We start from the raw sequence: 325,212 nt of genomic DNA, 5'->3' as shown, positions 1-325,212 counted from the left end.
CAAAATCGGTGGAGCTGCATGACAAAGTCATCGGGCATTATCTGAACATAAAACACTATCAATAAGTTGGAGTCATTACCCAAAATTGCCATCTCCTGCTCAATGGGTCACAGTTAATAGGTTGCGTACTGTTGATAGCTATACCCATGTTTGGTGGCTTGCTAAGACTGATTATCCGAAAGCAGACAATAAAAAAGTCTTACGGCCTTATAGTAAAAGTATGCGAAAACTATTAGAGCGCCAAACTTACAATGCTGGAATGCGGCCATCTGAACACAAAATTAGTGAAAAAGGTTTCCTAAAGGATCATGGTGGAAGTATATCCCACAATTTTTTTGAACTTGAGCCTATAGATGAATATCGAGATGTTCGATTGCCGCATAATGTAATGTCTTTTTCAAATGTATCATCTAATGATTTTTTTATTAGAAAATGCAAAGAAATGGGTATTAAACCTCATCCGGCACGAATGAATAAAGGTATAGTTAATTTCTTTATCGATTTTCTAACAGATGAAAATGATCTTATATTTGATCCTTTCGGTGGTAGTAATACAACAGGATTTTGTGCAGAATTAAAAAAAAGAAGATGGTTAGCAATAGAAGCGGATGAGAAATACGCAGAACAATCAAAAGTCAGATTTGAAGACCCTGAATTGAAAAAGGAAATAATATGAATTTAAATGCGGCTTTATCAACAGATTTATTAAAAGAAGGTAGAAATAAGGAACAGTTTGTTGGTCGACCGTTCTATTTATCTTATGATATTGCTAGGCTGTTAGTTTGTGATGCCTGGAAAGCACAGGTTAAAGGGATACCAGCCGGTTGTTTTCTACTTGCATTTTACGATGGTGAAGACGGTGTTGAAGAGGCTGTATTGCTTAGAGCACTTTCTCAGACAAAACTCCCTACTGATAATGATGTAATATCATCAATGATAGAGTATTACAAGGATAACTTAGATATATCAGGGCGAGCTGGTAGTTTGAAAGGCGGGAAGTTAGATGAATTTACACGTTACGAATTTAGTTTTTCAGGTTTAGAATGTAGGGTTCTTGGAGTATTTTATAGAACACAGAAAGGGAATATAGAATTTGGTGCTGACCTTGAGAACTTTTATGCAGCTAATAATTACACTGTATACAAAGCCAATAGAGATGTTCTTGAATTTATAGTAAATCAACGAGATGATGGCGGTTTAGTTGGTCAGGACTCTGAATTTAAAATTGGTAGTGTAAGATATTCATCTAGCCGTAGACATCAATCTCAAGAGGAAAGTGTTAATGTATGGGTAAATCCTAAAGATTTTTTAGGAAAAAGGTCTGCTATGTTTGGGATGACCCGTACTGGTAAGTCGAATACTGTAAAGAAAGTGATAGAAGCAACAGAGGAAATTTCAAGAAAAGCTTTAATACTATTGGATTCTGCTTCTCCTGAAACATCTGAGTTTACATCTTCTGGAAGTCCAACGTTTCCAGTAGGGCAGATTATATTTGATGTGAATGGTGAATATGCAAATGCAAATAGACAGGATTCTGGAACGGCTATATATGATCTATGGCTTTGTTGAATAAATCGAACTTTTGCTGAGTTGAAGGATCAGATCACGCATCTTCCCGACAACGCAGACCGTTCCGTGGCAAAGCAAAAGTTCAAAATCACCAACTGGCCCACCTACAATAAAGCCCTCATCAACCGTGGCTCCATAACTTTCTGGCTGGATGATGAAGCTATTCAGGCCTGGTATGAGTCAGCAACACCTTCTTCACGAGGAAGGCCCCAGCGCTATTCTGATCTCGCCATCACCACCGTTCTGGTGATTAAACGCGTATTCCGGCTGACCCTGCGGGCTGCGCAGGGTTTTATTGATTCCATTTTTGCCCTGATGAACGTTCCGTTGCGCTGCCCGGATTACACCAGTGTCAGTAAGCGGGCAAAGTCGGTTAATGTCAGTTTCAAAACGTTCACCCGAGGTGAAATCGCGCATCTGGTGATTGATTCCACCGGGCTGAAGGTCTTTGGTGAAGGCGAATGGAAAGTCAAAAAACACGGCAAAGAACGCCGTCGTATATGGCGAAAGTTGCATCTCGCCGTTGACAGTAAAACACATGAAATCATCTGCGCTGACCTGTCGCTGAACAATGTGACGGACTCAGAAGCCTTCCCGGGTCTTATCCGGCAGACTCACAGAAAAATCAGGGCAGCATCGGCAGACGGCGCTTACGACACCCGGCTCTGTCACGATGAACTGCGGCGTAAGAAAATCAGCGCCCTTATCCCGCCCCGAAAAGGTGCGGGTTACTGGCCCGGTGAATATGCAGACCGTAACCGTGCAGTGGCTAATCAGCGAATGACCGGGAGTAATGCGCGGTGGAAATGGACAACAGATTACAACCGTCGCTCGATAGCGGAAACGGCGATGTACCGGGTAAAACAGCTGTTCGGGGGTTCACTGACGCTGCGTGACTACGATGGTCAGGTTGCGGAGGCTATGGCCCTGGTACGAGCGCTGAACAAAATGACGAAAGCAGGTATGCCTGAAAGCGTGCGTATTGCCTGAAAACACAACCCGCTACGGGGGAGACTTACCCGAAATCTGATTTATTCAACAAAGCCATGATCTATATAAAGAAAAAGTTTATAGATATAGTGTATTAGATAAAGATGATTTTAAAGTGATGAAAGTTAATTTCTTTAAAGACATTGAAAGTGGTTTTAGTCTTATATCTAGTTACTTTCAAGAGCAGTCTTTAGGGGGCGACTATGTTAACAACTTTATTGCTGTTAGTTTTGAAAAACCTGAAAGCACAAATCTGAATGGTTCAGAATGGACAAGATATAATAGATTAGTTGCTGCCTATAAATGTTGTTTGTACAGAGCTGGTTTCAAAGCGCCAAATGGTGAAAAAATTAGATTTACTGGAGCGGCAGAAATTAATGGTGAAATCCTAGAGGGTAGAGTTTTGGATCCTAAACAAGGATTAACCCTTGAAGAGGCTTGTACATGGTTTGAAAGAGTATGGGAACGGTATGATGAGCTGAAGTTTTTCAAAGATTATATAAATAAGAAAGGATATGAATGGGCAAATGATGATTTAAAATCAATGATGGTATTTTTAACGACTTACAAATTACCGGGTAAAAAAAATCAAGTAAGTGGTTATAAGAAGATTCGTGTAAAACAATTGCATAATTTACACACTACGAGTATGGATGAATCGTTTGAAATAGAAATTCCTCGTCTGCTACAACAAGGGAAAATTGTTATTGTTGACTTGTCACAGGGGGAACCGGTAGTTCAGCGATTATTCTCTGAGAAAATTTGTCGTTCCACATTTAACATCTCTATGGATCGCTTTATCAATAACCTTCCAAATAATTTTATCCAATTTTATTTTGAAGAGGCACATAACTTATTTCCTAAAAAAGATGATAAAGATCTTAGTCAGATATATAACAGAATTGCTAAAGAAGGAGCTAAGCTACATTTAGGGATGATATATGCTACTCAAGAGGTTAGTTCTATTAGCTCGAATATATTAAAGAATACACAAAACTGGTTTATTGCACATCTAAATAATATTGATGAAACAAAAGAGCTTGAGAAATATTATGATTTTAAAGATTTTACACATTCATTAGTTAATTTTTCTGCAACCAATGATAAAGGTTTTGTTAGGATGAAAACTTATACAAATCCTTTTATTGTTCCAGTTCAAATTGATCGTTTTTTAGCAAATAAGGGTATGTGATGAGCTATAATGCAAAAGGCAACCGCCCATTTGAGTGGGCTAGTAAATCACAGCATACTCATGTGATCAATGATCCTTCTGTTCAAAATTTGATGAAAAGATGTAAATTCCCCTCTACCAATGAAGAGTCGAAAAATGATGTCCTTGAGCATTCTATTGAAATAAATACAGGTGCATCTAGAGACGTAACGACCATCATAGCTGTTGATGGCGGTTATACTGAGGTTACTGTAAGGAAAAATTATCCGAGCTCGAAGGTTGCATTTTTTCAATTTGGTGGATTGGAATTTAGTTTGGATGACTTAAAACAGTTGGGAGATTATCCCTTTATCCATCCAGAAAAAATGGAAAAATTTAAAAAACTAGCAAGATTTAAACTTGCCATCCCTACAAAGGCAACCTCTTTAGATTCTCTTTCAATGGTTGATTCTGTCAGAATACCTATAATTGAGTTTTTTAATGAGAGTAGGGACGGTAAAAAATATATAGATACACTTAAGTGGTTGGTATTTCATGAGTTTAAAAGGAAAAGCATTGACTGTGATTCATCTCTTCATCAAATAACATTTGGGAGTTTGCCTAAACGGAATGGTGAGATATTTAAAGATGTTGTTGTCAATAAATCTGATATAGATGGTCAAGGGTATTTTGTTTATGGTGGGGAGATATTCAATCTTATTGATATTTTAAGATTTCATGAGGTTGTAGATGAGGAGTTAGGGGCTAGTGGTATTTTAGGATACTTGACGAATGTGATTGAGCATATAATTATTGTTCATTGTATAAAAGAAATTGTAACTCGGAAGCCTTCATTTTTAAAACGATTTCTTTTCATTAAAGATGGTCCTTTGGGTTTTTTTGGACAAACGGCAAAGTTGCATAAAGATATGAGGGAGTTATGTAATTTATATATTGATGAGCATTCGCTAAAATTAGTCGGCTTAGAAAAATCAGGTTCTTTTGTTGAACACGCAGAGCAAATCTCTTCTGGAGATAGCGCTTGTTTGCTAAAAGGTCAAGCGCTGCCACTTTTTAATAATTATATTTATAAACATATACTTCCTGGCCCTTCCACTGAAGAGGAATTAGATAAGGTTCCTCCATATGCCTCAACTTCCTATTACAGTGGGAAATTGATTTATCGTAGCAAATCGGATAGGGTTTGGGTTTTAACTATACCTATTAAAACCAGTGAAGAAATAAAAAAGTTAAATAGAGCTTCATTTTCTAATTTAGATGAAATTCTTAATGTTGTTGAGCATCTGAAGTGTGACATGTATGAGAATGCTATTGTCCCTATCGCGTTAGTTAATCAGCTAGTATCTCTTGCAAATCACCCATCTTCTAATATGTTAGAAAAATTTGCTATTCAATCAATGAATGAATAAGTGCACAAAACCTTAGGAATGAAGGTGAATTAATGTTCACCTTCATTCTCTGTTAAAATAACTAAGTGCATATGATTTTTTCTATAGATTATAGGTATATTTATTATAACTATTGTTTATTCAGAATAATCCCCCCCCCAGCCTTCCCCCCACTATCCTGAGCCACCTTAACCCCACCCGCCAGCGCTCCATTCACAGCCACGCCAACCCTCACTCCAGCCCACGTCATCGCCCCCAGCCAGAACGTCGGCAGAACCAGAAACATCGACCCCATCACCAAATTAATGATCACGTCATCCTGCGTATTCTGGATCCCGGCCAGATTCCAGCTACTGTGGGTATCACTGTTGTAGAGCACATCCAGCAGCCAGCTATCGAGCCACCGCGCCAGTTCCCACCAGAAGGTAAGGAAGAACAGCGCAAACTGCACAAACGTCAGTGTCATCACTACTTTCACATCCCATGCCGAACAGAGTGTTACCAGCGGAATACAGATCACCAGCGCCATTTGCAGTAGCGCCTGTACCATCGGTAGCGCCTGACGTACGCTGTCAAACGCCGGGAACGCCGCAATGCTGCCGAGGATATTTCCGGCGCTGGATGCCAGCCGGGTGGCGGCATTGGCTATGGTGCCATCGACATTGCCACCATAGCCGGGGTAAACGCGCCCGTTCTGCGATACCTGCATATTTCGCTCACTGACCAGCGAGCGCAACACGGCCTCTTCATATACTGCCTGCGACTGGCCGATCTTTTTAAACGCTGTCCAGATATCCGGAGCCGGGAGTTGCAGTAGCCGCGCTTTCAGCCCAACAGTATCGTCGGCCCACCACTGTTTACAGGTGGGATAGCCGCCCGCGCCGGTATCGGCCAGCCCGGCATTGCGTGATGTGCTGTACGGCCACGCACTGTGCGGTGAAAGGGCATGGTCGGTATCGTAGTAACCAGTCGTGTTGAGAAAGTACGATGATCCCAGCCAGGCAGTATCATCACTGGTGTCATCCTCCAGCTCTCCGGCACGAAATTTCAGACGGGCGCGGGAAGGGGCATAACACTCCTCGACGAAATCCCGAAGTTCCTGAGCCAGCGCTGGATCCTTGATTCGGGTGTGCTGCACCTCAAAACGGATCTGACGCAGATCCGGCTGGCAGGGCAGGGTGGCAACCGTTGTGCTGGTGATGCCTTTGCTGATCACATGAATAAAGTACCACCAGACCGGGACGGCGGCGGTTTTACCGCCGAGCGAGTTTATAATCGGTTGATAGCCGGTATCGGCGGGTTGTGGCACCGACATGCCGCACTGCTTTGAGCGCGTGGTGTCATATTTGATGGTATCGAGGTCGATGTTCAACATTGGCACGCAGGTGAACATAATCACCAGCAACGAGGTGTACATCAGGTGCTCGGTCCATACCAGAGCAAGCGCGGCTTTATTGCCCTCATCCGCCCCCTGACTTCTGGCCTGTAACCACAGTGCCAGCAGCTTAATCAGCAGCGGCAGGGCGAATAATCCGGTGGCGCTAATCGCATTCCACAACCCGTTATTGACCACCCAGCCGAGCAGCGTCAGAAAGTATTCCAGATAGCTGTTGGTCGTCACCGGAATACCTCCGGCGCGATCTCATTGAGCGCAATCAGCACGATAAACCACAGGGTGATGCGACGAATTGTCGGGCGATAAGGTGGAAATCGGTCATACAGACGCCAGCCTGTACAAAAGATCACGCCGTACAGCGTTATGCGCCAGAGCAGCAGGTCGCTGTGGTTAATCTGCGGTGTATTATCAGTAACCAGATAAAACATCACAGCCATAAAGACTAGGAGCAGGGTGCTGGAGAGCATCAGCCGCTTCATTGCGTATCCCCGCCAGTGGGTTTGCTGAGATCGTCCACCCGTTTGTCGGTGTCGTCTTCTACGCCGACAGCCTGGCCTTTGGTCTTCGTTCGCGTTGTCTGGCGTTCAAGGATGGTGAGCGCGGCGTTATCTGCGAGCGACTGGCGCATATCCAGTTCCAGCTTAAGCTGAGACAGTTCCTGGTCGAGCTGGACGGTGGTCTGGGTCAGCGCGGTCTGGGCCTCTTTCTCACCGGAAACATTAGGTTCGCGCATCCCCGCCACCAGCGTGCGCCGGGCCATCAGCGCCTGTTCCATCACGCGGGAGAGCGCCAGTTCGCCGGAGAGCCGCTGGATAAGCACCGCTGCATCGGGATCGTCGCGCAGCGCCTCAATCACGCCGCGCGTCAGATGTAGTTCGCCGCCGCTGGCCTGCGCCAGTGTGTCATCATTAACGGGCTGGCTGCGGTTCACCATATCGATAATCAGCGGCTGGATCTTATCCTTTTCTTCCTGAATAAGCGGCGTCAGCCCGACGCCGGATTGTGCGCCGCTTTGCTGGTCAGTGCCGCCGGATTGATCGTTATCCGGGGCGACGTTAATAGTCTGTTCGCCAACTACCCGCGTCAGCCATTGTGCGGCGTCATCGGGCTTGCTCCAGACCTGACATAACTCACCCTGGCAGTCACTGCCAGAGACGGAACCGGTGCTGGTCGCGCTACGATTATTGAGGATGTTGTAGCCTGCAACCGTCGTATCGCGTATCAGTTTGATGGGCGGCTGGCCTTTACCGCCGCGATGTTCGCCACCAACCCAGCGTTTGCCTTTCTCTGCCGCTTCTTCGGCTGCTCTCTGGTCAGCACGAACGGCGTCTTTTTCGCTGGCCGCAATTCCCTGATAGTTCTCCGCCTGGGCGCTCTGCGTCCATGCCGGACCGAGCGCATAATCGGTCATCTTGCCTGCCATATTCTGGCAGCTTAACAGTGACTTATCGAAGTCGAGGCGTCCCTGAAGCACACCGTTGGTCAGCAGATCGTAGAGCTGGGGATTGGCTCGCTGGATCACCATTGCGGGCAGGCTGGCGACCGCGCTGGTTGCGCTTTCGATGACTTCTCCCATCAGTTGCTGGAAGCCGTCCGTCACGCCGTTGAGCTGATTACGGACTGTGGTGTCGATATCGAAATTGCCGCACATCATATCGCTGTTCCAGCTTACACCTGCCGTTAGCGGGAAGGTGTTACGCCGGGTTGGCGGTGGAGAGATGGCCGCACCGCCGCCGATGCGGTAATACATCCAGTCGCTGATCGCCCCCTGTTGTTTGTATTGATATTTGTCGTCTGCCGGAGCGAGAAAGGCGACGAACAGAAGACAGTAAGCTGAGCGCATAGTTAACCTCCGCTGCTGCCAAGAAAGGTTTGCCCACGACGCGGGCAGCATTTATAGGGGCGCCACAGCGTCCAGACATATGCACCGTCTTCTGCCAGTTTATCGGCGTAAGAGTCGGTGGTAGACCCATCCGGGAAAATGGCGCAGGAGGCAGACTTTTTGGGAGCCAGCATCTGCCACTGATGGTTACTGCTGTCGCCTTCCATAACAGGATCTGGCGGCCAGTATCCGTCGTGTGAAGAGGCAGTCAGCGGAATATAAACATGCGGCTGACCACTGCGCGTTACCAGATCGGCAACGCGTTGGGCGATGACCGCCCCGGCCTTATAGTCATGCGTCTGGCTGAGCGCCCCGGCTCGTGGGTAGACATTGCCCCACATATCACCGTCTTTGCTGACTTCGCGCAGCCCTGGCGTTAACGCCTCTGGGTAGAACATTTCCGGTACACCGCTGCGCCAGGCGAGCGCATCCAGCGTGCTGAGAAAATAAGGGAGAAAAGGTTGTGACGACGGGGCGCAGACGTAGCCAAACTGGGCAAAGAAGTTTGCCAGCGCATCACCGGCAGGGAAGCCAATCGCATCAGCATTTTTAAAGCGGACTTTGCTGTGCTGGCCGACAGTGCGGGGATTTGTATCGCCACCGGCTTCGGCGATACCGGGCAGCGGCGAACTGAGCGGCGACATCTCAGCCCACGGGTTTTGCCCGGTCACGCTGTAGGCCGATACCACCAGGTCCGGTCGGAAATGGCGTACCTTTACCGACGTGCGTACCGAGCAGCCAAACGGTGAACAAAAAAGCCAGTAGCAGACACCGATCACCTGATATTTTACGCACGTCGGCGACAGGGCTGAGGCAGCGATTTCCGGTGTAGTGATGGCTTTACCTGCGCACGGCATCATTATCAGTAAGCAAAGTAATGTCCGGTGGAGATTCATGGCGATGTTCCTGAGCCGATATCATCAGTTCAGGCTTTACCACAGGGTGGAAAAAATGGCGTGGGGGAACTCTGTATTGCCAACAGAACATTTTTTTGTAAATGCTTACAATCTAATGGGGGAAAGTGATTTCTGTTAATCACCCGCAGACAACGATTTCTGATAATGTCGGCCAAAGGAGAGGGAGACCAATGTCAGATATCAATCCACGCAATGCGTTACCCCAGGATCGGGAATCACTCTACAATCTCGTCTGGCGCGAACCTGCGGAGCGCATAGCCGCGCAATATGGCATTAGTACAACGTTACTGGCAAAACGATGTACAGAAATGCGGATACCCAGGCCGCTTGCCGGTTACTGGAAAGCGCTGGCGAAAGGGGCTGCACCTGCGGTGCCAGCATTGCCTGATTTGAAGAAGGGCAAGGTAGAAAAAGCTTCAGGCAAAGCCAGTTTGGCCGTTCAGCCCCTCACAAAAGTACCATCTAAAGTAGCCATGCCAGCACCGCGAAAGCGAGCAAGGACGGCGGGTAGTGGCTATGCACTGATTGATGATCTCAAAACTTACCTTCCCGTCTCTTCCGTCACAAAAGACGGCTACTACAAACCAACGAAAAAGAAGCTACTCGATCTGAATGTTTCAGAAACGGGGTTCAACAGTGCTATCGATTTTCTTAGTCGGTTCTTTGCTGCATTGGGAAAGCAAGGGTATTGGGTACGATTGGCTGAAAGCGCTGAGGGACTTCATTGTCAGGGCATCGATATCAAAGAAGATCTAAAAGAGGGAGGTTGCGCTACGACAGTTTATGGCGCCCTTTTTCAGCAAGTATTATTTGCATTGAAGATATGTTGTTCGGCTTTAGCCTAGCTGAAATGACGGAATATGTTCCAGCAAAAGAGATTAATGGTCAATACATTCGCGATGAAGCCAGGCATCCGCTGGATGCGAGGAAAGCATGAACAGCCGTTTCGCTATGTCATTAAACATAATTTACCTACAGGACGATTTCTGCTACAGCTTTATTCGCCATACTCATCAACAAAATGGCAGACTGAGTTTCGGCAGACAAAACAGTGTGGGCTTGTAAGCCAGATCCCGAAGATCATTTCTGCGATGTATGATGTTGTTCCGCTGATTAAGAAGCAGCAGGAAGAGGCCAGAGTTAAGGCTGAAGCACGGCGGATCCAGTGGGGGCTGGATGAGAAGAGATATCTGGAAAAGGAGCGGATCAGAAGGGAAAAAGAGGCATATAACGTCAGTCTGGCCGAATTGAAAGCTATTATGGTGCAGTGGGCGGAAGATAAGCGTATAGAGCAGTTTTTTTGTGAGGCGGAGCTGGATGTGGCAATGTTGGATGGGCAAAAGAAGGCACTGGTAATGGAGCGTTTGCAACTGGCCCGTCAACTCTTATCAGTAGATACGGCAGTTGAGCGATTACTAAAGTGGGAAACGCCGCAGGAACAGTTTAACAAGGGATAGTTTTAGAGGGTGCTACTTTTTTGGGAAATATATTTTTACTTGAGTGAGAAGCGGATGTTATATCCGCTTCTAGGAACTCGAGTTATTGCGCACAAAGGACATTATTTGTATTATTTATGATCGCATCTTTCAATTTATTTATGCTAATCAATGATTCTATCTGGCGCATAACTTATAATCGGTCCCATAAACATAACTAATCTATTCATAAAATGATATGTTGCCAAAGCGTATTCATGCGTCCTGTAGTCGACAAGACTCATTTTTTTACCTTTATATTTTTCAAAGCCAGGGTATTTACTAAGTTCATCATCAACTATATAAAGATGTTTTATTTTATTGTTAACAACTCTAATTTCATTAATTATGGCATATGATGGAAGGGATTCTAAATCAATCCCATTTTTGGTAGATAATCTTTTCAGCTCATGCCATTTAAAAGGCATTTCTTTCTCCTCGCCTCCCATGATTATTATGGCTCGCTTAACAAACTGTTCAATTGTTGCCCACAAATGAATTATCAAACCTTCATCAGCAATTTTCTTTGCTGTTAATAGTTCGCAAACATAGTTGAAATTGATGAAGCCCATTCGAGCACAATCAACTTTAGTTTCATCATGCTCGTCATAAATAATGCTAAACATTCCACCATGCTGTTCATCGTAATTTTTAAATAACGGGGCAATTTTCTCTGCATTTATATTGTATTGATGCAGTGCATATCTATTGAGCATGATTACATCATCAACTCTTTTATTAAAGCTGTTTAAAAGGGAGTTTCTTTTTTTCTTTTTTATTTTCTCTATTTTACTTTGACAATTTTCTGGTCCAGGAAAGTCACAAAAATCATCCACTTTTATTTTAATTTCGGGGTCGGGGTTTTTTATATGAACATCTACGTATTCATTTAAGGTGGGAACAAACTCAGCTATAGTTATTTCCATGTTAATAATCTCCATTCTAATTTCGGTCTAAGAAGCAGAATCCACTTCTTGCTCGGGGCTTTTCTGCATCACTGTATCACATAAATTCAAATGAATTAAGCATAATCTAGCCCAGTAAATGCCACCTGCATAGCAGGTGGCATTAATTGCGTCTCGTGGAGGAGAACTAAATTGGTAAATATTTTTTCTTTAGTTATAGTGATTATTCACACTCATCCCCACAACGTAAGGCTACCTATTCAATTGCTGTTTTCCGTTCTACGACAAGCGGAGAGTGCTTATCTTTGTGAGTTTTCCCGAAGCTAAACATCATAACGCAGGAGAATAAAGTAGCAATTAAGATGAATATGTATAGGATGATTTTTAACCATTTATCCGAAGATAAATGAAGAGAAAATAAAGAGTTATAAGTAGAAAATGCTGTTAATAAAAGCCAGACGAACACTATAAAAAACTGACCCATTGATTAATTTTAGAAACAGATACACTCATGGGGCCCGTTATAAATTTCTCGGCGAGATTTTCGTAACCTGGTCTCTCAAGTAAAGTTTTGTATAGAGGGTCAGTTACTTTATCCTCTAACAAGTCTAAGTGGTTCTCCCAATTTTCTTGCCAATATTTACTCCCTCTGCTTGAAAGAAACCATGCAAAAGTAAAAATAAAACCAATACACGAGACCACAAATGATAAAAAGAACTTACTTGGTATATGTTCTGATGACAGAATAGAGAAGTATCCAGTAAAGGCAACAACTATTAATGCCCAGAAGTAAGTTGCCCTTTTCCAGTAAAGCTCGACCTCAAATTTTCTAATATCTGAAACTTGATTAAATGTAGCCTTTAGTTTTTTTGATTTTCCATTTTCAGCTTCGAATTTTAAATTATATCCATCATGATTCATGATATAAAATCTCTTTGTTGTAAAAATTAATTTTCAACTAACTTAAATGTGTATTAAAATGGCTATAATTAGCAAAAAGCTACTGCCACTGATTGAGCCGAAGTTTAAAGTAATCTATTGTAAACTCCTATATAGCATGCTATCAGTTAATTAGGTAATACCTTTAAATATGACCTTTTTGTCGTTTGAAAAATAACCCAATATAGTTATCATTAGCCATGTATTTTTCATATGAATGATCAAGGCTATCTCTTGACGATCTTATTTTTGTTATTAAGTCTAATAATTTATTTATATGTCTAGTATCTAATGAATAATTTTCATCCAAAGTGGCTTTGCTTATATCAAATTCGATATCTCCTTCTATGGACTCGACCCCAAATACAGCAGAAACAAAAGAATCAATTTCATCATCAAATTTATCGCAAGTTGCTTCTAACAATGATGAGGCATTTGTAATTTCTTCAAGGAAGACTTCTTTTTTCCCAATGGAACCCCATCCGTACCCATCTAGCTTCCTTAAAGAAGTTTAACACTTTTCTCTTGCTTTTTTATGTTTAAGTAACTACCTCTAATCGCCAGTGAACGATTGAAAATGGTTTTTATTTTTCTGGTGTTGATCTTTTTATCGTTCAATAATTCATTTAATAAACGTTCTATTGAGTTATATCTATAAATGAATCTAACAGCCTTTTTTAGGTTAGGTAATAATTCATCCTTTATTTCAAATGCTAATTTGTATGCGTCATTATTAGTTAAGTTTAATAAGTAATTTCGACCGACACGATAAGCCATAAATGCAGTGACGGCCATCACTATATTCGCTCCAGCAGAAATCCAATCAGTAGCGTTGCTCATTTAGGAAAACCTTTAATTTATCGATTTTGAAGATATTACCCTATGTTAATTAACACCTGCAACGATCTACATGGCCTATTAATGCGCGAGGATCATTTTCATGTCCGTTGTCTAGCACAGGCCTGCCAGTCAGATTGAATTGCAATTTGGATAAAGCGATACTCGATTCAAGTGGCTCACTCAGCCACTGACAAAGCACCTTTCTGCCACCCTCACCGCCGCCTCCAGCTCACTACACCCAAACTCCCGCATAATCCGCATGCGCTCTGCCTTCTCATGCTTCTCCGTCATCCCCAGAGCCAGCCACAGGGCAGGGGAAACCACGCGGAACAGTGCCTCAACACGCGGCGAAAGCACCACGCCTTCGGTATATTTCCCCGGCGCTTTGGTCGCACTTAGCAGGAGCTGTCGCTGTTCCGGCGTCAGGAATTTAAAGCGGCTAACCTGCTCCACCTCCTTGGGTGGCATCACCAGTAGCTCCCACCACTCGATCATATTGAGCAGTTTCTTCGCATCATCCGGGAAGTCGCTCAGGTTCTGCGTTGCCAGCCAAAGCCAGATCCCCAACTTGCGCCACATCTTCAAACCCTTCGTCAGAAACCGCGCCAGTAGCGGGTTGACGGTGATGATATGCGCTTCGTCGGTAATATTAACGATGGGACGAGCCAGATGCTGGTCACGTTCGCCGAAGTTGTTGATATGGTTAATCAGCGAGATATAGGCAATCGCCAGTTGCGCTTCGTAACCTTCGCGGGCAAACATCGCCAGATCCACCAGAGTGATATCCGCTTCCGGCCAGGCCTCGCCTTCACGGTTAAACAGTTCACCCTCAAACCCGGAGCAGAATATATTCATCGCTTCGCCCATCTCCCACAGCCGGTTACGGCGGGATTCCGGTAGTGCTACATCCTGTGCCAGCGTGAACAGGGCGTCGCGGAGATCCTGTGTCAGCGTCTGTCTCTGCTCGCGAGCGGTGAGCCGGGCCGCGTGCAGAATCGCTTCGCGAATTAATGCCCGGTCAGAGCGAGTCAGGCGGGCGTCTTCTTTCAGTTAGCCGCCAGTGCTCATCAGGCGGGCCGTGATCTCCATCTCGCCCAGCAGATCGCGTTGTTCGTTATCGGCATCTTCGGGATCGTCATCATCTGGTTCTGCTGAAGGCACATCGCTTTCCGCCAGCTTCCAGGCATCAGCAAATAGCGGCAGCGTGATGCCGGAGCCGGGTTTCAGGCTGATTTTATTCACCGTCAGGCCATGCTCACGGGCGTAATCGGCCATCAGCCCGAACGAGTTGCCCGCCTCGACGATAAAAAGGCGCGGGCGATGCAGCGCCATCAGTTGCGCGATTTTGGCGTTCAGGGTGGCGGATTTGCCTGCGCCAGTTGGGCCGAGCAATAACAGGTGCCTGTTCTGGGCGCGGTCCTCGCGGTTGAGCGGATCCCAGCACAACATCCCGCCTCCCCGGTTAAAGTAGCTGACGCCCGGATGCCCGGTGCCGCTCTCGCGGCCAAATAGCGGCAGCAGGTTGGCGAGGTGCTGCACAAAGCTGAAGCGGGTGTAGAGCTGGCGCTTGTCCCGCGCTGGGTCGAAACACATCGGCAGCCAGCGCAGCCACGAACTGAGCGGGGCGAGTTCGTCATTTTCCTGTACCGGGACCATACCCGCATTCAGCAGCAGACTGTTCAGGCTGCGCACGCGTCGGGTCAGTTCGCCGTTATCCGGGGCGGAAAGATAAAACGCCAGCGCGCTGCGGTAGAGTTTGTGGCCGTCCTTCAGCCAGTGGCGCACCTCCTGACAGTCTTTTTTGGTGTACTCCGATTCGACGTTCTCGCCGATGGCGCGGTCGCTGAGGCGACTTAAATGTTCCTCCAGCCGGTCCTGCGGCCAGACGACGATGGTCAGCGCCATAATCACCCCTTCCGGCAGCAGATCGAACAGCGCGTTAATGCCGTCGCCGCGTGCAGACTCTCCGGTCATATGGCCGACGGTGGGCGTTTTGCGCAGCTATGCGGGCGCTGGTCAAACAGCCATGAGCTCATCTCGCCGAGCAGTTCGTCCTGCACCAGTTGTGGTACCACGGCTTCCGGCTCGCCGTTGAAGGTGGCGAGGGCGGTGCTGAACAGGTCGGTAAATTCGGGCTGGCGCTCCAGCGGTATCAGCTTTGCCCACACCTGTTCCGCTGCGCTGCGTAGCGCCAGCAGGCGATCGATAATCTTTCGGGTCAGGCCGCCGTATAGCGCGTTGGGGATGCAGGGCAGCAGCCAGTCTACGGTCTGTAGCATCCGGCTGATTTGCGACGGGCTGACGGGATAGCCGTCGCGGGTGAGTTGCTCCGCCAGCGCCAGCTGCGTCGAGCATTCAATGCCTGCCTCCTGGTAAAGATCGCGCAGGTGCAGGATCCTTTCCGCGCGTTCGATAAACATCAATCCGTTATGCAGGTCGCTTTCGGCCAGATGGCCGATCAGGCACTGGACTTTGCCTTACTGCGGTGACAGCGTTTCCGGCCACGGTCTGAACGGCCAGCAGACGCGGTGGTAACGCTCATGCTGCGTCTCCTGCCACAGTTCATTGAGGATCGCGAGGCGCGTATTCCCGCCGCTGGCGAGCATATATTTTTCATCGCCGGGGCGACGTGTCAACACTGGCGGGTTATCCAGCCCGCGGGCGAGAATTGACGCTTTCAGTACGTCATAGCCGGGGTTGCGGGTGACGCGGGGATTGAGGGAGAACGGCTGGATTTGCTCCAGACTGACCTGGACCATCTCCTGTTCTCCGATATTGCTGGCACCGTGAAGCCAGCGGTTGAGTAGGTGTGAAGCGCACATTATCTTCCTCCGGCATTCAGACATCGCGGGTAAGCCGGATGCGTTGGTGGATCCACGCGTCCACCTCGCTTTCCAGCCAGGCGACGTGGCGGCTGTTGAGTCGGATGGATGGCGGAAACTGTTGCAGCTGTATTTGCCGATAAATCCACGATTTACCGAAGCCGATTTTGTCTTCCACCTGGCGTAAGCGTAAAAATCTGTCGCTATTCATAACCATTCCTCCTGTGTCCAGATTCGTTCACATCAGCACGATGGGCGTGGTTATCAAAGCAGCAGCGTCCCTGCCAGGCAGTAAAAATCCTTATCCGGGGTAGTGAGAGTTGTTAGTTGAAAGGATTAGTTGATCGCGTTATGGCGGTGCGCCGCGCTGGAGGGCGGTTTTCAACGTCTCGGGGCTCAGCGGCAGGTGCATACCATCCTCACGCGCCCAGCATTCGAAAATGTTCAGCAGTTTGTAGGGATGCTCCAGCATTTCATCGTCCAGTTGCGGGTTGTGCTTGCAGGCCAGCCACAGCAAACGGGAAAGCGCGGAGGTGATCCGCTCCTTTGATTCTGGCTGATGACGGGTCAGGAAGGCCTCGAGATGAGTGCGGCGGATGACGAACAGAGCGTCAGGAGGCAGCGTGTCCTGCAGGTAGCAGACGGACAGATTGAGCCGGGATTTAAGGTCATTGCGACCATTGCCATACAGCTGGCCAATCAGCAGATGTAGCTCTTCCTGGAGGTTGTTCTGCGTGGCGAGCAGTTCCAGTAAAAGCTCCCGCAACGATTTGCGGCAACAGAGCTGGTAGTAGCTGTCGTTCTCATCGCAGACCACGATGCCAATCTGGTTGCAGCAATGGGTATCTTTGGGGCAAGGGCGATTCAATGTTTTCGCCAGTTGCTGGTGGAGCAGCAGGCGCTCAAGGCCGATTAACGGCAAATTCCACAGATGGCTGGTGGTCAGTTGCAGAGTCGGGTCGCGTCTGCATGGCGGAAAGTTCGCCATCACTTTGCGGTTGCCGGGTTTGTTGCACTGCGAAGGTGGAAAGGGGGGCTTGCTGAATCGGCAGGCAAAGCGGCAAGGGGGATTGAGTGGTCTCAGAAGTACGGGAGAAGGGAAGTAGACCGGGAGCGACAGATCGCCATGCAGGGCATGGCGGATTAGGTCGGCGGGCAGCAACGTGATGTTGTGCTGCCGGATGACTTCTGCGGCCTCGTCCAGCGTCAGCCACTCCTGGCGGATTTTATGTGGGGGCATGGAATATTTCTTTTTGTGTTGTAGGTTGCGTGTCGTGCTTGTTGATGGTGAAAACCGGTGTGAGATGTTTTTGCTAAAACAACTAACCTGATCAGTTTAGTTAACGATCTTTTCAGACATAATCCGGTGATTATTTACGCTGGAAAAACAGGATGTAACATTGAATAGTTCGGAAGACGATTTGCTTGAAGTAGCGTGGTATTTGTCGAAGTACGGTAAATCTCAACCACCCGTGGGACTGAGTGTTCAGAAATGGAAAGAGGCTTATGACTTGTTTTATCCCCGTTTCGGGGCGGGCAAAACCGCCAATGAGTTTCGCAATAGTCTGAAAAATAGTCGTGACCGTTTTGATTCCTGGCTTAGTGATGTGCGTGTCGGCTGGCTTGACGAGCAGGGCGCTCCTGCTGTGCTTTCTCATTCAGCGCAGCGTGTGCATCAGCGATTGAGTGTGCTTTCAGACAGTGCGATTGAGCAGCGCGTTCTTTCGTTGATATCTTCTGATGGAGATGAACAGGCGCAACGTGACTGTCTTATTATTCAGCAAGATAAAAGTATTGAAGATACCGTACGCGAGCAGCTGATTGCGGCACGGCTGGGGCAGGGTACCTTTCGGAAAAATTGTCTCATGTTGTATCCGGCATGCCCTGTTACGGGAACGACTTTTGCGCCGTTACTGCGTGCCAGCCATATAAAACCGTGGGCTGCCTGCGAGAATGGGAATGAACGCCTTGATCCGTTTAATGGAATTATACTGGCCGCACATATTGATATTCTTTTCGATCAGGGATGGATTTCGTTTGAGAACGATGGGCGCTTATTAATTAGTAATGAGCTGGATATTAGCGTTAAAGAGCAGTGTTTGTTGCCGGAGAAAATAAAGGCGTTTTCTGTTGAATCGTATTGTTATCTGGAGTGGCATCGGGAGAATTTATTGAGATAGTTAAGCTATAAACTATCTTCGACAGCGCTATTTTCTGAACTTACAGGTTCCAATATTGCATTGAACGCTGTCCAGTAGGGCTCACGGGCTTCTGGAGCATGCTGTGCAACCGGTAATCCTCTGCTGCTTCGGTTATAAAGCTTTTATGTGCCATGCAGCAGGATATGGTTGCCTCCTGAACTCCGTATAACCCGAGTATTTGTATCGAAGCGTGAACAAAACATTGCAGCCAGCCTTTCAACGTGGACAATAGTTATCCATACGGTGATTTTATATTCGATAAATCAATGGATTTCATTGAGTCATAGGACTGGTAATGGATGAAAATGCTTTAGGGTTTGCCTCATACTGGCGCAACTCGCTTGCAGATGCTGAGTCAGGAAAGGGCAGTTTTGAACGCAAAGACGCCAAAAATTTCACTCACTGGCATGAGATAGCGGCGGGACGTCTTGACGAAGCGATCGTCGGTAAATTTTTTGAGGGAGAAAAAGACGACGTCGAAACAGTCGATATCATCTTGCGGCCAAAGGTTTATTTCCGGTTACTGCAGCATGGTAAGGACCGTTCCGCTGGTGCGCCTGATATTGTTACCCCGATTGTGACGTCAGCCCTGTTGAGCCGTGAAGGTTTTTTATATCCGACTCCAGCGACTTCCATTCCCAGAGACCTGCTTGAACCTTTGCCAAAAGGGGCATTTTCGATTGGTGAGATTGAGCAGTATGACAAATACAAAACGACACATACGTCATTCTCTATCAACGTTGATTACAGCGTTGATAAGACTGCCGAAACAGATGAAGAACGAGAAGCACGATATGCAGCCTGGCAGCAGGATTGGCGTCAATATCTGGATGATTCAGAGAGGCTACTGAAGAACGTTGTCGGCGACTGGATTAAAAATCCCGAGCAATATGAACTCGCTGAGCACGGTTATATTGTTAAAACGGCGCAATCTGGCGGCGCCAGTTTCCATATCCTTTCGCTTTATGATCACCTGCTTATTTGCAAAAAGGATGTGCCGCTCTTCAATCGCTTCGCCTCGCGAGAGGTTCATGCTGCAGAGTCATTACTTCCTCCGGAAGCAAAATTCAGCGACAGACTTGGACACTCCGGGGATAAGTTTCCGCTGGCAAAGGCTCAGCGCGATGCCTTAAGCCATTTTCTTGATGCAAGACATGGCGATATCCTTGCCGTCAATGGTCCACCGGGAACCGGAAAAACCACGTTGGTGCTTTCTATCATCGCCACGCAGTGGGCCCGAGCGGCTCTCGAAAAAGCGGAACCTCCGGTTATTATCGCGACTTCAACGAATAACCAGGCTGTAACGAACATTATCGAGGCGTTCGGGAAAGATTTTTCCCAGGGCACTGGTGCAATGGCCGGACGATGGTTGCCAGAGCTGAAAAGCTTCGGCGCTTATTTTCCCTCAAGCACTCGTAAAGCCGAGGCAGCCAAAAAATATCAAACTGAAGATTTCTTCAACCAGGTTGAGTCAAAAGAGTATGTAGAGGATGCACTGCTGTTTTATCTCGAGAAAGCTAAAGCAGCCTTCCCTGAAAAAGATTGTTCATCCCCTGAAAAGGTAATTGAACTCCTGCATGGTCAGTTGGCAGCAAAATCCGAACAACTGGTAAGGCTGAACGCAACATGGCAAACGTTAAGCCTGGTTCGGGCGGCGCGAGAGCTTATTGCTAACGACATTGAGCAATATCTCGATAATTTAAATAAATTACTTTCCGGGCAAGAACAAAAAGTCACTCTACTGAAGAGTGCTAAAGCGGAATGGAAAAAATATCGGGCCAGTGAATCACTGATCTATTCATTATTTTCATGGCTACCAGCGGTTCGCAGTAAGCGGCAGTACCAAATACAACTGTTTCTCGAAGATAAATTAGGTGCGCTGATTGCGGGAAATCAGTGGTCTGATCCTGAAACCATCGAACGTAATATAGATGGACTGCTCAACTCCGCTGAGCGCGAGCAAACAACCTACCGGCAGCAGATTGACTCCACCCATGAAATTGTTCTTAAAGAACAGCAGGTAGCTCAGGAATGGCAGAGGCTGGCACTTGATTTAGGGCATGAGGGCGACGAGGAACTGAGCTTCTCACAGGTCGATGAACTGGCTGATACGCAGATTCGCTTCCCTGCATTCTTACTGACGACTCACTACTGGGAAGGCCGTTGGCTGATGGATATGGCCAGCATTGATGACCTGCAGAAAGAAAAGGGCAAGAAAGGTGCTAAAGGGGTAGCCGCCCGATGGCAACGCCGAATGAAACTTACCCCATGTGTGGTCATGACCTGCTATATGCTGCCCGGCAATATGCAGATAAGTGAACACAAAGGACAACGTAAATTCGAGAAAAGCTATTTATATGACTTCGCTGATTTACTCATTGTCGATGAAGCCGGGCAGGTGCTTCCTGAAGTGGCCGCTGCCTCGTTTGCCTTAGCCAAAAAGGCATTAGTGATTGGTGATACGGAACAGATCCCGCCAATATGGAGTATTGCTCCCGCTATTGATATAGGTAACATGCTGGCGGAAAAAATTCTTTCTGGGAGTACGCAAGAAGAGATTACTGAGAAATATACGGCAATCGCAGAGCTTGGCAAAAGTGCCGCATCTGGCAGCGTTATGAAAATAGCGCAGTGTGCTTCGCGCTATCAATATGATCCCGAACTGGCTCGCGGGATGTACTTATATGAACACCGCCGGTGTTTCGATAATATTATTGGATACTGTAATACGCTCTGCTATCACGGTAAGTTGTTGCCTAAAAGAGGGCTTGAAGAGAGCAATTTAATGCCCGCAATGGGTTATCTCCATATTGATGGTAAAGGAGAGTTGGCAAGTAGCGGAAGTCGATATAATTTGCCTGAGGCTGAAACGATAGCTGCCTGGCTTACAGAGAACCAGCAAGATATTGAAACGCATTACGGCAAAGCGCTTCATGAAATTGTCGGTATCGTGACGCCTTTTAGCGCGCAGGTATCCACCATCAAACAGGCGCTGGGTAAACAAGGTATCAGTACAGGCGCGAATGAAAAGTCGCTCACAGTGGGCACCGTGCACTCTCTTCAAGGAGCGGAAAGAGCGATTGTGATATTCTCGCCAGTCTATTCAAAGCATGAAGACGGCGGGTTTATTGATAGCGATAACAGCATGCTGAACGTTGCTGTCTCCCGTGCGAAGGACAGTTTCCTGGTCTTCGGCGATATGGACCTGTTTGAGATTCAGCCAGCTTCATCTCCGCGGGAATTACTGGCAAAATATCTCTTTGAGTCAGAGAAGAATGCGCTCACTTTTGATTATAAAGAGCGTAAGGATTTAAAAACTTCCGAGACCAAAATTTACACACTCCATGGTGTGGAGCAGCATGATAATTTCCTGAATCAGACGTTTGAAAATACCGGTAAACACATCACGATAGTTTCTCCATGGCTGACCTGGCAAAAACTGGAGCAAACCGGTTTTCTTGATTCTATGATTGCGGCGTGTTCACGTGGTATTAACGTCACGATTGTCACTGACAGAAGCTACAACACTGAACATAATGATTTTGAGAAGCGAAAAGAGAAGCAGCAGAACCTCAAAGCGGCGCTGGAGAAACTGAACGCCCTTGGTATTGCGACAAAACTGGTCAATCGTGTTCATAGTAAAATTGTTATTGGTGATGATGGTTTGCTGTGCGTGGGATCATTCAACTGGTTTAGTGCGACACGTGAAGCGCGATATGAACGATACGATACATCGATGGTTTATTGCGGTGATAACCTGAAGGGCGAGATTGAGGCAATTTATAATAGCCTTGAGAGGCGTCAGGTTTAGAGCGGCGATTATATAAGCCATCTTATCGCTATTTCTTTAGGATAAGATGGCTAAATTACCGGTTGTGATACAGGAACCATATGATTTAGCGAAGAATTATGTATGCCGATACTGTAAGATTCACTGCGCAGCTTGTATGTACGCCCCCCACAACAATTGGCAACACTATTGGCTAGCTCTCATAATTTGTACGCTCCGTTGAATCCATATACTGATCAAATATCCAGAATAAATCGTTTCATCTGGGTCAAATGAGTGATATATTTTCACCCATAAACCCCGAGGAGGCGTTATGTCTGAATTCGATTTATTTGCGCAGGAACTGCTCGAAAAAGCAGAAGCTGAAGAAAAACAACAACAAGAGCGCGACAGGAAGCTGATTGATCGGGTACTTGAAATTTACGACCAGAAGTATGTCGCAGAACTGCTAAGAAAAATAGGTAAAAATGAGTGGAGCCGCGAAACGCTTAACCGCTGGGTAAATGGCAAGTGTGAGCCAAAATCGCTCACCATGGCTGAAGAAGTGCTGTTACGGAAAATGCTGCCGGAGCAACCTGCTCATCATCCTGACTATGACTTCCGCTTTATTGACCTGTTTGCTGGTATTGGTGGTATCCGTAAAGGATTCGAGGCCATCGGCGGGCAATGCGTTTTTACCAGCGAATGGAATAAAGAAGCGGTACGTACCTACAAAGCAAACTGGTACAACGATGAAGACGCACACACATTCAATCTGGATATCCGCGAAGTCACGCTAAGCGGAGAAGAAGGCATCTCAGAAGAGAAAGCCTACGCCCATATCGATCAACACATCCCGGATCATGACGTCCTGCTGGCCGGTTTTCCCTGCCAGCCATTCAGTCTGGCGGGTGTAAGTAAGAAAAACTCTCTCGGACGCGCACATGGATTCGAATGTGAAGCGCAGGGCACTCTTTTTTTCGATGTTGCCCGCATAATCAAGGCTAAGCAACCAACCATTTTTGTGCTGGAAAACGTGAAAAACCTTAAGAGCCATGACAAAGGCAAAACGTTTAAAGTCATTATGGATACCCTTGATGAATTAGGCTATGAAGTCGCTGATGCCAATATCACAGGGAAAGATGATCCTAAAATTATTGATGGTAAAAATTTCCTGCCACAACATCGTGAGCGTATTGTTCTGGTCGGATTCCGCCGTGACCTTAATATCCATCAGGGATTCACTTTAAAGAATATTCATAAATTCTACCCTGAGAAAAGACCAACATTTGGTCAGCTTCTGGACCCTGCGGTTGACAGTAAATATATCCTGAGCCCTAAGTTATGGGAATATCTCTATAACTATGCTAAAAAGCATGCCGCCAAAGGTAATGGGTTCGGTTTTGGTCTGGTTGATCCGAATAATGAAAATAGCGTCGCGAGAACATTATCCGCTCGTTACCATAAAGATGGATCTGAAATTCTCATCGACAGAGGATGGGATAAAGAACTCGGCGAAATCGATTTCTCTAATCCAGAGAATCAGGAACAAAGGCCAAGAAGACTGACGCCCCATGAATGCGCAAGATTAATGGGATTTGAGCAACCCGGAGGCAAGCCATTCCGAATCCCCGTTTCCGATACTCAGGCCTATCGACAGTTTGGGAACTCAGTGGTCGTTCCCGTTTTTGAAGCCGTGGCAAAACTGCTTCAGCCTTATATTATGAAAGCCGCTGCAAGCAAGGCGACCAAAAAATAATATAAACAGATCCCCCGGAATTTATCCGGGGGGAAACAGAATCAAATTATTTAATCGACATACAATGATTTAGTTTCATCGATAAATGTTTCTAACGAAATAAGATATTCCCGGATAGCTTTCGGGTACTTATCATGAAGGCTACTGGGTACAACCAACCTGACCCTTTCCTGCTGCATCTCCTGAAATTGAGCAACAGAAACACCTTCCTGAAGGGTAAAGAGATAAATATCCTGAATCCTGTCTGCCTCATTTAATATCTGCCGCCAGCGATCTTTACAGGTCGTTTTTACCGCTAGCATACGCAGCTTCTGCTCTGGAAAAGCTTCATCGTGATAAGCTTGCGCAGAGGGGAATAAAAAATCTGGCTTCTTATTTCCTTCTGTAACGGCCTGAGTCTCAAAAGTTTTCAGTCCATGCTCATTAAAAAGCTGTTCAAGATGCAGCTCAAGTGATTTTCCGGCTCGTGATTTTCGTCTGTTGCTCACGGAATTCGCCAGTGCAATAAATTCATTTACGGAACCAAACCCAGACTGAACTATACCCAGTACATGCATTTCCTCCACCAGTAGGAAAATTTCGTACTCAACACGACGACGTTCAATCAGTTGCTTATCCGGGCCTATGACATTTGGGGAATAGTGAGCTGCTGCATACTGGATAATCTCCTTACCTGAAGGGAAATTTGTTCTCCACTCTTCCGGAAGACGATACCCACTGGAAACTGGTTCTTTTAAAGCCAGACCACCCAGAATCTCATTTGCGGGACCATAGACCAACGATCCAGGAACAATTTCTCCGAGCGATGACTCAACGATATCTTCTTCTTCTGCGTTATGACACACCCAAATATCAACAAATTGGCTATCAGATCCCTGATGGTGATCAAACGCCAATAACGCCAGCGCCCCCGTATTCTCCGGGTCTTGCAGAGGATTCTTTCCTCCCCCCCATCGGGTGATACGCTTTTCATTTCGGGTCTTACCAAAGAAACGACCATTGTAATAAATGGCCCTGGCCTCGCTGTCCGGGCAGTTGTGTGAGGAGGTATGCGCATTCAGCATCACGGACGGGTTAAGATCCCTTGTATGATTAATTGAAGGGAAAAGATGTTCAACAATGCCAGAAGGTATGTAAATGCCAACCTGATGTCCGCCCGTCGCGCCGGTATCGTTGGCTGACAAGCGCTTGATGAACATATAGGTGTCACTGGTTGACTTATCTAACAGCCATGAATGTAGCCCCGACATCATCACTTCCTCGCTGTAAAAATATCGCTGATTTATAGAGAGTTATCCTGCCACAGCTCTGCCTTTGTGAATACTCACGATGCCGTTTTATGTGATGTCGTTATTTTCCTTGTTCTCCCAGATTCAGCTCAGTTCCCGAGATACCTTATAAACCGTTTTCTGGTCGTTTTCTGACATCTCTGTTAAGAGACTTGCACGTGCCAGGGTACGCAAATAATTACGCGCAGTGTTATCCGATACGCCCAGCGCCTCCGCTACGCCTGCTGCGGAATATTTCTTACCAGGCTCAGCCAGAATAATATTAAGTAGTGTGACTTGCCGTCCGCTCAGCCGCGATAAGCTCCCTGATTTATACAAAAAATGATCAATTCGGGCAGCGCGGGCAACCAGATCGTCTACATGCTGTAAGAGCCTTGTCATAGCACGATGGATAATACTGGCCTGATATTCAAGATAGTGCGTCAGATCCATACCATCGGTTTCAGTGTACTGGTAACTGTGGGCATATTTGGCCGGGGCGGCATGCAGTAGCTGGCTGATAGAGACATATTTAAATACGTCGTACTCTGATTTGAGCATGTACCAGTAAAAAAGCCCACGGCTTGTACGCCCGTTACCGTCTCTGAAAGGGTGCTCGTGAACGAGCATGAAGTGAAGAACACAGGCTTTTGCCAAGGGGTGAACGTAGGATTCTGTGTCGTTTACGAAGTCACACACCATTTGCAGACGTGCCTGCAGGTCGGTGGCCGCTGGCGGTTGATGAACAATGTTACCGTCATAATCTGCAATCACTACATCATCGGTATCGCGGAATTCTCCAGGACTGTATTTTTCGTCATTAATTCCACCCATGCCAATGGCATGGAAACGGCGGATTAAATCTGGTGTTAATGGCTCCTGGATAAGTTCCGGAATTTCGGCCATCAACCGCGCATTACCCGCGATCATGTGTTCATCTTCGGTACGGGGGGCTCTGCCACTTTCTAGCATGTCCCGCGCGACAAGCGTAGTTGTGTTAGCGCCTTCCAGTTGCGATGAAGTGATTGGCTCTTCCATACTTAGTGCTGTTAACTCTTTACCTGCCTCCCTGAGTCTGGTGGTAAGTTCTTTGAGCACCAGCCTTGTGGCGTGCTTGTCCACCAGTTCACAGACTGACATGATGTTAGGTGTAAGGACAAAGCCAGCCTGATTGCCTGCTTCGTTGCGATAATGGATCCGTTGCATGGCTGAGTCACGAGAACAGCCTGTCGATAATCCTGCCTCCATTCATCATCTTCGACATCTGTATGTGCATAGTCTCGTCTGGTCCAATCGTTCCTTTATCAAAACTTTTATGATGGGCCACATTGTTTGCGTGTCTGTTGGATAGCGAATCCTACCTCGTCAGCAGAGAGTCATGTTCTTCATCAAAACCACTGGCAACGTTGTGTTCGACGGTCTCTTTTTATTCTCAAACTACGTGAACTTTGCTGCTTATCTACTCTCCCCAAATCCATGCCAAAAAATGTGAACCTCATCCCTGAAGCAAATCGTAATCTCTGAAATCGATCCGTATCGTAAACTTTACTTTACACTTTTGGTGATGTTAGTCACAAAATTAAGCGCGGAGGGTGATCGCAATCTCACAATAGCCTGGTATACAAAATCGACAATGTGAGCGGAAAAGAGGCTGGAAAGTTAAGTTTTCACTGCTTTCTCTCTTTTACCGCGTCTGGAGGGAAACTGCAATTCAAAAGATAAAAAATAACTTGTTGAAATTGAGTCAGTAAAAAAATGGTATGTGATTTAAATCACGCGTATTTACAGATTTTATGATTTACGCCAATGGCGAATATTGACGGAGCTATTTTCTTCATGAATTAAATCTTGCATAGTGCCATCACATTATTTCTCCCCCTGAATCAGGAGGCGGATAGTTATATTCCATCAATCTTTATTGATGGACCAGGTATGCTTTACTTCACATTAATACGAACATGACCACTGTTAACTGGAGAAACAAAATGAATTATCCGGCAGAACCCTTCCGTATTAAAAGCGTTGAAACTGTATCTATGATCTCGCGTGATGAGCGCATCCAAAAAATGCAGGAAGCGGGCTACAATACCTTCCTGTTGAACTCGAAAGATATCTATATCGACCTGCTGACGGACAGTGGTACGAACGCCATGAGTGATAAGCAGTGGGCCGGGATGATGATTGGTGATGAGGCCTACGCAGGCAGTGAAAACTTTTATCATCTGGAAAGAACGGTTCAGGAGCTGTTTGGCTTTAAACATATTGTTCCTACTCACCAGGGGCGCGGGGCGGAAAACCTGTTATCGCAGCTGGCGATTAAACCGGGGCAATATGTTGCAGGGAATATGTATTTCACCACCACGCGTTATCATCAGGAAAAAAATGGCGCCACCTTTGTGGATATCGTCCGTGATGAGGCGCACGATGCCGGTCTGAATATCGCCTTTAAAGGCGATATCGATCTTAAAAAGCTGCAAAAACTGATTGACGAAAAGGGCGCCGAAAATATTGCCTATATCTGTCTGGCGGTGACGGTGAACCTTGCGGGCGGTCAGCCGGTCTCGATGGCGAATATGCGTGCCGTCAGGGAGTTGACGCAGGCGCATGACATTAAAGTCTTCTACGATGCAACCCGCTGCGTAGAGAACGCCTATTTTATCAAAGAGCAGGAAAAAGGCTTTGAGAACAAGAGCATCAAAGAGATCGTCCATGAGATGTTCAGCTACGCCGATGGGTGTACCATGAGCGGGAAAAAAGACTGCCTGGTGAATATCGGCGGGTTCCTGTGCATGAACGATGATGAGATGTTCTCGGCGGCTAAAGAGCTGGTGGTGGTATATGAAGGGATGCCATCCTACGGCGGTCTGGCCGGGCGCGACATGGAAGCAATGGCCATTGGTCTGCGTGAATCCATGCAGTTTGAGTACATTGAGCACCGTGTGAAGCAGGTTCGTTATCTGGGCGATAAGCTGAAGGCGGCAGGTGTGCCGATTGTTGAACCGGTAGGCGGCCATGCGGTATTCCTCGATGCTCGTCGCTTCTGCGAACACCTGACCCAGGACCAGTTCCCGGCGCAGAGTCTGGCGGCAAGCATCTATATGGAAACGGGCGTGCGCAGCATGGAGCGTGGCATCATCTCCGCAGGGCGTAATAAAGAGACGGGCGATCACCACCGGCCAAAACTGGAAACGGTACGCCTGACTATTCCACGCCGCGTTTATACTTATGCGCATATGGATGTGGTGGCCGATGGCATTATTAAACTCTATAAGCATAAAGAGGATATTCGCGGGCTGAAGTTTATTTATGAGCCTAAGCAGTTGCGCTTCTTTACTGCACGTTTTGATTATATTTAATGGTATTGATAGCCCCATTTTTAAATGGGGCTTTTTGTTTTTTATTATCCGAAGATGTACAAATGACAGCCGTAATTATAATTAATAGTCAACAGGAACATTTATCATGGATATTAATGCCATTGAACGACAGAGTTCCCCCGGACTTATTAGCGGGACGATGCTTGTCATCGCAACGGTAGTCGGCGGGGGAATGTTCTCCCTGCCTATTGCGATGGCGGGAGTCTGGTTTCCCGGCGCCTCTGTTATTCTAATCGTTATTGCCATCATGATGTTATTAACCGGCCTGATGCTGGTGGAAGTGAACCTTCACTATGGTGCCGGAGCCAGTTTTAACACCTTTACTCAGGATCTATTAGGGCGAAAGTGGAATATCGTGGTTGGCATCGCCTTTGGTTTTGTACTCTATATTTTAACCTATGCGTATATCTCCGGGTCATCGGCGGTGATGGCGCAGACGGTGTTTAAATATAGCGGTTTTCGTTTCCCGGCAAACATCTCCGTTATTGTCGTCAGTATGCTGGTTGGCGTAATCGCCTGGTATAGCTCGCTGCTGGTCGGGCGGATCACCACCATTCTGATCGTCGGTAAGTTTGTGGCGTTCTTTGCCACGTTCTCCGGGCTAATCGGCCATATTGAGGTGGCGAAACTGGTCGATAGCGTCGCCATCGCACTGCCGAATACGCAATATCTGCCCTATATTCTGATGACGCTGCCGTTCTGCATTATCTCCTTTGGTTTTCACGGCAATGTGCCGAGTCTGGTGAAACTGTATGGCACCCACGGCGTATCCCATATTACGCGCTCCATCGTGATTGGCACCCTGTTTGCCGTGCTGCTCTATATCTTCTGGCTGGCGGTGACGATGGGCAATATCAGCCGCGCCGAGTTTTCGCCGATCATTGCCAAAGGCGGCAATATTGATGTGTTTGTGGAAGCCATCAGTGGGCTGTTTACCAGTCGCTATATGGATTTAATCCTGACCTTTTTCGGTAACTTTGCCGTTGCCAGTTCGCTGCTGGCCGCTACGCTGGGTCTGTTTGATTATATTGCCGATCTGTTCCACTTCCCGGATAACGGCATCGGCAGACTGAAAACCGCGCTGGTGACCTATTTCCCGCCCGCTGCCGTCTGTTTCTTTTTCCCGAATGGTTTTGTCCACGCGATTGGCTATGCGGGACTGGCGTTTACCATCTGGAGCGTGATCCTGCCGCCATTTCTGGTGAAAGCGTCCCGTAAGCGTTTTGCCACGGCGCGTTATACCGCCCCCTGTAACAATACGGTGCTGAATCTGGTGATTGTCGGCGGAGGGATTGTGTATCTGACGGTGGTGCTGGATGTGTTTGGTTTACTGCCGACGTTCCGTTAGCGGGAGGCGCTATGTTTCTGACATTACTCAGGTTACAGCATCCGCTGGTTTATCGTTACGCCTGGCTGAGGGTGTGGGTGGTGGTGTTAAGAAAATGCGGACTGCGCAAGAATAAAACTCACAAAAGCAATCAGGCCTGTCGCTGACAGGCCTGCCTGGATTTACACCCGGAAGTAGCGTGGTGGAATCAACGTTGAGAATGCGTCGATCTTCTTCACCATCTTTTTCCAGAACAACATAACAACAATCCTCTGTTTAAAATGCAGGCGCTATTTTAGTCAGCGCAGGCATTGCGTAAAAGATCGCCGCGTCGTTCTTATCGTGTGCGCGGTGTAAAGCTTTTTGTTCACTCTGCAAAATGTGGAGGAGTAACACGATCGGCAACCCTGCCGCCGGGTTGACAAGCGTTAAAATAGTACGGGCAATCCCAGCCCGCGTTTCACTTCCCGTAGCGTTGTCTGTGTGACCTCATGCGCCCGTTCACTGCCTTGTTGCAGTATCTGCATCAGCATGCCTTTATCCTGAATATAGGTTGCCCGCCGCTCGCGCATTGGGGCAATCAACTCCTGCAAACAGGTTTCCAGTTCGTTTTTACAGGTGCGATCGCCAAGCCCCCCCTGCTGATAATGCGCTTTCATCGCCGCGACTTTCGTTTTGTCCGGGTGAAAGGCATCCAGCCAGGTGAACACGACATTTCCTTCGATCTGACCCGGATCGCTGACGTTAAGGTGGTGAGGATCGGTGTACATGGCGCTAACCGCTTTGTGGATCGCATCTTCACTGGCGGAGAGTTGCAGGGTATTGCCGAGAGATTTTGACATTTTAGCGCCGCCATCAATGCTGGGCAGACGGCCGGTGTCGCTCAGAATCGCCTGACAGTGGCGTAGTAGCGGGGCAGGCAACAGGCTGTTCATCTTGTGTACGATTTCGTTAGTCTGCTCGATCATCGGCAACTGATCGTCTCCTACAGGCACATATTCCGCTTTAAACGCGGTGATATCCGCCGCCTGGCTGATGGGGTAGACCATAAATCCGACCGGTAACGAGCGGGTAAAGCCTTTCTGCGCAATTTCATTTTTCACCGTCGGATTACGCTCTACGCGGGCGACAGTGACGACATTCATATACAGCATGGTCAGTTCCGCCAGTGCAGGTAAGGCGGATTGCAGGCAGAGCGTGGTGAGTTCAGGGTCGATCCCGGCGGCCAGATAATCCGCCAGCACTTCCGGGATGTTGTCGCGGATCTTTTGCGGGTTCGTACCGTTATCGGTCAGCCCTTGCAGGTCGGCAATCAGCACAAATTGTTGATGGGTATGCTGCAAAGCAACGCGCTGGCGCAGTGAGCCAACGTAGTGCCCGAGGTGCAGGGCGCCCGTAGGGCGATCGCCGGTCAGAATGGTGGGTTTTGTGTTCATCAAAGACTCCTTTACGTGAAAAAACCGAAAGACGTCTCTGGAACGCAATAGCCGCCTTTCGGCGGCTATTAATACGGGGATAAAACAGAACCGTGCCGCCTTTAGTCAGGCAGCCACCAGCGGTTATGGCGTTGGGGAATCGCAGTCTGTTTATTCATAAAAATGACCGTATCACGGTTAAGCGCAGGGGTAAACCTGCTATGTCAGGGTTGTTAATGGGCAACCTGTTCACTCTGCTTGCCATCAGCGCTCTTCAGCATTCTCTTTTTTGCGTAAACTGCCGCTGCTTAACAAGTTGAATCATGCTGATGACGGCGCCGAAAAATAAGGCCGCAGCGCCGCAAAGCGTTGCACTGGCGATCGCCTCAGTGCCGCTGCCTAACAGGCTGGTTAACAGTGGGCCGACGATCTGACCGATGCCGTAGGTGAGCGTGACAAGACCCAACAGATTGATATTCCCCGGCACGCTCAGTTGCCGCGCCAGCGGCATCACCAGCGAAGTTGTCCCCATGAACGTCGCGCCAAAACCAATGCTGCTGATAATAAGAAGCGGCAGTGCGTCGCTGGCGAGCGTGAGTATGACGCAGACCCCCTGAATCAGCAGATTCGCCGTCAGGCATTGTAATACGCCCCAGCGCTTTGCCGCCCACAGCCAGCCAAAACAACCGGGAACGATCGCCAGTCCCACCAGCGACCAGAGATGGGCGGTGAGTAGCGGCGAGCCCGCGTTTTTCGCCATCAGCGGCAGATAGGTGGCGACGATGATGTAGCCAAATCCGGCGAAGCCATACAGCAGCGCCAGTTGCCACCAGCGCATCAGCGGATTATGCGTCGGCGCCGGAGGAGCGGGCGGCAACGCGTGGGCGCGGGCAGGGATGAGGAACGCCAGGAGCAGCAGTAACACGGTGGAGATAACGGCTGCGCCCGACCACAGCGCATGGGAAGAAAGCGTATAGCGTAAACCGGCGATAACATACTCGTTGCCCAGCAAGATACCGGCGCCAACGCCGGAGAAAAGCGACGCAATCACAAACGGGTGACGGGTATGTTGCAGGACGATCATCGAGCCAAAAATCATCATTCCGGCGCTGGCGACCCCGGCCAGAAAACGGATCAGCATCACGATGGCAGGTTGCGTAAATATCGCCATCGCAAGGATTAATCCTCCGGTTGCTACCGCCGATGTCAACAGCATTGGCCGTAAGCGAGAGGGGAGGTGAAAGGCGCCGAAGGAGAACAACAGGCTGCCCGCCAGATACCCCGCGTAGTTGGCGCTGGCAATCCAGGAAAGCGCTGCGAAGGTAAACTGACCTTCAGACAGCAGAACCGGTAGCATCGGGGTATACAGAAAACGTCCGATCCCCATTCCCAGCGTTAGTACCATTAAGCCGAAGAGTGCCGTACTGATGGCATGACGGTTTGAATCGGCATTGCCCTGAACCATACTTGCTCTCACTTAGCGCGTTAATTTGTGTTTGTTATATTACATGTGTAAATGATAATAAAAAGTAAAAAATAGAGGGCGTGTGAGAGCCCGGCAAGATATACGCGTTGGGAAATTCAGCAGGCGTCGATCGTTTTTACGCAGTGCCAGCCATCATCCACACAGCGATAGATGGATTCGGTATGACCGGGGATAATCCACCGCGTTTCTTCGCCGGGGGGGCAGCGCAGGTAAATACATAACCCGCAGCCGCCGCGTAGCTGGCGTGGAATATCCGCCACCCGAAAGGTCATTCCCGCAGCCTGAAGCGCTTTGCGGGTCTGAATGACGCCCACCGTCGAATGAAATAAAAACAGATATTCCGTCATCCGCGTTTTCTCTGGCGTTGACCAATCAGCGCCGCACCAATGGCCCCGGCAAACTGCGCGTCAGGATGGGTGTAAACCGGCATCGCAACGTGGCTTTCCAGCATACGCGCGAATGCCGCACAGTGGCTGACGCCGCCGGTAAACAGCAAAGGTCCCCCGGCAGACAGTCGGCCGATAAAATTGGCGCTACGTCTGGCCATCGCGTTGATCACACCGGAAAGAATGGCTTCTGGCGCAACGCCCGCAGAGCGCAGGCTGATCACTTCAGACTCGGCAAAAACCGTGCACATGCTGGTGATGGCATGAGGCTCAACGCCGTCGGTGATCGTATCCAGTTGATCCACGCTGGCGCCGAGGGTGCGCGAAATCACCTCCAGAAAACGCCCGGTTCCGGCGGCACATTTATCATTCATCAGAAAGTCGGTGAGATTACCGTCGTTATCCAGCTGAATAACCTTGCTGTCCTGGCCGCCAATGTCGATGACCGTGCGGGTTTCAGGAGCCAGGAAGCGCGCCCCCAGTCCGTGGCAGGAGATTTCCGTCACCTGTTTATCGGCAAAATCAACCAACTGGCGTCCGTAGCCGGTTAGCGTCAGAAACGGGCGCGTGTCCAGCCCTGCGCTTAGCGTTTCCCACGCCTCGTGGATAGCATCGGCGGGGCGAAACGGCGTGGGGCAGAGGAAACGGCGTGTGATAACGCCCTCCGCCAGCAAAACGCCTTTTGTCGCCGTGGAGCCGGAATCAATGCCAATCGAATACGTCACGGGCGCTCCTTACAGCATTTCGATAAAGGCCGCGACGCGGGTGCTGAGTTGCCCGATATCCGAAGTGGAGTAGTCCGTTTCGATGGCGATATAAGGGATGTTGTGCTGCTGGCGTACGTGGCGCTTAATCGCCATAGACTCAACGGCATAGGTATGACAGGCCTGCAAAATCACATCCACGACGCCGTCCGCCTGATACTCCTCTACCATCTGGCTGAGCAACGTCAGCCGCTGGTCGTTGGGCGAAATGCAGGAACAGCCAATTGCGAGGTATTTGTCGGTCAGCGCGTCATAGACATCGCCCGTCTCTTCAACGCACTGTTCGGTGGCTTTTGCCCCCGTGCAGTTTTCAAATCCGACGACCCAACCGCCGTTCTCTTCAATGGCGCGTACCACTTTTTCTGCCGCGCCGCCAATCGGGCAGCCGGTGATCAGAATGCGCGGGCGGGCGTCCAGCCGCTTGCCGTCCTGCCATTCCTGGCGCACGCGGTCAGCCATGCCGTTGAGCTCGTCGATAAGCGTTTCTTTATCAAAACGAAACGTCGCGCCGTACACCACTTTCAGGATATCGCTGCCGCTAAGAGCAGGAGGATTAAGCTGGCCGACGTGGTAGAAATTGGCCAGCGCGCGGCGTTCGCGGTTTTTCAATACGATCGCATCGCGCAGGGCGGCTTCGCTGATGGGGCGGCCAAAACGCGTTTCCACAGCCTGTTGCAGACGCAGGATCTCTGCTTTCCATAACGCACGGGAGGCGGCGTCATTGGCGCTGTTGGGCAGTTGCATGACGTGTACGGCCTTAAATTCGGCCATGTATTCGTACATTTTCTTTTTGCCGTCGCAGGTGGTTTCACCCACCACCAGATCGGAAAAATAAAAGTAGGGGCATTTGTCCGTTTTGCCGAAGCCGTAGCTGCTTTTGATCAGAGGACACAGGTTGCGCGGCAGATCCTTTTCGGCTTCTTCGATGGTTTCGTCCGACGTTGAACACAGGGAAACGACAACCGCACCCGCCGCCATCGGGATCTCCTGCGGCATAAACGTGCAGTAGGTGCCGACCAGTGGAACCCCCTGTTCTTTAAGATCCATGACGGTGAGAAAGCCTTTCTGACGGGCGTCGGAGAACTGGTTAAAAATGGCGGGTAGATCGGTGATAAGCGACATGGTTTTCCTTCCCCGTAACACGGGAGACAATGAAAAGACCACGCATTATAACCCTGTAAAAACCAGGTGTTTATTGATCTGCTTAAAAGTTGGGTAACGTCAGCAGGGACGGTATTTGCGACAGCAGATACAACACCAGCCCGATGGAGCCGCCGACCAGCGTGCCGTTGACGCGGATAAACTGCAAATCTTTGCCGATGTTCAGCTCTATCTGGCGTGACATATCGCGGGCATCCCAGCTCTTTACCGTGTCGCTGATGTGGCGCGTCAGAAACGCGGCGAACTCCGGCGCGACCCGGTGCGCAGCCTGTTCCAGATGGCCGTTGAGCGAAGCGCGAAGGGCATCATCCGCCACCAGCGTTTCGCCGAACCATTGCCCGGCATGGGCGATCCGCTGCTTCACGCGGGAACCCTCTGCGTTAATATCTGCCTTCAGCCACTGGCGTAAATCAGCCCAGAGTTCACCAAGATAATGGTTAAACGCCTCATCTTCTTTCAGGTACGCTTTGATGCTTTCCGCCCGGGAGGCCATCTCTGGATCGTTTTTGAGTTTGTCGATCAGCTTAAAAGTGGCGCGATCGAAGGCATGGCGGATCTGGTGCGCCTGGTCGTGGCTGATATCATCCAGCAACGAATTCACCGCATCGGAAACCAGTTCTGCGCTGTGTTCCCCCAGCCATTCGGTCGGTAAAATTTTTGCTTTTAGCGGATGTTCCGTCTCCAGCCAGCGCACGATTTGCTGCGCGATAAACGCGCGTGAGCTGTCGCGCTGAAGCAGGGCGATCAACTGCGCGATCAGGGTGTCCAGCAGTACCTGATGACGATCGTTTTTGGTCATACTCTCCAGCATTAACGCGCTGGTGCCAGAGAAGTCCACTTTATCGATCGCTTTGTGTACCGCCCGCTTGAGCAGGCGCTGAATACGGGCGTCGTCCGTCAGTTCGAGAAAACCGCTCATGATTTGCAGCAAATGCATCCCAACCCGCCGGGCGTTATCCGGCTGACTGAACCAGTTGCCGATCAGCAAGGCCGGTTCATGACGGCGAATGAGCGCGACCAGCGACTGGGTATCAAGAAATTTCTCCTGCACGAACTGGCCAAGATTTTCGCCGATTCGATCCTTATTACGCGGGATAATGGCGGTATGCTGCGCGATAAACGGGATCGGCACCCTACGAAACAGCGCCACGACGGCGAACCAGTCTGCCAGTGCGCCCACCATTGCCGCTTCCGCAATGGCTTTAATGCCGAGTACCCAAAAATTTGGCGGCAGGAAAAGCGTCGTGATGAACGTGGCGGCGGCAATCAGCAGCAGCGAGAGCGCCAGTCGTTTGGCGCGTTTGAGTTCAGCAATTTTATTCATAGCGTTAAGGATAGAGCCAGACGGGGGGATCGTGCAAAAGTTCATCCCGGGCTACCTGCGGTGAAGGCCTTCTGGCGTAGCGCCATCAGGCATGAGTTTATTTCTCAGTTGCCAGTTCTGTTACCTCATACTGACGCACGCGCTGTAATAGCCCTTTCAATGTGAACACCGCCGCAATTCCTGCCACCACCGCCAACAGATGAAACGGAATCTTGCCGCCGTTAAACCACAGCCCGCGTCCGACTTCGATAGCGACGGCCATGACTGTCAGGATGACGATATTCAGCGACGCTGAGACGGTGCCTTTAGGCAGAGTGTTGGAAAACAGCGTAAAGCGGAACAACGTCGAGAAAATCATCCCGATGCCAAAAGCGTACAGACTGGTGCCCAGCACTGACCACAGCCAGACATGAGGCCACAACAGATTTCCTGCGATCAGGATGGCCAGACCGACAAGCTGTATCGGCGGTGCGCGCCAGATAAAACGCGGATCGCCAGGATCTTTCACAACCCGAGCGACCATCATATTGGCGATGATTACCGCGCCAAACACCGGCACCTGCGCCCAGGCGAACTGCGCGGTAGTCATGCCGCCCGCGTCGATTAAGATTACTGGCGAGACCGCCACCCAACTCATTAGCGGGATGTAGCTCAGCGAAAGCGTTGCGGCGCCGAAGAGGAAAATCCGGTTGTGAAAGACATGGCGAAAATCGCGGAGGACGGCGGGAATGCTAAACGGCGCCGCGCCGCGTTGTACCGTCTCTGGCATCGCCAGCGCCAGGCCGCACAGGGCGATCAGCCCCATCAGTGCAATAATGCCGAACAGGGCTTTCCAGTGAACAAAGTGCATTAGCGCAGCGCCTGAGAGCGGGCCGATAACCGGCGCAACCAGAACTATTGAGGTGATGATCGCCATCAGTTTTATGGCTTTGGTCTGGCCGAAGGCTTCCTGCACGGTAACGTAACCGACCGTGGCGATAAAACAGATGCTGGTGCCCTGAATGAAACGCGCGACCAGAAACTGCGTCATCGACGTTGTAAGGAGCGTGGCGGCGCAGGCAACGGTGAAAATAAGCGCGCCCGTAATCAGCACCGGTCGGCGGCCAATCCGGTCGGAAAGCGGGCCGAGCAACCACTGCAATGCCATCCCTCCGGCCAGATAGAGACTGACGGATGCCGGAGCCAGGCTGACATCGGCATTGAAATCATGCACGACATGGATGATGCCCGGCTGAATCAAATCCGTCGACAGATAGGCGGCAAAGTCGTACAGAATCAGCGCCATCGGGAAAAATAGCGTTGTCGCGCGCCGGGAGAAGAATTGACGTATCCGTTGCATATAAATCGCACTCCATGTCGGAGAAAACCCTGAACGGGTACAGTGAAACATTTCTGCGTGGCGTATTCAGAAAAAATGTACGCCTTGCAGAAAGGTGAATTTATCGTTGATAGCGCCTCGCAGCAACGCATAATACCGAATGTCGTTGGCATCCTGACAAGGTAAGGTGACGCCGGGTTGTTTAACACGCGATGGATTGCCATGAAAAAAGGAACGACATCCACTCCGCATGATGCGGTTTTCAAAACGTTTTTATGTCACCCCAACACCGCACGTGATTTTCTTGAAATCCATCTTCCTCTTGCGCTGCTTGAGCTTTGTGACTTGAGCACGCTGAAGCTGGAGTCCGGGAGCTTTATCGAGGAGGATTTGCGCGCTTATTATTCTGATGTGCTCTGGTCGCTGAAAACGACAGGGGGAGATGGCTATATTTATGTTGTGATTGAGCATCAGAGTTCACCGGATGCGCATATGGCGTTTCGTTTGATGCGTTATGCGATTGCCGCGATGCAACATCACCTGGATGCCGGGCATAAACGACTCCCTCTGGTGGTGCCGATGTTGTTTTATCACGGTATCGACAGCCCCTATCCCTATTCCTTATGCTGGCTGGATGAGTTTGCCGACCCGGAACTGGCGAGGCGGCTTTATGCTGCGGCCTTTCCGCTGGTGGATATCACCGTGACGCCGGATAGTGAGATCATGCAACATCGGCGTATTGCCTTGCTGGAGTTGATACAAAAACATATCCGCCAGCGTGACCTGATGGGGCTGGTGGAGCAACTGGCCTCACTTTTGGTGATGGGATACACTACCGACAGCCAGCTTAAAGTGCTGTTTAATTATATGATGCAGTGCGGCGATGCATCTCGTTTTAGCCAGTTTATTCACGAGGTGGCCGAACGTTCCCCCCAACACAAGGAGAGTCTGATGACGATAGCTGAACGATTACATGAAGCGGGTCGCCAGGAGGGTATGCAGCAAGGCTTACAGCAAGGCTTACAGCAAGGCCAACGGGCTGAGGCGCAGCGTATCGCGCGTACAATGCTGGAAGACGGCATCGATCGCGATACGGTTTTACGTATCACCGGACTTGCTGTTGAAGAGGTTATCGCACTGAACCACTAAACACATATTCGCCAGCGCATCACAGGCCCGGTAAACGCCGTTCTGCCGGGCGGGCTTATTCCATCGCCACTTTCACCGCCTCTCCAAGTTTTTGCATCACTTCACGATGTTTCTCGTTCGGCGGTAACGCACAGTTGATGCGCACGCAGTTGCGATACTTCCCGGAGGCGGAAAACAGTGACCCCGGCGCGACCTGGATTTTCAGGCGGCATAGCTGTCTGGCGACGCAGACCATATCGATATGCTCCGGCAGCTCGACCCATAGCATAAAGCCGCCTTTTGGTCGGGTGACGCAGATCCCGCAGGGAAAATATTCGCGTACCCAGCAGGTATAGATCTCCATGTTGCGCTGGTAGATCTGGCGCATTCGCCGGACATGACGGTGATAGTGGCCCTCGCGGACGAAGGTGGCCGCCGCCAGCTGCGTGGCGGGAACGTTGGTGCCGATGACGGCGTATTTCATATGCAGCAGACGATCGTGGTAACGACCCGGAGCGACCCAGCCTACGCGCAGGCCCGGCGCGACGGATTTGGTAAACGAACTGCACAATAGCACCCGACCATCGATATCCCAGGAGTGGATGGTGTGGGGGCGAGGGTAATCCGTCGCCAGCTCGCCATACACGTCATCTTCAAAAATCACAATATCGTGGCGCTGCGCGAGGCTGAGCACTGCCCGTTTGCGTGCGTCCGGCATAATAAACCCGAGGGGATTATTGCAGTTTGGTACGAGGATAACCCCTTTAATCGGCCATTGATCCAGCGCCAGTTCCAGCGCTTCAATACTGATACCGGTATCCGGGTCGGTCGGGATTTCAATGACTTTTATTCCTAAGCCGCGCAGGAGCTGCATGGTGCCGTAATAGGCGGGGGATTCGACGGCGACAATATCACCCGCCTGGCAGACGGTCAGCAGCGCCAGCGACAAACCGCTCTGGCTACCGTTGGTGATAACGATATCATCAGCGCTGACGACCGAACCGCTGTCAAGCATCAGGCGGGCGATCTGTTCCCGCAGTTCGCGGTATCCGGCCAGTTCATCGTAGCCCAGCACCGCCCCCAGGTTATGTTGCGCCACGCGGCTTAGTTCGCGCCAGAGCGGTTTCAGGCTGGGTTGGTGGATATCGGGGACGCCGCTGCTGAAAGGAATAATTGATTTGTCGTTGTGCCCTTCCAGCATGTCCAGCACCTGATCCCACTGGGTGATCTCTACCGGTCGCTGTACCGGGCGTGACATCAGCGGCACCGGCGGTTGCGCCTTGCGTGGGGCGACAAAGTAGCCGGAGCGCGGCTGTGGAGTGATGAGCTGCAACGTCTCCAGCGTCTGATATGCCTGCTGTACGGTACTGATGCTCACCCCATGCTCCTGACTCAGGCTACGCACCGAGGGCAATTTTTCCCCGTGGCGATACAGCCCTTGCTCAATACGCTCGGCCAGCAGATTAGCCAGATGTTGGTAACGCGTCATGCTGTATCCCTCACTCTTGCCATACAGATGGAAAAACCAGTACAGAACGGTGGTCGAAATCGCGTTCAGATACCGTTTTAGCCAATCTGTATGGCAAAGAAAAGTATTTTTTGAATCTGTATTGTGGTGGTGAAGATCCGGGAAGATAAAGCCTCTGACCAGGTGGGGAGGTGGAGTATGGAATTTCACGAGAATCGCGCAAAACAGCCGTTTATTGGTTTTGTTCAGGTCTGGCGAGCAATAAAAAGATGGCGACTGCGGGCGCAGACGCAGCGTGTATTGCAACGCATGAACGATGAACAGTTAAAGGATGTGGGGCTGCGACGGGATCAGATTGAGTGATCCCCCGTAACACCACAGAGGCTGGGCTGTATTCAGTCCGGCCTTTTTTACATTCACGTAATTTATCAATTTATGCTTCCTTATTAGCTGTTTCTTGATACTTATCCTGATAAGTATTATTTTCCCATCTGCTAAGAGGGGAAAGAGAGATGACTGAAGATGAGCTGTTTGCCCGCCGTCCGATGGGGATGCGCATGGCAATGGTGGTACGCCAGTGGCGTGCAATTATTGATGCTGCCATCACCGATACCGGCCTGACGCAGTCAAGCTGGACGGTGCTGATGCAACTGCATCAGTTGGGTGATAACGTCTCGGTCAGCGAACTGGCGGAGGTGCAGGGCATTGAGCTGCCGCCGCTGATGCGCACCCTCACGCAACTGGAAAAACAGGGCTATCTGGTGCGTTCAACATCGCCATATGACAAACGCATCCGCCTGCTGACGCTGACAGCGCAAGGCCGTTCAAGGCTGGAGGAACTGAACCGGGTGATTGAGACCTATCAGCAACGCGTCACCCGTACTATCCCGGAAGCGGAACTTGCCGCCTTCAGCGCCACATTAAATCAAATCGCCTGCAATCTGCGGTTAATCCGCGAAGAAGATAATTAACTCTAAAAAACTATGATGACCCCAGAACAAAAATTTGCCCGTTGGGTAAGGGTGAGTATTGCCGCTTTCCTTGCGATATTCGCCTGGTTTATTGTTGCCGATATCTGGATCCCGCTGACGCCGGATTCCACCGTGATGCGCGTGGTGACGCCGGTCTCCTCGCGCGTCTCCGGCTATGTCTCGCACGTCTACGTACGCAACAATAGCCAGGTGAAAAAGGGCGACCTGTTGTATGAACTGGACCCAACGCCGTTTATCAATAAAGTTGAGGCCGCACAGATTGCCTTTGAGCAGGCGAAGCTGAGCAACCAACAGCTGGATGCGCAGATCGCCTCTGCGCGCGCCAACCTGCGCACCGCGCAATACACCGCCCGCAACGATAAGCTCACGCTTGATCGCTATCAGCGGCTGAGTGCGATGCAGAATGTTTCGCAGTCGGATCTGGATAAAGTGCGCACCACCTGGCAGACCAGCGAGCAGTCGGTGGCGGCGCTGAATGCCAGTATCCAGAACCTGCTGATCCAGCGCGGTGAACGCGACGACAGTCGCAATGTGACGCTGCAAAAATACCGCAATGCGCTGGAGGAGGCGCAACTGAACCTGGGCTGGACGAAGGTGCGGGCGGAAACCGACGGGACGGTGAGCAATCTCCAGCTCAACCCTGGGCTTTACGCCACCGCCGCTACGCCTTTGATGGCGCTGGTCAGTAACCAGACCGATATTGTGGCCGATTTTCGTGAGAAAAGCCTGCGTCACACCCGCGTAAATACCGATGCCGCAGTGGTGTTTGACGCCATGCCGGGCAAAGTGTTTCCTGCGCATGTGACCAGCAGCGACGCCGGGATTCTGGCCGGGCAGGAAGCGGTTAACGGACAGCTGTCGCAGCCGGAACAGTCAACGCGCTGGGTGCGCGATGCCCAGCGTATGCGCATTCACGTTGCGTTGGATACCCCGCTGGAGAAACCCCTGCCGACCGGCGCTCGTGCTACGGTGCAGTTGTATAACAGTGAGGGGATGTTTGCCCGCACCTTTGCAGGGGCGCAGATCCACCTGGTAAGCTGGCTTCACTATGTCTATTAACGCCCTGGCCCACGTCTTTACGCCGCACGGGAATATTGTCTACACCGCCAATGATTTTCGCCAGACCGTGCGTATTTCCGTTGCCGGGACGATAGCGCTGAGTATCTCGACCTTTTACAACGTGCAGTACGGCGTGTTTTTTGTGGTTTATCCGCTGATGCTGTTGTCGCTGGTGCCGGTGTTTAACCGCCATGTGGCTCGTCAGTTTGTATTCAGCGCGGCGGTGAACTGCGTTGAAATGGTGTTGATTGTCGGCTATCTCTCACAGTGGCCGGTAATTATGACGCTGGTGGTGTTTGGCCTGTACGTGATGCGCTTTCGTTTTATGAGCAAGGGGCCGCTGTTTTTGCTCGGTTCGATGGGCGTGGTGTGCCAGAGCACGATGCTCAACTTTATGAGTTACCCTGGCACCAACTGGCACACGCTGATGTTCTCCAATATGGAGGCCTGCGTGATGGCGGTAGCCCTGAGCGCGCTGCTGCACTATCTGATCCCGGATGTCGAACCGCGTCAGCTGCCGCCGCGTATTGAGAAGGATGATGCCCGTATTCGCCATGAGTCGCTGCTTTCCGGCACCGTGGCGACGATGATCTTTGTGATTTTCCAGATCTGCGATTTGAGCGATTCGTTGTCGGCGCTGATGGCGGGAATTTTGATTTTGTTTCCGATGCACTATCGTGGCGCGGTGATCAGCTCGATCTGGCGCGTCGTCGGCGTGGTGCTGGCCTGCCTGTATATTCTGCTGGTGCAACTGCTTATTTATGACTTCAGCAACCATATGCTGCTGATGATGCCGCTGATCGGTCTCGGGCTAGGCTTCAGCGCTCGTCTGCATGTGATGGAAAAGGTTGGCGCGGGCGTCGGTTTTGCCAGTATCACCACCATCGGCATTATGTTCGGCCAGAACCTGCACCCGGACAGCGATCTGGTGTTCAGCGATCTGTACCGCATCACTTCAGTCACCGTCGCGCTGGTAGCGACGCTGACGATGGTGTTTCTGGTCCACCGCATCCTCAACTGCTTTGCAGCGACGCGGTTTGTGATTACTGAGTGAGTGGGGGGAGGGGGAGTGAGTGCCGGATGGCGGCTGCGCCTTATCCGGCCTACGTAGTTGATTTGTAGGCCCGGTAAGCGCAGCGCCACCGGGCAATCCAGAATGAGGGTTACTTCTTCAGCCCCGCAAACGCGGCTCTGATCTCGTCTTCCGGCAGTTGAATGCCGATAAACACCAGCGTGCTGTGCGGCTGTTCGTCGCCCCACGGGCGGTCCCAGTCGGCGCTGTACAGGCGCTGGACGCCCTGGAACAGCAGGCGGTTCGGTTCGCCTTCAATCCATAGCATTCCTTTGTAGCGCAACAGTTTCTCGGCGGACTCCAGCAGCAGGTTTTCCATTACGCGGGAAACGTCGCTGATGTCTACCGGATAATCCAGCTCCACCACAATTGATGAGATATCGTTTTGTTTGTCGGCGATAAAGTGGAAGCGCGGTGTGGCGCTGACCACGTTCTCCTCCAGCATAAAGCCGTTGGTGTCGAACAACAGGGAGAGGTCGATATCGCCGTGCGTGACGGTGTAAACCGGGGCGCGGGCGTTGATGCGCGCTAAGCGTTCGCGCAGTTTTTCGCTAACTCCCGCCACGTCGGTTTTGGTCAGCAGGATGCGGTCGGCATAACCGACCTGCGACTGGGCGATGGTGAACTGGTTCATCTGCTCGTCGGCGTGTACCGCATCGACCAGCGAAATCACGCCGTCCAGCAGGTAGCGCTGGCAAATCACGTCATGGGAGAAAAAGGTCTGAATAATCGGGCCGGGGTCGGCCATGCCGGTGCACTCAATCACCAGACGGTCGAAATGGATATTGCCCTGGTCGAGGTTGTCGAGCAGGTCTAACAGCGCGTCTTCCAGTTCACTGGAGCGGGTGCAGCAAATGCAGCCGTTGGTCAGGGTTTTGATCTGGGTGGCGCGATCGCCAATCAGCTGATCGTCAACGGAAACTTCGCCGAATTCGTTTTCGATAACGGCAATCTTGTAGCCGTGTTTTTCGTTAAGAATGTGGCGCAGCAGGGTGGTTTTACCCGCGCCGAGAAAACCGGTGAGTAGGGTAACTGCAATCGGGGTCATCAGTGCCTCCATTAACAGCAGCGCATGCCGCCTTTTCCGTCGCCGCCGTAACGTGCCTGCTGGCGCTCGCGGAAGAATTCTTCATAGCTCATGTACGGCTTGTCTGGATGATTGGTTTGCATATGCTCGACATAGTTGTCGTAGTCTGGAATGCCAATCAACATCTTCGCCGCCTGGCCGAGATATTTTTTTGCCTGACCTAAGTTACCAAACATTTTCTCATCCAGATATGAATAAAGCCCAGCGAACCGGGCGTTGGTTTTGCCGGATGGCGGCTTGCGCCTTATCCGGCCTACGTTAACTGCATTTTGTAGGCCGGGTAAGCGTAGCGCCACCCGGCATCCGATTAATGGTGTGAAGAGGTCTTCACGCCGCCTTCCGGCACCGGTACATACGGCGTCTCTTTATCGGTACGACCGTTGATGGTGCGGGCTTTCTGCCAGGTACGGAACCCATAGAAGATGATGCTGTACACCACTACCAGGAACAGAATACTCAGGCCTGCGTTGGTGTAGTTGTTCACGACGATGTGGTTCATATTGGCAATTTGCTGCGCGGTCAGTTCGCTGCCGTTGGCAATCTTCTCTTTGTACTGGTTAGCCATGTAGAAGAAACCTTCCATCTGCGGGTTGGTGCTGAACAGTTTCAGACCCAGCGCCCAGGTGGTGCAGATCAGCAGCCATACTGCCGGGATAACGGTAACCCAGATGTATTTGGTGCGCTGCATTTTAACCAGTACCACGGTGCCCAGAACCAGCGCCACGGCGGCCAGCATCTGGTTGGAGATACCGAACAGTGGCCACAGGCTCTTAACGCCGCCCAGCGGATCAACCACGCCCTGATACAGCAGGTAGCCCCACAGACCGACGCAACCCGCAGTACCGATGACGCCAGCAACCAGAGAGTCGGTTTTCTTCAGGAACGGGACGAAGTTACCCAGCAGATCCTGCAACATAAAGCGGCCGGAGCGGGTGCCTGCATCCAGCGCGGTCAGGATGAACAGCGCTTCGAACAGAATACCGAAGTGATACCAGAAGCCCATATCAGCCATCGGCAACACTTTGTGGAATACGTGAGCGATACCGACCGCCAGCGTCGGTGCGCCACCTGCGCGGTTCAGTACCGACGGTTCGCCGATGTCTTTCGCGGTTTGCAGGATCTGCTCAGGCGAAATTACAAAGCCCCAGGAGCTGACGGTTGCCGCCGCGTGTGCGGTGACGTCTTTCAGCTGCGCCATAATCAGCGGCGCGTTCTCGCCACCCATTTCGTGCAGGTTCGGCATGGTGATACCGAGGCCCGCTGGCGGGGTGTTCATCGCGAAGTAGAGACCCGGTTCGATGATAGACGCCGCAACCAGCGCCATGATCGCCACGAAAGACTCCATCAGCATTGCGCCATAGCCGATGAAACGCGCGTCGGTTTCACAAGCCAGCAGTTTCGGCGTCGTACCGGAAGAGATCAGCGCGTGGAAGCCAGATACCGCGCCACAGGCGATGGTGATGAACAGGAACGGGAACAGCGCGCCTTTCCACAGCGGGCCGGTACCGTCGATGTATTGGGTCATCGCCGGCATTTTCAGCTCTGGGTTGAGGATCAGAATCCCCAGCGCCAGACCGACGATAACGCCGATTTTCAGGAAGGTTGCCAGATAGTCGCGCGGGGCGAGGATCAGCCATACCGGCAGCAGTGCGGAAATAAACGCGTAACCGATCAGCGCGAAGGTAATGGTGGTGTCTTTAAAGGTCAGCGCCGGGCCCCAGTACGGGTCGTGCGCAATTACGCCGCCGAAGTAAATAGAGGCAACCAGCAGCACGATGCCAATAACGGAGACTTCACCCACACGTCCCGGACGCAGGAAGCGCATGTAGATCCCCATAAACAGCGCGATAGGTACGGTTGAGCAAACGGTGAAGACGCCCCACGGGCTTTCGGCCAGCGCTTTTACCACGATCAGCGCCAGTACCGCGAGGATGATGATCATGATTAAGAAGCAGCCGAACAGGGCGATGGTGCCCGGCACCGGGCCCATCTCTTCTTTGATCATCTCACCGAGAGACGCGCCGTTACGGCGGGAAGAGATAAACAGCACCATGAAGTCCTGTACCGCACCGGCCAGCACTACGCCCGCCAGCAGCCACAGCGTACCCGGCAGGTAGCCCATTTGCGCGGCCAGAACCGGGCCGACCAGCGGGCCGGCGCCAGCGATAGCGGCAAAGTGGTGACCAAACAGTACGTAGCGGTTTGTCGGGACGTAGTTCAGGCCGTCGTTATTAATGACCGCAGGCGTAGCACGCGTTGGGTCGAGTTTCATCACCTTCTGGGCGATGTACAGGCTGTAGTAGCGATAAGCCACCAGATAAACAGAGACGGAAGCGACCACGATCCACAGGGCGCTGACGTGCTCACCTCTGCGTAAGGCGACGACCGAGAGGCAGAATGCACCGATGATTCCAAGAATCACCCAGGGTATGTGCTTGAATATCTTTTTCGTATCCATAGTAAAACCTGGTTTTTAAGATTAATAATTGGCCGAAGCCGTTGGGTTTGAGTCTGTGTTTGAGGAGGTAAATTGACTGCTATGCTGAGGTGATCCTGCCAGAGATACGCGCGCGTAAAGTAAGGTAAATAAGTGAGTGGTTATATGTGGGCTTAAGCGGTCAGGAGTGTCAGTGAGTGGTTTTTCCGACGGCGGGATGCGGCCATTTATGTGATTGAGATCACTAATTAAAATCCAGCATTTCTTTTTCGTCGATCGTGAACGGCGAATCATTCGTGCTGATATCGTCCCAACCAGTACGAATTCGGTAAAGTTTTCCCTTTCCAGGCCGAAAATTCTGGTATCTGTCTAGCGGAAAGAGAAAACATGTTAAAACGAATCAAGATTGTGACCAGCTTGCTGCTGGTCCTGGCAATATTTGGCCTTTTACAACTCACCTCAGGCGGTTTGTTCTTTAACTCATTGAAGAATGACAAAGAGAACTTCACCGTTCTGCAAACCATTCGTCAGCAACAGTCCACGCTGAACGCCAGCTGGGTTGCGCTGCTGCAAACGCGAAACACCCTGAACCGGGCGGGTATCCGTTACATGATGGATCAGAACAATATTGGCAGCGGTGCGACCGTTACCGATCTGATGCAAATTGCGACGACCTCTCTGAAACTGGCGGAAAAACACTGGGCTGAGTACGAAGCGTTGCCTCGCGATCCGCGCCAGAGTGAAACGGCGGCAGTGGAGATCAAGCGTAACTACGATATCTACCATAATGCGCTGGCGGAGCTGATCCAGCTGTTGGGCGCAGGTAAGATCAACGACTTCTTCGATCAGCCCACTCAGGGTTATCAAGACGGTTTTGAGAAGCAGTATGTTAACTACATGCAGCAGAACGATCGTCTGTATGACATTGCGGTAGAAGATAATAACCGTTCATACAGCCAGGCGATGTGGGTACTGGCGAGCGTGTTAATCGTTGTGCTGCTGGTGATTGTCGCCGTCTGGTTCGGTATTAAGCTCTCCCTGATCGCGCCGATGAACCGTCTGATCGAAAGTATTCGTCATATTGCGAACGGCGATCTGGTGAAGCGCATTGATGTGGAAGGCTCTAACGAAATGGGACAACTGGCGCAGAGCCTGCGTCATATGCAGGGCGAGCTGGTTCGTACCGTCGGTGATGTGCGTAACGGCGCGAATGCGATTTACAGCGGCGCCAGCGAAATCGCGATGGGCAACAACGATCTCTCTTCCCGTACTGAACAGCAGGCCGCCTCTCTGGAAGAGACCGCCGCCAGCATGGAAGAGCTGACCGCCACGGTGAAACAGAACGCCGAGAACGCGCGACAGGCCAGCCATCTGGCATTGAGCGCGTCTGAAACCGCGCAGAAAGGCGGTAAAGTGGTGGATAACGTCGTGCAAACGATGCGTGATATTGCTTCCAGTTCGCAGAAAATTGCCGACATCATCAGTGTGATCGACGGTATTGCTTTCCAGACCAACATCCTGGCACTGAACGCGGCGGTAGAAGCGGCGCGTGCGGGTGAACAGGGTCGTGGTTTTGCCGTGGTAGCGGGTGAAGTTCGCAACCTGGCGCAACGCAGTGCGCAGGCGGCGCGTGAGATCAAGAGCCTGATTGAAGACTCCGTCAGCCGTGTGGATGTGGGCTCAACGCTGGTCGAAAGCGCCGGTGAAACGATGGATGAAATCGTGAACGCGGTGACGCGTGTGACCGATATCATGGGGGAAATCGCCTCGGCATCTGATGAGCAAAGCCGTGGTATCGACCAGGTTGGCCTGGCGGTAGCGGAGATGGATCGCGTTACCCAGCAGAACGCCTCGCTGGTGGAAGAGTCTGCCGCCGCCGCTGCCGCGCTGGAAGAGCAGGCCAGCCGCTTGACGCAGGCCGTTGCCGTATTCCGCATTCAGCAGGAACAGCAGCGTGCGCGTGATGCCGCAGCGGTGAAACCGGCTTCTGCGTCTGTACTGCCGCGTAAAGCAGCCGTCGCGGATAGCGGCGATAACTGGGAAACCTTCTAAGCCGTCATGCCGGATGGCGCTGGCGCTTATCCGGTCTACGGGCAGGGAGCTGCTGTGTTGCCGGATGGCGCTGGCGCTTATCCGGCCTACGGGTAGGGAGTTGCTGTGTTGCCGGATGAATCCGGCCTACGGTATGGATGCGGTGCTATGTAGGCCCGATAAGGCGACAGCCGCCATCGGGCGCTTCAGACCAGCCTCAGGCGCATGGCGCAGCGTGATTCATACGCCAGACCGTGCGCCGCTTCTTCCTCTCGCTTTTGACGTAACCCTGGCGACAGGTTCTCATCATCCAGCACCACAAATCCCATTCGCGCATAGAGCGGCGCATTCCACGCCACGTCCCGAAAGGTGGTAAGCGTCAGCGCATCAAAAGCGCCGCTGCGCGCCTGCTCCGCGACGTACGCAATCAGTTGACGGCCAATGCCTTTTCCCTGCCAGTCACGCAGCAGAGACACCTCGGCGATAAACAGCGATGAATCCAGCGCTTCGGCCAGTAAAAAACCGACAGGACGCTCATCGGCCAGCGCCAGCCAGCTCAATCCTTTTGCGGCGTGTTCCCGGTGTTGTTCAACTGAAATAACAGGGCCGTCGGCTATCCATGCCAGCGCAGGCACGTCCCGAAAGCGTTGACCCGCAGAGCGTTCAATGGCGGGCATGACGGTGATATCAGCCAGCGTGGTAGGGCGAAAAGTCATCTTCATGCGCGGGAGTATAGCGTGGATTGCGCAGACCCGATAAACGTTGTGTTATCGGGCCTGTACTAAATTTAGCCTTCGGCATTCACCACTTTAATCTCAACCATCCCAATACCGAGCTTACGCGGGGAGTGGCCGAGAATATTGCCTTCATTGGTCGATACCGGGTCGGGCGGCACAATCACCAGCGTACTGGCATTTGACGGGTTATCAAAATGCAGCGTTGTTGTGGTGACTTCGTTCTCTAACACCAGCGTCTGTTCTTCCTTGCCTACGCGAACAGGAATAGGGCGATTAGCATTCGCGCCAAAGGCTTTGGCGGTGATCACCAGATCGAATTTCTTCGGTAACGGCGTGTTGTATTCAATCTTCACTTCATCACCCAGTTGCGCATTAGACCAGCGCCCCCACGATTCCGGTCGTGAAATACCGCTGAACTGCTTCACCTCTTCCGGTGCGCCAGCCACGTTAAAGATAAAACTGTCGGCTTTATAACGAATGTCGTTATCGACGATCTTCAACGTATCAACGTTGCCTTTGTAACGCTCCATATCGATAACCGTATCTTTAAACGCCGTTTTGCCTTTCCACTGTGCTTTATCGACGTGCTGGACGCTTTGTTGCCCGCCCAGTTGCCCTTGTGAAACGCACCAGTCGGTGGAGAGCGCCAGCTCCGGCGCCCACAGCTGCGCCATTTTGTAGCAGCGATCGACCCAGACGAAGTTATCGCGTGGGGCAAAATTAGCCAGCTGGAAACGCAGCGGGGCGGAGTATTCACTTTCCGGCAGTGGTTCGACGCGCTTATCCGACACTCGCAACAGCAGCGGCAGGCGGAAGTGGCTCCCTGAGAAAGCGATCATGTCTTTATCCCGATCGACGGTAAAATCCTTCATCTCTTTCGGGAAGTTCCACAGGCGAATAATGTCCGGCTTCATCGCCAGGATCTTCTCTTTGCTGTTCAGGAAGACTTCCGACAGCGACTGACCGGAGAGGCTGCTGCGCCCCAGGCCGATAAAGTTATCCCCGCCCAGAATATCCAGCACGGTCGCGCCGTTATCCATCGTGTTGCGTTTCACCGCCAGCGTATCCTGCTGAGGCTGGTCGCCGCGCAGCACGAAAAACAGGTTGTTGCGATCCTGTTTGTTCAGGTACTTCCACGCGGTGTTGTTCATCGCCAGATGGTCGGAGGAAACCACGATGACGGTATTTTTAAACCACGGCGATGCTTTGATTTTATTGATAAATTCGGCAATGTTCTCCTGGCTGCAACTGACGGCGCTAAAGGACTGGTTCGGCTTACCGTCGAAGTCGTAACGCTTGCGGTTACAGGTGCGTGAGATAAACCCGTCCGGGTGGTGAGTATCCACCGTCAGCGTAAACAGCGAGAAACGCTGGCCGGAGCGAGAGAGTTCTTCAAACTTTTTCCATGCCTCGTCGAGCACCGTATCGTCGTAAAAGCCCCAGTCGTTACGATAGCTCGGGTCTGCCACCACGGTTTTTAACTCTTCCGCACCATACAGGTGGTCGAAACCGTGGGATTTGAGGAACACGTCTTTTCCGGCGAAACGCAGATTTGCGCCCTGCACAAAATAGTTCTGATAGCCGGAGTTTTTCAGGATATCGCCCAGGCAGATATTCTGCGGGAAGAAGCTGGATACGGAAGCCGACGCGTTGCCTTCAAACGGCGCAAACAGCGGGATGCCGCACTGCGAGGCGACCATTCCGGCGATGGTGTAATCTGTGCCCGGCAATTGCATGGTGTGGCTGAAATCCAGCCCTTCGTTTTTCAGCGCGCCGAGTTCCGGCGTGAGATCCGGGAAGGCATCGTTATCAAAATAGGTGCGCTCCAGGCTTTCACCGTAGATATAGACCAGGTTGAGCTGCGGATTCGGGATCGTTTTCGACGGCTCTTTGTAATAAGCCGGGAAGTCCGGGTCGCCATCGCGCGACTGGGATTTGACCAGTTCGGAGATCTGGCGAAATGCCGGGCTGGCATCCACCGATCCCAGCGCCAGTAAGAGCGCCAACAGGCTGTAGCCGAAATGGTGAGGATGGTGGCGACGCCTGCGCAGAACCCAGCCTAACGCGCCAAATACGGCGGCCAGCGCAAGTACGATACCGGCGCCGGGCAGAATATATTTGCTGACGCCGGCACCCGTCAGGCTGTTGGTCAGCGTGTAGAGAACCGCATCGTTAATGCCGTCACCGGTAAAGTAATCACTGGCATAGAGCGTAATATTTAAGACAACAAAAAGCCCAAGTACCGCTAAAATGGCGGCAAACCACCAGGTGTTGCGACCCGCTTTCCACGCATAAATCAGCACGGACGCGAGAAACAGGGCGATGGAAAGTAACTCAGACAACTGATGATCCTCAATAAATCTGCATTCGGCAGGCGGCGTAATCTCTTTTCAGGACATACAATGTAATGGCGATGTCATATTGCTGCAATTATGGTGACATTAAAATGTGCAGTGATTAAGAATTGGTTTAGAACCTGGCTTTTTTGATCGTCGTCACTTCCCGTGATGCGGGGAAGGCGAGACAGAGAGAAGTAGAAAGAGAGAGGTCAGGCCGCGCTCAACGCTAAACGGTTGAAACGCGGCATGTTGGCGCATCAGGAAATGAAGTTCATCCCCTGTTTTAACACCAGGTCGCAGGCTTTGGTTTTCACTTTTTCCGCCAGCGGCGTGCTGCCAATGTTATCCAGGCTAAGCTGTTCGCCGTTTTGGGTATTCAGCAGACCCTGAATGCCATCCAGATAATTGGTGTCCTGCTTCTGTTCGGTGGCGCCGAGACCCAGTTTATCCAGCACCTGGTTTTTAACGTTTTCCGCATCGGTAACGGAAGTCAGTTTCTGTTTCGCGCAATACTGCAAAATACCTGCCGCGTTGTTCATGTTATCAGCGCTTAATGCCTGATTGCCGCCATTCAGCAGGCTGGTCAGGGAAGACAGCGACATGCCGCCCTGCTGTGAAGAGCTGCTTTGTTTGCTCAGTTCGCTGGCGGCGCTGGAGAGAGAATCCTGCCAGGACGCGGCGAAGGCGCTGGTGGCGATAAACGCGCTGGCGGCAACCGCGCAGCACAGAAGACGTTTTGTGGTTTTCATCGTTATGACTCGTGTGTGTGTACCTTTCGTCGCAGTATAGCGCTTGCCTGGGTCGGAATGGTCTTAATACTCTTTGCCGGTGACGCGGCTACGGTAGCTTTCCCAGTTGAAGATCACCCACAGACTGTTTCCCAGACGCATACGATCCATTACGCGCTCGCCAAGGAGTTTGGTCATCTCATCCATATTGCTGTTGGTTAACATTCCGGTAGGGCGTTTGGATGATGAGCGGCGATCGACGATCTGGTTGATGATCACTTTTTCATAGCGGGATTCGGTCTGCATGCCGATCTCGTCGATCACCAGCAGATCCACATTGCTGAGATCGTTGAGCAACTGCTCTTCGCTGGTTTCGCGATTGCTAAAGGTGCCTTTCATCGCGGACATAATATCGGCGACGGTAATGATCAAAACCGATTTTCCGCGCAGCAGCAGTTCATTGCAGATTGCCGCCGCGAGATGGTTTTTCCCGGTGCCGGGTTTGCCCGAAAAGATAAAGCTGGCGATGTTGCCGTCGAACTCTTCGACGTACTGCCGCGCTTTGCTCAGCGCGTTCATCTGCCCGTCGTTCTCAACACGATAGTTATCAAACGAGCAGTTTTGATGCAGCGGACGGATGCCGGAACGGTTGAACGTGCGCTGCATTTTCATCGCCCGGTTTTCACGCGCCAGCGCTGCCGCACGCATTTCGCCTTGCTCTTTCTGCCATGCCAGCAGTTCTTCGCCCGTTTTGAATGCAGGCTCAACATTTGCTGGCATCATTTTTTGCAGACGTTTCATCAGGTCGCCAACGTTTTTCATCGTTACCCTCGAAAACCAGGTGGAATATGGTCGTCAGGTTCGCTGACGTTGTTCACATCACGTTTCGGCATACCGCCGTTACTGGCCCGGCTGATTTGCACGCTGCGCGCCAGCTTTTGCTGCCACTGGATGTGGTGAAAAATCTTACCTTCCGCTTGCCAGTAAGCCACAAACGAGGCCAGCTCTTCGGCGGTGACGGGTTCCCTTAGCGCGACGCCCCACAGCGCAGCCTGCCGCTGGAAGTCAGCATCCGGCTGCCAGTCTGCGTACATGGCGAATTTCCCCAGCGGAACGGCCACAGGCGCGGCCTGGGAGTCTTCGTAGAGTTGAGCATCCAGTGTGACATCGCTTCCCGGGCGCGATAACTTTTCCTCCAGTGCCAGCAGTTCCGCCAGACGTGCCGGCGTCACGGCATAAAACGCGGGCGCGTTATTGGCGAAGACCGCCACCGCGCCGCTTGCCGATTTTGCCAGCACCGCGTTGTGATCGTGTAATAAGGCGTCAATACCGATGACGTCCGGGGTCAAAATTCTGGAAGACATAATGTTTCTCAACAGGGAACCACAACCGAGAAGGAATACTGTTTTTATAGTAACACACAGACGGGAGATATCGGCAGGGTGAGGGAAAGCGGCCTCACCCTGCCTGAGCGCAGGGAGAAAAGCATTACACCCGTGGGCGTTTGCGATACAGCCACAGACCGGGAACGGAAAGCCCGATGGAAAGCGCGCCGACAATAGAGGAGGCTTTCAGGAAATTGGTCAGCAATGTGATCATCAACGGTTCGCTGTAGCCAAAGTGGCTGATTTTAACGGCGGATATCATTGCCGTATAGGCGGATATCCCCGGAAACATCGGGATGACTGCCGCGACGGTAAAGACTTTGGGGTGCGCCAGATACCAGCGCGACCACTGAATGCCGATGCTCCCTACCAGCAGCGAGGCCATAAATGTCGACCATTCGATATTAAACCCGGTGGTCATCATCACCATGCGTGAGCCGTGGCCCAGCGCGCCGAGCAACGCACACCAGGGGAGCGCCCGGTGCGGCACGTTGAACACCATCGCAAAGCCCACTGCCGGGATTGCGGAGAGAATCATGTCCTGCATCAGCGCCAGAAGAAAATCGATTACACCCATCCGCGTAGCCCCCACAGCGTCATCGACATCACCACGCCGACGCACGTCGCCAGCGTTAACAGACTGGCAATCGCCCAGCGCGCCAGACCGGTATTAATGTGGCCCTTAAACATATCCGCGACGGAATTAATCAGCGGAAACCCCGGCACCAGCAGTAAGACGCTGGCGGCCATGGCGATGGTCGGAGTATGGCTGAAAGTGGGCAAGCGAAGCAAAAGGCCGGAAATGGTGGTGGCGACAAAAGCGGTGATGCAAAAGTTGATTTGTGGGTGTAAATGCCGATGCGCCAGTATCTGGCGAATATACATCGCCACCATGCTGGCGAAAAAGGTGATCACCGCGCCATCCCATCCGCCGTTATTCAGTTTGCAGAAGCAGGCGCAGGAAAGCCCGACCATCAGCGACACCAGCCACCGCGGGTAGCGCAACGGTCTGAGCTGGCTAAAGCGCTTCTCTACGCCTTTTATATCCAGCAAATTATGTTCGGCCAGGATGACAATATGCTGCACCTCCGTGACAACGTGCATATTAATGCCGCGATCCTGGTTCTTACGTGTCGATGTCAGACACTGCCCATCTTTAATGGTGGTGAGAACGATAGCGTTGGAGGAGATGGCGCTTTCCACGCTGTCCATCCCTAACGCCAATCCCAGGCGGGTGGAGAGTTCATCAACCAGCGCGCTCTCCGCGCCGTGTTGCAGTAAAAAAAGCCCGCATTGAATACATAACCGTGTAACCGTTCGCTGTAACGACTGCTCTGTTTGCATGACTCGCCCTGACTGAAAAGACGCGTTGCGTACCATCTGAATGACGAAAGTCTTCTTTGTATCATGAAGCCCGACCCTTTTGGCTCTGGCTAAGATCAATTTTGTGATGAATAAAGAGGCAGGATGCCAGACAATCAGTCGCTGAATGTCATAATTGCAGTATATTGAATGCCTTACGTCGGACGTGAATGACAGGGAATGACGTATCGTCTGTAACCTCTGAAATTAATGAGACGATATTCTTTTCTTGTGCTTCCTGAAAGCATAACTATCTGATGCGAAACATAGAGTGAGTTTATTAAATTCCCCTTGCATATGTTAGAAATGCTAATGATCTAATTTAGTTAATTTAATTGTACCGCAATTATTTTTAGCGGTAATTATGCAATAATAGTTTGGTGATTTTATACTATGCGGATCATTGTATAGAGTCGTTATTGCTATAACATTTCAAATAAAAGCCAAGGATAAACAATTCACTTCGTCTATTACCACGTCTGTTTTTCTCATTAATTATATTATTTATTAATGAGTGAACAGGAGGGGAGACCTGTGGATATGGAGGAGATATGTTGCCAGGATGCCGCAAAAACATAATTATTATCAGTAAAATACCTGTTATACAGACGGGGTTAAAAGAGGTGGTGCAGGGCCATTTCCCTGCTTATGAACTGATGTACTGCCGTTCCGTAGAAGAACTGACATTAATGCAGCTGCGCCGCTCCGATGTAGTGATTACGGATTTAACGGGAGAATGTAAACATCCCCGCGCTGTCTGCGAGCAATTTTACGCTTTATTATCTCAATACCATGATATTCACTGGATATTTCTTGTTTCCCGTGCGTTTTACTCACAGGCGATTGAGCTTCTGATGAGCCCCTTCAGTACGTTGCTGTCTGACGTTGAACCGGTTGAGAATCTGGTAAACGTGATTGAAGCAGGCAATGCCCATACGGACAGGATCAGTAAGACGCTGCTATCTCCCGCTCTGCCAGACGTCTCGAGTTTTGGCCATCGTCCGGTTGTTCTTACGCTGTCGGAACGGAAAGTGTTACGGCTTCTGGGTAAGGGTTGGGGGATTAATCAGATAGCGATGTTGCTTAAGAAGAGTAATAAAACGATTAGCGCGCAGAAAAACAGTGCGATGCGGCGTCTGTCAATACACAGCAATGCTGAGATGTATGCCTGGATAAACAGTTCTCAGGGAGCAAGAGAATTGAATTTACCTTCAGTTTATGGAGATGCTACTGAATGGAAAACCGAATTGCCAAGGGAAATGTCGCACTCATAGAGAAGTGCGTAATGAGCAGTATTGGAATGAAAAGTTTATTTGACGCGTTTCCTGATTGCCAATATAAACTTCATATTTTTCCAACTCAATCTGCTTTCCAGAAAGCGATGTTAAGTACTCCCTTTTCCGTCGTTATTTTTTCACTTTCTGCAATGCGGGAAGATCGCCGGATGGGGCTGGCTTATCTGGCGGAACTGGCTGTGAATTTTCCTCGTGTGCGCCGACTGGTCATCGCGGATGATGATGCGGAAGCCCGGTTAATTGATTCGCTGTCGCCTTCGCCGTTAGATGGGGTCTTAAGTAAAGCGTCGTCACTGGCCAGTTTGCAGGAAAAGCTCTTTTTATTATTGAACAGTAAGCGAGAGGTGACGGAACATACTCTGAACCTCTGGTATCTCAATCAGAGCCGAATGATAAGCCCCACTGAGCGTGAAATTCTGCGTTTTATGTCGAATGGTTATTCGATGCCACAGATAGCCGTCCAGCTGGAACGCAATATCAAGACGATTCGCGCCCATAAATTTAATGTGATGTCTAAACTGGGCGTCAGTTCAGATGCCGGATTGCTTGATGCGGCGGATATCCTGCTGTCTCTGCGCGCCGAAAAGCCAGGTCGCTTATCCGCGTAATTCTGTAGTCGCTCTGTATTTACAGGTTGCTTGTGCCGGGTTTATCGCCCGGGCACAAATAGCATCACTGGCACACATCAATCCAGGTTGCTGAAGTGAGTTCTGCCATTCTGTCGGGGGAGATTCGGACTGCGCTGTGCGTTGCCCCTGCTGCTGGTAAGACTTCAGCATAATGTTTTAATGAGACGTCGCAATAGACGGGCAGAGGCGTTTCCAGCCCGAAAGGGCAGACACCGCCGACCGGGTGCCCTGTGGCGATCACGACTTCATCGCTGCTGAGCATTCGCGCTTTCGCGCCAAACGTGCTCTTGAGTTTCTTATTGTCCAGGCGGGCATCGCCTTTGGCGACAACCAGAATAATGTCGTCTTTCACCTTAAGCGAAAGCGTTTTTGCTATCTGTCCTGGCGCGACATTGTGCGCTTTCGCTGCCAGTTCCACCGTCGCCGTACTCTGATTTAATTCGATGATTTCAATATCCGGGGCACGTTCGGCCAGAAACTGCCGTACCGATTGCAGACTCATTCTTTTCTCCTGACGCTGTATTAGCAGTCCTGTTTTTCAGAAAACCGCGTGGCGTAATTTGTCATAAGGAAAGCGGCACTGTAAATAATTTATGTAATAAACCAGCAGCATGAACGATTTTTCGATCGTCTTCACATTCACGGAAACCGGTTACAGTAACCGGTTGCAGTCCGGCGGGCGGGGATTAATACTGAACCTGTCACTTCCTCTGTATCACATAATAAGAGCCATTTATGAAACTTCATTCTCTCTGCTGTATCGCTGGTGTTCTCCCCGGCGCGGTCGCGAAAAGTAGTAATGGACCCTTACACGGCGGTGCTGCTGCCAGCACGTCTATGTTGTTTTGACTGACAGGAGAACGCTATGTCTACCAACCATGCTGTGTTTAATGTGATTTTTCGGTTTGTCGAAAACTACGTGAGTCCCGTTGCCGGACGTATTTCCTCACAACGTCATGTTATGGCTATTCGTGATGGCTTCATTTCGGCAATGCCGTTTATGATTGTCGGCTCCTTCCTGCTGGTTTTCGCCTATCCTCCTTTCTCACCGGACACCACCTGGGGATTTGCCCGTGGCTGGCTGGCGCTGGCGAAACAGTTTGAAAGCCAGATTTTGACGCCGTTTGATATGACGATGGGGATCATGTCCATCTATATCTGTGCGGCCATTGCCTATAACCTGGGCAAACACTATGTTAAATCGCATCAGTTAGATCCGTTTATGTGCGCTATGCTCTCGATCATGGCCTTCTTGCTGGTTGCCGCGCCGAAAACAAACGGCACTATGCCGGTTGACAGCCTGGGCGGAACGGGGATTTTTACCGCGATTCTGGTGGCGATTTACTGTGTTGAAATGATGCGCTTCCTGAAGGCGCATAACATTGGCATTCGCCTGCCCGACCAGGTGCCGCCGATGATCAAGAACTCCTTTGATCTGCTGATCCCGGTGCTGGTGGTGGTTCTGACCTTGTATCCGCTGAGCCTTGCGATCCAGTCGCAGTTCGATATGCTGATCCCACAGGCGATCATGGCGATCTTTAAACCGCTGGTTTCCGCTGCGGATTCGTTGCCCGCTATTTTGCTGGCGGTGCTGATTGGGCATCTGCTGTGGTTTGCGGGGATTCACGGAGCGGCGATTGTCTCCGGGATGCTGCAAATGTTCTGGCTGACCAATCTCGGTATGAACCAGACCGCGCTGGCGCAGGGGGCGTCGTTGCCGCACATTTTCATGGAAGCCTTCTGGACTTTCTTCATCGTCATTGGCGGTTCTGGCGCTACGATGGGGCTGGTGATTTGTTATTTACGCAGCCGTTCCGTACATTTGCGCTCTATTGGCCGCTTAAGCGTCGTGCCGAGTATCTTTAATATCAACGAACCGGTTATTTTCGGGACGCCGATTGTGATGAACCCGGTGTTCTTTATCCCGTTCCTGCTGGCGCCAATGGTGAACGCCGTGCTGGCGTGGGCGGCGATGAAGCTGGATCTGATTGGGCGGGTGATTTCCGTGGTGCCGTGGACTGCGCCTGCACCGGTTGGCGCTGCGTGGGCACTGGGCTGGGACTATCGTGCGGCGATCCTGGTGGTCATACTGGCGCTGGTGTCCGCCATCATATACTTCCCGTTCTTTAAGGTTTATGAGAAGCAGCTTCTGGCGCAAGAGGCAGAAGAAGCCGGGCGTGCAGAAGAGGAGAGCCAGCAGATGGCCTGACGTGTTGAACAAGGCGCAGCGGCGCCTTGTTTATTTCAGCGTACAGTCACCGCATTGCTGAACGTCTGGCAACCGGTAGCGTTGACAGCAGGTTCGGCGCACCAGCAGACCTTCGCGAGGGACGACGGTACGCCACAGCGGGTTATCCTGGCCACTGGAAAGTTGCTTTTCGAAGAAACAGCTCTGGCGCAGCGTTACCAACAATGCTTCGCCAAATAGCGGTTTCATTTCGGTCAGATACCAGTTGATCAGATACCCGGTGTTACTCCAGATAAGCTTACCGTTAATATCGCCGGTTGATTCCAGTGCCTGAACGACCGGCATCAGCGCAGAGACGATCAGCGTTTCCATTCTCTGTTGAGGAGAATGCGCGGTTGCCCGCTCGTCCTGATGCACATCAACCCAAAAACAGGCTGCGCGTCCGGTTTCGTGGAACTCAACGTGCATGTGCTCGGGCGAAACGTCAATGGCCCTTTCCTGGGTGAGCAGGGCAAGCATCAGAGGCGGTACCATCAGACCGATATACCATTGCGCCCAAAGCGAAATGAGCGGCTTATTTTCGCGTGGTTGCGTCGGTTGATGACGATAAATATGGTCGGAATAGATAGCCAGCAGGGAGCGCATCGTACCCGGTCGAGCCCACTGCGCCAGCGTCATGGCGCCCGTTGGGTGCGGTTCGTCCAGCCGAATAAAATCAAGCAGATGTTCGCGCGTCCGGGTTATCGTTTCACGCACGGCTTCAGCCAGCGAGGGCATCTCAGGCTGGAGATGGGCTCGCCAGGTGACATCTTCAATGATCGGTGCGGAACGGTAAGGCATAGCGCTGTATATAAGGATAGTAATCTAAATGATAATGATTGCTAATCCTAATGATAGCGATAGTCGATGGCAAGCGCTTTGTCGTGACGCTGTGCGCGGTAGCACGATGATATCGCCCTGTGTCAGACCGTACGCAGTTCGTCACTCGCAAGAATGTTGTTGCGCCCCAGGTTTTTGGCCTCATACAGCGCTTTATCCGCTTTGACGATTGCAGCCTCCATGTCCTGACCCAGTAGCGGCGCAATGCCAACGCTGATGGTGACATTGGTCGCCACGCTGACATTAAACATATGTGGGATTTTGAGATCGTAGACCTTCTGGCGAATACGTTCGGCGGTCGTGCGCGCCTCCTGTGGATCGGTCGCGGTCAGCAGGACCATAAACTCTTCGCCGCCAAAACGGGTGACAATATCCCGGGAACGGACAGCGTCACGAATCGCGGCTGAAACGCGAATGAGAGCCTGGTCGCCCATCATGTGCCCATAGTGATCGTTATAAGCTTTGAAGTGATCGATATCCAGCAGCAATACGTAGTGTTCTTCGTGCGTTTCCAGAGCAAGGAGCGTATTCAGCTTATTTTGCAGGCCGCGGCGATTATACAGGCCAGTCAAAGGATCGAGCATACTCAGCCCGTTCAGCGTTTCTCTCTCTTCCAGCAGTTTGTACATCAGTTGTTGAGCGAAATCGTCATAGCGTTTTTGAATAACATGCTGGATGGCAATGCCCGCCATCGGGAGCGCCATGAGATAAATAATCCGTATGCCGTGTTCGCTGCCATTAAGCCACAGGCAGGCCAGAACGGAAGGCAATGAATGGAACGTAAACGCAATGATATTATTAGCAAAGGCGATGGAGCCAATAAATAACACGCAGAGAAGGGCGATGAGTAGAAAAGTATAATCGCTATGGTTCATAGCATTATATTTCAGTGTGATATGCCAGGCCCACAATATGCCTGATATAACAGAAATAAAGGGGATATTAATCTTTTTATGCGTATATTTTCCGTGCCATATCAGAAGTAACGTACTTGCAACAAAGAGCAGTATTGCCGGGACTGAGACAGCCCTGACCTCATAAAGAGGAAAGACAAGCGTAAACAGCCCGGACACCGCATTGAGAAACAGAAAAAGGCGTAAAGAGAATTGATATTTTTTGGTGCGTAGTGCGCGCCAGGATTGAGCTGTCATATCTGAATGTCGTTATTTATCTATGAATTACGCTGGTTGGGGCCAAAATGAAAAATAACGTGCGGGAAAAAGCCCGCATAAATAAACGTTTTTATTGTTTGTAAGTTAACCACCGCCCAATCTATCACCTTGCTGAATTCATGTCATCAATTGTTAAAACAATCTCATACAAGGAAGTGTGACGAACTGCTGACAAATGATAAATTTTATCATATGCTATTGGTTATCATTATCGGTATCAGAGGTAAAGCCATGTTGCAGCGTACACTGGGCAGTGGATGGGGGATATTGTTGCCGGGTATTTTCATTACCGGACTGGCGTTTGCCGGCCTCTCCATTGACGCATGGAAGGTACTGATTGTATTAGGATTACTGCTGACTTCGTTGATGCTGTATCACAAACGCTTACGGCATTTCGTCCTGCTGCCGTCATGTGTCGCGCTGATCAGCGGCATGGTGCTGGTTATGATGAATTTGAATCAGGGATGAACAAACAAGACGTAAAACAGAGAAGGGAAATAAGATAATTGGTGCGAGGGGGGGGACTTGAACCCCCACGTCCGTAAGGACACTAACACCTGAAGCTAGCGCGTCTACCAATTCCGCCACCTTCGCACAGTCATCTTACTTTTTTGATATCGCCTCGTTGGTGCGAGGGGGGGGACTTGAACCCCCACGTCCGTAAGAACACTAACACCTGAAGCTAGCGCGTCTACCAATTCCGCCACCTTCGCCCAGTGCGAGCAATATCAACGTGGTTTTGGTGCGAGGGGGGGGACTTGAACCCCCACGTCCGTAAGGACACTAACACCTGAAGCTAGCGCGTCTACCAATTCCGCCACCTTCGCATACCATCGATTCTTAAAAAGAATCGCTACCACGGAGGCGCATTCTAGTGGTTTTCAGCTTTTCGTCAATAGTTAATTACGCAGGATGGATTGATTGCTGCAAAAATGGGCGCTAACCGCAGGCCGGATAAGCGAAGTGCCATCTGGCATCCGCAAACCATGCCGGATGGCGGTGCAGGCACCTTATCCGGCCTACGATGACCACTCTATTTCTTCGCCTGGCGCGTCATCACCGTGCGGTAAACTTTAAAGCGCCCGGTTTGCGCAATCACTTCGTGGAAGCCAAACGTTTCATCCAGCACTTTCGGGTAGGGCAGGAAGGCGTTAGCCACGATACGTAACTCACCGCCGCTGTTGAGGTGGCGAACCGCGCCGCGAATCAGCGTCTGCGCGGCATCCAGGCTGGTTTGTATTCCATCGTGGAACGGCGGGTTAGAGATGATCATATCAAAACGCCCTTTTACGTCAGAAAAGACGTTACTGGCGAACACCTCACCCTCAACGCCGTTTGCCGCAAGCGTTGCGCGACTGGCCTCAACGGCAGGCGCGGAAACATCACACAGGGTTAAACGCACTTTTGGCGAGTGGCTGGCTAAGGCCGCAGAGAGCACGCCTGCGCCGCAACCGACATCCAGCACTTTGCCTTTGGTATGTGGCGTCAGCGTGGAAAGCAGCAACTGGCTGCCGACATCCAGACCGTCGCGGCTGAAAACGCCGGGCAGCGTTTTGATGGTCAGATCGTTAATGCGGTACTCGCCCCAGTATTTTTCCGCATCAAAGACAGGCTGTTTTTCCAGACGGCCATGATACAGCCCGCAGCGGCGCGCGCTGTCGATTTTGTTCAGCGGCGCGTAGTCGGCCAGCATTTGCTCTGCGCTGCGAACGCCGCTACGGTTTTCGCCCACCACGAAGATGTCGGTGCCGAGCGGCAGCAGCGACAGGATATTCATCAACTGGAACTGGGCTTCAGGTTTATTTTTCGGCCAGTAGTAGATCAGCGTGTCGCAGTCCGCGACGTCGTCAGCGTGGGCGACCAGGCTAAAGCGCGCCTTCTCGCCCATCAGCTGGCTTAACAACTGCCAGTGGTGGAATTGTTGCGTATGCACGCGGCTGGCGGCGCTTTCGAAGCGGGCTGGCAGGTCATCCTGCAAATCTCCGGCAAACAGAATACGGCTTTGTTCGAAATCATCACTGTGGCGCAGCAAGACTTCACTTGCCGGGGTAAAAGCAGACATGAAAGGTTCCTCTATTGTTCCTGGCGGCGATTATAGTTGTTTGTTGGCGCAGTTTCGACGAATTTGCTATATTTGCGCCCCTGACAGACAGGAGCGTTTCGCTATGACATCCCGACGAGACTGGCAATTACAGCAACTGGGCATTACCCAGTGGTCGCTGCGTCGCCCTGGCGCGCTACAGGGGGAAATCGCGATTTCCCTTCCTGCGCACGTTCGTCTGGTGGTCGTGGCGGAAGAATTACCGGCGCTGACCGAACCCTTGATGAGCGATATTTTGCGCGCATTGACCGTCAGTCCCGACCAGGTATTACCGTTGACGCCTGACCGCGTCGCCATGCTGCCGGAAGGCAGCCGGTGCAACAGCTGGCGGCTGGGTACTGAAGAGCCTTTGCTGCTGGAAGGCGCTCAGGTGACAAGTCCTGCGTTTAATGAATTACGGGCAAACCCAACGGCACGCGCCGCACTATGGCAACAAATTTGCGCATATGAACACGATTTCTTCCCTCAATCCGACTGATTTACCTGCTGCGTTTCTGATTGAAAAACGCGCCCATGCGTTTCCGTGGAGTGAAAAAACCTTTGCCAGCAATCAGGGCGAACGTTACCTCAACTATCAACTGACGGTCGGCGGAAAGATGGCGGCGTTCGCGATTACGCAGGTGGTGCTGGATGAGGCGACGCTGTTCAATATTGCGGTCGATCCAGATTTTCAGCGTCGGGGGCTGGGGCGAGAACTGCTGGAACATCTGATTGATGAACTGGAAAAACGCGGCGTCCTGACGTTATGGCTGGAGGTGCGCGCCTCAAATGCCGCCGCCATCGCACTCTATGAAAGTTTAGGTTTTAATGAGGCAACGGTGCGCCGTAATTACTACCCGACGGCTGACGGGCGTGAGGACGCGATAATCATGGCATTGCCAATCAGTATGTAAGACAAGGTGGAATGATGAAGTGGGACTGGATTTTCTTTGATGCCGACGAAACGCTATTTACATTTGACTCGTTTACCGGCTTACAGCGGATGTTTCTCGACTATAGCGTCACCTTTACCGCTGAAGATTTTCAGGACTACCAGGCCGTCAATAAACCGCTGTGGGTGGATTATCAGAACGGCGCTATCACTTCGCTTCAGCTTCAGCGCCAGCGCTTTGTCGGCTGGGGCGAGCAGCTGAACGTCCCGCCTGAAGAGTTAAATGATGCGTTTATGAATGCTATGGCGGAGATTTGCGCACCGCTGCCGGGCGCAGTTTCGCTGGTTAACGCCCTGCACGGTAAGGTGAAGATGGGCATCATCACCAACGGATTCACCTCATTGCAGCAAATTCGCCTTGAACGAACAGGGCTTCGCGATCGTTTTGATCTGCTGGTTATTTCTGAAGAAGTGGGCGTGGCGAAGCCCGATCCGCGCATCTTTGATTACGCGCTGGAGCAGGCGGGCAGCCCTGACCGCTCTCGCGTGTTAATGGTCGGCGATACCGCAGAGTCTGATATTCTCGGCGGCATTAACGCCGGGCTTTCCACCTGCTGGCTGAATGCGCACCATCGCGAGCAGCCTGCGGGCATTGAACCGACCTGGACCGTGGCGTCATTAAGCGAACTGGAGCAACTCCTGTGTAAACACTGATTGCCTCCCCCCCGTTGATGGGTAAAATAGCCGCAATTTTTCGTATTCAACATGCGTGGTCAGACGCCGCGCTTACTCAAGAAGATTGAACTATGACGTTGTCTCCTTATTTGCAAGAGGTGGCTAAGCGCCGCACTTTTGCCATTATTTCTCACCCGGATGCCGGTAAAACCACTATCACTGAGAAGGTATTGCTGTTCGGACAGGCTATCCAGACTGCCGGGACGGTAAAAGGCCGTGGCTCCAGCCAGCATGCAAAATCTGACTGGATGGAAATGGAAAAGCAGCGTGGTATTTCTATTACCACGTCGGTAATGCAGTTCCCGTATCATGATTGCCTGGTCAACCTGCTGGACACCCCCGGGCACGAAGACTTCTCGGAAGATACCTACCGCACGCTGACGGCGGTGGACTGCTGTCTGATGGTGATTGACGCGGCAAAAGGTGTCGAAGATCGTACCCGTAAGCTGATGGAAGTAACCCGCCTGCGCGATACGCCGATCCTCACCTTTATGAACAAACTCGACCGTGACATCCGCGACCCGATGGAGCTGCTGGATGAAGTTGAGAACGAGCTGAAAATCGGCTGTGCGCCGATCACCTGGCCGATTGGCTGCGGTAAGTTGTTCAAAGGCGTCTATCACCTTTATAAAGACGAAACTTACCTGTACCAGACCGGTAAAGGCCACACTATCCAGGAAGTGCGCATTGTAAAAGGTCTGGATAACCCGGAACTTGACGCTGCCGTAGGGGAAGACCTGGCGCAGCAGCTGCGCGACGAGCTGGAACTGGTGCAGGGCGCGTCCAACGAGTTCGACCATGAGCTGTTCCTGGCAGGTGAAATCACCCCGGTCTTCTTTGGTACAGCGCTGGGTAACTTCGGCGTTGACCATATGCTGGATGGCCTGGTGGAGTGGGCGCCTGCGCCGATGCCGCGCCAGACCGATACCCGTACGGTAGAAGCGAAAGAAGAGAAGTTCACCGGTTTCGTGTTTAAGATTCAGGCCAATATGGACCCAAAACACCGCGACCGCGTGGCGTTTATGCGAGTGGTCTCCGGTAAGTACGAGAAAGGCATGAAAATGCGCCAGGTACGTATCGGCAAAGACGTGGTGATTTCTGATGCGCTGACCTTTATGGCGGGCGACCGTTCTCACGTGGAAGAGGCGTATCCGGGCGATATTCTGGGCCTGCACAACCACGGCACCATTCAGATTGGCGACACCTTCACTCAGGGCGAAATGATGAAGTTCACCGGTATTCCGAACTTCGCGCCGGAGCTGTTCCGTCGTATCCGCCTGAAAGATCCGCTGAAGCAAAAACAGCTGCTGAAAGGGCTGGTTCAGCTGTCTGAAGAAGGCGCGGTACAGGTGTTCCGTCCGATCGCCAACAACGATCTGATCGTGGGCGCCGTCGGTGTGTTGCAGTTCGACGTGGTGGTTGCCCGTCTGAAGAGCGAATACAACGTTGAGGCTATCTATGAGTCCGTCAACGTCGCCACCGCACGCTGGGTTGAATGTACTGACGCGAAGAAATTTGAAGAGTTCAAGCGTAAGAACGAAGTACAACTGGCGCTGGATGGCGGTGATAACCTCACCTATATCGCACCGACAATGGTTAACCTGAACCTGACGCAGGAACGCTATCCTGACGTTCAGTTCCGCAAAACGCGCGAGCACTAATTGTCCCTCCAGGGTGCGTCATCCGGCGCGCCCTGTTACTTTCCCTGCCTTTTTAACCGCTTGCGGAATGTTCTTAAATCCCTCAGTTTTTCTTATGGTTGCTTGTTTTTTAAGCGTATCAGCAAGCGATTTTGCGATTGTGATCTATATTTAACAAAGTGATGACATAAATGACGACTTTTAACACTGTTCAATGCGTGAATACTGGTTGTTAAGGCCGTCATTTATCTTGTCTGCGATATTAATAACTGAATAAAGATGGGATTAGCGCCGCGATTCTGCATAAGTATGTTGATTGTGACGGCTGCCATCCATACAGGAATGAATCGATGACGACGACAAGACTGAAGATTTCTAAAACTCTCCTGGCCGTAATGTTGACCTCCGCTGTCGCGACCGGTTCTGCATTTGCGGAAACCTCTACGCTGGATAAGGCACAGTCCAGCGCAGAAAGCGCGGGACAGAAAGTCGATAGCTCTATGAATAAAGTCGGTAACTTCATGGATGACAGCGCCATCACCGCAAAAGTGAAAGCGGCGTTGGTGGATCATGAAAGTATTAAGAGCACCGATATCTCGGTCAAAACCGATAACAAAGTGGTGACATTAAGCGGCTTTGTTGAAAGCCAGGCTCAGGCTGAAGAAGCCGTGAAAGTGGCGGAAGGCGTTGAGGGTGTGACCTCCGTCAGCGACAAACTGCATGTTCGCGACAGCAAGTCCGGCACGATGAAAGGCTATGCCGGGGATACGGCCACTACCAGCGAGATCAAAGCGAAACTGTTGGCGGATGACATCGTGCCTTCCCGCAAAGTGAAAGTCGAAACCACCGACGGCGTGGTGCAGCTCTCAGGAACCGTAGATTCTCAGGCGCAAATCGACCGTGCTGAAAGTATCGCAAAAGCGGTTGATGGTGTGAAAAGCGTCAAAAATGACCTGAAAACTCAGTAATTCGTCTTAATTCGCCCTCCCGACGTTTGTCGGGAGGCGCAATGTACACCACACTAAAAATATCGCGAATGAGCAACCTGAACGCTCATATCAAGCGGTCGACATTAACTATGGTAAAGGAGAAGCTTATGTTTCGTTGGGGCATTATATTTCTGGTTATCGCGTTAATTGCCGCCGCTCTGGGTTTTGGTGGACTGGCAGGCACCGCGGCTAGCGCAGCGAAAATTGTCTTCGTCGTCGGGATTGTCCTGTTCCTGATCAGCCTGTTTATGGGCCGTAAACGACCCTAGCACGTCACCCGTAATACCCATGATTCATGCTAAGCCAGTCCATCGGACTGGCTTTTACGGTTTTAGCTATCGCGAATTTGCGTTACTTTGTCATTCTATAAAATAAAACACAGGAAGGCAGAGGTGGGGCAGCGAATACCCGTGACGCTCGGCAATATTGCGCCATTATCATTAAACGCGTTCCGACCAGGCCGAATGGCTCTGGTGTGCGAGGGCGGAGGGCAGCGGGGAATCTTTACCGCTGGCGTGCTGGATGAGTTTATGCGCGCGAAGTTCAACCCATTCGACCTCTACCTCGGCACCTCTGCCGGGGCGCAAAACCTTTCCGCCTATCTCTGTAACCAGCCCGGCTATGGGCGCAAAGTTATTATGCGTTACACCACGAAGCGGGAGTTCTTCGATCCGGTGCGTTTTGTTCGCGGGGGGAACCTGATCGATCTCGACTGGCTGGTGGACGCGACATCCGGGCAGATGCCGCTGGCGATGGACACCGCCGCGCGTCTGTTTGATAGCGGAAAATTCTTCTATATGTGCGCCTGTCGTGGGGATGACTACACGGCGAACTATTTCTCGCCGACGAAGCAAAACTGGCTCGATATTATTCGTGCGACCAGCGCGATTCCGGGGTTCTACCGTACAGGCGTGGCGCTGGATGGCATCAATTATCTGGACGGCGGGATCAGCGATGCGATCCCGGTACAGGAGGCGGCAAAGCGTGGCGCGAAAACGATCGTGGTGATCCGCACGGTGCCTTCGCAAATGTACTATACGCCGCAGTGGTTTAAGCGCATGGAGCGCTGGCTGGGGGAGAGCAGTTTGCAGCCGTTGGTGAATCTGGTACAGCACCACGAAACCAGCTATAGCGCCATTCAGCGTTTTATTGAGAAGCCGCCGGGTAAGCTGCGTATCATTGAAATCTACCCGCCGAAACCGCTGCAAAGCATGGCGTTGGGCAGCCGTCTTCCTGCGCTGCGCGAAGATTACAAAATTGGACGCCTGTGCGGGCGCTATTTTCTGGCGACGGTGGGGAAACTGCTGACGGAGAAACCGCCGCTCTCCCGCCACACGCCGAAGATTGTCATTCCTGGCCCGGTGGTGGTGCCTCCGGCGGCGGTGGCCAACGATATGCACGTAGCAACGGTCAGCGGCGCGGCGCAGGCCAACGACACTACCTTCAATAATGAGGATCTGGCGTGAGTTGCCGATTTATCGACACGCATTGTCATTTTGATTTTCCGCCTTTCACCGGCGATGAAGCGGCCAGCATTCAGCGTGCCGCTGACGCGGGGGTCGGCAAAATCATTGTTCCGGCGACGGCTGCGGCCTGTTTTTCACGCGTGCTGGCGCTGGCGGAACGCTTCCCGCCGCTGTTCGCGGCGCTGGGGCTGCACCCTGTGTTTATTGAGCAGCACGCAGATGACAGTCTGGATCGCCTGCAACAGGCGCTGGATCAACGCCCGCAGAAAGTCGTGGCGGTAGGGGAGATCGGGCTGGATCTTTACCGCGATAATCCTCAGTTCGATGAGCAAGAGCGACTCCTGGAGGCGCAGCTTAAACTGGCGAAACGCTACGATCTGCCGGTGATCCTTCACTCGCGTCGCACCCATGACAAGCTGGCGATGCATCTCAAACGCCACGCCCTGGCGCGAACCGGGGTGGTACACGGTTTTTCCGGCAGTCTGCAACAGGCGGAACGCTTTGTTCAGTTAGGCTACAAAATTGGCGTTGGCGGCACGATTACTTATCCGCGCGCCAGTAAAACGCGTGATGTGATGGCGCAACTGCCGCTGGACGCATTGCTGCTGGAGACCGACGCGCCGGATATGCCGCTAAATGGTTTTCAGGGGCAGCCAAACCGCCCGGAGCAGGCGGCACGGGTATTCAGCGAGCTGTGCGCGCTACGCGATGAACCCTCTGAGGTGATAGCCGAAACGCTGTATCGCAATACGACGGCGTTATTTCGTCTCTGATTGCCGGATGCGACGCAAAAGCGTCTTATCCGGCCTACGGGCCGACATCATTTGTGGGCCGGATAAGGCGGCCAACGGGTCGACATCATTTGTAGGCCGGATAAGGCGCAGCCGCCATCCGGCGATTCATAAATATAAAGCTGGGAAAATCAGGTTATGCACCCCGTGCGCCCATAATGCGTTTGCCAGTTGTTGCACGTCGTCAGGCGTTGCGCCCGGCCACGCTTTTGCTTCGCCATACACCCCATGTGCATGGAAAGCGTTTAACCGGACGGGAATATCGCCCAGACGGGAGACAAACGCGGCCAGCGGCGCTATCTGTTGCAGGTAATCCACCTGACCAGGAATCACCAGCAGCCGTAGCTCGGCCAGCTTGCCATGCTCCGCCAATATCCTGATGCTGTGCTTGATCTGCGCGTTATCCCGCCCGGTAAGACGCTGATGGCAGGCGCTATCCCAGGCTTTTAGATCGAGCATCGCGCCATCACAAACGGGCAGCAGTTTCTGCCAGCCGGTTTCGCTCAACAGGCCATTGCTGTCGACCAGACACGTCAGCGTACACAGTTGCGGATCGGCCTTGATCGCGGCAAACAGCGCGCAAATAAACGGTAACTGGGTGGTGGCTTCGCCCCCGCTGACGGTGATGCCTTCAATAAATGGCGATGCCTTACGGATATGGCCCAGCACTTCATCGACGCTCATCGTCTGCGCCATCGGCGTGGCCTGCTGCGGGCACATCCGTAAACAGGTATCGCACTGCTCGCAGACGTCAGCCTGCCACACCACTTTCCCCGCGCTGAAGCCCAGCGCCTGATGAGGGCACTGGGGAACGCACTCACCGCAGTCGTTGCAGCGCCCGATCGTCCACGGATTATGGCAATTCTTACAGCGCAGATTGCACCCTTGTAAGAACAGGGCCAGACGACTGCCGGGGCCGTCCACGCAGGAGAACGGTATGATTTTACTGACTAAACACTTCATCCTTCGAACTGCCTCTTTGTTGGCTGCACTTATTCACCCCAGTCACGTACTACGTGTACGCTCCTGGGGATTCATTCGCTTGCCGCCTCGATGCCTCTCGAATGATTTTGCGTTAGGAAGCGCATCTGCTGTTCATGACTTATTACGCGTGCTTGTCGTTCCAGAATGCGCGTATTGCGCGCGGCTTCTTCCCCCAGCCAGGTGGTGTTTGTTCGCGATCCTTCGGCGCGATATTTTTCCAGATCCGACAGGCGCACCATATACCCGGTAACGCGCACCAGATCGTTGCCGCTGACGTTGGCGGTAAACTCACGCATGCCGGCCTTGAACGCGCCCAGACAAAGCTGCACCAGCGCCTGAGGATTCCGCTTGATGGTTTCGTCCAGCGTCAGGATGTCGCTGATCCCGGCATGGTAGTGCGCATGATGGGGGGCGACGGTTTGCAGGTGGGTAATGGGGTCAGGTTCATCGCCGTACGGTAAACGCGCGCCCGGCGTCGTACCGATATCGGAGCTGATGCCTGACTGGGCATGCAGCATCGCCCGCTGTTTCCAGCCATGCTTAACGGGCGTGTTTGCGACGAAATCGGCCAACTGCTCGCTGATGCGATAGCCCAGCGCATTGGCCGCGTCGTCTTTCCCGTAGCGCGCGTTCATCCCCGCGTTTTCACACAGCAGGTTTACCGCTTCGGCCAGGCCATACATCCCAAACATCGGTACAAAACGTCCGGGATCAAGCAACCCTTCCTGCACCAGGAAGCTATTCTCAAAGAAATGTGATTGTTCATAGAGGAAGTCACATCGGGCATCAATGATGGCGATTTGCTGCTGGCAGTAGTGCGGTAGCGTGCGCGTAAAGAAGTCATCGACAGAGGTGCTGCGCTCTGCAACGGCTTTCAGATTGATCCTGACCAGCGTGCTGCCGCCGCCCGCAAGCGGCAGAGAGTTGTAACAACTGACGACGCCATATTGACCTTTTGTGAAAATTTTATCATTTACCGGGCCATTAGAAATATGCGGTTTGCTGCATTCACAAATGTTTTTAGCGACATCAAGCAGTAAATCATCCGGTGTGATATCGGGATCGTAGATAAACGTCAGGTTAGGTGAAACCTGCTTTAACTCAGCGTCGGCACGTAAAATAGCGCGGGTGACAGGCGTGTCGGCCGGGCCAATATTGGCATGCATAAAGGCGTCCGGCAGCGTTCTGTCGAGATAGCGCCAGAAACGTTTTATTCGAATATCGATCTCGTCTTGTGTTAGAATTTTAACATACGGCTGCAACAGCGCATCCAGTTGCCCCAGATAGACCGGCATCGATGTTACGGAAGGAACGTGATGGTAGAGGATGGTCAGCAAAGATAGTGCGTCATCCAGATCTTTTGCGCCTTCCAGCTCCAGCCACTGTGAGCCATTAGCCAGAAAACGGGCGTAATCGGGCAAAACATAACGAGGTTTGAACGGGGCATGACCTTCGAACATATCGCAGATAACCCCGTCGTCCAGCGCCTGGCGAGCCTCTGCGGGCAAGGCCGGATAAGGCAAAGCGTTCTCAGCTTCCAGCGCCAGAAAATGACGTTTTTGTTCGGGGCTGAGCACCGGACTGGTCACAATTTGCTGGCAACGATGTTGCAGCGCGGTTTCGCATGAAGTGGGCATCTTCGTTTCCTTTTTGTGCCGAAGGTTAAGCGCCATTGTAGGAAGTTGCGTGATGATGGCTTTTGATCAGGATGCGCCTGTTGCCCACTCGCGAGGCCGGGAAAGGTCATTTATTTGAAGTAGATCTCGTTACAGTAATGCAAATTTGTACGTAGTTTTCATTAACTGTGATGTATATCGAAGTGTAATGGCGAGCGGATGTTAGAATACTAACAAACTCGCAAGGTGAAATTTTATACCGGCGATGAGCCAGGAGAATGTAATGACTGATTTAACCGCAAGCAGCCTGCGTGCGCTGAAACTGATGGACCTGACCACCCTGAATGACGACGACACCAATGAAAAAGTGATCGCGCTGTGTCATCAGGCGAAAACCCCGGTTGGGAATACTGCCGCTATCTGTATCTACCCGCGTTTTATTCCGATTGCGCGTAAAACTCTGAAAGAGCAGGGCACGCCGGATATCCGCATTGCGACCGTCACCAACTTCCCGCACGGTAATGACGACATTGACATCGCGCTGGCAGAAACCCGCGCAGCCATCGCGTACGGCGCGGACGAAGTTGACGTGGTATTCCCGTACCGCGCGCTGATTGCCGGTAACGAGCAGGTGGGCTTCGATCTGGTGAAAGCCTGTAAAGACGCCTGTGCGGCGGCAAACGTGCTGCTGAAAGTGATCATTGAAACCGGTGAGCTGAAAGAAGAAGCGTTAATCCGTAAAGCGTCTGAAATTTCCATCAAAGCCGGTGCGGATTTTATCAAAACCTCTACCGGTAAGGTTCCGGTTAACGCAACGCCGGAAAGCGCACGCATCATGATGGAAGTGATCCGCGATATGGGTGTTTCCAAAACCGTTGGTTTCAAACCGGCTGGCGGCGTGCGTACCGCTGAAGATGCACAGCAGTTCCTGGCCATTGCTGACGAACTGTTTGGCGCTGACTGGGCGGATTCCCGTCACTACCGTTTCGGCGCATCCAGCCTGCTGGCAAGCCTGCTGAAAGCGCTGGGTCACGGGGACGGCAAGAGCGCAAGCAGCTACTAAGCCTTATATTGCCGGAGTTGTAGTGACGTAGGCCGGATAAGGCGCAGCCGCCATCCGGCATCAATACGACTGCCGGGTGGCGCGTTGCTTACCCGGCCTACAATGGCCTTCTACTCTTTTCCCCTGGGGGTTACCGTGTTTCTCGCACAAGAAATTATTCGTAAAAAACGTGATGGTCATCCGTTAAGCGACGAAGAGATCCGCTTCTTTATCAATGGTATTCGTGATAACACCATCTCTGAGGGGCAGATTGCCGCTCTGGCGATGACCATTTTCTTCCACGATATGTCGATGCCTGAGCGTGTGTCGCTGACCATGGCGATGCGAGATTCAGGAACCGTTCTGGACTGGAAGAGTCTCAACCTTAACGGCCCCATCGTTGACAAACACTCCACCGGCGGCGTGGGTGATGTGACTTCGCTGATGCTTGGCCCTATGGTGGCGGCCTGCGGCGGCTACATTCCGATGATCTCCGGGCGCGGCCTCGGTCATACCGGCGGTACGCTCGACAAACTGGAAGCAATCCCGGGATTTGATATTTTCCCGGACGACAACCGTTTCCGCGAAATCATTAAAGACGTGGGTGTGGCGATTATTGGGCAGACCAGTTCGCTCGCACCGGCGGATAAACGTTTTTACGCCACCCGCGACATTACCGCGACGGTGGACTCCATCCCGTTGATCACCGCTTCAATCCTCGCGAAAAAACTGGCGGAAGGGCTGGATGCGCTGGTGATGGACGTGAAAGTAGGCAGCGGCGCCTTTATGCCAACCTATGAACTTTCTGCGGCGCTGGCTGAAGCCATCGTTGGCGTTTCCAACGGTGCAGGCGTGCGCACAACTGCGCTGCTCACCGACATGAACCAGGTGCTGGCCTCCAGCGCCGGTAACGCCGTCGAAGTGCGCGAAGCGGTGCAGTTCCTGACAGGTGAATACCGCAACCCGCGTCTGTTCGACGTCACGATGGCGCTGTGCGTGGAGATGCTGATCTCCGGCAAGCTGGCGAAAGATGACGCTGATGCGCGAGTGAAACTACAGGCGGTGCTGGATAACGGCAAAGCGGCGGAAATCTTTGGTCGCATGGTAGCGGCACAGAAAGGGCCGAGCGATTTCGTGGAAAACTACGCGAAATACCTGCCGACGGCGATGCTCAGCAAAGCTGTCTATGCCGATACTGAAGGTTTTGTATCCGCGATGGACACTCGCGCGTTGGGCATGGCGGTGGTCTCAATGGGCGGCGGTCGTCGCCAGGCGTCGGACACCATTGATTACAGCGTCGGCTTTACCGACATGGCGCGTCTGGGCGACAGCGTTGACGGGCAGCGTCCGTTGGCTGTTATCCACGCCAAAGACGAAGCCAGCTGGCAGGAAGCGGCGAAAGCCGTCAAAGCGGCAATCAGCCTTGACGACAAAGCGCCTGAAATTACATCGACAGTCTATCGTCGTATTACCGAATAGCTGTATACTGATCTGATCGCTTTTTTGCAGCGCAAGATGTATGGAGAACAAGATGAAACGTGCATTTATTATGGTGCTGGACTCCTTTGGTATTGGTGCAACTGAAGATGCGGATCGCTTTGGCGACGTAGGTTCAGATACCCTGGGCCATATTGCAGAAGCCTGCGCCAGGGGCGAGGCCGACAATGGCCGTAAAGGCCCACTGAATTTGCCTAACCTGACCCGCCTGGGTCTGGTGAAAGCGCATGAAGGTTCTACCGGTAAAATTGCTGCGGGTATGGACGGCAATGCGGAAGTGATTGGCGCGTACGCGTGGGCGCACGAGCTCTCTTCCGGTAAAGATACCCCGTCTGGCCACTGGGAAATCGCGGGTGTTCCGGTTCTGTTTGACTGGGGCTACTTCAGCGACCACGAAAACAGCTTCCCGCAGGAACTGCTGGATAAGCTGGTAAAACGTGCCAACCTGCCGGGTTATCTCGGTAACTGTCACTCTTCCGGTACGGTCATTCTGGATCAATTGGGCGAAGAGCATATGAAAACCGGTAAACCGATTTTCTATACCTCCGCTGACTCCGTATTCCAGATCGCCTGCCATGAAGAGACCTTTGGGCTGGATAAACTGTACGAGCTGTGCGAAATCGCCCGTGAAGAGCTGACCGAAGGCGGCTACAACATTGGCCGCGTTATCGCGCGTCCGTTTATCGGCGATAAGGCCGGTAACTTCCAGCGTACCGGCAACCGTCACGATCTGGCCGTTGAACCGCCAGCGCCGACCATCTTGCAGAAACTGGTCGACGAGAAAAAAGGGCATGTGGTTTCCGTCGGTAAGATTGCGGATATCTACGCCAACTGCGGCATCACCAAAAAAGTGAAAGCCACCGGCCTGGACGCGCTGTTCGACGCCACCCTTAAAGAGATGAAAGAAGCGGGCGACGAGACGATCGTCTTTACCAACTTTGTTGATTTCGACTCATCCTGGGGGCATCGCCGCGACGTAGCGGGCTATGCTGCGGGTCTGGAGCTGTTTGACCGTCGTCTGCCGGAACTGATGGAACTGGTCGGTGAAGATGACATTCTGATCCTGACCGCCGACCACGGTTGCGACCCGACCTGGACCGGTACGGACCATACTCGCGAGCACATTCCGGTGCTGATTTATGGCCCGAAAGTGAAAGCGGGCTCGCTCGGTCACCGTGAAACCTTCGCGGATATCGGTCAGACGCTGGCAACGTACTTCGGTACGTCGCCGATGGACTACGGCAAAAACATGCTGTGATGCAATTGCCCGGTGGCGCAAGCTTACCGGGCCTACGGTTTTGTAGGCCTGATAAGGCGTAGCCGCCATCAGGCAATAACAACGAGATAAGGATAAAAGATGGCAACTCCACATATTAACGCAGAAATGGGTGATTTCGCTGACGTCGTTTTGATGCCGGGCGACCCGCTGCGTGCGAAGCACATTGCTGAAACTTTCCTTGAAGACGTGCGTGAAGTGAACAACGTTCGCGGCATGTTAGGTTTCACCGGGACGTACAAAGGCCGTAAGATCTCAGTCATGGGTCACGGTATGGGTATCCCGTCCTGCTCCATCTATACCAAAGAGCTGATCACCGATTTCGGCGTGAAGAAAATCATTCGTGTCGGTTCCTGCGGTGCGGTACGCAACGATGTGAAACTGCGCGATGTGGTGATTGGTATGGGTGCCTGCACCGATTCCAAAGTTAACCGTATCCGCTTCAAGGATCATGATTTTGCGGCGATCGCTGACTTTGACATGGTGCGCAACGCGGTAGACGCGGCGAAAGCGCTGGGAGTTGACGCACGCGTGGGCAACCTGTTCTCCGCCGATCTGTTCTATTCTCCTGACGGCGAAATGTTCGACGTGATGGAAAAATACGGCATCCTGGGCGTGGAAATGGAAGCGGCGGGTATCTACGGCGTAGCGGCTGAGTTTGGTGCGAAAGCGCTGACCATCTGCACCGTGTCTGACCATATCCGTACTCACGAGCAGACCACTGCTGCTGAACGTCAGACGACCTTCAACGACATGATCAAAATCGCGCTGGAATCTGTTCTGCTGGGCGATAAAGAGTAAAAAAAGAAGGGGCAGTTTGCCCCTTTTTCCTGCCTGTTTATTTACCGCCCTTTGGCGATTAATGCGTTAGCAATTCCCAGCTTAAATTACTCTCCATCTCAGTATTGTCGCTGACGTTACGGAACTGCTTTTCGTTCAGCACTGGCGTTAGCGTTAACGTAAAGTTCAACTGCTGCCCGCGCGCGGCTTCATTGTTCTCGATAGCGATAATGGCTTCATTATTGTGCAGCAGCTGTGTATCGGCATGGCCGTCTGCGGGAATGAACTCATTGCGATCGGTTGTTTTCCCGATCATATAGCTGCGGCCATCCAGTATCATTTGGCTGGCTTTCAACGCCAGCCCCCCGCCGTTACCGAAAAGAAATCGCCCTTGTGGGCCCGCGGCGCCATGTACAAATAGCGCCATCACCTGTGGTTGCGGGCAATAGATGCTGACATTGATATCGCGCGAGGGCATTTTAAACCAGTTTTGCTGTGAGCCGACGTTGTCATTTCGCTGCATCGGGGGAAAGGCTACGGTAGCGCGAGAGAGTGATACCTGGCAGTTCTCGTCTGCCCATGCCATGCGTGATCCCAGCGCTGCTAACGTACATAATGCAATGATCCACTTTCCGTATGACTTCATTGGCAAATACCCTCCGCCGTTTCGTAAAACGCCTCTTTATTCTGCACATTGCTTAATGTGTAAGTGATTTTGCAGATACGGTTCATATTGTCATCAACGCTATAGAGCGTTGGCGTTTCGTCAATATTGCTAATAAAGACGCGGCCGCTGTCCACTGCGCTGACCAGGTAGTTTCCTTTTTCATCAACAACAGACGTGCCTTTAGGAAGCCAGGATCCATCCTGCTGTTTTATCTTCAGCATGACGCGACGGGTGTTTAGCACGTTAAAATCCAGGTCGCTGACGGTGGCATGAGCGGGCACCAGTAGCTTTGTTCCATTAGCCAGATCCATATTTTTGGGCAGCGTATTTGCATTCACCTCAATACGTGACTTACGCCACTCCGTCAGTCCAGGCACCACGGCCTGCCCCCAGAAATCTGTCCAGACCGGGCCTTGCGGTGTTGCGATTTCGATGCCGCTTTCCGGTTCGCTCAGGTGGGCAATACCAAAGGTATCTTTAATGGTATAGGGGGAGAAGGTTACCCCCTGGCGATGCAGGGCAATGCCGCCCGACAGCATTGCGCTGTAGGTACGCTGATCGTCATTGTTGGTTGTTGCGCCAACGCTCATCTGCGTGTAGTGCAGGTTGCTGTTGATGTTGCCGTTGAGGGTGTTGAGATCGTTTCCGATATCGCGATCCGCCGAAACGGAATAGCTGGTATTGTCGCTGAGAGGGCCACTGCTGCGTAAGCCATATGTCGTTCGGTCGCCCTGATTACGCATATATGCGTTAATCGACTGCGACTGGAAAGGAATGTTGAGGTTGATGTAAAACACATCATCGTCATAGTTGTCATCGTTGATGTCGTCATTATCGTTATCGTTGCTAACAGAGTGCTGCCAGTTCACGTTTATTGACGCGTATTTAAATGTTTTTCCCCATGAAAGACTCACGTAACTGGAGTCTTCATAATCATCCGTGGCCTGATTATAGCTATAGGCTAACGAGAAGGTTCCTGCTGTTCTGCCGCTCCAGTTCACATTGGCGCTATAGCTGCTTTGATAGCTTGCGCTGTCGTCGTCCATCGCCTCGGACAACTCACGATAGTCGTCAGAATAACGTGCGGTGCTGACCCCAACAGAGACATGGCCGGGAAGCGTCAGCTGGTTTTGAATTTCCGCCTTTATACCGCTGCGCGTATCACCGAAGGATTCGCGGCTGCCCAGCAGACTGGCAAATACTTGCCATTTCTCGTTTGAACTCCACTCCAGCATTGCACCGCTTGCCTGATAATCCTCGGCAAGAACCCCTGCCGCCAGTAAACTTGTTTGTGGGGTAAGGCGCCAGCCGTCTGAAATGTTATATACCCAGGGGTCGCTGTAATCGCTGTCGACGTTGCGCACCTGGCCTACTGACATCATAAGCCCTTGTGGTCGCGGAAGGCCGTTCAGGTTGATTGAGGAGGCAGGTACGATGAAACTGGTTGTGACGTTGTCGGTTTCGACGATGCTGACCTGAAGATCGGCGTTATTTAACAGGATAGGGACATTGTCCAGCCTGAATGCCCCCGCGTTTACCAGCGTGGAATAAACAAGCTGCCCCGCCTGGCGGACTTCTACTCGCGCCTGGTTCGTGCGGGCAATCCCCGTCACGGTGACGCCTGAATTATCAGAGGTCATGCTGGACTCGGGGAGTAACTGAATGCCGCTGAGGGATGTTCCAGAAAACAGCGCCGATCTGGAGCTGATCTGCCCAACCTGGACACGCATCTGTTGCGCTTCAAAAACGTGTTCGCCATAAGTGAATAAATTTTTAGCGCTGCGATCGCCGTCAGAGTCCAGCAGAAAATAGCGGCTGCGCAATGCCCAGTTGGCCAGATTGGCGCCCGCTTCGAGATCGCCCTGCGTGTAGTTATGGCTGTCGCCGCCGTTGTATTCATTTCGCGTGGAAAACAGGCTGTAGTTGAGCAGCCCGGCGCTGCCGCCGTGGCTATAGTTTTTCTCCCGGGACGCGCTATTTTCCAGTGCGTCGGGCGGGACAGTTAACTCCAGCATCTCCTTACCGGGAAGGGACTTTATGACGGCGGAGGGATAATCTTTTTGCAGGTCATGACAGTGTTCTTGCAGGGAGATCCCCAGAGGACGTAGCCCGATCGCTGTCAGAAAATCGTCATCTACGCAGAGTTGCCCTTGTTCGTCAAATTTGGCGCCCAGCGAACCTTTTTCTGACCCGTTTACGTTGATTAGAACGCTATGTACACCGGGCAAAAAACGCGGCTCTTCTGCGAAGTAATTTGCGATATTTTTACTGATGCCGCGCGTATTGAGTATATCGGTACTGAACGTTACCTCACGGGCTAACGCCGTTGAGGTTAATAACGTACATGAATATAACGCGATCTGAATATGGCGAGACAGCAGGTTGATTCCTTTCATATACACTTACTTTGTCCCCGTTTTTTATTGATTATGGTGTTAACGGCGCAGTGAAATTGGGTATGTCGATGCCGTAGCGGCTGGCCGGGAAGAAGCGTACAGATTGATCGGAAATGATGGATTTCTTGACGGTTACATCCAGAACTTCTCCGGGTAAAATATAGGTTTTTGCGATTTCCCCGGCCGTTTGCGAAGGTAAAAAAATCACCTGTTGCGCCAGGCGCACCACATAGGCGGAAGGGTTGCTGACTTTAATATGCTGCCCGGAGCCGGACCATTTCAGCAGTTTCCACGCATCGGTGACGACCGGTAAATTTTTGGGGCGAATTAATACCGGCAGATCCTGACGCAGATTGAAGTTAACTTTCATTGCGCCTTTAGACACGCCTGATGGTGGGATGCCTTCAAAGGTGACGCGTTTATAGTGCTCTTTGGTTAGCGGGGCGCTGCTTTCCATAATAAAGCGGACCTGCTGTTCCTGACCGGGTTCCACGCGTACGACGGGCTGGGTGACGTTGACGGTGATGCCACTGTCATCTTTTACATCTTCTATTGTGGTGTACAGCAACATCGGAACCGTATCGCTGTTTTTGACATTTATCGTTCCGCCATTATGGCTTTCTTCAATAACCAGTAGCGTGGAGGCGGGAACCATTCCTGCCGCATAAGCCTGAGATAAAGGTAAACAGAGAAGCGTGGCGGCAAATATATACGCTTTAACGGTACAAGATTTGTCAGACATTATTGTAATTCCTTCTATTGGAAAAACTCCCCACCCATCCATGTAGGGAGTTGTTGTACAGATATGATTAATAACGATGTGATTAGATATATCTCAGGGTAATGGTGGCGGAACCTGAAATATCGGTATCATCGCTAATGGCCAGTTTGGTGGTATTATCTACAGCCAGAGAAACCTTAAGCGGATAAGTTGCATTGCTATAGGCTGCTGGTTCCAGCGTGCCTTTGGCGCCGACGGTGATGATATCCTGCGTCCCTTCCTGGTTCCGAAAAGAAGTTGCCGTTGTCGCCTTAGCCCACGAACCCATACTTGCGGCGGCGCCTATAATATAGTCAACGTCAAAGGTGTCTTCGCCATTGACGGCTTGCGCGCTTGCTGCCTTGGCAGAATCGATGGATACGGCATAGGCGCCAATGTTGACATTGCCTGCTGTTTTACCTACGCCGAATGAGACTCCTTTACCTTTAATGATGCCGGTTATCCAGATCTCTGCGTTGCTATCCGCTTTGTTATCGGTCAGCGTCCAGCCTACTTTTGTGGCGCTGGGGCACTCGATGACCAGATCGGTGTCTTTCGTGGCGATATCGTTGACGGCCGTTGAGCTAAGGTCGCTGATCAGATGCGAGCCGAAATCAAGTGCGTTGCCGCCGTTGACAGTCGCGGTACAGCCACCGACCAGCAGTTTCCCCGTTACGCGCAGTTCAGTAGTGGAGCCATCGGCCGCCCATGCGTTAGACATGGTCAGTGCCGCGATTGCGGTGGCAAGAAGTGCTTTTTTCATTTGTTGATCCTTAACTTGAATTGTGTGATGGTACGAAAAGGCATGTTACTTGCCTTCTGAATACGTTTTATATCAACCAGATAGCTATGGAATATGGTTGGGATAGAGTTATATTCCAGAAGTAATATATTATCTGGACACAGCAGACAGTGGTTTTAGTTTTATTTAAAACTGATTTCTGGTGATCTTTGTTATTTTTTGTTTTAGAGTTGCTGCTATTTTGTATGCGGTTGGAATATGGCGAGAGTGTATGTTTATATATTCATGCGGTGAATATTATTGATAAATAATATGCCAGCCTGAGCGTTAATCGGCAGGCTTTTAATGTATTGCTGATGGTTATTGAGAAAATAACGTGCCGCCCTTGTTAAGGGGAAACGGGCACGTCCTGGAGAGGGTTAACGCACCGCCCGCGCAATCCACGCCGACAATTCCCGTAGCTCTTTTTCCTGCTCTGGAAAATCGACTAACAGCGCATCACACTCCTGTTGCAGCATATCCGCACGGTACAGACACCCCTGTAAACGGCCCGCCAGCGCTTCCAGCGGCGCAGGATTAAGGCTGTCGGTAAAAACCTGAGTGCGCGTGATGTGCCCTTTTTCAACGTCGAAGTGCAGTTCAACGCCGCCCCAGATAAAACGTTCGTCCAGAAGATGCGTAAAAGCTGGCGCCTGGCCGAAGTTCCATTCCCAACTGCTCTGGCGAGCGAACGTTTCGGCAAAATTGGGCAGATCCGGCGTTTTATCTGGAGAGATTATTTCGGCTTCCACGCGTTCGCCGTAGTGGCTGAAGAACGCCTCGGTAATGGCGTCGCAGATGTGTTCATGGGTAATGCCAGGCAGCAGTTCGACCAGATTGGCGACGCGCCCGCGTACGGAGGCGATCCCTTTGGCCTGTAATTTTTTCTTATCAGGATTGAGGTAGTTCGCCAGACGGCTGAGATCGGCATTCAACAGCAATGTGCCGTGGTGGAAGCCGCGATCTTTGGTTTCCCGATAGGCGGAGCCGGAAACCTTGCGGTCGCCTTCCGGCGTTTTCACCACCAGATCGTTACGACCGGAAGCCTCTGCGGTAACGCCCAGCGCGTTCAGCGCATTGAGCACTATCGCGGTGGAGATCGTTTTGTCGTACTCCGGCTTCCCGGCCATAAATGTAAAACAGGTATTGCCGAGATCGTGGAACACCGCGCCGCCGCCGCTGCTGCGACGCGCCAGCCGGACATTGTCTTCTTCCATGCGCCGGGTGTTGCACTCTTTCCACGGGTTTTGCGCCCGCCCGATGACGACCGTATCAGCGTTGCGCCACAGGAACAAAACGCGCTGTGTCGCGGGCATCTGGCGAAAAATACACTCTTCAACCGCCAGGTTGAACCAGGGATCGTAAGAGTCAGAGATAAGCAGACGTAATGTCGTCATGGCAGCATTCCTTTTCGTGGTCTCAACTATATTAACGACAAAGCGGCGGCTATCCTATGGTTCTTTCTTCTCGCTCTCTTCCTCTTCCGGTACGGATTTGCTGGCGGTGAGCAGGAAAGGCGATTGCTGCCAGCGCGTGCGTTTGCCCTGTAGCAAGGTGCGCGTGAGCACCACGCCAATTGCCAGTGACAGGAGCAGCATCAGGCGTAAAATGTTGGTGGTGTTATCGACCTGTTTCGCTTCGGTCGCCAGCGTATGCGTATCCAGCGTCAGGCGCAGATAGCCCAGCGGGCCATTTTTACCCTGAATAGGTTCGACAATCTGCTGATTAAAATAGCCGCCCGCTTTTTTACCGTCCAGCGCCAGCCTATCGCGCACATTGACGCTTTCGCCTGCGCGCGTAATGAGATCGCCTTGCTCGTCGTAGACACCGGCATCCAGAATGCGGCTCTCTTCCGTTAGCTGGCGGAGTACGACGGCGATCCGCTTCTCATCCGGCGTTTCGGTGCGCATCAGCGGCGCGATATTTAAGGTCACCTGGCGCGCCAGCGTGCGGGCCAGTTCTTCGAGCTGCGGATTGCGCTGCCGTTGATGGTTTTGACTGAACCAGGACGCCCCCTGCATCAGCCCGACGAGCAGTGCGAGACAGAACAATACAATCACTGCACGATGAAGCCGGAATTTCAGTTTTGCGCGAGCCATATTCCACCTGCTGAAAATTTGAGGCTTAATGTTGCCAGAAGCGATGGTTACAGGGTAGCCTCATGCGTTATTTTCCCCAGGATGATTCCCGACCCGAACGATTTTACAGGAGCTTTAATGCCTAACATTACCTGGTGCGATCTGCCTGAAGATGTTTCTTTGTGGCCTGGTTTACCCCTTTCATTAAGTGGTGACGAGGTGATGCCACTGGATTACCACGCAGGCCGTAGCGGCTGGCTGCTGTACGGTCGCGGGTTGGATAAGCAGCGCTTAACGCAGTACCAGAGCAAGCTGGGCGCGGCGATGGTGATCGTGGCGGCCTGGTGCGTCGAAGATTATCAGGTGATTCGTCTGGCGGGTTCCTTAACGCCGCGCGCGACGAAGCTGGCGCACGGTGCCGGGCTGGACGTCGCGCCGCTGGGCAAAATTCCGCATCTGCGTACGCCAGGCCTGCTGGTTATGGATATGGATTCGACGGCGATTCAGATTGAATGCATCGATGAAATCGCGAAGCTGGCCGGGACGGGCGAAATGGTTGCGGAAGTCACGGAACGCGCGATGCGCGGCGAACTGGATTTTACCGCCAGTTTACGCAGCCGTGTGGCGACGCTGAAAGGCGCGGATGCCGATATTCTGCGCCAGGTGCGCGAGAATTTGCCGTTGATGCCGGGTCTGACGCAACTGGTGCTGAAGCTGGAAACGCTCGGCTGGAAAGTGGCGATCGCCTCCGGCGGGTTTACCTTTTTTGCGGAATACCTGCGTGAAAAGCTGCGTTTAACCACGGTGGTGGCGAACGAGCTGGAGATCATCGACGGGAAATTTACCGGCAATGTCATTGGCGATATCGTCGATGCCCAGTACAAAGCTAACACGCTGACCCGCCTGGCGCAGGAGTATGAAATTCCCGTGGCGCAGACGGTGGCGATTGGCGATGGCGCTAACGATCTGCCGATGATTAAAGCGGCCGGGCTGGGGATTGCGTACCACGCCAAACCGAAAGTGAATGAAAAGACGGAAATCACGATTCGTCACGCTGACCTGATGGGGGTGTTCTGCATTCTCTCCGGCAGTATGAATCAAAAATGATTGAATTGCCCGATGGCGCAGGGCCTACGGGAAAGTGACTGTAGGCCGGATAAGCGCCAGCGCCATCCGGCAACTGCATGAAATAAAGAGGTAAACCGTGGCAAAAGCTCCAAAACGCGCCTTTGTTTGTAATGAATGCGGGGCCGATTATCCGCGCTGGCAGGGGCAATGCAGCGCCTGTCATGCCTGGAACACCATCACCGAGGTGCGTCTTGCCGCGTCGCCAACGGTGGCGCGTAATGAGCGACTCAGCGGCTATGCCGGTAACGCAGGTGTGGCAAAGGTGCAGAAATTGTCTGACATCAGCCTTGAGGAACTGCCGCGTTTTTCCACCGGGTTTAAAGAGTTCGACCGTGTGCTGGGCGGCGGTGTCGTGCCCGGCAGCGCCATCCTGATTGGCGGCAACCCCGGTGCGGGAAAATCCACGCTGCTGCTGCAAACGCTTTGCAAACTGGCCGAGCAGATGAAAACCCTGTACGTCACGGGCGAAGAATCCCTGCAACAGGTAGCGATGCGCGCGCATCGGCTGGGATTGCCGACGGCTAACATGAATATGCTGTCAGAAACCAGTATTGAACAGATCTGCCTGATTGCGGAAGAAGAACAACCGAAGCTGATGGTGATCGACTCCATCCAGGTGATGCATATGGCGGATATCCAGTCCTCGCCGGGCAGCGTGGCCCAGGTGCGTGAGACGGCCGCTTATCTGACGCGCTTTGCCAAAACGCGCGGCGTGGCTATCGTGATGGTTGGTCATGTGACTAAAGACGGCTCGCTGGCTGGCCCGAAGGTGCTGGAGCACTGCATTGACTGCTCGGTGCTATTGGATGGCGACGCTGACTCCCGCTTTCGCACGCTGCGTAGCCATAAAAACCGTTTTGGCGCGGTAAACGAGCTGGGCGTTTTTGCGATGACGGAGCAGGGGCTGCGTGAAGTCAGCAACCCGTCCGCAATTTTCTTAAGCCGTGGCGATGAGGTGACTTCCGGCAGTTCGGTCATGGTGGTGTGGGAAGGGACGCGCCCGCTGCTGGTAGAGATTCAGGCGCTGGTCGATCACTCGATGATGGCGAATCCGCGTCGCGTGGCGGTCGGTCTGGAACAAAACCGTCTGGCGATCCTGCTGGCGGTGCTGCACCGTCATGGCGGATTGCAGATGGCCGATCAGGATGTATTCGTCAATGTCGTGGGCGGCGTGAAGGTCACGGAGACCAGCGCGGATCTCGCGCTATTGCTGGCGATGGTCTCCAGCCTGCGCGACAGGCCGCTGCCGCAGGATCTGGTGGTGTTTGGCGAAGTGGGGTTGGCAGGGGAAATTCGCCCGGTGCCCAGCGGTCAGGAACGTATTTCTGAAGCGGCTAAACACGGTTTCCGCCGCGCTATCGTACCGGCTGCCAACGTGCCGAAAAAGCCGCCGGAAGGGATGCAGGTTTTTGGCGTTAAAAAGCTTGCGGATGCGTTAAGTGTGTTTGACGACTTATAATCATCTGTATGCACTGATGTTGTATAATTTGCCGGATAGCGACGCAGTGCGTCTTATCCGGCCTACGGATTGATGTTGTAGGCCTGATAAGCGAAGCGCCATCAGGCATTGTTACGCGTTTTTTAGCAGGAGGCTCTTGTGTCATCGTTCGACTATCTCAAAACCGCGATCAAGCAAAAGGGGTGTACCCTGCAACAGGTGGCGGATGCCAGCGGCATGACCAAAGGGTATTTGAGCCAACTTCTGAACGCGAAGATTAAAAGCCCCAGCGCGCAAAAGCTGGAGGCGCTGCATCGTTTTTTGGGGCTGGAGTTTCCCCGGCAGCGGAAAAACATCGGCGTGGTGTTTGGCAAGTTCTACCCCCTGCATACCGGGCATATCTATTTGATTCAGCGCGCCTGTAGCCAGGTGGATGAACTGCATATCATTATGGGTTATGACGATACCCGCGACCGCGAACTGTTTGAAGACAGCGCCATGTCGCAACAGCCTACCGTGTCGGATCGTCTGCGTTGGCTACTACAGACCTTTAAATATCAGAAGAATATTCGTATTCATGCCTTCAATGAGGAAGGGATGGAGCCGTACCCGCACGGCTGGGATGTGTGGAGCAACGGCATCAAAGCCTTTATGGAAGAGAAGGGGATTCAGCCCAACTGGATCTACACGTCCGAGGAAGCCGATGCGCCGCAGTATCTCGAACACCTGGCTATTGAAACGGTGCTGGTCGATCCGAAACGAACCTTTATGAGTATCAGCGGGGCGCAGATCCGTGAAAACCCGTTCCGCTACTGGGAATACATTCCGACGGAAGTGAAGCCCTTTTTCGTGCGCACCGTGGCGATATTAGGCGGGGAGTCGAGCGGGAAATCCACGCTGGTGAACAAGCTCGCCAATATTTTTAATACCACCAGCGCGTGGGAGTACGGGCGCGACTATGTCTTCTCGCATCTGGGCGGTGACGAGATGGCGTTACAGTATTCCGATTACGATAAGATCGCACTGGGCCATGCGCAATATATTGATTTTGCGGTGAAATACGCCAATAAAGTGGCCTTTATCGATACCGATTTCGTTACCACGCAGGCCTTTTGTAAAAAATACGAAGGGCGCGAGCATCCGTTTGTACAGGCGTTGATCGATGAATACCGCTTTGATCTGGTGATCCTGCTGGAGAACAATACGCCCTGGGTCGCGGATGGGTTACGGAGTCTGGGCAGTTCGGTGGATCGTAAAGAGTTCCAGAATCTGCTGGTGGATATGCTGCGGGAGAACAACATCAATTTCGTCCACGTAGAAGAGGCCGATTACGATGGTCGATTTTTGCGCTGCGTGGAGTTAGTGAAAGAGATGATGGGCGAGCAGGGTTAAGCCTGAAGCGCCGGATGGCGGCCTACAAGGTGTAGGCCGGATAAGTCTGTAGGCCGGATAAGTCTGTAGGCCGGATAAGCGTAGCGCCATCCGGCATCTGATACATTACTTAGCGATACGTTTGTACTTGATACGCTTCGGCTCCAGCGCGTCGGCGCCCAGCGTGCGTTTCTTGTACTCTTCGTACTCGGTAAAGTTACCTTCGAAGAACTCCACCTTGCCTTCATCCTGGTAATCCAGAATGTGCGTGGCGATACGGTCGAGGAACCAACGGTCGTGCGAGATAACCATTGCACAGCCTGGGAACTCCAGCAGGGCGTTTTCCAGCGCGCGCAGGGTTTCAATATCCAGGTCGTTGGTCGGTTCATCGAGCAGCAGCATATTGCCGCCAACCTGCAACAGCTTCGCCAGATGCAGACGACCGCGCTCACCGCCGGACAGTTCGCCCACGCGTTTACCCTGATCGACGCCTTTGAAGTTAAAGCGGCCCACATAGGCGCGACTTGGCATTTCGGTGTTGCCGATCTTCATGATATCCAGCCCGCCGGAAACTTCTTCCCACACGGTTTTGCTGTTATCCATCGCGTCACGGAACTGGTCAACGGAAGCCAGTTTTACGGTTTCCCCCAGCGTGATGGTGCCGCTATCCGGCTGTTCCTGACCGGACATCATGCGGAACAGGGTGGATTTACCCGCGCCGTTCGGACCAATGATGCCGACAATCGCGCCTTTTGGTACTGAGAAGCTGAGATCGTCGATCAGCAGGCGATCGCCGTAGGATTTACGCAGGTTGCTGACTTCAACGACCTTGTCGCCCAGACGTGGTCCAGGTGGAATAAACAGTTCGTTGGTTTCGTTACGTTTCTGGTATTCGGTGCTGTTCAGCTCTTCAAAGCGCGCCAGACGGGCTTTGCCTTTAGACTGACGGCCTTTAGCACCCTGACGCACCCACTCCAGCTCTTTCTCAATGGATTTACGGCGGGCCGCTTCCTGAGAGGCTTCCTGCGCCAGACGCTGATCTTTCTGTTCCAGCCAGGAGGAGTAGTTGCCTTCCCACGGAATCCCTTCGCCACGGTCAAGTTCAAGGATCCAGCCCGCCACGTTGTCGAGGAAGTAACGGTCGTGGGTAATCGCCACAACGGTGCCTTCGAAGTCGTGCAGGAAGCGTTCCAGCCACGCGACGGATTCCGCATCCAGGTGGTTGGTCGGTTCGTCGAGCAGCAGCATGTCCGGTTTTTCCAGCAGCAGACGGCACAGCGCGACGCGGCGGCGCTCACCACCGGAAAGATTCGCGATTTTGGCATCCCAGTCCGGCAGACGCAGGGCGTCAGCGGCGCGCTCCAGCTGTACGTTCAGGTTGTGGCCGTCATGCGCCTGGATGATCTCTTCCAGCTTGCCCTGTTCGGCGGCCAGCTTGTCAAAGTCCGCATCTGGATCGGCGTACAGCGCGTACACTTCATCCAGACGTTTCAGGGCGCCGACCACTTCGGCCACCGCCTCTTCGATCGATTCGCGAACGGTGTGTTCAGGGGTGAGCTGAGGTTCCTGCGGCAGGTAGCCAATTTTGATGCCTGGCTGTGGGCGAGCTTCGCCCTCAATATCTGTATCGATGCCAGCCATAATGCGCAGCAGGGTAGACTTACCGGCGCCGTTCAGACCCAGTACGCCGATTTTCGCCCCAGGGAAGAAGCTCAGCGAGATGTTTTTCAAAATATGACGTTTCGGCGGAACCACTTTGCCGACACGATGCATGGTATAAACGAATTGAGCCACGTTGGACTTCGCCTCTATAGGTTTATCGTGATGAAGAATAATTTTCAAAGGCGAAGTGTAGCCTTTTTCCCGGGCTAATCCCAGCCAGCAACTCTCACTCGCAATAAAAGTAAAAAAGTGTCCGTAACGTGGCGCATTTAGCAATGTCTGGTTAGCATAAATTCATTACGCGGCATGATGCTGCATTGATGTATTACGACAAGAGGAAGAGCTTGTGGACAAAGCCAAACCATTTACCTGGCGTCTTATCGCCGCCAGCGTATGCCTGCTGACGGTAAGTCAGGCGGCGCGAGCGGATTCTCTGGATGAGCAGCGCAATCGCTATGCGCAAATCAAACAGGCCTGGGATAACCGACAGATGGATGTCGTTGAGCAGATGATGCCTGGCCTGAAGAATTACCCGCTGTATCCCTATCTTGAGTATCGCCAGATCACCGATGATCTGATGAACCAGCCTGCGGTCACCGTCACCCAGTTTGTGCGCGCCAACCCTACGCTTCCTCCTGCGCGTACGCTGCAATCGCGTTTCGTTAATGAGCTGGCGCGTCGCGAAGACTGGCGTGGACTGCTAGCATTCAGCCCCGAGAAGCCGGGCACCACCGAAGCGCAATGTAATTACTACTACGCGAAATGGAATACCGGGCAGACGGAAGAGGCCTGGCAGGGGGCGAAAGCACTTTGGCTGACCGGGAAAAGCCAGCCGAACGCCTGTGACAAACTGTTCAGCGTCTGGCGCGCTTCCGGCACCCAGGACCCGCTGGCCTGGCTGGAGCGCATCCGCCTGGCGATGAAAGCAGGCAACACGGGGCTGGTAACGGTGCTGGCCGGGCAGATGCCTGCGCAGTACCAGACCATTGCTTCGGCGATCATCGCGCTGGCGAACGATCCCAATAGCGTGATGACTTTTGCGCGTACGACCGGCGCGACCGATTTTACCCGTCAGATGGCGGCAGTGGCCTTTGCCAGCGTGGCGCGTCAGGACGCAGAGAATGCGCGTTTGATGATCCCGTCACTGGTGCAGGCCCAGCAGCTTAATGAGGAGCAAACTCAGGAACTGCGCGATATCGTCGCCTGGCGGCTGATGGGGAACGATGTGACCGATGCGCAGGCGAAGTGGCGCGATGATGCGATTATGCGCTCGCAATCCACCACGCTGGTGGAACGCCGCGTGCGGATGGCGCTGGGCACCGGCGATCGGCGTGGGCTGAATACCTGGCTTGCCCGACTGCCGATGGAAGCGAAGGAGAAGGATGAATGGCGCTACTGGCAGGCGGATTTGTTGCTTGAACGCGGGCGTGAGGCAGAGGCAAAAGAGATCCTCCATGCGCTGATGCAACAGCGTGGTTTCTACCCGATGGTCGCCGCACAAAAGCTGGGTGAAGCGTATGTGCTGAAGATCGACAAAGCGCCGACGACAGTGGACGCTTCGCTTACGCAGGGCGCGGAAATGGCGCGAGTACGCGAACTGATGTACTGGAACCTGGATAATACGGCGCGCAGCGAGTGGGCGAATCTGGTCTCCAGCAGGACGAAGTCGGAGCAGGCGCAGCTGGCGCGTTATGCTTTCAATAACCACTGGTGGGATCTGAGCGTACAGGCGACGATCGCAGGGAAACTGTGGGATCATCTGGAAGAGCGTTTCCCGCTGGCGTACAAGGATCTTTTCGCCCGTTACACTGGCGGCAAAGCGATCTCGCAAAGTTACGCTATGGCGATTGCGCGTCAGGAGAGCGCCTGGAATCCGAAAGTGAAATCCCCGGTAGGGGCCAGCGGTCTGATGCAAGTTATGCCGGGCACGGCGACGCATACGGTGAAAATGTTCTCGATACCGGGCTACAGCAGCCCTAGCCAGCTGCTTGACCCGGAGACGAACATCAACATTGGCACCAGTTACCTGCAATACGTTTATCAACAGTTTGGTAATAACCGTATTTTCTCTTCAGCGGCTTACAATGCCGGGCCGGGGCGCGTTCGTACCTGGCTTGGCAACAGCGCAGGGCGCATCGACGCCGTCGCGTTTGTTGAAAGTATTCCGTTCTCAGAAACGCGGGGCTACGTGAAGAACGTGCTGGCTTATGATGCCTACTATCGCTACTTCATGGGCGATAAACCAACGTTGATGAATGACGCAGAATGGCAGCGCCGTTACTGATCGCATCGGTTATGTTATGCTATCGTACTCGTTAAAGAGTACAATCGGGGGAGGCAGATACGTTTCCCCCTGCAACGATGGCGACATTCTATGACTCAGCAATCACCCTATTCAGCAGCGATGGCAGAACAGCGTCACCAGGAGTGGTTACGCTTTGTTGAGCTGCTCAAGCACGCTTGTGCGGAAGACCTGCATCTTCCCTTACTCAATTTGATGCTGACGCCGGATGAGCGTGAGGCGCTGGGAACGCGCGTGCGTATCATTGAAGAGTTGTTACGTGGTGAAATGAGCCAGCGCGAGCTTAAAAATGAGCTGGGGGCGGGCATCGCCACCATTACGCGCGGTTCCAACAGCCTGAAATCCGCACCGGTAGAGTTACGCCAGTGGCTGGAGCAGGTGTTGCTCAAGAGCGAAAGGTAATTTCGCCTGATGGCGCTACGCTTATCAGGCCTACAGGAATGGTGAACGTAGGCCGGATAAGGCGAAGCCGCCATCCGGCGTGGATCGCGAGCCCTACCGATACACCGCATTATGAAACGGACTGAGCGCCAGAATCACCGCCTGGTGATAAACGCTGGAGCGGGTCAGTTTTCCGGCGGTAAACACCCCGATAGCCCCCTCTTTACGGCCAATCTCATCAATACCGGTATACTGCGACATCACCGGGTCGAGCGCTTCGCCCTGACGAACTTTTTCAAGGATAACCGCAGGAAGCGGCAGCGTTGCCGATCGCGCCTCGCCTCGCTGGGCGGCATTCTCTATCACCACCCAACTGAACGTACTGTTATCATCAATCCCCGCTTCGATAGCCACCCAAAAATCGGCCTGAGGACGCAGACAGCGCGCATTTTCTACCCGATTCCGTGCGCCAGCGCGCGTTTCCTGACTTCCAAAAGGTTGTTCCGGCACGCCGCTCTCGACGGAGACGGACTCAATATGGCAGGATCCTTCACCGAAAATCTCGTTAAATGCTTGCAGAATTGCCTGAATTTTAGCGGGATTGGTGGTTGCTGAGACAACATGGTGCATAATCAGAATTACTCAGAAATGAATGTCATCGCAGTATAACGGATAAAAAGCATGTTACAGGTATACCTTGTTCGCCACGGTGAAACGCAGTGGAACGCCGAGCGACGTATTCAAGGCCAGTCTGACAGTCCGCTGACCGCTAAAGGTGAGCAACAAGCTATGCAAGTGGGAGAACGCGCCAGAACGCTCGGCATCACCCATATCGTCAGTAGCGATCTCGGTCGCACCCGCCGCACGGCTGAAATCATCGCCCAGGCATGCGGTTGCGATATCACTTTCGACGCCCGTCTGCGTGAGCTGGACATGGGCGTGCTGGAAAAACGACACATCGACACCCTCACCGAAGAAGAAGAGAACTGGCGTCGCCAGTTAGTGAACGGTACGGTTGACGGGCGCATTCCTGATGGCGAATCCATGCAGGAACTGAGCGATCGCGTCAATGCCGCTCTCGCGTCCTGTCTGGAACTGCCGCAGGGCAGCCGCCCGCTGCTGGTCAGTCACGGTATCGCGCTGGGTTGCTTGGTTAGCACCATTCTGGGATTACCGGCCTGGGCGGAGCGTCGGTTACGTCTGCGTAACTGCTCTATTTCCCGCGTCGATTATCAGGAAAGTTTGTGGCTGGCGCCTGGTTGGGTTGTTGAAACGGCAGGGGACGTCTCGCATCTTGATGCCCCTGCGTTAGATGAGCTACAGCGTTAACGGCGAACGGGGATCAGGAATTCGCAACGCAGGTTAATAGGGCGACCGCCTGTTTTGGCATCTTCTGCCGGGTAGTATCGCTCTATATCCTGCCCTTTACGGCGGGTCAGGTTCAGCATCGGCATACAGGTGCCGTATACCGTCAGGATAAACTCCTGTACCCCGGTTCCTAAACCTTCGTAGGTGAACATCACATATTCGCCGCCCTGTAGGGTAACAGGCTGCGCTGACGGCACATACCCGTTGGCATGTTCTTGCGGTAGCGCGGTGGTGTAGAACACCTCCTGTTCGTCATCTTTCTCCAGGCTGGGGCGCGTTTCGTTAAGGCCGTAGAGCAGCGGAGGAATCGTTGGCGCCTGGCTGAGAAAGTCTTGCCAGAACTGTACGCGCATTTCGTGTCGAAAATCGGAGATTTGCTCCAGCGAACAGGAATAGCTCTGGGTGGTGCCGAGCAGTTGCGTATCTTCCAGGGTGACAAACTGATGCTCAGGCATGGCGAACTCACCCAGACGCATCGGCGGACGAATGCCAAAGGCGCTCCATTCTGGAGAACGGCGATATAACGCCGGCGTCTGAGAGAACTGCTTTTTAAACGCGCGGGTAAAGGTTTGCTGAGAATCGAAGCGGTACTGCAACGCGATATCCAGAATCGGACGTGCCGTCAGGCGCAGGGCCACGGCGGATTTAGATAAGCGGCGAGCGCGGATGTAAGCGCCAATAGCATGGCCCGTCACGTCCTTAAACATTCTTTGCAGGTGCCACTTGGAATAACCTGCTTTTGCCGCCACATTGTCAAGCGACAGAGGCTGATCCAGATGGCCTTCCAGCCAGGTTAAGAGGTCGCGAATAATGCCAGCCTGATCCATAAAATATCCTCATCCTTTCCACAACGAGCACCTGACATCAGGTAAGTGGATAATAGCATTTTTTGCTGTTTTAGCATTCGGTGTTTTTTTTGCTCATCTGTGCTTTTTTGGGGCACACTAAAGCATGATTATTCTAATCCTGTGATCTGTAAACAGTTTATCCAGACGTGTCGAATAATTGCGCAGTGTAACTTTTATGAATGGTAACAATATGAAATACAAGAGCTTAATACTTTCCTCAATTCTGTTGATGCTGGGGCAGTTTGCGCATGCAGAACAGGTAGGTTCCGTCGATACCGTATTTAAAATGTTTGGGCCTGACCATAAAATCGTCGTCGAAGCGTTTGACGATCCCGACGTCAAAAATGTGACGTGCTATGTAAGTCGGGCGAAAACGGGGGGGATTAAAGGCGGCCTGGGACTGGCCGAAGATACCTCCGACGCGGCGATCTCCTGTCAGCAGGTAGGGCCGATTGAGCTGAGCGATAAAATTAAGAACGGGAAAGCGCAAGGGGATGTCGTTTTCCAGAAACGCACGTCGCTGGTGTTTAAAAAATTACAGGTCGTGCGTTTTTATGATGCCAAACGCAATACGCTGGCGTATCTGGCCTATTCTGACAAGGTCGTTGAAGGGTCGCCAAAAAATGCCATAAGCGCGGTGCCCGTTATGCCGTGGCGGTAACGTTCCTGACGCGTCATCTGGAAGTGATTCCCGTTATGGTCGGATAAGTCATTGACAGACAATAAAAAACGGCGCGTTTTGCGCCGTTTTTGCTGCCGATGGTAACCGATTAGTCCTGTAGATCACCGCAGAAACGGTAACCTTCACCGTGAATGGTCGCGATGATTTCCGGGGTATCCGGCGTGGATTCGAAATGCTTACGAATACGACGGATAGTCACGTCAACAGTACGGTCATGCGGCTTCAGCTCGCGACCGGTCATTTTCTTCAGCAGTTCTGCACGAGACTGGATCTTGCCCGGGTTCTCGCAGAAGTGAAGCATGGCGCGGAATTCGCTGCGTGGCAGTTTGTACTGCTCACCATCTGGGCCGATCAAAGAACGGCTGTTGATGTCGAGTTCCCAACCGTTGAACTTGTAGCTTTCGACGCTACGGCGCTCTTCACTGACCGTACCCAGATTCATAGTACGGGACAGCAGGTTGCGCGCACGGATAGTCAGTTCGCGTGGGTTAAACGGCTTGGTGATGTAATCGTCTGCGCCGATTTCGAGGCCGAGGATTTTATCGACTTCGTTATCGCGGCCAGTCAGGAACATCAACGCAACGTTAGCCTGTTCGCGCAGTTCACGCGCTAACAGAAGACCGTTTTTCCCTGGCAGGTTGATATCCATGATCACCAGGTTGATGTCATATTCAGAGAGGATCTGATGCATTTCCGCGCCATCTGTCGCTTCGAATACATCATAGCCTTCCGCTTCGAAAATACTTTTCAACGTGTTGCGTGTTACCAACTCGTCTTCAACGATAAGAATGTGCGGGGTCTGCATGTTTGCTACCTAAATTGCCAACTAAATCGAAACAGGAAGTACAAAAGTCCCTGACCTGCCTGATGCATGTCGCAAATTAACATGATCGGCGTAACATGACTAAAGTACGTAATTGCGTTCTTGATGCACTTTCCATCAACGTCAACAACATCATTAGCTTGGTCGTGGGTACTTTCCCTTTGGACCCGACAGTGTCAAAAACGGCTGTCATCCTAACCATTTTAACAGCAACATAACAGGCTAAGACGTACCGGACACCCAATAAAACTACGCTTCGTTGACATATATCAAGTTCAATTGTAGCACGTTAACAGTTTGATGAAATCATCGTATCCAAATGCTAGCGTTCATCACAAATTTGCAATAATCCAACTAGTTGCGCATGCCAACTAATAAATGTAATGAATCCAATAGGTGTGATTCATTCTAAATTAAATTATCCTAAATAAACAGAAGGATATGTAGTATTTCTTAACATAAAACGCAATAGTAAAGATAAGAAATAGTTTAGTGCCTTTTACTGAATGTGAAATGGTTTTTCAACGATTTTCGTTAAAAAAATGTAAATTCGTGCTGCGTAATATGTTGACATTGGTCACATTATTGCCAGCGGCTGGTCAAAAAGAGAATCGAAATGCGTGTAACAATTATTCTGGTCGCGCCGGCCAGAGCGGAAAATATTGGCGCGGCGGCACGGGCAATGAAGACGATGGGTTTTGGCGATATGCGTATTGTCGACAGCCAGGCGCACCTGGAGCCGGCGACCCGTTGGGTTGCACATGGTTCCGCTGATGTTATTGATAATATTAGTGTTTATCCAACGCTGGCGGAAGCGCTGCACGATGTTGATTTCACTGTCGCCACCACGGCCCGCAGTCGCGCGAAGTTCCACTACTACGCAACGCCCGCAGAACTGCTGCCGCTGTTGCAGGAAAAATCGCAGTGGATGAACCATGCGGCGCTGGTTTTTGGCCGGGAAGATTCGGGCCTGACGAACGAAGAACTGGCGCTGGCGGACGTTTTAACCGGCGTGCCAATGGTTGCTGATTATCCTTCACTCAATTTAGGGCAGGCGGTAATGGTGTATTGCTATCAATTAGCAGGCTTAATGCAACAATCGGCGAAACAAACAGAGGTGACTGACGCGCCTCAATTGCAGGCGTTACGCACACGCGTTTCGCAGTTACTGGCGACGCTGGATGTTGCTGATGACATCAAACTGGCGGACTGGCTGCAACAACGACTGGGGCTGTCAGGGCAGCGCGACACGGCCATGCTGCACCGTTTATTGCATGATATTGAGAAAAATATAACAAAATAAAATCTTGTTAAATTGCTTGATGTGAGATTTTAAATCTGGTTTCAAGAGGTTGCTTCATTCCGTATTGGTTGAAAATAAATGCGCAAGCAGCAGCTCGTGAACATGTTGCGGAATGTGATCAAATTAAAAATTTATTGACTTAGGTCACGAGATACTTTAACCCTTTAAAGATACAAGACAGACAGATAATAATTACAGAGTACACAACATCCATGAATCGCATCAGCACCACCATTACCACAACCATCACCATTACCACAGGTAACGGTGCGGGCTGACGCGTACAGGAAACACAGAAAAAAGCCCGCACCTGAACAGTGCGGGCTTTTTTTTCGACCAAAGGTAACGAGGTAACAACCATGCGAGTGTTGAAGTTCGGCGGTACATCAGTGGCAAATGCAGAGCGCTTTCTGCGTGTTGCCGATATTCTGGAAAGCAATGCCAGGCAGGGGCAGGTAGCGACTGTTCTCTCTGCCCCCGCCAAAATTACTAACCATCTGGTGGCGATGATTGAAAAGACCATCAGCGGTCAGGATGCTTTACCGAATATCAGCGATGCCGAACGTATTTTTTCCGAACTTCTTACGGGTCTTGCAGCCGCTCAGCCGGGGTTCCCGCTGGCGCAGTTGAAAGTTTTCGTTGAGCAAGAATTTGCGCAAATCAAACATATCCTGCACGGAATCAGCCTGCTGGGCCAGTGCCCGGATAGCATCAATGCTGCGCTGATCTGCCGTGGCGAGAAGATGTCGATCGCGATCATGGCTGGCCTGCTGGAAGCGCGCGGTCATGGCGTGACGGTTATCGATCCGGTCGAAAAATTGTTGGCGGTCGGGCATTACCTCGAATCGACCGTTGATATCGCCGAATCTACGCGCCGTATCGCGGCGGGCCGCATTCCGGCTGACCACATGGTGCTGATGGCAGGTTTCACCGCCGGTAACGAAAAAGGCGAGCTGGTCGTGCTGGGCCGCAACGGTTCTGATTACTCCGCTGCGGTGTTGGCTGCCTGCTTACGCGCCGACTGTTGTGAGATCTGGACTGACGTCGACGGTGTGTATACCTGTGACCCGCGCCAGGTGCCGGACGCCAGGTTGCTGAAGTCGATGTCCTATCAGGAGGCGATGGAGCTTTCTTACTTCGGCGCCAAAGTCCTTCATCCTCGCACCATCACCCCCATTGCTCAGTTCCAAATCCCATGCCTGATTAAAAACACCGGAAACCCGCAAGCCCCTGGTACGCTGATCGGCGCTAGCGTCGATGAAGACGAACTGCCGGTGAAAGGGATCTCGAACCTGAACAATATGGCGATGTTCAGCGTTTCCGGCCCTGGAATGAAAGGGATGATCGGGATGGCGGCGCGCGTCTTCGCGGCAATGTCCCGCGCGGGGATCTCCGTGGTGCTGATCACGCAATCCTCTTCTGAATACAGCATCAGTTTCTGCGTACCGCAGGGCGACTGCGCGCGGGCCCAGCGTGCAATGCAGGATGAGTTCTACCTGGAACTGAAAGAAGGGTTGCTGGAACCGCTGGCAGTGACTGAACGTCTGGCGATCATCTCGGTGGTTGGCGACGGTATGCGCACGCTGCGCGGCATCTCGGCGAAGTTCTTTGCGGCGCTGGCGCGCGCGAATATCAATATTGTCGCGATTGCGCAGGGCTCGTCCGAACGATCGATTTCGGTGGTCGTGAATAACGATGATGTCACAACGGGCGTGCGCGTTACTCACCAGATGCTGTTCAATACCGATCAGGTGATTGAAGTGTTCGTTATCGGCGTTGGCGGCGTTGGCGGCGCGTTACTTGAGCAGCTTAAACGCCAGCAGTCCTGGCTGAAAAACAAGCATATCGACCTGCGTGTTTGCGGCGTGGCGAATTCGAAAGCGCTGTTGACCAATGTGCATGGCCTGAACCTGGATAACTGGCAGGCGGAACTGGCGGAAGCGAAAGAACCGTTTAATTTAGGGCGCTTAATTCGCCTGGTGAAAGAGTATCACCTGCTTAACCCGGTCATTGTTGACTGTACCTCCAGCCAGGCGGTGGCGGATCAATACGCCGACTTCCTGCGTGAAGGCTTCCATGTGGTAACGCCGAACAAAAAAGCCAACACGTCGTCGATGGATTACTACCATCAACTGCGTTTTGCCGCGGCGAAATCCCGACGTAAGTTCCTGTACGACACCAACGTAGGCGCGGGCTTACCGGTTATCGAGAACCTGCAAAACCTGCTGAACGCAGGTGACGAACTGCAACACTTCTCCGGCATCCTGTCTGGATCGCTCTCTTTTATTTTCGGCAAGCTGGATGAAGGCATGAGCCTTTCGGCTGCGACCACGATGGCGCGCGAGTTGGGCTATACCGAACCCGATCCGCGTGACGATCTTTCCGGGATGGATGTGGCGCGCAAATTGCTGATCCTCGCTCGTGAAACGGGACGTGAGCTGGAACTGTCCGATATCGTGATTGAGCCGGTGCTGCCGGAAGGTTTCGACGATTCCGGCGATGTCGCCACGTTTATGACCAATCTGCCGCAGCTTGACGACGCGTTTGCCGCCCGCGTGGCGAAAGCCCGTGATGAAGGCAAAGTATTGCGCTATGTTGGCAACATTGAAGACGACGGCGTGTGTCGCGTGAAGATCGCCGAGGTTGACGGCAACGATCCGCTGTTTAAAGTGAAAAACGGGGAGAACGCGCTGGCGTTTTACAGTCACTATTATCAACCGCTGCCGCTGGTTCTGCGCGGTTACGGTGCGGGGAACGATGTGACGGCGGCGGGTGTTTTTGCCGATCTGCTGCGCACCCTTTCATGGAAGTTAGGAGTCTAAAATGGTGAAAGTCTATGCTCCGGCTTCCAGTGCCAATATGAGCGTCGGATTTGATGTGCTTGGGGCGGCCGTCACGCCGGTTGATGGCTCACTGCTGGGCGATGTGGTCTCGGTGGATGCGGCAGAAAGCTTCACGCTGAATAATTTAGGGCGTTTTGCCGACAAGCTGCCGTCAGCGCCGCGTGAAAATATCGTTTATCAGTGCTGGGAGCGTTTTTGCCAGGAGTTGGGTAAACAGATTCCGGTGGCGATGACGCTGGAAAAGAACATGCCGATTGGCTCCGGGTTAGGGTCCAGCGCCTGTTCCGTGGTCGCCGCGCTGGTGGCGATGAATGAGTTCTGTGGCAAACCGCTGAACGACACGCGTCTGCTGGCGATCATGGGGGAACTGGAAGGGCGTATCTCTGGCAGCATTCATTACGATAACGTCGCGCCGTGCTTTCTCGGCGGCATGCAGTTGATGATCGAAGAAAACGGCATTATCAGCCAGCAGGTGCCAGGATTTGATGAGTGGCTGTGGGTACTGGCCTATCCGGGGATTAAAGTTTCGACGGCTGAAGCGCGGGCGATTTTACCCGCGCAGTATCGCCGTCAGGACTGTATCGCCCACGGGCGGCATCTGGCCGGGTTTATTCATGCCTGCTATTCCCGTCAGCCGCAGCTTGCTGCGAAGCTGATGAAGGATGTGATTGCCGAACCGTACCGCGCTCGTCTGCTGCCGGGCTTCAGCCAGGCGCGTCAGGCGGTGGCGGAAATTGGCGCGCTGGCCAGCGGTATTTCCGGGTCCGGGCCGACGCTTTTCGCGCTCTGTGATAAGCCGGATACGGCGCAGCGCGTAGCAGACTGGCTGGGTAAAAATTACCTGCAAAATCAGGAAGGCTTTGTTCATATTTGTCAGCTGGATACGGCGGGCGCACGAGTACTGGGATAAACAATGAAACTCTACAATCTGAAAGATCATAATGAGCAGGTCAGCTTTGCGCAGGCCGTTACGCAGGGGCTTGGCAAGAATCAGGGGCTCTTTTTCCCGCACGACCTGCCGGAATTTAGCCTGACTGAAGTTGATGAGATGCTGAATCAGGACTTTGTGAGTCGTAGCGCAAAGATCCTTTCCGCGTTCATCGGGGATGAGATCCCGCAGGAAATCTTAGAAGAGCGCGTTCGCAAGGCATTCGCTTTTCCGGCGCCGGTGCGTCAGGTGGAAGGCGACGTCGGGTGCCTGGAGTTGTTCCACGGCCCGACGCTGGCCTTTAAGGATTTTGGCGGTCGCTTTATGGCGCAAATGCTGACGCACATCAGCGGCGACAAACCGGTGACTATCCTGACGGCAACCTCTGGCGATACCGGCGCGGCAGTTGCTCACGCATTCTACGGTCTGAAAAATGTACGCGTCGTGATCCTCTACCCACGCGGCAAGATCAGCCCGTTGCAGGAAAAACTGTTCTGTACGCTGGGCGGCAACATCGAAACGGTTGCGATTGACGGAGATTTCGATGCCTGCCAGGCGCTGGTAAAACAGGCGTTTGATGATGAAGAACTGAAGGCGGCGCTGGGGCTGAATTCGGCGAACTCCATCAACATCAGCCGTCTGCTGGCGCAGATTTGCTATTACTTTGAAGCGGTCGCTCAACTGCCGCAGGACGCGCGTAATCAGTTAGTGATCTCCGTGCCCAGCGGTAACTTTGGCGACCTGACGGCGGGGCTGCTGGCGAAGTCGCTCGGCCTGCCGGTGAAACGCTTTATCGCCGCCACTAACGTCAACGATACGGTGCCGCGCTTCCTGAAAGAGGGGCAGTGGTCGCCGAAAGCGACGCAGGCTACCTTGTCGAACGCGATGGATGTCAGCCAGCCCAATAACTGGCCGCGCGTGGAAGAGCTGTTCCGCCGTAAAATCTGGCGTCTGACGGAGCTGGGCTACGCTGCGGTTGACGATGAGACGACGCAGGAGACCATGCGCGAACTGAAAGCGGCAGGTTATACCTCTGAACCGCACGCTGCCGTGGCGTACCGCGCGCTGCGCGATCAGTTGCACCCGGGGGAGTACGGCTTGTTCCTCGGGACCGCGCATCCGGCGAAATTCAAAGAGAGTGTGGAAGCGATTCTTGGTGAAACATTGGATCTGCCAAAAGAGCTGGCGGATCGTGCCGACCTGCCGCTGCTCTCGCATAATCTGCCTGCCGATTTTGCCGAATTGCGTAAGCTGATGATGACACGCGGCTAACGGTTGTGCCCGGTGGCGCTTCGGGGCTATTGTAGCTATTGTAGGCCGGATAAGGCGTTAGCCGCCATCCGGCTTTTTTATGGAGAAAATAAGGAGAAATTTAGCAGGTAAAAAGGAGTAATTCTCAATAAATGCGGTAACTTAGAGATTAGGATTGCAGAGAATAACAACCCGCGTTCTCATCAAGTAATCTCCTTTCATCGACCCAAATCGGGCAATGGTAAAAAGGAGTACCTCATGAACAAGTTGAAACCCGTGCTTCTTGCACTTTCCATGATGCTGGTGGCTCCCCTCGCAGCACAGGCTGCCGAAATTACTCTCGTACCGGCAGTTAAACTTCAGATTGGCGATCGCGATAACCACGGTAATTACTGGGATGGCGGTCACTGGCGCGACCACGGCTGGTGGCAGAAGCATTATGAGTGGCGAGAAAACCGCTGGCAGCCGCATGGACCACGTCCGCAACCGCATCATAATAAGCATGACGAGCATCGTCATGATGATCGCCGCGACGACCACCGCCATTAAGCACGCAAGCCTGATAAGCGTAGCGCTATCAGGCAGTTATGCGGTTTTAGCGCCGGATAGCGACAAAAGGCGTCTTATCCGGCCTGCGCTTCAGGGCATCAGTTTTGCTCGTGGCGTTTAAACACCAGTTCGCCTTTTCCTGACGCTTGCTCATCATAGAAATAGCCTTCGCTGTTAAATGCGGTGAGCTGTTCCGGCTTCGTCAGCCGGTTTTCAATGATGTAACGGCTCATCAGGCCGCGCGCTTTTTTGGCGTAGAAGCTGATAACTTTGAATTTGCCGTTTTTCTCATCAAGGAACACAGGCTTGATAATCTCCGCATTCAGCTGCTTCGGCTTCACGGATTTATAATATTCATCCGAGGCCAGGTTGATGACGATTTTATCGCCTTGCGCAGCCAGCGCTTCGTTCAGCTTATCGGTAATCACATCGCCCCAGAACTGATAAAGGTCTTTCCCTTTGGCGTTCTCAAGGCGAATGCCCATCTCCAGACGGTAAGGCTGCATCAGATCCAGCGGACGCAGGACGCCGTACAACCCGGAAAGCATACGCAAATGCTGCTGCGCGAAATCAAAATCGGCTTCGCTGAACGTTTCCGCCTGTAGTCCGGTATAGACGTCGCCTTTAAACGCCAGAATCGCCTGGCGGGCGTTTTCAGGGGAAAAGTCAGGCTGCCAGTCATGAAAACGGGTGGCATTCAGATCGGCCAGTTTGTCGCTAATGCCCATCAGCTTGCCAATCTGCGGCGCCGAGAGCTTGCGCGCCTCGCGGATCAACTGCTGGGAGTAATCCAGCAGTTCAGGCCGCGTATAGCGCGTCGTGGCCAGCGGGCTTTGGTAATCGAGCGTTTTTGCAGGTGAAATCAGAATCAGCATATCCAGTCCTTGCAGGAAATTTACTGCGACTTTAGCAAAAAAACCGACCGATTTGATCGATGGTTGTGATTGCCGCGCTAGTGACGCGGCAACTCATCCCATGTATCCGGCGCCAGTTGCTGCTCAATTTCAGGGTAGCGGAATGGGTCGAACACGGGTTGTACGCCGAGCTTACGCTGTCGCAGATAGTCGCTGGCGATCGTATGCACCACCGGCGAGAGCAGCAGAATCGCCGTCAGGTTGGTGATGGCCATACAGGCCATAATAATGTCGGCCAACTGCCAGACGAGCGGAAAGCTGAGTAACGTGCCCGCCACGACCATCCCGACGGTGACAATACGCAGCGCCCAGCGCATTCGCAGACTGTCCAGACGCAGAAAAATCAGGTTATTTTCGGCGTAAACGTAGTTGGCGACAATTGAGCTGAAGGCGAACAACACCACAATAAACGCGACAAGGCTTGCGCCCCATTCGCCGGTCAGTGAAATCATTGCCTGTTGCACCAGCTGGATGCCTTCCGTTGGCATATGCGAGGCGCCATTGCCTGCCAGCAGAATAATCATCGCGCTGGCGGTGCAGATAATAATGGTATCGGTAAAGACGCCGATCATCTGCACAATTCCCTGCGCGGCAGGGTGCGGTGGCCAGGATGAGGCGGCGGCCGCAATGTTAGGCGCAGAACCCATTCCCGCTTCGTTGGAGAACATGCCGCGCTGGAAACCGCTGGTAATCGCCTGGCTGAGCGTATATCCGGCCGCCCCGGCAGTGGCTTCCTGCCAGCCGAATGCGCTTTTCACAATCGACGCGATAATCTCGGGCAGCTGTTCGATGTGCCAGAGGCAAATCACTAAACCGGTGAGCGTCCACAGAAGGGCCATCGCAGGGACGAGCCATTGCATGAGTTTTGCGACATCTTTAATGCCGCGAACGATGACAAAAAAGGCCGCCAGCGCCAGCACGATACCGGAGATAATGGGCGGTATGTCAAAGGCAAAAGCGAGCGCCCGCGAGACGGAGTTCGCCTGTACGCTATTAAAAATCAGACCATACGCAATGAGTAAGAAAATCGCGAAGAGAACGCCCATCCAGCGCATACCCAGGCCGCGCGCCATATACCATGCCGGGCCGCCGCGATACTGTCCTGTGCTGTCGCGCTCTTTGTAGAGCTGGGCCAGAGAGCATTCGGCAAACGAGGTCGCCATGCCGATAAGCGCAGATACCCACATCCAGAATACGGCGCCGGGCCCGCCTGCGGCGATAGCCAACGCAACGCCTGCCAGGTTGCCGCTGCCAATACGCGCGGCAAGGCTGGTACACAGCGCCTGAAATGATGTAAGCCCGCCCGGCTGGGGATGTATGCTGTTTTTAAGACTTTTGCCAAACTGGCGGATATAGCGAAACTGAACGAATCCGGTACGGTAAGTAAACCAAAACCCTGCGCCAAGCAGGAGGTAGATCATTACCGATCCCCAGAGTATTTCATTAATAAAGGCGAAGAAATCAGGCATTAACATCCCTCTTGTTGATGCCGGTACGCTTTTGGGTTCCAGTGTAAGCGTTACCAATTCACGAACAGTATAGACCCTGTCAGGCTATTGAATGGGGGGAGTCTACCATACTATATGGCAATATCCTTTAATTGCGCGCAGCCCTGTCGAGGGGCCGAAAAGAGGCAAACAAAGAGGGGAGTGGGATAACCGCATTGTCTGCGGTTGCGCTGTGAGTGCGTCGTGTTATCATCAAGGCAGACCGGTTACATCCCCCTAACAAGCTGTTTAAAGAGAAACACTATCATGACGGACAAATTGACCTCCCTTCGTCAGTTCACCACCGTGGTGGCCGACACCGGAGACATCGCGGCAATGAAGCTGTACCAGCCGCAGGATGCCACAACCAACCCTTCTCTCATTCTTAACGCAGCACAGATCCCGGAATACCGTAAGCTGATTGACGATGCCGTTGCCTGGGCGAAACAGCAGAGCAGCGATCGCGCGCAGCAGATTGTTGACGCGGCCGACAAGCTGGCGGTGAACATTGGTCTGGAGATCCTGAAACTGGTTCCGGGCCGTATCTCCACCGAAGTTGACGCTCGTCTGTCCTACGACACCGACGCGTCTATCGCCAAAGCAAAACGCATCATCAAGCTCTACAACGACGCGGGCATCAGCAACGATCGCATCCTAATCAAACTGGCGTCTACCTGGCAGGGGATTCGTGCTGCTGAACAGCTGGAAAAGGAAGGTATCAACTGTAACCTGACTCTGCTGTTCTCCTTCGCGCAGGCGCGTGCTTGTGCGGAAGCGGGCGTATACCTGATCTCTCCGTTCGTGGGTCGTATTCTTGACTGGTACAAAGCCAATACCGACAAGAAAGAGTACGCTCCGGCAGAAGATCCGGGCGTGGTTTCCGTTACGGAAATCTACGAATACTACAAACAGCACGGTTATGAGACAGTGGTGATGGGTGCGAGCTTCCGCAACGTCGGTGAAATTCTGGAGCTGGCGGGTTGCGATCGTCTGACCATCGCTCCGGCGCTGCTGAAAGAGCTGGCGGAAAGCGAAGGCGCTATCGAACGTAAACTGTCCTTCTCTGGCGAAGTGAAAGCGCGTCCAGAACGCATCACCGAGTCTGAGTTCCTGTGGCAGCACAACCAGGACCCGATGGCGGTAGACAAGCTGGCGGACGGTATCCGTAAGTTTGCTATTGACCAGGAAAAACTGGAAAAAATGATCGGCGATCTGCTGTAATCATTCGGCGTGACCAGACAGGTTTCTGGTCACGCTACCTCTTCTGAAACCTGTCTGTCCTTCCCTTTGCAGTGTATCATTCTGTTTAACGAGACTGTTTAGACGGAATAATCATGAACACCTTACGTATTGGTTTAGTTTCCATTTCTGACCGCGCGTCCAGCGGCGTATACCAGGATAAAGGCATTCCTGCTCTTGAAGAGTGGCTGGCCTCCGCGCTGACCACCCCTTTTGACGTGCAAACCCGACTTATCCCGGATGAGCAGGCGATCATTGAGCAAACGCTGTGTGAGCTGGTGGATGAAATGAGCTGTCACCTGGTACTGACGACGGGAGGTACGGGGCCAGCGCGTCGTGATGTCACGCCTGACGCGACTCTGGCCGTCGCCGACAGAGAAATGCCCGGCTTTGGAGAGCAGATGCGCCAGATCAGCCTGCACTTTGTTCCTACGGCGATCCTTTCCCGCCAGGTTGGCGTGATCCGTAAGCAGGCGCTGATCCTGAACTTACCGGGGCAGCCAAAATCCATCAAAGAGACCCTGGAAGGGGTGAAAGATGCCGAGGGTAAGGTTGTCGTACCGGGAATTTTCGCAAGTGTACCGTATTGTGTACAGTTGCTTGAAGGGCCTTATGTGGAAACCGCAGCGGAAGTGGTAGCATCTTTCCGCCCGAAAAATGCCAGACGCGACATAAATGCCTGAAGTTGGCCTTTCTGTGACATAAATTACGCAGGTGGTGGAGTATTGAATTGTTTACGATATAGTAATTTTTGATTTACACGTATCGATAAGCGCCCTCAATAACTCCACTGACTCATGGTTTGCTATGTCACAACACACACGACCTCTGAATCGCCAGGATTATAAGACTCTTTCACTTGCCGCTCTCGGCGGCGCGCTCGAGTTTTACGACTTCATCATCTTTGTTTTCTTCGCAGCGGTTGTGGGCGAACTATTTTTCCCCGCCGATATTCCTGAGTGGCTTCGTCAGGTTCAGACGTTTGGGATCTTCGCCGCCGGTTATCTGGCGCGCCCGCTGGGCGGCATTATCATGGCGCACTTTGGCGATCTGGTAGGGCGCAAGAAGATGTTCACCCTGAGTATTCTATTGATGGCTGTTCCAACGCTGGCGATTGGCCTGCTGCCGACTTACGCCTCAATGGGCATCCTTGCGCCGTTGTTATTGCTGCTGATGCGTATTTTGCAAGGCGCAGCGATTGGCGGCGAAGTGCCGGGAGCGTGGGTGTTTGTGGCTGAACATGTGCCGGAGCGCCGTATCGGCATCGCCTGCGGCACGCTGACTGCGGGACTGACGGTCGGTATCCTGCTTGGCTCTGTCGTGGCGACGCTGGTGAATACCAGTATGACCCAGCAGGCGGTGCATGATTATGGCTGGCGTATTCCCTTCCTGCTCGGCGGCGTATTTGGTCTGATTGCGATGTATTTACGTCGTTGGTTGCAGGAAACGCCCATCTTCCTTGAAATGCAGCAGCGCAAAACGCTCGCGCAGGAATTGCCCGTCAAAGCGGTAGTGGTGAAACATAAAAAAGCGGTGGCGATTTCGATGCTGCTGACCTGGTTGTTATCGGCCGGCATTGTCGTCGTGATTTTGATGTCGCCGGTCTGGTTGCAAAAGCAGTACGGGTTTGCGCCCGCGTTAACTTTACAGGCAAATAGCGTGGCGACCATTATGCTGTGCGTGGGATGCCTGCTGGCAGGGTTCATTGTCGATCGGGTTGGCGCCAGCAAGACCTTTATTGTAGGCAGTTTTCTGCTGGCCTGCTCAAGCTGGATCTTCTATCACCTGTCTGGCGCGCATCCCGAGCAGTTGTTTTTATTATACGGGCTGGTGGGGCTGTGTGTTGGTGTTGTTGGCGCGGTGCCGTACGTAATGGTGCGAGCCTTCCCGGCGGAAGTGCGTTTCACCGGCATCTCTTTTTCTTACAACGTCTCGTATGCCATTTTTGGCGGCCTGACGCCAATTGCGGTCACCATGTTGATGGGCGTGTCGCCAATGGCGCCGGCCTGGTATGTGCTGGCGTTGTCACTGGTGGGGCTGGGGTTGGGCGTCTGGTTGCGACAGGATATTTATTATCGCGATGCGGATGTGCAGGCAGAATTACAACAGCTGTAAAAATTATCCCCCCGGTCGGGGGGATAACGGAAGATTAGTGCGCTTCACCGATTGGCAGGATGGTGCGGCCAAACTGTTCGTTCAGCACTTCGCCCATCGCCAGGTAAATGGCGCTGGCGCCACACACTAAGCCAATCCAACCCGCAACGTGGATCACCGCTTCGTTACCCGCGATGTTGCCGAAGGCCAACAGGGCGAACAGTACGGTCAGGCTCAGGAAGACAAACTGTAGCGCGCGAGCGGCTTTCAGCGTGCCAAAGAACATGAACAGTGTGAACACGCCCCACAGCCCCAGGTAGGCGCCCAGGAACTGCGCGTTCGGCGCTTCTGTCAGACCCATTTTCGGCATTAACAGGATCGCGACCAGCGTCAGCCAGAAAGAACCGTAAGAGGTAAATGCGGTTAAGCCGAAGGTGTTGCCTTTTTTATATTCCAGCAGGCCAGCAAAAATTTGCGCGATACCGCCGTAGAAAATGCCCATCGCCAGAATAATGCCGTCTAAAGCGAAGAAACCCGCGTTGTGCAGGTTAAGCAGAATGGTGGTCATGCCGAAGCCCATCAGGCCCAGCGGAGCCGGGTTAGCCAACTTAGTGTTGCCCATAATTCCTCAAAATCATCATTAATTGAATGGTGAAATAGTTTCCCCGAACAACCGATACCGTATTCGGGGCGCGGCATGATAATCAGGGGAATAGAGGCTGTCTATGATCTAATAGGGGGAAAATGAAATATTTCCCCTTGTGATGACGATCACGGAAGAAAAAGGCTTAACCGTCGCGCCAGCAGAGGTGTTTTCCATATGCCCGGTGAAGAAAATTATCATTTTTCGCAAAAAAAATTTTTCATGCCCCCCTTGATGACGTGGGTTACGACCCCATCTTGTAGTCAACCGCAGTGAGTGAGTCTGAAAAAAAACGATTCAGGGTAGTTGAAACCGCACGTTTCGCCCTTATTACAGATTCACAACCACATGATGACCGAATTTTTAGTGGAGACGTTTAGATGGGTAAAATTATTGGTATCGACTTGGGTACTACCAACTCTTGTGTAGCGATTATGGATGGCACAACTGCACGTGTGCTGGAGAACGCCGAGGGCGATCGCACCACGCCTTCTATCATTGCTTATACCCAGGATGGTGAAACTCTGGTTGGTCAGCCGGCTAAACGTCAGGCAGTGACAAACCCGCAAAACACCCTGTTTGCGATTAAACGCCTGATTGGCCGCCGCTTCCAGGACGAAGAAGTTCAGCGTGACGTTTCCATCATGCCGTACAAAATCATCGGCGCCGATAACGGCGACGCATGGCTTGATGTGAAAGGTCAGAAAATGGCACCGCCGCAGATCTCTGCTGAAGTGCTGAAAAAAATGAAGAAAACCGCAGAAGATTACCTGGGCGAACCGGTAACTGAAGCTGTTATCACCGTACCTGCTTACTTCAACGATGCTCAGCGTCAGGCAACGAAAGATGCCGGTCGTATCGCAGGTCTGGAAGTAAAACGTATCATCAACGAACCGACCGCCGCCGCGCTGGCTTATGGTCTGGATAAAGAAGTCGGCAACCGTACTATCGCGGTTTACGACCTCGGTGGTGGTACTTTCGATATCTCTATTATCGAAATCGACGAAGTTGACGGCGAAAAAACCTTCGAAGTTCTGGCAACCAACGGTGATACCCACCTGGGTGGTGAAGACTTCGACAGCCGTATGATCAACTACCTGGTTGAAGAATTTAAGAAAGATCAGGGCATTGACCTGCGTAACGACCCGCTGGCGATGCAGCGTCTGAAAGAAGCGGCAGAAAAAGCGAAAATCGAGCTTTCTTCCGCACAGCAGACCGACGTGAACCTGCCGTACATCACCGCAGATGCCACCGGTCCGAAACACATGAACATCAAAGTGACTCGCGCGAAACTGGAAAGCCTGGTCGAAGACCTGGTGAACCGTTCCATCGAGCCGCTGAAAGTCGCGTTGCAGGATGCTGGCCTGTCCGTATCTGATATCAACGACGTTATCCTCGTTGGTGGTCAGACGCGTATGCCGATGGTGCAGAAAAAAGTGGCGGAGTTCTTTGGTAAAGAACCACGTAAAGACGTTAACCCGGACGAAGCTGTTGCTATCGGCGCAGCGGTGCAGGGCGGCGTACTGACCGGTGATGTGAAAGACGTTCTGCTGCTGGACGTTACCCCGCTGTCTCTGGGTATCGAAACCATGGGCGGCGTAATGACGGCGCTGATCAGCAAAAACACCACTATCCCGACCAAGCACAGCCAGGTGTTCTCTACCGCTGAAGACAACCAGTCTGCGGTAACCATCCATGTGTTGCAGGGTGAGCGTAAACGCGCGTCTGATAACAAATCTCTGGGTCAGTTCAACCTGGATGGCATCAACCCGGCGCCGCGCGGTATGCCGCAGATCGAAGTCACCTTTGATATCGATGCTGACGGTATCCTGCACGTTTCCGCGAAAGACAAAAACAGCGGTAAAGAGCAGAAGATCACCATCAAGGCTTCTTCTGGTCTGAACGAGGACGAAATTCAGAAAATGGTTCGCGATGCTGAAGCGAACGCAGAATCTGACCGTAAGTTCGAAGAGCTGGTTCAGACGCGCAACCAGGGCGACCATCTGCTGCACAGCACGCGTAAGCAGGTTGAAGAAGCGGGCGATCAGTTGCCAGCAGACGACAAAACGGCTATCGAGTCTGCACTGAGCGCGCTGGAAACGGCGCTGAAAGGCGAAGACAAAGCGGCTATCGAAGCGAAAATGCAGGAACTGGCGCAGGCTTCCCAGAAACTGATGGAAATCGCTCAGCAGCAGCATGCACAGCAGCAGGCTGGCGGCGCTGACGCTTCTGCAAACAACGCGAAAGATGACGATGTTGTCGACGCTGAGTTTGAAGAAGTGAAAGACAAAAAATAATCGCCCTTTGAACGGGTAAAATACTGGCACGGGCGAAGAGGGTTCCTCTCCGCCCGTGCATGCATGTTAGGGGCAGATAAAAACAAGATGGCTAAGCAAGACTATTACGAGATTTTAGGCGTTTCCAAAACAGCGGAAGAGCGTGAAATCAAAAAGGCGTACAAGCGCCTGGCCATGAAATATCACCCGGACCGTAACCAGGGTGATAAAGAGGCCGAGGCCAAGTTCAAAGAGATCAAGGAAGCCTACGAAGTTCTGACCGATGCACAAAAACGTGCGGCATACGATCAGTACGGGCACGCCGCGTTTGAACAGGGCGGTGGTGGATTTGGCGGCGGCTTCGGCGGCGGCGCTGACTTCAGCGATATCTTTGGTGACGTTTTCGGCGATATCTTTGGCGGCGGACGTGGTCGTCAGCGCGCAGCGCGTGGTGCTGATTTACGTTACAACATGGATCTCACCCTGGAAGAAGCCGTACGTGGCGTGACCAAAGAGATCCGTATTCCGACGCTGGAAGAGTGCGACGTTTGCCACGGCAGCGGTGCGAAAGCAGGTACTCAGCCGCAGACCTGTCCAACCTGTCATGGTTCCGGCCAGGTGCAGATGCGTCAGGGTTTCTTCGCCGTGCAGCAAACCTGCCCGCACTGTCAGGGGCGCGGTACGCTGATTAAAGATCCGTGCAACAAATGCCACGGTCATGGTCGCGTAGAGAAAACCAAAACCCTGTCGGTTAAAATCCCGGCGGGTGTGGACACAGGCGATCGTATTCGTCTCTCCGGCGAAGGTGAAGCGGGCGAGCATGGCGCGCCAGCGGGCGATCTGTACGTTCAGGTGCAGGTGAAGCAGCACCCGATCTTCGAGCGTGAAGGCAACAACCTGTATTGCGAAGTGCCGATTAACTTTGCAATGGCGGCGCTGGGTGGCGAGATTGAAGTCCCGACGCTGGATGGCCGTGTGAAGTTGAAAGTGCCGCACGAAACGCAAACCGGCAAGCTGTTCCGCATGCGCGGAAGAGGCGTGAAATCCGTACGCGGCGGCGCGCAGGGCGATCTGCTGTGCCGTGTTGTGGTCGAAACGCCGGTAGGTCTGAACGAGAAGCAGAAGCAGTTGCTGAAAGATCTGCAAGAAAGCTTCGGCGGCCCGACAGGTGAGAAAAACAGTCCGCGTTCGAAGAGTTTCTTCGACGGCGTGAAGAAGTTTTTCGATGATTTGACGCGTTAATCACCGCTGTTACATTGCATAAAAAGCCCGGGATTGCACAATCCCGGGCTTTTTTGTTTGTCGGCGACGATGATTTTATTTCGTAAAAACCGAACATTTCACCATAAATAATCTAATTTTAACGATAGATCATGCGAGGTAAGATAGACGCCACGAGGTTTGATTATATTGAGAGAATAAAAAGTGAAACACCTGCATCGTTTTTTTAGCAGTGATGCCTCCGGGGGCATCATTCTCATTATCGCCGCTGTGCTGGCTATGCTGATGGCGAACAGCGGATTCACCAGCGGATGGTATCACGCCTTTCTGGAGACGCCCGTTCAGCTGCGGGTTGGGGCGCTTGAGATCAACAAAAATATGCTGCTGTGGATCAACGACGCGCTAATGGCGGTATTTTTCCTGCTGATTGGTCTGGAGGTCAAGCGCGAGCTTATGCAGGGCTCGCTTGCCAGTTTACGTCAGGCGGCGTTTCCGGTGATTGCCGCCGTTGGCGGTATGATTGTTCCGGCGCTGCTCTATCTGGCTTTTAACTATTCCGACCCGATTACGCGCGAAGGCTGGGCGATCCCGGCGGCAACGGATATTGCTTTTGCGCTGGGCGTATTGGCCTTGCTGGGCAGCAGGGTGCCGCTGGCGTTGAAGATATTCCTGATGGCGCTGGCTATTATTGACGACCTGGGCGCGATTGTGATCATTGCGCTGTTCTACACCAGCGATCTTTCGATGGTCTCGCTGGGGGTGGCGGCATTTGCGATTGTGCTTCTGGCCGTGCTGAACCTGTGTGATGTCAGACGAACAGGGGTTTATATCCTGGTCGGCGTGGTGCTGTGGACTGCCGTATTGAAATCTGGCGTTCATGCCACTCTTGCCGGGGTGATCGTCGGCTTCTTCATCCCATTGAAGGAGAAGCATGGTCGTTCTCCGGCGAAGCGTCTGGAACATGTGCTGCACCCGTGGGTGGCGTATCTGATTCTGCCGCTGTTCGCCTTCGCCAATGCGGGTGTCTCGCTACAGGGGGTGACGCTTGACGGGCTGACCTCAATACTCCCGCTGGGAATCATTGCCGGGTTGCTGATCGGTAAACCGCTGGGGATTAGCCTGTTTTGCTGGCTGGCGCTGCGTCTCAAACTGGCGAAGTTGCCGGAAGGAACACGTTTTCAGCAAATAATGGCGGTCGGTATTCTGTGCGGGATCGGTTTTACGATGTCGATTTTCATCGCCAGTCTGGCGTTTGGTAGTGTAGATCCGGCACTGATTAACTGGGCGAAGCTGGGGATTTTGATTGGTTCTCTGCTTTCGGCAGTGATCGGCTATAGCTGGTTACGTACACGTTTAAGCCCGGTGGTCTGAGCGGGGACAGAGGGTTGGGGGGGCTGATGTGGCCCCCCTTGCGACACAGATCAGGGAGAGGAGTGAGCATGTCTCATATTAACTACAACCACCTTTATTATTTTTGGCATGTGTATAAAGAAGGTTCCGTTGTCGGGGCGGCAGAAGCGCTTTACCTGACGCCGCAAACCATCACCGGTCAGATCAAAGCCCTTGAGGAGCGCTTGCAGGGAAAATTATTCAAGCGTAAAGGGCGTGGGCTGGAGCCCAGTGAATTAGGGGAACTGGTGTTTCGCTATGCGGACAAAATGTTTACCTTAAGCCAGGAAATGCTGGATATCGTTAACTACCGCAAAGAGTCTAATCTGCTGTTTGATGTCGGCGTGGCGGATGCGTTGTCAAAACGTCTGGTCAGCAATGTGCTGGACGCGGCCGTGGTTGACGACGAACAAATTCATTTGCGCTGTTTTGAATCCACCCATGAGATGCTGCTTGAGCAGCTTAGCCAGCATAAGCTGGATATGATTATCTCGGATTGCCCAATCGACTCTACTCAGCAGGAAGGGCTGTTTTCGGTGAAGATAGGTGAATGCAGCGTGAGCTTCTGGTGTACGAAACCGCTGCCTGCAAAACCCTTCCCGGCGTGTCTGGAAGAGCGTCGGCTGCTGATCCCAGGCCGTCGCTCTATGCTCGGTCGCAAATTATTAAACTGGTTTAATTCGCAGGGCTTAAACGTCGAAATCCTCGGCGAGTTTGATGATGCGGCGCTGATGAAAGCGTTTGGCGCTACCCACAATGCGATTTTCGTCGCGCCGACGCTCTATGCGCATGACTTTTACGCCGATGAGTCGATCGTTGAGATTGGCCGTGTGGAAAACGTCATGGAAGAGTACCACGCCATTTTTGCCGAGAGGATGATTCATCAGCACCCGGCCGTACAGCGTATTTGTCACGCGGATTACTCGGCGCTATTTAGCCACAAAGGGTAAGTGCTACAGGCCGGATAAGGCGTTTGCCCGCCATCCGGCAGACATAAAAAAACCCGCTTGCGCGGGCTTTTTTACAAAGCTGATAACAAGCGGGCGATTAAGCCAGTTTGTTGATCTGTGCAGTCAGGTTTGCTTTATGACGTGCCGCTTTGTTTTTGTGGATCAGACCTTTAGCAGCCTGACGGTCCACGATCGGTTGCATTTCGTTAAATGCTTTCAGTGCAGCAGCTTTGTCGCCAGCTTCGATAGCTGCGTATACTTTCTTGATGAAAGTACGCATCATAGAGCGACGGCTTGCGTTGTGCTTACGAGCCTTTTCAGACTGAACGGCGCGCTTCTTAGCTGATTTGATATTAGCCAAGGTCCAACTCCCAAATGTGTTCTATATGGACAATTCAAAGGCCGAGGAATATGCCCTTTTAGCCTTCTTTTGTCAATGGATTTGTGCAAATAAGCGCCGTTAATATGGCGGCACTCGTTACGTAGTGATGGCGCAGGATTCTACCAGCTTGCGGGTCGTGAATACAGCTTTTCCACGATAAAAATTACATTGAATGGGCAGTTTCTTGTTCTGATTTGCCCCATAACAATGAAAACAATCTTCTTTATGTTTCACAGGGGCAATCGTCGGTTAACCTTGACCGCTGTACAAGGTATACTCTGACGATTTTCACTGTTTTGAGCCAGACATGAAGCTGATACGCGGCATACATAATCTCAGTCAGGCCCCGCATGGGTGTGTGCTGACTATTGGTAATTTCGACGGTGTGCATCGTGGCCATCGTGCATTGCTGCAGGGCTTGCGGGAAGAAGGGCGCAAGCGGGGTTTACCAGTGATGGTAATGATTTTCGAACCGCAGCCGCTGGAACTCTTCGCTACGGAAAAGGCCCCTGCGCGCCTGACCCGCCTGCGGGAAAAACTGCGTTACCTGGCGGAATGCGGCGTGGACTACGTGCTGTGCGTACGCTTCGATCGCCGCTTTGCCGCCCTGACCGCACAAAACTTTATCAGCGATCTGCTGGTGAAGCGTCTCGGCGTGCGGTTCCTCGCTGTCGGTGATGATTTCCGTTTTGGCGCTGGTCGCGAAGGCGATTTCTTGTTATTACAGAAAGCCGGAGCGGAGTACGGTTTTGACATCACCAACACGCAGACCTTTTGCGAAGGTGGCGTACGAATCAGCAGTACGGCCGTGCGTCAGGCGCTGGCGGAGGACAACCTGCCGCTGGCTGAAAGTTTGCTGGGGCATCCGTTTACCATCTCCGGGCGTGTCGTCCACGGCGATGAGTTAGGGCGCACCATTGGTTTCCCGACGGCGAATTTACCGCTGCGTCGTCAGGTCTCCCCGGTAAAAGGGGTTTATGCGGTGGAAGTGATGGGGCTGGGTGATAAACCCATGCCTGGCGTTGCCAATATCGGCACGCGTCCGACAGTGGCAGGCGTACGCCAACAGTTAGAAGTGCATCTGCTGGACGTTGTAATGGACCTCTATGGTCGCCATATAGATGTAATACTGCGTAAAAAAATACGCAACGAACAGCGATTCGCATCGCTGGATGAACTAAAAGCGCAGATTGCGCGTGATGAGTTAACTGCCCGCGATTTTTTTGGGCTATCAAAACCGGCTTAATGCCTATACGAGTTTTAAATACGGAACCGAGAATCTGATGAGTGACTATAAATCAACCCTGAATTTGCCGGAAACAGGGTTCCCGATGCGCGGCGATCTCGCCAAGCGTGAACCGGGAATGCTGGCGCGTTGGACCGATGATGACCTGTACGGCATCATTCGTGCGGCCAAAAAAGGCAAAAAAACCTTCATTCTGCATGATGGCCCTCCTTATGCGAATGGCAGCATTCATATTGGTCACTCGGTTAACAAGATTCTGAAAGACATTATCGTGAAGTCCAAAGGACTCGCGGGATTTGACTCGCCTTACGTTCCGGGCTGGGACTGCCACGGTCTGCCGATCGAGCTGAAAGTCGAGCAGGAATACGGTAAGCCGGGCGAAAAATTCACGGCTGCGGAATTCCGTGCGAAGTGTCGCGAATACGCCGCCACCCAGGTTGACGGCCAGCGTAAAGACTTCATCCGTCTGGGCGTGCTGGGCGACTGGTCGCATCCGTATTTGACGATGGACTTCAAAACTGAAGCCAACATCATTCGTGCGCTGGGTAAAATCATCGGCAACGGCCATCTGCATAAAGGCGCGAAGCCGGTGCACTGGTGCGTGGACTGCCGTTCCGCGCTGGCGGAAGCGGAAGTGGAATATTATGACAAAACGTCTCCGTCTATCGACGTGGCGTTCCACGCCGCTGACCAGGATGCGGTGAAAGCGACGTTTGGCGTTTCCAGCGTCAACGGCCCGATCTCGCTGGTTATCTGGACCACCACCCCGTGGACGCTGCCTGCGAACCGCGCGATCTCTCTGGCGCCGGATTTTGATTACGCGCTGGTACAAATTGACGGCCAGGCGCTGATTCTGGCGAAAGACCTGGTGGAAAGCGTGATGCAGCGCCTTGGCGCGGCTGACTATACCATCCTCGGCACCGTAAAAGGCGCGGAGCTGGAGCTGTTGCGCTTTACCCATCCGTTTATGGACTTCGACGTTCCGGCGATCCTCGGCGATCACGTCACGCTGGATGCCGGTACGGGGGCGGTGCATACCGCGCCTGGTCATGGCCCGGACGACTATGTCATCGGTCAAAAATACGGTCTGGAAACCGCTAACCCGGTCGGACCGGACGGCGCTTACCTGCCAGGCACGTATCCGACGCTCGATGGCGTGAACGTTTTCAAAGCGAACGACATCGTCGTTGCGCTGCTGCGTGAAAAAGGCGCGCTGCTGCACGTTGAGAAGCTGCAACACAGCTATCCGTGCTGCTGGCGTCACAAAACGCCGATCATCTTCCGTGCGACGCCGCAGTGGTTCGTCAGCATGGATCAGAAAGGCCTGCGCGAGCAGTCGCTGAAAGAAATCAAAGGCGTACAGTGGATCCCGGACTGGGGTCAGGCACGTATTGAATCAATGGTTGCGAACCGTCCTGACTGGTGTATTTCCCGTCAGCGTACCTGGGGCGTGCCGATGTCTCTGTTTGTTCACAAAGACACCGAAGAACTGCACCCGCGCGCCATCGAACTGATGGAAGAAGTGGCGAAGCGCGTTGAAGTGGACGGCATTCAGGCATGGTGGGACCTCGATCCGAAAGAGATCCTCGGCGACGACGCTGACCAGTACGTGAAAGTGCCGGATACGCTGGACGTCTGGTTTGACTCCGGTTCGACACACGCTTCTGTGGTCGATGTGCGTCCTGAGTTTGCCGGTCATGCGGCGGATATGTATCTGGAAGGTTCCGATCAGCATCGCGGCTGGTTCATGTCCTCCCTGATGATCTCCACTGCGATGAAGGGCAAAGCGCCGTACCGTCAGGTACTGACCCACGGCTTCACCGTGGATGGTCAGGGCCGCAAAATGTCCAAATCCATCGGTAACACCGTTTCTCCGCAGGATGTGATGAACAAACTGGGTGCGGATATTCTGCGTCTGTGGGTGGCGTCTACCGACTACACCGGCGAAATGGCCGTTTCCGACGAGATCCTGAAACGCGCTGCCGACAGCTATCGTCGTATCCGTAACACCGCGCGCTTCCTGCTGGCGAACCTGAACGGGTTTGATCCGGTAAAAGATATGGTGAAACCGGAAGAGATGGTGGTGCTGGATCGCTGGGCGGTGGGCTGCGCGAAAGCGGCGCAGGACGATATCCTGAAAGCCTACGAAGCCTATGATTTCCACGAAGTGGTACAGCGTCTGATGCGCTTCTGCTCCGTTGAGATGGGCTCGTTCTACCTCGACATCATCAAAGACCGCCAGTACACCGCGAAAGCCGACAGCGTGGCGCGTCGTAGTTGCCAGAGCGCGCTGTACCATATCGCAGAAGCGCTGGTGCGCTGGATGGCGCCGATCATGTCCTTCACCGCAGATGAAATCTGGGGTTATCTGCCAGGCGATCGTGAGAAGTACGTCTTTACCGGTGAGTGGTATGAAGGTCTGTTTGGCCTGGCCGCGACTGAGCCGATGAACGATAGTTTCTGGGACGAGCTGCTGAAAGTGCGTGGCGAAGTGAACAAGATTATCGAGCAGGCGCGTGCGGATAAGAAAGTCGGTGGTTCTCTCGAAGCGGCTGTCACCCTGTACGCTGAACCGGAACTGGCGGCGAAGCTGACTGCACTGGGCGATGAATTACGATTTGTCCTGTTGACCTCTGGCGCGAAAGTCGCTGACTATGCGGAGGCTTCTGCTGATGCGCAGCAGAGCGAACTGCTCAAAGGGCTGAAAGTCGCGTTGAGTAAAGCCGAAGGTGAGAAGTGCCCACGCTGCTGGCACTACACCACGGATGTCGGCAAGGTAGCGGAACACGCAGAGATCTGCGGCCGCTGTGTCAGCAACATCGCCGGTGATGGCGAAAAACGTAAGTTTGCCTGATGAGTAAGCCTCTTTGTTCAACAGGACTGCGCTGGCTGTGGCTGGTGGTGGTCGTGCTGATTATCGATTTAGGCAGCAAGTACCTGATCCTCCAGAACTTTGCTCTGGGGGATACGGTGTCGCTGTTCCCGTCGCTTAATCTGCACTACGCGCGTAACTATGGTGCGGCGTTTAGCTTCTTAGCCGACAGCGGCGGCTGGCAGCGCTGGTTCTTTGCCGGTATCGCCATCGGTATTTGCGTTATCCTGATGGTGATGATGTATCGCTCGAAGGCGACGCAAAAGCTGAACAACATTGCTTATGCGTTAATCATTGGCGGTGCGCTGGGCAACCTGTTCGACCGTCTGTGGCACGGCTTCGTTGTCGATATGATCGACTTCTATGTTGGCGACTGGCATTTCGCCACCTTTAACCTGGCCGATAGCGCGATTTGTATCGGTGCGGCGTTGATTGTGCTGGAGGGTTTCCTGCCGAAAAAGCAGGCGTAATAAAATGCCGGATGGCGGCGTAAGCGCCTTATCCGGCCTACAAAATAGCGCGATTCTTGTAGGCCCGGTAAGCGTAGCGCCACCGGGCAAACAGGTAGCCCAAAACAAGCCTCTCGTAGGCCCGGTAAGCGTAAGCGCCACCGGGCAAACAGGTGACCCAAAACAAGTGAGCAAACCTGCATGTCTAAATCAGTACAGAGTAACAGTGCGGTGCTGGTGCACTTCACCTTAAAGCTTGACGATGGCTCTACCGCTGAGTCAACGCATAACAATGGTAAGCCAGCGCTATTCCGCCTGGGTGACGGCTCCCTGTCTGAAGGGCTGGAGCAGCATCTTCTGGGACTGAAAGACGGCGACAAAACCACGTTTTCTCTGGAGCCGGATGCCGCGTTTGGCGTACCGAGCCCGGACCTGGTTCAATACTTCTCTCGCCGCGAGTTTATGGACGCGGGCGAGCCTGAAGTGGGGGCAATTATGCTCTTTACCGCAATGGACGGCAGTGAGATGCCTGGCGTGATCCGCGAAATTAACGGTGACTCGATTACCGTCGATTTCAACCATCCTCTGGCCGGGCATACCGTTCATTTTGATATTGAAGTGCTGGAAATCGATCCGGCACTGGAGGCGTAAAATGCAGATCCTGTTGGCCAACCCGCGCGGCTTTTGCGCAGGTGTAGACCGCGCTATCAGCATTGTAGAAAACGCGCTGGCTATTTACGGCGCGCCAATTTATGTCCGTCACGAAGTGGTGCACAACCGCTACGTGGTGGATAGCCTGCGTGAGCGCGGGGCGATTTTCATCGAGCAGATCAGTGAAGTACCGGACGGCGCGATCCTGATTTTCTCCGCACACGGGGTTTCCCAGGCGGTACGTAACGAGGCGAAAAGCCGCGATCTCACCGTTTTTGACGCCACCTGTCCGCTGGTAACAAAAGTGCATATGGAAGTGGCGCGCGCCAGCCGTCGCGGCGAAGAGTCAATCCTGATCGGCCACGCCGGGCACCCGGAAGTGGAAGGGACGATGGGGCAGTACAGCAACCCGGAAGGGGGCATGTATCTGGTCGAGTCGCCGGACGACGTTCTGTCGCTTGATGTCAAAAACGAAGGCAAACTCTCCTTTATGACCCAGACGACGCTCTCCGTCGATGACACGTCTGATGTGATTGACGCGCTGCGTCAACGCTTCCCGAAAATTGTCGGGCCGCGTAAAGATGACATTTGCTACGCCACGACGAACCGTCAGGAAGCGGTGCGCGCGCTGGCGGAACAGGCTGATGTCGTGCTGGTGGTTGGTTCGAAAAACTCCTCCAACTCCAACCGTCTGGCTGAACTGGCGCAGCGTATGGGGAAAGCGGCGTTTCTGATCGACGATGCCACCGACATCCAGGAAGCCTGGGTGAAAGAGGCGAAGTGCGTTGGCGTGACCGCTGGCGCTTCCGCACCGGATATTCTGGTGCAGAATGTGATCGCTCGCCTGCAAGAGCTTGGCGGCGGCGAAGCCATTCCGCTGGAAGGCCGCGAAGAGAACATTGTTTTCGAAGTGCCGAAAGAACTGCGTGTGGATGTTCGTGAAGTAGAGTAATTACGCTTTGACGCCGGTCTGCTATCCGACCGGCATCTTTTATGCCATTACGTTTCGCTCAGGCGATACATCCTGCGCGGATGTCCTGGCTTGCCATACAGCATTTCGACGCGAAGAAACCCCGTCTCGACACCGTGTTCAACATAGCGGCGTGCCGTGGTTTTACTTAACCCCGTTCCGGCAACCACGTCGTCAACGGAGAAGCTGCGCGTGCTGTTTTCTGTAAAAAGCTTCTGCACCAGCGCCAGCGTGATTTCTTCAATCCCCTTACTGCCATTCTCCTGACGGTAATTTTTCGCCTGTAACAGGTAGAGTGAATCGACGTTTTGCTGATCGACAATTTTCCATACCCGCTGCTGTTCGGCAAACTGGACAAAACGTTCCAGCGACTGGCTGAGCCGTTTCCATGAGATTGGCTTCAGGATATAGTCAAACGCGCCGTTGCGAATCGCCAGGCTACAGGTATCCATATCACTGGCGGCAGTAATAAAGATCACTGAGCAATTCGTGTTCATGACTAACGGATCGCTGATGAGCGTAATACCCTTACCATCCGGTAGATAGTTGTCCAGCAGCAGTAGCTGAGGCCGCAGCTGGTTGAGTTTTTGCCGGGCATCGGCAAGCGTGGAGGCAATGCCTGCCAGTCGGAGTCTCGGATGTTTGTCGATCAGTTCAGCGTGCAGCTGCGCCAGTTCGTTCTCGTCCTCAACGATCAGGACATCGATAAGTTCAGGTTGCATAATCGGTACCTTCCAGTTCCTGTACGGGACTGCGGGAAATTCCCGTAGCGGGAATAAACAACGTAAATATGGCGCCGCGCGGCGAATTATCAGCGACTTCTATCACCCCTCCCGCCTGAGTGACATAACTTTCAATCAGATACAATCCAATGCCATGATCGCCCCGGGTTTTCGTGGTGACGCCACGTTCGAAAATATGCTCGCGAATCTCCGGTTTGATACCGACTCCCTGATCGGCCACTTCGATAATCAACTCATGCTCGTTGAGTCTGATCAGCACGTCCACTGGCGCATGCGGTAATGGCGATCGCTGCGTTGCTTCGATCGCGTTATCGAGTAAATTGCCCAGGATCGAAATCAGTTCTGATTCTGCAAGTGGCGGAAAAGGCCCATCCATCCGGCAACTGGGATCGAAATTCAGTTCCACCCCTTTTTCACCCGCTCTTGCCGCCTTACCTAACAGCAGGCCGCACAACGTCGGTGAACTGAAGCGCGATGAGATAAAGTCCAGCAGCTCCTGGGCATGTTCCGACTGGGCCTGAATATAATCAATGGCTTCATTGTAACGGCCCATATGCAGTAAACCAGAAAGGGTCGTCATGCAATTGAGCTGCTCGTGGCGCATGATGCGCAGATTATCTACGTAACGTTTTACCTGGCTTAGCTGAGCGCTCAAACTGTCTATTTCATTGCGATCGCGGAAGGTTATCACCCATCCCTGAAGTGAGTTCTCCAGCATGATGCGCACCCGGCTGGCGATAACCGTCAATTCATTGAAACGGCAGATTTCATCATGAGTGTCATTCTTCAGCATCACCTCTTTAAGGAAGAAGGGGGATGGCGTAATCACTTCGGTAATGTGTTGCCCGCGTATCGCCTGTGCAGGCTGGCCTAAACCCAGCAGCTCGCGGGCAGCCTGATTGATCACCTCAATGTGCAAATTATTATCAATGGCGATTACCCCTTCATAAATCGATTCCATCATCGCTTTTTGCTGACGAACCAGCAGGCCTATCTCTCGCGGCTCCAGTGAAAAAATCTGTTTTTTAATACTGCGGGTGAAGAACCAGGAAAAAACAAAAAGGGATATCAGCAGCAGGATGGCGGCAACCAGGATACTGACGGCTTTATTCACCGTAATGGTGTTGAGGTAACTGGTGAGGTATCCAACGGAGACGATACCAATAACCTCGCCCTGATCGTCAACAATGGGCGCTTTACTGCGCAGGGAGATGCCCAGGCCGCCACGGCGAATTGTCGTGGTGCTCTTTCCGTGAAGCACTTCAGTGTTATCGTCGCCAACCAGCTTTTTTCCTACTCTGTCGGCATAAACCGAATGAAACAGATGGATGCCTTCTTTATCTCCGATAACAATAAAACTGGCGTCGCTATGCGCGGCTATTTTTTGCATAAATTGATGAATCGCCGTGGTATCTCTTTCCACGACTTCTTTTCGCAAATTCGGAATAAGCGCAATTTCTTCCGCCTGTATTTTCGCCCTGGCTCCCATCTCCTGATAAAGCTGTTTTTCTACGTGCATATAATAGTATCCACCCAGTAAGGCAAATAATATGGAGAAAAAAGCAATCAGCGATATAAACAGTTTGATCTGAAATGAAACTTTCATAATGTTCAGGCATCGTCATCAGGGATACGTCACTGTATCATCTTTTGGCCTGAATGAAGCGATTTTGCCAGAAACCTGTGATCTTTTGCACAGCAGAATATATTGCAGTAGGCAGCGCGCAGGCGCAACGGTGTTGCCAAACGTTGCTTTAAATACGCGCTGAAAAGAAACCATAAAAACCACGGCGTTAAATAAGAGATAAATCACATAAAATAATAGAAACCATTAAAACTATAGAGACCATTAAAACTTCTTTTTGAATTCGTCAGCACTCACACAAAGTAAATATTGAAGCCCATAAACTAACCCTGAAAAATAACCGAGGGCTTAATAATGAGCACGACTGATGATTCTTTCTCTGTTACTCATGAACCGTTAAACATTCAGCGTTTGTCACTTAAAGAACGCTGGTGGCACATTATGGATACATGGAAAATCGGTATTATTCCATTACCGATGTTTTTGTTGGCCGGCGCATTAATCGCGATTGATTGCCTGGGCGGGAAGCTGCCGAGCGATATTGTCGTGATGGTTGCCACGCTGGCTTTTTTTGGCTTTGCCTGCGGAGAGTTTGGAAAGCGTTTGCCCATCGTCGGCAAACTGGGAGCCGCCGCAATTTGCGCGACCTTTATTCCTTCCGCGTTAGTTTACTATGGCCTGCTTCCGGATGTGGTGGTGGAGTCGACGACCAAATTCTATAAATCTACCAACATCCTGTATCTCTATATCTGCTGCATTATCGTCGGCAGTATTATGAGTATGAATCGCACCGTGCTGATTCAGGGTTTCCTGCGTATTTTCTTCCCAATGTTATGCGGTGAAATCGTCGGCATGGTTGTTGGTATGGGCGTCGGCCTGGCGCTTGGCCTCGAACCCTTTCAGATTTTCTTCTTTATTATTTTACCCATCATGGCCGGCGGCGTTGGCGAAGGCGCTATTCCGCTTTCAATCGGCTATGCGACCCTGTTACACATGGATCAAGGGGTGGCGCTCGGTCGTATCTTACCGATGGTGATGCTGGGCAGTCTGACCGCCATTATCATCTCCGGCTGCCTGAACCAACTGGGCAAGCGCTTCCCGCATCTGACCGGCGAAGGTCAATTGATGCCAAACCGTGCGAATGCCGATGAACAATCGCCGTCACTGGCGGAAGGCGTCTCTGGCAAAACGGATGTGACCACGATTGCCGCAGGCGCGCTGCTGGCGATACTGCTCTATATGCTGGGTATGTTAGGGCACAAGCTGATTGGCTTGCCCGCACCGGTTGGCATGTTGTTTGTGGCTGTGCTGGTCAAGTTAGTTAACGGCGTATCGCCCCGCGTTCTTGAAGGTTCGCAGGTGGTGTACAAATTCTTCCAGACTTCGGTGACTTACCCCATTCTGTTCGCGGTTGGCGTCGCCATTACGCCGTGGGAGGAGCTGGTGAACGCCTTCACCCTGACCAATCTTCTGGTCATTATCAGTACCGTTGCTGCGCTGGTCGCGACAGGATTCTTCGTTGGTAAAAAAATCGGTATGCATCCTATTGATGTCGCCATTGTCTCCTGCTGCCAGAGTGGGCAAGGCGGTACGGGCGACGTAGCGATTTTAACCGCAGGCAACCGCATGAGCCTGATGCCGTTCGCACAAATTGCGACGCGTATCGGCGGGGCGATAAATGTTTCCATTTCGCTGCTGGTGCTGGGTAACTTTCTTATTTAATTGAAGTATGCAGGATTGATAATTATGAAACTCGCAAGCTTTCTTTATCAGGGCACTCGCAGCTATGGCATCGTTACTGCCGGAGGCATTATTGATTTGGGGAACCGCATCGGCGACCAGTATCGGGACCTGAAGGCGCTATTGCAGGGGGATGGTCTGGAGCAGGCGCGGCGCTTCGCGCAGGCGCCGGTCGATCTAAAAATGGATGCAATCACCTTTTTACCGGTAATAGAGCGACCGGAAAAAATACTCTGTGTCGGCATGAACTACGCCGAAAAGCGCCAGGAGTTCGATCAGCATGACCCCGCGCCGACGCTGTTTGTTCGTTTTGCGGATTCGCAAACCGGGCACAACATGCCGGTACTCAAGCCACGTCATTCGCATGAGTTTGATTACGAGGGGGAGCTGGCGGTGATCATCGGTAACGGTGGCGAGAATATCTCCCGCGACCATGCGCTTGACCATGTCGCCGGATACAGCTGCTATATGGATGGCTCCGCACGCGACTGGCAGCACAGCTGGTTTACTGCGGGGAAAAACTGGCGGCAGACCGGCGCTTTTGGCCCGTGGATGGTTACTGCCGATGAAATTCCCGACCCGCATCAGCTGGCGATCCGCACCTGGCTCAACGGCCGCATGGTACAGGAAGATAACACCAGCAGTATGATCCATAAAGTTGCTGAATTAATTGAGTATATAAGCACTTTCACCCGTCTTAATTCCGGGGACGTCATCATTACGGGCTCGCCGGGCGGCGTAGGGAAAAAGAGGAATCCGCCGTTATTCATGCAGGAAGGCGATCGTATTGAGGTGGAGATTGAGCACATTGGCCATCTGAGTAATGTCATTATGGAAGCCCCGCTACAGGCCTTTGCGGCGGCGCATTAATACGATGAGCCAACACGTTTTGGCGTATGGGATTAATGACAAATTTTGTTTCGTCTCCTTTTGTCGGTCGGTCGCTTGCCAACCGGCAAAAGGTTTGCCAATAATCGGATGCCAACCCTGGAGCTTGTCATCTTTTTATGGAGGAAACATGCGCCTGCCCATTATTCTGGATACCGATCCGGGTATAGACGATGCCGCCGCCATCGCCGCCGCCCTGTTTGCCCCGCAGCTTGACCTGCAACTGATGACCACCGTCGCGGGGAATGTCTCCGTAGAGAAAACCACCCGCAACGCGCTGCAACTGCTGCATTTCTGGAACGTGGATATCCCGCTGGCGCAGGGGGCCGCCACGCCGCTGCTGCGCCCGTTGCGCGATGCTGCTTACGTCCACGGCGAGTCGGGCATGGAAGGCTATGACTTTGTCGCCCATGATTGCCAGCCATTGGCAAAACCGGCCTTTATCGCCATTCGGGATGCCCTGATGAGCGCCCCGGAACCCGTCACGCTGGTCGCGATCGGCCCGTTGACCAATATTGCGCTGCTGCTGATTCACTACCCGGAATGCGCTTTTAACATTCGTCGTCTGGTGATCATGGGCGGCTCTGCGGGGCGGGGGAACTTTACGCCGAATGCCGAATTCAATATTGCCGTCGACCCGGAAGCCGCTTCCCGCGTTTTTCAGAGTGGGGTAGAGATTGTGATGTGCGGGCTGGACGTGACCAACCAGGCCCTGCTGGCGCCGGATTATCTGGCAAAACTGCCCGAACTTAACCGGACGGGAAAAATGCTGCATGCATTGTTTAGCCACTACCGCAGCGGCAGCATGAACACCGGGCTGCGTATGCACGATCTCTGCGCCATCGCCTGGCTGGTTCGCCCGGATCTGTTCACCGTTAAACCCTGTTTTGTCGCGGTAGAGACGCAGGGGGAATACACCGCAGGCACAACGGTTGTTGATATTGAAGGCCGGCTGGGTAAAAGCCCTAACGTACAGGTGGCGCTGGAGATAGATGTGGCTGGCTTCCAGCAGTGGGTCGCCGACGTGCTGGCGCTGGCGCCCTAGGATTTTAGTTGTTGGCTAAGGTAATCAATCATGGCCCGTATTTTGAGCGGCATATGCTTGTTTCCAGCCCACAAAAGCCATAGCTCGCCGGAGTAGTTGCTGATAAACGTCCACTCCGGCAACACCTGCATGATTTCGCCGTCTTGTAACGCTTCTCTGGCCGTGAATGCAGGGAGACTGCCAATTCCCAGATGGCGCTTTACTGCGTCCAGTCTTACACCCGTATGATTAGCCGCATAGCGCCCCGTTGTTTGAACGACTTCTGTCTTGCCTTGTTTACGAAATTTCCAGCGTGAGTCCGTTGGCGTCTCTCCGAGGCTAATGCAACTGTGCTGACGTAAATCTTCCGGGTGCGTCGGTGTCCCCTGCTTTTGCAGATACTCTGGCGTGGCGCAGAGGATGTGGGTGATTGGCATTAACGGCTTGCCATGCAACCCGGGCGAGGGGGTATTGGTGATTTGCAGCGCCAGATCGACACCATCATCAATGAGATCCATATAGCGGTCTTCGAGCCTCAGGCAAACATCAACCAGGGGAAAACGTTCAAGAAATTGCGGGATCAGTGGATGAATAACGAAGCGTCCGACGGCTTTGGGTACGCTGAGCGTAATCTTTCCCTGAGGAACGTGTTGTACGCTTCCCCCGGAATCAATGGCCTGTCGCGCTGCTTCCAGCATCATTTTTGCATGTTCATACACCATCTTTCCTGTTTCACTTAATGCCAGCTTACGTGTTGAACGATGCAACAACTGGCTGCCCGTTTCGCGTTCAAGGCGTGAAACGCTGCGGCTCATGGCTGATGGGGTCACACCTGCTGCGCGCGCTGCGGCAGAAAAGCTACCGTGATCAACAATCAACACAAAAGTGGCCAGATCGGGAAGGAGTGTCAAATTCATTTGTGTTTCTCAGGCAAAGATTCATTGCCGGGCAGGCGGATTATCTGCTCCGGGATAAATAATATACTGCCCTTCACGACAGGAGGACATATGACAGAACGTCTTTATTACAACACCGATGATACAGAAGGCATGGCATGTGTGACGGGGTGCTCTCCACAAATGGATGGCCTGTATGCCGTTACGCTCGATAAAACATTATTCCACCCTCAGGGAGGTGGACAACCCGCAGACAAAGGCTGGATTGCGGATATTCCAGTTTGCGGAATCATGTTACGTGATAATCAAATTATACATATTCTGCCGCAACCCGTTGCAGCGGGAGTGGTGCAGCTAAAAGTCGATGTACAGACACGTTTGCTCAACTCTCGTCTGCATTCAGCAGGCCATCTTATCGGGTGTGCGGGAGAAACATGGGGTTGGTCGCCAGTGAAAGCGCACCACTGGCCGGGTGAGGGGCGCATTACCTTTTCAGCAGGTGAACATGCTCGTCTTCCTGATGCTGAAAATCTGCTGGCGTGTATTGAGCAGTGGCAGGCGAAGGATTATGCCCGTCGAATTGAGTTTGACGGTGAGCGACGTAAAGTGGGGTTTGGTGAACTTCCGATGTACTTCTGTGGAGGAACACATGTCACTTCGCTCGGCCAACTTGGTCGTATAACGATCGGTGGGATCAAAATGAAGAAAGGGCAGCTCATCATTAACTATTCCATTGAATAGCGTCCATTTGCTCTTGATCGCAGGCAGAGTTGCCTGCGGTGTCCCGCTTTTCCCGCATATAGCTTTTACTGATATCTCTCCCTGTTTATCATTAAATTCTAATTATCGACGTTTTTGGCTAGCGGCGCGGCGTGGCGCTGGTTAATCTGAAAACGATTTACGCAAAATTAACAAAAGAGAATAGCTATGCATGATGCACAAATCCGCGTTGCCATCGCGGGAGCCGGGGGACGCATGGGACGTCAGCTGATTCAGGCCGCCCTGGGGATGGACGGCGTTCAACTCGGCGCGGCGCTGGAGCGGGAAGGTTCTTCATTACTGGGCAGCGATGCCGGTGAATTAGCAGGCGCAGGGAAAACGGGCGTCACCGTGCAAAGTAGCCTGGAAGCGGTAAAAGATGATTTTGACATCTTTATCGATTTCACTCGCCCGGAAGGGACGCTGGCGCACCTGGCGTTTTGCCGTCAGCACGGTAAAGGCATCGTCATTGGCACGACGGGATTTGATGACGCAGGCAAGCAGGCCATTCGCGATGCCGCGCAGGATATCGGCATTGTGTTCGCCGCCAACTTTAGCGTCGGTGTTAACGTCATGCTGAAGCTACTTGAGAAAGCGGCGAAAGTGATGGGCGACTATACCGATATTGAAATTATCGAAGCGCACCATCGCCATAAAGTGGATGCGCCGTCAGGCACCGCGCTGGCGATGGGGGAAGCGATCGCCCACGCGCTGGACAAAGATCTGAAAGCGTGTGCGGTATACAGTCGTGAAGGTTATACCGGCGAACGCGTGCCGGGCACCATCGGTTTTGCGACGGTTCGTGCTGGCGACATTGTGGGTGAACATACCGCGATGTTTGCTGATATTGGTGAACGTATTGAAATCACGCATAAGGCCTCCAGCCGTATGACGTTTGCGAATGGCGCGGTCAGATCGGCTATCTGGCTAAAATCAAAGCCAAATGGTCTTTTTGATATGCGAGATGTGCTGGATTTAAACAATTTATAGCTAGTTTTTACCCTTCGTGATGTGGTTATGGTAATCATAATTTGTTGATTACATAGGGCAATAATTTATTGCCCTATTATTTTTAACTTTATCTTTCTGTTTTTTATTTAAACTCGTGAATTAATCTGTTTTCTTCTGTTTATTTGTTGCTTTTATGTAAATTTTGACCAAATGGTCCACTTTTTTCTTCTCACTGGTTTCATAATGCATTCTTTCAGCCACGCAAGCGTTTTCCAGGACAAGTTAGCTGATCTTTTTGCCTGTTAAATCAGAACATCCTTCCCTGAGTCGTAAAACAATACAAAAAATACCGCCTTTAAGTTGACTTTTACCCGCCTTATCTTCAGAATGCCGCCGTTTGCCAGAAATCCACGGGTAAGCAGATTTGCATTGATTCAGGTTATACAAATGAATTAATATGCAAATAAAGTGAGTGAATATTCTCTGGAGGGTGTTTTGATTAAGTCAGCGCTATTGGTTCTGGAAGACGGAACCCAGTTTCACGGTCGGGCCATAGGGGCAACAGGTTCGGCGGTTGGGGAAGTCGTTTTCAATACTTCAATGACCGGTTATCAAGAAATCCTCACTGATCCTTCCTATTCCCGCCAAATTGTCACTCTTACTTATCCTCATATCGGTAATGTCGGCACCAATGAAGCCGATGAAGAATCCTCTCAGGTTCATGCGCAAGGTCTGGTCATTCGCGATCTGCCGCTGATTGCCAGCAACTTCCGCAATACTGAAGACCTCTCTTCTTACCTGAAACGCCATAACATCGTGGCGATTGCCGATATTGATACCCGTAAGCTGACGCGCCTGCTACGTGAGAAGGGCGCACAGAACGGCTGCATTATCGCGGGTGATAACCCGGATGCGGCACTGGCGCTGGAGAAAGCGAAAGCCTTCCCGGGCCTCAACGGAATGGATCTGGCGAAAGAAGTGACCACCGCTGAATCCTATAGCTGGACGCAGGGAAGCTGGACGCTTGCAGACGACCTGCCGGAAGCCAAATCAGAAACTGACCTGCCGTTCCACGTTGTGGCTTACGACTACGGCGCGAAACGCAACATCCTGCGTATGCTGGTAGACAGAGGCTGCCGCCTGACGGTGGTTCCGGCGAAGACCTCCGCCGAAGAGGTGCTGAAGATGAACCCGGACGGTATCTTCCTCTCTAACGGCCCTGGCGATCCGGCGCCATGCGACTACGCTATCGAGGCGATTCAGGCATTCCTCGAAACCGATATTCCGGTTTTCGGCATCTGCCTCGGCCATCAGCTGCTGGCGCTGGCGAGCGGCGCGAAAACCATCAAGATGAAGTTCGGCCACCACGGCGGTAACCATCCGGTAAAAGATATCGATAACAATACCGTGATGATTACGGCGCAGAACCACGGTTTTGCGGTGGATGAGGCTTCTATGCCTGCAAATCTGCGAGTGACGCACAAATCGCTGTTCGACGGCACTCTGCAAGGGATTCATCGTACCGATAAACCGGCGTTCAGCTTCCAGGGGCACCCTGAGGCGAGCCCTGGCCCGCATGATGCCGCGCCATTGTTCGACCACTTTATCGAGTTAATTGAGCAGTACCGTCAGTCCGCGAAATAATCAGGAGTAAACAGAGCCATGCCAAAACGTACAGACATAAAAAGTATCCTGATTCTGGGGGCGGGCCCGATTGTTATCGGCCAGGCGTGTGAGTTTGACTACTCTGGCGCCCAGGCGTGTAAAGCGCTGCGCGAAGAAGGTTATCGCGTCATCCTGGTGAACTCTAACCCCGCGACCATCATGACCGACCCGGAAATGGCCGATGCGACCTACATCGAGCCGATTCACTGGGAAGTCGTGCGTAAAATTATTGAGAAAGAGCGCCCGGATGCGGTGCTGCCGACGATGGGCGGCCAGACGGCGCTGAACTGCGCGCTGGAGCTGGAGCGTCAGGGCGTGCTGGCTGAGTTCGGCGTGACCATGATTGGCGCCACTGCCGATGCGATTGATAAAGCCGAAGACCGCCGCCGTTTCGATGTGGCGATGAAGAAAATCGGCCTCGACACTGCCCGCTCCGGTATTGCGCATACGATGGAAGAGGCGCTGGCGGTTGCCGCTGACGTCGGTTATCCGTGCATTATCCGTCCATCCTTTACGATGGGCGGCACCGGCGGCGGTATTGCCTACAACCGCGAAGAGTTCGAAGAAATTTGCGCGCGCGGTCTGGATCTCTCCCCAACCAACGAACTGCTGATAGATGAGTCGCTGATTGGCTGGAAAGAGTACGAAATGGAAGTGGTGCGTGATAAGAACGATAACTGCATTATCGTCTGCTCCATTGAGAACTTTGACGCGATGGGCATTCACACCGGTGACTCCATCACGGTGGCTCCGGCGCAAACGCTGACGGACAAAGAGTACCAAATCATGCGTAACGCCTCGATGGCGGTACTGCGTGAAATCGGCGTGGAAACCGGCGGTTCCAACGTTCAGTTTGCGGTGAACCCGAAAAACGGTCGTCTGATTGTCATCGAAATGAACCCGCGCGTCTCCCGCTCCTCGGCGCTGGCGTCAAAAGCCACCGGCTTCCCGATTGCCAAAGTGGCGGCGAAACTGGCGGTGGGTTACACCCTCGACGAACTGATGAACGACATCACCGGCGGCCGTACTCCGGCATCGTTCGAACCGTCCATCGACTACGTTGTCACCAAAATTCCTCGCTTCAACTTTGAAAAATTCGCGGGCAGCAACGACCGTCTCACCACCCAGATGAAATCCGTCGGCGAAGTGATGGCGATTGGCCGCACTCAGCAGGAATCCTTACAGAAAGCGCTGCGCGGTCTGGAAGTGGGCGCCGCCGGTTTTGACCCGAAAGTGAGCCTGGATGACCCGGAAGCGCTGACCAAAATTCGTCGCGAGCTGAAAGATGCGGGCGCCGAGCGTATCTGGTACATCGCTGATGCGTTCCGCGCGGGGCTGTCTGTCGATGGCGTCTTTAACCTGACCAACATCGACCGCTGGTTCCTGGTGCAGATTGAAGAACTGGTTCGTCTGGAAGAAAAAGTGGCAGAGCTTGGCATCACCGGCCTCGACGCTGACTTCCTGCGGATGCTGAAGCGCAAAGGCTTCGCCGATGCGCGTCTGGCTAAACTGGCGGGCGTGCGCGAAGCGGAAGTGCGCAAATTGCGCGACCAGTTCAACCTGCACCCGGTTTACAAGCGCGTGGACACCTGTGCGGCGGAATTTGCTACCGACACCGCCTACATGTACTCCACTTATGAAGATGAGTGCGAAGCGAATCCGAACCAGGATCGCGACAAAATCATGGTGCTCGGCGGCGGCCCGAACCGTATCGGCCAGGGGATTGAATTTGACTACTGCTGCGTACACGCCTCGCTGGCGCTGCGCGAAGACGGTTACGAGACCATTATGGTCAACTGTAACCCGGAAACGGTCTCCACCGACTACGACACCTCCGACCGCCTGTACTTCGAGCCGGTCACGCTGGAAGATGTGCTGGAAATCGTGCGCGTCGAGAAACCGAAAGGCGTCATCGTACAGTACGGCGGCCAGACTCCGCTGAAACTGGCGCGCGCGCTGGAAGCGGCAGGTGTGCCAGTTATCGGCACCAGCCCGGATGCGATTGACCGCGCGGAAGACCGTGAGCGCTTCCAGCAGGCGGTTGACCGTCTGAAACTGAAACAGCCTGCTAACGCCACCGTGACGGCGATTGAACAGGCCGTTGAGAAGGCAAAAGAGATTGGCTATCCGCTGGTGGTTCGCCCGTCCTACGTGCTGGGCGGCCGCGCGATGGAAATCGTTTACGACGAAGCTGACCTGCGTCGTTACTTCCAGACCGCAGTCAGCGTCTCTAACGATGCGCCGGTACTGCTGGACCGCTTCCTTGATGACGCGGTGGAAGTGGATGTGGATGCTATCTGCGACGGCGAAATGGTGCTGATTGGCGGCATCATGGAACACATCGAACAGGCGGGCGTGCACTCCGGTGACTCCGCATGTTCTCTGCCGGCCTACACGTTAAGCAAAGAGATTCAGGACGTGATGCGCCAGCAGGTGCAGAAGCTGGCCTTTGAGTTGCAGGTGCGTGGTCTGATGAACGTGCAGTTCGCGGTGAAAGACAACGAAGTCTACCTGATTGAAGTGAACCCGCGTGCGGCGCGTACCGTACCGTTCGTCTCCAAAGCGACCGGCTTACCGCTGGCGAAAGTGGCGGCGCGCGTGATGGCGGGCAAATCGCTGACCGAGCAGGGCGTGACGAAAGAAATCATCCCGCCGTACTACTCGGTGAAAGAAGTGGTGCTGCCGTTCAACAAATTCCCGGGCGTTGACCCGCTGTTAGGGCCAGAAATGCGCTCTACCGGGGAAGTGATGGGCGTCGGCCGCACCTTCGCTGAAGCGTTCGCCAAAGCGCAGCTTGGCAGCAGCTCGACGATGAAGAAATCGGGCCGTGCGCTGCTCTCCGTTCGTGAAGGCGACAAAGAACGCGTGGTGGACCTGGCGGCGAAGCTGCTGAAACAGGGCTTCGAACTGGATGCGACTCACGGTACGGCGATTGTGCTGGGTGAGGCGGGTATCAACCCGCGTCTGGTCAACAAGGTGCATGAAGGTCGTCCGCACATTCAGGACCGTATCAAGAATGGCGAATACACCTACATCATCAACACCACCGCAGGTCGTCAGGCGATTGAGGACTCTAAACTGATTCGCCGCAGCGCGTTGCAGTATAAAGTGCATTACGACACGACCCTGAACGGCGGCTTCGCCACGACGATGGCGCTGAACGCCGATGCGACTGAAAAGGTGATCTCCGTACAGGAAATGCACGCGCAAATTACGAAGTAAGCGGCTGACGCATTTATCTGGTGATATAAAAAGGTTCCTGCAAAGGAACCTTTTTTTACGCCATAAGGTCATTCCTGGTCACATACGCTTCCTGGATGTGGTTTTCAATGTAACAAGCACGATTTCGCTCACACTAATCAACAATTAAGTCGCATACTATCCCCTTATATCCACAATTTATTTATGGTTAATGGCGTTATTTATATTCAGGCCATAACGAACCGTAGCAAGATTTTTAATTTGTAAAATGGTGTGCTTATGAGTGAAAAATATGTTGAGAAACCACTTTATTTGTTAATTGCTGATTGGGTAATGGCAGAAAACCGGTGGGTGAGCGCCAAAGAGATCGCGAAGCAATTTAATATGGATTATTGCAAAGCGATTAATACGGTTTCGTATATTCTTTCTGAAGTGGGGGAAATAGAGTGCGAGACCAGGACGATCCCTAATCAGCTGGAAGGGCGAGGATGCCAGTGCCAACGCCTGGTGCGTATTAAGCGTATTGACGCGCAGCTCTATGCGCGTTTGGGTCATAGCGCGCAGGAGAAGATGGTAAAAGCGGAGAGAACCCCGCGAATGCCGGTTCCGCCCGCGGAGCTAAACCGCGAGCAGAAATGGCAGATGATGCTATCAAAAAGTATGCGTCGGTAATGTCGGCGTAAATGCCTTATCCGGCCTGCAACGGTGTGTTGACTCGTAGGCCGGATAAGCGCCAGCGCCATCCGGCACAAAGCGCTACGCCGATTTTGGCTTCACCTCCGTCGTGCCTTTCAGGCGCGGCCGGTTCTTTTCGACCTGGGTTAAGGGTTGCGTTTCACATAGCGATGCCCGACAGCGTACCGCGAGATCCTGATATTCCTGCGTGTTGAGCCGTTTCCAGTGCAGCTCTTCATCCGTGACATCACGTTTGACGCGTGCAGGCGCGCCAACCAGCAGCTGCCTGGGCGCGCCGACAAAACCTGCTTTTACAAAACTCATGGCGGCAACGATACTCTCTTCGCCGATGATTGCGCCATCCATGATTACGCTGTTCATGCCCACTAACGCATCACGACCAATCACGCAGCCGTGAAGGATTGCGCCGTGCCCGATATGCCCGTTTTCATGCACGATGGTGTCGGTATCGCAATAACCGTGCATGATGCAGCCATCCTGAAGGTTAGCACCCGCCTCAAGAATCAGACGCCCATAGTCGCCGCGCAGCGATGCAAGCGGGCCGATGTAGACGCCGGCGCCGACGATGACATCGCCAATCAACACGGCGCTGGGATGCACGTACGCCTCTGGATGTACTACCGGAATCAGGCCTTCAAAGGCGTAATAGCTCATGGTTATTCCTCCGTGATTGCTGTCGCCATCCGGCAGTACGGCGCTAGCGGCCTTTCCAGACCGGATCGCGTTTTTCGGCAAACGCCTGCGGGCCTTCGATCGCATCTTCAGAGTGCAGTACCGACGGGTAGTGCTTCAATGCGCCGCTGCGAATGTAGCGATAGCCTTCTTCCACCAGCATTTCGCTGGTTGCGCGGTAGATCTCTTTGAGGGCGGCGATCGCCAACGGCGCGCTGTTCACCAGCTGTTGCGCCAGTTCACGGGCGCTGTCCATTAACGCTTGCTGGCTGACAACCCGGTTCACAATTCCCCAGCGCAAGGCTTCTTCTGCGCCCATTCGTCTGCCGGTCATCAGCATTTCGTTGACGACAGCAGGCGGCAACAGCTTAGGCAGGCGCAGCACGCCGCCGCTGTCAGGCACAATGCCGAGCTTTGCTTCAGGCAGCGCGAAACTGGCGTTATCGGCGCAGACGATAAAATCCGCCGCCAGCGCCAGTTCGAACCCGCCGCCGAAGGCATAGCCGTTAACGGCGGCAATCACCGGTTTATCCAGGTCAAAGATCTCGGTTAAACCGGCAAACCCGCCGGGGCCAAAATCGGCGTCCGGGGCTTCGCCTTCGGCTGCCGCTTTTAAATCCCAGCCTGCGGAGAAGAATTTTTCGCCGCCACCGGTGATGATCGCCACACGTAATTCGGGATCGTCACGGAAATTGAGAAAAACTTCGCCCATCTCAAAACTGGTTTTTGCGTCTATTGCATTCGCTTTCGGGCGATCCAGCGTAATTTCCAGAATCGGGCCGTGACGGGTCAAATGTAATGATTCACTCATATCTTCACTCCATTATTTAAAATCGGACGGGTAAGAATGCTTATTTCAGGTTCTTTTTAATTATTTTTCCTGAACAGTTTCGGGGCAGATCATTTCTTATCTCAAGAAAAGAGGGGACTTTGAATTTCGCCATATTCTGTTCACAGAAAGCGAAAAACTCCTCTTCCGTTAATGTTTCACCTTCATTAAGCACCACAAAGGCTTTAATGGCTTCATCGCGGATCGAATCGTGAATACCAATAACGACGATGTCCTGAATTTTGGGATGAGCCGAAATAATGTTTTCCAGTTCGACGCAGGAGACATTTTCGCCGCCGCGTTTAATCATGTTGCAACGCCTGTCAACGAAATAGAAAAATCCCTCCTCATCCCGATAGCCGGAATCACCGGTATGCAGCCAGCCGTTGGCTTCCAGCGCTTTGGCGGTGGCTTCCGGCCTGGCGTAATACTCTTTAAAGAGGGTTTTTCCCGGCACGCCTTTAATACAGATTTCACCGATTTCTCCGGCGGGCAGCGAGCGGTTCTGCTCATCGCGGATGTCCGCCTCATAGCAAAATCCAGGGCGACCAATAGATGGCCAGCGCCGTTTATCGCCGGGACGATCGCCAATAATGCCGACAATGGTTTCCGTCATCCCGTAAGAGGTCAGCAGCCGGACGCCGAAACGTGCAATAAAAGCGTCTTTTTCCTGCACGGAAAGGTTGAGATAGAACATCACTTCGCGCAGACAATGCTGCCTCTCTTCCGGGGAGGCGGGCTGCACCATCAGCGTCCTGATCATCATCGGAATACATTCCGTGACGGTGGCGCGATACTTTCGTACCTGTCCCCAGAACGCGCGGGCGCTGTATTTTTCGATCAGCACAAAGGTGCTGCCTGCGGAGAATGCCGCCATTGCCGCAGTACACTGACAGTCAATATGAAAGGCGGGCATCACCGTCAGATAGACGTCATCTTCACGCAGCGCACACTGCCAGGAGGAGTAGTAACCCGCAAAACGCAGGTTGTAATGGGTAATGACCACGCCTTTGGGCCGCGAGGTGGTGCCAGAAGTAAACAGAATCTCCGCCGTGTCGTCAGTGGATAACGGCGGCGCATAGCACAATGTGGCAGGCTGCTGGTCTTTCAGTTGAGAAAAATGGCTAACGTTATCTTCAACGGGCGCATTTTCGCCAATCAGACAGATATGATTGAGCAGGGTATCGTCCTCAAGCAGTATCTGGCGATACATCGGATAAAATTCAGCGCTGGTGACGATGAGCTGCGCGCGGCTGTTTTGTAAAATCCAGGCGCTCTCTTCGCGCAGGAGCCTGGCATTGATCGGCACCATGATGGCGCCAATTTTGGCCAGACCAAACCAGCAGAAAAAGAACTCCGGGCAGTTATCCAGATGCAGCGCGACGTTATCGCCTTTCTGAATGCCTGAGGCGAGGAAAAGGTTCGCCGTGCGGTTGATCTCCTCATTCAGCGACGCGTAGCTGAATTGCCGGACAACGCCTTCGCTGGATTCAAAAATAAGCGCCGTTTTATTTCCGTATACCTCGGCCAGGTCGTCCCACATCTGACGTAAGTTTTGTCCGCCAACGATATCCATTGCACTGTTATCCGTTCGAAAATAGGCATGCGCGCTAACCGGATAAACCGGTTAGCGCTTTGCGTTTAATCCTCAACTTTGGCCAGACCCTTGCTGACCAGTTCCTGTATATCTGCTTCGTTGTAACCGATGTTTTTTAGAATGGCGGCGGTGTCCATGCCATGCGACGGCATGCCACGCCAGATTTTCCCTGGGTTGTTTTTGAATTTCGGCATGATGTTTGGCCCTTTACAGGTACGGCCATCCATCGTGTGCCACTCGGTAATGGATTCGCGGGCGACGTACTGCGGGTTGTTTTCCAGTTCTGGAATGGTCAGCACTTTCGCGCAGGCGATATTCAGCTCGGCGAAACGCGCCTGCACATCGGCGATGGAACGGGTCGCCAGCCACGCATCCAGTTTTTCCTCGACTAACGGCCCGTAAGGGCACTCAACGCGATGGATAAGCTGGGTGCCTTCCGGCACTTCTGGCGTACCCAGAATGTGCGCCAGGCCGATATCCTTAAAGCACTCGTTGATCTGCGTAATGCCGACCAGCTCCATCACGATGTAACCGTCTGCGCATTTATACAGCCCGCATCCGGCGTAGTAGGGGTCTTTGCCTTTGGTCATGCGCGGGCAAATTTCGCCGCCGTTGAAGTAATCCATCATGAAGTACTGGCCCATGCGCAGCATCACTTCATACATCGCCACATCAATGCTTTCGCCTTTGCCGGTTTCACGCACTCTGTGCAAAGCCGCCAGCGCGGCGGTGGTGGCGGTCATCCCGGAAAAATAGTCCGCCGTATACGGGAATGCGGGCATGGGTTGATCGACATCGCCGTTCTGAATCAGGTAGCCGCTAAAGGCCTGGGCGATGGTGTTGTAAGCCGGGAGGTTGGTGTACTCCTCCGTGCCGTACTGGCCGAAACCGGAAAGGTGGGCGATCACCAGTTTGGGGTTGTGTTCCCACAGCACGTCATCGGTAATTCCGCGACGGGCAAACGCCGGGCCTTTGCTGGCTTCGATGAAGATGTCAGTGGTTTCCATGAGTTTCAGAAACGCTTCCCGACCTTCATCTTTGAAGATGTTAAGGGAGAGGGCATGCAAGTTTCGGCGTGAAAGCTGCGGATAGTTCGGCTGGACGCGAATGGTATCGGCCCAGGCGACGTTTTCAATCCAGATCACTTCCGCGCCCCACTCTGCGAACATTTGTCCGGCGAACGGCCCGGCGATTTCAATCCCGGAGAACACGACCCGCAATCCGGCGAGCGGCCCGAAAGTGGGCATCGGTAAACGGTTCATAAATAAATTCCTGCATTTTTTGTAGGCCCGGTAAGCGCAGTGCCACCGGGTAAATTGCCGGATGGCGGCATAAACGCCTTATCCGGCCTACGATGGTTTGTAGGCCCGGTAAGCGCAGCGCCACCGGGCAAATTGCCGGATGGTTTGTAGGCCCGCCACCGGGCAATGTTTAACGGTATTGCTTCAGCACGGCGCGGCCGAGCGTCAGGATCTGCATTTCGTCAGAGCCGCCGGAGACGCGGTCAACGCGCAGGTCACGCCAGAAACGCGTAATGCGGTGGTTGCCCGCAATCCCGACGCCGCCCAATACCTGCATGGCGCTGTCTACCACGTCAAACGCGGCATTGGCGCAGAAGTATTTACACATCGCGGCATCGCCCGAGGTGATGGTGCCGTTATCCGCTTTCCATGCGGCTTCCAGCAGCATGTTTTTCATGGAGTTTAATTTGATCGCCATATGCGCGAACTTCTCCTGAATCAGCTGGAAGCGGCCGATCGTCTCGCCAAACTGCACGCGCTGATTGGCGTAACGCGCGGCGTCTTCGAACGCGCACATTGCCGTACCGTAGTTGGTTAAAGCCACCAGGAAACGTTCGTGGTCGAACTCTTCTTTTACGCGGTTAAAGCCATTACCTTCCCGGCCGAACATGTCTTTTTCGTCCAGCTCAACATCGTCAAAATTGATTTCACAGCAGCTGTCCATGCGCAGGCCGAGCTTCTCAAGTTTGTTAACCTTGATGCCGGGTTTGCTCATATCGACAAACCATTCGGTATAAATCGGTTTGTCCGGGGAGGCGCCGTCCCGTGCCATCACCACGATGTAGGGGGTGTAGGCGCTACTGGTGATGAAACACTTGCTGCCGTTAAGATAAACCTTACCATTTTTACGGGTATAGGTGGTTTTTAAACTGCCAACATCCGATCCCGCTCCCGGTTCGGTGATCGCCGAGTTCCACATCTGCTTGCCGGTTCCCTGGAACGCCATGATTTTATCAATTTGCTCCTGGGTCCCTTCACGCAGGAAAGTGTTAAAACCTCCCGGCAATTGGTACAACACGTAAGTTGGCGCGCCCAGACGCCCCAGTTCCATCCATACGGCGGCAACGGTGACGAAACCGGCTTCCAGCCCGCCGTGTTCTTCCGGGATCAACAGGCTGTCGATGCCCATATCCGCCAGCGCTTTCACAAAACGTTCCGGGTAGACGCTGTCGCGATCGCACTCGGCAAAGTAGGCTTCCCAGTTCTCACTGGCCATCAGTTCACGAATACCGGCGACAAACAGTTCCTGCTCGTCATTCAAATTAAAATCCATCTTCCAGCCTCATTTGTAAGGAGTTTATTGAGTTTATTTATCTTTCCAGTGCACTTTGGCGTCTTTGATAAAGGAGAGCGTTACCATGATGTTGACGAAGAACAGCGGGCATCCTCCGGCAATAATCGCGGTTTGAATGGGTTTTAACCCGCCGAGCGCTAACAGGACGATGCCGATAACGCCAACCAGCACCGACCAGCCGATACGTACCAGCAGCGGCGGCTCTTCACCGTCGCGCACTTCGCGGCAGGTGGACATGGCCAGCGTGTAGGAGCAGGCGTTAATCAGCGTGACGGTGGCGATAAAGCAGAGGATGAAGAATCCCCACATCGTAGCCGTGCTGAATGGCAGTGCGGCCCAGGTTTCGATGATGGCGCGCGCCACGCCGTGCTGTTCGATAAGTTGTGGAATATTGAGGATATTTTTATCCATCAGCAGCAGGGTGTTGCTGCCAAGAACGGTCCACAGAATCCAGGTGGAGGCGGTCAGGCCGAGCACCATCCCAAAGCACAGTTCGCGCACGGTACGGCCGCGGGAAATACGCGCGAGGAAGATACTCATCTGGATGGCGTAAATGACCCACCATGCCCAGTAGAAAACGGTCCAGCCCTGCGGGAAGCCGCCTTTGCCGATCGCATCGGTGTAGAACAACATGCGTGGCAGATACATCAACAGCATACCGACGGAATCGGTGAAGTAGTTCATGATGAAACTGGCGCCGCTGACGATAAACACCCAGCCGAGCATCAGGAAGCTGAGATAGCTACGCACGTCACTGGCGATTTTCACCCCTTTTTGCAGGCCGCAGGCCACGCAAATGGCGTTCAGAACGATCCAGCAGGTAATGATGATGGCGTCCAGTTCCAGCGTATGAGGGATGCCGAACAGATACTGCATACACTCTGTCACCAGCGGCGTCGCCAGACCGAGGCTGGTGCCCATCGCGAAGATCAGCGCCACCAGATAGAAGTTATCGACAATAGTACCGAATAACCCTTTCGCGTGTTTCTCGCCCACTAAAGGTACCAGCGTCGAGCTGGGACGAATCACGTCCATTTTGCGAACAAAAAAGAAGTAGGCGAACGCGACGGAGAGGAAGCTGTAAGTCGCCCACGGTAACGGCCCCCAGTGAAACAGGCTGTAGGCGAGGCCGATCTCTTTGGCGCCGTTGGAGCCAGGTGCCAGAGCAAAGGGCGGCGTCGAGATGTAATAATAAATTTCGATTGAGCCCCAGAACAGCACGGCGGCGGAAGTGCAGGAGGCGAACATCATGAAAATCCAGCTGGCGGTGCTGAATTCCGGCGGTTCATCACCTAATCTTTTTTTAGCGTAAGGGCCGAAGACCAGCCAGAACCAGCCAAAAAGCATCACCACCATGTACCATTCAAATGCCCAACCCCAGATATTTGTGACATAACTGAAGACGGCATTAATAACAATATTCGCAGCGTCGAGATCTCTGACGGTTAGCCAACAAAGTATCCCTACAATTATTAACGGCGGGAAAAAAACCTTAGGTTCAATCCCGGACTTTCTCTTTTCATTTTTCATGAGTCAATTCCAGTGTCAAAACGAAATTTATGTTACGTTCCCGTTTGTTATATTTTGTTTATTTTTCTTAGTAATAATCTGATGACAGTTAGACCTCAGAGTCGCTTTGGCGAGTAACTCATAATGGGTATTCATTTTGCGGTAATCCGTTATGTTGATCACACTTTTTTGTCTGGTGTTTTTGACCCTTATTTTCAAATAAAATCAATTTAAAACAATTGGATGTGATGTATTTTGGTCGAATTGCGCGCATCTCTCATTCAATATTGGTGATCCATCAAACAATATTGAAAATTTTTATGTTCTACGGGTGCTGTTCAATATTAGTGAGGTGCTTAACAATATTGAAAGTTGTAAATATCAGCGTGTGACATTTTCAATATTGGTGATTAAAGTTTTATTTCCGAATTAAAGAGCGTGATATCTGTATTTAACACCGCCGATATGGATGACGTTTCCTTCATGATTTCTGGAGATGCAATGAAGATAATTACTTGTTACAAGTGCGTGCCTGATGAACAGGATATTGCGATCAATAATGCCGATGGTTCATTAGATATCAGCAAAGCGGATGCCAAAATCAGTCAGTACGATCTGAATGCGATTGAAGCTGCCTGCCAGTTAAAGCAGCAGGCAAGCGATGCCCAGGTGATTGCCATGAGTGTAGGCGGCAAGGCGCTGACCAACGCCAAAGGGCGTAAAGATGTGCTTTCCCGTGGGCCAGATGAACTGGTCGTGGTGATAGACGACCAGTTTGAACAGGCTTTGCCGCAACGCACCGCCGCAGCGCTTGCCGCCGCCGCGCAAAAATCGGGCTTTGATCTGATCGTTTGCGGCGACGGTTCCTCCGACCTTTATGCCCAGCAGGTCAGCCTGCTGGTGGGTGAAACGCTGAACATTCCGGCCATCAACGGCGTGAGCAAAATCCTCTCCCTGACGGAAAGTGCGCTTACCGTTGAGCGTGAACTGGAAGATGAAATTGAAACCCTGAGTATTCCCCTGCCTGCGGTGGTGGCGGTCTCCACAGACATTAACGCTCCGCAGATCCCGTCGATGAAAGCGATTCTGGGCGCGGCAAAAAAACCGGTGCAGGTCTGGTCTGCGGCGGATATTGGTTTCAGTGCGCCAGACGCGTACTCCGTCCAGAAGGTCGCCGCACCGAAACAACGCGAGCGTCAGCGCATCGTTATTGAAGGCGATGGTGAAGAACAGATCGCCGCGTTCGCCGAACATCTGCGCAAAATCATTTAATTACCGGGGGATATTATGAACACGTTTTCTCATGTCTGGGTATTCAGCGATACCCCTTCTCGTCTGCCGGAACTGATGAGCGGCGCACTGGCTTCAGGCGAGCAGATTCATGCGTTTGTGCAGCACGACGCCGAGGGCGAGACGGCACGCCAGCTGGGGGCGAATCACATCTGGCATTTACGCGGTAAACCGGACGACCGCATGGTGGAAGATTACGCCGGGGTGATGGCGCAGACGATTCGCCAGCAGGGGGATTCGGGTCTGGTGCTGCTGCCTAATACCCGCCGTGGCAAACTGCTGGCGGCAAAGCTGGGATTTCGTCTCGCGGCGGCCGTCTCTAACGACGCCAGTGCGGTAACGCAGCAGGAGGGCCATGCGACCGTCCGGCATATGGTCTACGGCGGGCTGGCGATTGGCGAAGAGACCATCACATCACCGTATGCGGTGATCACCGTCGGCAGCGGCACGTTCGAGGCGCAACAGGCGGACGCGTCCCGCCACGGCGAGTCGCATGACGTGCAGTGGCAGTCGCCAGATGTCGTCGTAACGCGCACCGCAACGCAGGCGCGCCAGAGCAACACGGTCGATCTTGATAAAGCGCGACTGGTGGTTAGCGTCGGGCGCGGCATCGGCAGCAAAGAGAATATCTCGCTGGCCCAGGCGCTGTGTCAGGCCATTGGCGCGGAACTGGCGTGTTCTCGTCCGGTGGCGGAAAACGAAAAATGGATGGAGCACGAGCGTTATGTCGGCATCTCCAACCTGATGCTTAAACCAGAGCTTTACCTCGCAGTGGGCATTTCCGGGCAGATCCAGCACATGGTGGGCGCGAACGGTTCACAAACCATCTGCGCCATCAACAAAGATAAAAATGCGCCGATATTTCAATACGCTGATTACGGCATTGTCGGCGATGTGATGAAGATTCTGCCTGCGCTTACGAGCGCTTTAGCACGCTGATCCACTCGGGCAGGGCTTGTGGGTATCGGCCCTGCCGCTGACAGGTAAATCTGGAGTTCTTATGTCCGAAGATATCTTTGATGCCATCATCGTGGGGGCCGGGCTGGCGGGTTCCGTCGCGGCGCTGGTGCTCGCCCGCGAAGGGGCGCAGGTGCTGGTTATTGAGCGCGGCAATTCCGCTGGCGCGAAGAATGTCACCGGCGGGCGCATCTACGCGCACAGTCTGGAGCGCATTATCCCCGGTTTTGCTGAACATGCCCCGGTTGAACGCGTGATCACCCATGAGAAACTCGCTTTTATGACCGAAAAAGGGGCGATGGCGGTGGATTACGTCAATGGCGAGGATGCCGCGCCTTCGCAGGTCTCTTATTCCGTATTGCGCAGTAAATTTGACGCCTGGCTGATGGAACAGGCTGAAGAGGCGGGCGCGCAGCTGATAACCGGCATCCGCGTGGATAATCTTGTTCAGCGCGACGGCAAAGTGGTGGGCGTTGAGGCGGATGGCGACGTTATTGAAGCGAAAACGGTCATTCTCGCTGATGGCGTGAACTCGCTGTTGGCGGAAAAGCTGGGAATGGCGAAACGTGTAGATGCCGCCCATGTCGCGGTAGGCGTAAAAGAGTTAATTGAGTTGCCTGAATCGGTCATTGTGGATCGCTTCGGATTACAGGGAAATGAAGGCGCGGCCTGTCTGTTTGCCGGTTCTCCGACCGACGGTCTGATGGGCGGCGGCTTCCTCTATACCAATAAAACGACCCTCTCTTTGGGGCTGGTTTGCGGTCTGCATCATCTGAAAGAGGCGAAAAAGTCGGTTCCACAAATGCTGGAAGATTTTAAACAGCATCCGGCGGTGGCGCCGCTGATTGCGGGCGGAAAACTGCTGGAGTACGCCGCGCACGTCGTCCCGGAAGCGGGAATGAATATGCAGCCGGAGCTGGTGGGCGACGGCGTGCTGATTGCCGGTGACGCCGCCGGTATGTGTATGAACCTCGGTTTTACGATTCGCGGTATGGATCTGGCCGTCGCGGCAGGGGAAGCGGCGGCGAAGACCGTACTTTCGGCCATGCAGAGCAACGATTTCAGCCGACAGGGGCTGGCGGAATATCAACAGCATCTCGACAACGGGCCGATGCGGGATATGCGTATGTACCAGCGCTTACCGGCGTTTCTGGACAACCCGCGTATGTTCACGCGCTACCCTGAAATGGCGGTGGGCATTGCCCGCGATCTGTTTACCGTCGATGGCAGCGCGCCCGTCCCTGTGCGTAAAAAAATCCTGCGCCACGCGAAGAAAGTGGGCTTCATCAACCTGATGAAGGATGGCATCAAAGGAGTGACCGTATTATGACTTCTCCCGTCAATGTGGACGTCAAACTGGGCGTCAATAAATTCAATGTGGATGAAGACAATCCGCACATCATCCTGAAAACCGAACCGGATAAGCAGGCGCTGGAGGTGCTGATCAAGGCGTGTCCGGCCGGGTTGTATAAAAAGCAGGACGACGGCAGCGTGCGTTTTGATTACGCCGGGTGCCTGGAGTGCGGCACCTGTCGAATTCTCGGGTTGGGGACGGCGCTGGAGAAATGGGAATACCCGCGCGGCACCTTTGGCGTGGAATTTCGCTACGGCTGAGGTTGATGCCGGATGGCGTCGCTGACGCGTCTTATCCGGCCTACAAAATACGTGATTCGTAGGCCTGATAAGCGTCGTGCCATCAGGCATCAAGTGAAAACAAAACAGGACGCGGCTATGCAGCAGCCCAGGAACTTTGACGACATTAAATTCTCCTCTATTCACCGCAGAATTATGCTGTGGGGAAGCGGCGGGCCGTTCCTGGACGGTTACGTACTGGTCATGATTGGCGTGGCGCTGGAGCAGCTCACGCCTGCGCTGAAGCTGGATGCGCAGTGGCTGGGATTGCTGGGGGCAGGCACGCTGGCCGGGCTGTTTGTCGGTACGTCGCTGTTCGGCTATATCTCAGACAAAGTGGGGCGACGTAAAATGTTCCTCATCGATATCATCGCCATTGGGGTGATATCGGTAGCGACGATGTTTGTCTCATCGCCGATGGAGTTGCTCGTTATGCGCGTGCTGATTGGGGTGGTGATTGGCGCGGATTATCCTATCGCCACCTCGATGATTACCGAGTTTTCCAACACCCGCCAGCGCGCCTTCTCGATCAGTTTTATTGCCGCGATGTGGTACGTCGGCGCCACCTGCGCCGATCTGGTTGGCTACTGGTTGTACGATGTGGCGGGCGGATGGCGCTGGATGCTGGGGAGTGCGGCAATTCCCTGCATTATGATCCTGATCGGGCGCTTCGATCTTCCCGAATCACCGCGCTGGCTGTTGCGTAAGGGGCGGGTGAAAGAGTGCGAGGAGATGATGATTAAACTGTTTGGCGAGCCGGTGGCGTTCGATGAAGAACCGCCCCAGGAGACGCGCTTCTTACAGCTGTTTAATCGCCGTCACTTCCCGTTTGTTTTGTTTGTCGCCGCCATCTGGACCTGCCAGGTCATCCCGATGTTCGCCATCTATACCTTTGGCCCGCAGATTGTCGGCCTGCTGGGGCTGGGCGTCGGGAAAAGCGCGGCGCTGGGCAATGTGGTGATCAGTTTGTTCTTTATGCTGGGCTGTATTCCGCCGATGTACTGGCTGAACAGCATAGGGCGACGGCCATTGCTGATCGGCAGCTTTGTTATGATGACGCTGGCGCTGGCTGTGCTGGGGCTGATCCCAGAAATGGGGATCTGGTTGGTGGTTGCGGCCTTTGCGGTGTACGCCTTTTTCTCCGGCGGCCCGGGGAACCTTCAGTGGCTCTACCCGAATGAGCTGTTCCCGACGGATATTCGCGCGTCTGCCGTGGGCGTCATTATGTCCCTGAGTCGAATTGGCACCATCCTTTCAACGTGGGCGTTGCCGATCTTCATCACCAGATATGGGATCAGCTACGTCATGCTGATGGGGGCGGGAATTTCACTTATCGGTCTGCTTATTTCCATCGCCTTTGCGCCGGAGACGCGTGGACTGACGCTTGCCCAGACGAGCAGTATGACGATTCGCAACAAGCCTCTGTGCTAGGGGATATCTTCAGAGTGTTCTGTATTTTCTTTTAAGGTCAGTCAGTTAGTCTATAGTTAATGGGTATACCACTGAAAATGACTGAAAAGCAGGGAGAACACCATGCAAAAACAACTTCTTATTGCGTCTCTTTTTGCCGCTGCGACGGTATTTACCGTAGCGGGCTGTTCATCAAACCAGGCCATAAAAACCACCGACGGCAAAACGATCGTCACCGATGGTAAACCACAGGTCGATGATGATACCGGACTGGTGTCCTACAAAAACGCAGAAACCGGTAAAACGGAACAGATCAACCGCGATCAGGTGAAGAACATGAGCGAGCTGGATAATTAATTCAGTTTTATCCATTTAGCTGCTCAATAATATTCACTATTAGCCTGTTAAATTACTGACTACACTCTGTGGTAAAACAGAGATGTAAAATAACAGGCTACTTCATGATCCTCATTATTTATGCCCATCCGTATCCGCAGCACTCGCATGCGAATAAACGGATGCTGGAACAGGCAAGGACGCTGGATGGCGTCGAAATTCGCTCGCTCTATCAACTTTACCCTGACTTCAATATTGATGTTGCCGCCGAGCAGCAGGCGCTGGCGCGCGCGCGTCTTATCATCTGGCAGCATCCAATGCAGTGGTACAGCGTTCCCCCTTTACTCAAACTCTGGATGGACAAAGTCCTCGCGCATGGCTGGGCCTACGGGCATGGCGGCATGGCGCTCCGGGGCAAAGATCTGATGTGGGCCGTGACGACCGGCGGAGGCGAAAGCCACTTCGCTATTGGCGCCTATCCGGGCTTTGACGTGCTCTCGCAGCCGTTACAGGCTACCGCGCTCTATTGTGGGCTCAACTGGCTACCGCCTTTTGCGATGCACTGTACGTTTGTCTGTGATGACGAAACGCTCCAGGCGCAGGCGCGCCACTACAAGCAACGTTTGCTGGCGTGGCAGGAGGCAAATCATGGATAGCCATACGCTGATACAGGCGCTGATTTACCTGGGGTCGGCCGCGCTGATTGTGCCGATTGCCGTCCGGCTGGGCTTAGGGTCGGTGCTGGGCTACCTCATTGCCGGGTGTATTATCGGCCCGTGGGGGCTGCGTCTGGTGACGGACGCTGAAGCTATTCTTCATTTCGCCGAAATTGGCGTGGTGCTGATGCTGTTTGTGATTGGGCTGGAGCTGGACCCGCAGCGTTTGTGGAAATTGCGTGCGTCGGTTTTTGGCGGCGGCGCGTTGCAGATGGTGGTATGCGGTGGGTTGATTGGCCTGTTCTGTATGTTCCTCGGTCTGCGCTGGCAGGTGGCGGAGCTGATCGGCATGACGCTGGCGCTCTCTTCCACGGCGATTGCGATGCAGGCGATGGATGAGCGTAACCTGACCGTCTCGCAAATGGGCCGTAGCACATTCGCCGTGCTGCTGTTTCAGGATATTGCCGCTATTCCGCTGGTGGCGATGATCCCCTTGCTGGCCGCCAGCAGCGCCTCAACGACGCTGGGCGTCTTTGCGCTGTCTGCGTTAAAAGTGGCAGGGGCGCTGGCGCTGGTGGTGCTGTTAGGGCGCTATGTCACGCGTCCGGCGTTGCGTTTTGTCGCGCGTTCCGGTTTGCGTGAAGTGTTCAGCGCCGTGGCCCTGTTTCTGGTCTTTGGCTTCGGCTTGCTGCTGGAAGAAGTGGGGCTGTCGATGGCGATGGGGGCGTTTCTGGCGGGCGTGTTGCTGGCAAGCTCGGAATACCGGCATGCGCTGGAAAGCGACATAGAGCCATTTAAAGGGCTGCTGCTGGGGCTGTTCTTTATCGGCGTCGGCATGTCTATCGACTTCGGCACGCTGATCGATAATCCGTTACGCATTCTTATCCTGCTGGTCGGTTTCCTGGTCATTAAAACGGTAATGCTGTGGCTGGTCGCCAGGCCGCTACGGGTGCCGAATAAGCAACGTCTCTGGTTTGCCGTATTATTAGGACAGGGGAGTGAGTTTGCCTTTGTGGTATTCGGCGCGGCGCAAATGGCCAATGTACTCGACCCGGAATGGGCGAAGGCGCTGACGCTCACCGTTGCGCTCTCAATGGCGGCGACGCCCATTTTTCTGGTGCTCCTGGGCCGTCTGGAAAAATCCGCAACCGGCGAAGCGCGTGAAGCGGATGAGATCGATGCGGAGCAACCGCGTGTGATCATCGCTGGATTTGGCCGTTTTGGGCAGATTACGGGGCGTTTGCTGCTGTCGAGCGGGGTCAAAATGGTGGTTCTCGACCATGACCCGGATCATATTGAAACGCTGCGCAAATTTGGCATGAAGGTCTTTTACGGGGACGCGACGCGCATGGATCTGCTGGAGTCCGCCGGTGCGGCGAAAGCGGAAGTGCTGATCAACGCGATTGACGATCCGCAAACCAGTTTACAACTGACAGAAATGGTAAAAGCCCATTTCCCCGACCTGCAAATTATTGCCCGCGCCCGCGATGTCGATCACTACATCCGTCTGCGACAGGCCGGTGTTGAGATGCCGGAGCGTGAAACGTTTGAAGGCGCGTTAAAAACAGGGCGTCAGGCGCTGGAGAAATTAGGGCTGGGACGCTACGAGGCGCGCGAGCGTGCCGATCTGTTCCGTCGTTTTAATACGCAGATGGTGGAAGAGATGGCGAAAGGGGAAAACGATCCAACGTCCCGCGCGGCTGTCTATAAACGCACCAGCGCTATGTTGAGCGAGATTATTACTGAAGACCGTGAACATTTATCGTTAATTCAACGCCACGGCTGGCAAGGCACGGATGAAGGTAAACATACGGGTGATGCAGATGATGAGCCGGAAGTGAAACCGTCAACGTAGGCCGGATAAGGCGTTTACGCCGCCATCCGGCAATTTGCCCGGTGGCGCTGCGCTTACCGGGCCTACAAACCATCGTAGGCCGGATAAGGCATTTATGCCGCCATCCGGCATTGGGCCTGATGGCGGCCTGCGAGCTGACACCGCTTTAAATAAGTCGGGTTGCCAGCAGAACGGAAAATTTTCGTGCTATTCCTCTTTTCGTTAGTCGACGAAAGATTGCTCTTTCCGTATAGTGGCGACAATTTTTTGTATCCAGGAAATATTCAATGATCAGTCTGATTGCGGCGTTAGCGGTAGATCGCGTTATCGGCATGGAAAACGCCATGCCGTGGAACCTGCCTGCCGATCTCGCCTGGTTTAAACGTAACACCTTAAACAAGCCTGTGGTTATGGGGCGCCATACCTGGGAATCCATCGGGCGACCGCTGCCGGGGCGTAAAAACATCGTCATCAGCAGCCAGCCTGGCACTGACGATCGCGTGCAGTGGGTGAAATCGGTCGATGAAGCGATTGCCGCCTGCGGCGATGCGCCAGAGATTATGGTGATTGGCGGCGGACGCGTGTACGAACAGTTCTTGCCGAAAGCGCAGAAACTGTATCTGACGCATATTGATGCCGAAGTGGAAGGGGACACCCATTTCCCGGACTACGAACCGGATGACTGGGAATCGGTCTTCAGCGAGTTCCACGACGCCGATGAGCAGAATTCTCACAGCTACTGCTTCGAGATTCTGGAACGTCGTTAATCCGGCATGTTGTAACGCGGATTTGTAGGCCTGATAAGCGAAGCGCCATCAGGCAATAATGTGGCGTGAATGCCGGATAGCGGCGTAAACGCCTTATCCGGCCTACAAAATAACGCTCAGGCGTTTACCGCCTCTCCTTTGCCTGAATCAAGATGACGATTCGACGGCTGCACGAAGTAGCGCTTATCTTCCCAACGCAGGCAGGTTAAATCCCCGCCCCAGCAGCAGCCGGTATCCAGACCATAAATGCCTTCCGGCGTCCCTTTACCTTCCAGCGACGCCCAGTGACCAAAGACAATGCTGTATGCTTCGCTAACCGGCCCCGGAATGGCGAACCAGGGTTTCAGCGGCGCAGGGGCGTTTTCCGGCGACTCTTTGCTGTACATATCCAGTTGGCCGTTCGGGAAACAGTAACGCATACGGGTGAAGGCATTCGTGATAAAACGCAGCCGCGCCAGACCCGTTAGCTCCGGCGTCCAGTTGTTCGGCATATCGCCGTACATCGCGTCGAGGAAGAAGGGATAGGAGTCGCTCGACAGCACGGCTTCAACATCGCGCGCGCAGTCTTTCGCTGTCTGTAAATCCCACTGCGGCGTAATGCCCGCATGCGCCATCACCAGCTTCTTCTCTTCGTCGACCTGCAACAGCGGTTGACGGCGCAGCCAGTTGAGCAGTTCGTCGGCGTCTGGTGCTTCCAGCAGCGGAGTCAGCCTGTCTTTCGGCTTATTGCGGCTAATGCCCGCAAAGACGGCCAACAGATGTAAATCGTGATTGCCAAGCACCAGACGCACGCAGTCGCCCAGTGATTTCACGTAGCGGAGCACTTCCAGAGAACCAGGGCCGCGAGCGACCAGATCGCCGGTAAGCCACAGGGTATCTGAACCGGGGGTAAATTCCACCTGGTGTAACAATGCGATCAGTTCGTCGTAGCAACCGTGAACGTCGCCAATGAGGTATGTTGCCATTGCTTTAGTTTTAATGAATAAGTGTTGGAACGGCGAGTCGGAACACGGGAATATCGATAGTAAAGGCGACGCCTTTTTCATCGATCATTTCGTAGTGACCCTGCATGGTGCCCAGCGGCGTTTCAATAACGGCGCCGCTGGTGTACTGGTACTCTTCTCCGGGCGCGATGTGCGGCTGCACGCCAACCACACCTTCGCCCTGTACTTCGGTTTCGCGGCCATGACCATTGGTTATCAGCCAATAACGCCCCAACAACTGCACTGGCGCTCGCCCCAAATTGCGGATGGTTACCGTGTATGCGAATACGTAACGTTCATCATCAGGTGAAGATTGTGCTTCAATGTAGACGCTCTGAACCTGAATACACACTCGGGGCGAATTGATCATGCTTAACTCTCCTTCGAAGGCGCGTTTTCTGACAGATAGTTCGCCATCTGGCAATATTGCGCGACAGAGATATTTTCCGCTCGCAATGCCGGGTCAATGCCCAGTTCCGTCAGCACCTCGACGCTGAACAGATTGCCGAGGCTGTTGCGAATCGTTTTACGACGCTGGTTAAACGCCTCGGTGGTGATGCGGCTCAACACGCGTATGTCTTTCACCGGATACGGCATCGTCGCGTGAGGCACCAGACGCACAACGGCGGAATCGACTTTAGGCGGCGGCGTGAAGGCGGATGGTGGCACTTCCAGCACCGGGATCACCTGGCAATAATATTGCGCCATGACGCTTAATCGACCATACGCCTTACTGTTCGGCCCTGCAACCAGACGATTGACCACTTCTTTTTGCAACATAAAGTGCATGTCGGCAATGGCATCAGTATAGCTAAAGAGGTGGAACATCAACGGGGTGGAGATGTTGTAGGGCAAGTTGCCGAATACGCGCAGCGGCTGACCTATCTTCTCAGACAGCTCGCCAAAGTTCATGGTCATGGCATCTTGCTGATAAATCGTCAGTTTCGGCCCCAAAAACGGGTGCGTTTGCAGGCGCGCGGCCAGATCGCGGTCAAGTTCGATCACCGTGAGCTGGTCCAGACGTTCGCCGACAGGCTCCGTCAGCGCCGCCAGACCGGGGCCGATTTCGACCATTGCCTGACCCTTTTGCGGGTTAATGGCGGAAACAATACTGTCGATCACAAACTGATCGTTGAGAAAGTTTTGCCCGAAGCGTTTACGGGCTAAGTGGCCCTGATGGACTCGATTATTCATTGGGTATTAACAATCATTTTGATGGCGAGATTAAGCGCCGTAATAAAACTGCCGACATCCGCTTGCCCCCGACCCGCCAGTTCAAGCGCGGTGCCGTGGTCTACGGATGTTCGAATAAAAGGCAGGCCCAGCGTGATATTCACGCCGCGACCAAATCCCTGGTATTTTAGCACGGGGAGACCCTGATCGTGGTACATCGCCAGCACGGCATCGGCATGATCGAGATATTTAGGCTGGAAAAGCGTGTCGGCGGGCAAAGGGCCGCTTAAGCGCATCCCCTGAGCGCGCAGATCATCCAGTACCGGAACGATCGTGTCGATCTCTTCGGTTCCCATATGGCCGCCTTCACCCGCATGCGGATTTAGCCCGCACACCAGAATATGCGGATCGGCAAGGCCGAATTTCGTGCGTAAATCATGATGCAGAATGCCGATCACCTCATGCAGCAAAGCGGGGGTAATGGCGTCGGCAACCGCTCTTAACGGCAGGTGCGTTGTCGCCAGCGCGACCCGCAGTTCCTCGGTGGCCAGCATCATCACCACTTTCTTCGCCTGCGAACGCGCTTCAAAAAACTCCGTGTGTCCGGTAAACGGTACGCCAGCGTCATTGATGACGCCTTTGTGAACCGGCCCGGTGATCAGCGCCGCAAATTCCCCTTGCAGACAACCGTCGCAGGCGCGCGCCAGCGTATCCACCACATACTGCCCATTCTCAACGCTGAGTTGACCTGGGGTGACAGGAGCGCGAAGCGCTGTCGGCAACAGGGTCAGCGTGCCGGCGGATTGCGGTTTTGCAGGGTGATTTGGCAAGTAGGGAAGAAGCGAGAGGGGCAAACCGAGCAACGCGGCCCGATCGGTTAACAGACGGGCATCTGCACAGACGACGAGTTCGACCGGCCACTCACGCTGTGCGAGCTGAACGACTAAGTCAGGACCAATCCCGGCGGGTTCGCCGGGAGTGATAACAACGCGTTGAACAGTAGCCATTAATTGCTCAGGATTTTAACGTAAGCGCTGGCGCGTTGTTCCTGCATCCAGGTTGCCGCTTCTTCCGAGAACTTACGGTTCATCAGCATACGGTAAGCTCTGTCTTTCTGCGCCGCGTCGGTTTTATCAACGTTACGCGTATCCAGCAGTTCGATCAGGTGCCAGCCAAAGGAAGAGTGCACCGGGGCGCTCATCTGGCCTTTGTTGAGGCGGGTCAGCGCGTCGCGGAAGGCAGGATCGAAAATATCCGCTGCCGCCCAGCCCAGATCGCCGCCCTGGTTGGCAGAACCAGGGTCCTGTGAAAACTCTTTCGCTGCGGCGGCAAAGGTCGTTTTGCCGCTCTTAATGTCTGCTGCGATCTCTTCCAGTTTCAGGCGCGCCTGTTGATCGGTCATGATCGGCGAGGGTTTCAGCAGAATATGGCGGGCATGAACTTCAGTGACGGAGATGCTCTGGCTCTGGCCGCGCAGATCGTTCACTTTCAGAATGTGGAAGCCAACGCCGGAACGAATCGGGCCAACGATGTCGCCTTTTTTCGCTGTGCTCAGTGCCTGCGCGAAAATGCCCGGCAGCTCCTGAATACGTCCCCAGCCCATCTGGCCGCCTTTCAGCGCCTGCTGGTCGGCGGAGTAGGTGATCGCCAGTTTGCCGAAATCACTGCCGTTACGCGCTTCATCAACAATCGAACGCGCCTGGGCTTCCGCTTCGCTTACCTGATCCGACGTCGGGTTTTCCGGCAGCGGGATCAGAATGTGGCTCAGGTTCAGCTCTGTGCTGGCATCGTTCTGGTTACCGACCTGTTGGGCCAGCGCATCCACTTCCTGCGGCAGGATGGTGACGCGACGACGCACTTCGTTGTTACGCACTTCGGAGATGATCATCTCTTTGCGGATCTGGCTGCGGTAGGTTGAGTAGCTCAGACCATCGTAAGCCAGACGGCTGCGCATCTGGTCCAGCGTCATGTTGTTCTGTTTAGCGATATTGGCAATAGCCTGATCCAGCTGTTCATCAGAGATTTTCACCCCCATCTTCTGACCCATCTGGAGAACGATTTGATCCATGATCAAACGTTCCAGGATCTGATGACGTAGCGTGGCATCATCAGGAAGCTGCTGACCAGCCTGACCCGCATTAAGTTTTACTGATTGCATTAAGCCATCAACGTCGCTTTCCAGCACGACGCCGTTATTGACGACGGCTGCGACTTTATCGACCACCTGCGGGGCAGCGAAACTGGTATTCGCGATCATGGCGATACCGAGAAGCAGCGTTTTCCAGTTCTTCATACTTTTTCCATTTCAATTAACCGCAATGCGGATTACGTGGTAAATCAATCAAATCACAGAGAGCTTTGATACGGCAAAATGTTCGAACGCAACATCTCTTTGGTGCCGAGACCGTAGTTGGAGCTCAGACCACGCAATTCAATGTTAAAGCCGATCACGTTGTCATAAACAGCGTGTTCTTTATCGTTATCCCAACCGTTCAGCTTACGCTCATAACCGAAGCGAATCGCATAGCAGCAGGAGTTGTACTGCACGCCGAGCATCTGGTCGGCAGGCTTATTCACATTGGTATCAAAGTAGTAAGCGCCTACGATAGACCAACGATCGGCAATCGGCCAACTGGCAACGCCCCCGACCTGGGAAATCCCGTTTTTATACTGCTCCGCAGTGGAATAAGACGGCAGCGTAGCCTGAATATATTCCGCGCTGGCATAACGGTAGTTCAACTGTAAGAGACGATTTTCATCGCGACGGTATTCGATCGTACTGCTGCTGGTCGCGACGCTGTCCAGACGCGTGTCGTACTGAATGCCGCTACGCAGTCCCCAGCGGTCGGAGATACGCCAGTAGGTGTCGCCCGCCCAAACCAGTGAGCCCGTTTTGTCGTCATTCTCCCAGGTTATGTTGTCATCGCCGGTGCGAGACTCCGTGAAATAGTAGATTTGACCCACGGAAACATTAAAACGTTCAATTGCGGCATCATCATAAATACGCGATGTGACGCCGGTCGTGACCTGGTTTGCGGAGGCGATACGGTCCAGACCGCCATATGTGCGGTCGCGGAACAGGCCGCTGTAGTCGGACTGCAATAATGAGGAGTCGTAGTTATTGATGCTGCTCTGGTTACGATAGGGAACGTACAGATACTGCGCGCGCGGCTCCAGCGTCTGGGTGTAACCCGGCGCCAACGTCGTCATATCGCGTTCAAACACCATCCTGCCGTCGACTTTGAACTGCGGCATTACGCGGTTAACCGACTCATCGAGTTTATTGACGTTTCGCGAATTGTTGTTGTACGAGTCCAGATTGGTTTGCTGGTAGTGCGTCGCCAGCAGCTTCGCTTCAGTATTGATGCTGCCCCACTGATTCGATAACGGCAGATTGATGGTTGGCTCCAGGTGAACGCGAGTCGCTTCCGGCATGTTGTCTCGGGTGTTCACAAACTTCACGGCCTGGCCGTAAATACGCGTATCGAATGGGCCAACGTCATTCTGGTAGAAGTTAACGTCTAACTGCGGCTCAGCGGAGTAACTGCTGGTATTCTGATCGCTGAATACCTGGAACTGTTTGGTTGACACCGTGGCATCAAAGTTCTGCACGGCATAGCCGACGCTGAATTTCTGCGTGGCGTAACCGTCGGTACTGGAACCGTACTTATTGTCAAAGTCATTGAAGTAGCTGGAGTCGCTGACCTTGGTATAGTCGACATTAAAGCGCCATACCTGATCCATCACGCCGCCATGACGCCAGTAGAACAACCAGCGACGGGAGTTGCTGTCGTTCGGATGCTCATCGTCGTAAACGCGATCGGAATTCAGATAGTCGAACTCCATTAAACCCGCGCCCGCCTGGCTGAGGTAGCGGAACTCATTCTCCCACATGACACCGCCACGACGGTGCATATAATGCGGCGTAATGGTGGCGTCCATATTGGGCGCGATGTTCCAGTAATACGGCAGGTAGAACTCAAAATAGTTCTTGGTGGTGTACTTCGCGTTCGGGATCAGGAAACCGGAGCGGCGTTTGTCACCGACCGGCAGCTGTAAATAAGGGCTGTAAAAGACGGGAACCGGACCCAGTTTAAAACGGGCGTTCCAGATTTCCGCTACCTGCTCTTCACGATCGTGAATCACTTCGCTGCCCACAACGCTCCAGGTATCGGAGCCTGGCAGACAGGAGGTAAAGCTGCCATTTTCCAGAATGGTATAGCGGTTTTCGCCACGCTGCTTCATCAGGTCCGCTTTCCCGCGCCCCTGACGGCCGACCATCTGGTAGTCGCCTTCCCACACGTTTGTGTCTTTGGTGTTCAGGTTCGCCCAGCCTTTCGGCCCCTTCAGAATAACCTGATTGTCGTCATAATGGACGTTGCCGAGCGCATCGACGGTACGCACCGGTTCCGGCTGGCCTGGCGCCTCTTTTTGATGGAGTTGCACCTCATCAGCTTGCAGGCGACTGTTACCCTGGTTGATATCGACATTACCGGTGAATACCGCGTCGTCCGGGTAGTTCCCTTTCGCGTGATCGGCGTTGATCGTCACGGGTAATTCGTTCGTCTCGCCTTTCACCAGAGGACGGTCGTAGCTTGGCACACCCAACATGCACTGCGAGGCAAGGTCGGCGGCCAGTCCCTGCTGACTATAAAGGGCGCTGGCGATCATGGTGGCCAGGAAAGTGGGAATACGTTTTTTCATACGTTGTATTTATTGTTCCATCATCAGTAGCGTTGCGCGTGACAAACGGTCAGAGACTAACGTACTCATCTTCACTACGCTAGTGTTAATCCTGTCCCTTTTCTACCCGTCGTCTTTCAGGTTGCGCTTTCGTGGACGTTATTCGCATGCCCCCGGCGACTTGCCTGGATAAGCGTCTGGCGGCTGTGCGGCGGTCTTGCTGCAACGTGAAATCCAATGGGTATGTGTCTGTGGTGTTAGGCACGGCATTGAATGACAGGTATGATAATGCAAATTATAGGCGATGTCCCACAATTGACCGCAGCCTTCATTCCAGGAAAAGCACTCTATATTGTGGGACATAGCCTCACTGTCAGCGTAAAGATTTGGGGAGTCTATGCAGTACTGGGGAAAGATTGTAGGTGTCGCAGTGGCGCTGATGATGGGAGGCGGCTTCTGGGGCGTGGTATTAGGTCTGCTGATAGGCCACATGTTCGACAAAGCCCGCAGCCGCAAAATGGCATGGTTCGCCAATCAGCGTGAACGGCAGGCACTGTTTTTCGCCACCACTTTTGAGGTCATGGGGCATTTAACCAAATCGAAAGGGCGCGTGACGGAAGCGGATATTCATATTGCCAGCCAGTTGATGGACCGGATGAATTTACACGGCGAATCACGTACCGCCGCCCAACACGCGTTTCGCGTGGGAAAATCGGATAATTACCCGTTACGTGAAAAAATGCGCCAGTTTCGCAGCGTCTGCTTTGGGCGGTTTGATCTGATACGGATGTTTCTGGAAATTCAGATTCAGGCGGCGTTTGCGGATGGAACGCTCCACCCGAACGAGCGGGAAGTGCTGTACGTTATCGCCGAGGAGCTGGGGATTTCCCGCGCTCAGTTCGATCAGTTCTTACGCATGATGCAGGGCGGGGCGCAGTTTGGCGGCGGTTATCAGCAACAGCAGGCCGGCGGCGGCTGGCAGCAGGCGCAGCGTGGCCCTACGCTGGAAGATGCCTGCAACGTGCTGGGGGTTAAGCCGACAGATGATGCGACAACCATTAAACGCGCGTACCGCAGACTGATGAGCGAGCACCACCCGGACAAACTGGTTGCGAAAGGGTTGCCGCCGGAGATGATGGAGATGGCGAAGCAAAAAGCGCAGGAAATTCAGAAAGCGTATGAAATGATTAAAGAGCAGAAAGGTTTTAAATAATGGTTTTGCCGGATGGCGACGTAAAGCGTCTTATCCGGCCTACGTTGAGAACGGTAGGCCGGGCAAGCGAAGCGCCCCCGGCACAAATGGGCACAGAATTTAAAAATCTACCGGGGCTTTAAAGGTCATACTGTTGCCATACGCGGGATGGGTGATGGTTAGCGTTTCGGCATGCAGCAACAGACGCGGTGCCATCGCCAGCGCTTCTGGCGACGCGTAGAAGCGATCGCCGAGAATGGGGTGTCCCAACGCCAGCATATGCACACGCAGCTGATGAGAACGCCCGGTAATCGGTTTAAGCACCACCCGTGCGGTGTTATCCGCAGCGAAGTCCACCACCTCATACCCGGTTTGCGCAGGCTTACCCGTCTCATAACACACTTTCTGTTTCGGCCTGTTCGGCCAGTCGCAGATCAGCGGTAAATCAACCAGCCCTTCGGCAGGGGCTGGATGCCCCCACACGCGCGCAACGTACTGTTTTTTCGGTTCACGCTCGCGGAACTGGCGTTTCAGCTCCCGTTCCGCCGCTTTGGTCAGCGCCACTACAATCACGCCGCTGGTCGCCATATCCAGACGATGCACCGACTCCGCCTGCGGATAATCGCGTTGAATACGCGTCATCACGCTATCTTTGTGCTCCTCAAGGCGGCCCGGCACGGACAACAAGCCGCTGGGCTTGTTGACCACCATAATGTGCTCATCCTGATACAGGATAATCAGCCAGGGCTCCTGCGGCGGATTGTAGTTTTCCATCCCCATTTTTTGCTCCGTTACTGATGCGTGACGACGATAAGACGCAAGGCATCCAGACGCCAGTTGGCCTGATCCAGGCTTTCCATTACCTGCTGACGGTTGCTGTCGATCGCCGCAAGTTCATCATCACGGATGTTCGGGTTAACGGCGCGCAGCGCTTCCAGACGCGACAGTTCGGCAGACAGTTTTTCATCCGCTTCGCTACGCGCGGCGTCGATCAGCGCCCGGGCCGATTTCTCCGCCTGCGCTTCGCCCAGTTGCAGAATCGCGTGTACGTCCTGTTGAACCGCGTTGACCAGCTTGCTGCCGGTATGACGGTTAACGGCGCTCAGCTGGCGGTTGAAGGTTTCAAACTCCACCTGCGCGGCCAGGTTATTGCCGTTTTTATCCAGCAGCATGCGCACCGGCGTCGGCGGCAGGAAACGGTTAAGCTGTAAATGTTTCGGCGCCTGCGCTTCAACGACATACACCAGTTCCACCAGCAGCGTTCCCACCGGCAACGCTTTGTTTTTCAACAGTGAAATCGTGCTGCTGCCGGTATCGCCAGACAGAATCAGATCCAGGCCGTTGCGAATCAGCGGATGTTCCCAGGTAACAAACTGCGCATCTTCACGCGACAGCGCCACATCACGCTCGAACGTAATGGTGCAGCCATCTTCCGGCAGGCCAGGGAAGTCCGGCACCAGCATATGATCGGAAGGCGTCAGCACAATCAGGTTTTCACCACGGTCATCCTGGTTAATCCCGACGATATCAAACAGGTTCATGGCGAAGGCGATCAGGCTGGTGTCGTCATCCTGTTCTTCAATGCTCTCTGCCAGTGCCTGCGCTTTCTCGCCGCCGTTAGAGTGGATCTCCAGCAGACGGTCGCGCCCTTGCTCCAGCTGCGCCTTCAGCGCTTCGTGCTGCTCGCGGCAGGTTTTGATCAGCGCGTCAAAACCGTCGGTGTTTTCAGGCGTCGCCAGGTAAGCGATCAGATCGTGATACACCGTATCGTAGATGGCGCGACCGGTTGGGCAGGTGTGCTCAAAGGCATCCAGCCCTTCGTGATACCAGCGAACCAGCACGGACTGCGCGGTTTTTTCCAGATACGGAACGTGGATCTGAATATCGTGCGCCTGACCGATACGATCCAGACGGCCAATACGCTGCTCCAGCAAATCCGGGTTAAACGGCAGGTCAAACATCACCAGGTTGCTGGCGAACTGGAAGTTACGGCCTTCAGAACCGATTTCCGAGCACAGCAGAACCTGCGCGCCGCTGTCTTCTTCGCTAAACCACGCGGCGGCGCGGTCACGTTCAATAATGGACATGCCTTCATGGAATACGGCGGCGCGGATGCCTTCGCGCTCGCGCAGCACCTGCTCCAGTTGCAGCGCGGTGGCGGCTTTCGCGCAGATCACCAGCACTTTCTGCGAGCGGTGGCTGGTCAGATGCCCCATCAGCCACTCCACGCGCGGGTCGAAGTTCCACCAGGTGCCGCTATCCCCTTCGAATTCCTGATAAATCTGCTCCGGGTAGAGCATATCGCGCGCTCTGTCCTCCGCGCTTTTACGCGCGCCCATAATGCCGGAGACTTTAATCGCCGTCTGATATTGCGTTGGCAGCGGCAGCTTGATGGTGTGCAGCTCGCGTTTCGGGAAGCCTTTGACGCCGTTACGGGTGTTGCGGAACAGTACGCGGCTGGTGCCGTGTCTGTCCATCAGCATGGAGACCAGTTCCTGGCGGGCATTCTGCGCGCCATCGCGGTCGCTGTTCGCCGTTTGCAGCAGCGGTTCGATGTCCTGCTCGCCAATCAGGTCGCCGAGCATGTTCAGCTCTTCGTTGCTCAGCTTGTTGCCTGCCAGCAGCATGGCGACGGCGTCGGCGACCGGGCGGTAATTTTTTTGCTCTTCGACAAATTGTTCGAAGTCGTGGAAACGGCTCGGGTCGAGCAGACGCAGGCGGGCGAAGTGGCTTTCCATGCCCAGCTGTTCCGGCGTTGCGGTCAGCAGCAGGACGCCAGGCACGCGTTCCGCCAGTTGTTCAATCGCCATATATTCGCGGCTTGGCGCGTCTTCGCTCCACACCAGGTGGTGAGCTTCATCGACGACCAGCAGGTCCCATTGTGCGTCGCACAGATGTTCCAGACGCTGTTTGTTGCGACGCGCGAAGTCCAGCGAGCAGATAACCAGTTGCTCGGTTTCAAACGGGTTGTAGGCATCGTGCTGGGCTTCGGTGTAACGCTCGTCGTCGAACAGCGCGAAGCGCAGGTTGAAGCGGCGCAGCATTTCAACCAGCCACTGATGCTGCAAAGTTTCCGGGACGATGATCAGCACGCGTTCCGCCGCGCCAGACAGCAGCTGTTGGTGCAGGATCATCCCGGCTTCGATGGTTTTTCCTAAGCCCACTTCATCCGCCAGCAGGACGCGCGGCGCGTGGCGGCGACCGACATCATGGGCAATGTTGAGCTGGTGGGGAATCAGGCTGGTTCGCTGACCGCGCAGGCCGCTCCACGGCATGCGGTACTGCTCGCTCTGAAATTTACGTGCGCGGTAGCGCAGAGCGAATCGGTCCATCCGGTCGATTTGCCCGGCGAACAGGCGATCCTGCGGTTTACTGAAAACCAGTTTGCTGTCGAGCAGGACTTCACGCAGCGTGACGGCGGTTTCTTCGGTATCAAGGCGGGTGCCAGTATAGGCAAGCAGACCGTTTTCTTCTTTTACTTCATCGATTTGTAGCTGCCAGCCTTCATGGCTTGTAATCGTATCACCAGGGTTAAACATCACGCGGGTCACGGGGGAGTCACTGCGCGCATACAGACGGTTTTCACCTGTCGCCGGGAAAAGTAAGGTGACAGTTCGCGCATCCATCGCGACGACGGTTCCAAGTCCCAGTTCGCTTTCTGTATCGCTGATCCAGCGTTGACCAAGTGTAAAAGGCATATATGTTCGGCTCTATATCTTTAATTGCAGGCAATAATCACCCGCTACCAAAATAGAATGGCAGCAGTGTTAATTGGGTCCAGGAATGGAAAGGGCGCTATGGTAATGGATGGCGGCGCATTCGTCACGCGTCAAAATAACCCCAGTTGTCCTGTGAGTAGTGTAGCAAAATTATCATCGATGAAGGGAAGTATTCCCTCTGCGACCGGCTGTAGCTGGCGGGTTAAATAGTGCTCGTAATCCAGCGGTGAATGCCGGTAATCCAGCGGCTCAGGGCCGTTAGTCGTCCACACGTATTTGATCGTACCGCGGTTCTGATACTGCGCCGGGCGCCCCAGCTTGATGTTTTGTTCATCGGCGAGCCGGGCGGCGCGAACGTGCGGCGGAACGTTACGCTGATATTCGCTCAACGGGCGGCGCAGTCGCTTGCGGTAAACCAGCTGTTCATCCAGCTTGCCCGTCATCAGGTTATCGATGGTTTCCCGGACATACTCCTGATAGGGCTCCTGGCGGAAGATACGCAGGTAAAGCTCCTGCTGGAATCGTTGCGCCAGCGGCGTCCAGTCGGTGCGCACGGTCTCCAGCCCTTTAAATACCATTCGCTGCTTCTCGCCTTCCTGAATCAGCCCGGCATAGCGCTTTTTGCTGCCGGTGTCCGCCCCGCGAATGGTCGGCATCAGAAAGCGGCGGAAGTGGGTTTCAAACTCTAATTCCAGCGCGCTGGTCAGCTTTTGCTGTTGCAGGGATTGCGTCCACCAGTCATTCACATGACGCACCAGCTCGCGGCCAATCCTTGCCGCCTCGTCTTCAGAATGCGCGCCTTTCAGCCAGACGAAAGTGGAATCCGTATCGCCGTAGATCACGTCATAGCCCTGCGCCTCGATCAGCGCTTTGGTCTGACGCATGATCGCGTGGCCGCGCATGGTGATCGACGAGGCCAGTCGGGGATCGAAAAAGCGGCAGGCCGTCGTCCCGAGCACGCCGTAAAACGCATTCATGATGATCTTCAGCGCCTGGGACAACGGTTTATTGCCGTGGCGCTTGGCCTCATCGCGCCCGTGCCAGATCTGCGTGACGATCTCCGGGAGACAGTGCGTTTCTCGCGAGAACCAGGCGTCAAGAAAGCCTTCGGTGCTGTGTGTCGGGTCCGGTTGCGCCATTCCTTCCACCAGCCCAACCGGGTCGATCAGGAACGTGCGAATGATCGACGGGTACAGGCTCTTATAATCCAGCACCAGTACGGAGTCATACAGGCCAGGGCGCGAGTCCATCACGTAACCGCCAGGACTGGCATGCGGCGGGACTTCACCGAGATTCGGCGCAACGTAACCGGCGCGATGCATACGGGGAAAATAGAGATGACCGAAGGCGGCGACAGAACCGCCGTGGCGGTCAGCGGGCAGACCGTTAACGGTGGCGCGCTCCAGTAAAAACGGCATGATCTCCGTCTTATGAAAAATCTGCGTCACCAGCTCGCAGTCCTTGAGGTTATACGTGGCGAGCGCGGGCTTATCTTCGGCGAAACGGCGGTCAATTTCGTCCATTCTGTCCCAGGGATTATCGATCGATTTCCCTTCGCCAAGCAGCTCCTGGGCCACGGTTTCCAGTGAAAATGATGAGAAATTCCAGAACGCGGATTTGAGCGCTTCAATGCCGTCAATAATCAACCGCCCTTTGGCCTGGGCGAAAAACACGCCGTTTTTGAAACCGTGCTCGCGCCATTCCAGCTCGGTGTTGTCGCGCCCCAGACGTAAAGGGATACGATAGCGCTCGGCATGTTTTTGCAGGACGCGTAAATCAAACTGCACCACGTTCCAGCCGATGATCACATCGGGATCGTGCCGGGCAAACCAGTCGTTGAGTTTTTCCAGCAGCAGCGGGCGGCTCGCCGCATACTCAAGCTGGAAATCCAGCGCCGAGGCATCGCCATTCGCCGGGCCGAGCATAAAAACGACGCGTTGCCCGCAGCCTTGCAGGCCAATGCAGTACAGCTCGCCGTGTCGGGTGGTTTCAATATCCAGCGATACCCATTTCAGCGGGGGACGGTAGTCTGGGTGCGGTTTCAGGCGGGCATTGACGATCGCGCCGTCTTTTGTGTCGCCCTCCAGCCAAACGGGAGCGGTGATAAACCGCTCCATCAGGTAACGTTCCGGTGGGCGCACATCGGCTTCATAGACCGTTACACCCTGTTCTTTCAGCTGTTTTTCCAGACGCATCAGTTGTCGGTGCGAGCGGCAGTACAACCCCGAGACGGGCTGGCGATGAAAATCCTGCAAATTGAGCGGCGTCAGGCGATAGCCGTTTTCTGTGCGCAGCAGCGAGGTGACGCGGGCGGCCTGATGCGTAGGGATAAACGCGACCGACTCCTGCGGCGCGAGCGTGACCTGCAAAGGACCGGTGTCCGTTGCCAGCCAGAATGAGACCTCTGTTCCTTGCGGGGTATCCCGCCAGTGCCGGGTTAAAATAAAACCTGCCTGCGCCACGCTGCGTACTCATTAAAAAACCAGGCATGATTATAGCCTGGTTCGGAACGTTTTGCTGTGGTTTTATACAGGTATGGTTGCGCCGTCGGGCTATCCATTACTGCCCGTAATAGGCCTTCGCCCCGTGTTTGCGCAGGTAGTGCTTATCCAGCAACGTTTGCTGCATATCCGGCAACTGTGGCGCAAGCTGGCGGCAGAAGATGCCCATACAGGCGACCTCCTCCAGCACAATGGCGTTATGCACCGCGTCTTCGGCGTTTTTGCCCCAGGTGAACGGACCGTGTGAATGCACCAGCACGCCCGGCATCTGCGCGGCATCGATACCCTGTTTTTCAAAGGTTTCGACGATGACGTTGCCCGTTTCCCATTCATATTCGCCGTTGATCTCCGCATCGGTCATTTTGCGCGTGCAGGGGATCGTGCCGTAAAAATAGTCCGCATGGGTCGTCCCCGTCGCCGGAATGGATTGCCCGGCCTGCGCCCAGATGGTCGCGTGGCGCGAATGGGTATGGACGATGCCGCCAATCGACGGGAAAGACTGATACAACAGACGGTGGGTCGGCGTATCGGAGGAGGGCTTTTTCGTTCCTTCCACCACTTCACCCGTGGCAATGCTGACCACCACCATATCCTCTGCGCTCATCACGCTGTAGTCGACGCCGGAAGGTTTAATGATGAAGACGCCGCGCTCGCGATCGACGGCGCTGACGTTCCCCCAGGTGAGAGTCACCAGATTGTGTTTTGGCAGCGCCAGATTGGCTTCCAGTACCTGACGTTTGAGGTCTTCTAACATAGCTGTCTCCACGCTGGATGGCGCTGCGCTTATCCTGCCTACGAGGTTGGTGCGACCTGTAGGCCGGATAAGGCATTTACGCCGCCATCCGGCAACTGTTAACGTTTGAAACCGTAATAAACTTCGTTCCAGCGCAGCGCGTCTTTAAAGGCGGGCAGGCGGGTATCGTTATCGATGACGGTGATTTCGATATCGTGCATCTCTGCGAACTGGCGCATATCGTTCAGATCCAGCGCATGGCTGAAGACGGTGTGGTGCGCGCCACCGGCGAGAATCCACGCTTCGGATGCGGTGGTCAGATCCGGCTGGGCTTTCCACAGCGCGTTGGCGACCGGCAGCTTCGGCAGGTCATGCGGCGTTTTTACGGTGTCGATGCAGTTGACCAGCAGACGATAGCGATCGCCGAGGTCGATCAGGCTGGCGACGATCGCCGGGCCGGTTTGGGTGTTGAAGATCAGACGTGCGGGCGCGTCTTTACCCCCGATGCCGAGGTGCTGCACGTCGAGGATCGGTTTTTCTTCCACCGCGATAGACGGGCATACTTCCAGCATGTGCGAGCCGAGCACCAGATCGTTGCCCTTCTCAAAGTGGTAGGTGTAATCCTCCATAAATGAGGTGCCGCCCGGCAAACCGCCAGACATCACTTTCATGATGCGAAGCAGCGCGGCGGTTTTCCAGTCGCCTTCGCCAGCGAAACCGTAGCCCTGTTGCATCAGGCGCTGTACGGCCAGCCCTGGAAGCTGCTTCAGGCCGTGCAAATCTTCAAACGTCGTGGTGAACGCGTGGAAGCCGCCCTGTTCCAGAAAGCGCTTCATGCCCAGTTCAATACGCGCGGCTTCCAGCACGTTCTGCCGCTTGTCGCCGTGAATTTGCGTCGCGGGCGTCAGGGTATAGCGGCTTTCGTATTCATCCACCAGCGCGTTAATGTCGCCGTCGCTAACCGCATTCACGACCTGCACCAGGTCGCCCACCGCCCAGGTATTCACCGAGAAGCCGAACTTGATCTGCGCCGCCACTTTATCGCCGTCGGTCACGGCCACTTCACGCATGTTGTCGCCAAAGCGGCACACTTTCAGGTGGCGGGTGTCCTGTCTGGAGACCGCCTGACGCATCCATGAGCCGATACGCGCGTGCGCGTGTTTATCCTGCCAGTGACCGGTCACTACCGCGTGCTGCTGACGCATACGCGCGCCGATAAAACCAAACTCGCGTCCGCCGTGCGCGGTCTGATTCAGGTTCATAAAGTCCATGTCGATGCTGTCCCACGGCAGGGCGGCATTGAACTGGGTGTGGAACTGCAACAGCGGCTTGTTGAGAATACTCAGCCCGTTAATCCACATTTTCGCGGGCGAGAAGGTGTGCAGCCAGACCACCAGGCCCGCACAGCGATCGTCATAATTGGCGTCACGACAAATCGCGGTGATCTCGTCAGGCGACGTCCCCAGCGGTTTCAGCACCAGTTTGCAGGGCAGTTTCGCTTCGGTATTCAGCGCCTTTACCACATGTTCGGCATGCTGAGTAACCTGGCGCAGCGTTTCAGAGCCATACAAATGCTGGCTGCCAATCACAAACCACACTTCATAGTTGTCAAAAATCGTCATTGTCGTGTCCTTAATGGGTCAGGGTTGCCTGGCTGACCGGGGTTTTTGGCGCCGGGGCGGCAGTCGGAAGATAGTGTTGTTCGGCGCTGGCCGCCCACTGCCGGTAGCGCTGATAAAGCTGTTCGAAGCGTTGAGCCTGTTCCGGGCGCGGTTGCAGGGTGTTCTCTACGGCGCTGGCCATTTTTTGTTGTGCGGCAGGGATATCGACATGCGCTTTTGCGGCGACGGCGGCAAAAATGGCGGCGCCTAACGCGCAGCACTGGTCTGAGGCGACAATCTGTAGCGGGCGGTTGAGCACGTCGCAGCAGGCCTGCATGATCACCTGATTCTTACGGGCGATGCCGCCCAGCGCCATCACGTTGTTGACGGCAATGCCCTGTTCGGTAAAGCATTCCTGAATGGCGCGTGCGCCGAAGGCAGTGGCGGCGATCAGGCCGCCAAACAGCGCTGGCGCATCGGTGGCGAGATTCAGATCGCTAATCACCCCTTTCAGACGCTGATTAGCGTTCGGCGTGCGGCGACCGTTAAACCAGTCGAGCACTACGGGCAGATGATCCAGCGATGGATTCTTCGCCCACGCCTCGGTCAGCGTCGGGAGTAGCTGCTTTTGGCTGATGGCGATTTGGTCTTTCAGTTCAGGATGCTGCGCCGCAAGCTGCTCCAGCGGCCAGCCGAGAATGCGGCCAAACCAGGCATAGATATCGCCGAATGCCGACTGTCCCGCTTCCAGGCCAATAAAATCAGGCACGACGCTGCCGTCTACCTGGCCGCAAATGCCTTTCACCGCGCGGTCGCCGACGCTCTGCTTGTCGGCAATCAGAATGTCGCAGGTCGATGTGCCGATCACTTTCACCAGCGCATTCGGCTGCGCGCCCGCGCCAACCGCGCCCATATGGCAGTCAAACGCGCCGCCAGAGATGACCACGCTTTCCGGCAGACCGAGGCGTTGCGCCCACTCCGCGCACAGCGTGCCAACTGGCAGATCGGCAGTGAAGGTGTCGGTAAACAGCGGCCAGGCGAGGTGGCGGTTGATGATGGGATCGAGGTCATCAAAGAAACTGGCGGGCGGCAAACCGCCCCAGCTCTCATGCCACAGCGATTTATGCCCGGCGCTACAGCGACCACGGCGAATATCCTGCGGGCGCGTGGTGCCGGAGAGCAGGGCAGGCACCCAGTCGCACAGCTCAATCCAGGAGGCGGCGGCCTGCGCGACGGCGCTGTCCTGACGCGTAACGTGCAGAATTTTCGCCCAGAACCATTCGCTGGAGTAAATGCCGCCGATGTAGCGGGAATAATCGGTTTTGCCCGGCGTATGGCACAGGCGGGTGATGGCTTCCGCTTCTTCGACCGAGGTGTGATCTTTCCACAGGACGAACATCGCATTCGGGTTTTCGGCGAACTCAGGACGCAGCGCCAGTACGTGGCCGTCGGCATCAATGGGGGCAGGGGTGGAGCCGGTGCTGTCGACGCCGATGCCGACCACCTCGCCACGCTGTGACGCGCTCAGGGTCGCGAGGACGTTTTTCAACGCGGCTTCCATTGACTCTATGTAGTCGCGTGGATGATGGCGGAACTGGTTGTTCGGGGCGTCGCAATAGCGCCCTTCCTGCCAGCGGGGATACCACTCTACGCAGGTGGCGATCTCTTCCCCGGTGGCGCAATCCACCGCCAGAGCACGAACTGAATCACTGCCAAAATCGAGGCCAATTGCAATCGCCATCGTCTTACTCCATCGAAAAAAACAGGTATGGAGAAACAGTAGATAGCGGGGATAAAAACCGTCAGGCAGGATCCGCTAATCTTATGGATTAAAATGCTATGGCATTGCAAAGTGTGACGCCGTGCAAATATTCAATGTGGACATTTCTGTCGTAGTTATAGACACTTTTGTTACCCGTTTTTATCGCCTTCGCAATCGGCCTTTGTTACAAATCTCTTTTCGCAAGCGGGGTTGATGGTCCGTAACCGCAATGACGGCGGGGCGCAGAGGGGAAGGTGAAGATGTCTCACTCAATATGGACAATTGGTTTCTTCTCAGAACGCCGGGAGTATTGAATTTATGGCTGAAACGCAAAATGATCCCCTGCTGCCGGGTTATTCGTTTAATGCGCATCTGGTTGCCGGGCTGACGCCCATTGAGGCGAACGGCTATCTGGATTTTTTTATCGACCGCCCGCTGGGGATGAAGGGATATATCCTTAATCTTACGATTCGCGGGGAAGGGGTGATCAATAACCACGGCAAACAGTTTGTCTGCCGTCCGGGGGATATTTTGCTGTTTCCGCCTGGCGAGGTACACCACTACGGTCGCCATCCCAACGCGAGCGAATGGTATCACCAGTGGGTGTACTTCCGACCGCGCGCCTACTGGCAGGAGTGGCTCACCTGGCCGACGATTTTTGCGCAGACCGGTTTTTTCCGCCCTGACGAAGCGCACCAGCCGCGCTTTAATGAGCTTTTTGGTCAAATCATCAATGCCGGGCAGGGAGAAGGGCGCTACTCTGAACTGCTGGCGATTAACCTGCTGGAGCAGCTTCTGCTGCGACGTATGGAGGCGATCAATGAATCGTTGCATCCGCCGATGGACAGCCGGGTGCGCGACGCCTGTCAGTACATCAGCGATCATCTGGCGGACAGCCAGTTTGATATTGCCAGCGTGGCGCAGCATGTCTGCCTGTCGCCGTCCCGCCTGTCGCACCTGTTCCGCCAACAGTTAGGCATTAGCGTACTGAGCTGGCGCGAGGATCAGCGCATCAGCCAGGCGAAGCTGCTGCTCAGCACGACGCGGATGCCGATAGCCACCGTCGGGCGCAATGTCGGGTTTGACGATCAGCTTTATTTCTCTCGCGTCTTTAAAAAATGTACCGGGGCCAGCCCGAGCGAGTTCCGCGCTGGTTGTGAATAAAAAGTGAATGATGTGTCTGCAAAGATGTCATAACGCGTAATCTATTCAGACAATTGGCGACTTGACGAAGCGGGTGAGGGTTAGCAGAATCGCTGCTTCGTAAATCTGACGGACACATTATGCAAGCATTGCTGGAACACTTTATTCTCCAATCCGCTCTGTACTCGCTAATTGCGGTGGCGCTGGTGGCCTTTCTGGAGTCGCTGGCGTTGGTCGGTCTGATTCTGCCCGGTACGGTGATGATGGCGGGGCTGGGGGCGCTTATCGGCAGCGGTGAGCTGAATTTCTGGCATGCGTGGCTGGCGGGCATTATCGGTTGCCTGCTGGGGGACTGGATCTCCTTCTGGTTGGGCTGGCGCTTCAAAAAGCCGCTGCACCGCTGGTCTTTTATGAAAAAGAACAAAGCGCTGCTGGATAAAACCGAACACGCGCTGCATCAACACAGCATGTTCACCATTCTGGTCGGGCGTTTTGTCGGCCCGACGCGGCCGCTGGTGCCGATGGTGGCGGGTATGCTGGATCTGCCCGTCGCGAAATTTATCGTGCCGAATATTATTGGCTGCGTGCTGTGGCCGCCGTTCTATTTCTTGCCGGGGATTCTGGCGGGCGCTGCGATCGACATTCCGGCCGATATGCAGAGTGGTTATTTCAAATGGCTGTTGTTGGCAACGGCGCTGCTGCTGTGGCTGGCGGCCTGGCTGTGCTGGCGGTTATGGCGTAGCGGTAAGGCCGCCGCCGATCGCTTAACGCCGTTTTTACCGCGAGGCCGCCTGTTATGGCTGGCGCCGGTGATGCTCGGCGCGGGCATTGTCGCGCTGGTGATGCTGCTTCGTCATCCGCTGATGCCGGTGTATATCGATATTCTGCGTAAAGTCGTGGGTTACTGAGGAATCTTTTGCCGGATGGCGCTGACGCTTATCCGGCTTACAACAGATGCCTGTCCGTAGGCCCGGTAAGCGTAGCGCCACCGGGCACCCCATTACGCTTTAATGCCCAGCAATGCCGAGGCGCTGGCCTGACCGCTTAATAACTCATCCGTTTTGCCCTGCCATGCGATACGCCCGTCGGCCACGACAATCGAGCGTGACGCAATGCGCGCGGCATCCTCCACGCTATGCGACACCATCAGCAGGGTTAATTGCTGGTCGCGGCAGACGTCGCCGACCAGCGTCAGCATCTCCTGACGCAGGGCGGGATCGAGAGCGGAAAACGGCTCGTCGAGCAGCAATACCGGCTGTTCGCGCACCAGGCAGCGCGCAAGCGCCACGCGTTGACGTTGCCCGCCGGAAAGCTCGCCCGGCAGGCGCTCCAGCAGATTTTCGATCCCCATCTGGCGTGCAATATGATGCAGCTTCTCCCGCTGAGCTGCGTTCAGCTTTAGCCCAGGGTTTAACCCCAGCCCGATGTTCTGCCGCACGTTGAGGTGGCTGAACAGATTATTTTCCTGAAACAGCATGGAAACGGGACGGCGGGAGGGCGGTGTCGTGGTGTGATCCTGACCTTCAATCATTATTGTGCCGCTGGCCGGTGTCAGAAACCCGGCGATTAAATTCAGCAACGTACTTTTCCCGGCGCCGCTTGGCCCGAGAACCGCCACCTGTTCACCGCGCGCCACCGACAGTGTGAAGCGCATGGGCAAATGGTGATAAAGCCAGGTGATATCAGTCAGTTTTAACATTTCGCCCCGGTAATTTTTCGATAACGGTAAACAGCATAAAGCAGAGCATCAGCAGTAATAATGCGGTAACCGCGCCGTCCTGGCTGCGATAGGAGCCAATTTGCTGATACAGATAAAACGGCAGCGTGCGGAAATCGTCGTTGCCAAACAGCGCCACCACGCCAAAATCTCCGATGGAGAGCACGCAGGCAAAGGCCAGCGCCTGCGCCAGAGGGCGTTTCAGGGCGCGCAGTTCCACCACCTTCAGTCGCGACCATCCCTCAATGCCCAATGACTGACACAGCATACTGTAACGTGCGGTCACGTCTCGCATGGGGTTTTCCAGCACTTTTAGCGCATAGGGAATCGCCATTAGCGCGTTGGTGAAAATCACAATACCGTCAGCCGACTCCGGTAGCCCAACGCTGTTGTTGAGCAGTAAAAAGAAGCCGGTCGCCAGCACGATGCCGGGCATAGCAAGGATCAACATCCCGCTCAGTTCCAGCGCCTGACCTGCCAGTACCTGCTGGCGGGCGCGCAGTTCGCGGCTGCTCCATAAAAGCATCATCGTCAGGATGATGCACAACACTCCCGCCGCCAGCGCAATGCGCAGAGAGGTCCACAGCGCCCGCCACAAAATGGGTTGCGCCAGCACGTCCAGCAGGCTGCGATTGACGCCATCAATAATAACCGCCAGCAGCGGCGGGAGAAGCAACAGCAGCGCCAGGGCGATCAGCAGGCTGTCCGTCAGGCGGCTGTGGAGCCGATCGTCAGGGTCGCGCCAGCCTTGCACCAGCGTGACGCCGGGGGCAATGGCTTTACTCAGCCGCTGACTCAGCAGCACCAGCGCCAGACAACATATCATCTGGATCAGCGCCAGCATGGCCGCACGGGCAGGATCGTAGTCGTAGCTCAGCGCCTGATAGATGGCCAGCTCGATAGTGGTAGCCTGCGGGCCGCCGCCAAGTGACAACACGGTGGCGAAACTGGCGAAACAGAGCATAAAAATCAGCGCCGCCACCGGCGGGATTTGACGACGCAGCCACGGCCATTCAACAAAGCGGAAGAAGTGCCAGCCGCGCATACCTAGCTGCGCGGCGAGCTGTCGCTGTTCGCCGGGAATGTTTTCCAGCGCCTGAAGCAGCAGGCGGCTTGCCATCGGCAGGTTAAAAAAGACGTGCGCCAGTAAAATCCCCTGCAAGCCGTAGGGCGAGAAATGCCACTCCAGCCCCAGCGTATGCCACAGCGAGGCCAGCCAGCCCTGACGACCGTAGACGCTGAGGATACCGAAAACGGCGACCAGCACCGGTAAAATCAGCGTCATGGCGCACAGGCGCAATAACGCCAGACGTCCGGGAAAACGGCGACGATAGAGCGCTCTGGCGAGGAAAATCGCCGGGATGACGGAGAGCAGCGCCGACAGGAACGCCTGCCAGAACGAGAAACGCACGACGTGCCACAGGTAGCTGTCCTGCCATAGCGACGACCATTCACCCTGCGGCGCGTTAAGCCATAGCGCCAGAAATGCCGCCAGAGCCACTGCCACCATCAGCGCGGCGGCAGAAAGCCCGGGTATCAGCCAGCCGGGAATTAGCGGCTGACGGCGCGTTGCCATTCGCTAATCCATGCCTGACGCTGGGATGCCACTTCCGCAGGCGTAAATTCCAGCGTGGTGGATGGCTTCGTCAGTTGTTCAAATCCTGCGGGCAGGGCGACGTCAGCGACCGGATACATCCAGTTGCCGGTAGGAATGGCGTTCTGGAATGCCGGTGAAACCATAAACTTGAGGAATTTTTCTGCCAGTTCCGGCTGTTTGCTGGCGGCAGTGCGCGCAGCCACTTCCACTTGCAGGTAATGACCTTCGCTGAAGCTGGCGGCGGCGTAGTTATCTTTCTTCTCTTCGATGATGTGATACGCCGGAGAGGTGGTGTAGCTCAGCACCAGATCGCTTTCGCCTTTCAGGAACAGGCCGTAGGATTCGCTCCAGCCTTTGGTGACGGTGACCGTTTTGGCCGCCAGTTTTTGCCAGGCTTCCGGCGCGTTATCGCCGTAGACTTTCTGCATCCACAGCAGCAGACCCAGCCCTGGTGTACTGGTGCGCGGGTCCTGATAAATCACGCGCCATTTCCGATCGCTCTCCACCAGTTCCTTCAGGCTTTTCGGCGGGTTTTTCAGTTTGTTTTTGTCATAGATGAAGGCGAAGTAGCCATAATCAAACGGCACGAATGTGTCGTTATGCCAGCCGCCTGGCACGTTAACCGCATCAGGCGCAATGCCGCTTTTCGCGAACAGGCGGGTTTGCGTGGCGGCTTCCAGCAGGTTGTTGTCCAGGCCAAGCACCACGTCGGCTTTGCTGTTTTTCCCTTCCATTCGCAGGCGGTTAAGCAACGACACGCCATCTTCCAGCGCCACCAGCTTCAGTTCGCAATCACAGTCAGCTTCAAAGGCTTTTTTGATTGTCGGGCCAGGCCCCCAGTCGGCAGCGAAGGAGTCATAGGTATAGACGGTCAGAACAGGTTTGGCGAAGGCAGGCGCTGCGCACAGGAGTAGCAAGGGAAGACATTTTTTTAACACTTTGCACCTCATAAAGTGGGTGGCAAAGGACTTGAGAAGCAGTCTCAAATCCCTTCGCCGGCGTTATCCGGATCAGGTTCGACGGGTATTTTCTCAGCCCATACACTTCACGAATGGTTTTGCGTATGTTTATCAGCACCCCGTTGAGGACGGCGTTAGTGTAGTGATTTTGTTGCTAAGCGGCAATCATGGGTCGGGTGGCGCAAACCATGCCGATTTAAAGTCAAACCAGCCAAGGGTGTTCATACGTAGCCCGCGCATACTGCGCTGCCCCTGGATAATCAGCCAGTGGTGGATCAGCGGGACGATCGCTTTACTGGCGAGCAATTGCTGGCACCACACTGCCAGGTTCATCTCGCCGTTTCGCCACTGCGCGGCGTCGCCCTCCCAGTCCAGCGGGATGCAATGCTGCAACAGCGGGACTTCGCACAGGTGCGCAAACAGGGAAAAATCGAGCGGTAGCGTAAAGTTGGCGCTGTTGAGCCAGATGTCGCTTGTGACCTCCCCCGCATGCCATTGATCGTAGTCGATCTCATGGATATCCAGATGTACCTGATGTTCAGCCAGCAGCTGGCTCATGATCTGCGCGATCACCCGATGTTCAATGTGGTCGTGGTAGTAGGTCAGCGTGATCGTCTCCAGCCCGGCGGGTTTTTCGCCGTGTCCCGGGCGGGCATGGTGCCAGCGGGGCAGTAATCCGTAAGCCGGGAACCAGTGGCGCTGGTATTGCTCGTCGGCATAGAAGAGTAAATTGCTGGGGGAGAGCACGCGGCTTATCCACTCTCTGACTTCCTGATTCGCGCCGCGATTCGTCCGGGCGTCGAACAGCATATAGTAGCAGCCCTCTTCCAGTCGGCTTTCGATGGCTTTTTCATCTTCGGTCGGCCCTTTTAACGTCAGACCGCCGTTCGGCTCGTCGCCAATGTCCGGCAATACCCAGACGTTCACTTCATCAATCAGCGCCCGATAGCCGAAGAAATCATCAAAGGCGTGGATTTTTAACTGGTTGCGCGTATTACGCATTACCGCGTAAGGGCCGGTGCCGATCGGATGGCTGGAGAAGTTATTCAGCGTTTCCCACTCCCGCGGCAGGATCATCGCCGGAACCTGACCCAGCAGCCACGGCAGCCAGCGATCCGGCTGCGACAGGTGAATATCCAGCGTCCAGGCGGTGGGGGAGACTATCTCGGTAATGTGCGAGTAGAGCGGCAGGGCGTTGATGCGCGTCAGTGAGGTTATGACATCCTCCATCTCCAGCTCGCGTCCGTGATGGAAGTGAATCCCCGGACGAAGAAAAAAACGCCACTGCAAAGGGGAAATCTGTTGCCAGTGGTGGGCAATATCGGCTTCCAGTTCCCCATTTTCCTCATTTACGCGCGTCAGTGCGCTGAAAATTTGCCGGGCGATATGGGTTTCTGAACGACGCAATGCGGTGCCAGGCAGCAGGTTGTGCATTGGACGATAGTAGAGCACGCGCAGAATATGCCGCCCCTGGCGAAAGCTGCGCCCCAGGTGGGACACCAGCATTTGCCGCACGGCGGTTTTGTCGCCGACCAGCTGTACCAGCTGGTCGATGCGATCTTGCTCCAGCAGGTCTTCCGCCCGCTGCTGCTGTAGCGCCAGCCCGGTATAGAGGAAGGTCAGACGGGAGCGTTTCCCGCGTCCGACCTCCGCCTCCCACGTCAACCAGCCACGTTCCTGCATGGTATTCAGCAGCGTACGCATATGGCGGCGGGAGCAGCTCAGCAGGTCCGCCAGCTCGTTGAGCGTGGTGTCTTGCGTTTTGCCGTCGCAGCATTGCCACAGACGGATGAACTGTTGTTGCAGACGACCTGAAGACATAAAAGGGGAACTCCTGCGCAAAACTCAGCAATTTTACTATCCCCATATTAGGTCAATAATGGATTCCGATGAAGCAATATGGAGAGGTCTTCGATGCGCCAGTTTTATTTGAAGTACTTTACCGCGACAGAAGGGTTGTCCTGGTTGGCTTGTCCGAGCGCGCCGCAGCGCTTAAAGATGCTTGAAGAACTGATGCAGTGGGAGGTGACTGCCTGACCTCGGATTTCCGAATTGCAGACATCATGTGTGACTGAGTATTGGTGTTTATCGCCGCGCCAGCAGATAATTCCTGCTGGCTTTTTTCGTTTCGGCTGCGTTTAGCCATAAAAAGGGAAAGTATGCTCTGGTTAATGACGATGGGACGGCGCCTCAACGGTGTTTATGCCGCTTTTATGCTGGTTGCCTTTATGATGGGCGTGGCGGGAGCGTTGCAGGCACCGACGCTGAGCCTGTTTTTGAGTCGTGAAGTTGGTGCGCAGCCGTTCTGGGTCGGCCTTTTTTACACGGTCAACGCGATTGCCGGGATTCTGGTCAGCCTTGCATTAGCAAAACGCTCGGACAGTAAAGGCGATCGCCGTAAGCTGATTATGTTCTGCTGCCTGATGGCGATTGGTAATGCGCTACTGTTCGCCTTCAATCGCCATTATCTCACCCTGATCACCTGCGGCGTGTTATTCGCGTCGCTGGCCAATACCGCCATGCCGCAGCTATTTGCGTTGGCGCGGGAATATGCCGATAACTCCGCGCGTGAAGTGGTGATGTTCAGCTCGGTAATGCGTGCGCAGCTTTCACTGGCATGGGTGATTGGCCCGCCGCTGGCTTTTATGCTGGCGCTGAACTATGGCTTCACGGCGATGTTTTCCATTGCCGCCGGCATATTCGCCATCAGCCTGGCGTTGATTGCTTTTATTCTGCCCTCGGTGGCGCGCGTTGAGCAGCCTGCCGATGTTCCGGTCACGGAAGCGGGCGGCTGGCAGGATAAAAACGTCCGTATGCTGTTTATCGCCTCCACGCTGATGTGGACCTGCAACACTATGTACATCATTGATATGCCGCTATGGATAAGCCTTGAGCTGGGTTTACCGGATAAACTGGCCGGAATATTGATGGGAACCGCAGCAGGTCTGGAGATCCCGGCGATGATTCTGGCTGGCTACTCGGTGAAGCGCTTCGGTAAGCGGCGGATGATGGTTATCGCCGTGGCTGCGGGGGTACTGTTTTATCTCGGCCTGATTTTCTTTCACAGCCAGACGGCGTTGCTTATCCTGCAACTGTTTAACGCGGTGTTTATCGGCATTGTGGCGGGGATTGGCATGCTGTGGTTTCAGGATTTAATGCCTGGCCGCGCCGGTTCAGCCACCACGCTGTTTACCAACAGTATCTCCACGGGAGTGATTCTGGCCGGGGTGATTCAGGGCGCGGTCGCGCAAAGCTACGGGCATTTCGCTGTTTACTGGGTGATAGCGGCGATTTCGCTGGTGGCGCTGGTGATGACCGGGCGGGTGAAGGATGTGTAAAAAATGCCGGATGACGGCTTCGCCTTATCCGGCCTACACAGAGTGGCGGGCCGGATAAACGAAGTGCTATCCGGCAGGTATGCTGAGAATCAGCGCATAAACGACGGTTGTTTCTCTTCGTATGCCGCAATTGCGCTTTCGTGTTGCAGCGTCAGGCCGATGCTGTCCAGACCGTTCAACATGCAGTGGCGGCGGAAGTCGTCGATTTTAAAGCTGTAGGTCTTATCGCCCGCTTTTACTACCTGCGCTTCCAGATCCACTTCAAATTTAATCCCCGGATTGGCTTTTACCAGGGCGAACAGTTCATCGACCTCTTCATCGCTCAGTTTCACCGGCAGCAGCTGGTTGTTAAAGCTGTTGCCATAGAAGATATCCGCGAAGTTCGGCGCGATGACCACTTTAAAGCCGTAATCGGTCAGCGCCCACGGCGCGTGCTCGCGCGATGAACCGCAGCCGAAGTTTTCCCGCGCCAGCAGAATCGACGCGCCTTTATATTCCGGGAAGTTCAGCACGAACTCCGGGTTCGGCTGCTGACCCTTTTCATCCAGAAAACGCCAGTCATTGAACAGATGCGCGCCAAAACCGGTGCGGGTGACTTTCTGTAAAAACTGTTTCGGTATAATCGCGTCGGTATCGACGTTAGCAGCATCCAGCGGGACGACCAGGCCGGTGTGTTGGGTAAATTTCTCTGCCATGGTGTGCTCCTTATTTGATGCTGCGAATATCGGCGAAATGACCGGTGACGGCGGCAGCGGCAGCCATCGCCGGGCTAACCAGATGCGTACGTCCGCCGCGCCCCTGACGACCTTCAAAGTTACGGTTGCTGGTGGAGGCGCAGCGCTCGCCCGGATTCAGACGGTCGTTGTTCATCGCCAGGCACATGGAACAGCCTGGTAAGCGCCATTCAAAACCGGCTTCGATAAAGATCTTATCCAGACCTTCCGCCTCTGCCTGCGCTTTTACCGGGCCGGAGCCGGGAACCACCAGAGCCTGAACGCCCGGTGCAACTTTACGCCCTTTGGCGATTTCCGCCGCCGCGCGTAAATCTTCAATACGTGAGTTGGTGCAGGAACCGATAAACACTTTGTCGATCGCCACGTCGGTTAACGGAATGCCCGGTTTCAGCCCCATATAGGCCAGCGCTTTTTCGGCGCTTGCGCGCTCGACAGGATCGGCAAACGAGGCCGGATCGGGGATATTGTCGTTGACGGAGATAACCTGACCCGGGTTGGTTCCCCAGGTAACCTGCGGCGCAATGTCTTCCGCTTGCAGGGTCACGACGGTATCGAACGTTGCGCCGTCGTCGGTTTTCAGGGTTTTCCAGTATGCGACGGCATCGTCAAAATCGCTGCCTTTCGGGGCGTGCAGACGCCCTTTTACGTAGTTGAAGGTGGTGTCATCCGGCGCGACCAGACCGGCTTTGGCGCCCATCTCGATCGCCATGTTGCACAGGGTCATACGACCTTCCATGCTCAGATTGCGAATTGCTTCGCCGCAGAACTCGACCACATGGCCCGTACCGCCCGCGCTGCCGGTTTTACCGATAATCGCCAACACGATATCTTTCGCCGTAATGCCCGGCGCAGCCGTGCCTTTCACCTCAATCTTCATGGTTTTTGCGCGGCCCTGTTTCAGGGTCTGCGTCGCCAGAACGTGTTCAACTTCGGAGGTGCCGATGCCAAACGCCAGCGCGCCGAATGCGCCGTGCGTGGCGGTATGGGAATCGCCGCAAACAATGGTCATCCCCGGTAAGGTCACGCCCTGTTCCGGCCCCATTACGTGGACGATCCCCTGATACGGGTGGTTCAGGTCATACAGCTCCACGCCGAACGCTTTGCAGTTTTTGATCAACTCCTGCATCTGAATCCGCGCCATCTCGCCAGAGGCGTTGATGTCTTTGGTTTGCGTAGAGACGTTATGATCCATCGTCGCGAAGGTTTTACCGGGCTGGCGAACCGGGCGGCCGTGGGCGCGCAGGCCGTCAAACGCCTGCGGAGAGGTCACTTCATGCACCAGATGCCTGTCGATGTACAGCAGCGGGGTTTCGTTCTGCGCCTCATAAACCACATGCGCATCGAACAATTTTTCATACAACGTTTTAGCCATGATTACACCCCTTCGGCGACATAACGGGCAATGATGTCGCCCATCTCATCAGTACTGACAGCGGCAGCGCCACGGGCTAAATCACCGGTGCGAATACCTTCTTCTAATGCGCGGTTAATGGCGCTTTCAATGGCGGTTGCCGCATCGTCAGCATCCAGGCTGTAACGCAGCAGCAACGCCAGCGACAGGATCTGCGCGATCGGGTTGGCGATGTTTTTCCCGGCGATATCCGGCGCAGAACCGCCCGCCGGTTCATACAGGCCGAAACCCTGTTCGTTCAGGCTGGCGGAAGGCAACATCCCCATTGAGCCGGTGATCATCGCGCATTCGTCAGACAGAATGTCGCCAAACAGGTTGGAGCACAGCAGCACGTCAAACTGAGAGGGATCTTTAATCAACTGCATCGTGGCATTGTCGATGTACATGTGCGCCAGTTCGACATCCGGGTACGCTTTGGCGACCTCATTGACGATCTCGCGCCACAGAATAGACGTTTGCAGGACGTTGGCTTTGTCAATCGACGTAACTTTACGGCGACGTTTACGCGCCGATTCGAAGGCGATGCGCGCAATACGTTCGATTTCAAAACGGTGATACACCTCGGTATCGAAGGCTTTTTCATGTTGCCCGCTGCCTTCGCGGCCTTTCGGCTGACCAAAATAGATCCCGCCGGTTAATTCACGCACGCACAGGATGTCGAAACCGTTGGCCGCGATGTCGGCGCGCAGCGGGCAGAAGGCTTCCAGCCCCTGGTACAGCTTTGCCGGACGCAGGTTGCTGAACAATTTGAAGTGTTTACGCAGCGGCAGCAGTGCGCCGCGTTCCGGTTGGCTGTCCGGCGGCAGATTTTCCCATTTCGGGCCGCCGACGGAGCCAAACAGAATGGCATCCGCCTGTTCACAGCCTTCAACGGTCGCTTTCGGCAGCGGTTGACCGTGGTTGTCGATAGCGGCGCCGCCGACATCGTAATGGCTGGTGGTAATGCGCATGGCAAAACGACTGCGAACGGCTTCCAGGACTTTCAGGGCTTGCGCCATCACTTCCGGGCCAATACCGTCACCCGGCAAAACAGCAATATGGTAATTCTTCGACATCACACGGTTTCCTTATTGTTCTCTTTATTCTGAGCTTTGCGTTGCAATTCTTTTTCGACTTCGGCGGCACGCCAGATGTTGTTCAGGACATGCACCATCGCTTTCGCGGAGGATTCGACGATATCGGTCGCCAGACCGACCCCGTGGAAGCGACGGCCGTTATAGTTGGCGACGATATCCACCTGGCCCAGCGCATCTTTGCCGTGGCCTTTCGCCGACAGGCTGTATTTCACCAGTTCAATGTTGTAATCGGTGATGCGGTTGATGGCCTGGTAAATGGCATCGACCGGGCCGTTGCCGTTCGCGGCTTCCGCTTTGATGTCGTCGCCGCAGGCCAGTTTGACGGAGGCCGTGGCGATATCGTTAGAGCCGGACTGCACGCTGAAATAGTCCAGACGGAAATGCTCTGGCTCTTCCTGTTGTTTATTGATGAAGGCCAGCGCCTCCAGGTCGTAATCGAATACCTGACCTTTTTTATCCGCCAGCTTCAGGAAAGCGTCGTACAGGTTGTCCAGATTGTATTCACTCTCTTTATAGCCCATCTCGTCCATACGGTGTTTTACGGCCGCACGCCCGGAGCGAGAGGTCAGGTTCAACTGGATCTGGTTCAGGCCGATAGACTCTGGCGTCATGATTTCGTAGTTTTCACGGTTTTTCAGCACGCCGTCCTGGTGAATGCCGGAGGAGTGGGCGAACGCGCCGCTGCCGACAATCGCTTTGTTCGCCGGGATCGGCATGTTGCAGATCTGACTGACCAACTGGCTGGTGCGCCAGATCTCCTGGTGATTGATACGGGTATGCACATTCAGAATGTCCTGGCGTACCTTGATCGCCATGATGACTTCTTCCAGCGAGCAGTTACCGGCACGTTCGCCGATACCGTTCATGGCGCCTTCAACCTGACGCGCGCCCGCGTGGACAGCCGCCAGCGCGTTGCCGACGCCCAGACCTAAATCATCATGGGTATGTACGGAGATGATGGCCTTGTCGATATTCGGTACGCGCTCATACAGCCCGGAAATAATACCGCCGAACTCGAAGGGCATGGTGTAGCCCACGGTATCGGGAATGTTGATTGTTTTCGCGCCCGCATTGATCGCCGCTTCCACGACGCGAGCGAGATCGTCAATCGGGGTACGGCCTGCGTCTTCACATGAGAACTCCACGTCATCAGTGTAATTACGCGCACGCTTAACCATATAGATAGCACGCTCAATCACTTCATCCAGCGTGCTGCGCAGCTTGGTGGCGATATGCATCGGCGAGGTGGCGATAAAGGTATGGATGCGGAAAGCGTCCGCGACCTTCAGTGATTCTGCCGCGACGTCGATGTCTTTTTCCACGCAGCGGGCTAACGCACAAACGCGGCTGTTTTTGACCTGGCGGGCGATAGTCTGTACCGACTCAAAATCGCCAGGTGAAGAGACGGGAAAACCCACTTCCATCACATCGACGCCCATACGTTCAAGGGCCAGGGCAATTTGCAGCTTTTCTTTCACACTCAGGCTAGCCTGTAACGCCTGTTCACCGTCGCGTAAAGTGGTATCGAAAATAATGACTTGCTGGCTCATGGTTTAGGTCCTTGTCTCTTTAGGGCGCCTTGCTTCGAGCATAAAAAAACCCGCGCAACGGCGCGGGTTTTTAATCTTACTGATGCTGACTTAATGCTGAATGTCGCTCACCAGTCTACCGCGCAACGAAGATGCGTTTAGTAGTAGTAGACCGTTAAAGCGAGCGATACGAATCATTAAATCAACTCCAGATGAATGCGATATGCTTTTAGTGGTACTGGATACGCTGCGCGATGTCAACCCTGTTGCAGATAAACCCTCCCATGCAGAGGGGATCTTGCGTTCTGTACTTTAGCTAATTGTGCTGAAGTTTCAGGCGAATGCAAAATAAATCGGCAGAGGGTGCGTACATACTTTTCACTGTTTGACATATTTGAGCATGTTTATTTGCAACTACAGCAAGCTGAAAGGGGGGTAAAGGTATTGCAAAGGTCGTACTTATCTTTTTGATTTTATTTATTTTTATATCTTTCGTGAATAAATTAATGAATCCGTTGCACACGTTATTGATAAATTATTGTTAAGAGTAAAAGCACAACTAATATAAACAATTAATTAAAACTTAATTTATTATTCACCAAAAGCATGATTGTGTATTCGCCACGCTTATGTTTATATTGCTTTTGTAATTTAAACATTATGAATCATCGTGCTGTGGCCTCTGCCGTATTGTACTGGCATGGGCTTTCGCCTTTTCCTGAACGATGCCTTTATGTTTTCCTAATTTTTATGTTTTCTCTTTTTCTTATTTTATATGCATGATAAATCATATTTCCTGAGATTATTTCTGCATTTCGTCAAGAAAAAGGGAGTTTAGTGTGACAGTGGAGTTAACTATGCCAGAGATAGAAATAGATAAACCGCATCCGATAGAAATGGTTAAGCCTCAGCTTCGTATGGTTGATCTGAATTTACTGACCGTCTTTGACGCCGTGATGCAAGAGCAGAATATCACGCGGGCGGCCCACTCCCTGGGGATGTCGCAGCCTGCCGTCAGTAATGCGGTGGCGCGTCTGAAAGTCATGTTTAATGACGAGCTGTTTGTCCGGTACGGACGCGGTATCCAGCCAACGGCGCGCGCTTATCAGCTATTTGGTTCTGTTCGCCAGGCGTTACAGTTGGTGCAAAATGAGTTGCCCGGTTCAGGTTTTGAACCCGCCAGCAGCGAGCGTGTATTCCATCTTTGCGTGTGCAGCCCGCTGGATAATATTCTGACGTCGCTTATTTATAATCGCGTTGAAAAGATTGCGCCGAATATTCATGTCGTTTTTAAATCATCGTTAAATCAAAATACGGAACATCAGCTGCGTTATCAGGAAACGGAATTTGTTATTGGGTATGAAGAGTTTCGCCGTCCTGAGTTTACCAGCGTATCGTTATTTAAAGATGAAATGGTGCTGGTCGCCAGCAGAAAACATCCGCGTATCAGCGGTCCGTTGCTGGAGAGCGATGTTTATAATGAACAACATGCGGTCGTTTCACTCGATCGCTATGCCTCATTTAGCCAGCCGTGGTATGACACGCCAGACAGACAAAGCTGCATTGCTTATCAGGGAATGGCGTTGATCAGCGTGCTTAATGTTGTCTCTCAAACGCAACTGGTGGCAGTTGCGCCGCGTTGGTTAGCCGATGAATTTGCTGAGTCATTAGCGTTACAGATATTACCGTTGCCTTTAAAACTGAATAGCCGAACCTGTTATCTTTCCTGGCATGATGCCGCGGGTCGGGATAAGGGTCATCAATGGATGGAAGAGTTATTGGTTTCTGTCTGTCAAAAGTGAATACGGGCGGAATAAATCAGAGTGAAATATCTGGTTTATTCTGCTTTTTCGTCTGTGTGTGAAATTTTATACTGAATTGTGCATCCAGGCGCTTTACGCATATCGCAAAAAATGGCGATATTGCTGTAAGTCCCCATTTTTAAGCGATTATTTATCATCACATCTGCTTATCCTGGTGTAATTCGCCGTTTCTTCTGCGCTTTCATCTCATTTATTCTTATTTATCTTCGAACGACGACATCAGCCTGAATTGCCTGCGTCATGGTGAGCAGTTAATGTGTTAGCAAAAGGTAAATCATCATAATAGTGGAGCAAGCCATGGAGATGTTGTCTGGAGCCGAGATGGTCGTCCGATCGCTCATCGATCAGGGCGTGAAGCAGGTATTCGGTTATCCCGGGGGCGCGGTCCTCGATATTTATGATGCGCTGCACACGGTCGGTGGTATCGATCATGTGCTTGTCCGTCATGAACAAGCGGCTGTGCATATGGCGGATGGTCTGGCGCGGGCAACAGGTGAAGTCGGGGTCGTTCTGGTCACTTCCGGGCCAGGCGCTACGAATGCGATTACCGGTATTGCCACGGCCTATATGGACTCCATTCCTCTGGTCATCCTTTCCGGGCAAGTGGCGACGTCGTTGATTGGCTATGACGCCTTTCAGGAATGCGACATGGTGGGGATATCACGTCCGGTGGTGAAACACAGCTTCCTCGTTAAACAGACGGAAGACATCCCGCAGGTGCTGAAAAAAGCGTTCTGGCTGGCGGCAAGCGGGCGTCCTGGACCCGTGGTCGTGGACCTCCCGAAAGATATTTTGAATCCGGCGAAAAAGTTGCCTTACGTCTGGCCGGAGTCGGTCAGTATGCGCTCTTATAACCCGACCACGACAGGGCATAAAGGGCAGATTAAGCGCGCGCTGCAAACGCTGGCGGCGGCAAAAAAACCGGTGGTCTACGTCGGCGGCGGTGCAGTGAATGCGGGTTGTCATGAACAACTGCGGCAAACCATTGAAGCGCTCAACCTGCCGGTCGTCTCGTCGCTGATGGGGCTGGGCGCATTCCCGGCCACGCATCGTCAGTCGTTAGGGATGCTGGGGATGCACGGCACCTATGAAGCCAATATGACCATGCATCATTCCGATGTGATTTTTGCCGTCGGGGTGCGTTTTGACGATCGCACGACCAATAATCTGGCGAAATACTGCCCGAATGCGACCGTGCTGCATATCGATATCGATCCGACCTCTATCTCTAAAACCGTGACGGCGGATATTCCCATTGTGGGCGATGCGCGCCTGGTTCTGGAGCAAATGCTGGAATTACTGCCGCAGGAAGTCGCGCAGCAGCCGCTGGATGATATTCGCGACTGGTGGCAACACATTGAACGCTGGCGCGCCCGTCAGTGCCTGAAATATGACACCCAAAGCGAGAGCATTAAACCGCAGGCGGTGATCGAGGCTATCTGGCGTCTGACGAAAGGCGATGCGTATGTCACTTCTGATGTCGGCCAGCACCAGATGTTCGCCGCGCTCTACTACCCCTTTGATAAGCCGCGTCGCTGGATTAACTCCGGCGGTCTCGGCACGATGGGCTTTGGCCTGCCAGCGGCTCTGGGCGTGAAGATGGCGCTGCCGGATGAAACGGTAGTGTGCGTCACGGGAGATGGCAGCATTCAGATGAACATCCAGGAGCTGTCGACGGCGCTGCAATATGAACTGCCGGTGCTGGTGCTCAACCTTAACAACCGCTATCTCGGCATGGTCAAACAATGGCAGGACATGATCTACTCCGGGCGCCACTCCCAGTCTTACATGCAGTCGCTGCCCGATTTTGTACGCCTTGCCGAGGCTTATGGGCATATCGGTATCCAGATTAATCATCCAGATGAACTGGAGAGCAAGCTGGGCGAAGCGCTGGAACATGTGCGTAACCATCGTCTGGTGTTTGTCGATGTCACTGTCGATGGCAGTGAGCATGTCTACCCGATGCAGATTCGTGGGGGCGGGATGGATGAAATGTGGTTAAGCAAAACGGAGAGGACCTGATTATGCGCCGGATATTATCAGTATTGCTGGAAAACGAGTCGGGTGCATTGTCGCGTGTGATTGGCCTCTTCGCCCAGCGTGGATACAACATTGAAAGCCTTACCGTCGCGCCGACCGACGATCCGACGCTATCGCGTATGACCATCCAGACGGTTGGCGATGAGAAAGTTCTGGAGCAAATTGAAAAGCAACTGCACAAGCTGGTGGATGTTCTGCGCGTAAGCGAACTTGGGCAGGGCGCGCACGTTGAGCGAGAAATCATGCTGGTGAAGATTCAGGCCAGCGGATACGGAAGGGAAGAGGTGAAGCGCAACACGGAGATTTTCCGTGGGCAGATTATTGATGTCACGCCTTCTATTTATACCGTCCAGCTGGCAGGCACCAGCGATAAGCTGGACGCGTTTCTGGCGACGCTGCGTGAAGTGGCGAAAATTGTTGAAGTTGCCCGTTCCGGCGTCGTCGGGCTTTCGCGCGGCGACAAGATCATGCGTTAATCATTGTTTTGTCTTTCAATTGTAGGCCTGATAAGCGAAGCGCCATCAGGCATTATACCCAGCCGGATGGCGCTAATGCTTATCCGGCCTACAGGTGACGTCTCAACCTCCGCCGACGCTACCCGTTGGCTTTTTTTTGCGAAATCAGTGGTAACCCGGAATAAAAGCGGTTGCCGCAGTCACTATTCTGCGCTTAGATGTTAAGAAATTTAACCCATGCCGTCACAATGGTTATGGTTTGTACATTTTACGCAAGGGGCAATTGTGAAACTGGATGAAATCGCTCGGCTGGCCGGTGTATCGCGAACGACTGCAAGCTACGTTATTAACGGAAAAGCAAAGCAATACCGCGTGAGCGACAAGACCGTCGAGAAAGTCATGGCGGTGGTGCGTGAGCATAATTACCACCCGAATGCTGTGGCCGCCGGGCTGCGTGCTGGACGCACACGTTCTATCGGACTGGTCATTCCCGATCTGGAGAACACGAGTTATACCCGTATCGCAAACTACCTGGAGCGCCAGGCGCGCCAGCGCGGTTATCAACTGCTGATTGCCTGCTCAGAAGATCAGCCGGATAACGAAATGCGGTGCATCGAACATCTTCTACAACGCCAGGTGGATGCGATCATTGTATCGACCTCGTTACCGCCGGAGCATCCGTTCTACCAGCGCTGGGCCAATGGTTCATTCCCCATCGTGGCGCTGGATCGCGCGCTGGATCGCGAACATTTCACCAGCGTTGTCGGGGCGGATCAGGATGATGCGGAAATGCTGGCGGCAGAGTTACGTAAATTCCCGGCGGAAACGGTGCTTTACCTGGGCGCGTTGCCGGAGCTGTCCGTCAGTTTCCTGCGCGAGCAGGGGTTCCGTACCGCATGGAAAGACGATCCGCGCGAAGTACACTATCTGTATGCCAACAGCTACGAGCGGGAAGCGGCGGCGCAGCTGTTCGAAAAATGGCTGGAAACTCACCCGATGCCACAGGCGCTGTTTACCACATCGTTTGCGCTCTTGCAGGGCGTGATGGATGTAACGTTACGTCGTGACGGGAAGCTGCCTTCCAACCTGGCGATCGCCACCTTTGGCGATAATGAACTGCTCGACTTCTTGCAGTGTCCGGTTCTGGCGGTCGCACAGCGTCATCGTGATGTTGCTGAACGCGTCCTGGAGATCGTCCTGGCCAGCCTGGATGAGCCGCGTAAACCGAAGCCAGGTTTAACGCGAATCAAACGTAATTTGTACCGCCGCGGTATTCTTAGCCGCAGTTAGTCCATTTCTGTATGCCGGATAAGGCGGTTATGCCGCCATCCGGCAAATCGCCCGGCGCGTTGTCGCTGACCGGGCAAATATTCACCTGCCAACAATACTCACACCATAATTAAGATTATTCCTTAGAATTATCCGACTTATCTTTCAAATATGCTGATTTTAAACCTGTCGATACCGACTTCAGGTTTATTGAGACGTCGTATTGAACCCGTTTTGTATTATTTTGTTACATGCGGGCGACGAATTGCCGAATTAACAAACACTTTTTTTCGATGTGGCCTCTACGTCGCGGCTGGCTTGTCGGTGCGGGGCGTAGAGAGCGATAAACAGGTACTGTTATCTCGCTGCATATTGTCCTAAAATGCCGCTCGCGTCGCAAACTGACACTTTATATTTTTATCAGATGATATTGAGTCGTTTTAAACGGTGATGAGTTTTTGGATCTTTTTTCTTACAAATATTCATGACGTTAATTTGCTTCGCTCGTTGGACGGAATTTAATCAACGCTGATATTAGCCGTATACATTGGGTTTTTTACTCCGGTAAGCGTCCTGACTTGCTTGACAAGCTTTTCCTCCGCTCCGTAAACTCCTTTAAGTGGGAATTTGTGGGGCAAAGTGGTAATAAGGGGTGAGGCTGGCATGTTCCGGGGAGCAACGTTAGTCAATCTCGACAGTAAGGGGCGCTTATCTGTGCCCACCCGTTACCGGGATCAACTGATCGAGAACGCTACCGGTCAAATGGTTTGTACCATTGACATCCATCACCCGTGCCTGCTGCTTTACCCCCTGCCTGAATGGGAAATTATCGAGCAAAAATTATCGCGTCTGTCGAGCATGAACCCGGTTGAGCGCCGCGTGCAGCGTTTACTGTTGGGGCATGCCAGCGAATGTCAGATGGATAGCGCGGGTCGCTTATTGATCGCGCCGATTCTGCGGCAACATGCCGGGCTGACGAAAGAAGTGATGCTGGTTGGACAGTTCAATAAGTTTGAACTGTGGGATGAAACGACCTGGTATCAACAGGTCAAGGAAGATATCGACGCTGAGCAGTCAGTAACCGAAACCTTGTCGGAACGACTGCAGGACTTGTCTCTATAATGATGATGGAAAATTTTAAACACACTACGGTGCTGTTGGACGAGGCCGTAAACGGTCTGAACATTCGCCCTGACGGCATCTACATTGATGGGACATTTGGTCGCGGCGGCCACTCACGTCTGATCCTCTCCCGGCTTGGCGAAGAGGGACGTTTGCTGGCGATCGATCGCGATCCGCAGGCTATTGCCGAAGCCCAGGCCATCAATGATCCTCGCTTCTCCATCATTCATGGACCTTTCTCTGCGCTTGCTGATTATGTAAGTGAGCGCGAACTTATCGGCAAGATCGACGGGATTCTCCTTGATCTTGGCGTCTCTTCACCGCAACTCGATGATGCCGAACGTGGTTTTTCTTTTATGCGCGATGGCCCGCTGGATATGCGTATGGACCCAACGCGCGGTCAGTCTGCCGCAGAATGGCTGCAAACCGCAGAAGAAGTCGATATTGCCTGGGTGCTGAAAACCTTTGGCGAAGAGCGTTTTGCGAAACGTATTGCCCGCGCCATTGTGGAGCGCAACCGCGAACAGCCCATGACCCGCACCAAAGAACTGGCGGAAGTGGTCGCAGCGGCGACGCCGGTGAAGGACAAATTCAAACATCCCGCGACCCGTACCTTCCAGGCGGTGCGCATTTGGGTGAACAGTGAACTGGAGGAGATAGAGCAGGCGCTAAAAAGCTCGCTCAGCGTGCTGGCCCCGGGTGGGCGGCTTTCCATTATCAGTTTCCACTCGCTGGAAGACCGTATTGTGAAGCGCTTTATGCGTGAGCAAAGCCGCGGTCCACAGGTTCCAGCAGGGTTGCCGATGACGGAAGAGCAGCTCAAAAAACTGGGCGGTCGTGAGCTAAGAGCATTAGGCAAGTTGATGCCGGGCGAAGAAGAAGTGGCGGAAAATCCACGCGCCCGTAGTTCAGTTCTGCGTATTGCAGAGAGGACGAACGCATGATCAGCAGAGTGACAGAAGCCCTGAGCAAAGTGAAGGGATCGACGGGAATCACCAATCGCCATGCTTTGCCTGGCGTGATCGGTGACGATCTTTTGCGATTTGGGAAGCTGCCACTCTGCCTGTTCATTTGCATCATTTTAACGGCGGTCACCGTCGTGACAACGGCGCACCATACGCGCCTGTTAACCGCACAGCGCGAGCAACTGGTGCTGGAGCGTGATGCGCTGGATATCGAATGGCGCAACCTGATTCTTGAAGAAAACGCGCTCGGCGATCATAGCCGGGTAGAACGGATCGCAACGGAAAAGTTGCAGATGCAGCATGTCGATCCCTCACAAGAAAATATCGTAGTGCAAAAATAAGGATAAACGCGACGCATGAAAGCAGCGGCAAAGACGCTCAAACCAAAACGCCAGGAAGAACAAGCCAACTTTGTCAGTTGGCGTTTTGCGTTGCTGTGCGGCTGTATTCTGCTGGCGCTGGGTTTCCTGCTGGGGCGCGTGGCCTGGCTGCAAATTATTGCGCCTGACATGTTAGTGCGTCAGGGCGACATGCGCTCTTTGCGTGTACAGGAAGTCTCCACCTCTCGCGGCATGATCACCGACCGCTCTGGTCGCCCACTGGCGGTGAGCGTGCCGGTAAAAGCCATCTGGGCGGACCCGAAAGAGCTGCATGATGCAGGCGGGATCACGCTGGACAACCGCTGGAAAGCGCTGGCAGACGCGCTGAAAATGCCGCTCGACCAACTGGCGGCTCGTGTTAATGCGAACCCGAAAGGCCGCTTTATTTATCTGGCGCGTCAGGTTAACCCGGATCTCGGCGACTACATCAAAAAACTGAAGCTGCCAGGCATTCATCTGCGCGAAGAGTCCCGCCGTTACTATCCTTCCGGGGAAGTGACCGCTCACCTTATCGGTTTTACCAACGTTGACAGCCAGGGGATCGAAGGGGTTGAGAAGAGTTTTGATAAATGGCTGACCGGCCAGCCTGGTGAACGTATTGTACGTAAAGACCGCTATGGCCGGGTTATTGAAGATATCTCTTCTACCGACAGCCAGGCCGCGCACAATCTGGCGCTGAGCATTGATGAGCGTCTGCAAGCGTTGGTCTATCGCGAACTGAACAACGCCGTGGCCTTCAACAAAGCGGAGTCAGGCAGCGCCGTGCTGGTGGATGTCAATACTGGCGAAGTGCTGGCAATGGCGAACAGCCCGTCCTACAACCCGAATAACCTGACCGGTACGCCGAAAGACGCTATGCGTAACCGCACCATCACGGACGTGTTTGAACCCGGTTCAACCGTCAAACCGATGGTGGTGATGACCGCGTTACAGCGCGGGGTCGTGCGTGAAAACACCGTGCTGAACACGGTGCCATATCGAATTAATGGTCACGAAATCAAAGACGTGGCGCGTTACAGCGAATTGACCCTGACCGGGGTTTTACAGAAGTCGAGTAACGTCGGCGTTTCTAAGCTGGCGTTAGCGATGCCGTCCTCAGCGTTAGTAGATACTTACTCACGTTTTGGGCTAGGAAAGGCGACCAATTTGGGGTTGGTCGGAGAACGCAGTGGCTTATATCCTCAAAAACAACGGTGGTCTGACATAGAGAGGGCCACCTTCTCTTTCGGCTATGGGCTAATGGTAACCCCGTTACAGTTAGCGCGAGTCTACGCAACGATTGGCAGCTACGGCGTCTATCGTCCGCTGTCGATTACCAAAGTTGATCCTCCTGTACCGGGCGAGCGCGTCTTCCCGGAAGCGACCGTTCGTACCGTCGTCCACATGATGGAAAGCGTGGCGCTGCCGGGCGGCGGCGGCGTGAAGGCGGCGATCAAAGGTTATCGCATCGCCATTAAAACCGGTACGGCGAAAAAAGTGGGGCCGGATGGCCGCTACATCAACAAATACATTGCTTATACCGCAGGCGTTGCGCCTGCGAGTCAGCCGCGCTTCGCGCTGGTGGTTGTTATCAACGATCCGCAGGCGGGTAAATACTACGGCGGCGCCGTTTCCGCGCCGGTATTCGGTGCCATTATGGGCGGCGTACTGCGCACCATGAACATCGAACCGGATGCGCTGGCAACGGGCGAAAAAAGTGAATTTGTAATTAACCAAGGCGAGGGAACAGGTGGCAGATCGTAATTTGCGCGACCTTCTCGCTCCGTGGGTGCCTGGCGCACCGGAGCGAGCACTGCGGGAGATGACACTCGACAGCCGTGTGGCTGCATCGGGCGATCTCTTTGTGGCAGTGGTGGGTCATCAGGCGGACGGGCGTCGATATATCCCGCAGGCGATAGCGCAAGGTGTGGCTGCCATTATTGCAGAGGCCAAAGATGAGGCGACCGACGGGGAAATCCGTGAAATGCACGGTGTGCCGGTTATCTATCTGAGCCAGCTCAACGAGCGTTTATCTGCACTGGCGGGCCGCTTCTACCACGAGCCATCTGAACATATGCGTCTGGTCGGCGTGACCGGAACGAACGGAAAAACCACCACCACGCAACTGCTGGCGCAGTGGAGCCAACTGCTTGGCGAAACCAGCGCGGTAATGGGAACGGTGGGTAATGGTCTGTTGGGCAAAGTGATCCCGACGGAGAACACAACCGGTTCCGCCGTTGACGTACAGCATGTGCTGGCCGGTCTGGTTGAGCAGGGCGCAACATTCGGTGCAATGGAAGTCTCTTCCCACGGTCTGGTGCAGCACCGGGTCGCCGCGCTGAAATTTGCCGCCTCTGTTTTCACGAATTTAAGCCGCGATCACCTTGATTATCACGGTGACATGGAACATTACGAAGCGGCGAAATGGATGCTCTATTCAACGCACCATTACGGCGAGGCTATCGTCAATGCCGATGATGAAGTCGGACGCCGATGGCTGGTGAGGTTGCCGGATGCCGTTGCGGTCTCGATGGAGGATCATATCAACCCGAACTGCCACGGACGTTGGCTGAAAGCGGTTGAGGTGAAGTACCACGATAGCGGCGCGACGATCCGTTTCGACTCCAGTTGGGGCGAAGGCGAGGTTGAAAGCCGTCTGATGGGTGCGTTTAACGTCAGCAACCTGCTGCTGGCGCTGGCAACGTTGCTGGCGCTTGGCTACCCCCTGGCGGATCTGCTGAAAACCGCCCCCCGACTGCAACCGGTTTGCGGGCGGATGGAGGTGTTCAGCGCACCGGGCAAAACTACGGTGGTGGTCGATTACGCCCACACGCCGGATGCGCTGGAAAAAGCGTTGCAGGCTGCGCGGTTGCACTGTACTGGTCAACTGTGGTGCGTCTTTGGCTGCGGTGGCGATCGCGATAAAGGTAAACGTCCGCTGATGGGGGCGATTGCCGAAGAGTTCGCGGACGTGGTGGTCGTGACGGACGATAACCCACGCACCGAAGAGCCGCGCGCGATCATCAACGACATTCTGACGGGTATGCTGGATGCCGGGCACGCGAAAGTGATGGAAGGCCGCGCAGAGGCGGTGACCTGCGCCATTATGCAGGCGAAAGAAAACGACGTGGTTCTGGTCGCGGGTAAAGGGCATGAGGATTACCAGATTGTCGGTACTCAACGCCTTGATTACTCCGACCGCGTGACGGCTGCGCGTCTGCTGGGGGTGATCGCATGATTAGCGTAACGCTCAGCCAACTGGCCGGTATTCTGCACGGCGAATTACAGGGCGCCGACCTGACGATTGACGCGGTCACGACTGATACGCGTAAGGTGACGCCGGGCTGCCTGTTTGTGGCGCTGAAAGGCGAGCGTTTCGACGCCCACGATTTTGCGGATAACGCGAAAGCGGGCGGCGCCGGTGCGCTGCTGGTGAGTCGCCCGCTGGATTGCGATCTGCCGCAGCTGATTGTCAAAGATACGCGGCTGGCCTTCGGCGAACTGGCCGCATGGGTTCGGGCGCAGGTTCCCGCCCGCGTAGTGGCGTTAACCGGCTCCTCCGGCAAAACATCCGTTAAAGAGATGACCGCCGCCATTCTGAGTCAGTGTGGCAACACCTTATACACCGCGGGCAACCTGAATAACGATATCGGCGTACCGATGACGTTGCTGCGGTTAAACAACGATTATGACTATGCCGTCATTGAGTTAGGCGCCAATCACCAGGGCGAAATTGCCTGGACCGTCGGCCTGACGCGTCCTGAAGCGGCACTGGTTAATAATCTGGCGGCAGCGCACCTGGAAGGATTCGGTTCGCTGGCGGGCGTGGCGAAAGCGAAAGGCGAAATCTATACCGGCTTGCCGGTGAATGGGATCGCCATTATGAACGCCGATAACAACGACTGGCTGAACTGGCAGGGCATTATTGGCGATCGCAAAGTGTGGCGTTTTTCACCGAATGCCGCCAACAGCGATTTTACCGCGACCAATATCCATGTGACCTCGCACGGTACGGAATTCACGCTGCAAACGCCGACGGGCGACATTGACGTCCTGCTGCCGCTGCCTGGTCGTCACAATATTGCGAACGCGCTGGCGGCGACTGCGCTGTCGATGGCGGTAGGGGCGACCCTTGACGCCATTAAAACCGGTCTGGCGAACCTGAAAGCCGTGCCGGGGCGCCTGTTCCCCATCCAGTTGAATGACAACCAGCTGTTACTTGATGACTCCTATAACGCCAACGTCGGTTCGATGACCGCCGCTGTGCAGGTGCTGTCTGAAATGCCGGGCTACCGGGTGCTGGTGGTCGGCGATATGGCGGAGCTGGGCGCGGAAAGCGAAGCATGCCATGTTCAGGTCGGTGAAGCGGCAAAAGCGGCGGGTATCGACAGCGTGCTGAGTACAGGAAAACTGAGTCAGGCGATCGGCAATGCCAGCGGCGTTGGCGAACATTTTGCGGATAAATCGGCTCTGGTCGCGCGTCTTAACACGCTGATTGCGGAGCATCAGATTATTACCATTTTAGTGAAGGGTTCACGTAGTGCCGCCATGGAAGAGGTAGTACGCGCATTACAGGAGAATGGAACATGTTAGTTTGGCTGGCCGAACATTTGGTCAAATATTATTCCGGCTTTAACGTCTTTTCCTATCTGACGTTTCGCGCCATCGTCAGCCTGCTGACCGCGCTGTTCATCTCCTTGTGGATGGGCCCGCGTATGATTGCCCGCTTACAAAAATTGTCTTTTGGCCAGGTCGTGCGTAATGACGGCCCGGAATCGCACTTTAGCAAGCGCGGTACGCCAACAATGGGCGGCATTATGATTCTGACGGCGATTGTGGTCTCCGTCCTGCTGTGGGCTTACCCGTCTAACCCGTACGTCTGGTGCGTGCTGGTGGTGCTGGTGGGCTACGGCATTATTGGTTTTGTCGATGATTACCGCAAAGTGGTGCGTAAAGACACCAAAGGGCTGATCGCTCGCTGGAAATATTTCTGGATGTCGGTGATTGCGCTGGGCGTGGCGTTCGCGCTGTATCTGGCGGGGAAAGACACGCCGGCCACCGAACTGGTGGTGCCGTTCTTTAAAGACGTGATGCCGCAACTGGGTCTGTTCTACGTGCTGCTGGCGTACTTCGTGATCGTCGGAACGGGCAACGCGGTTAACCTGACCGATGGCCTGGACGGCCTGGCGATTATGCCGACCGTATTCGTCGCCGCCGGTTTTGCGCTGGTGGCGTGGGCAACCGGCAACATGAACTTCGCCAACTACCTGCATATTCCGTACTTACGCCATGCCGGTGAACTGGTGATTGTCTGTACGGCGATTGTCGGCGCGGGCTTAGGCTTCCTGTGGTTTAACACCTATCCGGCGCAGGTCTTTATGGGAGACGTCGGGTCGCTGGCGCTGGGCGGCGCGCTGGGCATCATCGCGGTGCTGCTGCGTCAGGAGTTTTTGCTGGTGATTATGGGCGGCGTGTTTGTGGTGGAAACCCTGTCAGTCATTTTGCAGGTCGGTTCCTTTAAATTGCGCGGGCAGCGCATCTTCCGCATGGCGCCGATTCATCATCACTATGAACTGAAAGGCTGGCCGGAGCCGCGCGTTATCGTGCGCTTCTGGATTATTTCGCTGATGCTGGTCCTGATTGGCCTGGCAACGCTGAAGGTACGTTAATCATGGCTGATTACCAGGGTAAAAAAGTCGTCATTATTGGTCTGGGATTGACCGGACTTTCCTGCGTGGACTTTTTCCTGGCGCGCGGCGTAACGCCGCGCGTAATGGATACCCGTGCGACGCCGCCGGGTCTGGACAAATTACCGGAAGCGGTAGAGCGTCACGTCGGCAGCCTGAATGATGACTGGCTACTGGCGGCGGATCTGATCGTCGCCAGCCCTGGTATTGCTCTGGCGCACCCTTCACTGAGCGCTGCCGCCGATGCGGGTATTGAGATTGTCGGTGATATCGAACTGTTCTGTCGCGAAGCGCAGGCGCCGATCGTGGCGATCACCGGATCGAACGGTAAAAGCACCGTGACCACGCTGGTAGGCGAGATGGCGAAAGCGGCGGGCGTGAACGTGGGCGTTGGCGGTAACATCGGTCTGCCTGCGTTGATGCTGCTGGACGCCGCTCGCGAGCTGTACGTACTGGAGCTTTCCAGCTTCCAGCTGGAAACGACATCCAGCCTACAGGCCGTTGCCGCAACCATCCTGAACGTTACCGAAGACCATATGGACCGATATCCGTTTGGTCTGCAACAGTATCGCGCGGCAAAACTGCGCGTGTATGAGAATGCGAAAGTTTGCGTGGTGAATGCCGATGACGCGCTGACCATGCCGGTACGCGGCGCGGATGCGCGTTGCGTCAGTTTTGGCGTCAACATGGGGGATTATCACCTCAATCGCCAGCAGGGCGAGACCTGGCTGCGGGTGAAGGGTGAAAAAGTGTTGAACGTGAAAGAGATGAAGCTTTCCGGCCAGCACAACTACACCAATGCGCTGGCGGCGCTGGCGCTGGCCGATGCGGCGGGTTTACCGCGCGCCAGCAGCCTGAAAGCGTTGACGACCTTTACCGGTCTGGCGCATCGCTTCCAGCTGGCGCTGGAGCATAACGGCGTGCGCTGGATTAACGACTCCAAAGCCACCAACGTAGGCAGCACGGAAGCGGCGCTGAATGGCCTGCACGTAGACGGTACGCTGCACCTGCTGCTCGGCGGCGATGGTAAATCGGCGGATTTCTCTTCGCTCACCCGTTACCTGGGCGGCGATCGCGTTCGCCTGTACTGCTTTGGTCGTGATGGCGCGCAGCTGGCGGCGCTGCGCCCGGAAATCGCAGAACAAACTGAGACGATGGAAGAGGCGATGCGTCTGCTGGCGCCGCGTTTGCAACCGGGCGATATGGTCCTGCTGTCTCCGGCCTGCGCCAGCCTCGATCAGTTTAAGAATTTTGAGCAACGGGGCGATGTCTTTACCCGTCTGGCGAAGGAGTTAGGTTGATGCGTTTATCTCTCCCTCGCCTGAGAATGCCGCGCCTGCCGGGATTTGGAATCCTGGTATGGGTCTTTACGGCGCTTAAAGGCTGGGTGATGGCGTCGCGCGATAAAGACGACGATAGCCTGATCATGTACGACCGCACGTTGCTCTGGCTGACATTTGGCCTGGCGGCGATCGGTTTCATCATGGTGACGTCGGCGTCAATGCCTGTCGGACAACGTCTGGCGAACGATCCTTTCCTGTTTGCCAAGCGTGACGCGCTGTACATACTCCTGGCGTTTTGCCTGGCGATGATCACGCTGCGTTTACCGATGGAGTTCTGGCAAAAGTACAGCACCACGATGCTGATCGCGTCGATCATCATGTTGTTGATCGTGCTGGTGGTGGGTAGCTCAGTTAACGGGGCATCGCGTTGGATTGCGCTGGGGCCGCTGCGTATTCAGCCTGCGGAATTTACCAAACTGTCGCTGTTCTGCTACCTCGCCAACTATCTGGTGCGCAAAGTTGATGAAGTGCGTAATAACCTGCGCGGCTTCTTAAAACCGATGGGCGTGATTCTGGTGCTGGCGATTTTGCTGCTGGCGCAGCCCGATCTCGGGACGGTGGTGGTGCTGTTCGTTACCACGCTGGCGATGCTGTTTCTCGCCGGGGCGAAGTTATGGCAGTTCATTGCCATCATCGGCATGGGGATATCGGCAGTGATCCTGCTGATCCTCGCCGAACCGTATCGTATTCGCCGTGTGACCTCTTTCTGGAACCCCTGGGAAGATCCGTTTGGCAGCGGCTACCAGCTGACGCAATCCCTGATGGCATTTGGCCGTGGTGAGATGTGGGGGCAGGGACTGGGGAACTCGGTACAAAAACTGGAGTATCTGCCGGAAGCGCATACTGACTTCATCTTCGCCATTATTGGGGAAGAACTGGGTTATATCGGTGTGGTACTGGCGCTTTTAATGGTATTCTTCGTCGCTTTTCGCGCGATGTCGATTGGCCGTAAGGCGCTGGAGATTGATCACCGTTTTTCAGGATTCCTGGCCTGCTCGATTGGAATCTGGTTCAGCTTCCAGGCGCTGGTCAACGTCGGCGCGGCGGCAGGCATGCTGCCAACGAAGGGTCTGACGCTGCCGCTGATCAGTTATGGTGGTTCCAGTTTGCTGATCATGTCGACGGCCATCATGTTTTTGTTACGTATTGATTATGAAACGCGTCTGGAAAAAGCGCAGGCGTTTACACGAGGTTCACGATGAGTGGTCAACCGAAGCGGTTAATGGTGATGGCGGGCGGTACTGGCGGACATGTGTTCCCAGGACTGGCCGTCGCGCACCATTTAATGGACCAGGGCTGGCAAGTACGCTGGCTCGGAACCGCCGATCGTATGGAAGCGGATTTAGTGCCGAAGCATGGCATTGAGATTGATTTCATTCGCATTTCCGGTTTGCGCGGAAAAGGCGTGAAAGCGCTGCTGGCGGCACCGCTGCGTATTTTTAACGCCTGGCGCCAGGCGCGGGCGATCATGAAGCAGTTTAAGCCTGATGTGGTGCTCGGCATGGGCGGCTATGTCTCTGGCCCCGGCGGTCTGGCGGCGTGGTCGCTGGGTATTCCGGTTGTGCTGCATGAGCAAAACGGCATTGCAGGGTTGACCAATAAGTGGCTGGCGAAAATCGCCACGACGGTGATGCAGGCTTTTCCCGGCGCGTTTCCGAAAGCGGACGTGGTCGGAAACCCGGTACGTACTGACGTACTGGCGCTCCCCTTGCCGCAAGAACGCCTGGCCGGACGTGAAGGGCCGATTCGCGTGCTGGTGGTGGGCGGCTCTCAGGGGGCGCGGGTATTGAACCAGACGCTGCCGCAGGTTGCGGCAAAACTGGGCGATACGGTCACTATCTGGCATCAAAGCGGTAAAGGCGCGCAGCAGACCGTAGAGCAGGCTTATGCCGGGGCGGGGCAACCGCAGCATAAGGTGACGGAATTTATTGATGACATGGCCGCAGCCTATGCGTGGGCGGATGTTGTCGTTTGCCGCTCTGGCGCGTTAACGGTGAGTGAAATCGCCGCCGCCGGTTTGCCCGCGCTGTTTGTGCCGTTTCAGCATAAAGACCGGCAGCAGTACTGGAATGCCCTGCCGCTGGAGAAAGCGGGGGCCGCCAAAATTTTTGAGCAGCCGCAGTTTACTGTGGATGCCGTCGCCAGCACCCTGGCCGGGTGGTCGCGAGAAACGTTATTAACCATGGCAGAACGTGCCCGCGCTGCATCTATTCCAGATGCCACCGAGCGTGTTGCAAATGAAGTGAGCCGGGCTGCCCGGGCGTAATTGTGGCGGTGCCTTTTGCACCGCATGAATTGAGAAGTGAATGGCGTAAAGAATGAATACACAACAACTGGCAAAACTGCGTTCTATCGTGCCCGAAATGCGTCGCGTTCGGCACATCCACTTTGTCGGCATCGGTGGTGCCGGTATGGGCGGTATTGCCGAAGTTCTGGCCAATGAAGGGTATCAGATCAGTGGTTCTGATTTAGCGCCGAATCCGGTTACGCAGCAACTGGCGAACCTCGGCGCCACCATTTTCTTTAATCATCGCCCGGAAAACGTGCGCGATGCGAGCGTGGTGGTGGTTTCCAGCGCGATCTCTGCGGATAACCCGGAGATTGTCGCGGCGCATGAAGCGCGTATTCCGGTGATCCGCCGCGCGGAGATGCTGGCGGAGTTAATGCGTTTTCGTCACGGCATCGCCATTGCCGGGACGCACGGTAAAACAACGACCACCGCGATGGTCTCCAGCATTTACGCGGAAGCGGGGCTGGACCCGACCTTCGTCAACGGTGGGCTGGTGAAAGCGGCGGGCGTGCATGCGCGTTTAGGCCACAGCCGTTATCTGATTGCGGAAGCGGATGAGAGCGATGCGTCGTTCCTGCATCTGCAACCGATGGTGGCGATTGTCACCAATATTGAAGCCGACCATATGGATACTTACCAGGGCGACTTCGAAAATTTGAAGCAGACCTTTATTAATTTCCTGCACAATTTGCCGTTTTATGGTCGTGCAGTGATGTGTGTTGACGATCCGGTGATCCGCGAGCTGCTGCCGCGCGTGGGCCGTCAGACCACAACGTATGGTTTTAGCGACGACGCTGACGTGCGTGTGGAAGAGTACCAGCAGGTTGGGCCGCAGGGGCATTTTACGCTGCTGCGTCAGGATAAACCTGCAATGCAGGTGACGCTGAATGCGCCGGGCCGCCACAATGCGCTGAACGCGGCGGCTGCCGTGGCGGTGGCGACCGAAGAGGGGATTGACGACGAGGCGATTCTGCGCGCGCTGGAAAGCTTCCAGGGTACCGGGCGTCGCTTCGATTTCCTCGGCGAATTCCCGCTTGAGCCGGTAAACGGTAAAGCAGGGACGGCGATGCTGGTCGATGATTACGGCCATCATCCAACGGAAGTCGACGCCACCATTAAAGCCGCGCGTGCAGGCTGGCCGGATAAAAATCTGGTGATGGTTTTCCAGCCGCACCGCTTCACGCGTACGCGCGATCTGTACGACGATTTCGCCAACGTGCTGACGCAGGTTGACGCGCTGTTAATGCTGGATGTTTACGCCGCAGGCGAAGCGCCAATTCCGGGAGCGGACAGCCGTTCGCTGTGCCGTACGATTCGCGGTCGCGGTAAAATTGACCCGATTCTGGTCTCCGATCCGGCGCAGGTTGCGCAAATGCTGGCGCCGGTATTAACCGGTAATGATTTGATTTTGGTGCAAGGCGCGGGAAATATCGGCAAAATTGCGCGCACCTTAGCTGAAATTAAACTGAAGCCGCAAACCCAGGAGGAGGAGCAACATGGCTGATAAAATCGCGGTCCTGTTGGGTGGAACCTCCGCCGAACGTGATGTTTCGCTGAATTCCGGCGCGGCAGTGCTGGCCGGGTTACGCGAAGGCGGCGTGGATGCGCATCCGATCGATCCGAAAGAGGTTGATGTCACCCTGCTGAAATCAATGGGTTTTCAGAAGGTGTTTATTGCGTTGCATGGTCGCGGCGGCGAAGATGGCACGCTGCAAGGGATGCTGGATCTGATTGGCCTGCCCTATACCGGCAGCGGGGTGATGGCTTCAGCAATCTCAATGGATAAACTGCGCAGCAAATTGTTGTGGCAGGGCGCCGGATTACCGGTTGCGCTGTGGGTGGCATTGACGCGCGCTGAGTTTGAAAAAGGGCTTAGCGACGACGCACTAACGCGAATTTCTGCGCTGGGTTTGCCGCTGATTGTGAAGCCGAGCCGTGAAGGTTCCAGCGTCGGCATGTCGAAAGTGGTAGAAGAAAATGCTTTGCAGGCAGCATTAGCATTGGCTTTTCAGCATGATGAAGAAGTACTGATTGAGAAATGGCTCAGTGGCCCGGAATTTACGGTTGCGATACTCGGTGAAGAAATTTTACCGTCAATTCGTATCCAACCCGCCGGAACCTTCTATGATTATGAGGCGAAGTATCTCTCTGATGAGACACAATATTTCTGCCCGGCAGGTCTGGAAGAGGAACAAGAGGCTATTTTGCAGACATTGGTCCTGAAAGCGTGGACCGCGTTGGGTTGCAAAGGATGGGGCCGCATCGACGTCATGCTGGACAGCGATGGCCAGTTTTATCTGCTGGAAGCGAATACCTCGCCGGGTATGACCAGCCACAGTCTGGTGCCGATGGCGGCGCGTCAGGCGGGCATGAGCTTCTCGCAGTTGGTGGTACGAATTCTGGAGTTGGCGGACTGATATGTCGCAGGCTGCGCTGAACACGCGAAACAGTGATGAAGAGGTGTCTTCTTCACGGCGCAATAATGGAACGCGTCTTGCAGGAATACTGTTCCTGCTGACGGTGCTCTGCACCGTGTTTGTCAGCGGCTGGGTTGTGTTGGGCTGGATGGAAGACGCGCAGCGTTTGCCGTTGTCGAAACTGGTGTTGACCGGCGAACGGCATTACACGCGCAATGATGACATCCGCCAGTCGATTCTGGCGTTGGGCGCGCCGGGTACGTTTATGACTCAGGATGTGAACATTATCCAGAGCCAGATAGAGCGTTTACCGTGGATTAAACAGGCCAGCGTCAGAAAGCAATGGCCTGATGAATTGAAGATTCATCTGGTTGAATATGTGCCGATTGCGCGTTGGAATGATCAGCATATGGTTGATGCCGAAGGCAATACCTTCAGCGTACCGGCAGAGCGAACCAGTAAACAGGTATTACCCATGTTGTATGGCCCGGAAGGCAGCGCGAGTGAAGTGTTGCAGGGGTATCGCGATATGGGGCAGGTGCTGGCTAAGGACAGATTCACCCTGAAGGAAGCGGCAATGACCGCGCGTCGTTCCTGGCAGTTGACGCTGAATAACGATATTAAGCTCAACCTCGGCAGGGGCGATACGATGAAACGTTTGGCTCGCTTTGTAGAACTTTATCCGGTTTTACAGCAGCAGGCGCAAACCGATGGCAAACGGATAAGCTACGTTGATTTGCGTTATGACTCGGGGGCGGCAGTAGGGTGGGCACCCTTACCTCCAGAGGAATCTAATCAGCAACAGAATCAGGCACAGGCAGAACAACAATGATCAAGGCGACGGACAGAAAACTGGTAGTAGGACTGGAGATTGGCACCGCGAAGGTTGCCGCTTTAGTAGGGGAAGTTCTGCCCGACGGTATGGTCAATATCATTGGCGTGGGCAGTTGCCCGTCGCGAGGTATGGATAAAGGCGGGGTGAACGACCTCGAGTCAGTGGTGAAGTGCGTACAGCGCGCCATTGACCAGGCGGAGCTGATGGCGGATTGCCAGATCTCCTCGGTGTATCTGGCGCTTTCTGGCAAGCACATTAGCTGTCAGAATGAAATTGGTATGGTGCCGATCTCCGAAGAAGAAGTGACGCAGGAAGATGTGGAAAACGTCGTGCATACCGCGAAGTCGGTGCGCGTGCGTGATGAGCATCGTGTACTGCATGTCATTCCGCAGGAATATGCGATCGATTACCAGGAAGGCATTAAGAATCCGGTTGGCCTTTCCGGCGTGCGTATGCAGGCAAAAGTGCACTTGATCACATGCCACAACGACATGGCAAAAAACATCGTTAAAGCGGTGGAACGTTGTGGCTTGAAAGTTGACCAACTCATATTTGCCGGGTTAGCGGCCAGTTACTCCGTTTTAACGGAAGATGAACGTGAACTGGGCGTCTGCGTGGTTGATATCGGTGGTGGTACAATGGATATCGCCGTTTATACTGGCGGGGCGTTGCGCCATACCAAGGTAATCCCTTACGCAGGGAATGTCGTGACCAGCGATATCGCGTATGCCTTCGGTACGCCGCCGAGCGATGCTGAAGCCATCAAAGTGCGTCACGGCTGCGCGCTGGGCTCTATCGTCGGCAAAGACGAAAGCGTTGAAGTGCCGAGCGTGGGCGGTCGTCCGCCGCGTAGTCTGCAACGTCAGACGCTTGCGGAGGTGATTGAGCCGCGTTACACCGAGCTGCTCAACCTGGTCAACGAAGAGATTTTGCAATTACAGGAACAGCTTCGCCAGCAGGGTGTGAAACATCATCTGGCGGCGGGGATTGTATTAACCGGCGGCGCGGCGCAAATTGAAGGTCTTGCTGCCTGTGCTCAGCGCGTGTTCCATACGCAAGTGCGTATTGGCGCGCCGCTGAATATTACCGGACTGACGGATTATGCCCAGGAGCCGTACTACTCAACGGCGGTGGGGCTGCTTCACTACGGGAAAGAGTCCCACTTAAGTGGCGAAGCGGAAGTGGAAAAACGTGTTACGGCATCAGTTGGCTCGTGGATCAAGCGACTTAATAGCTGGCTGCGAAAAGAGTTTTAATTTTTATGAGACCGGCGACTATTAACGGTCTCAGGCGACAGGCACAAAACGGAGAGAAACTATGTTTGAACCTATGGAACTGACCAACGACGCGGTGATTAAAGTCATCGGCGTCGGTGGCGGCGGCGGTAATGCCGTTGAACACATGGTGCGCGAGCGCATCGAAGGTGTTGAATTCTTCGCGGTGAATACCGACGCTCAGGCGTTGCGTAAGACTGCGGTTGGGCAGACCATTCAGATTGGTAGCGGCATCACCAAAGGTCTGGGCGCGGGTGCAAACCCGGAAGTCGGTCGCAATGCGGCGGACGAAGATCGTGAAGCACTGCGTGCAGCGCTTGACGGCGCAGACATGGTGTTTATCGCAGCAGGCATGGGCGGCGGTACCGGTACCGGTGCAGCGCCAGTGGTTGCGGAAGTGGCAAAAGATTTAGGTATCCTGACCGTTGCCGTGGTGACGAAGCCTTTCAACTTCGAAGGCAAGAAGCGCATGGCATTTGCGGAGCAGGGTATTACTGAGCTGTCCAAACATGTGGACTCGCTGATCACCATCCCGAACGACAAACTGCTGAAAGTGCTGGGGCGCGGTATCTCCCTGCTGGATGCGTTTGGCGCGGCGAACGACGTGCTGAAAGGCGCGGTTCAGGGTATCGCTGAGCTGATTACCCGCCCGGGTCTGATGAACGTCGACTTTGCAGACGTGCGCACCGTGATGTCCGAAATGGGCTACGCGATGATGGGCTCTGGCGTGGCAAGCGGTGAAGACCGTGCGGAAGAAGCGGCAGAAATGGCGATCTCTTCTCCGCTGCTGGAAGATATCGATCTGTCTGGCGCGCGCGGCGTGCTGGTTAACATCACTGCGGGCTTCGACCTGCGTCTGGATGAGTTCGAAACCGTTGGTAACACCATCCGTGCTTTTGCGTCGGATAACGCGACCGTGGTTATCGGTACTTCTCTGGACCCGGATATGAACGACGAACTGCGCGTCACCGTTGTGGCAACCGGTATTGGTATGGACAAGCGTCCTGAAATCACCCTGGTGACCAACAAACAGGTACAGCAGCCGGTGATGGATCGTTACCAGCAGCACGGCATGGCGCCGCTGACGCAAGAGCAGAAGCCGGTCGCAAAAGTGGTGAACGACAATACGCCGCAAACGGCAAAAGAACCGGATTATCTGGATATCCCTGCGTTCCTGCGTAAGCAAGCCGATTAAGAATTGGCTGGAATTTGGGATTCACGGCTCTTTGTGCTAAACTGGCCCACCGAATGTATAGTACACTTCGGTTGGATAGGTAATTTGGCGAGATTATACGATGATCAAACAAAGGACACTTAAACGTATCGTTCAGGCGACAGGTGTCGGTTTACATACCGGCAAGAAAGTCACCCTGACCTTACGCCCTGCGCCGGCCAACACCGGGGTCATCTATCGTCGCACCGACTTGAATCCACCGGTAGATTTCCCGGCCGATGCCAAATCTGTGCGTGATACCATGCTCTGTACGTGTCTGGTCAACGAGCATGATGTACGGATTTCAACCGTAGAGCACCTTAACGCTGCTCTGGCGGGGCTGGGTATCGATAATATCGTTATCGAAGTCGATGCGCCGGAAATCCCGATCATGGATGGCAGTGCTGCTCCGTTTGTCTACCTGCTGCTTGATGCGGGTATTGATGAGCTGAACTGCGCCAAAAAATTTGTACGCATCAAAGAGACGGTTCGCGTCGAAGATGGCGATAAGTGGGCTGAATTTAAGCCGTACAATGGTTTTACGTTGGATTTCACCATCGACTTTAACCATCCGGCGATTGATTCCAGCAGCCAGCGCTATGCGATGAACTTCTCTGCGGATGCATTCATGCGCCAGATCAGCCGTGCGCGTACCTTCGGTTTCATGCGTGATATCGAATATTTGCAGTCCCGTGGCCTGTGCCTGGGCGGCAGCTTCGATTGTGCCATCGTTGTTGACGATTATCGCGTACTGAACGAAGACGGCCTGCGTTTTGAAGACGAATTTGTTCGTCACAAAATGCTCGACGCGATCGGTGACTTGTTCATGTGCGGTCACAACATTATTGGTGCGTTTACCGCGTATAAGTCCGGTCACGCATTGAATAACAAACTGTTGCAGGCTGTCCTGGCGAAACAGGAAGCCTGGGAATATGTGACCTTCCAGGACGACGCAGAACTGCCGTTGGCTTTCAAAGCGCCTTCGACTGTACTGGCATAATAGCTATACACAAAATCTTCAAGTTGCATCAAGATGGCAACTGAGCAAATTCCCAGGAACGTACGACCAGTACGTGACTGGGGTGAGAGAAGGCAGCCAACAAAGAGGCAGCTTGAAGGATGAAGTGTATACCTGTCGCATAAATTCGACTGGTTAATCTGGCACCCTCTCCGGCCAGGTAAGCCAGTCGTTTTTTTATCTCTTCCGTCCGGCGTTTGCCTTCGCCTTTTTCTCTGCCGCTGAACCGAAATACAGTGCGTTCGCTGCTTTCTTAAGCATTTTTATCCTCAGCGCCATGTCATTACTGCTGTAGAGCGTACGCTTTAATGGTAAGATTTGTGCGCAAAAAACGTTTTGAATTCGTAAGCCCACATGCCGGGCATATCAGGGTGGCAATGACGTGAGTGGAATACTGACGCGCTGGCGACAGTTAGGTAGACGGTACTTCTGGCCGCATCTCTTATTGGGGATGGTCGCGGCTAGCTTTGGTCTGCCCGCTCTCAGTAACGCAGCCGAGCCTAATACGCCGGCGAAAGCGACCGCCAGTAATCACGATCAATCCGCTAAGGTTAACTTCAGCCAGCTCGCGCTGCTGGAGGCGAGTAACCGCCGCCCGAATTTTACCGTCGACTACTGGCATCAGCATGCGATTCGCACGGTTATCCGCCATCTCTCTTTTGCCATGGCGCCGCAAACGCTGCCGGTTGCTGAAGAGTCTTCGCCACTTCAGGCGCACCATATTGCGTTACTGAACACGCTCAGCGCGATGCTGACGCAGGAAGGCACACCGCCAACGATTGTACGTCGCGTCGCCCGTGCGCACTTTACGCCTCAGGCCTCATTTAGCGTTCCCGCCTGGATAAGTCAGGCGCAGGGAATCCGCGCTGGCCCTCAACGCCTCAGCTAAAAACAAAAAACCTTCAATTAATTATAGAGACTCCGCATCGCGGGGCGTTTGAGATTTTATTATGCTAATCAAATTGTTAACCAAAGTATTCGGTAGTCGTAACGATCGTACCTTGCGTCGTATGCGTAAAGCGGTCGGCATCATCAATGCCATGGAACCGGAGATGGAAAAACTCTCTGATGACGAACTGAAAGGGAAAACGGCAGAGTTTCGCGCGCGTCTGGAGAAAGGCGAAAGCGTTGAAAGCCTGATCCCGGAAGCGTTCGCTGTGGTTCGTGAAGCGAGTAAGCGCGTATTCGGCATGCGTCACTTTGACGTCCAGTTGCTGGGCGGTATGGTGCTGAACGATCGCTGTATCGCGGAAATGCGTACCGGTGAAGGTAAAACCCTGACCGCAACGCTGCCTGCTTACCTGAACGCATTAAGCGGTAAGGGCGTACACGTCGTCACAGTGAACGACTATCTGGCGCAACGTGATGCTGAAAACAACCGCCCGCTGTTTGAATTCCTCGGGATGAGCGTCGGTATTAACCTGCCGGGCATGCCTGCCCCAGCAAAACGTGAAGCTTACGCCGCCGACATCACTTACGGCACCAACAACGAATACGGCTTTGACTACCTGCGCGATAACATGGCGTTCAGCCCGGAAGAGCGCGTACAGCGTAAGCTGCACTATGCGCTGGTGGATGAGGTCGACTCCATCCTGATCGATGAAGCGCGTACGCCGCTGATCATTTCCGGCCCGGCTGAAGACAGCTCGGAAATGTACAAGAAAGTAAACAAGATCATCCCGCACCTGATTCGCCAGGAGAAAGAAGACTCTGATACCTTCCAGGGCGAAGGCCACTTCTCCGTTGATGAGAAAGCGCGTCAGGTCAACCTGACGGAACGCGGTCTGGTGCTGATCGAAGAACTGCTGGTGAAAGAAGGCATTATGGATGAAGGCGAGTCCCTGTACTCTCCGGGCAACATCATGCTGATGCATCACGTAACCGCCGCGCTGCGCGCGCACGCGCTGTTTACCCGCGACGTGGATTACATCGTTAAAGATGGCGAAGTGATCATCGTTGACGAACACACCGGTCGTACCATGCAGGGTCGCCGCTGGTCCGACGGTCTGCACCAGGCTGTGGAAGCGAAAGAAGGCGTGGAAATCCAGAACGAGAACCAGACGCTGGCATCCATCACCTTCCAGAACTACTTCCGTCTGTATGAGAAACTGGCCGGTATGACCGGTACAGCGGATACCGAAGCGTTCGAATTCAGCTCCATCTATAAGCTGGATACCGTTGTGGTTCCGACCAACCGTCCGATGATCCGTAAGGATATGCCGGATCTGGTCTACATGACCGAAGCGGAAAAAATTCAGGCGATCATTGAAGACATCAAAGAGCGTACCGCGAACGGCCAGCCGGTGCTGGTGGGTACGATCTCGATCGAGAAGTCTGAAGTGGTCTCTAATGAGCTGACCAAAGCGGGCATCAAGCATAACGTTCTGAACGCCAAATTCCACGCCAACGAAGCGGCGATTGTCGCACAGGCGGGCTACCCGGCTGCGGTCACTATCGCCACCAACATGGCCGGTCGTGGTACGGACATCGTGCTGGGCGGTAGCTGGCAGGCTGAAGTGGCGGAGCTGGAAAACCCAACGCCAGAGCAGATCGCGCAGATCAAAGCGGACTGGCAGGTTCGTCATGAAGCGGTGCTGGCGTCTGGCGGTCTGCACATCATCGGCACTGAGCGTCACGAATCTCGCCGTATCGACAACCAGTTGCGTGGTCGTTCCGGTCGTCAGGGCGATGCGGGCTCTTCCCGTTTCTACCTGTCAATGGAAGATGCGCTGATGCGTATTTTTGCCTCTGACCGTGTGTCGGGCATGATGCGTAAACTGGGTATGAAACCAGGTGAAGCCATTGAGCACCCGTGGGTGACTAAAGCGATTGCCAATGCGCAGCGTAAAGTTGAAAGCCGCAACTTCGATATTCGTAAGCAGCTGCTGGAATACGACGATGTCGCGAACGATCAGCGTCGCGCCATTTACACCCAGCGTAACGAACTGCTGGATGTCAGCGATGTCAGCGAAACCATCAACAGCATTCGTGAAGACGTCTTTAAAGTGACGATCGATGCGTACATTCCGCCGCAGTCGCTGGAAGAGATGTGGGATATTCCGGGTTTGCAGGAACGTCTGAAAAACGACTTCGATCTGGATATGCCAATTGCCGAGTGGCTGGATAAAGAGCCGGAGCTGCATGAAGAGACGCTGCGTGAGCGTATTCTGGCGCACTCAATCGAAGTGTATCAGCGTAAAGAAGAAGTGGTTGGCGCAGAGATGATGCGTCACTTCGAAAAAGGCGTCATGCTGCAAACTCTCGATTCACTGTGGAAAGAGCACCTGGCGGCGATGGATTACCTGCGTCAGGGTATCCACCTGCGTGGCTATGCGCAGAAAGATCCGAAGCAGGAATACAAACGCGAGTCCTTCTCCATGTTTGCAGCAATGCTGGAATCGCTGAAGTATGAAGTGGTCAGTACGCTGAGCAAAGTTCAGGTTCGTATGCCTGAAGAAGTGGAAGCGATGGAACAACAGCGCCGCGAAGAAGCCGAGCGTTTAGCGCAGATGCAGCAGCTCAGTCATCAGGATGACGACAGCGCAGCGGCCGCCGCTCTGGCAGCGCAAACGGGCGATCGTAAAGTGGGTCGTAACGATCCTTGCCCTTGCGGTTCCGGTAAAAAATACAAACAGTGCCACGGCCGTCTGAGCTAAGGTCTGAATAAAGACAATGAGGCGCAGGTGACTGCGCCTTTTTTATGGATGTAACTGTATGAAAAAACTGCAAATCGCTGTCGGGATTATTCGCAACCCGAACCACGAAATTTTTATTACCCAACGTGCGGTCGATGCTCATATGGCCAACAAACTGGAGTTTCCCGGCGGGAAAATCGAAGCGGGCGAAACGCCGGAGCAGGCGCTGATCCGGGAGTTGCAGGAAGAAGTGGGGATCACCCCGCGTGAAGCGACGCTATTTGAAAAGCTGGAATATCAGTTCCCGGACAGGCACATCACACTGTGGTTCTGGTTAGTTGATCACTGGGAAGGGGAACCGTGGGGAAAAGAGGGGCAACCGGGGCGGTGGATTGCGCAAAATGCTCTGAATGCGGAAGATTTCCCGCCCGCGAATGCGCCAGTAATTGAAAAGCTGATTGCTGGCTAATGGTGTTTGTAGGCCGGATAAGGCAACGCCGCCATCCGGCAAATTATGGCGGGGGCGCTACGCTTGCCCGCCCTACGTTTTAGTTGAATTACTTCTGCTCTTCACTCCAGTCGTCGCTTTCTGACAAGTCGCCAGAGCTTGGAATACGCTTCTCTTCAGCGGCCCACTCGCCGAGATCGATCAACTGGCAGCGTTTAGAACAAAATGGACGGAACGGACTCACTTCGCCCCAGACAACGGTTTTCCCGCAGGTTGGGCAGCTAACGGTGATAGTTTCTGACATCTTTACTCCTTAACAACATGCCAGTTCGAAATCGAGGCGCTCAGGCACCAGGCCATTTTCGCTATCCAGCGGCATAAAGCGAATCGCAAAGCGGCTCTTATGCCCGGAAATTTGCGGATAGAGCTGTGAATCAAGCGCCAGTTGCAAACGCAGCAGGTCGGCATCATCGCCATTGTCCTGATAAAAACCATTCAGACTGGTTTGCTTACGGAACGGCGAGGAATTACGAATCAAATCCAGGATCAGCGTTAATGCCTGATTGAGCGGATTCAGGCTGGCGATCCAGGTTTCAACCTGCGCATCACGCTGTTCCTGCGGCAAATGCAGCCAGATATGCAGGGTCGGCAAATCAAAACTACAACAACCGCCAGGAATACTCAGGCGCTGACGAACCAGAGCAATCAGGCGATCTTCACGTAACTGCTGCCCGATACGCGGAGCAGAAATCAGAATGCTGCCCGCCGTCTTCAATTGCTGGCGCAGAGCCTCAATTCGACTCTGGTCAACCCCCGGCACTTCAACCCAGGCCTGAAGTTTGCGCTGCTGACGCTCAAGCTCTTTTAGCAACTCGGTCCGCACTTCACCACGTTCGAACACATCCAGCAAATCCCCGATGTTACGGAAAAAATGCAGAGCGTCCGCATGATCTGCAAGGGGCAAATTGACGGAGAGTTGCTGAATCAGAAACTCAATGCGCAACCATGTACGCATCTTCTCATTGAGAGGGTGTTCAAAAAGGACCTGGGTGTGCATTACGGTTTTTCCTGTGAGACAAACTGCGACGCAAGCTGTAAATAGCGCGCGTGCAGGCGGGCGACATCCGACGCGATAGCGTCCGGTGCGCCATTATTATCAATAACATCATCTGCCACGGCAAGGCGTGCTTCACGCGTTGCCTGGGCAGCCAGAATTTGTTCAGCATGTTCACGCGTCACATCATCGCGCTGCATGGTTCGCAAGAGCTGCGTCTCGGGCGTCACGTCGACCACCAGAACGCGATTGGCTTGTTTATACAGCGCATTTTCGACGAGCAGGGGCACAACCCATAGCACGTAAGGGGACGTTGCCTGCTGAAACTGACGCCGGGTTTCCTGCTGAATTAACGGATGGAGCAGGGCATTCAGCCAGGATTTCTCTTCAGGACTGGCAAAGATACGTTCGCGCAACATCCGGCGTTGTAGCGAACCGTCTGGCGCGATAAGTGCAGAACCAAAATGTTCAGCGATCGCCATAAGGGCGGGTTGACCGGGTTCAACCACCTGACGCGCAATAATATCGGCGTCGATAACGTTTATTCCGAGGTCAGCGAATGCATTCGCAACGGTGCTTTTACCACTGCCAATGCCGCCGGTTAAGGCTACTGTATACCTCATAAGTCCAGATCCTGGGATTTAGGTTTGATAATCAAATGGTTAAAAGTTGAGCGCGCGAAGGCGATATTACTGTAGGCATTATCTACTATTCGCCAGGTAAATTTATGGGATTGTAGCGTAAAAAAAGAGAATTTCGCAGTCTTGCGCAAGCCTGATTAGTGCGTATGATAACGTCACTGGAGTTGTGAGTTTCGCTTTTTTGCCATTAACCCCAGGAATCCGCACATGCGTATCGAAGAAGATCTGAAATTAGGTTTCAAAGACGTTCTTATCCGCCCTAAACGCTCTACCCTCAAAAGTCGTTCTGATGTTGAACTGGAACGTCAATTCACCTTTAAACATTCAGGTCAGACCTGGTCCGGCGTGCCGATTATCGCGGCAAATATGGACACCGTCGGGACTTTCGAGATGGCAAGCGCTCTGGCATCGTTCGACATTCTGACTGCCGTACATAAGCACTATTCCGTTGAGGACTGGAACGCCTTCACCAGTACCGCCTCTGAGGATGTTCTCAGGCATGTGATGGTTTCAACAGGCACCTCCGATGCTGATTTCGAAAAAACCAAACAGATTCTGGCGCAGAGCCCGGCACTGAACTTTGTTTGTATTGATGTGGCAAATGGTTACTCCGAACACTTCGTGCAGTTTGTTTCAAAGGCGCGTGAAGCATGGCCGAGAAAAACCATTTGTGCCGGTAACGTGGTGACCGGTGAAATGTGTGAAGAGTTGGTTCTCTCCGGCGCGGATATTGTAAAAGTCGGGATTGGTCCTGGCTCCGTATGTACCACGCGTGTGAAAACCGGCGTGGGCTATCCGCAGCTTTCTGCGGTGATTGAATGCGCCGATGCCGCGCATGGTCTGGGCGGTATGATTGTCAGCGATGGCGGATGCACCATGCCTGGCGATGTCGCAAAAGCGTTCGGCGGCGGCGCGGATTTCGTGATGCTGGGCGGTATGCTGGCAGGCCATGAAGAAAGCGGCGGTAAAATTGTTGAAGAGAATGGCGAGAAATTTATGCTGTTCTATGGCATGAGTTCTGAATCCGCTATGACCCGTCACGTTGGCGGCGTTGCGCAATATCGTGCAGCAGAAGGGAAAACCGTTAAGCTGCCGCTGCGTGGCCCGGTGGAATACACCGCGCGTGATATCCTCGGCGGTCTGCGTTCAGCCTGTACCTACGTTGGCGCCTCCCGTCTGAAAGAGCTGACGAAACGCACGACGTTTATTCGGGTACAGGAACAAGAAAACCGTATTTTCAATAGCCTGTAATCCCCTGCGCTGGCGCAGCACAATGCGCCAGCATTATCCCATACCGCTCATCGCATCCCCCAGATGGAAAACGGGCAAATACATTGCCACGACCAACGTACCAATAATGACCCCTGTGATAACAAGCAAGGCGGGTTCCAGTAGCGCCGCCAGGTTATCCGCCAGCGATAGCGTATTCTCACCGTGGTGCCGGGCAAGGTTATGCAACATTGCATCCAGCGCGCCGGAAGTTTCACCAGTCATGACCAACTGTATGCACAATGGGCTGAACTCACCGGCATTTTTAAGCGCCTGCCAGACCGGTTTTCCGGCATGAATATCGCGATGAACCTGAGCTAAACGCTGAGACCAGTAAGGGCAATTCAGGGTTTCTGCGACACTTTCCAGCCCTTGTGAAAAGGGAATTCCGGCGCGTTGCGTTAATGCCAGGATGGTGAAAATCTGCGTGAGTTTTTGGCCTCTGACCAGGCGTGCAATAACGGGACAGCGCAGCAGAAGACGCTGGCGTTGAATCTGCCAGTACGGTTTTTTTATTATTAAACCGTAGATTACCCCCGTTGCGATACCGGGCAGCGCTATCAGCCAGCCCCATTGGGCACTCCACTGCGCCAGTGTGATGATGCCCTGCGTCAGTGCCGGTAACGGCGTATTGAATGTCCGGTAGATAGCGGCAAACTCTGGCAGGACAAAGTGCAGCATGGCGAAAACAACCATCACGGCCATCGTCAGAATTATGATGGGATAACGCAGCGCTTTTTTGACTTTGTCAGCAAGCTGTTTTTGGGCATTTTGCTGACGCGCCAGCTCAAAGCAGCATTCATCGAGTTTTCCGGTAAGTTCCCCGGTACGGATCATCGCCTGATAGAGTGGAGGAAAGACCTGCGGCCATTGCGCCAGCGCGGAAGAAAGCGGGGCGCCTTGCTCCAGGTTATGGGCCAGCGTTTGCAGCAGCGCCTGCCATTGTCTACTGGGATGCTGCCCGGCAAGCAACGTCAGTCCTTCGGAAAGCGTAAGCCCCGCTTTGAGAAGCGTCGCCAGTTGGTGGATGATCTCCGCGCTTTGCTCTGCGCGCCAGTGTGCCGCTTTAACGCTCAAGCGTTTTGCGCGTATCGGCATGATGTGCTGATGTTCCAGAGCAACGAGCAGTGCGGCACGATCGTCAGCCCATAAGGCCCCTTCTTCCGAATGGCCCGTGGCGTTAATCCCTTGCCAGCGCCAAAGCTGTTTAGCTGACATGAGGTAGCCCCAGAACGCGCAGGAGTTCTTCAAAGGTCGTCAATCCTTGTTCAACCGCATGACAGCCGTTCTCAAAAAGCGTACTCATCCCTTCCTGTCGGGCGCAGGACTCCAGCGCCTCAACGGTTGCATTGTTGATAAGCAACTGTCGCAATGCGGGCGTAACAGGCAAAACCTCGAAGAGCGCGGTACGCCCATAAAATCCGTGGTAGCAACGTTCGCAACCGGGCGCTTGCCAGCGGGGAAGCGTGGTAGGCCATAGCGCGGCGGGAAGCGAGACAGGCTCTGCGGCAAGATGGCGGCAGTACGGACATAATTTTCTGACCAGTCGCTGGGCGACGACCAGCGTCAGGGCGGATGAGATCATCCAACGCGCGACGCCCATCTGCTGTAAACGTATCAGTGTTTCACTGGTGGAGTTAGTATGCAGCGTAGACAGCACCAGGTGGCCGGTTTGCGCGGCTTTAATCGCAATTTCTGCCGTTTCGCCATCACGGATTTCGCCCACCATTATAATGTCGGGGTCCTGACGCAGCAGCGCGCGTAATACGCTCTGAAAGGTAAGTCCGGCGCGCGGATGAATTTGTGTCTGATTAAGGCCCTCGACAGGGATTTCGACCGGGTCTTCTACGCTACAGAGATTCACATCCTGGGTGTTGCGCGCCTGTAGCGCTCTGTAGAGTGTTATGGTTTTTCCACTGCCGGTAGGGCCAGTCACCAGAACCAGCCCCTGCGGTTGCCGTAGCGCCTGCATGAACAGGGCGAGTTGCGTATCAGGCATGCCTAACGCGTTGAGATCAAGCGCCTGCTCGACCTGGTGAAGTAACCGCAGCACCACTTTCTCACCGTCCCGGCAGGGGAGGACCGCGACACGAAATGAAACCGCATTGCCCGCAAGCGTCACGGTAAATTGCCCGTCTTGCGGGAGTCGATGTTCGGCAATATCCAGATTGCCCAGTACCTTTAACCTTGCCGTCAGTGCCGCGCCGGTGACAGATGACACGCCGGGCAAGGCATGAAGTACGCCATCCACGCGCAGCCTGATTCGGTAGTGGTTTTCCGCAGGTTCAATGTGGATGTCGGAAGCGCGTTTTGCCAGCGCGGATTCCAGCGTCTGCTGCAAAAGTTCCGCCGCCGTGCGGCTATCGTCGGCGATGACGGCCGGGAGCATTTTCCGCGGCTTATGCATATGGCCTTCCATCTGCTGACGAGTCCAGCAGACAATGTCGATCCGCTTTGTTGTGGCAAAGTGCAGGGCGTCCAGCAGTTCATGGGACGGTGAATCTATGACCGCGACGTGAACCACCTCGTTATCGGCATCGAGCAATATTCCCTGATGACGCAGGCACAGCGCCGTAAGTTGCGTGATGTTCATTGCTTTCTCCTTAGCTGGCGTCAAAGCGGAAAACATCTTCACAGGCCTGTTGCAGCGCGCTGTCGCTCTGGATGTTGCAACTGCGCGTCCAGCCGGTGATGCCGTTGGCGTTATCCCAGTTGGGCGTCATGGTGATGCTCAGACCGTTGAGGCTCTCCTGCCCGGTGAGCATTACCACGCCTTTTTCTATGCTCATGCCAGAGATGTAGCGGGTGGTGGTCGGAGAGGGGATGCCGTTGCTGCTGGCGTCGCAGGTTGCAATGCCGCCGTGTTCCAGCGCGCAGAGTTCGACGGCGGTACGGTAGGGAACGAATGTCTGCAACATATCCGTCAGTGCGGCTTTGCGCAGGTAGTTCTGGTAGGCCGGAATGCCGATGGCGCTCAGGATGGCGATAATGCCGATCACCACCATCAGTTCGATAAGCGTAAATCCGCGTTGTTTGTCCATTGTCTGCTCCTTGAGTTAACAGGCGCTACTTTGGCAAACGCAGGATATGATCCGCGAGTGGTAAAAATCGAAACGGGAAAGGGGATTCAGAAGATTGTTAGCGGGTTGCATAGCAAGGCAGCAGGTTTGCGAGGCCGCCCGAAAAAATGTGCCGGATGGCGGCGTAAACGCCTTATCCGGCCTACGGATTTACATCATTTGTAGGCCCGATAAGCAAAGCGCCATCGGGCATGACAATTCGGCGTTAGCGAAAACGCATGGAGAGATCGAGCGCTCTCACATGTTTGGTCAACGCGCCAACGGAGATAAAATCCACGCCGGTTTCGGCAAATTCGCGCAGGGTTTCATCAGTGACATTGCCGGAAACTTCCAGCCGCGCCTGTCCGTTGGTGCGTTTCACCGCTTCACGCATCTGATCCGTTTCGAAGTTATCCAGCATGATGATGTCTGCGCCCGCTTTCAGCGCGTCGTCCAGCTCATCCAGATTCTCAACTTCAACTTCAACCGGCACATCAGGATGCAGCCAGAAGGCTTTCTCGACCGCCTGGCGCACTGAGCCGGAAGCGATGATGTGGTTCTCTTTAATCAGAAAGGCGTCGGAAAGCCCCAGACGGTGATTCGCGCCGCCGCCGCACAATACGGCGTATTTTAATGCGGTTCGCAGACCCGGCAGGGTTTTGCGGGTGTCCAGCAGTTGCGTTTTTGTCCCCGCCAGTAAATCAACGTATTTACGGACTTCGCTTGCGACGCCGGAAAGCGTCTGAACAAAGTTCAACGCGGTGCGCTCGCCGGTCAGCAGGATGCGAGACGGGCCGTCCAGTTCAAACAGCGGCTGGTTGGTTTTAATGCTGTCGCCGTCCTGTACGCGCCAGGTGATGCTGACATCATCGCCGGCCAGTTGAATAAAGACCTCTTCTACCCAACGTTTTCCGCAGAATACGCCATCTTCACGGGTAATCACCGTGGCGTGAGAACGGGTGTTCTCCGGTAAAAGCTGCGCGGTAATATCGTTATTTGCGTCAACTTCTCCGCCTAAATCTTCACGCAGCGCCTGGGCGACAGCGGTGGGGATATCCAGATTTATGCGTTCCAACAGCGCGTCACGTCGGTAGTCGGGGTTGTAGCGGCGAGGCGGCATGATAAAACTCCAAATTGGTAACGAATCATAAGGTAGAAACATGCTACTCTGAACCGGATAACTGCACCATATAAAAGGAGGTTCTGTATGCTGTTAGACAAGGGCTGGCTGGCGGAGGCGCGACGCGTCCCCTCTCCCCATTTTGACTGCCGCCCGGATGACGAAACCCCTTCTTTGCTGGTGGTGCACAATATCAGCCTGCCGCCAGGCGAGTTTGGCGGTCCGTGGATTGATGCGCTATTCACCGGAACACTCGATCCCGCTGCCCATCCTTTTTTTGCCGAGATTGCCCATTTGCGCGTTTCGGCACATTGTCTGATTCGCCGCGATGGCGAAATTGTGCAGTATGTCCCTTTCGATAAACGTGCCTGGCATGCGGGCGTGTCGAACTATCAGGGGCGTGAGCGCTGTAATGATTTTTCCATTGGTATAGAGCTGGAGGGAACGGACACGCTGGCTTATACCGATGCGCAGTATCAGCAACTGGCCGCCGTGACGCGCACGCTGATTGCGCTTTACCCGGCGATAGCCGACAACATGACCGGACACTGCAATATTGCGCCTGAGCGTAAAACCGATCCCGGTCCGTCTTTCGACTGGGCGAAGTTTCGCGCGCTGGTCACCGCCTCGTCACACAAGGAGATGACATGACGCTGTTTACGACATTACTGGTGCTGATTGTTGAGCGCCTGTTCAAGCTGGGTGAGCACTGGCATCTCGACCACCGACTGGAGGTCCTGTTCCGCCGGACGACGCATTTTTCGATGGTGCGTACGTTGGGGATGACGATTGTTGCGATGGCGGTGACGTTCCTGCTGCTGCGTGCGCTGGAAGGTTTACTGTTTAACGCTCCCACGCTGGTGGTCTGGATACTGATTGGTGTGTTGTGTATTGGTGCAGGGAAGGTTCGTCTGCATTATCACGCGTACCTGAACGCAGCTTCCCGTAATGATGCCCATGCCCGTGAAGCGATGGCTAACGAACTGACGCTGATCCACGGCGTGCCGCCAGACTGCAATGAACGGGAGTTTTTGCGCGAGCTGCAAAATGCGCTGCTCTGGATAAATTTCCGCTTCTATCTGGCGCCGCTGTTCTGGTTTATTGTCGGCGGCCCGTGGGGGCCGGTGACGCTGGTCGGCTATGCGTTTCTGCGCGCCTGGCAGTCCTGGCTGGCGCGTTATCAAACGCCGCATCAACGTTTGCAGTCCGGCATTGACGCGATTCTTCATGTTCTGGACTGGATTCCGGTGCGTCTGGCTGGCGTGGTTTATGCGCTGCTGGGGCATGGCGAGAAGGCGCTGCCCGCCTGGTTTGTTTCGCTGGCGGATCTGCGCACGTCTCAGTACCAGGTGTTGACGCGTCTGGCGCAGTTCTCACTGGCCCGCGAGCCGCACACGGATAAGGTCGAAACGCCGAAAGCCGCTGTCTCAATGGCGAAGAAAACGTCTCTGGTGGTGGTGGTGGCGATCGCACTTCTGACCATTTACGGAGCGCTGGTGTAATGTCGTTTTGCCGGATGGCGCTGCGCTTATCCGGCCTACGTTTGCACGGACTGTAGGCCCGGTAAGCGCAGCGCCGCCGGGCAACGTGCTCAGACGGTATCCGCAGGCGGGATGCCAAAATCTGGCATTCCGTTTTCGTCCCAGCGAATCAGCTTCAGGCGGGTATGACGGTTCGGATCGTACAGCGGATCGCCTTCAATCTCCGTATAATTTCGTGCATGGTAGACCAGTACATCATCGCCTTCCGGCGTTTGGGTAAAGCTGTTGTGCCCTGGCCCATACTGGCGGTTTTCATTGCTGGTGGTAAAGACCGGACGCGGTGATTTGTGCCAGTTTGCCGGATTTTGCGGATCGGCATGCATATCAATCCACAGCAGACCCATACAGTAGTTTTCGTCGGTGGCGCTGGCGGAATAGCTGATAAACAGCTTATCGCCGTGCGTGATAACCGCAGGCCCTTCATTGACGCGAAAACCCCGACACTCCCAGTCATATTCCGGCTTGCTGAGCATCACCGGCGCGCCTTTGATCGTCCACGGATTTTCCAGCCCGGCAAGATAGATATTGGAATTTCCGGCGATATCCGGCGCTTTCTGCGCCCACAAATACCACTGTTTTCCCTGATGGCTAAAAGTCGTGGCATCCAGCGCGAAGGTATCAAATGGTGTTTTGATCTGACCTTTTTCTTCCCAGACGCCGCTGAGCGGGTCGGCATCTGTACACTCCAGGACAAACATGCGGTGCTGGAACATTCCCAGTTTGTCGAGCGCCTGGGTATGCGCGGCGGCGAAATAGATGTACCACTTGCCGTCGATGCGGTGAATCTCTGGCGCCCAGATAAGCTCGCACATCGGGCCGCTTTCAGGTTTACGCCAGACGACGACAGGGGAGGCGGTGCGTAAGTTTTCCAGCGAGTTCGCCCGACGGATCTCCAGCCGGTCATACTCCGGCACCGAGGCGATAAAGTAATAATGGTTGCCGTCGCGAAGAATAAACGGATCGGCGCGTTGTTCAATAAACGGGTTGGGCCAGTTTTGCATCAGGCTTTCCTTACTGTTTCAGCGACGTTAAATTGCGGGTCATCGTTGAGCTCGCGGTAGCTGGCGCGGCGTTTTTCCAGGTCCTTCTGAATCTGTTTCATCAGTTCGCGATCCACTTTTAGCAGGCGAACCACGCCGGCGGTGATCAGATAGCCGACGCCGGGGATCACCGTGAAGAGCAGAACAATACCGCCGATTGCCGTGTCGCTCTGCGCTTTGGCGCCAGCGTCGTAGCCATACCAGGATAACAGGAAACCGACCATTGCTCCGGCAATCGCCAGGCCCAGTTTCAGGAAGAACAGGTTGCCGGAAAAGCTGATGCCGGTGATGCGCTTGCCGGTTTTCCATTCGCCGTAGTCATCGACGTCTGCCATCAGCGACCAGTGCAACGGGGAAGGGATCTGATGCAGGATGTTAAGCAGGAAGTAGAGCACCACGATAAGCGTAGTGGCTTTTGGATCGAAGAAGTAAAAGGCGCAGGAGAACAGCGCCAGCGCGATATTGGTCCAGAAGAAGACCTTCAGTTTGCACCAGCGGTCGGTCAGCACTTTCGCCAGCATACTGCCGATCATCATTCCCACCACGCCGAGGCTAATGAAAAGGGTAGCGAAGTGAGTGCTTTGTCCCATTACCCAGGTCACGTAATACATGGTTGCCGCCATGCGGATAAACCCCGGACAGACGTTGCACAATGTCAGCAGCAGGATGCGCACCCATTGATCGTTTTTCCATACGTCTTTGAAATCGTTCTTCATGTCATCATGGGTAGGAACGGCGGGACGAATGCGTTCACGAACGGTGGCAAAGCAGAACAGGAACATGCACATGCCGATAATCGCCAGTACGGTCATCGCCATCTGGTAGCCTTTGGCTTTATTATCGCCGCCAAACCACTCCACCATCGGCAGCAGCGTTAATGACAACAGCAGAGTGGCAATCCCGACCAGCACAAAGCGGTATGACTGGCAGGCCACGCGCTCTTGCGGATCGTTGGTGATGACGCCGCCTAATGAGCAGTAGGGAATATTGATGGCGGTGTAGGTAATCGACAGCAGGAAATAGGTGACAAACGCATAGATAACCTTGCTGTTATATGTCCATTCCGGGGTGGTGAACATCAGGATGCTGAACAGCGCATAAGGGAAGGCAATCCACAGTAGCCAGGGACGAAATCGCCCGTATTTGCTTTGGGTACGATCGGCGATTGCGCCCATAATCGGGTCGGTAACGGCATCAATCACGCGAACGGAGAGGAGTAATACGCCGACCAGAGCGGGAGCCAGCCCAAAAATATCTGTATAAAAATAGTTAACAAACAGCATTATGGCGCCAAAGATGATGTTGCATCCGGCGTCCCCCATGCCATAGCCGATTTTTTCTTTTATCGACAGCTTACCCTTTTCCATTGAAACGTCTCCCATCAGATGATGTAGAGAATTATTCTGCGCAAGCGAAGTAATTGCGTTGCAGGATAACGCCGCTGATATGGATAAAATGGCTATACAGAGGAAAATGTGAGGCAGGTTGCAACCCTCACTCTTGCGAGTGAGGGCTGTGGGATTAATGCGCTTTAACGGTTTTTGCGGTTTTCTGTTTACACAGATAGCCAACGCCCAGAATGACAATCCACACTGGAATCAGGTAGACCGAGATGGCCATGCCTGGCGTCATCAGCATAATGACCAGCACCGCCGCCATAAACAGCAGGCAGACCCAGTTACCCAGCGGGTAGAACAGCGCCGGGAAGCGAGTTTTCACTCCCTGCTGCTGTTTGGCGCGACGGAACTTTATGTGCGCGAGGCTGATCATTGCCCAGTTGATCACCAGAGCAGAGACCACCAGCGCCATCAGCAAGCCGAATGCCGAGTCCGGCGCCATATAGTTAATCAGCACGCAGAGCGCGGTAACCAGTGCGGAAACCAGAATGGTGTTCACCGGTACGCCGCGTTTATCCACGCTTAAAAACACTTTCGGCGCGTTGCCCTGCTGAGCCAGGCCGAACAGCATACGGCTGTTGCAGTATACGCAGCTGTTATAGACGGACAGCGCCGCAGTCAGTACCACGATATTCAGCGCGTTGGCTACGAGGGTATCGCCCAGTTCGTGGAAGATCAGAACGAACGGGCTGGTATCCGCTGTTACGCGCGTCCACGGCAGCAGAGAAAGCAGCACCGCCAGCGAACCAATATAGAAAATCAAAATACGGTAGATAACCTGGTTCGTCGCTTTCGGAATGCTTTGCTCCGGGTTGTCCGCTTCCGCCGCCGTGATCCCGACCAGCTCCAGTCCGCCGAAGGAGAACATGATAATCGCCATCATCATGACCAGCCCGGTGAAACCATGCGGCAGGAAGCCACCTTGTTCCCACAGGTTACGCACGGTTGCCTGCGGGCCGCCGTTGCCGCTAAACAGCAGCCAACCGCCGAAGAGGATCATCGCCACCACTGCGATAACTTTAATGATGGCAAACCAGAACTCCATCTCACCAAACACTTTCACGTTGGTCAGGTTGATGGCGTTGATGAGCACAAAGAAGGCCGCAGCGGAGACCCAGGTGGGGATTTCAGGCCACCAGAACTGAATGTATTTCCCGACCGCCGTCAGTTCCGCCATCGCAACCAGCACATACAGCACCCAATAGTTCCAGCCGGAAGCGAAGCCTGCAAACCCACCCCAGTATTTATAGGCAAAGTGGCTGAACGAACCGGCAACCGGCTCTTCAACCACCATTTCACCTAACTGACGCATGATCAGAAAAGCGATAAAGCCCGCGATGGCATAACCCAGAATAATCCCTGGCCCTGCTGACTGGATAACGGATGCGCTGCCCAGAAACAGCCCGGTACCGATTGCGCCCCCCAGGGCGATTAGCTGGATATGGCGGTTTTTAAGACCGCGCTTTAGCTGCTCGCCATGCTGTTGACCTTCCATCATGAAACCTCGTGTGTGGTTATTTTTGAACTACGCAGTGACGCGTGTGTAAGTTTGCAATTCCATTTGTTGTATTAATATGTTTACGCTGATGAAATCTTAATTGTTACCGAAAGTCTTTCGTCGGCTAAAGAATAATGGTATGCGGGCGTTAATGCACCTGCTTTATGAAGGGACGATGACGAGTTGAATAAAAAGAAACCATTTGTAAATACCACCTCTCCCACCTCAAATTTTAGCTGATAGATATTTATTCATTATTTGTGAATATAAAACCATTAAATAAGCGGTTGAATCGGTTCAGATAAAATTTTTCCTCGTTTCAATTACGTTAAATCTACTCCCAGGGGAGTAAATTTAACATTTGTGCATAGTTACATCTTTGAAACGTTATTTCTGTAATCTTGTTAAAATGTGCGTGGTTTACTGATTTCAATCAAAACCTGTATGGACAGAAGGTGAATACTTTGTTACTTTAGCGTCACGAACGTGAAATTGGTAAGACCAATTGACTCCGGGCAAATGGCTTAAGACAGGAAATCATGGCCTACAGCAAAATCCGCCAACCAAAACTATCCGATGTGATTGAGCAGCAGCTGGAGTTTTTAATTCTTGAGGGGACTTTGCGCCCCGGCGAAAAACTCCCACCGGAACGTGAACTGGCTAAACAGTTCGACGTCTCCCGCCCCTCTTTACGCGAGGCGATCCAACGTCTCGAAGCGAAGGGTTTGCTGCTTCGTCGCCAGGGCGGCGGAACTTTTGTGCAGAGCAGTCTGTGGCAGAGCTTTAGCGACCCACTGGTAGAACTGCTCTCCGATCATCCTGAATCCCAATTTGACCTGCTTGAGACGCGCCATGCGCTGGAAGGCATTGCCGCTTATTACGCGGCATTGCGTAGCACGGATGAAGACAAAACCCGCATTCGTGAACTCCATCATGCCATCGAGCTTGCTCAACAGTCCGGCGATCTGGATGCCGAATCCGACGCGGTTCTCCAGTATCAAATCGCTGTCACCGAAGCGGCGCACAATGTGGTGCTGCTCCATCTGCTAAGGTGTATGGAGCCGATGCTGGCGCAAAACGTTCGTCAGAACTTTGAATTGCTGTATGCGCGCCGGGAGATGCTTCCGCTGGTGAGCAGTCATCGCACCCGTATTTTTGAAGCGATCATCGCCGGTAACCCGATCGATGCGCGTGAAGCGTCGCATCGTCACCTGGCGTTTATCGAAGAGATTCTCCTGGACAGAAGCCGTGAAGAAAGCCGTCGTGAACGCGCCTTACGCCGTCTGGAGCAACGAAAGAATTAGTGATTTTTCTGGCAGAACGTTAACCAGAAGATGTTGTAAATCAAGCGCAAATTATAGCGCGCGGCAACTAAACGCAGAACCTGTCTTATTGCGCTTTCTGGCGAAAGCTCAATGGGACAGGTTCCAGACAAATCAACGTATTAGATAGATAAGGAATACCCCCATGTCAGAACGTTTCCCAAATGACGTGGATCCGATCGAAACTCGCGACTGGCTACAGGCGATCGAATCGGTCATCCGTGAAGAAGGTGTTGAGCGTGCTCAGTATCTGATTGACCAGCTTCTTTCTGAAGCCCGCAAAGGCGGCGTGAAAGTAGCGGCAGGTGCAGGGGCTAGCAACTATGTAAACACTATTGCCGTTGAAGATGAACCGGAATACCCGGGCAATCTGGAACTGGAGCGTCGTATCCGTTCAGCTATCCGCTGGAACGCCATCATGACCGTACTGCGTGCGTCTAAAAAAGACCTCGAACTGGGTGGCCACATGGCTTCCTTCCAGTCTTCCGCAACCGTTTATGATGTTTGCTTCAACCACTTCTTCCGCGCACGCAATGAGCAGGATGGCGGCGACCTGGTATACTTCCAGGGCCACATCTCCCCGGGCGTGTATGCACGCGCATTCCTGGAAGGCCGTCTGACTGAAGAGCAGATGGACAACTTCCGTCAGGAAGTTCATGGCAAAGGCCTCTCTTCCTACCCGCACCCGAAACTGATGCCGGAATTCTGGCAGTTCCCGACCGTATCTATGGGTCTGGGCCCAATCGGTGCGATCTACCAGGCTAAATTCCTGAAATATCTGGAACACCGTGGTCTGAAAGACACGTCCAAACAGACCGTTTACGCTTTCCTGGGCGACGGCGAGATGGACGAGCCGGAATCCAAAGGGGCTATCACCATCGCCACCCGTGAGAAACTGGACAACCTGGTCTTCATCATCAACTGTAACCTGCAACGTCTGGACGGCCCGGTAACCGGTAACGGCAAGATCGTTAACGAACTGGAAGGCATCTTTGACGGCGCTGGCTGGAACGTGATCAAAGTGATGTGGGGCGGTCGTTGGGATGAGCTGCTGCGTAAAGACACCAGCGGTAAACTGATCCAGCTGATGAACGAAACCGTTGACGGTGACTACCAGACCTTCAAATCCAAAGATGGCGCTTACGTACGTGAGCACTTCTTCGGTAAATATCCAGAAACCGCAGCCCTGGTTGCTGACTGGACTGATGAGCAGATCTGGGCACTGAACCGTGGTGGTCACGATCCGAAGAAAGTCTACGCTGCACTGAAAAAAGCGCAGGAAACCAAAGGCAAAGCAACAGTAATCCTGGCCCATACCATCAAAGGTTATGGCATGGGTGACACTGCCGAAGGTAAAAACATCGCGCACCAGGTTAAGAAAATGAACATGGACGGCGTTCGTTACGTCCGCGATCGTTTCAACGTGCCGGTATCCGATGCTGACATCGAAAAACTGCCGTACATTACCTTCCCGGAAGGTTCTGAAGAGCACACTTATCTGCACGCACAGCGTCAGAAGCTGCACGGCTACCTGCCGAGCCGCCAGCCGAACTTCACTGAGAAGCTGGAACTGCCGACCCTGGAAGACTTCGGCGCGCTGCTGGAAGAGCAGAACAAAGAGATCTCCACCACTATCGCTTTCGTTCGTGCCCTGAACGTGATGCTGAAGAACAAGTCGATCAAAGATCGTCTGGTTCCGATCATCGCTGACGAAGCGCGTACTTTCGGTATGGAAGGTCTGTTCCGTCAGATCGGTATTTACAGCCCGAACGGCCAGCAGTACACCCCGCAGGACCGTGAGCAGGTTGCTTACTACAAAGAAGACGAGAAAGGTCAGATTTTGCAGGAAGGCATCAACGAGCTGGGCGCAGGTTCTTCCTGGCTGGCCGCTGCGACCTCTTACAGCACCAACAACCTGCCGATGATCCCGTTCTACATCTACTACTCCATGTTCGGGTTCCAGCGTATCGGCGACCTGTGCTGGGCAGCAGGTGACCAACAGGCGCGCGGCTTCCTGATCGGTGGTACTTCCGGTCGTACGACGCTGAACGGCGAAGGTTTGCAGCACGAAGATGGCCACAGCCACATTCAGTCTCTGACTATCCCGAACTGTATCTCTTACGATCCGTCTTACGCGTACGAAGTTGCGGTCATCATGCACGATGGTCTGGAGCGTATGTACGGTGAGAAACAAGAGAACGTTTACTACTACATCACCACGCTGAACGAAAACTACCACATGCCAGCCATGCCGGAAGGTGCTGAGGAAGGTATCCGTAAAGGTATCTACAAACTCGAAACCCTCGAAGGTAAGAAAGGTAAAGTTCAGCTGCTGGGCTCCGGTTCTATCCTGCGTCACGTTCGCGAAGCAGCAGAGATCCTGGCGAAAGACTACGGCGTAGGTTCTGACGTTTACAGCGTCACCTCCTTCACTGAACTGGCGCGTGATGGCCAGGATTGTGAGCGCTGGAACATGCTGCACCCGCTGGAAACTCCACGCGTTCCGTACATTGCTCAGGTAATGAACGACGCGCCGGCAGTGGCATCGACTGACTATATGAAACTGTTCGCCGAGCAGGTTCGTACTTATGTACCGGCTGATGATTACCGCGTACTGGGTACTGACGGTTTCGGCCGCTCTGACAGCCGTGAGAACCTGCGTCACCACTTCGAAGTGGATGCATCTTATGTGGTTGTTGCGGCTCTGGGCGAGCTGGCTAAACGTGGCGAAATCGATAAGAAAGTGGTAGCGGAAGCCATCACCAAATTCAACATCGATGCAGATAAAGTTAACCCGCGTCTGGCGTAAGAGGTAAAAGAATAATGGCTATCGAAATCAACGTACCGGACATTGGGGCTGATGAAGTTGAAATCACCGAAATCCTGGTCAAAGTGGGCGACAAAGTTGAAGCTGAACAGTCGCTGATCACCGTAGAAGGCGACAAGGCCTCTATGGAAGTTCCATCGCCGCAGGCGGGCGTCGTTAAAGAGATTAAAGTCTCTGTTGGCGACAAAACCGCGACGGGCGCACTTATCATGATTTTCGATTCCGCCGACGGTGCAGCTGACGCTGCGCCTGCTCCGGCAGAAGAGAAGAAAGAAGCCGCTCCGGCAGCCGCTCCTGCTGCTGCGAAAGACGTACACGTACCGGATATCGGCGGCGACGAAGTTGAAGTCACCGAGATCCTGGTGAAAGTGGGCGACACCGTTGCGGCTGAGCAGTCGCTGATCACCGTAGAAGGCGACAAAGCCTCTATGGAAGTGCCGGCGCCGTTCGCGGGTACGGTTAAAGAGATCAAAGTCAACGCTGGCGATAAAGTGTCTACCGGCTCTCTGATCATGGTCTTCGAAGTGGCGGGCGCTGCGCCTGCTGCTGCGCCTGCTCAGGCGGCAGCACCAGCAGCGGCGGCTCCGGCAGCAGCAGCTGGCGCGAAAGACGTTAACGTACCGGACATCGGCGGCGACGAAGTTGAAGTCACCGAAGTGATGGTTAAAGTCGGCGATAAAGTTGAAGCCGAACAGTCGCTGATCACCGTAGAAGGCGACAAAGCCTCTATGGAAGTGCCGGCGCCGTTCGCGGGCGTGGTTAAAGAGCTGAAAGTTAACGTTGGCGACAAAGTGTCTACCGGCTCTCTGATTATGGTCTTCGAAGTGGAAGGCGCTACCCCTGCCGCGGCTCCGGCTGCTGCTGCTCCGGCACCTGCCGCTGCACCTGCTCAGGCCGCTAAACCGGCCGCTGCGCCTGCGGCAAAAGCGGAAGGCAAATCTGAGTTTGCTGAAAACGACGCTTACGTTCACGCGACCCCGCTGATTCGCCGCCTGGCGCGCGAGTTCGGCGTTAACCTGGCGAAAGTGAAGGGCACTGGCCGTAAAGGTCGTATCCTGCGCGAAGACGTTCAGGCTTACGTGAAAGACGCTATCAAGCGCGCTGAATCCGCGCCAGCGGGCGCAACCGGCGGTTCTCTGCCAGGTCTGCTGCCGTGGCCGAAAGTGGACTTCAGCAAGTTTGGTGAAGTGGAAGAAGTTGAACTGGGCCGCATCCAGAAAATCTCTGGTGCTAACCTGAGCCGTAACTGGGTGATGATCCCGCACGTTACGCACTTCGACAAAACGGATATCACCGATCTGGAAGCGTTCCGTAAGCAGCAGAATGCGGAAGCTGAAAAACGTAAGCTGGACGTGAAATTCACGCCAGTGGTCTTCATCATGAAAGCCGTTGCCGCTGCTCTGGAACAGATGCCGCGCTTCAACAGCTCTCTGTCTGAAGACGGTCAGCGCCTGACGTTGAAGAAGTACATCAACATTGGTGTCGCGGTCGACACGCCGAACGGTCTGGTTGTTCCGGTGTTCAAAGATGTGAACAAGAAGAGCATTACTGAGCTGTCCCGTGAACTGACGACCATCTCTAAGAAAGCGCGTGATGGTAAGCTGACCGCTGGCGAAATGCAGGGCGGTTGCTTCACTATCTCCAGCATCGGCGGCCTGGGCACCACCCACTTCGCGCCGATTGTGAACGCGCCGGAAGTGGCTATCCTCGGCGTTTCTAAGTCCGCAATGGAACCGGTGTGGAATGGTAAAGAGTTTATTCCGCGTCTGATGATGCCGATTTCTCTCTCCTTCGACCACCGCGTGATTGACGGTGCTGATGGTGCTCGCTTTATCACCATCATCAACAACACGCTGTCTGACATTCGCCGTCTGGTGATGTAAGCAAGCAAAAAAGTCGGCCTGACGGCCGGCTTTTTTCTGGTAATCTCATGAAGTGAGTGAGGTTATCGTGCGAAAGACAAATCGGTTGCCGTTTGTTGTTTCAAAATTGTTAACAATTTTGTAAAATACGGGCGGATAGAACGACCCGGTGGATGATGGGCGACAAGACCAGGGATCGCCGGGAATAAATTAAGAGGTCATGATGAGTACTGAAATCAAAACTCAGGTCGTGGTACTTGGGGCAGGCCCGGCAGGTTACTCTGCTGCCTTCCGTTGCGCTGATTTAGGTCTGGAAACCGTAATCGTAGAACGTTACAACACCCTCGGCGGTGTTTGTCTGAACGTCGGCTGTATCCCTTCTAAAGCTCTTCTGCACGTAGCAAAAGTTATCGAAGAAGCCAAAGCACTGGCTGAACACGGTATCGTTTTTGGCGAGCCGAAAACCGATATCGACAAAATTCGTACCTGGAAAGAGAAAGTTATCACTCAGCTGACCGGCGGTCTGGCTGGTATGGCGAAAGGCCGTAAAGTGAAAGTGGTAAACGGTCTGGGTAAATTCACCGGGGCCAACACCCTGGAAGTGGAAGGCGAGAACGGCAAAACCGTGATCAACTTCGACAACGCGATTATTGCAGCAGGTTCCCGTCCGATCCAACTGCCGTTTATTCCGCACGAAGATCCGCGCGTCTGGGACTCCACCGACGCACTGGAACTGAAATCCGTACCGAAACGTCTGCTGGTTATGGGCGGCGGTATCATCGGTCTGGAAATGGGTACGGTGTACCATGCGCTGGGTTCAGAGATCGACGTGGTTGAAATGTTCGACCAGGTTATCCCGGCGGCTGACAAAGACATCGTTAAAGTCTTCACCAAACGCATCGGCAAGAAATTCAACCTGATGCTGGAAACCAAAGTGACTGCCGTTGAAGCGAAAGAAGACGGTATTTACGTTTCCATGGAAGGCAAAAAAGCACCAGCAGAAGCACAGCGTTACGATGCGGTGCTGGTGGCTATCGGCCGTGTGCCGAACGGTAAAAACCTCGATGCTGGCAAGGCTGGCGTAGAAGTTGACGACCGTGGCTTCATCCGCGTAGACAAACAGCTGCGCACTAACGTACCGCACATCTTTGCTATCGGCGATATCGTCGGTCAGCCGATGCTGGCGCACAAAGGTGTTCACGAAGGTCACGTTGCCGCTGAAGTTATCGCCGGTAAGAAACACTACTTCGATCCGAAAGTTATTCCGTCCATCGCCTACACTGAGCCAGAAGTTGCATGGGTAGGTCTGACGGAGAAAGAAGCGAAAGAGAAAGGCATCAGCTACGAAACCGCCACCTTCCCGTGGGCAGCGTCTGGCCGTGCTATCGCTTCTGACTGCGCAGACGGTATGACCAAGCTGATTTTCGACAAAGAGTCTCACCGTGTTATCGGTGGTGCGATTGTCGGCACCAACGGCGGCGAGCTGCTGGGCGAAATCGGTCTGGCGATCGAGATGGGCTGTGATGCTGAAGACATCGCGCTGACTATCCACGCTCACCCGACTCTGCACGAGTCCGTTGGCCTGGCAGCCGAAGTGTTCGAAGGCAGCATCACCGACCTGCCGAACCCGAAAGCGAAGAAGAAATAATCTTCTGAGTGGATAAAGAAAAAGCGGCTTAGCGGCCGCTTTTTTATTGGGGCAAATCCTGCCCCGGGTTTTGCCGGATGGCGGCATCAACGCCTTATCCGGCCTGTAATCTTTGACAACCGCTTTTACTCAACGGTCTGCCAGTGGGCATCGGCATTGAATTTATTGATTTTCGCGACGTTCTTCTCCGTCTCTCTTCCCTGGTTCGCCTGATACACCTTATCGTCCTGATTCACCATAAAGCTCATGACGCCCGTCTTCCCCCAAATTACCGGCCAGGCCAGCAGGGCGAAACCGTCCTTTTCGCTATCGGGAATAATGCGGAAATGGTAGCCGTGATAACCCTCACCGGGTGCCGAAGGACTGAATGCCGGGCCTAACGGGCTGGGCATCTCGCCGGGTTGTGCCGGCCAGTACAGTCCATCCTGCTGACCTTTGCTACTGATGAGTTTTGTCGCGAACCTCTGTTTGCGTTGCCAGTAATCGTATTGGGCATCCACATAGGCGCGCATCGCTTCTATCGCCGACAGTTCATTGCGGCCGATGGCGCGGGTGAGGATCTCGTCCTGTGCGGCCGCCATATCAAAATGCCAGCCATCAGCATCTTTCATCATCGGTACAGGCAGTTGCCACTCGTCGCGCCCGACGTTCAGGTGCGCGGTATCGCCTTGCTGCACGATACGGTGGCTGATTTTCCAGTCGCGGTTAAAGCGGGCAACGGCTTCGGGGTCAGCGCCTTCCTGCGGCAGAAACTGTCGCCAGTTGTCGCCCAATAGCGCAGTCAACTGCACCTCGTTTTGCGTGGCGACTGCGGTCGCGAACGCCGTTGCCGCGTCGTCAGGCGAAGGGAAGCGTTGTTGCGCGTAGCTCAACAACGGCAGCGACAGCAGCAGGGTGCTTAACAGGATTTTTTTCATCATCGACTCCGGTTAACGACGGCGAAATTCATGGCGCTCGGAAAGGTGTTCACGCGCAGCGGCACGCTGTTCAGTATTGAGATTGCCGACGTGACGACTCTGCTGGCCGCGCTGTTGCTGAGATTGCCAGGAGGGCGAACGGCTGTCGTTACCGCTGAACACATTGGCATGGTTCTGCCGGAAGGTCTGACGCTGCTGCGGCGTGGCGGATGCGACGCGCTGGTGAACGGTTTCCCGTTGCTGCTGTGACAGTGAATGTGACTGAGCCGACTCCCTGTGAACGCTGTTTTGCCGGGTGTCGTAGCCGCGATAGTTATTCCGCTGGGCAATCTGGTTTAGCTGCTGCGAGGCCGCTTTGCGCTGGGCATCGCGGGACGTCGCGCCAGGCGGTTGGGTTCGCGTGGCGGGAGACGCATGGCTATGCTGCTGGAATTGCGCCATCGCCGCCTGGCGCTGGCTGTCGCGGGAGGCCGGCGTCTGTTGAGTGGCGCTTAACCCGCCGCTGACATCGGTTTGATGAAAACGTTGGGACACCGCGTTGTTCTGATAGGGCAAGCCGTTGCGATACGCCGGGTTGTGCTGCCAGGCCATTGTCTGCCCTTTGAGATTTTGCCCGGTAATGTGATTGAAGTTATTCACATTGATATTGATGTTATCCCCGTTGTGCTGGTAGCCATTGCCGCCGTGATGGTCGTTATCATCGTGGTGGTGATGGTCATCGTCGTGGTGATGATGATCGTCGTCCCAGTCGATGCTGCTGAACAACGCGTAGGTGGTGGCGACGCCGAGGCTATAACCAAAGCCTTTCACGAAACTGTCGGCGAATTGCTGTCCGGGAGGCGGCGGCAGATACACGGGCGGGTAAGCGGTGTTCGGCCAGGCGCCGTAAACGGTCGCGGGATTATAGTTGGGAACATAGACGACCTGTGGATCGGCGGGCTCAATTTTGATCACCGTCGGCGTCGTGCTTTGTACGTTAGCGGCGGCGGTCGCCTGCGTAGCTGCGGTGCTCTGCTTCGGCGTGCTGCTGACCGTTTGCTGCGGCGTGGATTTCAGCGAGCCGGTTTGCTGCGCCAGTAAACGCAGCCGTTGCACCGCGTCCATGACGTCCTGCGGCTGGGCCAGAAAAGCGTCGCCAAGGTTTTGCACCCACGTTGGGTTTTCGCCCATCAGCGCCATCAACTGGGGAAACGCCACCAGTGATTTCACGCTCGGGTCCCAGGGCTGACCGGAGACGGCCTGTATTGCCGCATCGCCTTGCAGGGTTGGGTTGTCATGCGACCACTGCACCGCCTGAACCACGTTCGCCGGATAGGTGGCGGCCATCAGCACCTGAGAAAGCAGCGAGTCAGGGTAGAGCGCTATCGGGGCGACCCATTGATCGATTTGCGCTGCGGTAAACGCGGCTTTTGCTTCAGGTTCCGCGGCGGCGGTCGGCGGCGGCTGCACGGCAACGGGCGCGGGTTGAAGCGGGGCTTCGGGCGTGCGGCTTTTTACATACAACACACCCGAAGCGGCAAATAACCCTGCGCTGCATACCAGCGCAATTACATGGGGCTTAAAGGGCAACGTCATTTTATCTCTCCCGATTCCTGAAGAATCGTCATGGTCATTATGCCTGCCGCCAGCGGGTGCGGTGTTGCGTGAGTATAGGGCGGCGGGAGTTTAATTTTTGACTAATATTGGGATCGCTACCGTCAGGTGATGATTAGCGTTCGAAATAATGTGAGCAAACGTTACAGGGGAAAATGTCTCTTTCCTGAAAAGGCGAAGGGCAATAGACCATGCGTAACGATTCAGCCACTTTTTTATGTTGCTTTTTTGTAAACAGATTAACACCCCACTAAAATCCTGCTATTCTGCCCGTTGCGGTATCGGGCATTTACCCTACAAACTGCTGTCTCACAGGAGCGTGAAGAGAATCGCCCATATACAAAAGCGCCGCACTATGACAATGAGAGCGAGGAGAACCGTCGTGCTAGAAGAATACCGTAAGCACGTAGCTGAGCGTGCCGCCCTTGGGATTGTGCCCAAACCCTTAGATGCAACCCAAATGGCCGCACTTGTCGAGCTGCTGAAGACCCCGCCTGTGGGCGAAGAAGAATTCCTGTTAGACCTGTTAATCAACCGTGTTCCCCCTGGCGTCGATGAAGCCGCCTATGTAAAAGCGGGCTTTCTCGCTGCCGTCGCGAAAGGCGACACCACCTCCCCGCTGGTTACTCCAGAAAAAGCCATTGAACTGCTGGGCACCATGCAGGGTGGTTACAACATTCATCCGCTGATTGACGCGCTGGACGATGCCAAACTGGCGCCGATTGCCGCTAAAGCGCTGTCCCATACCCTGCTGATGTTCGACAACTTCTACGATGTAGAAGAAAAAGCCAAAGCGGGCAACGAATACGCGAAGCAGGTGATGCAGTCCTGGGCCGATGCCGAATGGTTCCTGAACCGTCCTGCTCTGGCTGAAAAAATCACCGTTACCGTCTTTAAAGTGACGGGTGAAACCAACACCGACGACCTCTCTCCGGCGCCAGATGCCTGGTCCCGCCCGGACATTCCGCTGCACGCGCTGGCGATGCTGAAAAACGCCCGTGAAGGCATTGAGCCGGATCAGCCTGGCGTGGTGGGGCCGATCAAACAGATCGAAGCGTTGCAGCAAAAAGGCTATCCGTTAGCCTACGTGGGCGACGTTGTCGGCACCGGTTCTTCGCGTAAATCCGCCACCAACTCCGTGTTGTGGTTCATGGGCGATGACATCCCGAATGTGCCGAACAAACGCGGCGGCGGTCTGTGTCTTGGCGGCAAAATTGCGCCTATCTTCTTTAACACGATGGAAGATGCGGGCGCGCTGCCCATTGAAGTGGACGTGAATAACCTGAACATGGGCGATGTGATTGACGTTTACCCGTACAAAGGTGAAGTCCGCCATCACGAAACCGGCGAACTGCTGGCGAGCTTTGAACTGAAAACCGACGTGCTGATCGACGAAGTGCGCGCGGGCGGTCGTATTCCGCTGATCATCGGTCGCGGCCTGACCACCAAAGCGCGTGAAGCGCTGGGTCTGCCACACAGCGATGTGTTCCGTCAGGCGAAAGACGTGGCGGAAAGCGCTCGCGGCTACTCGTTGGCGCAGAAGATGGTGGGCCGCGCCTGCGGCGTTGCCGGTATCCGTCCGGGCGCTTACTGCGAACCGAAAATGACCTCCGTAGGCTCTCAGGATACCACTGGCCCAATGACCCGTGACGAACTGAAAGACCTGGCGTGCCTGGGCTTCTCGTCTGACCTGGTGATGCAGTCTTTCTGCCATACCGCAGCGTATCCGAAACCGGTTGACGTAACTACGCACCACACGCTGCCGGATTTCATCATGAACCGTGGCGGCGTCTCTCTGCGTCCGGGCGATGGCGTAATCCACTCCTGGCTGAACCGTATGCTGCTGCCGGATACCGTTGGTACGGGCGGTGACTCCCATACCCGTTTCCCGATTGGCATCTCCTTCCCGGCGGGTTCTGGCCTTGTGGCATTTGCGGCGGCGACCGGCGTCATGCCGCTGGATATGCCGGAATCAGTGCTGGTGCGCTTCAAAGGCAAAATGCAACCGGGTATCACCCTGCGCGATCTGGTACACGCGATCCCGCTGTACGCGATCAAACAGGGTCTGCTGACCGTTGAGAAGAAAGGTAAGAAAAACATCTTCTCTGGCCGCATTCTGGAAATCGAAGGGCTGCCGGACCTGAAAGTGGAACAGGCGTTTGAGCTGACCGATGCCTCTGCGGAGCGTTCTGCGGCAGGCTGTACCATTAAGCTCAACAAAGAGCCGATTATCGAGTACCTGAACTCCAACATCGTTCTGCTGAAGTGGATGATCGCGGAAGGTTACGGCGATCGCCGCACCCTGGAGCGCCGTATTCAGGGCATGGAAAAATGGCTGGCGGACCCGCAGTTGCTGGAAGCGGACGCAGATGCTGATTATGCGGCGGTGATCGAGATCGATCTGGCTGATATCAAAGAGCCGATCCTCTGCGCGCCGAACGATCCTGACGATGCGCGTCTGCTGTCTGATGTGCAGGGCGAGAAGATTGACGAAGTCTTTATCGGTTCCTGTATGACCAACATCGGTCACTTCCGTGCGGCAGGTAAACTGCTGGATGCGCACAAAGGCCAGCTACCGACCCGCCTGTGGGTGGCGCCGCCAACCCGTATGGATGCCGCGCAGTTGACCGAAGAGGGCTACTATAGCGTCTTTGGTAAGAGCGGCGCGCGGATTGAAATTCCAGGCTGTTCACTGTGCATGGGGAATCAGGCGCGTGTGGCTGACGGGGCGACGGTTGTTTCTACCTCAACCCGTAACTTCCCGAACCGTCTGGGAACCGGGGCGAACGTCTATCTGGCTTCTGCGGAACTGGCGGCGGTTGCGGCGCTGATCGGCAAACTGCCGACGCCGGAAGAGTACCAGACCTACGTTGCGCAGGTGGATAAAACCGCCGTGGATACCTACCGTTATCTGAACTTCGATCAGCTTTCCCAGTACACCGAGAAAGCCGACGGCGTGATTTTCCAGACCGCGGTGTAACGGCTCCGACCTGTTCTGCGTAAAAACGCATCAATGCCTGGTGAACCTTGCGTCACCGGGCATTTTTATTTCTATTCCTTCCGCCCGTTCCGCTTTTTTTCTTCCGTTGTGCTGCGATAATTACAGCATGGGCGCAATGCGGTAATGGCGCATTACCGGGAGCAGAGGAACACATTATGGATTACGAATTTCTGCGCGATATTACCGGAGTGGTAAAAGTTCGAATGTCCATGGGCCACGAGGTGGTGGGGCACTGGTTTAACGAAGAAGTGAAAGAGAACCTGGCCTTGCTTGATGAAGTGGAACAAGCGGCGCGTGCGCTAAAGGGCAGTGAGCGTTCCTGGCAACGGGCGGGACATGAATATACGCTCTGGATGGATGGCGAAGAGGTGATGGTTCGCGCTAATCAACTGGAGTTTACCGGCGACGAAATGGAAGAGGGGATGAACTACTACGACGAAGAGAGCTTATCGCTCTGCGGCGTGGAGGACTTTCTTCAGGTTGTTGTGGCTTACCGTCATTTCATTCAACAACGCTAAATACGGTGGAGCCTCCGTGCTCCGCCGTTACGCTTATACCGCAGGGATATTGCGGCCGTAGTAAATCTCGCGCATCTCTTTCCACAGCGCAGCGGTAATCTCTTTGCGCTCGGTTTCCGTCAGATCTTCCGGTTTAGTGTGGAACATGTAGTGCTTAAGATCGAACTCTTTAAGCAGCATCTTGGTATGGAAGATATTTTCCTGATACACGTTCACATCCACCATGTCATACAGCGACTTCATGTCGTCGGACATAAAGTTCTGAATGGAGTTAATCTCATGATCGATAAAGTGTTTCATGCCGTTGACGTCGCGGGTAAACCCACGCACGCGGTAGTCGATGGTGACGATATCGGACTCTAACTGGTGGATCAGGTAATTCAGCGCCTTCAGCGGGGAAATCACGCCGCAGGTCGAAACTTCAATGTCGGCGCGGAAGGTGCACAATCCGCCTTCCGGGTGGCTTTCCGGGTAGGTATGCACGCAGATATGGCTCTTATCCAGATGGGCGACGACGGCCTCGGGCAGCGGGCCGGGATGCTCTGTTTTGTCGATAAGCTGCGGGTCGACCGGCTCTTCGCTTACCAGAATAGTGACGCTGGCGCCCTGGGGTTCATAATCCTGGCGGGCGATATTCAGGATATTCGCGCCGATGATGGAGCACGTCTCTGACAGAATTTCCGTCAGGCGATTGGCGTTATAGAGTTCATCGATATAGGCAATGTAACCATCGCGCTCTTCGGCGGTTTTGGCGTAGCAGATATCGTAAATACAAAAACTCAGACTTTTGGTCAGATTATTAAAGCCATGCAGTTTCAGTTTTTTCAATTTCTTATCTTCTCCTTAGGACGACGGTGTTGCGAGCGCGTCTTGCAAATACTGAGGTAAGGCAAAAGCTGCCGTGTGAACAGACGGATTGTAGTAACGGCATTTCAGGCCGGAGGTATGGAAACGCGCCTGAATAATCTCGGTTGACAGGTGGCGCAGCGCGTCATTGTCCGTCGCCCACGCGAAGGTCATAATGCCGCCGTAGTAGGTCGGAATGGCTGCCTGGTAGAAGCTGACATCGCCAAAGTAATGGCTGAGCTTGCGGTGGCTGTCAATGGCTTCATCCTGTTGCAGGAAGCAGACGCCGTTCTGTGCGACAAAGATCCCGCCAGGATTCAGACAGCGCTTGCAACCTTCATAGAAGGTTGAGGTGAACAGACTCTCGCCGGGGCCGATCGGATCGGTACAGTCGGAGATGATCACATCAAAGGTCTGGCTGGTCTGATTCACGAAGTTAACGCCATCGTCGATCACCAGATTAAAACGCGGATCGTCATAGCTGCCTGCGTTGTGATTCGGCAGATACTGACGGCAGAAAGAGACCACGCCTGCGTCGATCTCCACCATCGTGATGGTTTCGACATTTTTATGCCGTGTCACTTCACGCAGCATTGCGCCGTCGCCGCCGCCGATGATCAGCACATGTTTCGCGTGGCCGTGTGCCAGCAGCGGAACGTGGGTCATCATCTCGTGATAGATAAACTCATCGCGCTCGGTGGTTTGCACCACGCCGTCCAGCGCCATTACGCGGCCAAACGCGGCGTTCTCGAAAATAATCAGATCCTGGTGATCGGTTTTCTCGTGATACAGCACGTTGTCCACGGCAAAGTACTGACCAAACTGGTCGTGTAGCGTTTCATGCCACTTCGTATTTTCGGCCATTGGCTGATACCTCCATTGTTAACACCCGTAAAAAATGGGCGCAACATAATAGCTAACAATGACCGATGATGCACGGTCATTATTTCAGCAATAAGGTATCCGTTGGGTATAACGCGAGTTATTTTACGTAGGCCAGCAAACTCAGGGAATCGCGCGCCAGCGCTTTGCATTTTTTGGCGACGGGAATACCGATGCCGCTCAGATCGCGGTAGCTGTCTTCACCGAGGGATTTCATGTCGAAGGAGTCGTAATTGCTGAGGTCCCACTGGTTTTGCTGAGCAAAAAAGACCAGTGCGCGACGAATCTGACCATTCGGGAGATTCTGGTAGCCGCAGTCATTTTTCAGAAAGACGAACACCGCCGTTAAATCTGCCATATCTTCGGCTTCGGATTCACTGAGCGCATAGCTGTTTGCGCATACGGCCATCAGGCTGCCGAACAACACTGTTCTGAAAAACGTCTTCATTGCTTCTACCACTGCATCACGGAAATTAAACGTTAGCACACTGCGGGCGAGGCGACGACATTTATTATTGTATCCGACGGGCGTCTGTGACTTGACCTTCCCGTAAGGGGAGGGTCTATGCTCAAAGGTCAGACTGCGTCCCGCCGGTTGAAAATAAGGAAGTGATTATGCAACGTCGTGATTTCTTAAAATATTCTGTGGCGCTTGGGGTCGCATCGGCACTGCCGTTGTGGAGCCGCGTCGTGTTTTCTGCGGAACGTCCCGCGTTACCCATTCCCGATCTTTTAACCGCCGACGCACGCAATCACATTTCGCTGATTGTCAAAGCCGGACAGTCGACCTTCGCGGGTAAAACGGCAACGACCTGGGGTTACAACGGCACGCTACTCGGGCCGGCGCTTAAGCTGCGCAAAGGTCAGCGTATTACCGTGGATATTCATAACCAGCTTGCCGAGGAGACGACGCTGCACTGGCATGGGCTGGAAGTTCCCGGCGAGGTGGACGGCGGCCCGCAGGGGGTGATTGCGGCGGGCGGCAAGCGCTCCGTCACCTTCACGCCTGAACAGCGTGCGGCAACCTGCTGGTTCCACCCTCATCAGCATGGGAAAACCGGTCGTCAGGTGGCGATGGGACTGGCGGGCCTGGTACTGATTGAAGATGAAGACATTGGCAAACTGCTCCTGCCAAAACAGTGGGGGATAGACGATGTGCCGGTGATTATTCAGGACAAACAGTTTTCCCCTGACGGACAAATCAATTATCAGCTGGATATGATGACCGCCGCCGTCGGGTGGTTTGGCGACACGCTGCTGACCAACGGGGCGATTTATCCGCAACATGCTGCGCCAAAAGGCTGGCTGCGTCTGCGCCTGCTGAATGGCTGCAACGCGCGTTCACTGAACATCGCCACCAGCGACAACCGCCCGCTGTATGTTATCGCCAGCGATGGCGGCCTGCTGGCGGAGCCGGTGAAGGTAAACGCACTGCCCATGTTAATGGGGGAGCGTTTCGAAGTGCTTATCGACATCAGCGACGGCAAAGCGTTTGAGTTGATGACGCTGCCCGTCAGCCAGATGGGGATGACGATCGCGCCGTTTGATAAACCGCACCCGGTTATGCATATCCAGCCGCTGGCGGTCACGGCCTCCGGCACCTTGCCGGATACGCTGACCACGATGCCTGCGTTGCCTTCTCTTGATGGCCTGACGCAGCGAAAACTGCAACTGTCGATGGACCCGATGCTCGACATGATGGGTATGCAGATGCTGATGCAAAAGTATGGCGACCGGGCGATGGCGGGAATGGATCATGGGCAGATGATGGGGCATATGAATCATAGCTCAATGAATCACGGCAATGGTGGACATATGAACCACGGCGGGAAGTTCGATTTCCACAATGCCAATAAGATCAACGGCCAGGCGTTTGATATGACGACACCGATGTTTGCCGCCGCCAAAGGGCAGTATGAGCGCTGGGTTATTTCCGGCGAAGGCGACATGATGCTGCATCCGTTCCATATTCATGGTACGCAGTTCCGCATCCTGTCGGAAAACGGCAGCGCCCCGGCGGCGCATCGCGCAGGCTGGAAGGATACGGTGCGGGTTGAAGGCGGGATCAGCGAGGTGCTGGTGAAGTTTGATCACGAGGCATCGCAAGAACATGCTTACATGGCGCACTGCCATCTGCTGGAGCATGAAGATACAGGCATGATGCTTGGCTTTACGGTATAAACATGCCGGATGGCGCTAGCGCTTATCCGGCCTACAGTCTCGGTTTTACGGTATAAACATGCCGGTTGGCGCTGGCGCTTATCCGGCCTACAGTCTCGGTTTTACGGTATAAACATGCCGGATGGCGCTGACGCTTATCCGGCCTACAGTAAAGTGAGCATCCTGTAGGCCGGATAAGGCGAAGCCGCCATCCGGCATAAACGTTACTGCGCGTCGTCAGGCAGAGCGTACGCGACAATATAGTCGCCCATCTTCGTCCCGAACGAACCGTGACCCCCGGCGGAAATCACGACATACTGCTTACCGTTGACTTCATACGTCATCGGCGTTGCCTGACCGCCTGCGGGCAGACGGCCTTCCCACAGTTTTTCACCATTGCTCATGTTGTAAGCGCGCAGGTAGTTATCTGCGGTCGCGGCAATAAACAGCACGTTGCCAGCGGTAGAGATTGGGCCGCCCAGCATTGGCATCCCCATATTGAACGGCACTTTAAACGGCATCGGGAACGGCATGCTGTCCTGCGGCGTACCAATACGTTTTTTCCAGACAACTTCGTTGGTTTTCAGATCCAGCGCGGAGATGTAACCCCAGGCAGGCTGTTTACACGGTAGACCAAACGGCGACAGGAACGGGTTCAGCGTCACGCCATACGGTACGCCATACTGCGGCTGAATACCCGATTCCGAACCGGTGCCTTTGGCATCTTCCGGCGGCTCCATCGGATTACCCGGGCCGCGTGGGATCAGTTTAGAGACAAACGGCAACGCCATCGGGTTGGCAATCGCCACCTGACGGTTCGGGTCGACGGAAATGCCGCCCCATTCGAACATACCGAGGTTACCCGGGAAGACCAGCGTGCCTTTTTCTGATGGTGGGGTAAAGATCCCTTCATAACGCATCTGATGGAACATCACGCGGCACACCAGTTGATCGAACATGGTGGCGCCCCACATATCCGCACCGGTCAGGTCTTTCGTCGGACGGAAGCTCAAATCAGAGAACGGCTGCGTTTTGGTGACGTAATCCCCTTTGGCCGCGCCCTGCGGTACCGGTTTTTCCGGGGCAGGCACCACAAGCTGACCATTGCGACGGTCCAGCACGAAAATATTACCGGTTTTTGCCGGGGCGTAGATGACCGGAACGGTTTGCCCTTTCACGGTGATATCCGCCAGCGTCGGCTGGGACGGCATATCCATATCCCACAGATCGTGATGAACGGTCTGATAGCTCCAGGCCAGTTTACCGGTCGTTGCATTGAGCGCCAGGATCGAGCTGGCATAGCGCTCCTGCTCTGGCGTACGGTTGCCGCCCCAGATATCCGGGGTGGTGACGCCCATCGGTAGATAGACCAGATCCAGCTTCGCGTCATACGCGGCTGGCGCCCAGGAGTTTGGCGAGTTTGGCGTGAAGTGGTGCTCATCCGACGGGATCGCGTTCGGGTCTTTCGCACCGGGATCGAATGCCCACAGCAGTTTACCGCTGTTCACGTCAAAGCCGCGAATAACCCCGGACGGCTCGCGGGTAGAGAAGTTATCGGTGACGGCGCCTGCAATGACGATCACCTTGTCGGTCACGACCGGCGGTGATGTGGGTTCATACATGCCCGGCGTAGTGACCGGCATATTGGTTTGCAGGTTCAGAATGCCGTTGTTGGCAAAGGATTCGCACAGCTTGCCGTTGTCCGCGTTGAGGGCGAAAACACGGCCATCGTTCACCGGCAGAATAATGCGACGCGGGCAGTCTGAAACGACATCCGGCGAGGCGTTATCGGCCGTGGCTTCATGATAGGAGACGCCACGGCAGGTAACATGCTGGAAGCTGGGATCGGTATTGAGCTGCGGGTCGAAATGCCATTTCTCTTTCCCGCTCGTCGCGTCCAGCGCAAACAGACGCTGGTGGGCGGTACACAGATACAGCGTATCGCCGACTTTAATCGGGGTCACTTCGTTGGTGATTTCACCCGGATCGTTCGGCTGCTTCAGATCGCCGGTACGGAACACCCACGCTTCTTTCAGGTTGTGGACGTTATCAGCAGTGATCTGCTTCAGCGGGGAGTAGCGCTGCCCTTCCTGATTGCGGCCATAGGCAGGCCAGTCCTGGTCCGCAACCGGAGAGATCGGTTCGGCAGGCACCGCGTCCGCGCTTAGCGTACCGTTGATCTCTTGCGGGTCGTTGAAGCCAGCCCAGGTGAGGATGCCGCCGCTTATCAGCAGGGCAACCACCAGTGCGCTGACAGCGCCGCTGGAAGGGACGCTCAGGCGATGCCAGACAAACGGTAAAATCAGCCAGATGCCGAAGAAGACCAGAATGTCGCTACGCGGGGTTAGCGCCCAGAAGTCGAAGCCGACTTCCCACACGCCCCAGATCATGGTGGCGAGGAGCAGGGCGGCATATAGCCACAGCGCGGAACGCTTGCTGCGCCATAATAGCCCGGCGACGCCAAGCATGACGATGCCCGCAATCGGGTAGTACCAGGAGCCGCCGATGGCGACCAGCCAGCCGCCGCCGATCAGCAGATACAGCCCGCAGAGTGCAGCGAAGAGGGCTGTCAGCGTCACGAGAAGCCGTGGCGCTTTTGCGTTGTTATTTGCCATAAAAAGATACCATCTCAATTTGTTAATTTTTTAGTAGCAATTAATTATAGGATTTAACAAGTGTGATCGTCATCACAAAATGAGCTTTATTAACAGATGCCGCGAATAAATACTTTTGCTGGTATACTGCGTGCCTTGCGCTTCGATGCTGTCTTATCAAGAGCAGGCATGAAGTGATTTGTTTTTAAATCATATGGTTAGAGATATGAAACATACTGTAGAAGTAATGATCCCCGAAGCGGAGATCAAAGCGCGCATTGCCGAACTGGGTCGTCAGATTACTGAACGTTATAAAGACAGCGGCAGTGACATGGTGCTGGTAGGTCTGCTGCGTGGCTCATTTATGTTTATGGCGGATCTGTGCCGCGAGGTACAGGTGTCTCATGAAGTCGATTTTATGACCGCCTCCAGCTACGGTAGCGGCATGTCCACCACTCGCGATGTGAAAATTCTCAAGGATCTGGATGAAGATATCCGTGGCAAGGACGTGCTGATTGTCGAAGATATTATCGATTCCGGGAATACGCTGTCGAAAGTGCGGGAAATCCTGAGCCTGCGTGAGCCAAAGTCTCTGGCGATTTGTACGCTGCTGGATAAGCCGTCTCGCCGTGAGGTTGACGTCCCGGTTGAGTTTATCGGTTTCTCGATCCCGGATGAGTTCGTTGTGGGTTACGGCATCGACTATGCTCAGCGTTATCGCCATCTGCCGTATGTTGGTAAAGTGGTGCTGCTGGACGAGTAAGAACGTTGTGCCGGATGGCGCTACAGGTGCTATGTCCGTAGAAATGTAGGCCGGGTAAGGCGTAGCCGCCACCCGGCAATACACGTTTACTTGTGGTTAATATGCTTTTTGCTGAGGTTTGAAACCCCCCGACGATAGCGCTGTTCCAGCGTTTCACGGTTGGTCGCCGTGACTTCCAGATCGCGCAGCAGGCCGTCGTGAATACCGTAGGCCCAGCCGTGAATCGTCACTTTCTGACCGCGTTTCCACGCGGACTGCATGATGGTTGAGTGGCCCAGGTTATATACCTGTTCCATCACGTTCAGCTCGCACAGGGTATCGATTCGACGCTCCTGCGGCATTTCTCCGAGTAATGAGCTATGTTTGAACCAGATATCGCGAATGTGCAGCAACCAGTTGTTAATTAACCCCAGTTCCGGGTTTTCAACAGCCGCCTGGACGCCGCCACAACCGTAGTGACCACAAATAATAATGTGTTCAACTTCCAGTACATCGACGGCATACTGCACCACGGAGAGGCAGTTGAGATCGGTGTGAATGACCAGGTTGGCAACATTGCGGTGAACAAATAATTCGCCCGGCTCAAGGCCGGTTAAACGTTCTGCGGGAACGCGGCTGTCGGAACATCCAATCCATAGAAAGCGCGGTTTCTGCGCTTGCGCCAGTTTCTCAAAAAATCCGGGATCCTCTTCCACCAGCATTTTTGACCATAGTGCATTGTTGCTGATGAGTGTATCTATGTCTTTCATGGAGGTTAACGACCTGTAACCAAATAAGTGCGTTGGGCTAATATAGGGCAACTCCGGGATTATTTAAACCATATACTCGTCATTCTTCACGTTGCAGGTGCGTTGGCTTCCTCGCTCACCCCGGTCACTTACTGGTGTAAGCTTCCGGGGATTCACTGCGTTGCCGCCTTCCTGCAACTCGAATTATTTAGAGTGTAAATAAAGTGTAAGAACGTAAGGTAAGTAAAAATTCATGACCATTGCACTGGAACTTCAGCAACTTAAAAAAACGTATCCGGGCGGCGTTCAGGCGCTCCGTGGGATCGATTTGCAGGTTGAAGCGGGTGATTTTTATGCGCTTCTGGGGCCAAACGGGGCGGGGAAATCAACCACCATTGGCATTATCAGCTCGCTGGTTAACAAAACCTCCGGGCGCGTCTGCGTCTTTGGTTACGACCTTGAAAAAGATGTGGTCAACGCCAAACGCCAGCTTGGCCTGGTGCCGCAGGAATTTAACTTCAACCCGTTTGAAACCGTCCAGCAGATCGTCGTCAATCAGGCGGGGTACTACGGCGTTGAGCGTAAAGAAGCCGTTGCGCGCAGCGAAAAGTACCTGAAACAACTCGATCTGTGGGAAAAACGTAACGAACGCGCGCGTATGCTCTCCGGCGGGATGAAGCGTCGTTTGATGATCGCCCGGGCGCTGATGCATGAGCCGAAACTGTTGATTCTGGATGAACCCACCGCAGGGGTGGATATTGAACTTCGCCGCTCAATGTGGGGCTTTTTGAAGGATTTAAACGACAAAGGCACCACGATTATCCTGACGACGCACTATCTTGAAGAAGCGGAAATGCTGTGTCGCAACATCGGTATCATTCAGCACGGCGCGCTGGTGGAAAACACCTCGATGAAAAATCTGCTCTCTAAGCTGAAATCCGAGACGTTTATTCTCGATCTGGCGGCGAAAAGCCCGCTGCCGAGGCTGGAAGGCTATCAGTACCGTCTGGTGGATACCTCGACGCTGGAGGTCGAAGTATTGCGGGAACAGGGCATCAATAGCGTCTTTTCGCAACTGAGCAGCCAGGGTGTTCAGGTTCTCAGTATGCGTAACAAGGCAAACCGCCTGGAAGAACTGTTTGTCTCTCTGGTGCATGATAAAAAAGGAGATCGCGGATGATGCAGCTGTATTGGGTTGCGCTGAAAAGCATCTGGGCGAAAGAGATTAACCGCTTTATGCGTATCTGGGTGCAGACGCTGGTGCCGCCGGTCATCACCATGACGCTCTATTTTATTATCTTCGGTAATCTGATTGGCTCACGCATTGGCGAGATGCACGGTTTTAGCTATATGCAGTTTATCGTGCCGGGCTTAATCATGATGGCGGTGATCACCAACGCGTATGCCAATGTGGCCTCATCCTTCTTTAGCGCCAAATTCCAGCGCAACATTGAAGAACTGCTGGTGGCGCCTGTCCCGACGCACGTCATTATCGTCGGATATATTGGCGGCGGCGTGGCGCGCGGGCTGTGCGTAGGGGTTCTGGTTACGGTGATTTCGCTGTTCTTTGTGCCGTTCCAGGTACACTCCTGGGTGTTCGTGGCGTTAACGCTGGTGCTGACGGCGGTGCTGTTTTCGCTGGCGGGGCTGCTGAACTCGGTCTTTGCGAAAACCTTTGATGATATCAGCCTGATCCCGACGTTCGTGCTGACGCCGCTCACCTACCTGGGTGGGGTGTTTTATTCCCTGACGCTGCTACCGCCGTTCTGGCAAGGATTGTCGCATCTGAACCCGATTGTCTACATGATCAGCGGCTTCCGCTATGGTTTCCTGGGCATTCACGACGTACCGCTGGTCACTACGTTCGGCGTGCTGGCCGTGTTTATCCTGGCGTTTTACCTGCTGTGCTGGTACTTAATTCAGCGCGGACGCGGCTTGCGCACGTAATGTTTTTCCTCTCCTCCGCCGGGGGGAGAGGCAGACTTTGACGTTTATCACCCTTACTCATTTATCACACTGATAAACTACTTGCTTGCTAAGGAGGTAGGCTATGTTGGGTTGGGTGATTACCTGTCATGACGATCGCGCGCAGGAGCTACAGGATCGTCTGGAAGAAAAACATGGCCCGCTGGCGCAGTGCCGGGCGGTGAACTTCTGGCGCGGCCTGAGTACTAATATGCTCAGCCGTATGATGTGTGAAGCATTACACCAGGCGGATTCCGGCGATGGGGTGATCTTTTTAACGGACACGTCCGGCGCCGCGCCTTATCGTGTGGCGTCGCTGATGAGCCATAAACATTCCGGCTGCGAAGTGATTGCCGGTGTGACGTATTCATTGCTTGAGGAAATGCTTGCCGCGCGGGAATCCATGAGCAGCGCGGCGTTCCGTGACACCATTGTTTCCCTCGGCGCGCCCGATGTCACCAGTCTCTGGCATCAACAGCAAAAAAATCCGCCTTTTGTGCTGAAGCATGATTTGTACGCGTACTGACGGTCAATTCGTGGAAGCGATGATGCGGCTGACAGGCAGTCAGCCGCAGGGAACGTTATTCGTAGCTGAGGGTGAAAGTACCGACGGTTTCAAAAGTGCCGGCTTTAATTGTACCGATTTTGATTAACTGCCCGGTGAAATCCAGACCAATAGATTCATGATACCACTCACGATTTCCGCTGTAGGTGATACCGACACGCTCCGAACCGTCTACCTTCATTGTTTGTGTGTTGTTATTGATAATGGAACGAATTTTTACGCCCACGCCCTCGGCGCTCCCTGAAGAGTTGGTGAGAATCGTATTGTCTGCGCCATGATTGCCGGTCAGGGTGACGGTAACGGTCGTCAATGAGCAGCGGAATAAGTTAAACGTAAACGGCTTTTCTACCGACTCGCCCGTTTTTTCGAAATCGGAACGGTAAAAGTCGCCAAAATCCACGTCCCGATCGTATTCGTCATTATTTATCCCCATTCCCTGGCAGGTCGGCTCCATGACGGAAAACGCCATCGATGCTCCACTCATCATAAGGTCGAGATCGTTTTGCCCGGCATCTCCTATGTGCAGAGTACCGATTTTCCCTGGCAGCGCGTTCCCGTCCGTCTGACCATTTCGGGGGTGGTAGTCTGGCGTCTGATACATCGTAACGAAGATATCCCAGTTGCGTGTTGCGCTAGGCCCTGTCCAGGGGGCATCGCCATGGCTTGGGAAGGTTGACGTTCCTCCGGGCAGCGGCAGGTTTAAATCCAGATCGTTAGTGTTGTTGCCGTTGTGGCAGTTCCCGATACACCTCACGGAATAGGTGTAAACAATGCCGGGAATCGAGGTTTTGAGCAGCCCGGTAGGGCCATCTGACCCCTGAGTGGTATATTGATCCCACAAATTGGCGTCGGTAGGGCCGGTCAACGTTACGGCATTGCTCCCATTACCTCCGCATGTGATGGGCGCCGCTCCCTGGAATAAAGGGAAATCACCCTCCATAGACTGAGGGTTCATAATGATGAGCGGCGTATCGATGCCTCCGATGGGGCCGATGAGCGTTCTGGCAGTCCAGAAAGCAGGTATACTGGCCTGCTGTGTCGTAAAATGACATGCGGTGTCTGCTAACGCTTGCCTGGCGAAAATGGAGAGCACGCAAAATAATAGCGGCAGTAAATAGCGTAATTTCATCATAAATCCCTTTACTGATAGGTTACATTGACCACCACATTGCTGGTCACCAGTCCGTTGCCGACATCGCCCGTGTTCTGGTAGCGGGCGTAAAACACATAATCTGCTGGAAAGAGCGGTGCCGCTTGCTCGCTAAGGTCATACGCTACGTCGGAACTGCCATCGCTATTCAATACGTTCGTGTGGTGTGTGGCGGAAAAAACAACCACACCGACATTTCTGGCCTGATCGCTGACCGCGTTATTGATAAATACCTGGCTGTTGTCGGGGTTTATACCGAATTGCGGTTCAAATCGAAAATGAAGCTGCTGGCTTCCTTCGCTTCCTGCTGGCGGCACGTCGCAGTTGACAACCTGAATGGTAAACGTTGTACCGCCAGCGTCCGTTTCCGGCCGCAGGCGATCGCTGTTGTCCGTATTGTAAAACCAACTGCGCGTGACGGTTGGCAACTCGACATTACCGCCATTTTCCAGGCTTACTTGGCAGGTATTGGCCAGAATCTTCGCCTTAAAATTGACGTCCATTCCGCTGTCGTCAGCCTGACTGACGACAGGCCACAGTCCTGCCAGGCCCACCAGCAGGGCGAAAGTAAATCGCATAAAAAATAGTGTCTGTCGCATAGTTGCCCGCTGGCTACATTACTGGTAGGTGACTAAAAAGGTGATAAGCGACGTCGCTTCACCTGTTGTGATATCAGCGGCTGTTTTACCATTCGCAACGACCCAGCGAGCCACCAGAGGATAGGTGTAGCTTTGGTTCATATTCTTCGAACCAAACGAATGCGTCAGTACATTCGAAGGGTTGCCCGTCTGGCAGGCTAACTGGGTGCCTGAGTCTGCGGCGGTTTCCCAGATCTCAACGGCGGTATTCGTGGCGCCTGTTGTCGCGTAGGAGTCGCCGGAACAGGTATTGCCCGCCCCTGGCTGAGCCGCCACGGTTGTGGTTAACACGCCCGCGCATTCGGTCAGTGCGATATTAAAGGATTCGGTACGCGTACCGACTTCGTTCTTATACAGATCGCCGAAGTCAATCGTGCTGATCGGGCCATCAGCATCCGTCACTTGGGTGTTACAGGTGCCGGGGAGGATCTCAGTGGTAAAGATAGCCTGCAACTGATTGGTGCCTGTCACCGGGGCGGCGTGGGTCAGGCCGCTGAATAATCCACCAGCTACCGCCAGCGCGAGAAAAAGAGAATTAGATTTCATTATGATGCTCCGTTATATCGCAGGAATTATTCATAGCTAAAGTTAAAGGTTGCTGTTGCCTGGAAGGCGCCAACCGCCGGGGTTGTACCGGAGATCCTTGTCGTCACCAGACGCGCCACAAGGTCGACCTGTTTGCTGTCTATTTCAGCAGGACTCCATTTAATCACCTCGGCATCGTTATCTGAGGTCTCCGTTTCGTTGGCAAAAATAGCAAAATAGCTGGTTGGTGCACTGACACGAGAGAATTTCAGGCCAACCCCGGTGGGGCCTGTCTCACCCGTACCGGGGAGGAGGATGGTTTTCGGCGTACCGCTGTCGTAACCGGAGGTCGTGCCGCTGATGGAGGCTTTAATTCCGGTTACGGATTCCGGGCAGTTTTTAATTTTCAGGGCGAATTGCGCCATCGTTGGCCCTGACGCTGTCTCGCTGGTCTGGTATTTAATGATATCGCCCAGCGACACTTTGCCGTCGGCGCCGATGATGATGGTGGAGCTACTGTCCGAGTCATTAATCGTCATATCACAGGTTGTGTCCCGGATATTGGCTCGGAAGGTAATGTCGATGCTGTCGCCGTTGTCTGCATGAACGGATGAACACACCGCCAGCGCTAACATAGCGACAGGTAAACTGCGGAGATATTTATTACTTTTTAAAGTCATTAAGGGAACTCCCTGTAGAAAAATAACTTATTGCATATGACAGAGTTGATTGTTCAGGATTGTGGTTAATCCTGCCTTTTGTGCGCTGTCGGTAATGTGATAATTCACCGTACAGGCGCTACCTGCTTCTTTACCCCAGACAACTCGCAGGGTGCCCTGATCTTCTACGCCGCGCACATAAGCCTGCCCGGCCTGACCGACGGCGCCGACCAGCTCGCCTTTATCGGTCAGGACGTCTGCGCCGAGTGGAATAAAGCCTTTATCGTTGCGTAGAAGTTCAAGGATGAGAGAACGACCTTCGTCGGTTTCGAAGTTGACCAGCACCACGGCGCCATCACGCGGGACGATGGTTTCACTGGTGTTTTTGACCTCGACGTCGGCGTCCAGAGAACTGATATTCAGCCCAACGCGGTTCTCACGGTAAGCCGAGGCATACGGCATAATCGCGTATCCTGAACGACCTATTTCACCTTTGCCGTAACCGAGCTGCGCGCCTTTTGCGCCGCTGGCATGAACCAGAATGATGGGGCCGGTGTCACTTAACGTTCCTGGCGCCATCGTCAGGCCGCCAGTGTGAACCACCATGCCGCCGCTATAGTTGGCGGAATATTGTTTGCTGCTGTCATCGCTAAAAGAGGTAGAGACTGACAGGGGGCCATACGGACTGCTCCACGAGCCGTAACCGCTGATCTGATTCAAATCGCCATAATCACCGGTATTGCTTGCCGTACTGATGGAGTAGTTAATCTTACCGTCTTCAGTATTACCGCTGGCGGTGTTGTTAAAGTTGGCGCTGCCTTCCATATCCGTACGCGCGCTCATATTGACGTTGTTAAAACCGGCAATATTTTTACGTTCACTGGAGAACGTGCTTAACGGAATGCTGACGTTGAGATAAACGCTGTCATCTTTTTCGCCATCTTCATCATAGGTACGCTGGAGCGAGATGCTGTAGCTGCCATAGCGGAAGTCATTGCTGTAACCTGCGCTGTAGTTTGAGGTGGAACCACTCTCATTCCAGTAGTCTTCCCAGGTGCCGGTGACATAGAGCGAGCCGTAGTTTTCACCATTGAACGCCAGCGGTTGACTGACGCTAATCTGAAACTGGTTTTTCATACGCTGATAGTCAGAATAGAGTTCGTCGCTGGACTCATATGACTGATTCTTATAGCTGCCGTATTTCACGTCGTCGTGTAGCGCGGCGGCGTTCCGTAAGCTGAGGTAGTCCTCCGTCGAGAAACGGTATGCCGCCACATTGAATGAGGTGTCGGTGGTTTCGATGACTTTGCTGTACGTCAGGCGATAGCTTTGGCCGGTCAGCGTTCCCAGCTCGTCAATTTGTGCATGTGACTGCGTGACGTCTAACGCGAAGGCGCCGATCGCGGTGTTCATCGCCACGCCAAGCAAACCGGCGTAAAAATCCATGTCGCTGTACTGCACGCCCGCGTAGCCGGTAAAGGTGTTGTTGAGACCGTAATACCAGGTGGCGTAACCAATGTTCGGTCTGTCATGCAGCGAATCGTCGTTCAGTTCGCCCGCACCAAACTCCCAGCGTGAGGTTCCCGGACGCATCATCTGCGTAACCGAGGAAAAAGGAACCGTGAAGGTTCTCTTGCTGCCGTCAGACTCTTCTACAGTCACCTGTAGATCGTTACCGTAGCCGGTGGTGCTGAGATCGCTCAGTTCAAACGGGCCTGGCGGTACGGTGGTTTCATAAATTTTGCTGCCGCTTTGCATGACGGTGACTTTGGCGTTGCTGTTGGCGACGCCACGAATGACCGGTGAGTAGTTGGTACGGCCTTCCGGGCGCATGCGATCGTCGCTGTACAGGCGCATCCCGCGCAGGCTGACGGAGTCGAAGGTATCGCCGTTGGTGTAGGTTTCGCCCGCCACAACCTGCGCGGTTAACGCCGGAATGTCGCGCTGGAGATAAATGTCCTGGCTGGAGTAATCCGAACCGTTGTCTTTATCCCAGTTGTAGGTGCCACGGGAGCGCAGCCGCCATGCGCCCAAATTCAGCCCATATTGCAGACCGGCATAAGCCGTGTCGGAATTATTGCCATCGCTTTCGCTATGCCAGGCGTTGAGGTTGTACGACAGCAACGCCGCCGGAATACCTGCATCCCATAATGATGGATCGACATATCCCGCCGGGCGCTTGAGAACGTAAAGCTGCGGCATCGTCAATTCCAGGGTAAGTTTTGAGGTATCGAAATTCACCGACGAGTGGGGATAATATTTTTTGATATCAATACAGGTTGTATCATCGTCGGAAATAGTATTCCCCAGCACGCTACTATCAACGCCCGCTTGTTTCAGCAACAATGCGGTAATACACGGCGTGGCGCGTGGCGTTCCGTTATCTTTAAATTCGATGTTTTGCGTCGATTTATTTTCACCGTTCAGGCTTATTTTCGCCCGGTAGGTTCCCGGTAATATTGGATTACCCTGAGCATAACGGCTTACATCGACTGCACTCCCCATATTCAGCAGGAATTGATCGTTAAACTCTACCATTTCCTCTGAGTCGGGAGCAGAGGACTGTGCAGGCGTATTTCCCGTCGCATGAACAGAGAACGGCAATGCCGCACTAATGGCGAGACATAATAGAGATCGTCGAAAAATCATAACAAGTCCAGTCGATTAAAGCGGGTTGCCGTTATATAAGAAGAAAAAATATATTTTTAATTTATTAATTAACGTTGGCGGTGAGTTTTTCCGTTCCGCCAAAATCATTGATAGCGATATACACCACTTCTCCGCTGGCGTTATTCGTTAATCCTTTAACCGTCATGGTTTCGCTGGAGAACGGCTTAATCGACTTACTGTCAATTTCATACTCTTTGGCGCCGACCTTAAACGTTGCGCTGGAGAGTGAAACGTTATAGGGCGAGTCGTTACGGCCAACTAAAGACAGGGTGTTGCCCTGGCGCGTTTGCGACCATTTAACCTGCTTCATCGCCTCACCTGGGGTGCCTTTTAAGCCGTCCGGGCGGAAAAATAGCTTAATACGGGTACGGAAAGCGAGTTGCAGTTGGTTCTGGCTTTCGCCGTCTTTCGCCGTTGCTTTTTTGGGGATTTCCAGCACGTTAAACCAGAATAAGGATTCCCGATCCTGCGGCAGCGGCTGCTGTAAATATGTCACACGCACAGACTGGCCTTTCCCTGGATCGATGCGTGAAATGGGCGGGGTAATGACAAAAGGCAGTTTTAATTCCTGCGGGTTAACGTTCGGGCTCCCGTCATCCAGCCAGATCTGAAGTAACAGCGGGTTTTTGCCTCGGTTATCCAGGTTCACAATCACATCTTTCATGGATTGTTGATATACGATGCGTGTGCCGGAGATAACCACGTCGGCGCATGCCTGAAAAGAGGCGATGCCGATCATGGCGGCGGTGAGGGTTTTTAATCCGGTTTTTAACGTCAGGCTGAACATAATGCTACCCACTCCCTGTTGGATGTAACGAAAACATCCTCTGGCTTAAGCCAGAGGATGAAGAACAACAGTCCTGTTGCTTATTGGTAGTTCATGGTGAAGGCAACCTGTGCCTGCACGGAACCGCTGGTTACGCCAGTAGCCGGACCCATATAAGCGACGGTGTAGTTCAGTTCGCCTTTGCCATCAGTCAGCGTGGTTGACTGAGTGTTGTTAGGATGATCGATTTTGATCAGATCGGTCTTCGTGTTGCCATCGTTGTGCAGAACCAGGCTTACGTTGGTTGCTGAACCTTGCAGGCCAGTTGGTGGAACCAGCGCGCCTTCGTTGTTTGCGGAAGAACCGCCCCAGGAATCAAACTGCGCATCAGCAGACTGCAACTCAGTATCCGCACAGGAAATAGACAGCGCGAACTTAGCCTGGCCCAGGGTGCTGTTAACGTCGGCAGCAGTACCTGGGGTGAAGTCTTCTACTGACACGGTCGGCAGAGTGACGTTGAAGTCTTTAGTTGTCTGGGAGCTCAGTGGATCATCTTTCAGCGTGATGTTACAGGTATTCGGGGTGACCAGACCGTGGAAGGTGATGGTGCCACGATCCGCGTCTGCTGCGAATGCTGAACTGGAAATAGTTGCCAGAACTGCCGCAGCTAATGCGTATTTTTTCAATGCCATTTTGATAAACATCCGTATTAGATAATAAGTGTACTTTACGTTTTTAGAAAAAGTACTTCGTCTGTTAAGCGTAAAGACCGGCCGGGGAATTACATTAACTTTGCGGAGTATAGGAAAATATTTATTGATAATTGTAATTATCTTTACTTAAATGGTGTTTAAGTAAACTTAACTGATGGTTATTTCGTTGAAAGGTAAGTGTTTTTATTTTTGGTTATTCACCTGATGAATTTGTGAGGAAAAGAATTTAATGATATAAATAAATATAACGATGGATTGTTGAACGTTTGTTTAAATTTTCTGATAACGCCTCAACTAATATTATTAGTTGTCCTGATAAGAAAGGCCGGAATTATTTAAAATAAAAGGAGCTGAAGTTTTTCGGCTCCTTTTATTAATATAATAATATATTTGGGAAATATCAGGCAACCTGTACCGGGATCGCTTTCGCGGTGCGCTTCATTTCATTATCGCCTTCAAAATAGGCGACGTTGGGCTGCCAGCGACGCGCTTCTTCGTCTGACATGGTAACGAAACTTGCGATGATCACGATATCGCCCACCGCAGCACAGTGCGCCGCAGCGCCGTTCACGGAGATGATTCTGGAACCACGTTCGGCGGCAATCGCATAGGTTGAGAAGCGCTTGCCGTTAGTCACGTTCCAGATATCAATGGCTTCGTTTTCAAGAATACCGGCTGCGTCCAGAAAATCCTGATCAATGGCGCAGGAACCTTCGTAGTGCAGGTCCGCCTGAGTCACTTTCACGCGGTGGAGTTTGCCCTGCAACATAGTGCGAATCATAACTTCTACCTTTAAATCTTAGCGATAACGAAGCAGGCGTCGCCTGCTTTGAGGAAATTCTCAGGCAGTATTGCCTGATTTTTAACCCCTGTCTACTGGGTTAATGTAACGGACTGATTGTCGATCAGGCGAGCCTGACCCAGCCATGCCGCCATCAGGATCACCGCGCGTTTGCTGCTATCGGTGAGTTCCAGCAGCGTGTCCGCGTCGCGAATCTGAATGTCATCGGCGCGGAAGCCTTTTTCATTCAGCTCCTGCTCGGCGACGGCGATCATCTCTTCCAGATCGCGATTACCCGCCAGCAATTTCTCGGCGACGCTGTTCATCACCTTATTTAAGCCGGGAGCAATTTTGCGCTGTTCGGCGGTCAGGTAACCGTTACGCGAACTCAGCGCTAAACCATCTTTGGCGCGAATAATCGGTACGCCGACGATCTCGATGTCGTAGCCCATATCGGCCACCATCTTGCGGATTAAAGCCAGTTGCTGGAAGTCCTTTTCGCCAAAGCAGGCGATGTCCGGCTGGACGAGATTGAAGAGTTTGCTGACGATGGTGGAAACACCACGGAAATGACCCGGACGGCTGGCGCCTTCCAGCATGGTGGACAGCCCAGGAACATCAACGTAAGTCTGGCCGTCGGTGCCTTGCGGGTAAATTTCCGCTGGCGCCGGCGCGAACACGAAATCCACTTTGCGTTTGTTCAGCTTTTCGCAATCTTCCTGCAACGTTCGTGGGTAGCGTACCAGATCGTCCGGGCGGTCAAACTGCATTGGGTTCACGAAAATACTGACCACCACGACGTCAGCGCGCGCTTTCGCTTCCTCTACCAGTTTCATATGACCATCGTGCAGGTTGCCCATCGTTGGCACCAGCGCAATGCGTTTACCGTCCTGGCGCAGGCGGCGAATATGCTGTCGCAGCAGCGGCAGGGTTTCAATAATTAGCACAACAAGACTCCTTAAGTTGCCTGATGGACCGTGGTTTGTAGGCCTGATAAGCGTAGCGCCATCAGGCATTTTGCCGGATAGCGACGCAGGGCGTTTTATCCGGCCTACAAGCACCCCATTAATGGAAGCTGTGTTCTTCGCCCGGATAGACGCTGGACTCAACCTCGGCAATATACTGCCGCACGGCGGCGCGCATGTCGCCTGCTTCCGCCAGGAAATTTTTAGCAAATTTCGGAATGTGGCCGCCGGTAATGCCGAAGGCGTCGTGCATCACCAGGATCTGACCGTCGGTTACGTTGCCTGCGCCAATGCCGATGACCGGAATGGAGAGCGCTTCGGTGACGCGTTTAGCAAGCTCAACCGGTACGCATTCCAGCACCAGCAACTGCGCGCCTGCCGCTTCCAGCGCCAGCGCATCATCCAGCAGTACCTGCCCCGCATCGCCGCGCCCCTGGATCTTATAGCCGCCAAAGATATTGACGGACTGCGGCGTCAGGCCCAGATGGCCGCACACCGGCACCGCGCGTTCGGTGAGCATTTTTACCGTATCGACCAGCCAGGCGCCGCCTTCGATTTTGACCATATTCGCCCCTGCGCGCATCACCACGGCGGCGTTTTCAAACGCCTGCTCCGGGGTGGCATAGGCCATAAACGGCAGGTCGGAGAGCAGGAGACAGTTAGGCGCGCCACGGCGCACCGCACGCGTGTGGTAAGCGATATCTTCTACGGTAACAGGCAGGGTGGAATCGTGTCCCTGAACCGTCATGCCCAGCGAGTCGCCTACCAGCATCACGTTGATACCCTCGTCAGCGAAGAGTCTGGCAAAGCTGTAATCGTAGGCGGTGATAGTCGCGAAGCGCTTTTTCTCTTGCTTACATTTTTGCAGCAAGGCGATAGTCGTCGGTTTCATAACGTTTCCTGATGGTGGAGGTCATATTAACCGGCATTTTAACAGCAGCATTGATGGGGGCAATGGATTTAAGCAATCGATTAACCCGAAAGCAGTAAACGCTAAAGAGGGGCGGGCAATTTACCAGTGGGCAGGTTTCTCTGCTGCGAGGCGCGTGAGGTAATGATGCAGCGTGACGCCGTCCGGGAACACCAGGTCGGAGGCGATTTCAAAGAGCGGCCACAGCATAAAACCGCGATTTTTCATGTCGTAGTGCGGTATCGTCAGGCGGGGCGTGTTTATTACGTCATCACCAAACAGCATGATGTCGAGATCGAGCGTGCGCGGCCCCCAGCGTTCGGCTTTGCGAACGCGGCCCTGTTGTAACTCGATACGCTGCGTGTGGTTGAGCAGTTCTTCCGGCGCCAGTTGGGTTTCCAGCGCAACGGCGGCGTTCAGGTAGTCGGGTTGATCCTGCGGGCCTAGCGGGGGAGTACGGTAAAACGAGGAAACGGCAACAATGCGGCTGTCCGGGATGTCGCCGATAGCCTTCACGGCAGCATTAACCTGCTCCAGCGGAGAGGCTAAGTTGCTGCCGAGCGCGATATAGGCAACCGTCACGCGGTTCCCTCGCGGCGTGGCGCGCGTTTGCGCGGACGACGATGGCGGCGGCGCGGCGCGGGGTCTTCATCCAGTTCATTCAGCATGCCTTTCTGATCGGGCGGCGCTGAAACCTGGAACTCGCCCCACCACTGCGCCAGACGTTGCAGTTCAGCGTTGTTTTCCACCTCGGCGCGCAACGCCAGCAGATCGTATGCGGCGCGGAATTTCGGGTGCTCCAGCAGCTTCCAGGCGCGTTTGCCCTGGCGGCGGGACATCCGCAACTGGAGTTGCCAGATATCACGGGTTAACGTGGTGAGGCGTTTCGGGATCGCCAGCGAACGGCACGCTTCGTCCAGCACCTCGTTCATAGCCAGCGCAAAGGCGTCGTAATAGGCCAGGCCGCTCTCCTGAGCGATTTTCTGCGCCATTTCCAGAAGCGGATACCAGAACATGGCGGCAAACAAGAACGCCGGGTTAACGCGCATGTCGTTATGAATGCGGTTATCGGTATTTTTCAGCACCTGCGCAATGATGCGCTCCATCGCGCTGTCGCCGTTTTCGGTGAAATAACGCGTAATGGTGGGGAACAGGGGCTGGAACAGGCTGTATTCACGCAGCTTTTTGTAGGTTTCGAAACCATATCCCGCTTGCAGAAGCTTCAGGGACTCTTCAAACAGACGCGCGGGCGGAATATCGTTGAGTAAGGTCGCCAGGCGCGGAATCGGCTCTGCGGTTTCCGGGCTGATGCGCATATCGAGTTTTGCGGCGAAACGGACTGCACGCAGCATTCGCACCGGATCTTCGCGGTAACGCGTTTCAGGGTTGCCGATCAGGCGAATCACGCCGTCTTTCAGATCCTGCATACCGCCGACGTAATCGCGCACGGTGAAATCCGCCACGCTGTAATAGAGGCTGTTAATGGTGAAGTCGCGACGCTGGGCGTCTTCTTCAATGGAGCCGAAGATGTTATCGCGCAGCAGCATGCCGTTTTGCCCGCGCTGGGAGGTGGCGCGGTCGCTGTCGTTGCCTTCATGGTGACCACGAAATGTCGCCACTTCGATAATTTCCGGGCCGAACATGACGTGCGCCAGACGGAAACGGCGACCCACCAGACGACAGTTACGGAACAACTTCCGCACCTGATCCGGCGTTGCATTGGTGGTGACATCGAAATCTTTCGGTTTTTTGCCGAGCAGAAGATCGCGTACGCCGCCGCCAACCAGCCAGGCCTCATATCCCGCTTTATTGAGCCTGTACATTACTTTCAGAGCATTTTCACTGATATCTTTGCGGGAAATAGCGTGCTGCTCACGCGGGATTACCGTCATATGTGGACGGGCGACGGCAAGCTCGGCCTCGCTCTCCTCGCGGTTTAGCACCTTGCGGCAAAAATTAGCGACTCGGGTAAAAATAGTGCACCTCGGTAGTGTCAAACATCAATCAGGACAAGTTACTGCGTAAAAATAGCGGCTAATCATAGCTCAGCAAGACGCATTTGAGAATGCTGGATTTACACTTGCCGATTCCGGCACCGTCGTAAGCGTCCAGTTATCCACCGCATACTGCAATAATTCGTCGGTATGCATATCCTGCCATTGCGCCGTGGCGTTCTGGCCCAGAAAGCGCAGCGCGGCAATGAGTACGGGGCGTGGATCGCCCTCCGGCAAGGCTGGGGCATGATTCTGTTTGGAAAGTTTAGCGCCTTGTTCGTTGAGCGCCAACGGCAGATGAATATAGTCCGGCGCGCGCCAGCCGAACTGCTGGTACAACGAAATTTGCCGTACCGTGGGTTCGATTAAATCCGCGCCGCGCACGATTTCCGTGACGCCCTGAAAATGATCGTCCACGACCACCGCCAGGTTATAGGCGAACAGACCATCGCGGCGATGAATAATAAAATCCTCGCGCGCCAGCAGCGGGTCGGCCTGGATATCGCCGCGCAGCACGTCATGAAATTGCATCACCGGGCTGAACTGTTTAATCCGCACGGCGGCATTTTCCGGCCCATGCTGCAAGGTTCGGCAATGGCCGTCGTAAACGCCGCCGATGCGTTGAATACGCGCGCGCGGGCAGGTGCAGTAGTAGCTTAAATTCTGCTGGCGCAGCCAGGCGAGCGCGTCGCGGTAGGCGTCATGGCGTTGGGACTGCCACAATATATCGCCATCCCAGTGCAGGCCATAATGTTCCAGCTGACGCAGAATTGTCTCTGCGGCACCGGGAACTTCACGAGGGGGATCGATATCTTCAATGCGTACTCGCCAGATCCCATGCTGAGAGCGGGCTCGCAGGTAACTACCGAGGGCGGCGATCAGTGAACCAAAGTGCAGCTCGCCAGAGGGGGACGGGGCGAAGCGGCCAATATAGTGTGCGTTGGTCATACCGGTGGACAATATAAAAGAATAAGGCGGGAGATAACCCCGCCCGGATTTTGCCGGATGGCGGCGCAAACCCTTCATCCGGCCTATGAATTGTTGCCAGGCAGGATAAGCGTAGCGCCATCCGGCGTTCTACGGTCTGACGGGATTAGCCCGCCATTTGTTTTTCGCGGATCTCAGCCAGCGTTTTGCAGTCGATGCACAGATCGGCTGTTGGACGCGCTTCCAGACGGCGAATACCAATTTCGACACCGCAGGATTCGCAGTAGCCAAAATCTTCGTCTTCCACTTTCTTCAGCGTTTTCTCGATCTTTTTGATCAGTTTGCGCTCACGGTCGCGGTTACGCAGCTCAAGGCTAAATTCTTCTTCCTGCGCGGCACGGTCAACCGGATCAGGGAAGTTAGCCGCTTCGTCCTGCATATGAGTCACAGTGCGATCGACTTCATCCCTGAGTTGATTACGCCATGCTTCAAGAATACGCTTGAAGTGCGACAGCTGGGCTTCGTTCATATACTCTTCGCCCGGTTTCTCCTGGTACGGCTCCACCCCAGCGATGGCGAGAATACTCAGGGACGATGTTTTACGGTTTTGCCCTTCTTGCATGTTGCTTCTCCTTAACACGCACTATCGATCCCCATTGTCGGGGGAAAAATCAGGTCGCTATAAATAGCAGATGCTTTTCAGGATAGCAATTATCTAAACGTAACACTTGACAACCCTGTGAGGAAAAGCGTATTTGCGTACGCGACCAGAATACTAATTAACCGATTGTTTACGCCATTATAAAGTCATGGGTAACGGTTCTTTTAGAGTCATACCTTCGGCAGAAAGTTCGGCTTTATAAACCAGAATTTCTACCCCCTTTAGCTGTGCTTCAATCAATAGTTGCGCATATTTTGCATCGATATGCCGCGCGGGTGAAAACCGTGTAATGGCTGAATGCAGCACCGCGAATAACACCACGGCGCGATGGCCTTCAGCCGCTACGCTCATCAGTTCCCGAAGGTGTTTTTGCCCCCGTAAGGTGACTGCATCGGGAAAATAACCATACTCTTGTTCCGCTAATGTGACCGATTTCACTTCAATATAGCAGTCGGGTCGGGAATCTGCCTGTAACATGAAATCAATACGGCTGCGTTCCGCGCCGTATTTTACTTCGCTTTTTAACAGGCTGTAGCCTGAAAGTTCTGAAAGCTGCTCATTCTGAATCGCTTCCTTCGTTAATCTGTTTGCCCACAGGGTGTTAACGCAGATAAGTGCGCCTGTCCGGGTTTGCGTTAATTCCCAGGTGTGCGGATATTTGCGTTTAGTATTTTCTGATGTCGAATACCAGACGGTATCGCCCGGCGTGGCGCATCCGGTCATCGCACCGGTATTTGGGCAGTGTAACGTTAATTCCGTGCCGTCCGGCGTAATGACATCGGCTAAAAAACGTTTGTAGCGCTGAATTAAGGTGGCGCGCTGTAATGGCGGAGAGAACTGCATGTGATTTCCTTAAAGCCTGCTTTTGCAGACTATTTTATTCGGCAAGCGTCCAGCGCTGTAGTTGTGTGTAACGTGTGCGGCCGCGTTCGAACGACGAGGCATAAAGCGCAAATTCAGTGACCGGAAACGACCAGCAAAAACCCGGCGCTGGAATGGCGACCGCATGGCTGGCGTCACGCAGCAGCGTAATATGCGGATGAAAAGGCTGCGGGCTTTGATAACAACCGCTGCGCGCCGCCTGGGCGCGTAACATGTTCGCCAGTTGCAGCAGCCCGCGCGGCGGCTGTCGCATCCCCAGCCAGACGACCCGCGAACGTAGCCACTGGCCCGCGTCATCCAGCCTGAGCGTAAAGCCCGGCTGACGGATGCGTCCGGCAAGCTGTGATAACGCCTGTTGCTTGCTCGCGCTCACCTCGCCTAAAAACGCCAGCGTCAGGTGCAAATTTGCTGCGGCGACCGGCCTGCCGTCGTCCGGGGAAAAATGACCGGCGCGCCAGGCGATGATCTGCTCACGAACCTCGTCGGGCAATTCAATGGCAAAGAACAGCCTTTTCGGCTCAGACATGATGGATACTCGGTTATGAATTAACGCGATGCTACAATGCAGCGCGAAGAATGTTAACCCTCTGGAGCCATTTGTGACGTCGTTGCCCGTTGCCGCCGTACTGCCCGAATTACTTGCCGCGCTTGAAAGCGCGCCCCAGGTTTTGCTCACCGCCCCAACCGGCGCGGGGAAATCGACCTGGCTGCCGTTGCAGTTTCTGACGCATAAAGGCATTCAGGGGCGGATTATCCTGCTGGAGCCGCGCCGCCTGGCGGCACGCAATGTGGCGCAGCGGCTAGCGGAACTCCTGAACGAGAAGCCCGGCGAAACGGTCGGTTATCGGATGCGCGCGCAAAGCTGTGTTGGCCCGCAGACGCGGCTTGAAGTGGTGACGGAAGGGGTGTTGACAAGAATGATCCAGCGCGATCCCGAGCTGAACGGCGTCGGGCTGGTGATCCTCGATGAATTTCATGAGCGTAGTTTGCAGGCGGATCTGGCGCTGGCCTTGCTGCTGGACGTGCAGCAAGGGCTGCGTGACGATCTGAAACTGCTGATCATGTCTGCAACGCTGGACAACGGGAAGCTGCAACAGCGCCTTCCTGATGCGCCGCAGGTGGTGTCTGAGGGGCGTGCCTGGCCCGTTGAGCGTCGCTACCAGTCACTTCCGGCCCAACTGCGTTTTGATGAGGCGGTGGCCATCGCCACGGCAGATTTGCTGCGTCACGAAACCGGCTCTCTGCTGCTGTTTTTACCGGGCGTTGGGGAAATTCTGCGCGTACAGGAACACCTGGCCGCGCGCGTGGCGGATGATGTGCTGTTATGCCCGCTGTATGGCGCGTTGTCTCTGGAGGCGCAGCGTAAAGCGATACTGCCTGCGCCGCGCGGGATGCGCAAAGTCGTGCTGGCGACCAATATTGCCGAAACCAGTTTAACCATCGAAGGTATCCGTCTGGTGGTGGACAGCGCGCAGGAGCGCGTGGCGCGCTATGACGTGCGAACCGGCCTGACGCGGCTGATTACCCAGCGCGTCAGTCAGGCCTCCATGACGCAGCGAGCCGGACGCGCCGGGCGTCTGGAACCGGGCGTGTGTGTTCACCTGCTGGCGAAAGAGCAGGCGGAAAGGGCGGCGGCGCAAAGCGAGCCGGAGATTTTACAAAGCGATCTGTCCGGTTTATTGCTGGAGCTGCTGCAATGGGGATGCTGCGATCCCGCGCAGCTCAACTGGCTGGACCTTCCCCCGGCCGCCAACGTGCAGGCAGCCCGGCGGCTGTTGCAGATGCTGAATGCGCTGGATGGTGAGCGGTTGAGCGCGACGGGGCAGAAAATGGCGCGGCTTGGCAACGACCCTCGTCTGGCGGCGATGCTGGTCAGCGCCGGCAATGACAGTGAAAAGGCGACAGCGGCGAAACTGGCGGCGATTCTGGAGGAACCGCCGCGCGCGGGCAATACCGACCTCAGCGTGACGTTTTCGCGCCAGCAACCGGGCTGGCAGCAGCGTAGCCAGCAGCTCCTGAAACGGCTCAACGGGCGAGGCTGCGAGGTGGACAGCACGATGCTGGCGCCGCTGCTTGCGCAGGCGTTTGCCGATCGTATCGCGCGTCGACGCGGTCAGGAAGGGCGCTATCAACTGGCGAATGGCATGGGCGCGGTGCTCGACGCCGATGACGCGCTGGGTCGCCATGAGTGGCTTATCGCACCGTTGCTGTTGCAGGGGAGCGCGTCGCCGGATGCCCGTATTCTGCTGGCTTTACCGCTGGATATTGAGGCGCTTATTCAGGCATGTCCGGCGCTGTTGCAGCAGTCCGACACGGTAGAGTGGGACGACGCGCAGGGAACGTTAAAGGCGCTGCGCCGAATGCGTATCGGGCAACTGACGGTAAAAGTTCAGCCGCTGGCTAAGCCTTCGGAAGAGGAACTGCACCTGGCGATGCTCAATGGCATTCGCGATAAAGGGCTAAGTGTGCTCAACTGGACGCCGGAGGCTGAACAGTTCCGCCTGCGTCTGCTGCGCGCGGCGCAATGGTTGCCGGAGTACGACTGGCCCGCCGTTGATGACGCTTCTCTTCTGGCGACGCTGGAAAGCTGGCTGCTGCCGCACATGACGGGCGTTCATACGCTGCGCGCCCTGAAAGCCCTGAATATTACCCAGGCGTTACGCGGCCTGCTGGACTGGTCTATGCTGCAACGTCTGGATAGTGAGCTGCCCGCGCATTACACTGTGCCGACGGGAAGCCGGATAGCCATTCGTTATCACGAAGATAACCCGCCAGCGCTGGCGGTCAGAATGCAGGAGATGTTTGGCGAAGCGAATACGCCTGCTATTGCGCAGGGGCGCGTGCCGCTGGTGCTGGAGTTGCTCTCACCGGCCCAACGCCCGCTACAGATTACGCGCGATTTAAGCGCGTTCTGGCAGGGAGCGTACCGCGAGGTACAAAAAGAGATGAAAGGGCGTTATCCCAAACATGTCTGGCCGGACGATCCGGCGAATACCGCGCCAACGCGGCGCACGAAGAAGTATTCATGACTGCCGGATGGTGCTGTGCTTATCAGGCCTGCTCGCTCAAATGTAGGCCGGATAAGGCGAAGCCGCCATCCGGCATAAACATGGCAGAAAATTGAGAGATTTCTTCTTCTGTTGACTGACGGAAGAACAGAGAATCGGGCCTTTGCGCCTGTATGTTGCGGAGAAAAAGCATGGCCGGGAATGACCGCGAGCCAATTGGACGCAAAGGGAAACCACCGCGTCCGGTGAAACAAAAGGTAAGCCGTCGTCGACTCAGAGATGAAGAGTACGACGACGATTATGATGATGACTATGAGGATGAAGAACCGATGCCGCGTAACGGTAAGGGCAAAGGGCGTAAGCCTCGTGGCAAGCGTGGCTGGCTCTGGCTACTGCTAAAACTGTCGATTGTTTTTGTCGTGCTGATTGCGATTTACGGCGTCTATCTGGATCAAAAAATCCGTAGCCGTATTGATGGCAAAGTCTGGCAGCTTCCTGCGGCGGTATATGGCCGGATGGTTAACCTTGAGCCGGAAATGCCCGTCAGCAAGAATGAAATGGTGAAATTGCTGGAGGCCACCCAGTACCGTCAGGTGACGAAAATGACGCGTCCCGGCGAGTTTACCGTGCAGGCGAACAGCATCGAGATGATCCGCCGTCCGTTTGACTTCCCGGACAGCAAAGAAGGGCAGGTGCGTGCGCGTCTGACCTTTGACGGCGGCCATCTGGATACGATCGTGAATATGGATAACAACCGTCAGTTTGGTTTCTTCCGTCTCGATCCGCGCCTGATCACCATGCTCTCTTCGCCGAATGGCGAACAGCGCCTGTTCGTGCCGCGCAGCGGTTTCCCGGATCTGCTGGTGGATACGCTGCTGGCGACGGAAGACCGTCATTTCTATGAGCACGATGGCGTTAGCCTGTATTCCATCGGTCGTGCGGTGCTGGCGAACCTTACCGCCGGGCGCACGGTTCAGGGGGCGAGTACGCTGACGCAACAGCTGGTGAAAAACCTGTTCCTCACCAGCGAACGCTCCTACTGGCGTAAAGCGAACGAAGCTTACATGGCGCTGCTGATGGATGCGCGCTACAGCAAGGACAGGATCCTTGAGCTGTACATGAACGAAGTCTATCTCGGCCAGAGCGGCGATAACGAGATTCGCGGCTTCCCGCTGGCGAGCCTGTACTACTTTGGCCGTCCGGTCGAAGAGTTGAGCCTCGATCAGCAGGCGCTGCTGGTGGGGATGGTGAAAGGGGCGTCAATCTACAACCCGTGGCGTAACCCGAAACTGGCGCTGGAGCGTCGTAATCTGGTACTGCGTCTGCTGCAACAACAGCAGGTGATCGACCAGGAGCTGTACGACATGCTGAGCGCGCGTCCGCTGGGCGTGCAGCCGCGCGGCGGGGTGATCTCGCCACAGCCAGCCTTTATGCAGATGGTGCGTCAGGAGTTGCAGGCGAAGCTCGGCGACAAAGTGAAAGACCTTTCTGGCGTGAAGATCTTCACCACCTTCGATTCCGTGGCGCAGGATGCGGCTGAAAAAGCGGCCGTTGAGGGCATTCCGGCGCTGAAGAAACAGCGCAATCTGAGCGATCTGGAAACCGCGATTGTGGTGGTAGACCGCTTCAGCGGTGAGGTTCGTGCGATGGTCGGCGGGGCGGAGCCGCAGTTCGCCGGGTACAACCGTGCGATGCAGGCGCGCCGTTCTATCGGCTCTCTGGCAAAACCGGCGACCTATCTGACGGCGTTAAGCCAGCCGAAGCTGTATCGCCTGAACACCTGGATTGCCGACGCGCCGATCGCGCTTCGTCAGCCGAACGGGCAGGTCTGGTCTCCGCAGAACGATGACCGTCGTTACAGCGAAAGTGGCAAAGTGATGCTGGTGGACGCGCTGACGCGCTCCATGAACGTACCGACGGTGAATCTGGGGATGGCGCTGGGGCTTCCTGCCGTCACCGATACCTGGATGAAGCTGGGCGTGCCGAAAGATCAGCTGCATCCGGTTCCGGCCATGCTGCTGGGGGCGCTGAACCTGACGCCAATCGAAGTGGCGCAAGCGTTCCAGACCATCGCCAGCGGCGGCAACCGGGCGCCGTTGTCAGCATTGCGTTCGGTGATTGCGGAAGACGGTACGGTGCTGTATCAGAGCTTCCCGCAGGCTGAGCGCGCGGTTCCGGCGCAGGCGGCGTATATGACGTTGTGGACGATGCAGCAGGTTGTGCAGCGCGGCACCGGGCGTCAGCTGGGCGCGAAGTATCCGGGCCTGCATCTGGCGGGTAAAACCGGGACCACCAACAACAATGTCGATACCTGGTTTGCAGGGATTGATGGCAGCCAGGTGACGATTACCTGGGTGGGTCGCGATAATAACCAGCCGACGAAACTGTACGGCGCCAGCGGCGCGATGTCGATTTATCAGCGTTATCTGGCGAACCAAACGCCAACGCCGCTGACGCTGACGCCGCCGGAAGATGTGGTGGATATGGGCGTTGATTACGACGGTAATTTCGTCTGTAGCGGTGGAATGCGAGCGCTGCCGGTCTGGACGACCGACCCGGACGCGCTGTGCCAGCAGGGCGAAATGATGCAACAGCAGCAGCCGACCGGGAATCCGTTCGATCAGTCTTCTTCGCAGCAACAGCAGCCTCAACAGCAGCAACCGGCGCAGCAGGAGAAGAAAGACAGCGACGGCGTGGCGGGGTGGATCAAGGATATGTTTGGTAGTAACTAACCGTTGTGCCTGATGGCGCTGCGCTTATCAGGCCTACGGGACCAATAAACGCATTGGATCTTGTAGGCCGGATAAGGCGCGCCAGCGCCGCCATCCGGCAAATTTCCGCAGAATAACATTCCAGCCTAAATCATTAACCCTTCCTTTTCATCTGGTTATTTCTTAACCCCTTAGTTTTGATAGGGGCGCGTATTGCTTGCTATCGCGCCAACGTTTCGAATATTATGCTGCGGTCATAAGAATAATTCTCGTTTACGTTATCATTCACTTTTCATTAGAGATATACCAATGGCGCGTCTTAAAACTGCTCAGCCAAACTCTTCGCTGCGTAAAATCGCAGTCGTAGTAGCCACAGCGGTTAGCGGCATGTCTGTCTATGCACAGGCGGCGGTTGAACCGAAAGAAGAAACTATCACCGTAACCGCTGCACCTGCCCAGCAGGAAAGTGCCTGGGGGCCGGCGGCGACCATCGCGGCCAGACAATCCGCCACAGCGACCAAAACGGATACCCCCATTCAAAAGGTGCCACAGTCTATTTCTGTGGTAACTGCCGAGGAGATGGCGCTGCATCAGCCTAAATCTGTGAAAGAGGCGCTCAGCTACACTCCTGGTGTTGCCGTGGGCACCCGTGGCGCGTCTAACACTTATGATTACCTGATCATCCGCGGTTTCGCCGCTGACGGCCAAAGTCAGAACAACTATCTGAATGGCCTGAAGATGCAGGGTAACTTTTACAATGATGCGGTGATTGACCCTTATATGCTGGAGCGCGCTGAAGTCATGCGCGGCCCGGTTTCCGTTCTCTACGGAAAAAGCAACCCTGGTGGTTTGTTGAACATGGTCAGCAAGCGCCCAACCACGGAACCGCTGAAAGAAGTTCAGTTCAAGATGGGCACCGACAGCCTGTTCCAGACCGGTTTTGACTTTAGTGATGCTCTGGATGACGATGGTGTTTACTCTTATCGCTTAACCGGCCTTGCGCGTTCTGCGAATGCCCAGCAGCAAGGTGCGGAAGAACAGCGTTATGCCATTGCGCCATCTTTCAGCTGGCGTCCGAATGATAAAACCAACTTTACCTTCTTATCTTATTTCCAGAATGAACCGGAAACAGGTTATTACGGCTGGCTGCCGAAAGAAGGGACAGTGACTAAGTTACCGAACGGTAAGCGTCTCTCTACCGATTTCAACGAAGGTGCGAACAACAATACCTATTCTCGTAACGAGAAGATGGTGGGCTACAGCTTCGACCACGAATTTAACGACACCTTTACCGTGCGTCAGAACCTGCGTTACGCGCAAAATAAAGTCTCGCAGAACAGCGTGTATGGCTACGGTATGTGCTCCGATCCGCTCTATACAAAGGATCCGGCTAATAGTCCTTGCGCCAGCGTTCCTCAGTCAGATTGGGGTCATACGCTGACTCGTCAGTACGTTATCGATAATGAGAAATTGCAGAACTTCGCTGTTGATACCCAACTGCAAAGCAAGTTTGCAACGGCCGATGTGGATCACACGCTGCTGACCGGCGTTGACTTTATGCGTATGCGTAACGATATTGACTCCTGGTTTGGCTATGCTGGTTCTGTAACGCCGTCCGACATCTATAACCTTGATCGCAGTGACTTCGATTTTGGCTCACATCCTGGCCCTTCAGGCCCTTACAAAGTGCTGAACAAGCAGAAGCAAACTGGCTTGTACGTGCAGGATCAGATGCAGTGGGATAAGGTGCTGGTTACCCTGGGTGGTCGTTATGACTGGGCTGACCAGGAGTCCTTCAACCGTGTTTACGGTACTACCGATAAGCGCGATGACAAACAGTTCACCTGGCGTGGCGGTGTTAACTACCTGTTCGACAATGGCGTAACCCCGTATTTCAGCTATAGCGAGTCGTTTGAACCGGCTTCGCAGACGGGGGAAAGCGGTAATATCTTTGCTCCATCCAAAGGTAAGCAGTACGAAGCTGGTGTGAAATACGTGCCGAGCGATCGTCCGATCGTGATTACCGGTGCAGTGTATCAGCTCACCAAAACCAACAATCTGATGCCCGACCCGAATGGATCGTCCTGGTCAGTCGAAGGCGGTGAAATTCGTTCACGTGGTGTGGAAATTGAAGCGAAAGCCGCGCTGTCTGCAAGCGTCAACGTGGTTGGTTCTTATACCTATACCGATGCGGAATACACTACCGACACCAGCTACAAAGGCAACACGCCTGCTCAGGTGCCTAAACATATGGCATCATTGTGGGGTGATTACACCCTCTATGACGGCGCGCTTTCCGGGCTGACGTTGGGTACGGGTGTTCGTTATACTGGCTCCAGCTATGGCGACCCGGCAAACTCCTTCAAAGTGGGGAGCTATACGCTGGTGGATGCGTTAGTACGTTACGATCTGGCGCGCGTTGGTATGGCTGGGTCTAACGTGGCGCTGCATGTGAACAACTTGTTTGACCGTGAGTACGTCGCAAGCTGCTTTAACACCTATGGCTGCTTCTGGGGCGCGGAGCGTCAGGTCGTTGCAACCGCAACCTTCCGTTTCTAATTTCTCTTTGGGCACGGTTCGCCGTGCCCGCTTTACAAGTTGGCCGCTATGCAGGAAAACATAACCCGTCCCGACACGACTTTCGCCCTACGTAATGTCTCCTTTCGTGTGCCTGGCCGCACGCTTCTGCATCCTCTTTCGCTGACCTTTCCGGTGGGTAAAGTTACCGGGCTTATTGGTCACAACGGTTCAGGTAAATCAACCTTACTGAAAATGCTGGGGCGGCATCAACCGCCGTCGGAAGGCGACGTGTTGCTCGACGATCAGCCGTTGAACAGCTGGAACAGTAAAGCGTTTGCCCGCAAGGTCGCCTATCTGCCGCAGCAGCTTCCGCAGGCGGAAGGGATGACGGTGCGCGAGCTGGTGGCGATTGGGCGTTATCCGTGGCACGGCGCGCTGGGTCGTTTTGGCGTAACCGACAGAGAAAAAGTGGAAGAGGCGATTACGCTGGTGGGACTAAAGCCACTGGCGCACCGTCTGGTGGACAGCCTCTCCGGTGGGGAACGTCAGCGGGCGTGGATCGCCATGCTGGTGGCCCAGGATAGCCGCTGTCTGCTACTCGATGAACCCACCTCCGCGCTGGATATCGCGCATCAGGTTGATGTGCTGGCGCTGGTGCACCGCTTAAGCCAGCAGCGTGGGTTGACGGTGATTGCCGTTTTGCACGACATCAACATGGCGGCCCGCTACTGTGATTATCTGGTGGCGCTGCGCGGTGGCGAAATGATTGCCCAGGGAACGCCAGCAGAGTTGATGCGTGGTGAAACGCTGGAGCTGATTTATGGCATCCCGATGGGAATTTTGCCGCATCCGGCTGGCGCCGCACCCGTGAGTTTTGTCTATTAATGAGCGGTTTACATTCTATTACCCGACGTCGATTGTTAACGGCGATGGCGCTTTCTCCTCTGCTCTGGCAAATGGGGCAAGCCCGGGCCGCAACCGTCGATCCTCATCGTATTGTCGCCCTGGAGTGGTTGCCGGTAGAGCTGCTGTTAGCGCTCGGCATCATGCCTTACGGCGTGGCGGATATTCCCAATTATCGCCTGTGGGTTAACGAGCCGGCATTGCCGGAGTCGGTCATTGACGTTGGGCTGCGTACCGAACCTAATCTGGAACTGCTGACCGAAATGAAGCCCTCATTTATGGTCTGGTCGGCAGGCTATGGCCCTTCGCCTGAAAAGCTGGCGCGTATCGCGCCGGGGCGCGGCTTTAGCTTCAGCGACGGCAAAAAGCCGTTAGCGGTAGCGCGTCAGTCGTTAATTGAAATGGCGCAACTGCTTAATCTTGAGTCTGCGGCCAGCCGCCATCTGGCGGAATACGATAGCTTTATCGACAGCCAGAAACCGCGCTTTGCCCGGCGTGGCGACCGGCCTCTGCTGCTAATGACGTTGCTCGATCCGCGCCATATGCTGGTTTTCGGCCCGAACTGCTTATTCCAGGAGACGCTGGACGCGTTCGGCATTCGCAATGCCTGGCAGGGGGAAACCAATTTCTGGGGCAGCACTGCGGTTGGTATCGACCGGCTGGCGGCCTATAAAGACGCTGACGTCCTCTGTTTTGATCACGGCAATAACCCGGATATGGCTGCGCTGATGGCGACGCCGCTGTGGCAGGCGATGCCGTTTGTGCGCGCCGGACGTTTTCAGCGCGTGCCTGCCGTCTGGTTTTATGGCGCGACGCTGTCGAGCATGCGTTTCGTGCGCATTCTGGATAATGCGCTGGGAGGTAAAGCGTGAGTCGACGTATTGCGCTATTTCCGGCGTTGCTGCTGGCGGTGTTATTTATCGCTGCTGCCTGGCTGACCTGGTTTAACTTCTCCATCGCATTGCCGCGCAGCCAGTGGCAGCAAGCGTTCTGGTCGCCGGATATCGACAGCATTGAGCAAATGATTTTCCACTATAGCCTGCTGCCGCGCCTGGCGATCGCCTTGCTGGTCGGGGCCGGGCTTGGGCTGGTGGGCGTATTGTTCCAGCAGGTGCTGCGTAACCCGCTGGCGGAGCCAACGACGCTCGGCGTGGCGACAGGGGCGCAGCTCGGGATTACGCTAACGACGCTATGGGCGATTCCCGGCGCGATGGCCACGCAATTTGCGGCGCTGGCAGGCGCGTGCGTGGTGGGGGCGCTGGTGTTTGGCGTCGCCTGGGGAAAACGCCTGTCACCGGTTACGCTGATTCTCGCCGGTCTGGTGGTGAGCCTGTATTGCGGGGCGATTAACCAGCTGATGGTGATTTTCCACCACGACCAGTTGCAAAGCATGTTCCTGTGGAGCACCGGAACGCTGACGCAAACCGACTGGAGCGGGGTGCAGAGGCTGTGGCCGCAGCTGCTGGGCGGCGTGATGCTCACCTTGCTATTGCTGCGTCCGATGACCCTGATGGGGCTGGATGACGGCGTGGCGCGCAATCTGGGGCTGGCCTTGTCGCTGGCGCGTCTGGCGGCTTTATCGCTGGCGATCGTGCTCAGCGCGATGCTGGTTAACGCCGTTGGGATTATCGGCTTTATCGGCCTGTTCGCCCCGCTGCTGGCGAAAATGCTTGGGGCGCGTCGCTTACTGGCGCGCCTGATGCTGGCGCCGCTGATTGGCGCGCTGATCCTCTGGCTTTCCGATCAGACCATTTTGTGGCTGACCCGCGTCTGGATGGAGGTCTCCACGGGTTCCGTGACGGCGCTGATTGGCGCGCCGCTGTTGCTGTGGCTGCTGCCGCGTCTGCGCAGCATGAGCGCGCCGGCAATGAACGCCAATGACCGCGTAGCGGCGGAACGCCAGCATGTGTTGAGTTTTGCGCTGGCAGGCGGTGTCGTGCTGCTGTTAGCGGTGTTCGTGGCGCTCTCTTTTGGCCGTGACGCACACGGCTGGAACTGGGCGAGCGGCGCGCTGCTGGATGAACTGATGCCCTGGCGCTGGCCGCGTATTCTGGCGGCATTGATTGCGGGCGTGATGCTGGCGGTAGCGGGGTGCATTATTCAACGCCTGACCGGAAACCCGATGGCCAGCCCGGAAGTGCTGGGTATCAGCTCCGGCGCGGCGTTCGGCGTGGTGCTGATGCTGTTCCTGGTGCCGGGTAACGCCTTTGGCTGGTTGCTGCCTGCCGGGAGCATCGGCGCGGCGGCGACGTTGCTGATCATCATGGTCGCGGCAGGACGCGGGGGCTTTTCTCCGCACCGTATGCTGCTGGCGGGGATGGCGCTCAGTACGGCATTTACGATGTTGTTGATGATGTTACAGGCGAGCGGCGATCCGCGCATGGCGGGAGTGCTGACCTGGATCTCCGGTTCGACCTACAACGCGTCGGAAGAACAGGTGGTACGCACCGGCATTGTGATGGTGATTCTGTTGGCGATTACGCCGCTGTGTCGTCGCTGGTTAACCATTTTACCGCTGGGCGGCGAGACGGCGCGGGCGGTGGGTATCGCGTTGACGCCATCGCGTGTTGGGCTGTTGTTGCTGGCGGCCTGTCTGACGGCGACCGCGACGATGACCATTGGGCCGCTGAGCTTCGTTGGGCTGATGGCGCCGCATATCGCACGGATGCTCGGTTTTCGCCGCACGATGCCGCATATGATTATGTCGGCGCTGGCGGGGGGAATACTGCTGGTTTTCGCCGACTGGTGCGGCAGAATGGTGTTGTTCCCGTATCAGATCCCGGCGGGATTGCTCTCGACGTTTATCGGCGCGCCGTATTTTATTTATCTGTTACGCAAACAGAGCCGGTAATGGTGCTTTATCCGGCCTACGGCGCCATATGTAGGCCGGGTAAGCGTAAGCGCCACCCGGCAATGACGATTTACAGTTTCGCAAATACCCGACGTGCGGCATCAATGGTGTTGTTGATATCGTCCATGCTGTGCGCCACGGACATAAAGCCTGCCTCGAAGGCGGACGGCGCCAGGTAAACGCCTTCATCCAGCATCATGTGGAAGAAACGTTTGAAGCGCTCAACGTCGCATGCCATTACATCCTGATAGCAGTTTACGGATTCCGCGTCGGTAAAGAAGATGCCGAACATACCGCCGACGTGATTCACCACCAGTGGAATGTTGGCTTCCTGCGCGGCGTCCAGCAGGCCTTCTGCCAGGCGGGTCGTCAGTTCGTCCAGCGTCTCGTGAATCCCCGGCTGGGCGACTTCGGTCAGGCAGGCGAAACCCGCCGCCATAGCAATCGGGTTGCCGGAAAGCGTTCCCGCCTGGTAAACCGGGCCAGTCGGCGCCAGTGCGTCCATCACATCGCGGCGTCCGCCAAATGCGCCTACCGGCATACCGCCGCCGATGATTTTGCCCAGACAGGTCAGATCCGGCACTACGCCGTAATAATCCTGTGCGCCCGCCAGCGCCACGCGGAAACCGGTCATCACTTCGTCGATGATCAGCAGCGCGCCGAATTCGTCGCACAGGGCGCGCAGACCCGGCAGGAATTCCGGCAGCGGAGGGATGCAGTTCATATTGCCCGCCACCGGCTCGACGATAATACAGGCAATCTCTTGCGGATATTGCTCGAACGCCGCGCGTACAGAGGCCAGATCGTTATAGGTGCAGGTCAGGGTATGTCTGGCGAAATCAGCCGGAACGCCCGGTGAGTTCGGCTGGCCCAGCGTCAGTGCGCCGGAACCCGCTTTCACCAGCAGGCAGTCGGCGTGGCCGTGGTAGCAGCCTTCAAATTTGATGATCTTGTCGCGACCGGTGAAGCCGCGCGCCAGGCGAATCGCACTCATTGTGGCTTCGGTGCCGGAGTTCACCATCCGCACCATGTCCATAGTCGGCACCAGTTCGGTGACCAGCTCCGCCATTTTAACTTCCATCTCGGTCGGTGCGCCGAAGCTCAGCCCGCGCGCAGCGGCTTCAATCACTGCATTACGGATGGCGGGGTGGTTATGGCCCAGCACCATCGGACCCCAGGAGCCGACGTAATCGATGTACGCTTTGCCATCGACATCATACAGATACGCGCCGTCTGCTTTTTCGATAAACAGCGGGGTGCCGCCCACGCCAGTGAAGGCGCGAACAGGGGAGTTGACGCCGCCGGGGATAAGCTCGCGCGCTGCGCTGTAGAGGTTTTCAGACTTGCTCATGGATGGGGTTCCTGGTTCGTAGAAAAAGTGAATGCCCTTTATTCTAAGTTATTCACAGAAGGTTATGAACATTTTGCGCATTTGAAACATGACGATTTACAGGGGATTTTCCCGAAACAGGCGGGTACAATGCCGCTTCTGTATTTGTATTACCAATTAATGATCATCTGATGAACACAGACACTCCCACTTTCGAAGCACAGCAAGTTGTGCGCTTACGGCGCGGGGATCTGATCCGCAGACTACTTCAGCGGGATAAAACGCCGCTTGCCATCTTATTAACGGCGGCGGTGGTCGGCACCGTCACGGGTCTTATTGGCGTCGCGTTTGAGAAAGCCGTGACCTGGGTGCAGAACTTACGTATCGGCGCGCTCGTTCAGACGGCCGATTACGCGATTCTGGTCTGGCCGCTGGCCTTTATCCTCTCTGCGCTGCTGGCGATGGTCGGTTATTTTCTGGTGCGTAAGTTTGCGCCGGAAGCCGGTGGGTCGGGCATCCCGGAAATAGAAGGCGCGCTGGAAGAGTTGCGTCCTGTTCGCTGGTGGCGCGTGCTGCCGGTGAAATTTGTGGGCGGTATGGGAACGCTGGGCGCTGGCATGGTGCTGGGGCGGGAAGGGCCGACGGTACAAATCGGGGGCAATATCGGGCGAATGGTGCTGGATCTCTTCCGTATGCGTAGCGCCGAGGCGCGTCACACCTTACTGGCAACCGGTGCGGCCGCAGGGTTATCGGCAGCCTTTAACGCGCCGCTGGCGGGGATCTTATTTATCATCGAAGAGATGCGCCCGCAGTTTCGCTACAATTTAATTTCGATCAAAGCCGTGTTTACGGGCGTGATCATGTCGAGCATTGTGTTTCGTATTTTTAACGGTGAAGCGCCGATTATTGAGGTCGGGAAGCTCTCAAACGCACCGGTTAATACGCTATGGTTATATTTAATCCTCGGTATGATTTTTGGCTGCGTCGGGCCGCTGTTCAATCACCTGGTATTGCGCACTCAGGATATGTTCCAGCATTTTCACGGCGGTGAAATCAAAAAGTGGGTTCTGATGGGCGGCGCGATCGGCGGCCTGTGCGGCATTCTCGGCTTAATTGAGCCGGAAGCGGCGGGCGGTGGATTTAATTTGATCCCCATTGCGGCGGCGGGGAATTACAGCGTAGGCCTGCTGCTGTTTATTTTTATTGCCCGCGTCCTTACCACGCTGCTTTGTTTCTCATCCGGTGCGCCGGGCGGAATTTTTGCGCCAATGCTGGCGCTGGGGACGTTGCTCGGCACCTCATTTGGTATGGCGGCTGCGGCGTGTTTTCCGCAGTACCATCTGGAAGCCGGAACATTCGCGATTGCCGGAATGGGCGCGTTGCTGGCGGCGTCGGTGCGTGCGCCTTTAACGGGAATCGTGTTAGTGCTGGAGATGACCGATAACTATCAGCTCATTTTGCCAATGATTATTACCTGTCTTGGCGCAACACTATTAGCACAATTTATGGGCGGAAAACCGCTATACTCCACCATCCTTGCGCGCACGCTGGCGAAACAGGATGCGGAGCAGGCGGCAAAAAGCCAGCAGTCGGTCGCTGGTGAGAATACTTGAATGAAATACCAGGGTATTAGATAATGCCATAACGATTGGGTTATAATTTGCCCAATTGCCAATGTCGTTTGGAGCAAAAAATGAGTGATGACGTAGCGCTGCCACTGCAATTTACTGAAGCAGCAGCCAAGAAAGTAAAAAGCCTGATCGCTGACGAAGATAACCCGAATCTGAAACTGCGCGTGTATATCACCGGCGGTGGTTGCAGCGGTTTCCAGTACGGTTTTACCTTTGATGATCAGGTGAACGAAGGTGATATGACCATCGAGAAGCAGGGTGTTGGCCTGGTGGTTGACCCGATGAGCTTGCAATATCTGGTAGGCGGCGCTGTCGATTACACCGAAGGTCTGGAAGGTTCCCGCTTTGTGGTCACCAACCCGAATGCGAAAAGCACCTGCGGGTGTGGTTCGTCCTTTAGTATCTGATGTATTGCCGGATGGCGACGCAGGGCGTCTTATCCGGCCTACGGTGCGTGTTGCTGCGTTCCTGAATGTAGGCCCGATAAGCGTCAGCGCCATCGGGCAGTGAAATCAACGCCCGTTCTCATCCAGAGCAAACGTCGGTAATTTTAAGTGCCAACGAATTGCGGCCAGACGAATCATTAACGTCACAACCATCCCCATCATACTGGCGCTTTCCAGCGGCACGGAAAAGGTATAAAACGCCGTCGCATGCACGATGCCGCCGATAATACAGGCCGTGGCATAAATCTCCGTGCGCAAGATCATCGGCACTTCACGCGCCAGCACGTCGCGGATAATCCCGCCGCCGACGCCGGTAATCACGCCCATACAGATGGCGACCAGCGGGCCTGTTTCGGCAAGGAACGCCTTATTGACGCCGATACCGACGAACACCGCGAGGCCGACGGCATCCAGCACGGGAAGCATCCATTTAGGCAATCGTCTCGGCTGGCGCACCAGCAAAATGGTGAGCATGCTGGTGACCATCGCCACCACCAGGTCGGTCGGATCTTTGACCCAAAAGACGGGCCCGTTATCCAGCGCCATATCGCGGATCGTCCCGCCGCCCACTGCGGTCACGACGCCCAACACCAGTACGCCAAACGGGTCCATACGCAACTTTCCGGCCAGCAATACGCCAGAGATAGCAAAGACAGCTGTGCCTACAATATCCAGCCAATAGACGAGCATTATCGAATCCCCACTGAGAACCTGACTGCGCAGGTTCTATTCTACTTGTGAAAGCGCATTACAGAGTTGTTTTGCGGCGAGGATGATACGCGGGCTCGCGCGTTCAAACCAGTCACCATTCAGCGGTATAACCGGGATTTTTAGCTGGTTTTGCCAGTATTGTTCGATTTTAGGAATTTCGCCCGCATCGCCGGTAACGACAATCGCCTGCGGATGTCGGGCCAGCACCTGCTCGCGGCTGACCTGCGGCCAGGGGACGCGACTGCCCGCAAAAATATTTTCTCCGCCGCAGACCTCAAGAACCTGGTGCTGGATGGAGCCTTTTCCGCTGGTGAATAACGGATTCGCGCCAAACTGGAGAAAAACGCGTTTTTTCGGTTTATCAGCGTACTGCGACTTTAGCGCGGCATACTCGTCCAGCAGCGTTTGCGCCGCACGTCTGGCTTTTTCTGGCTCAGGACTCCATGCGGCAAGCTGGCGCAGTGCGTCGGCGACCTGCTCAATGGTTACGGCATCCACCCACATGATTTTAATGCCCAGGGACGCCAGCTGGTTAACCTGCCGTTCAGCATTGCCCCCTCGCCAGGCGATAACCAGGTCAGGTTTGAGCGCCACAATACGTTCCAGATTCATCCCTTGCCAGGTGGAGACTTCTTCGATGTTTTTTGCTTGCGGGGGATAGTCGGAATAACTGCTGACGCCAACGGGCGTGATCCCTGCGGCAAAGGCAAGTTCGGTGTTGGAAGGGGAGAGGGAAACGACGCGCGGTGCGGCGCAAAGCCACAGCGGAAGGGCTAAAAGCAGGGCGGCCAGCGCCCTGGAGAATAATTTAGCCATGCGCCAGTTTCTGCACCAGCGTTTCAACCATCAGACTGGACTGCTTCGCGGCTACGGCCAGGAATTCGTCAAAGCTGAGGTGGGATTGCTGATCGGCCACATCAGAGATGGCGCGAACCACCACGAAAGGCACGTTGAAGTTATGGCAGACATGCGCGATCGCGGTCGCTTCCATTTCCACGGTAATCGCCTGCGGGAAATTGTGGCGGATTTTCGCCAGGCCCACGGAGCCGTTAATGAAAGCGTCGCCGCTGACGATCAGTCCGCGAACCGCATTCAGGTTGAGTTTTGCGATGCAGGATTCCGCCGCCGCGATCAGCGCGTCGTCGGCTTTAAAACCTGCCGGGCAGCCAGGGAGCTGACCAAATTCATAACCAAACGCGGTAACGTCGGCGTCGTGATAACGCGCTTCATCGGAAACGACGATATCGCCGACTGTCAGCGTCGGGGCCAGACCGCCAGCGGAACCGGTATTAATAATGACATCCGGCTTGCAACGTTCCAGCAGCAACGTTGCGCCCAGCGCCGCCGCGACTTTACCGATGCCGGATTTCAGCAGCGCAATCTCGGTCCCGTTCAGTTGGCCGGTGTAAATTTCACAACCGCCCAGGGTGATCGTCTGACGGTTTTCGATTTTGTCACGCAGCAGCGTAACTTCTTCTTCCATTGCACCAATGATGCCGATTTTCATAGATTTACTCGCGATAAGCCAGATTTGAGGGCATAGTCTATCATGCGCTTAAGGGGAAGCGCATTTCTCAGGCGGGAGAGGACATGGCACAGATCGATTTCCGAAATAAAATTAACTGGCATCGTCGTTATCGTTCACCGCAGGGTGTGAAGACCGAACATGAGATCCTGCGAATCTTTGAAAGCGATCGTGGACGCATCATCAATTCCCCGGCGATCCGTCGGCTTCAGCAAAAAACGCAGGTCTTTCCACTGGAGCGTAATGCCGCCGTTCGGACGCGGTTGACGCATTCTATGGAGGTGCAGCAGGTCGGGCGTTATATCGCGAAAGAGATCCTGAGCCGGTTAAAAGAGTTAAAGCTGCTGGAACAATACGGTCTGGATGAACTGACCGGCCCCTTTGAGAGCATTGTGGAAATGTCCTGCCTGATGCATGACATTGGCAATCCGCCGTTTGGTCATTTCGGCGAGGCGGCGATCAATGACTGGTTTCGCCAGCGCCTGCACCCGGCGGATGCGGAAAGCCAGCCGCTTAGCGACGATCGCTGCGCGGTGGCGGCGCTGCGTCTGCGTGAAGGCGAGGAGTCTTTGAATGATATTCGTCGCAAGGTGCGCCAGGATTTATGTCATTTCGAGGGCAACGCGCAGGGCATCCGCCTGGTGCATACATTAATGCGCATGAATCTGACCTGGGCGCAGGTGGGCGGCATTTTAAAATACACTCGCCCGGCATGGTGGCGAGGAGAAACGCCCGCGACGCACCGTTATTTAATGAAAAAACCGGGGTATTATCTCTCTGAAGCGCCGTATATTGAGAGGTTACGTAAAGAACTTGCGTTAGCGCCTTACAGCCGCTTCCCATTAACATGGATTATGGAGGCCGCCGATGATATCTCTTATTGCGTGGCCGATCTGGAAGATGCCGTCGAGAAAAGAATCTTCAGCGTTGAGCAGTTATATCACCATCTTTACGAAGCATGGGGCCACCATGAAAAAGGATCGCTGTTTACTCAGGTTGTTGAGAATGCCTGGGAAAAGTCTCGCTCAAATTCGCTAAGTCGCAGTACGGAAGATCAGTTCTTTATGTATTTGCGCGTGAATACGCTAAATAAACTGGTGCCCTACGCGGCTCAGCGTTTTATTGATAATCTGCCGCAAATCTTTGACGGCAGTTTCAATCATGCGCTGCTGGAAGACGCCAGCAGCTTCAGCCAGTTGCTTGAGTTATATAAAAATGTGGCGATAAAACATGTGTTTAGCCACCCGGATGTTGAACAACTGGAATTACAGGGCTACCGCGTCATCAGCGGGTTATTAGAAATTTATCAACCGTTATTACGTATGTCCCTGGTCGATTTCAGGGAACTGGTTGAAAAAGAGCGGGTGAAGCGTTTTCCAATAGAATCTCGTTTATTCCAGAAGCTCTCTACGCGCCATCGCCTGGCTTACGTGGAGGCCGTCAGTAAATTATCGCCGGAGGCGCCGGAGTATCCCACGCTGGAATATTATTATCGCTGCCGTTTGATCCAGGATTATATCAGCGGGATGACGGATCTGTACGCCTGGGATGAATACCGGCGTCTGATGGCGGTTGAATAATAAATACGCTTTTGTAAAGATGAACAATAAATTTTTACTTTTTCCAGAAACTTTATTCTGGAACTTCGCGCTATAAAACGAATCTGACGTACACAGCAATTTTGCGTTATCTGTTAATCGAGATTGAAACACATGAAAAAAACCACATTAGCAATGAGTGCACTGGCTCTGAGTTTAGGTTTGGCGCTGTCCCCCCTGTCTGCAACGGCGGCTGAGACGGCGTCTTCGGCAACGACTGCCCAGCAGATGCCAAGTCTGGCACCGATGCTCGAAAAAGTGATGCCATCGGTGGTGAGTATCAACGTGGAAGGTAGCACAACCGTCAACACGCCGCGCATGCCGCGTAATTTCCAGCAGTTCTTTGGCGATGATTCGCCATTCTGCCAGGACGGTTCGCCGTTCCAGAGTTCTCCGTTCTGCCAGGGCGGGGGTCAGGGCGGCGGTCAGCAACAGAAATTTATGGCGCTGGGCTCCGGCGTCATTATTGATGCCGCAAAAGGTTATGTCGTCACCAACAACCATGTGGTGGATAACGCGACGGTCATCAAAGTTCAGCTGAGCGATGGCCGTAAATTTGACGCCAAGGTCGTCGGTAAAGATCCGCGCTCTGATATCGCGCTGGTTCAAATTCAGGACCCGAAAAATCTGACGGCCATTAAGCTGGCGGATTCCGACGCGCTGCGCGTGGGGGATTATACCGTCGCTATCGGCAACCCGTTTGGTCTGGGTGAAACGGTGACTTCCGGTATCGTCTCCGCACTGGGCCGTAGCGGTCTGAACGCGGAAAACTACGAAAACTTTATCCAGACGGATGCCGCCATCAACCGTGGTAACTCCGGTGGCGCGCTGGTGAACCTGAACGGTGAACTGATCGGGATTAACACCGCGATTCTTGCGCCGGACGGCGGCAACATCGGTATTGGTTTTGCTATCCCCAGCAACATGGTGAAAAACCTGACCTCCCAGATGGTGGAGTATGGCCAGGTTAAACGCGGTGAGTTGGGTATCATGGGGACGGAGCTAAACTCTGAACTGGCGAAGGCGATGAAAGTTGATGCCCAGCGCGGCGCGTTTGTCAGCCAGGTGATGGCGAACTCTTCTGCGGCGAAAGCCGGTATTAAAGCCGGGGATGTGATCACGTCCCTGAACGGTAAGCCGATCAGCAGCTTTGCCGCGCTGCGCGCCCAGGTGGGTACGATGCCGGTAGGCAGCAAAATCAGCCTTGGTCTGCTGCGTGATGGCAAGCCGGTGACTGTCAACCTGGAACTGCAACAGAGCAGCCAGAATCAGGTTGATTCCAGCTCCATCTTCAATGGTATTGAAGGCGCGGAAATGAGCAACAAAGGCCAGGATAAAGGCGTTGTTGTCAGCAACGTGAAGCCGAATACGCCGGCTGCGCAGATTGGCCTGAAGAAAGGGGATGTGATTGTGGGAGCCAACCAGCAGGCGATTAAGAACATCGCTGAGCTGCGTAAAATCCTCGACAGCAAACCTTCTGTTCTGGCGCTGAATATTCAGCGTGGCGATAGCACCATCTATCTGCTGATGCAGTAATTTCCTCTCTTGCCCTTTTCCGGTCCGGGAAAAGGGCATTTCTCACATTCTGTGAGGCCCCCCACAACTCCATACTTCTCTGCTTTAGTTTGTGCAGATGCACAATGATGCAGGTTAGCATCTTCCCTATGCTTGAGCTCTGCTCACAGGAGGGGATTATGGCTGGCTGGCATCTTGATACCAAAATGGCACAGGATATTGTGGCGCGCACAATGCGCATCATCGATACCAATATCAACGTAATGGATGCCCGTGGGCGTATTATCGGTAGCGGCGATCGGGAGCGCATTGGTGAATTGCACGAAGGCGCGCTGTTGGTGCTGTCGCAGGGGCGCGTGGTCGATATTGATGATGCGGTGGCGCGGCATCTCCACGGCGTGCGCCAGGGGATCAACCTGCCGTTGCGCCTGGAAGGGGAGATCGTCGGCGTTATTGGTTTAACCGGTGAGCCGCAACACCTGCGAAAATACGGTGAGCTGGTCTGTATGACGGCCGAAATGATGCTGGAGCAGTCGCGGCTGATGCATCTGCTGGCCCAGGACAGCCGTCTGCGTGAAGAACTGGTGATGAACCTGATTCAGGCTGAGGAAAATACGCCAGCGTTGACGGAGTGGGCGCAGCGGCTGGGTATCGACCTGAACCAACCGCGTGTGGCTGCCGTGGTCGAAGTGGACAGCGGGCAGCTTGGCGTTGACAGCGCGATGGAGGAGTTGCAGCAGCTGCAAAATGCGTTAACGACGCCTGAACGCAACAATTTGATTGCTATCGTTTCTTTGACGGAAATGGTTGTGCTGAAACCGGCGCTGAATCAGTTTGGGCGCTGGGATGCGGACGACCATCGCAAGCGTATTGAGCAGTTGATTGCCCGGATGAAAGAGAACGGGCAATTGCGCTTTCGGGTAGCACTGGGGAACTATTTTACCGGCCCGGGCAGTATCGCCCGCTCCTGGCGCACTGCGCGTACCACCATGATGGTGGGCAAGCAGCGTATGCCGGAGCAACGCAGCTACTTTTACCAGGATTTGATGCTGCCAGTGCTGCTGGACAGCCTGCGTGGCGGCTGGCAGGCCAATGAGCTGGCGCGCCCGCTCTCAAAGCTGAAGGCGATGGATAATAACGGGCTGTTACGCCGGACGCTGGCCGCGTGGTTTCGCCATAACGTGCAGCCGCTGGCAACGTCGAAGGCGCTCTTTATTCACCGTAATACGCTGGAATACCGTCTGAACCGCATCTCTGAGTTAACGGGGCTGGATTTGGGCAATTTTGACGATCGGCTGTTGCTGTATGTCGCGTTGCAACTGGACGAGCAGCATTGATTGCCTGATGGCGCGACGCTTATCAGGCCTACCGGGAGTTACCTGTAGGCCGGATAAGGCGTAACACGCCGCCATCCGGCAACACACAGCTTACTTACGCGTTAGTTTTTCCAGATCGGCTTCAATTTCGTTGATCTTGTTGGCGACCACGCTTTCCAGATGACGTAAATCATCCAGGATCTTACGTTTGAGATCGACTTCCGTGCGATCGCGCTGGCAGATCTGATCCAGTTCATCGATCACATAGCGCAGGTTAGGACTGATCTCCTGCACCTCTTTGTAACCTTGTCCGATACCATCGGCGACGACGGTTTTACGCTGGCGGGGATATTTGAACTTTACGCTTTTGGCAAAGAACTCGCCTCTATCCTTCTGGAAATAGATTTTCAGGATATCGTTGTTGGCTTCTTGCCGCAGGCTGTAACGATCGATTTCTTCAGGATTGGTAATGCCCAGACTTTTCAGATTGTCATACATAGCGGTACCCTTCATCTCAACATAACCTATGAATAATTAACGAAAAGTTCTCTTTCCGCCAGCCACAGATGTAAAAAAAGCGGGCTCAGCCCGCTTTTTCAAATCATTGTTAGTCGATGGTACGTAACAACTCGTTGATCCCGACTTTGCCGCGCGTCTTCGCGTCGACTTTTTTCACGATGACCGCACAGTACAGGCTGTATTTACCGTCTTTCGACGGCAGGTTGCCGGAAACCACAACGGAGCCTGCCGGTACGCGGCCATAATGGATTTCGCCCGTTTCGCGATCGTAAATACGGGTGCTTTGACCGATGTACACGCCCATAGAGATGACGGAACCTTCCTCAACGATCACCCCTTCAACCACTTCAGAACGCGCGCCGATGAAGCAGTTATCTTCGATGATTGTCGGGTTCGCCTGTAGCGGTTCCAGTACTCCGCCGATGCCGACGCCGCCGGACAGGTGTACGTTTTTACCAATCTGCGCGCAGGAACCTACGGTCGCCCAGGTATCAACCATCGTGCCTTCATCAACGAATGCGCCGATGTTTACGTAGGATGGCATCAGTACGGTGTTGCGTGCGATAAACGCGCCCTGACGCACAGCGGCAGGCGGCACTACGCGGAAGCCTTCTTTCTGGAAGCGCGCTTCGTCATAGTCGGCGAGTTTCATCGGTACTTTATCGAAGTAGCGGCTTTCCGCACCGTCGATAACCTGGTTATCGTTAATACGGAAAGAGAGCAGAACCGCTTTCTTCAGCCACTGGTGAGTCACCCACTGGCCATCAATCTTTTCTGCCACACGCAGCGCACCGGAATCCAGCAGAGAAATGACCTGGTTAACCGCTTCGCGGGTCACGGTATCTACATTCGCCGGAGTGATGTCGGCACGGCGCTCGAAAGCGGACTCAATAACGTTCTGTAACTGCTGCATTGTTAAACTCTTTCCATATGAATAAACACACTACCCTTTATCGTTTGGATTGAGGGCCGCTGTCAACCGTTGATGCACTTCCTGCTGTAGCTCATTATTAAGGGCACGCCGGTCGGCTGTCGCGATTATGAATAAATCTTCTACTCGCTCGCCAATGGTTGTAATTCGGGCGCCATGAAGCGAAATTCCCAGATCGGCAAAAATTTGCCCGACCCGCGCCAGCAGGCCCGGCTGATCGAGAGCGATAAGTTCAAGGAACGATTTTCTGTCGGTGTGAGTAGGCAGAAAAGTGACCTCGGTATCGACGGTAAAGTGGCGTAGTTTGGCCGGCTGGCGACGCGGCTGCGGAGGCTGCCAGCTGCTCTGGGTAATCGCCTGCTCCAGTCCAAAACGGATGGCTTCGTGACGGTCGGCGGAGAGAGGGCTGCCGTCCGGCTCCAGCACAATAAAGGTATCCATCGCCATGCCGTCGCGGGTGGTGAAGATTTGCGCGTCATGAACGCTCAGATTGCGCCTGTCCAGCTCTGCGCAAACGGCGGCAAACAGATAAGGGCGGTCAGGACTCCAGATGAAGATCTCCGTTCCGCCGCGCGTGGCCTGCGGGCTGACCAGAATCAGCGGTCGGGTCAGATCGTGCTGTAACAGATGACGCGCATGCCAGGCCAGCTGATTCGGGCTATGGCGCACGAAATAGTTAGCGCGGCAGCGTGTCCAGATTTGATGCAGCGCCTCTTCGTTTATATTGTCCATTCGCAGCAGCGCCAGCGCCTGAAGCTGATGATGGCGCACGCGTTCGCGCATATCTGGCGTGTTTTGCATGCCGCGACGTAGCTGTTTTTCGGTGGCGAAGTACAGTTCGCGCAACAGGCTTTGCTTCCAGCTGTTCCACAGCGTTTCGTTAGTGGCGCAAATGTCAGCGACCGTCAGGCATACCAGGAAGCGCAGGCGGTGTTCCGTTTGCACCTCTTCGGCGAACTGTTTGATGACCTCAGGGTCCTGGATATCGCGCCGCTGGGCGGTAACCGACATCAGCAGGTGCTGGCGTACCAGCCAGGCGACCAGTTGCGTTTCGCGTGAGTTCAGGCCGTGCAGTTCGGCAAATTTGAGCACGTCCTGCGCGCCGAGTACCGAGTGATCGCCGCCGCGCCCTTTGGCGATATCATGGAACAGCGCCGCGATCAGGATCAGTTCCGGTTGCCGCAGGCGCGGCCAGAGATCGACGCACAGTGGATGGCGCTGGCGGGTCTCTTCTTTGGCGAAACTTTCCAGCTTCAGCATTACGCGAATGGTGTGCTCATCCACCGTATAGGCATGGAACAGGTCGAACTGCATTTGGCCGACGATATGCGACCATTGCGGCATGTAAGCCCAAAGCACGCTGTGGCGATGCATTGGCAGCAAACCGCGGCTGACGGCGCCCGGATGACGCAGCATACTGAGAAACAGAGAGCGCGCTTCCGGGATGTAGCACAGCGGCTGGGTCAGGTGGCGGCGGGCATGGCGCAGATGGCGCAGCGTGGTGGAATAGATGCCAGTGATGGTGCTATTGCGCACCATCGTATAAAACATCCGCAGGATCGCTTCCGGTGAACGGATAAACAGATCGTCATCGCGCAGGTCGATCAGCGTGCCGCGCAGTTGAAACTCGTCATCAATCGGGCGCGGTTTTTCATCGGCGGGCAGGGCGAGGATTGCTTCATCAAACAGCTGTAATAGCATCTGGTTCAGTTCGCTGACCCGACGCGTGACCCGGAAATAGTCTTTCATCATGTGCTCAACCGGCTCGTTGCCTTCGCCAGTGTAGTTGAGCCGCTGGGCAACGCTGAGCTGCCTGTCGAACAACAGGCGGTTGTCGTAACGGCTGACCACCAGGTGCAGCGCGAAGCGAATGCGCCACAAAATATGCAGGCACTCGTTTAGCTCGGCGCGTTCTGCCTGGGTTAAGAAGCCGAAGCCGACCATCTCATTGAGAGACGTTGCGCCGAAGTGGCGGCGGGCCACCCATTGCAGGGTGTGGATATCACGCAGGCCGCCGGGGCTGCTTTTAATATCGGGTTCAAGGTTATAGCTGGTGCCGTGATAGCGCTGGTGGCGCTGGTTTTGTTCTTCGACTTTGGCGGCGAAAAATTTCTCCGACGGCCAGAAGCCTTCACTGAAAATATGCTTTTGCAGCTCCAGAAAAAGCGCCACGTCGCCGATCAGCAGACGTGTTTCAATCAGATTGGTGGCGACGGTTAAGTCCGACAGCCCTTCCAGCAGACACTCTTCCAGTGTGCGCACGCTATGCCCGACTTCCAGCTTCACATCCCACAGCAAGGTCAGCAGTTCCCCGACCTTTTGCGCCTGAGCGTCGGGCAGCTTTTTACGGCTCAGGATGAGCAGGTCAATGTCGGAAAGCGGATGCAGCTCGCCTCGGCCATAGCCGCCGACGGCCACCAGGGCCAGATCGGCAATTTGCCCGAATCCGGCATCGATCCACAGTCGTTGCAACAACTGGTCGATAAATTCGGTGCGGGCTTCAATCAATTGCTCTGCGGAAATCCCGCTGTCAAAAGCGTCTCCCAGCCACTGCTGGAAAATATCAATGTGGGCTTTAATTCCGCTGACGGTAAGCTCGTCACGTGACCAGGCTCCCGGATTTTGCGGTTGGCCGGGTAGGGTGGGGAGAGCCGTATTCGCGTGCTGTTCAGGAAGAGTATTCATTATGCGCCACCCATTAAAAAGCCGGATGTGGCGTTAACGCCTTATCCGGCCTACGGGTAAACGCTGATTGTAGGCCTGATAAGCGGTAGCGCCATCAGGCAAAAGTTTATGCGTCGTGCGTGATAATCGCCGGGATGGTGTCATCCTTGCGTAACGTCAGAATTTCACAGCCGTTTTCGGTTACCACAATAGTATGCTCGTACTGTGCAGACAAGCTTCTGTCTTTGGTTTTTACCGTCCAGCCGTCTTTCATGGTGCGGATGCGGTAATCACCGGCGTTCAGCATCGGTTCAACGGTGAACGTCATTCCCGGTTGCAGAACCACGCCGCCGTCGTCCGCATCGTAGTGCAGAACCTGCGGTTCTTCATGGAAGCCGCGACCAATCCCGTGACCGCAATATTCGCGAACGACAGAGAAGCCTTCGCCTTCCGCGTATTTCTGAATGGCTGCACCCAGCGTGCGCAGACGGATGCCCGGTTTGACCATTCGCAGCGCCAGATACAGGCTCTCCTGGGTTACACGGCACAGGCGCTCGCCCAGAATCGTCGGTTTGCCGACGATAAACATTTTCGACGTATCGCCGTGGTATTCATCTTTAATTACGGTTACGTCGATATTGACGATATCGCCGTCTTTCAGCAATTTGCCGTCGTCCGGGATACCGTGGCACACCACTTCATTAATGGAGATGCAAACGGATTTCGGATAACCGTGGTAGCCGAGGCAAGCGGAGATCGCGTGTTGTTCATTGACGATGTAGTCGTTGCAGATGCGATCCAGTTCCCCGGTGCTGACGCCCGGTTTGATATACGGTTCGATCATCTCCAGCACTTCAGCGGCCAGGCGGCCAGCGACGCGCATTTTTTCGATTTCTTCAGGGGTCTTGATTGAGATAGCCATGAATTCTGTCCATCGGTGTCGATTATTTCGACAATAATTGTGTAAGTGCTGTCAATGGTATCAGTCCAAAGCGTAGCCTGCCAAATTGAGAATCATTAACAGCACATCGAGCCAACAATTATTGGTGTCTGCGGCGTATTTGTGGTATAAAGCGCGCCGGACTTCCGTTCCATTCGAAGACTACACAAGATGGACTGAAGCGACAAATCTCACTTTGTGTAACAACACACACGTATCGGCACATATTCCGGGGTGCCCTTTGGGGTCGGTAATATGGGATACGTGGAGGCATAACCCCAACTTTTATATATAGAGGTTTTAATCATGGCAACTGTTTCCATGCGCGACATGCTCAAGGCTGGTGTTCACTTCGGTCACCAGACCCGTTACTGGAACCCGAAAATGAAGCCGTTCATCTTCGGTGCGCGTAACAAAGTTCACATCATCAACCTTGAGAAAACGGTACCGATGTTCAACGAAGCGCTGGCTGAACTGAACAAGATTGCTTCTCGCAAAGGTAAAATCCTTTTCGTTGGTACTAAACGTGCTGCAAGCGAAGCGGTGAAAGACGCTGCTAACAGCTGCGACCAGTTCTTCGTGAACCATCGCTGGCTGGGCGGTATGCTGACTAACTGGAAAACCGTTCGTCAGTCCATCAAACGTCTGAAAGACCTGGAAACTCAGTCTCAGGACGGTACTTTCGAAAAGCTGACCAAAAAAGAAGCGCTGATGCGCACTCGTGAGCTTGAGAAACTGGAAAACAGCCTGGGCGGTATCAAAGACATGGGCGGCCTGCCGGACGCACTGTTCGTTATCGATGCTGACCACGAGCACATTGCTATCAAAGAAGCAAACAACCTGGGTATCCCGGTATTTGCTATCGTTGATACCAACTCTGATCCGGACGGTGTTGACTTCGTTATCCCGGGTAACGACGACGCAATCCGTGCTGTTAGCCTGTACCTGGGCGCTGTAGCTGCAACCGTTCGTGAAGGCCGTTCTCAGGATCTGGCTTCTCAGGCGGAAGAAAGCTTCGTAGAAGCTGAATAATAAGGCACGCTCGTTCGAGCCCCCTTATAAACCAGGTAGTATCACGTTTGGTTAGGGGCCCTTTAGGCCCCTTTTTCACTTTTAAATCTGTGCGGTTTGATGCCGGGCAGATCAAATCTTCCGAGGATTTTAGAATGGCTGAAATTACCGCATCCCTGGTAAAAGAGCTGCGTGAGCGTACTGGCGCAGGCATGATGGATTGCAAAAAAGCACTGACTGAAGCGAATGGCGACATCGAGCTGGCAATCGAAAACATGCGTAAATCCGGTGCGATCAAAGCAGCGAAAAAAGCAGGCAACGTTGCTGCTGACGGCGTGATCAAAACCAAAATCGACGGCAACTACGGCATCATTCTGGAAGTTAACTGCCAGACTGACTTCGTTGCTAAAGATGCTGGTTTCCAGGCATTTGCTGACAAAGTGCTGGACGCCGCTGTTGCTGGCAAAATCACTGACGTTGACGTGCTGAAAGCACAGTTCGAAGAAGAGCGCGTTGCTCTGGTGGCAAAAATCGGTGAAAACATCAACATTCGCCGTGTTGCCTCCCTGGAAGGCGACGTTCTGGGTTCTTACCAGCACGGTGCGCGCATCGGTGTTCTGGTTGCGGCTAAAGGCGCTGACGAAGAGCTGGTTAAACAGCTGGCAATGCACGTTGCTGCAAGCAAGCCTGAGTTCGTTAAGCCGGAAGACGTGTCTGCTGAAGTGGTAGAGAAAGAATACCAGGTACAGCTGGACATCGCGATGCAGTCTGGTAAGCCGAAAGAAATCGCAGAGAAAATGGTTGAAGGCCGCATGAAGAAATTCACCGGCGAAGTTTCTCTGACCGGTCAGCCTTTCGTTATGGAACCGAGCAAATCTGTTGGTCAGCTGCTGAAAGAGCACAACGCCGACGTAACTGGCTTCATCCGCTTTGAAGTGGGCGAAGGCATCGAGAAAGTTGAGACTGACTTTGCAGCAGAAGTTGCTGCGATGTCCAAGCAGTCTTAATTGTCGAAAAGGAGCCGCCTGAGGGCGGCTTCTTTTTGCGTCCATCTTGTAAATTCAGCCAACCCCTATAGTGGCTGCGCTGAAAAGCGACATACAATGTCGCCGGAATTAACTCATCTCAATCGTTGACAGTCTCAGGAAAGAAACATGGCTACCAATGCAAAACCCGTCTATAAACGTATTCTGCTTAAATTGAGTGGCGAAGCTTTGCAGGGTTCGGAAGGCTTCGGTATTGATGCAAGCATACTGGATCGTATGGCTCAGGAAATCAAAGAACTGGTGGAACTGGGCATTCAGGTTGGTGTGGTGATTGGTGGCGGTAACCTGTTCCGTGGTGCTGGTCTGGCGAAAGCGGGTATGAACCGCGTTGTGGGCGACCACATGGGCATGCTGGCCACCGTGATGAACGGTCTGGCGATGCGCGATGCGCTCCACCGCGCCTATGTGAACGCCCGCCTGATGTCCGCTATTCCGCTGAATGGCGTGTGTGACAACTACAGCTGGGCAGAAGCCATTAGTCTGCTGCGTAATAACCGTGTGGTTATCCTGTCTGCGGGCACCGGCAACCCCTTCTTCACCACCGACTCTGCGGCTTGCCTGCGCGGTATCGAAATTGAAGCGGATGTGGTGCTGAAAGCCACGAAAGTCGATGGCGTATTTACTGCGGACCCGGCCAAAGATCCGTCCGCCACGATGTATGAGCAACTCACCTACGGCGAAGTGCTGGATAAAGAGCTGAAAGTGATGGATCTGGCCGCGTTCACGCTGGCTCGTGACCACAAATTGCCAATTCGTGTCTTCAATATGAACAAGCCGGGCGCGCTGCGTCGCGTCGTGATGGGCGAAAAAGAAGGGACTTTAATCACGGAATAATTCCCGTGATGGCCAATTCCGGGTAAGATTCGCCTTTACCCGGCAGGATTTATATATCCTGTGGCATGAATTAAACGAGACTATACTGAGCATACTCTGTATACACGAAATCATTCATGCTGCATCACGGCGGCAAGAGCGTGAATCCCGAGGCGCGTACATCGGTACGTGACAGGGAAGAACGTTCGCAGCCAACGCAGAGGCAGCCTGAAGGATGAAGTGTATTGTGTGATTGTCTGGTCGACTGAGACTAGTTTTCAAGGATTCGTAACGTGATTAGCGATATCAGAAAAGATGCTGAAGTACGCATGGAAAAATGCGTTGAAGCGTTTAAAAACCAAATCAGCAAAATTCGCACGGGTCGTGCTTCTCCCAGCCTGCTGGATGGCATTGTCGTGGAATATTACGGCACGCCGACTCCGCTGCGTCAGCTGGCGAGCGTAACGGTAGAAGACTCCCGCACGCTGAAAATCAATGTGTTCGATCGCTCCATGAGCCCGGCGGTTGAGAAAGCGATTATGGCTTCTGACCTCGGCCTGAACCCGAGTTCTGCGGGTAGTGATATCCGTGTTCCGCTGCCGCCGCTGACTGAAGAACGTCGTAAAGACCTGACCAAAATCGTTCGTGGCGAAGCAGAGCAGGCGCGTGTTGCCGTGCGTAACGTACGCCGTGATGCGAACGACAAAGTAAAAGTGCTGCTGAAAGATAAAGAGATCAGCGAAGATGACGATCGCCGTTCTCAGGACGAAGTACAGAAACTGACTGACGCTGCCATCAAGAAAGTTGATGCGGCGCTGACGGAAAAAGAAGCGGAACTGATGCAGTTCTGATTTTCCTGTACGACTAAAACGCCGCTGGTTGACCCTGACGGGTCTTCCGGGCGGCGTTTTGCTTTCTATCCTGTCTCAATTCTTCTGGACGTTTCATGAAGCAACTAACCATTCTGGGCTCGACCGGCTCTATTGGTTGCAGCACGCTGGATGTGGTGCGCCATAATCCTGAAAGCTTCCGTGTTGTCGCGCTGGTTGCGGGTAAAAATGTCACCCGTATGGTAGAGCAGTGCCTGGAGTTTTCGCCGCGTTATGCGGTGATGGACGATGAACAGAGCGCTCAACGGCTGAAAACTGCGCTTCTGGAACATGGAAGCCGCACTGACGTACTGAGCGGACAACAGGCCGCCTGCGATATGGCTGCGCTGGATGAGGTCGATCAGGTGATGGCGGCTATCGTGGGCGCGGCAGGTCTGCTGCCTACGCTTGCGGCGATTCGCGCCGGTAAAACCATCCTGCTTGCCAATAAAGAGTCGCTGATTACCTGCGGGCGTCTGTTTATGGACGAGGTGAAACGCAGTAAAGCCCGGCTTTTACCGGTAGATAGCGAACATAACGCGATTTTTCAGAGTATGCCCCAACCTATTCAAAACGATCTGGGATACGCTGAGCTGGAGCAAAATGGCGTGATGTCGATTTTGCTTACCGGGTCTGGTGGCCCTTTTCGTGAAACGCCATTGTGCGATCTGGCGGCTATGACGCCCGATCAGGCATGTCGTCATCCGAACTGGTCTATGGGACGAAAAATTTCCGTCGATTCCGCCACCATGATGAATAAAGGTCTGGAATACATTGAAGCGCGTTGGTTGTTTAACGCCAGCGCAAGCCAGATGGACGTGTTGATTCACCCGCAGTCGGTTATTCACTCAATGGTGCGTTATCAGGACGGCAGCGTTCTGGCGCAACTGGGGGAGCCGGATATGCGTACGCCAATCGCGCATACGATGGCGTGGCCGAATCGCGTGAACTCTGGCGTGAAGCCGCTCGATTTTTGCAAGCTCAGTGCGTTGACGTTCTCTGCGCCGGATTATCAGCGTTATCCGTGCCTGAAACTGGCGATGGACGCGTTTGAGCAAGGTCAGGCCGCGACAACCGCGCTGAATGCGGCGAATGAAATCACCGTCGCCGCATTTCTGGCTGAAGAGATTCGCTTTACAGATATTGCTGAGCTCAATTTATCTGTGCTGGAGAAAATGGATTTGCAGGAACCGGGAAGCGTTGACGACGTTCTCAGGGTTGATGCCGTCGCGCGTGACGTCGCCAGAAAACAGGTGATGCGACTCGCAAGCTGATGATAATCCCTCTACACAGGATCGTGCTATTTGTTAGCGTTGGGCTTCAGTGATATAGTCTGCGCCACCCGATCGCAGATATTTGGCTTTATGCGGTCAGGTAAGCCGTGGTTTGACACGGCTTTTTTGTGGATGCACAAAATCATTCAGGTTGCATCATTCATAGCCAACGAAGAGGCAGCCTGAAGGATGAAGCGCAAAAGGCTTCAGTATTCCTGAGTACCGTTAAATCCTTTCAGGGACTAAAAACGCGTTATGTTGTCTGCAACTCAACCACTAAGCGAAAATTTGCCAGCACATGGCTGTCGCCATGTAGCAATCATTATGGATGGCAATGGCCGCTGGGCGAAAAAGCAAGGGAAGATTCGCGCCTTTGGGCATAAGGCCGGAGCAAAATCCGTCCGTCGGGCCGTATCTTTCGCTGCCAACAACGGTATTGATGCGTTAACGCTGTATGCCTTTAGCAGTGAGAACTGGAACCGACCAGCGCAGGAAGTGAGTGCGTTAATGGAGCTGTTCGTGTGGGCGCTGGATAGCGAAGTAAAAAGCCTGCATCGCCATAACGTTCGCCTGCGCATTATTGGCGACACCAGTCGATTTAACTCGCGTTTGCAAGACCGTATTCGCAAGTCTGAAGCGCTTACCGCCCAGAATACCGGGCTGACGCTGAATATCGCGGCGAATTATGGCGGACGTTGGGATATTGTCCAGGGAGTCAGACAACTGGCAGAACAGGTGCAGGAAGGACTGCTGCACCCTGATCAGATTGACGAAGAGATGCTAAACCAGAAAATCTGTATGCATGAACTGGCTCCTGTAGATTTAGTAATTAGGACTGGGGGAGAGCATCGCATTAGTAACTTTTTGCTTTGGCAAATTGCCTATGCCGAACTTTACTTTACTGATGTTCTTTGGCCCGATTTCGATGAACAAGACTTTGAAGGGGCGCTGCATGCCTTTGCCAATCGAGAGCGTCGTTTCGGCGGCACCGAGCCCGGTGATGAAAAAGCCTGATGGGGGTCGCTTTTGCTGAAGTATCGCCTGATTTCTGCTTTTGTTTTAATACCCGTTGTCATCGCGGCGCTTTTTTTACTTCCGCCGGTGGGGTTCGCCATTGTCACGCTGGTCGTTTGTATGCTGGCTGCCTGGGAATGGGGACAGTTAAGCGGTTTTACCACGCGTACTCAGCGGGTCTGGCTGGCGGTGCTGTGCGGGTTATTGCTGGCGCTGATGCTGTTTTTGCTGCCTGAATATCACCGCAACATTCATCAACCGCTTGTTGAGGTTTCGCTTTGGGCGTCGTTGGGCTGGTGGGTCGTTGCATTATTACTGGTGTTATTTTATCCCGGTTCGGCGGCGATCTGGCGTAATTCAAAGACATTACGCGTAATTTTCGGGGTGTTAACCATCATTCCTTTTTTTTGGGGAATGCTGGCGCTGCGCGCCTGGCACTATGATGAGAATCATTACAGTGGCGCCATATGGCTGCTCTATGTCATGATCCTCGTCTGGGGGGCAGACTCCGGGGCATATATGTTTGGCAAACTGTTCGGCAAACATAAACTTGCGCCAAAGGTTTCTCCTGGTAAAACCTGGCAGGGCTTTATTGGCGGACTCGCGACTGCCGCCGTGATTTCATGGGGTTACGGCATGTGGGCGAATCTGGATGTTGCGCCTTCAACCTTACTGATTTGTTCTGTCATCGCGGCCCTGGCGTCAGTGCTGGGCGATCTGACTGAGAGCATGTTTAAGCGTGAAGCAGGAATTAAGGACAGTGGTCACTTGATCCCAGGGCATGGTGGTATTCTGGATCGTATTGATAGCCTGACGGCGGCAGTACCGGTCTTTGCTTGCCTGTTGTTACTGGTATTCAGGACACTCTAACGGAAGGTTTTATGCTGAGTATTCTCTGGAATCTGGCTGCATTCATCGTCGCACTGGGTGTGCTTATCACCGTGCATGAATTTGGTCATTTCTGGGTTGCCCGGCGCTGCGGTGTTCGTGTCGAGCGCTTTTCTATCGGTTTTGGGAAAGCGCTTTGGCGGCGTACCGATCGATACGGTACGGAATATGTGATCGCCATGATTCCCCTCGGCGGTTACGTCAAAATGCTGGATGAGCGCGCTGAGCCGGTTGTGCCGGAACTGCGCCACCACGCTTTCAACAATAAAACCGTGGGACAGCGGGCGGCGATTATCGCCGCAGGTCCGATTGCAAATTTTCTTTTCGCTATTTTTGCCTACTGGCTGGTTTTTATCATCGGCGTCCCTGGCGTTCGTCCGGTGGTTGGTGAAATAACACCCAACTCGATTGCCGCCCAAGCGCAAATTCTTCCTGGTACGGAACTTAAAGCCATTGATGGCATCGAAACCCCTGATTGGGATGCGGTGCGCTTACAGCTGGTGTCCAAAATTGGCGATGAGCGTACGACAATCAGCGTGGCGCCGTTCGGCAGTAATCAGCGCCAGGATAAAACGTTAGATTTGCGCCACTGGGCATTTGAGCCAGATAAAGAAGATCCTGTATCTTCTTTAGGGATTCGGCCGCGTGGTCCACAGATCGAACCGGTGCTGTCAGAAGTGCAGGCGAACTCCGCTGCAAGTAAGGCGGGTTTGCAAGCAGGCGACAGGATCGTTAAAGTCGATGGTCAGTCGTTAACGCAATGGATGACGTTTGTGACGCTTGTGCGCAACAATCCAGATAAGCCGTTAGCGCTGGAAATTGAAAGGCAGGGGAGTTCCTTGTCTTTGACGTTAATCCCGGATACAAAGCCGGTTAACGGAAAGGCAGAAGGTTTTGCGGGTGTTGTGCCTAAAATTATTCCTCTGCCGGATGAGTACAAGACTGTACGCCAGTATGGGCCATTCAGCGCCATCCTCGAAGCCACGGACAAGACGTGGCAGTTGATGAAGCTGACGGTCAGTATGCTGGGAAAATTGATAACCGGTGATGTGAAACTGAACAACCTCAGTGGGCCGATTTCTATCGCTCAGGGGGCTGGGATGTCAGCGGAATTTGGGGGCATTTATTACCTGATGTTTCTTGCGCTTATCAGCGTGAACTTAGGGATAATCAACCTGTTTCCGCTGCCCGTTCTTGACGGGGGGCATCTGCTGTTCCTGGCGATTGAAAAGCTGAAGGGCGGGCCGGTATCCGAGCGGGTTCAAGACTTTAGTTACCGCATTGGCGCGATTTTGCTGGTGTTGTTAATGGGGCTTGCACTTTTCAATGATTTCTCTCGGTTGTAAGAGAGTTAGTTAGGAAGAACGCATAATAACGATGGCGATGAAAAAGTTGCTCATAGCGTCGCTGCTGTTTAGCAGCGCCACCGTATACGGTGCTGAAGGGTTCGTGGTGAAGGACATTCATTTCGAAGGCCTACAGCGAGTCGCCGTTGGTGCGGCCCTCCTCAGTATGCCGGTGCGCACAGGCGACACGGTTAATGATGAAGATATCAGTAATACCATTCGTGCTCTGTTCGCCACTGGCAACTTCGAGGATGTCCGCGTCCTGCGCGATGGTGATACGCTTCTGGTTCAGGTAAAAGAACGTCCGACGATTGCCAGCATCACTTTCTCCGGTAACAAATCGGTGAAAGATGACATGCTGAAGCAGAACCTTGAGGCGTCTGGCGTGCGTGTTGGCGAATCACTGGATCGCACCACGCTCTCTGATATCGAAAAAGGACTGGAAGACTTCTACTACAGCGTTGGTAAATACAGCGCCAGCGTAAAAGCGGTCGTCACGCCGTTGCCGCGTAACCGTGTGGACCTCAAACTGGTGTTCCAGGAGGGTGTATCGGCGAAGATCCAACAGATCAATATCGTCGGCAACCATGCCTTCAGCACTGACGAACTCATTTCTCACTTCCAACTGCGCGACGAAGTGCCGTGGTGGAACGTCGTGGGCGATCGTAAATACCAGAAACAGAAACTGGCTGGCGACCTTGAGACGCTGCGCAGCTACTATCTGGATCGCGGTTATGCCCGTTTCAACATCGATTCGACGCAGGTCAGCCTGACGCCGGATAAGAAAGGCATCTACATCACCGTTAATATCACCGAAGGCGATCAGTACAAGCTTTCCGGTGTGCAGGTGAGCGGTAACCTGGCTGGACACTCCGCCGAGATTGAGAACCTGACGAAGATCGAACCAGGTGAACTCTATAACGGCACCAAAGTGACCAAAATGGAAGACGACATCAAGAAACTTCTTGGTCGTTATGGCTATGCCTACCCGCGCGTGCAGTCGCAGCCTGAAATCAACGATGCCGACAAAACCGTTAAATTACGTGTGAACGTTGATGCGGGTAACCGTTTCTACGTGCGTAAGATCCGTTTTGAAGGCAACGACACCTCGAAAGATTCCGTCCTGCGCCGCGAAATGCGCCAGATGGAAGGGGCATGGTTAGGCAGCGATCTGGTCGATCAGGGTAAAGAGCGTCTGAACCGTCTGGGTTACTTTGAAACCGTCGATACCGACACGCAGCGCGTTCCGGGCAGCCCGGACCAGGTTGACGTCGTCTATAAAGTGAAAGAGCGTAACACCGGTAGCTTTAACTTCGGTATTGGTTACGGCACAGAAAGCGGCGTGAGCTTCCAGGCGGGCGTTCAGCAGGACAACTGGTTAGGTACGGGTTATTCCGTGGGTATTAACGGGACCAAAAACGACTACCAGACCTATACTGAACTGTCTGTCACTAACCCATACTTCACCGTTGATGGCGTCAGCCTCGGCGGCCGTATCTTCTATAATGACTTCCAGGCAGATGATGCGGATCTGTCCGACTATACCAACAAAAGTTATGGTACGGACGTTACGCTGGGCTTCCCGATTAACGAGTACAACACGCTGCGTGCAGGTTTAGGTTATGTACATAACTCCTTGTCCAACATGCAGCCGCAGGTTGCCATGTGGCGTTACCTGAACTCGATGGGTGAATATCCGTCCAATACGAATGACCGCAACTCATTCAGCGCTAACGACTTCACCTTCAACTACGGTTGGACTTATAACAAGCTGGACCGTGGCTTCTTCCCGACGGAAGGTACGCGTGTCAACCTGAATGGTAAAGTGACCATCCCGGGCTCTGATAACGAATACTACAAAGCGACGCTGGATACCGCGACCTATGTGCCGATCGATGACGATCACAAATGGGTGGTTCTGGGTCGTACTCGTTGGGGTTATGGTGACGGTATTGGCGGCAAAGAGATGCCGTTCTATGAGAACTTCTATGCCGGTGGCTCAAGCACCGTGCGTGGCTTCCAGTCCAATACTATCGGTCCAAAAGCGGTGTACTACCCGGCGAGCAGCCGTCATGACGGCGATGACGACTACGATAACGATTGTAAGAGCACTGAAACTGCGCCGTGTAAGTCTGATGACGCAGTAGGCGGTAACGCTATGGCTGTCGCCAGCCTCGAATTCATCACCCCGACGCCGTTTATTAGCGACAAGTACGCTAACTCGGTTCGTACCTCCTTCTTCTGGGACGTAGGTACTGTCTGGGATACGAACTGGGATTCGAACGCGTATGCCGGTTACCCGGACTACAGCGATCCGAGTAATATCCGTATGTCTGCTGGTATCGCATTACAATGGATGTCCCCATTGGGGCCGTTGGTCTTCTCCTACGCCCAGCCGTTCAAAAAGTACGATGGAGACAAATCGGAACAGTTCCAGTTTAACATTGGTAAGACCTGGTAATTGTTCTGTGCAAAGGAATGTAATGGTAGTGTAGCGATGACTTTTGGCGATCTCGTCTGAGATCGCCTGGCCACGCAAAGAACTGTGCCTGCGGGCACAAATGGGATGGTAAGGAGTTTATTGTGAAAAAGTGGTTATTAGCTGCAGGTCTCGGTTTAGCGATGGTAACGTCCGCACAGGCTGCTGACAAAATTGCGATCGTTAATATGGGTAGCCTGTTCCAACAGGTCGCACAGAAGACGGGTGTTTCTAACACGCTGGAAAACGAGTTCAAAGGCCGTGCCAGCGAATTGCAGCGTATGGAAACCGATCTGCAATCTAAAATGCAGCGTTTGCAGTCCATGAAAGCAGGTAGCGAACGTACTAAGCTGGAAAAAGACGTGATGGCTCAACGCCAGACTTTCTCTCAGAAAGCCCAGGCTTTTGAACAGGATCGCGCGCGTCGTTCCAACGAAGAACGTGGCAAACTGGTTACCCGTATCCAGACTGCTGTGAAATCCGTTGCTAACAGCCAGAGTATCGATCTGGTCGTTGATGCCAACACCGTTGCTTATAACAGCAGCGACGTGAAAGACATCACTGCTGACGTACTGAAACAGGTTAAATAAGTAATGCCTTCAATTCGACTGGCTGATTTAGCAGAGCAGTTGGATGCAGAATTACACGGTGATGGCGATATCGTCATCACCGGCGTTGCGTCCATGCAATCTGCGCAAACAGGCCACATCACGTTCATGGTGAATCCTAAATACCGTGAACACTTAGGTGTATGCCAGGCTTCTGCCGTTGTCATGACGCAGGACGATCTTCCTTTTGCTAAGAGTGCTGCGCTGGTAGTGAAGAACCCCTACCTGACGTATGCGCGAATGGCGCAAATTTTAGATACCACGCCGCAGCCTGCGCAGAATATTGCACCGAGTGCAGCGATCGATGCGACAGCGACGCTGGGTAACAATGTTTCAGTTGGCGCGAATGCGGTAATTGAGTCTGGCGTAGAACTGGGCGATAACGTGATTATCGGCGCAGGTTGCTTCGTCGGGAAAAACACAAAAATCGGTGCAGGTTCGCGTCTGTGGGCGAATGTAACGATTTACCACGACATTCAGATCGGTGAGAATTGCCTGATCCAGTCGAGCACTGTCGTCGGCGCAGACGGTTTTGGTTACGCTAACGATCGGGGTAACTGGGTGAAGATCCCGCAGCTTGGTCGCGTCATTATTGGCGATCGTGTTGAGATCGGCGCCTGTACGACGATTGACCGTGGCGCGCTGGATGACACTGTGATCGGCAACGGCGTTATCATTGATAACCAGTGCCAGATTGCACATAACGTTGTGATTGGCGACAATACGGCGGTTGCCGGTGGCGTCATTATGGCGGGCAGCCTGAAGATTGGCCGTTACTGCATGATTGGCGGGGCCAGCGTGATTAACGGGCATATGGAAATATGCGATAAAGTCACGGTGACGGGTATGGGGATGGTCATGCGTCCTATCACTGAGCCTGGCGTCTATTCTTCAGGCATTCCGTTGCAGCCTAACAAAGTATGGCGTAAAACCGCTGCACTGGTGATGAACATTGATGATATGAGCAAGCGTCTCAAAGCGATTGAGCGCAAGGTTAATCAACAAGACTAGCGTTCCACCTGTAGTGCCATCCTTTTACGGCCTGTCACATTCATATGATTGCGGCAGGCCGTGTTATTATTGCCTTTTAGTATATTTGGACAGGAAGAGTATTTTGACTACTAACACTCATACTCTGCATATTGAAGAGATTTTAGAACTTCTGCCGCACCGTTTTCCGTTTTTGCTGGTTGACCGTGTGCTGGACTTTGAAGAAGGTCGTTTTCTGCGCGCAGTGAAGAATGTCTCCGTAAATGAGCCTTTCTTCCAGGGCCATTTCCCGGGTAAACCGATTTTTCCGGGTGTGCTGATTCTGGAAGCGATGGCGCAGGCAACAGGGATTCTGGCGTTTAAAAGCGTTGGAAAACTGGAGCCGGGTGAACTGTATTACTTCGCGGGTATTGACGAAGCGCGCTTTAAGCGTCCTGTCGTGCCTGGCGATCAGATGATCATGGAAGTGACTTTCGAGAAAACGCGCCGTGGCCTGACCCGCTTTAAAGGGGTTGCTCTGGTCGATGGCAAAGTTGTGTGCGAAGCAACCATGATGTGTGCTCGTAGCCGGGAGGCCTGATACGTGATTGATAAATCCGCCTTTATTCATCCAACCGCCATTGTGGAAGATGGCGCCTGTATTGGCGCTAATGTTCATATTGGTCCTTTTTGTATTGTTGGACCCCATGTCGAAATTGGTGAGGGTACCGTACTGAAGTCTCACGTTGTCGTGAATGGCCATACAAAAATTGGTCGCGATAACGAGATTTATCAGTTCGCCTCCATCGGTGAAGTAAACCAGGATCTGAAATATGCTGGCGAACCGACCCGTGTGGAAATTGGCGATCGTAACCGCATTCGCGAAAGCGTCACCATTCATCGTGGCACAGTGCAGGGTGGTGGGTTGACGAAGGTGGGCAGCGATAACTTACTGATGATCAATGCCCATGTGGCGCACGATTGTACAGTAGGCAACCGCTGTATTCTGGCCAATAACGCTACGCTTGCGGGCCACGTTTCGCTGGATGATTTTGTCATCATCGGCGGCATGACCGCAGTGCACCAGTTCTGCACCATTGGCGCGCATGTGATGGTTGGCGGCTGTTCTGGCGTTGCTCAGGACGTTCCGCCGTACGTTATTGCTCAGGGCAATCACGCGACGCCGTTTGGTGTCAATATCGAAGGGCTGAAGCGTCGCGGTTTCACCCGTGAAGCGATCACCGCGATCCGCAACGCCTATAAAGCGTTGTACCGCAGCGGCAAAACGCTGGATGAAGCTAAACCGGAAATTGCCGAACTGGCGAAGCAGTACCCGGAAGTGCAACTCTTTAGCGATTTTTTTGCCCGCTCAACGCGCGGTTTGATTCGTTAATGGCGGAACAGCGTCCCTTAACGATAGCCCTGGTCGCCGGAGAAACCTCCGGCGATATTCTTGGTGCAGGCTTAATTCGCGCGCTGAAGGCGCGTGTGCCCAACGCGCGTTTCGTCGGCGTGGCGGGGCCGCGTATGCAGGCTGAGGGCTGCGAAGCCTGGTATGAGATGGAAGAGCTGGCGGTAATGGGCATTGTTGAAGTGCTTGGTCGCCTGCGTCGCTTATTGCATATTCGTGCCGATTTGACCCGCCGCTTTACCGAGCTTCAGCCGGATGTTTTTGTCGGCATTGATGCGCCGGACTTCAATATCACCCTTGAAGGCAACCTGAAAAAGCAGGGCATAAAAACCATCCATTATGTCAGTCCGTCCGTCTGGGCGTGGCGACAGAAACGCGTTTTCAAAATAGGCAGATCCACCAATATGGTGCTGGCTTTTCTGCCTTTCGAAAAAGCGTTTTACGACAAGTTTAATGTGCCATGCCGTTTTATCGGGCATACGATGGCGGATGCTATGCCGCTGGACCCGGATAAAAACGCCGCGCGTGATGTGCTGGGAATCTCGCATGATGCACACTGCCTGGCGCTACTGCCCGGTAGCCGTGGCGCGGAAGTGGAGATGCTCAGCGCGGACTTCCTGAAAACCGCGCAGCTGCTGCGTCAGACCTATCCTGACCTTGAAGTTGTCGTACCGCTGGTGAACGCCAAACGCCGCGAGCAGTTTGAGCGCATTAAAGCTGAGGTTGCGCCGGAGCTTTCCGTGCATCTGCTCGACGGAATGGGACGTGAAGCGATGGTGGCCAGCGACGCCGCATTGCTGGCGTCTGGTACGGCGGCGCTGGAGTGTATGCTGGCGAAATGCCCGATGGTAGTGGGGTATCGGATGAAACCCTTTACCTTCTGGCTGGCGAAGCGCCTGGTAAAGACCGATTATGTTTCGCTGCCTAATCTGCTGGCGGGAAGAGAATTAGTCAAAGAGCTGTTGCAGGAAGAGTGTGAGCCGCATGCGCTAGCAGAGGCCTTGCTGCCGCTGCTAGCGAATGGCAAAACCAGCCATGCGATGCATGACACCTTCCGCGAGTTGCACCAGCAAATCCGTTGCAATGCCGATGAGCAAGCGGCGGACGCTGTCCTGGAGTTAGCACAATGATCGAATTTGTTTATCCGCATACGCAGTTGGTCGCGGGTGTGGATGAAGTTGGACGTGGCCCGCTGGTCGGCGCGGTGGTGACGGCCGCTGTGATCCTCGATCCGGCTCGCCCAATCGTGGGTCTCAATGATTCCAAGAAGCTCTCAGAAAAGCGCCGTCTGGCGCTGTATGATGAAATCAAAGAAAAAGCGTTAAGCTGGAGTCTGGGACGCGCGGAACCTCATGAAATTGATGAGCTAAATATTTTGCACGCCACGATGCTGGCGATGCAGCGCGCCGTTGCCGGTTTGCATATTGCGCCGGAATATGTGCTGATTGACGGCAACCGCTGTCCGGCACTGCCCGTGCCCTCTATGGCGGTGGTGAAAGGCGACAGCCGTGTGGCGGAGATCAGCGCGGCATCTATTATTGCGAAAGTGACGCGCGATGCCGAAATGGCGGCGCTGGACGGTATTTTCCCACAGTATGGTTTTGCCCAGCACAAAGGGTATCCGACCGCTTTTCATCTGGCGGCGCTTGCTGAACATGGTGCGACGGAGCATCATCGACGTAGTTTTGCTCCTGTCAAACGCGCCCTGGGACTTGCGTCCTGATTCTTGTGTCGAGATTAAGTAAACGGGAATCTGAAGATGTCTGAACCACGTTTCGTCCACCTGCGGGTGCACAGCGACTACTCCATGATCGATGGGCTGGCGAAAACCGGGCCGCTGGTAAAAAAGGCGGCCGCGTTAGGCATGCCTGCGCTGGCGATCACCGATTTTACCAACCTTTGCGGTCTGGTGAAGTTCTACGGAACGGGCCACGGCGCAGGGATTAAGCCCATTGTCGGCGTTGATTTCCATGTTCGCGGCACTCCGCTGGGAGATGAACTCTGCCAGTTGACCGTGCTGGCGGCAAATAATACGGGCTATCAGAATCTTACTCTGTTGATCTCAAAAGCCTATCAGCGTGGCTACGGCGCAGAAGGGCCGGTGATCGACAGGGAATGGCTGACTGAATTAAAAGACGGTCTGATTTTGCTTTCCGGTGGCCGGATGGGCGATGTGGGCCGCAGTTTGTTGCGCGGCAATAGTGCGCTGGTGGACGAATGCGTCGCCTTCTATGAAGAACATTTCTCCGACCGCTACTATCTGGAGCTGATCCGCACGGGTCGGCAGGATGAGGAAACGTATCTGCATGCGGCGGTTGAGCTGGCGGAAACGCGTGGCTTGCCGGTTGTCGCAACGAATGATGTCCGCTTTATTAACAGCGAGGACTTTGACGCGCACGAAATCCGCGTGGCTATTCACGATGGTTTTACGCTCGACGATCCTAAACGCCCGCGTAACTATTCGCCGCAGCAATATATGCGTAGCGAAGACGAGATGTGCGAACTGTTCTCCGACATCCCGGAAGCGCTGGAAAACAGCGTTGAGATAGCCAAACGCTGTAACGTGACCGTCCGTCTGGGCGAATACTTCCTGCCGCAGTTTCCGACGGGCGACATGACCACCGAAGACTTCCTGGTCAAGAAATCGAAAGAGGGTCTGGAAGAACGTCTCGAATTCCTGTTCCCTGACGAAGCGGTGCGTAAAGAGAAGCGTCCCCCCTATGACGAACGTCTGGACATTGAACTTCAGGTTATTAACCAGATGGGGTTCCCTGGCTACTTCCTCATCGTGATGGAGTTTATCCAGTGGTCGAAGGATAACGGCGTACCGGTAGGGCCGGGGCGCGGTTCCGGTGCGGGGTCGCTGGTGGCCTATGCGCTGAAAATTACCGACCTTGATCCGCTGGAATTCGACCTGCTGTTCGAACGTTTCCTTAACCCGGAACGTGTCTCCATGCCTGACTTCGACGTTGACTTCTGCATGGAGAAACGCGACCAGGTTATCGAACACGTAGCGGACATGTACGGCCGCGATGCGGTATCTCAGATTATTACCTTCGGTACGATGGCGGCGAAAGCGGTTATCCGCGATGTGGGGCGCGTGCTGGGGCACCCATATGGTTTCGTGGATCGTATCTCGAAACTGGTGCCGCCTGACCCGGGCATGACGCTGGCGAAAGCGTTTGAGGCGGAACCGCAACTGCCGGAAATTTACGAGGCGGATGAGGAAGTTAAAGCGCTGATCGATATGGCGCGCAAGCTGGAAGGCGTCACGCGTAACGCCGGTAAGCACGCCGGTGGCGTGGTTATCGCGCCGACCAAAATCACCGATTTTGCGCCGCTGTACTGTGATGAGGCCGGTCAGCACCCGGTAACGCAGTTTGATAAAAACGACGTGGAATACGCCGGGCTGGTCAAATTCGACTTCCTGGGGCTGCGCACGCTCACCATCATTAACTGGGCGCTGGAGATGATCAACGCCCGCCGCGAGAAGAATGGCGAACCGCCGTTGGATATCGCGGCGATCCCGCTGGATGACAAGAAAAGTTTCGACATGCTGCAACGCTCGGAAACCACGGCGGTCTTCCAGCTTGAATCCCGTGGCATGAAAGATCTGATTAAGCGTCTGCAACCTGACTGCTTCGAAGATATGATCGCGCTGGTGGCGTTGTTCCGCCCCGGCCCGTTGCAGTCGGGCATGGTGGATAACTTCATCGACCGTAAGCATGGCCGTGAAGAGATTTCCTATCCAGACGTGCAATGGCAGCATGAAAGCCTGAAACCCGTACTGGAGCCGACCTACGGCATCATCCTGTACCAGGAACAGGTTATGCAGATTGCCCAGGTGCTTTCCGGTTACACCCTTGGCGGCGCGGATATGCTGCGTCGTGCGATGGGTAAGAAAAAGCCGGAAGAGATGGCGAAACAACGTTCCGTCTTTGAAGAGGGCGCCAGAAAGAACGGCATCGACGGCGAGCTGGCGATAAAAATCTTCGACCTGGTGGAAAAGTTCGCCGGGTACGGGTTTAACAAATCGCACTCCGCCGCCTATGCGCTGGTGTCTTACCAGACGCTGTGGCTGAAAGCGCACTACCCGGCAGAGTTTATGGCGGCGGTAATGACCGCCGATATGGACAACACCGAAAAAGTGGTCGGTCTGGTGGATGAATGCTGGCGCATGGGGCTTAAAATCCTGCCGCCGGATATCAACTCAGGGCTGTATCACTTCCACGTTAACGACGACGGCGAAATTGTTTACGGCATCGGCGCGATCAAAGGCGTGGGTGAAGGCCCGATTGAAGCTATCATCGAGGCGCGCAATAAAGACGGTTACTTCCGCGAGCTGTTTGATTTATGCGCCCGCACGGACACGAAAAAGCTCAACCGCCGGGTACTGGAAAAACTGATCATGTCCGGGGCGTTTGACCGCCTTGGGCCGCACCGCGCCGCGCTGATGAACTCGCTGGGCGACGCGCTGAAAGCCGCCGATCAGCATGCCAAAGCGGAAGCGATTGGGCAGGCGGATATGTTTGGCGTACTGGCGGAAGAGCCGGAACAAATTGAACAATCCTATGCCAGCTGCCAGCCGTGGCCGGAACAGGTGGTGCTGGACGGGGAACGTGAAACGTTGGGGCTTTACCTGACGGGACACCCTATCAATCAGTATTTAAAAGAAATTGAGCGCTATGTCGGAGGCTACCGGCTGAAAGACATGCATCCGACAGAACGTGGTAAAGTCACCACGGCTGCGGGGCTCGTGATTGCTGCAAGGGTTATGGTCACCAAGCGCGGCAATCGTATCGGCATCTGTACGCTGGATGACCGCTCTGGACGTCTGGAGGTTATGCTGTTTACCGACGCTCTGGATAAATATCAGCAATTGCTGGAAAAAGACCGCATACTTATCGTCAGCGGACAGGTCAGCTTTGATGACTTCAGCGGCGGGCTTAAAATGATGGCCCGTGAAGTCATGGATATTGACGAAGCCCGGGAAAAATATGCTCGCGGGCTTGCTATCTCGCTGACGGACAGGCAAATTGATGACCAGCTTTTAAACCGACTCCGTCAGTCTCTGGAACCCCACCGCTCGGGGACAATTCCAGTACATCTCTACTATCAGAGGGCGGATGCACGCGCGCGGTTGCGTTTTGGCGCGACGTGGCGTGTCTCTCCGAGCGATCGTTTGCTAAACGATCTCCGTGGCCTCATTGGTTCGGAGCAGGTGGAACTGGAGTTTGACTAATACAGGAATACTATGAGTCTGAATTTCCTTGATTTTGAACAGCCGATTGCAGAGCTGGAAGCGAAAATCGATTCTCTGACAGCGGTAAGCCGCCAGGACGAGAAACTGGATATTAATATCGATGAAGAAGTGCATCGTCTGCGTGAAAAAAGCGTAGAACTGACGCGCAAAATCTTTGCCGATCTTGGTGCATGGCAGGTTGCTCAACTGGCGCGCCATCCGCAACGTCCATACACCCTGGATTATGTTCGCCTGGCGTTTGATGAATTTGACGAACTGGCGGGCGATCGCGCCTATGCGGATGATAAAGCTATCGTCGGCGGCATCGCGCGTCTGGATGGTCGTCCAGTGATGATTATTGGTCATCAGAAAGGCCGTGAAACGAAAGAGAAAATCCGTCGTAACTTCGGCATGCCGGCACCAGAAGGGTATCGCAAAGCGCTGCGTCTGATGGAAATGGCTGAGCGTTTCAACATGCCGATCATTACCTTTATCGACACCCCTGGCGCTTACCCTGGCGTGGGTGCGGAAGAACGCGGTCAGTCTGAAGCGATCGCACGTAACCTGCGTGAAATGTCACGCCTGAGCGTACCGGTGATTTGTACCGTTATCGGCGAAGGGGGTTCCGGCGGCGCGCTGGCGATTGGCGTGGGCGATAAAGTGAATATGTTGCAGTACAGCACCTATTCCGTTATCTCCCCGGAAGGCTGTGCGTCCATTCTGTGGAAAAGCGCGGACAAAGCGCCGCTGGCCGCCGAAGCGATGGGTATTATCGCGCCGCGCCTGAAAGAGCTGAAGCTGATTGATTCCATCATTCAGGAACCGCTGGGTGGCGCGCACCGTAACCCGGAAGCGATGGCGGCTTCTCTGAAAGCGCAACTGCTGGCCGATCTCGCCGATCTCGACGTGTTGAGCAAAGACGATTTGAAAAACCGTCGTTATCAGCGCCTGATGAGCTACGGCTACGCGTAAATATCATCAATGCCTGATGGCGCTTACGCTTATCGGACATGGAGTAAAAAGGGTCACATTTTGTGGCCCTTTTTTTTATCTGCGGTTTGACCAGGCTATGATTAGCTAAGGTTTTTCCAGGAGGAACGCATGAATATCATTGCCATCATGGGGCCGCATGGCGTTTTTTATAAAGACGAACCCATCAAGGAACTTGAGCTTGCCCTACAGTCGCAGGGGTTTCAGATTATCTGGCCGCAAAATAGCGTCGACCTGCTGAAATTCATTGAACACAATCCGCGAATCTGTGGCGTCATTTTTGACTGGGATGAGTACAGCCTCGATTTGTGTAGCGATATCAACCAGCTAAATGAGTACCTGCCGTTGTATGCGTTTATCAATACGCATTCGACGATGGATGTCAGCGTGCATGATATGCGTATGGCACTGTGGTTTTTTGAATACGCGCTCGGCCAGTCAGAAGATATTGCGACGCGCATCCGCCAGTATACGAATGAATACCTTGATAACATCACGCCGCCGTTCACCCGGGCGCTGTTTACCTATGTGAAAGAGGGAAAATACACCTTTTGCACGCCGGGGCATATGGCGGGAACCGCTTACCAGAAAAGCCCGATTGGCTGCCTGTTTTATGACTTCTTCGGGGGGAATACGCTAAAAGCGGATGTGTCTATTTCCGTGACCGAACTGGGGTCGCTGCTGGACCATACCGGGCCGCACCTGGAGGCGGAAGAGTATATTGCCCGCACCTTCGGCGCCGAGCAGAGTTATATGGTGACCAACGGCACCTCCACATCGAACAAAATTGTCGGCATGTACGCGGCGCCGTCGGGCAGCACGCTGCTGATTGACCGTAACTGCCATAAATCTCTCGCGCACCTGTTGATGATGAGCGATGTGGTGCCCCTCTGGCTGAAACCCACGCGCAACGCACTCGGTATTCTGGGGGGCATTCCTAAGCGTGAATTTACGCGTGAGAGTATTGAACATAAGGTTTCGGAGACGGCGCAGGCGCAGTGGCCGGTACATGCGGTTATCACCAACTCGACCTATGACGGCCTGCTGTACAACACCAACTGGATTAAACAAACGCTGGATGTCCCTTCGATCCATTTCGACTCGGCCTGGGTGCCCTATACCCATTTTCACCCGATTTATCAGGGGAAAAGCGGGATGAGCGGCGAGCGGGTGCCGGGAAAAGTCATCTTCGAAACGCAGTCGACGCATAAAATGCTGGCGGCGCTGTCTCAGGCATCGCTTATTCACATTAAAGGGGATTACGATGAAGATACCTTTAATGAAGCGTTTATGATGCACACCTCAACATCGCCAAGCTACCCCATCGTGGCGTCGATTGAGACGGCTGCGGCAATGCTGCGTGGCAATCCGGGTAAACGATTGATCAATCGCTCCGTGGAGCGGGCGCTTCATTTTCGCAAAGAGGTACAGCGGCTGCGCGAAGAGTCGGAAGGCTGGTTCTTTGATATCTGGCAACCGGAAGAGGTGGATGAAGCGGAATGCTGGCCCGTTGCGCCCGGCGAGGAGTGGCACGGTTTTACCGATGCGGATGCCGACCATATGTTTCTCGATCCGGTGAAAGTCACCATTTTGACGCCCGGTATGGATGAGCAGGGTAACATGAGCGAGGAGGGGATCCCCGCCGCGCTGGTGGCGAAGTTCCTTGATGAGCGCGGCGTGGTGGTAGAAAAAACCGGGCCTTATAACCTGCTGTTCCTGTTCAGTATTGGTATTGATAAAACCCGGGCGATGGGATTGCTGCGCGGCCTGACGGAGTTTAAACGCGCTTACGATCTTAATCTGCGCGTTAAAAATATGCTGCCGGATCTGTACGCCGAAGATCCCGATTTTTATCGTAATATGCGGATTCAGGATCTGGCGCAGGGTATCCATAAACTGATCCGCCAGCACGATCTTTCCGGGTTGATGTTACGGGCGTTCGACACATTGCCCGAAATGAAAATGACGCCGCATCAGGCTTGGCAGAGGCAGATAAAAGGCGAAGTGGAGACCATCGCGATTGATCAACTGGTGGGGCGTATTTCCGCCAGTATGGTGCTGCCGTATCCGCCTGGCGTGCCGTTGCTGATGCCGGGGGAGATGATCACCGAAGCGAGCCGCGCGGTACTCGATTTTCTGCTGATGCTGTGTTCCATCGGCCACCATTACCCTGGCTTTGAGACCGATATTCATGGCGCAAAACAGGATGAAGATGGCGTTTACCGAGTGAGAGTCTTAAAAACGGCATGATGGCTTGCCTGAGCGACTGCAAGGCGGGTAACGTGCTGATAACACATTAAGGAGACGCTATGCTGGGATTAAAACAGGTTCACCATATTGCGATTATTGCGACGGATTATGCGGCGAGCAAAACGTTTTATTGTGACGTACTGGGCTTCACGCTGTTGAGTGAAGCGTACCGGGAAGAACGTGATTCCTGGAAAGGCGACCTGGCGTTAAACGGGCAATATGTGATTGAGCTTTTTTCTTTTCCCTTCCCGCCTGCGCGACCGAGCCGACCGGAGGCCTGCGGTCTGCGGCATCTGGCGTTCAGCGTGGAAGACGTAGACAAAGCGGTAGCGCATCTGGAGGCGAACAACGTTAAATGCGAGTCGGTTCGCGTTGACCCGTTTACGAATAAACGTTTTACCTTTTTCAACGATCCAGACGGACTGCCGCTCGAACTGTATGAGCAGTAAAACTTGTCATCACGGTTTCTGCCCGGTAACGTGCCGGGCAGTGCCACAGTTAAGCAATGATCATGACAACACTCACCCTGAACGCCTCACTCCTGCCATACCGCCAGATTCTGGTGGCCTTTAGCGGCGGGCTGGATTCTACCGTACTGCTGCATCAACTGGTGCAATGGCGAGAACAGCAGCCTGATGTCACGCTGCGCGCCATCCATATTCATCATGGGTTAAGCTCTCATGCCGATAGCTGGGTGACGCATTGCGAGGCTGTGTGCCAGCAGTGGCAGGTGCCGCTGGTTGTCCGACGAGTGCAGCTTCAGGATGAGGGGCTGGGGATTGAGGCTCAGGCGCGCCAGGCGCGATACGCAGCCTTTGCGCAGGCGCTGCATCCCGGTGAAGTCCTGGTCACGGCCCAGCATCTTGACGATCAATGTGAAACGTTTCTGCTGGCGTTGAAGCGCGGCAGCGGCCCGGCGGGATTGTCCGCTATGGGGGAACGCTCGTCGTTTGCCGGAACGCAGCTGATCCGCCCGTTACTTGGGGAAACCCGTGCGGCGCTGGAGCAGTGGGCAAAACGCTATGCGCTGCGCTGGATTGAGGATGAAAGCAATCAGGATGATGCCTACGATCGTAATTTCCTGCGCCTTAGGGTGCTACCGCTGCTGCAACAACGCTGGCCGCATTTTGCTGAAGCGACTGCCCGTAGCGCCGCGCTTTGCGCAGAACAGGAGCGCCTGCTGGATGAGCTTCTGGCAGAGGATTTAGCGGGCTGTATCACCGCTGATGGAGCATTGCAGTTAGCGCCGTTAATGGCGATGAGCGGCCCGCGACGTGCTGCGCTATTGCGCCGCTGGCTGGCCGCGAAGCATGCGCCGATGCCTTCCCGCGACGGGCTGGAACGTATCTGGCAGGAGGTGGCGCTGGCGCGTGAGGACGCCGCTCCCTGTTTGCGCTTTGGCGAGTACGACATTCGCCGTTATCAGTTACAGCTATGGTGGATAAAATCCGTTACCGGCCAAAGCGCGACGGTGATCCCGTGGTCATCGTGGCAAACACCGTTATCGCTGCCCGTTGGACTTGGGACGGTACGGCTCGTTCCAGGAGGCGACCTGCGCATGCCGCGTGCCGACGAGCCGGTTAGCATACGCTTTAAGGCATCTGGGTTACTGCATATTATCGGGCGCAATGGCGGGCGTAAGCTAAAGAAAATCTGGCAGGAGCTGGGCGTACCGCCCTGGCGGCGGGATACCACGCCGCTGCTGTTTTATGGCGAGACGTTGATTGCTGCCGCAGGTATTTTTGTTACCTGTGATGGTCTGGCGGAGGAGAGAGCAGGCGTCAGGCTGGAATGGAAGGAAGAGACGTCGTCATCGCGTAATGCCTGATGGCGCTGCGCTTATCAGGCCTACGTATCGCATGGAAAGTAGGCCGGATAAGGTGCTTGCACCGCCATCCGGCAACAAAAGAATCAGGATTCGCTGACGATTACAGTACCGATTTGTGGATGACTGAAGCTGGTAATTTTGTCCAGACGCAGCTCGCGTGTTTCACCGGCGACATCCGCGATCAGATATTCCACGTTTTTGCGCGACACCAGATCGTTGGCTTTCGCCTGTAAAACTTCTCCATCCTTAAGTTCCAGCGTCAGTAACAGATGATGCTGGCAGGCGAGCTCAAGATTGTCGTAATCATCGCAGTTGATGGGTTGATACGTTTCATTCATTGACATAATCGCTCACCAGTAAGTTCGCGGCAGCATATGCCGCCTTTTCCCTGACCGACTCTGAAAGGGCATCGTCTGCTGCCACTTCATTAAGCACTTTCAATACACAACCCAGCGCATCCGGGACATACCCTAAGTCTCCGCTGGCGATTTCCGCATACCGCTTGCGTATTAACTCACAATATTTTTCCACATGCCCTCCTGTCAGCACTCTGACTTAACCGTGGATGCAAGTCTAAGCCTACGAAGATAAACTCTGTTTAGCAAGGTGACTATAACATACCCATCCAGGCAATATCAGCAGGTTGACGGCGCAGGTATACGACATCCGTTAACAGCCTTTTGACGCAGATTTCGCTACAATGTGTCCCTGATTCGAAAGGAGTTCTCTCATGGCGCTTAAAGCGACGATTTATAAAGCCGTAGTCAATGTGGCGGATCTTGACCGCAACCAGTTTCTTGACGCGGCATTGACGCTGGCGCGTCACCCTTCTGAAACGCAGGAGCGCATGATGCTGCGCCTGCTGGCCTGGATTAAATATGCCGATGAGCGCCTACAGTTCACGCGTGGTCTGAGCGCAGAAGATGAGCCTGAGGCATGGCTGCGTAACGACCATCTGGGGATTGATTTATGGGTTGAGCTGGGGCTGCCGGATGAGCGCCGCATTAAGAAAGCCTGTACCCAGGCTGCGGAGGTTGCGCTGTTTGCCTATAATAGTCGTGCCGCGCAAATCTGGTGGCAGCAGAACCAGAGTAAATGCGCGCAGTACGCTAACCTGTCCGTGTGGTATCTGGATGATGAGCAACTGGCGAAACTGAGTGATTTTGCCGGCCGAACCATGACGTTGCAGGCAACGATTCAGGATGGCGCCATCTGGCTGTCGGATTCTCAGAATAATCTGGAAATTCATCTGACTGCATGGCAACAGCCTTCATGATTGTCATCTCCCGAAATGTCTCGATTCCCGACAATGAGCTGGAAATTACAGCCATTCGTGCGCAGGGAGCGGGTGGACAGCACGTTAATAAGACCTCAACGGCTATCCATTTGCGCTTTGACATTCGGGCCTCTGGCCTGCCAGAGTATTATAAGGAACGTTTGTTGGCTGCCAGCCATCATCTTATTAGCAGCGATGGCGTCATTATTATCAAGGCGCAGGAGTATCGCAGCCAGGAGCTCAACCGGGAGGCGGCTATCGCCCGGCTGGTGGCAGTCATCAAAGAATTAACCGCAGTGCAAAAAAGCAGACGGGCAACCCGCCCTACGCGCGCGTCGAAAGAACGCAGGTTGTCATCGAAGGCACAAAAATCCACAGTGAAGGCGCTTCGCGGTAGAGTTCGTCGTCCTCAGGAGTGACGAGCGGGGATAACATTTCATAAGGAATTTATGGTGAAAACAGCGATATTGTCAGTAGCGGCAGCATGCACGCTCTTTGCCTTGATTGGATGTAATAATCGTACTGAAGTGGAGGCGCTACAGCCGACGCAGACGGCAGAATTAAAACCGATGCAGCAAAGCTGGCGTGGCGTATTGCCTTGCGCAGACTGTGAAGGGATCGAAACCTCTTTGTTCCTGGAAAAAGATGGAACATGGGTGATGAATGAACGTTATCAGGGCGTTCGTGAAGAACCTTCTTCGTTTGCCTCGTATGGCACCTGGGCGCGTACAGCCGATAAACTGGTATTGACCGACAGCAAAGGCGAGAAGTCTTACTATCGTGCGAAAGGCGACGCTCTGGAAATGCTTGATCGTGAAGGTAATCCGATTGAGTCGCAGTTTAATTACACGCTTGAGTCGGTGTCTGCCAGTTTGCCCGTAACGCCAATGCCGGTGCGCGGCATGTATTTCTATATGGCGGATGCGGCGACCTTTACCGATTGCGCTACCGGGAAACGCATGCCGGTGGCGAACAATGCTCAGTTGGAACGTGATTATCTGGCGGCACGAGGCGCTGCGGAAAAACCGGTATTATTAACGGTGGAAGGTCATTTTACGCAGGAAGCCAACCCGGATACGGGCGCGCAGGTAAAAACGCTGGTGGCCGATAAAGAGATTAAATTCGTTCCTGGACAGGATTGTTCCAGTAAGTAATTGCGGTATCGACCCCGTCTGGACATTAAAAAACCCCGCATCAGCGGGGTTTTTTTGTTTAGCCTTTGATGGCTTTCACCAGGAAATCGACGATCTCGCCAGTTTTAATCAACTGCTTCTCGCCGTTACGACGGTATTTGTATTCAATATCGTCGTTGTCCAGGTTACGGTCGCCCAGCACGATAGTGTGCGGGATGCCGATCAGTTCCATATCCGCGAACATGACGCCCGGACGCTCTTTACGGTCATCCATCAGCACTTCGATGCCTTGTGCGCGCAGTTCACCGTACAGTTTTTCTGCCAGTTCCTGCACCCGGAAGGATTTGTGCATATTCATCGGCAGAATGGCAACCTGGAATGGCGCGATGGCGTCAGGCCATACAATACCGCGTTCGTCGTAGTTCTGCTCAATCGCCGCCGCCACCACGCGCGTTACCCCGATACCGTAGCAACCCATCGTCAGGATCTGGTTACGACCATCTTCACCCTGTACGGAGGCTTTCAGCGCTTCGGAATACTTGGTGCCCAACTGGAAGATATGACCTACTTCGATGCCGCGTTTAATCAGCAGCGTGCCCTGGCCGTCCGGGCTTGGATCGCCTGCCACGACGTTACGGATATCGGCGACTTCTGGCGTCGCGACATCGCGATCCCAGTTGATGCCGAAGTAGTGCTTACCGTCGATGTTGGCGCCTGCCGCGAAATCGCTCATTACTGCAACGGTACGGTCGATCACCACCGGAACCGGCATATTTACCGGGCCGAGAGAACCCGGGCCGGCTTTCACCAGCGCACGAATCTCTTCTTCTGTGGCGAAGGTTAGCGGGCTGGCAACCTGCGGCAGTTTTTCCGCTTTCACTTCGTTCAGTTCGTGATCGCCACGTACCAGCAGAGCAACCAGCGGGTAGCTGCTTCCTTCAACCGCTTTCACCAGCAGCGTTTTGACGGTTTTCTCAATCGGCAGATTGAACTGCTCAACCAGCTCCGCGATGGTTTTCGCGTTTGGCGTATCAACCAGCGTCATCTCCTGGCTGGCAGCCGCGCGCGGCGCTTTCGGCGCAACGGCTTCGGCGAACTCAATGTTAGCCGCGTAGTCAGAAGAATCAGAGAAGATCACATCATCTTCACCGCTTTGCGCTAGTACCTGGAACTCGTGGGATGCGTTACCGCCGATAGACCCCGTGTCTGCCTGTACCGCGCGGAAATCCAGGCCCATACGGCTGAAGATTTTGCTGTAAGCGGCATACATTGCGTCGTAAGTTTCCTGTAGCGATTCCTGAGAGGTATGGAAAGAGTAGGCGTCTTTCATCAGGAATTCGCGGGAACGCATTACGCCGAAACGCGGACGTACTTCGTCACGGAATTTGGTCTGGATCTGGAAGAAGTTCAGCGGCAGCTGTTTGTAAGAGCTGAGTTCGTTACGAATCAGGTCGGTGATAACTTCTTCGTGAGTCGGGCCGAGTACGAACGGACGCTCGCCACGGTCAACAAAACGCAGCAGTTCCGGGCCGTACTGTTCCCAACGACCACTCTCTTGCCACAGGTCAGCAGGCTGAACCACTGGCATCGACACCTCAATGGCACCGGCGTTATTCATCTCTTCACGCACGATGTTTTCGACTTTTTTCAGGACGCGCAGGCCAGTCGGCAGCCAGGTATATAACCCGGAGGCGAGCTTGCGGATCATCCCGGCGCGCAGCATCAGCTGATGGCTGATAACCTCGGCGTCGGCAGGTGTCTCCTTCAGAGTGGAGAGCAGATATTGGCTAGTACGCATGTTGTTACGGTTCCAGTTGGACGATCGAACAGGCTCAACGCGAGCCTGACACAAAAAAAGTGATTTAGTTTACCAGCGAGAAAGGGATGTCAAAAGAGAAGGGCGTGAAATTAGCGGGGTTCCAGCGCAAAGACTTCAAAACCCTCTTCGGTGACGCGCCAGCGCACGTTGAAATCGTGCAGCCAGACGGCGTACGTTTTACCTGTCTCTTCACCTTTACGATAGGCGGGACGCGGATCTTGCGCCAGCACTTCGCCGATAAATGTTTTCAGTTGCGGGTAACGTTGTTCAAGCCGTGAAAGCTGTTGGTCAATGTCGGCCGTGAAGCTGACGTGCATCTCTGCCACAGGCGCCTGTTGCGCGTAGCTGGCCGTTGCGTCCGGTAATGACTCGGCAAACGGCAGGTAGGGTTTGATATCAATAACCGGCGTGCCATCAACCAGATCCAGACTGCCCAGCTTCAGGATGACTTTCTCTTTCTGACAGACAATCTCTTTCAACTCAACCAGCGACATGCCGACAGGGTTAGGGCGAAAGGTGGAGCGGGTCGCGAAGACGCCCATCCGGGCATTGCCGCCGAGACGGGGAGGGCGAACCGTCGGGCGCCATCCGCCAGCCATCGTCTGATGAAAGACGAAGATTACCCACAAATGGCTGAACGCTTCCAGACCGCGAACGGCATCGGCCTGATTATAGGGCGCAACAAGATGCAGTTCGCCGTCGGCGCTTTTTACCAGACCAGGCTGGCGCGGGACGGCGAACTTTTCTTTATAGGGGGAGCGAATAACGCCTATTTGCTCGAACTGAAAACTGCTCATTTAGCCGAGATGTTAAGGGCGGAACCGATGCAAACAGCCTGACGGTAGCAGCCTGGCGTTCCACTGGTGACTTCGCAGCTGTGCAGCAGTACAGCATTCGCCTTCATTTTAGAGGCGTTAATCTGCATGCGTTTACGTGCCGTCGGGATGCTCGGCGGGGAATCCTGATTAGATGCCTGGCAGGAGTCACCGCTGACTTCGCCAAGATCGCGGAACGGTTTACCCACTAACTCTTCGGCGTTGGTGTAAATTCGGACCGGTGCGGCACGCGGCGCTTTCGGTTTTTCCGACTCCGCTTTTGGCGGGGTTGCGGTGCTTTGAACGGGTTCAACAGGGGATCTGCTTAGCATGGAACAACCGCCCAGCATGAGTGCCAATAAACAGATCGGTAAAGCACGCATAATATTTCCTCAATGAATGATCTAATCGTCAGATATTGAATCAGGAGCTTGCATAAATGACAAGACGGGCAAGCGCCCGTCCTGAATGATATTACAGATTGTGGAAACCGCCTAAAAATTACCAGCCTTTAACAGCACCGCCGTTGAAGACTTTATTCGCGGCTTCGTAGACTTCGTCAGACTGATAAGCCTGAACGAATTTCTTCACGTTCTCTGCGTCTTTATTGTCTTCACGCGTTACGATCAGGTTAACGTACGGGGAATCTTTATCTTCCACGAAGATACCGTCTTTTGCCGGCGTCAGGTCAATCTGGCTGGCGTAAGTGGTGTTAATCACGGCCAGGGCAATTTGCGCATCGTCCAGAGAGCGCGGCAGTTGCGGTGCTTCCAGCTCAACAATTTTCAGGTTCTTCGGGTTTTCGGTCACGTCCAGAACGGTCGGCAGCAGGCCAACGCCATCTTTCAGTTTGATTAATCCTACTTTCTGCAACAGCAGCAGTGAACGACCAAGGTTAGTCGGATCGTTTGGTACGGCTACCTGAGAACCATCCTGTAGCTCATCAAGTGATTTGATTTTTTTGGAATAACCGGCAATCGGATAAACAAAGGTATTGCCAACGGCAACCAGTTTATAACCGCGATCTTTGATTTGCTGATCCAGGTACGGCTTGTGCTGGAAAGCGTTCGCGTCGATATCGCCTTTGCTTAACGCTTCGTTCGGTAATACGTAGTCGTTGAACGTCACCAGCTCAACATCCAGACCGTATTTTTCTTTCGCTACTTTTTGCGCGACTTCCGCTACCTGCTGTTCAGCGCCGACAATCACGCCCACTTTGATGTGGTTCGGATCTTTTTCATCCTGGCCGCAACCCACAAGTGCCAGAGAACCAATCAGGGCTCCCACTGCCGCAAAGGTTTTAAATTTGAACGCCATGCTTATTTCCTTAATGAGTCATTTGTGTTGTGTTTAATGTTACTTGTGCGTCACTGCCCGAACGATGCGATCGCCGGATAACTGAATTAAATAAACCAGAACGACCAGTAATACCAGCACCGTATTCATCACGGTAGCATTGTAGCCAATGTAACCATACTGATAGCCAATCTGACCGAGTCCGCCAGCGCCAACGGCGCCGCCCATAGCAGAGTAGCCCACCAGAGTGATCAGGGTAATGGTTGCGGCATTGACCAGACCCGGTAATGCTTCCGGCAGCAGCACCTTACGCACGATTTGCAGCGGCGTGGCCCCCATCGCACGGGAGGCTTCGATCAATCCGGTTGGGATTTCCAGCAATGCGTTTTCCACCATGCGGGCGATAAACGGCGCGGCACCGACGGTTAACGGCACAATCGCCGCCTGCAAACCGATGGAGGTGCCGACAATCACACGGGTAAACGGAATCATCCATACCAGTAAGATAATGAACGGGATTGAACGGAAGATATTGACGACCGCAGAGAGTGTGCGGTAGAGCTTCGCGTTTTCAATAATTTGCCCTGGACGCGTAACGTACAGCAGTACGCCAACCGGCAGACCAATAACAAAACCAAAAAAGCCGGATACAAAAGTCATCGCCAGCGTTTCCCAGACGCCGCGCGCCAGTAACCACATCATCGCCTCAGACATAACCCAGTACCTCTACTTTCACATGGTGTTCCTGCAACCAGGCAATTGCGGCTTGCGTCTCTTCTTGCGTGCCGTGCATTTCCGTCAGCATAATGCCGAACTTCACGCCGCCTGCGTAATCCATCTGCGCGCTAATAATGTTGTTGTTCACATTGAAGCGGCGGGCCGTCTCAGACAGCAGCGGGGCGTCTACGGATTGTCCGGTAAATTCCATACGCAGCATGGGGACGCTGTCCGCATACGGCTCCGCTTTTAAACGTTCCAGATAATCTTCCGGGATATCCAGATGCAATGTGGACTGGATAAACTTCTGCGCCAGCGGCGTTTTTGGATGGGAGAACACTTCGCTGACCGTATCCTGCTCAATCAGCTCTCCGTTACTGATAACTGCGACACAATCGCAAATGCGCTTAACCACATCCATCTCATGAGTAATAAGAAGAATGGTCAGGCCAAGGCGACGGTTAATATCTTTCAGCAGTTCCAGAATCGAACGGGTCGTAGCCGGATCGAGGGCGCTGGTGGCCTCGTCGCACAGCAGGACTTTGGGATTGCTGGCTAATGCGCGAGCAATCGCCACACGCTGTTTCTGACCGCCGGAAAGGTTGGCCGGGTAGCTGTCGTGCTTATCGCCGAGCCCTACCAGATCCAACAGCTCTGTGACGCGGCGTTTTATCTCGTCTTTCGGCGTATTGTCCAGTTCCAGCGGCAACGCCACGTTGCCAAAAACGGTACGTGAAGATAACAGGTTAAAATGCTGGAAAATCATGCCAATCTGGCGACGGGCTTTCGTCAACTCAGATTCAGAAAGGGTGGTCAGCTCCTGGCCGCCAACCAATACGCTCCCTTCCGTGGGACGTTCCAGCAGATTCACACAGCGAATGAGTGTGCTTTTACCGGCGCCGGAGGCGCCAATAACGCCATAAATTTGTCCGGCAGGGACATGCAGGCTGACGTTGTTCAGCGCCTGAATGGTGCGAGTCCCCTGTTGGAACACTTTGGTGATATTCGAAAGTTTAATCATTGATTATTTATTATCGTAATTAAGTTAGCCGTGGCATTTTCTTCTGCCTGATACGGTCGAAGCCGTCAACAAAATGGATGTTAAGGCATCCAGACGTCTAAATCAATCAGGCTTTCGATGATGAGCACTTTCTTGCTCGCTGAAACATGCGATACTAACGGCACATGCCTTATTCAGGAGCTATAAAAGGTGGCAAAGTCCGTACCCGCAATTTTCCTCGACCGTGATGGCACTATTAATGTGGATCATGGTTACGTACATGAAATCGATGAGTTCGAGTTTATTGAAGGCGTCATTGACGCGATGCGTGAACTGAAAAAGATGGGCTTTGCGCTTGTCGTTGTTACCAACCAGTCTGGTATTGCGCGCGGTAAATTTACGGAAGCGCAGTTCGAGACGCTGACCGAATGGATGGACTGGTCGCTGGCGGACCGCGATGTCGATCTGGATGGCATCTATTATTGTCCGCATCATCCGCAGGGCAGCGTAGAAGAGTTCCGTCAGGCGTGTGATTGTCGTAAACCGCATCCCGGGATGCTTATCTCTGCGCGTGATTTTCTGCACATTGATATGGCCGCGTCTTATATGGTGGGTGACAAAATAGAAGATATGCAGGCGGCGGCAGCTGCAAATGTTGGTACGAAAGTATTGGTACGCACTGGTAAGCCCGTTACGCTCGAAGCAGAAAATGCGGCAGATTGGGTGTTAAATAGCCTTGCTGACCTGCCATCGGCGATAAGAAAGCAGCAAAAATAAGCGTTATGATTAAAAGATGAGCGGTTGAGATAAAAATGCATTTTTCCGCTTGTCTTCCTGAGACGACCCCCTATAATGCGCCTCCATCGACACGGCGGATGTGAATCACTTCACACAAACAGCCGGTTGATTAAAGAGAAAAATCCTGAAATTCAGGGTTGACTCTGAAAGAGGAAAGCGTAATATACGCCACCTCGCGACAGAGCGCTAAAGCGCGTCGCAACTGCTCTTTAACAATTTATCAGACAATCTGTGTGGGCACTCAAAGTGACATGGATTCTTAATGTCTTCGGACAATAAATGAATACCAAGTCTCTGAGTGAACACGTAATTCATTACGAAGTTTAATTCACGAGCATCAAACTTAAATTGAAGAGTTTGATCATGGCTCAGATTGAACGCTGGCGGCAGGCCTAACACATGCAAGTCGAACGGTAACAGGAAGCAGCTTGCTGCTTTGCTGACGAGTGGCGGACGGGTGAGTAATGTCTGGGAAACTGCCTGATGGAGGGGGATAACTACTGGAAACGGTAGCTAATACCGCATAACGTCGCAAGACCAAAGAGGGGGACCTTCGGGCCTCTTGCCATCAGATGTGCCCAGATGGGATTAGCTTGTTGGTGGGGTAACGGCTCACCAAGGCGACGATCCCTAGCTGGTCTGAGAGGATGACCAGCCACACTGGAACTGAGACACGGTCCAGACTCCTACGGGAGGCAGCAGTGGGGAATATTGCACAATGGGCGCAAGCCTGATGCAGCCATGCCGCGTGTATGAAGAAGGCCTTCGGGTTGTAAAGTACTTTCAGCGGGGAGGAAGGTGTTGTGGTTAATAACCACAGCAATTGACGTTACCCGCAGAAGAAGCACCGGCTAACTCCGTGCCAGCAGCCGCGGTAATACGGAGGGTGCAAGCGTTAATCGGAATTACTGGGCGTAAAGCGCACGCAGGCGGTCTGTTAAGTCAGATGTGAAATCCCCGGGCTCAACCTGGGAACTGCATCTGATACTGGCAGGCTTGAGTCTCGTAGAGGGGGGTAGAATTCCAGGTGTAGCGGTGAAATGCGTAGAGATCTGGAGGAATACCGGTGGCGAAGGCGGCCCCCTGGACGAAGACTGACGCTCAGGTGCGAAAGCGTGGGGAGCAAACAGGATTAGATACCCTGGTAGTCCACGCCGTAAACGATGTCGACTTGGAGGTTGTGCCCTTGAGGCGTGGCTTCCGGAGCTAACGCGTTAAGTCGACCGCCTGGGGAGTACGGCCGCAAGGTTAAAACTCAAATGAATTGACGGGGGCCCGCACAAGCGGTGGAGCATGTGGTTTAATTCGATGCAACGCGAAGAACCTTACCTGGTCTTGACATCCACGGAAGTTTTCAGAGATGAGAATGTGCCTTCGGGAACCGTGAGACAGGTGCTGCATGGCTGTCGTCAGCTCGTGTTGTGAAATGTTGGGTTAAGTCCCGCAACGAGCGCAACCCTTATCCTTTGTTGCCAGCGGTTAGGCCGGGAACTCAAAGGAGACTGCCAGTGATAAACTGGAGGAAGGTGGGGATGACGTCAAGTCATCATGGCCCTTACGACCAGGGCTACACACGTGCTACAATGGCATATACAAAGAGAAGCGACCTCGCGAGAGCAAGCGGACCTCATAAAGTATGTCGTAGTCCGGATTGGAGTCTGCAACTCGACTCCATGAAGTCGGAATCGCTAGTAATCGTGGATCAGAATGCCACGGTGAATACGTTCCCGGGCCTTGTACACACCGCCCGTCACACCATGGGAGTGGGTTGCAAAAGAAGTAGGTAGCTTAACCTTCGGGAGGGCGCTTACCACTTTGTGATTCATGACTGGGGTGAAGTCGTAACAAGGTAACCGTAGGGGAACCTGCGGTTGGATCACCTCCTTACCTTAAAGAACCTGCCTTTG

Annotated in this window: 283 protein-coding genes, 3 tRNA genes, 1 rRNA gene, 5 pseudogenes, 1 riboswitch and 1 other annotated feature; of the genes and pseudogenes, 157 read left to right on the top strand and 135 right to left on the bottom strand. The window is 53.9% G+C overall.

Annotated features, from left to right (window positions below; translation table 11 throughout):
* The 6 genes from OGV50_RS23585 to OGV50_RS15180 all read left to right on the top strand — a co-directional run.
* Window positions 1-65: IS1 family transposase (locus OGV50_RS23585; RefSeq protein WP_071603212.1), on the top strand; the 65-nt coding region annotated here is incomplete at its 5' end.
* Window positions 66-85: 20 nt separating this feature from the next.
* Window positions 86-676 (top strand): DNA methyltransferase, encoded by a 591-nt coding sequence (locus OGV50_RS15200; RefSeq protein ID WP_353622092.1) that lies wholly within the window; start codon window positions 86-88, stop codon window positions 674-676.
* A complete protein-coding gene (locus tag OGV50_RS15195) occupies window positions 673-1,569 on the top strand; it encodes an ATP-binding protein (protein ID WP_286488609.1) in 897 nt (298 codons plus the stop codon). The genes OGV50_RS15200 and OGV50_RS15195 overlap by 4 nt, the downstream gene beginning before the upstream one ends.
* Before the next feature lie 21 nt (window positions 1,570-1,590).
* Window positions 1,591-2,559, top strand: coding sequence for an IS5 family transposase (locus OGV50_RS15190; RefSeq protein ID WP_077898063.1), 969 nt, complete (start codon window positions 1,591-1,593; stop codon window positions 2,557-2,559).
* A gap of 115 nt (window positions 2,560-2,674) precedes the next feature.
* Entirely contained in the window at window positions 2,675-3,751 is a 1,077-nt protein-coding gene (locus OGV50_RS15185; RefSeq protein WP_286488608.1) for an ATP-binding protein, read from the top strand.
* Window positions 3,751-5,139, top strand: coding sequence for a hypothetical protein (locus OGV50_RS15180; protein ID WP_200091298.1), 1,389 nt, complete (start codon window positions 3,751-3,753; stop codon window positions 5,137-5,139). The genes OGV50_RS15185 and OGV50_RS15180 overlap by 1 nt, the downstream gene beginning before the upstream one ends.
* A gap of 109 nt (window positions 5,140-5,248) precedes the next feature.
* Here the strand turns inward: OGV50_RS15180 and OGV50_RS15175 are convergent, their stop codons facing one another.
* From OGV50_RS15175 to OGV50_RS15160, 4 genes are read right to left on the bottom strand one after another with little or no spacing between them, the layout of a single operon-like run.
* Window positions 5,249-6,739, bottom strand: a complete 1,491-nt coding sequence (locus OGV50_RS15175; RefSeq protein ID WP_200091300.1) for a conjugal transfer protein TraG N-terminal domain-containing protein — start codon at window positions 6,737-6,739, stop codon at window positions 5,249-5,251.
* A complete protein-coding gene (locus tag OGV50_RS15170; protein ID WP_200091302.1) occupies window positions 6,736-6,993 on the bottom strand; it encodes a hypothetical protein in 258 nt (85 codons plus the stop codon). The genes OGV50_RS15175 and OGV50_RS15170 overlap by 4 nt, the downstream gene beginning before the upstream one ends.
* On the bottom strand, window positions 6,990-8,357 hold the full coding sequence (locus OGV50_RS15165; protein WP_286488607.1) for an integrating conjugative element protein: 1,368 nt from the start codon (window positions 8,355-8,357) through the stop codon (window positions 6,990-6,992). The genes OGV50_RS15170 and OGV50_RS15165 overlap by 4 nt, the downstream gene beginning before the upstream one ends.
* A gap of 2 nt (window positions 8,358-8,359) precedes the next feature.
* Window positions 8,360-9,292, bottom strand: coding sequence for a TIGR03756 family integrating conjugative element protein (locus OGV50_RS15160; protein ID WP_024130751.1), 933 nt, complete (start codon window positions 9,290-9,292; stop codon window positions 8,360-8,362).
* A gap of 191 nt (window positions 9,293-9,483) precedes the next feature.
* Between OGV50_RS15160 and OGV50_RS15155 the strand changes: the two are divergent.
* Window positions 9,484-10,770: pseudogene (locus OGV50_RS15155) on the top strand (hypothetical protein).
* 143 nt (window positions 10,771-10,913) lie between these two features.
* Here the strand turns inward: OGV50_RS15155 and OGV50_RS15150 are convergent.
* The 9 genes and pseudogenes from OGV50_RS15150 to OGV50_RS15110 all read right to left on the bottom strand — a co-directional run bounded on the left by OGV50_RS15150 (window position 10,914) and on the right by OGV50_RS15110 (window position 17,534).
* On the bottom strand, window positions 10,914-11,714 hold the full coding sequence (locus tag OGV50_RS15150) for a hypothetical protein (RefSeq protein ID WP_134863692.1): 801 nt from the start codon (window positions 11,712-11,714) through the stop codon (window positions 10,914-10,916).
* A gap of 444 nt (window positions 11,715-12,158) precedes the next feature.
* Window positions 12,159-12,614 (bottom strand): RipA family octameric membrane protein, encoded by a 456-nt coding sequence (locus tag OGV50_RS15145; protein WP_012134263.1) that lies wholly within the window; start codon window positions 12,612-12,614, stop codon window positions 12,159-12,161.
* A 163-nt stretch (window positions 12,615-12,777) separates the two neighbouring features.
* Entirely contained in the window at window positions 12,778-13,056 is a 279-nt protein-coding gene (locus tag OGV50_RS15140) for a hypothetical protein (RefSeq protein ID WP_286488606.1), read from the bottom strand.
* 77 nt (window positions 13,057-13,133) lie between these two features.
* Window positions 13,134-13,472, bottom strand: coding sequence for a hypothetical protein (locus tag OGV50_RS15135; RefSeq protein ID WP_286488605.1), 339 nt, complete (start codon window positions 13,470-13,472; stop codon window positions 13,134-13,136).
* Between the two features lie 180 nt (window positions 13,473-13,652).
* Window positions 13,653-15,502: pseudogene (locus tag OGV50_RS15130) on the bottom strand (conjugative transfer ATPase); the annotation flags it as partial.
* Between the two features lie 51 nt (window positions 15,503-15,553).
* A pseudogene (locus OGV50_RS15125) lies at window positions 15,554-15,892 on the bottom strand (ParB family protein); the annotation flags it as partial.
* A gap of 57 nt (window positions 15,893-15,949) precedes the next feature.
* Complete coding sequence (locus tag OGV50_RS15120) at window positions 15,950-16,294, bottom strand: hypothetical protein (RefSeq protein WP_233594329.1); 345 nt, start codon at window positions 16,292-16,294, stop codon at window positions 15,950-15,952.
* Between the two features lie 16 nt (window positions 16,295-16,310).
* A complete protein-coding gene (locus tag OGV50_RS15115; protein WP_001561320.1) occupies window positions 16,311-16,505 on the bottom strand; it encodes a helix-turn-helix transcriptional regulator in 195 nt (64 codons plus the stop codon).
* Between the two features lie 138 nt (window positions 16,506-16,643).
* The gene (locus OGV50_RS15110) at window positions 16,644-17,534 is read right to left on the bottom strand and encodes a hypothetical protein (RefSeq protein ID WP_153258730.1); all 891 of its coding nucleotides are present in this window, start codon (window positions 17,532-17,534) and stop codon (window positions 16,644-16,646) included.
* 160 nt (window positions 17,535-17,694) lie between these two features.
* Here OGV50_RS15110 and OGV50_RS15105 point away from each other — a divergent pair, with 160 nt between their 5' ends.
* The 3 genes from OGV50_RS15105 to OGV50_RS15095 all read left to right on the top strand — a co-directional run bounded on the left by OGV50_RS15105 (window position 17,695) and on the right by OGV50_RS15095 (window position 24,023).
* Window positions 17,695-18,474 carry an HNH endonuclease gene (locus OGV50_RS15105; RefSeq protein WP_153258731.1) on the top strand — a complete coding sequence of 260 codons (780 nt, stop codon included), beginning with the start codon at window positions 17,695-17,697 and terminating at the stop codon, window positions 18,472-18,474.
* Between the two features lie 316 nt (window positions 18,475-18,790).
* Window positions 18,791-22,306 carry an AAA domain-containing protein gene (locus tag OGV50_RS15100; RefSeq protein WP_012134253.1) on the top strand — a complete coding sequence of 1,172 codons (3,516 nt, stop codon included), beginning with the start codon at window positions 18,791-18,793 and terminating at the stop codon, window positions 22,304-22,306.
* A 292-nt stretch (window positions 22,307-22,598) separates the two neighbouring features.
* A complete protein-coding gene (locus OGV50_RS15095) occupies window positions 22,599-24,023 on the top strand; it encodes a DNA cytosine methyltransferase (RefSeq protein WP_233594330.1) in 1,425 nt (474 codons plus the stop codon).
* A 50-nt stretch (window positions 24,024-24,073) separates the two neighbouring features.
* On the opposite strand, the gene OGV50_RS15090 is transcribed toward OGV50_RS15095, so the two are convergent.
* Together OGV50_RS15090 and OGV50_RS15085 are read right to left on the bottom strand one after the other, a co-directional pair.
* The gene (locus OGV50_RS15090) at window positions 24,074-25,273 is read right to left on the bottom strand and encodes a type II restriction endonuclease (protein WP_024130747.1); all 1,200 of its coding nucleotides are present in this window, start codon (window positions 25,271-25,273) and stop codon (window positions 24,074-24,076) included.
* Between the two features lie 123 nt (window positions 25,274-25,396).
* A pseudogene (locus OGV50_RS15085) lies at window positions 25,397-26,521 on the bottom strand (Fic family protein); the annotation flags it as partial.
* A 755-nt stretch (window positions 26,522-27,276) separates the two neighbouring features.
* On the opposite strand from OGV50_RS15085, the gene OGV50_RS15080 reads away from it, so the two are divergent.
* Both OGV50_RS15080 and OGV50_RS15075 read left to right on the top strand, forming a co-directional pair.
* Window positions 27,277-28,647: a tyrosine phenol-lyase gene (locus OGV50_RS15080; protein ID WP_024130746.1), complete on the top strand. Its 1,371-nt coding sequence runs from the start codon at window positions 27,277-27,279 to the stop codon at window positions 28,645-28,647.
* A gap of 106 nt (window positions 28,648-28,753) precedes the next feature.
* Entirely contained in the window at window positions 28,754-30,016 is a 1,263-nt protein-coding gene (locus OGV50_RS15075) for an aromatic amino acid transporter (RefSeq protein WP_012134247.1), read from the top strand.
* A 407-nt stretch (window positions 30,017-30,423) separates the two neighbouring features.
* On the opposite strand, the gene trpS is transcribed toward OGV50_RS15075, so the two are convergent.
* The 7 genes from trpS to mdtM all read right to left on the bottom strand — a co-directional run bounded on the left by trpS (window position 30,424) and on the right by mdtM (window position 37,870).
* A complete protein-coding gene (gene trpS / locus OGV50_RS15070) occupies window positions 30,424-31,431 on the bottom strand; it encodes a tryptophan--tRNA ligase (protein WP_012134244.1) in 1,008 nt (335 codons plus the stop codon).
* Window positions 31,432-31,684: 253 nt separating this feature from the next.
* Window positions 31,685-32,875, bottom strand: coding sequence for an MFS transporter (locus OGV50_RS15065; RefSeq protein ID WP_012134242.1), 1,191 nt, complete (start codon window positions 32,873-32,875; stop codon window positions 31,685-31,687).
* Between the two features lie 116 nt (window positions 32,876-32,991).
* Window positions 32,992-33,243: a putative Se/S carrier protein gene (locus OGV50_RS15060; RefSeq protein ID WP_012134241.1), complete on the bottom strand. Its 252-nt coding sequence runs from the start codon at window positions 33,241-33,243 to the stop codon at window positions 32,992-32,994.
* Window positions 33,240-34,007 carry a putative 2-hydroxyacyl-CoA dehydratase activator YjiL gene (yjiL, locus tag OGV50_RS15055; protein WP_012134240.1) on the bottom strand — a complete coding sequence of 256 codons (768 nt, stop codon included), beginning with the start codon at window positions 34,005-34,007 and terminating at the stop codon, window positions 33,240-33,242. The genes OGV50_RS15060 and yjiL overlap by 4 nt, the downstream gene beginning before the upstream one ends.
* Before the next feature lie 9 nt (window positions 34,008-34,016).
* Entirely contained in the window at window positions 34,017-35,168 is a 1,152-nt protein-coding gene (locus OGV50_RS15050; protein ID WP_200091307.1) for a double-cubane-cluster-containing anaerobic reductase, read from the bottom strand.
* 82 nt (window positions 35,169-35,250) lie between these two features.
* Window positions 35,251-36,531, bottom strand: coding sequence for a DUF445 domain-containing protein (locus OGV50_RS15045; RefSeq protein WP_058669144.1), 1,281 nt, complete (start codon window positions 36,529-36,531; stop codon window positions 35,251-35,253).
* A 97-nt stretch (window positions 36,532-36,628) separates the two neighbouring features.
* Window positions 36,629-37,870, bottom strand: a complete 1,242-nt coding sequence (gene mdtM, locus OGV50_RS15040; protein ID WP_049009412.1) for a multidrug efflux MFS transporter MdtM — start codon at window positions 37,868-37,870, stop codon at window positions 36,629-36,631.
* Between the two features lie 201 nt (window positions 37,871-38,071).
* On the opposite strand from mdtM, the gene OGV50_RS15035 reads away from it, so the two are divergent.
* A complete protein-coding gene (locus OGV50_RS15035) occupies window positions 38,072-38,998 on the top strand; it encodes an Rpn family recombination-promoting nuclease/putative transposase (RefSeq protein ID WP_111925704.1) in 927 nt (308 codons plus the stop codon).
* A gap of 55 nt (window positions 38,999-39,053) precedes the next feature.
* Here the strand turns inward: OGV50_RS15035 and OGV50_RS15030 are convergent, their stop codons facing one another.
* Window positions 39,054-40,466, bottom strand: a complete 1,413-nt coding sequence (locus tag OGV50_RS15030; protein ID WP_012134231.1) for an aminotransferase-like domain-containing protein — start codon at window positions 40,464-40,466, stop codon at window positions 39,054-39,056.
* Between the two features lie 177 nt (window positions 40,467-40,643).
* Between OGV50_RS15030 and OGV50_RS15025 the strand changes: the two genes are divergently transcribed.
* From OGV50_RS15025 to OGV50_RS15010, 4 genes are all read left to right on the top strand, one after another.
* Window positions 40,644-40,808: a DUF1127 domain-containing protein gene (locus OGV50_RS15025; protein ID WP_071818873.1), complete on the top strand. Its 165-nt coding sequence runs from the start codon at window positions 40,644-40,646 to the stop codon at window positions 40,806-40,808.
* A gap of 149 nt (window positions 40,809-40,957) precedes the next feature.
* Window positions 40,958-41,416 carry a MarR family winged helix-turn-helix transcriptional regulator gene (locus tag OGV50_RS15020; protein ID WP_012134229.1) on the top strand — a complete coding sequence of 153 codons (459 nt, stop codon included), beginning with the start codon at window positions 40,958-40,960 and terminating at the stop codon, window positions 41,414-41,416.
* Between the two features lie 12 nt (window positions 41,417-41,428).
* Window positions 41,429-42,496: an HlyD family secretion protein gene (locus OGV50_RS15015; protein WP_012134228.1), complete on the top strand. Its 1,068-nt coding sequence runs from the start codon at window positions 41,429-41,431 to the stop codon at window positions 42,494-42,496.
* Entirely contained in the window at window positions 42,486-43,550 is a 1,065-nt protein-coding gene (locus OGV50_RS15010; RefSeq protein WP_200091309.1) for a DUF2955 domain-containing protein, read from the top strand. The genes OGV50_RS15015 and OGV50_RS15010 overlap by 11 nt, the downstream gene beginning before the upstream one ends.
* 109 nt (window positions 43,551-43,659) lie before the next feature.
* Here the strand turns inward: OGV50_RS15010 and yjiA are convergent, their stop codons facing one another.
* From yjiA to btsT, 3 genes are all read right to left on the bottom strand, one after another.
* Window positions 43,660-44,616 (bottom strand): GTPase, encoded by a 957-nt coding sequence (gene yjiA, locus OGV50_RS15005; protein ID WP_024130743.1) that lies wholly within the window; start codon window positions 44,614-44,616, stop codon window positions 43,660-43,662.
* Between the two features lie 11 nt (window positions 44,617-44,627).
* Window positions 44,628-44,831: a YbdD/YjiX family protein gene (locus OGV50_RS15000; RefSeq protein ID WP_024130742.1), complete on the bottom strand. Its 204-nt coding sequence runs from the start codon at window positions 44,829-44,831 to the stop codon at window positions 44,628-44,630.
* 131 nt (window positions 44,832-44,962) lie between these two features.
* Window positions 44,963-47,113 (bottom strand): pyruvate/proton symporter BtsT, encoded by a 2,151-nt coding sequence (btsT, locus tag OGV50_RS14995; RefSeq protein WP_047459136.1) that lies wholly within the window; start codon window positions 47,111-47,113, stop codon window positions 44,963-44,965.
* Between the two features lie 366 nt (window positions 47,114-47,479).
* Here btsT and tsr point away from each other — a divergent pair, with 366 nt between their 5' ends.
* Window positions 47,480-49,144 carry a methyl-accepting chemotaxis protein gene (tsr, locus tag OGV50_RS14990; protein ID WP_012134223.1) on the top strand — a complete coding sequence of 555 codons (1,665 nt, stop codon included), beginning with the start codon at window positions 47,480-47,482 and terminating at the stop codon, window positions 49,142-49,144.
* A gap of 185 nt (window positions 49,145-49,329) precedes the next feature.
* Here the strand turns inward: tsr and OGV50_RS14985 are convergent, their stop codons facing one another.
* From OGV50_RS14985 to OGV50_RS14955, 7 genes are all read right to left on the bottom strand, one after another.
* Window positions 49,330-49,845, bottom strand: a complete 516-nt coding sequence (locus OGV50_RS14985) for a GNAT family N-acetyltransferase (protein ID WP_286488604.1) — start codon at window positions 49,843-49,845, stop codon at window positions 49,330-49,332.
* Between the two features lie 65 nt (window positions 49,846-49,910).
* The gene (gene opgB, locus OGV50_RS14980) at window positions 49,911-52,202 is read right to left on the bottom strand and encodes a phosphatidylglycerol--membrane-oligosaccharide glycerophosphotransferase (RefSeq protein WP_058668532.1); all 2,292 of its coding nucleotides are present in this window, start codon (window positions 52,200-52,202) and stop codon (window positions 49,911-49,913) included.
* Window positions 52,203-52,456: 254 nt separating this feature from the next.
* Window positions 52,457-52,948 (bottom strand): YjjA family protein, encoded by a 492-nt coding sequence (locus tag OGV50_RS14975; protein WP_104867807.1) that lies wholly within the window; start codon window positions 52,946-52,948, stop codon window positions 52,457-52,459.
* A 63-nt stretch (window positions 52,949-53,011) separates the two neighbouring features.
* On the bottom strand, window positions 53,012-53,749 hold the full coding sequence (dnaC, locus tag OGV50_RS14970) for a replicative helicase loader DnaC (RefSeq protein ID WP_049008305.1): 738 nt from the start codon (window positions 53,747-53,749) through the stop codon (window positions 53,012-53,014).
* Between the two features lie 2 nt (window positions 53,750-53,751).
* A complete protein-coding gene (gene dnaT, locus OGV50_RS14965) occupies window positions 53,752-54,291 on the bottom strand; it encodes a primosomal protein DnaT (RefSeq protein ID WP_049008309.1) in 540 nt (179 codons plus the stop codon).
* A gap of 124 nt (window positions 54,292-54,415) precedes the next feature.
* Window positions 54,416-54,889: a threonine/serine exporter gene (locus OGV50_RS14960; RefSeq protein WP_200091315.1), complete on the bottom strand. Its 474-nt coding sequence runs from the start codon at window positions 54,887-54,889 to the stop codon at window positions 54,416-54,418.
* The gene (locus tag OGV50_RS14955) at window positions 54,880-55,656 is read right to left on the bottom strand and encodes a threonine/serine exporter family protein (RefSeq protein WP_114847990.1); all 777 of its coding nucleotides are present in this window, start codon (window positions 55,654-55,656) and stop codon (window positions 54,880-54,882) included. The genes OGV50_RS14960 and OGV50_RS14955 overlap by 10 nt, the downstream gene beginning before the upstream one ends.
* A 569-nt stretch (window positions 55,657-56,225) precedes the next feature.
* Between OGV50_RS14955 and OGV50_RS14950 the strand changes: the two genes are divergently transcribed.
* Both OGV50_RS14950 and bglJ read left to right on the top strand, forming a co-directional pair.
* Entirely contained in the window at window positions 56,226-56,948 is a 723-nt protein-coding gene (locus OGV50_RS14950; protein ID WP_058668534.1) for a LuxR C-terminal-related transcriptional regulator, read from the top strand.
* Complete coding sequence (bglJ, locus tag OGV50_RS14945) at window positions 56,909-57,577, top strand: DNA-binding transcriptional activator BglJ (RefSeq protein ID WP_049008312.1); 669 nt, start codon at window positions 56,909-56,911, stop codon at window positions 57,575-57,577. The genes OGV50_RS14950 and bglJ overlap by 40 nt, the downstream gene beginning before the upstream one ends.
* Before the next feature lie 64 nt (window positions 57,578-57,641).
* Here the strand turns inward: bglJ and OGV50_RS14940 are convergent, their stop codons facing one another.
* On the bottom strand, window positions 57,642-58,100 hold the full coding sequence (locus OGV50_RS14940; protein ID WP_012134213.1) for a YbaK/EbsC family protein: 459 nt from the start codon (window positions 58,098-58,100) through the stop codon (window positions 57,642-57,644).
* A gap of 363 nt (window positions 58,101-58,463) precedes the next feature.
* Here OGV50_RS14940 and OGV50_RS14935 point away from each other — a divergent pair, with 363 nt between their 5' ends.
* Window positions 58,464-59,807 carry a PTS sugar transporter subunit IIC gene (locus tag OGV50_RS14935; protein WP_200091317.1) on the top strand — a complete coding sequence of 448 codons (1,344 nt, stop codon included), beginning with the start codon at window positions 58,464-58,466 and terminating at the stop codon, window positions 59,805-59,807.
* A 30-nt stretch (window positions 59,808-59,837) separates the two neighbouring features.
* Here the strand turns inward: OGV50_RS14935 and fhuF are convergent, their stop codons facing one another.
* Window positions 59,838-60,626: a siderophore-iron reductase FhuF gene (gene fhuF / locus OGV50_RS14930; protein ID WP_200091319.1), complete on the bottom strand. Its 789-nt coding sequence runs from the start codon at window positions 60,624-60,626 to the stop codon at window positions 59,838-59,840.
* Window positions 60,627-60,748: 122 nt separating this feature from the next.
* Complete coding sequence (locus OGV50_RS14925; protein ID WP_012134209.1) at window positions 60,749-61,816, bottom strand: GGDEF domain-containing protein; 1,068 nt, start codon at window positions 61,814-61,816, stop codon at window positions 60,749-60,751.
* A 252-nt stretch (window positions 61,817-62,068) separates the two neighbouring features.
* On the opposite strand from OGV50_RS14925, the gene OGV50_RS14920 reads away from it, so the two are divergent.
* On the top strand, window positions 62,069-62,305 hold the full coding sequence (locus OGV50_RS14920) for a DUF1435 domain-containing protein (RefSeq protein ID WP_080516675.1): 237 nt from the start codon (window positions 62,069-62,071) through the stop codon (window positions 62,303-62,305).
* A 39-nt stretch (window positions 62,306-62,344) separates the two neighbouring features.
* On the opposite strand, the gene OGV50_RS14915 is transcribed toward OGV50_RS14920, so the two are convergent.
* The 4 genes from OGV50_RS14915 to rsmC form a co-directional block, all read right to left on the bottom strand.
* Window positions 62,345-62,431 (bottom strand) — tRNA-Leu (locus OGV50_RS14915).
* A 32-nt stretch (window positions 62,432-62,463) separates the two neighbouring features.
* Window positions 62,464-62,550, bottom strand: a tRNA-Leu gene (locus tag OGV50_RS14910).
* A 27-nt stretch (window positions 62,551-62,577) separates the two neighbouring features.
* A tRNA-Leu gene (locus OGV50_RS14905) sits at window positions 62,578-62,664 on the bottom strand.
* A 206-nt stretch (window positions 62,665-62,870) separates the two neighbouring features.
* On the bottom strand, window positions 62,871-63,899 hold the full coding sequence (gene rsmC, locus OGV50_RS14900; protein WP_047459087.1) for a 16S rRNA (guanine(1207)-N(2))-methyltransferase RsmC: 1,029 nt from the start codon (window positions 63,897-63,899) through the stop codon (window positions 62,871-62,873).
* Between the two features lie 103 nt (window positions 63,900-64,002).
* Between rsmC and OGV50_RS14895 the strand changes: the two genes are divergently transcribed.
* The 8 genes from OGV50_RS14895 (at window position 64,003) to OGV50_RS14860 (ending at window position 70,412) form a co-directional block, all read left to right on the top strand.
* Window positions 64,003-64,416, top strand: coding sequence for a DNA polymerase III subunit psi (locus OGV50_RS14895; protein WP_024130737.1), 414 nt, complete (start codon window positions 64,003-64,005; stop codon window positions 64,414-64,416).
* On the top strand, window positions 64,385-64,831 hold the full coding sequence (gene rimI / locus OGV50_RS14890) for a ribosomal protein S18-alanine N-acetyltransferase (RefSeq protein ID WP_012134203.1): 447 nt from the start codon (window positions 64,385-64,387) through the stop codon (window positions 64,829-64,831). The genes OGV50_RS14895 and rimI overlap by 32 nt, the downstream gene beginning before the upstream one ends.
* A 14-nt stretch (window positions 64,832-64,845) precedes the next feature.
* The gene (gene yjjG, locus OGV50_RS14885; protein WP_024130736.1) at window positions 64,846-65,523 is read left to right on the top strand and encodes a pyrimidine 5'-nucleotidase; all 678 of its coding nucleotides are present in this window, start codon (window positions 64,846-64,848) and stop codon (window positions 65,521-65,523) included.
* Window positions 65,524-65,615: 92 nt separating this feature from the next.
* The gene (gene prfC, locus OGV50_RS14880) at window positions 65,616-67,205 is read left to right on the top strand and encodes a peptide chain release factor 3 (protein WP_012134201.1); all 1,590 of its coding nucleotides are present in this window, start codon (window positions 65,616-65,618) and stop codon (window positions 67,203-67,205) included.
* Window positions 67,206-67,534: 329 nt separating this feature from the next.
* Entirely contained in the window at window positions 67,535-68,152 is a 618-nt protein-coding gene (osmY, locus tag OGV50_RS14875) for a molecular chaperone OsmY (RefSeq protein ID WP_047459081.1), read from the top strand.
* A gap of 128 nt (window positions 68,153-68,280) precedes the next feature.
* On the top strand, window positions 68,281-68,442 hold the full coding sequence (locus OGV50_RS14870; RefSeq protein ID WP_047459078.1) for a DUF1328 domain-containing protein: 162 nt from the start codon (window positions 68,281-68,283) through the stop codon (window positions 68,440-68,442).
* A 123-nt stretch (window positions 68,443-68,565) separates the two neighbouring features.
* Window positions 68,566-69,639, top strand: coding sequence for a patatin-like phospholipase family protein (locus OGV50_RS14865; RefSeq protein WP_198447342.1), 1,074 nt, complete (start codon window positions 68,566-68,568; stop codon window positions 69,637-69,639).
* Entirely contained in the window at window positions 69,636-70,412 is a 777-nt protein-coding gene (locus OGV50_RS14860) for a metal-dependent hydrolase (protein WP_049011483.1), read from the top strand. The genes OGV50_RS14865 and OGV50_RS14860 overlap by 4 nt, the downstream gene beginning before the upstream one ends.
* Window positions 70,413-70,538: 126 nt before the next feature.
* Here the strand turns inward: OGV50_RS14860 and OGV50_RS14855 are convergent, their stop codons facing one another.
* Window positions 70,539-71,393 (bottom strand): YjjW family glycine radical enzyme activase, encoded by an 855-nt coding sequence (locus OGV50_RS14855; protein WP_115182022.1) that lies wholly within the window; start codon window positions 71,391-71,393, stop codon window positions 70,539-70,541.
* Between the two features lie 71 nt (window positions 71,394-71,464).
* Window positions 71,465-73,051: a YjjI family glycine radical enzyme gene (locus OGV50_RS14850; protein WP_199971775.1), complete on the bottom strand. Its 1,587-nt coding sequence runs from the start codon at window positions 73,049-73,051 to the stop codon at window positions 71,465-71,467.
* Window positions 73,052-73,313: 262 nt separating this feature from the next.
* Between OGV50_RS14850 and deoC the strand changes: the two genes are divergently transcribed.
* The 4 genes from deoC to deoD all read left to right on the top strand — a co-directional run bounded on the left by deoC (window position 73,314) and on the right by deoD (window position 77,646).
* Complete coding sequence (deoC, locus tag OGV50_RS14845) at window positions 73,314-74,093, top strand: deoxyribose-phosphate aldolase (protein ID WP_024130733.1); 780 nt, start codon at window positions 73,314-73,316, stop codon at window positions 74,091-74,093.
* A gap of 135 nt (window positions 74,094-74,228) precedes the next feature.
* Complete coding sequence (deoA, locus tag OGV50_RS14840) at window positions 74,229-75,551, top strand: thymidine phosphorylase (protein ID WP_047459067.1); 1,323 nt, start codon at window positions 74,229-74,231, stop codon at window positions 75,549-75,551.
* Between the two features lie 52 nt (window positions 75,552-75,603).
* Window positions 75,604-76,827 carry a phosphopentomutase gene (deoB, locus tag OGV50_RS14835; protein ID WP_024130731.1) on the top strand — a complete coding sequence of 408 codons (1,224 nt, stop codon included), beginning with the start codon at window positions 75,604-75,606 and terminating at the stop codon, window positions 76,825-76,827.
* 99 nt (window positions 76,828-76,926) lie between these two features.
* Complete coding sequence (deoD, locus tag OGV50_RS14830) at window positions 76,927-77,646, top strand: purine-nucleoside phosphorylase (RefSeq protein ID WP_114847984.1); 720 nt, start codon at window positions 76,927-76,929, stop codon at window positions 77,644-77,646.
* A gap of 58 nt (window positions 77,647-77,704) precedes the next feature.
* Here deoD and OGV50_RS14825 read toward each other — a convergent pair whose 3' ends face one another.
* From OGV50_RS14825 to OGV50_RS14800, 6 genes are all read right to left on the bottom strand, one after another.
* The gene (locus tag OGV50_RS14825) at window positions 77,705-78,271 is read right to left on the bottom strand and encodes a DUF1120 domain-containing protein (protein WP_047459063.1); all 567 of its coding nucleotides are present in this window, start codon (window positions 78,269-78,271) and stop codon (window positions 77,705-77,707) included.
* Window positions 78,268-80,688, bottom strand: a complete 2,421-nt coding sequence (locus OGV50_RS14820) for a fimbrial biogenesis outer membrane usher protein (RefSeq protein ID WP_115182020.1) — start codon at window positions 80,686-80,688, stop codon at window positions 78,268-78,270. The genes OGV50_RS14825 and OGV50_RS14820 overlap by 4 nt, the downstream gene beginning before the upstream one ends.
* Before the next feature lie 31 nt (window positions 80,689-80,719).
* A complete protein-coding gene (locus tag OGV50_RS14815; RefSeq protein ID WP_047459060.1) occupies window positions 80,720-81,430 on the bottom strand; it encodes a fimbria/pilus chaperone family protein in 711 nt (236 codons plus the stop codon).
* Between the two features lie 82 nt (window positions 81,431-81,512).
* Window positions 81,513-82,211: a DUF1120 domain-containing protein gene (locus OGV50_RS14810; protein WP_112001213.1), complete on the bottom strand. Its 699-nt coding sequence runs from the start codon at window positions 82,209-82,211 to the stop codon at window positions 81,513-81,515.
* 398 nt (window positions 82,212-82,609) lie between these two features.
* Window positions 82,610-83,626, bottom strand: coding sequence for a lipoate--protein ligase (gene lplA / locus OGV50_RS14805; RefSeq protein WP_012134186.1), 1,017 nt, complete (start codon window positions 83,624-83,626; stop codon window positions 82,610-82,612).
* A 54-nt stretch (window positions 83,627-83,680) separates the two neighbouring features.
* Window positions 83,681-84,328 carry a YtjB family periplasmic protein gene (locus OGV50_RS14800; protein ID WP_012134185.1) on the bottom strand — a complete coding sequence of 216 codons (648 nt, stop codon included), beginning with the start codon at window positions 84,326-84,328 and terminating at the stop codon, window positions 83,681-83,683.
* Between the two features lie 117 nt (window positions 84,329-84,445).
* On the opposite strand from OGV50_RS14800, the gene serB reads away from it, so the two are divergent.
* From serB to nadR, 3 genes are all read left to right on the top strand, one after another.
* Window positions 84,446-85,414: a phosphoserine phosphatase gene (serB, locus tag OGV50_RS14795; RefSeq protein ID WP_047459052.1), complete on the top strand. Its 969-nt coding sequence runs from the start codon at window positions 84,446-84,448 to the stop codon at window positions 85,412-85,414.
* Window positions 85,415-85,511: 97 nt separating this feature from the next.
* The gene (gene radA, locus OGV50_RS14790) at window positions 85,512-86,894 is read left to right on the top strand and encodes a DNA repair protein RadA (protein ID WP_024130728.1); all 1,383 of its coding nucleotides are present in this window, start codon (window positions 85,512-85,514) and stop codon (window positions 86,892-86,894) included.
* Window positions 86,895-87,032: 138 nt separating this feature from the next.
* Window positions 87,033-88,265, top strand: a complete 1,233-nt coding sequence (gene nadR / locus OGV50_RS14785; protein ID WP_012134180.1) for a multifunctional transcriptional regulator/nicotinamide-nucleotide adenylyltransferase/ribosylnicotinamide kinase NadR — start codon at window positions 87,033-87,035, stop codon at window positions 88,263-88,265.
* Between the two features lie 105 nt (window positions 88,266-88,370).
* Here nadR and ettA read toward each other — a convergent pair whose 3' ends face one another.
* On the bottom strand, window positions 88,371-90,038 hold the full coding sequence (ettA, locus tag OGV50_RS14780) for an energy-dependent translational throttle protein EttA (RefSeq protein ID WP_071257493.1): 1,668 nt from the start codon (window positions 90,036-90,038) through the stop codon (window positions 88,371-88,373).
* 214 nt (window positions 90,039-90,252) lie between these two features.
* Here ettA and sltY point away from each other — a divergent pair, with 214 nt between their 5' ends.
* Together sltY and trpR are read left to right on the top strand one after the other, a co-directional pair.
* Entirely contained in the window at window positions 90,253-92,190 is a 1,938-nt protein-coding gene (sltY, locus tag OGV50_RS14775; protein WP_012134178.1) for a murein transglycosylase, read from the top strand.
* 90 nt (window positions 92,191-92,280) lie between these two features.
* Entirely contained in the window at window positions 92,281-92,610 is a 330-nt protein-coding gene (trpR, locus tag OGV50_RS14770; RefSeq protein WP_024130726.1) for a trp operon repressor, read from the top strand.
* A gap of 93 nt (window positions 92,611-92,703) precedes the next feature.
* On the opposite strand, the gene yjjX is transcribed toward trpR, so the two are convergent.
* On the bottom strand, window positions 92,704-93,219 hold the full coding sequence (gene yjjX / locus OGV50_RS14765; protein WP_286488603.1) for an inosine/xanthosine triphosphatase: 516 nt from the start codon (window positions 93,217-93,219) through the stop codon (window positions 92,704-92,706).
* A 51-nt stretch (window positions 93,220-93,270) separates the two neighbouring features.
* Between yjjX and gpmB the strand changes: the two genes are divergently transcribed.
* Entirely contained in the window at window positions 93,271-93,918 is a 648-nt protein-coding gene (gpmB, locus tag OGV50_RS14760) for a 2,3-diphosphoglycerate-dependent phosphoglycerate mutase GpmB (RefSeq protein ID WP_012134175.1), read from the top strand.
* On the opposite strand, the gene robA is transcribed toward gpmB, so the two are convergent.
* On the bottom strand, window positions 93,915-94,784 hold the full coding sequence (robA, locus tag OGV50_RS14755) for an MDR efflux pump AcrAB transcriptional activator RobA (protein WP_012134174.1): 870 nt from the start codon (window positions 94,782-94,784) through the stop codon (window positions 93,915-93,917). The genes gpmB and robA overlap by 4 nt on opposite strands.
* Before the next feature lie 211 nt (window positions 94,785-94,995).
* Here robA and creA point away from each other — a divergent pair, with 211 nt between their 5' ends.
* Window positions 94,996-95,466 carry a protein CreA gene (gene creA / locus OGV50_RS14750; RefSeq protein WP_024130725.1) on the top strand — a complete coding sequence of 157 codons (471 nt, stop codon included), beginning with the start codon at window positions 94,996-94,998 and terminating at the stop codon, window positions 95,464-95,466.
* Window positions 95,467-95,575: 109 nt separating this feature from the next.
* On the opposite strand, the gene arcA is transcribed toward creA, so the two are convergent.
* Window positions 95,576-96,292 carry a two-component system response regulator ArcA gene (gene arcA / locus OGV50_RS14745; RefSeq protein ID WP_001194359.1) on the bottom strand — a complete coding sequence of 239 codons (717 nt, stop codon included), beginning with the start codon at window positions 96,290-96,292 and terminating at the stop codon, window positions 95,576-95,578.
* Window positions 96,293-96,387: 95 nt separating this feature from the next.
* On the opposite strand from arcA, the gene yjjY reads away from it, so the two are divergent.
* The 7 genes from yjjY to OGV50_RS14710 all read left to right on the top strand — a co-directional run bounded on the left by yjjY (window position 96,388) and on the right by OGV50_RS14710 (window position 103,184).
* Complete coding sequence (yjjY, locus tag OGV50_RS14740) at window positions 96,388-96,528, top strand: YjjY family protein (RefSeq protein WP_001541509.1); 141 nt, start codon at window positions 96,388-96,390, stop codon at window positions 96,526-96,528.
* 398 nt (window positions 96,529-96,926) lie between these two features.
* A complete protein-coding gene (locus OGV50_RS14735) occupies window positions 96,927-97,613 on the top strand; it encodes a tRNA/rRNA methyltransferase (RefSeq protein ID WP_200091328.1) in 687 nt (228 codons plus the stop codon).
* A gap of 212 nt (window positions 97,614-97,825) precedes the next feature.
* Entirely contained in the window at window positions 97,826-97,891 is a 66-nt protein-coding gene (gene thrL / locus OGV50_RS14730; protein WP_060815970.1) for a thr operon leader peptide, read from the top strand.
* Window positions 97,827-97,947: a sequence feature (Thr leader region), on the top strand. It overlaps the preceding gene by 65 nt.
* Window positions 97,948-97,972: 25 nt before the next feature.
* A complete protein-coding gene (gene thrA, locus OGV50_RS14725) occupies window positions 97,973-100,435 on the top strand; it encodes a bifunctional aspartate kinase/homoserine dehydrogenase I (protein WP_049010533.1) in 2,463 nt (820 codons plus the stop codon).
* Window position 100,436: 1 nt separating this feature from the next.
* Window positions 100,437-101,366 carry a homoserine kinase gene (thrB, locus tag OGV50_RS14720; protein WP_200031183.1) on the top strand — a complete coding sequence of 310 codons (930 nt, stop codon included), beginning with the start codon at window positions 100,437-100,439 and terminating at the stop codon, window positions 101,364-101,366.
* Between the two features lie 3 nt (window positions 101,367-101,369).
* Window positions 101,370-102,656 carry a threonine synthase gene (gene thrC, locus OGV50_RS14715; protein WP_049010528.1) on the top strand — a complete coding sequence of 429 codons (1,287 nt, stop codon included), beginning with the start codon at window positions 101,370-101,372 and terminating at the stop codon, window positions 102,654-102,656.
* A gap of 237 nt (window positions 102,657-102,893) precedes the next feature.
* Complete coding sequence (locus OGV50_RS14710) at window positions 102,894-103,184, top strand: DUF2502 domain-containing protein (protein ID WP_012134167.1); 291 nt, start codon at window positions 102,894-102,896, stop codon at window positions 103,182-103,184.
* A gap of 98 nt (window positions 103,185-103,282) precedes the next feature.
* Here OGV50_RS14710 and yaaA read toward each other — a convergent pair whose 3' ends face one another.
* A complete protein-coding gene (gene yaaA / locus OGV50_RS14705) occupies window positions 103,283-104,059 on the bottom strand; it encodes a peroxide stress protein YaaA (protein WP_110494699.1) in 777 nt (258 codons plus the stop codon).
* Between the two features lie 77 nt (window positions 104,060-104,136).
* Window positions 104,137-105,567, bottom strand: coding sequence for an alanine/glycine:cation symporter family protein (locus OGV50_RS14700; protein WP_230012102.1), 1,431 nt, complete (start codon window positions 105,565-105,567; stop codon window positions 104,137-104,139).
* 285 nt (window positions 105,568-105,852) lie between these two features.
* On the opposite strand from OGV50_RS14700, the gene tal reads away from it, so the two are divergent.
* The 3 genes from tal (at window position 105,853) to OGV50_RS14685 (ending at window position 108,939) form a co-directional block, all read left to right on the top strand.
* Entirely contained in the window at window positions 105,853-106,806 is a 954-nt protein-coding gene (gene tal, locus OGV50_RS14695) for a transaldolase (protein ID WP_012134163.1), read from the top strand.
* 113 nt (window positions 106,807-106,919) lie between these two features.
* Window positions 106,920-107,507: a molybdopterin adenylyltransferase gene (gene mog / locus OGV50_RS14690; protein ID WP_012134162.1), complete on the top strand. Its 588-nt coding sequence runs from the start codon at window positions 106,920-106,922 to the stop codon at window positions 107,505-107,507.
* Window positions 107,508-107,631: 124 nt separating this feature from the next.
* Window positions 107,632-108,939 carry an MFS transporter gene (locus tag OGV50_RS14685; protein ID WP_071257506.1) on the top strand — a complete coding sequence of 436 codons (1,308 nt, stop codon included), beginning with the start codon at window positions 107,632-107,634 and terminating at the stop codon, window positions 108,937-108,939.
* 34 nt (window positions 108,940-108,973) lie between these two features.
* Here the strand turns inward: OGV50_RS14685 and satP are convergent, their stop codons facing one another.
* Window positions 108,974-109,540: an acetate uptake transporter gene (satP, locus tag OGV50_RS14680; protein WP_012134160.1), complete on the bottom strand. Its 567-nt coding sequence runs from the start codon at window positions 109,538-109,540 to the stop codon at window positions 108,974-108,976.
* Window positions 109,541-109,941: 401 nt separating this feature from the next.
* On the opposite strand from satP, the gene dnaK reads away from it, so the two are divergent.
* The 4 genes from dnaK (at window position 109,942) to nhaR (ending at window position 115,397) form a co-directional block, all read left to right on the top strand.
* Window positions 109,942-111,858 carry a molecular chaperone DnaK gene (gene dnaK, locus OGV50_RS14675; protein WP_012134158.1) on the top strand — a complete coding sequence of 639 codons (1,917 nt, stop codon included), beginning with the start codon at window positions 109,942-109,944 and terminating at the stop codon, window positions 111,856-111,858.
* Window positions 111,859-111,945: 87 nt separating this feature from the next.
* A complete protein-coding gene (gene dnaJ / locus OGV50_RS14670; protein WP_047463780.1) occupies window positions 111,946-113,079 on the top strand; it encodes a molecular chaperone DnaJ in 1,134 nt (377 codons plus the stop codon).
* Between the two features lie 183 nt (window positions 113,080-113,262).
* Window positions 113,263-114,429, top strand: coding sequence for a Na+/H+ antiporter NhaA (gene nhaA, locus OGV50_RS14665; protein ID WP_200091337.1), 1,167 nt, complete (start codon window positions 113,263-113,265; stop codon window positions 114,427-114,429).
* Between the two features lie 68 nt (window positions 114,430-114,497).
* The gene (gene nhaR, locus OGV50_RS14660) at window positions 114,498-115,397 is read left to right on the top strand and encodes a transcriptional activator NhaR (RefSeq protein WP_286488602.1); all 900 of its coding nucleotides are present in this window, start codon (window positions 114,498-114,500) and stop codon (window positions 115,395-115,397) included.
* Window positions 115,398-115,494: 97 nt separating this feature from the next.
* Here nhaR and rpsT read toward each other — a convergent pair whose 3' ends face one another.
* Complete coding sequence (gene rpsT, locus OGV50_RS14655; RefSeq protein ID WP_001518655.1) at window positions 115,495-115,758, bottom strand: 30S ribosomal protein S20; 264 nt, start codon at window positions 115,756-115,758, stop codon at window positions 115,495-115,497.
* Between the two features lie 102 nt (window positions 115,759-115,860).
* Between rpsT and OGV50_RS14650 the strand changes: the two genes are divergently transcribed.
* From OGV50_RS14650 to ispH, 6 genes are all read left to right on the top strand, one after another.
* Entirely contained in the window at window positions 115,861-116,061 is a 201-nt protein-coding gene (locus OGV50_RS14650; RefSeq protein ID WP_049008862.1) for a DUF2575 family protein, read from the top strand.
* Window positions 116,062-116,086: 25 nt separating this feature from the next.
* Window positions 116,087-117,025, top strand: a complete 939-nt coding sequence (ribF, locus tag OGV50_RS14645; protein ID WP_012134153.1) for a bifunctional riboflavin kinase/FAD synthetase — start codon at window positions 116,087-116,089, stop codon at window positions 117,023-117,025.
* 37 nt (window positions 117,026-117,062) lie between these two features.
* Window positions 117,063-119,879 carry an isoleucine--tRNA ligase gene (gene ileS / locus OGV50_RS14640; RefSeq protein ID WP_200091346.1) on the top strand — a complete coding sequence of 939 codons (2,817 nt, stop codon included), beginning with the start codon at window positions 117,063-117,065 and terminating at the stop codon, window positions 119,877-119,879.
* Window positions 119,879-120,367, top strand: a complete 489-nt coding sequence (lspA, locus tag OGV50_RS14635; protein ID WP_047459022.1) for a signal peptidase II — start codon at window positions 119,879-119,881, stop codon at window positions 120,365-120,367. Before ileS ends, lspA begins: the two co-directional genes overlap by 1 nt.
* Before the next feature lie 180 nt (window positions 120,368-120,547).
* Window positions 120,548-120,997 (top strand): FKBP-type peptidyl-prolyl cis-trans isomerase, encoded by a 450-nt coding sequence (gene fkpB, locus OGV50_RS14630; protein ID WP_112001207.1) that lies wholly within the window; start codon window positions 120,548-120,550, stop codon window positions 120,995-120,997.
* 1 nt (window position 120,998) lies between these two features.
* Complete coding sequence (ispH, locus tag OGV50_RS14625; RefSeq protein ID WP_012134149.1) at window positions 120,999-121,949, top strand: 4-hydroxy-3-methylbut-2-enyl diphosphate reductase; 951 nt, start codon at window positions 120,999-121,001, stop codon at window positions 121,947-121,949.
* Window positions 121,950-121,996: 47 nt separating this feature from the next.
* Here ispH and OGV50_RS14620 read toward each other — a convergent pair whose 3' ends face one another.
* Window positions 121,997-122,689: a response regulator gene (locus tag OGV50_RS14620; RefSeq protein WP_049010161.1), complete on the bottom strand. Its 693-nt coding sequence runs from the start codon at window positions 122,687-122,689 to the stop codon at window positions 121,997-121,999.
* Window positions 122,679-124,316 (bottom strand): ATP-binding protein, encoded by a 1,638-nt coding sequence (locus OGV50_RS14615; RefSeq protein ID WP_049010162.1) that lies wholly within the window; start codon window positions 124,314-124,316, stop codon window positions 122,679-122,681. The genes OGV50_RS14620 and OGV50_RS14615 overlap by 11 nt, the downstream gene beginning before the upstream one ends.
* A 333-nt stretch (window positions 124,317-124,649) precedes the next feature.
* Between OGV50_RS14615 and OGV50_RS14610 the strand changes: the two genes are divergently transcribed.
* The 3 genes from OGV50_RS14610 to rihC all read left to right on the top strand — a co-directional run bounded on the left by OGV50_RS14610 (window position 124,650) and on the right by rihC (window position 127,968).
* Complete coding sequence (locus OGV50_RS14610) at window positions 124,650-126,017, top strand: 2-hydroxycarboxylate transporter family protein (RefSeq protein WP_012134145.1); 1,368 nt, start codon at window positions 124,650-124,652, stop codon at window positions 126,015-126,017.
* 24 nt (window positions 126,018-126,041) lie between these two features.
* Complete coding sequence (locus OGV50_RS14605; RefSeq protein ID WP_200091348.1) at window positions 126,042-126,905, top strand: fumarylacetoacetate hydrolase family protein; 864 nt, start codon at window positions 126,042-126,044, stop codon at window positions 126,903-126,905.
* A gap of 148 nt (window positions 126,906-127,053) precedes the next feature.
* Entirely contained in the window at window positions 127,054-127,968 is a 915-nt protein-coding gene (gene rihC, locus OGV50_RS14600; protein ID WP_115182013.1) for a ribonucleoside hydrolase RihC, read from the top strand.
* Here rihC and OGV50_RS14595 read toward each other — a convergent pair.
* Window positions 127,965-128,864: a LysR family transcriptional regulator gene (locus OGV50_RS14595; RefSeq protein WP_012134142.1), complete on the bottom strand. Its 900-nt coding sequence runs from the start codon at window positions 128,862-128,864 to the stop codon at window positions 127,965-127,967. The genes rihC and OGV50_RS14595 overlap by 4 nt on opposite strands.
* Before the next feature lie 90 nt (window positions 128,865-128,954).
* On the opposite strand from OGV50_RS14595, the gene OGV50_RS14590 reads away from it, so the two are divergent.
* From OGV50_RS14590 to caiF, 5 genes are all read left to right on the top strand, one after another.
* Window positions 128,955-129,584, top strand: a complete 630-nt coding sequence (locus tag OGV50_RS14590; protein WP_200053676.1) for an alanyl-tRNA editing protein — start codon at window positions 128,955-128,957, stop codon at window positions 129,582-129,584.
* A 186-nt stretch (window positions 129,585-129,770) separates the two neighbouring features.
* Window positions 129,771-130,592, top strand: a complete 822-nt coding sequence (dapB, locus tag OGV50_RS14585; protein WP_049010172.1) for a 4-hydroxy-tetrahydrodipicolinate reductase — start codon at window positions 129,771-129,773, stop codon at window positions 130,590-130,592.
* Window positions 130,593-131,048: 456 nt separating this feature from the next.
* The gene (gene carA / locus OGV50_RS14580) at window positions 131,049-132,197 is read left to right on the top strand and encodes a glutamine-hydrolyzing carbamoyl-phosphate synthase small subunit (RefSeq protein ID WP_024130719.1); all 1,149 of its coding nucleotides are present in this window, start codon (window positions 131,049-131,051) and stop codon (window positions 132,195-132,197) included.
* 18 nt (window positions 132,198-132,215) lie between these two features.
* Window positions 132,216-135,440, top strand: coding sequence for a carbamoyl-phosphate synthase large subunit (gene carB, locus OGV50_RS14575; protein ID WP_012134136.1), 3,225 nt, complete (start codon window positions 132,216-132,218; stop codon window positions 135,438-135,440).
* Between the two features lie 258 nt (window positions 135,441-135,698).
* On the top strand, window positions 135,699-136,091 hold the full coding sequence (gene caiF, locus OGV50_RS14570) for a carnitine metabolism transcriptional regulator CaiF (RefSeq protein ID WP_012134135.1): 393 nt from the start codon (window positions 135,699-135,701) through the stop codon (window positions 136,089-136,091).
* 84 nt (window positions 136,092-136,175) lie between these two features.
* On the opposite strand, the gene caiE is transcribed toward caiF, so the two are convergent.
* The 6 genes from caiE to caiT all read right to left on the bottom strand — a co-directional run bounded on the left by caiE (window position 136,176) and on the right by caiT (window position 143,338).
* Window positions 136,176-136,769, bottom strand: a complete 594-nt coding sequence (gene caiE, locus OGV50_RS14565; protein ID WP_012134134.1) for a carnitine operon protein CaiE — start codon at window positions 136,767-136,769, stop codon at window positions 136,176-136,178.
* Between the two features lie 43 nt (window positions 136,770-136,812).
* Complete coding sequence (caiD, locus tag OGV50_RS14560; RefSeq protein ID WP_200091350.1) at window positions 136,813-137,598, bottom strand: crotonobetainyl-CoA hydratase; 786 nt, start codon at window positions 137,596-137,598, stop codon at window positions 136,813-136,815.
* 40 nt (window positions 137,599-137,638) lie between these two features.
* Window positions 137,639-139,192, bottom strand: coding sequence for a crotonobetaine/carnitine-CoA ligase (gene caiC / locus OGV50_RS14555; protein WP_058668555.1), 1,554 nt, complete (start codon window positions 139,190-139,192; stop codon window positions 137,639-137,641).
* Between the two features lie 65 nt (window positions 139,193-139,257).
* Window positions 139,258-140,475, bottom strand: coding sequence for an L-carnitine CoA-transferase (gene caiB / locus OGV50_RS14550; RefSeq protein WP_071257536.1), 1,218 nt, complete (start codon window positions 140,473-140,475; stop codon window positions 139,258-139,260).
* 169 nt (window positions 140,476-140,644) lie between these two features.
* Window positions 140,645-141,787: a crotonobetainyl-CoA dehydrogenase gene (gene caiA, locus OGV50_RS14545; protein ID WP_012134130.1), complete on the bottom strand. Its 1,143-nt coding sequence runs from the start codon at window positions 141,785-141,787 to the stop codon at window positions 140,645-140,647.
* Between the two features lie 33 nt (window positions 141,788-141,820).
* On the bottom strand, window positions 141,821-143,338 hold the full coding sequence (caiT, locus tag OGV50_RS14540) for an L-carnitine/gamma-butyrobetaine antiporter (protein ID WP_012134129.1): 1,518 nt from the start codon (window positions 143,336-143,338) through the stop codon (window positions 141,821-141,823).
* Window positions 143,339-143,818: 480 nt separating this feature from the next.
* Here caiT and OGV50_RS14535 point away from each other — a divergent pair, with 480 nt between their 5' ends.
* The 9 genes from OGV50_RS14535 to folA all read left to right on the top strand — a co-directional run bounded on the left by OGV50_RS14535 (window position 143,819) and on the right by folA (window position 152,199).
* The gene (locus OGV50_RS14535) at window positions 143,819-144,589 is read left to right on the top strand and encodes an electron transfer flavoprotein FixA (RefSeq protein ID WP_049008001.1); all 771 of its coding nucleotides are present in this window, start codon (window positions 143,819-143,821) and stop codon (window positions 144,587-144,589) included.
* Between the two features lie 15 nt (window positions 144,590-144,604).
* A complete protein-coding gene (locus tag OGV50_RS14530; protein ID WP_110494691.1) occupies window positions 144,605-145,546 on the top strand; it encodes an electron transfer flavoprotein subunit alpha/FixB family protein in 942 nt (313 codons plus the stop codon).
* A gap of 61 nt (window positions 145,547-145,607) precedes the next feature.
* Entirely contained in the window at window positions 145,608-146,894 is a 1,287-nt protein-coding gene (locus tag OGV50_RS14525) for an FAD-dependent oxidoreductase (protein WP_110494690.1), read from the top strand.
* Complete coding sequence (gene fixX / locus OGV50_RS14520) at window positions 146,891-147,178, top strand: ferredoxin-like protein FixX (RefSeq protein ID WP_012134124.1); 288 nt, start codon at window positions 146,891-146,893, stop codon at window positions 147,176-147,178. Before OGV50_RS14525 ends, fixX begins: the two co-directional genes overlap by 4 nt.
* Before the next feature lie 117 nt (window positions 147,179-147,295).
* Complete coding sequence (locus tag OGV50_RS14515) at window positions 147,296-148,627, top strand: MFS transporter (protein WP_024130715.1); 1,332 nt, start codon at window positions 147,296-147,298, stop codon at window positions 148,625-148,627.
* A 102-nt stretch (window positions 148,628-148,729) separates the two neighbouring features.
* Window positions 148,730-148,963: a YgdI/YgdR family lipoprotein gene (locus OGV50_RS14510; protein ID WP_012134122.1), complete on the top strand. Its 234-nt coding sequence runs from the start codon at window positions 148,730-148,732 to the stop codon at window positions 148,961-148,963.
* 104 nt (window positions 148,964-149,067) lie between these two features.
* The gene (gene kefF / locus OGV50_RS14505; protein WP_049011235.1) at window positions 149,068-149,598 is read left to right on the top strand and encodes a glutathione-regulated potassium-efflux system oxidoreductase KefF; all 531 of its coding nucleotides are present in this window, start codon (window positions 149,068-149,070) and stop codon (window positions 149,596-149,598) included.
* Complete coding sequence (gene kefC / locus OGV50_RS14500) at window positions 149,591-151,453, top strand: glutathione-regulated potassium-efflux system protein KefC (RefSeq protein ID WP_200091353.1); 1,863 nt, start codon at window positions 149,591-149,593, stop codon at window positions 151,451-151,453. Before kefF ends, kefC begins: the two co-directional genes overlap by 8 nt.
* Before the next feature lie 266 nt (window positions 151,454-151,719).
* Window positions 151,720-152,199, top strand: coding sequence for a type 3 dihydrofolate reductase (gene folA, locus OGV50_RS14495; RefSeq protein WP_012134119.1), 480 nt, complete (start codon window positions 151,720-151,722; stop codon window positions 152,197-152,199).
* 116 nt (window positions 152,200-152,315) lie between these two features.
* On the opposite strand, the gene apaH is transcribed toward folA, so the two are convergent.
* From apaH to lptD, 6 genes are read right to left on the bottom strand one after another with little or no spacing between them, the layout of a single operon-like run.
* Window positions 152,316-153,164, bottom strand: a complete 849-nt coding sequence (gene apaH / locus OGV50_RS14490; protein ID WP_012134118.1) for a bis(5'-nucleosyl)-tetraphosphatase (symmetrical) ApaH — start codon at window positions 153,162-153,164, stop codon at window positions 152,316-152,318.
* Window positions 153,165-153,174: 10 nt separating this feature from the next.
* The gene (gene apaG, locus OGV50_RS14485; protein WP_012134116.1) at window positions 153,175-153,552 is read right to left on the bottom strand and encodes a Co2+/Mg2+ efflux facilitator ApaG/CorD; all 378 of its coding nucleotides are present in this window, start codon (window positions 153,550-153,552) and stop codon (window positions 153,175-153,177) included.
* A gap of 2 nt (window positions 153,553-153,554) precedes the next feature.
* Entirely contained in the window at window positions 153,555-154,376 is an 822-nt protein-coding gene (gene rsmA, locus OGV50_RS14480; RefSeq protein ID WP_049011436.1) for a 16S rRNA (adenine(1518)-N(6)/adenine(1519)-N(6))-dimethyltransferase RsmA, read from the bottom strand.
* Window positions 154,373-155,362 (bottom strand): 4-hydroxythreonine-4-phosphate dehydrogenase PdxA, encoded by a 990-nt coding sequence (pdxA, locus tag OGV50_RS14475; RefSeq protein WP_200091355.1) that lies wholly within the window; start codon window positions 155,360-155,362, stop codon window positions 154,373-154,375. The genes rsmA and pdxA overlap by 4 nt, the downstream gene beginning before the upstream one ends.
* A complete protein-coding gene (surA, locus tag OGV50_RS14470; protein ID WP_047458976.1) occupies window positions 155,362-156,648 on the bottom strand; it encodes a peptidylprolyl isomerase SurA in 1,287 nt (428 codons plus the stop codon). The genes pdxA and surA overlap by 1 nt, the downstream gene beginning before the upstream one ends.
* Before the next feature lie 53 nt (window positions 156,649-156,701).
* Complete coding sequence (gene lptD, locus OGV50_RS14465; RefSeq protein WP_049011438.1) at window positions 156,702-159,059, bottom strand: LPS assembly protein LptD; 2,358 nt, start codon at window positions 159,057-159,059, stop codon at window positions 156,702-156,704.
* Window positions 159,060-159,435: 376 nt separating this feature from the next.
* On the opposite strand from lptD, the gene djlA reads away from it, so the two are divergent.
* Window positions 159,436-160,251: a co-chaperone DjlA gene (gene djlA, locus OGV50_RS14460; protein ID WP_114847967.1), complete on the top strand. Its 816-nt coding sequence runs from the start codon at window positions 159,436-159,438 to the stop codon at window positions 160,249-160,251.
* Between the two features lie 99 nt (window positions 160,252-160,350).
* On the opposite strand, the gene rluA is transcribed toward djlA, so the two are convergent.
* From rluA to araB, 6 genes are all read right to left on the bottom strand, one after another.
* Window positions 160,351-161,010, bottom strand: coding sequence for a bifunctional tRNA pseudouridine(32) synthase/23S rRNA pseudouridine(746) synthase RluA (gene rluA, locus OGV50_RS14455; protein ID WP_012134110.1), 660 nt, complete (start codon window positions 161,008-161,010; stop codon window positions 160,351-160,353).
* An 11-nt stretch (window positions 161,011-161,021) separates the two neighbouring features.
* The gene (gene rapA / locus OGV50_RS14450; protein ID WP_012134109.1) at window positions 161,022-163,928 is read right to left on the bottom strand and encodes an RNA polymerase-associated protein RapA; all 2,907 of its coding nucleotides are present in this window, start codon (window positions 163,926-163,928) and stop codon (window positions 161,022-161,024) included.
* Between the two features lie 131 nt (window positions 163,929-164,059).
* A complete protein-coding gene (gene polB / locus OGV50_RS14445; RefSeq protein WP_012134108.1) occupies window positions 164,060-166,411 on the bottom strand; it encodes a DNA polymerase II in 2,352 nt (783 codons plus the stop codon).
* 97 nt (window positions 166,412-166,508) lie between these two features.
* A complete protein-coding gene (gene araD, locus OGV50_RS14440) occupies window positions 166,509-167,204 on the bottom strand; it encodes an L-ribulose-5-phosphate 4-epimerase (RefSeq protein ID WP_012134107.1) in 696 nt (231 codons plus the stop codon).
* 98 nt (window positions 167,205-167,302) lie between these two features.
* Entirely contained in the window at window positions 167,303-168,805 is a 1,503-nt protein-coding gene (gene araA / locus OGV50_RS14435) for an L-arabinose isomerase (RefSeq protein WP_060815966.1), read from the bottom strand.
* Window positions 168,806-168,815: 10 nt separating this feature from the next.
* Entirely contained in the window at window positions 168,816-170,525 is a 1,710-nt protein-coding gene (gene araB / locus OGV50_RS14430; protein ID WP_286488601.1) for a ribulokinase, read from the bottom strand.
* Window positions 170,526-170,864: 339 nt separating this feature from the next.
* Here araB and araC point away from each other — a divergent pair, with 339 nt between their 5' ends.
* Both araC and OGV50_RS14420 read left to right on the top strand, forming a co-directional pair.
* A complete protein-coding gene (gene araC / locus OGV50_RS14425) occupies window positions 170,865-171,710 on the top strand; it encodes an arabinose operon transcriptional regulator AraC (RefSeq protein ID WP_012134104.1) in 846 nt (281 codons plus the stop codon).
* A 119-nt stretch (window positions 171,711-171,829) separates the two neighbouring features.
* On the top strand, window positions 171,830-172,597 hold the full coding sequence (locus OGV50_RS14420; RefSeq protein ID WP_012134103.1) for a DedA family protein: 768 nt from the start codon (window positions 171,830-171,832) through the stop codon (window positions 172,595-172,597).
* Window positions 172,598-172,689: 92 nt separating this feature from the next.
* On the opposite strand, the gene thiQ is transcribed toward OGV50_RS14420, so the two are convergent.
* The 4 genes from thiQ to sgrR all read right to left on the bottom strand — a co-directional run bounded on the left by thiQ (window position 172,690) and on the right by sgrR (window position 177,783).
* Window positions 172,690-173,388 carry a thiamine ABC transporter ATP-binding protein ThiQ gene (gene thiQ / locus OGV50_RS14415; protein WP_286450400.1) on the bottom strand — a complete coding sequence of 233 codons (699 nt, stop codon included), beginning with the start codon at window positions 173,386-173,388 and terminating at the stop codon, window positions 172,690-172,692.
* Window positions 173,372-174,982, bottom strand: coding sequence for a thiamine/thiamine pyrophosphate ABC transporter permease ThiP (gene thiP, locus OGV50_RS14410; RefSeq protein ID WP_286488600.1), 1,611 nt, complete (start codon window positions 174,980-174,982; stop codon window positions 173,372-173,374). Before thiP ends, thiQ begins: the two co-directional genes overlap by 17 nt.
* Window positions 174,958-175,941, bottom strand: coding sequence for a thiamine ABC transporter substrate binding subunit (gene thiB, locus OGV50_RS14405; protein ID WP_047458953.1), 984 nt, complete (start codon window positions 175,939-175,941; stop codon window positions 174,958-174,960). The genes thiP and thiB overlap by 25 nt, the downstream gene beginning before the upstream one ends.
* A gap of 31 nt (window positions 175,942-175,972) precedes the next feature.
* Window positions 175,973-176,094: riboswitch (TPP riboswitch) on the bottom strand.
* Window positions 176,095-176,127: 33 nt separating this feature from the next.
* Window positions 176,128-177,783, bottom strand: a complete 1,656-nt coding sequence (gene sgrR / locus OGV50_RS14400; RefSeq protein ID WP_199976501.1) for an HTH-type transcriptional regulator SgrR — start codon at window positions 177,781-177,783, stop codon at window positions 176,128-176,130.
* A 93-nt stretch (window positions 177,784-177,876) separates the two neighbouring features.
* Here sgrR and sgrT point away from each other — a divergent pair, with 93 nt between their 5' ends.
* Together sgrT and OGV50_RS14390 are read left to right on the top strand one after the other, a co-directional pair.
* A complete protein-coding gene (sgrT, locus tag OGV50_RS14395) occupies window positions 177,877-177,999 on the top strand; it encodes a glucose uptake inhibitor SgrT (RefSeq protein ID WP_024130713.1) in 123 nt (40 codons plus the stop codon).
* Window positions 178,000-178,121: 122 nt separating this feature from the next.
* Window positions 178,122-179,300, top strand: coding sequence for a sugar efflux transporter (locus tag OGV50_RS14390; RefSeq protein ID WP_012134096.1), 1,179 nt, complete (start codon window positions 178,122-178,124; stop codon window positions 179,298-179,300).
* A gap of 89 nt (window positions 179,301-179,389) precedes the next feature.
* Here the strand turns inward: OGV50_RS14390 and leuD are convergent, their stop codons facing one another.
* The 5 genes from leuD to leuL form a co-directional block, all read right to left on the bottom strand.
* Complete coding sequence (leuD, locus tag OGV50_RS14385) at window positions 179,390-179,995, bottom strand: 3-isopropylmalate dehydratase small subunit (RefSeq protein WP_286488599.1); 606 nt, start codon at window positions 179,993-179,995, stop codon at window positions 179,390-179,392.
* Between the two features lie 10 nt (window positions 179,996-180,005).
* A complete protein-coding gene (gene leuC / locus OGV50_RS14380) occupies window positions 180,006-181,406 on the bottom strand; it encodes a 3-isopropylmalate dehydratase large subunit (RefSeq protein ID WP_012134093.1) in 1,401 nt (466 codons plus the stop codon).
* Window positions 181,407-181,408: 2 nt separating this feature from the next.
* The gene (gene leuB, locus OGV50_RS14375) at window positions 181,409-182,500 is read right to left on the bottom strand and encodes a 3-isopropylmalate dehydrogenase (RefSeq protein ID WP_012134092.1); all 1,092 of its coding nucleotides are present in this window, start codon (window positions 182,498-182,500) and stop codon (window positions 181,409-181,411) included.
* Window positions 182,500-184,071 (bottom strand): 2-isopropylmalate synthase, encoded by a 1,572-nt coding sequence (leuA, locus tag OGV50_RS14370; RefSeq protein ID WP_012134091.1) that lies wholly within the window; start codon window positions 184,069-184,071, stop codon window positions 182,500-182,502. Before leuA ends, leuB begins: the two co-directional genes overlap by 1 nt.
* 90 nt (window positions 184,072-184,161) lie before the next feature.
* Complete coding sequence (gene leuL, locus OGV50_RS14365) at window positions 184,162-184,248, bottom strand: leu operon leader peptide (RefSeq protein ID WP_047458945.1); 87 nt, start codon at window positions 184,246-184,248, stop codon at window positions 184,162-184,164.
* A 659-nt stretch (window positions 184,249-184,907) separates the two neighbouring features.
* Here leuL and leuO point away from each other — a divergent pair.
* From leuO to mutT, 23 genes are all read left to right on the top strand, one after another.
* A complete protein-coding gene (leuO, locus tag OGV50_RS14360) occupies window positions 184,908-185,852 on the top strand; it encodes a transcriptional regulator LeuO (protein WP_012134089.1) in 945 nt (314 codons plus the stop codon).
* Between the two features lie 318 nt (window positions 185,853-186,170).
* Window positions 186,171-187,895: an acetolactate synthase 3 large subunit gene (ilvI, locus tag OGV50_RS14355; RefSeq protein WP_012134088.1), complete on the top strand. Its 1,725-nt coding sequence runs from the start codon at window positions 186,171-186,173 to the stop codon at window positions 187,893-187,895.
* A 2-nt stretch (window positions 187,896-187,897) separates the two neighbouring features.
* Window positions 187,898-188,389, top strand: coding sequence for an acetolactate synthase small subunit (gene ilvN / locus OGV50_RS14350; protein WP_003829566.1), 492 nt, complete (start codon window positions 187,898-187,900; stop codon window positions 188,387-188,389).
* Between the two features lie 264 nt (window positions 188,390-188,653).
* Window positions 188,654-189,658, top strand: a complete 1,005-nt coding sequence (gene cra, locus OGV50_RS14345; protein ID WP_024130712.1) for a catabolite repressor/activator — start codon at window positions 188,654-188,656, stop codon at window positions 189,656-189,658.
* Between the two features lie 642 nt (window positions 189,659-190,300).
* Complete coding sequence (gene mraZ, locus OGV50_RS14340; RefSeq protein ID WP_012134081.1) at window positions 190,301-190,759, top strand: division/cell wall cluster transcriptional repressor MraZ; 459 nt, start codon at window positions 190,301-190,303, stop codon at window positions 190,757-190,759.
* Window positions 190,760-190,761: 2 nt separating this feature from the next.
* Window positions 190,762-191,703 carry a 16S rRNA (cytosine(1402)-N(4))-methyltransferase RsmH gene (rsmH, locus tag OGV50_RS14335; RefSeq protein WP_147294144.1) on the top strand — a complete coding sequence of 314 codons (942 nt, stop codon included), beginning with the start codon at window positions 190,762-190,764 and terminating at the stop codon, window positions 191,701-191,703.
* Window positions 191,700-192,065, top strand: a complete 366-nt coding sequence (gene ftsL / locus OGV50_RS14330) for a cell division protein FtsL (RefSeq protein ID WP_012134079.1) — start codon at window positions 191,700-191,702, stop codon at window positions 192,063-192,065. The genes rsmH and ftsL overlap by 4 nt, the downstream gene beginning before the upstream one ends.
* Before the next feature lie 15 nt (window positions 192,066-192,080).
* Entirely contained in the window at window positions 192,081-193,847 is a 1,767-nt protein-coding gene (gene ftsI / locus OGV50_RS14325; protein ID WP_012134078.1) for a peptidoglycan glycosyltransferase FtsI, read from the top strand.
* The gene (murE, locus tag OGV50_RS14320) at window positions 193,834-195,321 is read left to right on the top strand and encodes a UDP-N-acetylmuramoyl-L-alanyl-D-glutamate--2,6-diaminopimelate ligase (RefSeq protein WP_047458939.1); all 1,488 of its coding nucleotides are present in this window, start codon (window positions 193,834-193,836) and stop codon (window positions 195,319-195,321) included. The genes ftsI and murE overlap by 14 nt, the downstream gene beginning before the upstream one ends.
* The gene (murF, locus tag OGV50_RS14315) at window positions 195,318-196,676 is read left to right on the top strand and encodes a UDP-N-acetylmuramoyl-tripeptide--D-alanyl-D-alanine ligase (RefSeq protein ID WP_198447394.1); all 1,359 of its coding nucleotides are present in this window, start codon (window positions 195,318-195,320) and stop codon (window positions 196,674-196,676) included. Before murE ends, murF begins: the two co-directional genes overlap by 4 nt.
* Window positions 196,670-197,752, top strand: coding sequence for a phospho-N-acetylmuramoyl-pentapeptide-transferase (mraY, locus tag OGV50_RS14310; RefSeq protein ID WP_012134075.1), 1,083 nt, complete (start codon window positions 196,670-196,672; stop codon window positions 197,750-197,752). The genes murF and mraY overlap by 7 nt, the downstream gene beginning before the upstream one ends.
* A gap of 2 nt (window positions 197,753-197,754) precedes the next feature.
* Window positions 197,755-199,071, top strand: coding sequence for a UDP-N-acetylmuramoyl-L-alanine--D-glutamate ligase (gene murD / locus OGV50_RS14305; RefSeq protein ID WP_012134074.1), 1,317 nt, complete (start codon window positions 197,755-197,757; stop codon window positions 199,069-199,071).
* The gene (gene ftsW / locus OGV50_RS14300; RefSeq protein WP_024130710.1) at window positions 199,071-200,315 is read left to right on the top strand and encodes a cell division protein FtsW; all 1,245 of its coding nucleotides are present in this window, start codon (window positions 199,071-199,073) and stop codon (window positions 200,313-200,315) included. The genes murD and ftsW overlap by 1 nt, the downstream gene beginning before the upstream one ends.
* Entirely contained in the window at window positions 200,312-201,379 is a 1,068-nt protein-coding gene (murG, locus tag OGV50_RS14295) for an undecaprenyldiphospho-muramoylpentapeptide beta-N-acetylglucosaminyltransferase (protein ID WP_071257561.1), read from the top strand. Before ftsW ends, murG begins: the two co-directional genes overlap by 4 nt.
* 52 nt (window positions 201,380-201,431) lie before the next feature.
* Window positions 201,432-202,907, top strand: a complete 1,476-nt coding sequence (murC, locus tag OGV50_RS14290) for a UDP-N-acetylmuramate--L-alanine ligase (RefSeq protein WP_047458927.1) — start codon at window positions 201,432-201,434, stop codon at window positions 202,905-202,907.
* Window positions 202,900-203,820 (top strand): D-alanine--D-alanine ligase, encoded by a 921-nt coding sequence (locus OGV50_RS14285; protein WP_286488598.1) that lies wholly within the window; start codon window positions 202,900-202,902, stop codon window positions 203,818-203,820. Before murC ends, OGV50_RS14285 begins: the two co-directional genes overlap by 8 nt.
* 1 nt (window position 203,821) lies before the next feature.
* On the top strand, window positions 203,822-204,652 hold the full coding sequence (gene ftsQ, locus OGV50_RS14280; RefSeq protein ID WP_012134069.1) for a cell division protein FtsQ: 831 nt from the start codon (window positions 203,822-203,824) through the stop codon (window positions 204,650-204,652).
* The gene (gene ftsA / locus OGV50_RS14275; RefSeq protein WP_003018755.1) at window positions 204,649-205,911 is read left to right on the top strand and encodes a cell division protein FtsA; all 1,263 of its coding nucleotides are present in this window, start codon (window positions 204,649-204,651) and stop codon (window positions 205,909-205,911) included. The genes ftsQ and ftsA overlap by 4 nt, the downstream gene beginning before the upstream one ends.
* A 61-nt stretch (window positions 205,912-205,972) precedes the next feature.
* Window positions 205,973-207,124, top strand: a complete 1,152-nt coding sequence (gene ftsZ, locus OGV50_RS14270; RefSeq protein WP_004857884.1) for a cell division protein FtsZ — start codon at window positions 205,973-205,975, stop codon at window positions 207,122-207,124.
* A gap of 100 nt (window positions 207,125-207,224) precedes the next feature.
* A complete protein-coding gene (gene lpxC, locus OGV50_RS14265) occupies window positions 207,225-208,142 on the top strand; it encodes a UDP-3-O-acyl-N-acetylglucosamine deacetylase (RefSeq protein WP_012134068.1) in 918 nt (305 codons plus the stop codon).
* 400 nt (window positions 208,143-208,542) lie between these two features.
* Window positions 208,543-209,049, top strand: coding sequence for a secA translation cis-regulator SecM (gene secM / locus OGV50_RS14260; RefSeq protein ID WP_058668568.1), 507 nt, complete (start codon window positions 208,543-208,545; stop codon window positions 209,047-209,049).
* 61 nt (window positions 209,050-209,110) lie between these two features.
* Window positions 209,111-211,816 carry a preprotein translocase subunit SecA gene (secA, locus tag OGV50_RS14255; RefSeq protein ID WP_047458916.1) on the top strand — a complete coding sequence of 902 codons (2,706 nt, stop codon included), beginning with the start codon at window positions 209,111-209,113 and terminating at the stop codon, window positions 211,814-211,816.
* Window positions 211,817-211,874: 58 nt separating this feature from the next.
* Window positions 211,875-212,264: an 8-oxo-dGTP diphosphatase MutT gene (gene mutT, locus OGV50_RS14250; protein WP_198447407.1), complete on the top strand. Its 390-nt coding sequence runs from the start codon at window positions 211,875-211,877 to the stop codon at window positions 212,262-212,264.
* 88 nt (window positions 212,265-212,352) lie between these two features.
* On the opposite strand, the gene yacG is transcribed toward mutT, so the two are convergent.
* Genes yacG through coaE form a run of 3 tightly spaced genes read right to left on the bottom strand, consistent with a single transcriptional unit; the run spans window position 212,353 to window position 213,920 of the window.
* Window positions 212,353-212,547: a DNA gyrase inhibitor YacG gene (gene yacG / locus OGV50_RS14245; RefSeq protein WP_047458910.1), complete on the bottom strand. Its 195-nt coding sequence runs from the start codon at window positions 212,545-212,547 to the stop codon at window positions 212,353-212,355.
* 9 nt (window positions 212,548-212,556) lie between these two features.
* Window positions 212,557-213,300 (bottom strand): cell division protein ZapD, encoded by a 744-nt coding sequence (gene zapD, locus OGV50_RS14240; protein ID WP_012134063.1) that lies wholly within the window; start codon window positions 213,298-213,300, stop codon window positions 212,557-212,559.
* Window positions 213,300-213,920, bottom strand: coding sequence for a dephospho-CoA kinase (coaE, locus tag OGV50_RS14235; RefSeq protein ID WP_012134062.1), 621 nt, complete (start codon window positions 213,918-213,920; stop codon window positions 213,300-213,302). The genes zapD and coaE overlap by 1 nt, the downstream gene beginning before the upstream one ends.
* A 225-nt stretch (window positions 213,921-214,145) precedes the next feature.
* On the opposite strand from coaE, the gene OGV50_RS14230 reads away from it, so the two are divergent.
* Entirely contained in the window at window positions 214,146-215,189 is a 1,044-nt protein-coding gene (locus OGV50_RS14230) for a GMP reductase (RefSeq protein ID WP_275155266.1), read from the top strand.
* 33 nt (window positions 215,190-215,222) lie between these two features.
* Here the strand turns inward: OGV50_RS14230 and hofC are convergent, their stop codons facing one another.
* The 4 genes from hofC to nadC all read right to left on the bottom strand — a co-directional run bounded on the left by hofC (window position 215,223) and on the right by nadC (window position 219,386).
* A complete protein-coding gene (hofC, locus tag OGV50_RS14225; protein ID WP_286488597.1) occupies window positions 215,223-216,425 on the bottom strand; it encodes a protein transport protein HofC in 1,203 nt (400 codons plus the stop codon).
* Entirely contained in the window at window positions 216,415-217,800 is a 1,386-nt protein-coding gene (gene gspE / locus OGV50_RS14220) for a type II secretion system protein GspE (RefSeq protein WP_286488596.1), read from the bottom strand. The genes hofC and gspE overlap by 11 nt, the downstream gene beginning before the upstream one ends.
* 10 nt (window positions 217,801-217,810) lie before the next feature.
* Window positions 217,811-218,248 carry a prepilin peptidase-dependent pilin gene (gene ppdD, locus OGV50_RS14215; RefSeq protein WP_130028342.1) on the bottom strand — a complete coding sequence of 146 codons (438 nt, stop codon included), beginning with the start codon at window positions 218,246-218,248 and terminating at the stop codon, window positions 217,811-217,813.
* A 244-nt stretch (window positions 218,249-218,492) separates the two neighbouring features.
* Window positions 218,493-219,386, bottom strand: a complete 894-nt coding sequence (nadC, locus tag OGV50_RS14210) for a carboxylating nicotinate-nucleotide diphosphorylase (protein ID WP_104869076.1) — start codon at window positions 219,384-219,386, stop codon at window positions 218,493-218,495.
* A gap of 87 nt (window positions 219,387-219,473) precedes the next feature.
* On the opposite strand from nadC, the gene ampD reads away from it, so the two are divergent.
* Window positions 219,474-220,037, top strand: a complete 564-nt coding sequence (gene ampD, locus OGV50_RS14205; protein WP_012134055.1) for a 1,6-anhydro-N-acetylmuramyl-L-alanine amidase AmpD — start codon at window positions 219,474-219,476, stop codon at window positions 220,035-220,037.
* Window positions 220,034-220,888, top strand: coding sequence for a beta-lactamase regulator AmpE (ampE, locus tag OGV50_RS14200; RefSeq protein WP_049008868.1), 855 nt, complete (start codon window positions 220,034-220,036; stop codon window positions 220,886-220,888). Before ampD ends, ampE begins: the two co-directional genes overlap by 4 nt.
* Window positions 220,889-220,977: 89 nt before the next feature.
* Here the strand turns inward: ampE and OGV50_RS14195 are convergent, their stop codons facing one another.
* From OGV50_RS14195 to aroP, 3 genes are all read right to left on the bottom strand, one after another.
* Complete coding sequence (locus OGV50_RS14195) at window positions 220,978-221,928, bottom strand: glycoside hydrolase family 43 protein (RefSeq protein ID WP_049008867.1); 951 nt, start codon at window positions 221,926-221,928, stop codon at window positions 220,978-220,980.
* Window positions 221,928-223,334, bottom strand: coding sequence for a glycoside-pentoside-hexuronide (GPH):cation symporter (locus OGV50_RS14190; RefSeq protein ID WP_101744240.1), 1,407 nt, complete (start codon window positions 223,332-223,334; stop codon window positions 221,928-221,930). Before OGV50_RS14190 ends, OGV50_RS14195 begins: the two co-directional genes overlap by 1 nt.
* 154 nt (window positions 223,335-223,488) lie before the next feature.
* Complete coding sequence (gene aroP, locus OGV50_RS14185; RefSeq protein WP_012134051.1) at window positions 223,489-224,862, bottom strand: aromatic amino acid transporter AroP; 1,374 nt, start codon at window positions 224,860-224,862, stop codon at window positions 223,489-223,491.
* A 539-nt stretch (window positions 224,863-225,401) separates the two neighbouring features.
* On the opposite strand from aroP, the gene pdhR reads away from it, so the two are divergent.
* The 4 genes from pdhR (at window position 225,402) to lpdA (ending at window position 232,521) form a co-directional block, all read left to right on the top strand.
* Complete coding sequence (gene pdhR / locus OGV50_RS14180) at window positions 225,402-226,166, top strand: pyruvate dehydrogenase complex transcriptional repressor PdhR (protein ID WP_012134049.1); 765 nt, start codon at window positions 225,402-225,404, stop codon at window positions 226,164-226,166.
* Window positions 226,167-226,329: 163 nt separating this feature from the next.
* Entirely contained in the window at window positions 226,330-228,993 is a 2,664-nt protein-coding gene (gene aceE / locus OGV50_RS14175) for a pyruvate dehydrogenase (acetyl-transferring), homodimeric type (RefSeq protein ID WP_012134048.1), read from the top strand.
* A gap of 14 nt (window positions 228,994-229,007) precedes the next feature.
* Complete coding sequence (gene aceF / locus OGV50_RS14170) at window positions 229,008-230,894, top strand: pyruvate dehydrogenase complex dihydrolipoyllysine-residue acetyltransferase (RefSeq protein WP_200091422.1); 1,887 nt, start codon at window positions 229,008-229,010, stop codon at window positions 230,892-230,894.
* Window positions 230,895-231,096: 202 nt separating this feature from the next.
* Window positions 231,097-232,521, top strand: a complete 1,425-nt coding sequence (gene lpdA, locus OGV50_RS14165) for a dihydrolipoyl dehydrogenase (protein ID WP_047463778.1) — start codon at window positions 231,097-231,099, stop codon at window positions 232,519-232,521.
* A 125-nt stretch (window positions 232,522-232,646) separates the two neighbouring features.
* On the opposite strand, the gene OGV50_RS14160 is transcribed toward lpdA, so the two are convergent.
* Window positions 232,647-233,438, bottom strand: coding sequence for a DUF2950 family protein (locus tag OGV50_RS14160; protein ID WP_286488632.1), 792 nt, complete (start codon window positions 233,436-233,438; stop codon window positions 232,647-232,649).
* A gap of 12 nt (window positions 233,439-233,450) precedes the next feature.
* Entirely contained in the window at window positions 233,451-235,013 is a 1,563-nt protein-coding gene (locus OGV50_RS14155) for a DUF3300 domain-containing protein (RefSeq protein WP_200091424.1), read from the bottom strand.
* A 400-nt stretch (window positions 235,014-235,413) separates the two neighbouring features.
* Between OGV50_RS14155 and acnB the strand changes: the two genes are divergently transcribed.
* Together acnB and yacL are read left to right on the top strand one after the other, a co-directional pair.
* Entirely contained in the window at window positions 235,414-238,011 is a 2,598-nt protein-coding gene (gene acnB, locus OGV50_RS14150; RefSeq protein WP_047458888.1) for a bifunctional aconitate hydratase 2/2-methylisocitrate dehydratase, read from the top strand.
* Window positions 238,012-238,187: 176 nt separating this feature from the next.
* The gene (yacL, locus tag OGV50_RS14145; protein WP_200091426.1) at window positions 238,188-238,550 is read left to right on the top strand and encodes a protein YacL; all 363 of its coding nucleotides are present in this window, start codon (window positions 238,188-238,190) and stop codon (window positions 238,548-238,550) included.
* A 33-nt stretch (window positions 238,551-238,583) separates the two neighbouring features.
* On the opposite strand, the gene speD is transcribed toward yacL, so the two are convergent.
* The 3 genes from speD to OGV50_RS14130 all read right to left on the bottom strand — a co-directional run bounded on the left by speD (window position 238,584) and on the right by OGV50_RS14130 (window position 240,726).
* Window positions 238,584-239,378 (bottom strand): adenosylmethionine decarboxylase, encoded by a 795-nt coding sequence (gene speD, locus OGV50_RS14140; RefSeq protein ID WP_012134037.1) that lies wholly within the window; start codon window positions 239,376-239,378, stop codon window positions 238,584-238,586.
* A gap of 15 nt (window positions 239,379-239,393) precedes the next feature.
* Window positions 239,394-240,260 (bottom strand): polyamine aminopropyltransferase, encoded by an 867-nt coding sequence (gene speE, locus OGV50_RS14135; protein WP_012134036.1) that lies wholly within the window; start codon window positions 240,258-240,260, stop codon window positions 239,394-239,396.
* 118 nt (window positions 240,261-240,378) lie between these two features.
* Window positions 240,379-240,726 carry a YacC family pilotin-like protein gene (locus OGV50_RS14130; protein ID WP_012134034.1) on the bottom strand — a complete coding sequence of 116 codons (348 nt, stop codon included), beginning with the start codon at window positions 240,724-240,726 and terminating at the stop codon, window positions 240,379-240,381.
* 167 nt (window positions 240,727-240,893) lie between these two features.
* On the opposite strand from OGV50_RS14130, the gene cueO reads away from it, so the two are divergent.
* The gene (gene cueO / locus OGV50_RS14125) at window positions 240,894-242,459 is read left to right on the top strand and encodes a multicopper oxidase CueO (protein WP_200091434.1); all 1,566 of its coding nucleotides are present in this window, start codon (window positions 240,894-240,896) and stop codon (window positions 242,457-242,459) included.
* Window positions 242,460-242,662: 203 nt separating this feature from the next.
* Here the strand turns inward: cueO and OGV50_RS14120 are convergent, their stop codons facing one another.
* Window positions 242,663-245,053, bottom strand: coding sequence for a glucose/quinate/shikimate family membrane-bound PQQ-dependent dehydrogenase (locus OGV50_RS14120; RefSeq protein ID WP_200031232.1), 2,391 nt, complete (start codon window positions 245,051-245,053; stop codon window positions 242,663-242,665).
* 205 nt (window positions 245,054-245,258) lie between these two features.
* Here OGV50_RS14120 and hpt point away from each other — a divergent pair, with 205 nt between their 5' ends.
* Complete coding sequence (gene hpt, locus OGV50_RS14115; protein ID WP_024130701.1) at window positions 245,259-245,795, top strand: hypoxanthine phosphoribosyltransferase; 537 nt, start codon at window positions 245,259-245,261, stop codon at window positions 245,793-245,795.
* A gap of 86 nt (window positions 245,796-245,881) precedes the next feature.
* On the opposite strand, the gene can is transcribed toward hpt, so the two are convergent.
* Window positions 245,882-246,544: a carbonate dehydratase gene (can, locus tag OGV50_RS14110; protein ID WP_012134030.1), complete on the bottom strand. Its 663-nt coding sequence runs from the start codon at window positions 246,542-246,544 to the stop codon at window positions 245,882-245,884.
* A gap of 232 nt (window positions 246,545-246,776) precedes the next feature.
* Here can and OGV50_RS14105 point away from each other — a divergent pair, with 232 nt between their 5' ends.
* The 3 genes from OGV50_RS14105 (at window position 246,777) to OGV50_RS14095 (ending at window position 249,014) form a co-directional block, all read left to right on the top strand.
* Window positions 246,777-247,703, top strand: a complete 927-nt coding sequence (locus OGV50_RS14105; protein WP_012134029.1) for an ABC transporter ATP-binding protein — start codon at window positions 246,777-246,779, stop codon at window positions 247,701-247,703.
* Window positions 247,700-248,470, top strand: a complete 771-nt coding sequence (locus tag OGV50_RS14100) for an ABC transporter permease (RefSeq protein WP_012134028.1) — start codon at window positions 247,700-247,702, stop codon at window positions 248,468-248,470. Before OGV50_RS14105 ends, OGV50_RS14100 begins: the two co-directional genes overlap by 4 nt.
* A 103-nt stretch (window positions 248,471-248,573) precedes the next feature.
* Window positions 248,574-249,014 carry a PTS sugar transporter subunit IIA gene (locus OGV50_RS14095; RefSeq protein ID WP_012134027.1) on the top strand — a complete coding sequence of 147 codons (441 nt, stop codon included), beginning with the start codon at window positions 248,574-248,576 and terminating at the stop codon, window positions 249,012-249,014.
* Between the two features lie 55 nt (window positions 249,015-249,069).
* On the opposite strand, the gene OGV50_RS14090 is transcribed toward OGV50_RS14095, so the two are convergent.
* The 16 genes from OGV50_RS14090 to thpR all read right to left on the bottom strand — a co-directional run bounded on the left by OGV50_RS14090 (window position 249,070) and on the right by thpR (window position 263,820).
* Window positions 249,070-250,185, bottom strand: coding sequence for a fimbrial protein (locus tag OGV50_RS14090; protein WP_080750331.1), 1,116 nt, complete (start codon window positions 250,183-250,185; stop codon window positions 249,070-249,072).
* Window positions 250,186-250,193: 8 nt separating this feature from the next.
* On the bottom strand, window positions 250,194-250,802 hold the full coding sequence (locus OGV50_RS14085; RefSeq protein ID WP_071257589.1) for a fimbrial-like protein: 609 nt from the start codon (window positions 250,800-250,802) through the stop codon (window positions 250,194-250,196).
* A gap of 18 nt (window positions 250,803-250,820) precedes the next feature.
* On the bottom strand, window positions 250,821-251,387 hold the full coding sequence (locus OGV50_RS14080; protein ID WP_286488595.1) for a fimbrial protein: 567 nt from the start codon (window positions 251,385-251,387) through the stop codon (window positions 250,821-250,823).
* 26 nt (window positions 251,388-251,413) lie between these two features.
* Window positions 251,414-252,046 carry a fimbrial protein gene (locus OGV50_RS14075; RefSeq protein WP_286488594.1) on the bottom strand — a complete coding sequence of 211 codons (633 nt, stop codon included), beginning with the start codon at window positions 252,044-252,046 and terminating at the stop codon, window positions 251,414-251,416.
* A 27-nt stretch (window positions 252,047-252,073) separates the two neighbouring features.
* Complete coding sequence (locus OGV50_RS14070; RefSeq protein ID WP_286488593.1) at window positions 252,074-254,674, bottom strand: outer membrane usher protein; 2,601 nt, start codon at window positions 254,672-254,674, stop codon at window positions 252,074-252,076.
* Window positions 254,675-254,738: 64 nt separating this feature from the next.
* The gene (locus tag OGV50_RS14065) at window positions 254,739-255,482 is read right to left on the bottom strand and encodes a fimbrial chaperone (protein WP_049009322.1); all 744 of its coding nucleotides are present in this window, start codon (window positions 255,480-255,482) and stop codon (window positions 254,739-254,741) included.
* Between the two features lie 80 nt (window positions 255,483-255,562).
* A complete protein-coding gene (locus OGV50_RS14060; RefSeq protein WP_024130696.1) occupies window positions 255,563-256,153 on the bottom strand; it encodes a fimbrial protein in 591 nt (196 codons plus the stop codon).
* Window positions 256,154-256,574: 421 nt separating this feature from the next.
* A complete protein-coding gene (gene panD, locus OGV50_RS14055) occupies window positions 256,575-256,955 on the bottom strand; it encodes an aspartate 1-decarboxylase (RefSeq protein ID WP_012134019.1) in 381 nt (126 codons plus the stop codon).
* 92 nt (window positions 256,956-257,047) lie between these two features.
* Window positions 257,048-257,902 carry a pantoate--beta-alanine ligase gene (gene panC, locus OGV50_RS14050; RefSeq protein ID WP_024130695.1) on the bottom strand — a complete coding sequence of 285 codons (855 nt, stop codon included), beginning with the start codon at window positions 257,900-257,902 and terminating at the stop codon, window positions 257,048-257,050.
* 118 nt (window positions 257,903-258,020) lie between these two features.
* Window positions 258,021-258,812: a 3-methyl-2-oxobutanoate hydroxymethyltransferase gene (gene panB / locus OGV50_RS14045; RefSeq protein ID WP_012134017.1), complete on the bottom strand. Its 792-nt coding sequence runs from the start codon at window positions 258,810-258,812 to the stop codon at window positions 258,021-258,023.
* A 120-nt stretch (window positions 258,813-258,932) separates the two neighbouring features.
* A complete protein-coding gene (folK, locus tag OGV50_RS14040; protein ID WP_200091441.1) occupies window positions 258,933-259,412 on the bottom strand; it encodes a 2-amino-4-hydroxy-6-hydroxymethyldihydropteridine diphosphokinase in 480 nt (159 codons plus the stop codon).
* Window positions 259,409-260,806, bottom strand: coding sequence for a polynucleotide adenylyltransferase PcnB (gene pcnB, locus OGV50_RS14035; RefSeq protein WP_204267647.1), 1,398 nt, complete (start codon window positions 260,804-260,806; stop codon window positions 259,409-259,411). Before pcnB ends, folK begins: the two co-directional genes overlap by 4 nt.
* A 69-nt stretch (window positions 260,807-260,875) precedes the next feature.
* Window positions 260,876-261,772, bottom strand: coding sequence for a tRNA glutamyl-Q(34) synthetase GluQRS (gene gluQRS, locus OGV50_RS14030; protein ID WP_012134014.1), 897 nt, complete (start codon window positions 261,770-261,772; stop codon window positions 260,876-260,878).
* Between the two features lie 145 nt (window positions 261,773-261,917).
* A complete protein-coding gene (gene dksA, locus OGV50_RS14025) occupies window positions 261,918-262,373 on the bottom strand; it encodes an RNA polymerase-binding protein DksA (RefSeq protein WP_001155232.1) in 456 nt (151 codons plus the stop codon).
* Between the two features lie 177 nt (window positions 262,374-262,550).
* The gene (sfsA, locus tag OGV50_RS14020) at window positions 262,551-263,255 is read right to left on the bottom strand and encodes a DNA/RNA nuclease SfsA (protein WP_012134013.1); all 705 of its coding nucleotides are present in this window, start codon (window positions 263,253-263,255) and stop codon (window positions 262,551-262,553) included.
* Window positions 263,256-263,289: 34 nt separating this feature from the next.
* Window positions 263,290-263,820, bottom strand: a complete 531-nt coding sequence (gene thpR / locus OGV50_RS14015; RefSeq protein ID WP_115626367.1) for an RNA 2',3'-cyclic phosphodiesterase — start codon at window positions 263,818-263,820, stop codon at window positions 263,290-263,292.
* Window positions 263,821-263,893: 73 nt separating this feature from the next.
* Here thpR and hrpB point away from each other — a divergent pair, with 73 nt between their 5' ends.
* From hrpB to fhuB, 6 genes are all read left to right on the top strand, one after another.
* A complete protein-coding gene (gene hrpB / locus OGV50_RS14010) occupies window positions 263,894-266,323 on the top strand; it encodes an ATP-dependent helicase HrpB (protein ID WP_200091444.1) in 2,430 nt (809 codons plus the stop codon).
* A 170-nt stretch (window positions 266,324-266,493) separates the two neighbouring features.
* Complete coding sequence (gene mrcB, locus OGV50_RS14005; RefSeq protein ID WP_012134009.1) at window positions 266,494-269,034, top strand: bifunctional glycosyl transferase/transpeptidase; 2,541 nt, start codon at window positions 266,494-266,496, stop codon at window positions 269,032-269,034.
* A 288-nt stretch (window positions 269,035-269,322) separates the two neighbouring features.
* On the top strand, window positions 269,323-271,572 hold the full coding sequence (gene fhuA, locus OGV50_RS14000; RefSeq protein ID WP_012134008.1) for a ferrichrome porin FhuA: 2,250 nt from the start codon (window positions 269,323-269,325) through the stop codon (window positions 271,570-271,572).
* Between the two features lie 48 nt (window positions 271,573-271,620).
* The gene (gene fhuC / locus OGV50_RS13995) at window positions 271,621-272,418 is read left to right on the top strand and encodes a Fe3+-hydroxamate ABC transporter ATP-binding protein FhuC (protein WP_012134007.1); all 798 of its coding nucleotides are present in this window, start codon (window positions 271,621-271,623) and stop codon (window positions 272,416-272,418) included.
* Window positions 272,418-273,308, top strand: coding sequence for a Fe(3+)-hydroxamate ABC transporter substrate-binding protein FhuD (gene fhuD, locus OGV50_RS13990; protein ID WP_024130692.1), 891 nt, complete (start codon window positions 272,418-272,420; stop codon window positions 273,306-273,308). The genes fhuC and fhuD overlap by 1 nt, the downstream gene beginning before the upstream one ends.
* Window positions 273,305-275,287, top strand: a complete 1,983-nt coding sequence (gene fhuB, locus OGV50_RS13985) for a Fe(3+)-hydroxamate ABC transporter permease FhuB (RefSeq protein ID WP_058668589.1) — start codon at window positions 273,305-273,307, stop codon at window positions 275,285-275,287. The genes fhuD and fhuB overlap by 4 nt, the downstream gene beginning before the upstream one ends.
* Window positions 275,288-275,357: 70 nt before the next feature.
* Here the strand turns inward: fhuB and hemL are convergent, their stop codons facing one another.
* Window positions 275,358-276,638, bottom strand: coding sequence for a glutamate-1-semialdehyde 2,1-aminomutase (hemL, locus tag OGV50_RS13980; RefSeq protein WP_049011622.1), 1,281 nt, complete (start codon window positions 276,636-276,638; stop codon window positions 275,358-275,360).
* Between the two features lie 170 nt (window positions 276,639-276,808).
* On the opposite strand from hemL, the gene clcA reads away from it, so the two are divergent.
* From clcA to erpA, 3 genes and pseudogenes are all read left to right on the top strand, one after another.
* Window positions 276,809-278,230: a H(+)/Cl(-) exchange transporter ClcA gene (gene clcA / locus OGV50_RS13975; RefSeq protein WP_200091446.1), complete on the top strand. Its 1,422-nt coding sequence runs from the start codon at window positions 276,809-276,811 to the stop codon at window positions 278,228-278,230.
* A gap of 28 nt (window positions 278,231-278,258) precedes the next feature.
* Window positions 278,259-278,318: pseudogene (yadW, locus tag OGV50_RS13970) on the top strand (small protein YadW).
* Window positions 278,311-278,655 carry an iron-sulfur cluster insertion protein ErpA gene (gene erpA, locus OGV50_RS13965; protein WP_012134001.1) on the top strand — a complete coding sequence of 115 codons (345 nt, stop codon included), beginning with the start codon at window positions 278,311-278,313 and terminating at the stop codon, window positions 278,653-278,655. The pseudogene yadW and the gene erpA overlap by 8 nt, the downstream one beginning before the upstream one ends.
* Before the next feature lie 105 nt (window positions 278,656-278,760).
* On the opposite strand, the gene OGV50_RS13960 is transcribed toward erpA, so the two are convergent.
* From OGV50_RS13960 to mtnN, 3 genes are read right to left on the bottom strand one after another with little or no spacing between them, the layout of a single operon-like run.
* Entirely contained in the window at window positions 278,761-279,384 is a 624-nt protein-coding gene (locus OGV50_RS13960; protein WP_012134000.1) for a TRIC cation channel family protein, read from the bottom strand.
* A 36-nt stretch (window positions 279,385-279,420) separates the two neighbouring features.
* Window positions 279,421-280,221 carry a vitamin B12 ABC transporter substrate-binding protein BtuF gene (gene btuF, locus OGV50_RS13955; RefSeq protein ID WP_012133999.1) on the bottom strand — a complete coding sequence of 267 codons (801 nt, stop codon included), beginning with the start codon at window positions 280,219-280,221 and terminating at the stop codon, window positions 279,421-279,423.
* The gene (gene mtnN, locus OGV50_RS13950) at window positions 280,214-280,912 is read right to left on the bottom strand and encodes a 5'-methylthioadenosine/S-adenosylhomocysteine nucleosidase (protein WP_286488592.1); all 699 of its coding nucleotides are present in this window, start codon (window positions 280,910-280,912) and stop codon (window positions 280,214-280,216) included. Before mtnN ends, btuF begins: the two co-directional genes overlap by 8 nt.
* Window positions 280,913-280,995: 83 nt before the next feature.
* Here mtnN and dgt point away from each other — a divergent pair, with 83 nt between their 5' ends.
* From dgt to cdaR, 3 genes are all read left to right on the top strand, one after another.
* Entirely contained in the window at window positions 280,996-282,510 is a 1,515-nt protein-coding gene (dgt, locus tag OGV50_RS13945) for a dGTPase (RefSeq protein ID WP_012133997.1), read from the top strand.
* A gap of 132 nt (window positions 282,511-282,642) precedes the next feature.
* On the top strand, window positions 282,643-284,064 hold the full coding sequence (gene degP / locus OGV50_RS13940; RefSeq protein WP_012133996.1) for a serine endoprotease DegP: 1,422 nt from the start codon (window positions 282,643-282,645) through the stop codon (window positions 284,062-284,064).
* 158 nt (window positions 284,065-284,222) lie between these two features.
* Window positions 284,223-285,380: a DNA-binding transcriptional regulator CdaR gene (gene cdaR / locus OGV50_RS13935; protein ID WP_049011619.1), complete on the top strand. Its 1,158-nt coding sequence runs from the start codon at window positions 284,223-284,225 to the stop codon at window positions 285,378-285,380.
* A gap of 90 nt (window positions 285,381-285,470) precedes the next feature.
* On the opposite strand, the gene OGV50_RS13930 is transcribed toward cdaR, so the two are convergent.
* The 4 genes from OGV50_RS13930 to map form a co-directional block, all read right to left on the bottom strand.
* Window positions 285,471-285,857: a DUF3461 family protein gene (locus OGV50_RS13930; protein WP_024130689.1), complete on the bottom strand. Its 387-nt coding sequence runs from the start codon at window positions 285,855-285,857 to the stop codon at window positions 285,471-285,473.
* A 109-nt stretch (window positions 285,858-285,966) separates the two neighbouring features.
* Complete coding sequence (gene dapD, locus OGV50_RS13925; RefSeq protein WP_286488591.1) at window positions 285,967-286,791, bottom strand: 2,3,4,5-tetrahydropyridine-2,6-dicarboxylate N-succinyltransferase; 825 nt, start codon at window positions 286,789-286,791, stop codon at window positions 285,967-285,969.
* A gap of 30 nt (window positions 286,792-286,821) precedes the next feature.
* Entirely contained in the window at window positions 286,822-289,494 is a 2,673-nt protein-coding gene (gene glnD, locus OGV50_RS13920) for a bifunctional uridylyltransferase/uridylyl-removing protein GlnD (protein ID WP_047458818.1), read from the bottom strand.
* 106 nt (window positions 289,495-289,600) lie between these two features.
* On the bottom strand, window positions 289,601-290,395 hold the full coding sequence (map, locus tag OGV50_RS13915; RefSeq protein ID WP_012133991.1) for a type I methionyl aminopeptidase: 795 nt from the start codon (window positions 290,393-290,395) through the stop codon (window positions 289,601-289,603).
* Between the two features lie 324 nt (window positions 290,396-290,719).
* On the opposite strand from map, the gene rpsB reads away from it, so the two are divergent.
* From rpsB to tilS, 20 genes are all read left to right on the top strand, one after another.
* A complete protein-coding gene (gene rpsB, locus OGV50_RS13910; protein WP_012133990.1) occupies window positions 290,720-291,445 on the top strand; it encodes a 30S ribosomal protein S2 in 726 nt (241 codons plus the stop codon).
* A 134-nt stretch (window positions 291,446-291,579) separates the two neighbouring features.
* Window positions 291,580-292,431, top strand: a complete 852-nt coding sequence (gene tsf, locus OGV50_RS13905; RefSeq protein WP_024130688.1) for a translation elongation factor Ts — start codon at window positions 291,580-291,582, stop codon at window positions 292,429-292,431.
* A 147-nt stretch (window positions 292,432-292,578) separates the two neighbouring features.
* A complete protein-coding gene (pyrH, locus tag OGV50_RS13900) occupies window positions 292,579-293,304 on the top strand; it encodes a UMP kinase (protein ID WP_012133987.1) in 726 nt (241 codons plus the stop codon).
* Between the two features lie 272 nt (window positions 293,305-293,576).
* Window positions 293,577-294,134, top strand: a complete 558-nt coding sequence (gene frr / locus OGV50_RS13895) for a ribosome recycling factor (RefSeq protein WP_200091449.1) — start codon at window positions 293,577-293,579, stop codon at window positions 294,132-294,134.
* Between the two features lie 95 nt (window positions 294,135-294,229).
* On the top strand, window positions 294,230-295,426 hold the full coding sequence (gene ispC / locus OGV50_RS13890) for a 1-deoxy-D-xylulose-5-phosphate reductoisomerase (protein WP_012133985.1): 1,197 nt from the start codon (window positions 294,230-294,232) through the stop codon (window positions 295,424-295,426).
* Window positions 295,427-295,681: 255 nt separating this feature from the next.
* Entirely contained in the window at window positions 295,682-296,440 is a 759-nt protein-coding gene (gene ispU / locus OGV50_RS13885; protein ID WP_200091456.1) for a (2E,6E)-farnesyl-diphosphate-specific ditrans,polycis-undecaprenyl-diphosphate synthase, read from the top strand.
* Window positions 296,441-296,452: 12 nt separating this feature from the next.
* Window positions 296,453-297,310 carry a phosphatidate cytidylyltransferase gene (cdsA, locus tag OGV50_RS13880; RefSeq protein ID WP_012133982.1) on the top strand — a complete coding sequence of 286 codons (858 nt, stop codon included), beginning with the start codon at window positions 296,453-296,455 and terminating at the stop codon, window positions 297,308-297,310.
* Window positions 297,311-297,321: 11 nt separating this feature from the next.
* Entirely contained in the window at window positions 297,322-298,674 is a 1,353-nt protein-coding gene (gene rseP / locus OGV50_RS13875) for a sigma E protease regulator RseP (RefSeq protein WP_012133981.1), read from the top strand.
* Window positions 298,675-298,705: 31 nt separating this feature from the next.
* Window positions 298,706-301,135 (top strand): outer membrane protein assembly factor BamA, encoded by a 2,430-nt coding sequence (gene bamA, locus OGV50_RS13870; protein ID WP_012133980.1) that lies wholly within the window; start codon window positions 298,706-298,708, stop codon window positions 301,133-301,135.
* 122 nt (window positions 301,136-301,257) lie between these two features.
* A complete protein-coding gene (gene skp, locus OGV50_RS13865; RefSeq protein WP_024130685.1) occupies window positions 301,258-301,743 on the top strand; it encodes a molecular chaperone Skp in 486 nt (161 codons plus the stop codon).
* Between the two features lie 3 nt (window positions 301,744-301,746).
* Complete coding sequence (gene lpxD / locus OGV50_RS13860) at window positions 301,747-302,772, top strand: UDP-3-O-(3-hydroxymyristoyl)glucosamine N-acyltransferase (protein WP_012133978.1); 1,026 nt, start codon at window positions 301,747-301,749, stop codon at window positions 302,770-302,772.
* Between the two features lie 103 nt (window positions 302,773-302,875).
* Window positions 302,876-303,331 (top strand): 3-hydroxyacyl-ACP dehydratase FabZ, encoded by a 456-nt coding sequence (fabZ, locus tag OGV50_RS13855; protein ID WP_003018528.1) that lies wholly within the window; start codon window positions 302,876-302,878, stop codon window positions 303,329-303,331.
* A 3-nt stretch (window positions 303,332-303,334) separates the two neighbouring features.
* Window positions 303,335-304,123, top strand: coding sequence for an acyl-ACP--UDP-N-acetylglucosamine O-acyltransferase (gene lpxA / locus OGV50_RS13850; RefSeq protein ID WP_024130684.1), 789 nt, complete (start codon window positions 303,335-303,337; stop codon window positions 304,121-304,123).
* A complete protein-coding gene (lpxB, locus tag OGV50_RS13845) occupies window positions 304,123-305,271 on the top strand; it encodes a lipid-A-disaccharide synthase (RefSeq protein WP_012133975.1) in 1,149 nt (382 codons plus the stop codon). Before lpxA ends, lpxB begins: the two co-directional genes overlap by 1 nt.
* On the top strand, window positions 305,268-305,864 hold the full coding sequence (gene rnhB / locus OGV50_RS13840) for a ribonuclease HII (RefSeq protein ID WP_012133974.1): 597 nt from the start codon (window positions 305,268-305,270) through the stop codon (window positions 305,862-305,864). Before lpxB ends, rnhB begins: the two co-directional genes overlap by 4 nt.
* 36 nt (window positions 305,865-305,900) lie before the next feature.
* Window positions 305,901-309,383 carry a DNA polymerase III subunit alpha gene (gene dnaE / locus OGV50_RS13835; RefSeq protein WP_286488590.1) on the top strand — a complete coding sequence of 1,161 codons (3,483 nt, stop codon included), beginning with the start codon at window positions 305,901-305,903 and terminating at the stop codon, window positions 309,381-309,383.
* A gap of 12 nt (window positions 309,384-309,395) precedes the next feature.
* A complete protein-coding gene (accA, locus tag OGV50_RS13830; protein ID WP_012133972.1) occupies window positions 309,396-310,355 on the top strand; it encodes an acetyl-CoA carboxylase carboxyl transferase subunit alpha in 960 nt (319 codons plus the stop codon).
* Between the two features lie 129 nt (window positions 310,356-310,484).
* Complete coding sequence (ldcC, locus tag OGV50_RS13825; RefSeq protein ID WP_012133971.1) at window positions 310,485-312,623, top strand: lysine decarboxylase LdcC; 2,139 nt, start codon at window positions 310,485-310,487, stop codon at window positions 312,621-312,623.
* Between the two features lie 59 nt (window positions 312,624-312,682).
* Complete coding sequence (locus OGV50_RS13820) at window positions 312,683-313,072, top strand: VOC family protein (RefSeq protein WP_071257623.1); 390 nt, start codon at window positions 312,683-312,685, stop codon at window positions 313,070-313,072.
* Between the two features lie 62 nt (window positions 313,073-313,134).
* On the top strand, window positions 313,135-314,451 hold the full coding sequence (tilS, locus tag OGV50_RS13815; protein ID WP_200091468.1) for a tRNA lysidine(34) synthetase TilS: 1,317 nt from the start codon (window positions 313,135-313,137) through the stop codon (window positions 314,449-314,451).
* Between the two features lie 83 nt (window positions 314,452-314,534).
* Here the strand turns inward: tilS and rof are convergent, their stop codons facing one another.
* Entirely contained in the window at window positions 314,535-314,795 is a 261-nt protein-coding gene (rof, locus tag OGV50_RS13810; RefSeq protein ID WP_024130681.1) for a Rho-binding antiterminator, read from the bottom strand.
* Window positions 314,782-314,982 carry a YaeP family protein gene (locus tag OGV50_RS13805; protein ID WP_012133967.1) on the bottom strand — a complete coding sequence of 67 codons (201 nt, stop codon included), beginning with the start codon at window positions 314,980-314,982 and terminating at the stop codon, window positions 314,782-314,784. Before OGV50_RS13805 ends, rof begins: the two co-directional genes overlap by 14 nt.
* A 199-nt stretch (window positions 314,983-315,181) precedes the next feature.
* Here OGV50_RS13805 and OGV50_RS13800 point away from each other — a divergent pair, with 199 nt between their 5' ends.
* From OGV50_RS13800 to nlpE, 3 genes are read left to right on the top strand one after another with little or no spacing between them, the layout of a single operon-like run.
* The gene (locus OGV50_RS13800) at window positions 315,182-315,727 is read left to right on the top strand and encodes a YaeQ family protein (RefSeq protein ID WP_047458789.1); all 546 of its coding nucleotides are present in this window, start codon (window positions 315,182-315,184) and stop codon (window positions 315,725-315,727) included.
* Entirely contained in the window at window positions 315,724-316,146 is a 423-nt protein-coding gene (arfB, locus tag OGV50_RS13795; protein WP_012133965.1) for an alternative ribosome rescue aminoacyl-tRNA hydrolase ArfB, read from the top strand. Before OGV50_RS13800 ends, arfB begins: the two co-directional genes overlap by 4 nt.
* Window positions 316,147-316,176: 30 nt before the next feature.
* The gene (nlpE, locus tag OGV50_RS13790; protein ID WP_012133964.1) at window positions 316,177-316,881 is read left to right on the top strand and encodes an envelope stress response activation lipoprotein NlpE; all 705 of its coding nucleotides are present in this window, start codon (window positions 316,177-316,179) and stop codon (window positions 316,879-316,881) included.
* 58 nt (window positions 316,882-316,939) lie between these two features.
* On the opposite strand, the gene proS is transcribed toward nlpE, so the two are convergent.
* The 6 genes from proS to metN form a co-directional block, all read right to left on the bottom strand.
* On the bottom strand, window positions 316,940-318,658 hold the full coding sequence (gene proS / locus OGV50_RS13785) for a proline--tRNA ligase (RefSeq protein WP_012133963.1): 1,719 nt from the start codon (window positions 318,656-318,658) through the stop codon (window positions 316,940-316,942).
* A 110-nt stretch (window positions 318,659-318,768) separates the two neighbouring features.
* Window positions 318,769-319,476 (bottom strand): tRNA (N6-threonylcarbamoyladenosine(37)-N6)-methyltransferase TrmO, encoded by a 708-nt coding sequence (gene tsaA / locus OGV50_RS13780; RefSeq protein ID WP_058668596.1) that lies wholly within the window; start codon window positions 319,474-319,476, stop codon window positions 318,769-318,771.
* Window positions 319,473-319,877 carry an envelope stress sensor lipoprotein RcsF gene (gene rcsF, locus OGV50_RS13775; protein WP_012133960.1) on the bottom strand — a complete coding sequence of 135 codons (405 nt, stop codon included), beginning with the start codon at window positions 319,875-319,877 and terminating at the stop codon, window positions 319,473-319,475. Before rcsF ends, tsaA begins: the two co-directional genes overlap by 4 nt.
* Before the next feature lie 118 nt (window positions 319,878-319,995).
* A complete protein-coding gene (metQ, locus tag OGV50_RS13770) occupies window positions 319,996-320,811 on the bottom strand; it encodes a methionine ABC transporter substrate-binding lipoprotein MetQ (RefSeq protein ID WP_012133959.1) in 816 nt (271 codons plus the stop codon).
* A gap of 39 nt (window positions 320,812-320,850) precedes the next feature.
* On the bottom strand, window positions 320,851-321,504 hold the full coding sequence (locus OGV50_RS13765; protein WP_012133958.1) for a methionine ABC transporter permease MetI: 654 nt from the start codon (window positions 321,502-321,504) through the stop codon (window positions 320,851-320,853).
* Complete coding sequence (gene metN, locus OGV50_RS13760; RefSeq protein WP_049008092.1) at window positions 321,497-322,528, bottom strand: methionine ABC transporter ATP-binding protein MetN; 1,032 nt, start codon at window positions 322,526-322,528, stop codon at window positions 321,497-321,499. The genes OGV50_RS13765 and metN overlap by 8 nt, the downstream gene beginning before the upstream one ends.
* 189 nt (window positions 322,529-322,717) lie before the next feature.
* Here metN and gmhB point away from each other — a divergent pair, with 189 nt between their 5' ends.
* Window positions 322,718-323,284, top strand: a complete 567-nt coding sequence (gene gmhB / locus OGV50_RS13755) for a D-glycero-beta-D-manno-heptose 1,7-bisphosphate 7-phosphatase (RefSeq protein WP_200091471.1) — start codon at window positions 322,718-322,720, stop codon at window positions 323,282-323,284.
* Window positions 323,285-323,650: 366 nt separating this feature from the next.
* Window positions 323,651-325,192 (top strand): 16S ribosomal RNA (locus OGV50_RS13750).
* Window positions 325,193-325,212 lie beyond the last annotated feature (20 nt).

It is taken from the genome of Citrobacter sp. CK180 (genome assembly GCF_030333655.1).
GTDB classification, from domain to species: domain Bacteria; phylum Pseudomonadota; class Gammaproteobacteria; order Enterobacterales; family Enterobacteriaceae; genus Citrobacter_B; species Citrobacter_B koseri.
The sequence above is the reverse complement of the archived record's forward strand: the minus strand, read 5'-3'. Positions and strand labels throughout refer to the sequence as shown.

Coding starts and splice junctions, on each gene's coding strand:
- caiE (WP_012134134.1), bottom strand. CDS start 136,769: ATGAGCTATTACGCCTTTGAAGGCCTGATTCCGGTAGTACATCCAGAG.
- arfB (WP_012133965.1), top strand. CDS start 315,724: ATGATTGTCATCTCCCGAAATGTCTCGATTCCCGACAATGAGCTGGAA.
- OGV50_RS14155 (WP_200091424.1), bottom strand. CDS start 235,013: ATGACGTTGCCCTTTAAGCCCCATGTAATTGCGCTGGTATGCAGCGCA.
- OGV50_RS14870 (WP_047459078.1), top strand. CDS start 68,281: ATGTTTCGTTGGGGCATTATATTTCTGGTTATCGCGTTAATTGCCGCC.
- dgt (WP_012133997.1), top strand. CDS start 280,996: ATGGCACAGATCGATTTCCGAAATAAAATTAACTGGCATCGTCGTTAT.
- OGV50_RS14390 (WP_012134096.1), top strand. CDS start 178,122: ATGCTCTGGTTAATGACGATGGGACGGCGCCTCAACGGTGTTTATGCC.
- kefC (WP_200091353.1), top strand. CDS start 149,591: ATGGATAGCCATACGCTGATACAGGCGCTGATTTACCTGGGGTCGGCC.
- ispC (WP_012133985.1), top strand. CDS start 294,230: ATGAAGCAACTAACCATTCTGGGCTCGACCGGCTCTATTGGTTGCAGC.
- OGV50_RS14100 (WP_012134028.1), top strand. CDS start 247,700: ATGATGCAGCTGTATTGGGTTGCGCTGAAAAGCATCTGGGCGAAAGAG.
- rseP (WP_012133981.1), top strand. CDS start 297,322: ATGCTGAGTATTCTCTGGAATCTGGCTGCATTCATCGTCGCACTGGGT.
- creA (WP_024130725.1), top strand. CDS start 94,996: ATGAAATACAAGAGCTTAATACTTTCCTCAATTCTGTTGATGCTGGGG.
- OGV50_RS15010 (WP_200091309.1), top strand. CDS start 42,486: ATGTCTATTAACGCCCTGGCCCACGTCTTTACGCCGCACGGGAATATT.
- rsmH (WP_147294144.1), top strand. CDS start 190,762: ATGATGGAAAATTTTAAACACACTACGGTGCTGTTGGACGAGGCCGTA.
- hpt (WP_024130701.1), top strand. CDS start 245,259: ATGAAACATACTGTAGAAGTAATGATCCCCGAAGCGGAGATCAAAGCG.
- mutT (WP_198447407.1), top strand. CDS start 211,875: ATGAAAAAACTGCAAATCGCTGTCGGGATTATTCGCAACCCGAACCAC.
- araC (WP_012134104.1), top strand. CDS start 170,865: ATGGCTGAAACGCAAAATGATCCCCTGCTGCCGGGTTATTCGTTTAAT.
- tilS (WP_200091468.1), top strand. CDS start 313,135: ATGACAACACTCACCCTGAACGCCTCACTCCTGCCATACCGCCAGATT.
- OGV50_RS15000 (WP_024130742.1), bottom strand. CDS start 44,831: ATGTTTGGTAACTTAGGTCAGGCAAAAAAATATCTCGGCCAGGCGGCG.
- OGV50_RS15150 (WP_134863692.1), bottom strand. CDS start 11,714: ATGGAAATAACTATAGCTGAGTTTGTTCCCACCTTAAATGAATACGTA.
- OGV50_RS15045 (WP_058669144.1), bottom strand. CDS start 36,531: ATGAATAAAATTGCTGAACTCAAACGCGCCAAACGACTGGCGCTCTCG.
- accA (WP_012133972.1), top strand. CDS start 309,396: ATGAGTCTGAATTTCCTTGATTTTGAACAGCCGATTGCAGAGCTGGAA.
- OGV50_RS15165 (WP_286488607.1), bottom strand. CDS start 8,357: ATGCGCTCAGCTTACTGTCTTCTGTTCGTCGCCTTTCTCGCTCCGGCA.
- aceE (WP_012134048.1), top strand. CDS start 226,330: ATGTCAGAACGTTTCCCAAATGACGTGGATCCGATCGAAACTCGCGAC.
- metN (WP_049008092.1), bottom strand. CDS start 322,528: ATGATTAAACTTTCGAATATCACCAAAGTGTTCCAACAGGGGACTCGC.
- OGV50_RS15160 (WP_024130751.1), bottom strand. CDS start 9,292: ATGAATCTCCACCGGACATTACTTTGCTTACTGATAATGATGCCGTGC.
- ilvI (WP_012134088.1), top strand. CDS start 186,171: ATGGAGATGTTGTCTGGAGCCGAGATGGTCGTCCGATCGCTCATCGAT.
- yjiA (WP_024130743.1), bottom strand. CDS start 44,616: ATGACCCCGATTGCAGTTACCCTACTCACCGGTTTTCTCGGCGCGGGT.
- OGV50_RS14605 (WP_200091348.1), top strand. CDS start 126,042: ATGAAACTCGCAAGCTTTCTTTATCAGGGCACTCGCAGCTATGGCATC.
- speE (WP_012134036.1), bottom strand. CDS start 240,260: ATGGCCGAAAATACGAAGTGGCATGAAACGCTACACGACCAGTTTGGT.
- apaG (WP_012134116.1), bottom strand. CDS start 153,552: ATGATCAATTCGCCCCGAGTGTGTATTCAGGTTCAGAGCGTCTACATT.
- caiT (WP_012134129.1), bottom strand. CDS start 143,338: ATGAAAAATGAAAAGAGAAAGTCCGGGATTGAACCTAAGGTTTTTTTC.
- rimI (WP_012134203.1), top strand. CDS start 64,385: ATGAACACGATTTCTTCCCTCAATCCGACTGATTTACCTGCTGCGTTT.
- OGV50_RS14925 (WP_012134209.1), bottom strand. CDS start 61,816: ATGACAGCTCAATCCTGGCGCGCACTACGCACCAAAAAATATCAATTC.
- ileS (WP_200091346.1), top strand. CDS start 117,063: ATGAGTGACTATAAATCAACCCTGAATTTGCCGGAAACAGGGTTCCCG.
- pyrH (WP_012133987.1), top strand. CDS start 292,579: ATGGCTACCAATGCAAAACCCGTCTATAAACGTATTCTGCTTAAATTG.
- mtnN (WP_286488592.1), bottom strand. CDS start 280,912: ATGAAAATCGGCATCATTGGTGCAATGGAAGAAGAAGTTACGCTGCTG.
- nadC (WP_104869076.1), bottom strand. CDS start 219,386: ATGCCGCCTCGCCGCTACAACCCCGACTACCGACGTGACGCGCTGTTG.
- OGV50_RS13820 (WP_071257623.1), top strand. CDS start 312,683: ATGCTGGGATTAAAACAGGTTCACCATATTGCGATTATTGCGACGGAT.
- dnaT (WP_049008309.1), bottom strand. CDS start 54,291: ATGTCTTCCAGAATTTTGACCCCGGACGTCATCGGTATTGACGCCTTA.
- OGV50_RS14620 (WP_049010161.1), bottom strand. CDS start 122,689: ATGCAACCTGAACTTATCGATGTCCTGATCGTTGAGGACGAGAACGAA.
- OGV50_RS14070 (WP_286488593.1), bottom strand. CDS start 254,674: ATGATTTTTCGACGATCTCTATTATGTCTCGCCATTAGTGCGGCATTG.
- dnaJ (WP_047463780.1), top strand. CDS start 111,946: ATGGCTAAGCAAGACTATTACGAGATTTTAGGCGTTTCCAAAACAGCG.
- OGV50_RS15115 (WP_001561320.1), bottom strand. CDS start 16,505: ATGAATAGCGACAGATTTTTACGCTTACGCCAGGTGGAAGACAAAATC.
- bamA (WP_012133980.1), top strand. CDS start 298,706: ATGGCGATGAAAAAGTTGCTCATAGCGTCGCTGCTGTTTAGCAGCGCC.
- gspE (WP_286488596.1), bottom strand. CDS start 217,800: ATGAACATCACGCAACTTACGGCGCTGTGCCTGCGTCATCAGGGAATA.
- OGV50_RS14710 (WP_012134167.1), top strand. CDS start 102,894: ATGAACAAGTTGAAACCCGTGCTTCTTGCACTTTCCATGATGCTGGTG.
- yjjY (WP_001541509.1), top strand. CDS start 96,388: ATGACTAAAGTACGTAATTGCGTTCTTGATGCACTTTCCATCAACGTC.
- ampD (WP_012134055.1), top strand. CDS start 219,474: ATGCTGTTAGACAAGGGCTGGCTGGCGGAGGCGCGACGCGTCCCCTCT.
- ispU (WP_200091456.1), top strand. CDS start 295,682: ATGTTGTCTGCAACTCAACCACTAAGCGAAAATTTGCCAGCACATGGC.
- mrcB (WP_012134009.1), top strand. CDS start 266,494: ATGGCCGGGAATGACCGCGAGCCAATTGGACGCAAAGGGAAACCACCG.
- ilvN (WP_003829566.1), top strand. CDS start 187,898: ATGCGCCGGATATTATCAGTATTGCTGGAAAACGAGTCGGGTGCATTG.
- OGV50_RS14190 (WP_101744240.1), bottom strand. CDS start 223,334: ATGGAAAAGGGTAAGCTGTCGATAAAAGAAAAAATCGGCTATGGCATG.
- yacG (WP_047458910.1), bottom strand. CDS start 212,547: ATGTCAGAAACTATCACCGTTAGCTGCCCAACCTGCGGGAAAACCGTT.
- OGV50_RS14285 (WP_286488598.1), top strand. CDS start 202,900: ATGGCTGATAAAATCGCGGTCCTGTTGGGTGGAACCTCCGCCGAACGT.
- leuD (WP_286488599.1), bottom strand. CDS start 179,995: ATGGCAGAGAAATTTACCCAACACACCGGCCTGGTCGTCCCGCTGGAT.
- thiQ (WP_286450400.1), bottom strand. CDS start 173,388: ATGTTAAAACTGACTGATATCACCTGGCTTTATCACCATTTGCCCATG.
- yjjG (WP_024130736.1), top strand. CDS start 64,846: ATGAAGTGGGACTGGATTTTCTTTGATGCCGACGAAACGCTATTTACA.
- lpxD (WP_012133978.1), top strand. CDS start 301,747: ATGCCTTCAATTCGACTGGCTGATTTAGCAGAGCAGTTGGATGCAGAA.
- OGV50_RS15075 (WP_012134247.1), top strand. CDS start 28,754: ATGGATATTAATGCCATTGAACGACAGAGTTCCCCCGGACTTATTAGC.
- dnaE (WP_286488590.1), top strand. CDS start 305,901: ATGTCTGAACCACGTTTCGTCCACCTGCGGGTGCACAGCGACTACTCC.
- OGV50_RS14075 (WP_286488594.1), bottom strand. CDS start 252,046: ATGACTTTAAAAAGTAATAAATATCTCCGCAGTTTACCTGTCGCTATG.
- OGV50_RS14525 (WP_110494690.1), top strand. CDS start 145,608: ATGTCCGAAGATATCTTTGATGCCATCATCGTGGGGGCCGGGCTGGCG.
- OGV50_RS14610 (WP_012134145.1), top strand. CDS start 124,650: ATGAGCACGACTGATGATTCTTTCTCTGTTACTCATGAACCGTTAAAC.
- leuB (WP_012134092.1), bottom strand. CDS start 182,500: ATGTCGAAGAATTACCATATTGCTGTTTTGCCGGGTGACGGTATTGGC.
- OGV50_RS14080 (WP_286488595.1), bottom strand. CDS start 251,387: ATGAAATCTAATTCTCTTTTTCTCGCGCTGGCGGTAGCTGGTGGATTA.
- OGV50_RS14060 (WP_024130696.1), bottom strand. CDS start 256,153: ATGGCATTGAAAAAATACGCATTAGCTGCGGCAGTTCTGGCAACTATT.
- OGV50_RS14230 (WP_275155266.1), top strand. CDS start 214,146: ATGCGTATCGAAGAAGATCTGAAATTAGGTTTCAAAGACGTTCTTATC.
- rsmA (WP_049011436.1), bottom strand. CDS start 154,376: ATGAATAATCGAGTCCATCAGGGCCACTTAGCCCGTAAACGCTTCGGG.
- OGV50_RS14810 (WP_112001213.1), bottom strand. CDS start 82,211: ATGAAAAAAGCACTTCTTGCCACCGCAATCGCGGCACTGACCATGTCT.
- robA (WP_012134174.1), bottom strand. CDS start 94,784: ATGGATCAGGCTGGCATTATTCGCGACCTCTTAACCTGGCTGGAAGGC.
- gluQRS (WP_012134014.1), bottom strand. CDS start 261,772: ATGACCAACGCACACTATATTGGCCGCTTCGCCCCGTCCCCCTCTGGC.
- apaH (WP_012134118.1), bottom strand. CDS start 153,164: ATGGCAACATACCTCATTGGCGACGTTCACGGTTGCTACGACGAACTG.
- tsf (WP_024130688.1), top strand. CDS start 291,580: ATGGCTGAAATTACCGCATCCCTGGTAAAAGAGCTGCGTGAGCGTACT.
- rapA (WP_012134109.1), bottom strand. CDS start 163,928: ATGCCTTTTACACTTGGTCAACGCTGGATCAGCGATACAGAAAGCGAA.
- OGV50_RS15060 (WP_012134241.1), bottom strand. CDS start 33,243: ATGACGGAATATCTGTTTTTATTTCATTCGACGGTGGGCGTCATTCAG.
- metQ (WP_012133959.1), bottom strand. CDS start 320,811: ATGGCGTTCAAATTTAAAACCTTTGCGGCAGTGGGAGCCCTGATTGGT.
- OGV50_RS15100 (WP_012134253.1), top strand. CDS start 18,791: ATGGATGAAAATGCTTTAGGGTTTGCCTCATACTGGCGCAACTCGCTT.
- OGV50_RS13765 (WP_012133958.1), bottom strand. CDS start 321,504: ATGTCTGAGGCGATGATGTGGTTACTGGCGCGCGGCGTCTGGGAAACG.
- caiA (WP_012134130.1), bottom strand. CDS start 141,787: ATGGATTTTAATTTGAATGACGAGCAGGAACTGTTTGTCGCCGGTATT.
- tsaA (WP_058668596.1), bottom strand. CDS start 319,476: ATGAGCAGTTTTCAGTTCGAGCAAATAGGCGTTATTCGCTCCCCCTAT.
- cdaR (WP_049011619.1), top strand. CDS start 284,223: ATGGCTGGCTGGCATCTTGATACCAAAATGGCACAGGATATTGTGGCG.
- OGV50_RS15120 (WP_233594329.1), bottom strand. CDS start 16,294: ATGTGCGCTTCACACCTACTCAACCGCTGGCTTCACGGTGCCAGCAAT.
- thrA (WP_049010533.1), top strand. CDS start 97,973: ATGCGAGTGTTGAAGTTCGGCGGTACATCAGTGGCAAATGCAGAGCGC.
- OGV50_RS15135 (WP_286488605.1), bottom strand. CDS start 13,472: ATGAGCAACGCTACTGATTGGATTTCTGCTGGAGCGAATATAGTGATG.
- OGV50_RS14105 (WP_012134029.1), top strand. CDS start 246,777: ATGACCATTGCACTGGAACTTCAGCAACTTAAAAAAACGTATCCGGGC.
- zapD (WP_012134063.1), bottom strand. CDS start 213,300: ATGCACACCCAGGTCCTTTTTGAACACCCTCTCAATGAGAAGATGCGT.
- OGV50_RS14090 (WP_080750331.1), bottom strand. CDS start 250,185: ATGATGAAATTACGCTATTTACTGCCGCTATTATTTTGCGTGCTCTCC.
- OGV50_RS14955 (WP_114847990.1), bottom strand. CDS start 55,656: ATGCAAACAGAGCAGTCGTTACAGCGAACGGTTACACGGTTATGTATT.
- OGV50_RS14095 (WP_012134027.1), top strand. CDS start 248,574: ATGTTGGGTTGGGTGATTACCTGTCATGACGATCGCGCGCAGGAGCTA.
- OGV50_RS14950 (WP_058668534.1), top strand. CDS start 56,226: ATGTTGCCAGGATGCCGCAAAAACATAATTATTATCAGTAAAATACCT.
- rof (WP_024130681.1), bottom strand. CDS start 314,795: ATGTCAATGAATGAAACGTATCAACCCATCAACTGCGATGATTACGAC.
- ftsA (WP_003018755.1), top strand. CDS start 204,649: ATGATCAAGGCGACGGACAGAAAACTGGTAGTAGGACTGGAGATTGGC.
- araA (WP_060815966.1), bottom strand. CDS start 168,805: ATGACGATTTTTGACAACTATGAAGTGTGGTTTGTGATTGGCAGCCAG.
- OGV50_RS14975 (WP_104867807.1), bottom strand. CDS start 52,948: ATGAAAACCACAAAACGTCTTCTGTGCTGCGCGGTTGCCGCCAGCGCG.
- tal (WP_012134163.1), top strand. CDS start 105,853: ATGACGGACAAATTGACCTCCCTTCGTCAGTTCACCACCGTGGTGGCC.
- btsT (WP_047459136.1), bottom strand. CDS start 47,113: ATGGATACGAAAAAGATATTCAAGCACATACCCTGGGTGATTCTTGGA.
- carB (WP_012134136.1), top strand. CDS start 132,216: ATGCCAAAACGTACAGACATAAAAAGTATCCTGATTCTGGGGGCGGGC.
- dksA (WP_001155232.1), bottom strand. CDS start 262,373: ATGCAAGAAGGGCAAAACCGTAAAACATCGTCCCTGAGTATTCTCGCC.
- dnaC (WP_049008305.1), bottom strand. CDS start 53,749: ATGAAAAACGTTGGCGACCTGATGAAACGTCTGCAAAAAATGATGCCA.
- caiD (WP_200091350.1), bottom strand. CDS start 137,598: ATGAGTGAATCATTACATTTGACCCGTCACGGCCCGATTCTGGAAATT.
- rluA (WP_012134110.1), bottom strand. CDS start 161,010: ATGGGGATGGAAAACTACAATCCGCCGCAGGAGCCCTGGCTGATTATC.
- OGV50_RS14985 (WP_286488604.1), bottom strand. CDS start 49,845: ATGAAGATGACTTTTCGCCCTACCACGCTGGCTGATATCACCGTCATG.
- OGV50_RS14700 (WP_230012102.1), bottom strand. CDS start 105,567: ATGCCTGATTTCTTCGCCTTTATTAATGAAATACTCTGGGGATCGGTA.
- dapD (WP_286488591.1), bottom strand. CDS start 286,791: ATGCAGCAGTTACAGAACGTTATTGAGTCCGCTTTCGAGCGCCGTGCC.
- secA (WP_047458916.1), top strand. CDS start 209,111: ATGCTAATCAAATTGTTAACCAAAGTATTCGGTAGTCGTAACGATCGT.
- OGV50_RS14815 (WP_047459060.1), bottom strand. CDS start 81,430: ATGTCTGACAAATCTTGTACCGTTAAAGCGTATATATTTGCCGCCACG.
- surA (WP_047458976.1), bottom strand. CDS start 156,648: ATGAAGAACTGGAAAACGCTGCTTCTCGGTATCGCCATGATCGCGAAT.
- fixX (WP_012134124.1), top strand. CDS start 146,891: ATGACTTCTCCCGTCAATGTGGACGTCAAACTGGGCGTCAATAAATTC.
- can (WP_012134030.1), bottom strand. CDS start 246,544: ATGAAAGACATAGATACACTCATCAGCAACAATGCACTATGGTCAAAA.
- lspA (WP_047459022.1), top strand. CDS start 119,879: ATGAGTAAGCCTCTTTGTTCAACAGGACTGCGCTGGCTGTGGCTGGTG.
- kefF (WP_049011235.1), top strand. CDS start 149,068: ATGATCCTCATTATTTATGCCCATCCGTATCCGCAGCACTCGCATGCG.
- OGV50_RS15035 (WP_111925704.1), top strand. CDS start 38,072: ATGAAAAAAGGAACGACATCCACTCCGCATGATGCGGTTTTCAAAACG.
- OGV50_RS14195 (WP_049008867.1), bottom strand. CDS start 221,928: ATGCAAAACTGGCCCAACCCGTTTATTGAACAACGCGCCGATCCGTTT.
- rpsB (WP_012133990.1), top strand. CDS start 290,720: ATGGCAACTGTTTCCATGCGCGACATGCTCAAGGCTGGTGTTCACTTC.
- yaaA (WP_110494699.1), bottom strand. CDS start 104,059: ATGCTGATTCTGATTTCACCTGCAAAAACGCTCGATTACCAAAGCCCG.
- araB (WP_286488601.1), bottom strand. CDS start 170,525: ATGGCGATTGCAATTGGCCTCGATTTTGGCAGTGATTCAGTTCGTGCT.
- yacL (WP_200091426.1), top strand. CDS start 238,188: ATGGATTACGAATTTCTGCGCGATATTACCGGAGTGGTAAAAGTTCGA.
- OGV50_RS15065 (WP_012134242.1), bottom strand. CDS start 32,875: ATGGTTCAGGGCAATGCCGATTCAAACCGTCATGCCATCAGTACGGCA.
- OGV50_RS15080 (WP_024130746.1), top strand. CDS start 27,277: ATGAATTATCCGGCAGAACCCTTCCGTATTAAAAGCGTTGAAACTGTA.
- caiC (WP_058668555.1), bottom strand. CDS start 139,192: ATGGATATCGTTGGCGGACAAAACTTACGTCAGATGTGGGACGACCTG.
- OGV50_RS15145 (WP_012134263.1), bottom strand. CDS start 12,614: ATGAATCATGATGGATATAATTTAAAATTCGAAGCTGAAAATGGAAAA.
- clcA (WP_200091446.1), top strand. CDS start 276,809: ATGAACACAGACACTCCCACTTTCGAAGCACAGCAAGTTGTGCGCTTA.
- OGV50_RS15090 (WP_024130747.1), bottom strand. CDS start 25,273: ATGTCGGGGCTACATTCATGGCTGTTAGATAAGTCAACCAGTGACACC.
- pdxA (WP_200091355.1), bottom strand. CDS start 155,362: ATGGCTACTGTTCAACGCGTTGTTATCACTCCCGGCGAACCCGCCGGG.
- ribF (WP_012134153.1), top strand. CDS start 116,087: ATGAAGCTGATACGCGGCATACATAATCTCAGTCAGGCCCCGCATGGG.
- dapB (WP_049010172.1), top strand. CDS start 129,771: ATGCATGATGCACAAATCCGCGTTGCCATCGCGGGAGCCGGGGGACGC.
- OGV50_RS14820 (WP_115182020.1), bottom strand. CDS start 80,688: ATGAAAGGAATCAACCTGCTGTCTCGCCATATTCAGATCGCGTTATAT.
- ftsI (WP_012134078.1), top strand. CDS start 192,081: ATGAAAGCAGCGGCAAAGACGCTCAAACCAAAACGCCAGGAAGAACAA.
- erpA (WP_012134001.1), top strand. CDS start 278,311: ATGAGTGATGACGTAGCGCTGCCACTGCAATTTACTGAAGCAGCAGCC.
- OGV50_RS14420 (WP_012134103.1), top strand. CDS start 171,830: ATGCAAGCATTGCTGGAACACTTTATTCTCCAATCCGCTCTGTACTCG.
- OGV50_RS15030 (WP_012134231.1), bottom strand. CDS start 40,466: ATGACGCGTTACCAACATCTGGCTAATCTGCTGGCCGAGCGTATTGAG.
- murG (WP_071257561.1), top strand. CDS start 200,312: ATGAGTGGTCAACCGAAGCGGTTAATGGTGATGGCGGGCGGTACTGGC.
- OGV50_RS14895 (WP_024130737.1), top strand. CDS start 64,003: ATGACATCCCGACGAGACTGGCAATTACAGCAACTGGGCATTACCCAG.
- fhuF (WP_200091319.1), bottom strand. CDS start 60,626: ATGCCTTACCGTTCCGCACCGATCATTGAAGATGTCACCTGGCGAGCC.
- murF (WP_198447394.1), top strand. CDS start 195,318: ATGATTAGCGTAACGCTCAGCCAACTGGCCGGTATTCTGCACGGCGAA.
- gpmB (WP_012134175.1), top strand. CDS start 93,271: ATGTTACAGGTATACCTTGTTCGCCACGGTGAAACGCAGTGGAACGCC.
- ftsL (WP_012134079.1), top strand. CDS start 191,700: ATGATCAGCAGAGTGACAGAAGCCCTGAGCAAAGTGAAGGGATCGACG.
- trpR (WP_024130726.1), top strand. CDS start 92,281: ATGACTCAGCAATCACCCTATTCAGCAGCGATGGCAGAACAGCGTCAC.
- prfC (WP_012134201.1), top strand. CDS start 65,616: ATGACGTTGTCTCCTTATTTGCAAGAGGTGGCTAAGCGCCGCACTTTT.
- OGV50_RS14065 (WP_049009322.1), bottom strand. CDS start 255,482: ATGTTCAGCCTGACGTTAAAAACCGGATTAAAAACCCTCACCGCCGCC.
- OGV50_RS13800 (WP_047458789.1), top strand. CDS start 315,182: ATGGCGCTTAAAGCGACGATTTATAAAGCCGTAGTCAATGTGGCGGAT.
- lplA (WP_012134186.1), bottom strand. CDS start 83,626: ATGACGACATTACGTCTGCTTATCTCTGACTCTTACGATCCCTGGTTC.
- deoB (WP_024130731.1), top strand. CDS start 75,604: ATGAAACGTGCATTTATTATGGTGCTGGACTCCTTTGGTATTGGTGCA.
- ispH (WP_012134149.1), top strand. CDS start 120,999: ATGCAGATCCTGTTGGCCAACCCGCGCGGCTTTTGCGCAGGTGTAGAC.
- OGV50_RS14735 (WP_200091328.1), top strand. CDS start 96,927: ATGCGTGTAACAATTATTCTGGTCGCGCCGGCCAGAGCGGAAAATATT.
- mdtM (WP_049009412.1), bottom strand. CDS start 37,870: ATGCAACGGATACGTCAATTCTTCTCCCGGCGCGCGACAACGCTATTT.
- mog (WP_012134162.1), top strand. CDS start 106,920: ATGAACACCTTACGTATTGGTTTAGTTTCCATTTCTGACCGCGCGTCC.
- deoC (WP_024130733.1), top strand. CDS start 73,314: ATGACTGATTTAACCGCAAGCAGCCTGCGTGCGCTGAAACTGATGGAC.
- OGV50_RS14160 (WP_286488632.1), bottom strand. CDS start 233,438: ATGAAAAAAATCCTGTTAAGCACCCTGCTGCTGTCGCTGCCGTTGTTG.
- rihC (WP_115182013.1), top strand. CDS start 127,054: ATGCGCCTGCCCATTATTCTGGATACCGATCCGGGTATAGACGATGCC.
- OGV50_RS14510 (WP_012134122.1), top strand. CDS start 148,730: ATGCAAAAACAACTTCTTATTGCGTCTCTTTTTGCCGCTGCGACGGTA.
- rsmC (WP_047459087.1), bottom strand. CDS start 63,899: ATGTCTGCTTTTACCCCGGCAAGTGAAGTCTTGCTGCGCCACAGTGAT.
- OGV50_RS13960 (WP_012134000.1), bottom strand. CDS start 279,384: ATGCTCGTCTATTGGCTGGATATTGTAGGCACAGCTGTCTTTGCTATC.
- OGV50_RS14590 (WP_200053676.1), top strand. CDS start 128,955: ATGACAGAACGTCTTTATTACAACACCGATGATACAGAAGGCATGGCA.
- yjjX (WP_286488603.1), bottom strand. CDS start 93,219: ATGCACCATGTTGTCTCAGCAACCACCAATCCCGCTAAAATTCAGGCA.
- OGV50_RS14850 (WP_199971775.1), bottom strand. CDS start 73,051: ATGCCCACTTCATGCGAAACCGCGCTGCAACATCGTTGCCAGCAAATT.
- OGV50_RS14130 (WP_012134034.1), bottom strand. CDS start 240,726: ATGAAGACGTTTTTCAGAACAGTGTTGTTCGGCAGCCTGATGGCCGTA.
- mraZ (WP_012134081.1), top strand. CDS start 190,301: ATGTTCCGGGGAGCAACGTTAGTCAATCTCGACAGTAAGGGGCGCTTA.
- panD (WP_012134019.1), bottom strand. CDS start 256,955: ATGATTCGCACTATGTTGCAGGGCAAACTCCACCGCGTGAAAGTGACT.
- caiB (WP_071257536.1), bottom strand. CDS start 140,475: ATGAACCGTTTACCGATGCCCACTTTCGGGCCGCTCGCCGGATTGCGG.
- lptD (WP_049011438.1), bottom strand. CDS start 159,059: ATGAAAAAACGTATTCCCACTTTCCTGGCCACCATGATCGCCAGCGCC.
- arcA (WP_001194359.1), bottom strand. CDS start 96,292: ATGCAGACCCCGCACATTCTTATCGTTGAAGACGAGTTGGTAACACGC.
- djlA (WP_114847967.1), top strand. CDS start 159,436: ATGCAGTACTGGGGAAAGATTGTAGGTGTCGCAGTGGCGCTGATGATG.
- aceF (WP_200091422.1), top strand. CDS start 229,008: ATGGCTATCGAAATCAACGTACCGGACATTGGGGCTGATGAAGTTGAA.
- OGV50_RS14530 (WP_110494691.1), top strand. CDS start 144,605: ATGAACACGTTTTCTCATGTCTGGGTATTCAGCGATACCCCTTCTCGT.
- coaE (WP_012134062.1), bottom strand. CDS start 213,920: ATGAGGTATACAGTAGCCTTAACCGGCGGCATTGGCAGTGGTAAAAGC.
- OGV50_RS14515 (WP_024130715.1), top strand. CDS start 147,296: ATGCAGCAGCCCAGGAACTTTGACGACATTAAATTCTCCTCTATTCAC.
- OGV50_RS15050 (WP_200091307.1), bottom strand. CDS start 35,168: ATGTCGCTTATCACCGATCTACCCGCCATTTTTAACCAGTTCTCCGAC.
- thrB (WP_200031183.1), top strand. CDS start 100,437: ATGGTGAAAGTCTATGCTCCGGCTTCCAGTGCCAATATGAGCGTCGGA.
- hemL (WP_049011622.1), bottom strand. CDS start 276,638: ATGAGCAAGTCTGAAAACCTCTACAGCGCAGCGCGCGAGCTTATCCCC.
- fhuA (WP_012134008.1), top strand. CDS start 269,323: ATGGCGCGTCTTAAAACTGCTCAGCCAAACTCTTCGCTGCGTAAAATC.
- panB (WP_012134017.1), bottom strand. CDS start 258,812: ATGAAACCGACGACTATCGCCTTGCTGCAAAAATGTAAGCAAGAGAAA.
- OGV50_RS14855 (WP_115182022.1), bottom strand. CDS start 71,393: ATGAAGTGTTTAGTCAGTAAAATCATACCGTTCTCCTGCGTGGACGGC.
- leuL (WP_047458945.1), bottom strand. CDS start 184,248: ATGATTCGTATCGCTCGCTTTAACGGTCTACTACTACTAAACGCATCT.
- serB (WP_047459052.1), top strand. CDS start 84,446: ATGCCTAACATTACCTGGTGCGATCTGCCTGAAGATGTTTCTTTGTGG.
- ftsW (WP_024130710.1), top strand. CDS start 199,071: ATGCGTTTATCTCTCCCTCGCCTGAGAATGCCGCGCCTGCCGGGATTT.
- lpxB (WP_012133975.1), top strand. CDS start 304,123: ATGGCGGAACAGCGTCCCTTAACGATAGCCCTGGTCGCCGGAGAAACC.
- pdhR (WP_012134049.1), top strand. CDS start 225,402: ATGGCCTACAGCAAAATCCGCCAACCAAAACTATCCGATGTGATTGAG.
- bglJ (WP_049008312.1), top strand. CDS start 56,909: ATGGAAAACCGAATTGCCAAGGGAAATGTCGCACTCATAGAGAAGTGC.
- OGV50_RS15180 (WP_200091298.1), top strand. CDS start 3,751: ATGAGCTATAATGCAAAAGGCAACCGCCCATTTGAGTGGGCTAGTAAA.
- OGV50_RS14960 (WP_200091315.1), bottom strand. CDS start 54,889: ATGGGTGTAATCGATTTTCTTCTGGCGCTGATGCAGGACATGATTCTC.
- sfsA (WP_012134013.1), bottom strand. CDS start 263,255: ATGCAGTTCTCTCCGCCATTACAGCGCGCCACCTTAATTCAGCGCTAC.
- nlpE (WP_012133964.1), top strand. CDS start 316,177: ATGGTGAAAACAGCGATATTGTCAGTAGCGGCAGCATGCACGCTCTTT.
- OGV50_RS15110 (WP_153258730.1), bottom strand. CDS start 17,534: ATGCCCCCACATAAAATCCGCCAGGAGTGGCTGACGCTGGACGAGGCC.
- thpR (WP_115626367.1), bottom strand. CDS start 263,820: ATGTCTGAGCCGAAAAGGCTGTTCTTTGCCATTGAATTGCCCGACGAG.
- OGV50_RS14535 (WP_049008001.1), top strand. CDS start 143,819: ATGAAGATAATTACTTGTTACAAGTGCGTGCCTGATGAACAGGATATT.
- deoD (WP_114847984.1), top strand. CDS start 76,927: ATGGCAACTCCACATATTAACGCAGAAATGGGTGATTTCGCTGACGTC.
- hofC (WP_286488597.1), bottom strand. CDS start 216,425: ATGTCAGCTAAACAGCTTTGGCGCTGGCAAGGGATTAACGCCACGGGC.
- cueO (WP_200091434.1), top strand. CDS start 240,894: ATGCAACGTCGTGATTTCTTAAAATATTCTGTGGCGCTTGGGGTCGCA.
- thiP (WP_286488600.1), bottom strand. CDS start 174,982: ATGGCAACGCGCCGTCAGCCGCTAATTCCCGGCTGGCTGATACCCGGG.
- murD (WP_012134074.1), top strand. CDS start 197,755: ATGGCTGATTACCAGGGTAAAAAAGTCGTCATTATTGGTCTGGGATTG.
- sgrT (WP_024130713.1), top strand. CDS start 177,877: ATGCGCCAGTTTTATTTGAAGTACTTTACCGCGACAGAAGGGTTGTCC.
- fhuC (WP_012134007.1), top strand. CDS start 271,621: ATGCAGGAAAACATAACCCGTCCCGACACGACTTTCGCCCTACGTAAT.
- OGV50_RS14085 (WP_071257589.1), bottom strand. CDS start 250,802: ATGCGACAGACACTATTTTTTATGCGATTTACTTTCGCCCTGCTGGTG.
- ftsZ (WP_004857884.1), top strand. CDS start 205,973: ATGTTTGAACCTATGGAACTGACCAACGACGCGGTGATTAAAGTCATC.
- tsr (WP_012134223.1), top strand. CDS start 47,480: ATGTTAAAACGAATCAAGATTGTGACCAGCTTGCTGCTGGTCCTGGCA.
- dnaK (WP_012134158.1), top strand. CDS start 109,942: ATGGGTAAAATTATTGGTATCGACTTGGGTACTACCAACTCTTGTGTA.
- proS (WP_012133963.1), bottom strand. CDS start 318,658: ATGCGTACTAGCCAATATCTGCTCTCCACTCTGAAGGAGACACCTGCC.
- OGV50_RS15015 (WP_012134228.1), top strand. CDS start 41,429: ATGATGACCCCAGAACAAAAATTTGCCCGTTGGGTAAGGGTGAGTATT.
- fhuD (WP_024130692.1), top strand. CDS start 272,418: ATGAGCGGTTTACATTCTATTACCCGACGTCGATTGTTAACGGCGATG.
- OGV50_RS15025 (WP_071818873.1), top strand. CDS start 40,644: ATGGAATTTCACGAGAATCGCGCAAAACAGCCGTTTATTGGTTTTGTT.
- rnhB (WP_012133974.1), top strand. CDS start 305,268: ATGATCGAATTTGTTTATCCGCATACGCAGTTGGTCGCGGGTGTGGAT.
- folA (WP_012134119.1), top strand. CDS start 151,720: ATGATCAGTCTGATTGCGGCGTTAGCGGTAGATCGCGTTATCGGCATG.
- OGV50_RS14685 (WP_071257506.1), top strand. CDS start 107,632: ATGTCACAACACACACGACCTCTGAATCGCCAGGATTATAAGACTCTT.
- ldcC (WP_012133971.1), top strand. CDS start 310,485: ATGAATATCATTGCCATCATGGGGCCGCATGGCGTTTTTTATAAAGAC.
- OGV50_RS15195 (WP_286488609.1), top strand. CDS start 673: ATGAATTTAAATGCGGCTTTATCAACAGATTTATTAAAAGAAGGTAGA.
- mraY (WP_012134075.1), top strand. CDS start 196,670: ATGTTAGTTTGGCTGGCCGAACATTTGGTCAAATATTATTCCGGCTTT.
- osmY (WP_047459081.1), top strand. CDS start 67,535: ATGACGACGACAAGACTGAAGATTTCTAAAACTCTCCTGGCCGTAATG.
- lpxC (WP_012134068.1), top strand. CDS start 207,225: ATGATCAAACAAAGGACACTTAAACGTATCGTTCAGGCGACAGGTGTC.
- rcsF (WP_012133960.1), bottom strand. CDS start 319,877: ATGCGTGCTTTACCGATCTGTTTATTGGCACTCATGCTGGGCGGTTGT.
- ppdD (WP_130028342.1), bottom strand. CDS start 218,248: ATGGACAAACAACGCGGATTTACGCTTATCGAACTGATGGTGGTGATC.
- OGV50_RS14595 (WP_012134142.1), bottom strand. CDS start 128,864: ATGAATTTGACACTCCTTCCCGATCTGGCCACTTTTGTGTTGATTGTT.
- btuF (WP_012133999.1), bottom strand. CDS start 280,221: ATGGCTAAATTATTCTCCAGGGCGCTGGCCGCCCTGCTTTTAGCCCTT.
- murC (WP_047458927.1), top strand. CDS start 201,432: ATGAATACACAACAACTGGCAAAACTGCGTTCTATCGTGCCCGAAATG.
- OGV50_RS15095 (WP_233594330.1), top strand. CDS start 22,599: ATGTCTGAATTCGATTTATTTGCGCAGGAACTGCTCGAAAAAGCAGAA.
- lpdA (WP_047463778.1), top strand. CDS start 231,097: ATGAGTACTGAAATCAAAACTCAGGTCGTGGTACTTGGGGCAGGCCCG.
- ampE (WP_049008868.1), top strand. CDS start 220,034: ATGACGCTGTTTACGACATTACTGGTGCTGATTGTTGAGCGCCTGTTC.
- trpS (WP_012134244.1), bottom strand. CDS start 31,431: ATGAACACAAAACCCACCATTCTGACCGGCGATCGCCCTACGGGCGCC.
- leuO (WP_012134089.1), top strand. CDS start 184,908: ATGCCAGAGATAGAAATAGATAAACCGCATCCGATAGAAATGGTTAAG.
- nhaR (WP_286488602.1), top strand. CDS start 114,498: ATGTCTCATATTAACTACAACCACCTTTATTATTTTTGGCATGTGTAT.
- satP (WP_012134160.1), bottom strand. CDS start 109,540: ATGGGCAACACTAAGTTGGCTAACCCGGCTCCGCTGGGCCTGATGGGC.
- ftsQ (WP_012134069.1), top strand. CDS start 203,822: ATGTCGCAGGCTGCGCTGAACACGCGAAACAGTGATGAAGAGGTGTCT.
- OGV50_RS14935 (WP_200091317.1), top strand. CDS start 58,464: ATGTCTACCAACCATGCTGTGTTTAATGTGATTTTTCGGTTTGTCGAA.
- fkpB (WP_112001207.1), top strand. CDS start 120,548: ATGTCTAAATCAGTACAGAGTAACAGTGCGGTGCTGGTGCACTTCACC.
- OGV50_RS14615 (WP_049010162.1), bottom strand. CDS start 124,316: ATGAAAGTTTCATTTCAGATCAAACTGTTTATATCGCTGATTGCTTTT.
- glnD (WP_047458818.1), bottom strand. CDS start 289,494: ATGAATACTCTTCCTGAACAGCACGCGAATACGGCTCTCCCCACCCTA.
- OGV50_RS13930 (WP_024130689.1), bottom strand. CDS start 285,857: ATGTATGACAATCTGAAAAGTCTGGGCATTACCAATCCTGAAGAAATC.
- OGV50_RS14120 (WP_200031232.1), bottom strand. CDS start 245,053: ATGGCAAATAACAACGCAAAAGCGCCACGGCTTCTCGTGACGCTGACA.
- OGV50_RS14825 (WP_047459063.1), bottom strand. CDS start 78,271: ATGAAGTCATACGGAAAGTGGATCATTGCATTATGTACGTTAGCAGCG.
- map (WP_012133991.1), bottom strand. CDS start 290,395: ATGGCTATCTCAATCAAGACCCCTGAAGAAATCGAAAAAATGCGCGTC.
- araD (WP_012134107.1), bottom strand. CDS start 167,204: ATGTTAGAAGACCTCAAACGTCAGGTACTGGAAGCCAATCTGGCGCTG.
- leuC (WP_012134093.1), bottom strand. CDS start 181,406: ATGGCTAAAACGTTGTATGAAAAATTGTTCGATGCGCATGTGGTTTAT.
- aroP (WP_012134051.1), bottom strand. CDS start 224,862: ATGATGGAAGGTCAACAGCATGGCGAGCAGCTAAAGCGCGGTCTTAAA.
- thrC (WP_049010528.1), top strand. CDS start 101,370: ATGAAACTCTACAATCTGAAAGATCATAATGAGCAGGTCAGCTTTGCG.
- OGV50_RS15170 (WP_200091302.1), bottom strand. CDS start 6,993: ATGAAGCGGCTGATGCTCTCCAGCACCCTGCTCCTAGTCTTTATGGCT.
- degP (WP_012133996.1), top strand. CDS start 282,643: ATGAAAAAAACCACATTAGCAATGAGTGCACTGGCTCTGAGTTTAGGT.
- OGV50_RS14800 (WP_012134185.1), bottom strand. CDS start 84,328: ATGGCTCGCGCAAAACTGAAATTCCGGCTTCATCGTGCAGTGATTGTA.
- leuA (WP_012134091.1), bottom strand. CDS start 184,071: ATGAGCCAGCAAGTCATTATTTTCGATACCACTTTACGCGACGGTGAA.
- OGV50_RS14940 (WP_012134213.1), bottom strand. CDS start 58,100: ATGAGTCTGCAATCGGTACGGCAGTTTCTGGCCGAACGTGCCCCGGAT.
- OGV50_RS15020 (WP_012134229.1), top strand. CDS start 40,958: ATGACTGAAGATGAGCTGTTTGCCCGCCGTCCGATGGGGATGCGCATG.
- sgrR (WP_199976501.1), bottom strand. CDS start 177,783: ATGTCTTCAGGTCGTCTGCAACAACAGTTCATCCGTCTGTGGCAATGC.
- OGV50_RS14920 (WP_080516675.1), top strand. CDS start 62,069: ATGTTGCAGCGTACACTGGGCAGTGGATGGGGGATATTGTTGCCGGGT.
- caiF (WP_012134135.1), top strand. CDS start 135,699: ATGAGTGAAAAATATGTTGAGAAACCACTTTATTTGTTAATTGCTGAT.